Genomic DNA, 378,427 nt, shown 5'->3' on the forward strand with positions numbered 1-378,427 from the left:
CACAGGAGTCTGGACTTGACTAAGTAAAGTCATACAATGCTCGTTTTTTTAATTAACTAGGATATTTATTACAACATAAAATAATCAAATAGCATTAACAAGTCAAATAAGTGTTTGTTTTTATTATGAAGTTTTTAAATAAAGTGTCTAATACGGCCTAACTTAAACTATCTAAAATCCAGCAATAGTCAACAATATAAAGAAGTTCAATTGCACTAACGAATGAATATAAAAAGACGAGATAAACATTGAGTTCGCTGTTAAAAAGTAGTGAATAAATAAAGGTGGCATTTTCATTATAAATGTAATTTTAGCAATATGATGTAAGACAGTGTTACATATACTGGATACTCATATTAAAATAAAGATTCAAAATCAACCCCAATATTTTAAAAAAATAATGCTACGATTTTATTTAAAATAGGTATAAAGATTGTTAAGACAGCGTTTATAAGTAGTATTATTAGAGTCTCCTATCCCCTACCCTATCAATAGAATCTTTATAACGTCTAAAATTACGTTATAAAGTTCAGACTTTAAAGTTTCTTTTTTGTACGTTATATTGTAAAAAGAGGTGTATAAATAATGAGAGAAATCAATGATATTATATCTGAAAATTTAAAGTTATACAGAAAACAAAGTGGATATTCACTTGAACATTTGTCAGAAATCACTGGTGTAAGTAAAACGATGTTGGGCCAAATAGAACGTAAAACATCTATTCCTTCTATTACTACGTTGTGGAAAATAGCAAATGGTCTAAAAGTTTCTTTTACAGAATTAACTCAAGAAAATAGCACTATTATTAGAAAAGTAACTCTAGATGATATGCAACCTTTGATGTCTGAAGATCAGAAATGTAAGGTTTACCCTTTCTTTAAATTTGATATTGAAAAGAAATTTGAAAGTTATATGGCTACCATTGAGCCTGAAGGAAGAATGAACGGCTCACCACATGGTTCTGGGGCAATAGAATATATAACGGTATATGAAGGCACATTAACGCTCGTATTGGATGGAGAAACCTTTTTGATACATAAAGATGAGGCAATTCAATTTAATGCGAATATGTTTCACTATTATGCTAATGAAAATGATATAACTATTCGATTACATATAGTTATACACTATTGATAGTATTTTTAGCTTATAAATAACTTAAGGTTGCTATATTCTACCGGGAGATTTCAGGAATAAAAGGTGTGATATAACATTTTTTATGTAGTTTTTGAATATTGTTTTTTACATAAAAAACACAACGACGCAAAACGCCGTTGTGTTAGGTTTAATAAACTATTTTGTGTTGTAAATTAAGATTCTAATAGCAAATCTTCTGGGTTCTCAATCAATTCTTTAATTGTTTTTAAGAAACCTACAGCTTCTTTACCGTCAATAATTCTGTGGTCATAGCTTAATGCAATGTACATCATTGGACGGTTTTCAATCGTGTCTGCATCGATAGCAATTGGACGCGTGATAATAGAATGCATACCAAGTATTGCAGCTTGGCTTCCGTTAATGATCGGTGTGGACATCATTGAGCCAAAGATACCACCGTTTGTGATAGTAAATGAACCATTTACCATATCATCTAAACCTAATTTTTTATCGCGTGCTTTTGTAGCTAAGTTAGCTATTTCATCTTCAATTTCAGCAAAGTTTTTCTTATCACAATCTCTTACAAAAGGAACTAATAAACCATCTTCTGTAGATACAGCAACGCCGATATCATAAAATTGTTTAGTAATCATATCTTCGCCATCAATTTCAGCATTTACTTCAGGGTATTTCTTCAATGCTGCTACCGCTGCTTTTGTAAAGAATGACATAAAACCAAGTTTAGTACCATCATGGTCTTTGATGAATTGTTCTTTTTTACGTTTACGTAAGTTCATAACATTTGTCATATCAATTTCATTAAATGTCGTTAACATAGCAGTATTATTAGATACTTCTAATAATTTTTTAGCAGCTGTTTTTTTACGACGAGACATTTTTTCTCTGATAACTGGTTTAGTTGGATTTTGTTGTGCAGCTGTTTTTTTAGGTTCTTCTTTTGTTGATGATTGAGCAGTTTGTTGTGAATTAGATTGATTATTTTGAGTTTGGTTAACGTGTTCTTTTCTCACAATATCATTTGATTGTGTTGCTACTTCTGATAAATCTATACCTTTTTCACGCGCATATTTTCGTGCGGATGGTGTAGCATTCACACGCGCCCCTTTATCTTGTGCATTATCAGATGCGCTATCATTTTGTGGTTCTGATTTTGTTTGGTTTGCTTCATTTTCATTACTAGATGCAGATGATTGCTTTTCAGAATCATCTTGTTTTGACGTCTCTGGAGCATTATTACCGCTTCCTTCACCAACCACTGCAATTGACTGTCCCACTTCTACAGTATCGCCTTCGTTGGCTAGTAATTCTTGAAGTACGCCGGCTTCTTCTGAAACAACCTCTACGTTGACTTTGTCAGTTTCTAATTCTAGTATAGCTTCACCTTTATCTACACTATCACCAACTTGTTTTAACCATTCTGCAATGGTACCTTCTGTAATGGATTCTGCTAATTCTGGAACTTTTACCTCTGGCATGCTTAACTTCCCCCTAGTTAAATTTTGTGCTTTGTTCGATAATCATATTTTGAACGAGTTTGTGTATTTCACCATCGCCTTCAGCTGGTGCTGAACGTTGGATACGACCGTGATAACTTAAATCGTATTTATCAGTAGTCAATTCTTTGAGATATGGATAAACAAATGACCATGCGCCTTGGTTTTTCGGTTCTTCTTGTACCCAAGCGACATTTTCTAAGTTAGGTAATGTACTGAGCAGTGCTTCGATTTCTTCTGCTGGGAATGGGTATAATCTTTCGACAGCAACCAATAAAATGGATTCGTTTGGATTTTTCTCTAAATATTCTTTTAAATCAATGAACATTTTACCTGAAGCAAGAATAACCTTTTTAACAGCTTCTTTATTGTGATCTTCTGGTAAGATTGGTTCAAATTGTCCAGATATAAATTTATTGATTGGATCAGCTACTGTTTTATTGCGCAATAGACTCTTAGGAGACATAACTACTAAAGGTCTCATAGATTGCGTACCTAAACTTGCTGCTTGTGCTCTTAACAAATGGAAATAGTTGCTTGAACTTGATAAGTTTACAACAGTTGAGTTGTTTTCTCCTGCTAATTGTAAGAATCTTTCCAATCGAGCTGATGAATGCTCAGGACCTTGTCCTTCAAACGAATGAGGTAAGAATAGAGTTAAACCTGAACGTTCCCCCCATTTAGCTCTAGCGCTAAATAAGAAGTTATCAAATATCATTTGAGCCATATTTGAAAAATCTCCATATTGTGCTTCCCAAATTGTCATACAATCTTTATTTTGAACATTATAACCGTATTCAAAACCAACAACTGCTGCCTCTGATAATGGTGAGTTACGTACTTCAAAAGTCGCTTTTTGGCCAGGTACATGGTGTAATGGGATAAATTCTTCACCAGATTCTGGGTCATGTAATACCGCGTGACGATGGCTAAATGTGCCACGTTCACTGTCTTGACCTGTTAAACGGATTGGTGTACCTTGTTGTGTTATTGTTGCGAACGCTAATTGTTCTGCTTGAGCCCAGTCAACTAATCCATCTTCGTTTTCAAAAGGTTCTCTACGTTTCTCTAGTACTTTATTTAGCTTCTTAAGTACATTGAAGTTTGATGGGTATGATAACATGGCATCGTTAATTTCTTTAAGTTGTTCATAACTTATATCGATACCGACGCTTTCAAGAGGTTCTGCAAGACTATCTGGTTTTTGCATATCTGGGTTATCCATTTTATCATTTTTATCAATTTTATCGTGAGCAGCACGTAGTTCTTTTTGAACCTCATCAAATATATTGTTCATTTGATCTTCTGAGATGATGTCATCTTCAACTAATTGATTGCCGTATAAAATATCTACTGGGTCGTGTTTACGAATATTATGGTAAGGTAATGGATTCGTGATTGAAGGTTCATCCATTTCATTGTGGCCATATCTACGATAACCAACCAAATCAATCACAACATCTTTATGGAATTCTTTTCTAAATGCCATCGCTATTTCAATCGCTTCAATAGTAGCTTCAACATTATCTGCATTTACATGCATAATAGGAACATCATAACCTTTAGCCACGTCTGATGAATACGTTGTAGAACGCCCATCTTCAGGCTCTGTCGTAAAGCCAATTCTATTATTAGTAATGATGTGAAGCGTTCCGCCCGTTGAATAGCCATCTAAGTTTTCTAAATTCATCGCTTCAAAATTGATGCCTTGACCAGGATACGCTGCATCACCATGTATTAAAATAGGCATTGATTTATAGAAGTCTGTTTGAACAGCTCCTGGTTTGTTTGTATCATCTTGTGTTGCACGTGTTTTACCTAGAACAACTGGTGCAACGATTTCTAAATGGCTCGGGTTATTTGCAAGAGAGATGCGTTGCTCGCTGCCATATGAATTGGTTGTTTTCACACCGCCTAGATGATATTTTACGTCACCTGACCAACCTGCAGTTAATTCTAAGCTGCCATCTTCTGGTAAAAATTTCATTGGATCAGTATGCATAAATTCTGAAATCATCATTTCATACGGTTTTTCTAATACATGCGTAAGCACATTCAATCTACCGCGGTGAGCCATGCCTATTTGGATATTTTGAATGCCTTCATCACTAGCTAATCTTAACGTTTGTTGTAACATTGGCACTAGTGTATCTACACCTTCTATTGAGAAACGTTTTGCTCCTACAAAATTTTTATGTAGATATTTCTCAAAACCTTCTACATGCGCTAAATTTTTAAATAATTCTATTTTTTGATTGTCATTTAAAGTCGCCTTGTATGGTGTTTCTATTCTACGTTTTAACCATACGCGTTCCCTATTATTATTGATATGTGTATATTCAAATGCAATAGGTCCTTTGTAACGTTTTTCCATACGAACAATTGCTTCATAAGCATTATCGTAAATGTCTTTAAAGTGTTCAGATACAATACCTGCAGAAATAGATTCAAGTGTTTCTTGATCTAAATTAAAGTCTTCGATATTTAATTTTGGAACATTTTCTCTTACAGGTTTGTTAACTGGATAAATATCTGCCAATAAATGCCCGTATTGACGTATGTTATCAATTAAACGCATAACACGTTTGATTGTGCTATCAGCTTTGGTCACGTTATGTTGCCCTTCAGCTGTATTTGTTGCGATGTTTGCTTCACCGTTTTTGATTGTGCTAAATAGGACTTGTAAATCTTCAGGAACTGAAGCTGGATCATTGAGATACATATCATATAAATCTAAAATATACCCAAGATTAGCCCCGAAATTTACAGGTGCCTGGGAAACCTGACTTTCGTTGCTCATATTACACCCTCCACAAAATAGTTAAAACGCTTACAAATCAATAATAGCATTAAATATAACCAAATTAAAGTACCAATAACTGGTTATATAAAAAAAGCAGAACCTCATATAATTTGGCTCTGCTAATTGAATTTTCATTTAATAGCGTAACATAGTTTAGATGCATTAGTAACCGGTAACATAGGTCAAAATGTAATTTTGAATGTTGTATATTTGCCTACTTCACTTTCGACATGGATGGTGCCGTTATTTAATTCAATAATTTTTTTAGCTATTGAGAGCCCTAATCCATTACCGCCCAGTTTTCTGGAACGTGATTTATCTACTCTGTAGAATCTATCAAATATAAACTCAATATCTTCTTTGGGTATACCTACGCCATGATCTGTAATTTCTATAGATATTTGTTTGTTTCTTAGTTTAGTTTGAATAAGGATGTTTTTATTTACTTGATCATACTTCATAGCGTTATCAATAAAGATAATTAATACTTGTTCGAATTGATAGCGGTCCATTTTAATATTAAGTGGTTTATTATAAGGGCTAAATTCAAATTTATAATCTTGATGTAGTTGCTTTAAAGATTTAATTCTAGAAGTAATTTCTTGATTGATTTCTACGCTTTCAATTTCATTTTCCCTGTTATTATTGTTGTCTTTAGTCAATAATAATAACTCTTCTACTAATTTAGTAATTCTTTCCATTTCTTCTAATGAGATATCAAGTGATTCTTCAAGAATGGCTGCGTCCTTTTTTCCCCAACGTTGAATTAAATTTAAATGGCCTTGAATGATTTGTAAGGGCGTTCGTAACTCGTGTGAAGCATCTTCAACAAATTGTCTTTGTTGATTAAATGACTCTTCTAATTGGAACATCATTTCATTGAAAGTTACAATTAAATTATCTGTTTCTTCGTAATTTGTTACTAAATCCACTTTTTCTTGGAAACCATCACGACGTATTTGTTGCATCTTGTTAGACATTAATATCAAAGGTTTCGTAATTTGTGCAGAGAAAAAGTAACTAACCATTGCAGTAATAAAAGTGGCAATCACTCCAAATATCAATGCAATAAAATATAGAGAATTAACAAGTGCATTATAGCGATCTAAAGAATGTACAATAATGCTATATCCTTGGAAATGGCTTGTGTCAATTTGGTTTGTAATAATTAGATAATCACTGTTATGACGTTTTTTAATCGTAGCAGTATTAATATCCTTAGGGTTAAACTTAGGAGAATATGTTATTGAATTATCATTTGTTGTTTCAATTTGTTTTTTTCCTTTTTTATTGAAGAGTATAACTTTTTGAAAGTTTCCTAAAGATGCATTCAAATCTAATGGGGTGATCTCTTTTAGTTGTTTTGATTCGAATAATTGTAAAGTATCTGTATAACTCCTTTCTGCTTCGTTTAATTCATTATGGCGTAGCGCATTACTTAAAAAGAAAATAATGATTAAACTGAATATAAAGATTGTTGAAAATGTAATCGTTGTTGTGATTATCATCCATTTTGTTTTTAATTTACGTTGTTTCATTTTCTTACCACGTAACCTACTCCTCGAACGGTTTCTATGTACTTATCTTTACCGTAGGGTTTAAGTTTATTTCTTAAATAACGAATGTAAACATCAACAACGTTGGTTTCAACTTCTGAATCATATCCCCATACATCAGCAATGATTTGTTCTCTTTGCAATACATGATTACGGTTTTCTGCTAGTAATGTTAATAAATCGTATTCTGTTTTTGTTAAGTCTAAAGGTTCTCCGTCTACTGTGACTTTAAATCCGTCTCTATCTATGATTATGCCTTTCATATCAATCACGTTTTTTTGTGGTTGCCTGCGTAGCATAGCTCTTATTCTAGCTAATAACTCTTCAATATCAAATGGTTTTACAATATAGTCATCAGCACCATAATCTAACCCTGCTACTTTATCGTATGTGTCGCTTTTAGCAGTGATAATAATAATGGGGGTTGTTTTATTTTGTCTAATTTGTCTACAAATTTCTAAACCATTGATATTCGGTAACATTAAATCTAGCAAGATTAAATTGTATTCATTATTTAATGCTTTTTCTAAACCTGGTTTTCCATCATATTCAATATCTACGTCATAATTTTCATGTTCTAGTTCTAATTCAATAAAACGTGCAAGATTTTGTTCATCTTCAACTATTAAAATTTTTGTCATTAGTTACACCTCAAAATATATAATATATGAAATGACTGTATAGAGAAAGTATCTAGGTGTGAAAGGCATAAAATGATGATTGGCATTGATACAAAAAAACTAAAAAATTAATGTTAAATTTTTTCATGATTCTAATTGACAATTATTCTCAATGTTGTATAATGTAATTGAAAATGATTATCAATACTATATAGACATTCCCCCCACACATATTTGTTTAATAGGATTGATCATTTTCACAAATATCCCCTTTTATATGCCCGTAAAAGACTAACGTTGCGAGACAACGTATATATAAAGACCGGTTTTACAGTGTAAAATCGGTTTTTGTAATAATTTTTGACACAATAGAAATAAGCTAGACGGTTTCACGTCTAGCTTATTTTTTATTGCGTTTTAATTGATGATAAACGCATGTCGTTTTCTAGTTGGGTGCATATAAATGCTTATATTTTTAAGTTGTGTCTTAGGATCAACGTGGATAATACCACACAAAAAGTGCCTCCGATAATACCAGCAATAATATCTGTAGGGTAATGAACGCCTAGATATACTCTTGATGATGATATCAAGAGTATAAATAACGCTGAAAGACCTATCATGACACCCTTTGTTTTTCCTTTCAGGACACGATTAGCGATGTATATTATGCTACCAAAGAACGCTGCAGAACCCATAGCATGCCCACTTGGAAAACTAAAACCTGAAATATCTATCAGACGTAAGAGCGTAGGGCGTTCTCTATCAAATATATTTTTTAACAAAGGGTTTAATATGCTTGATAAACTCATAGCAATTGCAAAAAACAATGCTTCAATGTTTAGTTTTTTGAGCATTAAATAAGCAATTAATAGAAGTGATAAACAAACCATCGCCCATACTTCACCTATTTTAGTTACTCCTAGAAAAAAAGTAGTTGTGATAAAACTTTCTGAAGCATATATAAATTCATAGACTTCATTATCTATCCATTTTCCTAATCTAGATTCATGAAAGGATGCAATGATACCAAATATTAAGGTGAAAATGATAAGTAAGCTTATTCTTTTCCAACGACTCATTGCAAAACCTCCCTTTCATCATTTTGTTGCATCTTTAATAATTTTATGAAATAAATCTTGACGTGTAAAACTTTCTTTATATGTTTGCATTTGAGTTATAATAGAATCACGGTTATTTTCAATGTTATTTAACTGATTTATCAGTTGATGTTCAGTTAATGTGTCTTCTGGAATGGTTCTGCCAAAGCCTTTAGACGCGAAATTTTTCGCGTTATCAATCTGGTCTCCACGAGATTGATCAAGGCCTAAAGGAATTAATAGCATAGGGATTCTAAGTGCTAAAAATTCATAAATAGCGTTAGAACCAGCACGACTAATAACAGTATCTGTAATGGCTAGTAAGTCTGTTAAATCATCTTTAACAAATTCAAATTGAACGTAACCTGGTTTATTTACCAAATTTTGGTCTAATAACCCTTTACCAGTTAAATGGATAACCTGGTAATCTTTTTGTAGTGCATCCAAATTATCTCTAATAATCTCATTTAGCTTTTTACTACCAAGACTGCCTCCCATGATTAACAACACTTTTTTATCATCTTTAAATTCTGTAAGTTGGTACCCTCTATTTTTATCGCCAGATTTTAAATCTTCTCGGACTGTTGCACCAACAAAATCTGCTTTGTCTTTTGGAAGGTATTGTAATGTATCTTCAAATGTTGTATAAATCTTTTGAGCAAATTTGAGCGCGATTTTATTGGCTAGTCCAGGTGTTAAATCAGACTCATGGATAATTGTTGGTATTTTTAAGGATTTAGCGGCAATAACTACTGGTACAGATACGAAACCACCTTTTGAAAATAATAAATCAGGTTTTTCTTTTTTTAAAATACGGCGCGCATCGAAAATACCTTTTAATACTTTAAAAATATCTTTTATATTTTCAAAAGAGATATACCGTCTTAATTTACCACTCGAGATTGTATGATATTTTATTTGTGGTAATTGAGACTCAATCATTTCACGCTCCATACCTTTTTTGGACCCGATATAAAAAGCTTCATGACCTTCTTCTAAAGCTGTTGGTATCAAGCTTAGATTTACTGAAACATGTCCAACAGTGCCGCCGCCGGTGAATGCGATTTTTGTCATAATATTACCTCTATTCTTCTAAATTTTTATAATAGGCATAGAATGGTTCTCCTTTATCAAAAGGAGGATAATCAATATTGACTTCACCTACTTTGGTAAAGTCAAATTTTTTGAATAAACCTTGTGCGCGTTTATTTAATGCAAAAGTATCTGTTAATATTACATGAATATCGTTATTTAGTGCAAGATTAACTGCATAATTAAATAACTTTGTTGCAGCACCTTTTAACTTTGAAGAAGCCGCTAACCTGTGAATAACATACGCGCTATTTCTATCAATTGGCCACGCTAGTTCATCATACCATTCAGGTTGCTGTTGGTCGACAACTATAAATGCAAAAATAGTCGAATTTGCTTCAAGCACAAAGAGTGATTTTTTTTTAATATCTTCTTCGAAATGTGTTTCTAAGGGATATTGTTCATCCCACTGATGATTGCCATCTTGTCTCATGATTGCTTTTGCTTCGTTAACGATGTTTAAAATTGCTGGTAAGTCTGCTTTTGTACCAAGTCTAATCATAAAATTTACACCTCTTTGATGTTATTTTAATTTTTTTAGTAAAGTTTGTAACACGGTATCTTCTTTATTCGCTTTGTCAACTAAAGCTTGAGTGAATTTATTATTTGTCTGTTTATCAAATTTTCCATTCACTGTTAGTCGATTATCTTTTTGGAATGTTTTAATAGCATCTGCTAAATTTTCATCAAAAATTTGAGATTTATTATTTGTTTGGTAACCTAAAGCTGAAAGCCCTACTTTTATCGTTTTAATATGCTTGTCTTGATCATCCAATTGATATGTCTTAGTATTCGGAATAACATTTAATGATTGATATTCCGGTTCATCAATTTTTACATCAGGTTTGATTCCTTTACCATGAATGTAATGAGATTTAGGTGTCAGCCACTTCATATTAGTAAATTTCAACAGTGAACCATCATTAAATTCATGTGTAGTTTGTACAATCCCTTTGCCAAACGTTTTTGAACCGTATACTTTTGCTTTGTCATAATCTCTCATAGCACCTGTAAACACTTCTGAAGCACTAGCGGAGCCTTTATTTACTAAAATAGAAACATCCATGTCTTTAGCTTCTTTTGAAGCATCATTTGAAGTTTTAATTTGTTCTTTATGGTCGCCTTTTTCAAGTTGTACTGCAGTTTTACCTTTATCTACAAAAATGTTGACCATTTTCACAGCTTCATCAAGTAAACCACCTGGATTATTACGTAAATCTAAAACAATTTTACGTATGCCATCTTTATGTGCTTTGATAATTAAAGATTTTAATTCACCAGATGTACTATTTTGGAATTTATTTATTGTAAATACACCTACATTGCCTTGTTTTTCGTATTCTACGCTTTTAACATGTATTTTATCTCTTTTAATTGAAATTTCATGTGCTTGACCCTCTCTTTCGATTGTAAGGGTTACTTCCGTACCTTGTTTACCACGCACTTTTTTGACGATAGCTTCTAAAGGCTGGCCTTTAATAGATTTGCCATCTACTTTAGTCACGGTATCCTTTGGTTGAATGCCTGCTTTATCAGCAGGAGAATCTTTTATTGGACTTGTAATTTGTATGGTATCGCCTTTTTTTTGCATTTCTGCACCAATCCCTACAAAATCACCTGAAACGTCCTCATTAAATGATTTAGTCTCTTTTTTGGTCATAAACTCTGAGTATGGATCGTCTAAGTCTTTAACCATACCTTTAATTGCTGCTTCAGATAGCTTTTCTGAATCGGTATTCTTATAATATTCATTATTTAAAATTTTATAAACTTCTTCAACTTTTTTCATTTCTGTTCTTTGATTTCCATCAAGACCGCTAGCCCAATGACTAATACCTATAGTTGCAAACACAGTTATGACTGCTGTGATAAGTATCGTACTTATTAATATTAAGATAAAGTGTTTACGTTTGAAATTCATTCTTTTTGGTAAGTATTGTGTGTTTGTCTCTTCGTTACCGGGCGCTTTATTATTTTCATTTTGGATGTCTGAACGTTCCGACATTTAATCACTTCCTAATGCGTATGTATAATTCATATCAAAATTTCATTTAGTTGGAAATAAAAGTAGCTGGGATTGAATCATTAAAGATTAACCCCAGCACTCTCTATGATACTTTATTATTTTAATACACTTTGATATATACTCTCAAATATAAACTAAAATTAAAATTTTAACCATTCAGTATACTCTTCATACAAACTATCAAATACAGACATTGAAACAGTATAGTTTCCTTGCATTTCAATATAATCTGATAATATGTGAAAATCTTTTTCTTGTCTTGGAAAAGACAAATCATCAAATATTTCTTCTGCTAATTCGCCTTTTTCATCTTTTCTACCACGTGCGGTTAATGCAAATTGATAAAATGAATGATCTTTCATTTTATCATTGTCACATCAACTATTTTAGTTTCGCCTTTTGATACTGAATTTAAATCTTCTGCAACGGCAATTGCAGATGTGTTGTCTGAATTTGTAATAATGATAGGAGAAATAACTGATTTAGCATTTTCTTTAATATAATTTAAATCAAAACGTAATAACTGATCTCCGATATTAACAGTGTCACCACTTTCAACTAGTACCTCAAAACCTTCACCGTCAAGCTGTACAGTATCTAAACCTACGTGTACGAGCAATTCAAGCCCGTTATCAGCTTGTAACCCAATAGCATGTTTAGTTGGGAAGATATTATCTACTTTACCATTAATTGGAGATACTACTTCACCTTCTGTAGGATTGACACCAAAGCCTTCTCCCATCATCTTTTGTGCGAAAACAGGGTCTGGAATGTCTTCTATTTTCACATATTCACCAGTAATGGGTGTATAAATAGCAATCTCTTTATTAACTTCTTTACCTTTACCAAATAATTTTTTAAACATGTCTTGTTCGCTCCTTATTTTTCAAAATGTGATATTAAATCTCCATAACCCAATTCTTCTAACTTTTCGTATGGTATAAATTGTACTGCTGCTGAGTTAATGCAATATCTTAGACCGCCACTTTCTTTTGGTCCATCATTGAAAACGTGTCCCAAATGACTGTTAGCATCTTCAGATCTTACTTCTGTACGCACCATACCAAATGTTTTATCTACAAGCTCTATAATTTCGTCATCAGCTAAAGCTTTAGAGAAACTAGGCCAACCACAATCTGATTCGAATTTTTCTTCTGAGGTAAATAGAGGTTTCCCAGAAATTTTATCAACATATACACCTTTTTCAAAGTGGTTCCAATATTCATTTTGAAAAGGTGGTTCGGTCCCCGCTTCTTGAGTAACTAAATATTCCATTTCTGTTAAATCGCTTTTATTTTTTTTAATCATTTTGTTTCCCCCAGTGTTTTTCTATAAAGCCTTTTCTGCCAGAACCTCGTTGATATTGTTCATAATGTAATGGATTCTTTTTATAATAGTCTTGATGATATGATTCAGCTGGATAGAAATTTTTATATGGTTTTACGGGCGTAATAACAGGATTATTAAATATAGCTTGTTCGTTTAAATCTTGAATTTTTGCTTCTGCAGCTTTTTTTTGGTCTTCGTTATGATAAAAAATGGCTGGTTGATAATGTTCCCCTCTATCAAAGAATTGGCCGCCATTATCCGTTGGGTCAAATGTTTTAAAGTAAACATCTAAAATGTTTTCGAAGGAAGTAATTTCAGGATTATACGTGATTTGTACTGCCTCAACGTGTCCGGTTTGTCCGGTGCTCACACTTTCATAAGTAGGATTTTCGACATGTCCACCACTATAACCTGAAACAACATTTTCTATACCCGGATAAGAAGTGAATGGTTTTACCAAACACCAGAAACACCCTCCAGCTAATGTTGCATATGCCATGATATACCTCCTTTTTACTATCTTGTCATAAAGTTATCATTATTTTAAGGGATACGCCATTAAATTGTTTTAAAGGTTTAAAAAGCATCAAAATAAATAATTTATTTTGATACTATTATATATGAATTTATGATTTTAATACAACTAAGCCTATCGCACCTTGGCCAGTATGTGTGGATATAATAGGAGTCGTGACGTTCGTATCAAATTGAGAAAAATTAAATTCTTCAGAAAAATGCTTTTTAATTTTATCGACAAATTCTATAATATTAGCATGTGCAATACCAATGGATTTAATTTTCTTGTCCCCGATAAAAGCACTAATTTCCTTTTTCAAAAATTGAATGCTGCCATTTTGAGTACGTGAGTTATGAATTAATTCAATATTACCATCAATTAATGTGCCAATTGGTTTAATTTTCATCATATTTCCAATTAATCCCTTAGTTTTACTAATTCTACCGCCTTTAATTAATTGGTTTAATTGTCCGATCACAACGTATAACTTTATATTTTTTTGTAAATCACTAATTTTCGATTCAATTTCTTCTGATGAAAACCCTTGATTATTCCAATCTACAACATGTTGAACTTGGTAACCGAGTCCAAATGAAATAGATTTTGAATCAATCACTGTTACTTTACTATCGGTCATTTGGCTTGCTTGTAATGCTGTTTGATACGTGCCACTTAATCCTGAAGTCATGTGAATACTAATGATTGCAGAACCATCTTTACCTAATTCATCATATAGTTCAATGAATTTACCGATTGCAGGTTGACTTGTTTTAACGTCGGCATCATTTTCTATTTTTTGAATAAATGCTTCAGAGGAAATATCTACTTGATCTACAAAAGTGTCACCGTCAATGGTTAAATTAAGCGGGATGACGTGTATCTCATTATCTTTTAAATAAATATGTGATAAATCTGATGTTGAATCAGTCACAATTTTTGTTTTCATTATCTTATCCTCCTATGCCGTTTCTTTACGAACTAAATGTAAAAATGTATGCGGAATCGTATTTTTTTCATCTAGCTTTCCTGTAATAGAAGATTCAACTTCCCAATCTTCAAAAGTATAAGGTGGAAAGAAAGTGTCCCCGTTATATTTATCTTCTATTACCGTAATATACATATCATCTACTTTATCAATCATTTCTTCGAATAATGTTTGACCCCCAAAAATGAAGACATGTCCAGGCAATTCATAGATTTCGTCAATAGAATGAATAACATCCACACCATCGTGTTTAAATGATTTATTTCTTGTTAGAACTACATTTTTTCTATTAGGGAGAGGTTTTCCTATAGAGTCAAATGTTGCACGCCCCATAACAAGCGTATTGCCAGTTGAAAGTTCTTTAACATGTTTTAAGTCATTTGGTAGATGCCATGGCAATTGATTGTTCACGCCGATAACGCGTTGCTGATCATGAGCAACAAGTATTGAAAGTGTCATAATGATCCTCCTAATAGTGAGTATGATCTCGTTTATCTGATATTATACTTACTTAAATATTATAGATTAGCTAAAGCTAAAATTAAACAGTGGCCAAATTTATACAGCGATTGGCGCTTTAATTGCAGGATGAGATTGATAATTAACTATTTCTAAATCTTCATAATTAATTTCAAATATAGAAGCATTTGAATTAATTTTAAGTTGTGGTGGTTCGAAGCTATTTCTAGATAATTGTGTTTCAATCGCATCAATATGATTTGAGTAAATATGCGCGTCACCAAATGTGTGGATAAATTCCCCAACTTCTAAACCACATTCTTTAGCGACTAGATGAGTTAATAAACTATAGCTTGCGATATTAAATGGTACACCTAAAAAGATATCTGCACTTCTTTGGTATAGTTGACAACTTAATTTACCGTCTTGGACATAGAATTGGAACATTGTATGACAAGGTGGTAAAGCCATTGTATCTATTTCTGTAGGATTCCAAGCAGAAATAATATGGCGTCTTGAATTGGGATTTTTTTTAATTTGCTCAATTATTGTTTTTAATTGGTCAAAATGGTTACCATTTTTATCTTCCCAATCTCGCCATTGTTTACCATAAACATTACCTAAATCGCCATATTTTGTTGCAAAATCAGGATTGTTTAAGATTAATGCTTTAAATTTACGCATTTCTTCTTGGTATACTTCTTTAAATGCATCATCTGTTTGAGCTCTGTGACCGAAATTTGCCATATCAGGTCCTGTATATTCGTCCGATTTTATATAATTTTCAAACGCCCATTCATTCCATATATTATTATTATATTGAAGTAAATATTTGATATTTGTATCGCCTTTAATAAACCAAAGTAGTTCAGTAGCAATCAATTTAAAAGATACTTTCTTAGTCGTTAATAAGGGAAATCCTTTTGATAAATCAAATCTCAATTGATGTCCAAATTTGGAAATAGTACCTGTATTTGTGCGGTCATCTTTTTGTTTGCCAATTTCTAATATCTCCGTACAAAGATTGTGGTATGCTTGGTCAAATGTATTTAACATGACTCCCACACTCCTTTCAATAGTAATGTTATTTAGGTTTAATCATATTTTAAAATGCGGATAATTTAAAGAGATAACCTTTGATAGTGTAAAAAATAATATACAAGTTTAAATAAAATGAATGTATGTAAGTGATTAAGCAGAGTCGAGAACGAAATTACCGTTTTAATGGTTTTTGTTATCTCACTAAGCAAAGATGGTTCATAAAAAGCATACAAGATTTAAGGTGCTGATTCTTTTTCATAGAGAACAACATAATTCAAGGCTCTATACATAAGTATCATTAACTTAAGAAGAAGGAATATAAGTGTTAGAACACGCACGTAAGGACTACATATTTTTATAAATAACATAAAAGAAAAAGTAATGCTTTAGCGCAGCGCTTTATATTTTATGCTAGCTTTGCGTTCTCTATATGCTATTTGAGGCTGAGACATTATTTATGCCCCAGCCTCGTTTAAGTAACTACGTATAAAATGATTTGATAGGTTGATGATTAATCGCAATAATCATCAAATGCATCTTTAATATCCATGCAAATATCTTGAATATCTCTTCCTTCTATATGTTCACGCGGGATAAAGTGTTTTAATTCTTCTCCTTTAAACAGCGCATAAGATGGGCTAGATGGTGCTTGTTGTATAAAAGAACGCATTGCTTCAGTCGCTTCTTTATCTTGACCTGCGAAAACAGTTATTTTATGTGTAGGCTTTTTATCGTTTTGCTCTGCAACTGTTACTGCTGCAGGCCTCGCTAAACCAGCAGCACATCCACAAGTCGAATTAATTACAACAAAAGTAGTTTCATCTTCAGATACGTTTTTCATAAAATCATTTACTTCATCTGCAGATTCTAAACTATTAAAATCATGCTCTGTTAATTCGCTACGCATTTGAGTAGCAAGTTCGTTCATATAAGCTTCATATGCATTCATATATAACACTCCTATACTTTGGGTACATTTTAATTTATGCTTTATTTCTATTGGCAATTTGTTTCCAAACAGAGCCTAATGCTTCATCCCCATTTTCAATTCTAGTGATTGCCATTTCTATTTGTAATTTGACTTCATAAGCTGAATCATCTGCATGTTCACGTAAAGCTGGTAACTGTTCAGGTCCAGCTTCATCGAACATAAACATGGCAGCTCTCCATCTGACAATTTTATGTGGATCGCTTAACGCTTTTTCCATTTCAGGTAAGGCTTGTTTAAAACCTAAATCACTTAAGCAGTCTCCAGCTGTTCTTCTTACGCCAGGGCTTTTATCGTGTAACCCTTTATATAAGTAAGGCAACACAACTTCATCTTCAATCATTCCAAGCAATATGACAGCTTCCCGTCTTAAAGGTGTTTTCTGCGCTTCACTGACAACGTCGCCTAACAATGGTAAGTCTTCGATAGTGGGCGTTGGGAATGATTTTAACATTCTTAAGCGTTCTTTCCAATTTTCAGTTGCTTGATAGTCTTCTAATGAGACATGTTTATATTTTGTTTCTGGAATAATTATATCAGTTGCTAAAGCTTCATCCACACGTTGCTTTAATTGCTCTTTAGGATACATAGCAGTAACTTCCTCTAACACATCTTCTAAAACTTCATCCATTTCGCCGTACCGTATGCCTAAATCTTCCCATTTACGTTGAAATACCACGTTGTCATTATCTTTTTGGGCAGCTAACATGCTATCAACATAAATTTCAGGCAATTGTTTGCGTTTTTCTTCTGAACTTGTTGTTAGTTTAATCTGATATGGAATACCTTTGAATTTTAATACTTCTGCCTTTATCTCACCAAAATGTTCATCTGGAAGCTGCTCAGCAGAGGTGGTTTCTTCGTCATTTAAAGTTGCTGTTACTTTAGGTAATACTTCTTCCCAATCGAATTTTGGTTTTTTATCGACTGCTAAAAAATCCATTACATGAAATATAGATTTAACACCATCAATCGCTAAAACATCATTGATAAAATCAGGTTGCCCTTCATTAATTGATGTATAAGTATTAGATTGGTTGTCTTCCCTTTTTTTAGTCAATACAATTTTCATCGTATTGGGGCTTGGCGTAGGTTCCACACGTACAATTTCCATTAAGGCAGCCTCCCTATCTTATATTTCTTCCAGTGCTGTTGTGATATTAGGTAGGATTTGATCCCACTCAGCATCTGATTGTTTATCTACAGAAATAAAATTCATCGCTTGAAATATCGACTTAACACCTTCTACTTCTAGTACTGCATTGATAAAATCAGGTTGATCTTCTTTCACCTTAGTATACGTATTTGGTTTATTGTCCCCGCTTTCTAACTTTAAATCGATTTTCATTGTGTTTGGATTTGGTGTAGTTGCTACATTTAAAATTTCCATTATAGATTCTCCTCCTTATTGTAATTCATTACCAATTTGTTTTATTTGTTTTCCAACAGAACATTCATTTATACAGAAATGATGTGCTTGTGTCTTCCCTTTTGTATTTTTGATATGACGTTTTAACAAGCACGTTTTACAATATGTGTTCATCAATTGATCAATTGCATCAATCGCCTCTTTTTCAGAATAGGTTAGAATACGCTTCACTCTCCTGTATTGCTAAAAATGAAATATAAGTACCAAATAAATCATAAAATTAAGATTTGAGACTTGCTGACATTATATCATTTGTAACAACGATTGTTTAATCATTAATTTGTAATTCTAACTATTAATAAAACGTTAAATATTCAATTATAAATAGAACTTGATTTTTTTGTTTTTTCTAGTAAAATAATGTAGTTGCTTATTTTGCGGTTTCTAAACACCCGCATCATCAAAATTTAGGAGGAATAAAATTGTTTAATGAAATATTTGGAGTTATTACCTTTTTAGTAACTTTTTTGTTATTGGTGGCTATGTATCGATTATTTGGTAAACATGGCTTAATTGCATGGATTGCAATTGGAACAATTATTGCCAATATTCAAGTTATTAAAACAATCGATATTTTTACTATTTCGGCCACACTAGGAAATGTGATGTTTGCTTCAATTTATTTAGCAACTGATATTTTAAATGATATATATGGTCGTAAAATTGCTAAACGTGCAGTTTGGTTAGGTTTTAGTTCAACCTTAGTAATGATTATAGTAATGCAATTTTCACTTCATTTTGTACCTTCCCCAGTAGATAATACACAAAATGCATTAGAATCCATTTTTAATATTGTTCCAAGAATTGCTTTAGGCTCTGTTATTGCGTATATTATTGGTCAGCATTTGGATGTTTTACTATTTTCACTAATTAAAAAGGTTTTTAGTTCTGACAAAACGTTTATTATAAGAGCCTATGGTAGTACGATTTTAAGTAATATTGTAGATACAGCATTATTTGTTATTATAGCCTTTTTTGGCGCAATGCCAAATGAAGCAGTATTTGAAATCTTTATAACAACTTACTTACTAAAAATCATTTCTACCGTATTCAACGTTCCTTTTGGCTACTGGGCAAAATCTATGTATAGAAAAGGAAAAATACAAAAATTAGATGAGGGTTATTAATCACTCAATATCATTTCTTAAAGATAATCAATAAAACAAACCACAGCCACAAATATTCATACGTCAATATGCAGTATAAAACGCATTTCCATTTTAATGGAAATGCGTTTTATACTTAAAATCTTCAGATTTTGTATTTATATGCTTGTTTATGGTTACCATTCGAGCGAAAATTTCTCATTCATACTTTTCATTGGGTATAAGTTTATTACGGAAGCAGTATGATTATATAAATATAGATAAAAAATAAGACACTTCCTTGTAATAAAATCACAATCAAATAAATTGAATAACTAGGTGCCTGATGGATAAAAAGGATATTAAAAAATTTATACGTAGATACACATTTGCCATCTTCAGATCTTGAAACAAAGACTTATGGTTTGACGGCTCAGTTTTCATATTTAATAGAGTTATAAAATTTCGATAATTTTATCTTTTAAGAAATTAAAAGAGTTATAACCTTCTGTAGCTAAAAAATGGCCATTATGATTGACATAAGTCGTTTTGACATTTAATTGTTCAGATAATCTATCTGTTGCATCGATATTAACCACAGGGTCATTTATTGCGCCGATAGTAACAATATGTTGTGCATGCAAGTTATTTAAATTAATATTGATGCAATCTATATATTGATTTAATTCTATTAAATTCGATAATTTTTCATTAAAACCAGAAACGAGAAAAAGCCCTTTGATTGTTGGGACGTTAAGCATAGAAGTTAAATAATTTAACGTTGAAATAACACCTAAACTATGAGCCACTATAATCGTTTCTGAATTTAAATTATTTTGCATACTGTTTTGAATAGCCTGGTACCACGCCTCAAAAGAAGGACAATCTGAATCTGGAAGATATACGATTTCCACATTGTAACCATAGGGCTTCATTTGATCCGCTAACCATTGAAACCAATGGCTTTCTGTATTAGCTTGATAACCATGTACAATAAACATATTTTTCACTTTAATCACCTTTTTAAGTTATTTAGCTATGTATATATTTGTTAACTCTCATAGCTTACGTTATTTTAATCTATTTTTTCAAGAAAAATACCCGCCCTTTATTAGTCTAAATCGTATTCGTTTGTTAATATAAAATTAACTTTTATATTTGAAGGTGAATTTATGGCAAAAATATATTTTGACGCAGCTACTGCAGGAAATCCTGGACAAAGTGCATGCGCAGTAGTATTGGTTACTGAACACGAAAGAATTCATTTTGATTTTGATTTAGGTATAACAGATAACCATAGTGCGGAATGGGCATCTTTCGTATATGCATTAAAATGTGCAAAAGCACATTATATTACTACAGCGCTTGTCTATACAGATTCAAAATTAATAGAAGATAGTATGAACAAAGGACAAGTAAAAAACAAAAAATTCAAGCACTATTTTGACCAAATTCAAGCATTAGAAAAAAATTTTGATTTGTTGTTTGTGAGATGGGTTCCAAGAAACCAAAATAAAGAAGCAAATCATCATGCTAAAAATGCATTATATAAAATCACCCAAACTAATAAGAAGAAGCTGAGACATAAATAAACATGTCTCAGCTTCCATCACATATGGACAGTAAATGGCTTGGATAAAAACGCATAAACTCATTTCTAAATGACTATTTTTTATTTGTGAAAACGAATAATACTTACGCGAGTGCTTTGAATGTTGTACATTTTCTTCATACATTAACGGTAAGTAAATATAATCCTTGGTTCATATCATTTTTTTGCTTTAGCATCGTATATACACGAGATTGACTCAAATCATTATATCGATACTTCTTAACTTGGATCCGTTTTTAAGTCGGACGAATCAAAAATGTAATAATAAAGATTAGATCACTACGCTATACTTCAACCTGTATTAATTAAAATGTGTCGATAAATATTTGCCAGATACGTATAGTTCGTGCTGTTTACAAATATTTAGCACCTCTGCTAAATCAGTACCAAATTTCATATCACTTAATAACTCATTTGTATTTAATGGCACTTCGGTATGAATTTTCGCCAAATTCTTTGATAATTTTAAGTTATATATATTGTCTTCAATTTTTTTACGTTGGCTAGGCGTTAATTCGTGTAGTGCATCTAAAACTGCTTCAACAGAACCATGTTTTTGAATGAGCTTTATAGCAGTTTTTTCTCCAATTCCTTTAACGCCAGGATAGCCATCAGCACTATCCCCCATAAATGCTTTGACATCAATTAGTTGCAATGGGTTTAACCCATATTCACTTTGAAACCGATCCAGCGTGTAGCGATTGTAAATATTAAATCCTTTTTTAGTGAGCCATATTTCTACATTTGGATTAATGCATTGTAGGATATCTTTATCTCCGGTAACTACATAAATCTGGTTTTGATCTGAATATTGATGAGTTAATGTACCTATAACATCATCCGCTTCATAGTTTTGAACCCCGATATTTACAAAACCGAATTGTTTTGAAATTTCTTTAACATAATCAAACTGAGGAATCAGTTCTGTAGGTGGTGCTGGGCGATTTTGTTTATAACCATCATACATATCATTTCTAAAAGTAGATTTTCCCATATCCCAACATACAGCTACATGTGAAGGTTGAATTTCATTTATTGCTGTGAATACATGGCGAACAAATCCTTGAACACCATTTGTAGGAGTGCCATAAGAATTACGCATAAATTGTTTATGCAAACTTGTGGCATAAAAGTGGCGGAATAATAAAGCCATGCCATCTATTAATAATATTTTTTTAGACATTGTGAGTACCTCTTTCTCAATTTACAATTGTGCTTTTAATTTATGGTTGGTTTCTTGAAGCTGTTGAATTAATGTGTTGTCCATTTCAAATGATAATAGTTGTTTAATTTGTGAATGGATATCTTTTTCGTAGTGGGTGAATTTCTTCTCAATATCTTGGTTTAAGATATCTATAATCTCTATGAGTCCTTTTCTTAAATCAGCAATACATGGTTTGAGCAATTCTATTGTATTTTGAGTAATTGCTCTTTGGATTTCATTCTGTGTTTTAGATTGTATTATATTTTTTTTCGTAAGTGTTTTAGGTAAAGATGAAATCATTTCACTTAATTCAATTTTTAGATAAGGGTTTTCTAAATCGATATTGGATTTATTAAATTCAGGCTCAATAAATACATGTACCTGTGCTAATTTTTGTTTTAAAGGGGCAAGTTCTTCATGTATTTGTTGGATAAAATATTTTTTAACACGTTCAACGAGTAAAGATTGCTCTAGATATAACCTTTGATGAATTTGATCTAAATATGATTTTGTAGATTTACGTTTCTGTTCATTAAAATTATTACTTCGAGTCATTTGACCATTATAAATGGATTTAACTTCGTCCAATAATTGTATTTTTAAGCGTTCATTTAAATGATAAATTTGATCTTCCACTTCATTTGCAGCACGTTGTTCAGCAATTTGTAAGATATTAGAATTCATTATCGTTTGATTTTGATAATTTTCAAGTTTGCTTTTGCGTTGCTTGATTTGAGTTTGATTGTGTTGTGCTTCTTCAATCATTTGGTCAAATACTTTTGAAATGTGTGTTAGTTGTTTGACCATTTGTTGTTGTAAGATACCTTTTGATGCCACTTCTGTAAAATATGTTACGCTACTTTTTAATTTTTCAATACCTGAATCACCATTTTTCAGGCCTTCTCGGCTAGAAACAGCAAAAATATCAGAATGCATATTCACTTGGTTAAGCGCATCACTTACATATTCAATAACAGCGTTTAGATCCTCTTCAGTTTCTGCTAAATCAGTGGCATTTACCACCATCTTAAAGGCCTGATTTTCATTTAATTGATTCATTTCTTTCATATGTTCAATGAAACGTTTGTCATTTTCCGTGAAAGAATGATTAAAATAACTCACGTAAAGTATTAAATCAGAAGAAGTCAAAATCTTTTCTGTTTCGTTTGTGTGACGTTGATTATTAGAATGTAAACCGAGTGAATCTACAATGATTTTGTCTTTTAACCATTCTAAAGGTAATTTCAAATGAACGGTATTCACAAATGTTGCGAATTCATCTTCTGCACTCCACTTTTTAATTTCATCTTGATTGATTGCGTGCGTCAGACCTTCTTTTAACATATCTTGATACATTGCATAGTGCTTTTCAATGGCGTTGATAAAGGCTAATTTATTTTTTTCTAATGAAGATGTTAGCTTATTTGTATTTTGTTTAAAAAATGATTCGATTGTGTCGAAACTTCGGTTATCAACTTCAAATAATTGATTTAGTTCTTCTAGGATTTGCGCTTCGGGCTTAAGTGTAATTTGACTTTCATCACCATAGCTTAATTCTGTCATTGCTGCTGTCGTAGGGTTTGGAGAACTTACAAGATACGTCCCTCCCAGAAGTGCATTAATTAAACTGCTTTTTCCAGCGCTAAACGTGCCAAAAACACCAATTTTAACTGTTTGATTATCAAGCCGTTCCAATGTATTATGAATGTCTTCTTTTGTTTGTTCAAACAGTGGTATATCCTTAATTAATTTTAAAGAAGATCTAATGTCTTGTGTTGATGGTTGATCGTTTGAAGCGACATTCGTTTTCACATTGTTACGTTTTTTAGTTTCTGATTGCTGTGGTTTGGGCTGATAGGTGATCTTTTCTCTATCTATCAACTTGTCTAATGAATCATCAATATGGATGTAGTAATGCATATAATTTTGCGTTTCTAAGGAGTCTCTTAAATTACGCATTTCAATAAATTTTACATAATCATTGTAATCATCTTCTTGCTCAATACCGATATCATTGGCTTGAGAATGGTGGATTGCTTCTTTAAATAATGGTTCCGTTTCTTTAGAGATAAACTGTTTAATAGATTTCATTAAGTCGTCTGAAAAAGTTAATACATACTGGTTACTAATTGAAATCTGCATTTGATATAAGTCATCTATAAGTTTAGATGGTATAGTATAATGTTGATTTAAAATCGCGTCGTTCACTTTTGAAGCATTGATAAATCTAGTTAAAAATGACATGTCTTCTCTTAAAGGTTGACGTATTTCTTGATTAACTTTTTCTTGTAATTGTTCAAGAAGCACTTGGCGTCTAATTTGTTGTGTTTCTAAAGTCTTTTTCTTTTTATTAAATATGCCACCTACTTTAAAATCTTTTGTGCGGCTTTCCAAATAAGTCCTTATCTTTTCTCTAGTGTCATGTGTCATTACATACGCATTATCCAAGATAGCTTTGCGTTTTTGTTTCAAGAAGTCGTATAGTTTATCTGGATTATTTAATAATTTGGCTTCTTCGCTAACTTGTTGATGCTGTTGAAAATTTAAATATGCTTGGTCAAAATCTTCTTCAAAAATATCAAGTTCTGTTAATATGTGTTGAATTTCATGTTGAATAAATGATAATTGTTCTTCTGTTATAAAATTAACAATACGATTGACATAATCTGACATTTGCTCTCTATCTTCATCTTTTTTAACGAGATAATCTGACAATGTTTGGATTTGGTTATGTTTATGATCAAATTTAGAAACATAAAAAGTTTGATCTAAATCAATGCCCCATTCGTTTATTGATTTTTCAACTCTTTCTTTAAATAAATCAAAAGGTATTTCGTCTTCGTTATGCTTATCGATTTGGTTAATTATAAAAACGACAGGAACACCTGCGTGGTTTAGTTGTTTCATAAATTGGAAATTCATTGCTGATTGGACATGATTATAGTCTACTGTATAGAACAATACATTGCTTGTATACATAAATTCTTCAGTGCTAGATTGATGCGTTGTGACGTTCGAATCTACACCTGGTGTATCTTGTAGCGTAAACCCTTTGTTAAACTTCTTGGATGGAAATTTAATTTCTACTGATTCCACATCTATATTTTCGCGGTTCATTTGTTTAACTTCATCATAACTATTTAATAATGTATACCTCTGATTAGTTAAGTTTGCGATTATGCCTGGTTCTTCAGCTACTGAAACAATAGCTGTATTACTAGTTGTTGGTACAGGTGAACTAGGTAGTATACTTTCTTCTAATAATAAATTAATTAATGTTGATTTACCTGCTGAAAAATGCCCTACGAAAGTCGCTGTATATTGTTCTAAAAACACTTTTTTAATAACTTGGTTTATAATATGGACAAGTCTATGATTTTTGGATTTTTCAACCTCTTTTTTTAATTTATATAAAATATCGAGTTGCTTCGTTTTAGACATAAGATTGTATCCCCTTTATTACTTTTATGTAATTATTTCTATTGTATAACAAATTAATGTGGGTCTAAAGTAAGTTTATGAAATTAGATTGTATTTAGTATTTCTTTGGCATACTGTGAAAATATATTTTATTACTGAAAAATATGCGCAATATATTATAAACTCCAAATTAAAAAATACCACCTAAAATGGTGGCATTTACATACCGAGAGAAAAATTAGATTGAAATGATGCCTCGTTTATTTATAAACGTTATTCATTTCCATCTCGGCTTATTAAAATTGGTGTTTGGTTTACTAATACCAATGTTGTCTTTTAAATAAAGTTTGGGATTTTTAGCGATATTAACTGCTACAGCAGCCACACTTTTTCTAGAAACTTCTGTCCCTTTAAATTGATCTGTTTTATGTGTGATTTCATAATCAATTTCGTTAGTATCTGTTAACCATGCTGGTCTTAAAATAGTATAATTAATATTTGAATTTTCTATGATATCGGCTGCTTTTCTGTAAACAGGTAAATAATCTCTAATCTGCTCATCGACCCACTGTCCAAATTCACCTGGAACTTCATTATATATACCTAAAGCAGCCACAAATATTAAACGGTCAACTTTATTTTGTTCCATTGCTTTAACAATATTGCTTGCTTCTTTGTCTAATTCTCCAGAGAGACTGGCAAAGACGATATCAACATCTTCCATCGCATGATTAACGTCTTCAAAATTTGTAGCATCGCCTTCACGTACTCTTATACGGTCTGATGCATAGTCAGGTAATCTATTCGCATCCCTTAAGAATAATCTCAATGTATAAGATGTGTTCTCTAAAAATGAATTAATAGCGGCTTTAGAAACAGCTCCATTTGCCCCTAATATTAATACTCTTGTCATAAAATCACTCCATTATTATATATGCTTTAAAAATAGCGAAATAAATTTTATTTTTTAATTATCTTGATAATATAATGTTTATTTTGAATCAACCGTTTTCTCTATCTCTTTTAACAATACTACAAATAAGCTATTTATACTAATAATATATTTGGTGTATTATTTTTTAAAAAAGAGTTAATAGCTTGTGCATTTTAAATGTATATATCGATTTAATATATTATAAAAAATCTCTAAGGGTAATTATACGAGCATTACCTTTAGAGAAATAATGAGTGTTTTTAATTGATTGCTGGGTTTTTATTTTTTTTGATCTTAATATATTGAGAAGTACTATAAATAATGATACCAACCCAAATAAAAATAAATGTAACAAATTGGTCCATACTAAATGGTTCTTTGAATAAGAAAACACCTAATATAAACATGATTGTAGGACCAACATATTGAATGAAACCAGTTAAAGAAAGTGGTATTCTTCGAGCACCTGCTGAAAATAGTATAAGCGGAATTGCAGTTATGGCACCTGAGAAAATCAACCAAAATGAAGAACTATTATACCCAAATGTTAGACTACCTTGTTGCCATATATACCATAAATATATAATCCCAGCTGGAGCAGTAACGATACATTCTATTGTAATACTGCTAATCGCATCTATAGGTACAATCTTTTTAATCAGGCCATATATACCAAATGAAAAAGCAAGTAGTAATGAAATGCCAGGAAATACTCCTACCTTAATAGTCATATATAATACACCAATTACTGCAAATCCAATAGCTATCCATTCGAATTTATTAAAACGTTCTTTTAAAAATATCAACGCTAGTAAAATACTTACAAGTGGGTTGATGTAATATCCTAAACTCGATTGTAACACGTGACCATTTGTAACTGCCCATATAAACGTCCCCCAATTAACCGTGATTACATAACCAGCTACAATTATAGCTACAAGTTGTATAGGGTTAGTTATCAGTTGTTGGACATCGCGTTTGAAAGGCGCGGTATTTTTAGTGAATACGACAACCAATAACATAAATATCATTGATAGTATGATCCGAAACGCTAATATTTCAAATGCGCCAATGTCTTCTATTAAATCCCAATATATAGGAAGGATCCCCCATAATATGTAGGCACTAAAAGCAAATAATATACCTTTTTTAAATTCACTATTCAATTGTGGCACCTCTTTCTAAAAATTAAAATGGTTTACTTTCTAGGTTTTTTATCACCCCAATATTGATAATATGTACATTCGATATAACCGTTGAATAATTTTCTTCTTTTAGTTGCTTTTTTATTAACTAAAAATTCGAATTCACTGTTACTTGTTAATATATATGATGATAAATAAGGATGTTGTTGCATTAACTTACCGATGTAGCGATACATTGCTTCAACTTCTTCTCTGTCACCAATACGCTCACCATAAGGTGGATTACCAATTAATGCGATTGGTTCTTCTGATTCTATCGATAATGTATTAACATCTTTAACGCTAAAATTAATAATATCTGCTAAACCGACCTCTTCAGCATTTCTGCGAGCTATTTCTATCATTTCTGGATCAATATCGGACGCATAGATTTCTAATGGTCTATCGTAATTCGCTTGTTGATCTGCTTCATCTCGTAATTGGTCATATAATCCATCAGGCATGATCTCCCAAGTTTCTGAAACAAAGTCACGATTAAAGCCTGGCGCAATGTTTTGAGCAATTAGGCATGCTTCAATTGCGATTGTCCCGGAACCACAAAATGGATCAATTAGGGGTGTATCTCCAGTCCAATTTGCTAGTCTAATCAAACTAGCAGCAAGCGTTTCTTTAATTGGCGCTTCGCCCTGTGCCAACCTATAACCACGTTTATTCAACCCTGAGCCAGAAGTATCGATTGTGAGTAAGGCGCTATCTTTTAATAGTGAGACTTCAATCGGGTATTTAGCACCAGATTCATTTAACCAACCTTTTTCTTGATAAGTTTCTTTTAAACGTTCTACAATCGCTTTTTTGACGATTGCTTGGCAATCTGGAACACTAAACAATGTTGATTTAACACTACGGCCTTGTACTGGAAAATTCCCTTCTTTTTCAATTAATGTTTCCCAAGGTAATGCTTTCGTTTTCTCGAATAATTCATCGAATGTTTTAGCGTTAAATTGACCTACTACAATTTTTATTCTGTCTGCAGTACGCAACCATAAGTTACATTTAACTATTGCAGTTTCATCGCCTTCAAAAAAGATTTTGCCATTTTCCACAGTTGTTTCATAACCAAGCTCTTGAATTTCTTTTGAAACGATGGCTTCTAATCCCATAGGGCATACAGCTAGTAATTGATACATTGTTTTGCTCCTTTTTTATATTGTTTTAATTATATTTTATCAAAAGTTATTTTAAATAGATATGACCATATTCTAGAGGTTATGATGTAACTTAATATCTTAGTCTCAAATATCTTTTTAACAGAAAATGATTGAATTAAAATTATGATTATTTCAAGTCTGTTCAATCACAATTATGACGTATTTGCCCACTTTGTGTAAGAAGTTTTTATTAGAAAGTTATAATTTATCTTAAATTCGTATTTTTAACAATTAAAAAGCTCTCCTGTATGGGAGAGCTTGGGCCTAGTAATGATGTTTCTATAAGCCATGTTTTGTACCTTTGTACTGCCAACGTGTACTAGTTACACTCGTACGCCGGTGGTAACCATCTGTCTACATACTATAAAAAGTATGCCTTATTTATACGTTGAATTTCGTTAAATAAGTGCTCCTACCTAATTTGGATTGCTCACTCGAGGGGTTTACCGCGTTCCACCTTTTATATTTCTATAAAAGCTACGTCACTGTGGCACTTTCAAACTATTTTAACCGTATCCTAAGACTTAGGTTATTTCATTGCCGTCAACTTAATGCCTTGACTTATTGTTTCATCAAGCACGAACACTACAATCATCTCAGATTGTGTGAGCATGGACTTTCCTCTATATCGCTATAGCGATTACCCAAAACACCATCCTTAGTAGTATATCATTTTTAACATTTCAAAACAAATAAAATAAGATAAGTTTTGATTTTTCAAAACTTATCTTTATGTAGATACTACAAATCTACGTTGGTATATTCGTTTAAATTATAATGGTTGTATTACTTTCCAAACACAGCTTTTTCTAAGTTGGAAATTCTTTTTAAAATATCTACGTTGTTCCCATTATTGCTAGAATTGTTATTGACATTACCATTAGATGAAAAGTTTTTATTTTCTTGTGGTCTAGATGTGGCTACACGTAATCTCAATTCTTCAAGTTCTTTTTTTAGTTTATTATTTTCTTCAGAAAGTTTAACAACTTCATTATCTAAATCTGCCATCTTTTGATAATCAGCTATGATGTCGTCTAAGAAAGCATCTACTTCTTCCCTTCTATAGCCACGTGTCATAGTTTTTTCAAAATCTTTTTCATAAATATCTTTAGCTGATAATTTTAATGAAATATCTGACATATTTTCCCACCTCATTCGAAACTTTGTTCTTGAGACCACTGCAAATCGTTAATAAATTCCGTTAATTCATCGAACGAAACAATGTCACAAGTATAATTTGTTTTTTCCATAAAATCAACTAACATTTGCTTAAAGTATTTTGGACTGGCTTCTTGTTCCTCATCGTAAATGAGTAGCGATTGATCTGTATGATCGAGCATAAATTGATCTGTCTGTTTAAATTGATGTGGCCCTACATAAGGCGTGTGAAACACGCTATCTACAAAATCAGACTGTTGTACAATTCGGTTATATTTTGCTTGATTTTGTTCATTCCATTTATCAGTATGGCCATAAAATGGTGTAACGATACCAAGTTTGAGATCAGGATATGTTGCTTTCAAATTAATAACCACTTCAGCCGTCCATAATTCTATACCCATCTGTCCTTGTATTAATACCCATTCAAGTCCTTCTTCAATCAACTGTTTTAATTTATGAGCAATAAATTTTTTTAAATAAGAAACTTCAGGTGCGTCATCTTTAAAAATATTAAGTTCAAACGATTTATAACCTGTGACATAAATTGTTTTTATCATAAGTTGATATCACTTCTTTGTATATAACTTAAATCATATTGTACAGCTTTCACTTTTTCAGTGAATAGCTTTCGGCTTGTTCTTTTGAAATGACATTCTACTGATAAAGCTTCAATGTTTGATATTAATAAATCAAATTTTCTCTTATTCATATAAGGTAATTGAAGCATTTTAGCTTCGTAAGCTTTTAATGAAACTAATAGTTCATCTATGTTTCTAGTGAATGGTACAACGTCTTTATAAAAGTCATAGTCTACGACATCTGCTTTGACAAATTCATATCTGTCTTGCATAACTTGTACATCATTTAATAGTTGGGTGAATAATTGTTGCATGAAGTTTCCTCCTACATACTAAATTTACCACAAATGAATTTAATAGTCATTTTTGAAATGCACACCTTACATTTATGTCATATATAAAGCATATTTAACGTCTAATATTGTTTAATTGAACAAAGCACGTTAAAATATACATGATGTATGTACAGATACATTGCTTTATATATCATAGTTTGGAAAAAAAGACAGTTTTCAGGTATAATGAAAAAAGTTTTTGAAACCAAATTAAAGTGGTGAAAAACGATGAATTATCCTAATGGGAAACCATTTTATGGAAATAAGTCTCAAGTCGGACGAACTCATAAGGAAGAAAAGGGTAAAATAAACTATGGTGGCAGAGGCATGTCACTAGAGAATGATATTGAATTATCAAACACCCACTATTTGAAACTCGGACAAGCTGTTATACATAAAAAGCCAACGCCGGTACAAATAGTAAACGTTCATTATCCTATGAGAAGTAAGGCAGTGATTAATGAGGCTTATTTCAGAACGCCTTCGACTACTGATTATAATGGTATTTATAACGGGCATTACTTAGATTTTGAAGCGAAGGAAACAAAAAATAAAACTTCCTTTCCATTAAATAACATGCATGAACATCAAGTGTTACATATGGATGCTTGTTTTGAACAAGGAGGTACAGTGTTTTTATTAATACGCTTTAAATTAATAGATGAAGTTTATTTATTGCCTTATAGCAAATTTAAATATTATTGGCATCGGTTTAAAAAAGAGATTAAAAAGTCGATTACGGTTGAAGAAATAAGAAAAAATGGTTACTATATTCCTTATCAGTATCAACCAAGATTGAATTACCTCAAAGCAGTTGATAAGTTGATATTAGATGAAAGTGAGGACCGCGTATGACGGAGAAGAAAAGGACTACGAATTCTAATAAGAATAGTAAGTCTGGAGAAAAAAAGAATAGGAATATAAAAAGAACAATTATCAAGATAATTGGATTTCTCATCATAGCATTTATTGTTCTAGCATTAATTGGTATTTTGTTATTTGCTTATTATGCTTGGAAAGCGCCTGCATTTACAGAATCAAAATTACAAGATCCAATTCCTGCTAAAATATACGATAAAGACGGTGATTTGATTAAAACCATTGATAATGGACAACGACGAGAACATGTTGATTTAGACGAAGTGCCTAAAAACATGAAAGCTGCAGTATTAGCAACTGAAGATAATCGTTTCTATGATCATGGTGCACTTGATTACAAACGTTTGTTTGGCGCCGTAGCTAAAAACTTTACAGGTGGATTTGGTTCAGAAGGTGCTTCAACGCTAACGCAACAAGTGGTTAAACGTTCGTTCTTAACGGATCAAAAATCAATTGCGCGTAAAGCTCAAGAAGCTTACTTATCGTATAGGCTCGAACAAGAATATAGTAAAGATGAAATTTTTGAAATGTATTTAAATAAAATTTACTATTCAGACGGTGTTTATGGTGTGAAAGCTGCAGCTAAGTATTACTTTGATAAAAATTTAAAAGATTTAAATTTAGCTGAACAAGCATATCTTGCTGGATTGCCGCAAGTTCCGAACACATATAATATTTATGATCATCCAGAAGCAGCAGAGTCGCGTAAAGACACTGTTTTATATTTAATGGAATATCATAATAGAATTTCTAAGAAAGAAAAAGAAGAAGCGCAAGACACCTCTATAGAAGATAACTTAGTTAACCGAAGTTCTGAAGAACGCAAAGTCAGCGAAGATAATTCAACTGAAGAATATGACTCATATATTAACTTCGTAAAATCAGAATTAATGAATAATAAGGAATTTAAAGGTAAAAACTTAGGCGAAGTTCTAAATAGTGGTGTTAAAATTTACACAAATATGGATAAAGATGTTCAACAAACTTTACAAGATCGTGTAAATAATGGTAGCTACTATAAAAATGAAGACCAACAAGTTGGTGCTTCTATCGTAGATAGTGAATCTGGTGGATTAGTTGCAGTATCTGGTGGTAGAAATTACAAAGATGTTGTTGATAGAAACTTGGCTACTGACGCGCACCCTACTGGTTCATCATTAAAACCGTTCTTAGCTTATGGCCCAGCTATAGAAAATATGAATTGGGCTACAAATCATGCTATCCAGGACGAAGAATCTTATCAAGTAGATGGCGTGACATTTAGAAACTATGATATGGAAGGTCACGGAGAAGTTAAGTTATATGATGCCCTACGTCAAAGTTTCAATATACCAGCGTTAAAAACTTGGCAATCTACCAAAGAAAATGCTGGTAATGATGCACCAAAACAATTTGCTAACAATGTAGGTTTAGATTATGAAGGAGAGATTGGGCCTTCTGAAGTACTAGGTGGTTCATCATCAGAATTCTCCCCTACTCAATTAGCATCAGCATTTGCAGCTATTGCAAATGGCGGCGAATATAATAATGCGCATTCAATTAAAAAAGTAGAAAAAGAAAACGGAGAAGTAATTAATTATGATCACACTAGTAAAAAAGCGATGAAAAACTCTACTTCTTACATGCTAGCAGAGGTACTTAAAGGTACATTCGAAGCATATGGTTCTGCTTATGGTCATAATATTTCTGGTGTGAATGTTGGCGCCAAAACTGGTACAGGTACTTATGGTAACCAAACATATCAAGAGTACGGATTACCTGATGATGCCGCAAAAGACGTTTGGATGAATGGATTTACACCAAAATATAGTATGTCCGTTTGGATGGGATTCAATGAAGTTAAACAAGGTGGCGTCAACTCATTTGTTGGTCACGAAGAACAAGAATATCCACAATTTTTATTTGAAGATGTAATGAGTACAATTTCACCTAGAGATGGTCAAGACTTTACAAAACCTGATTCAGTAAATGGTGATAGTAAAGATAGTTTATCTGTTGCAGGTCATTCTGATGACAATACAACGAGCAAAAAACCACAAGGTCAAGGTGGAAGCAGCAGTAGTAACAGTAATAGTAACAGTGACTCATCATCCGATTCTAATAGAAATAGTTCGAGTAACGATTAATTAAATGTTTTGAGTGAAATAGTTATTAATATGAACTCATAACAATAAGAAGTGCTTGGGATACCCATCCCAAAATTTAGCCCCAAAAAGAATGCTTTAGTTAGAAAACTTTTTGGGGCTCATTTTATAGGCTCTATACTAAACAGGACTGATACAAAAATCAGTCCTGTTTTTTGGTAAAAAAAGCGTAGAAATCTGGTTCAGTGACAATACAAACTGACGTTTTTTTATGAGTTAGAGACATTTATGCTTCAAAGACCTCTCTTTTATTTTGGTGGTTATATAAAGCATACTTACGCATGAGCCAAGGGCTGCGTAACCATAATAATAGGTTAAGCGTCTACGTCTAAAATTTCTTTTACACACCTTTTATGGAGACAATTACTTTTATAGCAGTACGTTTATATTCTATTTAGTAACCAAAGCCATAACCAATCTTCGTCATCTACTCAGAAAAATGTGATTTTTGTCCCGTTCCCTTCTTTTTTTGACGAATTTGATACGAAGCATTCATTTTAATTAATTCTGATTTGAGTGTTTTCATTTGTCTATAGCCCATAAAATGATACTTCCGAGCAACCATATAATGATAACGCTCTTCAAAATTCATAGGCACAATAGGATAGTCGGATAAATGATTAAAGTCAATTGTATTAATACCATTGATTTGTAAAAAAAAAGTTTCAATCATATCAAAATATTGATCTAATAATGCTTTAGCTTGTGGTGATTTTAATTTTTTCTGTTTAGAAAATGCATCAATTTGTAATTCCATGTCTTTAAAGTCTTCTTTTGAAATCAATCAGTTCACACTTCTTTCAAACTTGCTTTATATCGTTTTTGTCCTTCTCTACATACATCAAATAATGGACATATATCACATTTAGGGCTGCGTGCTAGGCAGTGATAGCGTCCAAAGAAAATGAGCTGATGATGTGTTTTATTCCATCGCTCTCTTGGGACTACTTTACATAATTTATCTTCAACTTGTCTTACGTTGTCTTTCCATCTACATATACCCAATCGTTTAGATACACGTTCTACATGTGTATCCACAGCTAACGAAGGCTCATTAAAAGCTACACTCATAACTACGTTTGCTGTTTTACGCCCCACACCTGCTAGACTTTCAAGTTCAGCATGTGTCTCTGGGATAATGCCGTTAAATTTTTCTAACAATGATTGACATAGCTTTTGAATATTTTTAGCTTTATTTCTATATAAACCAATGGTGCGAAGGTCGTTTTCGAGTTCTGAAATATCAACATTAATATAATCTTCGGGGGTTTTATACTTTTTAAATAAATGTTTAGTCAGTTTATTTACTGAAACATCTGTAGTTTGTGCTGACAACAATACTGCAATGGTTAATTCAAATGGATTCTCATGTACAAGTTCACATTCTGCATCTGGAAACATATTTGAAATAACATCGATCATTTCTAATGCTTTTTTATTACTTATCATCTTGATTCTCCTCATTAAGCCAATCAAATTTAGGTACTTTTTTAATTGTGTGTTTCATTTTAGGTTGGTTAAATTGTCGGCTTATTTTTTTTGAATCTTCAATGGTTTTTACATTGTTCTTTTTCCAATTTAATAATATTCTATCAATATATTTAAAATTAAGTTTATTTTGACTTTGTGCTTCATCCAAAGCTGCTTGAATGATACTTAATTCATGTTTGTCTACATCCAACCATTGGTTTAAAGTCTCAATTTCGTATGGTGATAAAGGCCTACCGAATGCTTGCTCAATTTTTTGAAAAAGCGTGTTAAATTCAAGCTCAGATTGCTTGTGACTTTTATCTACATTAATTTGATCGATTATATCACTTAATTTATTATAAAATTGGTCGAGGTTCATATATTCAGTGAACTTACCTTCTTCATCTTTATTAACATTTAGTTCTAATAAGTCGTGCTGAATCAGACTTTGTATGATAGAAGTAGTTTCTCTTGAATCTAGTGATGTGCCTCTTTGTAAAGATTCAATGGGCGGCTGTTTATTCGTAGTTTCAGATGCGTAGATTAATTTAATTAGAATGACTAGTTCACGCTCATTGATACCTAACTCATTGTAGTGATCTAATAATTCTTTACGAATAACCACAGGCCTTGTTTTAAGTATATCTTTATCCAAATAATTTCCTCCTACCTATATAGTTGTTATAAAAACGTCCAGCCATAAATAGACTGGACGTAGTTAGTTTCATTGATTGTACTATGGATATAAACGGTTTAATAAACGAGGGAATGGCGCGGTTTCACGCACGTGTTCTACCCCTGATAACCATGCGACTGTTCTTTCAAGCCCTAATCCGAAACCACTATGTGGCACACTACCATAACGACGTAAGTCTAGGTAGTAACTATAGCTTTCCGGGTCTAATTCAAATTCATTGATACGTTGTTCTAGCAATGCAAGATCATTGATACGTTCTGAACCACCAATGATTTCACCATAACCCTCTGGCGCGATTAAATCAGCACAAAGGACTGTTTCTTCATTCTCTGGGTTTGGTTGCATATAGAAAGGCTTGATTTTTGTTGGATAGTTAGTGATAAATACAGGTAAATCATAATGATTTGCAATTGCAGTTTCATGGGGAGCGCCAAAGTCTTCACCCCATTCGATGTCATCAAAGCCTTGTTCTTTTAAGAATATAACTGCATCATCGTATGTGATACGTGGAAACGGTGTCGCGACTTTTTCAAGTTTAGATGTATCACGCTCTAATGCATTTAATTCTAATTTGCAATGATTTAAAACTGATTTAACAACATGTGACACATATTGTTCTTGAATCTCTAAACTTTCATTATGGTTACAAAATGCCATTTCTGGTTCAATCATCCAGAATTCAATTAAGTGACGACGTGTTTTTGATTTTTCCGCACGGAATGTTGGACCAAATGAAAATACTCTGCCATGTGCCATCGCAGCCGCTTCCATATATAGCTGTCCACTTTGTGATAAAAAGGCATCTTGATCAAAGTATTTGGTATGGAACAATTCGCTTGTGCCTTCAGGAGCACTTGCTGTTAATATTGGTGGATCAATCTTTGTAAAACCATTATTATTAAAGAATTCGTATGTTGCACGAATAATTTCATTTCTAATTTTCATAACCGCGTGTTGTTTCTTTGAACGTAACCATAGATGGCGGTGATCCATTAAAAATTCTGTACCATGATTTTTAGGTGTGATTGGATAATCGTGTGCTTCTGAAATGATTTCAATTGATTTAACTTGCATTTCATAGCCTAAATCAGAGCGGTTGTCTTCAGTGATAACACCAGTAATATACAGTGAAGATTCTTGCGTAATATCTTTAGCTGATTGGAAAGTATCTTCATCTACGTCAGCTTTGACCACAACGCCTTGCATAAAACCTGTGCCATCTCTTAATTGCAAGAATGCGATTTTACCGCTTGAACGTTTGTTTGTTAACCAAGCACCAATAGTTACTTCTTGGTTAATATAATGTTTTGCTTCTTTTATCGTTGTCTTCATAACTAAACTCCTAATTTTATTGTAATCTTCTTTTATTAATCCTTATATATTTTAACAAAATCAAGTTGCAAGTTCTAGTTGCGTGTATCAACTTTTAGCGGCGTTTTGTCTCTTTTTGTAACTTTTTAAGTAAACTTGAGAATTGTTTGATATCGCCTTTTCTTTGACGATAATTTTCTAATGATTGTTCAAAGAATTGTTTGTAGTTGCTTCGGATTAAACGATCATCGAAAGAGACTATAATACCCTTATCTTGTTCATTTCTTATTAACCTTCCTAAACCTTGCCTAAATCGAGTAACGGCATCCGGTAAAACAAAGTCTTTAAATGTTGAAGTAAATTCAGATTCCATTAACCAATATTTTGTATTGTTATGATTCATAAAAGGTAATTTTGTAATCATAACACATTTTATTCCGTTGGATTGGAAATCAAAGCCTTCAAAAAATGTGCCAGTACCTAATAGAATTGCTTTATCAAAACTATTAAATTGTTGTACAATTTTATAGTTTTGGTTTTGTTGCTGTGTTAATACGACATAATCTTCAAATTCAGGTAACTCATTTAATAATTCTTGTACCATGTGCATCATTTTGTAGCTTGTAAATAGTATTAAACATTTTGATTCAACGATAGTAGTATATTCAATAACGTAATTAACGATAGAACTCACATAATCGTCTATATTTTTATAGTTATATGACGCTACATCATTTGGTATAAAGACAGTTGTTTGATTCGGAGACACTGAAGAAGTATCAATTTCATAGGTGTTGAATGTTATATCTTTATTAAACCATTGTTTGAAATTTTCGAATGAGTGATTAAATGTTAATGTACCAGAGATAAAGGTTAAAGCGTTAAATTTATCTAATACTTGTTTGGTTAATATCTCTTTGACATCGTAATCTTTAACATTCAATTTTATTGTAGATTTTTGATGGATATTTTTAATTGATAAATAACTAATATGACTATTTTTTAAGCTATTTTCAATCGCTCTAAACCTATCAGTGATATATAATAGTTGCTTTCTAACTGTTTTAATTGTTTTGTGGCTCATACCATTGAAGAATTCTAATGTCATATTTAATTTATGAATAATAGAATGTAAATCATTCAAAATTGGAGTTACATCAAAATGATATACGAAATGAATTTTATGTGCGTCATCATCGTGAACTTCCGATTGTTGTATCATATGAAACATAGTGCTAAACAGTTGCTCATTTAAATCATGTATTTCATTAATATTCGTTTTTAAGCCAAAAACATCAATTGGAGGTATATCTAACTTTTCGAGGATACGTTGTTGCTCCAAATGGTCTATAGCTGCTAACAATTTTTCATTTTCAGTTTTACCAATCAGACCTAATTGATATTTAATATCAGCATAACTTAATTCGTTTGTGACTTGATTTAATGCGTAATCTGGTAATCTGTGTGCTTCATCTATAATACAATCATCGAATAATTGGTAAATTGTATTGTCGTGTGATGCGTGGATTAAATGAGCATGGTTGGTAATACCGATTTGAATATTTTGAGCATTGCGTTTAATAAAGTTGAAATAATTGATATCATTACGAACTGGCACATAAGTCTCTAATTTTTGTTCGTAATACATTTTTTGACCGCCTTTTAAGTCTAACTCTTGAATATCACCAGTATTAGTTTCTGTGATCCATATGAGTAATTGCATTTTTAAAATACTGACTTCATAATTATTAGACTCATCTTTTAAAATTTGGCTCATTAATCCCAAAGAAATATAATCTCGTTTACTTTTAATCAACGACGCATTTATTTTAAAATTTAAAGCTGATTTAATTGCTGGAATATCTTTTTCTAATAATTGATTTTGTAACAATTTTGTATTAGTTGAAATCATTACATGTTTGCCTGTTTCAATATTATACATGAGTGATGCAAGTAAATAAGCAAATGATTTACCACTGCCTAACGGTGCTTCTATCATTGCTTTTTCGCTATTCATCAATTGTTCTAATATAATTTCAGATAAATATAATTGTTGTGGCCGATAGGTCAAATTGAGTTTCTCTGTGAGGTCGGAATATAAATCTTTTAGTGTGCCATTAAAGTTTGCTGTTGGCGCTTTAAAATCTTTTTGTTTTTTGTAAATAATTTGTTCGAATTGTGTAAAATCGTCCTCTAATACATTATTTGTATGAGTTCTTGCCATTTCAAAAAGAATATCATGTAAATCATATTTTAAATTTTTACTTAGATAATATAGTTGTTTCAAAGTATCTATGTGCAATGCTTCAAATTTATTAAATGCCAAAATCATAAGCTGTGCAGTTGTAGCCGCATCTTCATCAGCGCGATGCGCATTGTTTAAAGCGATGCCGTGCGATTCAGCTAATTCGCTCAACTGATAGCTTTTGTCTGTTGGAAAAGCTACTTTGAACAATTCCAAAGTATCTAACACTTTCTTTGGTCGATATTTAATATTACAATTTTTAAAAGATTTTTTGATAAAATTTAGATCGAAAGTTACATTGTGCGCTACAAAAATACAACCTTCAATTTGTTTATAAATATCTTCGGCAATTTCATGGAAATATGGTGATTGATCTAGCATTTCTTCTTCAATTGAAGTTAATGCCTGTATAAAAGGAGGAATTTCTAAATCTGTCTTAACCATAGAATGGTAGGTGCCAATGATTTTATTCTCACGCACAAAAGTAATTCCTATTTGAATGATCTCATCATAATCCAATTGATTACCTGTTGTTTCTAAATCAACAACAGCATAACAAGGTTGTGTCATATGCATTCCTCCTTTCTTTTATATTAAAGTTCAATATCCGCACTCATTAATTTATGATATTCTTTTTGGTTGTCAATAACGATAAGATAACCTTCGTCGTCAATATCGATTGCTTCTCCTTGAAATTGGTTTCCATTGTCAGTAAATTTTAGGGTTCTATTCCAAATATTCGAAGCTTCAATATACTCTTTTCGAATAGTAGAGAATGGTTGATTTAGAAATTGGTTATAACGTTTTTCGATTTGATGAATCAATACTTCTAATAATTGATAACGATGTATTTTTTGGTTAGCATGTATTCTCATACTTGTAGCTTTCTGTTGTAGCTCGCCTTGAAAATCATCAGGTAAATGATTCATATTGATGCCAATACCACATATAACTGCTTCTATACCATCACTATTAGCCACCATTTCAGTTAAAAAACCACATGCTTTTCTACCATCTATATAGATATCATTCGGCCATTTTATAGTTACTTTATCATTACAAAATCGTTGCATTGTATCTTTAATACCTAATGCCATAAACAAATTAAATTTAGTAATCATTTCAAATGATACTTTGGGACGCAAAACGATAGACATCCATAGCCCATTACCACGGGGTGAATCCCATGGTCTATTGAAACGCCCTTTACCGTTTGTTTGCTCGTCACTTAAAATCATAAAGGTCTCTGAATTCCCTACCAGTTTTTGTTTGGCTAATAATTGTGTGGAATCAATCTGTTCTAACACCTCGACATGGTTGAACATCGCTTGTGCATCAATTAAAGACTCTACAATCCCACTATACCATTTATCTGGGAGTTCAATTAAACAATGACCTTTGTGGTTAATAGATTCTATATCGCACCCTTCGCTTTTAAGTTGATCAATCACCTTTTTAACTGCTGTTCGAGATATAGAGAGATGTTCCGCAATAAATTGACCAGAAATATAATTGGATTGATGTTGATATAACAGTTGCATCACATATTTACTATATTTAGACATGCGTTTTCACCCACTTAATGAGTTCTGGTTTAATATTTTGGACGTCTCCATCTATAATGGCACACTCAATTTCTCTTAGCGCTGTCTTGAGCCAAGGGCCACTTGGTTTATTTACGAGATTAAGCAAATCTTTACCATTTATGTCGATTTCTTTTCTAGATTGAATAGGGAGCTGATTAGCGATCTCTTTGACAGATTGTGCATTAACGATTAAAGGTGAAACATTTGGCAAATTATTTTTGACGATTAACGTTGTAAAGGTTAATACATTTAATATGTCTTTTTGACTATAATCGTAAACAAATAATTTAAAATCCGATTTTGATTTAATGTTCGGTAACTGGGTCAATATGCTTTCTAACTTACCTATATGTTTTTTTTCGTTGTTACTTATTTTTAAGTCATTAAGATGACCTTTTACATTCGGTTGTTGTACTTTTAATAAAGCTATAAACAATGAAAATGGTACCGATTCATCTAAAATCATTTGCGATAAATCATAGTGCTTAAAAAATGGGATGTAGTTAAACGCTTTAAAATATTGTAAATTTTGGAAACTACGATCGATATAGCGACCCGATGTTAATTTTTTAAGTTCAATAACAATACGTTCAATTGATAGATATTTAATATCACTGATATGTGATTTCATACCATGAAAAGTGTTCTTTTCTATTGTAAAACCTAGTTGTGCTTGGAAACGTAAGCCTCTTATGATTCTCAAAGCATCCTCATTAAATCGTTCGTGTGCATTTCCCACAGTTCTTATGATATGGTGATCGATATCTTGTTGACCACCAAAGTAGTCGAGGATATGGTAGTCTGCATCCATTGCTATAGCATTCATCGTAAAATCACGTCTTTTAACATCTTCGTATAACTCGCGAACGAAAAAAACTTCGTTAGGTCTACGGTGATCCTCATAGTCACCCTCTGCTCGGAAAGTTGTAACTTCGTAATGTTCGCCATTATAAACTACATTAATAGTGCCATGCTCTCTACCAATAGGGATTGTCTTTTCAAATATGGCTTCGATTTCTTCAGGCATCGCACTTGTAGTAATATCGATATCATGAATTGGTTTATGCATTAAAAAGTCTCTGACGGACCCACCAACAAAAAATGCTTGATATTCATTTGATTGTAAAGTTTTTAAAATAGGTTTTGCTTGTTCAAATATTGATTTAGTCATTATTATCCTCTAACATTTTTTTATAATAGTATTCATATTGGTCAGCGATTAAATCAGAAGAAAAGCGTTTTGCAACGTCTTCTAACATACGTTGTTGCATTTCGTTATACAATTTATCATTCGTTAGTAATTCCAATGCATATGTACTTGCCGTGTTACTATCTCCTACATCAACAATAAACCCTGTTTCTTTATGTTTGATGACTTCTTTGATGCCACCTGCTGTTGAACCAATAGGTAAGACACCTGACTTCATTGCTTCAAGTAACGTGAGGCCAAAGCTCTCTTTTTCACTTAATAATAACACTAAATCAGAAATCTGATAAAATTCACTTACCCAGTTTTGTTTACCTAAAAAAAGTACCGAATCTTCTATATTGAGTTCACGTGCTTTTTCTTTCATATCCATTAATTGCGGGCCATCACCTAAAAGAATAAGTTTTGAAGGTAACTGTTGATGTATCTTAGCAAACGTTTCAATAACTGTGTCAATGCGTTTGACAGTTCTAAAATTAGAAACATGGATAATCACTTTATCCTCAGGATTTATACCATAACATGCTTTTAATTCTAAATCTGCTTTGCTTGGTGTATCACCTTTTGTAGGAAACTCTTTTTCCCTAACGAAATTATAAATAGGAATAATTTCTTTATCAGTTTCAATGATATCTGTTGTTTGTTGTGCAAGTGATTTACTTACACTTGTAACAATGTCGCTACCTTCTATTCCAAACTTTATTGCATTTTTTAAAGAATGATCATAACCCAATACGGTAATATCAGTTCCATGTAGTGTTGTCATTATTTTAATGTCTTTACCAGACATGTGTTTAGCTAATATACCACAAACCGCATGTGGTACAGCATAATGCATATGTAATAGATCTAAATCATATTCGTTAATGACTTCAGCAATTTTTGTGCTTAAAGTGATATCATATGGCGCGTACTGAAACACTGCATATTGATTTACTTCAACTTGGTGAAATGTAATATTCGATAAAGGTTTGCGAATTCTAAAAGGTATATTTGATGTTATAAAATGGATATCATGACCTCTTTCCGCTAACTTGATACCCAATTCAGTTGCGATAATACCAGAACCACCCATAGATGGGTAACATGTAATGCCTATTTTCATAGGTGGAACACCCTTTCTTTGATTATATTAATCTATTTTCTTTCGAAACGATTTTTATCACGTGTATTAAATTTTTCCATAGTTTCGTTAAAGCTTTCAGTCATATCTATATCTAAGGAATTAGCAATACACAATAACACGAATAAATTATCACCGAGCTCAGCTTTTACTGAATTAACCTCTTCTGTATCCTTTTTCTTCTTCTCCCCATAATAGTGGTTGATTTCTCTTGATAATTCCCCTACTTCTTCAGATAATCTTGCCAGATTTGCTAGAGGAGAAAAGTAACCTGTCTTAAACTGACTGATATACGTATCAACTTCAGTTTGCATATCTTTCATTGATTTCATATTAAACGCCTCACATTCTAACGGTTTCTTATATAGTATAGACTAATTTTATGCTTCATGCATTATTCCTGCAACCCTTAGATTATATTTAAAAATCAGTTGATAGTTTATTCATTTTGGATAATTTAAAAAGGACTCATTACACGTACACTTCAAATAAGGACGAAACATAGTGCGGTTTGTGGCACATCTAAGATTTTCACTGTCTTTATAATCAATAATCATATTTGCGGTATAAAAAAATCCTACCATGTAAACATGATAGGAGATATCTTAATAGTTTATTCACTTGATCTAGCAATTAAAATGAAACGTGCAAGTTCTGCTAATGCTACAGCAGTTGATGCTACATATGTCATAGCAGCTGCAGATAGTACTTTCTTAGCATGTCGATATTCATTTTCGTTAACGATGTCTAAACTTTTAATTTGTTTCATCGCTCTACTACTTGCATCAAATTCAACTGGTAATGTGATAATTGAAAACAATACTGCAAATGACATTAAAGCAATACCAATCCAAAGTGCGGTAGAGCCTAATGTGCTCTGTAAACTAGTTAAAATAATACCAGCAAATACTGCCATATAACCTAATGAACTACCAATATTAGCTAGAGGTACCAGCGAAGTTCTAAATCTTAAGAAGAAGTAACCTTGCGCATGTTGAATCGCGTGGCCTACCTCATGCGCTGCGATGGCAGTACCAGCTACTGAAGGTCTGCTAAAGTTTGCTGGTGATAAGACAAGCACTTTTTTACTAGGATCATAATGATCTGTTAAGAAACCTTTTCCTTCTACAACATCTACGTCGTAAATACCGTTTGAATGAAGTATCTCAAGAGCCACTTCTCGCCCTGTTTTACCACTAGTAGATCTTACTTGTGAATACTTTTCATAGTTAGATTTAACCTTGTGCTGTGCCCATAGAGGCAAGACCATTAAAATAACAAAGTATATAATCATATAAATAAAAGACAAAAATCCTCACTCCTTTATTAATATTTTACTGTGGACGTTAATAATGGTCAAATATTTTATCCTTTTTAAATCGAGTTAAACTTAAATATAACACTAAAGGCATAATACTTAACCAAAATGCCAAATAAGCTATTGATTCGACATGACTCGCAATAAAATCATAATAAGGATATTGCATAAATACATAATCGATGATGTCATTGTGGAAAACCCATACCATCGCTATAAAAAATGCTACGATAGTCACTTTAAATCTTGGATAAAAAATGAAAGCTTCAATTGCCATAATACCGTGAGATAGTATGAGCATACAACCTGTGATTGTAATCATATCGTATTGAATAAATAAAATGATATTCATAATGACAGCCCATACACCATATTTAATGAGTGAAACAAATGCGAGCGCTTCAATAATAGGCAAATTCTTGCCTATAATCAAACCTGCGATAGCAATACATAGAAAAAGCGATGCAGTTGGGCTATCGGGCACAAAAGGTATGAATTGCCATTGTGTAATACTTATTTGTGAACCATACCAAATATACCCATAAATTGTCCCTAATAAATTACATACTAATAAGAAATACAACATACCTTTGTTATAAATAATAAGTTGCCAGAGCGTATTCATATTCATACTGTCAATCCTTCGGTAATATATTTAAATTTCTTAACTTAAAAGTATTAAGAATTTGAGATAATTGATAAAATAAATCCTTGTCGTGCAATTGTAAACTAAGGTCAATGTTATCTTGTAAATGTTTGATGATAGAAGACTCGCTTTGTTTCGATAATGGAATGCGATATATATCTTGAATATATATCGCATAATATGGCGAATTTAGCAATTGAGTTAATAATAATTCATCTAATTTTGTATCTCGCACTTCTTCTTGATTTAAATATAATTTAATATCAAAAGATATCTTTTGATCCGCGATATAATCAAATATTTTGTCATTGTTAATCATTACTTGATTTTGCATTGTGAATTTTATCGCTGGTTGACTTGTATTATCTGTCGCGATTTCTAGCGTGTTGTGATTAGAAATATATGCATCAACAAAGTGAATGTGTTGCAATAACTCAGGTGAGGATTTTATTAAATTCAATACCCATACACTTATTCTAGATTTAAAACGATATTGGAATAATATATATTCAATAAAACTAGCCTTTACTTGTTGTAGTGTATCAGTCATTATACTCACCTTCCTAACTAATTAGAATGATTGCAATCGCTCAGCTTCATCGTGCCAAGTTTCATTTGACGGGTCCATTTCAAGTAATTGATTTAAAATATTTTGAGCTTGTTTAATATAACCAATCTCTACAAGATAGAAGTAATAGTCGCTTAAGAATGCAGATTGTGTACGCATTGTTGGATAAGCCAATTCAAAAAAGTGTTGAGCTTCTTTATCTCGTTCTTCTTGGCCTAACGCATGTGCTAAATGCCACATGAACACTGGATCTAAGTCTTCTTCGTCAACATGTTGCAATAGTCCAATAAGTGCGTTGTAATCTTCTTCTTGTCTAAAGAAATCACTTAAGATTAAGAGTGGTTCTTGGTATGCGTTATCTACTTCTAAAGCTTGTAATAACAATTCTACACCCTCATTTGCATCACCATGTTCAATAGCAATACTACCTGTTGAGACCATTAATTCTTTATAGAATTGACTTAGTCGTAATCCTTCTTTACCAATTTCAATCGCATCTGCATGGTTATGTTCGTTTTCATATAATTGTTGTAAATAAAAATAGCCTTGGAGGAAATCTGGGTCTTTTGATAATAATGTTTGAACTAATTTGATGGCTTCTTGAGTTAAATCATTCTTTTCATATGCAATCGCTTTTTTAAAGTATATTTCAGAGTCCATTTCATCTTCATTAATTTCATCAAACATTTTAATCGCATCACCATAATTACCACTTTGCAAACTACAAATAGCCAAACGTGAGAATAGATTAATGTTGTTTATTTGATATTCGCCTGTTTCAAGCACAGTTTCATATTCTGAAGAAGCGCGTAGATATTGGCCATCAAAATAAAGTAATTCTGCCAATGCAAAATGTATAATTGGATCATTGGGTTCAATGTCAATGGCTTCTACTAATTTATCAATGGCTACTTCAAGCATATTTAATTGTTGATATAGATCTGCTTCTAACATCAAACGCTCTGTAGATAATTCCACTGTACTAAGGTATTCTAAAGCTTCATCAGTTTGATCTTCAGCAATAAGTCCCTCAATAAAATAGATTAAGAGCTCACTTTCGTCTGGGTATTTGTGGTAAAGCGTGCGGAATACCTCAAGTCCTTGTGGCATTAAACCATAATTGTATAATGTTTCACCAAGAATAAAGAGTGCATCGTCTTTTGGAGAACTTAACGCGTCATTTACACGTGTATCTAAGTTATCTAACTTCTGTAAGTTGATATCATCTATAAGTTTATAGATATCTTCCATACTTTTATCCCTCGTTTTCTAATTGTTTAAATTTAGGTAAGAAACCTGGGAAGGAAACATTGACAGCATCAAATTGACCAATTGTTAATGAATCATCAGTCAATAATGAAGCGACAGCAAGCATCATGCCAATACGATGGTCGGTAAAACTATCTACTGTAGCTGTTTGTTCAAATTCAGATGGATGAATAATTATGCCGTCACTTGTAGGTTGTAACATAAAGCCTAATAGATTCAACATGTTTGCTGTTGTGTCAATTCGATTTGTTTCTTTAACTTTCAATTCTTCTGCTTCTTTTATAATACTTGTACCACTAGCTTGAGTACAAAGTAAAGCGATGACTGGCAATTCATCAATCGATCTTGGTACCAAATCACCTTTGATATGTAATGGTTTCATATCTGGTGTATATTGTACCCTGATAGAAGCGGTTGGTTCTGGATTATCATTTTGATTGAATAGTGTTATATTTCCACCCATTTGTGTCACGATATCAATAATACCTGAACGAGTTGGGTTTATGCCAACATTGTGAATTGTAATATCACTGTCAGGTGTTATCAAGCCCGCGACGATAAAATAAGCTGCTGATGAAATATCACCAGGTACGTGGAAATCTGCTGCTTTAATGTGTTCAATGCTATTTTCAGGCAATGTTATTGTCTGCCCGTCTGTTTTGATTGGAATTTGATAATGTTCGAACATCGTTTCTGTATGATTACGTGTAATGCCTATTTCAGAAACCATTGTTTTCTCATTTGCAAATAAACTCGCAAATAATATGGCACTTTTTACTTGCGCACTGACAACCTCCATTTGGTATGTTATCCCTTTAATACGTGCGGGTTTAATGATTAATGGCGTGAAGTTATCATTTATGCCTGTAATATTAGCATTCATTAAGCCTAAAGGTTTCATAATTCTATCCATAGGTCTTTTCCCAATAGAAGCATCTCCGGAGAGTACCGTTTCGATGCCGAGCCCACATAATAAACCAGCAACTAAACGTGTCGTAGTACCAGAGTTACCGGTATAAAGTACTTGGTGTGGTGTTTGGAAGTATTTGTATCCAGGGGAATTAACTTCAATCTTATCTTCTAAGACCTCTATTTCGACGCCAAGCAAACGAAAAATTTCTACAGTACGAATACAATCTTCGCCTAATAGTGGTTTATATATCGTTGACTTTCCTGATGCTAGTGAGCTCAATATAATTGCTCTATGCGTCATAGATTTATCCCCAGGGACTTCTATATCTCCAACAAGAGGCCCTTTTATATCAACTGTTTTACTATTAACCAAATATGCCACCTACTTTTTAAAATATGTTTGTAAATCTTTAAAACTCTCTAACAAAGTTGATTTACCTACGTGCTTAACCACAGGATGACCAATGCCATCTAATAAGACCATTTGCACACCTAACTGATCATTTTTCTTATCTTTTAACATAAGCTCATAAAGCGGGTCGAATTCAAATGATTCTATAATATTTAAAGGGTAGTCTAAAGATTTTAAATAATTAATATAATGGGCTATATCAAAATTTTGGTTTAAAACTTTATTCGCTACAATAAATTGAAAAATAATGCCTATCATCACAGCATGGCCATGTGGAATTTTAAATGTATACTCTACTGCATGACCAAACGTATGACCTAAATTTAGAAATTTACGTACATGCGATTCTTTTTCATCTTGGACAATAAGATTCAATTTTGTCTCGATACCTTTATAAATATAATATTCAATTTCATTTAAAGAAGCTAATGTTTTTTTATTTGTAAAATGAGTTTCAATCTCATTTACATCATTATCATTGTTCAACAAAGCATGTTTATATACTTCAGCATAACCACTGAGTACTTCTGTATAAGGTAATGTTGAAAGAAAATTCAAATCATAGATAACTGCTTTAGGTCTATAAAAAGCGCCTATTAAATTTTTGCCATGTTTTGAATTAATGCCTACTTTTCCTCCTACACTAGAATCATGCGCCAATATCGTTGTAGGTACTTGGATAAAGTCGACGCCTCTTAACAATGTAGCAGCTAAGAAACCACTAAAATCTCCAGTAGCGCCTCCGCCCACTGCAATAATGCAAGTATTTCGAGTTAACTTGTTACTGAGCAAGGTCTCTATTGACTGTCCATAAAAATCTAGAGATTTAGTAGATTCTCCAGATGGTATAACAAGTTTGTGTGCATCGTATTCAGACGTGATGAAATTTAAAGTTTCATTCCATTCTTTATCAATTGTACCATCGACGATAAGCACAATATCCTTATATTGCTTAATGTATTGATGTAAATGATCTAAAGCATTATGTTTTATAATTATAGGGTAATTATTTGATTCATAAGTGGTTTGTAGTTTCATAGATATCACCTAGTTAATCTTAAAATTTTTAAATTAATCTTAGTATTCAATATTTAATAAACGACGTTCTTCAATTTGTGTTTTTAATTGGTCGATATGATTGCACTGGAATTCTTCTAGCAACGCTTTTGCAAGTTCGAAAGCAACTACATTTTCTACTACAACACTTGCAGCAGGTACAGCACAGCTGTCAGAACGTTCAACAGAGGCTTTGAAAGATTCTTTTGTATTTATATCTACTGAATTAAGCGGTTTATATAATGTTGGGATAGGTTTCATCACACCATTAACGACGATAGGCATACCGTTAGACATGCCACCTTCAAACCCACCTAAATGATTTGACCCTCTATAGTAGCCGTTTGTTGTATCGTAAAGTATTTCATCTTGTACTTCACTTCCAGGTTTTTCTGCTGCTTTAAAGCCTTCACCAAAGCTCACACCCTTAAATGCATTGATGCTCACTACACCTTGAGCTATTCTACCATCTAATTTGCGATCATAATGCACATAGCTACCAACGCCTACAGGTACACCTTCAATAACTGTTTGGACAACTCCACCTATAGTGTCACCTGCTTTTTTCGCATCATCTATTTTATCTCTCATTTGTTGTGCGATTTCATCGTTAATTACACGGACATCATTTTTATCAACATTAGATTTAATTGTTTCAAGGTCATATTCTAAATCATCTTTAATACCGCCAATTTCCATGACTCTACTATAAAAATGAATATCAAGTTGTTTAAGTAAAATCTTAGAAACTGCACCTACAGCTACGCGTGCTGCTGTTTCTCTAGCAGAAGAGCGTTCTAATACATTTCTTAAATCTCTGTGGTTATATTTCATACCGCCAATTAAATCTGCATGACCTGGTCGTGGTTTGGTAATGACGCGTTTCATGTTTTCTTGGTCTTCATCACTTATTGGGTCTGCCCCCATAATTTTTCTCCAATGTTTAAAATCATCATTTGTAACAATAAGCGTAATTGGACTACCAAGTGTAATCCCATTACGTACGCCTGATACAATTTCAACACTATCTTTCTCAATTTGCATACGACGCCCTCTACCGTATCCGCCTTGACGTTTAAACATTTCTTCATTAATATCTGATACATTGATTTCTAAATTTGATGGCACACCTTCAATAATTACCGTTAATTGTGGACCGTGCGATTCTCCTGAAGTTAAATATCTCATTATTTACCCACTCCGTTCTTTAGTACTTTAAATGATTATATGTCCTTTATCTTATCATATTCAATAGTTCAAATTAACAGAAAAATTTCAAAATTGTTAATGTTTATATGATATACCTACGTACAATGATAACATTTGAATATTTTTTCAGTAATAACTTATGATATTAAATGACTTGAGCATGGATTTCAATTGTTATTTTAGAAAGCAATATTGCTATTCCAATAGTATGATACTTAAAATAAAAAAACTGACTGTAATTTAATCTATACAGTCAGCTGTTCTCTTTCCTATTTACTTTTAATGTAATGGAAAGTAAAAGTAGATTTTCAAATGTTTAATATGTTTGCGCTTAAAATTACACTTATGTACTTTATTTATTTTCATATTAACTACATTATTTGAGTTATCTTGTAAACGATTATTCGTACAACCACATTTCGCGTGATTCTGTAAATTCACTTAACTCTTCAGAATTAAACCAAAGATTGATTTCTTTATTTGCTGAGTCTACTGAATCTGAACCATGGATAATGTTTCTTCCGACAGTTAAACCAAGGTCCCCTCTAATAGTACCTGGTGTTGCTTCTGATGGATTTGTTGCGCCAATGATATGACGAGCGACATGGACAGCATCTTCACCTTCTACTACCATCGCAAACACAGGCGCAGAAGTAATAAAGTCGATTAAATTACCGTAGAATGGTTTATCTGTATGTTCAGCGTAATGTGCTTCAGCAAGTGATTTAGGTACTGTCATTAATTTAGCGCCTACTAGTTTAAGCCCTTTACGTTCTATACGAGAAACAATTTCTCCTATCATATTGCGTTGAACCGCATCCGGTTTAATCATTAGAAATGTTCTTTCCATTGTGTGTTTATCCCCCTGTTAATTATGTATAATGTACAAAGATAAAATTAAATACTTTGAACAAAAATATAAAACAAAACATTATTATGTTTTATAGCACATTAATATATTAACAGTTAATTAAAGCGCTTTCAATGGTTTTCACATAATTACCCGTTTCTTTTCCCTACTTTTTTGATTATTTTTTTAAATAATGGTTTCGCATCATCTTTTTCTAACTGATCAATGAGATAAAGTGCTTTTTCTAAATATCGATCACTTATCGCTTGTGATTGCTTAATGACATCTGAGTTTTTGATTGTTTGAATACATTCATCGAATAATGATTGTTCGCTTTCAGGACTAAGTTGTTCAATTTTTAGTTTGAAATCTGGATTATTACGCATTTCTAGTAATACTGGAAGCGTTAAATGACCATTCATTAAATCACTACCTACTGGTTTTCCTAATTTCTTTTCTGTACTAGTAAAATCTAAAATATCATCCACAATTTGAAAACTCATCCCGATGTAATGACCGATCATTTTTAAGTTTCGAATGGTTTTGTGATCAGCGTGAGAAGCGATAGCGCCTACTTCTGTAGATAATTGGATTAGCAATGCCGTTTTGCGATTGATTCTTCTTAAATAATTAGTGATCGTTTGCTTCGCGTTAAATTGATCTTGAAACTGGTATAACTCACCCATACATACTTCAACAATTGCACTAGATATTACTTTATGTACACGGTTATCTTCAATGTTCGAAATATGTTCTAAACCCACAGCTAATAAAAAGTTTCCAGTAAGTATTGCTGTATCCTGGTCCCATTTTTTAGCGATTGTTAGACTACCTCGGCGTTTATCACTTTTATCAATAACATCGTCATGGACTAATGTCGCCATATGTATTAATTCAAGCGCAACAGCTACACGGTACACGTCTTCATTCATTTCCTCACCAAATTGACTGCTCAAAATAACGAAGGCAGGTCTTACACGTTTACCTCCTGATGAAAATAAATGATAAGAAGCTTTCTCTAGGATTTGGTCTTTGCTTATCAATGATTTTTCTAATTGTTTTTCAATTATCTTAATTTCATTATTTATATTTAACTTTGACACAGTAATCACCTTTGGTTGTTTCATTTTTATTTATAGCCTAGGTGCATCGCTGCAACGCCACCAGTGAAGCTACGTACTTTAATGTTACTAAATCCAGCTTGTGAGAATAAGCGTTTTAATTTTTCTTTATCTGGAAAATCAAAAGTAGATTGTTGTAACCATTCGTATTCATCTTTTGATTTTGCAAATATTTTTCCAAATACAGGCATAACAAATTTAAAATATAATTTGTAACACTGTTTGAATATTGGAGCACTCGGTTGACTTGTTTCTAAACAAACAACCATGCCACCAGGTTTTAGAACTCGATTGAGTTCTTTAAGCGTAGCTAAATAATCAGGTACGTTACGTAAACCAAAGCCGATAGTGACATAATCAAATTCATTATCTTCAAAGGGCAAATTCATAGCATCGCCGTGAATAAGCTGAATATTTTGCATATCCTTTGTTTTATTTTTACCTACTTCCAACATGTTTTCACTAAAATCTACACCTAATACTTCACCAGTATGCCCCACTGCTTTACTTAAAGAAATAGTCCAATCTGCCGTTCCACAGCAAACATCTAATGCCTTGCTACCTGGTTTAACATTCATTTCTTTCATAACACGTTTTCTCCATGTTTTATGCTGTTCAAAGCTAATGATATTATTGAGACGATCATATTTTCCAGAAATATTTTGAAACACATTATGGACTTGTTCTTTTTTCGCTTTATTATCTGCCATGTTTGATTACCTCTTTTTTGAATAAATTTCTGATTTAACTTCTTCTAAAATTGTGTTTAATTCATCTTTTGAATAATTTTTTAAATATGAAGGATGATTTTCTAACAAGTTAGTTAATAATTTTTGATCGATATTTGCTATTTTGCTATTGGACACATATCGATTAATTGTAATAAATGGAAATTTGTTTTCTATCTTTAAAATGTAATGCCCTATATCTTTTTCTGGAATTGCGCCATTATGAATGGATGATTTCATTTCGTTGATTTCCACAATCGCTTTACTCATTTCCTTTTGATAAATTGGATCATTTAACTTAGCTAATAATGTATAAAAGTGAGCGCTTAGCAAATCGCCAATCAAAATGGATTTTTTAGAGGATAGGTTTTTAGAAACCTCATCTAAATGACGCATCGCAGTATCTATAGTGAGGCAAGCTAATTTAGCATCTTCAGGTATATCATAGGTATCAAGAATTTGAGCTAACATTTTATTTACATAAATAGTGTCATGATAATGTATACCTTTCAAGCGCTGGGTAATTTGTTTTTCAAAAATGCTTAATGTCGTTTCCATGTTCACACCTCACGTTATTATCAATATACATATTAACATTATATAAGGAAAATTAAAATCGACGGTTTTCAAAGTGATAAATATTTACGTTTTATGTATTTTGTGAATTATAAAATTTGTGAAATAAACCATGAGCTTTTTACTGATTATTTTTGAAGAAAAACGATATATTAAAAGTTTATGTTTAATCATTTTTAAAAAGCTCTTAATATAACACCATTATACCGAATGATATCATATTAAGAGGCATAGTTAACAATCAATTTTTAGTTATTTATTTAAAAGAGCTTATAAAAAAAGAAAAAGCCCCTTTAAAAGGGCTTCGCTTTTAAGTAAAGAATTATTTAACTGCATCTTTTAAAGCTTTACCAGCTTTGAATGCTGGAACTTTACTTGCAGGAATATCAATTTCTTTACCAGTTTGTGGATTACGACCTTTACGAGCAGCACGTTCGCGTACTTCGAAATTACCGAATCCAATTAATTGTACTTTTTCACCTTTAGAAAGTGATGATTGAATTGATTCGAATACTGCATCTACAGCTAAACCAGCTTCTTTTTTAGTTAAGTCGGCTTGCTCTGCAACAGCATTGATTAAATCTGTCTTGTTCATTATGAATTCACCTCCCCTGGGGTCTATAATGATATCTTAATATCATTATGCTATGACTTTAACACAAGGATTACTGCAACTGCAATGATTTATGTGCAAAAAACGTTGAATTAATAGGATTTTAATATCAAAATGTTATATATTTGCAAAAAAGTGTAATAGTACTTTTTTATTCTGACTTTTTGCCACGTCCCATTAAGTCTTTTACACTTTCATCGACAGGTTGATCTTCAAATAAAACCTTGTATAAAGCAGTAGTAATTGGCATCTCAATATTGTGCGCTTCAGCTAAATTGTAAACAGATTTGGTAGTATATACACCTTCTACAACCATATTCATTTCTTCTAACGCTTTATCTAAAGATTTACCTTCGCCTAACTTATAGCCGAGTGTATAGTTTCTAGAGTGTGTAGAAGTACAAGTAACAATTAAATCTCCAATACCACCGAGCCCTAAAAACGTAAGTGGATCGGCGCCTAATTTTTCACCTAAGCGACTAATTTCAGCTAAACCTCTAGTCATTAATGCAGCTTTTGCGTTATCTCCAAAGCCCATTCCAGAAATCACGCCACTCGCAACGGCTATAATATTTTTTAAAGCGCCACCCAGTTCAACCCCTACTAAGTCATCATTTGTGTATACTCTTAAATAATCGTTCATAAATAAATCTTGTGCAAGCTTGCTCACTTCTGGTGATTTAGAAGAAGCAGCGACTGTAGTAGGCTGTTTGATTACAACTTCTTCGGCATGGCTTGGCCCTGATAATACACCTATGCCACCATTATGCTCCTCAGATATGCTGTCTTCTAACATTTCAGATACACGTTTGTAAGTATCGTTTTCAATTCCTTTTGCTACATGTATAAATATTTTTTGAGTGGTTAAGTGTGAATCAATTTCATTAGCCACTTCTCTCATTGCTTTCGTAGGTAGAGCCATTAGATAAACATCTGCATGTGTTATCGCAGCATTAATATCATGAGTTGCTGTAATCGATGTTTCAAGTTGTGCATTTTTAAGGTATTTTGTGTTTAAATGTTCTTCATTGATTTCTTGAACAGTATTTTTATTTTTTCCCCACATTAATACTTGATGTCCATTTTCCGCTAAGACATTTGCTAACGCCGTACCGAAACTTCCTGTACCAAATACAGTTATATTAGACATGTAACCCCTCCATTTATTAGTTTCTTCTTCTTGATATAATGTGCACAGGTGTGCCTTCGAATCCAAAAGCAGCTCTTATTTGATTTTCAAGGTAACGTTTATAAGAAAAATGCATTAGTTCTATGTCATTTACAAATACGACAAAAGTAGGCGGTTCTATCGCCACTTGAGTAGCATAGAATACATTTAATCTACGACCTTTATCAGTTGGTGTTGGATTCATAGAAATAGCATCTGTAATAACTTCATTTAATGTTGAACTTTGAACACGTTTTTTATGGTTTTCGCTAGCTTCAGTGATATAAGGGAATAGCGTAGATAAACGTTTCTTTTCTTTAGCTGAAACAAATGCAATTTGAGCATAATCTAAGAATTGAAATTCTTTACGAACTTCATCTTTAAATTTTTTCATTGTATTTGTTTCTTTATCTACTGCATCCCATTTGTTAACAACTATAACGATAGCCTTACCTTCTTCATGAGCATAGCCAGCAACACGCTTATCCTGTTCGATGATACCTTGTTCTGCATCAATAACTACTAATACGATATTAGAGCGTTCAATCGCTTTAAGTGCACGTAACACTGAATATTTTTCAGTGTTTTCATATACTTTACCTTTTTTACGCATACCAGCAGTATCAATAAGTACATAGTCTTGGTCATCATAACTATATTCAGTATCGACGGCATCTCGGGTTGTACCTGCCACATTGGACACAATCACTCGATCTTCACCTAGTATAGCATTAACTAAGCTTGATTTACCGACGTTAGGACGACCGATAATAGACAAACGTATGGTATCTTCATCGTATGGGTCTGGTTCTTCTTCTTTGAAGTGTTTAACTACTTCATCCAATAAATCCCCTAATCCTAATCCATGCGAACCAGAGATTGGATATGGGTCTCCAAAACCAAGTGAATAAAAATCATATATGTCATTTCTCATTTCAGGATTATCGACCTTATTGACAGCTAAAACAACTGGTTTTTTTGATTTGTATAGCATTTGTGCTACCATTTCATCACTTTGTGTTAATCCTTCTCGTACATTAACCATAAAAATGATGACATCAGCTTCATCTATGGCAATTTCAGCTTGCGCTCTTATTTGTGTTTGGAATGGTGCATCTCCAATTTCAATACCGCCTGTATCAATGATATTGAAGTCATGCGTTAACCATTCACCTGATGAATAAATTCTGTCGCGAGTCACACCTGGTGTATCTTCAACAATAGAGACACGTACACCTACGACTCTGTTAAAAATTGTAGATTTACCCACATTAGGTCTTCCTACAATAGCAACTATAGGTTTAGTCATAACTAACTTCCTCTCTTTTTTAATCTCTATAATTCTATCATAAGGGGAAAGTATTTCAAAAGAAATTATTAATGAATTCATTTTGGTATTCAGTGATAGAATAATTACGTAGTTGTTTCTATGTACATTAAAAAAATAAATCTTGCCCTAATTCAAATAGGACAAGATTTAAAATTGGTCTCAAGTGTATCTATTAAAACTTAATATCTTTAAGTTTATCTCCGAAAACGTCTCCTAATGTTGGATTGTCTTCGTCGTCATTACCATGGTCTAAATAAGATTGTGTCGTTTCACTATCGCTTTCAACGACATTTTCATCTGGTAATGTTGCTTTAATAGAAAGTGAAATACGTTCTTTTTCAATATCAATACTTAGTATTTTAACACTTACTACTTCTCCAGGTTCTAATACTTCTCCAGGCGTACCAATATGTGAATGACTAATTTCTGAAATATGAACTAATCCTTGCACGCCAGGTTTAATTTCAACAAAGGCGCCAAAACTTGTAAGTCTAACTACTTTACCTTCAATGTTTTCACCTTCGTTAATTTCGCCTCTTAGTGATTCGAATGGACTTGGTAACGTATCTTTGATGGATAAGGAAATGCGTTCAGAATCTTTGTCTACAGATTTAACTTTAACTTTCACCTTATCACCAATTGAAACGACATCTTCAGGTGATTTAACATGTTCATGTGATAATTCAGAAACATGTACTAGACCGTCTACGCCACCAATATCTATGAATGCGCCAAAATTCGTTAAACGTGCTACGGTACCGTCAATTACATCGCCTTCATCCAATTTGTTTAGTAGCTCTTCTTTTTTCTCTGCATTTTCTAATGCTTCTACAGCTTTACGACTAAGAATGACGCGATTATTTGCTGGGTCTAATTCTTCAACTTTTAATTTTAGAACTTGTCCATCAAAATGAGAGAAATCCTCGATAAAATCAGTAGAAATTAATGAAGCTGGTACAAATCCTCTTTGACCAACATCTACAACTAACCCACCTTTAACAACTTCAGTGACTTTAGCTTCAATGATTTCATCATTATCTAATTTTTCTTGTAAAAATTCATATGATTTTTCAGTTTCTAATTGACGTTTAGATAGAATATAAGCACCTGTTTCATTTTCTTCATCATATTCTACTTTGGTAACATAAGCACCGATTTCGTCTCCAACTTTTACAGCATCACTTGGGTTGTCAATATGATGCGTTGAAAGTTGACTTATAGGGATAATACCATTGAATTTGCCGCCATTTACATGTACAACGACTTGTTTTTCTTCAATCTCTTGAATTTCGCCAGTAACTTTATCCCCTTCTTTAATTTCGTTAATCATTGATTCGTTGAATTCTTCAGTCATCTTGTCTGCCTCCTTATTACACTACATATTTATAACATCTTATAATTTGACAGAATTGTCAAGAAATTCCACTTTATAGTAGGCATCCTAATTCCAATCGTTAAAATGATGTAAATTGATATTTTGCTTTATTTAATATTCTAATTTCAATAGCAATTTACATTGATATATATGCAGTACCCGTTAATAAAAAATGTTCTATGATATTATACCCTGTTTTTGGTATTTTATAACTTTTTTACATTATTTTAATAGAAGAGACCTAAATCTTAATCAAAGGTTAACGTGCAATAAATTGGTTAAAGTTTACTGACTAAATTTAAAATTTCATTTGTAACATCTTCAATACTCATGCCCGTAGTATCAATAGTAATTGCATCCTCTGCTTTTTTTAACGGAGATATTTCTCGGTTCATATCATATTGATCACGGTCAGAAATTTCTTGCTTTAATTGTTCAACATTAGATTGAATACCTCTTAATTCATTATCTTTTTGACGACGAATGGCGCGTTCTTCCACTGAAGCAATCATATATACTTTTAATTCTGCCTCAGGTAACACAACTGTGCCTATATCTCTTCCATCCATCACTATTCCTTTTTTTTCTGCTAATTCTTGTTGTTTTTCTACAGCAAATGTACGTACAGGCTCTTTTGAAGCTACATAAGAAACATGATTTGTTACATCATTTTCTCTTAAATAATCCGTAACATCTTGGTTGTCTAGAATTACCCTTTGTCCTTTTTCTTCATCATATGTCAAAGATAATACTGATGATTGAACAAGACTTGAAAAATCTTCAGTCTTATTTAATTGTAAATATTTATATGTAATGGCGCGGTACATTGCGCCAGTATCTACGTATATCATAGATAATTTAGCTGCAACACGCTTAGCTATTGTACTCTTACCCGCTGCTGCAGGTCCATCTAATGCGATATTAATTGGTTTCATTTTAGTAACCCTTCCTTGTTGTTTTATAAATAATATTTTATCATAAATATGTATTTTATAAATAGGAGGAATGCACACATGAAAAAACTTCTTGTCATACATACTGGCGGTACAATTAGCATGTCTCAAGATGAATCAAATAAAGTCGTAACGAATACTGATAATCCTATTTCCAATCATCAAAATATTATAAAAAAATATGCTGATGTGACTGAAATAACACCTTTTAATGTACCTTCGCCACACATGAATATTAAATATGTAGAGGAATTAAAACAAATTATCATAAAATCTGAAAAAGAGAACTATTATGATGGTTACGTTATCACGCATGGTACGGATACTTTAGAAGAAACAGCTTATTTATTAGATTTAACACTAAATATTTCTAAGCCAATTGCTATAACTGGTGCAATGCGTTCCTCAAACGAAATTGGCGCAGATGGACTTTATAATTTTTTGTCTGCAATTAGAGTAGCTATAAGTGATGAAGCAATGAACATGGGTGTTATGGTTGTCTTTAACGATGAAATCCATACAGCTAGAAATGTTACCAAAACCCATACTTCCAATACAAATACTTTCCAGAGCCCGAATCACGGTCCATTAGGTGTAATCACTAAACAAAGTGTACAATTTCATCACCGCCCATTTGAACATTTAGTATTAACGGAGATAAACCAAAATCTAAATATACCACTTGTTAAATCGTATATGGGTATGAAAAGCGACGTACTAACTTTTCATAGTGATAACCGAGTTGATGGCATCATTATAGAGGCATTGGGTCAAGGCAACTTGCCTCCCACTTGCTTAGAAGGTTTAAATCAATGTTTACGGAATAATATCCCTATTATACTTGTGTCGAGATCGTTTAACGGTATTGTAGGTCCTATATATGCTTATGAAGGGGGCGGAGCAACGTTAGAAGAAAAAGGCGTCATTTTCTCAAATGACTTAAACGGCCAAAAAGCAAGATTAAAACTTTTAATCGGTTTAAGTAATCATTTAAATGACGAACAATTAAAAAAATATTTTGAAGCGCCATTATAAGATAAATCAAAAAAGAGTAAGACTTGTCACATTACAAACTTTAGAATAAACCGATTTTAAATTTTATGTAACTTGTCTCACTCTTTTTTAATAAATTAAGACTCCAGTGGTGTTTGTTTTTTAGCTAATATACTTTGAGTGATAATACCACCATGATATTTACCATTTTCAATAAAAATTGTGTTAGCATCATTTCCTGCAGCAATAACACCAGCTATATAACAATTTTCGACATTTGTTTCATAAGTTTCTTTGTTGTGAACGGGTGCTGTTCCATATTCATTGCTATTAATTTTTATACCGATTGATTCTAAGAAATTGTAATCTGGATGATAACCAATCATAGCAAAAACGTAATCATTAGGAATTTCAATTAAATCACCATTTTGTTCATAAATGACACTTTCTTCAGTGATTTTCGTAACGTCAGATTCAAATGCCATATTAATTTTTTCATGTCTTACTAATGATTCGAAATTTGGTAATATCCAAGGTTTGATGGCCTTCGGATAGTCAGAGCCGCGATAGATTACCGTCACATGAGCGCCTGCTTTTTCTAATTCAAGTGCTGCATCTACTGCTGAATTTTTACCACCGATAATGACGATATTTTGATCAAAATAAGGATGTGCTTCTTTAAAATAATGCATCACTTTTGGTAGCTCTGCACCTTCTACTTCAAGCGCATTATGTTGACCGTAATACCCTGTAGCTACCGTCAGAAATCTACATTGATAAACGTCTTTAGTAGTCGTAAGCGTAAATCGATTATTGATTTTTTTAACAGTAAGGACTTCTTCGAAAGCATTGATACGCAATTGATGATGTTTGACCACTTCTCTATAATAGACTAGTGCTTGATTACGATGTGGTTTGCTTTCTTCGACAATAAATGGAATGTCCCCAATACTTAATTTATCACTAGAAGAAAAGAAAGTTTGATGTGTTGGATAATTATAAATAGCATCTACAACATTCCCTTTTTCAATTACTAATGTATCGATTCCCTTTTTCTTTTGTTCAATAGCGGCACTTAAACCACAAGGACCGCCTCCTATGATAATACTTTCTACTGTTTGCATATTTTTGTCCTCCTTTTACCACCCATTTATTATACCAGGACATAAAAAAAAGCCAAGAGATAGAATTTGAAAATTTAATTACAATAAAAATAAGAGTAGGACAAAAATCAAAATTAGATTTGATTTCCTATTCCTACTCTTATTGCTAAATCATAAGCAAACATTATTCTGGAATAACTAGTTGCTGGCCATTATGAATATCGTTGCCTTGTAAGCCATTTGCTCTTCTAATTTTTTCAACATTTTCAGTTGAGCCACTTCCATAATACTGGATTGCTATTCTGTATAAGTTTTGCCCATTTACAGTATGTGTTTGTTGGCCTGAATTGTTGCTTGATGCTTGATCATTTTGCTGGTTATCTTGCTGATTGTTCTGCGAGTTCGCATTCTGATTTTGGTCATATGAACCATTTGAACCGTCACTTTGATTAGTGGCTTGATCTTCTTGTTGTGATTGGTCACTTTGATTGTTTTGATTATTTTGGTCAGAAGTAGCAGCTTGATCTTGATTGTTAGATGCATTACTTTCTGAACCAGAATTTGCTTGGTTTGAACTATCATTACTATTATCTGATGCTGATTGGTCATCATCTTTATCAGATTTATCGCTACCAGAATCTTTATCAGAATCTTTCTTGCTGTCTTTATCAGAATCATCATTTTTATCTTTATTATCAGCTACTTGTTTATCATCACTATTGCTATCGTCATTATTACCATTTAAGGCCATACCAGCAAAAATTCCAATTGCAGCTAAAATGAGGATTGCAGCAATAATAGGCAATATTTTTTTGAATAAACCGCCTTTTTTCTTGTTATTTTCATCATTATTGTCGTCATCATTTTTATCATCGTTATTGTTATCATTATTGCCATCATTACCACCAGAAGCATTTGAATGAGCGGCACTCGCACCTGCAGCGCCAACACCTGCAGCACCAGCGGCAGCAGCGCCTTTTTTCTTATCACTATGTTGATTATTATCTTCAGAGGTATTGTTTTTATCAGAACTATCATATTGATTATCTTTCTTCGTTGTAGCAGCGGTAACACCTGCGCCTGCAGCAGCGTTATTTGATTGCTCTTTCTTACTTTCTTTTACTTCATTTTCATTGTTTTGTTTTCCATCGTTATTATTTTGATCTTTATGTTTTTTCGCAGCGTATGCGCCAGCACCTGCAGCAGCGGCAGCACCACCAGTGGCAGCAGCGCCTTTTTTCTTGCTACTTTGATCTTTAGTTTGCTTGTCTTGAGCTGCTGTATTTTCTTTTTCACTGCGATTTTGATTAATATTATTATTTTCCGAAGGGTCTTGGTTTTTATTCATTTCATTTGATTTTGATGATGTATCATTATCTTGCTGTTGATCGGCGTCAACTTGACTAGATGTACTGTCTTTTTCATCAATATTAGATTGATTATCTTCATTTTGATGCGTTGCGGTTTCTCTTCTACGCTGTCTCCTTTGAGCATTTCTTGGAGGGAATTGTTCGTCTTTTTTATCAGAAACTTCCTCTTTTACATTGTCAACGGAATCATTGACAGAGTTCTCTACATCATCCTTGTGTTCTTTTGGATCAATGGATTGACGATTTTTTTCAAAATCATCTTTAAAATTATTATTAGACAAATTCATCATCCTTCCGTATTTTAATTTATTATATACAGTTTTACCCTGAAAAGTAGTAAATATGTATAAATTATATATATAAAACAACTATAAAATGAGTATGTATTTAGTATTATAGCTTGATTGAAAAACGGAAGTAAAGCATTTATCTTTTATTTGAAAAGATTTTGTAATTTTTCATTATAATCCATTTTTCTTTTTACTTTTTTTCTATTTACGATATTTATATCAATTAATTCTGAATCATTATCACAACAGTGGTTTGGTTTTTCTGATAATTCCTCTCCAAAAAATTCAACCATATAAGCTCTTCGACATTGATCTAACTGTTTATAGCCCAGCATACGATGATAGCCTTGTTTTTTCCTTTGAAACGCAGTCGCAAAGATATGCCGTAATTGTTTAATAGAGTAATAGCTAAATAAAACCTCTAATATTTCTATCTTTTCTGGAGGCAAAAACATGCCTAACTCAAAAGTGTTTACATCCTCTTCTGTAATAACATCAGCGAACAGCAACGTTTCTAATAGGTAACTATCATCTGGCTGGAAAAGACTTATAGCTTGACTATATGCACCATCCCTGCCAGCACGTCCAATTTCTTGCATATAATTAGATGGACTAGTAGTTAAATGGAAATGTATAATAGTGCGAATATCTTTTTTGTTGATGCCCATCCCAAATGCACTTGTTGCAACAATAATTGGGATTTCGTTGTTTATAAATTGGTGTTGAACTGTGTGCCTTTCTTGATAAGTTAAATCTCCATGGTAAATACCTGTTAAAAACCCATACTGATAAATTGCTTTTGCTAAGTTGAGACACATTTTTTTTGATGAAACGTATATAATAGTCGGTCCTGAATGTTCTAAAAGTGGTAGCAACCATTTTAACTTAGCATGATCGTCTTCGAAGTTTTTATGGGTTAGAGATATGTTTTCTCTATTCATTGTAGTTTTTACAATAATGAAGTTTTTATTTAGCATCTGATTTAAGTCAGATGTTAAATATGGCGGAGCTGTAGCAGTTAATGCAAGTACATTGGCTTCAGGAAAATGGTCGATAATTTTGCCCACAAGCGCATAATGAGGTCTGAAATCGTATCCCCACTCAGAAAGACAATGTGCTTCATCTAAAACAATCAAGCCTAAATCCAAGTTTTGAATGAGTTTGAAATTATGCGGTTGCAACAAAAATTCTGGGCTTAAAAATATAAAACGACTATGTTTTAATAATTGCATATTTTGTTGTTTTTCATTTTCATCTAAACCAGAATGAATACACGAAACATAGTGTTCACCATGAAGTTTTAATTGCATAACTTGGTCGTCCATCAAAGATATTAAGGGTGAAATAATAAGTGTTGGTTTTTGCTTAATATAAGTTGGCAATTGATAACAAAGGCTCTTCCCACTACCTGTAGGTAATATGCCTAAAGTATCTTTGCCATTGAGTACATGTTCGATAATTGCTTGCTGTCCAGGTTTAAACGAGTCAAACCCGAACCACTTCTGTAATTCATGTTGTAACATTTAAATCACCTCTTTCAAATCCAACAATCAATAATTTAATTTCGAAATAACTGAGTTCTGGAAATTTTTCTTTATAATTTCTTAACCGCTCACCACGATTTCCGATATAAAATCTTAAAAATGAAGTGTCATGTTGACTATTTAAATAATCTTTGTATTTAGATAAATAACCTTTTATAAATAACTCTAATATATGGTCTTCAATTGTATTAGGCTTAACGTTTTGCATATTTGCTAATTGATTAAAGCTCAGACCATTTTTAATTCCGCTAAACGTTTGTTCAGTCTTAAATAATAGTGTCGGTAGTATGATTAACTGGTTTAAAATGGGATACTTTGCTTGTTCTTCTAATTCAAACATCATCATGACCAAATCATTTAATTCTAATTCAAACAGTCTTTTTTGAGAGACATTTTCTATTAGGCTGATTTGCTGTCGTGTATACATGCTTTCTTCAAAACCTTGCAAGTAATAGTGTATGTAAAGTGTGTTATTTTTTTCTATAATCGATTTGAATAAAACATTTAACTCTTCAATTAATTTATATTGTGTGTCAGCGTTTTTAATTTCCTTATATACTGCTTTTACCCGTTGTTGAATTGTACTGTGATGGGTAACAGGGATAAATTGAAACATCCCATGTTCTGTATTAGAAACTGTTTGGACTAGCAGTTGAATTGCTTTAAATGTATTTAATAAGCTATCGTATGTATGGCGCGGATGAACGCGTATACGTTGTTCCGAATCTTCGTTCATTTTGAAATCATGAACATTTCCCACAAATGATGGATACTTTAGGTTGGGTAAGCTATGATACAATGATAAGAGTTGCTGACTACAGGCGTCAAAAAAGGTTTGATGAGACTTTTTCCCTGTGATAATATTATATATGCTTTTTTCAGTTTTGTAATTGTGTGCTTGTGTAAGTGATAAGTGAATTATATTATACATGTTTACTCCCTCATTTTATAAAACGAAAACATTTGAAAAAATTTAAAACAGTAACTACAATACTAATTGTGTTATTAGTGTAGCATGTTTGTTAAAGGAGGCGAAGAAATTGGCTAAATATACAATTGTTGATATGGATACATGCATTGCATGTGGTGCTTGTGGTGCTGCTGCCCCTGATATATATGATTACGATGACGAAGGTATCGCGTACGTTATACTAGATGACAACCAAGGTACTGCAGAAGTACCAGAAGAATTATATGAAGATATGGAAGACGCATTAGAAGGTTGCCCAACAGATTCCATTAAAATTGAAGAAGAATCATTTGACGGAGACCCTTTAAAATTTGAATAAAGCATCTATTCAAATAAAACATCTTATAAAACTCAGTGTAGTCATTAAACAAATGAAAACGCTGGGTTTTTTTATTTTTAAATAATCAATTTAGTTTTATAATTGTATCCATAAGACCACATCATAAAAAAAGCTGGACTTTGAACTCCTATTTATAAAATGGGTTTCATCCAGCTTTCTTATGGTTATTATATATATTTATTTAGGTAAAATATGCTTTAAACGTTTGAATAAAAGTATAAATATTAATGAAATAATGATTCCTTTAATAATATTAAAAGGAATAACGCCTGAAACAACAACGATTTTAATGTTTTCAACTACATTAGAAAGGTTCATTATCATTCCGTAAAGCGGTAATAAAACAAAATAGTTTAAAATACTTAAGACGATTGTCATGACAATCGTAGCTATACTAAAGCCAACCACTTGTGTTTTAATTGTAGATTTATGTTTGATAACGTAAAAAGCTGTTAAAATAAAGCTTGCTCCAGCTAAAAAGTTGGCAATAGGGCCAACTGGATCGCCTATATTAAACAAAAAATTAAGCAAGTTTTTTATAAACAATACAATAATTCCTGCTATTGGGCCTAAGCTAAAAGTAGCTAACAATGCTGGAATATCGCTGAAATCTAACGTTAAATACGGTGGTAAAAATGGTATCGGAAATTTGATAAACATTAAAATAAATGAAACCGCACTTAACATACTTATTGTAATAAGTCTTTTGGTTTGTTGTTGCATATTAAATTATCTCCTTCCATTCACCTTGCATAGAAAAGGAGGATTTAATTGCATAACAAAAACCCTCCATCTTCTCCCATCCAGACTATACTGTCGGCTCTAGATTCGCACTAGATCAGCCATCTATCTTTAAAAGATAAATAGGTCGCAGGCTTTATTTACTGCCGGTTGGGAATCACACCCTGCCCCGAAGATGAATTTCTTAATTTTTATAAATATATCATAGCCTATTACTCAGATAAAAACAACAGACATGCTCTTATTCATTAAAACAGTAGCATTTATAAAATTAAAAACGAGATTAGAAAACAGAATATGTTAACTGATTTCTAACCTCGACTTTAGATGAAGGTATCCATGTACTTTTAAATACAAATATGGAATGGTTATAAAATGATACAGGTTTAACTTATTGCCCATTCTTTCTAAATTAAATACGTTATTTCTGAATTATTTAATATTAAGAGAGATTGCTACAATTATATGTTAGCAAATTTATTTACTAATATCGTGATCCACTGGTTTTGGTAGTTTAATAATGAAAGTCGTACCTTCACCTAGTTCACTTTTTACTTCTATAGAGCCTCCATGTTCATCAATAATCATACGGCAAATAAATAACCCTAAGCCAGTACCTTGTTTGCCACGTTTACGTGCAGTATCAACTTTATAAAAACGATCAAATACCTGCTGTAAATGCTCAGGTGCTATACCAGAACCAGTATCAGTGATATAAAGTATATTTTCATTATCAGATTCGCCATAACTAATTGAAATTAAATCGCCAGGTTCAGTATATCTAGTAGCATTATCAATAAGGTTAGTTAGCACTTGTTCAATTCTATCTGTATCAAAATACCACAATTGATTCTGAGTATTGGGATTTAAATTCATAGTTAAACCTAAATCATTTGCTTGTTTTTGGTATTTTTGTTGCATTCTGTTTAATAACGGATCGATGGGTTGTACAACCTTTTCTACGGTTAACCCTTCAGCATCCATCCGTGCTACATTGAGTAACTCATTTACTAAACGATTTAAACGTTTCGTTTCGTCCAGTACAATAGACAATGATTCATGTATTTCTTCAGGTTCAGTTACAATACCATCTACGATTGATTCTGTATAACCTTGCAATAAAGAAATGGGTGTGCGGAGTTCGTGTGATACATTAGCAATAAAATCTTTTTTCATCTGGTCAATATTATGCTCATTTGTCATATCACGAATAATTGCAACAATACCGCTTCTACCGTCTGGTTGTATTTGTTCGATATAACTTGAAATAATAACAAAATAACGTGTGCTAATCTCGTATTCTTCGAATTGTGTTTGTTTTGTTTTAAATGTTAATTCGTTTTGACGATCTAGTTTTTCTAAATCATGTTTATCCAATATTTTTAAAATGTTTTGTGCCATTTTATTAGATATAATAATATCTTTTTTATCATTAAATCCTAGTACGCCTTCGACCATCGAGTTAATTAAACTATCTCGTATATTTTTAGAAGATGATAGTGCATCTATATGTTGTTGTATTTCAGAGCTCATCGTATTAAAAGCCCGTGAAAGTTCACCTATTTCATCTCGTGAATTAACAGGAACAACTTGTGCATAGTCCCCTTTAGAAACTTTGAGTGCTTGTGTTCTTAATTTTCTAAGTGGTTTTGTGATACGAGAAGATAAGAAAAATGCAAATACTGTCGTTATAGCTAAAAAGATTATAGCAATAATTAAAATAATGACAGTAATGACATTGTTTGTATCTTCAATCGTTTTTAAATCTTGGTAAATAAATACACCACTGTACTTGCTATTATGCTGACTGGAATCAAGATTTTTAGATGGATAGCCAATTAATACATATGTCTTTTGTTGTTGTTTTATATCAACCGTGACGTGTTCTGATATTTGCTCTCCTTTGTCGAATACTTTTTCGTAATCTTTATTATCTTTAATTTCTCTGAACATCTTTTCTTTAGTTTCATCTTTATTTGCACTATCCATGTGCTTGTTATTCATAATAATCAGACCTACTGGACCTTCGATTAATGATTTACTGTGTCTAATAGCTGTTGCTTTATCATCTGAACTTTCAACCAAATAGCTAATTCTTTTTGCATCTTTGAGTAATGAATCCTCTGTTTCTTGCGTAAAGTAAGATTGTATAAACGTTATAAGGGCTGCGCTTAATAAAATTAAAACTGTCGTTACTATAAAGATTATAGTTAACCACAGTTTTACTACGACATTATTGAGTCGGTTCATTATCAGATTTAACCTCGAATTTATAACCCACACCCCAAACGGTTTGAATCATTTGAGCTGCATTCTCTGAAACTCGATTTAATTTCTCTCTTAAACGTTTTACATGTGTATCAACTGTACGCAAATCACCATAGAACTCATAGTGCCAGACTTCTTTTAAAAGCTGTTCACGATCAAAGACTTTGTTTGGTGTTTTCGCTAAAAAGATTAAAAGTTCATATTCTTTTGGTGTCAGGTTTACTTGATTATTATCAGCCAGTACTCTATGCGCATCATTATCAATCACAAGATGTTCAAACTCGATTAAATCTCGTGCATGGGGTTCGCTTTGTTCTGTATGTGCTACCTGAGTGCGTCTTAATAAAGCTTTGACACGTAATACAACCTCGCGAGGTGAAAAAGGTTTAACGATATAATCATCTGCACCGGATTCAAATCCTTCTACTCGATTTGTTTCTTCACCCTTTGCAGTTAACATAATAATAGGTGTTTCTTTATGTTCTCTTAATCTAGATGCAACAGCAATACCATCCATCTCTGGCAACATTAAATCTAATAAAATACATGAATAATCATGTTCCATTGCCATTTTATACGCTTCATGTCCATCTCTAGCTTCATGTGTTTCAAAAGATTCTCTTTCTAAGTACAATTTTAATAATCGTCTGATTCTATCTTCATCATCAACGATAAGTATTTCGTTTGACATAGGTTTCGTACCCTCCCACACTGCTATCTTTCAATTTCAATCACATTATATCATAGGTTGAAGCATAAAAGTGCTTAAGAATGAAAAGTTTGTGAATTTTTTATCAATATCTGGTTGTTGCCTATAGGTTCTCACAATTAATGACCATGTTCAGCCAATTGACGTAATACTTTTACTTCATGCGGTGTAAGCACTCTGCCTTCACCAGCATTCAATCCTTTTAAATCTAAAGGCCCAAATTCTATACGTTGTAATTTTGATATTTGGTAACCAAAATGCTCAAACATACGTCTAACTTGTCTATTACGTCCTTCCGTTATTGTAATCTCTACAAGCGTTGAATTTTTGTCTTTATCTTGATTTTTAATTTTTACGTTGGCAGGTTGCGTCTTACCATCTTCTAATTTAATGCCTTGTTCTAACGCTTTAACTTCTTCACGCATAAGATAACCTTTTAATTTAACGACGTATTTCTTTTTAATTTTGTAACGTGGGTGCGTCATTAAATTTGTGAATTCTCCATCGTTCGTTAGCAATAGTAAACCAGATGTATCATAATCTAAACGACCAACTGGATAAATCCTTGTTTTGATTTGTTTAAAGTAATCAGTAACTACTTTTCTACCTTTATCATCAGACACACTCGTAATCACTTGCGCTGGTTTATAAAAAAGGATATATAATTTATCTTCTTGTTCCAATTTAACGCCTTCTACTTCCACCGTGTCAGTAGGCTTTACCTTTGTACCTAGTTCAGTTTCTGTTTCACCGTTTACTTTGACTTTACCTTCTGTGATTAAGGTTTCAGCTTTACGTCTTGAAGTATAACCGCTGTTTGCAATACGTTTTTGTAATCTTTCTATTTCTTTACTCATTATTATCTCCTTTTTGGTTGACTAAGTTACTAAAGAAAGCTTCAATTTCTTCATCTTCTTCATCTGTAGTTGGTAGATCATCTAAATGTTCAATGCCGAATACATTTAGGAATAACTCTGTTGTATATAGCTGTTGGCTTCTAGAATCTTGTTCATCTTTCGCTTCAATTAAACCACGCGCTATCAAAGTTTTAACGGCACCATCTGAATTAATGCCTCTAATCATTTCGATATCACTACGAGATAAGGGTTGATTATATGCAATAATAGATAAAGCTTCCATAGCTGCTTGTGATAATTTCAATTTTGATTTTTGTTCTATTAATTTTTCGATATATTCTGAAGCATCTTTTTTTGTTGTAAGTACATAATTATTGCCAAAATGTTGGATCTCTAGCCCAGAAGCATCATATTCGGTGATTAAAGTATGCAATGTATTTTGATCAATTTCTAATATCTCTAGAATTTGCTTTTCTTCAAGTCCTTCATCCCCAGCTGTATAAAGTAATGCTTCTAGAACTCCTTTATCGTTCAATGCCATAGTTAACTCCTCTTAAAATATTTATATCTTCAAAGCTTTTTTGCTGTTCTATATTTACAATACCTGATTTTGACATTTCTAGTATTGCAAGGAAATGAGTAACCACCATTTCTAATGGTTCAGTAAAATTAAATAAGCTAAAAAAGTTAAATGATTCATGATCTTTCAAACGTTTGGTAACTTGAGAAGTAGCTTGTTGAATTGTAAATGTATCTTTTCGAATATCGACTGTTTTAGGCGTTTGATATTCGACACGATTTTTTACTTTTTGATAGGCGATGATCAATTCAGTTAAGTCAATCGTATGGTTTGAATCCCAAGTTTCATTTGATTCTAAATGCGTTAAATCAGTTGGATGTTTAGCATAATATTGTTCTCTTTCTGCTCTTTTTTCATTTAAAAGAACTGTATACGCTTTATAATTTTGATATTCTATTAATCGTTCAACTAAATTTTCACGTGGATCATCGTCTATATCCTCAACGTCTTCTGATTGAGGTAATAGCATTTTACTTTTAATCATAAGTAATTCTGATGCCATAACTAAATATTCACTTGCCACGTTAATTTCTAATCGGTTCATCGCATGTATATATTGCATATACTGCTCTGTTAATGATTTCATAGGAATATCATATATATCAATTTCAAATTTTTGAATAAGATGCAATAATAAATCTAAAGGTCCATTAAAGGCATCGAGTTTTACTTCATACATTTTTATCTACCTCATATTAGCAAGTTAAGTGCGGAATTCACTAAAATATTATAGCATGTTTAGTATAAACATTTAAATTTGGAGCGATATTCATGTTAAGAAATGCATTACAAGATTTTTATTTTCAATTTCATACGCAACAACATTACTTTCTTTGTCATGACATTTTAGAAGATGCTTGGAAAGCAAACCCGCATTATAGTAAAGAGGACGCAATTGTTAGTTTAATCTTAACTGCGACAGGTTGTTATCATTACAGAAGACAAAATTTTGTAGGCGCTGTTAAATCTTTTAAAAAGGCATTAAGTGTGATTCGAAAATTTGATTCAGCTTTAAACATTGGTCTTGATATACAAGCATATCAACAGCAAATACAAACTTTGATAAACACAGTTAATAGAGAACGAACTTTTACGCCAATTCAATTACCTATTACAAACGAAATGGAAGAAGACATATTAAAAAGATATCCTAATTATATAGTGACTTTTTATAAAATAGAAGATAGTTATATTATAGATCACCATTTAAAAAGAGATCGTACTGAAGTTGAAGCTGCTAGACAACGTGCATTACAAGCGCGACATAATGCACAATAAAATTATAGTGGCTTTTTATTGAAGTTATATTTTCCACATATACTATGTTAAAAAACACAGACTAGTTATTCAACCGAATAAACTGGTCTGTGTTTATGCTCGTGGATGAAATTCGTTATACATTTTACGAATTTGTGATTTAGACACATGTGTATACAATTGCGTAGTTGAAATGTCAGAATGCCCTAACATTTCTTGAACTGCACGTAAATCTGCTCCGTTTTCCAGCAGGTGTGTTGCAAATGAATGTCTTAAAGTATGAGGTGTTAAAGTTTTCAAAATATTTGCTTTAATACCATTTTGTTTAATCATTTTCCATATAGCCTGTCTTGATAAAGGTTTTCCATGCATATTTAAAAATAGTGCATTAGTTACAGTGTTTTTTAAAAGTTGAGGTCGAACTGTTTCAAGATAAGTATTTAAAAATTCAATAACTGTATCGCCTAATGGTACAATACGTTCTTTATTCCCCTTACCAAATACACGTATGAACCCCATAATTAAATTAATATCTTCTAATTCAATTTGGATAAGTTCAGAAACGCGCATACCTGTAGCATAAAGCAATTCTAGCATTGTTCTATCTCTATAACCGTTATTTTTAGATAAATTAGGTGTTTCTAATAATCTAAGTACTTCCTCGACTTCTAATACGTCTGGTAATTTACGATCATATTTAGGTGTTTCAATTAATACAGTTGGATCTTTGGCAGCGTATTTTTCTCTTAAAGCAAATTGATGAAAGCTTCGTATGGTTGAAATAAATCGAGCTAATGATTTCGAAGAGGCACCTTCATCATGAAGGTGTCCCAAGCATTCTTGAATTAATTGTCTATCTACAAAATCTATATGGCTGATTTTGCGTGATTCTATAAATTCAGCATATTTCTTTAAATCGCGGCGATATGCGCCTATTGTATTTACACTTAATCCTTTTTCAAGTTGTATAAATTTTAAATATTCATCTATCATATTATTCACTATACTACCTCTATTTCTGAAATAGTCATTTTCGATTTATTTTCCTTTAGCTTGGCATGAAGCGCATACACCATGAAACGTTAAACGGTGGTCTAATATTTTAAAATTAAACTCATTTTCGACTCTTTCCTCCACACGAGGTAACAAATCTTCTTCGATTTCTTCTACTTTCCCACATTCCATACAAACTAGATGATGGTGGAAATGTTTTGCACCTTCTTTTCTTAAGTCAAAACGAGCTACGCCATCGCCAAAATTTATTTTATCAACTACTTTGAGTTCTGCTAATAATTCTAGTGTACGATAAACCGTTGCAAGTCCAATTTCTGGCGCCTTATCCTTGACCTTTAAATAAACATCTTCAGCACTTAAATGATCTTTTTCATTTTCAATTAAAACTCTCAAAGTTGCCTCGCGTTGTGGAGTCAATTTATAAGATGATTGCTGTAATTGCTGCTTCACGCGATTTAAACGTTCTTCCACGGAAGCCTCACTCCCCTACTAATAATTATAATCATTTTAATTTAGTTATGATTTATATATATAAAATACCAATAATTGATAAAAAGCGCAAGTATTCTCGCCTCTTATTTATAATGATTATAATTAAGTAAAATATATTGTAACGCGATAATGGTTTTTGCATCTTCTAATACTTTATTATCTAGCATTGTTTGTATCTCACTCATATGATAGTATTCTAATTCTAAAAATTCATCCTCATCTAAATGCATTTCGCCATTTTTTAAATCTTTAGCTAAATATATAGATATTTTTTCATTTGAGAAACCTGGAGAACCATACATTTCTGAAATAAGTTCTAATTCTTCAGCAATATAACCGGTCTCTTCTTGGAGCTCACGTTTTGCTGCAGCTTCTCTCTCTTCCCCTTTTTCTAATTTACCAGCTGGGATTTCTAAAAGTGGTTTTTCACATGCTTTTCGAAATTGTTTGACTAATATAATCTTATCATCTGGCGTGATAGCACAAACAGCAACAGCGCCATTGTGATATATCAGCTCACGTTTAGAATTTTGACCGTCGGGTAGTTCAACATCGTGGACTTCCAAATCGATGATCGCGCCTTTATAAATGGAAGCTCTATGTATTGTTTTTTCAAATAAGTTCATAAATAATCACAGTCCTTTTAATTGGTTTAAGATATTGTTAAGATAAACACATTAGTAATTAAGGGGTTAGCGATTTAACAAATCAATGCGTTAAATGATTTATTTGTTTTTTAGCTATGTATAGATAGTTAATAATGAAAATGTTCATCTTACTTTATTATGTCTACGCCCTATTATTTAAGTGTATCGAAAGGAGAAACAACATGCAAAAAAATGTTTTAAAAAGTGGCATTGAAATTTCAGAGTTAGGTTTAGGTTGTATGAGTCTCGGCACTGATAAAAAGCAAGCAGAACCTATCATAGAACGTGCAATAGAACATGGTATCACGTATTTTGATACAGCTGATATGTATGATAAAGGTGTAAACGAAGCTATAGTAGGAGAAGCTTTAAAAAAATATCAAAACAGAGACGATATTGTAATTGGAACGAAAGTGGGTAATCGTTTGAAAGATGATGGCTCTACAACATGGGATCCTTCTAAATCTTATATTAAAGAAGCAGTTAAAGGTTCGCTACAACGATTAGGTTTAGACCACTTAGATTTATATCAATTGCATGGCGGAACAATCGGTGATCCTTTGGATGAAACGATTAGCGCCTTTGACGAATTAAAAAAGGAAGGCATCATACGAGCTTACGGTATCTCGTCAATTAGACCTAACGTGATTGATTATTATTTAAAACACAGCGACATCGAAACACTTATGTCTCAATTTAATTTAATTGATAACAGACCAGAGCCATTATTAGATGATGTGCATGCTAAAAAAGTAAAAGTCTTAGCTCGTGGGCCAGTATTTAAAGGCCTATTAACAGCAAAAAGTAATAGTGTGTTAGATTCAAAATTTAGCGAAGGTATTTTTGATTATACGTATCAAGAACTAGGAGAAACAATTGCTTCAATTAAAGAAATAGAAAGTAATTTAACTGCGCTTACCTTTAATTATTTAACCTCACACGATGCTTTAGGTTCTATTATCGTTGGTGCAAGTAGCCCAGAACAGCTAGACGAAAATGTAAACAACTACCTACATTCGAAAGATATAAGCCTAGAAAAATTAAAAGCAGCCCAAGATCGTGTTAAAGATTTAAACTATACACAGCATTTAAATTAATTCTTTTTTCATTTAGTCAAAAACGTTAGGTTCCAAGTTATAAGGAACTTGACGTTTTTTTATTTTGTAAAAATAGCGTTATTAGAAATAAATAGTTTAAGTTCATCTTTTGTCAGCAGCAGTAGACTCAAACTTAAAAACGCCTATCTCCTTTTTAGAATACAATTCAATTGTTAGCTAAAATAGCACAACTTTCATAGATACCATTTTTGACTATCCCATTCACCTGAATTATCCGAAGTAATACGCCTTATGTTATTTGGATATAACTATTTGCTTTAAACTTTTTTAAACTAAAAAGAGTATAAAAGTTATAGAACTCTAGCTTAATAATAAAAAAATTATTTGATATATTGGATTTATCATTTAGACATTGTGTAAAAAGGTTAAGCTTTGTTTTTAAACAATGACACAAAGTTTTTTTCAATAAAACGAGGTAGTAATTGATAAAACTTTAGCATGATATGCATCCATTTGGGTTCGTTGAGTTCTATCTTTTTGTTTATGATACTATTAATAATTTGGTCTGCTAATACATCAGGATTAAGCATCATTTTTTTATATTTTTGAGCAAACTTTAAGGTTGGGTCTGCTTTATCATGGAACGGTGTTGCTATTGGGCCAGTGTTGACAGTCATGACATGATAATTTGGTTTTTCTATGCGTAATGCGTTTAACACTTGATTCAAGGCCGCTTTACTTCCGCCATAATGCGCTGCATAGCCTTGTGTTAAAAAAGCAGATTGGCTACCAATACCAACAATAGAAGGATTTTTAGATAGATAAGGTTGTAACACTTTTAATAAAATATTAAAATGGACCACATTTAAATTATAGGTTTCTTGCATTTCAGTTACTGTATGGTTTTCTATTGATTTAAAATAACCTAGTCCGGAACTATAGATGAAACCATCAATTTTTGTATGTTTAAAATGCATATCTAAATCTAAAATTTGTGCTTGAGATTGTAAATCACATTTGATTATAGTTAAGTGATTTGTGTCGTATTGCGCTTTAATGTAATTTAATTTCTCTGGGTTTCTTGCAAGCACTGTTACATACACGCTTTTATGAAGTAGTGACTGTAAAATAGATTGACCTAACCCGCTTGTGCCACCTGTTAAAACATAATGTTTACCAATCATAATGAAATCCCTACCTTTTTGAACTTAGTACTAGTATATGTATTGAATTGCATTTTGTCATGCATTTTTTAAAATTATTAGCCATATTTTAAAACTATGTTAGTATGGAAACATAAAAAACAAAGGGGAAGTGAAGTCTTTACATGAAACTCGTATTTTATGGTGCTGGTAATATGGCACATGCAATATTTACAGGAATTGTTAACTCTAAAGTAATTGATTCCGATAAAATTTATTTAACCAATCGATCTAATGAAGTAGCATTAAAAGCATATGCAGACGAATTAGGCGTTAATTATAGTTATGACGACGCCGCTTTATTAAAAGATGCTGATTATGTGTTTTTAGGCACTAAACCGTATGATTTTGATAGTTTAGCTGAGCGAATTAAACCTCATATCAACGAAAAAAATAAATTTATTTCAATCATGGCTGGGTTACCGATTAGTTATATTAAAGATAAATTAGAAACAAGCAATCCTATCGCACGTACTATGCCAAATACTAACGCTCAAGTAGGACATTCCGTAACCGGTATTAGTTTCTCAAATAATTTCGGAGCTAAATCTAAAGAAGAAGTTGATGATTTAATAAATGCGTTTGGCTCTGCTATTGAAGTTTCAGAAGATAATTTGCATCAAGTTACAGCCATTACAGGTAGTGGGCCAGCCTTTTTATATCATGTATTTGAACAATACGTTACTGCTGGTACGCGTTTGGGCCTAGAAAAATCCCAAGTAGAAGAATCCATTCGTAATTTAATTATAGGTACAAGTAAAATGATTGAACGTTCAGAATTAAGTATGGAACAGTTAAGAAAGAATATTACTTCTAAAGGTGGAACGACTCAATCAGGACTTAATGCGTTAGCAGAGCACGACATCGAAGGTATTTTTGAAGATTGTCTACGTGCTGCAGTTAATAGAAGTATTGAATTATCAAACCAAGATAATGATTAAGCATAATTGTAATTTAAATTGCAATAAAAAACTATTGATTTTTAAAACTAAAGCATATTAACTTTGAGATTCATTTATGTTTGTTACACGGAAACGGGACAGGAAATCTGATTAAAAACCAGACTTTCTGCCCCGCTTTTTTAATGGAAATAGACTTTACATTTGCATTCCAGTTACCTAGTGCTACTATGATATTCGAGATTGAAATATTATTTATTTCTCAATCCTATTTTCAAAACTGCCATGAATCAAAATCACTAACAAAATTAAATGGCGGTGTATCATCTAAAGATTTTAATCTTTTACTAATTTCATTAACTTCTTCTTTGGTATAACGATTACTGATATGCGTAATCAAACTATAGTCTACTTGAGCTTCTCTGATTAATTCAAAAACGTCATCAATATGGCTGTGATGATAACTATTAGCCAATGTTTTGTCACCCTCTATATATGTGCTTTCGTGTACCATTACTGTCGCATCGCGTGCGATAAGCAATTCGTTTTTACATGGCATTGTATCACCAAATATCGCTACAACTGGCCCTTTTGTAGCATCATCTTTAAAGTCGTTGGAATTATATATTGTTCCTTTGTATTCGAATGTTTCATTATTTTTAACATCTTGATATTTAGGTCCAGGTTCTAAACCAATTTTTTTAAGTGCTTCAACATTAATTTTACCAGATTTATAGGGCGCTTCTACTCTGTATCCAAATGATGGTATGCCATGGTTTAGCATATACGCTTCAACATTAAAACCGTTGTGTTGGTAAGATAGTTGTTCTTCTATCTCGATATATGTAACAGGATAATTTAACTTAGATTCTGATAAATTAAGTGTAGTTTCTACATACGACTTTATACCTTTAGGCCCAATAATTGTAAGTGGTTTACCTTCTCCGCCCTGGAAAGAGCGACTTGTTAATAAACCAGGCAATCCAAAAATATGGTCTCCGTGCATATGCGTAATAAAAATGTGATCTACTTTCCCTAATTTAATTGAGTGATGCAGTATTTGATGTTGTGTCCCTTCACCGACATCAAAAAGCCAAATACTATTACAATAAGGCTCTAAATTTAAAGCAATTGCCTGCGTATTTCTGTCTTTAGTTGGTAGACCAGCACTTGTCCCAAAAAACGTAATTTCCATGCATATGCCTCCTCTTCTGCTTCATATTTTATCATATAAAAGAACGAAAAATATAATAAAATATGATAACACAAGCAAAATTGTGGGAACATAGCAGTAGATTGGTCTATAATAAATACAGATTTAATAAAGAATTGAGGTTTTGATCTTGAATACTAGAAATAAAGATATCCCATGCTTAATAACTATTTTTGGAGCAACTGGTGATCTTAGTCACAGAAAATTATTTCCATCGCTATTCCATTTATATCAGCAAGAAAATTTGAATGAACATATTGCGATTGTTGGAATTGGTAGAAGAGACTTATCAAATGATGATTTCCGTAGTCAAGTGAAGTCGTCAATTCAAGAACATGTCAAAGACACTAAGCATCTAGATAAGTTTATGGAGCACGTATTTTATCACAAGCATGACGTAAGTGATGAAGCAAGTTATCAATCGTTATTAGAGTTTAGTAATAAATTAGATCATGAGTTCCAATTACAAGGCAATAGATTATTTTATTTAGCTATGGCGCCTAATTTCTTTGGTGTTATATCAGATTATTTAAAATCTTCTGGCTTAACAGATACAAGTGGTTTCAAACGTTTAGTCATTGAAAAACCGTTTGGTTCAGATTTAGAATCTGCTGAAGAATTAAATGAACAATTGCGTCATTCGTTTAAAGAAGAAGAAATTTATCGTATTGATCACTATCTAGGCAAAGACATGGTACAAAATATTGAAGTATTACGTTTTGCTAATGCGATGTTTGAACCGTTATGGAATAACAAATATATTTCAAATATCCAAGTTACTTCATCTGAGGTTTTAGGTGTTGAAGATAGAGGCGGTTACTATGAGTCTAGTGGTGCATTGAAAGATATGGTACAAAACCATATGTTACAAATGGTCGCCCTACTAGCAATGGAAGCACCCATCAGTCTGAAAAGTGAAGATATCAGAGCAGAAAAGGTAAAAGCTTTGAAATCACTACGTAAATTACAACCTGATGAAGTCCGTCAAAACTTTGTTCGTGGACAATACGATGAAGGTATCATTGAAGGTCAAAAGGTTAAGCGTTATAGAGACGAAGATCGCGTAGCTGAAGATTCTACTACACCAACCTTTGTTTCCGGTAAATTAACAATCGATAACTTTAGATGGGCTGGTGTGCCATTCTATATTAGAACTGGTAAACGCATGAAGAGTAAGACCATTCAAGTCGTTGTAGAATTTAAAGAAGTACCAATGAATCTATATTACAAAACAGATAAAAAATTAGATTCCAATTTATTAGTAATTAATATTCAACCTAACGAAGGCGTTTCACTTCATTTAAACGCCAAAAAAAATGTTCAAGGTATCGAAACTGAGCCAGTTCAATTATCATATGCGATGAGCGCACAAGATAAAATGAACACGGTAGATGCTTATGAAAATTTATTATTTGATTGTTTAAATGGTGATGCGACGAACTTTACGCATTGGGAAGAATTAAAATCAACTTGGAAATTTGTTGATGCGATTCAAGAAGAATGGAATCAAAGTGAACCAGAATTCCCTAACTACACTGCTGGGACAAACGGCCCATTAGCTAGTGAATTACTTTTAAGTAGAGATGGTTTCCATTGGTGGGACGATATACACTAATTTATAGTTTTTAAATATTGCAATAATACAAGTTTGAAATATAGCTTGTGTTGTTGCTTTTTTCTTATACCTCGTTTGTGTTATGATTTAGACTATTGATTGAATCATACATAAGTAATTTTTAACTTGTTTACATTTTATCCTATTTAATATTTTTGAGATGTCAGTAGAACAAAAATGATGTAAAATAGTATTAATCATCAATTATTCATAACATTATGTATAGAAACAAAGTTAAATATATACTTGTATTTAACTAAATTAGGAGTGAAAGTTTTGGACGTTATCAAGCAAATTCAACAGGCAATTGTGTATATTGAAGATCATTTGCTAGAGCCTCTATATTTGCAAGCATTGAGTGATTACGTTGGTCTTTCACCGTTCCATATTGACCAATCATTTAAAATGATTGTGGGCCAGTCACCAACAGAATATGCTAGATCAAGAAGATTAACTTTAGCAGCCAAAGATATTTTAAGCGGTTCAACGCGCTTGGTGGATGTCGCAAAAAAGTACAACTACAAAGATACTAATGATTTTGCCAATGATTTTAGTGACTTTCATGGCGTTTCTCCTATTCAAGTCAATACAAAACGAGACGAATTAAAAATGCAACCAAGGCTTTATATTAAACTTACTACTACTGAACGTGCACCCTATACGTATCGTTTGGAAGATACGCCAGGTATTTCATTAGTAGGTTATGCTAAATTTTTAGATTCAGAGGAAATAGATAACCCTTATAAAGTACCTGATTTCTTAGAAGATTTATTGGTTGAAGGTAAAATTAAAGAATTACAACGATATAATGATGTCAGTCCATATGAACTATTTGTGGTTAACTGCCCACTTGATCAAGGCATGGAAATATTTGTAGGTGTTCCTAGTGAACGTTATCCTGCACATTTAGAAGATCGATTTTTACCTGAAAGACAATATGCTAAATTCAACTTACAGGGTGAAATAGACTATGTCATTAATGAAGCTTGGTATTATATTGAAACGAGTCTCCAAATGACTTTACCTTATGAGCATAATAGTCTGTATGTTGAAATATACCCATTTGATATTTCTTTCGACAACCCTTTCACGAAAGTCCAATTATGGATGCCTGTCGATCAAGAACAATATAATAAATTAGATTATTAAGCATTTAAATAAAATAATAAACACTACCACTCTTTAATTTATATATTATAATATTTTTGTATCATACCGGCAGTGGTTTGGCCGACTCCTGAGAGAAGAGCGCTAGCTGAATACTACAGGCTAAATCAGTGTCCACGAAAAGCGTACAAAAAAACTGCCAACAAAATTGGAGACTTTGTCGACAGTTTGAGACAAGAGCCCTAGCTCTTGTCTTTTTTTTGTTTACATTGAAATCATTGTGGTTTTTAACATACTGATTGCTTAAGTAGGATATTAAGAGTGAGATACTGCAGCTTGAACTATAATACTAAGATAAGTATTCAGATCCAAAATTAGAAATTTTTTCTTCTAATAAAATGAAGATGCGTTTTATTTTTTATGATCTGTCCGTTTTTTAATTTGTTTATTGAGCAAATTCACTAAATTCACTTATATTCTAATAACAAACGATTCGTATGGTTGAATGTTTTCAACATCTGGGAAGCTATGCTTATAATTGTGTAATAATATATTTTCTTGTTTGAAATTGATTGGATAATTAAGTGTTGCTTTTTTATCTGTTAAATTACCAACTACCAAAACCATTTGGTTACCCAATTCTCTTGTATAAGCAAATATTTGACTGTTGTCTGGATCTACTAAATTAAATATACCGTAAGTAAAAATGTCATGAGATTTTTTCAAGTTAATTAATGACTTATAAAAGTTTAAAATTGAATCTGGGTCATCTTGTTGTTGTGCAACATTAATTGTTTTATAGTTTGGATTGACTGGGAACCAAGGTTCTACTTGGGAGAACCCTGCAAAATCAGAATCGTCCCATTGCATCGGTGTACGTGAATTATCCCTATTTTCCACCTTGTGTTTATCTAATAGTTTTGTAACATCTCCACCTTGTTTTTTGACGATTTTATATTCGTTTACTACGGCTACGTCATTAAAGGTCTCAATATCTTTAAATGGGTAATTTGTCATACCGATTTCTTGCCCTTGATAGATAAACGGTGTCCCTTGTTGTAAAAAGTAAACAATAGCATGACTTGTAGCTGACTCAAACCAATAATATGTATCGTCTCCCCAAGTTGATACACGACGAGGTTGGTCATGGTTTTCTATAAATAATGCGTTCCATCCAACATTTTCAAGTTTTTTCTGCCAATGATTCAGCACTTTTTTATAAGCATTTACGTCAAATTTGATATCGCCAGAATTCCATAAACCTAAATGTTCAAATTGAAAGATCATATTAAATTTTCCGATTTGTTCACCAACCCATAGCTCAGCATCATCAGGGCTCACACCATTTGCTTCTCCTACAGTCATAATATCGTATTTACTCAACGACTTAGCTTTCATCTCTTGTAGCCAAGTTTGAATGCCCGGCTGGTTCATATCAACTTCAAATGCTGGTGCATAAGTTTTACCTTCAGGCACATTTAAATCACCTGCTTCAAATGTTTTCTTAATATGAGTAATAGCGTCTATTCTAAAACCATCGATGCCTTTTTCAAACCACCAGTTCATCATATTAAAAATTGCATTTCTTACTTCGTCATTTGCCCAATTTAAGTCTGGTTGTTTTTTACTAAATAAATGAAAATAATATTGACCAGTATGTTCATCAAACTCCCATGTAGAACCATTAAATATACTTTCCCAATTATTTGGTTCAGAGCCATCTGGTTTTGGATCTTTCCATATATACCAGTCTCTTTTAGGATTATCTATACTAGATTTTGATTCTATAAACCATGGATGTTCATCTGACGTATGATTAACTACTAAATCTAAAATTAATTTCATGTCTCTTTGGTGCACTGCTTCTAACAGTTGGTTGAAATCTGACATCGTTCCAAATTCATCCATAATATCTTTATAATTACTAATATCATAACCATTGTCATCATTAGGGGATTTATACATTGGACTAAGCCAAATCACATCAATGCCTAAATCATAAAGATAATCTAATTTTTCTATAACACCTGTTAAATCACCAATACCATCATTATTTGTATCTTTAAAACTTCGTGGATAAACTTGGTAAGCAACAGCTTCTTTCCACCATTGTTTAATCATATAGATGCTCCTTTATATGTATGGATTTAAGTTTATTAATTTTCGTAACTATTTCAATATTTTGTTTCTTTATTTTTGGATTTTTAATCAATGCTACTAATTTTAATCTAGCACGTTCTCTCAAAGATTTTGAAAATATCTCTACCGTTATTTAAGGAGATGTCGCAAATCTTGTTATATAATATTTGCTAATAGTATTAGTATGTATATCATCTGTAATTTTAATGTTTAAATACTAAGTAGAAGATGATTTAACATAGTACCAGATATAATTATACCAGTTGGCAATTTATGTATTGATATTAAGGTATTCAAATAGTTTTTATTCGCCCTATATCTATATCAATCAATTTAATATCGCTGTAACTTCATTAAATTGAAATATGTTTTGCAAACCGCAGATTATATCTTTAACAACTTGATATTTATCTTTTTCAGCTAAAAACAATAAACGTGTATGATTTTGTTGTATAAGGTAGTTAGTTAATGATTCAGAAGTCATCATTATCATCTAAAGATTTACCCATTACTGCATAAGGTGCTTTATGTAATTTTAATAAATTAGTGCTTTTATCAAGTTCTATAGGATATAATAAAATAAATTCGTCCACTGAATGATGAAAAATCATATATTTAACTTCTTCATCTCTGCTACTGAGGGCTAAATTATTATTTAGTTGCATGATTAGCGTAATGAATAAGTAAATAAAAGTCAAAAGATATATGCAATCGTTTGCATAAAAATCAATGTTACTAACCTGTATTGTGTTGGAGGTAAAGTTGTATATTTATTGTTATTGATAACAAGTAATATGTTAAAAAATATATTCTATTTTCATTTTGTTTACAAATCGTATTCTATCATTCATAGGAGTTAAGATTGACATTTACATTGTTAGTGAGAATTGAGCCGTATTATATTTAAAAACATAAGGTTTTAAATATAAAGAGAGCCAACCCGATATTACGGGTTGGCCCTCTTATTTTGAACATGGGTATTTATATCCCAAGCGCTATGCTTTGCTTAAATCGTCAATTATATACGTAATCTAGTCTTCAATCCATTGTGTATGGAATATGCCAGAACGATCTTTACGTTCATAAGTATGCGCACCAAAATAATCACGTTGTGCTTGGATTAAGTTAGCAGGTAAGTTTTCTGAACGGTAACTATCATAATAGTTAATGCTTGCAGAGAAACCTGGCGTAGGGACGCCATTTTGTACACCTGTTGCTACTACATCACGTAAAGCATCTTGATAATTCGTTACAATATCTTTGAAATAAGGATCTAATAATAAATTTTGTAAATCTTTATCATTATCATATGCTTCTTTTATTTTTTGTAAAAATTGTGCACGGATAATGCAACCTTCGCGCCAAATCATAGCTAATTCACCAAGTTGAAGTTCCCATTCGTTGTCTTCACTTGCTTTTCTCATTTGAGCAAAACCTTGTGCATAAGAACATATTTTACTCATGTAAAGCGCTTTGCGAATTTTTTCTAGAAATGCTTCTTTGTTTCCTTCAAATTTAGCATTTGGGCCATTTAATTGTTTTGAAGCATTTATACGTTCTTCTTTAATTGAAGAGATAAAACGAGCAAATACAGATTCAGTAATAATAGTCAATGGAATACCTAATTCTAATGCGTTGATAGATGTCCATTTACCTGTACCTTTTTGACCAGCAGTATCTAAGATTTGTTCAACTAAAGGTCCATCAGTTTCATCATCTAATTTATTGAAAATGTCACCAGTAATCTCAATTAAGTAACTTGATAATTCACCAGCATTCCAATCTTTAAATGTTTGCGCTATATCTTCGTGAGACATACCTAGTAAATCTTTCATCATTGCATAACTTTCAGCAATTAATTGCATATCAGCGTATTCTATGCCATTATGAACCATTTTAACATAATGACCAGCGCCATTAGGTCCAATATAAGCTACACATGGTGCGCCGTCTTTTGCTTTTGCTGAAATTGCTTCTAAGATATGACTGACTTTATCAAATGCGTCTTTTTGTCCACCAGGCATAAGTGAAGGTCCTGTTAATGCACCAACTTCACCGCCAGATACACCCATACCAATGAAATTAACGCCACTTTCAGCAAGTGCTTTATTACGTCTAATTGTATCTTGATAATTTGTATTACCACCATCGATTAAGATATCATCATCATCTAATAACGGTAACAATGTATCAATCGTTGCATCAGTAGCAGCGCCTGCTTTTACCATTAATAAAATCTTACGGGGTTTTTCTAAAGAATTTACGAATTCTTCCATTGAATATGTTGGATGTATATTTTTTCCTTCAGATTCTTTGACCATTTCGTCTGTTTTTTCAGAAGAACGGTTAAAAACTGAAACGCTATATCCACGTGATTCAATATTCCAAGCAAGGTTTTTACCCATTACGGCTAAACCTACTACACCAATTTGTTGTGTCATTTAACTAACCTCTCTTATTAAAGTTTTCTAGTATATTGTATCACAAAGGTAACTAAGTATTCACTTAATCAGTTTATAGTCTGCAAATTTAATACATGATTAATACTTAAAAGTTGTTCGGCCAGTAAGTTTAAAGATTGAACCGAGATTCTTTCTTCTGTTGTATGAATATTTTCATAGCCCACACCTAAAATAACAGTTGGTATACCAAGTTCGTTTATTATATTACCATCTGACCCTCCGCCTGCGATAACAGTATTGGCTTCTAATCCTAGAGAAGAGGCACTAGCTTTTGCCACAGTAGTTACTTTTGAGTCATCAGACAATTTAAACCCAGGATAACTTTTCGTTATATCTACTTCTGCATGGCCATCGTATTTCTTAGCTATCGTTTCGAATACAGATTTCATGTGATTGACTTGCTTGATGATACTTTCTTCTGAATGGGAACGTGCTTCTGCGTTCAGAGTTACTTTATCAGCTACTATATTGGTTGCTGAACCTCCTTCAAAGCGACCAATATTCGCCGTAGTATAAGTATCAATTTGGCCTAAATTCATTTCGCTAACAGCTTTAGCAGCAATGTTGATAGCACTTATCCCTTTAGTAGGCGTGCTTGCATGCGCGGTTTTACCATATATTGTTGTATTTATTTTCATTTGAGTCGGTGCACCGATAACAGTTGTGCCTACAGGTACGCTTGCATCTATTGCGTAACCGTAATCTGAATCTAGTAATGATTGATCGAGAAATTTAGCACCTTTTAAACCAATTTCTTCGCCTACAGTTAAAATAAATTGTATTTGACCATGAGGTATATTCTTTTCAGAAAGAACGCGAATAAATTCTAAAATTGCAGCTAATCCTGCTTTATCGTCTGCACCTAATATGGTGGATCCATCCGAATATATGTATCCATCGTCTTTCACTGTTGGATTGACGCTTTGACCAGGCACTACGGTGTCCATATGGCTTGTAAAATATATTTTGTCGAGAGAGGCTAAATTGGGCGTAGCTTTTAATGTACATATTAAATTATTTGCCCCTAAATCAGTCTCACTACTTGCGTTATCTTCAACCATTTCTATATTATACATTTCTAAGATAGCTTTGAGATAGCTTTGAATTGGTTGCTCATTACCGCTTTCTGAGTCGATTTTCACTAATTCTAAAAACGTATCTAAAAGACGTTGTTTATTTATCATTATTAAATCCCCTTTTCTACATCGTGATTACTTATATTAGTTTACATAAATACAAAGTTAAGAAAAACTAATATGTTTATACGTATAACGCGTATTATGATATAATAATGCAGTGAAAGTGATGTATTATTGTAATCAAGAGAATGATTTAATTTGAAAAAGTGAAATGCTTATATAAGATTTGGAGGAATAAACTTTGAATAACAACAAAGTATTAAGAGTTATTATTGTAATAATGTTAGTGGCCGTAGTACTTGCATTAATATTAACAAGTATTGTTCCTTTAACAAGTTAAAATAAAAAATTTGAACTGATTAAAAAACAGATTTTGTTAAAATATCATTTAACGGTTTAGGTGTTATTGATGCCATCGTTAAATGATATTTTTTTTAATCTAATTTTAAAAACTAGCTAAAAAACTTGCAACGTCAATATCATACGTTTATCTATAATATTGATGAGGAGAATACCTAGAATCAAAATGCGTCTATGGATATAAGTTATGAGCGTTGTAATACGATTATAAAGTTGGTTAGCAATTAAGTATAAACTTGAGTTCACATGTCATATACCCCTATTGATTCCTTTATATAAAAAAGAGACCCAGATAGGTCTCTTCAGATTGCTTGTAAAAAAATTTCAACGTTTGCACCTTTTCTAATTATACTTGCCAGAGCTATACAAAATCTTTAAAAAGATAGATTTTTATGCTTTCTCACTATACAAGTTAAGGTGATCAATTTGTATATGTTTCGCTTTTTATTATTTTATGAAAGGTTTGGTAGTTTTTTATTTTTGTGCAGTTTTAAAGAACCAAATTGTGATTTGACTTCTAAATATTTTTCCAATTCATTTAACAATTGCATCATATTCGCTCTCGTTCTAAAAGAAGCATGTGATTTTGGTAAATCTAATTGATTTAGTTCTATTCTTATTTCATATAAAGAATGCAATCTTAACACTGTATAATCATTACTATTTACATTTGTAGCAACTTCAGAAAATAAGCCACATATTTTTGACAAAATTGCATCTTGCGTTTCAATATGATTAATCATTTTAGCCATTCTTTCTAATAATTCTAGTTGTTCTTCTCTCATATCAAAATAGTGGTAATAAGAATTTTCGTTACGAACAAAATGGTTTTTAACATCTCTAAAGGCTATTGATTTTGCTTTTTGAATTGTGAGTTGTAATTGATTAAAAGAAATATTTAAAGTTTGCTTTGGGTCTTTACACGTAGCGCTGAATCTTTCAAATATAACTATAAATTGACTTTCTATTTCGTCTTTATATTGCTTTAATTTAAAATCTAAGCTAGGCATGATTAAGTTCATTATAAAAGCAATACCAAGACCTACAATTAACAGTAAAACTTCATTTATAAATAAGTGTATATCGATGGTATTTGCGTTAAACACGTGAAGTAGGATAACGCAACTTGTTACCACTCCTTCTTGTACTTTGAAAACTACAGTGAGTGGTATAAACAGAAGTACGATGAGTCCGAGTACAATGGCACTTTGACCTAAGTAACTAAAAACGAAAGATCCTATAATTAAGATTAATAAACATGAGACAAACCGAGATACAATTGCTTGTAGAGAGTGTACTTTCGTGTGCTTAATACAAAGCACAACTAAAATGGCACTAGAAGCAAAATTATCTAAACCTATGAATTTAGCGATAATAATCCCCAGTGCCATGCCGATAGCTGTTTTAATTGTTCTAAATCCGATTCGATATGGATTTAACCGCGACATCGATTTATCCTCTATCTTTCATCACAATATGCTTCAAATAAGTTTTGTAATTGAGTGATGACATCCATGACATCATGACCTTCGATTTGGTGACGTTCTATCATCTCAGTAATTTCACCATTTTTTATTAACGCAAATGATGGACTAGATGGCGCATAACCTTTAAAATAATCTCTTGCTTGTTGCGTTGCCTCTTTATCTTGCCCAGCAAAAACTGTAACAAGTCTATCTGGTAATACATCATAATGTAAAGCATGTGTTGCTGCTGGTCTTGCGATGCCACCTGCGCAACCACAAACTGAATTCACCATAACGAGTGAAGTCCCATCTTGATTTAATACTTTATCTACTTCTTCTGCAGTTGTTAATTGCTCATATCCAGCCTCTTCTATTTCATTTCTAGCTTGGCTTACTACGTCATTCATATATAAATCAAAATTTAAATCCATTTTCAAATCACCTTTCATTATCAATTTATTAACTTCATTCTACTAATATCTAAACAATAGTTCAACATGTGCGTTCAATGTGTAAGGCATGACAAACTCCATGGAAACGTTAAAGACATTGAAATAAATACTTAAAATATAAAATAAAAGAAGTAAACTAGAAACCAAAATGAACACTTTTGATTTCAAAGGCTTACTTCTTTTTAATGACATCTTTAACAAATACTTATGACAAAGCAATGTCAGAGCTGCATCATGGTATAAAATTGTTAGCCGGTAACTGGTACCAAAATACATTTATATCAAGCGTTTTGATGTTTAGCTGAGAGGACGAAATGGTATTCCACACAAACATAATATAAATATGAAATACATCGCTCTAATTTTAAAAACATTGAGCATTTGATAAATAATGCAATAACAATCTTAGTATATACTTGTATTTTCAATAGAGTATTGCTCAATTCTTGTTTTTACAAAGTTCATAAATCTTCCTGCTTGTAAGCCATCTAAAATACGGTGATCAATCGAAATACATAAATTAACCATATGTCTAATTGCTATCATATCCTCAATGACTACGGGTTTTTTAACAATAGACTCAATTTGTAAAATAGCTGCTTCAGGGTGGTTAATGATGCCCATCGATGACACTGAACCAAATGTTCCGGTGTTATTCACTGTGAATGTGCCACCTTGCATATCTTCTGTTCTTAACTTTTTGTTACGTGCTTTTTGAGCTAAATCATTTATTTCTCTCGCTATACCTTTAAGTGATTTTTCATCCGCATTTTGAATAACTGGTACATATAGTTTCTCTTCATCAGCTACGGCAATTGATATATTAACATCTTTATGCATCACTATTTCAGAGTCTTGCCAGCTACTATTTAGAAGCGGATATGCTTTTAGCCCTTCAGCTACAGCTTTAACAAAGAATGCAAAATAAGTTAAGTTGTAACCTTCGTTTTCTTTGAAACTGTTTTTATGGTAATCTCTCGTTTTAACAAGATTCGTAGCGTCAGCTTCGACCATCATCCATGCATGTGGAATTTCATTGACACTGTGCACCATATTTTCTGCTATTTGCTTACGTACACCATTAACTGGTATAGCTGAACCTGGAGAAGGTTCATTATATTGAACTTGCTTACTTACTTTAGGAGAATCTTTAGGTGCAATGATTTCAGAACCTATTTTATGAGTTCCTTCTTTAATGACATTTTCAATATCTTTTTTAGTTACTCTACCTTCAAAGCCAGTACCCGTAACTTGGGAAAGATCTATTTGGTGTTCAGAAGCCAGTTTAAATACTACAGGTGAAAATCTACCGTTATTTTTAGGTTCGCTTTCTGATAAACTTGTATTATTATGCGCTTGACCCTTTGTATTTTTATCATTTTGTGTTGATTTCACTTCAGTTTCAGTTTTTGGGTGGGTCTGATCGCTATCGTTCGATACTGTTTCTTCTGTCTCTAAGTAGCAAATAACTTCTCCAACTTCAACAGTAGTACCTTCTTCAACAATGATTTCGCGAACTGTCCCTGCATAAGAAGAAGGTACTTCAGCTGTTACTTTATCAGTAATCACTTCACAAAGAGGATCATATTCCTCGATTTTATCGCCTACAGAAACCAGCCATTGTTCTATTGTTCCTTCATGTACACTTTCGCCGAGTTTAGGCATTTTAATTTCCATGATTGTGCCTCCTTAAAATTCTGCGAGTTCACGCATTTTCGTTTTTATTTTTTCTGGATTCATCATAAACTCATCTTCAAGCGTCGGCGCAAACGGCATTGATGGCACATCAGGTCCAGCTAATCTCATGATAGGCGCGTCGAGGTCAAATAAACAGTTTTCGGAAATAATAGCAGCAACTTCAGAAATAACGCTACCTTCTAGGTTGTCTTCAGTGACTAATAATATTTTCCCTGTCATTTTTGCTCTTTCAATGATTGTTTTTTTATCTAAAGGATATACCGTACGTAAATCAACTACCTCTACATTAATACCTTCTTCTTCTAACATATCAGCAGCCTGTATACAGTAATTTACACATAGACCATATGTAAATACTGTAATATCCTCACCTTCACGTTTTACATCCGCTTTACCAATCGGCACAGTATAGTATGAATCTGGCACTTCTTCTTTTAATAAGCGGTAAGCTTTTTTATGTTCAAAATATAAAACGGGATCGTTAGACTCAATAGATGAGAGCAGTAACCCTTTTGCATCGTATGGCGAAGAAGGGATAACAATAGATAAACCTGGCGTAGATGAAAAAATAGACTCCACACTTTGTGAATGGTATAACGCTCCATGTATACCCCCGCCAAAAGGAGCACGGATTGTTATAGGACAATGCCAATCATTATTTGAACGGTATCTCATTTTTGCCGCTTCACTCATAATTTGGTTTGTAGCAGGTAAAATGTATTCTGCAAATTGTATTTCAGCAACTGGTCGTTTTCCCATCATTGCTGCACCGATGCCAGTCCCTACAATATTAGATTCGGCTAAGGGCGTGTCTAATACACGTGCGATGCCATATTTTTCCTGTAATCCCAACGTTACACCGAAGACGCCTCCTTTTTTACCAACATCTTCTCCTAATACAAATACGTTGTCATCTTTTTCCATTGCTTGATCTAAGCCTTGTTGGATAGCTTCTAAATAAGATATTTTAGCCATTATTTAAGCTCCCTTCTTCGTAAACATGTGTATAAGTTTCTTCTGGTGATGGATAAGGTGCTTTTTCAGCTTCTTTTGTCGCTTGATTTATAATCTCTTTATGTTCTTTCTCTACTTCCTCTAACCATTGTTCATCGATAATGTCTTCTTCTAATAGAAATGCTTTAAATTTAAGGTTACAATCTAATGATTTTAACGCGTCTCGTTCTTCTTGTGGACGATATGTATCGTCATCATCAGACGAATGTGCTGTCATCCTTGTACACATCGCTTCAATTAAAGTTGAGCCGCCACCGTTTAATGCACGCTCACGCGCTTCTTTCATTATTTTGTAAACAGCAATCGGATCGTTACCATCTACTTGCTCACCATGAATACCATATCCTAACGCACGATCTGATAATTTTTCTGCACCATATTGTAATGAATCAGGTACAGAAATAGCATATTTATTATTTTCTATGACACAAATAAAAGGTAATTTATGTACGCCGGCAAAGTTTAATCCTTCATGGAAATCGCCTTGGTTTGAACTACCTTCACCTACAGTTGTCATTGCGATGTTTTGTTTGTTATCCATTTTGAGTGCTAAAGCTGCACCGACCGCATGTAAAATTTGTGTTGCTACTGGTGAACCTTGAGATAAGATGCCTTTTTCTTTTTTACTAAAATGTGATGGCATTTGCTTTCCGCCAGAACTAATATCATCACGTTTACCAAAAGCGGCTAACATTGAATCTAGCGGAGTCATACCTAAATATGTTACTAGTGCGAGATCTCTATAATAGGGTGATGAAATATCTCCCTCTTGCATTGCAAAAGCCATTCCAATTTGTGTTGCTTCTTGTCCTTGACAACTTATAACAAATGGGATTTTCCCTGCACGGTTTAATAACCACATGCGTTCATCAATTTTTCGGCCTAAATCCATCCACTTATACATAGATTGTAGTTCAGATTTACTAAGACCTGCTGATTTATAATCAAACATTTTGAATCCTCCTTAATTAAACGTGAATTGATTTGTTTTCAACTTTTAATCCTAGTTCCATTAACACTTCTGAAAGTGAAGGATGTGCATGGGTTGTTAAACCTAATTCTAAAGTTGAACCATTCATAAATTGGAACAATGATATTTCATTAATAAGTTCGGTCACATGTGGTCCGATCATATTGAGGCCTAATACCGTATCATTTTCTTGATCAATCACGATTTCGCAAAAGCCATTTAGATTTTTGGTATTTTCAATTACTGCTTTCCCTATTGCTTTAAATGGCACTTTAACTGCTTTTGCTTTTATACCTTCATGAGTCGCTTCATTTTTATTTTTACCAATACTTGCAACTTCAGGCTGGGTGTAAACACATTTAGGCATTTTATTATAATCTATAGGTATTGGCGAAACATCAAACATATGCTCAATAGCTGTCAACCCTTCTTTTGAACCAACATGAGCTAATTGTAATTTACCTATACAATCACCAGCAGCATAAATATGTTTGTCTTTTGTTTGTTGATATTCATTAACAACAATGTGCTGTTTGTCGGTCAACTCAATTTTCGTATTGTTTAACCCGATATCTGTAGTGTTCGGTTTACGACCAATTGCGACTAATACTTTGTCATATACTTGAACATCTTCTCCGAGTATTAATTCAATATTATTTTCGTTTACTGAACACTGTGCTTCTGCTAATTGTGTATTTATGTAAAATGTCACGCCTCTATTTTCTAATTCATTTTGTAGAGACTTAGCCAATAGTTTGCTTTCAGTCGGTAAAATAGTTTCACCGGCTTCAATTACTGAAACCTGAACACCAAAATCTACCATGAGAGATGCAAACTCTAAACCAATAACCCCACCACCAATGATAGCAAGCGATTGTGGCAATTCGTCTAATTTTAATATATCGTCACTAGATAACACTAAGTCTCCATCAAATGGTAAAAATGGTAATGACATAGGTTTAGATCCAGTACAAATAAGTACATTGTTATTTGGTATTAACTCGGATTCTCCATCTTCGTATTCTACTGAAACTGTGCCGCTTTGTGGTGAAAAGATAGAAGGACCTAAAATGCGTCCAACGCCATTAAAAACATCTATTTTATTATGATCCATCAGTTGTTTAACGCCGCTAAACATTTGTTGAACCACTTCATTTTTACGTGCTTGGATTTGCGAAAAATTCAATTTGAAATTATCTATATCGACGCCAAATTCGCTTGAATTTGCTACTGTCCTCAACACATCAGCAGATTTCAAAAGCGCTTTTGTTGGTATACATCCTTTATGTAAGCATGTGCCTCCTAACATAGATTTTTCTACTAACGCCACTTTTTTACCTAGCTGAGACGCCCTGATCGCTGATACGTATCCAGCTGTTCCTCCACCTAAAATTACTAAATCATATTTTTCATCTGCCATGTTTTGACTCCTAACTATCATATTAGCCTTTTCTTAAAGCATCCTATTTATACAAGTTTATGTATGCTGTATTGATTAAAATTTAGTTTACCTGAAATGATATGATGATAACTAGAAATATAGTGTTTAAAATATACTAGCCAAACAAAATTTCAAACGGTAATCACATACTGTGTAAACTATATTGTTTCAAAGTTATTTATTTAAACATGCGAATGAAATCACCTTTAAATTTTAAAAGTGATTTGTTTGCAGTATCTTTACTTTAAAATCATTAAAAAACGATACACACTTGAATTTATGATTACTAGAAGAAACCAATACTTTTAATCGATTACCATGTTATAAGATTATCGACAATGATTACAATAAGAATTCAATTAATAGAAAAACTCAGCACCTATTAATTAGAATAATATAAAATTTAAACTCGAAATTGATCTATTAACTAATATCCTTTACTATTTTACATCAAATTTTGCCATTATAAAATTAATAACCTTAATATTAGTGTAATAATTCAAATAAATTTAGTAGTTGAATTTAATTTTGTGCTCTCAAAGCAAGTAATAAAGAATCCAATTTATTTTGTTTGTTCTCAGTTCTTGATGTGAATACGATTGGGAATTTTGCACCAAGTAATAAACTTGCTACACTGGCATTACTAAAATAAACCAATGATTTAGACAATACACTACCAACATCAGTATTTGAGACAATCAACGCATCAACATCTCCAGCAATATTAGATTTAATGTTCTTTTGAATTGCATTCTTTTTGCTAATTGCATTATCAAAAAGAATGGGGCCATCAATATTTAAATAGTCGTTTGCTTCCCTATTAAAAATGTGTTTAATTTTTTCAGCATCCACTGAGGATTGAATCTTTTTATGAGGGGATTCCACTGAAGATAATAAACCAATGTTAAAGTGGGTGTACCCTATTTTTTTGCTAAAATGAACTAAATTATTAATAATTTGTTTTTTCTCTTCTATGGTAGGTGAAATATTGTAAGCTACGTCACTAACCATTAATGTTTTATGATAATTTGGTACATTGAAACATACGAGGTGATTTAAAAAGCCATAATTATCTATAAAGTTTTTATTACTCAATATAAATGATAAGAGTGAAGAAGCTTTCATATTGCCTTTCATTAAAACTGAAATTTTTCCACGAGATAAATCTTCTGAACATTGTTTCAATAATTGATAATCACTTGAAAACGTAAAAGTATGAATTCTATTTAAAATTTGTGACTCTAAGTTAAAAGAACGTATGATTTCAGTAGTATCTTGTGTATCGTAGATGTAGATATCAATATCAGTCATCATTAACGCCTTTACTAAAACAGCAATCATTTTCTCGTCATTTGCATATAAAACAGCTACATTTCCAGTTAATGTGTTTGACGGTTCAATTAAATGTTGGTACTGCATAAAATCGACACCCTTCACTGATTATTTGTCTTACTCAGTCTTTTCCCTAAAATAACAAAATAAAAGCGATATCTTATTTATGATTTATGGTTTTGCTCAATCATTTCTTTAGCATTTTGTCTAGTGAGTTTAGTCACGCTTGCTCCAGAAATCATTCTTGCTACTTCATCGATTCGTTCTTCTCCTGTCAATTCTTGGACTTGTGTTGTCGTCCTATCTGCACTTGTATTTTTACTAATAAACAAATGATGATCGCTCATAGAAGCAACTTGGGGTAGATGAGAAATACATATGACTTGAATATGTTTAGCTAACCCTTTCATTTTTTCAGCCATTTTTTGTGCGGCTTGGCCAGAGACGCCAGAATCAACCTCATCGAATAATATTGCTGTTTGTCCTCTTGTTTTAACAAAAATTGTTTTTAATGCAAGCATAATTCTAGAAAGTTCTCCACCAGAGGCAATTTTATTTAAACTTTTTAATGGTTCACCTTTATTTGGACTGATTAAAAATTCAACAAGCTCTATACCTTCTCGATTTGGCACATCTAATGTTTTGAATGAGATTTCTAAATTAGCATCTTTCATTTGAAGATTCTGGATTTCGTCTACTATATGATTACGCAATGATTGTGCAACCTTTCGTCTTTCTTTTGATAGTTTTTCGCCTAATTCGATAACATTATGGTATAAATCATCGATTTCTTGGCGTAATTGCGCAGTACTTTCTTCGTAATTTTCTATTTTATTAATTTCATCTGCCATTTTGTCTTGATAAATGATGAGCTCATTAATGTCTTTACCATATTTACGTTTTAAACTATTTAATAAATTCATCCTAGATTCTAACTCATTTAAATATTGTTCATCAAATTCTGTGTTGGTTAAATCGTCATATAATTGGTGTTTAGCGTCTTCAAGCGTATAATAAAACTGGTCTACGTCCTCTTTCAAACGATCATATTTATCAGGTAGTATCTCGCTAATAGATTGCAATTGATTACTTAATTCATACAAACGATCTGTAATTGCATGTTCATCAGTTAATGTAACATGTGCATTATTTAATGCTAAACTCAAACTTTCTGAGTTTTGGATACGTTTGATATCAATTTCAAGTTGTGTTACTTCATCTTCAAGTAAATTTGCTTCTTGCAATTCTTCGTATTGAAATTTTAATAAGTCCAAACGTTGTAATAAAGCTTGATCAGCTGATTCTAAATCCTCTAATTCTTTTTTCTTAGCTTTATACTTATCATAAGTTACCACATACTTATCGAGTAAATCTTTATATGTATTTTCTGCATAATTGTCTAATAATTGTAGATGATATTTTTGTTTTAATAATGTTTGCGTTTCATGTTGGCCATGTATATCTAACAATTCTTGCATAATTTTACGTAAGTCTTGTAAAGTAACTGTTTGGTTATTGACTCTACAAATACTTTTACCAGAGCTGAAAATTTCTCTTTTGACTAATAAAAAGTCTTCATCTACATCAATAGATAAATCATGAAGAATCGAGATGGCTTCTTTGCTATCATCGATATCAAAGATTCCTTCAATGATTGCTTTTTTCTCTCCATGTCTAACAAAATTGGATGAAGCACGCATGCCGATTAATTGTCCAATTGCATCTATAATAATGGATTTACCGGCGCCTGTTTCACCACTTAAAACAGTCAGACCTTGCCCAAATTGTATTTCTAATTCATCAATAATTGCGAATTGTTTAATAGATAAGGTTTGTAGCATGTATTAATCACTTCCTTAAACTTATAATAAATTAAAGATACGCGTTTTAATCTTTTCACTGGCAGATTCATCACGACATATGATTAAACAAGTATCGTCACCACAGATTGTACCTAAGACTTCGTCCCAATCTATTTGATCTAAAATAGCTCCGATTGATTGTGCATTACCTGGTAATGTTTTAAGTACAAGTAAATTACTAGTCCCATCAATATTCACAAAAGAATCCATCAAATAACGGCCAAGTTTTTCTAAGGGATGATATTTTCTATCATTTGGCAAGCTATAAACATATTGTCCTGACGGTGTGGGGACTTTGATTAATTGTAATTCCTTGATATCTCTTGAAACCGTCGCTTGTGTTACGTTTAATTCGTATTCATTTAAACGTTTTACTAATTCATCTTGTGTTTCTATTTTTTCATTTGAGATAATTTCTCTTATTTTTATATGTCTTACTGATTTTTTAGCCATGTATAGCACCTCTATAAACGAATATTTATACAATGATTTTAACACATGGAAGATGATACTACTACTAAAGTTAATTTTATAAAATCGCAACGCCATATTGATATACCGAGTGATAAGCAATTATTAATAGTTTATAATTGTGGCAAATTCATCATTTTTGAAAGTACTAAGTATAGTGGTATCTGTCAAATTATGAATATTTATTTATATGTTTATAAATTTCAAAGTATAAACAACCTTTTATACATAGAGGATTGTTGTTAGCATTGGTTGACTTACCCTTTGAAGGTATCGCAAAGTAAAGTTGGCCATTATATTGCTAGCATTACCAACGAGTATAATAGTTTGTGTTCAACAAAAATGAGTGGCCGAGACGTTATTAATGTCTCGGCCACAAAATGTATTATAAGTAATAGATAGTGCTGTAAAAATAAAAATGTGCTTACACATGCGTTTGACCTAATGTAGCCTTTTAATCTTAAACTTTTCTAAAGTTAAATTTCTTAAAACAAAGTTTTAGTTCTTAACTTTTTTCTAGCCAACAAAAGCATGTATAATGGAACAGAAAAATTTTTGAAAATGCGAGTACTGTTCCAATCACAAATTCTAATGAGTTAATTAGGTTCTAATCCCTGGCCCTATCTATGATTTGTTTTTCTTTTGGTTGTTATGTTTTAAACTAAAGTAAAAATGACGCGCTTATGAAATATTTAAGATTCTCTATTATTGAACAATTCTATAACGTATTCAAGGTTACGTGTATCATATTGTTTTGGTAAATGTTCTAAACATTCATACGCAGATTTAGTATGTGATTGTAACTTTTCTTCAGCACCACTTTGACCTAATAATGATACATAGGTACTTTTATCATTTTCGATATCACTGCCTGTGGCTTTTCCTAATTTTGTTTCATCGCCATATACATCTAATAAATCATCTTTGATTTGGAACATTAAACCAAGGTGTTCACTATATGTTTCTAATAAATCGGCAACATTTTGTTCAGGTTCAGATATATCTACTGCTGCCATTACAGCAAATTTTAATAACGCCCCTGTTTTGGCATGGTGAATGTGCTCTAAAGTATTTAGGTCAATAGCAGAGCCTTCGCTTTGCATATCTAGTGTTTGTCCACCAACCATACCTAAATGGCCGCTGGCAAAAGATAAACGTTTAATAAGGTTCATTTTCACACTATCTTTGAGATTTGCATCGTTGACAATAACATCAAAAGCTTTAGTAAGTAATGCATCCCCAGCTAGAATGGCTTTCCATTCTCCATAAACTTTATGATTTGTAAGTTTACCTCTACGATAATCATCATTATCCATTGGTGGCAAATCATCATGAATCAATGAATAAGTATGAATCATTTCTAAACTGAGTGCAGATGTATAACCAAGTTTATAATCCGTTGATAGCATATCCAATGTTAATAATAGTAAAACCGGTCTAATGCGTTTACCTCCGGCTTCTAATGAGTATCGCATGCTGTCTTCTAAATCTGTACCCAGTGAGGAATGAGGAATCGTTTGTCCTAATAGTTGATTGATTTCTTTGATTAATTGATTCATTTTATTATTCGTCATTATCTTCTACCTTATCCGTTTCTTGAACGTTATCAGTACTTTCTTCTGACATTAGTTCATTCACTTTTTTTTCAGCATTTTTTAATGTTTCATCACAACTAGCAGATAAGGTCATACCGCGTTGATATAAATTCAAAGACTCTTCTAATGAAACATTTTCACTGTCTAATTTTTGAACTATATTTTCTAATTCTTTCATCATTTCTTCAAAACTTTGCGTGTTATTGGTCATCATTACACCTTACTTTCTTAACTTGTGCATCAACAATGCCGTCTTTCATTGTTAACACAATGTTATCATTTTCAACCAAATCATTAGTGCTCGTTATCACTTTGTCTTCCTTGTTTACAATAGTGTAACCACGTAACATTGTATTTGTTGGACTCAGATTATTTAAGCTTTCTAGTTTGGCAGTTAAATTGTTTTTTTGTTTTGTAATATAATGATTCATTAATTTATTAAGTTCCATTTGTTTTTGAGAAATCGTTGTTTGTTCTCTGTGGATACTTTGCTTAAAGTATTTTAAGTTAAAGTTCTGTTTCATTAACTGTAATTGTTGGTTATGCTGATTGATTTTGAAATTTATATTTAAATTAAGCTGTTTCTCTAAATCATCACGCTTTTGAATTTGTTGATCATATAACAGAGTTGGTGTTTTAAATTTGTAGTAAGAAGCAACATGTTCTAAATGCTTTCTTTGCTGTTGTATATGTTGGTTAATAAACCTTGTAAGCGAAAGCTTGAGTTGTTGGAGATATTGTCTAAGTTCATATTGATCTGGCGTAGCCATAACAGCGGCTTGAGTAGGCGTTGCTGCACGCACATCTGCCACAAAATCACTTAATGTAAAATCTGTTTCATGACCTACTGCTGAGATAATAGGCGTCTCACAAGCATAAATTGCTTTTACCACATCTTCTTCGTTAAAATTCCATAAATCTTCAATAGAACCGCCACCACGTCCGATTATAATTGTATCTACATTTAATTCATCAGCTTGCTTTATTTTTTCAATTATATCGTTTTTAGCCTGTTCCCCTTGTACTAAGGTGTTAATTTGAATTTGTTCTGCTAAAGGGTAGCGACTATTGATTGTAGTATGAATATCACGTATCGCAGCCCCTGTACCGGCAGTTAATACTGCGATTTTTTGGGGGAACTTAGGTATTAACTTTTTATGGTTTGAATCAAAATAGCCATCTTTAGTTAATTTCTTTTTTAATTGTTCTAATTTTTGATATAAATTACCAATTCCATCAATATGCATTTTATTGACATAAATCTGGTAATTACCACGTCTTTCATACACAGAAACGCGTGCCTCTAATAATACTTCGTCCCCTTCTTTTGGTTCGAAATCTATTTTTGAGGCATTACCTTTGAACATCATCGCGCTAATAACGCTATTTTTATCTTTAACATTAAAATAAAGGTGACCACTACTGTGCTTTTTAAAGTTAGAAAGCTCACCTTTAAGTAGTACAGTTTGTAAATGTGGGTCTTGGTCAAATTTATATTTGATATATTTTGTTAAAGCCGAAACACTTAAATAATCTGACATATTATATCACTCTTTTATTCAATATTACTTAATACACCATTAATAAATTTATAATGTTCATCATCACTAAATTGTTTTGCCAACTCAACAGCCTCATTTATGATTACTTTTTGTGGTGTCGAACTATTTAACAATTCAAATGTAGACATTCTTAGTATAATTCGATCAGATTTTAATAATCTGTCAATCGTCCAATCTTTAAGGTGAGGCGCAATTTTATTATCTAATACAGATTCATGATCTTTGACACCTGTTACTAACCAGCTAATAAAATCAAATTCTAAATCGGGATTATCATCTTTGATAAAGCTAATCGCTTCATCTATGGTTAAATCACTATTTTTCATTTCTAGTTGGAATAGAGTTTGAAAGGCTTGTGTTCTTGATTCTTTTCGACTCATTATAAACTCCTTCTCGCATTGTTTACTTTATTACTCATTTTAGAAAAGAAAAGCATAAGTTATTTAAAAGCTTAGTTCTTTTTCAATGACTGCATTAAAGTCAATTTGCATTATATATTTAATTTGTAGATTCAATGTGTGTAATGTGGACATTAATTTGGCTAGGAACAATCGTTGTCATAGTAGTTAAAGAGTTATAAATGGTTGTTTGTATCTTTCTTGCAGTTTCTGAGATATTAACACCATAAGATAGTGAACAATATACGTCTATATGAATCCCATCATCTTTTGTATCTACTTTAATACCACGCGATAATTGTTTTTTAGTAATCTTTTCCACGCTTAAGTTTTTAATTTCTTTAAAATGTCCTTCTAGCCCTTTTATTTCAGAGGTTGCTATACTCGCAATAATAGTCAAAACCTCAGGCGCAATTTCTATTTTTCCTAAATTGGAATGTGATGATTCTGCTACTTTAACCATTTCACATACCTCCTATTTAGTTTGATCATCCATAATATTATAAGTTTCTAAGAAATTAGTATTAAATTCGCCACTTCTGAAAATATCATTATTTAGAAGACGAATATGGAATGGAATTGTAGTATCAATGCCTAATACTAAGTATTCTCCTAATGCTCGTAAGCCAGTCATAATTGCTTCATCTCTTGTTGGTTGGTGCACAATTAATTTGGCTACCATAGAATCATAATATGGTGGTATTGTGTAATTAGTATAACATGCTGACTCAATTCTTACTCCAAAACCACCTGGGGCAAGATATTGTGTGATTTTTCCTGGAGAAGGCATAAAGTTTTTATATGGGTTTTCAGCATTAATTCTAAACTCTATAGCATGTCCTTGAATATGGATGTCTTTTTGAGTAAATGATAACTTCTCACCCATGGCCACTTTTAATTGTAATTTCACCAAATCAATGCCAGTTACCATTTCAGTTACAGGATGCTCAACTTGAATACGTGTATTCATTTCCATAAAGTAAAATTCATTAGAATTTAAGTCATAGATAAATTCAATCGTTCCAGCATTTTCATAGTTTACTGCTTTTGCAGCTCTTACTGCTGCATTACCCATTTCTTGTCTTTTAGCATCAGTTAAAATAGGAGACGGGGACTCTTCCACAAGTTTTTGCATACGTCTTTGTATTGTACAATCACGTTCGCCTAAGTGGATCACATTACCATAACTATCTCCAATTACTTGTATTTCAATATGTCTAAAGTTTTCGATGAATTTTTCTAAGTATAGTCCACCATTACCAAATGCTGTTTTAGCTTCTTGTTGCGTCATTTTGAAACCTGTTTCTAATTCTTTTTCATCACGTGCTACACGTATACCTTTACCACCGCCACCAGCAGTTGCCTTTATAATCACTGGATAACCAATATCTTTGGCAATTTTTTTGGCTTCTTTAATATCTTGGACTAAACCTTCACTACCAGGCACAACAGGAACTTCAGCACGTTTCATTTCTTCTTTTGCAACGTCTTTGATTCCCATTTTTTGAATAGACTCATAACTTGGTCCAATAAACTTAAGTTGACAGGCTTCACAAAGTTCAGCAAAATCCCCGTTCTCTGCTAAAAAGCCATACCCTGGGTGAACGCCATCACAACCTGTAGAAGTTGCAATAGATAAAATATTAGGGATATTTAAATAAGAATCTTTAGATTGAGTAGGGCCGACGCAATATGCTTCATCAGCAATTTGAGTATGTAATGCATCTTTATCTCCCTCAGAATATATAGCCACAGTTTGTAAACCTAAATCATGACAAGCACGAATGATTCTTACAGCAATTTCCCCTCTATTTGCAATTAAAATTTTATTCATTATTTCACCTTGAACAACGGTTGGCCATACTCTACCATTTGACCGTCTTCTACTAGTATTTCTGCAATTTCCCCTGTGACTTCAGCTTGTATTTCGTTAAATAGTTTCATCGCTTCCAATATACAAACAGTCGATTCGTTAGACACTGCATCGCCTACTTGAACATATGGACTTTCTTCTGGTGAAGGTGATTTGTAGAAAGTACCAACCATTGGCGCGTTAATTGTTTCTAAGTTGTCATTTTCTTGTGCGGCGCTTCCTTCTTCAGAACTTTCGCTTGTTGATTGAATTGGTGTAACGGCTTGTTGCGGCGCTACTTGTTGCATTGGTTGTTGTGAAACTTGCGGCGTAATGATTTCAGTTTCTTTTTCTTTTTTTAAATTAACGATGTTCCCTTTATCTTCAATGTTAATTTCAGTTAAGCTAGATTGGTCAAGAATTTCAATTAATTCTTTAATTTCTTTAAAATTCATAAATACTGACTCCTTCAGATTGTTTTCATTTACCTAGTTTATTTTACTTTAGTAAAATGTTCAATTCAAGCATATACACACTTTCTATTATAACTCGTTGCGCTATAACCGTATAAAATATTTTTTATCTCAATGCCATCGAAATTTTTGAGTTATTTTACTTTTTAAAACCCCTCTAATTTTATATCGTATGTAATATGGTTATCCTTAAATAATAAAAGCCTTTCCAATAAATAGAGTGGAAAGGCTTTTGAGTACCATAAATTTTTTAGAAACTTATGACGTTAAAAAGATTAAGCTCTTGATACATAACTACCATCACTTGTGTTAATTACTAAAGTGTCACCTTCGTTAACGAATAAAGGTACATTTAACGTATAACCCGTTTCAACAGTAGCAGATTTAGTAGCACCTGTAGCAGTGTCACCTTTAATACCTGGTTCTGTTTCTGTTACAGTAAGTTCTACAGTTTTAGGTAATTCAACACCTAAAGTTTCATTCTCATAGCTTTGAATTTGAACTTCCATATTTGCTTTTAAGAAATTCAATTCATGTTCTAAATAATCAGCAGGTAGTTCAATTTGATCAAATGTTTGATTATCCATGAAAACATGAGTGTCTACATCAGCGTATAAATATTGCATGCGACGATTTTCAATCATTGCAGTTTCAACTTTTTCTCCGCCTCTGAATGTTTTTTCTTGAATTGCACCTGTTCGTAAATTACGTAGTTTAGAACGTACAAAGGCAGCACCTTTACCTGGTTTTACGTGTTGGAAATCTAACACTTTCCAGATGCCATTATCTACAGAAATTGTTAAACCTGTTTTAAAATCATTAACCGAAATCATTCAGTCTCCTCCTTAATATAAGGTCTTCTATAAAATAATAAGGTCTTTAGACGATTTAGTAAAGCGTTCGCAACCATTTTCAGTGATTAAAATGTCATCTTCTATGCGAACGCCACCAATACCATCTAAATATATACCGGGTTCAATTGTAACACAATTATTTATCTCTAAAGCTGTTTCAGATTTTTTAGATAAATTAGGGCCTTCGTGAACATCTAAACCGATACCATGACCTAAAGAATGCCCGAATGCATTACCATACCCCTTTTCAGTGATATAGTCTCTTACAACTGCGTCTAACGCTTTACCAGTTATCCCTTTTCTAGCAGCTTCTATTCCTTTTAAATTAGCTTCTAATACAATATTATAAATTTCTTTTAATTGTTGCTCTGGTTCACCTATAGCAAAGGTACGGGTAATATCTGATGCATAACCTTTGTAATAAGCACCAAAGTCTAATGTAATCAATTCACCTTCGTTAATTACTTTATCGCTTGCTACGCCATGTGGAAGTGCACCGCGAACCCCTGAAGCAACAATAGTGTCAAAAGATGGCCCCTCTGAACCTAGTTCTAACATTTTACTTTCCAATTTAGCTTTTAACTGTAGTTCTGTCATACCAGCTTTAGCAACTGTTAAGATATATTCATAAGCTTCGTCAACAATTTGAGCAGCTTTTTGAATAAATGCGATTTCATCTTTATCTTTAACTTCTCTTATTTTTTCAATTAAACCTGATATACTGATTAAACTTATATAAGATTTACTCAATTGTAAATAAGTATCATAACTGACTAAATTACCTTCAAAACCAACATTTTGTACATTTAATTTCTCTAGCGTAGTTTTAATAGATTCTACAAGTTGACCTTGTTGTTTAACAATTTTGAAATCAGGTGCTTGTGTAGTAGCTTGTTCTATGTACCTAAAGTCAGTAATTAATAATTTTTCATCCTTTGTGATGATAAGTGCGCCACTCGTTCCTGTAAACCCAGATAAAAATCGTCTGTTGTAGTCTGACAACACAATAACCGCTTCTAAATGTTTTGCCTCTATTGCAGCATTTAATTTTTCAATTCTATTCAATATTAATCCCCCTATTCAATAAATTTGTACATTTCCTTTATATACATTAAAATGATAGCATAATTATTGTATAAATTTATAGTTTTTGAATTAGGAGAGAGTTATGAAGAAAAAATTGGTCGCTATTTTAGTAGCTTCGTGTATACTCGCTGGGTGTGGGAGTCAAAATTTAGGCCCATTAGAAGATAAGACAACAAAACTACGTGATGAAAATCATAAATTAAAGAGTGATATCCAAGATTTAAAAATTGAAATCAAGAAAGAAAAAACAAATATTTCTGCATTGGAAAAAGATAAGGATAATATTAAAAACGCTAAAAATAACAAGAATAAGCTAAATCATATAAAAGCTTCTTCTGAATATTATCAAAATGTTACTAAAGCAATTGATGATTACACTAATATTGAAGATGACGTATCAAAAAACAAAAAAAGCGAAAAAATACAATCAAAATTAACAGATATTACGAATAAACTTGATTCTGCTTACACTACATATAAAAGTAAAATTGATAAAGATAAAATGAGTGATGAAGATAAAAAGAAAAGTAAAAATATAAATAAATTAAATAAAGAACTCAATTCAGCTATGGATGACATTAGAGACGGTTATAATGAAAAAGACAAAAAGAAAATCCAAAAAGGTCAAGCTACTTTGTCAAAGGTGAGCATTAACAATAACTAAGGATACAATCAAATAGGAGTGTTTATTTTGAAACAAGCAATATTTTATATCGTAATCGCTATTGCATTAATCGGCTTATTACTTAACTTAGATGCGTTTTTATTTAGTTTTGTAAAAATGATTATTAGTTTAGCTATTTTTGCAGGAATTATTTATGCGATTTATTATTTCTTCTTTTTAACAGAAGATCAAAGAAAATACAAACGTGCTCAAAGAAAATATAGAAAACGAAACAAGAAAAAGTAGTTGATGTTTTGAAACTTCATAAATGAATAGCATGAGGTGGTATAGAAAACGGACCGAAATTTCATTTAGGATTTCGGTCCGTTTTTATATGGATCATTAGGAAAAAGTTTACAAAGGGATAAAGCACAGACTTATATTTTACTCATTCAACCCAATAAAAAATATAACTTTATGTTTTATTCCAATTATCTACTTGTTATATGTAATGACGAGCCTGAGATATTTATACCCCAGGCCCGTTTGTATTTAATCCTAAATGGTTCATAAATTTATTTCCTATAATTCCATTCTTCAGATTTATATTTTTCTATTAAATTTTTTACTTCTTCATTTTGTTTTGGCGTTAATGTTAAAGGTTTAAAATCTATATTTAATCCTTTTTTAAATCCTTCTTCAAAAGCATGTTCCATTTCCTTTAATGTAATATGTCTATCTGATATGTCATTTATTGCCACAGCTTTATCAACAAAAGCTTGTTTCATTTTCTCTTTTAAGCGATCGTTTTTATATATGAACATATCAAATAAATCGTCCACATCAATGTCTTGTAACAATGAGCCATGTTGAAGTATCACGCCTTTTTGTCTCATTTGTGCACTGCCTGCGATTTTACGTCCCTCTACTACTAACTCATACCAACTTGGCGCATCAAAACAAACTGCACTTCTTGGCTGTTTTAATTTAGCTCTTTCTTCTTTAGAACGCGGTATGGCAAAAGTAGCATTGAAACCTAACGCTTTAAAACCTTCAAGTAAACCTTCTGAAATAACTCTATATGCCTCTGTAACAGTTTTTGGCATTTCTGGATGAGTTTCTGGTACAATAACACTATAAGTTAATTCTTTGTCATGAAGTACACCTCTACCACCTGTTTGTCTTCTAACAAGGCCATAACTTTTTTCTTTTACTTTATGTATATCTATTTCTTTTGTTAGTCTTTGAAAATAACCTACTGAAAGTGTTGCTGGATTCCATGTGTAAAATCTGATTACCGGGTCAATCTCACCTCTTGAAACAAAATTTAATAATGCTTCATCCATTGCCATATTATAAAATGGATCATTACTACCTGTATTGATAAAATGCCATGTTTCAGTCACACTCAAAACTCCATTCATTAAAATTAAATTGTGGTAACAGCCAAATTGTGTTATCGTTTTCAATAATTGTTAAAATTTGTTAGCAATGTGTACAGTTTGTGATAAAAATATTTTGATAAATTGTGCTAACAGTCTTATAATATATAATATCGGTTAATTAGGGAGGATGCAAGATGAGTAATTTTTGGTTTATAGCTTTAGCAATTTTAATAATAATCGTCGCTTATATGTTATTTAACAGATATTTGAACAAAAAAGCGGTCATTGAATTAAACCAAAATGAATTCCATAATGGTTTGCGTAAAGCTCAAGTTATTGATGTGAGAGAAAAAGTAGATTATGATTATGGTCATATCAACGGTGCTCGTAACATTCCAATCACAATGTTCAAACAAAGGTTTCAAGGTTTGAGAACAGACCAACCTATTTATCTTTGTGATGCTAACGGAATTGCTAGCTATCGTGCCGCTAGAATTTTAAAGAAGAATGGGTATAAAGATATATATATGCTCAAAGGCGGATATAAAAAATGGACTGGTAAAATCAAATCAAAAAAATGAGTTATTAATCAATTATTTAAATGAGCATGAGATATAAATGTTTATGTTCAAAGTAAAAAACACCTTCATTTAATAATGAAGGTGTTTTTTATATTTAAACTCTATTCAGATTTTACCAATATACTTGGATTTCGTCATCTCTCATTCATATATACTCTGTGGAACAACACAATAAAAATTGGCATAATTATATGGTAGTAAATATCTATTAACGTTACGATGTACACAAACTAATAACGCATTCAATGAGTATTTAACATAGAAATTTAACTGGTAATATTTTTAATATTTGATAAACAAAGCCATAAGCGCATCGTCTAAATTTAAAGACGTATAGATTAAGCCAAACGTAAATTTGATGTTTGTAAATATATCAAATTAAATAAATGTTTAAAAAAACGGGTGATTTTTTACTTAGATTTATGTAAAAACCACCCGTTTTATAAAATACTTGGGATATTGATATCTTAACGTTTTTTAATTACCTTTGTTTTAGAGGACAAACGACATCATGTTAAAAAATGGGATGTCTAACTTATACCTTAAATATGACGCTTTCAGAACTTTTATTTTTCTGAACGTAAATTTTCAAATTTCAATACTGGATGACGCGCAGCTTGTGTTTCATCTAAACGATCAATAATTGTTGTATGTGGTGCTTCTAATACTTTATCAGGATTTTCTTTTGCTTCTTTAGCAATTTCAATCATAGTATCGCAGAAATAGTCCAACGTTTCTTTAGATTCTGTTTCTGTTGGTTCTACCATCATACCTTCCTCTACGTTAAGCGGGAAGTAAATTGTTGGCGGATGGACACCAAAGTCTAGTAAACGTTTCGCCATATCCAATGTACGAACACCAAATTCTTTTTGCTTAGAACCGCTTAGGACAAATTCGTGTTTACAATATTGTTCATATGGAATTTCGAAATGTTCTTTTAAGCGTGCTTTAATATAATTTGCATTCAATACTGCAGCTTCTGAAACTTCTTCAAGGCCTTTATTACCCATAGTTCTAATATAAGTGTATGCTCTTAAATAAATTCCAAAGTTCCCGTAGAATGGTTTAACACGTCCGATTGAGTTTTCAATATCATTATCGTATTTATAAACGTCGTTTTCTTTAACCACCATTGGTTTTGGTAAAAAATGGGCAAGTTCTTTTTTAACGCCTACTGGGCCTGAACCTGGGCCACCGCCGCCATGAGGTCCTGTAAATGTTTTGTGTAAGTTTAAATGAACAGCGTCAAATCCCATGTCGCCTGGTCTGACTTTATCCATAATTGCATTTAAATTAGCACCGTCATAATACAATAGGCCACCAGCTTCATGCACAATATTTCGAATATCCATAATATTTTGCTCAAAAATACCTAACGTATTAGGGTTAGTGAGCATGATTGCAGCTGTGTTGTCGTTAACAAGGCGTTTTAAGTCCTCAATATCAACTTCTCCGCGTTCGTTAGACTTAACAGTTACAGCTTTAAATCCAGCAAACGCTGCTGAAGCAGGGTTTGTGCCATGAGCTGAGTCAGGAACGATGACTTCATTACGATGTCCTTCGCCATTTTTTTCGTGATATGCTTTGAAAATCATAAGCGCTGTCCATTCTCCGTGGGCGCCAGCTGCTGGTTGTAGTGTAACTTCATCCATACCTGTAATCTCTTTTAATTCTTCTTGCAAGCTATGGATGATTTCTAATGAACCTTGCACTTGAGATTCATCTTGTAATGGATGTGATTCAGCAAATCCAGGGATTCTTGCAATTTTTTCATTTATTTTTGGATTGTATTTCATCGTACAAGAGCCAAGAGGATAAAAACCTGTATCTACGCCAAAGTTTTTATTTGATAATTCTGTATAGTGACGAACTAAATCTAACTCGGCCACTTCTGGGAATTCAGCTTTGTCTTTTCTTATAAATTTATCATCTAATAATTTATCTACAGCTTTATTATCAATTTCTTTTTTAGGTAATGAATACGCATAACGACCTTCTTTAGAACGCTCAAAAATTAATGGACTAGATTTACTTACTACCATTTAATTCACCTGCTTTCTTAACAAATGTATCAATTTCATCTTTAGTTCTTAATTCTGTTACAGCAATCAGCATATGACTGTCAAAGCCTTCTCCAATTTCGCTTAAATCGAAACCTCCGATAATATCTTCTTGGATTAACGCATCATTGATATCTTTGACAGATTTATCAAATTTAACGACAAATTCGTTGAATGATGTACCATTGCTAACTTCAAAGCCTTGTTGCCTAAATTGCTCTTTAGCATAATTTGCATTTTCAAAATTTTGAACTGCAATGTCATAAATACCTTGTTTACCTAAAGCAGACATACATATAGATGAAGCTAAAGCATTTAAAGCTTGGTTTGAACAAATATTAGATGTTGCTTTATCTCTACGGATATGTTGTTCCCGCGCTTGTAAAGTTAAAACAAAACCACGATTTCCATCTTGATCTTCTGTTTGTCCAACTAGACGTCCTGGGGTTTTTCTCATTAATTTTTTAGTAGTAGCAAAGAAACCACAGTGTGGTCCACCGAATTGCGTTGGGATACCAAATGGTTGAGTATCTCCTACTACGATATCCGCTCCAAAACTACCTGGTGGTGTTAATAATCCAAGTGCAATTGGGTTTGCATAAACGATAAATAATGCTTTTTTATCTTCAATTAAAGCTTGGATTTTTTCTAAATCTTCAATTGAGCCATAAAAGTTTGGATATTGTACCGCAACTGCTGCAGTCTCGTCATCAATAGCATTTTCAAGCCTTTCTAAATCAGTGATTGTTCCATCCAAATCCACTTCAACGACTTCAAATTCTTTACGTGTTTTAACATAAGTGTGTAATACTTGTAATGCTTGGTAGTGCATCCCTTTAGAAACAACAATTTTATTTTTACGAGTTTGATTAAATGCTAAAATACATGCTTCTGCAAAACTTGTAATCCCATCATACATAGATGAGTTAGCGATATCCATATCAGTTAATTCGCATATTAACGTTTGGAATTCAAAAATGGCTTGTAATTCACCTTGGGAAATTTCAGGCTGATATGGTGTATAAGCCGTATAAAATTCTGAACGTGAAATCATTGAATCTACTACTGCTGGGGCATAGTGATCATAGACACCAGCGCCTAAAAATGATGTGTGTGTTTCTTTAGTAATATTTTTACTTGCAACTTTACTTAGTCTTTTAGTTAATGTTGTTTCTGATTCTGCATCTGGGATAGCTAATTCTCTATTTAATAGAATGTCTTTTGGAACATCTCCAAATAATTCATTGATTGAACCAGCACCAATAGTTTCTAGCATTTCGTGTTTATCTTGCTCTGTTAACGGAATATAACGATGACTCACAGTAACACCCCTTTAAATTATTTACTAATTTGATTTTTTTTAACAATTTTTGCTTTAGCTTGTCTTTTTCTAATTTGCACTATAATTTCTTTTCCCATTTCAAAAGCATCTCTATCTATTATAGCTAAACCAATGGATTTACCACTTAATGGAGATTGCGTACCTGATGTAATTTCACCAATTTCATTACCATCGACATCATAAACTGTGTAACCTGTTCTTGGAATTCCTTTATCAATCATTTCAATTCCAACTGTTCTTCGTTTCGAACCGTTTTCTTTTTGATCTTTTAAAACGCTTTTTCCGATAAAATCTGCATCAATTAAGGGTTTAGCTGCAAATGCTATCCCACCTTCATAAGGCGTTATTGATTCACTTAAATCTTGTCCATGTAATGGTAAACCAGCTTCTAATCTTAATGTATCTCTTGCGCCTAGACCACAAGGGGCCACATCATATTTTAAAATGGATGCCCAAAGATATGGTGTATCTTCAGATTTACAATAAATTTCAAAACCATCTTCACCAGTATAACCGGATTGTGACAGTATCACTTTTTTTCCAAAGAATTCAACATCTTGTTTAAATTCGAAAGGAGACATTTCAGAGATGTCTATATTGACATGTTCTTGAACAAAGTCACGTGCATTTGGACCTTGAACAGCTAATTGTCCATAATCACTCGATACATTTAAAACTTCTGCATCAAAGTTAGTAGCATTATTTTTCATCCACTCAAAGTCTTTATCAGTGTTACCAGCGTTTACAACTAATAGATATTCTTTTTCTCTGAGTTTATAAGTAATTAAATCGTCAATAATACCACCATGCTCGTTACATAATGCTGTATATTGAGCTTTTGTTGTTTCTAAATTGTCAGTATCATTTGAAAGCAAGTATTGTACAAGTTTATCAGCTTCAGGGCCTTTTATAAGAATTTCACCCATGTGGCTGACATCAAATAATCCCATTTTAGTTCTAACAGCATTATGTTCTTCTTTGATACTTGAAAATTGGACTGGCATTGCCCAGCCACCAAATTCAACAATTTTTGCCCCGAGATCCACAAAATTTTGATAAAGTGGTGTGTGTTTTAATTCATTAGCCATTAATAAACCCCCTATTGTTATATTAAAAAAGACAGAGTAGACTAAGCCTACCCTGTCAATAAATCCAGGAATGCGTCTCAGTATTATCCTTTTGCCTGAGAGTTTCGTTAAACTTGCACCTTCGGCGATGGATACATTAAATCATGTACCATTCTCTCTAATACTGGTCATTCGCTTTATATCGATTTCATTATCTCATTATATAAGTTTGAAAGCGATTTACTACTATTCACTTTGATGAATGCGATTTCATTATATCTTGAAACCCTAGATGAATACAAGCTTTTTAGTTTGGAAAATGATTTATTATTTGCATTTGGTCTATTGCTGTCATTTTTAATTCTATTGTATAAAATGTTTAATTCGCAATCTAGCCATACAACGTAATTTTGATTTTTCAATAAATTATAAGCGTGTTCCCCTTCTATGATACCTCCACCAGTGGAAATGATATCAAATTGGTTAATACATATAGTTAAATATTTATATTCCAAACTGCGAAACGTTTCTTCACCGAATTCCTCAAAAATTTCTGGTATAGATTTAGCTTCTTGTTGTACAATGAATTCATCTAAATCTACATAAGTTAACTGGTCCTTTTCAGCAATATGTTTACCTAAAGTTGTCTTTCCTGTTCCCATAAATCCTACTAAAATAAGTGGGGTATTCATCTTGTTTTTCAAAAATATCTTCCTTTATGCAAAAGTATTTGAATTTGCTTTTCATAATATGATTCAATATTATCAAGTGTTTTCAATTGAATGTTAAAATGAGCTGTATAAATCGCTATCAATGATAAATATAGCATATAAACCACCATCACAAAAGGATATATATAGCCTTTTGTATTAAAAGTAAATTTCTTTTTCAAAGTAAGTTCCCTCATTATATAATTTTACATATAATTTCATTCGTTTATTTTTTAACATTGTAAATTGAGCTTCTATAACATTATTTAATAAAGTGATATTGCCGCTATGGTTTATGGTTTTAATTATTTTACGATTTTTAAATTCGTAATAAATATTTTTTTCCTTGTTTGTAATTTTTAATCTATATCCCCGATTTTCTATATTAAAAAATTGCGATTTGTTAAGTAACAACTCTTCTGTTAAATCCCTTGCAAAAAATTCTAAATCAATAGAAGAAGCAAAATTTGATTGATGCTTCAATGGAACGATGGATTTGTATAATAGTGGCAGCATTGTAAATACAACTATGGTAATAAATAATGCAAATAATACTTCGATATAAGTAAAACCAGTAACTTTATTTGTAATAGCATTTTTCATTTAAATAGTCCTTCTATTTTATACAAATTTTATAATTGTCTAATTTTATTTCATAGTCGGCTATTTTCACACCTTTGTTTAAATCCTTTTGATCATTATGTTTTAACGTGAGTAGCATCACGCGTTTCATATTAATATAGTCTAATTTATTTTTAAAAGAATAGTTTAGTTGTAAGATCATTGGTAGTAACAAATTGCACATTGCGATCATAATCGTAAAACTTAACATTGAATCTATGAGTATGCTAGCTTTAATTTTTCTTTTTTTCATATCTCATTCTCCCTTTTTCAATATGAAAAACCACTTTATAAATCACTTTATTTACAGATATATAGACAGTGCCAAATTTATTTGTATTTCCCTTATTATCAAAAGTTAAGTAATTGATATTAGTTTGAGGATAGATAAATGAATGATCTGGCAATTTTATATCGTTATTTTCAATCGACAGTTCTTTAACGGTTATTTTATTTGAGTAATGATTGAATATCAGTGTAATAGGCTTTCCATCTTTAATGGCTTTTGATTTTAAATAATTAAGTTTCAATATTAAGGAATTCATAAAAGGATTGGCTGTTTCACGCGTTTCTTTTTTACTGGACAAGTGATTTACTTGAACAATTAATAAAACACTTATGATACCCATAACAAACAATATTTCGGTTAATGTAAATGCCTTGCTAGTTTGCAACTACTTCACCGTTACTAATATGGATAGTAGCACCTGATTTACAATATTTCTGATTTTCTTTGATATAACCATCTGAAATAAGTTCCTCTATAGATTGTGGTTTTTTATTATGTTTTAATGTGTAAGCTTCAACTTGACTTTCTACCATTTTTATTTGTGCTTCACAACCAGTGCTTTGGATATGTGATGATTGTTTAGCGATATTAGGTATAATAAGGATAAGTAATAAACTAATAATTAATAGAACAAGTAGCATTTCAATCAATGTGAATGCTTTTTTATTGTATAGTTTTTTTATTTTATGCATTGAATGCGCTCCTAGTGTAGTTATTTAATCGTTTGCATTAAGTCAAACATAGGTAACATAATGACTAAATATAAGGCAATGATGAATAAACCTAATACTGTAAATAAGATTGGTTGTATAAATTTTATTAAAATTTGCGTATATTGTTCAATTTTTGTAAAAATAATATCGCTATATAATTTTAATTCAATCTCTAATTTACCTTTCTTTTCGCCCTCTGCTATAAAAGTAATGAGTCCTTTTTCAAACCAAGAAATATTATTTAATATTTCGCTTAGTTTATAACCTTGTTGCGTTCCACTTGATAATTCTGATGCAAGATAAACTAGATATGGGTCCTTTTTTTGCTTTGAATAAATATCGACAATAGAATACAAGTTCACGCCGTTTTTATAGAACAATGCAAATTCTGTAGATAATCTATAAGTTTTATAAAATTTGAAAAATTTACGTACAACGGGTATGCGTAAGATGATTTTATATTTCGCTTTAATTGGTAATTTTTTAATATATTTATAAAATAGTAATATGCAAAGTAATATCATTAATAAAGTAACGAGAAGTGTCTTAGGTAAGTGAGTTAATATCGAAGATAAAATAAATTGTATTGTAGAGAGTTCTACATCAAAATTTTTATATAGTAATTGGAATTCTGGTATGATTGTGTGGTTTAAAACAATTAACATAATGATAAAAATAGCCATAAGTAAAAGTGGATATTGGAGCGTTTTAAGAAGTTGTTGTTTAGCTTTATAATTTCTAAGTAAATAATCTTGAGCATGTGGCAATGTTGAAGTAAGTTCGCTAAACATTTCTGCAAAATAGATAATCATGATGATAATTTTAGGATAGTTTAATAATAAAAGTATTTGATAACATTGTGCACCTTGTTCTAATTGCGCTTTTATTTGTGCGGTTAATTTTGGGGATTTAATACTTATATGTTGAAGTAAAAAATTAAATGATTCAGATAATGTGAAACCATGTTCAAGCAAATTTTGTAACCTTTGGAGTAATTCAATTCGCGTTTTTTCGTTAATAATCATAAATTGAGATATGCTAAATATATCTATTAAGTGTTTCTTCACAAATTTCTCCTTCTTTAGCCATTTCGTGTAATTTAAAAGATAAATTTTGAAATGTGTTTGGAAGCGTAAGCTGGTTTTCGAAATAAAATTGTATATCTTCTCGTGTTAGTTGTTCATATATTAATGAACGCTCTTCTTTTGATGTAACGATAAGTCGTTGATTAATAATACTTAAGATCGTTTGACGTAGTTCTTGAACACTTATACCCATTTCTAATAACCTGCATAATGCGCCTTTACAGTTATTAGAGTGGATAGTTGAAAGCACTAAATGTCCACTTAAACTAGCATGTATGACCTGTTTAGCGATAGTTGCATCTCTAATTTCTCCTATAAGAATAATATCTGGGTCACATCTTAAAATTGCTTTAAAGGAGTTAGCATAATTAATACCTGCCTTTTCATTGATAGAAACTTGTGTAATACCTTCAATTAATCGTTCCACAGGATCTTCAACTGTTATAATATTCACATTTAATTGTTCTTTTGCGTGTAAAATCATTTGATACATTAATGTGCTTTTTCCTGATCCAGTTGGACCACTAAATAGTAGTAAACCTTGTTGTTTATTCATTAATTTGAATAATTGATTGAGACTTTGAATTTTTGCTGTTTTTTGAAAATATTGAGGAATAATCCTAACTACACAACTCTCATAACCTAAAGACAATGGCAAAGTAGAAATTCTTAAATAATATAGTTGTTTTAATTTATATGCATATCTACCACTTTGGGCAGCATTGTGTTTAGAAACATCTAATCCTGCTTGATATTTCATATAGGTAAGTAATTTCTTATAAGTGTTGATTTCTATTGTTTCTACTGTAACTAAAAATGCTTTCTTTCTGAATTTAATTTTTACTTTATTTTGGTTTGGTATAAAATGTACATCTGTAACATTTTCATGAATTGCCTTGTCAAAAATATTTTTAAATAATAACTTCAAAAAAACACCTCCTACACTTATACACGTAAGAGGTGTTTAAATTACTTTGGTTAATTAAAAATTAGCCATGTAAATATGGGTTAACTTGTTCGTCTTTAATTGTTGTATATGGTCCGTGACCAGGGAATAGTGGTAAGTCTTCATCTAATTCAAATATTTTATCTAGTATAGAAGCTACGAGTGTTTCATAGTCTCCTTTATATAAATCAGTTCTACCTATACCTTGCTTAAATAAAGTATCTCCGACAACTGCAAATTCATCAAAGACAAATGACAAACTACCAGGTGAATGTCCAGGTGTATGGAGCACATTAAATTGGAAACCTTCTATCTCTACCGAACCTTCATCAAGTTGGTTTGGAGATACGTTGCTAGTTATTGGCTCAAGACCATATTGCTTGAATTTCTCTGAACCATTTTTATATGTGTCAGTTAAAAAATCAAATTCAAGTCGATGCATATAAACCGGGACTTGATATTTTGCTACGACGTCATCTAAAGCGCCAATATGATCAAAATGAGCATGTGTTAATAAAATTGCTTTTAACGGTTTATTAATTTGATTTAATTTTTTTTTAATCAAATCATAATCACTTGCAGGGTCAACTAAAATAACGCTTTTTTCATTCTCAATGAAATAAGTATTCGTCTTAACTAGACCCAATGCTAAACTCGATATTTGCACTATTCTTGCCCTCCATTATCCAAATGTTTTTCAACAGATGCCAATTTGTCATTCATTTTACGAGATTTATCTCTTCGCTCGTCAATTCTAATATTCGTACACACTCTATCGACACCTTTATTAAAAGGTAATTCATGAATGGCTTGAACTACTTCAAATAAATCTTTTAAATCGCCTTCAATCAAAGTATTCATAGGAGTTAACTGATAATCAATTTTACCTTGCGCTTTATATTCTTTTAATTTTGTTTGTATCTCAGCAATATATTTACTTACACTTGGCCCTTCTGTTCCGACAGGTATAACAACTACATCTACGATAGCCATTATTTAACACCTTCCTTTTCGATGATATAAGTATAAATTAAACCAGCAGCACCTGTAATACCAGCGTCATTACCTAGTTTAGCTTGCACAATTTCTGTACCTTGTTGTGCTGGCGTAAATGTTAAATTATGATATTCTGTTTTAATATTTTCAATTAAAATCAATCCTGCTGTAGACATACCACCACCTAAAACAATATATTTAGGGTTGCTTGTCACACTAATGATACTACATAAATAAGCAATATAATTTGCAACACGTTCTGTAATAAAAATACAGAATTGATCTCCTGCTTTAGCTGCATCAAATACAGCTTTGGCAGTAACTTCATTATCTTTAATGAGTTGTAATATTGATGATTTGAATGTTAATTTTGGATAATAAAAATTAACTAAATTGACTACACCAGTGGCAGAAGCAACAGTTTCGATACAACCAGACTTCCCACAGTTACATTTAAAGCGTTGATCATGGTCTACTCTAAAATGGCCTATCTCAGCACCTGAACCGTTGTGACCATGGACAATTTCACCATTAGAAATAATACCACCACCGAGACCAGTACCTAATGTAATTGCAACCACTTCATCCGAACCTTGGCCTGCACCTTTATGTTTTTCGCCTAATGCTGCAACATTCGCATCATTATCAACATAAACAGGACAATCTACAAATTGTTTAAAGATATGTCTCACATTTACCGTATCTTTCCAATATAGGTTAACGGCACCATTAACTTCACCGGTTTCAAAATTAACTGGCCCTGGCACTCCGATACCAACTCCCAATACATCTGAAAAAGTAAATTCAGAATTGTCGATATGTTCAACGAAAGAATCATAAACATTTTTTAACAGTGCATAACCTGTAGTATCTGAAGTATCAGTTTCAATAGACCATTTCTCTATTTGTTCAAGTTGCTGATCGAATATTCCGAGCTTACAAGTTGTTCCACCAATATCTGCTGCTAAGATAATTTTTTTCATTTATTTATTCATCCTTCTCTGAGTTTAAGGAAACGTTAGTTCTAATAATAGTAATGGCAACAAACTATTAAAATTCTAGTTAAAATAAGTGTATATTACTACTTTAAAATCCATTTAGTACGTTGAAAATAACTGTTCTTTTCCTTAAATTTTATTTAGTATCTTTGTTAAAAACATATACTTCTATTTTAATATTATTCGTTTCACAATTGCAATAATAATGAACAAAGGCGCGATATAGAAATCTATTTTCCTTTAAAGATTTCATTATCCCGCTCTTTTAAGTTTAAATGATATAGTTATTGTTCACTTCTTCTTTGATTAATAATTAATTTGCATTTGATATACCTATCTTGTGTAATTAAGTTATATTCATACAACGAATGTATTTCTTGTTCCATCATTTCATATACATCTTCTTTATCTTTGAAATAAATAATAAAACCAAATTTTTTCAAAAGTTGTTGAACGTCATAAAATGTTTTTATTTCCTCAATCACTATCATCGCTCAATTCTTTATTTAAATTGATATAATCTCTATTACTTGGATCATTTTTTAATGCAGTTTTAATATATTTTTGAGCTTTATCTTTATTATCGATGGACCTATTTGCAACAGCTAGTTGATAGTTTAATATTGCAGAATCAGGGAAATGTCTTAAACCTCGCTCCCATGTTGCCATGCCTTCAGCTTTTGAGTCAGTTGTCGCACTGATAAATCCTTTTAAATAATATGTCTCATCGTCTGCGTAATTTTTATTTATTGTATGCTGAACCATGTCTTTAGCATCTTTATAGTTACCGCTTTTCATTTCTTTTTCAATGATTGTATTATATATATTATCTTCCTGTATGGTGAAAATGCGTATTTGAAATCCTATGAATAATACAATAAGCAAAATAAGGAATATCCAAAATTTATTCTGGTTTAGTTTAAAATAATAGCCTATTAATGTGATAAGTAATCCACCAATAAATCCACCGATATGTGCTACTATATTTACGTTTTGCATAAGCAATGACACACCGATTAAGATGACAAGTACGATTAACAATTGTCCTATTAATTTTCGATTATATTGTTTCCCAATATACATAAACGCAAAAATAGCACCAATTAAGCCAAAAATAGCCCCACTTGCCCCGACGGATACAGTATCAGTATTAAAAGATAATGAAGCAAAATTACCAAATAAACCAGCGACAAAATAAATGACTAAGAATCGCCAGTGTCCTACTATAGATTCAACTATTTTTCCAAATATGAATAAAGTTAACATATTCATTAGTATATGCTCAAAATTATAGTGTAAGAATATAGAAGAAATTACCCTATACCACTCACCATGAACTACATTAAAATGTACTAGACCGCCTACGTCTAAAAGTTTCAAATCAGAAAATCGGTTTAAAAATAAAACCATAGAAAGCCAAATAATGATATTAATTGCAATTAATGTGTATGTAATTGGTGCAAATTTCAGCATATGTTTTTCAATAGGATTATTGTTTAAAGCTCTTTGCTTATAATATGATTTCGTTTGATTAGAACTTTGATTGAAAACACTTTTTATAAAAAAATTTGGCATTATTTTTTCAATTTGATCAGCTTGACGGATAATTTTTACTTTGAACTTTATTGATTTCAGTTCATCTAAATTTTCATCAGTAAATGTTTTATCAGTATAAATAAATAAGTTATAACTTTTAGGTTTGAAATCTAAAAATGCTATAATATCTTCTTCATGGTCTTGGATTCTACTTTTATCAAATCTAACTTCTTGTGTGGAGTTGGCTCCAAATTTAAATATAACAACGGATTGTTTTTTCTTATTTGCCAACCAAATTTCTGTATCGTCTTGATTGCGATGCACTATTTGATAATTTAAATATTTAACCCAAGTAAAGATTGACTTCCAATAATGTTTTTCTGTAATCATTTTAGCCTCCATTATTTTGTTGTTGCTATAATTAGTGCTTGTACTGGTTGATCATGTGCTTCAATTTCGAAATCATCAAGCTGGAAGTCGTAAATTAAACTTATCGTTGACTGTTGATGGTGTGTTAAAAATTTATCAAAATAGCCCCCGCCATATCCAATTCTATAACCTGCATCGTTAAAAGCTAAACCAGGGACAATGAGTAAATCTAAGTCATTTGAAATTTCTGTATCGGATATGACGTGGTTAATTCCTTTATCATCAGATCCAATATTAGATAAATCATCCACGTGTTTAAAGGACATTTCTTTAGCCTTATAGTTTGTTTCAGGGACGTATACTTTTTTGTTATCACTAATCATCTTAGAAATAATTGGGTATGTATCCACTTCATGGGGCATTGAAAGCACTATACCTATACGTTTTGCTGATTCATATTCGCTCGTATGCATCAATGCTTCTGTTAAGTATTGATCGGCAGATGGTTTCTGGTCTTCTACAGCAAATGCTTTCATTAATTTTATTTTTTCTTGTCTTAATGATTTTTTATCCAATTTTGACACCTTCCCGTTAGATATACTCATTTTATTATAACGTTTTAAAAATATAATGTCATTAAACTGCTATTTCAAGCACTCTTATTATTTTTCGAAAAAATAACCAGACTCTATAGTTAGAATCTGGTTTAAAATATAAATTATTTTGTTTCACGGTGCAATGTATGTTTGTTATCACGAGCACAGTGTTTTTTCATTTCAATACGTTCAGGATTAGTACGTTTATTTTTTGTTGTGATGTAGTTTCTTTCTCCACATTCTGTGCAAGCTAGTGTTACGTTTACGCGCATGCTAATTCCTCCTTACCTTTTCAAAATACGACTTATTTATCATACCATTTAGTTATAAAATTGAAAAGTATTAATTTTCAATAGAGACCATAACAAAAGGATTTTTCATTAAAATATGAAAGTATTTTGTTAATTTTTATCTTTTTCTTTAAAATAATAGTTTATAATATCTCTTCCTAAGTCCCCGCCGTTCAACCAAGGTTCTGGGACTGGGTGATTTGTGTAGACAATAGAAAACGCTAATTTAGGATTTTCTATTGGAGCGTAACCGACATAAGTTGAATTGACTCTTGGTTCTCCATCTTGGAATACTTCTGCTGTACCTGTTTTACCAGCAGATGGGACAGTAGTATCATTAAAGCTTTGGTAACCCGTACCTTCTTTTTCATTAAAAGCCATTTTAAAGCCTTCTTGAACTTGTTTTATTTGATCAGAAGTATTATTAACTTTATTCAATACGTTGCCTTTAACTTTTTCTTTAACAGGTCCTAGTGTATCTTTATTTGTTGCTTTCCTGATTTCTAAACCAATATGCGGTTGAATTCTATAGCCGTTATTAGCAATTGTAGAAACATATTGAGATAATTGAAGTGGTGTATAAGTATCATATTGACCAATAGATAAGTCTAAGAAATTACCGGGGTTATCAGTCAATGGTTCAATTTGACCACTTGTTTCATTTGGTAAATCGATACCTGTTTTAACACCTAATCCAACTTGGTTTAAACCTTTACGTAATTTTTGGCCAGCTTCAGAAATATCTGTTGGCAATGACATATTAGGTGTGTATGGAGAGCCTGCAATCTTCAATGCCGTTTTAATCATATAAACGTTTGATGAATGCATTAATGCTTCTTTATCATCGATTGTGACTTTACCATCTTGGTTAAAGTACGAACGCTTGGAAAGCCCACCAGAGAAAGTTAAAGGTTCATCAACCATTTCTTCGCCAACTTTAATTGCGTCGTTTTGATAACCCGCTAATAACGTTCCACCCTTAACAGAAGACCCTACTGCATATTGAGAAGTGAAATTACCAATATCATAATCCGTGAGATCACCATTTTTATCAATTTGTTTACCTGCCATCGCTAAAATATCACCGTTATTTGGATTTTGAACGACGACTAACGCATTATCCATATTTTTAGCGCCTTCGCTACGTAATTTACTTATTTGTTTTTCTAAATATTCTTCTGTTTTCTTTTGTAAATCAATATCAATACTTAATACGAGGTCATCGCCTCGTGAACCTGGATGAATGACTTGTGAATCTATTACTTCGCCAGATTTATCCGTAGTATATTTCATTTCTTTCTTTTTCCCTTTAAGGATATCATCATATTGATACTCTAAATAAGATTTACCAACACGATCATTTCTTGAATAACCTTTTGACAAATACTGTTCCGTGAGTTCTTTAGGAATACCTTCTTGTGTAGTAGAAACATCACCAAAAATACCTCTTAATGTATCTTTGTATGGATATTTTCTATCCCAATCCATAGTTGTATTAACGCCCGGTAAATCAGAAAGTTTTTGTGATACTGCTGCATACTCCTCGTCTGTAACATCTTCATTTTTAATCATTTGAGGATCTAATGCTGAACCAGCCATCATCTCACGATATATGGCTAACACTTGTAAATCCTTGTCCGAGAACGAATCAAATTGTTTTTCGCCAATTTTTTTATGTAATGCATCATCATACTCATCTTGAGAAATACTGCCATCATCTAATAGTGATTGTTCGTTTTTCATTAATTGTTCCGCTTTATTTGGATGTTTTAAAATCCAAAAATCTTGTTTATCTCGCTCAGTGATTTTAGCAGTATCCATCTTGATTAATTTGGATAATTTTTCAGCAATATCTAACACTTCAGATTGAGAAGTCTTCCGTCCGCGGGAATATGTAATTGCTTTTTTAGATGCGTTATCTACGAGTACTTTACCATTTCTATCCAAAATTCTTCCGCGTGGGACCGCTTCATTGACGGTTAAGTTTTCACTGTTTTTAATTAATTGCTTGTAATGAGAGCCCTGTGCTATTTGCAAGTAACCTAAACGTAATACAATTATTGCAAAAATAAATACAATGACGCCAAATACAAAACTTATTCTTTTGTTCATGGTATTTCTTATTTTTTCATCATTTGATTTTTCTTTTAATCTTTTTAGCAAAACAACATACCTCTATTCAAAAGTGATCACTTTAAATGATATATGAAATTGGCGGAGATTTCTATTATTTTAATTAAAAAAATGACGGCCTTTAAAAGGCCGTCAAAAATTGAAGCTTAATTATTTAGCAGCGTTATATAATTCGTCTACTTTTTCCCAATTTACAACATTCCAGAAAGCACTAATATATTCTGGGCGTTTGTTTTGGTATTTAAGATAGTAAGCATGTTCCCAAACGTCTAAGCCTAGGATTGGCGTTTTGCCTTCAGTTAATGGATTATCTTGGTTTGGTGTTGTAACGATTTCTAAGTCACCGTTATTAACAACTAGCCAAGCCCAACCTGAACCAAAGCGAGCTGCAGCTTTATCAGCAAATTCTTCTTTAAACGCATCTAAAGAACCCCATTGTTCTTTAATTTTATCAACTACAGTTCCTTTTTCTTCAGAATTTGGAGTTAACAATTCCCAGAATAATGAATGGTTTAAATGTCCGCCACCATTATTTCTAACAGCTGTTTGAATGTCTTCTGGTACACTATCTAAATTAGCAATAATTTCTTCGATTGATTTAGATTCTAAATCAGTTCCTTCAATTGCTGCATTTAATTTAGTTACGTAAGTGTTGTGGTGCTTGTCATGGTGAATTTCCATTGTTTGTTGATCAATATGTGGTTCTAAAGCATCAGAACCATAAGGTAAATTTGGTAATTCAAAAGCCATAAATAATCATCCTCCTAATTAATCTTTAAATAAAGCATAACAACTAAAAATGATGACAACAATTAATATGCTTATATATTAATTCAAAAGTCATAAAATAATATTTGTTATCTTTAGTTACTTTATTAGTATATCTCAAATCACTGCAATTTAAACATCTTTGGCTAAGTATTTTAAAAATTCTAAGTAATTCATACTAATGACCTATGCTTAGAAGGAAGGTTTTTAGTAATAAGCGACATATTGTGCTATTTTACAAGCAAATCATTACAACTTTGTTTACAATTATTGCACGCGTTGGCAAGCTTCACATATGCCATAAACTTCTAATTTATGTCTGTGAATATCAACTTTTGGTAAAAAAGATTTAATTTGTTCAATAGGGCAAAAATCAATTACTTTTGTGTCACCGCATGATTCACAAATAAAATGATGATGATGGTGGTCCGTACACGCGATTCTAAATTTCATTTCCCCATCAAGCTCAGTTCCTTCTACAATACCTAAATCTTTAAACAGGTGTAAGTTACGGTATATAGTATCAAATGAGATACCCGGATAACTTTCATCTAATTTTTGTTGGATATGCTTTGCGTTAATGTATTTATCTTCATTTACAAAAATATTAATCATATCTCTTCTTTTATTCGTATATTTATGACCTTCTGTTTTTAGAATATTAATAGCTTCATCTGTCTTCATTATTAATAGCCCCTTTCACAGTTCTTACTTTAATTTTTTGATATAACATCATGATTGCTAATAAAAGTACAAGTAATACTACAATCACACCGCCAGGAGAAATATTCATATAAAAAGCTAAAACTAACCCAGCAATAACGGAAAATTCACCAATGACAACGCTCAGGGTGATTAATTGTTTAAACCCTTTTGTCATACGCATAGCTATAGCTATAGGAAGTGTAATCAATGCGCTCACTAATAATATACCCACAACTCTCATAGATGCAGATATGACTAATGCTACAATGATAATAAATAAAAATTGTATCCATTTTGGTATGCCAATAACTTTACTATATTCCTCATCAAAAGAAAGAATAAATAATTCTTTATAAAATAAAAGAATGAAAGCTAATACAATAACGACAATCACAATAATTGTTGATAAATCACTAACCGTTACGGCGCTTATTGAACCAAATAATAAACCTACAATTTCTTGGTTGAAACCATCAGCTAATGAAATGAATATTGCACTTAATGCTATACCTGCACTCATGATAATTGGTATCGCGATTTCTTGATAATTACTATACGAAGTTCTAAGGTTTTCGATTAACAGCGCACCTACGATTGCAAAGAGAATACCAAACCACATTGGATTTATGAACGCTAATGCTGGTGCAATCGTAACAACGAACATGCCAAAAGAAATGCCCCCAAGTGTAACGTGACTTAATGCGTCTGCAATTAAAGATAATCTTCGTACCACGATAAAAGCTCCGATTAATGGCGCAATAAATCCAATTAAAATACCACTAATAAAAGAGTAACGCATAAAATCAAAATTTAATAACGCCTCAATCATGATGAACAACACTCCCTATTATGTTGATGGTCTACGAATTGGATGGGATGTCCATAAATTTTTGAAATTTCTACTTCATCTAATGATTTAAAATCTTCAGTCGTACCGTGGAAATGTAAATGTTTGTTTAAACAAGCTACTTCAGTAGCAGTATCTGCCACAACGCCTATATCGTGGGTAACTAAAATAATAGTCACACCTTCTTTTTTCAATGTTTCTAAAGTTTCATAAAATTCATTAACGTGTTTAGCGTCTATACCATTCGTTGGCTCATCTAATATGAGCACAGAAGGATTGCTAATTAACGCTCTGGCAATCAACACGCGCTGTTGTTGTCCACCAGATAATTCTGCAATATTTTTATGCATTAAATGGCTAATATTTAACCGATCTAATACTGCCTCAACCTGATTTTCATCCTTTTTGTTAAACCATTGAAATAATTTCTTACGCTTTGTAAGCCCACTCATGACGACTTCTTTAACGCTCGCAGGAAACCCTGATTTAAATGCTTGTGCTTTTTGAGAAACATAACTGATTTTATATAAAGATTGCTTTCCATTATACACCTTACCGTCTACAAAAATTTGACCTTTTTGCAATGGTAATAAACCTAAAATTATTTTTAATAAGGTTGATTTACCTGCGCCGTTCGGTCCAACAATCGCTAAAAATTCACCTTTATTAATTTTTATGTTTATATTTTCCAAAACTTTCTTGTTATCAAAATAATAATCAATATTTTTTAATTCAAATACTGCAGTAGTCATCTTTTCACCTCGTTCTATACTATACAACTTGTGGACAATTATGTAAATAGTAATGTTTACGAATTAAAAAAAGAGCGAACTAGAAATCTAATTTTAAGTGATTTCACGTCTCGCTCTGTTAATGGCAATAATATTTAATAATTGGTTGAAATATTATTGCGTTAAAATTTTATCTTTTAAATTTTCATCGAATTTTTGTTGTTTAAGCATTTCGATTTCAAATTTATAAGGTGGTTTTTTATTCTTTTTATCTTCACCAACATACGGTGTTTCAAGTATTTTTGGTATATCTTTAAATGTGTCATGATGAACAATATAATTTAATGCATCAAAACCAATATAGCCAAAACCGATATTTTCATGTCTATCTTTGTGAGCGCCAATATCATTTTTACTATCGTTTACATGGACAACTTTAATTCTATCGACACCGACAATTTTATCAAATTCATTTAGTACACCATCAAAATCTTCTTTAACATTGTAACCAGCATCATGGGTATGACATGTGTCAAAGCAAACTGATAAACGTTCATTATGATTCACACCATCAATGATTTTAGCAATTTCTTCAAAGTTTCTACCAATTTCAGAACCTTTACCAGCCATCGTTTCAAGTGCAATTCTGACATTGTTATCATTTGTTAACACTTCGTTTAATCCTTCGATTATTTTTTTAATGCCGGCATCAGCGCCTTCTCCTACATGTGACCCTGGATGTAATACAATATCTTTAGCGCCGATAGCTTGTGTTCGTTCAATTTCACTTTGAAGAAATTCAACACCTAAATTAAATACATGTGGCTTCACTGTGTTAGCTATATTAATAATATAAGGTGCATGAACTACGATGTTTGAAAGCCCATATGTTTGCATTAATTCTTGACCTTGTTCAATATTCAATTCTTCTATAGGCTTTCGTCTTGTATTTTGCGGTGCACCCGTATAAATCATAAAAGTAGATTCACCAAATTTATGTGCCTCTTCTGCTGATCCTGCTAACATTTTTTTACCATTCATAGATACGTGAGATCCTAATAACATAGTTACCACCAATCCTTTATTTATTTTTTTCTGGCTTGACGATTTTGCTTTTTGCTAAATTTTTTACGTTCTTGACGTTTTAAATGTTCTAAATCACGTTGGAATTTTTTCTTATAACCAGGTTTAACCTTTTTCTTGTTTCTTTTTACTTTATATTTCAATTCATTAGTTAAATGATCATCTTTGTTTTTACGCGATTGGCGTGTATTGTGTGCTTTAATCGATTTTATTTCATCATTTTTAATATCAACGTTTTCGAAATGATAACCACGTTGCTCTATTAATGCTATGTTTTCTTCTTCTTCAGGACTATATAGTGTAATAGCAACCCCTTTATATTGGCCACGACCTGTACGGCCAACTCGATGTGTAAAGAAATCAATGTCGTTCGGTACATCAAAATTAATGACATGACTCACACCTTCAATATCTATACCACGGGAAGCTAAATCACTTGCAATCACATATTGAAATTCTAAGTTTCGGATACGTTTCATTTGTTGTTTACGTTCTCTAGGTGTTAAGCCACCATGTATCATACCTAATTTCAGTCCAGCAGTGTTTAATTGATCAGCAAGTTCATCAGCGCTATCGCGACTATTGCAAAATATAATACATAAATACGGATTTAAGATATCGATTAATTTAATTGTTTTTTCTATTTTTGCTTCACTTTTCGTAGGGATCAAATAGAATTCGATATTCTTTTTATTTTTTTGTGTGCTTTCAATTTCTACATAGTCAGGGTTTTCTAAATATTTATTTAAAAATGGATGCAGTGACTTAGGAATAGTAGCACTAAATACTGCTAAATGAGACCCGTCATCTAATCTTGTAGCAATGTGATCTACTTCGTCTATTAATCCTAAATCAATCATTAAGTCAGCTTCATCAACTACTAAATAAGATGCCAAATGGACATGCAAATCGCCATGTTTGGCTAAATCATTTATCCGTGTTGGTGTTCCGATAACAAGCTGTGGTTGATTTTTAGCACGTTGACGATCTTTCTCAATATCAGTACCACCTATAAAAAGTTTAACTGATACACCTTTTTTATATTCTGCTAAATGATTTGCAACATCAAAGAGTTGCTGTGCTAATTCTCGAGTTGGCGCTACAATAATAGCCTGAGGTTCTTTAATATCTATATTAATCAAGTGTACCAATGGTAATAAAAAGGCATGTGATTTGCCTGTGCCTGTCTGGGATTGTCCGATTAAATTGACTTGCTTTAATATTTTGGGAATAACGCGGTTTTGAACTTCTGTTGGTTGATTAAAGTTCAAATTTTGTACCGCCTCTATTAAAGTCGGTTCTAAATTAAACTTATCAAATGGGTGATTTGCCATGTTTTGGCCTCCTTAAATCTTCATCTTTTCTATTATAAAGCATTCTTTCTTAATTTTGAACTAAATATTTTAAGCAGACTGAACCGTTAGTAAAAACAAATAAATCTAATAGAGACCGAAACATAAATAATGTTTCGGTCTTGTATTTCATATTGGTAGTAGAAAACTAGAATGGTAAAGCGCTTGTGCCAAACTATTTTCACAAAAATATTAATATAAGGAAAATCAACTCGCCTACAATTTATACAAAAAATAATTTTTATATAAATGTTAAGCTAGAAATAATCAAAAGGGTCAGTGTTTAATTTAGATGGCTTAATTCCAAATGAAACGTGGCTAAATTTAAGCCAATCTTGCAATAATTGGCTTAAACCATCTTTCATTACATATTCACTATAATGATTAATATCTAATAAATTGATGCCGGCGATTTTTGCGTCTAGCGCATCATGGTGTTTAATATCTCCAGTAATAAATATATCTGCGCCTTGTTGTGCTGCATTGTATTCAAATCCAATTCCAGAACCGCCAATAATTGCAACTGTTTTAATTGTATCTTCTAAATTTCCAATAAATCTAACGCTAGGCATGGCTAACTTTGTTTTCACATGATTCACGAAATCACGGACGTTCATTTCTGTGTTAAGTTTACCCATCATTCCCAAACCATAATCTGCTTGCTTTTCTAATTTTATAAAATCAAAGACAGGTGTTTCATAAGGATGGTTTTCAATAATTAATTGCTCAGCAAGTACTCTTTGATGCGCTTCTATCATAAATTCTAATTTAAATTCATTAACTTCTTCAATTTTATCTATTGAACCAATATGTGGCTTAGCATCACCTGTGGGTTTAAATTGCCCGTTGCCTAGGCTTTCGAAGAAACAATATGCATAATTTCCTTCTTGAGCTAAACCAGCATCACTTAAAGTTTCTTTAAATGATTTAAGATTCGATTCAGGGATAAAAACTTGTACTTTATAGTAATTTAAAGTTTCTGGATTTAAAACACGTTGATGATTTAGTTGAAGTTTATCTGCTAACATTGCGTTAACGCCTTTGGAATAAACATCTAAATTGGTATGTAAGGCGATTAAATTAATATCATTTTTTATTAATTTACGTAATATAGCTCCATAACCATCTTGATCAATAATATTTTTTATTCCTTTAAAAATAAGGGGATGATGGCAGATAATCGTATTATAATTATGGTTGATTGCCTCATCTACAACTTCATCGGTACAATCTAACGCTGTTAAGATTCCAGTTATTTCAGAAAATTCATCACCAATTAGTAATCCTACGTTATCCCATGATTCTGCTGTTTTCAAGGGTGCGTTTTGATTTATAACTTGAAGTAACTTTTTAACATTCATTTACAACACCTCATTAATTAAGTTGATTTCATTGTTAATTTCTATTAATCGATTATTATGTTTATGATGATCGAGATGGCTTTTAATTTTATTAAGCGACGCGCATTCATGTTCCCATTTTTTGAAGAATAAGTCGGTCTTATTTTTCAAAAGTATTGGGCCGAATTTTATCTCTGACTCTGAAAGTTTCTGTTTAGTTTCAGAATAATCAGCAACAATAATTTCATAAATATGACCTTTTTCTTCTAAAATGGCTTCTTCCACAATTACATAATTCATGTGTATGAGCAAGCGCCTGATCGCACTTGACTGTATATTACTTTGTAAAATAAGTCTCGGGTGAGAGGTCAATTTTGCTTGTCCATTTTTAATGATTTTTGCTATTAAGGGGCCGCCCATGCCACAAATTGTAACACAATTAATCTGCTCGTTAGGGTTTAGCACTGATAAGCCATCACCAAGTCTAACATCGATGTAGGGACTTAATTTATGCTCTATGACATTTTTTACTGAAGCTTCAAATGGCCCCTTTATTACTTCTCCTGCAATTGCTTTTTTAACCAAATTATTTTCAAGAGCATAAATAGGTAGATAAGCGTGGTCTGAGCCGATATCTGCTAATGTTTCTCCTGTTATATAAGTACTCACTTTTTTTAATCTTTGATTTAATGTAACCATAAAAGCGCTCCTCTATATATATGTAAAAAGCTCTTTTGCACATCAAGGTACAAAAGAGCTGAAAAATTAATCCATAAAGTCTTTTAGACGTTTACTTCTACTTGGGTGTCTTAATTTTCTTAATGCTTTGGCTTCTATCTGACGAATTCGTTCTCTTGTAACACCAAAAACTTTACCTACTTCTTCTAAAGTACGCGTTCTACCATCATCAAGGCCAAAACGTAAACGTAATACATTTTCTTCTCTATCAGTTAATGTATCTAAAACGTCTTCCAATTGTTCTTTTAATAATTCGTAAGCAGCATGATCTGAAGGGCTTTGAGCTTCTTGATCTTCTATAAAATCACCTAAATGACTATCGTCTTCTTCGCCAATTGGGGTTTCTAATGAAACAGGCTCTTGAGCTATTTTTAATATTTCTCTTACTTTTTCAGGTGGTAAATCCATTTCTTCACCAATTTCTTCTGGTGCTGGATCACGTCCTAAATCTTGTAATAATTGTCTTTGGACACGAATTAATTTATTGATCGTTTCTACCATATGCACTGGAATACGAATCGTACGAGCTTGGTCAGCTATAGCACGTGTGATTGCTTGACGTATCCACCAAGTTGCGTAAGTTGAAAATTTAAATCCTTTATTGAAATCGAATTTTTCTACCGCTTTAATTAATCCCATATTACCTTCTTGGATTAAATCTAAGAAAAGCATGCCACGTCCAACATATCTTTTAGCTATACTTACAACTAGACGTAAGTTTGCTTCTGCCAATCTAGACTTAGCAACTTCATCACCTTGTTCAATTCTTTTAGCCAATTCAATTTCTTCTTGTGCGTTTAATAAATCAACGCGTCCAATTTCTTTAAGATACATACGTACAGGGTCATTAATTTTAACACCTGGAGGTGCACTTAAATCATTAGGGTTCAACTTCGAATCTTTATCTGAACTATCTTTCTCATTTACTAAACTGATATCATTATCAGTTAATTGGTCAAATAGTTCATCCATTTGATCAGAATCCATCTCGAAATTTTGTAATTTCTCTGCAATTTCTTCGTGGCTTAGATGCCCTTCTTTTTTACCTTTTTCAATTAATCGTTTTTTTACATCTTCTAAAGTTAGAGATGGGTCAATGGTTTGCTTTTTAAGTGTAACTTTATTTCCAGACATGAAAAGGCCTCCCGAATATAATATCAACTTAGCATCGTGATATTTTGATAGATGAACTTATTATTATCTACCCACTATCTATACGATTTATGCAAGTTGTTAAACCCAATAATATACAGATATATTCATTGTTAAGTTAATTCATTCTATTTTTATTATAGTCTACAATTTTTTCTAGGTAATATTTTTGCAACTCTAAATCACCTAATCTAGAAGCCTCCCGTAGCTTATGATTAAGCGATTCAATCGTTTCTTCGTTTCTATTTGTTATTAGCATGTTTAAATAATCATCGATTTCATGTTCGTAAGGTTCTTCATTTATCATATAATTATCCAATGATATAAATGCTTCTTTAATTTCATTATTATCGATATATTGTAAAACGTCACTAATATTGAACGTATCGTTCCCAGAATAAAACTCATGTAAAACATTAAATATACGCTTAAAATAATGATTTGTAAAGTCTTCTGAGTAAAGTAATTTATGATAATTTAAAAAAGTGTCTTTATCATTCATAAAATGTTTTAATAAAGCGCGCTCTGCTTTTTCTTGTTTATTTAAATTAGTGAATTGCGGGACACTAGGCGTTTGGTAAGACTGTGGTTGATAATAATCTTGTCGTTGTCCTATTTCAATATTTAAACTATCCATGCTTACTTTAAACAATTCTGATACGTCTTGCAATATCTTTTTGCGTAAAATAGATGACTGCATCAAAGAAATGTCATGCGTAATTTCTTTTAAATATTTCTCGTAAGCTAAATCATTATTTTCTATTTCCTCTTGGTGCATATGCACTTTATATAGTATAAATGCTTTTTTTTCATGTTCGACGTAATAGTTAAAAGCATCGGCACCGTGTTTACCAATGTATTCATCTGGATCCATGTTTTTTGGTAATTGTACAACAAACACATTTAACCCTTGCTGTAACAAAATTTGACCGGATTTCAAAGTAGCTTCACTACCAGCAAAATCACCATCAAACATCAGCGTCACATTAGAGGTTAGTTTTTTCATAAACGCTATATGCTCTTGAGAAATCTGTGTTCCCATACTAGCCACTACTTGTTTTAAACCTGCGTAATCCGCTTTTATAACGTCCATAAACCCTTCTAGTAAAATAATTTCATCATTTTTTCGAATGGCTTTTCTAGCATGATCAACGTTGTATAGTAATCTTCTTTTTTGAAATATAGGTGTTTCTGGGCTATTAAGGTATTTAGGTTCTTGATCTGTATAAGTCCGACCAGAATAACCAACAGTTCGTCCTTGTGCATTTGTTAATGGAAACATAATTCTATCTCTAAACCGATCATAATAACTAAAGTTTTCTTCATTTCTTGAAAGTAAACCAGCTTCATAAGCTAACTGAATATCGTATCCTTTTTTCTGTAAAAAATCATGACAAAAGTGAGCATTGTTTGGGGCATACCCTATTTTTCGTCCATCTATGAGCTCATCAGTGAAACCACGCTCTTTTAAATAGGTTAAAGCCGCTTCACCCTCAACTGTTTTTTTTAATGCATAGTGATAATATTCTTGCATTAATTCATGCATTTCAATCATTTGTAAATCTTCTGAAGCAATTTGGTGATTTGCATTTTGACCAGCAGATTGCTGTGGCGTTTCAATTTCAATATTGACGCGTTCACCTAGTAACTTTACCGCTTCAGTAAAAGAAACATCTTTGATTTCTTGCGTAAATTGGAAAACATTCCCACCTTTTTTACAGCCAAAACAATGGCATATTTGTTTATCTTCAGAAACAGTAAATGAAGGTGTTTTTTCATCATGAAAAGGACACAAACCAATATAATTGCGCCCTCTTTTTTCTAATTTGACATATTCACTTACCAAGTCAAGTATATCCGTTTTATCTTTTATTTCATTAATCGTTGCTTGTTCAATTCGCAAAATTATCACCTATTAGACAGTAGTTATAACATTATATTAGTTTTGGCTAATTTAAGAAACTATTTTGCTCAATGATGCTTATAATATCGTTAGCAGTTTCTTCGATAGCTTTATCAGAAACATCTATGACTGGACAACCAATTTTTTCAACTAATTCATGAAAATAATTTAATTCTTCTTCAATTCTTTGTTCTGTTGCGTATCTCGCACTATCGCCTAGCCCGAGTTGCTTTAACCGTTCTTTACGAATGCGGTTTAACTTGTCTTCACTAATTTTTAAAGCGATACACTTTGAAGCATCAATATTAAATAAATCATCTGGAGGCGTCACTTCAGGGACAATTGGAATATTCATCACTTTATAACTTTTGTGAGCTAGATATTGTGATAATGGCGTTTTTGAAGTTCGAGATATACCTAATAGTACAATATCGGCTTTAGACAAACCTTTAGGATCTTTTCCGTCATCATATTTTACTGCAAATTCAATTGCATCAATTTTTTTAAAATAAGCCTCATCTAATTGATGAACAAGTCCTGGTTCAAAATAGGGTTGTTCATCTATTTTATCTAATAATATATTCATTAAAGGTCCCATAATATCAACCGATTTAATTTGAAATTCTTTAATTTTTGATTCCATATATTTCCTTATTTCTGGTTTAACTAGTGTATAAACCACTATCGCTTCAGTATCTTTAGCGACTGAAATGACTTCATCGACATTTTCTAAAGCTTCTATATATGGATATCTGTTAATTTCACTTTCACATTGATTTGGATTAAATTGTGAAATACAGGCTCTTGCTACTAGTTCAGCAGTTTCACCTACTGAATCAGAAGCAACAATAATTTTAATATTTTCCATTTAATTCATACCACCTATTCATTTAGTAAAGATACAAAAATTTTTGTGATCGTTGTTTTAGAGATACGTCCTTTCACTTCATACTTGCCGTTTTCTTTTTTAATAACAATTGGTAAGGAATCAATTTCTTTTTCAATCATCAAGTTTGCTGCGAATATCACTCGCTCGTCTTCAAGGACAAAACTTAAATTAGGCATGCGTGTCATGATAATATCTACAGGCATGGTATGTATATCTTTACCTATCATCGAAGCACGTAATAAATCTTTACGCGAACACACCCCCATAAAATCTCCATTATCATTTATGACAAATAATGTACTAACATCTTCTAAGAAGATTGTGCAAATCGCATCGTAAACTGACATCTCGTTTTTTACTACTACAGGGTGTGACGCGTAATCTTTAACAATAGATTGTTTTAATTGATCAGCGATTAATTTATTCTTGGGTTTTCCAGAATAGTAGTAGCCTACACGTGGGCGCGCTTCTAAAATGCCAGACATTGTAAGTATAGCTAAATCTGGTCTCAGTGTTGCTCTAGTAAGACTTAGTTGTTCCGCTATATGTTCACCAGTAATAGGTCCATTATTTTTGACAATTTCAACGATTTGTTGTTGTCTTTTACTCAGTTCTATAAGACTTCACCCCTTCACTCATTACCTATAATTATACATTGAATCATAAATTGCTACAAATACATATATTTACTTGCTAATAATCAACCAATACATTAAAATTGTATTTAAAGCGAGTTAAGGTTGGTGAGAGCTTAACAAAATTATTGGCTACAATTTTAAATGACTTTCAAAAGCGAGTGCACACACTAATTTGGGTGGAACCGCGGGTTAATAATGATTTATTAAAAAAACACATATTACATATGTGATTAAAAATGATTAACTCGTCCCAAGACATTGATTAAGTTTTTTAAGCTTTTTCTTTGTCTTGGGGCGTTTTTATGTTAAAAGGAGTGTATTTTTTATGGCAAAAGATATGGAAACAATAGTACAGTTAGCAAAACACAGGGGGTTTGTATTCCCAGGTAGTGATATTTATGGTGGTTTATCAAATACATGGGATTACGGCCCATTAGGTGTTGAATTAAAAAATAATATTAAAAAAGCATGGTGGCAAAAATTTATTACGCAATCACCGTACAACGTTGGGATTGACGCCGCAATTCTTATGAATCCTAAAACTTGGGAAGCTTCTGGCCATTTAGGTAACTTTAACGATCCAATGATTGATAACAAAGACAGTAAAATTCGTTACCGTGCCGATAAAATCATTGAAGATTACATGGCTAATGAAAAAGGTGATGAAAATTTTGTAGCTGATGGTTTAAGTTTTGATGAAATGAAACGTATTATCGATGAAGAAGGCATCGTGTGTCCTGTAAGTGGAACTGCTAATTGGACAGATATTCGTCAATTTAATTTAATGTTTAAAACTTTCCAAGGCGTTACAGAAGATTCAACGAATGAAATTTTCTTACGTCCTGAAACTGCACAAGGTATTTTCGTAAATTACAAAAATGTACAACGTACGATGCGTAAAAAATTACCATTTGGTATTGGTCAAGTTGGTAAATCCTTCCGTAACGAAATTACACCAGGTAACTTTATCTTTAGAACACGCGAATTTGAGCAGATGGAATTAGAATTTTTCTGTAAACCAGGTGAAGAAATCGAATGGCAAAATTACTGGAAAACTTTTGCTAGTCAATGGTTAAAAGATTTAAACTTAAGTGAAGAAGCAACACGTTTACGTGATCATGATGCAGACGAATTATCTCACTATTCAAATGCCACAACTGATATTGAATACCGTTTCCCATTTGGTTGGGGAGAACTCTGGGGTATTGCAAGCCGTACAGATTATGATTTGAAACAACATAGTGAGCATTCTGGTGAAGACTTCCAGTATCATGATCAAGAGACTGGTGAAAAATATTTACCATACTGTATCGAACCTTCGCTTGGCGCTGATCGTGTAACTCTAGCATTCCTTTGTGATGCTTATGCAGAAGAAGGTGTTGAAGGCAGTAAAGATTCAAGAACTGTATTACATTTCCACCCTGCGTTAGCACCTTATAAAGCGGCAGTATTACCTTTAAGCAAAAAACTATCAGGTGATGCAATTAAAATATTTGAACAATTAAGTGCAAACTTCTCAATTGATTTTGATGAGTCACAATCCATTGGTAAACGTTATCGTCGTCAAGACGAGATTGGTACACCGTATTGTATTACTTTTGACTTTGATTCATTAGAAGACCAACAAGTAACTGTACGTGATAGAGATACAATGGAACAAGTACGTATGCCAATTGCTGAATTAGAAAGTTTCTTAGCTGAAAAAGTTAAATTTTAATGCTTTACAATATAAACGCTAATTCACTCATTTTAGTTTAATTAGCAAAAAAGCCGAGACATATATAATGTCTCGGCTTTAAATATGGCATAGGACTGGATGAATCAAACTTACGTAGTCATTAATAGTATTTGCGTTGTCAGTACAGGATAGAAATCATTTAAAAAATGCTTTTTCTATCCTGTTTTTGTATTTAATTTGGGTTATCTAATCTTCGCAATTGGTTAATAAGCTTTTGACTTTTAAAATACATACCAGCATACTCACTATATAACATAATCATCAATTGTGACATCTCATCTACAATATCGTGATGAATTGTCAATGCATTCATTTTACTTATAGGTAATTTTTGTAAAATATCTAATAAGTAAAGTGTTTTATTAGAAAGTATTAAAGCGTTCGTGTCTTGATATTTTGCATGATTTGATATCGCGCCATCAAATTTAAAGCTATAGCCAATCAACTTAGATTGATCACGATCTCCAGTAATGACACATTGATTAAAAACTGCATTAAATCCAAATGTTGTCATACACTTGATAAGTACGACAACTGACATCAATTGCGCAGACACACCATCTTTAATTTTATCTAGTACAAAATGTAGTAGTTTATAGCTAAATTGAGATATTTCATCATTTTCAATTGAACGATCTATGGTTTCAGCACATAGGCTAGCATAGCTACTTTCATAAATATCTAAGCGTAGATGATAATTTTGTTCAATAACATCCACAGAACTTAAAGTCCCCATACCTTTCCATTTAGAATAAATAAACAAGCCAAATACAAATAATTGTGTATTAGCTTGTAAACCACTCTTGCTTTTTTTTGCGCGACGTACCATTAGTGGGACTTTTGCACCGTATTCATTTAAAATTGTGATAATTTTATCGGATTCGCCATAATCAACTGTTTTTATAATGATACCTTTTTGTTTGATTAACACATTAGCTCACCGACTCCCGAATTAATCTTGATCTTCTAAATAACCCATTTGACGAATAAAATTAACTTTATTACGCCAATCTCTTTGAACTTTTACCCACAGTTCTAAATAAACTTTTGAACCTAGCAATCTTTCAATATCTTGACGTGCGCGTTTACCTACTTCTTTAAGTTTTTTGCCACCTTTACCTATGACAATACCTTTTTGTGAGTCACGTTCAACAAAAATAGTAGCTTCAATTCTTACTCGATCTTCATCTTCTTTAATCATGCGGTCAACATTTACTCCGATAGCATGCGGAATTTCTTCACTTGTAAGATGTAATATTTTCTCACGTATTAACTCACTTACTACAAATTGTTCAGGATGATCAGATATCTGATCATCTGGATAGTATTTAGGCCCAGCAGGTAAATAAGATTTAATTACGTCAATAAAATGTTCTACATTGAGACCTTCTAATGCTGAAATAGGCACGACTTCAGTGAAATCCATATGTTTTTTATACTTCTCAATTTTAGGCATGAGTTCATCTGGGTGTACTAAATCAATTTTATTTAATACTAAAAACACAGGGGTTTTAACTGTCTTCAACATTTCCATAATATATTCATCGCCACGGCCAATATCTTCATTGACGTTGACCATAAACATAATGGCATCAATTTCTGATAGTGTATTGGTAGCAACACGCATCATATAATCGCCTAATTTATGTTTCGGTTTGTGTATGCCAGGTGTGTCTAAGAAAATAATTTGCGCATCTTCTTGAGTCATAACACCTTGTATTTTATTTCTTGTCGTTTGTGCTTTATCAGACATGATTGCAATTTTATGTCCGATAACACGATTGACGAATGTAGACTTTCCTACATTGGGTCTACCTATTATTGTTACAAATCCTGATTTATGTTCTGTCATTAATTTAAATCCTTTCCAGAAAATCCTAATGGTAGTAAATCACTTACTGTTGATTGAATCATATCCTCTTTATGATTCGTCATATAAACTGGCATATCGTCATCACAAAGTTCCTTTAATACTTGCCTGCAGGCACCACAAGGGGAAGAAGGTTCATCAGCATCCACTGTTACCGTGATAGATTCAAAATCACCAGGACGATATCCATCTGCAATTGCCGCAACAAGACTTGATCTTTCTGCACAAATACCTAAAGGATAGGCAGCGTTCTCTACATTCCCACCGCGGTATGTTTTACCGTCTTTTGTAATCAAATATGCGCCAACTTTAAATTGACTATATGGGGCATATGCATTCTCTTGTGCTTTTCTTACTTCAGTATAATAATGAGGTTGGTAAGCCATAGTTCATCTCTCCTATTCAAAGCTTAATTTTTTTTAATAGTTATTAAAACCATTTAAATTTAATGCTATCTTAGTATATACAAATTGCAAAAAATGCACTACTTATTTTATTAAATATGGTAAAAAAACAATAACCCCAATTGCTAACGCTACAATCGAAGCAAGTACTACACTAGAAGCTGCTGTATCTTTAGCTTTTTTGGCTAATTCATGATAATCCTTTGTAATTAAATCTACTACAAATTCGACTGCAGTATTCATTGCTTCAAATGCTAACACTAAACCAATAGCAATAATAATCAAAAGCCATTCAATAGCGGTTATACCTAATATAAGTCCTAATATAATTGCAATAATCGCAAATATAGAATGGATTAAAAATTTACTATCTTTACTAAAGAGTACAAATAATCCTTGAAAAGCATAATTGAATCGTTTCATAACTGCCTCTATTCTCTTGGTAAACCATATGCATTTAAGATTTCATCTTGACGACCGAACATTTGCTTCTCATCAGTTTCAGTCATATGATCGTAACCTAATAAATGAAGAAATCCGTGAAGTGCAAGGAAACCAAGTTCTCTATCAAAAGAATGCCCGAATGTCTCTGCTTGTTCTCGTGCGACATCTGTACATATGATAATGTCACCCAAAACACGTGGAATATCTAAGCCGATGATTTCAGGTTCTTCTTCTTCTAATGCAAATGAAATCACATCTGTTACTTTATCTTTATCACGATACATTTTATTCATTTGTTGAATTTCTTCTTTATCTACAAAAGTTACAGATAACTCTGCTTCACTATCTATGCCTTCTTGTTCTTTTGCAAATGTGAGTAGTTTATCAATTTGCTCGAACCAACTATTATCAACTAATCCTGTATGGTCATTAAAATCTATTGTAAACATTTACTCTTCTCCCTCATAACGATCGATTATTTTACTTACAAGTGGATGACGGACAACATCGCTTTGATCTAAATGATGAATACTTAAACCTTTAACGTTTTGAAGTTTAGCAATCGCTTCTTTAAGACCACTTTTAACGCCTTTGGGTAAATCAATTTGTGTTTTATCACCTGTAACTACCATTTTCGAACCGAAACCTAATCTCGTTAAGAACATTTTCATTTGGGCATGCGTTGTATTTTGTGCTTCATCTAAAATGACAAACGCATCATCCAGTGTTCTTCCTCTCATATAAGCTAGTGGCGCTATTTCGATAATACCGCGTTCGATAAATCTAGCAGTTTGCTCTCGACCTAAGACGGTATTTAAACCATCATAAAGTGGGCGTAAATAAGGATCAACCTTTTCTTTTAAATCTCCGGGTAAGAAGCCTAATGATTCACCCGCTTCAACTGCTGGTCTCGTTAAAACGATACGTTTAACATTGCCTTTTCGTAATTGTTTAGCTGCATAAACCACCGCTAAAAAAGTTTTACCTGTACCGGCAGGCCCAACACCAAACACTAAATCGTTATGATACATGGCATTGACGTATAATCTTTGTCCCATTGTTTTAGCACGGATTATTTTGCCGAATGCGTCTTTAGTAATTTCATCTTCATATAAATCTAATAAGTATTGAACCGTGCCGTTTTTAGCCATTTTAACAGCAGCTTCTACATCTTTGAGTGATATAGTAACACCTTGTTGTATCACTTTTAATAAATTGATAAGCACTGATTCTGCTTGTTCTACATGCTCAACTTTTTCACCTCTTACAGCTATTTCTTGTCCTCGAGCATGTACTATGACATCAAATCCTTCTTCTATTGATTTAAGATTTTCATCGTTATTACCGATGAGTGCTTGTGCTTCATTGATGTCATCTATTTGAATAATTCCAGGCATATAGTTACTCCTTTACAAATATATTCGTTTCTTTTATTTTATCCTATTAGATTTTAAGTTACAAAAATTAATTATTATGCTAGAAATGAGTTATACAATATTTGATAAGTAACCATGTAAATAAACCATTTCGTATCTTCACTGCTATTATAGCATGAAATATTCATATATTATTTTAAAGTGAATTAAAAATTAATCGTAATTGTTAAATTTTGGTTGTAATCATACAAATAAATCTATTTTTCAAATAAACATTCATTTTAACACACCTAGAGAAATGGACTAGATTTGACATTAAATGAATATAAATGTATTCCTTATTTAGATAACAACTACACATTTTAAGGGTTCCTAAAATATGGACCCAAGTATAAAGATACCAACTCATTTTCAAATCAAAATTCAAAGCAAAAGTAAAAACATCTTATAAAGTCAAAATTTCTAACTTTATAAGATGTTTATTCGAAAAACTATAGTTTTTTAGGTCTTTCCAATACTTCAGACCAAATGATACCATTAACCACTTCATCTTCTGCAAACCTATACTGGGCATTCGTGCCAGAACTTTGAACTGAATGGGCATTCATTAATTGTTTTAAGCGGTAACGTTTTGTTCTTTCTGATAAATATTTATCAGAAATAATAGCACGTGCTTGTTTCTCAGTTCGTTGTATCTTATTTTCAGTTTCACGATCGATTTCATTACGCACATTTTGTATTCTACCCATTAACTCATCTTCAAGCTCTTTTTGAATTTTGTCATCTTGTTGTTTTTGCTCACGTTTTAATTTATCTGCTTCAGTTTCTCTATGGTTCTGTGTCGATGGGCTATCTTGTTGGGTGGTTTGATTTTCCATCTTCTCAGCACGGGTTTCAACAGGTTTGTCTTGTTGTGGCGAACGTTTTTCTTCTGAAAATGGCCCTTCATTTAATTGTTTTTCAAGATCTGAAAAAGTTTTACCGATTTCTTCAAGAAAACCGCGTTTCTTAGGTTGAGCTTCAGATTGATTAGGTTGCTTATTGATTGGTGGCTTTTGGTTTTTGCGCTTTTTATGACTATCATCATTAATAGCACCAATTATTGTAAAAATGACAGATACTACAAAGATAATAATACCTATATTCATTTAATCACCCCTATTTATTGTTCCGGTGATTCATCATCTTCTTGTTTAGTTCGTTGGTTAATTGAGTTTCTCATACCAGTGTCTGCTTCTACATTTTTAAGGTTATAATAATCTTTGACACCAAGATTTCCTGAACGTAATGCTTCTGCCATAGCTAATGGTACTTCAGCTTCAGCTTCAACAACTTTAGAACGCATTTCTTGAACTTTCGCTTTCATTTCTTGTTCTTGAGCAACAGCCATTGCTCTACGTTCTTCTGCTTTAGCTTGTGCGATATTTTTATCAGCAAGCGCTTGTTCAGTTTGTAAATCTGCACCAATGTTCTTGCTAATATCTACGTCTGCAATGTCAATTGATAAAATTTCAAATGCTGTACCAGAATCTAGTCCTTTACTTAAAACTGTTTTAGAGATGTTGTCTGGATTTTCAAGTACTTGTGTATGATGTTCGCTTGAACCGATTGTCGATACAATACCTTCACCCACACGTGCGATGATTGTTTCTTCACCAGCACCACCAACTAATCTAGCAATATTAGCACGCACAGTAATTCTTGCTTTTGCTTTAACTTCAATACCATTCATCGCAACACCAGCTATAAATGGTGTTTCAATCACTTTTGGATTTACGGACATTTGAACTGCTTCTAAAACATCACGGCCCGCTAAGTCAATAGCTGCGCCACGTTCGAATGGTAAATTGATATCCGCCCTTTGAGCTGCGATATTCGCATCAACTACACGATCAACATTACCACCAGCTAAATAGTGTGATTCAAGTTGATTTGTTGTTAAGTTCAACCCTGCTTTATGCGCTTTGATTAACGGGGCGATAACTTTACGAGGAGAAACTCTACGTAGTCTCATACCCACCAATGTACCAATTCCCACTTTAACACCTGCAGCGATTGCTGAAATCCACAATCCTACTGGTACAAATGAAAATAATAATAATAATGCAATTACGACGATAACTGCTATAATTAATACTCCGATCATACTAATTCTCCTTTATGATTCGATTTCTCTAACAACCACGCGTGTACCTTCTACTTCAAGAATAGTCACTTTTTTATTTCGCAATATAAAAGAACCATCTGAAACTGCATCAATACGCTCATTGTTGTAAGTAATTATTCCTGCTGGTCTTAAATCCGTTGATGTTGTTGCAATTTCTCCAACTAAATGAGAGCGATCTTCGTGTGATGTATAACCTGCTTCTGCATTTGTAGAATCCTTCAATACAACTTTATCTAAAAACGGAATTTTGCGTTTGAAAAACTTCACAAGTATCACCCATTCTATGATTGATAATATTAAAGCTACGACAACGCTAGCAATCATATAAACTAAATTGTCGCCTAAAGTAATAATACTAAAAACAATTAGTGCCATTCCTATAATTCCAATAATTGCACCAACTACAAATAATTCTATGATTACAAATATAACACCAATACCAAATAGTACAACGGAATAGAAATTGACATCCCCTTTTATAAAGAATCCTAAAAAGAAAATGAATAACGCTAATGTGGATATAATACCAACAATATTTATCCTATTTGAGTATAATTGGTACAAGAATCCTAAAAAGATAATACAAGTTAATATCAAAGCACCTATTGGGCTAACAATAAAATCAGAAATACTGTCTACCCAAGTTCCATTTTCAACAAGTTTGGATGAAACGTTTGTATGTATGCTACTCATCGAAGGAATCAATTTATCACCTCGCTCTCCATTTAATTATACATGAAATGAATATATGATTATAGCGTTTACACAATAAAATTCAAATTATTATAAATAAATTGTTTGGAGTTTAATTTCTATTGTAATTTAGAATAAATTGCTTTTAAATAGCTTCAATATAAAAAAATAATAGCCTTAGCTGAAAACTACAACTAAGGCTATTATGGTTTATAATTAATGTTGGTGTTGAGGGAGTCAACGAAACAATTAATTATTTGAATTTACGTTTACGTGCAGCTTCTGATTTCTTTTTACGTTTAACGCTAGGTTTTTCGTAAAATTCACGTTTACGTACTTCTTGAATTGTACCGCTTTTAGAAACCGTACGTTTGAAACGACGTAACGCATCTTCAAGTGATTCGTTCTTTTTGACTACTGTTTTAGACATGTGTATTTCCCTCCCTCCAAATATCAACGAAACTTTATAATCATTACACGGTAATTACCATGTATTTATTAGTATAATATATCTGATTAATGTGGTCAATTACTAAAATTCCAATTTCTTGATTCATTTTACACTACTACTGCAAATCCATGCTTTTGCAGTAGTTATACTTAAAATACTATTAAACTTACATGTTAGATGTAAGACACATGAATACGCCACAAGGGTAGAAATGAGAGTGAAACAGAATCGTGTCCCATCAGAAATATGACATAGGCAATGATTAATTGACATGGAAATATGCGCTAATATCAAACTTATAAAGTCCTACTATAAAGAGTAATAGCGTTTACACACTAGACAAAACACAAGCCACACACTTGGCTTAAGTTCATTCTCATCCAGGAATAATTCAGAAATATTTAATATCTCTCTGTCACTCATCCATTATGATGTTGTTACCACATGTTCAGTAGTATTAGTTGCATGGCTCACTACTCTAAGTACCTCACCTTTATTAATTGGATAATCAGGTTGAATAATCTTAACTTTTACTAGTTCGCCAATCAATGATTCGTCGCCTTCAAATTCGACTTTCATATAATTATCTGCAAAGCCTACCAACGTCCCAGGTGTGCTACCAGCTTCTTCTGGTATCACTTCGAGCACTTCATGGTTAAATTTAGAAGCATAAGCCTTAGCAAGCTGATCACTTAAATTAATTAGACGATGAACACGCTCGTTTTTAATATTTTCATCTACTTGGTTATCCATTCTTGCAGCTGGCGTGCCGATTCTTGAAGAATAAGGGAAGACGTGTAATTCTGAAAATTGATGATCTACGATAAAATCATAAGTTTCTTGGAATTCTTCTTCAGTTTCACCTGGGAAACCAACAATAACATCGCTTGTAACGGCTAATCCAGGTAACGCTTCATGTAAACGCGTTAAACGTTCTGAAAAATGCGCCATCGTATACTTTCTTCTCATTCTTTTTAAAACAGAATCTGAACCAGATTGTAATGGTATATGAAGATGACGAACAACCTTTTCTGATCGTTCAATTACACTGATAACTTCATCTGTTAGCTGACTAGCTTCAATTGATGAAATTCTAATTCTTTCTAAGCCGTTTACTGTTTCTAAGTCTCGTAATAATTGGGCTAAATTATAATCTTTCAAATCTTGACCGTATCCACCAGTATGAATACCAGTTAAAACAATTTCTTTGTAACCCGAATCAACAAGCTTTATTGCTTGTTCAATTACTTTTTCCGGATCTCTTGAACGCATTAACCCACGAGCCCATGGAATAATACAAAATGTACAGAAGTTATTGCAGCCTTCCTGTATTTTTAATGATGCTCGTGTTCTATCCGTAAAATAAGGTACTTCTAGCTCTTCATATGTACGATTTTTCATGATGTTTCCTACACCGTTAATCGGTTGTCTTTCTTTTTTAAATGCTTCAATATACCCAATCAGTTTTGTTCGGTCTTGTGTTCCAACTACCACATCTACACCAGGAATTTCCATTATTTCTGCAGGAGATGTTTGTGCGTAACAACCAGTGACGCAAACTACTGCTTCCGGGTTTTGTCTAATAGCCCGTCTAATCACTTGTCTACTTTTTTTATCACCCGTATTTGTTACAGTACACGTATTAATAACAAACACATCGGCGTTTGTTTCAAAATCAACACGTTCGTAATCTGCTTCTTTAAATAATTGCCAAATTGCTTCGGTCTCATAGTGATTCACTTTACAACCTAATGTATGAAATGCAACTGTTGACATAAATATCACCCCAATAAATCTTTTTGAAAGCTTACCGCACTTAAAGTATATAAAGGTGCTGTTTCAGCTCTTAATATTCTAGGACCAAGACCAATCTGATATGCTGAATTTTCAAATAACTTAATTTCTTCTTCAGCAAAACCACCTTCTGGTCCGAAAATGATTAATACGCGATCACCAGGTTTAAATCTCTGAACAACTGCTTTAAAATTACTTAATTCCCCACACTTAGCAGATTCTTCATAGGCAATCAATACATAATCATATTCATCAATAATACCATAGATTTCTTTTAAATTCGACTTGTACTCTATTTCTGGGATGATTAATCGATAACTTTGTTCAGCAGCCTCTTTTATAATTTTTTGCCAACGTTCTAATTTCTTTGTTATTTTACTATCGTTTAGTTTTACAACTGACCTTTGCATACCTACAGCAATAAATTGACTTGCTCCTAATTCTGTAGATTTTTGGATCATCCATTCATATTTATCAGCCTTAATTAACCCACTACAGAGTGTTATATGTTGTGGCAGTTCTGTATTTATATCAACTGCTTCAATTAAATTTATCCCAATACGATTTGGCTCTATCACTTCAATTTGACATTTATAAACTTTTTGATCTGCAAAAGTAATTATAATCTTATCATTTTTTTGATATCGCATTACATTAGTGATGTGGTGAATATCATTTGAATCTGTAATAAAAAAACGCTGATGTATATCAGCGTTTTGGTCAATAAAATATCTCTGCATTGCTTATTCGCTCACTTTCTGTCCAACGATACATACCCAACCGTTGTCATGATTAATAGAATTGATTTTAAAACCTATGCGCTTCATTTGATTTAAAATTGCTTCATGTTTCTCAACAATAATACCTGAAGTTATAAAATAACCCTCTTTATTTAACGTATTATAAGCATCTTCTATCATTTCTTCAATAATATGAGCTAGAATATTAGCAATAACGACATCAAATTTTTCTGTTTCTTCTGTGAGTAAATTTCCCGGCACAGCCTCAATCGCTGCTTTGCAATGATTTTTTTCAAAATTTTCTTTTGCTACTTTAATTGCCATTTCATCAACATCTAAAGCTTTGATACGTTTTACGCCTAATAAATGAGATGCAATGCTTAATATACCTGAACCTGTTCCAACATCAATCACTGAATCCTCTGGTTTAACAAATTTCTCAATCGCTTTTAGACACATACTTGTAGTAGGATGATCACCTGTACCAAAAGCCATTCCAGGGTCTAATTCAATACACATTTCGTTTGCGTCTTCTTTTTGGTACGTTTCCCAACTTGGGACAATTGTAAATTTTTCAGAAGCTCGAAATGGGTGAAAATAATTTTTCCATTCATTTTCCCAATCATGTTCTTGAATCGTTTGTTGTTCATATTCAAACAATTTAGCATCTAATACTTCAATACTTTTTATTTTACGAATTAATTTATGTTCAAAATCTTGAGTATATTTAATTTTATTAAAATATGCTTTAACTCTAACACCATTAGCTGGATAATCTTCAGGATTTAATTCATAAATCTCACCAAATTTGTCTGTCAGTCCATTTTGAAGATCTTGAGAATCTTCAATTACAACGCCATTTGATCCGAATTCTTCCAAAATATTGGAAATGATTGGTACTGCTTGATGATTTGCAGTGATTGAAATTTCGGTCCAGTTCATATTTTATTCTCCTTTAAAGAATCTTTTTGCTTTATCTTTAAAATTTGAAGGTTGTTCACTTAATGATTCACCATCAATTTCAGCAAATTCTCGTAATAATTCTTTTTGGCGTTCATTAATTTTAGTTGGTGTAACTACTTTCACATTAACGAACAAGTCACCATAACCATAACCATGAACATTTTTGATACCTTTTTCTTTAAGACGGAATTGTTTTCCAGACTGCGTACCAGCAGGTATTGCTAACATAACATGTCCTTTTAATGTAGGCACCTTCACTTCATCACCAAGCGTTGCTTGCGCGATACTAATACTTTGTAAGAAATAGATATCATCGCCATCTCTTTCAAAAGTTTCTGAAGGTTTAACTCTAAATACAATGTATAAATCACCTTGCGGTCCACCGTTTTCTCCTGGTGCACCTTCGCCAGCTAATCTAATTTGTTGCTCATTGTCTACACCTTCAGGTACAGTCACGTTAATTTTAACTGTTTTATTTTCAGTTCCTTTACCATGGCAAGTTGGACAAGGTTCTTCAAATTCTTGACCTGAACCGCTACATACTGGACAAACTTTTTCAGTTCTCACTCGACCTAAAATAGTATTTTGTTCAACTGCTACATGGCCCGAACCATTACAATAGTGACATGTTTTCTTTTTAGTTCCTGGTTTAGCACCTTCGCCATCACAAGTGTGACAAGTTACGTCTTTACGTATGGAAATCTCTTTATCTGTACCAAACACAGCTTCTTCAAACGTTACCGTCATTGTGTACTGTAGGTCATCACCTTTTCTAGGAGCATTCGGGTCACGTTGACGTCCGCCTCCAAAGAATGAGCTGAATATATCTTCGAAGCCGCCGCCGAAACCACCAAAATCTTGACCGCCAAATCCTTGGCCACCAAAACCACCTTGTGGTCCGTCATGACCAAATTGGTCGTAATTGGCACGTTTGTTTTCATCACTTAAAACTTCATAAGCTTCTGATATTTCCTTGAATTTTGCATCTGCGCCTTCTTCTTTATTAATATCTGGATGATATTTTTTTGATAATTTACGGTAAGCCTTTTTTATTTCATCTTTAGAAGCGTCTTTACTAACACCTAAGACTTCATAATAATCTCTTTTGGCCACTTTTATCTCTCCTTTTACATTTTATTAAATCACTTATTAAAAAGGAAAAAGTCAAAGCCAATGTTCAATTGACTTTGACTTAATTTGGCTAAGCAATTGTGTCATATTTTACTATCAATAACAATTAATTAGATAATGACTAAACTTATTTTTTGTCGTCTTGGTTATCATCATCGTTTACTTCTGTGAAATCAGCGTCTTCAACATTGCTATCATTTGAATCACTTGCTTGTTCACCTTGTGCTTGTTGTTGCGCTTGAGCAGCTTGTTCGTAAACTTTAGCAGATAAATCTTGAACTACTTTTTCTAACTCTTCTTTTTTAGCTTTAATGTCGTCCATATCTTCGCCTTCAAGAGCAGATTTTAGAGCTTCTTTTTTCTCTTCTGCATTATTTTTATCTTCTTCGCTGATATTTTCACCTAAGTCAGTGATTGTTTTTTCAACTTGGAATACTAAGCTGTCTGCTTCGTTTCTTAAATCACTTTCTTCACGACGTTTTTTGTCTGCTTCTTCATTTTCTTCAGCATCTTTAACCATACGATCAATTTCTTCATCTGAAAGTGAAGAGCTTGATTGAATTGTAATGTTTTGTTCTTTATTTGTACCTAAATCTTTTGCAGTAACATTTACAATACCGTTTTTATCAATATCGAAAGTTACTTCAATTTGAGGTACGCCACGTGGAGCTGGTGGAATATCAGTTAATTGGAATCTGCCAAGAGTTTTGTTGTCAGAAGCCATTGGACGTTCACCTTGTAACACATGGATATCAACTGCTGGTTGATTGTCTGCTGCTGTTGAATAAACTTGTGATTTAGATGTTGGGATTGTTGTATTTCTTTCGATAAGCGTATTCATACGTCCACCCATAATTTCAATACCTAATGATAATGGTGTCACATCTAATAGCACTACGTCTTTAACATCGCCTGTGATAACGCCACCTTGAATTGCAGCACCCATTGCTACTACTTCGTCTGGGTTAACGCCTTTATGAGGATCTTTGCCTACTTCTTTTTTTACAGCTTCTTGAACTGCTGGAATTCTTGTTGAACCACCAACTAAAATAACTTCGTCAATATCAGAACTTGATAAACCAGCATCTTTCATAGCTTGACGAGTTGGATCCATTGTTCTTCTAATTAATGAATCAGATAATTCTTCAAATTTAGAACGTGTTAAGCTTAATTCTAAGTGTAACGGGCCACTTTCGCCAGCAGAAATAAATGGTAGGGAAATTTGTGTTTGAGATACACCTGACAAGTCTTTTTTAGCTTTTTCTGCAGCGTCTTTTAGACGTTGTAATGCCATTTTATCTTGAGATAAATCCACACCATTTTCTTTTTTGAATTCTGCAACTAAATAGTCGATAATAACTTGGTCAAAGTCATCCCCACCTAGTTTATTATCGCCTGCTGTAGAAAGTACTTCAAACACACCGTCGCCTAATTCAAGGATAGATACGTCAAAAGTACCCCCACCAAGGTCAAAGACTAAAACTTTTTGATCTTGTTCAGTTTTGTCTAAACCATAAGCTAAAGCTGCTGCTGTTGGTTCGTTAATGATACGTTCAACTTCTAAACCAGCAATTTTACCAGCATCTTTTGTTGCTTGACGTTCACTGTCATTAAAGTATGCAGGCACAGTAATAACTGCTTTTTCAACTTTTTCACCCAAATAATCTTCAGCTGTACCTTTTAAGTTTTGTAAAACCATAGCTGAAATTTCTTGAGGTGTGTATGATTTACCTTCCACGTCAACTTTATAATCTGTACCCATATGACGTTTAATAGATTGGATTGTATTAGGGTTTGTGATTGCTTGACGTTTAGCAACTTCACCTACTTGTGTTTCATCATTTTTAAATGCAACAACAGATGGTGTTGTTCTTGCGCCTTCAGGGTTTTGAACTACTTTAGGTTCGTCACCTTCTAAGATTGCTACACATGAATTTGTTGTACCTAAGTCAATACCTATTACTTTACTCATAAATAATTTCCTCCTGTTTGTTTAAAAATTTGGTGTTTTCATCAATAAAAATTATTGATTTACTTTAACCATTGAAGGTCTTAATACTCGATCCTTCAACTTGTAACCAGTTTGTAATTCTTGCGTGATTTCTCCTGATTCAAAATCTGGGTTATCATCTTGAACTACAGCTTGGTGTACATTCGGATCAAATTGTTGACCTTCAGCTTCAATTTTTTCTAAACCGTTGTTTTTTAGGGCGCTCAATAAGCTTTCATAAACCATATCTACACCTTTTTGTAGTGATTTAAATTGCTCATCTTCGCCTTCAATTTGTAAAGCACGTTCAATATTATCTATAGTAGGTAAAATATCATTTAAAACATCTTGTGCTTTATATTCTTTCATCGTTTGATTTTCTTTTTGGATTCTACGCTTGTAATTTTCAAATTCAGCATACAATCTCAAATATTTTTCTTCTTGTTCTTGAACATTGTTTTTTAACTGTTGAATTTCTTCATCTTTAGGATCGATTTCTGTTTCAGTTTCTTCAGAATTCTCCTCCTGCAGATTTTCTTGTGATTCGTCTGTCATTTCCTCAGTATCTTCAACTGAAGTAATTTGGTCTTCGCTAGATTCTTGTTGCATATCTTCAGTTTTTTCGTTTTCTTCGAATACTGATTCATTTTTTTCTGCCATTGTCTGCCCTCCAATACAATTCTTAATTACCAAATCGTATTTAGTAATCGTATTACATTCTGATAATTCATTGCTGTTGGTCCGATAACAGCGATTTGACCTTTAAGTCTATCGTCAATGTGATATTGCGTTGTGACGATAGAAATGTCACTTAAACTTGATTCAATTTCGTGTCCAATCTTAACATTTATTGATGAATTTGACATTTCATCAAGCAACTGAGTAATCTTATTTGATTCGATATACTGCAATATAGGTTGAATAGATGCCACGTTTGATTCATTTAACGCATCAATTAGTTTAACCTTTCCACCCATATAAATGCCATTACTTTGATTATCAAAATGAACTTCTATCGTATCTAGCATATCTTTTATAAAATCTTTTTCAAAGTCTGATTTTACAAAAGCATTAAGTTCATTTTCAAAGCGCTGGTTGTTTAATTCATTATAGGTCGCAGTCACAAAGTTAGCTATATTCGTCAATTCATCACTCGATAAGGGCACCTTAGATACCAAATGCAAATTTTCCACATGACCTGAAGTAAAAACAACAACCATAATGACCAAATAAGCATTTGCTCGAATCAAGTGAATGTTATTAATAATATCTTTTTTGTGATTTGGACGCATTACCAACGTTGTATATTGAGAAGCGATTGAAAGTTCATTTGCAAATTCGCTCAAAGCTGAGGAAATATCATAATGGTTTTCCACCAACAATTCTCTTAAACGTTGCATTTTTTTGTGTCGATGATGAGATGTTTGCTGCAATAATTGATTCACATAGTATCTGATGCCTGACTCTGATGGAGAACGTCCTGATGAAGTATGTGTTTTCTCTATTAAACGAAGTTCTTCTAGTTGTTTCATCTCATTTCTAATAGTAGCAGGACTAACATTTAATTTATGTCGTTCAATCAGTGTTTTTGAACCAATTGGTTGACCTAAATCAACATAATCTTCAACAATTGCATTTAAAATGCTCAATTGCCTATCACTAATCATGTTATTCACCTCATTAGCACTCTTCTGTTTCAAGTGCTAATTATAATTTATCAAATTGGTCAAAGTAAGTCAACGTTAAAGGCTCAGTTTTTCAAAAAAATTAAACATTTAATAAAAATGATTCAAACACTAGATTCCCTATTACCTTTCCTCTTTCTGTCAATGAGATATACCCACCATTATCGAGAATAAGTTCACGTTGAAGTAAATCTTGTATTGCTTCACTATATACATCGTCCACCGTTTTATTAAATTTTTGATAAAAACGTTCTCGGTTAACACCTTGGTTCATTCTTAATCCTAGAAACATTTCTTCTTCCATTTGTTCATTTTCTGTAGGGTAAGTTGAATCTAGGATAGGTCTTTCATTATTTTGTATTTTTTTAATATAATGGTTTACTGGGTTTACATTATTATAACGTTCTCCATTAACATAACCGCTCGCTCCTGCGCCAAATCCGTAATATCCTTCGTTTTTCCAATAAACTTTATTATGTTCAGATTCGTGTCCTGCTTTACCAAAGTTTGAAATTTCATATTGATGCAATTCAGATTGGTTCATTCTATTTAATAAATACTCATACATTTCTTCCCCGATATCTTCATTTGGAATTTTTAACTGTCCCTTGCGATACATATTATAAAACTGTGTTTTAGGCTCTAAAATCAACCCGTAACTAGAAATATGATCAATGTCCATAGATAGCGCTTTTTCTAAACTATCTTTAAAGTCTTCTAAAGTTTGTTTTGGTAAGTGATACATTAAATCTAAACTTATTGAAGGAATACCAACTTTTCTAGCATTAGTTACCGCATTATAGATATCTTCAGTTTGATGTGATCTACCTAAAATTTCTAGTAATTCAGGTTTAAATGTTTGAACACCCATAGAAAGTCTATTAACACCATAATCTTTCAGAAGTTGAACTTTATCTAGCGTCAATTCGTCTGGATTAGCTTCAAAACTAAATTCACCTTTAATCTCAAATATATCAGTGATAGCGACTAATAGTTTTTCTAACTGCTCATGTGACAATGCAGTAGGCGTTCCCCCGCCAACAAAAACTGTATCTAATGTTCTAACTTCACTTTGGTTCATTTCCGTAATCAAACAATCTAAGTATTGGTCGACTGGCTGGTTTTGTATAAAGTATTTATTGAAATCGCAATAAGTACAAATTCTCACACAGAAAGGGATATGAATATATGCGCTTTTCACTTCCATTTTGCGATCACCTTCTTTCATAAATAAAATTTAATGAATATAACAAAAAACTGGGGCATAAATCGAATGGATTTAAGGCCCCAATGTTAAATTTATATTAATCTTCGTCCATTTTAAGCACTGCTAAGAAAGCATCTTGAGGAATTTCTACGTTCCCTACCGCTTTCATTTTTGCTTTACCGGCTTTTTGTTTTTCTAATAATTTTCTTTTACGGCTGATGTCGCCACCATAGCATTTCGACAATACATTTTTACCCATCGACTTAATGTTTGTACGCGCTATGATTTTTTGACCAACTGCTGCTTGAACAGGTACTTCAAATTGCTGTCTTGGTATTAGGGTTTTTAATTTTTCGACTAACGCCTTACCTCTTTCGTAAGCAAATTCTTTATGAACTATGAAGCTAAGTGCATCAACCTTCTCGCCATTTAACAATATGTCCATTTTGACTAAATCACTTTCTTTATTATCTATAAATTCATAATCAAATGAAGCATATCCTTTTGTATTTGATTTAAGTTGGTCAAAGAAATCAAATACGACTTCTGATAAGGGGATTTCATATATAATATTAACTCGAATATCATCTAAATATTCCATGTTAATGAATTGACCACGTTTACGTTGACATAGTTCCATAACAGCACCTACGTAATCATTTGGTACCATCATAGTCGCTCTTACAAACGGTTCATATATTGTATCAATTTGATCTCTTTCAGGCATATGCGCAGGATTATCAACAGAAATTTCATCGCCATTTTTCATGATACATTCATAAATCACTGACGGCGCTGTAGCAATAAGTTCTATCCCAAACTCACGTTCAATACGTTCTTGGATAATCTCCATATGTAACATACCTAAGAAGCCTGTTCTGTAACCAAATCCTAGCGCTTGAGATGATTCAGGCTCAAATTCCAATGAAGCATCATTTAATTGTAATTTTTCTAACGCTTCACGCAAGTCATTATAATCTTTATTATCTATTGGGAATAAACCACAAAAAACCATTGGGTTCATCTTTTTATAACCTTTTAAGGGTTCTGCGGCCGGACGTTGCACATGTGTAATCGTGTCCCCAACTCGAGAATCATCCACATTTTTAATATTGGCGATAACATACCCGACATCACCAACTGTTAAAGCATCTACAGGTAATTGTTTCGGTGTGTTGAAACCTACTTCAGTTACTTCAAAAGATTTTCCTGTAGCCATCATTTTTATTTGATCTCCGTTTTTCAATGTGCCTTCAACAATTCTGATGGAAGATATAACACCTCTGTACGGATCATATTCAGAATCAAAAATTAGCGCTCTCAACGGTGCTTCCGGATCGCCTTCTGGTGGAGGAACTACTTCTACTATTTTTTCTAATATATCTTCAATACCAATATTCGATTTTGCACTTGCTAAGACAACATCGTCTTGATCGAGACCTATAACATCCTCTACCTCTTGTTTCACACGTTCAGGTTCTGCTGCTGGTAAATCGATTTTATTTACAACTGGTAATAATTCCAAATCATTATCTAATGCTAAATAAACATTAGCTAATGTTTGAGCTTCTATACCTTGAGCAGCATCTACAATTAAAATTGCACCTTCACAGGCTGCTAACGATCTAGAAACTTCATAGGTAAAATCTACGTGTCCAGGTGTATCAATTAAATGAAATGTATATGTTTCCCCGTCTTTTGCATCATATTTTAAACGCACAGCATTTAACTTAATTGTTATACCTCGTTCTCTTTCTAAATCCATGGAATCTAATAACTGTGATTGCATTTCACGTGATTCGACGGATTTAGTGTTTTCTAAAATTCTATCAGCTAACGTGGATTTACCATGGTCAATATGTGCGATAATAGAAAAATTTCTTATATTTTCACGCTTACTTAAACGATTTTCTTTATCCATGTATTATCATTCTCACTTTCATAATTCTAGCCCGTAAATATGTATGACATTCTTTGATATAATAACGTTTTTGTTTACTAATTGCAAACTTGTGATAACCAAGTGTAATATTTAAATTAAAGTATTTAAATTCAACTTCCAAACAAATTTAAAAGTTGAATTTGTTCTATTATAAATATTATTGTAACATTTATCGCGTGTTTACGCGCCTTATTATAAATAAATGATTGCAGAAAGTTGCTTGTTTTGATAAAATATTTCTTGTTGTAATCAAATTATTTTTGATAGCGAAGATCACACTTTTAGGAGGTGACAGACATGCCAAACATTAAATCTGCAATCAAACGTGTTAATTCAACTCGTGTAACTGAGGAACGTAATATTTCACAAAAAAATGCAATGCGTACAGCTGTTAAGAGAGCTCATTCAGCAATCGAAGCAAATGCTGATGACAAATCTCAATTAGTAAGCTTTGCATTGAAAAAAGTAGATAAAGCTTCTCAACGCAACTTAATACATTCTAACAAAGCTGCTAGAATTAAATCTTCTTTAATGACAGCTGCTAAATAATTAAAAGTTCAAGCATTAGCTTGAACTTTTTTATGAATAAAAGGCCGTAAAGATGATCCTAATCATCTTTTATGGTCTTTTATTTTAGTGGTTAATGCTTAAAATGATTCAAAAACAGCAATTATCGGTGTTAGAGCGATAAAATAAATAACTCAAGGATTAATTGTTTATCCATATAGGAAGACTTTAATTTATAATCAGTCTCTGCACAATTATCAATGATGTTCAACAAACTTTCTAATTGGTAATGCCTTGCTTGATTTAAAGCTAATTTGACTCTATAAGGATGAACATTTATCGTTTTAGCTATTTGTTGGCCGCTGTACCCCTTTTGTCCTAATATTTTGCTTTGATAAAACAGACGGTAATTACTCGTCACTAATGCTAACAATTTGATAGGTTCCTCTTTCATCGCTGTTAAGTCTTTAACTAATTGAATCGCTTCGGTCTTTTTATTTTTTTGAATATATTCGGTTAATAAAAAAACATTTTGTTCTAAACTTCTATTAACGATTTGATGCACATCTTGTTTGTTAATTGTAGTTCTCTCACCTAAAAATAGTATTAATTTTTCAATTTCCTGTTTAATAACATTAAAATTTACACCGGTCAATTCTAGAATTAACTCAAGTGCGTCTTGTTTAATATCTTTATAATTTTCATGTAGTTGACTTTTTATCCAATTTTTCAATTCTTCTTCAGACATTTGCTCTATCTTTATAATTTGAGCATGTTTTTTCAAAGATTTAACAACTTTTTTTCTTTCATCTAATTTAGCATGATTCACTTCAAATATAATTAAGGTCTCACCATCATATTTTTCTATAAATTTCATAAGTTGGTCGATATTATGATTAAGTTCTTTAGGTGCTTTCTCGCCAGTAAATACATACGCATTTTGTACCAGAACCACTTTTTTATCAGAAAAGAAAGGCATAGTAAGCGATTCTTCAATTATTGGAGCTAAATCACTTTCATATAAATTATATTTTATGAAATTAAAGTCGTCTTTTGGCGCATCTAAATATTTATCAATCATTTCGGAAGCTTTTTTTTCAATAAGTTCAGGCACTTCTCCGTATATTGTTATTATATTATTACTCATTCTTAGCACCCTTTCATTACTATTGCACATTTCATAATTATAACATGTCTAATATTTTCTAACTAATTTAATCTGTATGAGTTTGTAATAAAATATTATCTCTAAACAAAATACTGACTTCACCATCTGTATGAGTTTGTAATATTTTAGCTCCTAAAGATTGTAACTTGTTAATAACCAGTTTATTAGGTAAGCCATACCTATTGTTGTTTCCCGCTGATATCAGAGCTATTTTCGGTTTAGTAGCTTGAAGAAGTGCCTCGCTCGTACTCGTTTTACTACCATGATGACCTACCTTTAAAACATCCACATTATATAAATTATATTTTTGCATTAATATAGATTCATTGTTCATAGTTGCGTCGCCCATTAATAATATTTTGTATTTTCTGTATTGTATCAGTATAATAATCGATTGCTCATTTAAATTATCTGAATTGAGAATCGTAGCATCTAAAAGATTAATATGAGCTTTGTCCATTAAAAATCGCGGTTTATTTTTAAAATCTAAAAGTTTTACATTATACTTTTGTGAAGTTTCTCTCAAATGATTTAATTCCTCTGGTTTAAAGCTTTTTTGATTAATAATGATATTTTCAATAGGTTGTTTTTGAATTAAATATTCTAACTCACCCATATGGTCTATGTGAGGGTGTGTAATTACCACGTAATCAATCTTTTTGATATTATGGCGTTTTAAAGTTGGGAGTATATGATATTTAGAAATATTATGATTGGGCGTTGTTTGTTTTGAATTGAATTGCCCTCCAGTATCAATTAATAATACCTCGTGTTTTTGTGTTTCAAATAAAAAAGCATCACCCTGTCCTACATTTAGCATAGTTAATTGATAGTCCTTAGATTGAGGTATTACAGTAGAAAAAATGTATAAAATAACCAGGGCAAAGATAAACATTTTAAAATGTTTATTTACTAATAGCAATAAATTAACAAATAAAATAATACATATGCCAGTTATTTGTAGATCGTTCAATACAGGGATATACCATTTAAAACTATTGATTTTTTCGAAATTTTCTACAAACTTATCATGTATAAATACGACATTATTATATAGTATGGATAACATGGTTATTTTAAAAGGAAAATGGATAAAACAAGTAAGAATAATGACTAGTGGAAATAATATAAATGAATAAAAAGGCACAAAAAATAAATTTGATATTAAGCCAATCCATTGAATTTGGTGAAAATGAATCGCACTTATAATAAATGAACCTAATTGAGCAATCAAGGTGATATAAATAAGTGATTTAAATGGTGACACGTTTGTTAGTAAAGGACTAGAAAAAAGTATAAAAAAAGTAATTAAAAAAGAAAATTGAAATCCAATATGGTAGATTAGCGAAGGGTTTATTAAAGTTAAAACGATAAATAGACCACCTAGCACATCCATAGCATTTTTCATAATATATTTCGGAAATATTAATATAATCAAGCTCATTGAGACAGCTCTAATAGCACTTGGTGACATATTTGTATAAAAACAGTAAACAGGTAATAAAAACAATAATATCATTTTGATGAATAATAACGGGCATTTGAATAAATTACACATATAAAATACAATTCCTATAATGATAGCAATATGTGTACCACTGATAGCTAATAAATGATATATACCGATATCTTTAATTTTTTCTATTTCATCTTTTTCCATTTGTGCCGTATTACCTGTTATAAATGCTATTGCTTTCTCAGGTGAATTGATATCCCATTGCCGTAACTTTTTATAGATAAATGCTTTATGCCTATGTAATAAATCGATTAATGTGCTAGAGTAGCTTTTACAACTTGAAAACTCTATATTTTGAATAAAAAAGGTAAGATTACTTTTGAAATTAGGGTTAACAGCTTTAAATTGGCCATTCACATTACAACTTTTTTGCCATAAAAAATTTGATATAGCCTTTGTTTCAACATTTTCTGGATGATAAATATATTTATAAAACGTTTTATTTATCATTATTTCTCCTTTAATACGATGATGTTCCAAAAAAGGGTGACTCATAAATTTCGCTTCTACTTGAAAATTTTTATTTATCATTGAATAACGATTTTTAATCGTCGAATCCAAATCTTTTTGAAACACCATAAAGCTAATTAAAGGGATTATAATAATAATAAAATAATGAAAATAACTAAAACGTTTACGCATCATTATAACGATTAATCCTATTAATATAATGAGTGATAAAGTTTTAGTATACAAAACCAAGATACCAGCTAAAAAAGCTAATGCATAGTAAATCAAATTTACTTATTGATTAAGTATTGCGCTACGTGTTTCGGGTTAAAAGGGATTTTTTTATATACAATACCTGACTGATCTAACAATTCTAAAGCATAGTGGTGGTTATGATAATCTTCTGCATAATAAATATTTTTAATACCCGCTTGAATGATCGATTTTGTACAGTTTAAACAAGGAAAATGAGTTACATAAATCGTAGCACCCTCGGTTGACACACCTTGTTTCGCGCATTGTAGCAATGCATTCATCTCTGCATGTATCGTGCGAATACAATGTCCATCTTCTAACAGACATCCTTCATCGATACAATGCACTTCTCCTGATACCGAACCATTATAGCCTCCGGCAATTATTCTGTTATCTTTGACGATAGTGGCGCCTACTGACAATCTTTCACAAGTAGAACGTAACGCTAGTAAATGACTTTGAGCCATAAAATATTCTTCCCATTTGATTCGTTCCATGATGTTAAACCTCCAATAGTATGTCATTTTTATTGTGAATAATTCTAGATTAATTGGCTTTTCTTAATAATGCAACAATATTTTAGATTGATAAATAAGAACTTAATTTTTCAACTGTCTTAGCACCAATTCCATTAATTTCTTTCAATTGGTCTAAAGATTTGAAATCGCCGTTTTGCTCCCTATATTCAATAATAGATTTAGCTTTCGTTTGCCCTATTCCAGGAATAGAAATAAGTTGACTTTCTGTTGCAGTATTGATGTTGATTGCTGCATCATTGCTATTTTTACTTGCTTCTACTAAATGCGTTGCATAATTCACGTTATGACTGGTTTTTTTGTCATTCTGTGTATTTAAATCCTCCCCTTTTTCAGGAATGTATACCATTTTTTGATCTACTAATTTTTCTGATAAATTAATATTTGATAGATCTGCATTAACTGAGACAACTGCTTTATCCAATAACTGTTTCATACGATCATCGCTTGCCATTTTGTAAATATTAGGATGTTTCACTGCACCTTTAATATCTACGTAAATGGTGGCATGCTTTGTATTATTTTGTCTTTGGTTTGTCTTATTATTTAATGAAGTTCCATTATCCTCCTTTAATAAAGATGGCATATGTGTGTTTGTTCCAATTAATTTGTTTTCATCAGTTTGTTTAAACTCATTTTCGTTACTATGCGCGTTAAATATAAGAAACAATATTGAAACAATTAGCAAAACTGAAATCGCACTCATTATGATTAAAGCTCGATATTTGTGGCAAATGTCTTTGATTAATTCCCATTGATGTAACAAAAAATCACTCCTTTATACTATACACGCATAAGGGAGTGATTTTACTCTTTATTTTTTTGCGATGAAAAACAAACGTTCCCCATCTTTATCATGATTATCTATTTCAAAATCAACAAAAGTTGTTATATTTTTAAAACCACAAGCTTCAAGCATGCTTGTGTAAATTTCTTCTGTATACGTTCTTTGATAATGTGATTCATCAAATCTGATATATTGATTTTCACCCTTTTTTATAAAAAAAGTCATGTCATGCCATACGCTTAAAGGGGCTTCGCCTCGAACAGCTTCCCAACCTAAAAATACATTTTCAGTTTCATCAATATAACTTTCATTATTGAATAGCGTTGTCATTTTGTGTTCTGTGTGAACATCAAACATAAACACGCCACTATCCGTTTCTAAATGATTATACACTTGATGGAACGTCGCCGTTACATCTTCTTTTTCGGGTAAATAATTTAAAGAATCGCAAAAAATGGTAATCACATCGAATTGTCGATTAAGTTCGAATTCAGTCATATCTCCTTCTATCCAGTTCACTTTATTGGATTTTTGCATTGCTATAGAAAGCATATCAACGCTTAAATCCATCCCAGTTATATGATTAAATCCGTCTAATTTTGAAGTGAAACTGCCTGTCCCACAACCAATATCTAAGATAGATGTTTTGTTATTGGCAAAATAATCTACAAGATTAAGCCAAGATTCGTAAGGCTGGTCTAAAGTCAATTGATCGTAGTAAAAGCTCATTTCTTCATATTGAACCATTATTAATAAACTGCCTGTCCATAAGATGCTAAAGGCGCATCTCGATATAATTTTTCAAGATTGTAATAATCACGTTCATCTTTATGGAAGACGTGAACAACAACATTAGCTAAGTCAATTAAAATCCATCTTGCCTCGTTAAAACCTTCCATTCGTTTAACTTCAATTTCAGCTTCATTTGCAGCGTCTTTAACTGCACGTGCAATGGATTGAACTTGTCTTTCATTGTTACCATGACAAACTATAAAATAATCTGTCATATCACTGATACCTTGCATATTTAAAGAAATAATATCTTCTGCCTTTTTATCTTCAGTTGCTTTGACAGCTATGTTTAATAATTGATCTGAATTCATTTAATCATCCTTTACTCTTTCGTCACTATAATTGTAATAATTCAAGCAAGCAATCGTGGCATTATAAACGGTAATATCTTTTGTGATTAAATATAAAACAGTTCGCTTAGAAATTTCATAAATTGTATTATCTAAGCTACCTTGATTGTATGCTAAATCTCTAATTTCTTCAACGCCTGGGGTCTGACGACCAGGTTCTATATAATCTGCAATAAAAACTAATTTTTCAGTTTTGGACATTTGAGCACGTCCAGTTGTATGATTTTTGATAGCCAATAAGACTTCTTCATCAGTCACGCCAAATTGATTTTCCATTATAACTGCACAAACAGGACCATGTAAAATTTCCGAACCATAACTGAGTAAATCACTATCTAAATCATATTGTCTAACCATTTGATACATTGAGCCTAAATCATCATACTTACTGTAATCATGTAAAATGCCAGCAAGTTCTGCTTTATCTTTATCACCATCATATATTTCAGCTAATTTCACAGCTGTTTCTGCTACTCTAAGTGAGTGATTAAATCTTTTCTCAGGTAATTTTGCTTTCACTAAGGAGACGGCTTCATCCGTTTTCATATAATCCTTCCTCTCTGATATATTTTTCTACACTTTGAGAAACAAGCATTTGAATATTATTATTTTGTTTCACTCTATTCCTTATAAGCGTGGAACTAATATCTACACGTGGTATATTGATTGCTAACATGTTCGATGTTACTTCTTGATTTGATTTTTCTCTGTTAACAATTACAAACGTGACGATTGATTTCAATGCTTCAATTTTATACCACTTTTCTAATTGATTATACTGATCAGTGCCTATGACAAAATACAATTTAGCATTCGGATGCTTATCTAGGATATGTTTTATCGTATGATACGTATAACTTTGACCTTTGCGTTCTATTTCATCTAAACAAATTGATCCAAACCCCAATTCATTAATCGCACATTGAATCATATCTATCCTATATCTCGCGTCTAAATAATCTGTATGCGCTTTTAGTGGCGACATATAACTTGGTATAAAATAAAATATATCTGGTTGAATAACATGATTCACTTCACTAGCAACAACCATGTGAGCTGTATGAATCGGGTTAAACTGCCCACCATATAAAACAATAGATTGAGCCATTAAGGTAATTGAATCTGTTTGTTATCTTGTGATTCTTTATACAACACAATCATAGACCCGATTACTTGAACAATTTCACTATGCGTTGCATCGCTTAATGACTGTGCTAAGTCATTTTTGTCTTCAAAATTATTTTGCAAAACATGTATCTTTATTAATTCTCTATTTTCTAAAATATCTTTTAATTGATCTATCATGTTATCTCCAAGACCAGCTTTTCCGATTTGGAAAGTTGGATCTATATTATGTGCTTTGCTTCTTAAAAACCTTTTTTGTTTACCTGTTAACATAAAATACTCCTTTATAAATATTCTAAAACTGTTTGTTTCATAATTTGTATATTTGGTTCAGTGGCCGTCCATATTTTAAAGCTTTCGGCTCCTTGATAAATAAACATGTCTAAGCCATTATAGACCGGATTACCTTGCGCTTCAGCTTGTTGTAAAATGGGCGTCTTAAATGGGACATACACAATGTCACTTATTAATGTATCAGGTTCTAAATTTTTTAAACTAATTGGAATTTCTTGATTTGTATTCATACCAGCAGGCGTCGTATTAATAATAATATCAAATTCTGATAATGCCACTTCAGCTTCTGATAAATGAACTTTATTAACATTTAAATTCCACTGTTCAAATCTATTCATCGATCTATTCGCTATAGTAAGTTTAGGCTTTACATACTTAGTTAATTCATTAGCAATACCTTTACTTGCTCCGCCTGCTCCCAAGATTAGTATATATGCATTGTTTAAATCTGGATAAACTTGCTGTAACCCTTTGACATAGCCAATGCCATCTGTATTATAGCCAATCCATTTACCATTTCTAATTTTAACTGTATTAACGGCGCCAACAGTTTCAGACTGTTCGTCAATTTCATCTAGGAAAGGTATAATACGCTCTTTATGAGGAATGGTAACATTAAAACCAGATAAATCTTTTTCTGAAGTAATTTCCTTTATAAGATGGAAATCTTTTTCAGAGATATTAATAGCTTCGTACGTTGCATGGTAATCTAATGCTTTAAAATTAGCGTTATGCATTGCAGGCGATAACGAATGATCAATAGGGTTGCCAATTACTGCAAATTTCATATTTAACACACCTTACATAATTGAATTTCTTAAAATAACATCAACATTTTTAGGCACTCGAACAATCACTTTTGCACCTGCATCTATTGTGATGAAACCTAAACCAGAAATCATGACATCTCTTTTTTCTTTACCTGTTTCTAATCTTACGGCTTTAACATCTTTTAAGTCAAAGTTCTCAGGATTATGAGGTGGCGCTAAGAGCGAGCCTAATTGATTGCGCCATAGTTCATTAGCGTTTTCTGTTTTAGTTCTGTGAATGTTTAATTCATTTGAAAAATAACAAATTAATGGACGTTTCCCTCCACTTATATAATCAATACGTGCAAGACCACCAAAAAATAAAGTTTGCCCTTCGTTAAGTTGGTAAATTCGTTGCTTAATCTCTTTTTTAGGTATGACAACTTTAAGTTCATCTTCTGAAACTAAATGCGTCATTTGGTGATCTTGGATTACACCTGGTGTATCATACATGAAAGTTGTTTCATCTAATGGTATGTCAATCATATCTAACGTTGTACCAGGAAACCTTGATGTCGTCACAACATCCTTTTCTCCTACACTACGTTCTATTAATTTATTAATTAAAGTCGATTTCCCTACATTTGTCGTGCCTACAATATATACATCTTCATGGTTTCGAATGCGATCAATAGACTCTAATAAATTTTCAATGCCTTCATTTTTTTCTGCAGATATGAGCACTACGTCTTCGGCTTCAAGTCCATATTTTTTCGCCGTTCTTTTTAACCATTCTTTTACACGACGTTTATTGATTTGTTTTGGTAATAAATCTATTTTGTTAGCTACTAAAATAATTTTTTTATTTCCAACGATTCGTTTTATAGCATTAATAAAAGAGCCCTCAAAGTCAAAAACATCTACGACATTTACGATTATGCCTTTTTTCTCACTTAATCCATTCAGTAGATTTAAAAAATCTTCACTATCTAATCCGACATCTTGAACTTCGTTATAATTTTTCAACCTAAAACACCGTTTACATATTACATCTTCACGAAACAAATTGTGTTCCGGCACATAACCTGGCGCGTCTGAATCTTCAGATTGTAATGGCGCACCGCAACCAATACATTTTAATAATTCCGTCTCACTCAATCAGTTTTCCTCCCACTTGATATAGCCTTTTTTTCTAAAGTGCTGTAATAAACGTCGCTCTATTAGTCGATTAAATTTAGTTATAAAACCATCTGTTTGCTTAACAGGCACCACCATAATTGTAAACAGACCACGTCGATTGCCACCAAACACATCCGTTAACATTTGGTCTCCTATGACTACAACTTCAGATGGTTTTAAATCCATAGAGGTCATCGCACGATTAAATGCACGGCCTCTTGGTTTTTTTGCTTTAAATATATAATCGACTTTTAAAGATTTTGAAAAACTGCCAACTCTTTTTTCACTGTTATTAGAAACAATTGTAATGGTAATACCTCTTTGTTTCGCTTCTTCAAACCAGTTTTTAACTGCTTCTGTCGGGTCAGCAACGTCCCACCCAACAAGTGTATTATCTAAATCAGTTACTATACCTTTTACACCAGATTCTGCAAGTTTATCTATGTCTATTTGAAAAATAGATTGCACGTATTCATTTGGCATAAAATATTTCTTTATCATACCCATTATCTATTCACCTTTTTATATCATTTTAATTAACGCTTCTACGGTTTTACTAGATGATTTCGCAGCTTTGTCTAAAAATTCATCAAATGTAATACCAGCATCTCCATCTGCTAAATCTGATATGGCACGTGTGATAATAAATGGTAAATTGAATTGATAGCATGTTTGTGCGATTGCCGTTGCTTCCATCTCGGCAGCCATTGCTTGAGGGAAGTTTGTCTTAATTTCCATTCGTTGACGACTCGTTCCAATAAAGCTATCACCACTTACGATAAGACCTGTTTTAGCTATCAATTGTTGATCAGTTATCACTTGTGTTGCTTTATGAACTAATGATTTATCCGCTATAAATTGTGCTGGCATTTGAGGAATTTGCCCTAACTGATATCCAAATGCTCTAGCATCAGCGTCATGATAAGCAACCATATCACTTACAATGACATCACCTACATTTAATGACTTATCTAAAGCACCTGCTGACCCCGTATTTATAATCAATCGCGGTCTGAATTTTTCAATTAATAATGTTGTTGAAATGGCTACATTAACTTTACCGATTCCACTTTGAGTTAAAACAACTTCTTTATCATTTAAATAGCCTTTATAAAAATAAACATGTGCAATATTAATTTCTTCTAAATTTACGAGTTTATCTTTAAGGATTGCTACTTCCTCTTCCATAGCACCTATAATACCTATCATTATAATTCACCTCATTTTAAAATCCTAACCTTAGTTATTCTACCACATTTAAAGCGATACCTCGACGATTGAATAATAATTATACTAAAATATTAAACCAATTTTCAGATTTATACAGAGGCATTTTAATATTTTAACTCCTCATTACGCTTCGTATGTTTAATGCTTTTTCCTCGACACTTATTTAAGTGAAGCTAGTAAAGTAAATTTTTGTATTAAACAAATAAACATTCTCAAGTCCATTAATGTTTAGATTAAGAACTAGAGAATGTTTATACAGTAACTATTATAATTTTTAACTGCCCATTAATTGTGTTAAACCTTGTAACGAATAAACGCCTGTAACAACAGTGACTATAACAGCTAAAATACCAAACCAGAGCATCCAGGCGGGGTGATGGTAATCTCCAACGATTGATTTTCGTTTACTAGCAATTAGTATGGTAGTTAATATTATTGGTAATATTAAACCATTTAAAGCACCAGCAACAATCAATAGTGTAACTGGTTTACCTAAGAATAAGAACACCAATGTGGATACAACGATAAATGTAATTACTATTATATTTGTTTTATTGTAAATAGATTTATGCATCGTCTTTAAAAATGTTGCGCTTGTATAAGCGGATCCAATCACAGAAGACATCGCTGCCGCAAATAATACAATGCCGAATATGTTTTTACCTATCGGCCCGAGCACATGTTCAAATACAGATGCTGGTGGGTTTGTAGAATTTAAAGTTACCCCTGTTACAACTACTCCAAGTACAGCTAGAAATAATAATGCTCTTAGCACGCCAGTTGTTAATATCCCCGAAATAGCTGCTTTGTTTACAAACGGTAAGTAATGTTTACCTTTTATGCCTGAATCTAAAATTCTATGTGCGCCAGCAAATGTAATATAACCACCTACAGTTCCACCAACCAATGTAATAATTGGTAAAACAAGCGCTAATGGTTGCTCTGGCATCACCAGATGTTTAGCCGCTTCAGCATAAGGTGGATTTGCTTTAAACATAACAAATGCAACTACTACAATCATAAGTATACCTAAAAACATAGTGACAACATCCATGATTTTTTGACCACTTTTACTTACAAAAATAAGTATGGCTAATACAGCTGTGATAGCTGCTCCTATTTTAACGTCTAAACCAAAAATGGCATTTAACCCTAATCCTGCACCAGCAATATTACCAATATTAAATGCAAGTCCACCAATGGCAATCAGCAATGAAATAAATGTGCCAAGCCCGTTAAATATTTCATTCGCTACTTCTTGACCACGTTTACCTGTAACTACCAATACTCTCCAAATATTAATTTGCGCCCCTATATCAATTAATATTGATAGTAAAATTGCAAAAGCAAAACTTGAAGTAAACTGAGCAGTAAATACTGCTGTTTGCGTTAAAAACGCAGGTCCTATTGCTGATGTTGCCATTAAAAATACAGAACCTAATAACAATCTTTTATGATTTTTTGTAAACTCAAAATCCTTTGGTTCTGTTTTTAATTTATCTCCCATGTATTAGCCTCCCAGCTTTGTTATAGAAACGCCTTCTTTCGATAGTCTCTCTCTTATTTTTGTAACAAATTCTAATGCATGTTCACCATCTCCATGAACACAAATCGTATCTGCTTGAATATCTATTTCTTTGTTATTTTTAGTCATGACGCTTTGTGATTTCACCATTTTAACAACTTGTTCAATCGCTTCTTCTGTATCCGTAATGAGGGCATCATTTTCCTTTCTGCTCACTAATTGACCATCATCTTCATAACGTCTGTCAGCAAATACTTCTGAAGCGGTCGTTAATCCTATGGCCTGGGCTTCTGAAATAAGTAACGTATTGGATAATCCTACATAAATTAACGATTGATCAAAATCGTATACCGCTTGCGCAATAGCATGAGCAATTGATTTATTACGTGCCCCCATTTGGTAAAGTGCTCCATGTGGTTTTACGTGATTTATCTTAACCTCATGAATGTTACAAAAACCACTTAAAGCACCAAGCTGATAAATTACAATATCATAAATCTCATCAGGCGATAAATCCATGTTTCTGCGTCCAAATCCTTGTAAATCTGGCAGACCTGGATGTGCTCCTATACCAATCTCATTTGATTTAGCTAATTTTACAGTTTGATGCATGACATGTTGATCACCTGCATGAAACCCACAAGCAATATTAGCTGAGGTAATTAGCGGAATGATTTGCTCATCCCCGCCAAAAGAATAATTTCCAAAAGCTTCACCTAAATCACAGTTTAAATCGACTTTCATTATGATTCCTCCTTGATAATCTTATGTCTATCTAAGAATTTAATATCGACTTCATTAGCATCACCATCTGCGTATAGTGGATACGATAAAACAGCATATAAAAAGTCAGCTGTGGTTGTAAATCCATCTATAACCATTTCATCTAATGTAACTTTCAATTTTTTAATAGCTAATGCTCGATTTGATGCTTTCACAATCACTTTTGCCACTAGTGAATCGTAGTTTGGAGAAACAGTATAACCTTGATAAAGCAAACTATCAATACGAACATTAAATCCCTGTGGCAAATGTAGTGCTTTTACTTTTCCTGGAGAAGGTTGAAATTGTTTCTGAGGGTTTTCAGCATTGATTCTCGCTTCAATCACGTGACCATCAAATAAAATATCTTCTTGCGTAAATGGCAATGCACCATGCTTCATTAAATAAAGTTGTGCTTGTAATAAATCACGATTTGATCTCATTTCCGTAACAGTATGTTCTACTTGGATGCGTGCGTTCATTTCAATGAAATAATAAGCGTCATCTGTCACTAAATATTCGATTGTACCTGCACTTCTATAATTGGATGCTCTAGCTACTTTTACAGCATCATTACACATAGAAGCCCTCATTGCTTCAGATAACGCAGCACAAGGTGATTCCTCAATTAATTTTTGATTTTTGCGTTGTACTGAACAATCACGCTCTCCTAAATGTATGTAATTATCGTAGCCATCTCCAAGTACTTGAACTTCTACGTGTTTAGCTACAGGTATAAATGTTTCTACATACACACGATCATCATCAAAATATTTTTTACCTTCATTCTTTGCTTCTTTAAAAGCTTTTTCCAAATTTTCTTCAGTTTTAACAATTCTTATACCTTTTCCTCCACCACCGCTAGCAGCTTTTAACACAAGTGGATAACCAATATCATTTGCGATTTCTTTAACTGCTTCCACCGATTCTACAGCAGCTGTTGAACCTGGTATGATTGGCACGCCAGCCCGGTCTACTGTTTGCCGAGCTGTAATTTTATCTCCCATTAATTCCATGGTCGTATCAGTTGGCCCTATAAAATGAATATTGTTTTGTTCTACGTTTTTAGCAAAGGATGCACTTTCTGATAAAAACCCGTACCCTGGATGAATCGCATTCGCGCCAGTTATTTTGGCTGCGCTAATAATCCTCTCTTGATTTAAGTAACTATCTAATGGATTTGCATCACCAATGCAAACCGCTTGATCAGCTAAACTTACATGAAGACTTGATTCATCACCTAAAGCGTAAATTGCAACCGTTTCAATATCCATTTCTCTGCAGGCCCGAATGATTCTTACCGCAATTTCTCCTCTATTTGCAATTAAACAACGGTACAATACAAATACCCCCTATTCAATCTTATTTTACTGTTATAATTGTTTGGTCGTATTCCACGCTTGAACCGTGGCTAATAAGTATGGATTCTACTACACCACTCACATCACTTTTGACCTCGTTCATCACTTTCATTGCTTCTATATAGCCAATGACGTCGCCTTCTTTAATTTCGTCGCCTTCTTTAATTAACGGCTCTGATAATTCTTTTTCATCCTGTAAATAAAATGTACCAACCATAGGTGATTTAACAACTTGATTTGATTTTACTTCATTTGAAACACTTTGTTGATCAGAATTTGAAGTATGATTTGCGACTGCATTTTGTTGCGTTTGCCCGCCATTAAAAGTATTATCTGTGAAATCTATAGAAATTTCGTTTTCATAATCTTTATAATTAAATTTCTTTACTCCATTATCTTTTACTAATTGAATTAATTGCTCTAGTTTATCAAAGTTCATCATAATTCCCCTTTCAATAATTTATTAATACGTGCTGATGTGTTTCTCATTTGAGCAACATCGAATATGGGTTGATTAAGTAAATTTTCTATTTTGTCGTTAAAATCTTTTTCTTGTTGTTCTAATTTGGTTACTGCTGTTTCGACTGTAGTCCATTCAAAACGAATTATCTCATTAGGTTGCATTTGAGCTAATCTATGCAAATCTGATGCACAAACTGTTGCGATTTTTGTATAACCACCAACTGTTTGTTTATCATTTAATAAAATAATTGGATTGCCATCGTTTGGGACTTGGATACTTCCTAATGCAACTGGTTCCGATATAATATCAGCCGATCCTATAGGTGGTATGTTTTCTCCTTGTAAACGATATCCCATGCGATCTGATTTTTCTGATATTTCGAAATTTTTAGATACTAATTTTTGTTGCGCCTCTTTACTAAAATGATCAATTTGTGGCCCCTCGATAATTTGAATAGGTTTATTATTATTTTTTGCTAAATTAAAAGGTAAACTAATACCTAGTCTTTCCTTATATGATGTATTATAAAGACATCCAATTAAATCACCAGATTTTAAAGCACGTCCTTTAAAGCCACCAATTTGACTACGCGTATGTGTTGAAAAACTATCTGCAACTTTAGATATATCTAATGGTTTACCAAATAATAAATACCCTCGTGCACCTTCGTTTACTTGTCCAACTTTTAAAACATCGCCTTTTTTCACCGCTATAACTGTCGATCCATCAATGAATGTATCATTTAATGTCGCCTTAAATTTAGCGCCTGTAAGTACAAATGTATTGTCTTCCAAAAATTCAACTGTTGGGCCAATAATAGTACATTCAATGGCTGGTCCCCTATTCCCAATTAATATTTGACCCATTCTATAAGCATAGTTATCTAACACGCCTGCAGAAGAAAAACCTTGATCTTGATAACCAATTCTCCCTAAATCTTGAATGGTACTAAATAAACCTGGAGTTAAAATTTTAATGCTCATATTGAACTTTCACCCACTTTTCAATATCAAATTCACCTTGTTGTTCAGCAATAATCTGTTCAAATGTTGTTTCATCTATAGAATAAAACTTTATATAATCTCCAGATTTATATAAACACATAGGCGTTCTAAAAATATCAAATACAGTAATAGGTGTGCGGCCTATAATTTGCCATCCTCCTGGCGATTGTTTAGGGTATAATCCAGTTTGATTATTTGCAATACCAACAGAACCAGCAGGAATATGCGTTCTAGGTTCTTGTCGTCTAGGTGTGTGTAGTTGGGAATTTAGCCCACCCAAAAAAGGGAAACCTGGCATAAACCCTAACATATAAATTAAATAAGCATCTTTTGTATGTAAATGGATGACTTCTTCTACAGATAATTGATTATGTGTTGCTACCTCTTGAATATCTGGCCCATATTCACCATCGTATAAAACTGGCAAACTGATTGTTTTTATGTTTTTTGGTTGGTCATCCAAATCAATTTGATTTAATTGTTCTAAATTCAACTGATTAACTATATCTATTAATTTTTGCTTTGTAATATCAATATGTAACATTATAGAACAATAAGAAGGGATAATTTCAATAATTGCTTTATGCTGTTGTTCTTTTATATATTTTTCAACTTTTTGAACTTTTTTAAATGTTGCAGGATCAATCTGTTGTTCAAAATAAATCATAATTGTTTCTTCATTAATCAATTTATATTCCACTATTGCGCCCCCTTTTATATTACGCACAATTAAACCTTAAAACAAAGATTATTAAACACGCAATATTAGTATTATATCATTTATACTTAATTTATGTTTAATAAAAAATAGTTATAATTGTTGATAATAAACTACAATCATAAATGACTTATTAATTCACATGTCATCTTACAAAGTAGTCTTAATTTTCCGATATTTTTTTGAATGATATTAATTTATCAAATAGTCGCCAATAAGTATATATTTTTATATTGAAAGTGTAAAATCCCCCTAACTCAATAAGTTAAGGGGATTAGTTACAATTATTTAATGTTTACAATTTTTACGTTAATTTCAGCACCATTTGGTAGTGGCACACGTACTTCTTCATTTAATTTTTTACCAATTAAACTTTGTGCCATAGGTGATTCATTTGAAATCTTACCATTAAATGCATCAGATTCTGCTGACCCAACGATTTGATATTCTTCCTCGTCGTCACCAGGTAATTCAACAAATGTTACGGTTTTACCAATTTGTACTTGATTATTGTCTCCTGTGTCTTCGATGATTAGCGCATTACGTAACATGTGTTCAATTCTCTGTATATCTTGTTCAATAAATCCTTGTTCATCTTTAGCAGCATCATACTCGGAGTTCTCAGATAAATCACCAAATGAGCGTGCTACTTTTATTTTTTCAACGACTTCTGGTCTTTTTACAGTTTTTAATTCTTCTAATTCGTTTTCTAATTTTTCAAAACCCTCTTGAGTCATTGGGTATTGTTTTTGGTTTTCCATATTTGTCATCTTCCTTTACTAAAATACTATTGTGTACTAACTAATGTTTGGATTTTTGTTGTCATTATATCGATAGCCACTTTATTACTTCCACCTTCTGGGATAATAATATCCGCATATCTTTTAGTAGGTTCGATAAATTGGTTGTGCATTGGTCGAACTACATTTAGATATTGATTGATTACCGAATCCATTGTACGTCCTCTTTCTTCAGTATCACGAAGCAAGCGTCGCAAGATTCGTAAATCTGCGTCCGTATCAACATAAATCTTAACATCCATTAAATCTCTTAACATTTTATTTTCAAGCGCAAATATACCTTCTACGATAATAACATCTTTTGGTTTAAATGCAATCGTTTTATCGCTTCGAGTATGATTTGTATAATCATAAGTGGGCACTTCAATCTGCTTACCGTTTCTCAAATCGTTTAAATTTTCAATTAATAAATCATTATCAAAAGCAAATGGATGGTCATAATTCGTTTCTAAACGTTCTTCAAAACTTAAATGGGATTGGTCCTTATAATAATAGTCTTGGGCTAATAATGCAACACTATGACCTTCTAAATTTTTCATTATTTCGTTAGTTACTGAGGTTTTACCTGAACCTGAACCACCAGCAATTCCAATTATTGTCGTACCTTTCATTATCCAATTTCCTTTCTCATCATGTTGTTGGTATAAATTGGATGGTCAACTTTAATTTGCACGATTTGTAATGGGTGCCGTGCAGCATCAAGTTCATTACCTTCTTCATCATAAATAGTCTCAACAACTTGTCTAAATGTATTAATTTCAGGACCAAAAAACTCTATTTCTTGCCCAGGTTCAAATTTATTTCGTTGCTGTATAGTAGCTATTTTCGAAATCTTGTCATAATCCAAAACTAATCCACAGAAATCGTATGCAGCGTTTTTTTTATTTTGTTGACCATACATTTGCTCTTCATAACCTGGCGTCCCCTCTATAAATGCAGGCGCGGTGTCTCTATTAGCGCATTTGTCTAACTCAATTAACCATTCAGGCTGAATTTTAAAGTTATCTGGATCTTCAGCGTATGCATCTATCACTTTTCTATATACTGAGACTACTGTAGCGATATAATGTATTGACTTCATTCGTCCTTCAATTTTAAGCGAATCTACACCAATATCCATCATTTTAGGGATGGACTCAATCAATTTCAAATCTTTTGGACTCATTGCAAATGGTGTGGCTTCATTCTCATCGTAATACAAATCTAACTCGCCATCTTCATCTACTTCTAATAAATCATAATCCCAGCGACAACTTTGACAACACCCGCCTCTGTTAGAATCACGTGCTGTCATATGATTACTTAAAGTACATCTTCCAGAATAAGCAATACACATTGCACCATGTATAAAAGATTCAATTTCAATATCAACTTTCTCTTTCATTTCTCTCATTTCCATAGCACCTGTTTCACGAGCTAAGACAACACGATCCAAGCCTTCCTGTTTCCAAAATTCAACAGCTTTATAATTCGAAAGTGATTGTTGTGTAGATAGATGTATTTCTAATTTAGGCGCGACACGTTTACATGTTTCAATGATCAGCGGATCCGCTACAATGATGCCGGTAGCACCAGTTGACTCTAAATCTTGTAAATATTGATCTAATCCCTCTATATTTTCATCATGAGCAATAATATTCGTAGTTACATATATTTTGGCTCCATATTGGTTTGCGAATGATACGCCTTCAACTATTTCTTCCATGGTAAAATTGTCAGCGTTAGATCTCAAACCGTACGCTTGCCCACCTAAAAATACAGCATCAGCACCATAATGAACAGCTATTTTTAGTTTTTCTAAATTACCAGCGGGGGCAAGAAGCTCAGGTTTTTTCATTTTATTTTTGCTTTTTTCTACAACTTCTTCTAAGATTTTCATCCTCATATACCTCCCTTAATATACAGTTTGTTTATATAAGAAACCTTCATCAAATGGACGGTGTTCTGGTTGTATCGCTTCAATAGGATCGACAAGCATAAATTTTTCATCCTCATAAGCTTCTGGATCTTCATTGTATAAATCAATAGCTTCTCTATATTGCTCTGTACAAACATTGATATATGTTTCCGTTTGTAATACACCATCGATTTTTAATGCATCTATACCATTTGCTAAAAGGGGTTCTAATTCTTCAATCAAACATATATCATTCGGAGACATAATATGTGTCCCATTATAATCTTCAAAAACTGGATATTTATTATCACGTTCTGCATCATATAATAATAATTCATTCGCTTCTTTGTTTCTTTGAATTTTCATTTGACGTTCTTGGAAAGTAAAGTAATTACCTAAAAGCATGCGTTTAGATTGGAACATGCAAGTCATGCCGTGTACTTGAACTTCAATTTCAACATCGGCATGTTTTTTAATATTTAAAATTTCATCTAAACTAAGTTCTCTGGCTAGTTGCGCACGTTTTGCACCTTTTCTTCCCCAATAATTACATTGAAAATAATTCGTCACTAATGCTTCTGCATCCCAATTTAGTGGTATTGGGTTTTCTTGTTCTTTGACATACATAACCACTGCAGGATCTCCAAAAATAATACGATCGACTCTAATTTCATGCAAAAAGTTGATATATGCTTCTACTGCGTTTAAATGGTAATTGTGAAAGATACCATTAACTGCTGCGTAGACCTTTTTTCCGTGACTATGTATTAATTCTACTGCTTCTTTCATAGCTTCTTTTTTAAATTCTCCAGCTAACCTTAGGCCAAATTTTTGTTCCCCAATGACGAAAGCATCTGCGCCTTTTTCAATTAATACTTCAATGTGTTTAACAGATTTAGGTGTCACTAATAGTTCTGTCATTTTGATTCTCCTTTAATTGAAATAGCTAACCCATCATCCATATTTAAGAAATTAGTAGTAAAGTCAGGTTGAGCCATAAGCCATTCGTTATACTGTTGCACTTTTTTTACCATCTGCTTTACATTTCTACTTCGTACTACTGAAATGTCTGAAACAAAACCATGATACAGCACATTATCAGTGACAATAACGCCGCCCTCTTTCAATAAAGGGGCGTAAAGCGTAAAGAATTTTTTGGATTGTGCTTTCGCAGCATCAATAAAAATCATATCAAATGAAAGGTGTTTAATGTTGTCAAATGCTTCTAGTGCATCTTCTTCCACCAATTCAATTTGTTCTCCATATCCAAATTTTATAATGTTTTCTTTAGCTTTTAATTGCATTTCACTATTACGCTCAATTGTAGTAACTTTAATTTTATTAGAAACAGAAGCGAACTGCATACTGCTATATGCAATAGCAGTACCAATTTCTAAAATGCGCTGTGGTTTATGTAATCGAATAAGCTGTTTTATCATTTCTAATGTAAGCCTATCAACAATAGGAACTTGATTTGCTTCGGCGTATTGCCTAAGCATTTCAATCGGTTCAGCATTTTGTTTATGCAATTCTAATAAATATGACTGGTTATTATTCATTTTAAAACTTCCTTCAACGTAAAATGATTCAAGCGTTTTTTACAAATTAAATATAATCAGTCAAGGTTACTGTGACTGATTATATTTAATTCATAAACGCATACTATGTTTTTATATTATGAAATACTAAATAGATTTATTATAAAATGCTTTGAAATCATTTCTTATGATTTAATTTTAACTTTATATATTTTACCACAAAGCTACATAGATTATAAGTGTAAATTGTGTTTACTAACACAGTCCTACACTTATAATTTCTAACAAGTTGGGTATTAATACAAAAGATAGAAAAATTATATTTACACTTATTCTTCTATTGATAACCTACACCAGTAAATTAGAGCAAGTTGAAAAATTTTACTCTCAAGGTTTGTTGATAACTAGAAAAATATAAAAGTTGGCGTGTACATTTATAATTACTACAAAGTCGAACTATAATTGAAACAAACACGTAGTATGTTTCTAATCGTGAAACTTTGAATATAAAAAATGCACCTTCATTCAAAAATGAAAGTGCATTGATGTTAAGTGTGGGTATCACACCCAAACATTGTATTTTTAAAGTTATATACAAATATTTTAATCTATATAAAAATTATTCGTGATTATGATCGTGATCGTCCATTTCGGTATTAACTACTTCTTCAATCATATCCCATTCTTCATCTGTTTCCACAGGTAAGAATTTTCCACCTTCTCCATCTTCATCTGGATCATTAATCATTGGTACTAATTCAATGAGATCATCATCATCTGATTCTGCGCCTTCTTCAGCAAGAATAACATACTCTTTTTTGAATTCTGGATGGAAAAATTCTAAAACTTTGCGATATAGTACTTCATTTCCATCTTCGTCATATAAAGTTAATAATTCCTCTTGGTTATTGATTTCTAATTCAGATTCATGGTTGTGTTCAGTCATTATAAAACGCTCCTTTTTATTGTATAGAATCTAAATAGCCTTGTAATATAAATACGGCAGCCATTTTATCTATTACTTTTTTTCGTTTTTGTCTAGAAACATCAGCTTCAAGTAAAGAACGTTCTGCGGCCATGGTACTTAAACGCTCATCCCACATGATAATCTCTACAGATGGCAATGCTTCTTGAAGTTGCTCCTTGTATTGTAACGAAGCCTCGCCTCGAAATCCAATAGAATTGTTCATATTTTTTGGTAAACCTATAACAACGGTCCCAACTTTCTCTTTCTCTATTATATTTACTAATCTATCTATACCTAATTCATTCTTATCTTCGTTTATATGGAGTGTATCTAATCCTTGGGCTGTCCAACCCATGAGATCACTAACAGCAATGCCAACAGTTTTACTTCCTACATCTAAGCCTAATATTTTATGTTTTAACATATATTAATTGGAATTCTCTTGTAAATAATTCGAAACTAATTCTTCCATAATATCATCACGATCAATTCGACGTATTTGGTTTCTAGCTTCATTATTACGCGGGATATAAGCTGGGTCGCCTGATAGTAAATAGCCGACTATTTGGTTAACCGGATTATAACCGCGTTCATTAAGCGTATTATAGACATTTTGAAGTACTGTTTTGACATCTTCTTTTGGAATTTCATCATAATTAAATTTCATTGTTTTATCAAAGTTTTCCATTTTTTTAACACTCCTTTGTTCGAGTAAAAAAGTTCTTATTGTATATTCTACATTACAATGCATTGAACTTATAGAGATTTAATGTAATCTTTAATGAAACGTAATGATTCTGTTATGTTTTCAGGTTGTGTTCCTCCACCCTGAGCCATATCAGGACGGCCACCACCTTTACCACCTACGATTGGCGCCATATTTTTAATAATGTCACCAGCTTTAACACGATCTGTTAAATCTTTAGGTACGGTTGCAACTAGCGATACTTTTCCATCTATATTACTGATTAGAATAATAATCGTGTCTTGAAGTTTAGATTTAAAATCATCCATTGTTTCTCGAATTGCTTTCGCATTTGCTACTTCTACTTCGGTAGCAAGTACTTTAAATCCATTAACTTCTTCAACTTGATTCGTTACATCACCCATTTTTAATGAAGTAATCTCTTTGTTTTTTTGTTCAAGTTGTTTAGACAACTCTTTTTCGTCTGTTTGCATTTGCATAACTTTTTCTAATACTTGTTCATCAGATTTCACTTTGACTTGAGCTTTGACAGCATTAAATTGTTCTTGTATTGTCTCTAAATATAAAAATGCTGATTTACCAGTTAACGCTTCTATACGTCGAACTCCTGCGCCCGTTCCAGACTCGGTTACTATTTTAAACAACCCTATTTCAGATGTGTTATTTACATGGATACCGCCACAAAGTTCAATAGAGAAAGGCGCCATATTTACAACGCGAACGACATCTCCATATTTTTCACCAAATAATGCCATAGCGCCTAACTTTTTAGCATCTTCTATTGGCATTTCTTGAATGTTTACGTCTATGCTATTCCATATTTCTTCATTGACTCTGCGCTCTACTTGCTCTATTTCGGCCTCTGTTAAAGGACCAAAATGAGAAAAATCAAACCTTAAACGATCAGCCTCAACAAGTGAACCAGCTTGGTTTACATGATCTCCAAGCACTTCTTTTAAAGCGGCATGTAATAAATGCGTTGCGCTGTGATTTTTTTTGATGTCTCTACGCTCTTTATGATTTACACTGGCCAAAACTTCAGAATTTACTTTGACAGTTCCAAATTGTATTTCACCTTTGTGTAAATTTTGACCGTTAGGCGCTTTTGTAACTTCCTCCACATATATTTCAAATTGTTCATTACTTATCGTACCTTCATCAGCAACTTGGCCACCGCTAACAGCGTAGAACGGTGTTTTTTCTAAAATGAAATAGATTGTGTCACCAGCTTCAGCCTCATTTACTAATTCACCATCAAAAATAATATCAGTTATTTTTGTTTCTTGATCCATAACATCATAACCGACAAATTTGCTTTCAGTCGTAATTTTTTTCAAAACGCCGCTTTGTATTTGCATTGATTGTGCGTTTTGACGTGCTTGTCTAGCTCTATCTCTTTGTTTTTGCATTTCTTCCCCGAACGTTGCCATATCAACTGTTAAATTTTCTTGATTAGCAATTTCTACAGTTAATTCAACTGGGAAACCATATGTGTCGTATAACTTAAATGCATCTTTACCACTTATTTCATTCGTTGCATTTTGTGCTTTAGCAATTAAATTATTTAATATAGCGAGTCCTTCTTCTAATGTTTCGTGGAAACGTTCTTCTTCTGATTTAATTACACGTTTTATAAAATCAGCTTTTTCTTGGACATTCGGGTAATACGGCTTCATAATATCTGCGACGATATCAACTAATTTATACATAAATGGTTCGTTAATATCTAATGATTGACTAAATCTTACTGCGCGACGTAAAAGTCTTCGTAGTACATAGCCTCTGCCTTCATTTGCAGGCAACGCACCATCAGCAATTGCAAATGAAATGGTACGTATATGATCAGCAATCACTTTAAATGCAACATCATGTGCATCATGCTTTAGATATTTTTTATCCGAAACTGCCTCAACTTCACGTATAATAGGCATAAACAAATCTGTTTCATAATTAGTACGTACATTTTGGGCAATGGAAGCCATTCTTTCAAGACCCATACCTGTATCAATATTTTTATTTGGTAATGGTGTATAAGTATGATCTTTATTATGGTTAAACTCACTAAAAACTAAATTCCAAACTTCTAAGAAACGTTCATTTTCTCCACCTGGATACATTTCTTCAACTGGGTCATTTTGTCCAAATTGATTCCCGCGATCATAAAAAATCTCCGTATTAGGGCCTGAAGGACCTTCTCCAATATCCCAGAAATTCCCTTCGATACGGATAATTCTACTTTCTTCTAAACCTATCATTTCATTCCATATTTTATATGCTTCTGTATCTTCAGGATGAATCGTTACATATAATAATTTAGGGTCCATCGCCATCCATTTTTCACTTGTTAAAAATTCCCAAGCAAATTCAATCGCTTCTTTTTTAAAGTAATCACCAATTGAGAAATTTCCTAACATTTCAAAAAATGTATGATGTCTTGCTGTAAAACCTACATTTTCAATATCATTTGTTCTAATCGCTTTTTGAGAATTAACAATACGTGGCTTTTTAGGCGTTTCTCTACCGTCAAAATATTTTTTTAATGTCGCAACACCGGAGTTAATCCATAATAAAGAATCATCATCAATTGGGACTAATGGCGCAGACGGTTCAACCATATGTCCTTTCTCTACAAAATAATCTATAAAGTTTTGTCTAATTTCGCTTGCTTTTAAGTTTTTCATACTTAAAATTCCTCCATCTCAACTCAAGTTATATCAGTTATTTGATAAAAATGAAAATAAAAAACGCCCATCCTATCAAAAGGGACGAACGTTTCGCGGTACCACCCTAGTTATAAGCATTCATAATGATTCTATAGTACATTTGCACTCAAAAAGCATACTATTTTTAAAATCATTACTCACATCACTTATCACTCAATCAGTATATTTTCTATTAACATAAAGTAGCATTCAACTATACTATCTACACTTTTCACCAACCAGTGTATCTCTATATGTCTAGAATAGTTTACTCATCTTTATGCACAATCAACTATATTGTATTTACTTTCACCTCTGTTGTCAATGTTCAACAAAATCATAGGGAGAAATATCTCCCATATTAATCATCGGGTTAATATTATAAATATTTTCTTCTGTTAAAACAATGGTTGAATCAAACGTATCACCAACGTCTACCGCTTCATCAGTATCTTCGTTATTAAAATACGTTTTTAAAAATGTACATAACTGTGTCATTCTTACTTGGCCATGTGTGTTCAAACCTATTTCAAAAGCTTTTGGGTCTCCCAAAAAGACAAGCGATTGCTTTGCTCTTGTTAACCCTGTATATAATATGGGTTTTTGTAACATTCTATAATATTGTTTAACCATTGGCATGATTACAATTGGAAATTCAGAACCTTGTGATTTATGAATAGATGTACAGTATGCATGTGTCAACTCTAATAAATCTTTTCTAACGAATGTAATCTCATTACCATCGAAATCAACAACCAAAACGTCTTTATTTAACGCGTTTTCTTTTGCCCAAAATATGCCAACAATGACACCTATATCACCATTAAATATATTATCGCTCGGTCTATTTACCAGTTGTAATACTTTGTCTCCTTTTCTGAAAACAACTTCTCCAAATTCAATCTCTCGTGTGTCTTTATCTTTAGGATTTAAAATAGTTTGTAATACAGCATTTAATTTTTTAATACCTGCAGAGCCTTTATACATGGGAGCTAATACTTGTATATCACTCATGTCATAACCTTTGTTGACAGCACTTGAGACGACTTTTTCAACTACTGTTGGAATTTGTTCTGTTGAACAGTTTATAAAGTTACGATCATGGAATCGTTGTGTAATGTCTATAGACTCACCTAATTTCATTCTATGTGCGAGTTCTATAATACTCGAGCCATCTTGTTGTCTATACACTTCGGTTAAATTGACTCTTGGTATCACTTTAGAATCAATCAAGTCTTTAAACACTTGCCCTGGACCAACTGAAGGCAATTGATCTTCATCGCCTACTAATATAACTTGAGCGTCAATCGGGACAGCGCTCAAAAATTGATGGAATAACCATGTATCTACCATAGACATTTCATCAATGATAATCAGCTTTGCCGAAATTTCATTATCTAATATATCTTCTGGTTGTGTATCTTGGTTCCATCCAATCAAACGATGTATAGTCATTGCTTCTAATCCTGTGGACTCAGCCAAGCGTTTTGAAGCTCTTCCAGTTGGTGCTGCTAATACAACTGGGTAATCATCATTTTGATAGTCATCATAATCGAGAGATAAACCATGAATTTCTGCATATAATTCAACAATACCTTTAATAACAGTCGTTTTCCCTGTACCAGGGCCCCCTGTTAAAAGCATGACTTTGGAATTGATTGCAGTTTGTAACGCCTCTCTTTGTGAATTTGCATAAGTTACCTCATTACGTTGTTCAATTTCGCCAATTTCAAGCAATAATTCCGATTGTTCAATTTCTTTTAATTTGTTGGTATATGTGTAATTACGGTATAAGTTTTGTACACTTTTCAACTCTGAATAATATAAACTTGGCACAGCAAGTTCATTTTCTTGTTTAACTAATTTCGATTCTTCAACAAGATATTGCACCATATCTTCTAATTGTTGCCGATCAATCATTTCACTTGGTGGCTGTGATAGCATATCGTGTGTCATTTCTAATACATTCTGAGTCGGCAAATAAGTATGTCCTTGTTTAATACATTCTTCTTCTAACACATATAATAATCCAGCTTTCAAACGTTCATTATCATTAAATTGAATACCCACATTACGCGCTAACGTATCAGCTTTATTAAAGCCAATACCTTTGACATCATATACTAATTGATATGGTTTATTTTCTACAACATTCAACGTATCTCCAAGATAAACTTGATAAATGGCCATAGCAAGTTTAGGACCAAATCCTAAGTCATGTAAACGAATAATAATTTGTTCTGTTTCTTGATTACTGGCAATTTGTTCAGCAATTTGTTTTTGCTTTTTCTTAGGTAAACTTGGTACTTTTTCTAATACAGATGGATCATTTAAAATATCTGAAATTGTGTTTTCTCCAAGTGCATTCACAATATTTTGTGCTGTTTTTTTACCTATACCCTTGAATAAATCACTCGATAAATAGCTAACGATTGCTTCTTTGGTTTGCGGTAATTCTTTTTCGAAGGTCTCTGCCTTTAATTGTTTTCCGTACTTAGGATGTGAAACAACTTGCCCTTTAAAGGTGTAGACGTCGCCTTCAGCAATTTCTGGAAAGAACCCTACAACTGTAGGCATTGAATCAAATGTTTCATTAGATTCAATCGTATCTACCTTTAAAACAGTATAAAAATTGTCTTTGTTCTGGAATAAGATAGCATCTACAGTACCTTTAATCATTGAGTTGTTAAATAGTGTAGGGTTATCCATTGAATTACTCCTCCTCTGCGATAGATTTAAATGTTTTGATAGCGTGTTGACTCATCAAATGCTCTGGATTTATAGAAACTGCATGTTCAAAATATTGAATAGCTGTCTCAGTATCTTCTGTTTGCATATAAGTTGCTAAACCTAAATTATATAAAGCGTCTGTATGGTCGCTTTCTATAGTTAAAACATACTTTAATTGCTTAATAGCTTGTTCAAACATCTCTAAATGACACAAAACAAGCCCATACTGAAATTGAACTTCTACATCTTGTCGATTGTCCTTTTCCGCAGCAGTCATTAAAAATGGTAATGCTTCATTAAATGCTTCTAATTGATTAAATGACATACCAATCATGTAGTTCGTATCGATGATATCCACCTGATATTTTAACGCTTGTTGGTATAATTTGATGGCTTCTTTATAACGCCCTTCATTATAATACACATTCGCTAAATTATAATAAATTGCACCATTATTTGGATCAAGTGTTAAAGCTCTTTGGAAAAATTTCTCTGCTTTTTCTATTTCACCCGCTTCAGCTATCAAAATACCTGCATTGATGTAATTTTCAACCTCTTTTGGATTTGCTTCAATATTTTCAAATAAAGATGACAATGCTTTTTCAAAATTGCCCTGTTTAATCAAGTTATAAATCTGTTCTTGGTTCATTTTATTCCCTCGCTCTCTTAGCATCTTATTATAACATTTGTGTATCATTTTAGAATAATAAACAACAAAAAGGAGCAAGATACAAATCAAAAAATTTAAATTTGATTTTGTATGCTTACTCCTTAACAAAACCCTTATCTTAGGTTTTTATATTATTAGTTAACGTGATTACAAACGTATCTATCGTATGATCAAACAACGTAGCTTAGTTGGCCTGATATTTTATATACATCATCTATCGTTGCGCCGCCTAAACAAACGTCCCCATCATATAATACAACAGATTGACCGGGGGTAATGGCACGAACTGGTTCGTCAAAGGTAACACGAATTGCATTTTCATTTTCTCTTTGAACAAATACTTTTGTATCTTTTTGACGGTATCTAAATTTTGCTGTACATTCAAATCCATTTTCTAAGTCAACAGGATTTACAAATGAAACATCTGATGCAATCAAATAATCACTATAAAGTGCTTCGTGATGGAATCCTTGTTCAACATATAATACATTATCGTTTAAATTTTTACCTACAACAAACCAAGGATCGCCATCTCCGCCAATTCCTAGACCATGGCGTTGACCTATTGTATAGTACATTAGACCTGCATGGGTACCAATTTTTTCACCATTTAGTGTACGCATTTCACCTGATTGTGCAGGTAAGTACTGAGATAAAAACGTTTTGAAATTACGTTCTCCAATAAAACAAATACCAGTTGAATCTTTTTTCTTAGCTGTTGCTAAAGCTTGTTCTTCAGCAATTTTACGAACTTCTTTTTTATCAATATCTCCAAGCGGGAACATCACACGTGATAATTGAGATTGCGACAATTGGTTTAGGAAATACGTTTGGTCTTTATTATTATCGACGCCACGTAGCATTTCGACATGACCATCTTCACGACGACGTACACGTGCATAATGTCCTGTTGCGACGTAATCTGCACCTAGCTTAAGCGCATGTTCTAAAAATGCTTTGAATTTAATTTCTTTATTACACATTACATCAGGGTTAGGCGTACGTCCTTTTGTATATTCATCTAAGAAATAAGTAAAGACTTTATCCCAATATTCTTTTTCAAAATTAACTGCATAATATGGAATGCCAATTTGATTACAAACAGCAATGACATCATTATAATCTTCAGTTGCTGTACAAACACCATTTTCATCTGTGTCATCCCAGTTCTTCATGAAAATACCTATGACATCGTAACCTTGTTCTTTTAATAAATGTGCTGTTACAGAACTATCTACGCCACCTGACATCCCGACAACAACACGTGTATCTTTATTTGACAACTAAACTTCCTCCTTGAATTTATGATAAATTTTATGAATTTCTGTAGCTATATATTTTATTTCTTGTTCGGTCATTGCTTCATTAAAACTAAATCTTACTGAATGCTGAGCTCTGTCTTCGTTACTATACATTACCGCTAATACATGTGAAGGTGTTGTAGAACCAGCAGTGCATGCAGATCCTGAAGACACATATACATTGGATAAATCTAACAATGTTAACATGGTTTCAACGTCTATAAATGGAAAATACAGATTGACAATATGGCCAGTCGTATCTGTCATTGATCCGTTTAATTCAAATGGAATTGAACGCTCTTGTAATGAAACAAGAAATTGATTTTTCAAATTCATTAAATGTACATTGTTATCATCTCTATATTGATTTGCTAGCTTTAATGCTTCAGCTAAACCGACAATTTGGGGTACATTTTCTGTACCTGCCCTTCTTTTCGTTTCTTGTTCTCCACCTAATTGAGAAAACTTAAGCGCTGTACCTTCTTTTAACAATAACGCACCAACACCCTTAGGGCCACCAAATTTATGCGCTGTAATACTCATTGCGTCTATATTAAATTCATGAAAATTCACTTCTAAATGGCCTATTGCTTGTACAGCATCTACGTGGAATAATGCGTTAGAATTGTTAATGACTTCTTCAATATCATACATGGGCTGCACTGTACCAATTTCATTGTTTACAAACATAATTGAAACAAGTATGGTTTCATCAGTCAATGCATTTTGCAACTGTTTCAATGACACTAAACCTTCTTCGTCAACATCAAGATAAGTTACATCAAAGCCTTCTTTCTCTAATTGTTCAAAAACATGGAGTACTGAATGATGCTCTATTTTGCTTGTAATAATATGCTTCCCTTTATGCTGATGAGCATAAACAATGCCTTTAATCGCTGTGTTATTTGATTCTGTTGCACCACTTGTGAATATCACTTCGCTAGATTTTGCATTAAGTTCCTTAGCTACAATATGACGAGATTCATCTAAATATTTACGTGCATCTCTTCCTATACTATGTATAGAAGATGGGTTGCCATAATGTGTTGAATATATATTCATCATCTTATCTATAACTTGTTGCTTAACTGGCGTTGTGGCAGCATAGTCTGCATATACTTCCATGTTTGACACTCCTTACAATTTTATCAATGTTCCAATGATAGCACCAACTCACTAAATTTTCTAGTTGTCTGTTTCAAAATGACCATTTTCATCTATAAATTTATATTCACCTAGTAACTTAAGGGTTTCATCTAAGTTTGATTCACGCGTATGAGTTAAGGATACATTATAAAGTTGTTGATTTTTTATTTCCCAATGTACAGCTTTAAATTGAGATTGTAAATATGAATCATGTGTAACAATCAATACTTGACCGGTAAAACTTTGAATCATACTTAAAATTAAATCTTGAGTTACAATATCAAAATAGTTCGTAGGCTCATCCAATACTAATAAATTAGCACCTGAAAAATATAATAATACAAATTGTAAACGACTTTTTTCCCCCATAGACAAATAGCGAATTGGTTTTTTGATTTGATCCTTATCAAAATTAAATGAAGCAAGTAATGTCTGCGCTTGGCTACGCGTTATGTTAGTTCTTACTAACAACATTGATAATGGAGATTCTGCTTCATTTAGATTGTTATTTGTCTGATCAAAGTAACCTATCTTTAACGATGGCGTAATCTCTATAATACCTTCGTCTGGTGATAAATGCTGTCTAATCAAAGCGATGAAAAGCGATTTACCACTTCCATTTGGACCAGTAAGTAATATATTTTCATTTTGTTTCATTTCAAAATGAGCGTGTTTATATATAGCTTGTCCATCAATATTAACGCTAACATCTTCAAAACGAATTAAGAAACGTTTAGGAAGGCTAGTCTGATGACTAAAGTAATATGACTTTGTTTCTTTACTCGGTTCTTGAATATGTTTTTCTTGTAATTTTTGGTTTAATTGTTTTTCCTTCACCTTTGCCCTTTGCGCTAATTTGCTCAACTTTTTCTGTTCAATCGGATTACGTACACTTGCTTTTTGCTGAGCAGAATGATGCCATGTTTGTACGCGTTTGATCGTACGTTCGAGGTCTTGTATTTCTTTTTGTTGTTTATTATATATACGTTGTTCTGTTTGACTTTCTAAATCTTTTATCTCTTTGTATTGCTTATAATTGCCATTAAATTTTCTTGTACTTTCGGGTGTTATTTCTATAACATGACTCGCGGTCTGATCTATAAATCCTCTATGATGCGACACATATATGATTGTGCGTTTTGATTGTTGTATATGGTTAATCAATTGGTCTATCATTTCTTGGTCTAAATGATTGGTTGGTTCGTCCAGCAATATCAATGGTTTGTTTGAAATAAATGCTCTCAATAAAGCAAGCCTAGTTTGTTGGCCGCCGCTTAATACTTTAATTGGTTTGTCAAGATCTGCTTCCGTTAGAGCCATTTGCTTCGCTTTAGTTATAATGGTTTGTTCAAATTCATAGCCATTTAAAGCGATATAATCTGAAACTTTTTCATAGTTATCCATTAACGCTTGTTTTAAATGAAACAATTCTGTGTTTAAGCTTATTACATAGTCTATCCCCGTCATGTTTCCAAAGGTAGTCATGTTTTGGTCCATCAAATAAGTATCTTCTTTATACTTATTATTTAATGCTTTTAATAAAGTCGTTTTCCCAACGCCATTATTACCAATCACAGCAATATGTTCACCCTTTTCAAATTGTAAATCCACTGACTGAATCAGTGTTTTTCCAAACATTTCAAAAGGTTTTTGGGCAAAATAAAAAGACATATCATTTCCCTCTTTCTTAGGAGATATGACACGCCATAATAAATGAAACACCATACATGTGAGGTGTTAATATTTTAATTTACATATTAAGACATACTCATATCCCATATATTTTCTCTGATTTAATAAATTGTTTTGGTTGTTCCTTATGAGATTTATCCATTGTCTTAATAAGACCACCTAACTTTTTAATTTCATATAGTATACCAGTGAGCAACTTCTTACGCAAGTTTTAATTCAACTGTTATACTTCAATATATTAATAATCATAAGGAGGAAACTGTATAATGAGCAATATAAAATTATCTGCACTTAACCTGGTTCCTGTAAGAGAAGGTCAAACGGACCAAGATGCGATTCATGACATGGTCAAATTAGCACAAAACTTAGAAGAATTAGAATATGAACGTTATTGGATTGCAGAACATCATAACGCGCCAAATCTTGTTAGTTCCGCGACTGCGTTATTAATACAACACGCATTAGAGCATACATCAAAAATCAGAGTAGGTTCTGGTGGCATCATGTTACCTAATCATGCACCGCTTGTTGTTGCAGAGCAATTTGGTACTATGGAAACTGTTTTTCCAAATAGAGTTGACCTTGGGTTAGGTAGAGCACCTGGGACGGATATGATGACGGCAAGTGCACTTCGTAGAGATCAGCATAACGGTGTATATGAATTTCCTGAAGAAGTGGAACAACTTGCAACTTATTTTGGCCCAGCTAATCAACAAGCTTACGTCCGCGCTTATCCAGCAGTTGGAAAAAATGTGCCCCTATATATATTAGGTTCTTCTACTGATTCTGCTCATTTAGCTGCTCGTAAAGGTTTACCATATGTATTCGCAGGACATTTTGCACCACAACAAATGAAGGAAGCAATAGCTATTTATAAAGAGCTATTCGAACCATCAGCGTTTTTAAGTGAACCATATGTCATTGTATGTTTAAATGCTATTGTTGCTGATACAGATGCTCAAGCTGAATACCTTGCAACTACTCAGGCTCAAGTGATGGTAAGTATTACTCGAGGAAGAATGCAGCCAGTACAACCTCCTACAGATGACTTGAGAGGTCTGCTAACACCTACAGAATACGAAATAGCAAAACAACGCATGCAAAGCTCACTTATTGGATCAGAAGAAACTGTGAAAAGTAAATTACAAGCTTTTATTGATGAATATGGCGATATTGATGAACTGATGGCAATCAGCTATATCTATGATCAAAAAGCACAGCTAGACTCTTATAACAAATTAAAAAATGTGGTATCCACTTTTAATTGAACTTAAATACAAGCGTGGTTGATTAGTAAGAACGAATAGCAAAACGCAAGTGCTGAAATACATGCGTAAAAACTTGATATAAATACATTTACTTTGTAGTTATCTATTATTTCAAATATAAAATGAGCCTGGGANNTCCCAGGCTCATTTTATATTTAGATGAATAAGTTTAAACAACGATAAAGATAAAAATTATTTTTTATCTTTTTTGTCGTCTTTTTTATCATTTTTTTTATCGTCTTCACTGCCACCAGTGAATTTATCGATTTGTTCAGATGCTTGTTTTGCTTTTTCGTTATCAGTATCTTTTAATTTATCAGAAACATTTTTTGCAGTTTCCTTTGCTTTATTTAAAAAATCTCCAGCCATAGTAAAACCACCTTATTTAGTATTAGTTAATGATTATTATTTTTTGAATTTATCAATAACATCATTTGCTTTTTCTTTTGCATTTTCTACTGCTTCTTTAGCTTTACCAGAAGTTTTATCTTCTTTGCCTTCTTTTTCTAAATTTTTATCATCGGTAACATTACCAACTGTTTCTTTCACATTTCCTTTTGCTTGTTCAAATTTATTTTCGTCTGCCATAAATAATACCTCCTTAGCAATGTATATATTAAATACCACATTACTGAAAGCATAAACATTTAAAGCAAAATTATTTAAAATTTCACAATAAAATCATAGGAAATACTTTAATAAAGATGATTTTTAAAATAATTTAAATATAGAACATATAACCATCTAAATTATTTGTATCATTGTAATCTGCTAAATATTGTAGCGTTGTATTATCTAAAACTTCTCTTACTGCATCTCTCATTCTAATCCAAAGTTGTTTCTGTGCAGGAGGTTCAGAATCAATGCTTTCTACAAATGTAATAGGTCCTTCTAATAAACGAATAATATCGCCAGCAGTAATTTCTTCAGCTGACACTCTTAATTGATAACCGCCTTTTGCACCACGAACACTTCGAATTAAACCAGCATTTCTTAATGGACCGACAAGTTGCTCTAGATAAAGATCACTTAAGTTATTTTCTTCTGCTATAGATTTTAATGAAACGCATCCTTGGCCTTGCTTTTTAGCTAAAGATATCATTAATGTTAATCCATATCTTCCTTTTGTTGATATTTTCATTATATAACCTCACTTAATTCGAATACTATATATTAACATTCTATCATTTTTTACGTTAAGATAATATTAGAAAGGTGTGAAAGATTGTGACGAACGAACCACTCGCTTCAAGAATGAGACCAAATACGATTGATGAAATTATTTCACAAGATCATTTAGTTGGTACTAAAGGCATTATTCGACGAATGGTAGAAACTAAAAGATTATCCTCTATGATTTTTTACGGTCCTCCTGGGATCGGCAAGACAAGTATTGCCAAAGCGATTTCAGGAAGTACTCAATTTAAATTTCGCCAACTAAATGCTGTTACAAATACTAAAAAAGATATGCAACTGATTGTTGAAGAAGCTAAAATGTCCGGGCAAGTCATTTTATTGCTAGATGAAATTCATCGGTTAGATAAAGCGAAACAAGATTTCTTACTGCCCCATCTTGAGAATGGCAAAATTGTATTAATTGGTGCTACTACTTCTAATCCCTATCATGCTATCAACCCAGCAATTCGTTCAAGAGCTCAAATTTTTGAGTTATATCCATTAAATGAAGACGATGTTAAATTATCTTTAGAAAGAGCGTTAAATGACGAGGAACGAGGTTTAGCTTCATTTAATCCAATAATTGATAAAGATGCGATGAATTATTTTACAACTCAAAGTCAAGGCGACGTGAGAAGTGCTCTAAACGCTTTAGAATTAGCTGTGCTCAGTTCTGAAGTAACAGATAACCAAAGACATATTACTTTAGAAGATGCTAAAGATTGTTTACAAAAGGGCGCATTCGTCAGTGATAAAGATGGGGATATGCATTATGACGTAATGAGTGCATTTCAAAAATCAATTAGAGGTAGTGACGTTAATGCAGCTTTACACTATTTAGCTCGATTAATTGAAGCTGGTGACTTACCTACAATTGTTAGGAGATTGTTGGTTATCAGTTATGAAGACGTCGGATTGGCTTCGCCAGGTGCTGGCCAACGTACTTTAGCAGCAATTGAATCTGCCGAACGACTTGGTTTTCCTGAAGCAAGGATCCCATTAAGTCAAGCTGTTATTGAATTATGTTTATCACCTAAGTCTAATTCAGGTATTACTGCCATTGATGCAGCATTATCAGACATTCGTAAAGGACATGTAGGACAAATTCCTGATTATTTAAAAGATGGTCATTATTCAGGTGCCAAAGAACTCGGAAGAGCTATAGGTTATAAATATCCTCATAATTATGAGAATGGATTCATATCTCAACAATATTTACCCGATAAGCTAAAAAACAAAATTTATTATACACCAAAAATGACTTCTAAAACGGAACAACAATTTAAAACTATATTTGAAAATATTAATAAAGCACAACAGAAAAACAAATAATCCTAATGCCACATCATTATTTCATCAAAAAAAGTCCTTAAAGCTTACACAATAAAGTGAAAAGCTTTAAGGTCTTTTTTATTTTTTATCTTTGATACGTGTAACTGGTATGTCTTTTAAAATGTCATTAATTACATAACTTGCACAAATTAATCCTACCGCACTAGGAACAAATGCATTGGATGACGGAGGCATTTGGGCTTTCCTTGTTGGCGCGTTGGCATCTCCTACTGTTTCTTTAACATCTTCTCTAATGACAATTGGGCTTTCATCTGAAAACACTACAGGGACGCCTTTATAAACACCTAATTTTTTCAATTTACGACGTATCAATTTGGCCATAGGATCCATATAAGTTTTGGATATATCTGCAATTTGAAAACGTGTTGGGTCTGTTTTATTTGCTGCACCCATACTTGAGATAACTGAAATACCTCTATCAAGGCATTCTTTCATTAAATGAACCTTGTAAATAAGTGTGTCACTCGCGTCTATAAAATAATCAATATTATAGTTGTTAAATAAAGCCTCGTATGTTTCTTCCGTGTAAAACATATGTAGCGAAGTGACTTTACAGTCTGGATTAATTAACTTGATACGTTCTTCCATTAATGTCACTTTACTTTGACCAATCGTAGATGTGAGCGCATGTAATTGACGATTCACGTTTGTGATATCCACATCGTCTTTGTCGATTAAAATAATATGTCCTATATTCGTACGTGCTAATGCTTCAGCTGCGAAAGAACCGACACCACCAACGCCTAAAACAACAACTGTTTTCTGCTTTAATAAATCTAATCCTTCTTGACCATAGGCCAATTCATTTCTCGAAAATTGATGTTTCATCTCTAAACTCCTTATTAAACAAATACTATTATTATTATATTATAACACTATACTTTTTATATTTTAAAAGCACTTTATAAACCAAACATTAACATGTATGGATTTACAGCGGCTTATCAACTTTATTATAAAAAAATACGCAAGACCGAAGTCTTGCGTACCGATAGAGTCCGTGAGTGCCGTAGTTATAAATTGCTTGATCATTCGGCCTGCTATTAACAGGTGGGTGCCCTGTTTCTTGTTTTGCAAGTCCTCCTTAAGAGGCGTGTGCGCTGCAAGAAAACCTATTGGGCTCCCGGATCAAAGAGTGTTAGGCCCAAATATGAAGCAAACTTACGAACACTACAGATGACTACCTTATGCAAGTATCATAACATAATATTTGGATTTAGCAAGAATTAAAACTTGGTCCATAAAAATTAATGTCTAATTCTTAATGATAATTCTTCTAATTGACTTTCAGAGACTTCACTAGGCGCGTTTGTTAATAAACACGTCGCAGAAGCTGTTTTAGGGAACGCGATTGTATCACGTAAATTTGTGCGACCTGTCAACAACATCACTAAACGGTCTAATCCTAATGCAATACCGCCATGTGGTGGCGCACCATATTTAAATGCATCTAATAAGAAACCAAACTGCTCTCTAGCTTGTTCTTCAGTAAATCCTAATACTTCAAACATTTTTGATTGTAAATCAGCGTTATGGATTCTAATAGATCCTCCACCTAATTCATAACCATTTAGCACAATGTCGTATGCATTCGCTTGAGCATTTTCAGGTTCATTATCTAATTTTTCAATATCTTCTTGTTTGGGAGCAGTAAATGGATGATGTGCTGCTGTATAACGTTTCAAGTCTTCATCATATTCAAGTAAAGGCCAGTCTGTTACCCATAAGAAGTTTAATTTACTTTCATCAATCAAATCTAATTCTTTAGCTAATTTCAATCTTAAAGCGCCTAAACTTTGAGCAACAACACTTGGTTTATCTGCTACAAATAATACTAAATCTCCTGAATTTGCACCAGTTAATGATTTTAGTTTATCAACATGTTCTGGTTCAAAGAATTTAGCTATAGGGCCATTTAAACCTTCATCAACCACTTTAACCCATGCTAACCCCTTAGCACCGTAAATATTGACAAATTCAGTTAACGCGTCGATATCTTTTCTAGTATAATTGTCAGAAGCACCTTCTGCCACAATTGCTTTTACTTGGCCATTATTATTCACTGCATCTTTGAAGACTTTGAAATCCATCATTTCACCAAGTTCTGAAACATTTATTAATTCCATACCAAAGCGTGTATCTGGTTTATCTGAACCAAAACGATCCATTGCTTCATTATAAGTCATTCTTGGGAATGGACGTGGTACTTCAACATTTTTAACATCTTTGACTACTTTTTGTAACATTTCTTCGCCTGTACCCATCACATCTTCTTGGTCAACGAAACTCATTTCAATATCAACTTGGGTGAATTCTGGTTGACGGTCAGCACGTAAGTCTTCATCACGGAAACATTTTACAATTTGGTAATACTTATCAAAACCACTAATCATTAACAATTGTTTAAATATTTGTGGTGATTGTGGCAAAGCATAAAATTCACCTTCATGTACGCGTGAGGGCACTAAATAGTCACGTGCGCCTTCTGGCGTTGATTTTGTCAACACTGGCGTTTCAATATCATAAAAGCCTTCAGCATCTAAATATTGTCTAATGGCACGTGTTGTTTGGTGCCTCATTTTAAAAGTTTGTGCTAATTCTTGACGTCTTAAATCGAGATATCTGTATTTTAATCTAATATTTTCATCTACATTTTGATTTTCTTCATTTAATGCGAACGGAGGCGTTTCAGCTTTATTTATAATTTGTATATCAGAAATTTGGACTTCTACTTGTCCTGTTGCAATCTTTGGATTAACTGTTTGTGGATCACGTTTTTTCACAATACCTTTAACTTCTACCACATATTCAGATCTGATCGTTTCAGCTGTTTGTAAAGCTTCTTTTGAAAAATCTGGGTTAAATACGATTTGTACATAACCTTCGCGGTCACGAAGGTCTACGAAGATAAGGCCACCTAAATCTCTACGGTTGTGTACCCAACCTTTCAATATAACTTCTTGTTCTAATAGTGATTCAGTAACTAAACCACAATAAGTTGTTCGTTTACTCATGCTATCTTCTCCTTAGTTTTTAAAATAATTAACAAGTTTACTTAACTCAATCAGGTCTGATTCACCAGATTGCATATCTTTAACATTTATTTTGTTATCTTCTAATTCTTGATCTCCGATAACTACCGTGTATTTAGCATTTAATCTATCAGCCTGTTTCATTTGACCTTTAACTTTACGCTCCATATAATCTTTATCGGCTTTGACACCATCCCTGCGTAAATCATTTAAAATTTTCACTGCGTATCGATCAGCTTCTTCTCCCATTGTGACGATAAACAAATCAAACTCATGTCCCATATCCAAATCAATGCCTTCTTCTTCTAAAGCAAGTAAGAGTCTTTCAATACTTAACGCAAAACCAATACCAGTTTGACTAGGACCATCAAGTAATTCTAATAATCCGTTATATCGGCCGCCACCACATAATGTAGTAATAGCGCCATCATAATTAGGGTTATCAATCATGAGCTCAAACGCTGTGTGTGTATAATAATCTAATCCTCTTACTAAGTTAGGGTCTTCTTCATATTTAATACCTAAATCGTCTAAATGTTGTTTCACTTCTGCAAAATACGCTTTTGAATCTTCATTTAAGTATTCTGTTATACGTGGCGCTGTTTTAACAGCTTCTTTATCTTTATCAACTTTACAATCTAAAATTCTCATTGGATTAGTGTGTAAGCGTGCTTGGCAATCTTTACAAAAATCTTCTATTACCGGTTCAAAATGTTTTACCAAAGCATTGTTATATTCTTTACGAGAATCAATATCACCAATACTATTGATAACCAATTTCAAATGTTTAAGTCCAAAGGATTGATAAATGTGCATGACCATTGCTAATATTTCAGCATCAATACTAGGATGCTCTGCGCCTATGGCTTCAACACCAAATTGGGTAAATTGGCGATAGCGCCCTTTTTGTTTTCGTTCATAACGGAACATCGGCCCGTTATAATATAACTTTACTGGTTGATTAGGTAAGCCTTGCATTTTATTTTCAATGTAAGAACGTACAACAGCAGCAGTCCCTTCTGGACGTAATGTAATACTGCGATCGCCTTTATCTTTAAAAGTATACATTTCTTTTTGAACGACATCAGTGGAATCACCGACACCCCGTGCAAATAATTCTGTACTTTCAAAAATTGGTGTACGAATTTCTTCATAATTATATAATTCCATTAATTGGTCTAATCGTGCTTCTATATATCGCCATTTTTTTGTTTCTTCTGGTAAAATATCTTGTGTTCCTCTAGGAATATTTATCATAAAATCTCTCCTTTTATACAATAAAAAAACCCTTGTATGACCTTAACAGTCATACAAGGGACGAATCTCCGTGTTGCCACCCTAATTGGTTATATATATAGCTATCTATAACCCACTTTATACGAATAACGTTCGTCACACGGCTTTATCTTCATAAAACACCTCTTCTTGTGTTCTAATTTCTAAATTACTAAGCATAATTTTCCAGCCTCGAATTATGTCTCTACGCATTAGCAAATGCTGTCTCTTCATCTAGAATAGTCAAGAATGATATCGGTTTTAATATAGAATTCATATCTAATAATAACGAGTTATCGATTAATATGCAACCTTTTTATTCTGAAAAGTATGCACTTAAACCATCAACAACTGCTTGTTCTACAATATGACGATGCAATTGATTCGTTATCATATTTTCATCGGTGGGGTTACTGATATAGCCTAACTCTAATAAAACAGCTGGTACATCCGTCTGTCTCAATACTTGGAAATTTTCTTGTCTAGCACCTTTATTTGTTAATAAAGCTTTCTTTTGTATGTAAGCATTCAATGTTTCGGCTAGTACTTTTTGATTATCTTTAAACCAATATACTGTAGTGCCATTGGCTTTAGAAGATTTTAAAGAATCGTTGTGTATACTGATATAGGCATCGCCTTTAATATTACGGTCATCTAAGCTAACATAGGTATCTGAGCTTCTCGTCATATTTACGGTCGCACCTTCTTTTTCTAAAAGTGTTTTGAGTTCTTTCGCTGTTTTCAAAGTATACACTTTCTCAGTACTATGCTTTTTGGTATTACTTGATGCTCCCTGATCACTACCTCCGTGACCAGGGTCAAGTACAATTGTTTTATCTTTTAAAGGGTTAGCGTTAGGATCTGCATCTGCTTGAATATCAAGATTAGTGTGCCAACCCGCTACCCAACCTTTATCTTTATGATTACTTGATTCTACTTCAATCCATTTACCAGATTTCCCAATTTTATTAAAATTTTGTCCTTGATCAACTGATTTTATCGCAGGATACACTGCATTAGGGCCTGTTCTTAAATCAGTATCTTCTGTAACATAAATCGAACTAGATTCTTCGTCATTATGATTTAAAAAAGCAATAATCATAAAAATAAAAATGACAAACGCTACCATAACAATGAGTGTCGGCAAATTCTTCAAATTATGTTTTTCTAACCAAGTATTGACTGTTTTCATACGATTTTGCCATCCTGACTTTCATATATAATCGTCACTGGTCCATCGTTGGCAATATTAACAAGCATGTCTGTTCCAAATTCACCAGTTAATACATTAATACCGTATGCGCGTATCGCGTCATTCAGCTTTTCATAAAATTCATTTGCTTTATCGGGAGGCATTGAATTTGTAAAGCCTGGTCTATTTCCTTTTTTTACATCAGCATAAAGTGTAAATTGCGAGATAGAAAGGACTTCGCCTTGTACTTGCTGTAGGTTGAGATTAAGTTTGCCATCTTCATCTTCAAATAGACGTGCGTTCACGATTTTTTTCGCTAATACATCGATATCCGCTTCAGTTGATGATTTGCCTACGCCTACTAACAAGCAATAACCCTTGTTTATCTTATTTTCGATAGATCCATTTGAAACAGATGCTTGTTTCACTCTTTGAACAACTACTTTCATGTATGTTTCACCTCTAATTCCAAACTCTTGTTACTGTATAAACATCTCCAAGTTGTTTAATTTTATCTACAACTTGATAAACTTCATTTACATTTTTTACCATTACGCCGATATTAATGACTGCATTTTTGTCAATATCTGAACGTCCAGAAACTTTCACTAAATTGCTTTTTGTCGAATTAACTGCTTGTAATACTTCGTTTAGTAACCCATTTCTATCGTAAGCAGTAACTTCTAAATCAACCTGGTAACGTTGCGTTGCATCTTTCGAACGTACCCATTCGACACTAATCAATCTTTCTTTTTCGTTTTTGATATTGGGACAATCTGTGCGATGCACCTTAATACCGTGCCCTTTAGTGATATAACCAACAATATCATCGCCAGGTATTGGATTACAACATTTTGACAATTTAATTAATACGTTTTCGATGCCTTCAACATATACACCGCTATCTGTAGTAATATCATTTTTAATCGGAACTGACTTTTGAACTTCTTGAACAGAATTTAATGCTTTTTGTTTATCTTGTATACGCTGTTTTTCAGTTAACTTATTAACGATTTGTAGTGCTGTTACACCGCCAAACCCAACTGCTGCAAATAAATCGTCTTCATTAGAAAAATTATATTTATCTTTGACCACTTCAATATTATCATCAGTCAAAACAGCATCCATTCTATAACCTTGGTCTTTTATTTCTGCTTCAACCATAAATTTACCTTTTTCAATATTAGAAGAACGATCTTGTTTTTTAAAGAAACTACGAATTTTACTCTTAGCGCTCGAAGATTTAACAATTTTCAGCCAATCACGACTTGGCCCATAGGAATGTTTGCTCGTTCTAATCTCAACAATATCGCCTGTTTGCAAAACGTAATCAATTGGTTCAATTTTTCCATTTACTTTAGCACCAATCATCTTATTTCCTACTTCACTATGTACAGCATAAGCAAAATCAATTGGGACAGCGCCATATGGTAATTCAATTACATCACTTTCTGGAGTAAAAGCGTATACTTTATCACTTTGCAAATCAAATTTTAAAGTTTCCATAAACTCTTCTGCATCTGTTGTAGTACTATCTGTTTCTGCTAATTCTTTAATCCAATTTAATTTTTTATTGAAATTTTGTGTTTTTTCAGTAACTTTTTTGCCTTCTTTGTACGCCCAATGTGCTGCAACCCCGTGTTCTGCAATTTCATGCATTTCAAAAGTTCTAATCTGAATTTCTAGAGGATCACCATTAGGGCCAACAACAGTAGTATGTAAGGATTGATACATGTTTTGTTTCGGCATTGCAATATAATCTTTAAACCTTCCAGGCATTGGTTTCCATAACGTATGTACGAGTCCTAAAACGGCATAGCAATCATTAATCGAATTTACAATAATTCTAATGGCTAATAAATCAAATATTTGATCGAATTGTTTCTTTTGTTTAACCATTTTTCTATAAATACTATAAATATGTTTAGGTCGCCCGTTTATATCTCCGATTATTTGCATTTTTTCCATCTCATCATCTATCCGATTAATGGCATTTTGTATATAATCTTCTCTTTCACTGCGCTTTTTTTTCATGAGATTAACGATACGGAAATATTGCACGCTATCTATATATCTAAGCGCAGTATCTTCTAGCTCCCATTTGATTGTATTAATCCCTAATCTGTGAGCTAAAGGCGCGTAGATTTCTAGCGTTTCTTTAGATATTCTTATTTGTTTTTCCCGTGGCATCGCTTTTAATGTTCTCATATTATGTAAGCGATCTGCTAATTTAACAAGGATAACACGAACGTCTTTTGCAATAGCTATAAACAGTTTACGGTGATTTTCAGCTTGTTGTTCTTCCTTAGAGCGATATTTAACTTTTTTAAGCTTAGTAACGCCTTCTACGATTACCGCAATTTCTTCGTTAAACATCCCTTTTACATCATCAAACGTATAAGGCGTGTCCTCAATAACGTCATGTAAAAAGCCTGCTACGATGGTTGGGCCATCTAAATGCATTTCAGTTAATATGCCAGCAACTTGAATGGGATGCATAATATATGGTAAACCGTTTTTTCGAAATTGACCTTCATGTGCCTCATAAGCTAGATGGTAACTTTTCAATACATATTCATATTCTTCCTTTGATAAATATGATTTTGCTTTGGATAATACTTCGTCCACACTGTATGGATATTCATTGTTCACTTAAGACACCCCTATACTAAATATTAATCGCTATTACATACCCAGTATTATTTTTATATCGATTGTAACGTATTTTTACGCTATTAGGTCAAATTATGTATAATAGTTATATAATACTACATGTTATTAAATAAATAAATGAGTACAGATAACAATTAGAAAAATGTAGCTAAATTTCAATTTTTTAATGCAAATAAAATATATTTTAATATAATACTTTATTAAGATTATTTCAATGTATATAAAAAACCAAATGAATCCACATCCAATGCGCTCATTTGGCTTTTTAAACTTATTCATTTATATATGAGATTTATTCGTCGTAAGATATTAAACTCATGACATCGTAATCTTTAATTTTTTCAATACCTTTTAAATATTTCAATTCTATAATAAAAGCAATACCTACAACAATACCACCTAATTGTTCAACTAATTTAATTGCTGCCTCTATTGTGCCACCAGTTGCTAATAAATCGTCTGTTATTAAAACGCGTTGTCCCGGTTTAATTGCGTCTCTATGCATTGTTAGTACATTAGTACCATATTCTAAGTTATATTCATAACGAATCACTTCTCTTGGAAGTTTGCCTTCTTTTCTAACTGGCGCAAATCCAATCCCCATTGAATACGCTACAGGACAGCCAATGATAAAACCTCTCGCTTCTGGCCCAACCACAACATCTACATCTCTTTGTTTTGCATACTCCACAATTTGATCTGTAGCATAGCCATAAGCTTCACCATTGTCCATTATAGTAGTAATATCTTTGAAGTTAACACCTGGTTGCGGCCAGTCTGAAACCTCAGATACATATTGTTTTAAATCCATTCAAACTTCCTCCTATTATTCTACCAATTCAGCCTTAAACCATTGCTTCAAGCGATTAAAATCTTCATAAAGCAATAACTTTTCAACTTCTATCCTATCAAGACGATTTTGATAATATTTACTTGTTGCAATGTCACGTTTTGTCGAAACACTGTTTAGCATTATTATACCATTTTCATCTTTAATAAACTCTAAATCTAAGAAAACTTTTAAGATAAATTTAAGCATACTCGGTTGAATATTAAGAAACTGGCTTAATTGCATACCTTCCTTAGCTAAATTTGTTTCTTTCTTAGACGCTAGTGCTTTAAAACATTGTTTAAACGTCTCCATTTTTGGCATACCTTCAAAATATATAGAACGTTCATGATTTAGCACAAGATAAATTTGAGATACGTCAACTGTTTTTAAAGTAGTTTTTAATTCAGTGATTGATGTAGGTAAATCTCTAAATACATATTTATCATATTTATTAATAATGTCCTCACCATAATAGTAATAATTCTCACCTAATTTTTCACTTTTTTTATGAATTAAATAAGCAACGTCTTCAGCATCAGCATTTAACTCGCTCACTTTACGTTTACTTCTATAATCCAATATCTGCAAATTATTACTCGCTAAATCTGCAACCATAAATTGTGGAGATTGAAATCCATTCCATTCATTAATTTGTAAAGTACCTATTAAATTAATCGGCTGTTGTACACCTAGTTCTTTAACTAAATAGCCATTTTGCCAAAAAATAGCCTGTAATTGACTATCCCCTAATACAAGTTTTAAATGATTTTTGTCTTGACCAATACCTTTTGCTTGTTGAACAATAATATCTTGTAATTCAAAACAAGGGCTGGAAAAATCTGTTCCAAATGGACGGAGCCTATGAATATCTTTAATATTTTTTATTGTAATATCACTTTCTAATATTTTTACATCCACTTTTTTCCGCGGTTCTAAAGAAGTCGTTTCTGCTAATTGAGCCATCCAACCGTTTAAACCATGTTGTAGATCTTGTATATTTTCGATTGGCATCGTAACACCCGCTGCCATATGATGACCGCCAAATTTAGAAATTAACTCTGAATGTGCACTTAAAATTTCAAACATCGAAACTTGGTCAATACTACGAGCTGAGCCCTTCGCATGGTTTTGCGCTTGATCAATGTTTAAAATTAATGTAGGAAGACTGTATGTTTCTACAATTTTTGAAGCTACAATTCCGAGTACGCCTTCATGCCAGTCCGGTTGTGCTAACAATAAGAACTTAGAACCATCTTGCACCTGTTGCTCTGCCATTACTAATGCTTCTTCGGTAATTTGTGAGACGATATCTTTACGTTCTTGGTTAAAAAATTCAACTTGTTCAGCTAAAAATTCCGCTTCTTCTTCAGTTTCTGTCATTAATAACTCGACAGCTAGTGCAGCATCTTCTAAACGACCTACTGCGTTTAAACGCGGGCCGATAACAAAACCAACAGTTTCTTCATTGATTTCATCATTGCAACCTGCTTGTTTTAAAATCGCTTTTATTGATAATGGACAGTGTTGATTTAACGCGTCTAAACCGCGTTGAACAAGTGAACGATTTTCATCCGTTAATGATACTAAATCTGCAATCGTTCCAATAGCTACTAAACCAAGAAAATGGGTTGGTGGTTCAGTCAATAAACACTGTGCCAATTTATACGCCACGCCAGCACCGCACAAATATTTAAAAGGATAATCAAACCCAGGATGCATTGGATGTACAATTGCATATGCGTTAGGCATTGTACGACCAATCTCATGATGATCTGTAACAATTACATCTACACCTAATTCTTGAATCATTTGGATTTCATCATGGCCTTGAATGCCATTGTCTACTGTTATAATTAGTGAAATGCCTTCCTCATAAGCGTTTTTAAAGGCCATCTCGTTAGGTCCATAGCCTTCAGAAAAACGGTTTGGAATATACCAACCTACATGCGCTCCAAGTGCTTTAAGTGTAGAAACTAATATTGTTGTAGAAGTGACACCATCAGCATCGTAATCACCATATACTAAAATTTTTTGGTTTTGATCTATAGCTAGATTAATACGCTCCACAGCCTTATGCATATCACTCATTGTCCACGGATCGTGCGCAATTTGTGTACCGTTTAAAAGTTCACGAATTGCAGTTTCTTCTGTTATCCCTTTACTTTCCAGAATTTTTTTTACAATAGGAGTTAGCTTTAAATCTGTTGAAACATCTTCTGTAATTTCAACTTCAGGTAATTTAACGTCCCAATTATATTTTGATTTAATCATACTATTCTCCCTCATTTCCACAAGCAATTATACAAAAGAAATTCAAAAATAAAAAGTAGTAACCTTTAATTTAGATATAGATTTGAGCTTCTTATTAACTGTTAAGGTATATCTATGAAATCTTACCATAATTTTTTAAATACAATTATTTGATTTGACCTGTTTCATAAAAAGTAAAAGCGACTAGATTCCAAATTGGAATTTAGTCGCTTTAATTAAAACTCAAGTTATTATACTAAGATTTTTTCATCGTTTGATTTTTTCTCTTTATAAACTATAAGTTTATGATCATCTGATTTTTTAAGTTGACGTTTTTTCATAATGCCCCACAGTGGCACGGCAATAAATACAGATGAGAATACACCACTTATGAGACCAATTAACAATGCTAATGAGAAATTAAAGATACTTGGTGCACCAAATGCAAGTAATGCAACAACTACAATTATAACAGTCAATACTGTATTGATGGAGCGTGTCATTGTTTGTCGAATCGATCTATTAACGATATCGTCTATTTGTGAAGGTTTGGTGATTACTTTAATTTTATGCAAGTTCTCACGTACCCTATCAAACGTTACAATTGTGTCATTGATGGAATAACCAATAATTGTTAATACTGCAGCGATAAATGTAATATCGATTTCAAGTCTAAACAGACTGAACACAGCGATAATCATAAATGCATCGTGTAGTAACGCGAGCACTGATGATAATCCCATGCGCCATTCAAATCTAAAGGTAATATAAATGATAATACCAATCGCGGCATATAATAAGGCCATAATTGCATTTTTAGCTAATTCCTGACCAATTACAGGGGAAACAGTGTTAACCGTTGGGTCATTGCCAAATGAATCATCAATGGTATTTTTGATTTTTGAAACTTCGTCTTTTGATAAATCATTTTTAAATTGTACTGTAACGTTTTTACCGTTTTCACCTAATGATACTTGTGTTGGTTTAAAGTTTTCATCTTCCAATGTTTGGGTCACTTTTGCTTCAGAGACTTTATCGTTTGATTCGAAGTCAACTCTTGTACCACTTGTAAAATCTATACCTAAGTTTAATTTGAAAACAAATAATATAACTGCACCAATAATCAATATGATAATACTTAAAGATAGTAATGGCTTAGCTAACTTCATGAAATCCCAACGTTCATATGGTGTTTTGAGGTCATGAACTTCTTTGCCTTCATTTATATCTGCAATGTTTTTCTTACTAACTCCAAATAACCAAGTAGATTTTTTAAAGTAATTTGAAGAAACTAGAAGTGATAGCAACCATCTTGATAAGAATACAGCTGTAACAAATATCATTAAGATACCAAGTAATAACATTGTGGCAAAACCTTTAACTGAGCTTTCACCAAAGAAAAACAGTACAGCAGCTGCAATTACTGTTGTAAGTTGCGCATCTACTATAGTTAAGAAGGAACTCTTATTCGCTTTTTTATAAGCTTGTTTAAGGGTTCGCCCAATTTTAAGCTCATCTTTAATCCGCTCGTACATAATAATGTTAGCATCTACTGCCATACCAACACCTAGTACTAATGCGGCTAAACCTGGTAAAGTTAATACGCCTGATATGAAATTAAATGCTACCAATGTTAAATAAATATAAACAGTTAGCGCAATAACTGCAACTAAACCTGGTAAACGATAAAAGCCTAGCATAAATAAGTAAATAACAGCTATACCAATTGCTGCTGCAAGTATCGTTTTATCTAACGCATCTTGACCAAACTGAGCGCCTACAGAGTTAGAGTAAATCTCATTTAAGTCTACAGGTAAAGAACCAGAATTTAATAAATCAGCTATTTGTTTAGCTTCTTCAATACCTTCTTCCCCTTTAAAACCACCAGAAATTTCTACACTATCTGAATTAATCGGCTTATCTACTGATGCAGCAGATACATATTTAGGGTCTTCTTTATTCATTTCTTTATGATAAGTGTCACCTTTTTCGTGATCTAACCATACAACCATGACATTTTCATCTTTTTTAGAAATTTCTTCAGTTACTTTTTTAAATTTATCACTATCTTTTAATTTAAATGTAACTGCGGGTTCATTTGTATTCTGTTTAAACTCTTGTTTTGCGGAACCTTGTTGAATATCTTTACCCGTTAATTTGACGTTATCATTTGCGTCACGAATTGTTAAATTAGCTTGCGAAGACAAAATTTCTCTGGCTTGAGATTGGTTTTTCACGCCTGCTAATTGTACCCGAATTCTGTTTTTGTCTTCCACTTGAATTTTAGGTTCTGAGACTCCTAAAACATTCACACGGTTTTCAAGTGTTTTTGCTGTGGCTTTTACCGCTTTATCATCATTTTTATCTCCTTCTTGTAAAGGATCAACTTGGTATAAGACTTCAAAGCCACCTTGTAAGTCTAAACCGAGGCTGACATTCTTAACTACATTTTTATATGTAAGTCCTATTCCGCCTAACAATAGAACTACAAGTAATATAAATGCAACTATTCTACTACTTTTCTTCACTTGAACACCTCATTGTAAGCTTATGTTATCAATTCAAATTCAATCGCGTTTCTCTACGTTTAATAAATTGATTAAACTTTTCTAAATAACCTTTCATATTTTAACATATTACATTTAGTGTAAAAACAAACTTAACCTATTTGTAATTACTTTTTAAATGTAAGTGCTTCATATGTAATGTTTATTTAGTTTCGTTATTTATGCGATTTTGTCTATCTTTTATTATAACACCAACTATGACTTCAAAGTCCAATAACTTTAGGTTTTTATTAAACAAAAAACGAACTGATAGTAAATATCAGTTCGTAATTATCAATTTTATGATGGATCAACTTGTTTAATTGCTGGTTTTTCTAAAGTAATTTCAGTGCCATTACCATTTAAAGTTAATACAACAGTTGTTTCATCGACGCTACGGACAGTGCCTTTGATGCCACCAATAGTTGTTACATGTTGACCAGATGAAATTTGACTTATCATTTCACGATGCTCTTTTGCCTTTTTCTGTTGTGGTCTAATTAAGAAGAACCACATTAATACTAATAATAAAATCGGTAATATCAATGAAGTAAATTGCATAAAGTTATTTCTCCCTTTTTAAAAGTTTTTTGGGTTTTCTACATTAAGTCCATACTGTTCAAAAAATTCTTCTTTAAAATCAAGTAAACGATCATCGCGAATAGCTTGTCGAATGTTTTCCATTAATTTCAGCAAGAAATGTAAATTATGATAAGTAGTAAGACGGATACCAAAAGTTTCTTCTGCTTTTATTAAATGTCTTATGTAAGCTCTACTATAATTTTTACAAGTATAGCAGTCACAATTTTCATCAAGCGGGCCTAAATCTTCTGCGTATTTAGCATTTTTAATAGTCACACGGCCATGTGAAGTCATACATGTACCATTACGTGCAATACGTGTTGGTAAAACACAGTCAAACATATCCATACCTCTAATGCTGCATTCTATTAATGCATCTGGCGATCCCACACCCATTAAATAACGTGGCTTATCTTTAGGCATAAATTGTTGTGTATGTGATACCATATCGTACATTACAGGTTTTGGTTCCCCTACTGATAAACCTCCAATGGCATATCCAGGAAAATCCAATGCTACTAATTCTTCGGCACTTTGTTGTCTTAAATCTTTATATTCTCCGCCTTGAATAATACCAAATAATGCTTGATCTTCAGGTCTTTGATGTGCTTGTAAACATCTAGCGGCCCATCTACTTGTTCTTTCGATTGAATCTTTCACGTACTTATATTCAGCTGGCATAGGCGGGCATTCATCAAATGCCATCATAATATCTGAACCTAAATCATTTTGAATCTGCATTGATTTTTCAGGACTCAAAAATAGTTTAGAACCATTTGTATGATGACGGAATTCAACACCTTCTTCAGTAATTTTTCGTAAATTACTTAAACTGAATACTTGAAAACCACCTGAATCTGTCAGTATTGGACCATTCCAGTTCATGAACTGATGTAATCCCCCACTCTTTTTGATAATATCATTTCCTGGTTGTAACCACAAATGATATGTGTTTCCTAATATAATTTTCGCTTCCATCTGATGTAGTTCTTCTGGACTCATCGTTTTAACTGTAGCTTTTGTACCTACGGGCATAAACATGGGTGTTTCAAATGACCCATGTGGCGTATGTACAATGCCTAATCTAGCTCCAGATTGTTTACATGTTTTAATATGTTCATATGTTACCGCAGGCATACAAATGCTCCTTTCATTCCCTAAATAATTAACATTGCATCGCCAAAACTAAAGAATCTATACTCAGATTTCACGGCTTGATGATACGCATTTAAAATATAATCTTTTGTACTAAATGCAGAAACTAACATGACTAACGTTGATTTCGGTAAATGGAAATTTGTGATTAATCCATCTATCGCTTTAAATTCAAAGCCAGGAAAAATAAAAATATCAGTCCAACCACTATCTGCTACAAATTCATTATGAGATGCTCTTATTGTTTCTAAAGTTCTAGTAGATGTCGTACCTACTGAAATGACACGATGACCTTTCGCTTTTGTCTCATTTAACAAATCAGCTGTTTCTTGATCCATCTGATAATATTCGCTATGCATTTCATGATCATCTATATTTTCAACACTTACAGGTCTAAATGTACCTAATCCTACATGCAACGTAATAAAAGTTATATTCACGCCTTTAGCTTTGATCTGTTCAAGTAATTCATCTGTAAAATGGAGTCCAGCCGTTGGAGCAGCAGCTGATCCTGAGGCTTTAGCATATACTGTCTGATAACGATCTGGGTCATCTAACCGCTCTTTTATATATGGTGGTAATGGCATTTCACCTAGTTCATCTAATCGCTCTTGTAATATACCATCATAATCAAGGCGCATAATGCGTCCGCCTTGATTTAATTCTTCCACACATTCAGCTATTATTTTACCATCACCGAATGATAATTTATCCCCTGTTTTTATTCTTTTCGCTGGTTTCAATAATACTTCCCAATCATCGTCTTCAAGTTGTGTAAGCATCAACATTTCTACTTTCGCACCAGTTTCTTCTTTTAAGCCAAATAAGCGCGCTGGCATGACTCTCGTATCATTGAGTACTAATGTATCTCCAGCTTGTAAATAGTCAATTACATTTTTAAAGTATTTATGTTCAATATCTCCCGTTTTTCTTCCAAGGACAAGCAATCTACTCTCATCTCTATTTTTTAAAGGGGTTTGTGCAATTAATGATTCTGGTAAATGGTAATCAAAAGATTCAATATCCAAAACTATTCCTTCTTTCTATCCTTACTAAAGTGTTCATAGGCATAAGCTGTTGCTTTACGCCCTCTAGGTGTACGTTCGATAAATCCTTTTTGTATTAAAAACGGTTCATAAACATCTTCTATTGTAACGCGTTCTTCACCAATAGAAACAGCAATTGTATCTAAACCAACAGGTCCACCATTATATTGTTCTAATATACAATTCATCATTTTATGATCGATATAATCTAACCCTTCATCATCTACTTGTAGCAATGCTAGTGATTGTTTCGTCGTACCGATACTAATCAATTCATCTTCTTTAACTTGTTGGAAATCCCTTACACGCTTTAATAATCGATTAGCAACTCTTGGGGTACCTCTACTTCTCTTAGCTAATTCTATTGCACTTTCATCATCAATAGATGTGCCTAATACCTCTGCTGTACGAATGATAATTTCTTTTAATTCAGGTTCTTTATAATATTCCAATCTGAGATGAACGCCGAATCTATCACGTAAAGGTGCTGTTAAACTACCCGCTCTAGTCGTGGCACCAATCAATGTAAAAGGCGGTAAATCTATACGTATACTTCGTGCTTCTTCCCCTTTGCCAATAACAATATCTAAGAAAAAATCTTCCATAGCTGGGTATAACACTTCTTCAACTACGCTACTTAATCTATGGATTTCGTCGATGAACAATACGTCTCCGGGTTGCAAACTAGAAAGAATAGCTGCTAAGTCACCTGGGCGTTCAATAGAGGGACCAGAAATTGTTCTAATATTAACTTCCATTTCATTGGCAATAATATTAGATAAAGTTGTTTTTCCTAATCCAGGGGGGCCAAACAATAGAACGTGGTCTAACGGTTCTTGCCTAATTTTAGCTGCTTTTATAAAAACTTCTAAATTTGATTTAATCGTTGATTGTCCTATATATTGACGCAATCTTTCTGGCCTTAAAGATAATTCAAATGATGATTCCTCTTCGTGCATAGATTGATCTACCATTCTATCATCCATTGATCATTCCCCCTTCACTAAAATTCAACAAAAAACTAAGATATAAGTAACTGCAAACCTCGCTTAACAGCATCATCTACAGATTCAAAAGTTTCTTTGTTTAATGTTTTTTCTACTTTATTAAGTTCTCTCTTAGAATATCCTAATGCCTCTAAAGCAAGTAATGCTTCTTTTACGCTTTCAGAATTTTGATGTCCGTTTTGATTCGCATTTAATAATTGACCGCTATCTTCTTCAGTCACTTGAACTTTACCCTTAAGATCCAAAACAATTTGGCGAGCAGTTTTTTTACCTATCCCGGGGAATTTTGTTAAATAAGCATCATTTTCGTTTTCAATCGCTATTTTAACTTCGTTTGGTGAACTACTAGCTAAAATTGCTAAAGCTGATTTCGGTCCAATGCCAGTAACTTTAATCAAACTGAGAAACATGTCTTTTTCTTCTTGGTTATAAAAACCATAAAGTAGTTGTGCATCTTCTCTTACAATCAACGATGTATGAATTAATATATCTTGGTCTTTATATTTTTGAAAACGATATGAATTGGGTGTTTGAATTTCATAACCTACACCAGCAGCTTCAAGCACTACGTGTGTAGGATTTAAAACAGTTAATGTTCCTTTAATATATGCGTACACAGTCACACTTCCTTATATAGTCATACTAATTAATTCAACATTAGAAATATGCTCAATCATTTTTAATGATTCCATCACTTCATCAATTTCTAAATCTGTATCTTTACCGTCTAACGATAGCGTAATAGTTGCTCTACCATCCATTGGTATACTTTGATGAATCGTTAACACTGACAAATTTAATTTAGAAAGTGTATTTAAGACTTCAGCTAACATGCCTATAATATCATTGACATACAATATCAAAGTAAACTCTCTTGTTTCTTCTAGTTTTTCATCTATAGGAAAGATAGTATCTCGATATTTATAAAATGCACTTCTAGATAAATCAAATTGTTTAACTGCTTCAAATATGGACAATGATGGATTGTTTTTCAAAACTTCTTTTATTTGTAAAGTTTTGACTACTGATTCTGGTAATACATCTTCACGGATTAAATAAAACCTTTTATTTTCTTTTTTGTCCATATTAAGCACTCCTATTCTACAAATTCGAATTCTCCGCCAAGTATTCTTACAATGTCTCCATTTTTACATCCACGTGCACGCAAGGCGTCATCGATGCCCATCGAACGCATTTGACGAGCAAAACGTCTTACAGCTGGATCGCTATTAAAGTCTGTCATTTTGAACATTCTTTCAATTGCTTTACCTCTTACGACATAAGCGGCATCATCATCTCTCGTAATTGTAAACGCGTCTTGACTAGGCGTATGTTTATAAACTACTCTATTTACGCCTAGATCTTCTTCCTCTTTATTGAAATCAATATCTTTCACTTCTTCTAATGTCTCAGCAATAGCGTATAATAATTCATCTATATGGTCATGCATAACTGTTGATAACGGCACAATACGGATATGTTCGTCATTGAGTTTTTCTTTAAAAATAGCTAGATTTTCCTCTGCTTCAGGTATATCCATTTTATTAGCTACAACAATTTGTGGTCTGTCTTCCAATCTATGCTCATACGCTTTTAATTCTTCATTAATTACTCGATAATCTTCATAAGGGTCACGACCTTCAGAACCACTCATATCAATCATATGCACAATAACTTTAGTTCTTTCCACATGTCTTAAAAATTGATGTCCTAATCCAATGCCTTCAGAAGCCCCTTCAATAAGCCCAGGCAAATCTGCCATCACAAAACTTCTATTATCTTTCGTAGATACCACGCCTAAATTAGGCTTGATCGTCGTAAAGTGATAAGCGCCGATTTTGGGTTTTGCTTTTGAAACTGTAGACAATAACGTAGATTTACCTACACTTGGGAAACCAACTAATCCGACATCCGCCAGTAATTTTAATTCTAAAGTAACCTCGATTTCTTCTCCTGGCTCGCCATTCTCGCTGAAATCAGGCGCTGGGTTTCTCGGAGAAGCGAAACGTGAATTACCACGGCCTCCTCTGCCGCCTCTAGCTACTGTTGCGCGTTGCCCGTTTTCTACTAAATCAGCTAACACTTCTTCAGTATCAACACTTTTAATAATCGTGCCTGGTGGTACTTTTAAAACTAAGTGTTCAGCATTTTTACCGTGCATATTACTACTCTGGCCACCTTCGCCTCTTTTAGCTTTGAAATGTGTTTGGTATCTAAAATCTAATAGTGTTCTTAGACCTTCATCCACCTCAAAAACAATTGAAGCACCGTCACCGCCGTCGCCACCAGCCGGACCACCAAATGGCACATATTTTTCTCTTCTATAGGCAGTTATACCATTACCGCCATCACCTGCTTTAAGTGATATTTTAACTTGATCGACAAACATGATTTCACCTCTTTTTTATAAAACTTAATTTACATATCTTTTATATTATAGCATTTTCTAGATAACTAGAAAATAAAGACAAAAAATAAACACCAGAAGTCATCACTTCTGGTGTTAACATTAACAAAAATTACTCAGCTGCTGCATAAACAGAAACTTGTTTTTTGTCTCGACCTTTACGTTCAAATTTAACAACGCCGTCGATTTTAGCGAATAATGTATCGTCGCCACCGCGACCAACATTTTCACCAGGATAAATTTTAGTACCACGTTGACGGAATAAAATAGAACCGCCAGTAACGTATTGACCATCAGCACGTTTAGCACCTAAACGTTTAGACTCAGAGTCACGTCCGTTTTTTGTAGAACTTACCCCTTTTTTAGATGCGAAGAACTGTAAGTTTAATTTTAACATTTGGTTGCACCTCACTTATAATTTAATCTAATATTTTCATTGTATTCTTCCTCAATGGTTTGCAAGGAAACTAACATTGCTTGAAGAATTAATTGCGCTTGTTCATTATTCGTATCGACACTTCTGACATGAAAGTGTCCGCCGTCTTCACTGTAATCAATATCAGGTTTCTCAGAGGTTAATCCTATTATAGCATTAACACTGCCAAAAATAACTGCAGATGCTCCGGCACATACGATATCATAACCATACTCGCCATGTTCGGCATGGCCGTCCATGATAACATCCGTTACTTGACCCGAATCGTTCAATGTAATATCTACATTAATCATAATTACGCGTTGATTTTGTCGATTGTTAATTTAGTGTAAGGTTGACGGTGACCTTTTTTACGTTTAGAGTCTTTACGACGTCTGTAAGTGAAAACAGTGATTTTTTTACCGCGACCTTGTTTATTTACTGTTGCAGTAACTGTTGCACCTTCAACTGTTGGCGCGCCAACTTTAACTGAATCTCCACCTACAAATAGTACTTTATCAAAAGTGAAAGAATCACCTTCATTTACGTCTAATTTTTCGACGAAAATTTCTTGTCCTTCTTCAACTTTTACTTGTTTTCCACCTGTTTCAATAATAGCAAACATACTTTGCACCTCCTATAATTTAAGTCACGCCAAATCCAGGTGACACCAATGTACTTAAACCTGAATCCGAGCGGTTGTATGTAGCTAGAAACTACTCAACTACTGCATTTTAGCATTACGACCTTTTACTGTCAATCTTCAATTGCAGTTTTTCAAGAAATTTTGCAATTAGTGGGTATAAAATAATTAACAAAATAAAGTTTAGTATAAGTGTAGGTACTAATCTAAAAACAATAAACTCAAATAGGTTAAAATGGACTAAGCCTAATACGCTATATATAATTGCTGCATACATTTCTAATACGATCGTACTCAATAGAATAATAGCAAACAGCATTGAATGATCTCTATAAAACACTTTAAAGAAGAAATCCATAATCACAACTAATAATATGTAACCAAATAAATACAGCCCGTAAAAACTACCAAAATATAAATCAGTCATAAGTCCGAACACGACCGACAATATAACGGCCACACCAGCGCTTCTGTAAACACTCATGATCAAAATGTACATGATGGTTAAGTGCGGCACGAATATAATTTCTTTCCCAGAGATTTGCATAGGTATAACAAGTGCGATTGCAGTATCTACATAAAAGAGGATAATACCAATTATAAAGTAGTAAAAAGCTCTCATTAATTCTCACCACTTTCGGTATCAGGTACTGTATTAGGGTTTCTTTTTGCTACATAAACATGACTTAAATCAGCTAAATCAGTACCAGTCTTCACTCTAACCTCTTTAGATAATCCATATTCATCATTTTCTACCTTAGATACTTCGCCTATGTATAAACCTGTTGGAAGTTGATCAGCTAAACCGCTTGTAACAACTTTGTCTCCTTTTTTAACACTGTCTTTATTATTTATATCTGAAATAACGAGTTCTTCCGTTTTTGAGTCATAATGATCAATAAGGCCGAACACATTTTTATCATCATGTTGGATATTAACTGACAAACGGTTAGCTCTAGTGTTAGTTGATATTAAATCCACTTGAGAAGAGAATTGGTTCACTTTAGATATACGACCAACTAAACCGTCTGAAGTCATTACTGCCATGTTGTTTTTAATCCCATCTTTTTTACCTTGATTAATAACTAAGGTGTTCATCCATTGATCGGGGTTTCTAGATAAAACTGTACTAGAAATCGGTTCGAATTTAGATATATCTTCTATATCTAATTCTTTTTTATACTTTTTATTTTCTGACTTTAATCTTTCATTTTCTGCTTCTAACTGTTTAATTTTGTTTGATTGATTTTTTGAATCACCATTCGAAAAAATATTGTTTATTGACCCAGTAATAAAATGAACAGGATAACTTACGGCTTTTTGACCAAAAGCCACTGTATCCCCTACGTACTGTTCAACATACGATTGTGATTGCGATCGCAATGATACACCAATTAAGGCGATAAACACGATGATTGCACATAATATGACAATCAATTTGTTGTTTCTAAAAAACTTTGACAACCTAAACACCTCTATTAATCAACTATTTTATCTTCTTCTTATCATTTTATATTACTACATAAATGAAATAAAGCGCGAACGTTAAGAATATAAAACAAAATTTACTTGTGAATCAAAAAGACACAAGCCCTATTTATTTTGTATTCAAACATAATGATATCTAGTATTATAGCAATAATTGCGGTGAATAGTGTATTATTTAGTATTAATTTAGACACTAAAATTAATTATTGATGAGAGTAATATGCAAAATAGTAAACATAGCTTAAACTCTAATTATATTTTGGACCAGTTTTATTCTTTTATAAAAAATAAGAGTGAGCAAAAACCAATCGTTGCTGAATTGATTTCATATACTCACTCTTATGTATATCTATGGCCTCAACCACATTGTTACTACATAATACAGAAACTAGTTTATTACTATTGATCGATCTACGTATCATACTAGCCACTTTCCTGCGTCTTTTTTAACAAATATTTTTATTGTTTTTCTTCATCTGATGATGTTTGAGAGTCACTTGATTTATTAGATTCCTTTTCATCATCTTTATATAATGTTTCTTCTTTTCGCCAACGAGCAAATAAATTTTGCGCTTTTGCTTGTTCATCCGCTTTTTTTTCATTAGATTTTTCACTCATATTAAACACCAACCTTTTCATATTACTTTCTTAAGGCTAACTTATTTCTTGTTAGAATTCAAACGCACTACTCATAATAAGAAGTAGGCTTGAGCTCTATATTTTCACCTAATTGATTAAGGTCTTGATTCATTTCTATTTCAGTTTTATATACTCTCATAGAGTCAGATCCAAACTTATAAATTATAAATTCATCTCCACGCTGTCCAGCTAAATAAGCATCGTTGTATCCCATTCTCTGAATACCAGAGACCGACATAAATTCACGTTTATCAATCCAATCAAACATGTTTTTAGTTTGGCTTAGCGGAACGTTGTTTAATATATCGTTATCTTCAACTGAATATCTTTGTCCACCAGTAAGATGTCCTTCATTAGCATTTTTTTGTAGGGATGATTCATCTTCATGCACTGGATTCCAATCTTGATCTTTTAAAAAAGGAGCATATTTGAGCGCGAAAAATACAATTACTATAATTGCTATAATTGCTATAATATTTTTGATAATGCTAAATATAAAACGCATGAACCATCCTCCTATTTTATTCATCAAAATTATAGTATTTTAAATTATAATTATCATCAGACTATAGGTGTATTTATATCTTAACTATAGACTGATGCATGTATTATGCATTAATATTAAAATATATTTAAAGGGAGTGAATAGACAATGAGTATTTTATCTATAATCCTGCTTGCACTCTTAGTTATCTTATTATTTAGAGTAGGCTTATCACTTTTAAGATTTTTAATATATATTGGTATAATTGTATTATGTATTTACCTTGGATACCAAGGGATTCTTTGGTTAATGGAAAACTATAATCAATTTTTCAATTTTATAAATTAAAATTTTAGCGCTTATAGACTTTTTGTCCATTAAGCGCTTTTTATGTATGCAAAACTAACGTCTATTTGTAAGGACTTGATAACAATAATAACATCCACATAATAATAATGCCCATACTACCCCAACAATGATACCACTTAGTAAAACAATAAAATAGGAAGTATTATAGTCTTTTACCATATTGAGTATCAATGTAGAAATTGTAACGCCAATCGTTGAAACGATAACTGTAACATATACATGCTTCATTCTAATAATTTGTTTCATTTTAATAATTTGCATTAAATATATAATAGGTAATAATAATGCTACTAACAGAATGCTTTCCAATATTTAACCTCCCGCATCGAAGAACATCAAATGCACTATAATAATTAAATATATCACGGCTATCTTTACAAATATAATGATGAAAATATTATTTTAAAAACTACAAAATATTTTGAAATTTAATCAAAGTAACCCGCTTCCACCATACTCAGATATTCATGATCGCCTATAATTAAATGATCTAATAAGTCTATACCTAAAAGTGCGCCACATTCTCTTAACCGTGCAGTCGTTTTGATATCTTCTTTCGAAGGCGTAGCTTATTATCAAGAGTAAATTACTAAAAATCCATTAACATCAATGTTTTTACTTTAAGAACATATATTTAACGTGTTAAATCAAATGAAAAAATACAATGTCATTATTAGATGACAATTGATTACGGTCAGAAGAATGTACCACAAATAAAAAAACTAATTCCTTTTTATTTTATCGAGGAATTAAGCTTTTGACCTGCAACAATCACGCCCAATTTCGGAATATCTATAATATGATTTCGATCTTAAATTATCTACTTTAACTGACGCTACCTGCTCGTTAAAGAAGACCTATTTAAAAAAGTTTATACTGCACCTGCCTTTATTATGTAAGTAAAAATAGTAAAGCTTTAAATTGGTTTTCAAAAAAGTAGGGTTGATTATTTCTTTTTCATCAATTATAATTGTGTTATTATCACAATATGAGAAAGGAGGCAAAAAGTAATGGGAATTGATTTCATTAATGTCGAGTTTAGAAAGCATGTAAAAGTTTCAGGGGATTTAGGTACAACGGGATCAGTATGTCCTTTTTCACAAAAACAAAAAATGGAAACACTACCGGAAAACTTTTTGCCTCCTTTTATATAATGGGCAAAAATTTATGAATCTATTGCATTTGTAAAAATGCATACGAATGATTAGGCACCGGTTGTTAAACTGGTGCCTTTTTTTTGTTTGATCAGTTCAGTTAGTTTGGAGAACCGAATCTTTAATCATGCTGTAGAAATATGGTGAGTTCGTTGATTTGGTTTTACAATATAAATAGATATGAGGTGAGGTTTATGGTGAAAGCAGTGGATTTAGCCTCCTAAAATCACAATATATTTTAGGAGGAAATAAAATGAAAAAGGATAGTAAATCTAAAGAAATGATTCAATCTGAAAAAAGGGGTTCTACTAGGCTTTTAATGATGGTACTCTCCCTATCTGTACTTGTAGGTGCAATTACGGCTGATTCAGTCAATCCCGTACTTCCACTAATAAGCAAAGATTTAGAAGCTTCGAAATCTCAAGTGAGTTGGATAGTTAGTGGTATTGCACTTGTTCTTGCGATTGGAATTCCGATTTATGGTCGAATCTCAGACTTTTTTGAGTTACGAAAGCTATATATCTTTGCCATTATGATTCTGGCAAGTGGTAGTCTTTTATGTGCAATTGCCCCGAACCTCCCATTGTTGGTTTTGGGAAGAATGGTTCAGGGTGCTGGGATGTCCGCAATTCCAGTTCTATCAGTCATTGCAATTTCGAAGGTTTTCCCACAAGGAAAACGTGGGGGAGCTTTGGGAATTATCGCAGGAAGTATTGGTGTTGGAACTGCTGCTGGTCCAATATTTGGTGGAGTAGTTGGTCAATATTTAGGGTGGAATGCCTTGTTTTGGTTCACATTTTTGTTAGCCATTATGATTGTTATTGGTGCCTACTACGCGTTACCGACAATTAAACCGGCAGAATCCGTAGGAAGCAATAAGAACTTTGATTTCATTGGTGGTTTATTCCTCGGCCTCACAGTAGGATTACTCCTTTTTGGCATCACTCAAGGAGAAACTTCTGGTTTTTCTTCGTTCTCATCGTTAACTAGCCTAATTGGTTCTGTTGTAGCTTTGGTGGGATTTATTTGGAGAATTGTTACCGCAGAAAATCCATTTGTACCACCTGTCCTGTTCAATAACAAGGATTATGTCAATACGGTCATAATTGCATTTTTTTCGATGTTTGCTTATTTCGCTGTTCTTATGTTCGTCCCATTACTAGTCGTTGAGGTGAATGGACTCTCTTCTGGACAGGCTGGAATGATATTGTTGCCAGGTGGTGTGGCTGTTGCAATCTTATCTCCCTTCGTTGGCCGTCTTTCTGATCGATTTGGGGATAAACGTCTGATAATTACTGGGATGACTCTGATGGGGCTGTCTACCTTATTCTTGTCCACCTATGCATCTGGTGCTTCACCTCTGTTAGTTTCCGTGGGGGTCCTCGGAGTAGGGATTGCTTTTGCATTCACGAATTCTCCCGCAAATAACGCCGCAGTAAGTGCACTCGATGCAGACAAGGTTGGTGTCGGAATGGGGATTTTCCAAGGTGCTTTGTACCTTGGATCAGGAACTGGAGCAGGTATGATTGGAGCATTATTATCCGCTCGACGTGATGCTACTGAGCCGATAAATCCATTATATATATTGGACGCTATGTCCTACTCAGATGCGTTCCTTGCAGCTACAGGGGCAATACTCATTGCCTTAATAGCTGGATTAGGTTTAAAAAAGCGTGGGTAATAACTTAGTTATGTAAAGATTAGTTATTGTTTAGTTCATCTTCTATAGTTTAAGCTGTAAATAAATAGCTTAGGAATCACGCAAATTTGAATTTCTTAGAATAGAATACTTTTAAGTAACTCAACTTTCGTACACTGTTTTATTGGTGCGAAAGTTGAGTATGTTAAGGATGAAACAATGAAAACATTGGTGATCGTTTCTCACCCAGATATGCCAAATTCTCGAATCAATAAAGTTTGGGTAGAAAAAGCAGCGTCTTATTCAAACGAAATTACCATTCATGATCTTTATAGAGAGTATCCTGATTTTATTATGAATGTAAAAAGAGAGCAGGAATTAGTTGAAAATCATGATAATATTATTTTTCAATTTCCATTATATTGGTATAGTTCTCCTTCATTATTAAAAAAATGGATCGATGAAGTGATTATATATGGATGGGCTTACGGATCAAAGGGTAAAAGAATATTTTATAATCGAAAATTAGGATTAGCTATATCAGCTGGCGTAAAAAAAGGTGAATTTACAAGTATGGGTAAAAACAAGCATACATTAACCCAGATGTTAACACCATTCAAATCTTTATGTGCATAGATTCATGCTGAATATGTACCAGAGTTTGTACTTTACGGTGCTAATTCGGATATGAAGGGCGAAGAGATACAGAAAAGTGCTAATGAGTATTTGCAATATATTAAAAAGTATTATTTAAGAGCATAAAACACTTCTGCGATCATGCCAACAATACTAGAAGAAAGCCCATTTCCCCTTAACACATTTAGGGAAATGGGCTATTGAAGTTATTGAAGGTTTTAGCGATTTCATTTTAGGTAGCCAATTCAAAGTGCCCAATAAATTCCAAGAAACACAAATCTGCTAAAACAGCTTGCCATGTAATTTTTGAACTTGATCCTTTAACCGTTCATTCTCTTCTTCTAACGCCTTTATACGGCTTTTTAAGGTTTTTATTAATACGTCCTCTGAACGAGGGCTTTTACTAGGTTTACGGGGGGTTAACTCACTTATCTGCATCCCTCTTAATGTCTCCACTCTAGTTCTAATATCTTTTTGTTTGTAAAGCCATGACTTTGAAACATTTGCTTTTTGTGCAACGGAATTAAAATTAATCTTCTCTTCTTTCAATGCCATCTCTGAAATTGTCTTTTCAACCCTAATTCTTGTTTTCTCCGACTTGTCTTTAGCTAGCTGAACTATGGCAGTTGTGTTACCTTTTCTAATCATTTTAATTCGTCTCCTTTAACGAATGAATAATCTGTTCTAATCTATTTTTAACACGTTCATTGGTTTCAACCTGACGCTGCCATTGGTTTTGTTTAGCCCTATTTAGTATTTCTTTAGTTCGCTCTAAGTGCTCTTCATGTTCAGTAAGAAATTGTTTACTTGTACAGAAATTCGTACAATCTAAACATGCATTTGCGTGAGGACATGGTCCTGCAATTACTGGTAACCGACAATAGCCATTAGGAAGTGCCTGTGCATTGATATTCTTTTTAAACCATTGAAGATCTGTATTGTCAGCTTCAGTATTTTCCTCACTTAAATCCAGAATGCTACCGTTATTCGTTACTAAGGTTTCCTTAAATTTCGTAAATTCCTTCTTTAGGGTTTCATCAAAAATATGTGCATATCTTGCCGTCATTTCCGGTGATTCGTGACCCAAGAACTTCTGGACAATATGTTGTGGCACTCCGTTATTTATCATTCTAGTGCCAACTGTATGCCGAAAGGCATGAGCATGAAAACGAAAAATTTCTCCGTTGCTGTCCGTTATCTTTTCTTCATAAGCTAGTTCATTTAATTTAACCCTAAAGGTATCTTGTTTCAATGGTGAGCAATCTTTTCGGGGAAACACATATACACATCCATCATCGAGTTCATCAGCCACCCTTTGCTCTTGAACTAATATCAATGCAGCAATTTCTTTAGAAATAGGAATGATATGCTCTTTCTTCATTTTCCACTGATAATACTTTAAAAAGCAATCCCCTTCTTTATCGGTTATGACGCTCCCTTTTTTCAATGTACAAAGTTCACTGATACGCATCCCGCATTCTTGAAGTACCATAACCATTGTAGCAATATAAGGTTCCAATTTATCTAATTTCCCATTTAATTGTTCAAGTATATGTTCATCAATATAACGTGGTAGTGCCTTCGGCACTTTAGGGTAATCTTCTTGAAAGATAAGGATCTTAGAAGGTGTATCCTTCCAGTCATATCTTTGAATTGTAGTAAAAAAAACGTCTAAAGTAGATATTCGTCCAGTTACAGTACTGGGTTTTAAACCTTTTAAATTAATATAATTAAAATATTGCTCAATTTCATTTCTAGTTAATTGATGAATCCTTTGTATACCTTCACAATTTTTGTTCATGAAATTAAAAAATTCTTTTAATTTTGAAGCTATATCTACTACGTGAGAAAAGCTAGCTGTGTTTAACATTAGTTTACAATATCGCTTAACTATTTCTTTAAAATAATTATTCTTAAAACCCTTAAAGTTGATCGTATATTCGTAGGATGTTGGGTTTACCTTATCTTCCGGTAATGATAATTTTCTTCGATTCCAAACATCTTTTTCCCATTCTTCCCCATCAAAATAGAAGTCCTCATAGAATTCCATAAACTGCTTAAGATGAGTAACGTAATAGGAATTCGCATGTACAGTAACTTTCTGCTGATTTACATCAAGTTTGTAATTAGTAGTCGTAGTTTTTACTTTTTGTTCTGTTAAGTAGGTCCGGTATTCTGTCAAAGCTTTTTTTATAGGCACTTCGGTTATCGATGTAATATTAGGATATTTTAAATTTAAAAATCCCATCATCCGGCTTATCACTGTTCCCTTTCTAATCCAAACGGATTTTGCATTCCAAGCTCCATTATTCAAGTGAAGGTAATAAAAATATTTTAATTCTGTTTTCAACCAGACATTTTCCACCTTATCGAAATTTACCCAACGATTTCTTAGTGACGGATTCTTACTTAACTCAATTGCACTAGGATGCGGACAAATTCTTATATCCCATCTATCTGCTGCCCAATAACCTTTTAAAACACTTGTCATATTAGCTATTTTTTTATTAATCTCTGTACTAGCGATAAGCTTTCGATTAGTTGCTACACTTGGAAATTTCATTGTCATGTTTCTCTCCCTTGAAGATACTTTTTATATTCATTCTTCATATCTTGATCAGAAAGATGAACATACGTATCAAGTGTTGTTTGTACATGGGCATGCCCTAATCTTTTTTGTACATATGCAGCATCCCATCCACTTCTAATAAGCTCTGTGGCATGCGTATGACGTAATATATGGGCAGTGAAAGTAATCCCTGTCCGTTTTCCTAGTCTTCTTATTAAGTCTAATACACTTTGATATTTTAGAGGGTGGCCAAAATAAGAATCTTTAAGATTAATAAATATATAATCATGATCTAAATCTTCCCCATATTCATGTACTAAGTAATCGGTATATAATGCCATTAATTCCTTACTTACATCAATAGTTCTTTTTTTTTTAAGTTTAATATAAGCTCCATTTTCATTATGATCTCTTGGCCTGATGTTAATCTGGTTATCCCATGTTGAAATATCTTCAATACGAAGGGATAATGCTTCTCCTATCCGAAGTCCCCCTTCATACATAAGCATAATAAGTAACTTATCTCTTTTGGTATGACATGCCTCAATTATTGCTTTGACTTGTCCATGTTCTAATACTTGTACAAGTTTCTTTTTGACCCTAAGCTTTAAAATATTTTTTTTATAGGATCTACCTTTAGAAATATGGTGAAGAAACCCCTTAAAGTTTCTTCCTCTTGCTTCTTTAGACATATCTATAGCTTTAAAATTTTCTGTGCGATTTAAATACTCTAAGAAACTAGTTACAGCGTTAAGTATGGAATTAACTGATGTTTCCTCTCTTTTAGCCTTCTTTGGTTGTATATCTATTACCTTTAAATGCCCTGCTGGATTTCTTAACCATCCTACAAAGTTTGCTAAATCCTCAAATTGTAAATCTCCTAATTCGATTCTACTTTGGCTCATAAATTCATAAAACAGCTTGAGATGATAACAATATGTTTTAATGGTATTTGGAGCTTTGCCCGTATTATCCAAGTACTTTATAAATCGCTTAACCGGTTCTATCACTTCAAATTCTTTATCTAGCAGTATGTATAACGGATATGATTTTTCCTCCACAATTACTTTCTGAACCTTCATCTTTCCACCACCTTTAAATACTTTAACTACTATTAATAATACCCTTATATATTTAATAGTTAAAGCACTGTAATTAAAAAATCCTAAACTTCGAGTACTTAGAGTACTCTAGTTTAGGATACTATGTTTAATGTATCACCCGAGGGATGATTATGAAGTACGATAATTGCATTGCTTGCACATTTGATTGCTTCACTAAAAATTTCACGTGGATGTACAATTGAAGAATTTAAAGTACCAATAAATATTGTTTTCTTTTTTATAATGACGTTTTTGGAATTTAAGAAAAGCGCAATAAATTTTTCTTGTGTTAAATGTTCCATCTTCCCCATCATAAAATCTGCCACGTCTTTAGGACTAGTGATTTGAATTTTGTCATCAACGCTTCCAGAATGCATGCGCTCACCAAGCTCAAATGCTGCTTTCAATATGAGCGCTTTATATATACCTACACCTTTTATTTTATTCAAATCATTTACAGATAACCCTTTTAATTCTTTTAAGCTACCTACTGATTTTAACAATTCATTAGCTATATCTAAACTTGAACACCCTTTTCTACCTGTATTAATTAAAATAGCTAATAATTCCGCGTGCGACAAACGTGCTGCACCATGGCTTAACATACGTTCCCTTGGTTTCTGATGATCCGCAAGCTCATTTATTCTCAATAAACAACAGCTCCTATTTATTATATTATTATGAAAAAGATTTGTTTAAAAAATGGGACATTACGATTTATGGTAGAAGGATTTAGAAGAGCGCATGATTTATATACATTTATTTTACTACAGTTAATATCGGTTGTTGACAGTTTTTTCATTAATTTTAAAATTGAGAGTTTGTTACAACAAGTACTTACTTTATATATTAAAATCACTCAAATATATTTTTAATAATGATGAAAAAGTAAGTTGAGATATAAATTCGCATGCTCATAATAAGAGAGCTAACCCTTTAGGTATTAGCTCTCTTATTATTTAATATCTTACGATTTTGGCTATGCATGCCTGCCTGAAGTATGGTTCGAACCTATAGTTTCTCACTCGTACTATTCTCTCGAGCTTCAGCACGTTATAAAATCGTTACAAATGATGTATTTTAGTATAAAGAAATAAGGGCCTTTCGTGTAATTTAATAAACATCACCGCTGTTTAGTTTATATATATTATAATATTTTCCGTATAATATTGGCAGTGATTTAGGCCGGCTCCTGCTGGAAGAGCACTAGCCGAAGACTACAGTATAAGATAGTGCTCGCGGAAAGCGTGCACAAAAAACTGCCAACAAAGTCGGAGACTTTGCCGACAGTTTACACCCTAGGCATAGCGTATATTTTTTATATAAAAAATCCATCTTTTCCATATGGGATATACCTTGTTTTAAAAATGTTTGTTTAATAATATAACGCCAACAAAGGACTTTAACCTAATTCGATTACACAAAGATATAAAGCTATAAAGATTTAACTTCTTCGACTAAATCCTTTAAATCTTTTGCAGCTTTCTTCATTTTTTCGGAGTCACTTGAAATCAAAGTAATAACTGATTCAACGCTTTCTTTATACTTTTCTGGTTTGTTTATAAATGCTTGAATCATAAAAAACACTTTTTTTCATTAATACAATATGCGTTGTTTTTTGCAAAAATAACTTGATTTAAACAAGCTATACTTCTAAAGCAATGACTCGTTACATAAAAACTATCTTGTTTATCTACGTTGGCTTCAATAAACATCAAAGAAAAAGATGATTCAAATAAGAAAAATGATATAATAGCATGTTTCATTTTTTCCGGATAAATCTCTATTCGATTTTTTAATGCTTTCAATATTCTTTTAGAATCTAATAAAATTTGTGATATGGAGACAGTTCTCCCATATACATAACATTTAAATAACCATGGGGGCGGCCAGTTTGGTAGTGAATTGAAACATTTCCCTCTAAAGATTCATTAATAACTTGTCTTAACTTTTCAATATCTCGAAAAATAATATCTACATGATAGCCATCTATCACTAACGAACCACCGCCATCAATCCATTCTCCCAAATTAGATATTAAATGCTTCTTTTTTCATCATTTAAATTAAAGGCAATATTTTCGATATCATTAATATTAAATTCTTTAGACTCATCATAATAAAATCCAATATCAATATCGAAATCAGCACTATGGGTTCCTCTTGCCCTAGAACCGCCTAAAACATCGCCTACTATACCCGGAACTCCAACCAACTCATTTTTTATATTATTTATTACATTGTCTACAATATCCAAACTAACACCTCCTTGCGTTAGTGTTCATTTAATAATTTAATGACTAACTGCTACCCATATTTCGCTATAAGCAAAATCATTATTTGAACTATCAAACTTCGTAAAAGAAAACATCGGTACATCAGATAATGTATATTCTGTGTCTGGTAGCCATTCAGAGTATATTTTCGCGTAAGTGTCTTGTAAAGTTTTTGGAAATTCACCTTCATTTTCAAATACGACCCATTTGCTTTCATTGAAATGAATAACATCCATTTGACTGCTTATATCATTTTTAGTAGTTAAAACGCCTACCATATGAGTCAAATAACCTTCTTCTTTAGTGAAATCTTCATCAGCGTTGTAAGAAACATTTACAATTTCTTTTGGTTCCATATCTTGTAAATGGTGCATTTCTTTTTTTTGTTGTTCAGTTATACTATTTGCTAATTGATCAATGTCTTTATTAACACCTTCAAATTGCATAGGTACACGTTTTTGAATTCCTACTATATTAAATTTTGGTTGTTGTACAATTCTAGTTTTCATATTTATTCCTCCCGTAACATTAACAAAAAATGAAAGTTTTGGATATGAAATTAATACTTGATTTTCATGAATTTGAGATGGCAAATATCCGCTCCAAGCCTTAAAAGTTCTAGTGAAACCATCCATTGAATAACCATATTTTGTAGCCACATTTGTTACTGACTCATTATTCAGCAAATCTTTATTAGCAAAATATAATTTTCTTTTTTTAATGTATTCAGATAATCCAATACCACTTAAGAATATAAATAAATTTCTATAGTGTTGTGCAGGTAAACCAACAAAATTTGATATATCTAATAAATTTAATTCCTTAGTTAAATTTTCATCTATATAATCTATAGATTTGTTTAATTCATTTAAAATCATATCCATCACCTTTCAACTTTATAATAACTAATGACTAAAATGATTACTCGACAATTTATATATAAAAATAATCGTATATGCTGCTATATTAAAAAAGAGCGGCAAAATTTAGCCACTCATAGCTCGTCACCTTGCAACCAATCAAGCAAAAACGTGTGTAATTAAAAATTATATTCTTTTCTCCATAGATTTAATTCCTAAATTTATCGCTAATAATCGTCGTTCATTCAGTGTTTTTTGACTATTACGGGCTTCGGTTTTATCAATCTGTCTTTGAATTGAAAGTTTTAAAGAATATAACGCCTCAATTGCTAAAACAATATCTTCGTCTATATAGTTAAAATCAATATTTCCCCAATCATTGCTTAAAAAATTTAAAGCTACTGCAAAAGCATTTCTCTTTCTTTTTACAAGAATTGTATTTGCACCTTTAACCTTCATGCTCATATAAGCTTTTTCTAGTTTTTTAACGTAGCATTTAATGATTTCATAGCCATATTTTGTGTTTCTTTATTTATGGTGCCCTCACTTCCAAAATTTAAATTCACACTGCCAAAATCATTCTATTTTTAAATTACTTTTCGTTCGTTTTTAAATTCTGTTTTGTTAATTCAATTAAGTTGATTGGCTATATAACTTATATGAATATATTTTTTTAACTTTTCTAGTTTTTAATATGTGTAGTTTTTTAAATATAATTGAAATACTTCTTTTTACCGAAATACAAAACAAAGATTTTATTATTTGTACTCCTTTAATTAACTATAACTACATATAATGTTAACTTAGGTCCTTTCCTTCCATCTTATGTAATTCTTTTTGCGCTTTTTTCTTATTATCTTTTTGAGCATTTTCCCATTGACCTAAAAGGAATAAAAGACCAATAACGCCAAATATTAAAGTTCCCCAAATATTTAATCCTAATTTTTCTGTTGAATACAAATATATAAGCGCCATTACAAATAAGAATGGTACGATGGCCCCCACTAACTTATTTCCTGTTTTGGATAAGAAGTATTGTATAGCAAATAAAATCGCATATAAAATAACTGGTAAAAATATCATGAAGTTATCCAAATCTATTCGCTCTCCTTTACATTATTATAAATTTCTAATAATTGTTTAGCATCATTCCAGCCTAATTTTTTTCAATCGCTAGCTTTCTTACATAGTTTACTAATGCACATTCTCGTTGTCTTGGACTGATTCTATACTTGCAATTACATTATTTAACCGTTGCCTCACTGTTGGATATGAAACTTCATAATATTTAGCTAAAGCTTTTAATGATCCAGAGTTTAAAACAAAGTTTTTAATGAATTAAAATCTGATTTTTCTAAATTTTTATCCATTTAGATATATCATTATTGTTCAATCAAACCGCTCCCTATCAGGCACATTAACAATTTTTTCGATAAAGTCCAATTATACTTAAATATAATTGAACTATTTATTAATAATATTTAAGTATAAAATTCATTTTATATATTTAATGAAGAATGAATTTACTAATACAAAAATAAAGAACCTTACTTACTCCAAATATTTTTATTATGGTACTAGATGTTGTGTTTTCTCAATTACTTCCAAAAGATAGAGATTATCTTTATAGATTTTCGGCTAAAAAAACTATAAAAATAAGAGTAAACTAATTTTTTATGATTAAACAAGACTCAAATATTCAATTCGAACCTTGTTATTTCGATTTAAATTTATGTTTATTTAAATAACTAGTATCGTTATTATATTTTTATATTGATTATTAATATAAAAATCAAAAGATTCAACACTGTCGTTCTATTCATAAATTTATCTTCTTTCTTCCCATAAAATATACAAGATTTTTCTGTTGCTAATATTTCAATCAACCACTTAAAAAAGCATAGTCTGCTTTCAAATGTATAAAATACAAATTGAAATAGCTACGCTTTAAATAACACTATTCTTCTTTTTTTACTTCTTCTACAGTTTTTTCAACTTCTTCACGGGTCATTTTTTCGCGCCCGTCTTTCATAGCCTTAAGCGTTTTATGTGCAAAAGCTAAAGGTAACCGACAGAATAATAAAATGGTTCTTTTATGAATTGCTTTCATGTACGCATCAGCTTTTGCTAGGTTTTCTTCGGCATAAGCAAATAAGTCTTCACGTGTCCAATCGTCTGGAACAAAACTCACATCTCGCTCCTCAAGATCTTCTTCTTCATTTCTTAAAATATTTACTGCTTGAAGACCACGACCATACCCTATTGCTAGCTCTCTATCTGTTTTCACGCCTGCGCAGAAATCCCATAGTTGAGAAAGCATTACACCTACAAGTCCTGCTACGTAATATGTATAATCGTCTAAATCTTCTCGCGTTTTAATGCTCCAGTTTGCTTTTGCCCATTTTGCCATACCATATGCCATTTCACTAGAAGATGCCATAACTATCGATCTTGTTTGATCTGGGCATGCAGCCAACCAATCCCCTAACCTTACTGTAACCTCAGGTAATTTGTCTTTAACGGGGTTAATAACCTCTAAATATCTTTCTTCATCAAAAGGTGCTTTAAGTAATTCACTGATTTGCATTAACATGCTATGTTTTAAGTCATTTTCAATTTCTTCATGATCCTCGATTTCATCTATTGCACGCATAACTAAATATGCACAAGCTACTGAGTGTTTTAGTTCTTTTTCTAAAAAAGTTATTGGAATATAAAACGTACGGCTTGTCTCTTTTAAAACGCGCATAGCATCTTTTGGGAATTTCTTATCTGCCATTTTATGTCTTCCCCTCCCTTTTCTTGATATTATCATATTATTACATATTAAAATAGCATATGCTATGATGAAGTTATTTTTATTACTATCATTTTCGAAAAGTGTAGATTTTAAGTATAAATTGTTATTTTTAATTTTGTAGGACTTGCAATGTACTTTTTTAATTATTTATAAATAGATATTTCTTTAACAAATTAAAAAGCGAGAATGAAATCAAAAATAAGTGAGTTGATTTCAAATCCCGCTTTTAAATGATAACTGTATTCCTAAAATTTGGCGAATCAAATTTTACTTTGGTTTTACAGTTCAAGATAATACTTATGCAATTTTATACAAACTCTTCATATTCATATGGATTTTGTCCTTCGACGCGTCCGTCTTCACCTTTATCTAAAGCGTCAATTGTTTGTATATCATCTTCTGAAAGTTCAAAATCCAAGTAATTAAAATTATCTATTTGGTGTATATATTGAGAAGCTTTAACTACTGGGAAAACTTGTTTTTGGTTTATCCAATTAATGATAATTTGAGCAGTTGAACGGTTATATTTTTGAGCTATTTCTTTGATTGTATCGTTTGTTAACACATCGTTGATTTCACGACCTAATGGGCTCCAAGCTTCGGGTAATACACCGCGTTTAAGGCATTCTTGGATTAATGCGTTGTTATTAAAGTATGGTTGTATTTCTATTTGATTGGTTGCAGGTGTTACACCTGTTGCTTCAATAATGTCATCTAAATGCTCAGGCATGAAATTAGATACTCCGATTGTTTTAATTAATCCATATTTTTGAGCATCTACTAAGGCTTGCCAAGCTTCCACATATTTACCTTGTTTAGGATTAGGCCAATGGACTAAATATTTATCAAAATAATCTAAGCCCGTTCTATAAAGCGACTCTTGTATCAGGTTAATGGCTTTATCATATTCATGACTTGAACCTGGTAATTTAGCACTTACATAAATGTCTTCTCTTGGAACACTTGAACGACGAATAGCTTCACCTACCATACCTTCATTGTTATAGTTTGTGGAAGTATCAATAACTCTATAACCTAGATTCAACGCATTTTCTAATTGTTTAACGCCGATGCCCCCTTGAACATTAACAGTGCCTAACGCTATATGTGGTAACATCGTGCCATCGTTTAATAGAAATTTTTCATATAAACTCAAAATATAACTTCCTTTCAATTCATAATATTCAATTAGTAAGGGAATATTGTTATTTTCACCTTTTAATAGTTATATTTATTGTTTACCCACTTCTAATACCTTTTAATCTGTATTTGAATTTCATAATGCCTAATTAAATATTAATAGAACAAGTTAACTTCATGCATTTTTAAATGTACTAACGCCGTTTCTATACAATAAGCGATATAGATAAAAGGAATAAGCGGTATTTTAATTTTTCTTTTCTTCAACTTTAATACTAAAATGATAGCAAAAACACTACCGCTTAAAAATGTTAAAAATAACACATTGATAAAATATATGTAAGGTAATAAATAAGATAACAGAGCACAAATTAAAATATCTCCATAACCAATCGCACTTTTAAAGCATATATAAAAGAGATGAAGTATAAACGTGATGACTAAAAATTGATACACATTTCCCTCAATAATAAAAATACTACTAATGGCAAATATTAAATACATATGTAAAGGGATAGACAAAGTTTGTAAATCATATAACGAAAATATAAGAAGAAATAAATATATCAATAAGAAGGAAGTTAACGCTTCAGAGGTAAAACTGAATAGCAAATAAAATGCTGGTATAAGTGACGTTATTTCGCCGATAAGATAATACTTATTGAGTTTTTGATAGCAGCATGAAGCGCGTCCCCAAAGTTTAATATAGCTGACTACGGGTATCATATCTCTAAATTTTAATTGTTGGTTGCAAAAATCACATTTAGATCTCAAAAGTAAATATTTTAAATTGAATTTTTTCATGAAACACAAGTGATAAAGAAAACTAAACAGTATAGGACATACGATGAGTAGTAGTAGCAATGTTCGCCTCCTGTCCTCATTATATCACCCTTGATTTAAGGTTATAAGAAAAAAGTCATTTATTAAATTATAATATAAAAGAGCAATGAAAAAGCTAGTTAATCACTCAGTGTTTCTCTCACTAACATTGAAAAAACACTAAATCATTACTAGCTTTTTAAATAATCATAAATTAATATATTATAACTAGAAGTTAACTTTAGATTTAACTTCACTGATAAAATACAAACTACCTGTAATCACTAAACCAGACCCGTTATAATTTTCAATAAATTGAACAAAGTCGTCTATAGTTTCTTTTTGCTCGAAACGTATTTCGTCATATATTGTTTCTTTAGTACACGCTTTGGGAAAATCAAAATCCGTTACATAAAAAGTTGAAGCGACTGTTTTCAATTGATCAACCATGCTATGGATTGGTTTTCCTTTAATTGCAGCGTATAAGACATCTACAGACTCTAATTTGTAATAATCTTTTAAAGTTTTAATTAGAGCTTCTACGCTTTCTAAGTTATGCGCGCCGTCTATAATCATTAGTGGTTGATCTTTAACTTTTTCAATTCTTCCTGTCCAATTGACCGATTCAATGCCATCAATCATTTTATTAAAATCTAACTCGACTAATCCTGACTCATTCAATTCTATAAGCGCTGTTATTGCTAATGCAGCATTTTCTTTTTGATGTTCGCCCAACATATTTAAAATAAGTGTTTCTAATTCATAATTTTTATAACGGTACGTAAACTCATCACCTTGAGAAATCACACTAATATCTCTATCTAACTCTATACCTTCTGCATTTTGTTGTTCTACAAAATCTCGAATAACTTTCAGTGCGTCTTCATTTTTTACTGCGTAGATTACAGGTGTATCTGGCTTAACAATTGCGCCTTTATCTTTTGCAATATCTACATAAGTATCACCCAAAATATCTACATGATCTAAACCAATACTTGTTAAAATACTAAGTATTGGTTTAAATACGTTTGTTGAATCATTTTTGATACCTAATCCTGCTTCTACTATTACAAAATCTACTGGATGGATTTCTCCGAAATAAAGAAACATCATAGTTGTAATAATTTCAAATTCAGTTGCTGTGCCAAGTTCTGTTTCTATTTCTAATGCTTCACTTACTGGTTTTACTTTTTGAACTAATGCTACGATGGCGTCATCACTAATAGGCGTACCATTTAAACTTATGCGTTCATTAAATGTTTCTATAAAAGGCGATGTAAAGGTACCGACCTCATATCCATTATCAACGAGTGCTGATCTTAAATATGCAACAGTTGACCCTTTACCATTCGTACCACCGACATGAATACCATTGATATTAAATTGTGGGTTATTTAATCTATTTAACATCCACTCCATGCGTTTAACACCTGGTTTAATGCCAAATTTAGTTCGTTCATGTATCCAATATAAGCTGTCTAGGTAATTCATGTTTAGGACTCCTATGCTTTTAATTGATTAATACGTTCTTGTACACCGTCATATTTTTCTTGATATGTTTGTTTTTTTTCACGTTCTTCATTAATAATTTTTTCCGGTGCCTTATTAACAAAGTTTTCGTTAGCTAATTTTTTATTAACACGGTCCAACTCTTTTTCCCATTTTAATAGCTCATTTTCTAGTCGTTCAATTTCTTTATCCATGTCAATTAAGCCTTCTAATGGTAATACAACTTCACCTGCAGATGTGATGGATGTCATTGCTTTTTCAGGAATTGTGATAGATGTATCGATAACCAATTCACTTGGATGACAGAATCTATCAATGTAATTTGAATTATTTGTTAACGTATCTTTTAAATTTTCATTTTTAGCTTGAATGAAAATTGGAATTGCTCTTGATAATGGTGTATCTACCTCTAATCGGGATTGTCTCACTGATTTAATGATTTCAACTAGTTGTTGCATTGTTTCTTTACTCTCATCAAATACGAGCGCTTTATTTACTTTAGGCCAAGCCGCATTGACAATGGTCTCACCTTCATGAGGTAAGTTTTGCCATATTTGTTCTGTGACAAATGGCATAAATGGATGTAGCATTCTCATCGTATTATCTAAAACATATGTTAATACAGATCGTGTTACTTGTTTTTGAGTTTCATCTTCGCCGTTCATTGGTATTTTACTCATTTCGATATACCAATCACAGAACTCGTCCCAAATAAAGTTATAAAGTGCTCTACCAACTTCGCCAAATTCATATTTTTCACTTAAATCTGTTACTGTATCAATTGTTTCATTCAAACGAGTTAGAATCCATTTATCTGCTAATGAAAGATTACCAGTTAAATCAACATCTTCAACTTTAAAATCCTCACCAATGTTCATAAGACTGAAACGAGCAGCATTCCAAATTTTATTGATAAAATTCCAAACAGATTCAACTTTTTCTGTAGAATAACGTAAATCATGACCAGGTGAAGATCCTGTAGCTAAGAAATATCTTAAGCTGTCTGCGCCATATTCGTCTATAACATCCATTGGATCCACACCATTACCAAGTGATTTACTCATTTTACGCCCATCTTCTGCACGTACTAATCCATGTAATAATACATCATTAAATGGACGTTGGCCAGTAAATTCTAAACCTTGGAAAATCATTCTTGCTACCCAGAAGAAAATAATGTCATAACCAGTTACAAGCGCATTGGTTGGATAATAACGTTGGAAATCCTCGCTTTCAACATCAGGCCATCCTAACGTTGAAAATGGCCAAAGCGCACTAGAAAACCATGTATCTAATACATCTTCATCTTGAGTCCAATTTGCTTCATCTTTAGGTGGCTCTTCCCCCACATAGATTTCTCCAGTTTCATTATGATACCAAGCAGGTATTTGGTGGCCCCACCATAATTGACGAGAAATTGTCCAATCTCGAATTTCTTCCATCCAACGGTTAAACGTTTTTTCAAATCTATTAGGTACAAAATCAATTCTATTATTTGTTTTTTGGTTATTTAAGGCTTGTTCTGCTAATGGTTTCATTTTAACAAACCATTGTGTAGATAAGTAAGGTTCAACCACTGCGCCTGAACGTTCAGAATGCCCTACTGAGTGTTCATGTTCTTCTATTTTAATCACTAAGTCTTGTTCTTGTAAATCTTTAACTAATGCTTCACGACACTCAAATCTATCCATGCCTTGGTATTTACCAGCATATTCATTCATATGGCCAGATTCATCCATAACAGTAATACGTTCTAAATCATGTCGGTTACCTATTTCAAAGTCATTTGGGTCGTGTGATGGCGTTACTTTCATCGCACCACTACCGAATTCAATATCAACATATTCATCTGCTAATATAGGTAATTCCCTTTCTACTATTGGTAAGATAACTTTTTTACCGATAACATCTTTATAACGTTCATCATTAGGGTTTACCACGATAGCAGTATCACCTAACATTGTTTCTGGACGCGTAGTAGCTATTTCAATATAACCTTCGCCATCCGCATAAGGGTATTTGAAGTGATAAAATTTGCCTTGAATATCTTCGTGGATAACTTCTATATCAGATAAAGCTGTACGCGCAATTGGATCCCAATTAATAATATATTCACCACGATAAATTAAACCTTTATTATACATGTCAACAAAGACTTTTTTCACGGCTTTACTTAAACCTTCATCTAATGTAAAGCGTTCTCTACTATAATCTAGCCCTAAACCTAATTTAGCCCATTGTTGTCTGATAAACGTAGCGTATTCTTCTTTCCAATCCCATGCCTTTTCTAGGAATTTACTTCTACCTAAATCATGACGAGATAGTCCTTCTTCTTTAAGTTTTGCTTCTACTTTAGTTTGTGTAGCAATACCTGCGTGATCCATACCAGGCAAGTATAATGTATCGTACCCTTGCATGCGTTTCATTCGCGTAATAATATCTTGTAATGTTGTATCCCAAGCATGTCCTAAATGTAATTTTCCTGTTACATTCGGGGGCGGAATGACAATCGTATATGTTTCTTTTGAATGATCTTCTGAAGCTTTAAAATAGCCATTATTAACCCACTCGTCATAACGTCCAGCTTCAACTTCATTTGGATTATATTTTGGTTTCATTTCCATATGTTAAAATCCTCCTTAAATAAATAAAAAACCCATCCTATAAATAGGACGGGTTTTCCGTGGTACCACCTAAATTCAAGAAATTAGCATTCCAATTTCAAGCACTCAAAATTATGATTAACGCTCAAACACGCTTTAACTTAATCTATAATCAAAACCAATGATTTATTTCAGTCAAAGTTCAATGTGGGCTACCTTCAATAAGTTAAATTGTACATTTTCAGCAACCATGTACTCTCTGTTAAATTTCAGCTTATTTACTCTTCCCAGTAGACAATATTCCTTTACTTGATTATAGTATAATGGATATGAAAATAAGTCAATAAAATGGAGTGAAATTTATGAACGAATGTGCATTCGGTACAAAAGATCCTGTTTATATTCATTATCACGATGAAAGTTGGGGCCACCCACTTTATGATAACCTAAAATTATTTAAACTAATAGCTTTAGAATCCCAACATGCTGGACTTTCATGGTTAACTATTCTAAAGAAGAAGTCATCTTATGAGCAGGCTTTTTATCAGTTTAACCCAGCACAAATTGCACAAATGACTTCAGAAGATATAGATAGGTTAATGGTATTTCCAAATATTATACATAACCGAAAAAAATTAGAAGCAATTGTAAATCAAGCCAAGGGCTATTTTGAAATTGAAAAAGTGTATGGCAGCTTTAATGATTTTTTATGGTCGTATGTTGATTTTCAACCTATAGATTGTGGGTACACTAATCCAAGTGAGCGTGTTACAGTCGATGCACGTGCAACTGAACTCTCTAAAAAATTAAAACAGTTTGGCTTTAAGTTTTTAGGTCCTGTAACTGTTTATTCATTTTTAGAAGCTGCAGGTTTGTATAATGCACATTTACAATCTTGTCCATTCAATCCAAAGTATTATAATGGCAAAGGGTTTGAATAATCAAGGTGTTAGATAGCAGCGATATTGCTTAAACGACTACATTGTTCTGTGCCGTTCTGCCTCTCAAGCGTGACAAAATACAAAAGAATAACTGCTCGCTTATTTTGTACAGCCTCATTAATTTCACACTATTATATCAATAACGCTCTACTCTCTTTAATTTATTTCAATTACAAGATGATTTAAATTAACTATAAATCTATTCCTAACTATGTTCTAACCTTGTCACTGATTTCAAATTTCAAACAAAAAACCACTCCGAAGAGTGGTCAAAGGATGAAGTACCTCCAGTACTTCATCCTTTATATTATCAAACAAAATTATATTGTTCAACGCAATAATTATTAAAATATTGTAAACTTGTTAAAGTTTTAGGCGAGATTGTATATTCAACAATCATTTTTCATTATGATAACCTTGTCTTGCTCTATATTTAAGAAAATAATTTAACATCGGTGCAATTAAAAATAGTATAAAGAATATTCTAAAGATATGATAACTCGATATCATAGCTACATCAGCACCTGTTTCAATGGCAACTAACACAATTTGACTCATTCCCCCAGGCGCTGCACCTAAGAATAGTTCGTTTACTTGGTGATGAGAAACAGAAGATATAAATAGTACCATTACAAACGCAAGTAAAATCAATAAAATATTTTGAAAAGCGATTGCTACAGCAATTCTTCCTTTCATTTGATCTAATAGTTTTGCAATTTGTATACCTATACGTATCATATATATGATTTGAGCAGCAGCAATAATATAATTATCTAACGTAAACGTCGCACTAGTAAATAAATTCCAACAAATAAGTACAAGTATTGGTGCAAGTAATTGCTTCGTTGGAAAATTTATTTTTTTCATAACAAAATAAACAACAGTTATCGCAATAATTAATATAAGTATATTAGGGAGGGTTAAAGCTTGTGTTAAAGTTTTAGTCTTATTGGTAGCAAGAGCCCCATCATTATCTGGATTTTTAAAAAAGTAAGATAAAAAAGGTACGAGTATTACAACAAAGATAATTCTAGAAGTTTGCGTTAGACTCACTACCATAATATTCGCTTTTTTATTCTCTTCCGCCATAATTAACATCTGGCTCAAAGCACCTGGAATAACGCTAAGTATCGCTGTTTCAGTATTAACATTGGCAATTTTTTTAAAGAAATACGCAATAATTAACGCTAATACAAGGAGCATGACAGTAATCATAACGATGGTAAACCAATCATCTTTAATATCTAAAATAACAGTTTTAGTAAAAGTAGAACCGATTTGAACACCTAATAATACTAATCCTATTTGACTCAACCAAAATGGCCATTGTACATCTAGGTGTAAATAACGTATACAAACGATACTAGCAATAATCGGACCAAACATGAATGGAAGTAAAACATGTGCCGCATTAAGTATCAAACTAAAAATAAGTGCTAGTATTAATACGATTAAGTTACCTTTTAATTGCTTATTCATATTCTCACAACTTTCTTAAGTATCGTCACCCTATTATGTAAATTTAAAAGGAGCGAGTTAGAAATCAAAATGTTTAATTTGATTTCGAATCCCCGCCCCCAAAGGTAAAAAAGAACTCTAAAACACTTAGTATACTTACTGTAACGAAACCGGCCATCTAAAAAACTTTACTGTTTCCATCAGTATAGTACATTATTGATGTTAAATAAAGTTGGTATATATTAGACAATACGACTTAAAGCAGTATCAAACGCTTCTAATGTTTTTTGGATATCTTCCTCAGTGTGTGCAGTTGAAAGGAATGTGCCTTCAAATTGAGATGGTGGTAAAAAGACACCTTCTTTAGCCATTTCTCTGTACATTTGGCTAAACATTTCTAAATCACTTTGATTCGCCTCTTCAAAATTGGTTACTGGCCCTTCATTTAAGAAATAGCCTATCATAGAACCAGCACGATTAACAGTGATTGGAGCATTATGTTTTGCAAAAATAGTTTTCAAACCATCTTCTAATAGGTCCCCAAGTTTATTGAAATAATCATACGACTCAGGTGTTAATTGTTTTAGTGTTTCATAACCACTCGTCATTGCTAATGGATTACCTGATAACGTACCTGCTTGGTAAATATTACCTGAAGGTGCTATATGATCCATAATTTCTTTTTTTCCACCAAAAGCAGCTGCAGGCAAGCCACCACCAATCACTTTACCTAAACACGTTAAATCTGGTGTCACATTAAAGTATCCTTGCGCACAGTTATAACCTACTCTGAAACCAGTCATTACCTCGTCAAAGATAAGTAATGAGCCGTATTCATTTGTGATATCTCGTAGTCCTTGCAAGAACCCTTCAACTGGTGGCACAACGCCCATATTACCAGCTACTGGTTCTACAATCACGCCTGCGATATCGTCACCATATTCTTTAAATGCAACTTTAATAGATTCTAAATCATTGTATGGTACTGAAATTGTGTTTTTAGCTATGCCTTCTGGTACACCAGGGGAATCAGGTAGCCCTAATGTCGCAACACCAGAACCTGCTTTGATTAATAGTGAATCACTATGGCCGTGATAACAACCAGTAAATTTCACAATTTTATTTCTACCAGTATAACCTCGGGCTAAACGTAAAGTATCTAGCGTTGCCTCTGTACCTGAAGAGACCATACGTAATTTTTCAATAGAAGGAACGCGGTCTATAACAAGTTCAGCTAATTTATTTTCAATAATTGTTGAAGCACCAAAGCTAGTCCCATTGTCTACAGCCTCATGTAATTTTTCATTTACTTGCTTATTCTTATGACCCAAGATTAAGGGACCCCAACTTAGTACGTAATCAATATATTCATTACCATCAATATCATATATTTTTGAACCTTGTCCATGATCCATAAAAATAGCAGGTGTGTCTACTGATTTAAATGCTCTTACTGGACTATTTACGCCGCCTGGCATCAGTTGTTCGGCTACCTTCATTGCTTCTATAGAATTATTATATCCCATTAAAATTGCCTCCTTATTGTTCATCAATATATTTACAAATATCTTTAGAGAAATAAGTGATAATCATGTCAGCGCCTGCACGTTTCATTGAAGTCATTTGTTCCATCACTACTTGTTTTTCGTCAATCCAACCGTTAAGCGCTGCAGCTTTAGTCATACTGTATTCACCACTCACATTATATGCGACTACAGGCACATTGGTTGTATTTCTTACATCTCTGATGATATCTAAAAAGCTTAATGCAGGTTTAACAATCATCATATCGGCGCCTTCATGTAAATCACTTTCTAGTTCTCTCAATGCTTCTCTTCTATTGGCTGGATCCATTTGGTATGTTTTTCTATCTCCAAATTGAGGTGTAGATTCAGCAGCATCACGGAATGGTCCAAAGAAACTTGAAGCATATTTAATACCATAACTCATAATTGGTATATTGTAATAGCCTGCTTCATCTAGACCTGCTCTAATTTCAGCAACAAAACCGTCCATCATATTACTAGGCGCAATAATGTCAGCACCTGCTTCAACTTGGGAAATGGCAGTTTTAACTAATAGTGGTAATGATTTATCATTATCTACATCTTGCGTTTTTTCATTAATGACGCCACAATGGCCGTGATCTGTATATTCACATAAACATGTATCTGCTACGATAAGTAAATCGTTGTACATTGCTTTGGCTTTCCTAGTCGCTTCTTGAACAATACCATTATGGTCATAAGCGCCTGTACCAACAGCATCCTTTTCGTTTGGTACGCCAAAGAACATAATACCTCTGATGCCTAATTCATAAGCTTCTTTTATCTCTTCATCAATTAAATTTAAACTTAATTGGTATACGCCTGGCATAGATTTAATTTCTTCTTTAACATTGTCGCGTTCAACTACAAAAATTGGATAAATTAAATCTTCTTTACGTACGTATGTTTCACGCACCATATCTCTCATAGATTTGCTACTGCGTAATCTTCTATGTCTATCAAATTGCATCATTTTCCCAACTTTCTAAGATTTTATTTGTTAATGAGTCTAACGTTTGTATATCTGAAATAGTGGCATCATAGCCATAGTGCATTATAGTATCCAATGTTTGCTGACCTATTGCATAGTAATGGTTAAATACAGGCGTTGGACCTTGTTCAAAAAAATATTTCACTGCTGATGAACTCGCAAACGTGATAGCATCTAATTCATTATATTTCATCATTCGTTTAACCATTTCAATGTTATCTTTATGTGGTATAGGTCGGTATAAATCAATTTTACATACATGATGCCCTTGTTGTTTTAAACTATTTTGTAATAAAGGACGCGCTTGTGCACTAGAAGGTATCAAAATATTACTACCCTTTATAGTTTTAAAGGATTTAAGAAAACCTTCTTGCGAATAATCCGATGGATAATATAGAACATCAAGCCCGATTGACTTGCAATATTCTGCAGTTTTAGCGCCTATTGCAGCAAATTTTTTCACTTTCACTTGCGATAAAAATGATTGAAAATATCTGACTGCGTTTTTAGACGAAAAAATAAGCCAGTCATAGTCGACTTTTAACAAATTTAAATCAAACGATAACGGTTCCACATCTATAAAAGGCTTGTGTAGAATATTTATACCATCTTTTTTAAATTCGTTAGTTTGTGTCATAACTATCACTGGTCTCATTATTTTCACCTCGAACGATTATTGTTCTTCGTTAAGTGCTTTAATTATTTCATATGCACCTTGCGCATTTAAAACTTCAGTAACTTTTTCACCGAGCTCAACTGGATTTGTACCACGCTCTGTGTGTTCGTAACGTTCTTTACCATCAGGTGACATGATTAGTCCTGTAAATACTATTGTACCATCACTATTTTTACTAGCATAGCCTCCGATAGGCACCTGACAGCTTCCATTCATACGCTCTAAAAATGTACGTTCAGCGGTTACACATTCGGCAACGTCATGGTTATGGACTTGTGTTAATAAGTCTAATAATGCTTTATCATCCGACCGACATTCAATGCCTAAAGCGCCTTGTCCTATTGCTGGTATTAGCGTATCTTCATCCAAGTAGTCAGTAACGATGTCATCTGACCACCCCATACGCTTAAGTCCTGCCGCAGCTAATAGTATAGCATCATAATCTTCATTTTCTAATTTACTTAATCGCGTGTCTATATTTCCACGAATCCATTTTATTTGTAAATGAGGATATTTAGCAAGTATTTGAGCACCACGTCGTAATGAACTCGTACCAACTATACTATTATCAGGTAATTCATGTAGAGGAACATGATTTTTTGCTATATAAGCGTCATAGGGGTTTTCTCGATCGGGCACACATCCTAAAGTTAATCCTTCAGGTATAACACTTGGGACATCTTTTAAAGAATGTATAGCCATATCAATTTCTTGACTAAACAAGGCATTTTGGATTTCTTTAACAAATAAGCCTTTGCCTCCAACTTTAGATAATTGTTTATCTATAATACGGTCGCCTTTTGTTACGATTTCTTTAATTTCTATCTCTAAACTAGGGTCAATCGCTTTTAATTTATCAATAAACTGTCTGCTTTGCGTTAAAGCTAATTTACTTCTACGTGAACCTACAACTAATTTACGCATCATGCGCAACCTCCTAGAAAAAATCTATTTAACTTAATCATACATCATTAAATACCTGTCCATTGATGAAAATCAGATATATGCGAAGCGAAAAATAAATTAATCATACTAAGACAAAATAATATGATATTAAAATAAATCAATTTGTGCTTATTTATGATTTTTTTCACTCTAAAAATCAAATAAATTCCATATAATAACGTTATTATTAACGACATGATTACTTTAGGATCTATAAGAATATATCCCCCTAATGTATTGAATCCCCATTGTGCACCTAATATGATACTAAATATAATGAAAGTAAAACCTATTAAACTACTATAGAACACGACTTGTTCAAGTGTAGCTACACTTCCAATCCTAAAATATTTTTGATCAAATTTCTTTTGTTTCAAATTATTATATTGTATTAAATACAATATACAATTGACAAAAGCAAATGCAAATAATGCATAGCTAATGACCGCAAAACTAATATGGACTATGAGCAATTCATTTATAATATTTAATTTCTCACCCGTACTTTGATATCGCATCGGTTGGAATGTATTAACAGCAATTAATAGAAAGCCAATAATATTAAATAGAAATATCGACAAATTAATTTGCTTAATCACACTAATCACTATTGAAATAGAAATGATTAACCATGCTAATGCAAAGAACACATCAAAAATGTTTCCTAGGGGGATTTGTTTTGTCACATTTATATATAAAGATAAAGAGATTGTTTGTAACATCCAAACAACCCCTAATGTAACAAAACCAATCGTTTTAATCCTATGGTTTTTTCTCACAAAATCAAAAAAATAACAAGCAATGCTAAGTAAATAAATTAATAAAATAAGTTCATTTAGTCTAATGAACAAAAATTCTTGCATATCATCACCATTTGCATATGCTTATTCAAAACTAAAAATTTGACTTGTCGTAGCTACATTACGCTTTTTCTTTTTGGGTTCATAAGCTTGTTCTGCTTCAATGTCAAAAATGTTTTGAAATAGCTCTAATTTTTCGTTACCTTTTTTGTCACTACTCAACTCTTTAGCCTGCTTAATAGGATCTTTTAACATTTGGTTAATGATACTTTTGGTGTGTTTTGATATAATTTTGCGTTCTCTTTCTGTTAAACCTGGGAGTTTTCTATCAATACTACTCATTGTATCTTCTTGTATATTCATTGCTTTTTCTCTAAGCGCACGAATTACAGGAACGACACCTAGCATATTAACCCATTCATTATGTGCGTCAATTTCTGCTGGTATTCTCTGCAAGATTTCATTGGCTGCATTCTGACGTTCTTTAAGGTTAGCATCTACTAATCCTTTCAAATCGTCAACATCATAGTTAAACACATCTTGAACAGCATTTATATCAGGTTCAATATCTCTTGGAACTGCAATATCTATTAACACAAGTGAATCATTTTTTCGTTGCGATTGTATTGAACTGATCATGTGATCCGTAATAATATACGTATCTGAACTAGTTGAACTTATAACTATATCGGCATGAGCCAAAAGTTGTGGTAGTGCTTCCATAGATTCATATTTAACATCATGTGCTATAGCTAACTGTTGCGCTTTGCTCACAGTTCTATTTACTATAGTAATATCTGTTACATTTGAACCTATCAAATTTAAGAGTGATAATTCACTCATTTCCCCTGCACCGATGATCAAAGCTTTTTTATTATTAATTTTGCCAAACACTTTCTTACTGAGTTCAACTGCTGCATATGAAACACTTACTGCATTATCTGCTATATCAGTGTCATTGTGCGCTTTTTTCGCAAAAGTAATTGCTTGTTTAAATAAGTGATTAAATACAGTACCCGTCGTATCTTCTTCTTGAGCAACAAAGAATGCATCTCTGATTTGTCCAAGAATTTGAGTTTCACCTAATACTACAGAATCTAATCCTGAAGTAACTTGCAATAAGTGTCTTACTGCATCGTCCCCCACAGTTACTTCAGTCATAGCTTTAATCTCTTCTACTTCAAATCCAAAATTTCTCGCTAAAAAACGTTGAATATAATAGCGACCTGTATGAATTTGATCAACAACCGCATATACTTCTGTACGATTACAAGTTGATAATATTACATTTTCTAAAATAGATTTAGTTTCGAATAAATCAACATTGGCTGAACGTATGGCATCATCTTTAAAAGCAACTTGTTCTCTCAGTGCTACATCTGCTGTACGATGATTAATGCTTATCGCAATTAAATGCATTTATAACGCCCTCCATACATATTACAATAAGTAAATTATAACACAATTATCATTTGAGTTAAGCAACTTGCACACGTAAATTAGAAATATTCTAATTTACATTCAAATAGTTGTCATAATTTGTACAATTAATGTTGCCCATATCATTGTTATTAATTTTTATAAATATTTTTCAATTATATTCCATACCTGTTGTTGCTTACTATTTTTTATAGAAGAATAACTTATAATTTCATCTTCAGGTTCCATTTCAAGTTTCCGTTGTACATTGGATAAATGTTTTTGGACTTTACCTTTTGCGATTTTATCTTCTTTAGTTGCAACAACCAATATTGGAATATCAAAATATTTCAAATAATTATACATTAAAACGTCATCTTCTGTGGGATTATGTCTTAAGTCAACGAGTTGAATTACCAGTTTTAGAGACGCTCTCTGCGAAATATACTTTTCAATCATTTTCCCAAACGCTTCACGTTGTTTTTTGCTTACTTTGGCGTAACCATATCCTGGTACATCTACAAATACAAGCTGGTTATCAATATTATAAAAATTGAGCGTCTGCGTTTTACCAGGTTGTTGTGATGTTCTAGCCATATTTTTACGACCAATCATGCTATTGATAAACGTTGACTTACCAACATTAGATCGGCCACTCAGCCCAACTTCACTCAAACCTGTTTCAGGATATTGTTCAGGCTTGACAGCACTTATTAGTAATTCAATTTCATTAGGATTTATTTTCATTACCGACCCTCTTTTCTATTAAACATACTCCATTATTATATTACACAATTTCAAATAATAATATGTATTTTTCTATGATTTTATACCTTTTAACAAAGAAAGAGGCTAAGACATAAATACGTCTCAGCCTCGAATTTCATATCGGCACTACCGCTACTTGAAAATAAATTTTGTGTCAAACTTTTTCGAGTTTAGCATGTTCGCCGTTACACAACAAAACAATCTTTTTTTAGGAAAATTGGAATTGTATCGTTTTCTTTTGTGTTACTAAATTAAGCAGAAGTTTGTTCCTTGTTTACAAGGTTTCCTTCTTTATCGTATAGTTCAGGATTTTTTTCTTCATTAATTGTTTCTTCAGTTATAACTACTTTTACAACACCTTCAGAAGATGGCACATCGTACATAATATCAATCAGTGCTTCTTCGATAATTGAACGCAATCCACGTGCGCCTGTTTTACGTTCTATGGCTTTATTACTAATAGCTGATAATGCTTCATCTGTAAATTCTAATGCTACATCATCAAGTTCTAACATTTTAGTATATTGTTTCACTAACGCATTTTTAGGTTGCGTTAAGATGTTTTTCAATGCATCTACATCTAATGTTTCTAAATTAGCAACAATTGGCACACGACCGATAAATTCAGGGATTAAACCATATGATTGTAAATCTTCAGGTCTAATTTGTTCAAGGATAGCATCTTCATCATATTTAGATGCTTCGCTACTTGAAAAGCCAATCACTTTTTCTCCAAGTCTACGTTTGATTACTTCATCAATACCATCAAATGCACCACCAAGTACAAATAAGATATTCGTTGTATCAATTTGAATTAACTCTTGGTTTGGATGTTTACGACCACCTTGTGGCGGCACGCTTGCAGTAGTACCTTCAAGAATTTTTAATAATGCTTGTTGCACACCTTCACCAGACACATCTCTTGTAATAGATGTATTCTCTGATTTTCTAGCTATTTTATCAATTTCGTCTACATAAATAATGCCTTTTTCTGCTTTATCTACATCAAAATCAGCTGCTTGAATTAAGCGTAGCAGAATATTTTCAACATCGTCACCTACATACCCGGCTTCAGTTAGACTCGTAGCGTCTGCAATCGCAAAAGGTACGTTTAAAGTTTTAGCTAGTGTTTGAGCTAGAAGCGTTTTACCGCTACCTGTTGGTCCGATTAATGCAATATTACTTTTTTGTAATTCAACATCATCTTCGTTTGGACCTAAATTTTGAACACGTTTATAATGATTGTACACTGCAACTGCTAGAGACTTTTTAGCTTTTTCTTGGCCGATAACATAATCATTTAATTGGTCCATAATTTCTTTAGGAGTTGGTAATTCTGTTAGCCCCTCAGATTCTGACTGAGCTAATTCTTCTTCAACTATTTCTGAGCATAGCTCAATACATTCATTACAAATGTATACGCCACTTCCTGCAACCAACTTCTTAACTTGATCTTGGTCTTTACCACAGAAAGAGCATTTTAAATTTTCTTCATCTTCATTGAATTTGAACATTCTATTTACACCCCTATTCCCTAAAGACTATACTAGATAGCATTTTAATATGCAACTTGAAGAAAACTCAAGTTTTTTGCACAAAACATTGTAGCAGACACATTGTTCAAATGCATCTGCTACTAATTTACAATATTAAACAACTAATCTATATTCCTACAAACAATATGCTTGAGAAATGTTTAGTTACGCTTCTGAGTCATCTTTAGATGGTTCTACTAATTTTGCTTCTTCAACTAATAAATCGATTACTTTTTGGATACGCACATCATTTTTCACAATGTCAGTATTTCCAAGTGTTTGTTTAATATCTTCAACTGAGATATTAAATTGTTCACTCATTTTTTCTAATTCTTTATCGATATCAGCGTCAGTTACTTCTACTTCTTCTGCATCAGCAATCGCAGTTAAAGTTAAGTTTGTTTTAACGCGTTCTTCTGCGTCGTCTTTCATTTGTTCTCTTAACTGTGACTCATCTTGTCCAGAAATTTGGAAGTAAGTTTCTAAATTAAGACCTTGTTGTTGCATACGTTGTCCAAATTCTTGAACCATACGGTCTAATTCAGTTTTAATCATAGCTTCTGGAATATTAATTGTTGTGTTATTAGTTGCTTTATTGATAGCTTCCTCTTTTTGAGTGTTCTCAGCTTCAGTTGCTTTTTGTTCAGCTAAACGTTTACGTAAATTGTCTTTGTATTCGTCTACTGAGTTAGCTTCTGCATCTAATTCATTCGCAATTTCATCATTTAATTCTGGAACATCTTTATATTTGATTTCATTTACTTTTGTTTTAAAAGTAGCTTCTTTTCCAGCTAATTCTTCAGCGTGGTATTCTTCTGGGAAAGTTACGGTAACATCTTTTTCTTCGCCAGCTTTCACGCCTACTAATTGTTCTTCGAAGCCTGGAATGAATGAACCTGAACCAATTTCAAGGTCATAACCTTCAGCTTGTCCACCTTCAAATTGTTCACCATCGACATAACCATCAAAGTCGATATTGACAGTATCACCGTTTTCAACTGCGCCGTCTTCTTTAACAACCATTTCTGCTAAATGACCAAGTTGATGATCGATTGATTCTTGTAATTCTTCTTCTGTTAATTCAGTATTTTGTTTTTCAACTTCTAAACCTTTGTACTCACCTAATTCTACTTCAGGTTCAACTACAACATTTGCTTCAAATGTCATATCTTCACCTTTTTCAATTGATGTCACGTTAATTTCTGGTTGATCAACTGGTTTGATTCCAGCTTCGTCAATAGCTTCACCGTAAGCTTCTGGTAATAAGATATCAACTGCATCTTGATACAATGCTTCTACACCAAAACGTTGTTCAAAAATTTGGCGAGGTACTTTCCCTTTACGGAAACCTGGCACATTAATTTGTTTAACCACTTTTTTGAAAGCTTGATCAATTGCTTTGTCTACTTTTTCTGCTGGAACAGTAACAGATAAAACGCCTTCGTTACCTTCCTTTTTTTCCCAAGTTGCTGTCATGTATAAAAACCTCCATGATTATCCTATTTTATTTTTTCAACTTCATTATTATAGCACACGTCAAAGCTCGACACAAATTATGAACTTTATATGAATAATCAATGAAAAATTGAAACTTATTTTACTTTTATATTTCCTTTTTAACGTTTACCCATGAATCAAATAAGTTAAATACAAAATCCACTATTTTTCTTTATCTAAAGAAACGATAAATGTAATAACATGGTTTGTTTCATCTAATATTTCTAAGCCTACCATAGATTTAAAGTAGTTACTATACGCTTCTACCCAAGCATCTTTGGTTGCAATGTTTTCAATATTTATTGGATAAAGTAAAATGGCATGATTGTTCAATAAGTGAAGCGCTTCTTCAATAAGTTGCGCTGCGTCATCCTCAATATTTTTCAAAACATTTGGAATAACATCAGTCTTAAACGTCGTGTGTTCCAACCCTTCAAGTTGGTATGGTATCACATCAACTTCAAATCCAAATTTATGGATGTGAATTGTTGATTCGCATTCAGCAAACCGTAAATATTCTAACATAATACTTACAACGTTTGGTGCTAAATGTCCGTCATTTAATAAATGCATAACTGTTTCTTGGTAACGATATTGACTATAATCAATTAACGATAAAATTGTATTAACTTGTTCCCTTAACGTTAAAGCATCAAAATTTTGTAGCATTTGTGCTGCCCGTGTATTATGCTTATCTATTTGACTCAAAGCATATTCTTTAATAGGAAAAAGTTCCATTCTTGTCTTATGGTCATTTACTTCATCGATAATTTGGTTGATGATTTCGACAACTTCAAAATATTGATCCAAACCATTTAAGCTTTGTACATAATAGATGATTAAATCATCGTAATTTGAAATGCCTTGTTTTAATAAAATGATCGCTTCTTCACGTAACTCTAAGTAATGTTCCATCTTATAAAGCATAGCACATTTCAACAGAGCCATTTGTTCATCAAGTTCAAACTGTGCTTCTAGTGACTCAAACAGATTATACATTGTTTCAAAGTCATGCTTATTATATGATTGCTTTATTTCTCTAATCAATTTATCTTTTGAGCGTGGAAATGGAATAATATCAGACATTGATCAACACCTCTATTGTATTGCCTGTAATATGAGTGCACTCCATGTTTCAAAATCATCATATTGCTCTATCTTATTATGATTTACCCATTTGATTTTTAAAGTGTCTGTTTCTTTAGCCTCTACATCATTACTATCGACTTTAATTTTAAAGACAACACCCAAGTGGACTTCACCAACTTCATTTGTATCATCATTGATAAAACCTATGTATGCTAAATTTTGAGATTTATGCTCTGGTAAACCTACTTCTTCATCTAATTCTCTTTGAGCATTTACTCTGAGCACTTCGTTAATAGATTCAGCGCCTTTAACATCATTCATATGACCACCAACGCCAATAGAAGATTGGCCATGCAAACGAGATTCTCCACCGCCAGAAAGACGTTCATAAACTAAAATTTCATCGTGCTCGTTTTCTAAGATACAATATGAAATAAGTTGTTTGTAACTTGGATCTTCTTCCATGTCACCACGACGTTTAATTTCATATTTAGAAAGTGTTTCAAAAATGTCTTGACCTTTATTAGAATTTTTATCTAAAAAACCATTAAATTGATTATTTTCGTTATCAAATAAAACTTTTCTTGGTACTACTGTAATCATTTCATCAAATTTAGACATTGGTTTCTCCTTCATATGTGACTTCCTTGTCATTTTATCAAATCATTTACATATCTCAAAATGATACTACAGTTAATAAGGTACAGACAGAAATACAAAATTTCAATACCTCGAGATCTCCCACAAAACGTTTCTGCCTATGAGACAAAACACAAGCGTAGAAGCATTTTCATACACAATGGCATGTTCCAATCATTATATATAAACGATTCGTTTCCATAAGCAGAAGATGTCAACTAAAACGCATGCACAAGCTTTACTTTAAAAGGCGTCGTTCTCTAAACATTTGATACTCATATGTTTCATCTACATAATCATTGCTGACACCACATAAAACAGAGCGAGATAGAAATCACATTTTGCTAAAATGATTTATCTAACTCGCTCCGATAAGATGGTTATAAAAAAGTATACAAGCTTGATATTAAATACATTTTCATTTTAGTTATTTATATTGTCTATATATCATTTAAGGCCAAGACATTACATATGTCTTAGCCTCTTTTAACTTAAAAATTATTTTAAAGCGTCTTTAGCTTTAGCAACTAATTCAGCAAAAGCTTTTTCATCTGAAATAGCAATCTCAGAAAGCATTTTACGGTTAACATCAATACCAGCTTGTTTTAAGCCATTCATTAATCTTGAATAACTCATATCGTGTTGACGTGCAGCTGCGTTGATACGTGTAATCCATAATTTACGGAAATTACGTTTTCTTTGACGACGATCACGGAAAGCGTATTGTCCTGATTTCATAACTTGTTGTTTTGCAACTTTATATAATGTGTGTTTAGCACCGAAGTAACCTTTAGCTAATTTAATCGTTTTTTTACGACGCGCTCTTGTTACCGTTCCACCTTTAACTCGTGGCATAATAAATTCCTCCTCAAAATGTGTACATTCTTAATTTTTCGTTGTTTCTTATAGCTATATCATCAATTATTTTTTATAAGTTAATAATTGTTTTACACGTTTCATGTCTGATTTGTGTACTAATGAAGCTTTACGTAATTTACGTTTTTGTTTAGTAGTTTTGTGTGCAAACATATGTGAAGTGAAAGCTCTTGAACGTTTTAATTGACCTGAAGCAGTTCTTTTAACACGTTTAGCAGCTCCACGGTGTGTTTTCATTTTAGGCATGATTCATTTCCTCCTGTATTATCAAATATTATTTTTCATTTATTGGGTTAAGCATAATGAACATTTGACGTCCATCCATTTTAGGTTTTTGCCCAATAGTTGCAATATCTTTGCATTCTTCAGCAAATTTTTCTAAAACACGTTGTCCAATCTCTTTATGCGTAATCGCACGACCTCTGAAACGAATTGAAACTTTACATTTGTCGCCTTTTTCTAAGAATTTACGTCCGTTTTTCAATTTAGTTTGGAAATCATGTTCCTCAATTGTTGGACTTAAACGAATTTCTTTAAGGTTAATTGTTTTTTGTTTCTTCTTCATTTCTTTTTCTTTTTTCTGTTGTTCGAATTTATATTTTCCATAATCCATTATTCTTGCAACAGGTGGTTTAGCATTTGGAGCCATTATGACTAAATCTAAACCAACTCGTTCAGCCATTTCTAAGGCTTCAGATTTCGATTTAACACCGATTTGTTCTCCATCTTGCCCTATTAAACGTAATTCTTTTGCGCGAATCTTTTCGTTAACTTGAGTCTGATCTTTTGCTATGGTTGACACCTCCAAGATTTTTACGAAATTATCCCAAGCAAAAAGAGCGAGTATATAATATACCCGCTCTTCTCTACACATGATCTTTCCATGTATATATAGACCTGCCAACTGCATTCAGCGTCGCTACAGGTGAGAAGCGGGAGCTTCTACTTGGTTCGTTTCGTATTCAACATTACCTATCTTAGCAACAATACTGATATAAGTCAATACTTTGTTTGAATATTATTTTATTTCATCCATATCCACGTCTTGGCGAAGGTTCACTTTTTCTAATGGTACAATTTTAGTTTTATAGCGTACTTTATGATAAATAAAGAATGCTAGGAATACTGGGATACCCATGTAAGTAATAATAAAGCGATTCAAATTAAAGTCGCCCGTTTGTATAAAATCGACGTCTTGGCCAATGATTACAAGCACACATAGTACGCCTGCGAAAATCGGGCCAAATGGGAATAATTTAGCTTTATATTTCAATTTAGATTTATCATAATTCTGTTTATCAAACGCTTTTCTAAACCTATAATGGCTGACCGCGATACCTACCCAAGCTATGAAACCAGTCATACCACTTGCTGCAACGATGTATTCATACGCATCGCCACTTAAATGTTGTAAAACAAATATGCCAATCACAATGATTGCTGTTGCGATAAGTGATACATAAGGTACACCGCTTTTATTTGTTTTACCAAATATAGGGTATGCTAATTTATCTTTACTCATCGAATATAACATTCTAGTAGAAGCGTACATACCTGAGTTACCCGCTGATAGCACCGAAGTTAAGATGACCGCATTCATAAACGATGCCGCAAATGCTAAACCAGCGTTTTGAAATACAAGCGTAAATGGCGAAGTTGCAATATCATCACCGCCACCCATCAATGATGGGCTATCGTACGGAATCAACATACCAATTACAAAAATAGCTAATATATAGAAAATCAATATTCTCCAAAATACTTGTTTAATGGCTTTTGGCACAGCACGTTCAGGATTTTCAGATTCACCCGCTGTAATACCAATCAATTCAGTGCCTTGGAACGAGAACCCTGCAACTAAGAATACACCTAAAATAGTTAGCAGACTGCCACCCAATCCATCTCCAAGTATTGGGCCGCCACCTTTAGTAAATGTATCGAAGCCAACAAATTCTCCGCCCATAATACCTAAGATGGTTAGTAATCCTATTGCGATAAAGATAATAACTGTTACAACTTTAATTAATGCAAACCAGTACTCGCTTTCACCATATACTCTAACTGATAATGCATTGAGTCCGAATATAATGATTAAAAATAGACAGCTCCAACTCCATGCTGGGATACCTGATAATGGCGTCCAATATTGAATAACTTGGGCTGCAATTGTAACATCAGCTGCAACTGTTATTACCCAGTTAAACCAATAATTCCAACCTAGTGCAAACCCTAATGATGGATCAACAAAGCGTGTCGCATACGTACTGAATGACCCAGATACGGGTAGGTAAGTAGCCATTTCTCCTAATGATGTCATAAGGAAAAACACCATTGCTCCAATAATTGCGTATGCAAGCAATGCGCCTAAAGCGCCTGCATCATGAATTGCGCCACCAGAAGTCATAAACAATCCAGTCCCAATACAACCCCCAATTGCTATCATGGATATATGACGATCTTTCAATCCCCTTTTTACTCCATTATTCTGAATTTCTTCTTTTGCCATAGATGCTCCCTTTCTTTTAAACTTAGAGGTTAACTTACTAATATAATTAAAAACGCAAACTTATAGTAAGTAGTGATATTACCGCTAGAATAATCATGTCGTTTACACAATTTGTCGTAAATTTTTCCCGTATTTGTATGAATGATAATCTTTAACCTAAAATAAAATGGTTGCATACCTATTAGATATGCAACCATTTTAATAATAGCATTTATATAGGTAGCACATCACATATGTGACAGTCCAGTTTCTTTCGATAACTGACCCAACCAACAGCGCATCTGGTCACTGTTGGTTTCGGCGTCTTCACCTTTCACAAATCCTACATATGCCCCAAATAGCTACCGGACTGTTACTGATTAAAAACGCAACCTCTAACTCAAATTCAATATTTTTTATTTCACTAACTTGTAATATACATGATTTCAATAAGAGTTTCAAGACTATCTTTGTTTTTTAAGTCTAATCTCGTCTACAAGTTCCCAAATAAATGTTTCTTTTTCAACAGTTTCTTGATCTTTTGAACCGTATTTTCTTACGTTGACTTCATTGTTCTCAACTTCTTTGTCACCAACTACAAGTTGGTAAGGGATTTTTTGCATTTGAGCTTCTCTTATTTTATACCCCATTTTTTCATTGCGATCATCGATTTCTACTCTCACACCCTGTGATTTAAGCTCATCTTGCAGTTGTCTAGCATAATCATAATGCAAATCTACATTAACTGGTATAATTTCGACTTGTTTTGGTGCCAACCAAGTTGGAAATGCACCTTTCGTTTCTTCAGTTAAGAATGCAACAAAACGTTCCATTGTTGAAACAACGCCACGGTGAATGACAACAGGTCTATGTTGTTCGCCATCTTTACCTATATAAGACAATTCAAATTTTTCAGGAAGTAAAAAGTCTAATTGTGCTGTAGATAATGTTTCTTCTTTACCCATAGCAGTTTGAACTTGAACGTCTAATTTCGGACCATAGAATGCAGCTTCCCCAATGGCTTCTTCATAATCTAAACCAAGTTCATCAACCGCTTCTTTCAACATACTTTCAGCTTTGTTCCACATTTCATCATCATCAAAATATTTTTCTTTATCTTCTGGATCTCTATAACTTAAACGGAAGCTATAATTTTCGAAACCAAAATCCTGATAAACATCAATGATTAAATTAACAACGCGTTTGAATTCTTCTTTAATTTGGTCTGGTCTTACAAAAATATGTGCATCATTCAATGTCATACCTCTCACACGTTGCAAACCAGATACTGCGCCACTTGCTTCATAGCGATGCATTGTGCCTAATTCTGCAATTCTAATTGGTAGTTCACGGTAAGAATGAGGTTTATTTGCATAAATCATCATATGGTGCGGACAGTTCATTGGTCTTAAGACCATTTCTTCATTCTCATCTAATTTCATAGTTGGGAACATATCTTCCTGATAGTGGTCCCAGTGGCCTGATGTTTTATATAAATCCACATTTGCCATTACTGGAGTGTAAACATGATCATAACCCATGCTTACTTCTTTATCCACGATATATCGTTCAATTTCACGACGAATTGTTGCTCCGTTTGGCAACCACAATGGTAGACCTGCACCTACTAATTGGTTGTTCGAGAATAATTCTAATTCTTTACCAATTTTACGGTGGTCACGTTCTTTACGTTCTTCAAGCATTTTTAAATGTGCTTTTAAATCTTTTTTATCAAAGAATGCAGTACCGTATATACGTTGTAGCATTTTATTATCACTATCGCCACGCCAATAAGCACCTGCAGTTGATAATAATTTAAACTCTTTAATTTTTGACGTTGAAGGTACATGGACACCGCGACAAAGATCAGTAAATTCGCCTTGTGAATACAAAGTAACATTTTCATCTGATGGGATTGCATCGATTAACTCTAACTTATACGGATCGTCAGCAAAAAATGTCTTCGCTTCATCTCTTGAAACTACTTTACGTTCAATTGGATAGTTTTCATTAACAATTTGTTTCATTGTTTTTTCTATCTCTTCAAAATCATCAGAGGAAACGCTTTCTGCCATATCAAAATCATAATAAAATCCGCCTTCAATTACTGGGCCAACACCAAACTTCACATCTCCATATAAACGTTTTAAAGCTTGGGCCATAAGATGCGCAGTAGAATGACGCAACACTTCTAATGCTTCCTCACTGCCAGGCGTTACGATTTCAATTTCGCCATCGTTTTCAATTGGACTTGTTAAATCAATTAATTGTCCGTTCAATTTACCAGCGACTGCCTTTTTTCTTAAACCTGGGCTAATAGAATGCGCAATTGTTTCAGTAGTTGTACCCTTATCAAATGCTTTCGAATTACCATCTGGAAATATAATATTTATTTGATCCATTTAAATTCCTCCTATATCTATACTTGCCTTAAATCTTCACGAATAGCTATAACTTACACAAAAATAAAAAGACCCCATCCCTAAAAGGGACGAGGTCTTCGCGGTACCACCCTAATTAAAGTTACAATCATATCAATTGCAACTAAACTCTGCATAAGGTAACGGTCTTGAGCCGGATGTTTATTAAAACATCTATAATGAAGTAGTAATCAATAATGATACTTACCAATTTCTCATCAAACATTGGCTCTCTGTGAAGTATGATATTATTCATCTTGTCTTCATTTTATTTCGCTTGATTTAGATTTAACTATATTATACAACATTTTTTTAAGAATTCAATCGTCTCGATAATTTTTTCCTTCTAAAAAATAGGGTTTTGCCAATGACTTAATCCGTTCCATAATCCGAGCTGCTTTTGTTTTTTCTGTGCCGTCACGTGTGACAGATAAGTGATATTCTAATTCTTCAAAACTTAAATTAGAACTGAAGAATGTTGGTAATTCTTGGACCATTCTATAATGTAACAATGGTCCAATCACTTCATCTCTTGCCCATGGGGTGATTTCTTCAGCACCTATATCATCTAACATAAGGATATGGGACTCGCGGACTTTTGCCAATTTGGTTTCAAAACTACCATCTTTAAATCCACCTTTTAAAGCGCGAATAAACTCAGGTAAATATACAATGGTCGACGAGACTTTTTCAGCTTTTAATTGATTTGCGATTGCACCTAATATAAATGACTTCCCAGTGCCAAAAGGTCCATGTATATATAATCCTTTAACTTGTGGTGTTTTGCTAACTATTTTTTCACAAATATCAGTTGCTGCCATAGCAACATCAATACGATCCCTTCTATCCATATATATATCGCTCAATTTTGCATTCAATGTATCACGTTGCATATGATGTGAAGAGATTAAATGCGCATTAAATTTCTCTTCGTCATATTTTATTTTACAAGGACAAGGAAGGTAACGAATCTTGATATGTTGATTTTCTACGTATAATTCTGGAATATGACCTTTAACAAAGTTAGGACAGTCTTTAAAATCGTGGCCGTCATAATGTTTTTCTTGGTCTTTATATTCTTGCAAAATATTTAAATCTTGGTCGATCATTGCGTTTGTTACTTCAGATTGGTGTGATTCTAAAAATGTTTTTACGTCAGGATCGTTTATGACATCTTTTTTAATCTTTTCAATTCGTTTACTTAAATCTTTAGAATCACCCATAATATGATTGAAAGACTTCATATATTATTCCTCCTCTCTCTTGCTATTTAATCGTTTTAATAACGCTTCACGATCTCTTTTTAATGTTTCATCTTCATCAGCATTTACATTATTATCTGAAGTTTGTGAATTAGAAGCTTTGTTATCACGTTCTTCTAACCATTTCGGTGTCATTTCTCTAGAAACAAGTTGTTTAGGTTTATATTTACCCTTTGTAACTTGATTGGAGTGAGTGTCTTTGGGTTGATTTACCTTCTTCGCGTAATGATAAGCCTGTTCTGCCGTCTTAATTCCCTTTTTCTTCCAATTTGATGCAATTTCAAAAATATATGATTTAGGAAGTTTCATATCTTCTTTTAACATCACGAATTGTAAAAGTATATTAATCACACCAAATGGCAACTGTTCTCTCTCAATCAATTCTTCAATCATGTATTTTTGCTGTGTTGTCGGTTCAGATTCAGACCAAGATGCAAGCATATCAATTGGACTCGTTTCATCTAATTGCTTTAACCAATTGTTAGATGCATCAGATGGTTGTATATTTTCCCCACTATTTTCATTATTATGATAGTTTGTTTCTTGAGCATTCAGTTTCGGCAACTGTTGTTCATGCTCAATAAGATAGTACGTTCTTGCATGTTTACGCAATTCTTCAAAAGAGAGTGTTTGCGCACTCGTAATTGATTTCAAAATAATACGTTTCATGGCTTCTGGTGTTAAACCATATAAAGTTGCAATTTGCGTTATCAGCGTTTTCGCTTCATGATTAATAATCTTTGTACTGATAAAATGGTTTTGTAATAAATCATATAGTGTTTCAAAATCAAAGTGCACATGTGATAAATCCATACCACCATACGCCTCTTCACTTTCAATCTGTTGTGTATCTACAGTCATTGATTTATTAGGCACTTTAAAAACATCAGTAAAAGTACGTGTGACATCTTGGTACTGGTCTAAATCGATAGACACGTAATCCTCAAAATGTGTCTTTAATTGAAAATAGCGTTGTTTACTGACCTCGCTATATAAATATACTGACAGCATAGGGTCATTGAAAAATTGCTGAGATGATGGCGGTTGAATTAATTGATATACAAAAGAAGAATGTTGCTGATTATGGTTAACATAAGATTTTACTAATCCTATGCCCTCTAACAAATCCATTTCTTTTCTAAATTCAAGTAAATTTATCTTCAATTCACTCATGATAATATAATGTGTCAATACCATATCTTGTTTAAATTCAACAAACTGGTTTAAATAATGGTATAAACCAATCGCCTTTGATCCTATCATGGGCGTAAATAATCTATTTAGTATTTCTAAATGTTTATGATTTAGATAAAAACGGCGTATGACATGGAAATCGTCATGTGGCCTCAAACCATAATCATAGGGCTGTAATCCCATTTAAGAATCACTCCGTTTATTCTCTGCTAAAATCCCTTGCATTGATTGCAATAATTGATCAACATCTTTAAATTCTTTATAAACTGACGCAAAGCGTACGTAAGATACTTGATCGACATGCATTAATAAATTCATCACATGTTCTCCTATTTCTCTAGAAGAAATTTCTGCATGTCCTTCATCTCGCAATTTCCATTCTACATTATTTGTAATATCTTCTAACTGTTGATAGCGTACTGGTCTCTTCTCACATGAACGCACTAAACCATTTAATATTTTTTCACGTAAAAATTGTTCTCGTGTACCGTCTTTTTTCACAACGATTAGCGGTCGTTTTTCAATATGTTCGAACGTAGTGAACCTTGTGCTACATTGTTCACATTCTCTTCTACGTCGAATCGCATTTACTTCATCAGCATGTCGTGAATCTACAACGCGAGAGTGCGTTGAACTACATTTCGGGCATTTCATCGAATTACCACCCTCTCAATTTGATTACCTTACATTATACTACAAATCTTTAAGGCACAAAAGATTGCTATTACACAATTCAGCAATTAGTTTTAAAAAGCATTTCGTTTATAATAAATATTTGAAAATAAAAACTCCTTTTAATGTAAGATATCTGTTCTTACTTTAAAAGGAGTTTTGTATTATCTTCAATAATAAATAAATATTCATTCATAATCAATTAATTTAGATAATGTTATATTTTGTGTTTATTAAATAAGGTATTAATGTGCTACGGTTGAAATATTATTTTTTAATAACTGACCAATTTCTTCGGCCACATCAACCACTCTGTTTGAGTATCCCCATTCATTGTCATACCAAGCAATCACTTTTACTTTGTTATCACCCATTATCATCGTACTTTGCGTATCAATAATTGCTGAATGTGGGTTTGTATTAAAGTCCATTGATACAAGCGGTGCATCTTCAGTTGCAATCACATGGTCTAACGGGTGGTTTTTAAATGCTTCGTTAACTTCTTCGGCTGTTACTGAAGTATCTAAATCCACTACTAAATCTACTAAAGATACATTTTTAGTTGGCACTCTTAACGCCATGCCATGTAGTTTACCTTCTAATTCAGGTAATACTTCTTTAAGTGCTTTTGCAGCTCCTGTGGAAGTTGGAATGATGCTTTCATTGCATGAACGTGCACGTCTTAAATCTTTATGTGGATTATCAATGTTGTTTTGGTCATTAGTAATAGCATGAACAGTTGTCATTAAACCATTTTGAATACCAAATTGGTCATTTAATACCTTAGCTACAGGTCCGATACAATTTGTTGTGCATGAGGCGTTGCTAAAGATATCGTATTTTTCGATATCTAATTGGTCATCATTAACACCTTTAACTATCATTTGCACAGCACCGCCTTTAGAAGGCCCTGTTAACAATACTTTTTTAGCGCCAGCTTTAATATGTGCGATAGCTTTATCCCCATGGTTGAATTTACCTGTAGCTTCAATTACAACGTCGATATCTAGTGCTTTCCAAGGTAAATTTTCTGGGTTTCTATCAGCTACAAGCTTAATTTTATGATTATCGACCATTATACCGTTCTCCACCGGTTCTACTTTTAAATCGTAGTTACCGTGTGTCGTATCATAATTGATTAAGTGTGCAATTGTCTCGGGTGGATAGCTAGCATTAATCGCTACTATATTCATATCCTCACGTTTTAATGCAATCCTTAATACCATTCTACCTATTCTACCCATGCCATTAATTGCAATATTTGTCGTCATTCAAAGCACCCCTTGTCTTAGTGTTATACTTTATGGAATTAGTATAACATAAATAGATGAATGAGAAAGCGTTTTCTTGAATAATTTTTAAAAAATTTAAAGTTTATAAAATTGTAAGTTTGCGATATTCATTCTTATCATACAACCAAATAGCTTGATTAATATTTTCATAACCTAAAAAAAAACGAGAGTAGGACAAAATCAAAGTTTTAGTTTGACTTAGTCTCTACACCCGCATTTATAAATTATTGCAATTCATTATTTAACGATTCAATGAACGCAACCATTGTTCATCATTTAAACTTCTTGAGAATGGTCTGTTGCATTCTCAATATAACCTTCATCTACTAATAATTGTTCTAAATTTTGTTTCAACTCTATTTTAGAATCTCTATTATCTATCACATGATCCGCCATTCTACGTTTTTTATCTATAGAAATTTGGCTATATACTCGCGCTTTAGCATCTTCCATAGAAATATCGTTACGTTGCATTAATCTATCTATCTGTATACTTTCTGAAGTGTAAACGAGCCACACCTCATCCACTGTATCTTGTAAATCATTTTCATATAATAAAGGGATATCCATAATAACATTATATCCATCTTCTAAATAAGCTTCTTTTTCTTTTTCCATGATTTCTCTCACAATTGGATGTACGATTTCATTCAATTCTAACCGTTTTTCTGGATGATTAAAGACAAGATCGCCAACATAGGAACGATTCATGTTACCATCTTCACCAATTGCTTCATCTCCAAATGTTGCTCTAACTTGATCAAGGCCTTTCGAACCCTTCTCTACTGCTTTACGTGATGCAATATCAGCATCCACTATTTTAAAGCCATGCACAGATAGTAATTCTGAAACAGTCGATTTACCTGATGCGATACCACCAGTTAATCCAATAACTTTAGGCATAATTTCACTCTTCCTTCATTTTTGACATGTCGGGCAGAAATGACTATTACGTGTTGCAATCACTTGCGTTTCAATATCATTTCCGCACACTTTACATGTCTTTTGTTTATATACGTTTAAATGCATTTGCATCGTACCTGTGCTACCGTCAGCATGACGATAGTCTGAAATGCTAGTACCACCATATTTAATACCCGCTTCTAATACTTCACGAACATAATAAAATAACATTTCTTTTTCTTGATGGTTCAATTCTTTAGACTTGCGTGCAGGGTTAATACCGGCTCTAAATAATGCTTCACAAGCATAAATATTACCACAACCAGAAATCACCCTATGATCTAAAATCATTTGTTTGATTGGTTTATTTTGATATAACCTCTTATCAAACCAAGCCATATAGTGTGATAAGGCCTCTTTGTCAAAAGGTTCTGGCGCAATCTCTAAGAATGATGGATATGCGTCAAAAGAAGCTACATTTCTAATTTCTCCAAATCTACGAATATCTGAATAAACAAGTAGTTTATCATTATTTAATTTAAAAATCACATGCCAATGTTTACGGTAATTAGGGACGTTGATGTCTTCTAATTTATCTACAACAAAAAATCCACCAGCCATGCCTAGATGACTAATTAATATTCTTTGTTCAGAATTATTTTCAATATAAAAAACGATATATTTACTTCGTCGTTCGATATCATATATCGTATAACCTTCAGTATAACGTTTAAATGTATCTAATGCTAAACCTTTTATAATCGTTTCTTTGCCTTTATCTTTACCCTCTATCACTTTATCAGAAAAGATAACTTCTTCAATTTTCTGCCCTTTTACAAAAGGCTTAATCCCCCTTGTAACATGTTCAACCTCAGGTAGTTCAGGCATGTTATTCCCTTCTTTCTATTTTGCATCATACCATGTTTGCCCATAACTAGATTCCACTTTCAATGGAACGTCTAACTTAAGTGCATTATCCATTATTTCTTCAATAAATTTTTCAAAATCGTTTATTTCTTCTTTTGGTAATTCGAAAATCAATTCATCATGAACTTGCAGCAATAATTGCGCATGGAAATTCGTATGTTTGGCTTCATTTGCAAAATATACCATCGCAAGTTTGATAATATCTGCTGCACTTCCCTGTATTGGCGTATTCATTGCTGTTCGTTCAGCAAAACTTCTTAAATTAAAGTTTCTGCTTGTGATATCAGGGATATATCTCCGTCTATGCAGTAATGTTTCTACATACCCTTGTGCTTTACAATCCTTAACGATATCTTCCATATATTGTTTCACACCCGGGAAGCTATCTAGATAATCATCTATGAATTTTTTAGCTTGTTTTCGTGTTATACCTAAACTTTGACCCAAGCCATAATCACTAATCCCATAAACAATACCAAAATTTACTGCTTTAGCTTGTCTTCGCATTAAACTATCTACTTCTTCAGGTGCAACATTAAATACTTTAACTGCTGTTGCAGTATGAATATCTTCATCATTAATAAATGCTTGTTTTAAACTTTCATCTTGCGTAATATGTGCCAATACCCTTAGTTCAATTTGTGAATAGTCAGCTGAGAATATAACATTATTTTCATCACTAGATTTGAATGCTTTTCTTATTTTTCGACCTTCGTCTAAACGCACAGGTATATTTTGCAAATTAGGATCAACTGATGACAAACGTCCTGTTTGAGCCAATGTTTGGTTAAAGCGTGTATGAATACGATTATCTTCACCGATAACCTTTTGTAAACCTTCAATGTAAGTAGACTGTAATTTAGCTAGTTGTCTGTATTCTAAAATATATTCAATAATTGGATGTTCACCTTGTAACTGCTCTAAAACATCTACTGCAGTCGAATAACCTGTTTTAGTCTTTTTAATTACCGGTAATTTAAGTGTTTCAAATAACACAACGCCTAATTGTTTTGGCGAGTTAATGTTAAACGTTTCACCTGCTGCATCATAGATATTCTCAATCAAAACGTCTAATTTACCTTGGATTTCTTTCTCCATTTTTTGTAATTCACTGATTTCTGTATAAATACCAGTTTCTTCCATTTCACTTAATATACGCGCTAATGGTAATTCCAAGTCGTATAATAAATCAGACTGATTATATTCATCTAATTGTTTTTGAATTTTGGATTTGACTTGATCAATCGCTTCAATAATTGTTCCCACATATGGGTTTAATACCTCATCTTCAGGAATATGCTTTTTCTTACCTTTACCATATATTGCAACACTTGATTGTACATAATGTTGGCCATAATTTGCCACTACAGAATTGACATCATCGATTGTACGTGAAGGGTCAATGATATAACTTGCTAACATAACATCAAAAACGATATGTTTGATATTAATATCTAGCCGATGCGCTACGATATAAGATTTTTTAGCATCATAAACAATTTTCTCTGTAGTATCATCTTCTAGCCACGCTACTAATGCAGGGTATGTTTTTATTTGATCTGCATTGATTACTACATGATGCTCACCATCATATAATCCAAATTTTAAAATATTATCTTTTAGATAATTAACACCATCTAATTCAAAATGAATTGTCGCGGAACTTAATGTTTGGAAATCTACATTTGAAAAATCTTGCTCTATCTCAATATCCATTTCTTCTGCACTAGACGTATCATTTGAAACATCCATTTGATTTAAAAGTTGATTAAACTCTAACTTTTTAAATAATTCAACCTTATCCTCAGTATGGGGATGATCTGGTAATTTTGTATCTTCTAGCGCAACTTCAATAGGGCTTTCACAATTAATTGTCGCAAGCGTCTTACTCATTAAAGCATCGTCTTTACTATTTTCAAGTTTTTCTTTTAATTTCTTTCCGGACACTTGGTCAATATGATTATATACATTCTCTACGCTTGAAAATTGCTTCAGCAGTTTAATTGCAGTTTTTTCACCTACCCCTGCTACGCCTGGGATATTATCTGATGTATCACCCATCAAACCTTTCATATCAATGATTTGTGTAGGTGTTAATCCATCATACTTTTCAGCGATAAATTCAGGCGTGTAATGATCTACGTCTGTAACACCTTTTTTAGTATAATAGATTGTAACGTCATCTGTAGCTAGTTGTGTTAAATCACGGTCACCGGTGATGATAATAGTTTGGAAGTTTTCACTATTGGCTTGTTTACTTAAAGTGCCAATAATATCGTCCGCTTCATAATTTTCAAGTTCGTAGCGTTTGATTTGATATGCATCTAATAGTTGTCTAACATAAGGAAATTGTTCACTTAACTCGGGTGGCGTGGATTGACGCCCTCCTTTGTATTCACTGTATTGTTCATGTCTGAATGTTGTTTTCCCTGCATCGAAAGCAACTAAAAAATGTGTAGGCTGTTCTTCTTTAATTATTTTTTCTAGTAACATCGCAAAACCATAAACGGCATTCGTATGGATACCAGCTTTATTTTGTAATAATGGTAATGCGTAGAAAGCTCTAAAGCTTAAACTATTACCATCAATTAAAATTAATTTGTTCAATATTTTAACCTCCAACACATATTTATATACTATTTTAGCATAAATGATATGTTAATCAGTATTCATTCGACATACAGATTTCTAAAAGAGCTTTTTAAAAGCGATAATAAAAATAAATCAATCGATTTAACCCTAAATTGCTAGGGTTAAATCGATTGAAATGATTGGTTATAGACATATTCTATTCGAAAAATGTTACTCTAAACGTCGAACCTTTTTCCAGCTCACTAAATACATTGATTCTGCCGTGGTGTGCTTCCATAATATGTTTAGTGATTGACAGACCAAGTCCTGTGCCACCAGAATCTCTGCTTCGAGCTTTATCTACACGGTAAAAACGTTCGAATATATGTTTTTGGTCTTGCTCACTTATACCAATACCAAAATCTTGAACTTCTAAAATACGCTTATTGCCTTCTTTAAAAACACGCACAATGACTTCTTCTGAAACTTTAGAATAACTTATCGCATTGGATAGCAGGTTAAGTGCTACTTGTGAGACTTTATCCTTATTTGCTTCGATAATAATATCACGATTAATTTCGTTAACGATTGTGATGTTTTTATTTTCAGCGATATTTTGCATGTTTTTTATTGTAGTTTCTGCGATTTCGGATAAGCTTGTAGGCTCTGTTTCTAATTGTGTCTGCTGTTCCACATGAGACAAATCTAACAAATCATAAACTAACGTTTCAATACGGTTAGATTCTTTTGAAATGATTTCTAGGAAATCGTTTAACGTTTGTGCATCGTCTTTAGCGCCGTCTAGTAAAGTTTCTGCAAAGCCTTTAATTGATGTAATAGGTGTTTTTAATTCATGTGATACATTGGCAACAAATTCGCGTCTTAAATTTTCTAATTTTTTTAAATTTGTTATATCATGCAGCACGACCACCATACCATATAAATTTTTTTTGTTTTTAGATAAAATTGGAATACACGCTGTATCAAAGTATTTTTGATGTACTTGGTCAATCGTTAATTTGATTTGATCATATGTAGATTTTTCTACTTTAAATGCTGCAGCAATCAATGGTTGTATCTCAGGATCAATAAAATCAATATAATTTTTATGTTCTACTGCATCCTCAGGGTTAAATACATCATAATATGATCTATTAGCTACTACGATGTCTCCATATTTATCAATCATTAAAATTGAGCTAGGTATGTTTTCTATTGTTGTCTTCAAACGGTTAGATTGCAATTTTTGTTTGTGATTCAATCGCTGTAGTCTTCTAGCTAACTCATTTGTGGTAACAAATAGCTCTCTTGTTTCTTTGACATTGCTTTCAGGCACTCTGACATGGTAATAACCTTCAGCTAAAAGATTTGTTGCGTATGTGACTTCGTTGATAGGTCTAATGTAAGTCCTATTAATGCTTCTAACAACAAAGAAAATGATAATTAAAACAAACAAACCGATTAGTCCCACGTATTTCCAAATACCAACTTGTAATTCAAAAATTTCATTATCAATACTACTAATTATAATATCTTTATCTTTTAAAGACGTTTTGAAAGTGTACCTATGATTGTCTCCTACTTTATCGTATATCAACTTAGAAGGGTTCGCTTCATTATTAATATCTTTATTAATATGAGTGCCTTCATTTGTGGAAAATATTTTGTCGTTATCTTTAGTAATGAATAATGTGAATTTTTCACTCTTAGCAATGTCTTTAATTTCATTTGTTTTATCTTGATTGTATAAGCTTACGAGATGTTGTGCTTGATGTTCTAAGTCGCCTTCTTGGTTTGAAATAACAGTATTATAAATAACATGTGTAATAATCGCACCTAACGCAATAAAACTAACGATAACAATTGTACATAATAAAAATAATAGTCTCTGGTGAAACTTCAGCATTAAACTTTAGGTCTTTCCAACTTATAGCCTAAGCCTCTAACTGTTTTTATCAATTTAGGCTGCTTAGGATTTTCTTCCAATTTATCTCTCAAATGACTAATATGTACATCCACAATTCTTGAATCGCCAGCAAATTCATAATTCCAAACAGAGTTTAACATATGTTCACGCGTTATAACTCTTCCTTGTCTTTCTATAAGGTATAACAATAATTCGAATTCTTTAGGTGTTAATTCGAGTAATTCATCTTCACGATAAACTTCAAAGTATTCAGGTCTAATTCTTATTGAACCAATTAAAATATCATCTTCGTCTTCATCACCTGGTACAGCCTCACTTATCATTGCTGAGCGCCTTAAAATTGCCTTGACTCGAGCTACCACTTCCCGTGGAGAGAATGGTTTTGTCATATAATCATCTGCGCCAAGCTCTAGGCCTAACACGCGATCAAATTCATCATCTTTAGCAGTTAACATTAAAATTGGCACTAAATTTTTGTCTGAACGAATCGTTTTACACACTTCGATACCGTCTTTTTTAGGAAGCATAACATCCAATACAACCAATTCTGGATTTGAAGTATTTACTTTTTCTAAAGCTTCTTCGCCATCATAAGCAACTTCCACTATGTATCCAGCTTGCTCTAAATTATATTTTAACAAGGTTACGATTGATTGCTCATCATCTACTACAAGTACTTTTTGTGACATAGTATACCTCCAATTTTATGATTACAAATTAATTATAACTTATATTTTAATAAAAATAACATACTTAAAAGTATTTTTACATAAACTTAATAAATCATTGATCGTTAGTTATTTGTAAAATAATTACAAAAAAATTGTATTGTCTTATTTAACAAATCACTAAGGGATTTCAAGATAAATAATTTAAGCCTAAGTATTTAAAAAGTTAATATTTACTTAACATTTACTTTATATTTCAACGCTTATATTTTCTATTATAAGCAAAAATAATTTAGTTATCACTATTTAATATCTCCTTCTTAGATAAATTTAAATAAAAAAGGAGCAAGATAGAAATCATAACGTCATCTGATTTCTATGCTTACTCCTGTAAAAGTATTTCAATTTATATAAACACTTACTTTGATGATATATTACTTAATGTTTTTAATAAGTTCGTCTGCAAATTCAGAAGTTGATACTTCTCTAGCGCCGTCCATTAAACGTGCAAAATCGTAAGTGACAACTTTTGAAGCAATTGTTTTCTCAATAGATTCAGTTATCTTGTCAGCAGCTTCTTGCCAACCTAAATGTTCTAACATTAAAGATGCACTTAGAATCTCAGAAGATGGATTCACCTTATTTAACCCAGCGTATTTAGGAGCAGTGCCATGTGTAGCTTCAAAAATAGCATGACCCGTTTCATAGTTAATGTTTGCCCCTGGCGCTATTCCAATTCCACCAACTTGTGCTGCTAATGCGTCTGATACATAATCCCCATTAAGGTTCATAGTAGCAACTACATCATGATCTGCAGGACGCGTTAAAATTTGTTGTAAGAAAATATCTGCAATTGAATCTTTAATAATAATCTTACCGTCTTTTTCAGCTTGTTCTTGAACTTTATTTGCTTTTTCTTTACCATCTTTTTCAACAATTTCATCATATTGTTGCCATGTAAATACTTTATCACCAAATTCATTGTGTGCTAAATCATAGCCCCATTGTTTAAACGCGCCTTCAGTAAACTTCATGATATTACCTTTATGCACTAAAGTTACTGATTTGCGATTGTTATCTAATGCATAGTGAATCGCTGCACGCACTAAACGCTCTGTACCTTCCTTAGAAACAGGTTTTACACCAATGCCTGAAGTTTCTGGGAATCTAATATTTTTAGCACCCATTTCATCTTGTAAGAAGTCAATTAACTTTTTAGCTTCTGGCGTACCTTCTTTAAATTCAATACCCGCATAAATATCTTCAGTATTTTCTCGGAAGATAACCATATCTGTATCTTCTGGGCGTTTAACTGGTGAAGGCACACCTTGGAACCAACGTACAGGTCTTAGGCAAGTAAATAAATCAAGTTCTTGACGTAAAGCAACATTTAAAGAACGGATACCACCACCAATTGGTGTCGTAAGCGGACCTTTAATTGCAATTAAATATTCATTAATTGTATCTAATGTTTCTTTAGGTAGCCATTCACCTGTTTCGTCGAATGCTTTTTGGCCAGCTAATACTTCTTTCCACTCAATTTTCTTTTCGCCGTTATAAGCGTTTTCAACTGCTGCATCAATCACTCTGCTTGCTGCTGACCAAATATCTGGCCCAATACCGTCACCGATAATATAAGGAATAATAGGATTGTTTGGAACTGTTAACCCTTCTGATGTTTTAACTACTTTTTCTCCTGCCATGTAAATATACCTCCGTAATTTGAATTGTTTTTTAGTTCAATAGTTTTATAATTTTTAAAAAATGAGTAATATTCAGATTATCTTTCTTCTATTGGTACATAAGTTCTATTTGTTTCACCAATATATTGTGCTCTTGGACGCATGATTCTATTATCTCTGTATTGTTCTAGTATATGCGCAATCCACCCGGAAGTTCTACTTACTGCAAAAATAGGTGTAAATAAGTCATGTTCAATATTCATGCTATGGTATACAGTCGCACTATAGAAGTCAACATTTGCGATAAGGCCTTTTTCTTCTTGCATTTTATCAGCTATCTTAACTGAGATATCAAATAACTGACTTTGGCCTGTTTCAGAAGTTATCTTTTTACTCATCTCTTTTAAGAATTTAGCTCTTGGGTCACCATTTTTATACACACGATGGCCAAAGCCCATTATTTTTTCTTTATTTTTAATTTTATTATCAATGTACTCATCTACTTCATCAATTGATTTAACCTCTGAAAGCATACTCATTACACGTTCATTTGCCCCACCATGTAATGGCCCTTTTAATGAACCAACAGCTGCTACAATGCCAGAATACATATCAGATAACGAAGATACTGCACATCTAGCAGTAAACGTAGAAGCATTTAGTTCATGATCCGCATGTAATACTAATGCTTTATTAAATGCTTCAACTTCGATGTCTGTTGGTAATTCACCACGCAACATATACAAGAAGTTTGCGGCATAATTTAAATCACTGCTCGGTTTGACAGGTTCTTTGCCATCTCTTACTCTGGCGTATGCAGTAACAAGAGACGCAATTTTTGCTTGGATACGTACGGCACGTTCCATTGTCTGATCATCGCTTTCATCCTCGGCATGTTCATCAAAGTGAGCGATGTAAGACACTGATGTTCTTAGCGCTGTCATTGGATGTACATTGCTTGTTGCATACTCTTTGAAATGATTATATACCCTAGGGTTTAAAGTCATATATTTAAAGAGTTTTTCTTTAAATGCTTGCAGTTCCTCTTTATTAGGTAATCGATAGTGCCATAGTAAAAAGACAACTTCTTCGAATTCAGCATTTTCAGCTAAGTCATCAATTTCATAGCCTGCGTATGTAAGTTGACTATCAATAATTGAGCTTACTTTAGTTTCTGATGCAATTACCCCTTCTAAACCTTTTTGTAACTCTGCCATATATATTCCCCTTTTCTATTTCATAATGAAATGGCTTTCATAGACCATTATAGACAATATTTACGTTTTTGTGAATATTTCAGTTTATAATCACACCAATCATTAAGAAATGATAATTAGTTTATATGCCCTTAAACACGCCATATGATTGCGTGTTGCTATATTCTCATTCTAATATGTAATTACCCTTTCTTCAATTTATAATGATTTTTAATTGGTTATCGTGATTAATAACAAATTGTTAATATAAATTTACACTAACACTAGTCTATAAAAATAAAAAAAGAGTTGTTTTATTTTAAGTTGAGTATCATAATAATAAATAACTTAATAAAGGAGTTAAAACTTATGTCAAAACAACAGTTACAAAGAGAATTGAGCAATCGACATATTCAGTTAATTGCTATCGGAGGTGCTATCGGCACAGGTCTCTTTTTAGGCGCTGGACAAACAATAGCTTTAACTGGCCCTTCAATTTTACTGACATACATTATTATCGGGTTTATGCTATTTATGTTTATGAGAGGATTAGGAGAAATACTAGTAACAAACACTCATTTTAGATCTTTTGCCGATGTGACAAATCAATATCTCGGTCCGTTTGCTGGATTCGTTACTGGGTGGACATACTGGCTATGTTGGATTATAACTGGTATGGCTGAAGTTACAGCAGTGGCTAAATACGTCAGTTTTTGGTTCCCACATATCCCTAACTGGATAAGCGCTTTGTTTTGTGTACTGATTTTAATGTCATTAAATTTGCTTAGTGCCAAATTATTCGGAGAATTAGAGTTTTGGTTTTCAATTATTAAAGTAGTTACTATCTTGGCACTTATTTTCGTTGGTATTGTGATGATTGTAATGGCATACGATACACAATTTGGTCATACATCGTTAACAAATTTATATAATAATGGGATTTTTCCTAAAGGTGTTAGTGGATTTCTAATGTCATTTCAAATGGCCTTATTTTCTTTTGTTGGTATTGAATTGATTGGCGTTACTGCTGGAGAGACAAAAGATCCAACTAAAACAATTCCTAAAGCCATCAATAGTGTGCCTATAAGAATTCTAGTATTCTATGTCGGTGCTTTAACGGTAATTATGTCTATCATCCCTTGGAACAACATCAATCCTGACGAAAGCCCTTTTGTTAGACTATTTGCTTTAATCGGTATTCCATTTGCAGCCGGTATCATTAACTTTGTCGTCTTAACTGCTGCAGCGTCATCTTGTAACAGCGGCATATTCTCTAATAGTCGTATGCTATTTGGCTTATCAAATCAACAGCAAGCGCCGCCTATTTTTGAAAAAACAAACAAAAACGGCGTACCTCATATAGCCATTTTCGTTTCATGTGCGCTGTTATTAATATCCGTATTGTTGAATTATATTATTCCAAATGCAACATTAGTATTTACATATATTACGACTGTATCTACGGTATTATTTCTAATTGTTTGGGCGTTAATTATTGTGGCGTATATTAATTATCATCGCCATAACCTTGAATTGCACAAAAAAGCTACCTATAAATTAATCGGTGGTAAATATATGGGATACATCATTTTGATTTTCTTTTGCTTAGTATTTTGTTTATTGTTCGTAAACGTAGATACAAGAAGAGCAGTTTTTTTAACACCTATATGGTTTATCATATTAAGCCTGATGTATTTAAGATATAAAAAAGTGGCAAATATTAATTTAAAATAATTATAATATAATAACTCAAAATGATAAAGGTAAATAGTATCTATTTTATCATTTTGGTTATTTATAGCGATTAGCATCAGAAAATATAACAGAATGTTTAAAAATGCAGTTTTTATTCCGTTTTCGATTTTATAAAAACAAATAAAGACCGAGACATAAAAAAGATGTCTCGGTCTCTTTAACGATATAGCAGTAGATAACTGGAATCAAAATAGGCTTATATCAAATTTTTAATTTTTACCACTCAAACAAGTGTATGTTAAAAACATTTAAGAAAAATTAAGTTGTTATATGAGTTCTCTTTATTAAGTAAGCAACACATTTTCATCTTTGAGCCTGATTTCGATTCAATTAATTAAAGTACGTTAGCATAACCTTCAAACACTTTACCTTGATTTGCATCTACAGTTATCAAGATATCATTTTGAATTTCTTCTGTTGCATTTTCAACTCCAACAATAGTAGGGATGCCTTTTTCTAAACCAATAATGGCACTTGGTGAAGTAATTCCATTTTCTTCTGCAATTAATCCCCCTGCTTGTTCAATATATGGCACAAGCGTTTCATCTACTGAAGAAGTGACAATAATTGTTTCAGATAGATCTTTACCTTCTAGTTCACTCGCGTTTTTGACAACTAATGTGTTTCCTACAACTGAGTTTCTGCCAATACCTTGACCTTTAGCCAATTCATCACCTACAAGATGTAATTTCATCATGTTTGTAGTACCTTTCTCACCTGTAGGTACACCAGCAGTAATAATAATTAAATCACCGTTTTGAACTTTTTCAGTCTCAACAGCTGTAGCTACTGCTGTATTCAACATAGCATCTGTTGTTTTACGTCCTTCTTTAACTACAGGGTAAATGCCCCATACTAGTGCACATTGACGTGCAGTTTCAACGTGAGGTGTAACTGCAATAATATCTGATTTAGGACGATATTTAGAAATCGTTCTAGCTGTAGAACCACTTTCAGTTGCTGCGACAATTGCTTTTACATTTAAATTCAGTGCTGTATGTGCGACAGATACACCAATAGCATTCACTAGTGAAGTTTGCACAAGTTTTGTACGGTCAGATAATAAACGTTTATAATCTTGTGCAGCTTCAGCTGAGATTGCAATATTACGCATTGTTTTAACAGCTTCTTCTGGATATAGGCCAGCAGCAGTTTCACCTGAAAGCATAACTGCGTCTGTACCATCATAAATAGCATTAGCAACATCACTTGCTTCAGCGCGCGTAGCACGTGGGTTGCGTTGCATTGAATCTAGCATTTGAGTAGCTGTAATAACTGGTTTACCTAATTTATTACATTGTCTAATTAAGTCTTTTTGTACCATTGGTACTGATTCTGGCGGTATTTCAACACCCATATCACCGCGCGCAACCATTAAACCATCAGAAACTTCAAGTATTTCTTTAATGTTATCAATACCTTCTTGGTTTTCAATTTTAGGAATAATGCTGATGTTTGTATTTTTACCTTCTTCAAGTAATTTACGTATATCTAACACATCACTTGGGCGACGTACAAAGCTTGCTGCAATGAAATCAATATTTTCACTTATACCAAATTTAATATCTTCAGCATCTTTATCTGTAATTCCAGGTAAACTTACTTTAACACCCGGTAGGTTAACGCCTTTTTTATTTTTTAACTCTCCAGTATTTAATACATCACAAATAACTTCGCCATTTGTTTTATCTATTTGTTTTACTTGTAATTCGATGAGACCATCATCTAATAAAATATATGACCCTTCTTGAACATCATTTATTAGATTATCGTAAGTTACTGAGAATTTATCTGGTGTACCTTCAACTTCAGTCATACTTACGATGACTTCCGTACCTTTTTCAAGTTCAATAGCACCATCTTTCATGTTGTGAGTACGGATTTCAGGACCTTTAGTATCTAAAAGTATCCCAACAGTTTTACCCAATCTTTGTGATACTTCGCGAATTCTATCAATTCTAGCTTTATGTTCTGCATGGTCACCATGTGAGAAATTCAATCTTGCTACGTTCATTCCAGCTTTAATTAATTTCTCAAGCATTTCTTCAGATTCTGATGCAGGTCCAATTGTACAAACAATTTTAGTTTTTCTCATTATTAATGCCTCCCAGTATTTTATATCGATAATTCATTTGTTAGAGCATAAGTTTCGAAATCAAACTTGTGTTCATTAGCTCTGAATATTTCTTCAAACGATGTGTCTGTTAATTCATTGTTGCGGATACCAACGCCAATTGCTGTTTTTCCTTCAAGTAATAAGTCTACAGCATGCCCACCCAATCGTGAAGCGAGCACTCTATCTGCACCACTTGGGCTGCCACCACGTTGGATATGTCCTAATACAGATACACGAGCATCAACATTAATATATTTAGTCAATTCATTCGCGCAATCTTCACCAGACATACATCCTTCAGCTACCATAACAATTGAGTGTTTCTTTCCACGTCTTATACCATTATCAATCTTTTCAGCGACTTCTTTAATGTCTGTTTCAACTTCAGGAACAATAATTGTTTCTGCACCTACTGAAAGGCCTGCCCAAAGTGCTAAGTCCCCGCAATCGCGACCCATAACTTCAATGATAAATGTTCTTGCATGGCTTGAAGCCGTATCTCGTATCTTGTCGACACAATCAATAATTGTATTTAAAGCTGTGTCAAAACCAATTGTAAAGTCCGAACCGTTAATATCATTATCAATCGTTCCTGGTACGCCAATCGTTTGGATTTCTTGGCATTCTTCGCTTATACGTTGTGCACCTCTATAGCTACCGTCTCCACCAATAACTACTAAGCCTTCAATACCTCTTTTACGTAAATTTTCTATTGCTTTTTTACGTACCTCTGGTTCTTTAAATTCAGGACATCTTGCCGAATATAAGAATGTTCCGCCGCGTTGGATTGTATCTCCAACAGAACCGAGTTCTAACTTCTCGATATCATCGTTTAATAAGCCTTGATAGCCTTGATAGACACCATAAACTTCAATATTATTATAAATCGCTTTTCGAACAACAGCTCTTATAGCTGCGTTCATGCCTGGTGAATCTCCACCGCTAGTCAACACTGCAATTTTTTTCATGACGACATACCTTTCTAACATGTATTTCTTATTCTAAAAATACCATAAAATCATATAAGGTGCCATTAAAATAAGGCATCATAACTAATGTAAACGTTTTTAATTATAATAAAAAATAATTTTACAATTAGTAAGCGTTTCCTTTCATAACCCCTCCTAAAATATTCCAACTATATCTTACATTACCTTTAACTTATATTTAATAAACAATAATATTATTTTTTATACTTCTTCTTAAATTATTACAATAAAAATAAGAGCGATAATATAGAATCAAAATAAAAGATTTGATTCTATATTATCGCTCTTTTGCAGGCGTTTAAATTACTATCAGAATAGATGCACCTATTCATTGAAGCAAAGTAAACGATGTAGATGAGTATTATAATTTTTTTAATAATTATTCATTAAATGACCCAATATTTCTAAATTTATCATAACGGTCATCTACTATTTGTTGTTTATCTAGTGGACTTAATTCAGTTAAATGTTGTAAAAAAGCTTCTTTAATACTTTGAGCTTGTGTCTCAATATCATGATGAGCGCCGCCTAAAGGCTCTTTCAAGACTTGGTCTGCAATTTTCAACTCGCGCAAATCTTCTGCTGTGATTTTCATTGTTTCTGCCGCAATTTGTGCAAGATTACTATCTTTCCATAATAACGCAGAAGCACCTTCCGGCGAAATCACTGAATATGTACTGTTTTCAAGCATTAATAACCGATTAGACACGCCTAAACCTAAAGCGCCGCCGCTGCCACCTTCACCAATTACAATGGCAATAACGGGAACTTTAAGCGAAGCCATTTCAATTAAATTTTTAGCAATAGACTCGCTTTGGCCACGTTCTTCGGCCGCTTTACCTGGATATGCCCCCTTAGTATCAATAAAGGTAAAAACAGGTCTGTTAAATTTTTCAGCTTGTTTCATTAAACGTAAAGCTTTTCTATATCCCTCAGGATGCGCCATTCCGAAGTTGCGGTAAATATTATCTTTCGTATCTTTACCACGTTGTTGTCCAACGACCGTAACAGCTTGTCCATTTAAATAACCAATACCACCAATCATTGCTGGGTCATCTCGAAAGTTACGATCACCATGTAATTCCATGAATGAATCAAAAATGTATGGAATATAATCTAACGAGGTAGGTCTTTCCTGTAAGCGTGCTAATTGCACACGATCCCAAGGTTTTAAATTGGTATAAACTTTTTGGGTTTCACGATCCAGCGATGCTTCAAGCATATCAATTTCTTCCTGTAAATCCACATCATTTTTTTCTTGAGAATCTTTCAGTGATTCAATTTTATTTTTTATTTCAAAAAGTGGCTTTTCAAAATCAAGCATTTGTTTTCACCTCTTGGTGCATTTTTAAAATATTAGATAGCGTCATTTTCATTTCTTTTCTATGTACCACTTTATCTAATTGTCCATGTTCTAATAAAAATTCAGCAGTTTGGAAGTCATCCGGTAATTTCTCGTTAATTGTTTGTTCAATTACACGTCTACCTGCAAAACCTATTAGTGCTTTTGGTTCACTTAAATTAATATCACCAACGGAAGCAAAACTAGCTGACACTCCACCTGTAGTTGGGTTTGTAATATAAGAAATATATAACAAACCTGCATCCATATGTTTTTTAAGCGTAACGCTTGTTTTACCCATTTGCATTAATGAGATAATTCCTTCTTGCATTCTGGCGCCACCACTAGCAGAAAATAATATAAATGGCAAACGGTGTTCCGTACAGTGTTCAATTATTCTACAAATTTTTTCACCTACAACGGACCCCATACTTCCCATTCTGAATCTAGCGTCCATAACAGCTATGCCATATTCGATACCTTCTAAAGTTGCTGTACCTGTGACAACAGCCTCATTTAATTCTGTTTTCTGTTGGTCTTTTTGAATTTTTTCTTCATAACTTGGAAAATCTAATGGATTCGCAGAGGTCATGCCTTTATCAAACTCTGTGAATGTACCTTCATCAGAAATAGCTTCAATTCGTTTATGTGCAGTTAGCGCTATATGATGGTCACAGTTGAAACATACGTTTAAATTTTCAGCTAATTCTTTTGTATACATTATTTTTTTACATTTTGGACATTTCGTCATAATTCCCGCTGGAACATCACTTTGTTTTGAATCAGAAACAGTTACATACTTTTTCTTTTTACTACTTCGATTGAAAAAATCTTTAAACATTGGTAAACCTCCACATAACCATTGCTGTCTTCCTTATACTTCACACGCAATATTTCAAGACTAGCATTCATGAATATTATTTGTCTAAATCTGTTAATTTCATTGTTTTATTATAAATTTCTTCTGGATCCATATCTATTCTTGCCACCCCTGTTTCCATTGCAGCTTTTGCAACTTCTCTAGCAACTGAAGGTGCCACGCGTTTATCAAATGGACCAGGGATACAATAATCTGGATTTAATTCTTCCGATTTAATTAAATTAGCAATTGCTTCCACAGCAGCTTGTTTCATTTCTTCATTTATATGAGTAGCTTCCACATCTAACGCCCCTCTAAAAATACCTGGGAAAGCAAGCACATTATTGATTTGGTTTGGGAAATCGGAACGACCCGTACCAATTACTTTAGCGCCCGCTTCTTTTGCTACCTCTGGATTAATTTCAGGATTTGGGTTAGCCATTGCGAAGATAATTGGGTCTTGAGCCATTGATTCAACCATTTCTTTTGATAATAAGTCAGCAACAGAAACACCAATAAATACATCAGCATCTTTAATGACATCATTTAAAGAGCCTTCAACTTTTTCTCTGTTTGTCCATTTAGCAACAAATGATTTAGTATCATTCATACCGTATGAACGTCCTTCATAAATAGATCCTTTAGAATCACACATGATCATATCTCTAACACCATATGAATATAATAATTGTACGATAGCCATACCTGCAGCGCCTGCACCGTTAAGCACAACTTTAATATCTGACAAATCTTTATCCACGATACGAAGTGCATTAATCATACCTGCAACAGTTACAATTGCTGTACCATGTTGGTCATCGTGAAAAACAGGTATTTTTGTCTCTTTTTTTAAACGTTCTTCTATTTCGAAACAACGTGGGGCTGAAATATCCTCTAGGTTAATCCCGCCATAGTTAGGTTCTAATAACTTTACAGTATTAACAATTTCATCTGTATCCGTTGTATTTAACGCAATTGGCACGCCGTCTATGCCAGAAAAACTTTTGAACAAAACTGCTTTCCCTTCCATGACTGGAATACTCGCTTCTGCGCCAATATTACCGAGTCCTAATACAGCTGTACCATCAGTAACAACTGCTACAGTATTGGCTTTCATCGTATATTCAAATACTTTGCGTGGGTCTTCGTGTATTTCTTTACATGGCTCTGCTACGCCAGGTGAATATGCTAAGCTTAATTCTTCTTTATTGGTTACTTGGACTTTCGGTGTAACCTCTAATTTGCCTTGGTTTACTCTATGCATTTCTAATGCATCGTCTCTCAACGTCATGTAAATCTACCCCTTTACATTCAATGATTATAAACAGCTCATATATATTTTTATTACAATCTAACATAAATTACAAATGATATCGCTAACATTAAATCAGTGATCTTTTTTGTTAACCTTTGTAATAAAAACATATATTTCAATTATTCAAGTGAAGCATTATTCATATTATAAACTGATGGCAAGTATCTACTTAACCATCAGTTAACTATACCATAGTTTACAGTCTTGATAAAGCTAAATTATCCTTATATCCCACGGTGAGAATTTAGAAATAAGCATTTTGATTTTCTCTTTTTCACGAGAGATAAAACCGATGTTTTTAAATTGATTTTGATTTTCTTGAAAATACGTCACAGGAATATCACCTGTGGTTTCTTGTTCTTCCAACCATTGTTCTATTTCAGTAAAATCTTCTAAATTTCTAATTATAATTTGTTCGGCATGTGTTAACTTATAATCTTCAAATGTTGGTACATCTTCCATTTGATTGATTATAAGTTGTTTTTTATTATTTCTGTTTTCAAATTTACCCTTTACTATCAATGTATCTTCTGTATTTAAAATTGATTCATATTTTTTATAAGCATCAGGAAATACGACGCCATCTAGATTATTGATACCATCGTTCAAAGTTATAAACGCCATGTTTTGACCATTTTTAGTACGAATGCGTTTCAACTGATCAATTTGAACAAATATAGGTTGATTATCTCGTGCATTATTTAATTTATATATGCCGAGATATTGCTTTTGTTCAAATGCTTTTTCTACTGGATGGGTTGATACATAAAACCCTAAATATTCTTTTTCATAATCACTTAGCACTTTATCCGGCAATTCTTCTTTTTCTTCGTATGAAATTTTAGGCGTTAACACGTCAAAAATAAAACCATCTTGTTCCACGTCAGAGACGTCATCAAGCACTTGGTCTATAGAGTGTAATAAAGTAGCACGGTTTTTTCCAAAGGAATCAAAGGCACCAACTAAAATTAATGCTTCAAGTAATTTTCTAGACTTGATTCTTTTTGGTATGCGACGTGTAAAATCAAAAAAGTCTTTATATATACCATTTTCTTTTCGCTCATCAACAATGAGTTTGACACTTTGATATCCAACACCCTTAATTGCACCTAAAGATAAATAAATACCCTTCTTATTAGCTTTGTAAAACCAATGGCTTTCATTGATGTTCGGTGCCAATACCTTGAGTTGTTGATGTTTAGCTTCATCAATAATTTGTGCCGTCTTCTTCTCACTACCAATTGAATTGCTTAATATATTTGCATAAAAGTAATTCGGATAATGTACCTTTAAATACCCCATAATATAAGCAATTTTTGAATAACTAACAGCATGCGCACGTGCAAATCCGTAATCAGCAAACTTTAAAATCAAATCAAATATTTGTTTGCTTAAACTAGTCTCGTAACCATTTTTCAATGCGCCATCAACAAAATGCTGTCGTTCGCTTTCTAACACTGCGCGGTTTTTTTTACTCATCGCACGTCTTAATATATCGGCTTCTCCATAGCTGAAATTAGCAAACTTACTTGCGATTTGCATGATTTGTTCTTGATAGATAATGACGCCGTACGTCGTTTTTAAAATAGGTTCTAAATCTTTATGGAGATACTGTACTTTCTCTGGAGCGTGCCTTCTCGCAATATAGGTTGGGATTTCTTCCATAGGACCTGGTCTATACAACGACGTTACAGCTACAATATCTTCAAAGTGCTGTGGCTGTAATTTTTTCAATACATTTCTGATACCATCCGATTCTAATTGAAATATTCCTGTTGTATTACCTTGAGAAAGGAGTTGAAATACTTTTTTATCATCAAATGGAATGGCTTCTATATCTATATCAATACGCAAATCTTTCTTAACTTGTTTAACAATTTGATGGATAATAGATAAATTTCTCAAACCTAAAAAATCAATTTTCAACAGACCGATACGTTCAGCTTCTGTCATCGTCCACTGTGTTAATAATCCAGCGTCACCTATTGTTAATGGTGTGTACTCATATAACGGATGATCATTAATGATAATACCTGCTGCATGTGTTGAGGTATGACGTGGTAAGCCTTCTAATTTTTTACAAATTTCAAACCAACGTTCATGACGGTGATTTCTATGGACAAACTGTTTAAAGTCGTTGCGTTCATAAGTTTCATCTAACGTAATACCAAGTTTATGAGGAATTAAAGATGAAATTTCGTTTAATGTAATTTCGTCAAACCCCATAATTCGACCAACATCTCTCGAAACTGCTCTAGCTAATAAATGTCCAAATGTCACAATTCCAGCTACATGGTTATCACCATATTTTTCTTGTACATAGCGAATCACTTTCTCTCTATGCGTATCTTCAAAATCTATATCAATATCAGGCATCGTGACGCGTTCTGGGTTTAAAAAACGCTCGAATAATAAGTTATATTTGATGGGGTCAATGGTTGTAATATCTAATAAATAACTGACAAGTGAACCCGCTGATGAACCCCGGCCAGGCCCCACAAATACACCATTTGTTTTTGCGTAGTGTATTAAGTCACTCACAATAAGAAAGTAATCTTCAAACCCCATGCGCGTAATAATATCATATTCATGTACGAGCCTTTTATTGTAGCCTTGTTTAATTTCAGAAGATAAATTTAATTTTTTTAAATTTTGTTGCAATGTTTGATATAGATAATCTTTGGATGATTGATTGTCTGGTGTTTTAAACTTAGGTAATAATGACTGATGATATTGCAATTCGGCTTTACAAATCGTTTCAATGTAGTTGGTATTTTGCCAAACTTCGTCACTTAAATCTAATGTGTCCAATTCATTCAGACTAAACAAATGTGCGTTATATTCGTGTTCTTCTTTAACTAAATCTAATTTCGAATTATCTCTAATAGCTGCTAAAGCAGTTAAAGTATCGCCATCTTCTTGGTTTAAATAACTCGTACTTTGTGCCCAAACAACCGGTAAATCAAATAGTTTTTGACTCGTGTGATTTAGAAATACTTCATCATCATTCGAAAAAGTTTGTAGTAAACTTTGGTGTTCCTCTACTACATTTTTAAATATTACAACAAAATTATCATTATATTTTTTCAACCATTCAAACGATGTTTCTGATTTTTCTTTCATTTTGATTGCAGATGATAATTTAAATAAATCTTTTAAACCTTGATTGTTTTTCGCAAGGATGATTGTTTCTACTGAGACCAAACCATCTGTCACATAAGTAGTCATGCCGAATATAGGATGGATATTTGCTGCTATACATGCATCATAAAACTGAGGATAGCCATATAAAACGTTGGTGTCTGTAATTGCTAATGAAGTGTAGCCTTCTTTTGCCGCTTTTGTGATACAATCTTTTATCTTAATGCTAGAATTCAACAAATCATACGATGTATGAATATTTAAATGCGCAACCATTAGCAAATACCTCCTATGTCATTACAATTTATTATTTAACGCTTCAGCTAACACTTCAAATTGCGCCCAATCTGCTACAGAAACTCCTGACGCATTTGGATGGCCCCCGCCGCCAAATTCGTTTGCTATATCATTAATAACAATATCTTTAGATCGAATGCGACATCTGATTTCTGATCCTTCATCAACTGCGAACACCCATATTTTCAATCCTTGAATATCTGCAATGGCATTTACAAATAAGGATGCTTCATTTGCAGCAATATCAAATTGTTCCAATATATCTTTAGTAATCTTAACCTTACAGAACCCTTTTTCGTTTAAAACAAAATGCTGTAAAACATATCCTTGGAATGGTAATAACTTAGGATCTTTCTCCCCCAATTTATTCAGTTCTTTTTGGTGATTAAATGGATATTTCAATAATTGACTCGCTACTTCCATCGTATGTGGCGTCGTATTATTAAATAAGAATCGACCTGTATCTCCTACAATACCTAAGTACAGTACGCGAGCCACTGAAGCATCAATAATCGTTTGATCGTTAAAATATGTTATAAAATCAAAAATAATTTCACTCGTTGAAGAGGCATGATCATTAACATAATTAATTTCTCCGTATTGATCTACTGCAGGATGGTGATCGATTTTAATAAGTCGATTGCCTGTGTTAAATCTGTTATCACTAATTCTTGGTGCATTCGCAGTATCACACACAATAACTAATGCATCGTTATATTGCTCATCACTAATTTCATCGAAGGTTCCAATGAAATCAAGCGATGATTCTGCTTCTCCTACGGCAAAAATATTTTTTTCCGGGAATTTTAAGTTTAAATAATATTTTAAACCAAGTTGGGAACCATACGCATCTGGATCAGGTCTTACGTGCCTATGTATTATAATCGTTTGTGCTGTTTTTATTTCATCCATAATTCGATTGAATTCTATCGTCATTTCTATTATCTTCCTTTTTAATTAATATAATTTTCTTTAATCTATCATCTGACAAATAATCATTGCTTTGGCGACATGTTTACCATCTCTCGTCATTGTAACCTCTAATTTAGCAAAATTTCTTCCTACATCTAACATATCATAATGCACGTTGATTTCAGATTCAATTTGCACTGTTTTAATGTAAATAATATTTAAGCTTTCGATCATCACTTCAAGTTTTTTTAATTTTCTCATCTCATAACGCACTGTTTCCTCAATAATAGCTACGAATACTGCCTTACTTAAAGTACCAAATTGATTTGTAAGCAGTGGTGAAGTTTGAACTTGAATAACATCATTAGTAATTGTAATGTGTTTAGCAATTTGGTCATTAATCGTTTCTCCTACTTGCGGTTGACGACTTAATAATTGCATCGCGGTTAGTACATCTTTTCTTGTAATAACACCAATTAGTTTTTTGCTTGGAGAAATAACAGGCAAAAGTTCGATGCCTTCCCAAATCATCATATGGGCACAATTAGCTACAGTAGTGGAAAGTTGCACATTGATGGGTGTCTTAGTCATAAAATGTGCCAATGTGTCATTATCTTCCATTTTAATAATTTCTTTACTAGTAATAATTCCAACTAAACGCCAATATTCATCAATCACCGGAAATCTTGAATGACCTGTGTGTTTCGCTTTTTCTTTATAATCATGCAAAGTCATATGGTCAAACACTACAGTGCCTTCGTTAACAGGTTTAACTATATCTTCAACAACCAAAATTTCTTTTCGAATCATTTGGTTATACATTGCTCTGTTAATAATATTAGCAACTAAATATGTATCATAATTTGAGGATAGTATGGGTAAATCATGTTCATCTGCATATTTAACAATTTCATCAGAAGTCCTAAAACCACCAGTGATCAATACTGCGCTTCCTCTTTTCAAAGCAGCTAATTGTACATCTTTTCTATTTCCAACAATTAATAATGTATGAGGGCTTAAATACTTTATCACATCTTCGATTTCCATTGCTCCGATAGCAAATTTTGTCAATGTTTTGATAAGCCCATTTCTACCGCCTAACACTTGTCCATCAATTATTTTTACAATTTCTCCAAATGTAAGTTGTTCGATTTGTTCGCGTGTTTTCTTTTCTATTCGGACTGTTCCAACTCGATCAATGGTCGCTACTAAACCTATTCTCCCAGCATCTTTAATAGCACGGTATGCTGTTCCTTCAGATACACTTAAATCTTTCGCTATTTTCCTAACAGAAATTTTTTGTCCTACTGCTAAAGATTCTATATAAGATAAAATTTGCTCATGCTTTGTCATTGTAATAACCTCATTTTTGGACATTTTCTATGATATTATAACTTTTTATAAATAAAATTGCGAAGTAATGATGTTAAAATCACTTTTTAACAACAATTATGACATATATTTCTACATAAATTAATATCTAAAAAGTTTTTTACTCAGTTTATATGAAAATACATAAATTTTAATTTGATTTGTGATAAACTTTAATTAGAATAGAGTTAAGGAGGGATGAACAATGTTCAAAAATATTTTACTTGGTGTTGATACAACACTTAAAAACGAAAAAGCACTTAAAGAAGTTTCTAAATTAGCTGGGAAAGACACTGTTGTAACAATTATGAATACAATTAGTGAACAAGATGCCCAAGCTTCAATTAAATCTGGTGTGCATTTAGATAAACTTGTTGAAAAACGAAGTGAAGGTTTAGAAAGTACACGTAATGCTTTAGAAGAATATGGTATCAAATATGATGAAATCATTGTCCGCGGCAATCCAAAAGAGCAATTAGTAAAAGAAGCGAATAGTGGAAAATATGAAATTATTGTTCTTAGTAACCGTCGTGCTGAAGAAAAGAAAAAATTTGTATTAGGTAGTGTGAGTCACAAAGTGGCTAAAAGAGCTAGCATCCCTGTTCTTATAGTAAAATAATAAAGATGAGGCTGGAACGCTTATTTACGTTTCAGCCTCATCTTTGTTCTCAACAATTGGTTGCTAAAGTGTTATGTTTAAACATTACTCTTAAAGAACTACTTTTAAAGCACACTCATATGCCTTCTTTTACGTTAGTAGTTCTTATCCAAGCGCTCTATCCTCTACCATTTCTATGAAAACGAGTAACACTTGTACACGTGCCAAGACTTAGCTTCTTTGTTCTTAACTTTCTAAATCTTGGCGGCGTATGGAAATGATTTTTAAAATATGATCCTGTACTACTATCTTTGCCGTATCACAATTAAAATTCTACTGAATCACCTGGGTTAAGCACTTGCACTTCCCCTTCTGACACTGCAGCTTTAAATTCATCTGGATTTTGCTTAATCAAATCGAATGTATTGTAGTGGATTGGTACTGTAATACTAGGCTTAATGAATTGATTAATTGCATAGCTAGCATCATCAATTCCCATAGTGAAATTGTCACCGATTGGTATAAAACAAACATCAACTGGATGACGTTCTGCAATCAATTTCATATCACCAAACAACCCAGTATCACCTGTATGATATATTGTTTTGCCTTCTATTTCTAGAATTAGACCCATCGGCATACCTAAATAAACTGGGATACCATTCTCATCAGTTAAACTAGAACTATGAAATGCTTGCACAAATTTAACTGTACCAAACTCAAATTCAGCCTTACCGCCAATATTCATAGGTCTTACATTTTCAACATTTTTTGTAGTAGTCAAATAATCTCCTAATTCTGCAGAACCAATCACTGTTGCATGATTTCTATTTGCTAACTCTACAGTATCACCAAAATGATCTCCATGACCATGTGTCAAAATAATATAATCAACATCTAACGTTTCAGTATCTAAGTCAGACAACTCATTGCCTGTAATAAATGGATCGACAATAACTTTTTTACCATTCGCTTCAAAATAAATCGTTGATTGTCCATGAAAAGATAACTTCATATCGATAATTCCTCCCATAAATCTATTTAATTTATATATACCACAATTACAGCTGGTTATAACACATTTTTGTAAAACATCGACACAAATAGCCTTTTCTTTCATCGAAATTATAATCGGTCTATTTAATTTTAATATATTATTTTTGAATTCCTTCATAAACTAACATAAAATTAGTATGATATTACATTTAGGAGGATGAAACAATGAAGTTACAACAAGTTACAGAAGAACTGAAATCTCAACATGCTGACGCAGCATGGATTACCACACCACTGAATATTTTTTATTTCACAGGTTATTTAAGTGATCCTCATGAACGTTTACTAGCGTTACTTATCAAAGAAAATGGTGAGCAAGTCCTGTTTTGCCCACAACTGGAAGTAGAAGAAGTAAAAGCCTCTCCTTTTGAAGGTGAAATCATTGGCTATCTAGACACCGAAAACGCTTTAGATAAATACCCACTAGCTATTAATAAGATTCTGGTCGAAGCAGCGCATTTAACTTTACAACGCCAGCGTGAATTAATCGCAGCTTTCAATGTTCAATCATTTGGGGATATTGACCATATTATCAAATCTCTTCGTAATGTAAAAAGCGAGAGCGAAATAGCAAAAATTCGAAGAGCATGTGAACTCGCAGATAAATGTATTGAAATCGGTGTCAACTTTTTAAAAGAAGGCGTAACAGAACGCCAAGTAGTTAATCATATCGAATATGAAATTAAAGCTTATGGCGTAAATGAAATGAGTTTCGATACTATGGTGCTTTTCGGTGACCATGCTGCTTCACCTCATGGAGTCCCAGGAGACCGTCAATTACAAAATGATGAATTTGTATTATTTGATTTAGGTGTTATTTACGAAAATTACTGTAGTGATATGACAAGAACAGTACAATTTGGACAACCAAGTGCGGAAGCTCAAGCAATTTACGATACTGTTTTAAAAGCTGAACAAGAAGCCATTGCGGCAATTAAACCTGGAGTGACGATTAAAGACGTGGACGCTATCGCTCGTAACATTATTAGTGACGCTGGTTATGGTGACTATTTCCCTCACCGTTTGGGTCATGGATTAGGATTAGAAGAACATGAATATCAAGATGTGTCTAGTACAAATACAAATAAATTTGTACCTGGAATGGTTGTAACTGTGGAACCTGGTATATATGTTCCAGGCGTTGCTGGTGTACGTATTGAAGATGATATTCTCGTTACAGAAAATGGGAACGAAAGTTTAACAGGGTATCAAAAATGATTAAAGAAGCTGTAGTTGAAACAGTACAGGAAATTGAATATGCTATCAAACATGGCGCCGACCGAGTTGAACTTTGTGATAACTTAAGTGTCGGTGGCACAACACCAAGTATAGGCATGATAGAAATTGCGACTGAAATGTGTAAAGCTAATAACGTAGAAATCGCTGTGATGATTCGTCCACGTGGCGGTAACTTTGTATATAGTCTTTATGATTTTGAAATTATGCAACGCGATATAACTGCGATCAAACGTTGTGGTATTGATTATTTTGTTTTCGGTTGCCTAACTGATGATGATACATTAAATGAATGGCAAATGAAGACATTAAAACAGCTAGCATCGCCGAAACAAGTTGTATGTCATATGGCGTTTGATCAAATACATTTACAGGGCCAAATAAAAGCGTTACATCAATTAATTGATATTGGCTTTACGCGTCTGCTAACGCACGGCGGTCCAGCTGATTCGGATATATTTGACAATCTAAACCAACTAGGTAAATTGGTAGTCAATTCAGGCGGGGGTATCGAAATTATGCCCGGCGGTGGTCTGAAAAAATTTAATGTACAAAAGCTCCTAGCTGCCTTTCCTTTCCAAGAAGTGCACGGCACTCAAATTGTTTAGCACCTAACGATGACAAACGAATAACGATCTTATGCTTTAATTTTCGTTGCGCCTTTTAGTCATGATTATACCAATCTTAAAAGCTAACTATAAGTGCAATGTCAGATTTAACCAACTACTGGCCTATATTGTAGTTGAGACTAGATTGTTTGTTTATGTCTCAATCGTATAGACGTTCATTGTTAATTAATTAAAAAAACTAGCCATCCCTTCGATTCGTATGAGATGGCCAGTTTTTTATTTTGATACTATTTTCCAAATTGAATCAAGTTATTTTAGTACGCTTTCAATATTGGCATATGTTAAATTTAACGCTTCTCCTACACCTTTATTTGTTAATACACCGTTAATTGTGTTCAAACCTAAAGATAAAGGCTCATTATCTTGTAATGCTTTTAAATAACCTTTTCCAGCAATTTGTAATGCGTATGGCAATGTCGCATTGTTTAATGCAATCGTAGAAGTACGTGGCACTGCACCAGGCATATTCGCTACTGCATAATGTACGACACCATGTTTTTTATATGTTGGATCATCATGCGTTGAAATGCGATCTGTTGTTTCGAAAATACCGCCTTGGTCAATAGCAATATCTACGATAACCGCACCATCTTTCATCGATTTAACCATGTCTTCAGAAACTAGATTGGGCGCTTTAGCTCCAGGTATTAACACCGCCCCAATCACTAAGTCACTATTTTTAACACATTCTTCTATATTTAATGGGTTAGACATAATCGTATGTACGCGACCATCGAATAAATCTTCAAGCTCTTGTAAACGCTTAGGGTTAACATCTAAAACTGTAACATCCGCGCCTAAACCTAAAGCGATTTTAGCAGCATTTGTACCCGCTTGGCCGCCGCCAATAATCGTTACACGACCTTTAGCTACGCCAGGCACACCGCTAAGTAAGATACCCATGCCCCCCTTGTATTTCTGTAAAAATTCAGCACCAATTTGAGCAGACATACGACCAGCCACTTCACTCATAGGTGTCAATAGTGGTAATGATTTATCAGACAACTGAACCGTTTCATACGCGATTGCAATGACTTTATTTTCTAATAAAGCTTGTGTTAATTTCTTTTCATTTGCTAGATGTAAATACGTAAATAGAATTAAATCCTCTTTAAAATATTGAAACTCTTCTTCTAATGGTTCTTTAACTTTCATAACCATGTCAACATCCCATACTTCAGCAGGCCCATTACCAATTTTAGCTCCAGCTGTTATATAGTCTTCGTCTTCAAAATATGAACCTAAACCTGCAGACTTTTCAACAATGACAGAGTGCCCTTCTTCTACTAAAGCATGTACACCACTTGGGGATAAACTTACTCTATTTTCATTGTTTTTAATCTCTTTCGGAATACCTATGATCATTTTATCCACCTCCAAATTTATAGTAACGTGTATTTTGTGAAAGCGCAATCATAGTTTAGAGTATTTTTACATTATTAATGACTACAAATTATGTTAATATTCTGTAAATAGTGGTATAATATAATCAAGAAGATGAAGGAGGTAATTGTGATGCTAACTTATAAAAACATATTAATTGCAGTAGATGGATCACATGAAGCTGAATGGGCGTTCAACAAAGCAGTAGACGTAGCAAAACGTAATGAAGCAAAATTAACTATTGTAAATGTAATTGATTCAAGAACTTATTCTTCCTATGAAGTTTACGATGCTCAATTTACCGAAAAATCTAAAAACTTCTCTGAAGATCTATTGAAAGGTTACAAAGAAGTCGCTACAAATGCTGGCGTTACTGACGTGGAAACACGTTTAGAATTTGGCTCTCCAAAGGCAATTATACCTAAAAAATTGGCAGCGGATGTCGAAGCAGATTTAATTATGTGTGGTACTTCAGGCCTTAATGCGGTCGAAAGATTCATAGTCGGCTCTGTATCAGAAGCCATCGTTCGCCACTCACCTTGTGACGTATTAGTTGTGCGCACTGAAGAACTTCCTGAAGATTTCCAACCACAAGTTGCTACAGACGAATTCAGATCAAAATATCAAGCGCGTTAATAATAGCGTAATTTAACTGGATTGTTAAACCGTGTCATCCTGTGAATCATACAAATACTCAAAAATAGTTTGCCTCAATGTTGAGAGCAAACTATTTTTTTATAATCTGCTTTTAGGTCGCTTTTTAAATTAATTTGTTATAAACATGTTATATCAATTATTCATATTTGTATTTTAAAATTTAAATCAAACAGCACATAAATAAAGGAGTAGATGATATGAATTCTTTTAAAAGGATAATTATTTTGAGTATAGTAGGTTGTTCCATTTTAAGTCTTTCCTCTAATACATATGCAGAAACAAAAAATATGAAATCCAATCAAAAAACTGCCTCGCAACTAACATACATCGATACAGAAACCATCCCCTATCAAACAAAATACAAAGGGGCTAGTATCGGTGGCTTGTCTGGCATAGATTACGACCCTAAAAGTAACACATGGCTAATGATTAGTGACGATCGTTCAGAAAAAGACCATGCTAGATTTTATGAAGCACATATTAATTATAATAAGCAACAGTTTAATCATATTAAGTTTACTCAAATGCATTATCTAAAACAGCCAGATAAAACAACATATCCAAACAAAAATGACTTTACCTCTGAATCAAATCATGCGGTAGCCGATCCTGAATCAATTCGCGTTAATCCTTTAAACAATCATCAAATTCTATACACCAGTGAAGGCGACCGTGAGTTGGGGTTAAATCCATTCATAAGAATAGCATCTAAAAATGGTGATTTTATTTCTGAAATTCCAATACATACCCCACTTAAAATGGATCATCAAAACAAACAAGGCTTTCGTAATAATCTAGCATTAGAAGGCAGTACCTTTACTGAAGATGGCAAACATATTTGGGCATCGATGGAAGCACCAATTATTCAAGATGATCAATTACCAACTACAAATTCAGGTTCCCATACCCGCTTAACACAGTATAATAGACAAGGAGATACCATCTCTGAAATTGCCTACCCGCTAGACGCCATCCCTCAAAAACCTGGTAAAAATAAAGAAGCAGAAAATGGCATCGCCGAAATATTAATGTTAAATGAAAAAGAACTTTTAATATTAGAACGTGCAAGTGTTCAAAACAATAATAATCAATTTAAAAATGATATACGTATATATAAAGCGGATGTGACGAGTGGCACAAACATTAAAAATATGAATTCAATTCAAAATCATAAAATATCACCAGTTAAAAAACATTTAATTGCAAATTTAAATGAACAAGATGTTGGCCATATTGATAATATTGAAGGTATGACATTCGGTCCTAAACTACCAAATGGCCATGACATTTTAGTGCTTATTTCAGATAATAACTTCAATAACAAACAGCAAACGAATCTGATTGCTTTTGATGTAGAGCCAACAGATGAAAAATAATATGTAAACTATAAGACGACTAACTATTGAATTAAACACAATTGTGTCGTCTTTTAGTTTTGCCCCAAATATTTAAGTAGTTGTCAAAAAGTATAATGGGTTTAAAATCTTTTAACATATATGACCTTGATTTAAGCTATAAGCATTTAATTAAAAGAAAATAATGACCTTTTTAAATGATATACGCTGAGACACCGAATTTAAGTATATAAAAAAGCGAGATAGAATTTATAAATTCTATCTCGCCCTCGCATGTATAAGTAAAAAGTGAAGTTAAATCACATACATGTGTTAAAGCATATGCATAAGTATCACTAACTGCATAAATTAAGAAGTGCTACTTTACGCTCACGCTGTGTATCCTACTTTGAAGCCGAGACATAATTGATATCTCGTCCTCTGTAACATTAGTCTAAATTACCAAATTTAACAACATCGCGTGCAATCATTACTTCTTCGTTCGTTGGAATCACGATAACTTTAACAGGTGAATGTGGGTAGTTAATAAAGCCTTCTTCGCCATGAATCGCTTCATTTTTCTTAGCGTCCCAATAAACACCCATAAATTCTAAACCTTCTAATACTTTTGCTCTAACAGGATCAGAGTTTTCACCAACACCTGCAGTAAAGATAATCACATCTACACCGTGCATACGCGTAGCATACGAGCCAATATATTTATGAATTCTAGATGCAAATACATCTAACGCTAACTGTGCACGTTCTTTACCAGATTTAGCATCGTCAATAATATCTCTTAAATCACTTGAAGTACCAGAAATACCTAATAAACCAGATTCTTTATTTAGCGTGTTGAGTACTTCTTCGGCGTTTTTACCAGTTTTTTCCATAATAAATGGAATTAAAGCTGGGTCAATGTTACCTGAACGCGTGCCCATAGTAACACCTGCTAATGGTGTGAAGCCCATTGAAGTATCTACAGATTCGCCTCCATCTATCGCTGCTATTGACGCACCATTACCGATATGACATGAAATGATACGCAACTCTTCAATTGGTTTACCCAAAATTTCAGCAGCGCGTTGTGATACATATTTATGACTTGTACCGTGGAAGCCATATTTACGAATACCATAATCTTCATAATATTGATAAGGTAAACTATATAAATATGATTTTTCTGGCATTGTTTGATGGAATGAAGTATCAAATATAGCTACATGTGGGATTTCTGGTAACAACTTGCGGAAAGCACGAATACCCATTAAGTTTGCAGGGTTGTGTAGTGGTGCTAATTCACTTAGAGATTCAATTTGCTCTTCAACTTCATCTGTAACGTAAACAGAATTCGGGAATAATTCCCCTCCATGTACAACACGGTGTCCTGTGCCATCAATATCGTAGATACTGTCAATCACGCCATGTTTCTTGAAGCTTTCTAGCATGATATTAACCGCTTGTTCATGATCTGCAATATCTAAAGTTTCTTTATGTTTTTCTTCATTTACTTCAATTGTAAATACAGAGTCTTTTAACCCAATACGTTCAATAAGTCCCTTAGTAACAATTTTTTCTTCCGGCATTTCAATAAGTTGAAATTTCAATGATGAACTACCAGCGTTAATGGCCAAAATTAATTTTGACATAGCATAATGCCTCCAATTTAAATTAAGTTTTTAATATCCATATCTATTTAATCATTAATACAGTGCGAATTCAAGAATATTACAGTTTAATTTTCAGGGTGATTTTCTGCCATCCAAGCATTTAAATCTTGTAAAAATGCTTGGAACTGTTGTGGGCTTTTGAAATCAGGTATATTTGCTAATAGCACCTCTACAGGCTTCGTTACATTAGTTTCTTTTTTCTGTAAAATAAGGATAGATTTACGTGCCTTTTCATTTTTAAACAATGTAGATGGTAAATTTAAAAATGCTTGCATTTCTGTTTCTGTAGCAATAAAGTTTTGCAACTGTTTCACATTTGTACCTTCAAATAAATCACTTGGCACCACTAAGAATGCATAACCAGATGTTTTTAATGCACTAATTGCTTGTTCAATTAATAAATAGTGCGAAAAACTATGCCCTTCATCAAACCCTAATTCCATTTCTTTGCTTCTGTCATCTAATGGATAATAACCAATGGGTAGATCGCCAATAACGACGTCGGCATCTTCAAAAGGTAAAGGCATGATAGCATCTTGAGGATACACATCAAATGGGATTTCTAAAAAGTTTGCTAAATGTACACTTACGCGTGATAATACTGGGTCGACTTCAACGAGATGATGCATCATTGTATGTTCCGATAATACCTCGTGTACAGAAGCACTCAAATGTCCAGCGCCACTAGCTATATCCGCAATATGAAATGCTTCTTTATTCTTTAAGAAGCGTGCTGCAAGAAACCCTAAAATCATGCCGATTGAATCAGGCGTAATTTGGTGATTAGCTTGGATATCTTCTTTTTGCATTAAATTTAGGTAAGCAAATTGAAATGCCTTACGTCTATCTTGTAAGGTTGCCTGTTCAAGCAATGATCTTTGTTCCGTATAAACGTTTTCCATTGCAAGCCCTAAATTTTCCATAAAACTTTGGCCATTCTCTTCGTTCAAAGCCTTAGCTTTTTCATCGAGTGTTTTAAATAATTTCTCCATTACTGTTTCTTCTTGTGCCATTTAAAAGTCCTTTCTAAAAAAACTGTCCATAATTAAGTTGAAATTAAGTCAGTACCCCTAACTTATATTACCAAATAATTATGGACAGTTTGAATTATAATGTCAATGATACTGTTTATGAGTCGGTTCAAACGTATGCTTATGACAATTTTATATTTTTATATGCTTCGGTATGCTTCTAAAGCTGCATCAAAATCTGGAAAATCTGTGCCTTCAGGAACAACTTCAGTATAAATTACTTTATTATTTTTATCTAATACAAAAACAGAACGCGCTAACAAGCGTAATTCTTCCATAACTACGCCATATGTTTTACCAAAAGATAAATCTCTATGATCGCTCAAAGTGATTACGTTGTCTAATCCATTTGATGCACACCATCTTTTTTGCGCAAATGGCAGATCTGCAGAAATCGTTAATACAACGCCATCTTCTTCCGCAGCTTCTTCATTAAATTTACGTGTTTGTTGATCACATACACCTGTGTCTATTGATGGAACCACACTGATTAATTTTTTTTGTCCATCGTAAGTTTCTAGATTTACTTCATTCAAGTCGTTGTCTAACACAGTAAATTCTGGAGCAAATTCTCCTTTTTTCACTTGAGAACCATATAAAGTTACTGGTTCCTGTTTAAATGTAATTTGTGCCATATTGCACGCCTCCTATTAAAAAGTACTTACATCAAATAGTATACCCGTTTGCTGTATTAAAATAAACTTATACCTACTAAAGTTTGTTACTTTCTTTTAGGTAAAAGATTTTTTCGAATTTATTTTTTATTACTACCGTGTTAGCAAAGAAGTCGTGAATCCCTCTATGCTTGTCAGTAAATAATGTAACCAAGTACGGTAAGTTAAACATTACACCACTGATAATACGGCCGATCCATTCTCTAAATAAAACATCCGACCATGAAAGCGGTTGACGATCTAACCGTTCTACTCTAATATTACAAATCATTTTTCCAATAGTTTGTTTGAAAAACTTAGTCATTAATACAAAGTAAATATAAAAAATAAGTGCATCTAACATATGACCGATACTAAAATAATCAATCCATAACTTCATTTCATCTATATTAGTAAATTGATATATGGGCTTTAAAACCAAACTATGAAGACCAAATATGATTAATAAATCAATAATAAAGCTCCAAAATCTTATCCCAAACCCGGCGTATAAAGACTTCGCTAATTGTTGGTGATAGAGTGTTTCTATTTCAGATGTATGATTTTTCGAATCGTTTTGTACCGCTTCTTCGTTTGTGTGCTTATCCATTATATACACCTAACCTTCGTATAGATACATCGGTTCAGCTTCTGTATCATTTTTGATAATTGATTTTAATTCGTTTAAGTCATTCTTGAATTGACCTATTGTTGTTTTAGTGGAATAGAGAGAGCTGAACCAACCGCCGCCTTCGCTATATTTAAATACTTCTGCATCTTCAGCATTGATATCTTTTTTTAGTGCTTTCAAAGCGTTATCTTTATAACCAATTTCATCTATCAAGCCATTTGCTTTAGCTTGTTGCGCACTATAGATACGACCGTCAGCCAATTTTTTAACTTTTTCTTCTGACATGTCTCTGCCATCTTCAACAATATTAACAAATCGTTCATAACTATCGTCTAATACTGACTGCAATATATCTTTTTCTTCACTAGTCATTTCTCTGGAACTACTCATAATATCTTTATGTTTACCAGATTTGATTACATTTTCTTTAACGCCTAGTTTTTCTTGTAAACCTGAATAATCTACGTTTGACATAATAACGCCTATGGAACCAGTTGTCGTTTGAGGACCAGCGTATATTTTATCAGATGGTGCAGCTATATAATAACCACCTGAAGCGGCCATTGATTCCATATGTACATAAACCTTTTTATGTTTTTGTTTTATTTCTTTAATCTTTTTATAAATTTCATCACTTGGGTATGTGCCACCACCAGGTGTATTAATACTTAACAGCACACCTTTAATCGAACTATCTTTTTTAACTTTATCTAATTGTTTAAGAAATGCTTCGTGGTTATAACCAGATCCTCCAAACATACCGCCTCCGGTTCCTTCAGCTATTTCTCCATTTAAAGTTAAATGCGCAATTCTCTTGGTAGCGTCGCCTTCTTTTTCAACTGTTTCAGTAAATGGATCCATTTCCGATGAACTATCTTCATTAAAAAGCGAAGATATAACAGTCGAAATCGAACTCATAACGACACCTCCTAGTACAATAACTACTGCAAGTACAATTGCTATGACCCTTTTCTTCGACATCTCTATTCACTCCCATAATATTTATTTCAATCTTTCCAAATACAATTTAAACATAATCAATTAAACGGTGTATACCTCAATTTACTTTTTAAATATAAAAGGAGCAGGCTAACGAAAACAAATATTTCTATTTTAGTTTTCTTGCCTGCTTCATTATTTTTATAAATATGCTATTAAAATAATATATTGTTATAATTTAAATTATACTTTCACCTAATGTATTACTTGTATAATATAGTCATAAGCATTTTTTAAAATTAATATTGCTGTAACGATAATAAACAAACCTTTGACATAGCTTACACCTTTTTTAATTGCAAAAGCTGCACCAACATAAGAGCCACAAATCATACTTATAGCCATAATCAACCCATAAAAATAGTCAACCTGACCTAGTATCATGAATAATAATAAAGCACCTAAATTGGATGCAAAATTTAATACTTTAGCATTACCTGCAGCCCCTAAAAAATCAAAGCCAAACATTAATAGAATAAAGAGCATAAATGACCCTGTTCCGCCACCTAAAAATCCATCATAAAAACCTATTAATGACATAAGCATGGTAAATATGACTGCTTTTCCAAACGTTAATTTAGTGTACGTACGGACACTGCCCCAATCTTTTTTGGCAAGTGTATAAATCATGACTATTGTTAATATTATAATTACGAGTGGTTTCAACAATTCAGCCGGTAAAAACGTAGCCACGCTTGCACCACACACAGATAAAATAAATACAAACGGAAATAGTTTTCCTACAATCTTTAGATCAACATTACCTGATCTCAAAAAGCGATAAGCGCTTGTTAAAGAACCAAAAGAACTTGCTAGCTTATTTGTCCCTAATGCCATTGAAGGGGGCATGCCCACTGCTAATAACGCTGGTATAGAAATTAGTCCACCGCCACCTACAACAGCATCAATAAAAGCTGCTAAAAAACCTAGAAGTATAATTATAAGGACAATTGAAATATCCCAATCTAACATGTTTCCATCCCCTGTCTATATTATCTAATTTATAAGCATTCATTATGATATCTAATAGATAAATGTAAGGCTATATTAGAATAAATTATCTGCTAGTGCTTGTGTTTCAGAATCTTTGTCACTTTGATAATCTGGTGTGATTGTTAAAGTTTCAATTTGTTCAAACGCTTCTTGCACTAAAGGTTCAAAATCATAGACGCTTTCAAATTTTTCTACTTTTTCAATATCTGGTTCTGTTACAGGGTTTTTGGGTGTGAAAATTGTGCAACAATCTTCAAATGGCTGAATAGAAACATCAAACGTACCAATATCTTTAGATTTTTTGACAATATCTTCTTTGTCTAGAGTTAATAGCGGACGTAATACTGGCGTTGATGTCACACGATTAATTGCGTACATACTTTTTAATGTTTGGCTCGCAACCTGTCCTAAATTTTCGCCATTTACAATGGCATGTGCGCCAATCTCATGCACAAGTTTATCTGCAACACGCATCATCATACGTCGCGTTGAAGTCATCGTATATCGTTCATGGACTTCTTTATTAATTTGTTTTTGTAAGTTAGTAAATGGCACAATGTGTAATTTGATAGGGCCAACGTGTGTCGACATAATTCGTGTTAATTCAATCACTTTATCTTTCGCTTTTTCACTTGTGAATGGTGGGCTATGAAAGTGAATTGCTTCGACAGTGACCCCTCTTCTCATAACCTCAATACCTGCTACCGGAGAATCAATGCCACCCGATAACATCAATAACGTCTTGCCGCCTGTACCAACTGGTAGACCGCCTGAACCAGAAATCACTTTATCATAAACATAAATCGCATCTAAACGTACTTCTACTTTAATTGTATGATCAGGGTGATGTACATCCACCGTTAAATGGTCTGTCGCATTTAACACTGCACCACCAATATCCTTTTGCAATTGATACGTATCATATGAAAAGTTTTTATCTGAACGTTTGACGTCAATTTTAAACGTATCGTCACTTTCGTAATCTCGAGCAAATTTCACAGCAATATCACGTACCGCTTCCACTGTTTTCTCAATTTTCAACACAGGGCTTATAGAATATATACCGAATACTTTTTCCAGTCTACGACACATTTCATCTATATCTGCCCCTTCGTATAATTCAATGTACATTCTATCTCTATTCGCTTTAACTTTATAACCTTGCAACGGCATTAAAGCACGTTTAACATTTGCACGCAATTTATTAACAAACATCTTTCGGTTAGCGCCTTTTAATGTTAGTTCGCCATATCTCACTAATATGTGATCATAAATCATCTTAACAACTCCCTTACTTCTTCATATACATTTTTAAATTTTTCTTTGAAAGTTTGAATATCATCAGAGGTCGTATTAGCACCCATGGATATTCGAATACTACCTTCGATTTGTTTTTTGGGTATCTTCATTGCTAAAAGTACTTCGTTTAAAGACGCTTTTTTAGATGAGCAAGCGCTTGTAGTAGAAAGCATAATATCATTTTTAGAAAATGCATTAACTAAAACTTCACCTTTCACACCAGGAAGGCCAATATTCAAAATGTGCGGCGATGCACCGAGAGGAGAATTGACTTGCACACCATGGTAACCTTTCAGAAATTGAATGATTTCGAGATTAAATGCACTTAATTTATTATACAATTCATTCGTTTCATTTACAGCTATTTTCAAGGCTTTTACTATGGATATGTCTACAGGTAAATTCACTGTCCCACTTCTGACGCCATACTCTTGTCCGCCACCGTGAATAATCGGTTCAAGCTGATGTAAGTTACGCACAAATAAAACACCTTGGCCTTTTAATCCATGAAATTTATGCCCACTTAAACTTAACGTATCTGCCGCTTCAAAATTTAAGGGGACTTTTCCTATTGCTTGCACTGCATCTACATGTAAATGTGCTTTAGGATATTGATGTACAATTTGAGCCACTTCTTCTAATGGTTGAACTTGCCCCATTATATTATTTACATGCATACAAGTGACAAGCGCTACGTTATCTGACATTAATGAGTTTAAATGCTCTAAATCAAGTTGTCCTTCCTTCGTCACGTTTACATATTCTATATTAAATCCTTCATTTTCTAATGAACGTACAACTTCTAACACTGAAGGGTGTTCTAAAACAGAAGTAATAATGACATTAGCAAAATCTTTTTTCTTATAAGCAATACCTTTAATTGCTATATTATTTGATTCGGTTGCCCCGCTCGTAAACACAATATCAAAACTATTTTTTAAATGAAATAGCTCTTTAATTTGTGCTTTCGTTTTTTGTAATAATTGCTCTGCTTGTAAGCCAGCTTTATGCGGACTATTAGGATTAAAGTATAGCGATTCATTCACAGTAATAAATGTATCTAATACGTCTTGATGCGGCTTAGTCGTCGCAGCATTATCAAGATAAATCAATTTGTTCACTCCAGTTCTGTATAGTTGATTGTTTATTGTTTTGTTGAGTTCTTAGCAATTATCGAAATATGGATAAATACTTATCCTTTTTAACATATTTTTAGCGTTTTCCTTTTAGCATTATACTCGCTTTTAATAAAAAGAAAAGGGAGCGGAACAGAAATCTATTGTTTAAAAAGATTTCATTGTCCCGCCCCCACATTTATGACGTGGTTTGTCAAAGCATGCTATGCGTCTATTTTCAAAACCAGCCGTCTACTGCCTATATCATATTTAAGGCTGCGACATCGATAAATGTCCCAGCCCTTGTACATTTTCAATCACTAAAAATTGGTCTTAGTTGATTACTTGCGATTCAATATGTTTTGTAACGCCAGGTTCTACACTTTCAAGCGCTTGTTCAGAAATTTCAATTGACCGTTTGTAGCGATTATTTTTAAATAATCTTTCAGCTTCATTGAGACTCTTATCAATATTTGAACTTTCTTTACGATAACGGTTACCGTACTCGATTAATTTTTCTGCGTAAACTGCATTTACAAGTACATCTGTAGCCTCATCTTCGAATTTATTCATCTGTAAAACAACTTTGGATACTTTATCTTTTAATTGTTTAACATGAATCGGTCTTACACTGAATTTTTTATTAACTTCTCGGACTTCGTAATCAATTTCATTTTTCATAATAATAAATCGTTCTGGCACACTTGGCAAATTAGAAGCTAATAATTTTCTATAAACTTCTTCTTTTTTACTTTGTATACGCAAGATATTTTCTTCTGCTTCTGCTTCATCTTCGCGCAGTTGAATTAAATGATTCTGTAATTTTTCTTGTTTTTCATTTATAACATCAACATGCTCTTCAATATATTTCAAATTATCTTGAACTTCACTATACCTTACAGCTGATTTGGCCATCTCTCGTAAAATTTCATCATAAACAGAAATCATACTTTGAATTTCATTTTCAAACTGTCGTACATTTTGAACATCGCTTTCATTAATGTAATAATTTTCTCGAACATATTCAATTTCAGTTTGTAATGTGTAATTCATTTCTTTTGCTCTAAATAAATTATCAGTGATAACTTCTTTAGTTTCTTCTACTTCATTTTTAGCCTTAACTTCATGCTCTATGAGTTCATACATTTCATCAAGTCGATCATTAATACTATTTAATTTATCGTTTGCTTCGTCTAATTCTAATCGACTAATCATCGGTTCCACAAAACTTAATTCTGTTTTAAGCGTTTGAAGTGAACTATCGATTTTGACATGATCTAAATCATAGCCTTCCACTTTAAGATCTCTACAGCCATATTTTAAATCTTGGAATTGGCCTGGTAATTCTTTTTGCGCTTCTCTAATTAATTCAGGAATCTCATCCATATCTTTTTTCAAATAATTCATATCTTCATTTAATGTTTTGATATGCTCATGCGCTTGATTGTAATTACCTTCTGCTTTCAATGATTCATATGTTTCCATTTCTTGAACAAATGATTCAATTTCTTGTTCTAATGGTTCTGCTGCTTCACCAAATTGGTGTCTATTGGCTAATACATCACGTTTCATTTCACGGTAGTCTACCTTGCACGCTTCGTATAAATGATCACTATCTTTATGTAACTCTAAAACATTTTCCACATACGAATTAAGTTCGTTATAGTTTTCTTCATATTTATCCATCAATTCATGTGCTTCATCAATTTCAGTCTGTGCTTGTGAAAATTTAAATTTATCCAATAAGCCTTCTGCTTGATGAATTTTTTCTTCTACTGGTAATAAATATTGATTTTTACTATCTAATGAATTTTGTTTTAAATTATTATAAGTAGATTTCATTTCGCCAGTTAAAGTTAACTCAGATAATTGAGATAGACTTTCATCATAGGGTAATTGCTCTACTTTTGATTTACGCGTTTCAGCCTTTTCTATCATCTGGCTTTTGTTTGAACGCATATAGAATAATACACCGACAAGAATCAGTATAATGACAATAATTGCTAAAATGACATACAATACCATATGTTTTCTCCTCCTATTTTATCACTATTCATTATAACGTAAGTTACCTACCCATTAAAAGAGAAAATGAGCTAATCGCCTTAATTATTTAAAATAAGTATTAAATCACTCTCTATTAATAATATGTATAATGTTATCTTCAATAAAGCCTTTTCAATTTAATTGATTGATTACTATTAAAACAGTCTTTATAATAAATGAAAAGTAAAAAGTGAGGTTTTTTTATGTTAGAAGTCAAAGTAACAAATTATGACTTATTACAAAAACAAGTGTTTAGTTTAATTGAAGACGAATCAAATACCATTGCTATTTTAAGTAATGTATCTGCGCTACTAAATGATTCATTAGATCAAATTAATTGGGTAGGGTTTTATTTGATGGAAGAGAATGAATTAATCCTAGGTCCGTTCCAAGGGCATCCAGCTTGTGTACATATCCCTGTTGGTAAGGGCGTGTGTGGTACAGCTGTTGCTGAAAATGAAACGCAACTAGTCGAAGATGTTAATGCCTTTCCAGGTCATATCGCTTGTGATGCAAATAGTAAATCTGAAATTGTAGTTCCTATTCATAAGAATAACAAAGTAATTGGTGTTTTAGATATTGATGCGCCAATTACAAATCGCTTTGGAAACGACGACCAAATAGGTTTAGAAAAAGTTGTAGCGATTATCGAGCAACAACTAACTTAATTTCTACTTATTTTCAACTCAAGAGTTGACAGAACGATATATCATGATACAATACTCTTTGTGTGAATAAACGAAATTAGCAGTTGTATATTAATTGGCTCTATATTGTTCCCGATGCGGGCGTGCCGTGTAACCGTAGCTATGAGGCGAGGACACATAAAACAATATATCCAGTTAAGCATACAACACTCTTTTTTGTTTTTTCATAACAACAAAAAAGATAAAGGAGGAGTCTTATTATGGCTCGATTCAGAGGTTCAAATTGGAAAAAATCTCGTCGCTTAGGTATCTCATTAAGTGGTACTGGTAAAGAATTAGAAAAACGCCCATACGCTCCAGGACAACATGGTCCAAACCAACGTAAAAAAATGTCTGAGTATGGTTTACAATTACGTGAGAAACAAAAATTACGTTATTTATATGGTGTAACTGAAAGACAATTCCATAACACATTCGAAATCGCTGGTAACCAACAAGGTGTACATGGTGAAAACTTCATGCAATTACTTGCTTCTCGTTTAGATGCAGTTGTATATTCATTAGGTTTGGCTCGTACGCGTCGTCAAGCTCGTCAAATCGTTAACCACGGTCACATCGAAGTAGACGGTAAACGTGTTGATATTCCATCATACACACTTAAGCCAGGACAAGAGGTTTCAGTTCGTGAAAAATCTGCTAAATTAGATATCATTGCTGAATCTGTTGAAATCAACAACTTTGTACCTGAGTACTTAGAATTTGATGCAGACAACTTAAAAGGTAAATTCATCCGTATTCCTGAACGTAGTGAATTACCAGCAGAAATTAATGAACAACTTATCGTTGAGTACTATTCAAGATAATTGTCTTCAATAAAAAACACCAACCAAAATGGTTGGTGTTTTTTATTGATATCAGTATTGAAAACCATCTTATATCTTTTAATGTATAGATGGTTAGAACAATGCGGTCAAAATCTAAATATAAAATGGTTTACTTTTCCAACATCTTCTGCCTTTTCGATATGGACTTCGAATCGTTTTCACTTATCTTCTCCCACCTACTTTTAAGTGATTTGAGTTTAATTTGGCATTGTGATTTTTGTATTTTCGTAAATTAAACCCTGGTTGAATAGATTTCAATCTTATTTATAAATTATGCTCTATTTTACTTTTTACTTTTTCCTTTATCATATATAGTATATATGATAAAGGAGTGTTATGAGTGAAAATTAGAGCTTTAGAAGAAACAGATTTAGACTTTGTACATCGTTTAAATAATGAATATGCTAATATGTCCTATTGGTTTGAGGAGCCATACCAATCTTTAAGTGAACTACAATCACTTTATAAAAAACATATTTTAGATGAATCTGAGAGAAGATTTATTATAGAAGAAGAATCAGAACGCATTGGTGTAGTTGAGTTAGTTGAAATTGATTTTATACATAGTAACTGTGAGATTCAAATTATCGTTGATGGCCAATATAGTGGTAAAGGATACGCTTCAAAAGCATTTAAAATGGCTATAGATTATGCTTTTCTAGTATTAAACTTGCATAAAATTTATTTGTTCGTAGACGTCACTAATGAAAAAGCAGTTCATATTTATCAAAAGCAAAATTTTAAAATCGAAGGGACTTTGCAAGAACATTTCTATACACGAGGACAATATAATGATTGTCATGTGATGGGTTTATTGAAAAAGAATTGGATTAGTTATGGTGGACATGAACCACTACAATAATCTTTTTACCTTAATACATTGGTCGTGAAATTTCAAAGTACAACATTTAAAAAGACTGGTTTCTAGTATATGAAATAGAAATCAGTCTTTTATTTATATTTATGTAAATGTACGATTAAAAAATTTTAATTATATCTGCACCAAAATGCTTCATTTTTCTAAAAAATTCGTAACCAACACTTAACGTTTATAGTATTAATGAAATAATAAATTTGGATTATTTGAGATTAAACCATCTACACCTAGACGCTCTAATTTCCTAGCAAGATTTCCATCATTTACCGTATATGGCATTACTTTCAAACCGTTTTGGTGTGCTTGTTTCATAAAAGTTTTAGTCACTAATGAATAGTGAGGGTTAACAAAATCAGCATAAGCTGATATTTTTTTAAATTTAGGCATGTGATACCAATATCGCTTTCTACTTATTAACACACCCAATCGACACCCAAAGCCCTTTTTATACAATACTTCGATAAAGTTTTGATCAAATGATTGTATAATGACTTTATCTTTATTTATGTTATATTGCTCTAATTTATTAAACAAATCATTTTCAATACCTGGATAATTTTTAGGCTGTTTCACTTCAATTAATAGTGTTTGAGGCAATGATTGAATTAACTGCAACACTTCTTCAAATGTCGGTATCAATTGTCTTTCAAACAGGCTATTTTTACTTATTCCAAAATCATATTGTCTTAAAGCGTCCAATGTAGCTGCTTTTATTTTTTCACTGCCATTGGACGTTCTATCAATGGAATCATCATGTATAACAACTAGACAGCCATCTGCTGTTCTATGTAAATCTATTTCTAACATATCGATATTACTTTGTAATGCTGCTTGAAATGCAATCAATGTATTTTCTGGATATTCTGAAGACAATCCTCGGTGTGCAACTAACAAAAGGTTTTGTCGTTCCTCTTTTAATTGCATTAAAATCCTCTCCCCTTTCATTATACGGTAGAATCGTCTAAACTTAAGTTATCATATAATCAACGGAGGTCAATAGCAATGGTTCAACATCAATTTAAAGTTAACACACAATGGTCTGATGGCCGTGAATCTGTAGGAAATCTTATAGGAGATGTCTTAGATGAACAAATATCAATACCAGCAGGTTTAGGAGGTAATGGAACTGGAACTAATCCCGATGAATTACTCGTTTCTGCCGCCTCTTCATGTTATATCATTTCATTAGCAGCAGTACTGGAACGTTCAGGCTTTGATCATATTGAGATACAACAATCTTCAATTGGCTTAGCCATATTTGAAAATGCTAAATTTAAAATGGACTCAATTACACACTATCCAGAAATAACGGTTGACAAAAATCAAAAAGATTTATTAAAAAAGAAACTCCCTAAATTACTAAAAATTGCAGACAACAACTGTATGATATCCAATTCAATTAGAGGCAACGTTGATGTGAAAATAGAGCCCATAATAAAATAATTTTGAATTCATTTTATGTATGACGGAATATGATTACAATAACAATGTATACCCTTACATTTATTTAAAAATGTGTTTATTTTTAATAAATATTAATTTTTGTACTTTTATATTTTCTGAAAATTTGCTAAACTTGACAATCATAAGCAATGGGGGAATTACATATGAACTATTATAATCCTTTATTATTAACACCAGGACCTACACCAGTGCCAGATCAAATATTATACGCAACGCAATTACCTATGGTAGGACACCGTTCTAGCGATTTTGAAGCAATTGCTGAACAGGCATTTAAAGCACTCAAACCTGTCTTTGGTTCTGAAAATGAAGTCATGATACTTACTTCTAGCGGCACAAGTGTGCTTGAAGCGAGTATGTTAAATATTGCAAACCCAGAAGAAGATATTGTTATTATTGTTTCAGGTGCTTTTGGCAACAGATTTAAGCAAATAGCAGAAGCATATTACGATAATGTACATATATTTGAAGTTGAATGGGGACAAGCAGTAAACATACCGGACTTTATAGACTTCTTAAAATCATTAAAAAGAGATATAACAGCAGTTTTTAGCCAATATTGTGAAACTTCAACGGCAGTCTTACACCCTGTTCAGGAATTGGGTACAGCACTAAGAAACTTTGATCAGGATATCTACTTCGTAGTCGATGGTGTCAGTTGTATTGGTGCTGTAGATGTAGATTTAAATCGTGACAATATTGATGTGCTTGTTTCAGGAAGTCAAAAAGCAATTATGCTTCCGCCTGGGTTAGGTTTTGTAGCTTATAACGACCGTGCTAAAGCTCGTTTTAGTCAAGTTACAACACCTAGATTTTATTTAGATTTAAATAAGTATTTAAAATCATTAACAGAGAACTCTACGCCTTTCACACCTAATGTATCTTTATTTAGAGGTGTAAATGCTTATGCTAACCTCATAAATGAAGAAGGGTTGGATCAAGTTATCGCTAGACATTACGCGATACGTGATGCGTTGAGACAAGCATTAAATGCGCTAGATCTAGAATTATTAGTTCAAGACGCTTATGCTTCACCTACTGTTACGGCTTTTGTACCAAAATCCAAAGATGAATTAGACTATATTAAAAATGAATTGAAAAAGCGTTTTGCAATTACGATTGCTGGTGGTCAAGGTCACTTAAAAGGTCAGATTTTACGTATTGGTCATATGGGACAAATATCACCCTTTGATATTTTACAAGTCGTTTCAGCATTAGAAATATTATTAACAGAATTTAGAAATGAATCTTATGTTGGTAAAGCAATTACGCAATATATGGAGGTCGTAAAAGCATATGTATAAAATTTTAGTTTCAGATCCTATTTCACCAGAAGGTTTAAAAAGTTTAACAGAACATAAAGACTTTGAAGTTGATGTCAATACTGAATTAAGCAAAACAGAGTTAGCAGAAACTATTACGAATTACGAAGGACTGATAGTGAGAAGTCAAACACAAGTCACTTCAGATATTATATCAGCGGCACCAAACCTAAAAGTCATTGCACGTGCGGGTGTTGGGGTAGATAATATAGATGTAGATGCTGCTACAAAGCATGGTGTCATCGTTATTAACGCACCTGATGGGAACACCATTTCAGCTACTGAACATTCAATGGCTATGATTTTATCGATGGCACGTAATGTGCCACAAGCACACCAATCGCTTAAAAACGGAAAATGGGATCGTAAAATATATAGAGGAACTGAACTTTATAATAAAACTTTAGGCGTTATTGGAGCCGGAAGAATTGGTATTGGCGTAGCAAAACGAGCGCAAAGTTTCGGTATGAATATCCTTGCTTTTGACCCCTATCTTTCTGAAGACAAAGCCAAAGAACTTAATGTGACACGTGCTACTGTAGAAGAAATTGCTGAGCAAGCAGATTTTGTCACTGTGCATACGCCACTCACACCAAAAACAAAAGGCATTGTTGATAAAGCCTTTTTCGATAAAGCCAAACCAACATTACAAATTATCAATGTGGCACGTGGCGGTATTATTGATGAAGATGCCCTCATTGAAGCGCTGGATGCAAACCAAATTCAAGGCGCTGCAATCGATGTATTTGAAACTGAACCCGCAACCGATTCACCACTGGTAGCACATGATAAAATTATTGTTACACCACATTTAGGCGCTTCAACTGTAGAAGCACAAGAAAAAGTAGCTGTTTCTGTTGCAAATGAAATTGTAGATATCTTTGAACAGGGTAATGTCGTTAATGCGATTAACGCTCCAAAAATGTCTTTCAACGAAATCAATGATGAACTAAAACCATATATTGAATTAAGTAAATTAACTGGTGAAGTAGGCATTCAATTATTAGAGAAAGCGCCACGTGAACTTCAAATTAAGTACAAAGGTGATATTGCAATCGATGATACAAGCTTACTCACTAGAACACTTGTATCTGGCGTTTTACGTCAAGATTTAGCGGAACGTGTTAATTTAATTAATGCTTTAGTATTACTCAATGAACAAGGTGTATCATATAATATAGAGAAAGATACAAAACACCGTGGTTTTAGTAACTATATTGAACTAACATTAATTAATAAAGACACACAAATTAAAATTGGCGCGACAGTATTAAATGGTTATGGTCCTAGAATTGTGCGCATCAACGACTATCCTGTTGATTTCAAACCGGAAAAACACCAACTTGTAATTAACCATAACGATAGACCAGGTATTGTTGGACGTACTGGACAAATATTAGGCGAATATAATATCAATATCGCCTCAATGCATTTAGGCCGTACCAACCAAGGTGGTAATGCACTAATGGTGCTGTCCATTGACCATCCTGTCACTCAAGATGTTATTGAAGCTTTATATGAAATTGAAGGCTTTAACCTTATCAGAAGTGTAGAATTAGATGTGGAATCCAGCATAGAGTTAGATGAAAAAGCGAGCGAGACGTATCATATTTAACAGTTTTAAACTTTAGAAGATAGACGCCTATGCTTCTTAAAGTAAAAGGCACCTTCATTTATAAATTTGAGTGGAGGTGTCTTTTTGTATTTAAATTACCCTGATTTTAAACTTTCATACCCACCTAAAGAAATAACTCGATACTTTAACGCTCTCACTCATACTATTTTTCGCGATACTATTATAAGGGTAGTTAGCGGATCATATATTTAAAGCTGAGACATTTTATTTTGTCTCAGCTTTTTCAACATGTTCATTGTATTTATAAAAGAATTTCTCTAATTTCGCTCACATGATTAACGATATACTCTGCGTCGTAATCTTCTAATTCTTTACGTGCTTTTTGCCCTTTCAATCCAGTTAATGGGCCAATGAAAGTAGCTCCAATCTTTTTAGCACTCAACAAATCAGCTAAAGAATCCCCTACGATAAACACTTCATCTTTATTTACGCGATTTTGCTGGTTTGTTGCATATTTTTTATAATTTTCAAGATAATTACCTTCTAATGTAGCTAAATAACTAAACGGATTAGGCTTCCCTAATGGCTTTAACTCAGGGAAATGTGCTTCTGCTGTCAAAACATCGCTTGCCGTAACAATATGTATATCATCAAACAGTGATTTAATACCTAAACTTTCAAATGGTACTAGCGTTTCTGTTCGAGGTCGTCCTGTAGCAATCGCAATTTGGTAACCAGCGTCTTTCAAATCTTCTAACAACTGTTTCATTTCATTAACTGGTCTAAGCGCAACCTCTTGATAAATATAACCTTGTTTAAAATTAGAACGCTGCGGTTTTTGTTCAACTTCATTATATAATTGGTAACCTAAGTACCATTCCTGATAAATTTCCTGTGCTAACAACCAAAACGGGCTTTTTAATTCAAATAATCCATCATTATCTGTATTTAATTGATCATTCGCATGTGTAACAAGCGCTTGATAAATATGATCTTTACCCGAACTTAAACCGTCTAAAAATGATAGCGGTAGTTCAAAATTAAGCGCTATGTCTGAAATATGTTCACCAAGAAATTGCAGTGTTTGTTCATTGAAATTGTCTGTATCTAATACAATGGATAATTTATCTGTTGATAAAGATTTACATAATTCAATAAAATGAAGAGCAATCACGATAAATAGCATATCCCAGTTCGAGTTTAAACCAAGTGATTTTAACTTGGTTAAAATTTCATCATGGTAAAATACGATATCTCTAATTTCAGATATTTGTTTATCATTTAATGTTTGAAAATTGATACTAGGGTCTATACCAATATAGTCTTTACTCATCAACATTTCATATACTGTTAACGCAGAAACATCAAAACATCTTTCTTCACTTAAAAATACACCATCAACATCAAATAGTACCGACTTCATATGCATTCCTCTCCTTTAATCAGAAAATTCTGATACTACTACATCGTACTATTTACATGTTAAAAGAGCAATGTATTTTTGATAATAATATACGGCAAACAAACTTTATACTTACAACAAAAAATCACGCATAGAAATGAAACGAAATTATAAAAATTCGTTTATTTTTATGCGTGATATTACGTTCTTAAAACATTATTTTATACTACATTAAAATATACTTACGAGTTGTTATTTTCCATTTGAGTTTCTATTTCATCAGCAACCTGTTGTACGTGTGTGCCAATAATAACTTGCGTATTATGTTCACCACTTTTTGTAACGCCTACTGCGCCTGCACCCTTAATCTTAGTTTCATCAATCACGCTGTTGTCATTAAGTTCCATACGTAAACGTGTAGCACAATTTGTTAAAGAAGTAATATTTTCTTTACCGCCTAAGCCTTCTAAGATTTGGCTGGCTGTTTGCGCATATTTGCTTGTTGATGGTGTACTTTCTGTACCATCTCCATCTTGAGCTGTATCACCAGTTGTTGCTTCATCAGATGTAGGATCAGGTAACAAGTTATCTCCACGGCCAGGTGTACTCAGTTTCAACCATTTTATTGCTAACCTAAATACAACATAGTAAATGATAAAGAATACGATACCTTGTACTATTAACATCATCGGATGGTTTGCAACTGGATTAATTAGAGACAATATGAAATCAATTAATCCCGCACTAAATGAAAATCCTGCTGTCCAATGGAACAAAGCGGCAATAAATAATGACAATCCTGTTAATAATGCATGAATAACAAATAGTATAGGTGCTACAAACATAAATGAAAATTCAATTGGTTCAGTAACACCCACGATAAATGCTGAAAGTGCACCAGCAAACATTAAACCATATACACGTTTCTTCTGTTTCGTTTCTGCAGTATGATACATTGCTAGCGCTGCTGCTGGAACCCCAAACATCATTACTGGGAAGAAACCAGCCATATATCGACCTGTTATACCTTTTATTGCGCCATCACCCGTTTGGAATTTTGCAATATCATTAATGCCTGCTAAATCAAACCAGAATACTGCATTTAATGCGTGGTGTAATCCTGTTGGAATTAATAAACGGTTGAAAAAACCATATAAAAATGCGCCACCTGGACCTAAATCCAGTATCCATGTCCCAAACGTAACGATTGCTGAGTATACAACGGGCCAAACAAATAACATAATAACCGCTATAAAAATACTAAAAAATGCGGTCATGATTGGTACTAACCGTTTACCACTAAAGAATGACAATGCTGCCGGCAACTCTGTCTTACTAAATTTATTATAAGTATAAGCTGCGACTAAACCAATAACTAGACCAATTAACACGTTTTGATTGTTCATTTGTTCAAATGCGTCATTCAAAGATGACTGTTTCACACCTAATAATGGTGCTAATTTTTCAGGACTAAGTACGACTGTGGTCAAGAAGAAACCAACCGCCGCTGCAAGTGCCACAGCCCCATCATTTTTCTTAGCCATCCCTAATGCTACACCGATTGCAAATAAAATACCTAATTGTTCAAGAATCGTAGACCCTGCTGTCGAGAAAAAAGCAGCTACAGTCGGCCATATACCAATTGCAGTTAAGGCATTCCCTATACCTACAATAATTGCGGCTGCTGGTAATACGGCAACAGGCAGCATAAGAGATCTTCCCAAACGTTGAAAGAAACTATACATAATTATTCCCCATTTCACAATAAATTCACCCAAAAAATCACCACATGTACAATTTGTCCACGTGGTGAAATGAAAGCGTTATACTTGTTGTTATTGTACATTTTCATAATAACACAAGTTATATTAATTTCGTATATATATTATGATTCAATAGTTAAAAAAATGAGTAAAATTTACTTATTATGTGTTACATACTCATTTAAATCATCTTGTAATTGTATTGTTCTTTTTTCTAATTCTTTAGTTAAATATTCTAATTTTTCATTACGTTTCATGTCTTTTGGTAAATTTTTTGTTTCAATTGGTTCACCAAATCTTATAATTGATTTACCAGTAACTAATCCTTTGATTTCTTTAGGCCCTACATATGCTGCTGGTAAAATAGGTGCTTGTGCCATTAACGCTATCGTTACTGCACCGCGTTTCATTGGCGCGCCTTCATCGTATTTCATACGATGCCCTGTCGGAAAAATTCCAACTGTTTTATTTTCTTTTAATAATTTAATTGGTTTTTTTAATGTACTTGGTCCAGGATTATCTCTATCTACTGGAAATGCATTAAGCGAACTCAAAAATCTACCAAACCATTTATTATAGAAAAGTTCTTTTTTAGCCATATAATGGATTTGATTTGGATAAATAGCCATGCCAAGCATAATAACTTCATTATAACTTTCATGTGTACAAGTTACGACATAACGATGTAATTGTGGAATATGCTCTTTTCCTTGCACTTCTAATGATTTACATATTTTGCGTAAAATAAAATTTAATAAACCGCTAACAAATCTATACATTTTTTCACCTACTTATTTAGCCTTATATTACCCTATTGATTCTATCATTTAGAACATCAATGGACAAGGTAATTTATATTTCAGTCTAAAGTAGTATAATGATATACTAGAAAAAGTTGAGTAAACCTTTCATAATAGGTTATAAAGAATGAATCGGAGGTATAATATGTCAGAATTTAATAATGATCAGAACTCAAATAAAAAACAACCTGATGAAGAAATATCAAAATACACACAACCCAACTATAGTAAACGATCAAAACCCAAATTCCCATGGTTTAAAACTGTACTCGTCGCACTTGTAGCAGGTATTCTTGGTGCACTGATTGTCTTAGGTGTGGGGAAATTTATGGAAAGTACAGTATTAGACGATAATGGGTCATCAGTAAAGGAAACAAGTGATAGTAGTAGCGCTGGTAATTCCTTAGATGGAAAAAGCGAGAAATACGATTCGGTAAATCAAATGATTACTGATGTATCCCCCGCCATTGTAGGTGTAATTAATATGCAAAAAGCTCAAAATTTAGACGATTTGCTTAAAGGTAAAACAGGTAAATCAGAAGAAGCTGGCGTTGGATCTGGTGTAATTTATCAAAAAAATAACGGCTCAGCTTATATCGTTACAAATAACCATGTCATTGATGGTGCAAGTGAAATTAAAGTTCAATTACATAATTCTAAGCAAGTCGATGCTAAACTAATTGGCAAAGATGCACTTACGGATATTGCAGTATTGAAAATAAATGAAACGAAAGGTACAAAAGCGGTAGAATTTGCTAATTCTTCCAAGGTAAAAACTGGTGACAGCGTATTCGCTATGGGCAACCCGCTTGGCTTAGAATTTGCAAACTCTGTGACGTCTGGTATTATTTCAGCTAGCGAACGAACAATCGACACACAAACTTCAGCTGGTGCTAATAAGGTAAACGTACTACAAACAGATGCAGCAATTAACCCTGGTAACTCAGGCGGGGCATTGGTTGATTTAAATGGTAATTTAGTTGGTATTAATTCAATGAAAATAGCGAACGAACAAGTCGAAGGCATTGGTTTTGCTATTCCAAGTAATGAAGTCAAAGTGACTATTAAAGAATTAGTTAAGAATGGCAAAATTGATCGCCCTTCAATCGGTATCGGTTTACTTAATTTAAGCGAAATTCCTGATGAGTATAAAAAGCAATTAAATACTGATAGAAAAGATGGTATTTATGTAGCAAAAGTATACGCTGATAATGATCTAAAAGAAGGAGATATTATCACTAAAATTGATGATGAAGAAGTAAAAGAGGATACAGATTTACGCTCTTATCTATATGAACATAAAAAACCTGGAGATACAGTTAAATTAACTGTAGAAAGAAAAGGTGAAACACAAACTGTTGATGTAACATTAAAAGAACAAGCCGTTCCTTTTAATTAAATGAGTGTTATAAATACTTAAAGGCACCAAATCATAAATATGATTTGGTGCCTTTATTGTATTTTATAACTGTGTTCAGATAATAAAATACGCCCTAAGCATAAAGCCATATTTCAATATTTTTATTACACCTATATATCAAACTTCTGAAACCAATATATACTGATATAGACGACTTCTACGCTTAGTAACTATTATTAGAAACAGCACGACGTATTTTTGTATTGCTGAACGTGTTACTTTTTATAAACGATGGTATGTTCAACTTTCACACTTATTTATAACTAACCATAAAGTATTTTTTCTTGCCTCTACGTACAATAGTAAATTCATTCTCGATTTTATCTTCATTTGACAATTCAAAATTTAAATCTTGTTGTCTTTCTCCGTTAATATAAATAGCACCATTATTTACATCTTCACGTGCTTGTCTTTTAGAAGAAGCAATGCCTGTTTCCACAATTGCTTCCACGATGTTCGTCGTTTGATGATCTAATTCGACTTGAGGCACATCTTTAAAGCCTTCTTTTAATTCTCTAGCTGAAAGTGATTTCAAATCACCTGAGAATAAAGCTTGAGAAATCCTGATGGCATCATCTAATGCTGCTTGGCCATGAATGAATCTAGTAACATTTTCAGCTAATGCTTTTTGAGCTTCACGTAAATGAGGTGCCTCATTCAATGAAGTTTCTAGTGTATCTATAGCTTCTTTACTTAAAAACGTAAAGTATTTTAAGAATTTAATAACATCTGCATCTGTAGTATTAATCCAAAATTGATAAAATTCGTAAGGGCTTGTCTTATCGGCATCTAACCATATTGCGCCACCTTCAGTTTTACCAAATTTCTTACCATCAGATTTAACTACTAATGGAATTGTAAGTCCAAACGCTTCAGTTTCTCCATACATACGACGCATCAATTCTATACCACTTGTGATGTTACCCCATTGGTCTGAACCACCTACTTGAATCCTACAATTATACGTTTTATTAAGATGCCCGAAATCAATCGCTTGTAAGATAGTGTAAGTAAATTCAGTAAATGAAATACCATGTTCTAGACGCGTTTGGATAGAATCTTTACCTAACATATAGTTGACACCCACGTGTTTACCATAATCTCTTAAAAAATCTATTAATGATATTTGGCCAAGCCAATCTTTGTTATTAACTAATTTTGCACCTTTATCTGTACCAAATTCAAAAATTTTATGCATTTGTTCACTTATGCCTTGCACATTTAATTCAACTTGATCTTCTGTTTGTAATTTTCTTTCTTCTGATTTACCTGAAGGATCACCAATCATTCCTGTTCCGCCACCAATTAATACGAGCGGACGATGACCATGCTCTTGAAAACGACGTAAAGTCAAGAACGGCAATAAATGGCCAATGTGTAAACTGTCTGCTGTTGGATCAGCCCCACAATACAGTGTGACCTGCTCTTTATTTAGTAAGTTTTCAATACCCGTTTCATCCGTTTGTTGATAAATCAAACCTCTCCATTTTAAATCTTCAATTAACGTATTTGTCATTGCATTCGCCTCCTAATTTAATTATGATAAAGTTTTGAATAGAATTCATTTGCATCACTTAAAATTTTAACCGCGTAATTTTAGAGAACACAAAAAAGCGCCCTTACATTTTTTGTAAGGGCGCAAACGCACGGTACCACCATACTTTAAGTCAAACAACTCTATTAATGATACGTTCATTAACTAAAACGTTTGGATAATTACTTATCAAAAGGTGTATTCATATAAGGACCAACGCTAGTTCACAGCAACCACTAACTCTCTGTAGATGATACATTATATTACTTCTCCTCTATCCAAAAACGATATCGAATTGTATTTATTATAATTAACTCTAATTTAAAAGTCAACTCTATATATTATGATATAATATTGTTTAAATAAGGAGGTCCACGATGAAAAATCATGCATATGAGAGCCACATTGAAGAAAATAAACAACATATAAAACTAAATCAATTTGAATTTATTTATAAAAAACTCAAACATTTTTTCGTAGGTTTATTTTCCATATTTGGTTGCACTTTGCTTATTTTACTTGCCATATCTGTATTTTACTTTCAAAGTTTAACCAAAGAAGCTACCCATATGTCAGATGCTGAATTAAAGTCCAAGCTATTAGTTATTTCTGGAAATGAAGCAATCAATTATAACAGCGATAACCTACTCGTAGAGTATAATAATTCTATGAATTCGCTCATCGTTGGCCCAAAACATGTTAACAACAATGTGATCAAAGCTTTAACAGCCTCAGAAGACAGTTTATTTTTTCGACATAATGGCATTTTACCAAAAGCTGTTTTACGAGCTATAGGACAAGATATATTCAATTCTAGCGATGCTACAGGTGGCAGTACAATCACACAGCAACTTGTTAAAAATCAAATACTTACAAATCAAAAAACTTATAATCGTAAAGCAAATGAGCTTGTACTTTCCATGCGTGCTGAAAAAATTTTAACTAAAGATGAGATATTGTACACATATTTGAATATTGTTCCATTTGGTCGTGATTATAATGGGTTAAACATTTCAGGTATAGGATCAGCTTCTTTCAGTTTATTCGGCAAACCAGCAGAAGATCTAAATATTGCTGAATCTGCGTATATCATTGGTCTACTGCAAAGTCCTTACTACTACACGCCTTATAATGAAGATGGATCACTTAAACCTAATCATCAAATTCAAATCGGCTTAAATAGACAACATTACGTATTAAAACGCATGCTAGTAGAAAACAAAATTACACAATATGATTATGTTCGTGCGGAACGTTACGATATTAAATCTCGATTAATGACAAAGTAAAAAAAACAACAAAGCAATCATATTTTCAATATGATTTTGTTAGCTTGACAAGATTTCGATAACTAGAAATAAGACTATAAATATCTACAACATAAAACAACCGAGGCGCCACTGTGCCTCGGTTGTTTTATGTTATAATCACTAAATTAGAATAGACCTACTGCGTGACCATCATCAGTAACGTCCATATTTAATGCAGCTGGTTTCTTAGGCAATCCAGGCATTGTCATAATCGCACCAGTTAGTGCTACGATAAATCCTGCACCTGTTTTAGCTTCTAGCTCGCGAATTGTAATTTCAAATCCTTCTGGTGCACCTAATAATGATGCATCGTCAGAGAATGAATATTGTGTTTTAGCCATACATACAGGATAATTATCCCAACCATTTTCTTTAAATTGTTTTAATTGTTTTTGTGCTTTACTGCTAAACGTTACTTTGCTGCCACCATAAATTTCTTTTACAATCGTTTCAATTTTATCTTCAAGTGGTTGGTCTAGTTCATATAAATGTTTGAAATTTTGTGGTTGGTTAATCACTTCTAATACTTCATTAGCTAAATCGAGACCGCCTTGGCCACCTTTTTCCCAAACCTCAGTTAAAGCAAGACGGACGCCATTTTCTTTCGCCCATTCTTGTACAAACTTCGTTTCTTCATCTGTGTCGTGAACAAATGCGTTCAATGCAACAACCGGTTCTAAACCGTATTTTTTTACATTGTTTACGTGGCGTTCTAAGTTTACGATACCTTTTTTCAATGCATCCACGTTTTCTTCTTTAAGATTGTCTTTTGCAACGCCGCCATGCATTTTAAGCGCACGGATAGTAGCAACAACCACAACTGCCGAGGGTTCGAATCCTGCTTCACGTGCTTTAATATTGATGAATTTTTCAGCACCTAAGTCTGATCCAAAACCAGCTTCTGTTACGACGATATCAGCCAATTCTCTTGCTGTTTGTGTTGCAAGAATTGAGTTACAGCCATGCGCAATATTTGCAAACGGCCCACCATGTACTAATGCTGGTGTACCTTCGATTGTTTGGACTAAATTAGGTTTAATTGCATCTTTTAGTATCATTGCTAAAGCGCCTTCAACTTTTAAATCTGCTACTGTAACTGGCTTACGATCTCTTGTATAACCAATTGTAATATTACTGATTTTAGCTTTTAAGTCATTAATATCGTTAGCTAAGCATAAAATAGCCATAATTTCAGAAGCTACTGTAATGTTGAACCCATCTTCACGGGGCACACCTTGTGTTGGCCCACCTAATCCTACGATGACATTTCTTAAAGCGCGATCATTCATGTCTAAGACGCGTTTCCATTCAATACGTCTTTGATCAATACCTAATTCATTTCCTTGATGAATATGGTTGTCAATAAATGCTGATAACGCGTTGTTTGCTGTTGTAATAGCATGGAAGTCACCGTTAAAGTGTAAATTAATATCTTCCATTGGCAGCACTTGAGCATAACCGCCACCAGTTGCGCCGCCTTTAATACCAAATGTAGGCCCTAACGCAGGTTCACGCAAAGCAACCATTACATTTTTCTTTAATTGATTAAAAGCGTCAGATAAACCAACTGTAACTGTTGATTTACCTTCACCTGCAGGTGTTGGACTCATAGCAGTTACTAACACTACTTTCCCTTTATCATCTTTTTGTTTAACTTGGTTGATATCAATCTTAGCTTTGTAATGTCCGTATGGTTCTAAAGCATTGGTAGGAATACCTACTTTTTCAGCAATATCCCCAATTGGTTGTAGTGTTGATTGATTAGCAATATCTAAGTCTGATAAATGTGCCAAATGTATTCGCCCCTTCTTTTATAAATTTTAACCACATATGAAAAAAGTAAAATTTCATGCTGTGATTCAAAATTCCTTACATATTCATATTAACTAAATAAAGTTGTATTGTCGATTAATAGAGATAGCGCTTTCAAAATTATAAGCTACTTTTGTTACAATAATGGATAATAAAACATTTTAAATGTATTATTACAATAAAAACGTGCTTCATTTCTAAATTTTAAAAGCAGATTTTAAAATTCATCAATAAAGCACATTTTAAAGTTAATAGTAAATTTGAAACAATTATTTTATGTTTTTTCTATAATTAATCTTCCATTGTACTTAAGTCGCCTTCTGGTAAATCAAGTTCCCACGCTTTTAACACGCGACGCATGATTTTACCGGAACGTGTTTTTGGTAATTTGTCTTTAAACTCGATTTCACGAGGCGCAGCATGTGCTGCTAAACCTTCCTTAACGAACTTACGAATTTCCTCTTTCAATTCATCACTTGCTTCAAATTCAGGTCGTAAAGCTACAAACGCTTTGATAATTTCTCCTCGAACTGGATCAGGTTTACCTATCACGCCTGCTTCAGCCACTGCATCATGTTCGACTAACTTAGATTCGACTTCAAATGGGCCGACACGTTCTCCCGCTGTCATAATTACATCGTCAACGCGTCCTTGAAACCAGTAATACCCATCTTCATCTTTATAAGCAGAATCCCCTGATACATACCAATCGCCTATAAAGTAAGAGTCGTATTTTTCAGGGTTATTCCAAATTGAAATCATCATAGATGGCCAACCTTTCTTGATGGCAAGATTTCCCATACGGTTAGCTGGTAATTCATTTCCCTGATCATCAATAATTGACGCTTCAACACCAGGCAATGGTTTGCCCATTGAGCCCAATTTCACATCCATGGACGGATAATTCACAATCATATGCCCGCCTGTTTCAGTCATCCACCACGTATCGAGAACACGTAAACCGAATACGCCTTTTGCCCATTTAATCACCTCTGGGTTTAACGGTTCTCCAACCGATAAAATACTTTTTAAAGATGATAAATCAAATTTTTCAACAATATCATCCCCGGCGCTCATTAACATTCTTAACGCTGTTGGAGCTGTATACCATATTGTCACTTTAAATTCTTCTATCATACTATACCAAGCTTCTGGAGAGAATCTGCCTCCAGCGATGCAATTCGTAATACCATTCAACCAAGGACTGAATATGCCATAAGATGTACCAGTTACCCAACCTGGATCTGCAGTACACCAATAAACATCATCATCTTTAAAATCAAGGACATATTTACCAGAAATATAATGAACTAACATAGCTCTTTGTGCATGTAATACACCTTTTGGTTGTCCAGTTGATCCTGAAGTATAATGTAGGATGAGTCCATCATCTAAATTTAGCCATTCTGTATCAAATTGGTCACTCGCTTTTTCAAGTTCTTTATTAAAGTCTACGTATTCACTCTGAACAACATCGTCAACAACAACAATTTTTTCTAAATTTGGTAATTTGTCTTTGGGTATTCTTGGCAATAAATTATTTGTAGTGACGATTACGCTTGCCTCACTATTTTCTAAACGATCACCAACCGCTTTTTCCATAAACGCTTCAAATAATGGTCCGACAATAGCACCTATTTTCAAAATACCAAATAATGCAAAATATAGTTCAGGTGTTCTGGGCATAAAAATAAATACACGATCACCTTTTTCAACATTGCCTTTATCTTTTAAAACATTTGCTGCTTTATTTGATTTTGATTTCATTTCATTGAAAGTAAAACTTTCTTGTCGCTTATCATCTTTATAATGTAAAGCTACTTTTTCTCCTTTACCTTCATCCACATGGCGATCAATACATTCATGTGCCATATTTATTTTGCCTGTGTCATACCATGAAAATGCTTTTTCAACTTCTTTCCAATCGAAATTGTTGTATTGCTTTTCATAGTTATGAAGGTTGAAATTTCCTTCTTCCCCTTTATATACTTCTACTTTCATTGTAAATCCCCCTCTTAATGAAATCGCTTGCTTAAAAAATATTATAACTAATAAAATCGCAATTTTCAAAATAATCGGTGTAAACGGGTACAATATCGTGTTAATTTACGCTCATATCCCTTATAATATAATTATTAAAGATTGCATACTATATTCATTTGCGGTAGTTTGGAGTGAAAAAATGGAACATATAAAAACGTATCAATCTCAGACTTTTCATTTAGATAAAGGCACATTTATTATTGAAGGTCCAGTGTCAAGGATTCACCTCGACTCAATGACATTTGATGACGGACTTACTGCATTTCGTCAACCTGAAGATCAATTTGAAGCGGTTAAAGAAATTAGTGAGCTAGCAGAAGGACGAATTTTTATACTTCGAAATAATCAACATATCGTCGGTTATGTCACTTATCATTACCCAGACCCATTAGAGCGATGGTCTAGTGGGAATCTTGCATATTTAATTGAATTAGGTGCGATTGAAATCAGTTTACCCTATAGACATTTACATCTAGGTAGCGAACTAATTAAAATTAGTTTAGCAGCAGATGAATATGAAGATTACATTGTTTTAACTACTGAATATTATTGGCACTGGGATTTTAAAAATTCTGGTCTTGATGTTTTTGAATATAAAAAATTAATGCAAAAATTAATGGGTTATGGGGGCCTAGAAATCTTTGCGACAGATGATCCTGAAATCACAAGCCATCCTGCCAATTGTTTAATGGCAAGAATAGGCTCACGCATTACTATTGAGCAGTTACAAGCGTTCGATGATATTCGATATATGAATCGCTTTTTCTTTTAAAGGGGAGTAAAAAATAAATGAACAATACCCAACAAACTGGTTATGTTTATTCAAATGAAATATTACAATACCGATTTAGTAATCAACATCCATTTAATCAAATGAGATTAAAATTAACAACAGAATTATTAAAAGATTTAGGTTACTTAAAGCCAGAGCATATCATTCAACCACGCATAGCTACAGATAATGAACTCAGCTTAATTCATAGTTTTGATTATATACAAGCTATTAGACGTGCTTCTCATGGCATTTTAAATGACTCTGAAGCTAAAAAATATGGTTTAGATGGCAGGGACACTTTGCAGTTTAGAATGATGCATAAACACAGTGCACGCATTGTAGGCGGCGCATTAAATTTAGTGGATAAAATCATGGATGGTTCTATAACCAATGGTTGTCATCTAGGCGGAGGCTTACATCATAGTTTACCTGGTCGCGCAAATGGTTTTTGTATTTATAATGATGTTGCAATTACAATCGCCTACCTTATTAAGAAATACTGTTTACGAGTCCTTTGTGTGGATACAGATGCGCATCATGGCGATGGAACACAATGGAGTTTTTATACGAACGATCAAGCGCTCATTTATTCTATCCATGAAACTGGTAAATTTTTATTTCCTGGATCAGGTCATTATACAGAGCGTGGTAATGAGCAAGGCTTTGGCTATACAGTTAATATTCCGCTTGAACCTTATACTGAGGATGATTCATATCTTGAAGTATTGAATCAAACACTGGAACCTGTGGTTGCATCATTTAAACCAGATATCATTGTCAGTGTGCATGGTGTCGATATTCATTATTTAGATCCGCTCACACATATGAACTGTACGTTAGATGCACTTTATGAGATACCTTATAAAATTAAGCAATTGGCCGATAAATACACTGATGGTAAGGTCATCATGTTTGGTGGCGGAGGTTATAATATATGGAAAGTCGTGCCTCGTGCTTGGACACATGTCTTTCTTGCTTTAATTGGTGAAGATCAACAAAATGGTCAATTACCAGAAAAATGGTTGTCAAAATGGTCGCCATACGCGACTTGTGATTTACCAAATACTTGGGAGGATGAAAAGTTAGATTACCAAATTATCCCTCGCCGACAAGAAATAAGCGCTATAAATATGAAACACGCAACACAAGTATTAAGCTGGTTCAAATAAATTCTAACAGTTTATTAGATGCTACATAAAAAGGAAACAGAAATTTGCTATACCTGTATCATTATGCCATTCATCTACCACATATAAGCTAAACGAGACTATGACATTAACACGTCATAGCCTCGTTTATTTAAATTATTTAGTTGTCCCTCTATATTCAATTCTATGAGGTAAAATTACATTAGGTTCTTCAATCTCTTCTTCGTTCATATATTTAGTTAATAATCTCATACCAACTGCGCCTATATCATATAATGGTTGAATCACACTTGATAATTGTGGTCTAACCATTTCTACTAAGCGTGTATTATTAAAACTAACAATTTGTAAGTCTTCAGGAACTATTACGCCCTCATCTTGTGCTGCATGCACTAAACCAATAGCTTGTTCATCACTAATTGACAATATCGCATCCGGTTTCCCAGATTTTAATGCCTCAAATGCACGCAATCCATCTTTATAAGTTTCATTTCCATTAAAAATCAATTGATCATCTAATGTAAGTTGATTAGCTGATAATACATCTTTTAGACCTTCTAATACATCTTCTTGTGCTTTTTTAGAATAATCTCCACCCACGAACGCAAAACGTTTTGCACCTTTTTCAATTAAGTGCTCTGTAATTTCTTTTGCTGCAGTTTGAAAATCAATATTAACAGATGAAATACCTTCATCTTTCCCATTAGTTCCTGATACAACTACTGGCACAGATGATTTATTAATCAATTCCTTAATTTCTTCAGAAATTGTACCACCTAAGAAAATAATACCATCTACTTGTTTACTTAATAGATTATTGAATATTTCTTTCTCTTTATTTGGGTCATTATCCGAATTTGAAATAATAGAGTGGTACTTATACATTGTAGCAATGTCTTCTAAACCACGTGCGAGTTGGGAATAGTATACATTTGAAATATCTGGAATAATTACGCCAACCGTTGTTGTACGTTTACTTGCCAAACCTCTTGCTACTGCGTTTGGTCGGTAATTTAATTTTTTAATAACTTCATTTACTTTATCTCGTGTTTCTGGTTTTACATTTTGGTTACCATTTACGACACGTGAAACAGTAGCCATAGATACTCTAGCTTCTCTAGCTACATCATATATTGTAACAGTCATAAACATCCTCCTTGAAAGCGATTTCTTTATTATTATAATCTGTTTTCATAACATTTTCAAAGTTTACCATATTTTTCGTAAATGTAAAATCATTTTGTTTTGAATGTCATAATTATGTCATTTTCATGATAATTTATTTTATATTAATAGAAAAAAGCTATTTTTTGTTAATATTTTAAAACTCCATAAATTTCCTGATTAATTCCTATTATTAACGTGCTCTTTTATACTGTTTATATTCAACATTAAAAACTCCTACCTGTCCGCTACAGAAATAGAGAACAAATAGGAGCTATTCAGTGATTTTATTTTAATTGTTTATTATTATACATATCAGCTAACGGCTTAATTTCGTTATAGAAGTTTTCAAATTCATTTAAATCCATTTGTTGACCACTATCACTAAGTGCTACCGAAGGATCTGGATGAACTTCTGCCATAATACCATCTGCACCTACTGCTAAACCTGCTTTTGCTGTTGGTAGCATAATATCTTTGCGCCCTGTACTATGCGTTACATCTACTAATACTGGTAAGTGTGTGCCTTGTTTTAAAACAGGTACAGCAGAAATATCTAATGTATTTCTAGTAGCTTTTTCATATGTACGGATACCACGCTCACATAAAATGATATTTTCATTACCTTGAGAAGCAATATATTCAGCTGCGAAAATAAATTCTTCAATCGTAGCAGCTAAACCACGTTTTAAAAGAACTGGTTTTTTAGAGCGTCCAGCTTCTTTTAATAATTCAAAGTTTTGCATGTTACGGGCTCCGATTTGGAACACATCTAAGTATTGATCTGCAACTTCAAAATCTGCAGGATTAACAATTTCACTTATTACATTTAGATTATATTTATCTTTTGTATTTTTAAGTATTTTAAGTCCTTCTTCACCTAGTCCTTGGAAATCATAAGGTGATGTGCGTGGTTTAAATGCACCGCCTCTAATGAATTTCTCACCTTTGGCTTGTAAATTGGCAGCAACCGTATCTACTTGTTCTTGAGATTCTACTGAACATGGACCAAATACAAATGATTTATTGCCATCTCCAATAATGCCGCCATTATCAAATTGAACAATTGTATCTTCAGGTTTTAATTTTCTAGATACATATAAATGTTTTTCATTCTCTGATTTTTGTAAGTCAGTAGAGGCTTTAAAAATTTCTTTGAATAATTGTTTGATCACATTATCATTAAATGGACCTTCATTTTTATCTAAAAGTTGATTAATCATTTCTTTTTCGCGTTGAGGGTCGTAAACCATTGTACCTTGCTTACGTTTTTCTTCACCAATTTTTTGAGCAATCTTACCTCTTTTAGATAAAAGGTCTAATATCTGTTCATTAATTCCAACAATTTCGTCTCTGTATTCTTGTAATTTGTCTGTCATTTTAGTCACCTCTATGAAAATTTTAAATCGATATTTTATTCTGCTTTAAAGCGATAAAATATTTATTAAACGTAATTCTAACAATAACTGTTTATAAGTTCAAGTATGATTATCAAAAAAGTCACTTTAAAAGTGAATAAGTCTTATAATAACTGAATTTTCTGTTATTTACTAGTTGTATTTTACACTATTACAAAATTTTATCTTAAAATTAATAATTCCAAGCTTAAATAGTGATATATTTCACTATTTGTTATAATAAATCAATAACAGTAACACCAAAATACCACTTTGACGACACTTTTCTTATTCTTATCAATTTACAAAAGTTAAAATATAACAATAGCATAAGTATTTTCCAGTTTATCTCAATATGCGCAGCAGTTTATCAAAAAGTCATGCACTGCCGGTTTATTGCGATTTGAAGATAACATATATTTAAATTGTATTGTAATTATTTTATAAATTTAAAAAGTAGCTAATCAAAATCTTACAACTTTGGTTTCATGGCTTGCATGACTCATTGTTTAGTATAACAATACTATCACCTATTACTTTGGTATGCGATAGGAGCATCAAATCTCTCCATATTAGATATATAGCTTAATGGTTTATCTAAAAAATAATATGATAACTTATATTAAAAGCCTCTAATTTTGCTAATAATCAGCAGCCCATTATAGAAAAAAGCGGGACAAAAACCAATTTATTAAAAGGTTTTGTTATCCCGCTCTATATATTTTCCATAACGATAAAAGCATTTAATCATTAAACGTTCGTTTGTCAATTTTACTTTTAGCTTTTTCAGTTTTCTTACTTTGTAATCTATTTTTAGAATACGTTGGTGTTTCATTTTCTGTTTGAGAATCAGAAGTGTTATCAGCGATTTTAGCTTCATTACTTATACCTTTTTCAGCTTCATCGTGAACAATAATTCCATCTTTAAAAGATACGCTATTGTGTGTTTGTTTAACGCGTTGTTCTGCAGCTTGAGGCTTAGCATTTTTGGTAGTTTGTTTAGCTTTGTCTGCAGAATTTTCTACTTTATTGCTAGATTCTACTGCGTTATCTATTTTTTTAGTAACTAAATTAGGTACATTATTATTTACTTTCGATGTTAAAGTTTCAGGTTTTAAAAGGTCAGCTGTATTTTTAGCTACTTTTGGATTTTTAGCTATTGCATCACGTTTTTGACTTGCTGCTATAGCTAAACCGGATGCAGTCACAGTGCCGGCAACAGCTGCTTTGATATGGTTATCTTCATCTTTTTTTGTCTCTTTTTTAGTAACTAAATTAGGCACTATACGATTTGGATTAGATTTTACGCCTTCTTCAGCTATTAATTCAGATGTGTTTTTTGAAACTTGAGTGTTGTTATTTAATATTTTCTTTTTCTCTTTAGCAACAGTTGCTAAATTGTTAGGTGATATGATACTATTACGCGATGTTTCCTTAGATGATGAAATCGTAGAAGCGTCTGATAAATTATGATCTTCTGCTTCTTCTTTTACCGCATCTTTTTGAGCTTCTATTTCACGCTCAGTTGGTTCTGCTTGCTCATTGATGTGGCTTAATTGCTCTGCTGCATTCATGGATTGCTGCTTACTCATTTCCTCCTGTGCTTGAGGTGATGTGTCTGCTAAATTATGATCAGAAGTTTCTTGTTGAATTGCAACTTTTTGTGCATCTAATTCATTGTGTGTAGTTGTTGTATCCTTTATTTGTGCAACTTGACGTTCTGCTGCTGCTTTTTCATTTTCAGTTTGTTCAACTAAGTTTGACTTAAATTTTTGATTAGCTTTCGGAACAGATGTATCACTTTGACGTGATTTACTAATAGAAATTAATCCAACAGTTGAACCTATAACTGCACCTACAATAAATCCATAGACAAATACGTTTCTAGCCCCAGAAGTAAAATAGTCTTCTACTTCATAACTTTCTAAATTTCTTTCATAATCATCTCGGTTATAGTACTTCATAATTGAATGCCTCCTATAACAAATGCACTTAAATAAGTTTATACCTCATTTAAGTGCATTTGTTTTTTAAGTATATAAATGATTAATGGTCAACACGTGTAGTGTAGCTGTGATCTGCGTCATTTGCGACACTACTTGTTTTGTATTTTGCACTTTCTCTACGATTTTTTCTATTTTGCCATTTGTCAGCAACTTCCATTGCCACATTTGACCATTGTACCACTTGAGAAATTTTATCTTCGTTTTGAGAAATGTTGTGCGTAATTGAATTTGTAACTCGATCAACAGAACCATTTAATGTTTGAACTGAATCCCCGATGCCTTTAACTGCATCAACGACAGAGTTTAAACGATCTGATTTATCTTGAATATCTTCAGTTAAGCGATTTGCTTTATGAAGTAAGTCTGTAGATTCACGTGTAATCCCTTGAATTTGTCCTTCCACGCCATCAAGTGTTTTTGCAACGTGATCTAAATTTTTCTTAACTGAAACTAATACGACAACGATACCAATACATAAAATTAAAAATGCAATCGCTGCAACGATTCCAGCTATAGGTAAAATCCATTCCATTAAAAACGCCTCCTAAAAAACATATGTTGTTATTTAATATAAATACCCCCATCATTTTAACATAAACATATTAAAATGAGGTAGTTACACCAATATTTTCCATGTATGCACGCTGGATTTTTTGAATATCGCCCGCACCCATAAATAAAATAACTGCATTACTATAATCTTCTAAAACATTTACAGTGCTTTCATCAATAAGCGTGGCGCCTTCAATCCTTTTAACTAAGTCTTGAATCGTTAAATCCCCATTATTTTCTCTTATTGAACCAAAAATTTCACATAAAAATGTTTTATCAGCAAGACTTAAACACGCTGCAAATTCCTCTAAAAAGGCTTGCGTTCGACTAAAAGTATGCGGTTGGAAAACAGCTATAACTTCCTTGGTAGGATATTTTTTTCGTGCTGTTTCAATTGTAGCACTAATTTCTCTCGGATGGTGTGCATAATCATCAACTAATACTTGTTGGCCAACTTTGGTTTCGTTAAATCTGCGTTTAACACCGCCGAAGGTTTCTAGTGCTTCTTTAATGTTAGCAACATTTAAGCCTTCCAAATAACTGATCGCTATTACAGCTAACGCATTTAAAATATTGTGATCACCAAATTGCGGTGATAAAAAAGAATCATAATACACTTTATCGATATAGACATCAAATTGTGTGCCTTTTTCACTGAATTGTATATTATCTGCATAAATATCGTCATTTTCAGAAAAACCGTAATAATAAATAGGTACATCTGCTTTTAATTTGCGCAGATGCGTATCATCACCCCAAGCAATAATCGCTTTTTTTACATTGCGTGCCATTTCTTGAAAAGCATTGAATACGTCATCAACATCTTTAAAATAATCCGGATGATCAAAATCAATATTAGTCATTATTGCATAGTCTGGATGATAACTTAAAAAGTGTCTACGGTATTCACATGCTTCAAACGCAAAGTAATCACTCGCCGGTATACCTAAGCCTGTACCATCACCAATTAAGAATGAGGTTTTTTTGTCTCCATTCATAACATGTGATAACAGCCCAGTAGTAGAAGTTTTGCCATGCGCACCTGTAACTGCAACTGAAGTGTATTGATTGATAACATGTCCTAAAAAATCATGGTAACGAATAACTTTTAAATTTAAATCATGCGCTCTTATTACCTCTTCGTGTGTATCAGGAAAGGCGTTACCTTGAACAATGACCATATCTTCTTTTATATTATCTGCATCAAATGGTAAAATTTCTATACCTTTGTTTTTTAATGCTATTTCTGTAAAAACATAATTTTTTATATCTGATCCTTGTACTTTATGACCAAGATCATGCATAATTTGTGCTAATGAACTCATACCGGCGCCTTTAATGCCGACAAAATGAAAATGTGTCATTGTAACACTCCTTTATCTCTATATTAATTCTCATTCAAATCAGACTCTGTGATGTATACATCTCTAGGTTTTGAACCATTTGCTCCTGAAACATAACCTAATTGTTCTAGTTGATCCACAATTCTAGCGGCTCGATTGTATCCTATTTGGAAATGTCTTTGTATTAATGAAGTAGAAATATGACCTTCTTGTAACATAAATCGACAAACATCCTCGAATAAATCGTCTTGCGGTTGGCTTTCTACTTTTTTCAATAATTCTTTTTCTTCAAAAAGATAATCAGGGTCTCGCTGTTGTTTAATAAAATCAACGACCTCATCAATTTCTTCATCAGATACAAACGTTCCCTGCACACGTATAGGTTTGTTCATACCGCTGCCTAAATAAAGCATATCGCCATAACCTAGCAAACGTTCTGCTCCCCCACTATCTAGAATGGTACGAGAATCTACGCTTGAAGAAACCATAAAAGCAATACGTGTTGGTATATTCGCTTTGATTAAGCCAGTAATTACATTTACAGAAGGTCTTTGCGTAGCCACAAGCATATGAATACCACATGCACGTGCTTTTTGAGCAATACGCGCAATGGATTGTTCTACTTCTTGTGGTGCCATCATCATTAAATCTGCTAGTTCATCAATAACGATTACTATTTTGGGCATTCTATCTTCATAATTCGCTTTTTTATTAAAAGCAGTAATATTTCTCACATGGTATTTAGCAAATACTTTGTAACGACGTTCCATTTCTTCTACTGCCCATTTTAAACTTTGAGTAGCAGCTTTAACATCAGTAATCACAGGCGACACTAAATGAGGCAACCCATTATATGGCGCCAATTCTACCATCTTAGGATCAATGAGTAATAATCTTAACTCTTCAGGATGATTTTTATACAACAATGACATTAAAATACTGTTAATAGATACTGATTTACCAGAACCCGTTGCGCCTGCAATTAATGCATGAGGTGTTTTAGCTATATCCATAACGAGTGGTTCATTATTAATTCGAAGCCCCATAGCAACTGTTAATTTAGATTCTGCATTTTTAAATGTAGTGTCTTCTATAATGGAACGTAAATTAACAGGTGTAGATGATTGGTTTGGCACTTCAATGCCTACTAAACTTGTACCTGGGATAGGCGCTTCAATACGTATATCTTTGGCTGCTAACGCCATTTTGATATCATCCTGTAAATTGGTAATTCTAGAAACTTTTACTCCTTTTTCTACAGATAATTCAAAACGCGTTACACTTGGTCCTTCTGTAACTGTTTGAACTTCAGCTGGCACGTTAAAGTAATAAAAAGCTTCATTTAATTCATGTTTCTTTTCTTCAATCCATTGGTTATCTTTTTCATGCGCCTTAGGTTCTTCAAGTAAGTCAATACTTGGAAGGTTGATATTTGGACCTTTTCTTATCGCTGTCTTAGTCCCCTGGTAGGTATCTACGTCATCGTCAACTTGATTTACAGACTGTGTATCATCTGTCGTTGATTTATTTTGTGATAACGCTTCTTGGTTATCTGAATTTTGAGATTGCGTAGCACTTTGGCTTGAGTTTGAGTATGCTGTGTCTCTTTTTTGTTGAGCATCATCTTTGATTTGATGTATTTGACCATCAGATGATATCGCTTGTGCATCTGAAATTGTTGATTCATTGTTATCATAAAAATGTGCTTCGGCATTTTGATCTGAGTATATATTATCTTCTTGTTGTTTAGGTGAAGACAATGATTTATCTGTATTAGACGGTGCCTTTATATTCGTATTGTCTTCTGATTGGTATTTGTTGTCTTCACAAAGGCTCATACTTGAGTAATTTGTATGGCGCTTTTTCTTAGCGTCGAGCATACGCTTTTTATCTGATGGTGTCATAACCACATTAAACGGTTTGCTGCCTTTTGTTATGGCTGATTTTTTCCTTTGTTGACTTGATTTTTCACTAGAACTTAAGGCATGCACAGATTCAGTTACTTGAGCATCATCCGCTTCATTTTGGCTACTGTTCGTCGTTTGTATATCATTATCTTTTGTAGACGGTGCTTTGATATCCTGATCTGACAGATTATACTCCTCTGAATTAAATTGACTTGAATCTTGTGTGCTTTCTGAATATGATCCATCAGTTAGAGATGTACTATTTTGATTATCGTCAGTGTCACGCGCTGTACTTGTTGAAAAGGGATCATCTGAAAATTCATCTTGCGTCTGTGGCATTTTTTCAACGTCTTCATTTTGCTTACTATCCACATCAGTTGTACTTTGTGACATATCTTTTTGAGCTTCAGATAATTCTCTGTATCTTGCATCTGAAATTGCTACATTTTCATCAACTTCAGTTAAATTTGAAGCGTTTTGTTGCACATGGCTTTCTGCTTCAGAAGATGTGTTTTGTTGTTCATTTTCTGAACCAGCTTCATCTTGGCTTACATCCATTGCAGTTATTTCTGGTTCATCTGATAAATTAACTGTAGGATTGGCCGTTTCATCTAAAGACTCATACACTTGGTTATTGTCTATATTATGTACAGAACTCACGTTATCTAAATCAATTTCTTGGTAGTTAAATTCTGAAGCGTTATTTTGATCATTATGGCTACTATTTTCAGTCAAATTATCACTAGAGATATCCTCAGAATCATCCACATCCGAGATATCATTTGATTGTTCTTCGTCTAACGAACTTTCGCCAATATAATGTTTGGCTTGTTGTGCATACATTTCATCAATTGCTTTTTGAATTGTATCTTCATCATTTTGTTGATTTTCTTGACGTTTTTGTTGTAAAGCTTTCTTGAATTGACGTTTTTGAAGTACTTTTCTTTCACGCTCTCTACGAATTTCTTCTACAATTTGAGACGCATAAATGTTTTCTATATTGATTGTATTATTTTTTTGAGGTTGCGTCGTTGATTCTGTAGTGTCTTCATACTGGTCTGACGTGTTCTGCGGTTCGTTTTCTATTGAAGATAGTTGCTCATCATCAACTTGATATAGCTGGTCGTCATCATTTTGTTGTTGAGCTTCGTTATATTGTGATTCAAGGCTTGATGTTTTATCTTCTTGAACATCTTTGTCATTGTTAAATATTTCATTGTCTTCTTCGCTGTTTTTGGGTTTGATTACCCCGTTATCTAGAGGGTGGGGCTTTTGAGTACCAAAAATAGCAGAAGGAACTTCACTCGCTTTAAAATCACTTTTATGATAATGCGGCGTAGAGTGTTCATGTTTTTTTGAAGATTTTCCATTCACGCCTAAAACGTCCGTTTGGATTCTTGTTCTCTTGCCATTATGTTGTCTCTTATCTCTTCTTGTTTCACTGTTTGTTTCATCGTACGTTTCATCATGTGTCGTTGATTGCTCAGAAGCTTCTGGCTGCTTCATCTCGTCTGAAGTTGTTTCATTATACATATGTCTACGTCTTCGTTGTTTTTGGTTAGATGATGATGTATGGTTAGACATATTTTCAGTATCTTTAGCTTCTTTTTCAGACGATACTTCATGAGCACTATCAGATCTATTTTCTTCTTCTATAACATGCATCGGAAATCTGAATTTCCCTTTCGGTCTCTCATAAACATCGTTGTTTTGAGGAAGTAATGTGTCTTTATGTTCTTGTTGCATATTCTTTTGACGTCGTTGGTTTCTTTTATTTAGATAATCTTTATTAGGATCATTTTCGTCTCCAAATAATTTGTCGAACCAGCTCATTCGGACATTACCTCCTTTTATTCTTCAAAAAATGCTTGTCCTACTTTATAATCATCAGACAAGACCATAATACCTTTTTCTTGTGGTGCGTTTGGCAAATTCAATTCTTTCATAGAGCAAATCATACCACTTGAAGCAACGCCACGAAGTTCTGCATCTTTGATTACCATGCCATTTGGCATTACTGCACCAACTTTTGCGACTACAACCTTTTGTCCCGCTTCAACGTTAGGCGCGCCACACACAATTTGTAATTTTTCTGTAGCTACGTCTACATTTAATACACTTAACTTATCAGCATTAGGATGCTTTTCTTTGTTTGCCACATAACCTACAACCAATTTTGGTGATAAATCTGTCTCTAATTCAAATGAAAACCCTGCATTTTTAATAGCTTGCTGTAGTTCATTAATTAATGTTTCATTTAATTGAACATGGCCATTTCCAGATATACTAGATACATTTGAAGCGTCAAATATATTATATCCAACAACTTGATTACCTTGATGAATTTCTACTACGTTTCCTTTTGTTTCATACGTAAATTCACCAGTTGTGGGTTCAATTTGTAAAAAAGCTACATCTCCCACAGATTCTTTATTATAAAATAAATTCATTTATACTGACTCCTTATTTCTTATCTTTATTCTCATATTTTTTTCTAGTCGCCTCTAACCTTTGTATTACGTTAGGATTTCTTTTTTGTTTATTGTTTTTACCTAATATAAATATAGGTTCAAAATGTCCTTTGTCATAAGCTAGAGAAAGTGAAGTAATTGGCACTAAACCTTTCGTGAAAAATTCCATGGTTAAATGAGCCATAACATCATAACCTGTTTTATTACGAATATCAGCTATGATTAACACATCCTGGTGTGGTACTGCTACTAGCATTTCACCTTCACATTGAGTTTGAATTTCATTTAAAAAAGTAGTATTTAGAATTCTACTTGCATCATAACCATCATTTGAATTAATAAAATAGAAAATATTTCCTTTAACTTCATCCGTTTTATAATTATTTTCAAGCTTTCTAACGTTAAATAACGCCATTTCTTTCACTTGTTGTTTAGTGAGATTCAATTTATCTAACATAGTTTCATCTAATAGTCGGTAAGATTTACCTAAGTCCACTGCATAGTAAATATTAGTTTCTGCAGTATGTTTATCAATAACAAATGCATTTCCAGATTTGTCTTTTTTATCAAAACTCGGTGATCTGAGCACAGGCATTATCTCAATATGATCTGAATCGGATAAAGCCTCCCCTTTCATTTGTTCGATAGCTTCTTCAACGTAATAAACGATTTCGTCTACTATATTTTCTTTTTGCTCTTTATATTTAGCTACGATAGTTGAAATTTTAACAGTTACACCTTTACCATTATCATTTCTAGAAACTCGTAGCGTCTCGTCATCACGATTAAAACTAAACTTAACGTCTAGATGTTTCAATCTATCTTTTAATTTATCTCTCATTTGAAAGACATTCATCGTTAACACTCCTATTTACGTGTCTTAATACAGTTTACAATAAATATACCCTTAGGAACAGAAAAAATGTAAGTTCTAAGGGTATATTTTTTAGAGTACACTTTAATCAATATGATTTGATTTATCTTTTATAAAGAAGCTAAAAAATCATCTATCTGTTCAATTGATTTACGTTCTTTTCCAATATAGCTACCAATTTGTTTATTATCTTTATATACTAGAAAACTTGGAATGCCCATAATACCATGATTAATACAAATATCTATAAATTTATCTCTATCTACAGATATAAATTTGTAATTCGTATATTTTGCTTCCAGTTGTGGGAGATCTGGTTCAATCACTTTACAGTCGGGACACCAGTCTGCAGTAAATAAAAACACAGTTTGTTCTTTTTTTAATTCTTCAAATTGTTGTTCATTTTCTAATTGTTCCATTAAATCACTCCTAAATATTAATTATATTGTAGCGTATCGATTATTTTATCATTTAAGTTTTTAATTGATTGGAATAACAGTCTCCGCGCTGCATCATAATCACGGTAATCAAACACTGCGTTCGTACTGTGAATATAGCGTGCACAAACACCGATAACTGCAGTTGGAATACCAATATTTGCTTTGTGTATTTCTCCGCCATCAGTACCGCCAGGAGACATATAATATTGGTTTGGAATATCAAATTTTTTTGTTAAATCTATAAGGTAATCTCTAAATGTCGGTTTGAGTATCATCGTGCCGTCTTTGATACGGATTAAAGTACCTTTACCTAGTTCTCCTGAAAGATGCTGTTTTCCTTTCATATCATTTGCTGGAGAACAATCAACTACAAATGCAATATCTGGATCTATTAATTCGGCGGAAGCTTTTGCTCCTCTTAATCCAACTTCTTCCTGTACATTCGCTCCAACAAATAAATCAAAATCTAATTCTACATCTTTCAATAATTCTAATAACTCTAAACCAATTAAACAACCATAACGATTATCCCAGGCCTTGCTTACAAATCTATGTTCAGATAATTGCGTAAATGGTGTTTCAGGAACAATGGTATCCCCTATTTGAATACCTCGATTTATTACATCTGTTTCACTTTCACAACCGATATCTAATAATAAGTCTTCTATCGTCGGCGCACCTTCATTACCCGTTCTAAAGTGCTTTGGAATATTTGCAACGATGCCAACGATTTCTTCATTGGTACGTGATTTCACTTTTAATCTTTGTCCTTGCCATATGTCAGTAGCAACGCCACCTAAGTTTGTGAATTGCAATAGTCCGTTATCTGTAATATGAGTTATCATAAAACCAACTTCATCCATATGAGCAGCAACCATTACTTTTTTAGGTTCTTTAGCTTTGGATCGCTTCACTCCATAAAAACCGCCCATACGATTATAAACAAATTCATCTACGTACGGTGCCATTTCATTTTTTAAATACGTTTTCACATCATCTTCAAAGCCAGGTGCGCCATGTAATTCTGTTAAATTTTTCATTCTTGATAATGTTTGATTTTTGTCTATACTCAATGTCTCTCACTCCTTAATATTTATTATATCATCTTCATTGTGGTAAACTATAAATATGACTTTATTGGGGGTAGATTGTAATATGTTAAATAAAAAAAGTTGGTTCTTCATCACAATTATTTCATTAGCAGTTATTGTTGGATCAATTTATTTTTATAAACGTCAAAAGCAAATACAACATCAAAATCCAGAGAAAATTGTTTCTGAAGTAAAAACATATTTTATGAATGTTGTCGGTTCTTACATATTAAACGAAACGATTATGTATAAAAACGCTAACGACCAATTAGAAGCTTTTCAAGGTGGTGTCACTACACTTCACAATGGCAAACGCATTTATTACGATTTTTACGCAAATGCTAAAACAGGAGAAGTCCTCGACATCATAGAGTGTAAATGATTGAAGGTTAAAGTTATGAACATCTTACGTACCCGATAGCAAACAACTATTAACTATCGCAGTACAATAATGATATGAAACAAAATATATCGCTGCTCAAGTCATTCATAAAGCAAAACCAATGCTTTAAAACAGATATAGTTTCATTTCAAATGTTCTAAACTTTAACCTTATTTTAATTTCTAGTAATATATTGTGCTATTTCATTAGATTCAGTTTGATTAAATTTCACAGCGAAATAATTTACATCATGATAATATAAGAACCAATAATCCTCTAAGATGAATCTAGGTATTATCCGTTCCTTTTCTCTAATAGACTGCATTGGATAATCATCATAAGCAGTTACCCATAATGGATTTTTGTGTGCAATAGTTGGGAAAATATCTCCCATATGCACTGCCTTTTCTCCTTTGCTTTCAATAGTAATAATAGAATGACCATAACTATGGCCTCCAGTATGATAAATATGAATGCCACTTACTACTTCTAATTGATTTTCAAATAAAATTAATTTCTTCGTGAAATCTCCATTATTTTTCTTCCAATAAGTGGATTTACTACGTATATTAGGGCTATTAAACTCGTGCCACTCATCTTGTTGTATGACATGAATGGCGTTTTCAAAAACAGCATGCCCTTCATTATCAGTTAAACCTGAAGCATGGTCAAAATGTAAATGTGTCATCAGTACATAATCAATATCTTGTGTTTCTAAATTAAATGATTTTAAATCTTCTTCAATTTGGCTTTCATAATTTACACCAAATATCTTGCGTTCTTTGTCAGTAAGCTTTTCCTTACCAATCCCTGTATCAATAATAATATTAAATTCTTCCGTTTGAATTAAAATTGGGTGTGTTGGTAAAGGAATACGGTTATCCTCGCTGATTTCATATTTTTTTGTCCATAAAACTTTAGGTACAACGCCGAACATTGCGCCCCCATCAATATTTGTAATCCCACCATTAAGGTAATGCATTTTAAAATTGCCTAATTTCAAGATTATCCCTCGTTTCTTTGTTTAAATACTGTTTATTAATATAGTAATATAATACAACTCCCTCGTAAAATAATGAAAATTGTAAATCCACACATACAGATGAATATCGTACATACCTACAAATGAACTCAGATACAAATACTCTAAGTTAATTCTTGGACTTGACGTAGATCGTTGTCACATGACTATGCTATCAATACGTTTTAAAACGTACGCTAATGAACTATTGCTTCAAAATCGCTACTTTTTAGAAAACTATTTTTTAAAAGTCAGTTCTTAAAGCACTACTGCTAAAGCGTTACTTTTTAATTTATTAAATTAGACTTGAGTCATAACGTATATAATCCTCTTAACAGTATTAGTGCTTATGCAAATGTTTTAGTGCTTGTATTCCATTTAAACCTCAATAACACTTATGTAAGGAAGCCTGACGCTTACATCCCTTGCTTTAGTTTATCTTATAAAAAAAAGAAACCCAAATTGGGTTTCTGGTTGTCTATAAAGCGCTACTTTCCCATTTATGAAAATAGTAGCCTTAAAAAAATAAAATAATGAAATCTTATAAAAAATTTCCATCTTTATTTCATCTTAGTATTATATTATACACTGGCGATTAACTACATAAAGTGATTTACAAAAACAATTTAATTATTGTGAAATTTAGCTTCCATTCTATAAATCCTTGAGCCTTTATCTGAAAATTTACGCTCATATTCTGTTTCAATATTATTTTCTTTTTCTTCTTGGTGTAAATTTAAATTTATTTTAGTGAAATACATTCCGAATTGGGACATACTTTCTAAACTATAAGCAAATAAACCTCTATTATCCGTTTTAAAATGGATTTCTCCATCTTTTTTTAGCACTTGTTGATATAACGCTAAAAATGTATGGTAAGTCAATCTACGCTTCGTATGCCTTCTTTTTGGCCAAGGGTCTGAGAAATTTAAATAAATACGAGAGATTTCTTCATCTTTAAAGTATTCATTTAATTCAATCGCATCATTACAAATCAATTTAATATTGGTTAGATTTTGCTCTCTCACTTTATCTAACACTTTGACCATAACGTTCTTTTCCCGTTCCATAGAAATAAAATTAATTTCTGGTCTTTGCGCAGCAAGCGTTGTAATAAATTGACCCATGCCAGAACCAATTTCTATATATATCGGTTGATCTTTATCAAACCATTCACTTATATGTCCTGCATGGCTACCATCCGTATCTACAATATTAGGATGCGACTTTAAATAATCTTCAGCCCACGGCTTGTAACGCACTCTCATCTTGATAACTCCTTATATAAATACATTGTTATTCATTACTTCGTTTAAGAACTTCAACCACATATTCATATCTTTATAGCGTTTTTGTTCTTCGTACCACTGTACCATTCCAATTGACTGAACAACAGTATACCATTTCATTCTCTTTTGTAAGTCTATAGAATCTTTCGTACCATAATCTCTCAACCATTGAGGCCATTTATTTTCAGGAACGTAATTGTATAGCAGCATACCTAAATCAATAGCTGGATCCGCAATCATTGCACCTTCCCAATCAACTAAAAATAATTCATCATGATCAGATAACAACCAGTTGTTATGGTTAACATCTCCGTGAACAACCGTAAAGAACCTAGGATCAAGACAAGGCATATGATCTTCTAAATATGTCAATGCTTTACGAATAACATGATGCGTTAACACTTCTCTAGATAATGAGGCGTTAATTTTATTTAATAAAATATCAGGTGTAATAGGATTCATTTCCATACGTTTCAACATATTCAAAAGTGTTTTTGAACTATGTATTTTTTTTAGCAAATTAGCGACACGTTGTTCATACATTTCATCGAAAGTTAGCTCTCTGCCGTTTTTCCAATGTTGTGCTGTTACAACTTCCCCTGTTTCTATACGTTTCGTCCACACGAGCTTTGGTACAATACCTTCAGCAGACAAAGCTGCAATAAATGGATTAGAATTTCGTTTTAAAAACAATTTCTGTCCATCTTGCTCTGCCATATAAGCTTCGCCAGATGCGCCACCTGCTGAATCAAGTGTCCATCCTAATTGATAAAACTGCTCCAACACGTTCACCTCACTTTCAATTAGAAAATGGCTCCAGAAAACAAATTTCGAGAGCCAAATATAGTCATTTTCTAACACAATTATAAACTTAAATCATATATGATAGCCTCACGTGTTATGACCATCATTTTGTCCCATAGATTTAAGTTTGTATATTTAAATATTAAATACTGTATTGAGATTTTTATAACTTTATCATCATATCATAAATCTACCCGAAACAGCATGAAATTTTTAAAATTCCTTTGCTTTTTTTCATGAAATTTTATACACCAATTTCAAGTCTCATAAAAGATTTTATAATGTTTAGACGTTTATTTCAACCAATAATGAGAAACAAAAAGTCACATTTTACTACGAACATTTTCAGGAATTTTATTAATCGGCTCAGTAAGCATTATAACATAATTTAGTTTCAATAGATGTTACATTTTATTTCCTTTTTTGGAAAATATTAACTATCTGCATCAATGTATCTGTTAAATCCTTCTTGTAATGATTTAGTTATTGGGCCGACTTTTCCCTCACCTACGAATTCACCATCTAATTTAATTACAGGCATTACTTCAATTGAAGTACTTGATACGATAATTTCATCCGCATTTCTTAAAAAATCCACAGTGAAAGTGCCTTCATTAAATGGAATGCCTTTGGCTTCTGCAATATCTTTAATTACCATTCGCGTAATGCCATTTAATATATAGTTATTTACAGGATGCGTGTATATTTCCCCACCTTTAATTGCATATACATTACTTGATGACCCTTCAGTAACGATATCGCCACGATGCTGGATAGCTTCTTGAGCATTATATTTAACTGCGCTTTCTTTAGCTAGCACATTACCCAATAAATTCAAGCTTTTAATATCACATCTCAACCAACGAATATCTTCTGTTGTTATAGCATTAATGCCTTCTTCTAATAGTTTATATGGACGTTCATATGTTTTTGTAAATGCCATTACATTGGCTTCTACTGATGGCGTTGGAAACGCGTGATCTCTTGGGGCAGCGCCACGCGTAACTTGAATGTATACACCACCGTTAACTACACCGTTAGCTGCTAATAATTCTTGTACTAATTCTGTAAGTTCATCTACGTTGTATTTCAAATCTAAACCAATCTCTTTAGCACTTCTTAACAGTCTTTCAAAATGTGGTTTTGCAGTAAAAATATTATTATTATAAGTTCTGATATATTCATATATACCATCGCCGAAAACATAGCCTCTGTCGTTGTAAGGGACTCTTGCGTCTTGTTCATCTACTAAATGTTCGTTAATCAATACTTTAGTCATAATTATTCCTCCACGCACAATGTATATAAAGCTTCTAAATAAATACTCGTTGCATCAAACAATTGTTTTTTCGTAATATATTCATTTTTTTGGTGCATTAAATCTTCTGAATCGTTAAACATTGCACCAAATGCAACACCTTTATCAAGATTACGTGCGTAAGTTCCGCCACCAATAGTGTATGGTTCTGTTGGATCACCTGTTTGGTTACGGTATGCTTTCACTAATGTTTGTACAAATGGATCATTTTTATCTACATAGTGAGGTGTTTGATTCTTACCTAATTCAATAGAAAAACCGTTTTTTTCGATTTCACCTTTAAATCGAGTCATTGCTTCTTCAAATTCAAAACCATGAGGGTATCTTAAATTAATACCAAATCTGCCTCCATTTTGGTTATCGTAAGAAATAATACCAATATTAGTTGTAACATCACCCATCACATCAGTATGGAATTTCATCCCCATTTTTTCGCCAAAGTGAGAATTAAATAGATATTGTTCGCTAAATTGAGTAAAGTTGGCAGCTGTTTTATCTAAACCAAGCTTAGATAAGAAGTTCAATAAGTGCAATCCTGCGTTCACACCAATAGACGGATCCATACCATGCACTGCTTTACCATAGGTTTTAAGGACTAACACACCACTATCAACGACGCTTTCACCATCTACTTGATTTTCAGATAAATATTGTTCGAAATTTTGAATAACGTCTGTCATATTTTCTTTAACCGCTAATTTAGCATTTGCTTCATCAGGAACCATGTTGTAACGTTGCCCAGAAGTAAATGAAATTAATTCATATTCAGGCTCATCTTTATCTTCTGCTTTTTCATTTTGTACTACATCGAAAGTGCTAATACCTTTTTCCCCGTGGATAGCTGGGAATTCCGCATCAGGGGCAAAACCTAATGTAGGCATTTCTTCCGTTTTGAAATAGCGATCTGTACATTGCCAATCTGATTCTTCATCCGTACCTATAATGATATGTATACGCTTTTTCCAGTTTACTTTCATATCATTTAATATTTTGACTGCATAATAAGCAGCAATGGTAGGCCCCTTATCATCAAGCGTACCTCTCGCGATAACTTTATCCTCAGTTACAACCGGTTCGAATGGATTAGAATCCCAACCATCGCCAGCTGGTACCACGTCTACGTGACATAAAATACCCATAACATCTTCGCCTTTTCCGGATTCTATACGACCTGCAATATGGTCTACGTCATGTGTATTAAATCCATCACGCTCAGCAATTTGGTACATATAATCTAATGCTTTCCGCGGTCCTGGTCCGACTGGATTATCAGACGAAGCTTTGTTATCATCTCTTACACTCTCAATAGATAATAAACCTTTCAAATCTTCTATAATATGTTCTTCGTATGCTTTAACTTTATCTTTCCACATTTAGAATCAACTTCCTTCTCATTACTTATATATTTAATATTTTACATGAAGTAGTATAGAAACTACAGTGAGATGTAACTTATATTTAAAATTTTTAACTGTAATCATTATTGAAAAACAGTTAAATACCACTATATGAGTGGTTTTATACTCTGTATTAAGATTAAAAAACCTGAGACATAAAAATGTCCCAGGCTTATATAATCATTTATGAAGATAGTATTTCTAACCTTTGCGGGGTAACGCCACCATTTTAGAAATATGTGGGTCTATCCGTAGCTTAATCTACACATTTTATAAACAATTATTTATTTTTATTATTTTTAAGTTCTTCTTCTGTAACTACACGCAAATTGTTTGAAGGATCTGCTGCACCTTCATCCGTAAATCTAGCTTCTTCTACGTGTTCTTCTTTTTCATTAACGCCTTTAAAACGGTCTTTTTGTTCATTTATAAACCCTTTCGGATCTTGTTTCACTCTTGACGCATAACCTTTCGGGTCTTGTTTCACTTCGTTATAAGTTTCCCCAGCTTTTGAACTTATTTGGCTAGCGATATCTTTAGCGTTTTGTTTATATGATTCAGGATTTGACTTGTATTTGCTATACTCATCTTTCAATTTATCTCTATTTTCTTTTTTAGAGAGCACAACTGCAGCAGCTGCTCCTCCGACACCTATAATTGCTTTTAGTAATTTTGACATAATAACACCTCTTTATAAATTTAATCCTAATTGTTTAAAATCTTGTTGCGTTAGATGACGATATTCACCTGGACCCAATGATTCATCAAGTTTTAACTCACCAATACTCACACGTTTCAATGCAAGCACTTCGTTATCTATAGCATGAAACATACGCTTAACTTGATGATACCTTCCTTCATAAATTGTGACAAATGATTTGTATGGTTCATCACTTTTCACTAAAGTTGCAGGCATCGCCAATCCCTCATTCAATTCAATACCCATTTTGAATGAATTTATATCATTATTTGTAATATTTTTTTCAGAAATAACTTCGTACGTTTTAGAAACATGCTTTGTAGGGCTCATAAGTTCATGATTAAATGCACCATCATTAGTGATTAATAATAATCCTTCTGTATCTTTATCGAGACGACCTACTGGGAAAATTTCTAAAAACTGATAAGATTTCACTAATTCTATCACTGTTTGATGTTGATTATCTGCTGTCGCAGAAATATATCCTTTGGGTTTATTCAGCATGAGATAAACTTTATCTATATATTGTATAATCTCATTATTTATTTTGATTATATCATTGTTAGGGTCAATTTGTTTTTTGGGTGATTTTTCTTTTTGTTCATTAATAAAAACGCTACTGCTTTTTAATAATTGTTTAACTTCTGTACGCGTACCCACGCCCATATTCGCTAAAAATTTATCTATTCTCATTTTATAATACCTAATTTGCGTCTAACTTTATTAGGAATCTCACCTAAAAATTGATCAGCTAATTTCGTCTTCATCGTGATACCTCCGTAAACTAACATACCAATTATAACACTGATAATTAAAATACTTAATGCACCAAATTTAGTTTTTGGCGAAATAAACATTTGTAATAAAAACGATGACAATTCGACTGCAACCATCATAATTAAACCATATAAGAATATTTTACAGAAGTGTAACCATGTCTCTGAAAAATCAAAATTTGCATATTTTTTAAGTATATAAAAGTTACATAAAACAGCAAATAGTAACGCAATCGCTGTGCTTAAAATTGCGCCAGCCGTGTGGAATGCCATAATAAGCGGCGTATTTAAAACAACCTTTAAGACAACTGCTACTAAAATAACAAATACAGTTAATTTCTGTTTATCTATACCTTGTAGCATAGATGCGGTTACGCTTAACAATCCAATCAAAATAGCCACAGGTGCATAGTAGAATAATAACTGACTACCATCTATATTATAACTATAAAACACGGTGTATAATGGTAATGCTAAAGCCATAATTCCTAAACTTGCTGGCACCGTAATGTACATCAAAACACCTAAAGATGTTCTAATTTGTCTATGCATTTCACTTAACTCGCCTGATTCATATGTTTTGGTAATGAATGGAATTAAGCTTACTGCAAAGCCAGCTGATAGTGACGTTGGAATCATCACTATTTTATTAGTTGTCATATTTAAAATTGTAAAGAAATAGTCATGTAGACGGCTAGGTACGCCTGCTAAATCTAACGCGCCATTATGTGTAAATTGATCGACTAAATTAAATAATGGAAAGTTCAAGCTAACAATAACAAATGGAATACTATATGAAATAATTTCTTTATACATCTTTCCATATGATACATTGATACCTGAAACATCCGTTGCAACCATCTTTTCAATATTAGGTTTTCTTTTTTTCCAATAATACCATAATGTGAAAATACCCGCTACGGCACCTATTGCTGCAGCAAATGTCGCAATACCATTGGCTTGTAAAACACTGCCATTAAAGACATTGAGCACTAGATAACTTCCAATTAAAATAAATAAAATACGTGCAATTTGTTCAATAACTTCCGACACTGCCGTTGGGCCCATTGATTTATAACCTTGGAACACGCCACGCCATGTCGCAAGTAATGGTATAAATATAACAACCATACTGATAATTCTAATAATCCAAGTAATGTCTTCAACTGACCAACCACCTTTAGCGCCTGATTTATTTGCTAACGTGATTGTTGCTATAGTCGGTGCTAATAAATATAAAATGAAAAATCCTATAAATCCTGTAATGGTCATAACGATAAAACTGGATTTATATAACTTTTCACTTACTTTATATGCACCTAAAGCATTATACTTAGATACATATTTAGATGCCGCTAATGGTACGCCAGCAGTCGCAACTGCAATAGCAATATTATACGGCGTATATGCATAGTTAAAAGGTGCCAATTTTTCTTCTCCACCAATAATAGCATAGAATGGAATAATATATAATACACCCAAGACTTTAGTAATCAATATACTAAGGGTGATTAAAAAGGTACCCCTAACTAATTCTTTACTTTCACTCATTCAGATCTTCCTATCTCAAATTAAATTTTTACACTCATAACTTCAATAATAACGTTATAACCACTTTTTTTCAAAACTATATTACTATAAACTATAAAATAACACTATTTAGTAAAGCGAGGCAATAAAATGTATCAAACAATCATAATCGGTGGCGGCCCTAGCGGTTTAATGGCTGCTGCTGCAGCAAGTCAAAACAGTAATAAAGTCTTGCTCATTGAAAAGAAAAAAGGGCTCGGCCGTAAATTAAAAATATCTGGTGGCGGCCGGTGTAATGTAACCAACCGCTTACCATATGAAGAAATCATTAAAAATATACCAGGAAACGGAAAATTTTTATATAGTCCTTTCTCCGTATTTGATAACGAATCTATTATTCACTTTTTCGAATCCCGGGGTGTATCTTTAAAAGAAGAAGATCATGGTCGTATGTTTCCAGTATCTAACAAAGCGCAAGATGTTGTAGATGCTTTGATCCATACAATAGAAAAAAATAATGTAACTGTAAAACAAGAAACGGTTGTACATGGTATCGAACATACACAAAAACAAACTTTTAAAATAACAACTGATAACCAAGAAACAATTGAAAGTCATAGCCTAGTGATTGCTACGGGTGGCACAAGCGTTCCAAAGACTGGGTCAACAGGAGATGGTTACAAATTCGCTAAACAGTTAGGCCATACAATTACAGAATTATTTCCAACTGAAGTGCCCATCACTTCTCCTGAACCATTTATCAAAGACAGAAGATTAAAAGGCTTAAGTTTAAAAAATGTAGCACTATCTGTATTGAAAAAAAATGAAAAAAAACGTATTACGCATCAAATGGATATGATCTTCACTCATTTTGGGGTAAGTGGCCCTGCTGCATTAAGATGCAGCCAGTTTGTATATAAAGAGCAAAAAAACCAAAAACAGCAAAATATTAAAATGCAAATAGATGTTTTTCCTGATTTGAGCCAAGCACAAGTTGAAGCTAAAATACGTAAATTGTTAAAAGATACACCCGATAAATATGTAAAAAATAGTTTACATGGTCTTATCGAAGAACGCTATTTACTGTATATGTTAGAATTAGCAAATATTTCAGAGGAATTAACTGCACACCATATTTCAAACGAACAATTCAACAAATTAGTAAATTTATTTAAAGCATTTACTTTTACAGTTAACGGTACGCTATCAATTGAAAAAGCTTTTGTAACTGGCGGTGGCGTTTCACTAAAAGAAATTGAGCCTAAAACAATGATGTCAAAACACGTACCAGGTTTATTTATGTGCGGCGAACTACTCGATATTCATGGTTATACTGGAGGTTACAATATTACTAGTGCCTTAGTCACTGGTCATATATCAGGCACTAATGCGAGTAAGTTTCAACTTTAAACCTTTAACTACATGATTAAAAAGATAGAACAATAACCTAGTTTGTTCCTCAACAAAGATCATTAAAATTATAAAATTTTATATAAGCATATTTTTTGAAATTGATTAACTTTTTTATCTAAGTGCTATTATAAATTTACCTGTTTTTTAGTTATCAGTCGACATAGAGAAGTAGTATATTTTGTAGTTAGCCTCTTTGTTCATACCGCAATGACAATCATAAATAATGGTCTCATGATGCTATTTACGTATTTATCGCATTCTCATTATAATAAATAGATAAGCGACTAACCCAACATCTAAAAAAAGCCCCTCACTATTGCAATAGTGAGGGGCTTGGTATATTTATATTGAGATTTTTATTAATCATCATTTCAACATTACAATACTAAAATATAAAATTAACGATCCTAAATGAACCCACATTGAGTTAAAACGTATCCACCTATGCTTACCGAACAATGTATTAAACGCAATACAAATTGGGTATATCCGAATATTAAAAGACTGGAAAGCTAGATGCTTCTAATGTCTAAAGCTTCATCTCCCCAAGCATCCATACCACCTTCAACATTTACCGCATGAACGCCACTACGCTCTAAATATTGAACAACTTGTGCACTTCTGCCACCAGCTTTACAAATAATATAATACGTATCATTTGAATTGAAGTGATTTAAATTGTCGGGAATTTGATCCATAGGAATTGTTTCTGCTTCAGGAATAACCCCCATCGCAGTTTCTTCATCTGTTCTCACATCAATAATTTGAATAGGATTAGAATTTAAAATCTTTGATTTTAATTCATCTACAGATATTGTCTCCATAATATAAACGCCCCTTTTAAGTTATTTGGCAACAATATTAACAAGTTTTTGAGGTACAGCAATTACTTTTTTAATATCTTTGCCTTCAATTTCATCTTTGATATTTTCGTTATCTAACGCAATTTCTTCCATTTCTTCTTTTGATACATCTTTAGGTACATCTATTTTAGCACGAACTTTACCATTTACTTGAACGACGATTTCAACTTCATCGTCAACTAATAATGATTCATCAAATGTAGGCCATGGTTGGTAAGTAATTGTTTCTTCATGTCCTAAACGTGACCATAATTCTTCACCAATATGTGGTGCGATTGGTGCTAACATTTTGATAAATCCTTCAATGTAAGGTTTATATATTTCGTCTACTTTATAGCAATCGTTGATAAAGACCATCAACTGACTAATTGCTGTATTAAAATTCAATGTATCAAAGTCTTCAGAAACTTTTTTCACAGTTTGATGGTAACTTTTATCTAAAGTTTTATTATTTGTATTTACTACTTTATCAGAAATCAAACCATCTTCTGTAACTAAAAGTCTCCAAACTCTATCTAAGAAACGTCTTGAGCCGTCTAAACCTTTTTCGCTCCATGCAATGGCAGCATCAAGTGGCCCCATAAACATTTCATATAGTCGTAATGTATCTGCACCGTGAGATTTAATAATATCATCTGGATTAATAACATTACCTTTAGATTTACTCATTTTTTCATTACCTTCGCCAAGAATCATACCTTGGTTAAATAATTTTTGGAATGGTTCTTTCGTTGGCACTACGCCTAAATCATACAGTACTTTATGCCAGAATCTTGCATAGAGTAAGTGTAACACTGCATGTTCTACGCCGCCAATATATAAATCGACTGGCAACCAGTGTTTTAATTTTTCTGGGTCAGCTAACATTTGTTCGTTATCCGGATCAATAAACCTTAAATAGTACCAACAACTACCTGCCCATTGTGGCATTGTATTGGTTTCACGTCGACCTCTCATGCCAGTTTCCTCATCTATTACATTAACAAAGTCATCAATATTAGCTAACGGTGATTCACCAGTTCCTGATGGTTTAATTTCATCTGTTTCCGGTAAAAGTAAAGGTAATTCATCTTCAGGTACAGTTGACATCGTACCATCTTCCCAATGAATGACTGGAATTGGTTCGCCCCAATAACGTTGACGGCTAAACAACCAATCTCTAAGTTTATAGTTTATTTTTCTTGTACCCGCATTATTTCGTTCTAACAATTCAATTGCTTTTTCGATTGCTTCTTTATTATATAATCCATTTAATTCACCTGAATTAACATGAGGCCCATCACCAACATAAGCTGCTTCAGATAAGTCTCCACCCTCAATGACTTCTGTAATTGGTAAATCAAAGGCTTTTGCAAACTCATAGTCTCTTTGGTCGCCACTTGGCACTGCCATCACTGCGCCAGTACCGTACGAAGATAATACATAATCTGCTATCCAAATTGGTGTTTTTTCACCAGATAATGGGTTGATTGCATAAGCTCCAGTAAATACACCAGATTTTTCTTTAGCAAGACCCGTACGTTCTAAATCTGATTTCATTGCCGCTTCTTGTTGATATTTTTCAACACTTTCTTGATTTTCTGAAGTTGTAATTTGATTTACAAGCTGATGTTCTGGACTTAATACTAAGAATGTAGCACCATAGATTGTATCAGGACGTGTGGTAAATACTTCAATTTGATCATTACTATCTTCTACATTGAATGATACTGATGCCCCTTCTGAACGCCCAATCCAATTACGTTGCATGTCTTTTAAAGATTCTGGCCAATCTAAGCCCTCTAAATCTTCAAGTAACCGATCTGCATATTCAGTAATTCTTAATACCCATTGCTTCATTGGTCTCCTGTATACAGGGTGCCCACCTCGCTCAGAAACACCATCAATTACTTCTTCATTTGAAAGTACAGTGCCTAACGCAGGACACCAGTTCACCGCAACTTCATCTACATAAGCAAGTCCTTTGTTATATAATTGAATAAATATCCATTGTGTCCATTTATAGTATTCTGGGTCTGTCGTATTGACTTCTCTATCCCAATCATAACTGAAACCTAATTCTTTAATTTGGCGTTTAAATGTTTCAATGTTTTGTTTAGTGAACTCACGAGGGTCATTTCCAGTGTCTAACGCATATTGTTCAGCAGGCAAACCAAAAGCATCCCACCCCATAGGGTGTAATACATTATATCCTTGCATACGCTTATACCTAGAAATAATATCTGTGGCTGTGTAACCTTCCGGGTGACCTACATGAAGCCCGGCCCCAGACGGGTAAGGGAACATATCAAGTGCATAAAACTTTTTTTGGCCTAAATTATCTTCTGTTTTAAATGTTTTATATTCTTCCCAATAATCCTGCCATTTTTTTTCAATTTCATTATGATTGTAATTCACAACATTTCCTCCTATTCAATAATAAAAGACACCTCAAACTATTATTTAATAGGGACGATTTTCACCGCGGTACCACCCTGTTTCACAAAATGTGCGCTCATTTTAATTAATAGTAAGAGATGTCATTAATTCATTTCAAGTCACGGTAAGTTCACTTAAGGCTTTACACTAGGTTTCACCACACCCTAGCTCTCTGTGGGAAAGCTTTAAAGTTACTACTCCTATACTCTTCTAATGATATTTGATACAGCCTTTTATTTCAAGTATAAAAATATAATTAATATACTCTCCATTGTTTATACACAAATGCTTTCAAATCATATGTGTTAGATTTTCAAACTTAATCATAAACCATAAATTGGACTATATATTAAGCTTAACATCAAATTAAATATCTTTGGGTAGTTGTCGATCATAGAAAGTTAAAAATATTAAAGCAATGGCCAATAGCGAAATCATACTTAAAAACATAACTTGCATATTAAACATGTCAACAACTACACCACCAATCAGTGGCCCAAATGCCTTACCTACAGTCGCTGCAGAATTCACGTAGCCTTGGAATGAACCCTCTTTACCTTTAGGCGCTAATTGGTTAGCAATCGTAGGTACTGCTGGCCATACAAACATTTCGCCCAACGTTAATATAATCATACCTACCATAAATACAGAAAATTGTTCAGCAAAACTAGTCACAAAGAAAGAGATAATAAAAATACCTATACCCACATACATTTGATGTTTTAAATTACCTTTCAATAATCTGATAATGGGAATAATTAACGGTTGTGCAACTAATATCATGATACCATTGACTGTCCACAAGAGACTGTATTGACTCATTGAGATATTAAGCACTTGGGTAAATGAAGCTATTGTACTTTCCCATTGGATGTAAGCAATCCAACAAATACTAAACATGACACATATTAAAGATAATGCAATAAACTGAGGTCTATACGCTTTAGATAATAAACTCATTGCATCATTTGATTTTACTTTAACGTCTAATTTGATATTAAACTGACTTACAGCGACTATAGCAAATGCAATATACATTAATAAATTAGCTATAAAAATATAATTAAAACTTAATTCAGCAACAAAGCCACCGGAAGCTGCACCAATGGCTACGCCTAAATTTTGTGCTAAATAAATGGCATTAAAAGTTTGCCTTCCGCCTTTTGGCCATATCGCACCTGCTAATGCATAAATAGCAGGAATAATCATTCCGCCGCCAAACCCAAGACAAACTAACCAAACAGCATACCATGGCCATCCATGGAAAAAATTTAATAACGTTGTACTACTTAAACAAATAACAGTACCTATCATAATTGTGGGATAGCCGCCTAATTTATCAAAAAGGTTACCTCCGAGTAGGTTGCCAATCACCATTCCAAATGAATTAATCATTAAGACTAAACCAGCCATTGTTAAACTTTTATCTAATACCTCATTCATATAAATTGTATTTAATGGCCATAAAAAACTTGAGCCCGTGATATTTAATGCCATTCCAATTACCAACCACCACACTGATTTTGGCATGTTCATAACCGTAAGCTCCTTTCTTATTTTAAATTTCTATTTTTACTCTAAACACTATATCATTAAAATATGTTAAAATCTTTAACTAGAACGAATTTAGAAAGGAAAATGTTATATGGGACAATTTTTCCCTTACGCATTCGAAAACAAACGATATCATACTTGGAATTATCATTTAAAAAATAAATTTGGCCAAAAAATCTTCAAAGTTGCAATTGATGGAGGATTTGATTGTCCGAATAGAGATGGCACAGTTGCTCATGGCGGTTGTACATTTTGCTCAGCAGCAGGAAGCGGCGATTTTGCTGGTAACCGTGTCGACCCTATAGATGTTCAATTTCAACAAATCAAAGATAGAATGCATGAAAAATGGCACGAAGGACAATATATTGCTTATTTTCAAGCTTTTACAAATACACATGCGCCAGTAGAAGTTTTGCGAGAAAAATACGAAACGGCATTAAAAGAACCTGGTGTTGTAGGTTTATCTATAGGAACACGCCCAGACTGTTTACCAGATGATGTAGTAGAATATTTAGCCGAATTAAATGAACGTACATATTTGTGGGTAGAATTAGGTCTACAAACAGTTCACCAAAAAACTTCTGACTTAATTAATCGTGCGCATGATATGGAAACTTACTACGAAGGTGTTGCAAAACTACGTAAGCATAACATCAATGTGTGTACACATATTATTAATGGGCTGCCTGAAGAAGATTATGACATGATGATGGAAACTGCTAAAGAAGTTGCACAAATGGATGTTCAAGGTATTAAAATACATTTGTTACACCTACTTAAAGGTACTCCAATGGTAAAACAATATGAAAAAGGTATGCTTGAATTTATGTCACAAGACGACTATACAAATTTAGTTTGCGATCAACTAGAAATTTTACCAAAAGAAATGATTGTACACCGAATCACTGGTGACGGCCCAATAGATTTAATGGTTGGCCCTATGTGGAGTGTTAACAAATGGGAAGTACTTAACGAAATCGATGATGAATTAGCTAGAAGAAATTCCTATCAAGGAAAAAACTATGAAAGTATTATCAAATCATGAAAATAGAGCGTATTTTACCATTTTCTAAAACACTCATCCAACAACATGTATCTGCGGACAGCATTGTTATTGATGCTACTTGTGGTAATGGTAATGATACTGAATTTTTGGCACAACAAGTACCAGATGGTAAAGTGTATGGTTTTGACATTCAGGACATTGCAATACAAAACACTAAAACTAAAACTAAAACATTTAGACATGTCCATTTAATTCATGATAGCCATGCCAATATAAAACAATATATTCCAAGAGAGGAACGTGGACATATTGACGCAGCTATTTTCAACTTAGGATATTTACCTAAAGGAGATAAATCCATCGTTACAAATCCTAACAGTACCTTAGCTGCTATCAATTCGATATTTGATATATTAGCGCCCGAAGGCATTATCGTTTTAGTTATTTACCATGGACATGAGGAAGGTAAAACAGAACGTGATGCATTATTAAACTACCTTCAACATTTTGACCAAAATAAAGCACATATATTGCAGTATCAGTTTATTAATCAACAAAATCATCCACCATTTATTTGTGCTATTGAAAAAAGATAACGTACTATTTAAATAAAAACATATAGAACAGGAAACGTATTTGTCTAAGTGATACCATCGCAAAACAATTTTAGAATAGCTTACCAGAGCATCTATGTAACGAAGCATGTTTATCTCTAAATGACTTCATCGCTATTTTAATTTGATATCAAACGTATTTCATCTTCACTTACTTCTACGAGAAAAACAAGAACACCATCTATTTTCCTCATATAACTATCTAGGAAATTTAAAATAATACACATAATAAAAGTACACCTCTTTTTGAAATAGAGGTGTACTTTTATGTTAAGTATGAGTCGTTGATACCCATACTTTTTGAGGTTAATAACAGTTTTCCAGACTTTAATTATTCCCTATAAATTTAAGATAGATTTAAGACTTGATTGAATAGATGACGATTTTTCATCAATTTCTTCTTTAAAGTAATCTAAAAGCGCTTCCCTTTGAGCTTCTAAATCTTCATTGAAATGAATAATTACTGTACGTTCATCATTAACTGGTCTTTCTTTAATGATCCATTCTTTTTCCACTAAATCGTTATACGTTCTTGTACGTTTATAAGATTTAATTTGTACAAAATCATCCATTTCCTTTAAAGTCATTGATCCTTCTTGCCATAATGTTAAAAGAATTAATATTTCTTCTTTCGACATTTTATATTGTTTCTGTACTTTTTCAAAGATATCATCAATATCATTTAGTACATGTTCCAATCTAAGGACACTATCTACCATGTCAGTAATTGTCTTCCCCATAGAAATATCCCCCAATCATAATATTAAGTTAAACATGTAAAATTAATTCATCAAAAAAATCATTCGTTACAAAATTTATTACTGTCAGAAAAAATTTTGATATTTTCAATAAAATTAATCTTATATACAGTTTAAAATTAAATTATGAATTATGCAATTAGTTGGTTGATTTTATTTTGCATTTCTTTCAAAATTATGGCAGAATTTTCAAACAATTTACTTTCGCTACTATTTAATTGTGTTTCATAAACTTTTACCGCACCATTTCTATTGATTAATGTTGGTACACCAATGTATACATCATTTTGGCCATATTCACCATTTAGATAACTGGAAACGGGGAGAACCACATTTTGATTTTTTAAAATGGCTTGTGTAATACGAATTAACCCCATAGCGATACCATAATAAGTAGCGCCTTTCGCTTTAATAATGTCATATGCTGCATCACGTGTATTTATAAATATTTCATCTATTCTATGTTGTTTGTCTGGGTTATCTTTTAAAATGTCATATAATGATTGGCCTGCAATATTAGCCTGTGACCACACAGCTAATTCTGAATCACCATGTTCCCCGATAATTTGTGCATCAACGCTCCAAGGAGATACATTAAATTCTCTTGCGAGTTCATATTTAAAACGCGCAGTATCCAATATTGTACCTGAACCAATAACTTGCGCTTTTGGCAAGCCTGATACTTTTTGCGTTACATATGATAATACATCTACTGGATTTGTAGCTATTAGAAAAATACCATTAAATCCTGTTTGCATAATAGTCGAAACAATTTCTTTAAATATTCTTGTATTTTTTTCCACTAAATCTAATCGTGTTTCTCCTGGTTTTTGAGCAGCACCCGCGGTAATAACAATTAAATCTGCGTTGCTACAATCTTTGTAAGATCCTGCTTTTATCTTTATAGGTGAGCCCCCATAAGGTGCACTGTGATTTAAATCTGCAACATCACCGTGTACTTTTGTTTCATCTAAATCAATGATGACTAATTCATCTGCTATTCCTTGGGAAACTAATGCAAACGCATAACTAGAACCAACTGCACCATCACCTATTAATACCACTTTATTTCCTTTACTGTATTTCATATTATGACTCTCCTTATATTTAAAGTAAATCATCGCTTATTGTGATTTATTTCACAATTTAAATATAACACTTTCTTCGCTAAAGAGCAATCGTTTATTGTGATTTATTTCACAAAATTTCCGTTTCTTCTTCCTCGTTTTATAAATGAGAAAGAGCGAGACAAAACCAAAATTTGGTTTCGTAGACTCGCTCCTAGTTAAAGATGCTACATCGTATATCTAATTATAATTAATACTGCAAGTTTTTACTGACATCTATTGTTTTCTTATAAGAAGCGTCTTTCAAAACGATGGCGTCCATGCTTTGTATTGCTTACACTTTAATTTCCCACTCTATGAAAGCTCGTGTTCATCATGGACGATAAAGCCAATATTACTTGTACTGTTATTAAGAAATGCTAAAATATATCGCATTACTTCGTCTCTTTCAGGTTCATTATGTATTTCATGATATAAACCCTTCCAAGCTTTAAAATATAATTCTTCAGTTTCAATATTATCTTTCACTAAATGCATAGTTGGAATATCAGACACTTTGTCTTCGAGCCCATACATTAATAATACAGGAAGTGGCTTAATATCTTTTAAGTGTGTTACTGTTTCTTTCATGATTTCGATGATTTGTTTATACCAATGATATGTCACTTTTTGTAACATGAGTTGATCTTCTTTTGCTTCTTCGATTACCTCATCGTTACGTGTTAAATCTTCAACGGTTATGCCTACTTTGAATCTTGTGTCTTTAGTTAATTTACCTACATTAGATAATATCTTATCTTTTCTAGTTTTATTATTTTTTTTGAATTCCAGCAATGGTGAAATAAGCATCAATCCTTCAATAGGTACTTCCACTTTTTCTAGTAAGTTTAAAATAATAAGTCCGCCAAGTCCTACACCTAAAAAATAAGTTGGAAGTTTATATTCATTTGCTATTCTAATCCATTCTAGTACATGTTCGTGATATACTTCGAAATTTTCTATTTGTCCTTTATTAGAACGCGTAGTTTGACCTTGCCCAGGTAAATCACCCATGATAACGTGATAGCCATTTCTACGTAGCATTGTTATTACATACGCATATCTTCCTGTATGTTCGAGCATGTTATGGGCAATTACAATGACACCCTTAGCTTCATTTTCAGTTTCCCATTTCCACATATTCCATACTTCCCCTTCTCCAATAATTTCATTAAATATATTGTATCAAAATATGATGCACGTTTGCCATTTTAAACGCATAAATTATGTTGTCTTAAGTTCATTGTTTTTTTAAAAATAAATATTATAACTATATCAATCAGTCATCCGATAGTGTAGTCTGTGATATTAAGCATAATAAATTTTATTGTAAACGATTTCATTACTATTAGATTCATGCTACACTATTATTGAAAGCATAGCTATTAGCAGGATGGGAGGAATTAATATGCCAATTGTGAAAAATTTTTTTATAGGGTTATCTAATAATCCCTTTTTAAATAAAACAGCTAAGGAAATAGGTCCTATGTTTGGGGCTAAAAAAGTCGTTGCTGGAAATACGATTACTGACTTAGTAGACACAATTGAACGTTTAAATAACAAAGGAATCACTGTTACTGTGGATTGTCTTGGAGAATTTGTTTTAAATGAAGGCGAAGCGATACAGGCCAAAGACCAAATATTAGAAGTGATGTATGCAATATACAACCACAGCTTAGATGGTCACATGTCTATTAAACTAAGCCAACTCGGTTCGGAGTTTGATATTGACCTTGCTTATCGTAATTTACGCGAAATATTACTAAAAGCAAATGAATTTGGTAATATGCATATTAATATAGACACTGAGAAATACGATAGCTTATTTGATATTACTCAAGTGTTAGATCGACTAAAAGGTGAATTTAAAAACGTAGGTACAGTTATTCAAGCTTATTTATATAAAGCAGATGCACTTATCGATAAATACCCAGAACTGCGTTTACGTATGGTAAAAGGTGCATATAAAGAAAATGAAAATATTGCTTACCAAACTAAAGAAGACATTGACGAAAATTACATACGTTTAATTAAAAAAAGATTATTAAACGCTAATAATGTCACTTCTATTGCTACACACGATGATAAAATAATCACACATATTAAACAGTTTATTAAAGATAATAATATTGAAAAAGATAAATACGAATTTCAAATGTTGTACGGTTTCCGATCAGATTTAGCAGGATTACTTGCACGTGAAGGAAATCATTTTTGTATATATGTTCCGTATGGTGATGATTGGTTCAGCTACTTTATGAGAAGATTAGCAGAACGTCCACAAAACTTAAATCTAATGTTTTTAGAATTAATGAAACCTGAAATATTGAAAAAAACAGGCTTTGTAGCCAGTTTGTTAACAGCTATTGGCGTATCTAGTGCATTAATATATAAAGTATTAAAAAAATGATTTATGCCGCTTAACAAGCATGAGAGCCAGAAACATTTATGTCTCAGGCTCTCATTTAGTATTAACAGCAAATCTCTCGGTTCTAAATATTGTTATAATTACATTTGCCTATGAAAAACAACAAAAGGATTTAAAATTCAAAAAGTTTTTCACCATTTTTTATATTATAAATTAAATTCATCTTAACTTATGGGATATCGTTCCATAATAAGAAGTCTTAGTAAACGCTATTACTATAGAAGTATGCTAATGCTGATTATATTTCGCTTAATAAATTAGCCATTTCGATTGCACTTACTGCCGCTTCAGAACCTTTGTTTCCAGCTTTAGTACCAGCACGTTCTACAGCTTGTTCAATATTCTCAGTCGTTAATATTCCAAATATTACTGGTGTATCTGTTACATCATTTGCTTTTGACACGCCTTTTGCTACTTCATTACACACGTAATCATAGTGAGAAGTTGATCCTCTGATTACACATCCTAAAGTGATTACTGCATCATATTCACCTTTTTGAGCTAACTTTTTAGCCACTAATGGAATTTCAAAAGCACCTGGTACATATGCCACATCAATATTTCCAGCCGAAACTTCGTGTCTTATTAAGGTATCTTTTGCACCATCTAACAAACGATTCGTGATGAAATCATTAAATCTACTTACTACAATTGCTACTTTTAAATTTGATCCTATTAATTTACCTTCAAAATTCATTTTTTTGCCTCCTATATTAAATGACCCATTTTTTCTTTTTTTGTTTTCATATAATCTTGGTTATATTTATTTGTAGGAACTATCAAATCAATTCTTTTGGCAATATCGATGCCATAATTTTCTAAACTACCGAATTTTTTAGGGTTATTACTTAATAAATTAACGCGTTTTACACCTAAATACTTTAAGATTTTTGCAGCATTTTGGTAATCTCTTAAATCCTCTTCAAAGCCTAAAGCAATATTCGCAGAAACTGTATCATATCCCTGCTCTATCAATTCATAAGCTTTTAATTTATTAATTAAACCAATGCCTCTGCCTTCTTGGGGTAAATATAAAATGATACCACCATTTTCACTAATATATTCCATTGAGGCAGCAAGTTGCTCTCCACAATCACATCTTTGACTGTGAAAGATATCTCCAGTCAAACAAGCAGAATGGATACGTACATTTTCGGTTTCTTTGATTTCACCACTAACAATGGCTACTATTTCTTCTTCATTGTTTTGAGTTGAAAATCCATACATATCAAAGTTACCGTAATCTGTAGGTAGTTGTACTTTAGCTTTAGCTTCAAGCGGCGCATCAGTATTTTTTCTGTAATTTTCTAAGTCTTCAATAGATATCATTACAAGCTGATGCTTGTTTTTAAATGCTTCTAAATCGTCTCCTTTAGCCATTGAACCGTCCTCATTCATTATTTCACAAATGAGTGCTGCCGGTTTCGCTCCCGTTAAAAGAGCTAAATCAACAGATGCTTCTGTATGACCACGTCTAGCTAACACACCATTATCTTGAGCAATGAGCGGAAATAAATGCCCTGGTCTGTTAAAATCATTAGCTTTAGTTTGCTCATCAATTAAAGCTTTAGCTGTAAGCATTCTTTCATCGGCACTAATACCAGTTGTTGTATCGATGTGATCAATACTGACTGTAAATTGAGTACCATAAATATCTGAGTTATGGTTAACCATTGGATTAAGCTCTAAGTCTTGCGCTATTTTTTTACTTATGGGCGCGCAAATAAGTCCTCTGCCATATTTAGCCATAAAATTTACCGTGTTCTCATACATCCATTCTGTTATGGCTACTAAATCTCCTTCATTCTCTCTATTTTCATCATCGACCACTATGATACTTTCGCCATTTTTAAGCGCTTTTAATGCTTTTTCTATACTATCTAATTGCATATTACCCCTCCTAGAACCCAAAAGATTTTAGTTTTTCAGAACTCAAACCTGAATCATTATTTCCAACTATTTTTTCTACATATTTAAATAACATATCCGTTTCTATGTGAACTGGATCACCAACACGTTTTTGATTTAATATAGTGGATTTTCTTGTTTCCGGTATAAGGTGAATATCAAATTCTGACTCTTTCAACTGGAAAACAGTCAAACTCACACCATCTATAGTGATAGAACCTTGTTGTACCATTTGATTTATAATGGATTTAGATGGTTTAATTGTTACAATTTTAGAATTATCTGAGTTCTGTATTCTAGTGATTTTAGCTACTTCATCTGTGTGACCAAGCACAAAGTGACCACCAAATCTTCCTTGACCACTCATCGCTCGTTCTAAATTCACTTCGTCGGATTGATTCAACCGGTTTAAATATGTTTTATTCTCAGTGCCTTTAATCACCTGTACTGAAAATGTTTGGTTATCAAAACATACTACTGTTAAACAAACACCATTCACACTGATTGAATCGCCAATATGCATATCAGATAAAATTGTCTGACAATCAATGGTTAAATTAACAATTGATTGCTGGGTTGTCATTTTTTTAATCGTACCTATTTCTTCCACAATGCCAGTAAACATATTAATTCACTTCTTTCGCAATTCTAATTTAATGTTTTGCTCAAGCACTTGAGAATTTACAATTTCAAATTGTGGTGCCTCTGATAAATTAAATACATTTTCTGTTTTAAAAAATTGATAATCACCAGAACCACCTATCATTTTCGGGGCATAATATAAGATAAGTTCATTCGTATAATTAGATTGAAGAAATTCAGAAGTAATCGTAGGGCCGGCTTCAACTAAGACACGCCCAATCCCTTTTTGATATAAATCTTTTAAAATGTTTTCAAGAGAACAGTTTGAACAATGAATGACTTCTACATGTTCAATATCTGATTTTAATTTTTCTTGTTCTGTATAAATCCAAATAGGCACATTAGATTGGTTAAACATATCTAAATCAAAGTCAATTCGACCTGATTTTGAAAGTATAATACGGATAGGATGCTTACCTTCTTCTATTCTGGTAGTATATTGAGGGTTATCAGCATTTAATGTGCCAGTTCCTGTTATCACAGCGTCATGTTTATGTCTAAGCATAAATACATCATTTTTGACTGATTTATTTGTAATCCATTTACTTTCACCTTTATCAGTAGCTTGTTTACCATCTAAACTACAAGATACTTTCACTGTAACTTCCGGAATACCTTGTCTTTTAGTTATAAAAAAGTCTTTATATAAGGCTTCTGCTTCAGGTTTATGACGAAATTCCACTTTGACTCCAGCATGTTGTAAGATTTCATCACCTCTAGATGTCAAAGTTGTATCTTTAACAGCATAGACTACTTGTTTAATACCAAAATCTATAATTTTATTAACGCATGGTGGCGTTGAACCATAATGAGAGCAGGGCTCTAAAGATATATAGATTGTGCCACCTGCAGCTGTTTCGTTTGCCATGTCCAAAGCTTGAACTTCAGCATGTTTATCACCTTTTTGTAAATGGGCACCTATGCCAACGATTCTACCTTGATTAACTACAACAGCACCAACAGGCGGATTTATTCCTGTTTGACCGTCTACCATTTTTGCCAATTGAATTGCATAATTTAAATATTGACTCATAATAATCACCTCTAAATAATAAAAAACACCTGAAATGGTTTTCAGGTGTGGGATATATTTCTATATAACATGATTTGTTTAACATTAAATACACTTTTCGAAATGATAGAAAAATGTACACTAAATAAACACTCTAAGCAGTGCTGTTTGTTATACTCCATTCTTTCTCCCATCCAGACTATACTGTCGGCTCTAGATTCTCACTAGATCAGCCACATTTGTAAAAACAAATGCAGGTCGCAGGCTTTATTTACTGCCGGTTGGGAATTTCACCCTGCCCCGAAAGAACATTTATGAAATTGTAATTGATGATTGAGTCAAGTAACTTTTTAAAGCTACAACGTTATCGTACTATATTTTATGGTAAAAAACAATTCTTATTACTTAAGTCGGTTTTGTTTATCTGTTGAAAACACTTCAATTCCTTGTGACAACAAGATTTTCAAGAAATTTTTTATAAAAAATTAAAACAACTAAACGTTAAACATCATTAATAAACTAATTAAAACTTTTATGTGTTTACTTAAATATTAATCTGTTAAAAAGTCAAATTACTTTTACGTATTATAATTAAAATAACCAATACAAACTATTTAGTAAGGTCACATGTATATGATCAAGTGTTCGCTAAACATATTTATATAAATAGTAAAGATAGGTTTCAGTTCATATATTATTTAGACTAGCACTTATTTTGATCGCGGTTTAATAAATTTTCTACCACACTAACAGCTTGTTTTACAATCATTGTTACGCCGTTACGAGATTGATTAATCCCATTTGTCAATTGACCTAAAGCGAACATGTTTTTTAAAGTACCATACCGTGGGCTTATAATTTGATTTGTTTCAGGAATAATCTGTATGCCGCCTAATGGGTGTGCCTGAACAACTTGTCTATTTTCTAAGTTTAGAATCAATTGATCATCATTATCTAACTCTGACAAATGTGATTTTGAACCCGTTGCATTGATTACAACATCAAATTTATCAATCGCTTTGAAATCATCTTCATACTTAAACCAGAAATGCTGGCCATCATGTTTTACATCTTCTAGCCCTTTTTTTATTTCAATTTGTCCGTTTTGAATATGGTTTATAATTAATCTTGCTGTACGTGGAGGCATTGGGTTAGAATTCTCTTTTAATATAGATTGGTAATTTCGTAAAAAAGTTTTTTGATCGTCTCTACTAAAACTATTCCATATCCAATTGAGATTTTCTTTTGCTAATTCAAGAATGCTTTGAAATTTACCCAATATTTCTTTGTGTTCTAAATCATATGTTAAATCCGCAATAGGGTCGCCTTTTCTTCTATGAACTAATTTTTCTACTGGAATATCATAATACGTACAGTCTTTTCTAAATAATGTTAAAGCATCTTCTAAAGGCACATTCCCCAAGTTTTCTTTTTTGATTTTATTAAAGTTTTCAGGTGTAACGTATTTAAACTGAATTTCTGGCATATTGCCTCTTACACTAGGTAAATGACCTTTTCGGCTAGTCACGGAAATAGGTAAATTTGGGTGATGCGCAGTTACAAATCGAATAACATCTAAACTTGCTAGCCCCGTACCAATAATAGCTATTCTGTCTGTGCTATCAACTTCGTTCAATGTGTCATAAGTCGGGTATGGCGTTTGTATGTATCCCGGTGTTCCTTTTAATTGATAAGGATCATGATACGATAACGTACCAACTGTTAAAAATACAATATCGTATTGTTGTTGGCAATCTGGTTTTTCAGATGTACAGACGACATATTTTATATTTGTCTCGCCTATATCTGCATCTATAAACACTTCTAAAACTTCTTTTTTAATCATTTGAATATTTTTATATTGTTTATGATATGTTTCTAAATAGTCTTTCATATAATGGCCAAATATAAATCTAGGTAAATATTCTGGATTGGAAAATTTAAATATAGATTGTTGTTGATACCATTCATAGAATTCGCGTTCATTTTTCAAGTTGAGAGACATTTGTTTAGCCGGCAAATTGATAAGCAATTGATCGCTGTCATTTTGAAATGGTATACCTTGCCCCATATTTTTAGGATTATCGTAAACATCTACTTTCATTTGGTCGAACTCATCATATTTCACTAATTCTTTTAATAAACTAACGCCTGCAGTTCCCATGCCAATGATAGCTATACGCATTTTATTCACCCTTACTTTTATTAATTTATATTTAGTATATCAATGATTGTACGCTTATTACATGTTAATGAATTATGTTATTATTATACAAAATTAATAGTTATGTTAACATTAAAATATTGTATCAAAACTTATTTAAGATATAAGGAGTTTAAAAACAAACTATTTTAAAAGGATTATCTATCTATTAATAACTAGTACAATATTATTAGTAAGTTGTGATTTGCCCGGCCTCTCGGGTGGTAAATCTAAAAATTCTGTTAAAATTTCCGCTTTAGCTACGAGTGAATCGCAAATCATGGCTTATATGCTCAAAGGTTTAATTGAACATGATACGCAAAGCACAATGAGTGCTTCAATCATAAATAATGTAGACTCAGCCACAATCTAGCATTACGCCTTAATACATGGGGATGCTAATATTTCAAGTACGCGCTATACTGGAACCGATTTGGTTGGCGTGCTGGAACAGCAACCCATTACAGATACAAATAGAGCAATATCTGTTACTCAAAAACTGTTCAACCAAAAATTTAATCAAAGATTCTTTAATTCTTATGGTTTTGAAAATACCTTTGCATTTATAGTCACAAAAGAAACCGCAAAGAAATACAATTTACGTTCTATTTCAGGTTTAAAAAAGTAAAAGATCAAGTCAAAGTTGGTACAGATACTACGTGGATTAAACGAGGCGGCGATGGTTATGTTCCGTTCAAAGCACATTATGGATTTGGTTTTAACGATTTAAAGCCAATGCAAATCAGCCTTGTATATGACGCTTTAAAAAATAATAAACTAGATGTCGCACTTGGTTATACAACAGATGGCAAAATATCAGCATATGATTTAGTAGTGCTTAAGGATGACAAACATTTTTTCTCCATATGATGCAAGTGCAGTAGCACCAAATGAATTATTACAAAAACGTCTACAGATTAAAGCATTAATCAATAAGTTAGACCATAAAATTAATACAGAACAAATGCAAAAGCTTAATTATGAAGCTGATGGCAAAGATAAGGCACCAGCGATGATAGCCAAAGAATTCTTAGAAAAAAACAATTATTTTGATAGTGATAATTAAAACAGTGATTGAATATTATGGATAAATATTGTGTATATTCTGCAGTTTAATGTTACTATGGTTTCAAAGATTAGGAAGTGATTAAATGAAATTGATTATAAAAGTGATTATATCAACAATCTTATTGTTTTTACTGTTTGGCAATAAAAATAAAGCTGAATAAACCAACGCTACTCAAGTAACAACAAAATTTATCAATGTGTAAGTAGTCATATATTCGATATCATAAGAAACTGGATATTAATCTTATAATTTTTCTTCAAAAAGATTTCTTTAGTTTGAATTTTTGAGGGCTCATTTTATATTAAAACTTCGATGTAACTTTACTTCATCGCTGAGGCCACGCCTTGAATTGTAATCGCAAGATACATTAGCATTAGATATAAAAAGCGTGGCTCGACAGGTTAAAACATTTCATAAAACAAAGAAAACGTCAATTTCTATAATTTTAATAGAAATTGACGTTTTCTTTGTTTTAGCTAGAGATATTTATATCCTATCTCTTTATATTTATCAATGTATTGATTATGTGTCTTGATGTTTTTTATCATCTTTGTAGACAAAATATTTATAGTATTTACCTTCTGTTTTCATATCTTTATAGAAATCTGCCATTAAGCTTGCATTACTTTCAGCCCACTTAATATCTGTAGCATATTGATGTTCACCAGGTTTTTTTGGATTCCAGCGCATACTATATAAAGTGTTTTGATCTTTGTTAGATAAGAAATGGCCATGAATAAAATTAGCGCCTCCACTAATTGCTTTTTCTGGTGTATCCCAACCATGTTTTTTCGCATATTCAGCACCAGTTTTCACAGGATCCTCATCTAAAGCACCTACACCAAAGAAATTATAATATTTCTTCCCGTCAATCTCGACGCCGCTAGATAATTCACTCTTAGCTGAACCAGTTTCAAGTATTGCATGTGAAATTAAGTATACTTCATTAACATGTTTTTCTTTAGCTGCTTTTATAAAATCATCTGAATGCTCTAAAAGTATAGGGTTATCAATAAGCATTCTTTTTATTCTATTTTCATCAATACCTTGATACTTATCTAGTTCCAAAAATTGATACTTTTGAGTATCACTCTCAATAAAATTACTACTATTCATTGCTGCTTTAATTTCAGTTGATGATGCATCTCTCCAAGTATCATTGTTTTTACTTGAAACTTGTTGACTTGTGTAGTTATCTATTTGTTTTTTTGCTGCTTTATCTAAAGTAATATTAAGCTGCTCTACTTTTTCTTGTTGATTAACTTCTTTAAAAAAGATTTGATCTGAAATCATTGAAAATACAATGACTGCAGCTACTACAAGTACTATCAATAAACCAATAACTGATAGTATTGAGCCTTTCTTATGCTTCGTCATGTTCACACCTCATAGGTAATAATAGAAATATTAAGTCTCTTTATTATATACACGATTATAAAAGACTATCTGAAATTAAATTCTAACACTAAATAGTTGAACGTACAATTTTATATGTTTGTTGTTACATATTCATAAAAAAAGTAATGAAATTTTAATTTCATTACTCTTGACTTTTATTATATTCCATAATTATAAAACTCACTGCTTGCGATCTGTTTTTATAATAATAGCGATTTAAATCAATTGTACCTTCTATCTCACCGTCACGATACATCATTTCTTTTGTAAGATTATTAATCATAACGAAATCCGATTTATCTTTAATCGTATCTAAATCATTATGTCTAGCAAAGAAATGTTCTAAATTTAAATGTGCGTAATCCATATAAACCTCCTGATTTATTGTCCGAAGATAATACAAAACTCTAAAGTGTTATATCTTTAAGTTGAATACGCGTGGATGTTATAAAACTTAAATTTTATCTATCTTATTAGTTCTATTTAACACCTATTGTCAATATTTAGCAAATGAAAATTACTATCTTTTCCAATAAAATAAACTTATCCGGAAATAAATGTTATATATATATGACAATGGAGCTCAATAATGCCTTTCGAACAACTCTATTTTCAATTCAAACATATTATTTTTATTTTACTAAACAAATACCGTATTAAGTATAATCGAGAAGAATATACTCAATTACTCACTATCAAAATGTGGGAGTTAACGCAAAATTACTTACCACATCATACTTACTCTTTGGGTCAATTCCTTTATAACCGCTTAAACTACTATTTAATAGACCTTTTCCGATCCCAAAATCAGAAAACAAACATCCTATATTTAACAGAACAAATAGATGAACAAACTAACAACACTGATATTACTAATAACCATCTAATGTATCAACATTTTTTACAGCAATTAACGGAAAAAGAGAGACAGTGGCTGATATTAAAACTTTCTGGTTATAAGCAAAGTGAGTTAGCATGTATGCTAAATTGTTCCATTTCTACAGTAAAAAATTATCGAAAAAAAGTTCAAAAAAAGTATTATAAATTTTATTCACCAAAATAAGATTAGGAGCCTAAAATGACACAAATATCAAAATTATTGTACCTTAAAACAGTTATTAGTGATGAACTTATGACTATTGGCCAATATACAACACATCAATTTAACTATCCTACTTCAATGATGCCAACGGTTCACTATTTATTAGACACATATCGATTATCGCTCCCTCATCAAATTAAGGAAGCCAAGCAAATATTAAAAATCCGAAAAATGGTCCCCATATTTATTAATTCACATATAACCTTATTCCCACTTAAAGCTAAGCGCGCTCCTTTGCAATACTATATCAACGCAAATGCTATTGTTGGGATTAAATCACACAATAATAAGTCAATCATCTATTTTGAAAATGCAACATTTATTATAGTTGATGTTCCATATACATTTGTATATAAAAAATGGCAAGAAAGTATAACACTGTCTCACCTAATGCAATAAAATATAATTATAATGACCTATTATGTTTATACTCTAATAATTTTTTCGTAAAATAACCAGTCACCTTTTGAATCAAGTAGATACTAATAATTAGTAATAATACTGACCCAACTAACGTTAAAATAACTACAGTGCTAGATAACTGTACTTCCGGTTTAATAAAATATTGAACTGATGATAAGCTTGATAGTAAAGCAAACAAGAATACACCTAATAAAACGATATATGTAAATAAAATGCCAAGTAATAACATAAAGAAATAAGATGATGAAGCTACTTTTTCTTTAAAAATATAATTGTTTAAAAACTGATTTGAAAATGCGATTGGACGATTAAGTTCCTCACCATGATCCATTTTCGTAACTTCTGATAATACTTGGTCTAGTTGTTGTTTTTCTTTTTTATTTAAAAACCATAAATGCTTTTTTACTTTTTGTTTAAAAATATTTGCCTTCATTAAAAGTTTCTCCTTAAATATATTAAACGTATACTACCTTTATAAAGAATAAGTTATTTATTTCACGGTTTCAATCATATTATTCATATTTTTAAAACTAAATACGTCTAAAATAATTTGTATTTTCAACTACTTTAGTCGATAATTTCTAAGCCCATTAATATTGCAAATTGTAGTGCCTGTTCTCTAGAAACTTTACATCCGAACAAGTCTTCTTTATTAACTTGTATGGATTTAAAAAATGCTTGGCTTATATCACAGTGTTTAAGTGGGGTTTGGTAAAATGAGGCATCTTCTAAATTAGTACCTTCTAATTGTATATCGTTTAGTTTTGTATTATAAAAAACCGCACTACCTAAAAAACTGTCACTTGTTAAAAAACTATCAATTTTAGCATCGATAAAACCTATAAAATCAGCTTTTACTTCTTCGAACCAGACGTGCCCAATACTTACCTTTTTAAATTGTACACCAGTAAGACGACAACCCTTGAAAATCACTCTATGTATTGAACCAAAATCGATTTTTACATTAGACAAATCACAATTTTCAAAAATAACATCTGTAAAGTCTACCCGATTAAAATGTGAATGAGATAAATCACAATTTTTAATTACTGAACTGTAAATCATTAATTTATCTAATGTAACATTACTTAACTGAGATTCAGTTATATCTGCCCTCTCAATGACGCCATCATATTTAAAAACATCATCTAATAACCCTGTATCTAAATTCATTGCTATCTTTGGTTGTTGTAATTTCACTGTTACGCACGACCTCGTTTCACCCTTTTATTTTAAATTATTTTTAATATAATCCATACGTTAATATAAATTCAAATTTTAAATGTAAATGATGCTAATCGCTGAGTAAAATAAGCATTATACCATTTAATAGAAAATGAGAGCCTAGGATAAATTAATATCCTAGGCTCATCTTCATTGTTAACAATGGATGACTGGGCTAAAAAGCGCTGCAGTTCTGGCATTTTTCTTAGCCACCCTTGCTAGATAAAATCACGAAACCTGTTAGAAAATAAATTTCTGTTTCGTTCTGTCTATTATAAAATTGAAAGTCCTGAAGATTGGATGTCTTTTGCAAATCCTTTAACTGTATCAACTGATAGTTCATTGATGTCACGGCCAAGATTATTGTTTACTTTTTTAACAACATCTGCAGGACATGTGATAATATCAGCGCCAACTTCGTCAGCTTGAATCACATTGATGACTTCACGACAACTTGCCCATAATAATTTTACGCCTGCTTTGCTGTGCGTTATTTCAGCAGCCTCTTTCATCATTGGGATTGGGTCAACGCCAGTGTCAGCAATACGACCAGCAAATACTGAAACATAAGTTGGTACACCTTCTGTTATAGCGTCTGTAATTTCTTTAACTTGATCTAAAGTGTAAACAGCAGTGATGTTTAAGCGAACATTTTCTGCTGATAATTTTTTGATTAGAGAAATAGTTGATTCACCTTTTGTGTTCACAACTGGAATTTTAACAAATACGTTACTGCCATATTGTTTTAAAATTTCAGCTTCTTTTGCCATAGTTTCTAAATCATCAGCAAATACTTCAAATGAGATAGAAGCATCAGGAATTTCACGAACAGCTTCTTCAGCGAAAGCTTTATAGTCTGTTACACCTGCTTTTGCCATTAAACTTGGGTTAGTTGTAAAACCATCTACTTGTTTATTTTTATAAGCTGCTTTCATTTCTTCAATATCTGCACCGTCTGCAAACACTTCAACATTTAATTTTGCCATTACTAATTCCTCCTGACTAAAATAAATAATTCTATAAAGAATTATTTTTATAACGGTCAATAACCATACAGTTTATTTATACCATCTTTTTTTAATAAATTCTATTTATCTGCTTATAATCAAAAATTTTTCAGAATAAACATTAATGCTACAGTTGTTGTAAACCCTATAGTGACAACTTTCAAACTCTTGATTTATATATTAAATTATTTTACTTATTGTAAATTTAGTTAAATTTAAGTTAATATATGATATTATTACTAAATGAATTGCACTAGGAGGTTATTATGGCACGCTCAAAACTTTATTTTTATTTATCATGCATTTTAATTATTATTAGTTTTTATTTTAATACTAGAAACCCTCTACTAAATATGCACTTTAATTCAATGGTTAAACTTATTTTTGTTTGTAGTATTATCAATGCTATTATATTAATTATTTCAATTATATTTTCTGATAAATCCATAAAACATTTACACGAAAATTCGGGTTGGATTAGACCAGCTAGTAAAGCTTTACCATATATCATATTAGTTGTGTTAGTGATTCATATTATTGCTTCACTTTCCACTTTTGGTATTATTTTCTAATATTCACTACAAAAGTTATAATACTTTTGTAGTTTTATTTTTTGAAGGGAAGTTATAATAGTGCAATATGTATATATTTTCGCTGGAGGAGCTATTGGTGCATTGATCCGCTATACTTTTTCAATATTAAACTACACTGATGGTTTCCCGACCGGGACATTCCTCGCAAATATCTTGGGCGCTTTTTTAATGGGATTACTAGGAACCATGGCAATACAATATTTTAACAACAACCCTCAACTTAAAAAGGGTATTACTACTGGATTACTAGGGGCCCTTACAACGTTCTCTACCTTCCAATTTGAACTTATTGGATTTTTACACCAGCAAGCTTACGCAATGCTAATTATCTATGCGTTGGTTAGCTATATACTAGGTGTATTAGTTTGTTATATTGGCGTAAGATTGGGGGCACGTTTCTCATGACTCAAGTTATTTTGGTGATGTTAGGTGGCGGTATTGGTGCAGTCATTCGAGGATTTCTTACTAACGTGTTTGCCAACAAAATAAATAGTACTTTACCTGTAGCTACACCTTTTGTAAATATCTTAGGTAGTTTTATTATTGGTTTAATCATGGGTATGTCCCTCAATATTCCATGGGTAGATTCATTTTTAGTAGTTGGTATACTTGGAGGGCTAACTACTTTTTCAACGCTTTCTTCAGAATTAGTTAAGATGTTAACACCAGAAAAAAATATCCTTAATTTTATTACCTATTCATTAATACAATATATAGTAGCTTTTATTGCATGTTTATTAGGTTATATAATAGTATAATTTTTTATTAATAAGACCGTAAGCTTTGCTATTAGTCAGCATTCGCTTACGGTCTTTAGTATTATACCAATATATATTTTTTAATTCCCGCTAAATTCTAAAGGGTCTGGACCAATTCTTTTATCTTCATTTAATTGGTCTAAACGTTCAATTTGTCCTTTTGTTAATACAAAATCAAACACGTTTAAGTTTTCTTCTATCCTTGATGGCGTTACAGATTTAGGAATTACAACTACGCCGTGTTCAACATTCCATCTTATAATGACTTGCGCAGGCGTTTTACCAATTTCTGAAGCTACTGCTTTAACGGTAGCGTCTTCTAAAATTTGGGCGTTCATTAAGGGAGACCATGATTCAGCCTGTATATTTTGCACTTCCAAATATCTTCTCAATTGGGAGTGAGTTAAGTATGGATGGAATTCAATTTGATTGATGACTGGTTTAATCGAAACTTGTGCTAATAACGCTTCAAGATGTTCAGTATTAAAATTACTTACACCAATATTTTTAACTTTATCGTTTTTATATAAATCTTCCATACCCTGCCATGTATCAATCATTAACGCTTCATCAAGACCAGGCCAATGCATTAAATATAAATCTAAATAATCTAGCCCTAATTTATTTAAACTAGTCTCATAAGCATCTGCTACGTTAACGCGACCATAATCCGCAAGCCATAGTTTAGATGTGATAAACAAGTCACTTCGATTCAATCCTGTTGAAGCCAATCCCTCAGCTATACCTTGGCCAACCATTTCTTCGTTCTCATAAACCATAGCTGTGTCTATATGTCTATAACCACTTTCAATAGCATGTTTAACTGCTGCTTTACACTCGTCGTTGTTTTCTACACGAAATGTACCTAAACCAATAATTGGCATTTCATTGCCATTATAAAAAGTTACATGTTCCAAATTTAAAAACCCCTCTTCTATTAAGCTAACTTTTATAATAATCAAAATCGGCAAACTAATAAATTAAAATGCCTATATTTTTAAATGTAATTTATAAATATTTGTAACGGCAACTATATATTAATGTAATTTATAATTTTTATTAATAACAAAAAAGTTCGAGGTATACTCATAGGTTATCAGGTAGCGTTAAATGTAAAAATGCATCTCCATTCAAAAATGAAGATGCATTCTATTTTGAATATGGCTATTTATAACTCAAACTCAAATTCAGATGCTTATTTATATAACTTTATTAATTAAACATTTCTATTTCTTCCATAACACGTTGCAAGTCTTCAACATTATATTGAATTCTGCCGTGGAAAACAAACTTGTTAAAGTACTCATCAAGTTGTTCTGGTCCTACTAGAACTTTCGAATTTGTACTTTGTGCGTAATTTGAAATTGTCACTGCGCCTTCTTCCTTTGGATTAAAATAAAGGATTGAAGTTGGAGTGAATTTCAAATTCAATTCAGTTTGTAAATCACCAGCAAGTTTTTCAACTTCATTTAAATAATTCGTGTAATTAACAAATGATAACGTATCTTTATCCTCATTTTGATCCATCGCTAATGTTTGCGGCGTTTGTTTGTCAAGATCTAACGTTTCAAATACTTGTTCCATCATCGGTTGTTCTTTAAATTGTGTAGCATTAATTCCATTAAATACATGACCTTTTAATAATTGTGAATCAATAATGTACAAACCAGTTCGTGTAAGTACTAAATGGCTAATACGGCGAACGTCACTAAAATTATTCTTTGGCAAGAAAATATTAGCCATTATATGCATGTCTTCTGGACGGATCCGTTTTTCATTTACTAAACGTTCACGGATACCAATTAATCGCATGTCCGTCACATATTCACTTTCATTTTTAGAGAATAATTTTAAAGCATCTATTTCTTGATTTTTAGAATTAACTGTGGCTTCATATTCTTCTTTTTGCTTAGTTACTTGCTTTTTATTCTCAATTCTTTCTTTTTCTAGCTCCTCGCCATGTTCATCGCTAAGTTTTTGTTCTCTAGATTTATATTGTTCCTCGATTGTTTGCTGTGCTTTTTTCTTACTTTTCAAGGCTACTAAAAATAGGATTAAACAAATAACTGCTACGATAATTGCCACGATTAAACCAATTTCTATCGGTCCAAATGAATTCATAACAACAACGCTCCTTTATATGTTCAGTAACTTAATTATAATAGATATGAGCTCATCATTCGATAGTAAACTTAAAAAAACAAGGTTCTTTTCACCTATACTTGCACACTATCTTTTAATAAATTAACTTTATCTAGTTTTTCCCACGGTAGAAGTATATCTGTACGCCCAAAATGACCATAGGCAGCAGTTTGTTTATAAATTGGATGTTTTAAATCTAACATTTTAATTATACCCGCTGGTCTTAAATCAAAGTGTGCTCTGACCGCTTCCACTAATTCTGCTTCACTTACTTTACCTGTTCCAAAAGTATCAATCGCAATAGAAACCGGTTCTGCAACACCAATTGCATATGCAAGTTGAACTTCACATTTTTCTGCAAGTTCTGCTGCAACTATATTTTTAGCTACATAACGTGCAGCATAAGTTGCTGAACGATCTACTTTTGTAGGGTCCTTCCCACTAAAGCAACCACCACCATGACGTGCGTAACCGCCATATGTGTCTACGATAATTTTTCTGCCTGTAAGTCCTACGTCGCCCTGTGGTCCACCAATTACAAATCGCCCTGTAGGATTGATATAAAATCTTGTATGCTCATCAATTAAACCTTCAGGGACAGTAGGATAAATAACATGTTCTTTGATATCAGTCTGAATTTGTTCCAAAGTAATATTTTCAGCATGTTGTGCTGAAACTACGATCGTATCTATACGTTGCGGTTTGTCTTGCTCGTCATATTCAACTGTAACTTGGACTTTACCATCAGGGCGTAAATATTTTAAAATTTCATCTTTACGTACATCTGATAATCGCTTAGCAAGTTGATGTGATAAAAAGATAGGTAATGGCATATAAGTATCAGTTTCATTTGTTGCGTAACCAAACATTAAGCCTTGATCTCCTGCACCTGTGGCCTCGATCTCTTCTTCTGTAAGATGATCTCGGTACTCTAAGGCATTATCCACGCCTTGAGCAATATCAGGTGACTGTTCGTCAATAGCTGTTAATATAGCCATTGTTTGGCTATCATAACCGAATTTCGCACGTGTATAACCAATATTTTTAATTGTTTCTCTTACCACTTTAGGGATATCTACATATGTCGCCGTTGAAATCTCCCCGGAAATTAATGCCATACCTGTTGTTACTGTTGTTTCACAAGCGACCCTTGCATTTGGATCATCTTTTAAAATTTCATCTAAAATTGCATCCGATACTTGATCCGCAATCTTATCTGGGTGCCCTTCTGTAACTGATTCTGAAGTAAATAACCTTCTATTATAAGTCATAATTAACTTGCTCCTTTAGTTTTAAATTACGAAAATTCTCTTTTATTGAGCTCATTAAAAAAAGCCTTCGTCACTATTATGAATAGAGAGAAGGCCTTTATACGTCCATTCGCTCTTATCGTTCAGACGCTATTTGTCTGCAAACGGTTTGGCACCTTTCTTCATTATAAGAAGAGGTTGCTGGGCTTCATTGGGTCCATGTCCCTCCGCCACTCAGGATAAGAGAATCCGTTAATCACTATAGTACCTAAACTAAGTAACATTGTCAATTTAGGATTAATTAAAATTCCTTTTAAAATGGTGTGGACTATTAAATCATATGTGTTATACTCTTTAATTGTAAAGGCTTACATTTAATATAGCGTTGGAGGGATTTAGTATGGCAGTAGATACATACACTTACACAAATAAAATCCAAAGTATTTTGGACAAGCAATCTTCATTATTTCAACTATCTACAACACAGTTGTATAAAAAAATTCTTGATAATAATGAAGGCGAACTAACTGAACTAGGTGCAATTAACGCTAAAACAGGCAAATACACTGGACGTTCACCAAAAGATAAATTCATTGTTAATGAACCATCCTACAGAGATGATATCGATTGGGGCAATATCAATCAACCAATTGACGAAGAGACATTTTTAAACTTATATGAAAAAGTATTAAATTACTTAAATGAAAGAGATGAATTGTACGTTTTCAATGGTTATGCAGGTAGTGATGAAGATTCACAACTCAAACTAACAGTAGTTAATGAACTCGCTTGGCATAACTTATTCGCACAAAATATGTTTATTCGTCCAGATTCAAAAGAAGAAGCAGAAGAAATCAAATCAGATTTCACTATTGTTTCAGCGCCCCATTTCAAAGCAGACCCAACTCAAGACGGTACAAATTCCGAAACATTTATTATTACTTCTTTTAAGCACAAACTTATTTTAATTGGTGGTACTGAATATGCTGGTGAAATGAAAAAGGGTATTTTCTCAGTTATGAACTACTTATTGCCAAAAGATGATATCATGAGTATGCACTGCTCAGCTAATGTCGGTGAAAAAGGTGATGTGGCGCTATTTTTCGGCTTATCAGGTACAGGTAAAACAACACTTTCTGCAGATGCCAACCGAAAGTTAATCGGTGATGATGAACATGGTTGGAATGAAAATGGCATATTCAATATCGAAGGTGGTTGTTACGCCAAAGCTATTAATCTTTCTTATAAAAAAGAACCACAAATTTATGACGCAATTAAATACGGGACTATTTTAGAAAATGTGGTTGTAGACGAAGACGGTGATATCGACTTTGATGATAACTACTACACAGAAAATACCAGAGCCGCTTATCCAATCAATCACATAGAAAATATTGTTACACCTTCTAAAGCAGCGCATCCTAATACCATTATTTTCTTAACTGCTGATGCTTTTGGTGTTTTACCACCTATTTCTAAATTAAATAAAGATCAAGCAATGTATCATTTTTTAAGCGGTTTTACAGCTAAATTAGCAGGGACTGAACGCGGTGTAACAGAACCTGAACCATCATTCTCAACTTGTTTTGGTTCACCTTTCTTACCATTACACGCAAAAGTATATGCTGATTTACTTGGTAATCTGATAGATAAACACGATGTGGACGTTTACTTGGTCAACACTGGTTGGACTGGTGGTAAATACGGGACAGGACGTCGTATTAGTTTAAATTACACAAGACAAATGGTTGAACAAGCTATCACTGGCCAATTGAGAGACTCGGAATACATCAAAGATGATATGTTTGGCTTAAATATACCAGTTGAAATTAAAGATGTACCACAAACGCTACTTAATCCTATTAATGCATGGAGTAAGCCAGAAGCTTATAGAGAACAAGCACAAGATTTAATTGATAGATTTAAACATAACTTTGAAAAATTTGGCGATGAAGTTTCAGATTTAGCTGAAAATGGCGGATTTAAATAAACGTTATATCAGTATGCTTCTCGCTATCGTGTCATATTTAAAAGTCCCTGGGACATAAATCCCAGAAAAATAGCACTCAGATGATTTAATTCAATTCATCTGAGTGCTTCTTTTGATTCAATACTTCGTATTGTTAGCTCGCTTTCTTAGGGGACAGCTTCAGCCTGTAGTCTTCAGCTTGTCCTATTCCCTCAAGAGTCTCGCCAAAATACGTGACATTTATATGTAATTTTACATTAAAATACTTTTTAAAAATAAGGCCCTTACGTATAATTTAATAAATACCACTAAACTAAATTAACGAGATTCCTTATGTATAAAGATTATAACATGACTCAACTTACACTACCAATGGAAACTTCAGTTCTTATCCCCACAAATGATATGTCACGACATGTTAATGAAATCGTTGAAACAATACCTGAAAATGAATTCGATGAATTCAAACATCATCGTGGTACTACATCATATCATCCCAAAATGATGTTGAAAATTATTCTATATGCCTACGCACAATCCGTATTTTCTGGTGGTAAAATAGAAAAACTGCTTAATGATCGTATCCGAATGATGTGGCTGTCACAAAATCAAACACCTTCTTATAAAACAATTAATCGTTTTAGAGTAAACCCTAAAGTAGACGCCTTATTAGAACCTTTATTTATTCAATTTCACA

At 32.6% G+C, this 378,427-nt stretch carries 362 protein-coding genes, 2 other RNA genes, 3 pseudogenes, 5 riboswitches and 5 other annotated features; of the genes and pseudogenes, 54 read left to right on the forward strand and 313 right to left on the reverse strand.

Translation table 11 applies throughout. The features are described 5' to 3' along the window. The first annotated feature begins 585 nt into the window (after positions 1 to 585). Complete coding sequence (locus KA900_RS06110) at positions 586 to 1,134, forward strand: helix-turn-helix domain-containing protein (RefSeq protein WP_115342158.1); 549 nt, start codon at positions 586 to 588, stop codon at positions 1,132 to 1,134. A gap of 176 nt (positions 1,135 to 1,310) precedes the next feature. On the opposite strand, the gene sucB is transcribed toward KA900_RS06110, so the two are convergent. The 19 genes from sucB to KA900_RS06205 all read right to left on the reverse strand — a co-directional run bounded on the left by sucB (position 1,311) and on the right by KA900_RS06205 (position 18,728). Next, on the reverse strand, positions 1,311 to 2,594 hold the full coding sequence (gene sucB, locus KA900_RS06115) for a dihydrolipoyllysine-residue succinyltransferase (RefSeq protein WP_096809738.1): 1,284 nt from the start codon (positions 2,592 to 2,594) through the stop codon (positions 1,311 to 1,313). Between the two features lie 13 nt (positions 2,595 to 2,607). Then, positions 2,608 to 5,412, reverse strand: a complete 2,805-nt coding sequence (locus tag KA900_RS06120; RefSeq protein ID WP_147641360.1) for a 2-oxoglutarate dehydrogenase E1 component — start codon at positions 5,410 to 5,412, stop codon at positions 2,608 to 2,610. Positions 5,413 to 5,597: 185 nt separating this feature from the next. Further along, a complete protein-coding gene (locus KA900_RS06125; RefSeq protein ID WP_103373648.1) occupies positions 5,598 to 6,953 on the reverse strand; it encodes a HAMP domain-containing sensor histidine kinase in 1,356 nt (451 codons plus the stop codon). After that, positions 6,950 to 7,612 carry a response regulator transcription factor gene (locus KA900_RS06130; protein ID WP_096809734.1) on the reverse strand — a complete coding sequence of 221 codons (663 nt, stop codon included), beginning with the start codon at positions 7,610 to 7,612 and terminating at the stop codon, positions 6,950 to 6,952. The genes KA900_RS06125 and KA900_RS06130 overlap by 4 nt, the downstream gene beginning before the upstream one ends. A gap of 446 nt (positions 7,613 to 8,058) precedes the next feature. Continuing rightward, complete coding sequence (locus tag KA900_RS06135) at positions 8,059 to 8,673, reverse strand: phosphatase PAP2 family protein (RefSeq protein ID WP_115342156.1); 615 nt, start codon at positions 8,671 to 8,673, stop codon at positions 8,059 to 8,061. Positions 8,674 to 8,691: 18 nt separating this feature from the next. Beyond that, a complete protein-coding gene (locus KA900_RS06140) occupies positions 8,692 to 9,765 on the reverse strand; it encodes an undecaprenyldiphospho-muramoylpentapeptide beta-N-acetylglucosaminyltransferase (RefSeq protein WP_115342155.1) in 1,074 nt (357 codons plus the stop codon). Between the two features lie 10 nt (positions 9,766 to 9,775). Continuing rightward, positions 9,776 to 10,285: a GNAT family N-acetyltransferase gene (locus tag KA900_RS06145; RefSeq protein ID WP_103372734.1), complete on the reverse strand. Its 510-nt coding sequence runs from the start codon at positions 10,283 to 10,285 to the stop codon at positions 9,776 to 9,778. Positions 10,286 to 10,306: 21 nt separating this feature from the next. Beyond that, positions 10,307 to 11,788, reverse strand: a complete 1,482-nt coding sequence (locus KA900_RS06150; RefSeq protein ID WP_115342154.1) for a S41 family peptidase — start codon at positions 11,786 to 11,788, stop codon at positions 10,307 to 10,309. Between the two features lie 161 nt (positions 11,789 to 11,949). Then, positions 11,950 to 12,171, reverse strand: coding sequence for a YozE family protein (locus KA900_RS06155; protein WP_096809725.1), 222 nt, complete (start codon positions 12,169 to 12,171; stop codon positions 11,950 to 11,952). Further along, a complete protein-coding gene (locus tag KA900_RS06160) occupies positions 12,168 to 12,674 on the reverse strand; it encodes a PTS sugar transporter subunit IIA (protein WP_210139394.1) in 507 nt (168 codons plus the stop codon). Before KA900_RS06160 ends, KA900_RS06155 begins: the two co-directional genes overlap by 4 nt. Positions 12,675 to 12,688: 14 nt before the next feature. Continuing rightward, on the reverse strand, positions 12,689 to 13,117 hold the full coding sequence (gene msrB, locus KA900_RS06165) for a peptide-methionine (R)-S-oxide reductase MsrB (protein ID WP_115342153.1): 429 nt from the start codon (positions 13,115 to 13,117) through the stop codon (positions 12,689 to 12,691). Next, complete coding sequence (gene msrA, locus KA900_RS06170; RefSeq protein WP_103372737.1) at positions 13,110 to 13,637, reverse strand: peptide-methionine (S)-S-oxide reductase MsrA; 528 nt, start codon at positions 13,635 to 13,637, stop codon at positions 13,110 to 13,112. Before msrA ends, msrB begins: the two co-directional genes overlap by 8 nt. Positions 13,638 to 13,764: 127 nt before the next feature. Then, complete coding sequence (locus KA900_RS06175; RefSeq protein WP_103372738.1) at positions 13,765 to 14,604, reverse strand: DegV family protein; 840 nt, start codon at positions 14,602 to 14,604, stop codon at positions 13,765 to 13,767. Positions 14,605 to 14,613: 9 nt separating this feature from the next. Next, a complete protein-coding gene (locus KA900_RS06180; protein ID WP_096809714.1) occupies positions 14,614 to 15,099 on the reverse strand; it encodes a dihydrofolate reductase in 486 nt (161 codons plus the stop codon). A gap of 99 nt (positions 15,100 to 15,198) precedes the next feature. After that, the gene (locus tag KA900_RS06185) at positions 15,199 to 16,155 is read right to left on the reverse strand and encodes a thymidylate synthase (RefSeq protein ID WP_096809712.1); all 957 of its coding nucleotides are present in this window, start codon (positions 16,153 to 16,155) and stop codon (positions 15,199 to 15,201) included. Between the two features lie 496 nt (positions 16,156 to 16,651). After that, a complete protein-coding gene (brxA, locus tag KA900_RS06190) occupies positions 16,652 to 17,089 on the reverse strand; it encodes a bacilliredoxin BrxA (RefSeq protein WP_103372740.1) in 438 nt (145 codons plus the stop codon). A 34-nt stretch (positions 17,090 to 17,123) separates the two neighbouring features. Continuing rightward, entirely contained in the window at positions 17,124 to 18,242 is a 1,119-nt protein-coding gene (locus KA900_RS06195; protein ID WP_115342152.1) for a conserved virulence factor C family protein, read from the reverse strand. Positions 18,243 to 18,260: 18 nt separating this feature from the next. Beyond that, positions 18,261 to 18,518, reverse strand: a complete 258-nt coding sequence (locus KA900_RS06200) for a NifU N-terminal domain-containing protein (RefSeq protein ID WP_103372742.1) — start codon at positions 18,516 to 18,518, stop codon at positions 18,261 to 18,263. 15 nt (positions 18,519 to 18,533) lie between these two features. Beyond that, entirely contained in the window at positions 18,534 to 18,728 is a 195-nt protein-coding gene (locus KA900_RS06205) for a zinc-finger domain-containing protein (RefSeq protein WP_096809704.1), read from the reverse strand. A 251-nt stretch (positions 18,729 to 18,979) separates the two neighbouring features. Between KA900_RS06205 and KA900_RS06210 the strand changes: the two genes are divergently transcribed. After that, a complete protein-coding gene (locus KA900_RS06210; protein ID WP_103372743.1) occupies positions 18,980 to 19,684 on the forward strand; it encodes a queuosine precursor transporter in 705 nt (234 codons plus the stop codon). Between the two features lie 413 nt (positions 19,685 to 20,097). Here the strand turns inward: KA900_RS06210 and KA900_RS06215 are convergent, their stop codons facing one another. Continuing rightward, entirely contained in the window at positions 20,098 to 20,643 is a 546-nt protein-coding gene (locus KA900_RS06215; RefSeq protein WP_242692935.1) for an RBBP9/YdeN family alpha/beta hydrolase, read from the reverse strand. A 171-nt stretch (positions 20,644 to 20,814) separates the two neighbouring features. Between KA900_RS06215 and KA900_RS06220 the strand changes: the two genes are divergently transcribed. Further along, positions 20,815 to 21,234, forward strand: a complete 420-nt coding sequence (locus KA900_RS06220; RefSeq protein WP_115342151.1) for a ribonuclease HI family protein — start codon at positions 20,815 to 20,817, stop codon at positions 21,232 to 21,234. A 321-nt stretch (positions 21,235 to 21,555) separates the two neighbouring features. Here the strand turns inward: KA900_RS06220 and KA900_RS06225 are convergent, their stop codons facing one another. From KA900_RS06225 to KA900_RS06265, 9 genes are all read right to left on the reverse strand, one after another. Beyond that, entirely contained in the window at positions 21,556 to 22,437 is an 882-nt protein-coding gene (locus KA900_RS06225; RefSeq protein WP_096809696.1) for a 5'-3' exonuclease, read from the reverse strand. A 21-nt stretch (positions 22,438 to 22,458) separates the two neighbouring features. Further along, on the reverse strand, positions 22,459 to 25,899 hold the full coding sequence (locus tag KA900_RS06230; RefSeq protein ID WP_210139395.1) for a dynamin family protein: 3,441 nt from the start codon (positions 25,897 to 25,899) through the stop codon (positions 22,459 to 22,461). A gap of 256 nt (positions 25,900 to 26,155) precedes the next feature. Next, a complete protein-coding gene (locus KA900_RS06235; RefSeq protein WP_096809691.1) occupies positions 26,156 to 26,791 on the reverse strand; it encodes an SDR family oxidoreductase in 636 nt (211 codons plus the stop codon). 281 nt (positions 26,792 to 27,072) lie between these two features. Then, complete coding sequence (rarD, locus tag KA900_RS06240; RefSeq protein ID WP_096809689.1) at positions 27,073 to 27,978, reverse strand: EamA family transporter RarD; 906 nt, start codon at positions 27,976 to 27,978, stop codon at positions 27,073 to 27,075. Between the two features lie 32 nt (positions 27,979 to 28,010). Then, the gene (locus KA900_RS06245) at positions 28,011 to 29,144 is read right to left on the reverse strand and encodes a THUMP domain-containing class I SAM-dependent RNA methyltransferase (protein ID WP_103372747.1); all 1,134 of its coding nucleotides are present in this window, start codon (positions 29,142 to 29,144) and stop codon (positions 28,011 to 28,013) included. Positions 29,145 to 29,442: 298 nt separating this feature from the next. Then, positions 29,443 to 29,817: RNase P RNA component class B (gene rnpB, locus KA900_RS06250), an RNA gene on the reverse strand. A 134-nt stretch (positions 29,818 to 29,951) separates the two neighbouring features. Further along, on the reverse strand, positions 29,952 to 30,305 hold the full coding sequence (gpsB, locus tag KA900_RS06255; RefSeq protein ID WP_096809685.1) for a cell division regulator GpsB: 354 nt from the start codon (positions 30,303 to 30,305) through the stop codon (positions 29,952 to 29,954). Positions 30,306 to 30,316: 11 nt separating this feature from the next. Continuing rightward, positions 30,317 to 30,883 (reverse strand): SLOG family protein, encoded by a 567-nt coding sequence (locus KA900_RS06260; RefSeq protein WP_103372748.1) that lies wholly within the window; start codon positions 30,881 to 30,883, stop codon positions 30,317 to 30,319. Next, complete coding sequence (locus KA900_RS06265) at positions 30,880 to 31,218, reverse strand: DUF1798 family protein (RefSeq protein ID WP_096809681.1); 339 nt, start codon at positions 31,216 to 31,218, stop codon at positions 30,880 to 30,882. The genes KA900_RS06260 and KA900_RS06265 overlap by 4 nt, the downstream gene beginning before the upstream one ends. A 249-nt stretch (positions 31,219 to 31,467) precedes the next feature. Here KA900_RS06265 and recU point away from each other — a divergent pair, with 249 nt between their 5' ends. Both recU and KA900_RS06275 read left to right on the forward strand, forming a co-directional pair. Then, positions 31,468 to 32,094: a Holliday junction resolvase RecU gene (recU, locus tag KA900_RS06270; RefSeq protein ID WP_096809680.1), complete on the forward strand. Its 627-nt coding sequence runs from the start codon at positions 31,468 to 31,470 to the stop codon at positions 32,092 to 32,094. Further along, positions 32,091 to 34,244 (forward strand): transglycosylase domain-containing protein, encoded by a 2,154-nt coding sequence (locus KA900_RS06275; protein WP_115342150.1) that lies wholly within the window; start codon positions 32,091 to 32,093, stop codon positions 34,242 to 34,244. Before recU ends, KA900_RS06275 begins: the two co-directional genes overlap by 4 nt. 445 nt (positions 34,245 to 34,689) lie before the next feature. On the opposite strand, the gene KA900_RS06280 is transcribed toward KA900_RS06275, so the two are convergent. From KA900_RS06280 to cmk, 25 genes are all read right to left on the reverse strand, one after another. Continuing rightward, positions 34,690 to 35,046 (reverse strand): YpoC family protein, encoded by a 357-nt coding sequence (locus KA900_RS06280; protein WP_107643893.1) that lies wholly within the window; start codon positions 35,044 to 35,046, stop codon positions 34,690 to 34,692. 5 nt (positions 35,047 to 35,051) lie between these two features. Beyond that, on the reverse strand, positions 35,052 to 35,711 hold the full coding sequence (nth, locus tag KA900_RS06285) for an endonuclease III (RefSeq protein ID WP_096809674.1): 660 nt from the start codon (positions 35,709 to 35,711) through the stop codon (positions 35,052 to 35,054). Further along, a complete protein-coding gene (locus tag KA900_RS06290; RefSeq protein ID WP_103372620.1) occupies positions 35,701 to 36,387 on the reverse strand; it encodes a DnaD domain-containing protein in 687 nt (228 codons plus the stop codon). The genes nth and KA900_RS06290 overlap by 11 nt, the downstream gene beginning before the upstream one ends. 81 nt (positions 36,388 to 36,468) lie before the next feature. Next, entirely contained in the window at positions 36,469 to 37,761 is a 1,293-nt protein-coding gene (gene asnS / locus KA900_RS06295) for an asparagine--tRNA ligase (RefSeq protein WP_096809672.1), read from the reverse strand. A 94-nt stretch (positions 37,762 to 37,855) separates the two neighbouring features. Then, entirely contained in the window at positions 37,856 to 40,555 is a 2,700-nt protein-coding gene (locus KA900_RS06300) for a helicase C-terminal domain-containing protein (protein ID WP_115342149.1), read from the reverse strand. Positions 40,556 to 40,578: 23 nt separating this feature from the next. Further along, on the reverse strand, positions 40,579 to 41,550 hold the full coding sequence (locus KA900_RS06305) for a biotin--[acetyl-CoA-carboxylase] ligase (RefSeq protein ID WP_096809670.1): 972 nt from the start codon (positions 41,548 to 41,550) through the stop codon (positions 40,579 to 40,581). After that, positions 41,543 to 42,742 carry a CCA tRNA nucleotidyltransferase gene (locus tag KA900_RS06310; RefSeq protein ID WP_107643889.1) on the reverse strand — a complete coding sequence of 400 codons (1,200 nt, stop codon included), beginning with the start codon at positions 42,740 to 42,742 and terminating at the stop codon, positions 41,543 to 41,545. The genes KA900_RS06305 and KA900_RS06310 overlap by 8 nt, the downstream gene beginning before the upstream one ends. Further along, positions 42,735 to 43,883 (reverse strand): N-acetyl-alpha-D-glucosaminyl L-malate synthase BshA, encoded by a 1,149-nt coding sequence (gene bshA / locus KA900_RS06315; protein WP_096809668.1) that lies wholly within the window; start codon positions 43,881 to 43,883, stop codon positions 42,735 to 42,737. Before bshA ends, KA900_RS06310 begins: the two co-directional genes overlap by 8 nt. A gap of 32 nt (positions 43,884 to 43,915) precedes the next feature. Continuing rightward, positions 43,916 to 44,233, reverse strand: coding sequence for a nucleotide pyrophosphohydrolase (locus tag KA900_RS06320; protein ID WP_096809667.1), 318 nt, complete (start codon positions 44,231 to 44,233; stop codon positions 43,916 to 43,918). Between the two features lie 281 nt (positions 44,234 to 44,514). After that, positions 44,515 to 45,210, reverse strand: a complete 696-nt coding sequence (locus KA900_RS06325) for a zinc metallopeptidase (RefSeq protein ID WP_096809666.1) — start codon at positions 45,208 to 45,210, stop codon at positions 44,515 to 44,517. A gap of 37 nt (positions 45,211 to 45,247) precedes the next feature. Then, positions 45,248 to 45,850, reverse strand: coding sequence for a DUF1405 domain-containing protein (locus KA900_RS06330; RefSeq protein WP_096809664.1), 603 nt, complete (start codon positions 45,848 to 45,850; stop codon positions 45,248 to 45,250). Positions 45,851 to 45,854: 4 nt separating this feature from the next. Continuing rightward, positions 45,855 to 46,415: a YpiB family protein gene (locus KA900_RS06335; RefSeq protein WP_103372626.1), complete on the reverse strand. Its 561-nt coding sequence runs from the start codon at positions 46,413 to 46,415 to the stop codon at positions 45,855 to 45,857. Positions 46,416 to 46,436: 21 nt separating this feature from the next. Next, the gene (locus tag KA900_RS06340; protein ID WP_115342148.1) at positions 46,437 to 47,684 is read right to left on the reverse strand and encodes a tetratricopeptide repeat protein; all 1,248 of its coding nucleotides are present in this window, start codon (positions 47,682 to 47,684) and stop codon (positions 46,437 to 46,439) included. Positions 47,685 to 47,688: 4 nt separating this feature from the next. Beyond that, positions 47,689 to 48,987, reverse strand: coding sequence for a 3-phosphoshikimate 1-carboxyvinyltransferase (gene aroA, locus KA900_RS06345; RefSeq protein ID WP_115342147.1), 1,299 nt, complete (start codon positions 48,985 to 48,987; stop codon positions 47,689 to 47,691). A 9-nt stretch (positions 48,988 to 48,996) separates the two neighbouring features. Next, entirely contained in the window at positions 48,997 to 50,064 is a 1,068-nt protein-coding gene (aroB, locus tag KA900_RS06350; RefSeq protein WP_096809655.1) for a 3-dehydroquinate synthase, read from the reverse strand. Between the two features lie 39 nt (positions 50,065 to 50,103). After that, the gene (aroC, locus tag KA900_RS06355; RefSeq protein ID WP_096809653.1) at positions 50,104 to 51,270 is read right to left on the reverse strand and encodes a chorismate synthase; all 1,167 of its coding nucleotides are present in this window, start codon (positions 51,268 to 51,270) and stop codon (positions 50,104 to 50,106) included. Between the two features lie 421 nt (positions 51,271 to 51,691). Further along, the gene (gene ndk, locus KA900_RS06360) at positions 51,692 to 52,141 is read right to left on the reverse strand and encodes a nucleoside-diphosphate kinase (protein WP_096809651.1); all 450 of its coding nucleotides are present in this window, start codon (positions 52,139 to 52,141) and stop codon (positions 51,692 to 51,694) included. A 149-nt stretch (positions 52,142 to 52,290) separates the two neighbouring features. Beyond that, positions 52,291 to 53,244 carry a polyprenyl synthetase family protein gene (locus KA900_RS06365; protein ID WP_170006899.1) on the reverse strand — a complete coding sequence of 318 codons (954 nt, stop codon included), beginning with the start codon at positions 53,242 to 53,244 and terminating at the stop codon, positions 52,291 to 52,293. A 26-nt stretch (positions 53,245 to 53,270) separates the two neighbouring features. Next, positions 53,271 to 53,972, reverse strand: a complete 702-nt coding sequence (locus KA900_RS06370; RefSeq protein ID WP_103373243.1) for a demethylmenaquinone methyltransferase — start codon at positions 53,970 to 53,972, stop codon at positions 53,271 to 53,273. Positions 53,973 to 53,978: 6 nt separating this feature from the next. After that, entirely contained in the window at positions 53,979 to 54,548 is a 570-nt protein-coding gene (locus KA900_RS06375) for a heptaprenyl pyrophosphate synthase subunit A (protein ID WP_096809645.1), read from the reverse strand. A gap of 340 nt (positions 54,549 to 54,888) precedes the next feature. Beyond that, complete coding sequence (locus tag KA900_RS06380) at positions 54,889 to 55,161, reverse strand: HU family DNA-binding protein (protein ID WP_002483248.1); 273 nt, start codon at positions 55,159 to 55,161, stop codon at positions 54,889 to 54,891. A 169-nt stretch (positions 55,162 to 55,330) separates the two neighbouring features. Next, complete coding sequence (locus KA900_RS06385) at positions 55,331 to 56,329, reverse strand: NAD(P)H-dependent glycerol-3-phosphate dehydrogenase (RefSeq protein WP_096809643.1); 999 nt, start codon at positions 56,327 to 56,329, stop codon at positions 55,331 to 55,333. 16 nt (positions 56,330 to 56,345) lie between these two features. Beyond that, positions 56,346 to 57,656, reverse strand: a complete 1,311-nt coding sequence (gene der, locus KA900_RS06390; protein WP_210139396.1) for a ribosome biogenesis GTPase Der — start codon at positions 57,654 to 57,656, stop codon at positions 56,346 to 56,348. Positions 57,657 to 57,849: 193 nt separating this feature from the next. Then, the gene (gene rpsA, locus KA900_RS06395) at positions 57,850 to 59,031 is read right to left on the reverse strand and encodes a 30S ribosomal protein S1 (RefSeq protein WP_103373236.1); all 1,182 of its coding nucleotides are present in this window, start codon (positions 59,029 to 59,031) and stop codon (positions 57,850 to 57,852) included. A gap of 299 nt (positions 59,032 to 59,330) precedes the next feature. Then, entirely contained in the window at positions 59,331 to 59,987 is a 657-nt protein-coding gene (gene cmk / locus KA900_RS06400) for a (d)CMP kinase (protein ID WP_103373237.1), read from the reverse strand. A 78-nt stretch (positions 59,988 to 60,065) separates the two neighbouring features. On the opposite strand from cmk, the gene KA900_RS06405 reads away from it, so the two are divergent. Beyond that, positions 60,066 to 61,040 carry an asparaginase gene (locus tag KA900_RS06405; protein WP_210139397.1) on the forward strand — a complete coding sequence of 325 codons (975 nt, stop codon included), beginning with the start codon at positions 60,066 to 60,068 and terminating at the stop codon, positions 61,038 to 61,040. A gap of 95 nt (positions 61,041 to 61,135) precedes the next feature. Here KA900_RS06405 and ypdA read toward each other — a convergent pair whose 3' ends face one another. The 4 genes from ypdA to KA900_RS06425 all read right to left on the reverse strand — a co-directional run bounded on the left by ypdA (position 61,136) and on the right by KA900_RS06425 (position 66,236). Then, complete coding sequence (gene ypdA, locus KA900_RS06410; protein WP_096809633.1) at positions 61,136 to 62,122, reverse strand: bacillithiol disulfide reductase YpdA; 987 nt, start codon at positions 62,120 to 62,122, stop codon at positions 61,136 to 61,138. Positions 62,123 to 62,285: 163 nt separating this feature from the next. Further along, a complete protein-coding gene (ebpS, locus tag KA900_RS06415; protein ID WP_232164813.1) occupies positions 62,286 to 63,758 on the reverse strand; it encodes an elastin-binding protein EbpS in 1,473 nt (490 codons plus the stop codon). Positions 63,759 to 63,904: 146 nt separating this feature from the next. Continuing rightward, entirely contained in the window at positions 63,905 to 65,284 is a 1,380-nt protein-coding gene (locus KA900_RS06420) for a RecQ family ATP-dependent DNA helicase (RefSeq protein ID WP_096809629.1), read from the reverse strand. Then, the gene (locus tag KA900_RS06425; RefSeq protein ID WP_107644067.1) at positions 65,271 to 66,236 is read right to left on the reverse strand and encodes a helix-turn-helix domain-containing protein; all 966 of its coding nucleotides are present in this window, start codon (positions 66,234 to 66,236) and stop codon (positions 65,271 to 65,273) included. The genes KA900_RS06420 and KA900_RS06425 overlap by 14 nt, the downstream gene beginning before the upstream one ends. Before the next feature lie 109 nt (positions 66,237 to 66,345). Here KA900_RS06425 and KA900_RS06430 point away from each other — a divergent pair, with 109 nt between their 5' ends. Then, on the forward strand, positions 66,346 to 66,594 hold the full coding sequence (locus tag KA900_RS06430) for a ferredoxin (RefSeq protein ID WP_019468351.1): 249 nt from the start codon (positions 66,346 to 66,348) through the stop codon (positions 66,592 to 66,594). A 198-nt stretch (positions 66,595 to 66,792) separates the two neighbouring features. Here KA900_RS06430 and KA900_RS06435 read toward each other — a convergent pair whose 3' ends face one another. The 6 genes from KA900_RS06435 to KA900_RS06460 all read right to left on the reverse strand — a co-directional run bounded on the left by KA900_RS06435 (position 66,793) and on the right by KA900_RS06460 (position 72,449). Next, positions 66,793 to 67,338, reverse strand: coding sequence for an ECF transporter S component (locus tag KA900_RS06435; protein ID WP_096809626.1), 546 nt, complete (start codon positions 67,336 to 67,338; stop codon positions 66,793 to 66,795). A gap of 64 nt (positions 67,339 to 67,402) precedes the next feature. Next, a riboswitch (FMN riboswitch) is annotated at positions 67,403 to 67,537 on the reverse strand. A 296-nt stretch (positions 67,538 to 67,833) separates the two neighbouring features. Then, the gene (locus KA900_RS06440; protein ID WP_245339164.1) at positions 67,834 to 69,606 is read right to left on the reverse strand and encodes an ATP-binding protein; all 1,773 of its coding nucleotides are present in this window, start codon (positions 69,604 to 69,606) and stop codon (positions 67,834 to 67,836) included. Continuing rightward, entirely contained in the window at positions 69,590 to 70,315 is a 726-nt protein-coding gene (locus tag KA900_RS06445; RefSeq protein WP_096809622.1) for a response regulator transcription factor, read from the reverse strand. Before KA900_RS06445 ends, KA900_RS06440 begins: the two co-directional genes overlap by 17 nt. A gap of 137 nt (positions 70,316 to 70,452) precedes the next feature. Next, positions 70,453 to 71,190, reverse strand: coding sequence for a pseudouridine synthase (locus KA900_RS06450; RefSeq protein WP_096809620.1), 738 nt, complete (start codon positions 71,188 to 71,190; stop codon positions 70,453 to 70,455). Further along, complete coding sequence (gene scpB / locus KA900_RS06455; protein WP_096809618.1) at positions 71,183 to 71,731, reverse strand: SMC-Scp complex subunit ScpB; 549 nt, start codon at positions 71,729 to 71,731, stop codon at positions 71,183 to 71,185. Before scpB ends, KA900_RS06450 begins: the two co-directional genes overlap by 8 nt. Then, complete coding sequence (locus KA900_RS06460; protein WP_096809616.1) at positions 71,715 to 72,449, reverse strand: segregation and condensation protein A; 735 nt, start codon at positions 72,447 to 72,449, stop codon at positions 71,715 to 71,717. The genes scpB and KA900_RS06460 overlap by 17 nt, the downstream gene beginning before the upstream one ends. A 92-nt stretch (positions 72,450 to 72,541) precedes the next feature. Here KA900_RS06460 and KA900_RS06465 point away from each other — a divergent pair, with 92 nt between their 5' ends. Continuing rightward, a complete protein-coding gene (locus KA900_RS06465) occupies positions 72,542 to 73,048 on the forward strand; it encodes a DUF309 domain-containing protein (protein WP_096809615.1) in 507 nt (168 codons plus the stop codon). 93 nt (positions 73,049 to 73,141) lie between these two features. Here KA900_RS06465 and xerD read toward each other — a convergent pair whose 3' ends face one another. From xerD to KA900_RS06480, 3 genes are all read right to left on the reverse strand, one after another. Continuing rightward, positions 73,142 to 74,020: a site-specific tyrosine recombinase XerD gene (gene xerD, locus KA900_RS06470; protein WP_242692936.1), complete on the reverse strand. Its 879-nt coding sequence runs from the start codon at positions 74,018 to 74,020 to the stop codon at positions 73,142 to 73,144. Between the two features lie 45 nt (positions 74,021 to 74,065). Next, complete coding sequence (gene fur, locus KA900_RS06475; RefSeq protein ID WP_096809611.1) at positions 74,066 to 74,512, reverse strand: ferric iron uptake transcriptional regulator; 447 nt, start codon at positions 74,510 to 74,512, stop codon at positions 74,066 to 74,068. 104 nt (positions 74,513 to 74,616) lie between these two features. Then, complete coding sequence (locus tag KA900_RS06480) at positions 74,617 to 75,159, reverse strand: NUDIX hydrolase (protein WP_096809609.1); 543 nt, start codon at positions 75,157 to 75,159, stop codon at positions 74,617 to 74,619. Positions 75,160 to 75,362: 203 nt separating this feature from the next. Here KA900_RS06480 and KA900_RS06485 point away from each other — a divergent pair, with 203 nt between their 5' ends. Further along, entirely contained in the window at positions 75,363 to 76,277 is a 915-nt protein-coding gene (locus KA900_RS06485) for an aldo/keto reductase (RefSeq protein WP_096809607.1), read from the forward strand. 386 nt (positions 76,278 to 76,663) lie between these two features. Here the strand turns inward: KA900_RS06485 and KA900_RS06490 are convergent, their stop codons facing one another. Continuing rightward, the gene (locus tag KA900_RS06490) at positions 76,664 to 77,422 is read right to left on the reverse strand and encodes an SDR family NAD(P)-dependent oxidoreductase (RefSeq protein WP_096809605.1); all 759 of its coding nucleotides are present in this window, start codon (positions 77,420 to 77,422) and stop codon (positions 76,664 to 76,666) included. A 143-nt stretch (positions 77,423 to 77,565) separates the two neighbouring features. On the opposite strand from KA900_RS06490, the gene proC reads away from it, so the two are divergent. Next, positions 77,566 to 78,381 (forward strand): pyrroline-5-carboxylate reductase, encoded by an 816-nt coding sequence (gene proC / locus KA900_RS06495; protein ID WP_096809603.1) that lies wholly within the window; start codon positions 77,566 to 77,568, stop codon positions 78,379 to 78,381. Positions 78,382 to 78,613: 232 nt separating this feature from the next. Here the strand turns inward: proC and rnz are convergent, their stop codons facing one another. Then, positions 78,614 to 79,534: a ribonuclease Z gene (gene rnz / locus KA900_RS06500; protein ID WP_096809600.1), complete on the reverse strand. Its 921-nt coding sequence runs from the start codon at positions 79,532 to 79,534 to the stop codon at positions 78,614 to 78,616. Positions 79,535 to 79,682: 148 nt separating this feature from the next. Here rnz and zwf point away from each other — a divergent pair, with 148 nt between their 5' ends. Together zwf and KA900_RS06510 are read left to right on the forward strand one after the other, a co-directional pair. Continuing rightward, positions 79,683 to 81,167: a glucose-6-phosphate dehydrogenase gene (gene zwf / locus KA900_RS06505; RefSeq protein WP_096809597.1), complete on the forward strand. Its 1,485-nt coding sequence runs from the start codon at positions 79,683 to 79,685 to the stop codon at positions 81,165 to 81,167. Between the two features lie 276 nt (positions 81,168 to 81,443). After that, entirely contained in the window at positions 81,444 to 82,316 is an 873-nt protein-coding gene (locus tag KA900_RS06510; protein ID WP_096809595.1) for an AraC family transcriptional regulator, read from the forward strand. 429 nt (positions 82,317 to 82,745) lie between these two features. On the opposite strand, the gene KA900_RS06515 is transcribed toward KA900_RS06510, so the two are convergent. From KA900_RS06515 to KA900_RS06535, 5 genes are all read right to left on the reverse strand, one after another. Next, the gene (locus tag KA900_RS06515; protein ID WP_210139398.1) at positions 82,746 to 84,395 is read right to left on the reverse strand and encodes a glycoside hydrolase family 13 protein; all 1,650 of its coding nucleotides are present in this window, start codon (positions 84,393 to 84,395) and stop codon (positions 82,746 to 82,748) included. Positions 84,396 to 84,741: 346 nt separating this feature from the next. Further along, complete coding sequence (locus KA900_RS06520; protein ID WP_157772542.1) at positions 84,742 to 84,906, reverse strand: hypothetical protein; 165 nt, start codon at positions 84,904 to 84,906, stop codon at positions 84,742 to 84,744. Beyond that, complete coding sequence (locus KA900_RS06525; RefSeq protein ID WP_157772541.1) at positions 84,887 to 85,024, reverse strand: hypothetical protein; 138 nt, start codon at positions 85,022 to 85,024, stop codon at positions 84,887 to 84,889. Before KA900_RS06525 ends, KA900_RS06520 begins: the two co-directional genes overlap by 20 nt. Positions 85,025 to 85,444: 420 nt before the next feature. Beyond that, positions 85,445 to 86,854 (reverse strand): NADP-dependent phosphogluconate dehydrogenase, encoded by a 1,410-nt coding sequence (gene gndA, locus KA900_RS06530; RefSeq protein ID WP_096809590.1) that lies wholly within the window; start codon positions 86,852 to 86,854, stop codon positions 85,445 to 85,447. Between the two features lie 68 nt (positions 86,855 to 86,922). Then, complete coding sequence (locus KA900_RS06535; RefSeq protein WP_103373659.1) at positions 86,923 to 88,059, reverse strand: M20/M25/M40 family metallo-hydrolase; 1,137 nt, start codon at positions 88,057 to 88,059, stop codon at positions 86,923 to 86,925. Positions 88,060 to 88,255: 196 nt separating this feature from the next. Between KA900_RS06535 and prli42 the strand changes: the two genes are divergently transcribed. Next, positions 88,256 to 88,354, forward strand: coding sequence for a stressosome-associated protein Prli42 (prli42, locus tag KA900_RS06540; RefSeq protein WP_157772540.1), 99 nt, complete (start codon positions 88,256 to 88,258; stop codon positions 88,352 to 88,354). 472 nt (positions 88,355 to 88,826) lie between these two features. Here the strand turns inward: prli42 and KA900_RS06545 are convergent, their stop codons facing one another. From KA900_RS06545 to KA900_RS06630, 18 genes are all read right to left on the reverse strand, one after another. Then, positions 88,827 to 89,822 (reverse strand): aromatic acid exporter family protein, encoded by a 996-nt coding sequence (locus tag KA900_RS06545; protein WP_096809584.1) that lies wholly within the window; start codon positions 89,820 to 89,822, stop codon positions 88,827 to 88,829. Positions 89,823 to 89,833: 11 nt separating this feature from the next. Beyond that, positions 89,834 to 90,271: a bacilliredoxin BrxB gene (gene brxB, locus KA900_RS06550; protein WP_096809582.1), complete on the reverse strand. Its 438-nt coding sequence runs from the start codon at positions 90,269 to 90,271 to the stop codon at positions 89,834 to 89,836. Positions 90,272 to 90,697: 426 nt separating this feature from the next. Continuing rightward, a complete protein-coding gene (locus KA900_RS06555) occupies positions 90,698 to 91,969 on the reverse strand; it encodes a dihydrolipoamide acetyltransferase family protein (RefSeq protein WP_096809579.1) in 1,272 nt (423 codons plus the stop codon). Positions 91,970 to 91,981: 12 nt separating this feature from the next. Further along, complete coding sequence (locus KA900_RS06560) at positions 91,982 to 92,965, reverse strand: alpha-ketoacid dehydrogenase subunit beta (RefSeq protein WP_103373552.1); 984 nt, start codon at positions 92,963 to 92,965, stop codon at positions 91,982 to 91,984. Then, on the reverse strand, positions 92,958 to 93,956 hold the full coding sequence (locus KA900_RS06565) for a thiamine pyrophosphate-dependent dehydrogenase E1 component subunit alpha (protein ID WP_096809574.1): 999 nt from the start codon (positions 93,954 to 93,956) through the stop codon (positions 92,958 to 92,960). Before KA900_RS06565 ends, KA900_RS06560 begins: the two co-directional genes overlap by 8 nt. A 16-nt stretch (positions 93,957 to 93,972) precedes the next feature. Further along, positions 93,973 to 95,394 carry a dihydrolipoyl dehydrogenase gene (gene lpdA / locus KA900_RS06570; protein WP_115342142.1) on the reverse strand — a complete coding sequence of 474 codons (1,422 nt, stop codon included), beginning with the start codon at positions 95,392 to 95,394 and terminating at the stop codon, positions 93,973 to 93,975. Positions 95,395 to 95,937: 543 nt separating this feature from the next. Beyond that, positions 95,938 to 96,834 (reverse strand): phosphate acyltransferase, encoded by an 897-nt coding sequence (locus KA900_RS06575; protein WP_103373628.1) that lies wholly within the window; start codon positions 96,832 to 96,834, stop codon positions 95,938 to 95,940. A gap of 77 nt (positions 96,835 to 96,911) precedes the next feature. Next, on the reverse strand, positions 96,912 to 98,588 hold the full coding sequence (gene recN, locus KA900_RS06580) for a DNA repair protein RecN (RefSeq protein ID WP_096809569.1): 1,677 nt from the start codon (positions 98,586 to 98,588) through the stop codon (positions 96,912 to 96,914). A gap of 21 nt (positions 98,589 to 98,609) precedes the next feature. Beyond that, a complete protein-coding gene (gene ahrC / locus KA900_RS06585) occupies positions 98,610 to 99,062 on the reverse strand; it encodes a transcriptional regulator AhrC/ArgR (RefSeq protein ID WP_096809565.1) in 453 nt (150 codons plus the stop codon). 710 nt (positions 99,063 to 99,772) lie between these two features. Then, complete coding sequence (locus KA900_RS06590; protein ID WP_096809562.1) at positions 99,773 to 100,654, reverse strand: polyprenyl synthetase family protein; 882 nt, start codon at positions 100,652 to 100,654, stop codon at positions 99,773 to 99,775. Further along, positions 100,644 to 100,886 (reverse strand): exodeoxyribonuclease VII small subunit, encoded by a 243-nt coding sequence (locus tag KA900_RS06595; protein ID WP_229719009.1) that lies wholly within the window; start codon positions 100,884 to 100,886, stop codon positions 100,644 to 100,646. Before KA900_RS06595 ends, KA900_RS06590 begins: the two co-directional genes overlap by 11 nt. Continuing rightward, positions 100,876 to 102,216, reverse strand: a complete 1,341-nt coding sequence (xseA, locus tag KA900_RS06600; protein ID WP_096809556.1) for an exodeoxyribonuclease VII large subunit — start codon at positions 102,214 to 102,216, stop codon at positions 100,876 to 100,878. The genes KA900_RS06595 and xseA overlap by 11 nt, the downstream gene beginning before the upstream one ends. Before the next feature lie 14 nt (positions 102,217 to 102,230). Continuing rightward, on the reverse strand, positions 102,231 to 102,617 hold the full coding sequence (gene nusB / locus KA900_RS06605; RefSeq protein WP_096809553.1) for a transcription antitermination factor NusB: 387 nt from the start codon (positions 102,615 to 102,617) through the stop codon (positions 102,231 to 102,233). Between the two features lie 118 nt (positions 102,618 to 102,735). Further along, complete coding sequence (locus KA900_RS06610; RefSeq protein ID WP_096809550.1) at positions 102,736 to 103,098, reverse strand: Asp23/Gls24 family envelope stress response protein; 363 nt, start codon at positions 103,096 to 103,098, stop codon at positions 102,736 to 102,738. A gap of 12 nt (positions 103,099 to 103,110) precedes the next feature. Further along, positions 103,111 to 104,469, reverse strand: a complete 1,359-nt coding sequence (gene accC / locus KA900_RS06615) for an acetyl-CoA carboxylase biotin carboxylase subunit (protein ID WP_210139399.1) — start codon at positions 104,467 to 104,469, stop codon at positions 103,111 to 103,113. Next, on the reverse strand, positions 104,469 to 104,942 hold the full coding sequence (accB, locus tag KA900_RS06620; RefSeq protein WP_096809545.1) for an acetyl-CoA carboxylase biotin carboxyl carrier protein: 474 nt from the start codon (positions 104,940 to 104,942) through the stop codon (positions 104,469 to 104,471). Before accB ends, accC begins: the two co-directional genes overlap by 1 nt. 293 nt (positions 104,943 to 105,235) lie before the next feature. Further along, positions 105,236 to 105,793, reverse strand: a complete 558-nt coding sequence (gene efp / locus KA900_RS06625; RefSeq protein WP_210139400.1) for an elongation factor P — start codon at positions 105,791 to 105,793, stop codon at positions 105,236 to 105,238. A 27-nt stretch (positions 105,794 to 105,820) separates the two neighbouring features. Further along, positions 105,821 to 106,879, reverse strand: coding sequence for a M24 family metallopeptidase (locus KA900_RS06630; RefSeq protein ID WP_096809538.1), 1,059 nt, complete (start codon positions 106,877 to 106,879; stop codon positions 105,821 to 105,823). A gap of 103 nt (positions 106,880 to 106,982) precedes the next feature. Between KA900_RS06630 and KA900_RS06635 the strand changes: the two genes are divergently transcribed. Beyond that, positions 106,983 to 107,564, forward strand: a complete 582-nt coding sequence (locus KA900_RS06635; RefSeq protein WP_096809536.1) for a hypothetical protein — start codon at positions 106,983 to 106,985, stop codon at positions 107,562 to 107,564. A gap of 27 nt (positions 107,565 to 107,591) precedes the next feature. Beyond that, the gene (locus tag KA900_RS06640) at positions 107,592 to 107,810 is read left to right on the forward strand and encodes an SA1362 family protein (protein ID WP_096809532.1); all 219 of its coding nucleotides are present in this window, start codon (positions 107,592 to 107,594) and stop codon (positions 107,808 to 107,810) included. A 269-nt stretch (positions 107,811 to 108,079) separates the two neighbouring features. On the opposite strand, the gene KA900_RS06645 is transcribed toward KA900_RS06640, so the two are convergent. Further along, positions 108,080 to 108,910: a lipoate--protein ligase family protein gene (locus KA900_RS06645; RefSeq protein ID WP_103373704.1), complete on the reverse strand. Its 831-nt coding sequence runs from the start codon at positions 108,908 to 108,910 to the stop codon at positions 108,080 to 108,082. A gap of 173 nt (positions 108,911 to 109,083) precedes the next feature. Here KA900_RS06645 and KA900_RS06650 point away from each other — a divergent pair, with 173 nt between their 5' ends. Next, a complete protein-coding gene (locus KA900_RS06650) occupies positions 109,084 to 109,470 on the forward strand; it encodes a rhodanese-like domain-containing protein (RefSeq protein ID WP_096809527.1) in 387 nt (128 codons plus the stop codon). A gap of 566 nt (positions 109,471 to 110,036) precedes the next feature. Here KA900_RS06650 and gcvPB read toward each other — a convergent pair. From gcvPB to ccpN, 30 genes are all read right to left on the reverse strand, one after another. Beyond that, complete coding sequence (gcvPB, locus tag KA900_RS06655; protein WP_096809525.1) at positions 110,037 to 111,512, reverse strand: aminomethyl-transferring glycine dehydrogenase subunit GcvPB; 1,476 nt, start codon at positions 111,510 to 111,512, stop codon at positions 110,037 to 110,039. Then, positions 111,499 to 112,851 (reverse strand): aminomethyl-transferring glycine dehydrogenase subunit GcvPA, encoded by a 1,353-nt coding sequence (gene gcvPA, locus KA900_RS06660; protein WP_210139401.1) that lies wholly within the window; start codon positions 112,849 to 112,851, stop codon positions 111,499 to 111,501. Before gcvPA ends, gcvPB begins: the two co-directional genes overlap by 14 nt. Before the next feature lie 17 nt (positions 112,852 to 112,868). Continuing rightward, on the reverse strand, positions 112,869 to 113,960 hold the full coding sequence (gene gcvT, locus KA900_RS06665; protein WP_115342140.1) for a glycine cleavage system aminomethyltransferase GcvT: 1,092 nt from the start codon (positions 113,958 to 113,960) through the stop codon (positions 112,869 to 112,871). 73 nt (positions 113,961 to 114,033) lie between these two features. Further along, a riboswitch (glycine riboswitch) is annotated at positions 114,034 to 114,131 on the reverse strand. Between the two features lie 5 nt (positions 114,132 to 114,136). Continuing rightward, complete coding sequence (locus tag KA900_RS06670) at positions 114,137 to 114,631, reverse strand: shikimate kinase (protein WP_369967663.1); 495 nt, start codon at positions 114,629 to 114,631, stop codon at positions 114,137 to 114,139. Positions 114,632 to 114,808: 177 nt separating this feature from the next. After that, positions 114,809 to 115,252 (reverse strand): competence type IV pilus minor pilin ComGF, encoded by a 444-nt coding sequence (locus KA900_RS06675; RefSeq protein WP_115342138.1) that lies wholly within the window; start codon positions 115,250 to 115,252, stop codon positions 114,809 to 114,811. Between the two features lie 13 nt (positions 115,253 to 115,265). Next, positions 115,266 to 115,523 carry a hypothetical protein gene (locus tag KA900_RS06680; RefSeq protein ID WP_210139402.1) on the reverse strand — a complete coding sequence of 86 codons (258 nt, stop codon included), beginning with the start codon at positions 115,521 to 115,523 and terminating at the stop codon, positions 115,266 to 115,268. Further along, positions 115,504 to 115,944 (reverse strand): competence type IV pilus minor pilin ComGD, encoded by a 441-nt coding sequence (comGD, locus tag KA900_RS06685; RefSeq protein ID WP_210139403.1) that lies wholly within the window; start codon positions 115,942 to 115,944, stop codon positions 115,504 to 115,506. The genes KA900_RS06680 and comGD overlap by 20 nt, the downstream gene beginning before the upstream one ends. Next, positions 115,934 to 116,251, reverse strand: a complete 318-nt coding sequence (comGC, locus tag KA900_RS06690) for a competence type IV pilus major pilin ComGC (RefSeq protein ID WP_115342135.1) — start codon at positions 116,249 to 116,251, stop codon at positions 115,934 to 115,936. Before comGC ends, comGD begins: the two co-directional genes overlap by 11 nt. Positions 116,252 to 116,271: 20 nt before the next feature. Next, positions 116,272 to 117,339: a competence type IV pilus assembly protein ComGB gene (comGB, locus tag KA900_RS06695; RefSeq protein WP_232164817.1), complete on the reverse strand. Its 1,068-nt coding sequence runs from the start codon at positions 117,337 to 117,339 to the stop codon at positions 116,272 to 116,274. Beyond that, positions 117,311 to 118,285, reverse strand: a complete 975-nt coding sequence (comGA, locus tag KA900_RS06700) for a competence type IV pilus ATPase ComGA (protein WP_108909309.1) — start codon at positions 118,283 to 118,285, stop codon at positions 117,311 to 117,313. Before comGA ends, comGB begins: the two co-directional genes overlap by 29 nt. A gap of 61 nt (positions 118,286 to 118,346) precedes the next feature. Beyond that, positions 118,347 to 118,970, reverse strand: coding sequence for an MBL fold metallo-hydrolase (locus KA900_RS06705; protein ID WP_096809503.1), 624 nt, complete (start codon positions 118,968 to 118,970; stop codon positions 118,347 to 118,349). After that, the gene (locus KA900_RS06710) at positions 118,970 to 119,296 is read right to left on the reverse strand and encodes an MTH1187 family thiamine-binding protein (protein ID WP_096809501.1); all 327 of its coding nucleotides are present in this window, start codon (positions 119,294 to 119,296) and stop codon (positions 118,970 to 118,972) included. The genes KA900_RS06705 and KA900_RS06710 overlap by 1 nt, the downstream gene beginning before the upstream one ends. Then, positions 119,296 to 120,282: a glucokinase gene (locus KA900_RS06715; protein WP_096809499.1), complete on the reverse strand. Its 987-nt coding sequence runs from the start codon at positions 120,280 to 120,282 to the stop codon at positions 119,296 to 119,298. The genes KA900_RS06710 and KA900_RS06715 overlap by 1 nt, the downstream gene beginning before the upstream one ends. A 299-nt stretch (positions 120,283 to 120,581) precedes the next feature. Next, a complete protein-coding gene (locus KA900_RS06720; protein ID WP_103373744.1) occupies positions 120,582 to 120,788 on the reverse strand; it encodes a YqgQ family protein in 207 nt (68 codons plus the stop codon). After that, positions 120,775 to 122,223 (reverse strand): rhomboid family intramembrane serine protease, encoded by a 1,449-nt coding sequence (locus KA900_RS06725; RefSeq protein WP_096809494.1) that lies wholly within the window; start codon positions 122,221 to 122,223, stop codon positions 120,775 to 120,777. Before KA900_RS06725 ends, KA900_RS06720 begins: the two co-directional genes overlap by 14 nt. Positions 122,224 to 122,234: 11 nt before the next feature. Continuing rightward, positions 122,235 to 122,777, reverse strand: a complete 543-nt coding sequence (locus KA900_RS06730; RefSeq protein ID WP_119487993.1) for a 5-formyltetrahydrofolate cyclo-ligase — start codon at positions 122,775 to 122,777, stop codon at positions 122,235 to 122,237. Between the two features lie 143 nt (positions 122,778 to 122,920). Further along, complete coding sequence (gene rpmG / locus KA900_RS06735; protein ID WP_019469354.1) at positions 122,921 to 123,070, reverse strand: 50S ribosomal protein L33; 150 nt, start codon at positions 123,068 to 123,070, stop codon at positions 122,921 to 122,923. Positions 123,071 to 123,199: 129 nt separating this feature from the next. After that, the gene (locus KA900_RS06740; RefSeq protein ID WP_096809489.1) at positions 123,200 to 125,251 is read right to left on the reverse strand and encodes a peptidoglycan D,D-transpeptidase FtsI family protein; all 2,052 of its coding nucleotides are present in this window, start codon (positions 125,249 to 125,251) and stop codon (positions 123,200 to 123,202) included. A 120-nt stretch (positions 125,252 to 125,371) separates the two neighbouring features. Beyond that, positions 125,372 to 125,971 (reverse strand): superoxide dismutase, encoded by a 600-nt coding sequence (locus tag KA900_RS06745; RefSeq protein ID WP_103373014.1) that lies wholly within the window; start codon positions 125,969 to 125,971, stop codon positions 125,372 to 125,374. A gap of 285 nt (positions 125,972 to 126,256) precedes the next feature. Continuing rightward, entirely contained in the window at positions 126,257 to 126,673 is a 417-nt protein-coding gene (locus KA900_RS06750) for a Fur family transcriptional regulator (protein ID WP_096809484.1), read from the reverse strand. Then, positions 126,660 to 127,523, reverse strand: coding sequence for a metal ABC transporter permease (locus KA900_RS06755; RefSeq protein ID WP_096809481.1), 864 nt, complete (start codon positions 127,521 to 127,523; stop codon positions 126,660 to 126,662). Before KA900_RS06755 ends, KA900_RS06750 begins: the two co-directional genes overlap by 14 nt. Next, complete coding sequence (locus KA900_RS06760) at positions 127,520 to 128,293, reverse strand: metal ABC transporter ATP-binding protein (RefSeq protein WP_210139404.1); 774 nt, start codon at positions 128,291 to 128,293, stop codon at positions 127,520 to 127,522. Before KA900_RS06760 ends, KA900_RS06755 begins: the two co-directional genes overlap by 4 nt. Before the next feature lie 153 nt (positions 128,294 to 128,446). Further along, the gene (locus tag KA900_RS06765) at positions 128,447 to 129,337 is read right to left on the reverse strand and encodes a deoxyribonuclease IV (protein WP_096809476.1); all 891 of its coding nucleotides are present in this window, start codon (positions 129,335 to 129,337) and stop codon (positions 128,447 to 128,449) included. Between the two features lie 20 nt (positions 129,338 to 129,357). Further along, positions 129,358 to 130,689, reverse strand: coding sequence for a DEAD/DEAH box helicase (locus KA900_RS06770; protein ID WP_210139405.1), 1,332 nt, complete (start codon positions 130,687 to 130,689; stop codon positions 129,358 to 129,360). A 275-nt stretch (positions 130,690 to 130,964) separates the two neighbouring features. Then, positions 130,965 to 132,068, reverse strand: a complete 1,104-nt coding sequence (locus KA900_RS06775) for a Nif3-like dinuclear metal center hexameric protein (RefSeq protein ID WP_096809471.1) — start codon at positions 132,066 to 132,068, stop codon at positions 130,965 to 130,967. Beyond that, entirely contained in the window at positions 132,069 to 132,746 is a 678-nt protein-coding gene (locus tag KA900_RS06780; RefSeq protein WP_096809468.1) for a tRNA (adenine(22)-N(1))-methyltransferase, read from the reverse strand. A 66-nt stretch (positions 132,747 to 132,812) separates the two neighbouring features. Next, entirely contained in the window at positions 132,813 to 133,919 is a 1,107-nt protein-coding gene (gene rpoD / locus KA900_RS06785) for an RNA polymerase sigma factor RpoD (protein ID WP_096809465.1), read from the reverse strand. A 136-nt stretch (positions 133,920 to 134,055) separates the two neighbouring features. Continuing rightward, complete coding sequence (dnaG, locus tag KA900_RS06790) at positions 134,056 to 135,840, reverse strand: DNA primase (protein WP_119487997.1); 1,785 nt, start codon at positions 135,838 to 135,840, stop codon at positions 134,056 to 134,058. Between the two features lie 46 nt (positions 135,841 to 135,886). After that, on the reverse strand, positions 135,887 to 136,708 hold the full coding sequence (locus tag KA900_RS06795; RefSeq protein WP_103372996.1) for a pyruvate, water dikinase regulatory protein: 822 nt from the start codon (positions 136,706 to 136,708) through the stop codon (positions 135,887 to 135,889). Between the two features lie 14 nt (positions 136,709 to 136,722). Continuing rightward, complete coding sequence (ccpN, locus tag KA900_RS06800; protein WP_210139422.1) at positions 136,723 to 137,346, reverse strand: transcriptional regulator CcpN; 624 nt, start codon at positions 137,344 to 137,346, stop codon at positions 136,723 to 136,725. 346 nt (positions 137,347 to 137,692) lie between these two features. On the opposite strand from ccpN, the gene KA900_RS06805 reads away from it, so the two are divergent. After that, positions 137,693 to 139,084, forward strand: coding sequence for a glycine--tRNA ligase (locus tag KA900_RS06805; protein WP_096809453.1), 1,392 nt, complete (start codon positions 137,693 to 137,695; stop codon positions 139,082 to 139,084). Positions 139,085 to 139,277: 193 nt separating this feature from the next. Here KA900_RS06805 and recO read toward each other — a convergent pair whose 3' ends face one another. From recO to lepA, 19 genes are all read right to left on the reverse strand, one after another. Continuing rightward, the gene (gene recO, locus KA900_RS06810; RefSeq protein WP_096809450.1) at positions 139,278 to 140,036 is read right to left on the reverse strand and encodes a DNA repair protein RecO; all 759 of its coding nucleotides are present in this window, start codon (positions 140,034 to 140,036) and stop codon (positions 139,278 to 139,280) included. 21 nt (positions 140,037 to 140,057) lie between these two features. After that, positions 140,058 to 140,957, reverse strand: coding sequence for a GTPase Era (era, locus tag KA900_RS06815; protein WP_096809448.1), 900 nt, complete (start codon positions 140,955 to 140,957; stop codon positions 140,058 to 140,060). Continuing rightward, positions 140,957 to 141,361 carry a cytidine deaminase gene (cdd, locus tag KA900_RS06820; protein ID WP_107644049.1) on the reverse strand — a complete coding sequence of 135 codons (405 nt, stop codon included), beginning with the start codon at positions 141,359 to 141,361 and terminating at the stop codon, positions 140,957 to 140,959. Before cdd ends, era begins: the two co-directional genes overlap by 1 nt. Positions 141,362 to 141,463: 102 nt before the next feature. Then, positions 141,464 to 141,802, reverse strand: coding sequence for a diacylglycerol kinase family protein (locus KA900_RS06825; RefSeq protein WP_096809443.1), 339 nt, complete (start codon positions 141,800 to 141,802; stop codon positions 141,464 to 141,466). An 8-nt stretch (positions 141,803 to 141,810) separates the two neighbouring features. After that, complete coding sequence (gene ybeY, locus KA900_RS06830; protein ID WP_096809440.1) at positions 141,811 to 142,272, reverse strand: rRNA maturation RNase YbeY; 462 nt, start codon at positions 142,270 to 142,272, stop codon at positions 141,811 to 141,813. Beyond that, the gene (locus tag KA900_RS06835; RefSeq protein ID WP_096809439.1) at positions 142,273 to 143,220 is read right to left on the reverse strand and encodes a PhoH family protein; all 948 of its coding nucleotides are present in this window, start codon (positions 143,218 to 143,220) and stop codon (positions 142,273 to 142,275) included. It lies immediately after the preceding gene. 470 nt (positions 143,221 to 143,690) lie between these two features. Further along, positions 143,691 to 144,347 carry a hypothetical protein gene (locus KA900_RS06840; RefSeq protein WP_103372994.1) on the reverse strand — a complete coding sequence of 219 codons (657 nt, stop codon included), beginning with the start codon at positions 144,345 to 144,347 and terminating at the stop codon, positions 143,691 to 143,693. A gap of 14 nt (positions 144,348 to 144,361) precedes the next feature. Further along, on the reverse strand, positions 144,362 to 145,345 hold the full coding sequence (floA, locus tag KA900_RS06845) for a flotillin-like protein FloA (protein WP_170006877.1): 984 nt from the start codon (positions 145,343 to 145,345) through the stop codon (positions 144,362 to 144,364). Positions 145,346 to 145,357: 12 nt separating this feature from the next. Beyond that, positions 145,358 to 146,059: an NfeD family protein gene (locus KA900_RS06850; RefSeq protein ID WP_096809432.1), complete on the reverse strand. Its 702-nt coding sequence runs from the start codon at positions 146,057 to 146,059 to the stop codon at positions 145,358 to 145,360. 253 nt (positions 146,060 to 146,312) lie between these two features. Next, complete coding sequence (rpsU, locus tag KA900_RS06855) at positions 146,313 to 146,489, reverse strand: 30S ribosomal protein S21 (RefSeq protein ID WP_002483157.1); 177 nt, start codon at positions 146,487 to 146,489, stop codon at positions 146,313 to 146,315. Positions 146,490 to 146,936: 447 nt separating this feature from the next. After that, positions 146,937 to 148,286 carry a tRNA (N(6)-L-threonylcarbamoyladenosine(37)-C(2))-methylthiotransferase MtaB gene (mtaB, locus tag KA900_RS06860; RefSeq protein ID WP_115342131.1) on the reverse strand — a complete coding sequence of 450 codons (1,350 nt, stop codon included), beginning with the start codon at positions 148,284 to 148,286 and terminating at the stop codon, positions 146,937 to 146,939. Positions 148,287 to 148,291: 5 nt separating this feature from the next. Next, on the reverse strand, positions 148,292 to 149,044 hold the full coding sequence (locus tag KA900_RS06865; RefSeq protein WP_096809426.1) for a 16S rRNA (uracil(1498)-N(3))-methyltransferase: 753 nt from the start codon (positions 149,042 to 149,044) through the stop codon (positions 148,292 to 148,294). A 3-nt stretch (positions 149,045 to 149,047) separates the two neighbouring features. Next, on the reverse strand, positions 149,048 to 149,986 hold the full coding sequence (gene prmA, locus KA900_RS06870) for a 50S ribosomal protein L11 methyltransferase (protein ID WP_210139406.1): 939 nt from the start codon (positions 149,984 to 149,986) through the stop codon (positions 149,048 to 149,050). Between the two features lie 3 nt (positions 149,987 to 149,989). Next, a complete protein-coding gene (gene dnaJ / locus KA900_RS06875) occupies positions 149,990 to 151,120 on the reverse strand; it encodes a molecular chaperone DnaJ (RefSeq protein ID WP_096809421.1) in 1,131 nt (376 codons plus the stop codon). A 145-nt stretch (positions 151,121 to 151,265) separates the two neighbouring features. Then, positions 151,266 to 153,110, reverse strand: coding sequence for a molecular chaperone DnaK (dnaK, locus tag KA900_RS06880; protein WP_096809418.1), 1,845 nt, complete (start codon positions 153,108 to 153,110; stop codon positions 151,266 to 151,268). Positions 153,111 to 153,161: 51 nt separating this feature from the next. After that, on the reverse strand, positions 153,162 to 153,788 hold the full coding sequence (grpE, locus tag KA900_RS06885) for a nucleotide exchange factor GrpE (protein ID WP_119488172.1): 627 nt from the start codon (positions 153,786 to 153,788) through the stop codon (positions 153,162 to 153,164). A 26-nt stretch (positions 153,789 to 153,814) separates the two neighbouring features. Further along, entirely contained in the window at positions 153,815 to 154,795 is a 981-nt protein-coding gene (hrcA, locus tag KA900_RS06890) for a heat-inducible transcriptional repressor HrcA (protein WP_096809412.1), read from the reverse strand. Positions 154,796 to 154,895: 100 nt separating this feature from the next. After that, complete coding sequence (gene hemW / locus KA900_RS06895; protein ID WP_115342129.1) at positions 154,896 to 156,020, reverse strand: radical SAM family heme chaperone HemW; 1,125 nt, start codon at positions 156,018 to 156,020, stop codon at positions 154,896 to 154,898. Between the two features lie 97 nt (positions 156,021 to 156,117). Beyond that, positions 156,118 to 157,941, reverse strand: a complete 1,824-nt coding sequence (lepA, locus tag KA900_RS06900; protein WP_096809406.1) for a translation elongation factor 4 — start codon at positions 157,939 to 157,941, stop codon at positions 156,118 to 156,120. Positions 157,942 to 158,259: 318 nt separating this feature from the next. Between lepA and rpsT the strand changes: the two genes are divergently transcribed. Continuing rightward, entirely contained in the window at positions 158,260 to 158,511 is a 252-nt protein-coding gene (rpsT, locus tag KA900_RS06905; RefSeq protein WP_096809402.1) for a 30S ribosomal protein S20, read from the forward strand. A 130-nt stretch (positions 158,512 to 158,641) separates the two neighbouring features. Here the strand turns inward: rpsT and holA are convergent, their stop codons facing one another. The 33 genes from holA to sal(E) form a co-directional block, all read right to left on the reverse strand. Then, positions 158,642 to 159,616 (reverse strand): DNA polymerase III subunit delta, encoded by a 975-nt coding sequence (holA, locus tag KA900_RS06910; protein WP_096809399.1) that lies wholly within the window; start codon positions 159,614 to 159,616, stop codon positions 158,642 to 158,644. 67 nt (positions 159,617 to 159,683) lie between these two features. Then, positions 159,684 to 161,798, reverse strand: a complete 2,115-nt coding sequence (locus KA900_RS06915) for a DNA internalization-related competence protein ComEC/Rec2 (protein WP_232164822.1) — start codon at positions 161,796 to 161,798, stop codon at positions 159,684 to 159,686. Positions 161,799 to 161,893: 95 nt separating this feature from the next. Further along, positions 161,894 to 162,355, reverse strand: a complete 462-nt coding sequence (locus KA900_RS06920; RefSeq protein WP_096809397.1) for a ComE operon protein 2 — start codon at positions 162,353 to 162,355, stop codon at positions 161,894 to 161,896. 82 nt (positions 162,356 to 162,437) lie between these two features. Next, positions 162,438 to 163,160 carry a helix-hairpin-helix domain-containing protein gene (locus KA900_RS06925; protein WP_107644204.1) on the reverse strand — a complete coding sequence of 241 codons (723 nt, stop codon included), beginning with the start codon at positions 163,158 to 163,160 and terminating at the stop codon, positions 162,438 to 162,440. Between the two features lie 48 nt (positions 163,161 to 163,208). After that, the gene (locus KA900_RS06930; RefSeq protein ID WP_210139407.1) at positions 163,209 to 163,928 is read right to left on the reverse strand and encodes a class I SAM-dependent DNA methyltransferase; all 720 of its coding nucleotides are present in this window, start codon (positions 163,926 to 163,928) and stop codon (positions 163,209 to 163,211) included. 2 nt (positions 163,929 to 163,930) lie between these two features. Further along, a complete protein-coding gene (gene rsfS / locus KA900_RS06935; protein WP_096809391.1) occupies positions 163,931 to 164,284 on the reverse strand; it encodes a ribosome silencing factor in 354 nt (117 codons plus the stop codon). After that, positions 164,285 to 164,869, reverse strand: coding sequence for a bis(5'-nucleosyl)-tetraphosphatase (symmetrical) YqeK (gene yqeK, locus KA900_RS06940; protein WP_096809390.1), 585 nt, complete (start codon positions 164,867 to 164,869; stop codon positions 164,285 to 164,287). Beyond that, entirely contained in the window at positions 164,856 to 165,431 is a 576-nt protein-coding gene (nadD, locus tag KA900_RS06945) for a nicotinate (nicotinamide) nucleotide adenylyltransferase (RefSeq protein WP_096809388.1), read from the reverse strand. The genes yqeK and nadD overlap by 14 nt, the downstream gene beginning before the upstream one ends. Then, positions 165,431 to 165,721: a ribosome assembly RNA-binding protein YhbY gene (gene yhbY, locus KA900_RS06950; protein WP_096809386.1), complete on the reverse strand. Its 291-nt coding sequence runs from the start codon at positions 165,719 to 165,721 to the stop codon at positions 165,431 to 165,433. The genes nadD and yhbY overlap by 1 nt, the downstream gene beginning before the upstream one ends. An 11-nt stretch (positions 165,722 to 165,732) precedes the next feature. Further along, entirely contained in the window at positions 165,733 to 166,530 is a 798-nt protein-coding gene (aroE, locus tag KA900_RS06955; protein WP_096809385.1) for a shikimate dehydrogenase, read from the reverse strand. A 12-nt stretch (positions 166,531 to 166,542) separates the two neighbouring features. Continuing rightward, entirely contained in the window at positions 166,543 to 167,649 is a 1,107-nt protein-coding gene (yqeH, locus tag KA900_RS06960; RefSeq protein ID WP_096809383.1) for a ribosome biogenesis GTPase YqeH, read from the reverse strand. Beyond that, positions 167,650 to 168,177 carry a YqeG family HAD IIIA-type phosphatase gene (locus tag KA900_RS06965; RefSeq protein ID WP_096809382.1) on the reverse strand — a complete coding sequence of 176 codons (528 nt, stop codon included), beginning with the start codon at positions 168,175 to 168,177 and terminating at the stop codon, positions 167,650 to 167,652. It abuts the gene before it with no gap. A gap of 15 nt (positions 168,178 to 168,192) precedes the next feature. Further along, the gene (gene mtnN, locus KA900_RS06970; protein ID WP_103372726.1) at positions 168,193 to 168,879 is read right to left on the reverse strand and encodes a 5'-methylthioadenosine/S-adenosylhomocysteine nucleosidase; all 687 of its coding nucleotides are present in this window, start codon (positions 168,877 to 168,879) and stop codon (positions 168,193 to 168,195) included. Positions 168,880 to 169,174: 295 nt separating this feature from the next. Next, a complete protein-coding gene (locus tag KA900_RS06975; protein WP_103372727.1) occupies positions 169,175 to 170,407 on the reverse strand; it encodes an NRAMP family divalent metal transporter in 1,233 nt (410 codons plus the stop codon). A gap of 3 nt (positions 170,408 to 170,410) precedes the next feature. Further along, on the reverse strand, positions 170,411 to 171,169 hold the full coding sequence (pxpA, locus tag KA900_RS06980; protein ID WP_210139408.1) for a 5-oxoprolinase subunit PxpA: 759 nt from the start codon (positions 171,167 to 171,169) through the stop codon (positions 170,411 to 170,413). Then, positions 171,169 to 172,527: an acetyl-CoA carboxylase biotin carboxylase subunit gene (locus KA900_RS06985; protein WP_096809374.1), complete on the reverse strand. Its 1,359-nt coding sequence runs from the start codon at positions 172,525 to 172,527 to the stop codon at positions 171,169 to 171,171. Before KA900_RS06985 ends, pxpA begins: the two co-directional genes overlap by 1 nt. A 22-nt stretch (positions 172,528 to 172,549) precedes the next feature. After that, complete coding sequence (locus KA900_RS06990) at positions 172,550 to 172,987, reverse strand: acetyl-CoA carboxylase biotin carboxyl carrier protein (RefSeq protein ID WP_107644202.1); 438 nt, start codon at positions 172,985 to 172,987, stop codon at positions 172,550 to 172,552. Further along, positions 172,987 to 173,994, reverse strand: coding sequence for a 5-oxoprolinase subunit C family protein (locus KA900_RS06995; RefSeq protein ID WP_096809372.1), 1,008 nt, complete (start codon positions 173,992 to 173,994; stop codon positions 172,987 to 172,989). Before KA900_RS06995 ends, KA900_RS06990 begins: the two co-directional genes overlap by 1 nt. Then, complete coding sequence (pxpB, locus tag KA900_RS07000; protein WP_096809371.1) at positions 173,984 to 174,715, reverse strand: 5-oxoprolinase subunit PxpB; 732 nt, start codon at positions 174,713 to 174,715, stop codon at positions 173,984 to 173,986. The genes KA900_RS06995 and pxpB overlap by 11 nt, the downstream gene beginning before the upstream one ends. 302 nt (positions 174,716 to 175,017) lie before the next feature. Beyond that, positions 175,018 to 175,494 carry a transcription elongation factor GreA gene (gene greA / locus KA900_RS07005; protein WP_096809370.1) on the reverse strand — a complete coding sequence of 159 codons (477 nt, stop codon included), beginning with the start codon at positions 175,492 to 175,494 and terminating at the stop codon, positions 175,018 to 175,020. Between the two features lie 26 nt (positions 175,495 to 175,520). Beyond that, positions 175,521 to 176,144 (reverse strand): uridine kinase, encoded by a 624-nt coding sequence (gene udk / locus KA900_RS07010; protein WP_210139409.1) that lies wholly within the window; start codon positions 176,142 to 176,144, stop codon positions 175,521 to 175,523. Continuing rightward, complete coding sequence (locus KA900_RS07015; RefSeq protein ID WP_096809366.1) at positions 176,144 to 177,412, reverse strand: peptidase U32 family protein; 1,269 nt, start codon at positions 177,410 to 177,412, stop codon at positions 176,144 to 176,146. The genes udk and KA900_RS07015 overlap by 1 nt, the downstream gene beginning before the upstream one ends. 15 nt (positions 177,413 to 177,427) lie before the next feature. After that, a complete protein-coding gene (locus KA900_RS07020; protein ID WP_096809364.1) occupies positions 177,428 to 178,351 on the reverse strand; it encodes a peptidase U32 family protein in 924 nt (307 codons plus the stop codon). Then, positions 178,348 to 178,989: an O-methyltransferase gene (locus tag KA900_RS07025; RefSeq protein ID WP_096809361.1), complete on the reverse strand. Its 642-nt coding sequence runs from the start codon at positions 178,987 to 178,989 to the stop codon at positions 178,348 to 178,350. Before KA900_RS07025 ends, KA900_RS07020 begins: the two co-directional genes overlap by 4 nt. Before the next feature lie 598 nt (positions 178,990 to 179,587). Continuing rightward, positions 179,588 to 179,914 carry a DUF1292 domain-containing protein gene (locus KA900_RS07030; RefSeq protein ID WP_096809359.1) on the reverse strand — a complete coding sequence of 109 codons (327 nt, stop codon included), beginning with the start codon at positions 179,912 to 179,914 and terminating at the stop codon, positions 179,588 to 179,590. 16 nt (positions 179,915 to 179,930) lie between these two features. Then, the gene (gene ruvX / locus KA900_RS07035) at positions 179,931 to 180,359 is read right to left on the reverse strand and encodes a Holliday junction resolvase RuvX (protein WP_096809356.1); all 429 of its coding nucleotides are present in this window, start codon (positions 180,357 to 180,359) and stop codon (positions 179,931 to 179,933) included. Positions 180,360 to 180,362: 3 nt separating this feature from the next. Next, a complete protein-coding gene (locus KA900_RS07040; RefSeq protein WP_096809354.1) occupies positions 180,363 to 180,623 on the reverse strand; it encodes an IreB family regulatory phosphoprotein in 261 nt (86 codons plus the stop codon). 68 nt (positions 180,624 to 180,691) lie between these two features. Beyond that, a complete protein-coding gene (gene alaS, locus KA900_RS07045) occupies positions 180,692 to 183,322 on the reverse strand; it encodes an alanine--tRNA ligase (protein WP_115342128.1) in 2,631 nt (876 codons plus the stop codon). Between the two features lie 342 nt (positions 183,323 to 183,664). After that, the gene (recD2, locus tag KA900_RS07050) at positions 183,665 to 186,052 is read right to left on the reverse strand and encodes an SF1B family DNA helicase RecD2 (protein ID WP_096809350.1); all 2,388 of its coding nucleotides are present in this window, start codon (positions 186,050 to 186,052) and stop codon (positions 183,665 to 183,667) included. A gap of 4 nt (positions 186,053 to 186,056) precedes the next feature. Beyond that, positions 186,057 to 186,722 (reverse strand): tetratricopeptide repeat protein, encoded by a 666-nt coding sequence (locus KA900_RS07055; RefSeq protein ID WP_103372672.1) that lies wholly within the window; start codon positions 186,720 to 186,722, stop codon positions 186,057 to 186,059. A 191-nt stretch (positions 186,723 to 186,913) separates the two neighbouring features. Next, the gene (gene mnmA / locus KA900_RS07060) at positions 186,914 to 188,026 is read right to left on the reverse strand and encodes a tRNA 2-thiouridine(34) synthase MnmA (RefSeq protein ID WP_103372671.1); all 1,113 of its coding nucleotides are present in this window, start codon (positions 188,024 to 188,026) and stop codon (positions 186,914 to 186,916) included. Then, complete coding sequence (locus KA900_RS07065; protein WP_115342127.1) at positions 188,027 to 189,169, reverse strand: cysteine desulfurase family protein; 1,143 nt, start codon at positions 189,167 to 189,169, stop codon at positions 188,027 to 188,029. Between the two features lie 60 nt (positions 189,170 to 189,229). Beyond that, on the reverse strand, positions 189,230 to 190,861 hold the full coding sequence (gene sal(E), locus KA900_RS07070) for an ABC-F type ribosomal protection protein Sal(E) (protein ID WP_115342126.1): 1,632 nt from the start codon (positions 190,859 to 190,861) through the stop codon (positions 189,230 to 189,232). A 287-nt stretch (positions 190,862 to 191,148) separates the two neighbouring features. On the opposite strand from sal(E), the gene KA900_RS07075 reads away from it, so the two are divergent. After that, positions 191,149 to 192,150: an LLM class flavin-dependent oxidoreductase gene (locus tag KA900_RS07075; RefSeq protein ID WP_096809340.1), complete on the forward strand. Its 1,002-nt coding sequence runs from the start codon at positions 191,149 to 191,151 to the stop codon at positions 192,148 to 192,150. Positions 192,151 to 192,342: 192 nt separating this feature from the next. Here the strand turns inward: KA900_RS07075 and KA900_RS07080 are convergent, their stop codons facing one another. From KA900_RS07080 to cymR, 3 genes are all read right to left on the reverse strand, one after another. Next, on the reverse strand, positions 192,343 to 192,519 hold the full coding sequence (locus KA900_RS07080) for a hypothetical protein (RefSeq protein ID WP_170006813.1): 177 nt from the start codon (positions 192,517 to 192,519) through the stop codon (positions 192,343 to 192,345). A 36-nt stretch (positions 192,520 to 192,555) separates the two neighbouring features. Beyond that, the gene (locus KA900_RS07085; protein ID WP_096809338.1) at positions 192,556 to 192,738 is read right to left on the reverse strand and encodes a CsbD family protein; all 183 of its coding nucleotides are present in this window, start codon (positions 192,736 to 192,738) and stop codon (positions 192,556 to 192,558) included. Between the two features lie 133 nt (positions 192,739 to 192,871). Next, on the reverse strand, positions 192,872 to 193,291 hold the full coding sequence (gene cymR / locus KA900_RS07090; RefSeq protein WP_096809336.1) for a cysteine metabolism transcriptional regulator CymR: 420 nt from the start codon (positions 193,289 to 193,291) through the stop codon (positions 192,872 to 192,874). A gap of 86 nt (positions 193,292 to 193,377) precedes the next feature. On the opposite strand from cymR, the gene KA900_RS07095 reads away from it, so the two are divergent. After that, positions 193,378 to 194,658, forward strand: a complete 1,281-nt coding sequence (locus KA900_RS07095; RefSeq protein WP_170006942.1) for a replication-associated recombination protein A — start codon at positions 193,378 to 193,380, stop codon at positions 194,656 to 194,658. A gap of 78 nt (positions 194,659 to 194,736) precedes the next feature. Here KA900_RS07095 and KA900_RS07100 read toward each other — a convergent pair whose 3' ends face one another. The 24 genes from KA900_RS07100 to KA900_RS07215 all read right to left on the reverse strand — a co-directional run bounded on the left by KA900_RS07100 (position 194,737) and on the right by KA900_RS07215 (position 218,366). Next, a complete protein-coding gene (locus KA900_RS07100) occupies positions 194,737 to 195,507 on the reverse strand; it encodes a tRNA threonylcarbamoyladenosine dehydratase (protein ID WP_096809333.1) in 771 nt (256 codons plus the stop codon). Positions 195,508 to 195,670: 163 nt separating this feature from the next. Further along, positions 195,671 to 195,861: non-coding RNA, 6S RNA (gene ssrS / locus KA900_RS07105), on the reverse strand. Between the two features lie 65 nt (positions 195,862 to 195,926). Then, the gene (gene aspS, locus KA900_RS07110) at positions 195,927 to 197,693 is read right to left on the reverse strand and encodes an aspartate--tRNA ligase (RefSeq protein WP_096809332.1); all 1,767 of its coding nucleotides are present in this window, start codon (positions 197,691 to 197,693) and stop codon (positions 195,927 to 195,929) included. 12 nt (positions 197,694 to 197,705) lie between these two features. After that, positions 197,706 to 198,968 carry a histidine--tRNA ligase gene (hisS, locus tag KA900_RS07115; RefSeq protein ID WP_096809330.1) on the reverse strand — a complete coding sequence of 421 codons (1,263 nt, stop codon included), beginning with the start codon at positions 198,966 to 198,968 and terminating at the stop codon, positions 197,706 to 197,708. Positions 198,969 to 199,302: 334 nt separating this feature from the next. Beyond that, positions 199,303 to 200,178, reverse strand: a complete 876-nt coding sequence (locus tag KA900_RS07120; protein WP_096823791.1) for an N-acetylmuramoyl-L-alanine amidase family protein — start codon at positions 200,176 to 200,178, stop codon at positions 199,303 to 199,305. Next, complete coding sequence (gene dtd / locus KA900_RS07125; RefSeq protein WP_096809326.1) at positions 200,175 to 200,627, reverse strand: D-aminoacyl-tRNA deacylase; 453 nt, start codon at positions 200,625 to 200,627, stop codon at positions 200,175 to 200,177. Before dtd ends, KA900_RS07120 begins: the two co-directional genes overlap by 4 nt. A gap of 13 nt (positions 200,628 to 200,640) precedes the next feature. Further along, positions 200,641 to 202,830, reverse strand: a complete 2,190-nt coding sequence (locus KA900_RS07130) for a RelA/SpoT family protein (protein ID WP_103373277.1) — start codon at positions 202,828 to 202,830, stop codon at positions 200,641 to 200,643. 313 nt (positions 202,831 to 203,143) lie between these two features. Continuing rightward, positions 203,144 to 203,662: an adenine phosphoribosyltransferase gene (locus tag KA900_RS07135; protein WP_103373278.1), complete on the reverse strand. Its 519-nt coding sequence runs from the start codon at positions 203,660 to 203,662 to the stop codon at positions 203,144 to 203,146. Positions 203,663 to 203,677: 15 nt separating this feature from the next. After that, a complete protein-coding gene (gene recJ / locus KA900_RS07140; protein WP_115342124.1) occupies positions 203,678 to 205,954 on the reverse strand; it encodes a single-stranded-DNA-specific exonuclease RecJ in 2,277 nt (758 codons plus the stop codon). A gap of 230 nt (positions 205,955 to 206,184) precedes the next feature. After that, positions 206,185 to 208,461, reverse strand: coding sequence for a protein translocase subunit SecDF (gene secDF / locus KA900_RS07145; RefSeq protein WP_210139410.1), 2,277 nt, complete (start codon positions 208,459 to 208,461; stop codon positions 206,185 to 206,187). Between the two features lie 318 nt (positions 208,462 to 208,779). Continuing rightward, on the reverse strand, positions 208,780 to 209,040 hold the full coding sequence (gene yajC, locus KA900_RS07150; RefSeq protein ID WP_019468514.1) for a preprotein translocase subunit YajC: 261 nt from the start codon (positions 209,038 to 209,040) through the stop codon (positions 208,780 to 208,782). Positions 209,041 to 209,058: 18 nt separating this feature from the next. Further along, positions 209,059 to 210,198, reverse strand: coding sequence for a tRNA guanosine(34) transglycosylase Tgt (tgt, locus tag KA900_RS07155; protein WP_096809316.1), 1,140 nt, complete (start codon positions 210,196 to 210,198; stop codon positions 209,059 to 209,061). A 20-nt stretch (positions 210,199 to 210,218) separates the two neighbouring features. Then, positions 210,219 to 211,244, reverse strand: coding sequence for a tRNA preQ1(34) S-adenosylmethionine ribosyltransferase-isomerase QueA (queA, locus tag KA900_RS07160; RefSeq protein ID WP_096809314.1), 1,026 nt, complete (start codon positions 211,242 to 211,244; stop codon positions 210,219 to 210,221). Positions 211,245 to 211,246: 2 nt separating this feature from the next. Next, positions 211,247 to 212,248 (reverse strand): Holliday junction branch migration DNA helicase RuvB, encoded by a 1,002-nt coding sequence (ruvB, locus tag KA900_RS07165; protein WP_096809312.1) that lies wholly within the window; start codon positions 212,246 to 212,248, stop codon positions 211,247 to 211,249. Between the two features lie 35 nt (positions 212,249 to 212,283). After that, positions 212,284 to 212,886, reverse strand: coding sequence for a Holliday junction branch migration protein RuvA (gene ruvA, locus KA900_RS07170; RefSeq protein WP_096809310.1), 603 nt, complete (start codon positions 212,884 to 212,886; stop codon positions 212,284 to 212,286). Positions 212,887 to 212,898: 12 nt separating this feature from the next. Next, on the reverse strand, positions 212,899 to 213,354 hold the full coding sequence (locus KA900_RS07175) for an ACT domain-containing protein (RefSeq protein WP_103373182.1): 456 nt from the start codon (positions 213,352 to 213,354) through the stop codon (positions 212,899 to 212,901). Positions 213,355 to 213,365: 11 nt separating this feature from the next. After that, positions 213,366 to 214,658 (reverse strand): GTPase ObgE, encoded by a 1,293-nt coding sequence (obgE, locus tag KA900_RS07180; RefSeq protein WP_096809308.1) that lies wholly within the window; start codon positions 214,656 to 214,658, stop codon positions 213,366 to 213,368. A 130-nt stretch (positions 214,659 to 214,788) separates the two neighbouring features. Beyond that, positions 214,789 to 215,073 (reverse strand): 50S ribosomal protein L27, encoded by a 285-nt coding sequence (gene rpmA / locus KA900_RS07185; RefSeq protein WP_042738496.1) that lies wholly within the window; start codon positions 215,071 to 215,073, stop codon positions 214,789 to 214,791. An 11-nt stretch (positions 215,074 to 215,084) separates the two neighbouring features. Continuing rightward, on the reverse strand, positions 215,085 to 215,405 hold the full coding sequence (locus KA900_RS07190; RefSeq protein WP_096809306.1) for a ribosomal-processing cysteine protease Prp: 321 nt from the start codon (positions 215,403 to 215,405) through the stop codon (positions 215,085 to 215,087). 2 nt (positions 215,406 to 215,407) lie between these two features. Beyond that, the gene (rplU, locus tag KA900_RS07195) at positions 215,408 to 215,716 is read right to left on the reverse strand and encodes a 50S ribosomal protein L21 (protein WP_019468505.1); all 309 of its coding nucleotides are present in this window, start codon (positions 215,714 to 215,716) and stop codon (positions 215,408 to 215,410) included. A 12-nt stretch (positions 215,717 to 215,728) separates the two neighbouring features. Beyond that, positions 215,729 to 215,802, reverse strand: a sequence feature (ribosomal protein L21 leader region). Positions 215,803 to 215,831: 29 nt separating this feature from the next. Further along, positions 215,832 to 216,356, reverse strand: a complete 525-nt coding sequence (gene mreD, locus KA900_RS07200) for a rod shape-determining protein MreD (protein ID WP_096809304.1) — start codon at positions 216,354 to 216,356, stop codon at positions 215,832 to 215,834. Then, on the reverse strand, positions 216,356 to 217,198 hold the full coding sequence (gene mreC / locus KA900_RS07205; RefSeq protein WP_096809302.1) for a rod shape-determining protein MreC: 843 nt from the start codon (positions 217,196 to 217,198) through the stop codon (positions 216,356 to 216,358). The genes mreD and mreC overlap by 1 nt, the downstream gene beginning before the upstream one ends. Before the next feature lie 483 nt (positions 217,199 to 217,681). Beyond that, positions 217,682 to 217,840: a hypothetical protein gene (locus KA900_RS07210; RefSeq protein ID WP_170006960.1), complete on the reverse strand. Its 159-nt coding sequence runs from the start codon at positions 217,838 to 217,840 to the stop codon at positions 217,682 to 217,684. Between the two features lie 67 nt (positions 217,841 to 217,907). Beyond that, positions 217,908 to 218,366, reverse strand: coding sequence for a DUF4930 family protein (locus KA900_RS07215; RefSeq protein WP_096809300.1), 459 nt, complete (start codon positions 218,364 to 218,366; stop codon positions 217,908 to 217,910). 147 nt (positions 218,367 to 218,513) lie between these two features. Between KA900_RS07215 and KA900_RS07220 the strand changes: the two genes are divergently transcribed. After that, on the forward strand, positions 218,514 to 218,693 hold the full coding sequence (locus tag KA900_RS07220) for a hypothetical protein (protein WP_096809298.1): 180 nt from the start codon (positions 218,514 to 218,516) through the stop codon (positions 218,691 to 218,693). Between the two features lie 54 nt (positions 218,694 to 218,747). Here KA900_RS07220 and KA900_RS07225 read toward each other — a convergent pair whose 3' ends face one another. Both KA900_RS07225 and KA900_RS07230 read right to left on the reverse strand, forming a co-directional pair. Continuing rightward, entirely contained in the window at positions 218,748 to 219,023 is a 276-nt protein-coding gene (locus KA900_RS07225) for a hypothetical protein (RefSeq protein ID WP_096809296.1), read from the reverse strand. 119 nt (positions 219,024 to 219,142) lie between these two features. Continuing rightward, positions 219,143 to 219,280, reverse strand: a pseudogene (locus KA900_RS07230) (JAB domain-containing protein); the annotation flags it as partial. Positions 219,281 to 219,724: 444 nt separating this feature from the next. On the opposite strand from KA900_RS07230, the gene KA900_RS07235 reads away from it, so the two are divergent. The 3 genes from KA900_RS07235 to KA900_RS07245 all read left to right on the forward strand — a co-directional run bounded on the left by KA900_RS07235 (position 219,725) and on the right by KA900_RS07245 (position 222,143). Then, complete coding sequence (locus KA900_RS07235) at positions 219,725 to 219,868, forward strand: hypothetical protein (protein WP_002360221.1); 144 nt, start codon at positions 219,725 to 219,727, stop codon at positions 219,866 to 219,868. Positions 219,869 to 220,121: 253 nt separating this feature from the next. Next, positions 220,122 to 221,549 (forward strand): chloramphenicol/florfenicol efflux MFS transporter FexA, encoded by a 1,428-nt coding sequence (gene fexA, locus KA900_RS07240; protein ID WP_165624956.1) that lies wholly within the window; start codon positions 220,122 to 220,124, stop codon positions 221,547 to 221,549. A gap of 177 nt (positions 221,550 to 221,726) precedes the next feature. Then, entirely contained in the window at positions 221,727 to 222,143 is a 417-nt protein-coding gene (locus tag KA900_RS07245; RefSeq protein WP_031883923.1) for an NAD(P)H-dependent oxidoreductase, read from the forward strand. A gap of 282 nt (positions 222,144 to 222,425) precedes the next feature. Here the strand turns inward: KA900_RS07245 and KA900_RS07250 are convergent, their stop codons facing one another. From KA900_RS07250 to KA900_RS07315, 17 genes and pseudogenes are all read right to left on the reverse strand, one after another. Continuing rightward, positions 222,426 to 222,791, reverse strand: a complete 366-nt coding sequence (locus KA900_RS07250) for a DUF6262 family protein (RefSeq protein WP_000619629.1) — start codon at positions 222,789 to 222,791, stop codon at positions 222,426 to 222,428. A 1-nt stretch (position 222,792) separates the two neighbouring features. After that, the gene (locus tag KA900_RS07255) at positions 222,793 to 224,706 is read right to left on the reverse strand and encodes a tyrosine-type recombinase/integrase (RefSeq protein ID WP_029658482.1); all 1,914 of its coding nucleotides are present in this window, start codon (positions 224,704 to 224,706) and stop codon (positions 222,793 to 222,795) included. A 2-nt stretch (positions 224,707 to 224,708) separates the two neighbouring features. Next, positions 224,709 to 225,794 carry a tyrosine-type recombinase/integrase gene (locus KA900_RS07260; RefSeq protein ID WP_031883924.1) on the reverse strand — a complete coding sequence of 362 codons (1,086 nt, stop codon included), beginning with the start codon at positions 225,792 to 225,794 and terminating at the stop codon, positions 224,709 to 224,711. Between the two features lie 134 nt (positions 225,795 to 225,928). Further along, a pseudogene (gene radC, locus KA900_RS07265) lies at positions 225,929 to 226,465 on the reverse strand (RadC family protein); the annotation flags it as partial. A gap of 784 nt (positions 226,466 to 227,249) precedes the next feature. Beyond that, positions 227,250 to 227,393 (reverse strand): hypothetical protein, encoded by a 144-nt coding sequence (locus KA900_RS14925; RefSeq protein ID WP_308669854.1) that lies wholly within the window; start codon positions 227,391 to 227,393, stop codon positions 227,250 to 227,252. Further along, entirely contained in the window at positions 227,390 to 227,623 is a 234-nt protein-coding gene (locus KA900_RS14990) for a hypothetical protein (RefSeq protein WP_465160453.1), read from the reverse strand. Before KA900_RS14990 ends, KA900_RS14925 begins: the two co-directional genes overlap by 4 nt. Before the next feature lie 14 nt (positions 227,624 to 227,637). Beyond that, positions 227,638 to 227,844 (reverse strand): hypothetical protein, encoded by a 207-nt coding sequence (locus KA900_RS14930; RefSeq protein WP_310454508.1) that lies wholly within the window; start codon positions 227,842 to 227,844, stop codon positions 227,638 to 227,640. 8 nt (positions 227,845 to 227,852) lie between these two features. Next, positions 227,853 to 228,071: a nucleotidyltransferase domain-containing protein gene (locus KA900_RS14935; RefSeq protein ID WP_241966479.1), complete on the reverse strand. Its 219-nt coding sequence runs from the start codon at positions 228,069 to 228,071 to the stop codon at positions 227,853 to 227,855. A 36-nt stretch (positions 228,072 to 228,107) separates the two neighbouring features. Next, on the reverse strand, positions 228,108 to 228,968 hold the full coding sequence (locus tag KA900_RS07275; protein ID WP_174221769.1) for an AraC family transcriptional regulator: 861 nt from the start codon (positions 228,966 to 228,968) through the stop codon (positions 228,108 to 228,110). Between the two features lie 168 nt (positions 228,969 to 229,136). After that, positions 229,137 to 229,409 (reverse strand): hypothetical protein, encoded by a 273-nt coding sequence (locus tag KA900_RS07280; protein WP_125147425.1) that lies wholly within the window; start codon positions 229,407 to 229,409, stop codon positions 229,137 to 229,139. Between the two features lie 339 nt (positions 229,410 to 229,748). Beyond that, positions 229,749 to 230,045 (reverse strand): hypothetical protein, encoded by a 297-nt coding sequence (locus tag KA900_RS07285; RefSeq protein ID WP_096809290.1) that lies wholly within the window; start codon positions 230,043 to 230,045, stop codon positions 229,749 to 229,751. Between the two features lie 99 nt (positions 230,046 to 230,144). Beyond that, a complete protein-coding gene (locus KA900_RS14940; RefSeq protein ID WP_096811209.1) occupies positions 230,145 to 230,285 on the reverse strand; it encodes a DUF2089 family protein in 141 nt (46 codons plus the stop codon). A 622-nt stretch (positions 230,286 to 230,907) separates the two neighbouring features. Then, positions 230,908 to 231,729: a squalene/phytoene synthase family protein gene (locus KA900_RS07295; protein WP_103373689.1), complete on the reverse strand. Its 822-nt coding sequence runs from the start codon at positions 231,727 to 231,729 to the stop codon at positions 230,908 to 230,910. A 328-nt stretch (positions 231,730 to 232,057) separates the two neighbouring features. Continuing rightward, positions 232,058 to 232,867: an aldo/keto reductase gene (locus KA900_RS07300; protein ID WP_199194483.1), complete on the reverse strand. Its 810-nt coding sequence runs from the start codon at positions 232,865 to 232,867 to the stop codon at positions 232,058 to 232,060. Positions 232,868 to 233,046: 179 nt separating this feature from the next. After that, the gene (locus KA900_RS14995) at positions 233,047 to 233,754 is read right to left on the reverse strand and encodes a prepilin peptidase (protein ID WP_096809285.1); all 708 of its coding nucleotides are present in this window, start codon (positions 233,752 to 233,754) and stop codon (positions 233,047 to 233,049) included. 186 nt (positions 233,755 to 233,940) lie between these two features. Further along, positions 233,941 to 235,203, reverse strand: a complete 1,263-nt coding sequence (locus KA900_RS07310) for a bifunctional folylpolyglutamate synthase/dihydrofolate synthase (protein ID WP_115342122.1) — start codon at positions 235,201 to 235,203, stop codon at positions 233,941 to 233,943. Positions 235,204 to 235,214: 11 nt separating this feature from the next. Beyond that, a complete protein-coding gene (locus KA900_RS07315; RefSeq protein WP_096809283.1) occupies positions 235,215 to 237,845 on the reverse strand; it encodes a valine--tRNA ligase in 2,631 nt (876 codons plus the stop codon). A 41-nt stretch (positions 237,846 to 237,886) separates the two neighbouring features. Continuing rightward, positions 237,887 to 238,128 (reverse strand) — a binding site (T-box leader). Between the two features lie 58 nt (positions 238,129 to 238,186). Between KA900_RS07315 and KA900_RS07320 the strand changes: the two genes are divergently transcribed. After that, positions 238,187 to 238,765, forward strand: coding sequence for a DNA-3-methyladenine glycosylase I (locus KA900_RS07320; protein WP_210139411.1), 579 nt, complete (start codon positions 238,187 to 238,189; stop codon positions 238,763 to 238,765). Positions 238,766 to 239,161: 396 nt separating this feature from the next. Here KA900_RS07320 and KA900_RS07325 read toward each other — a convergent pair whose 3' ends face one another. The 28 genes from KA900_RS07325 to KA900_RS07460 all read right to left on the reverse strand — a co-directional run bounded on the left by KA900_RS07325 (position 239,162) and on the right by KA900_RS07460 (position 272,225). Then, positions 239,162 to 240,244 carry an AbrB family transcriptional regulator gene (locus tag KA900_RS07325; RefSeq protein ID WP_210139412.1) on the reverse strand — a complete coding sequence of 361 codons (1,083 nt, stop codon included), beginning with the start codon at positions 240,242 to 240,244 and terminating at the stop codon, positions 239,162 to 239,164. Positions 240,245 to 240,465: 221 nt separating this feature from the next. Then, a complete protein-coding gene (hemL, locus tag KA900_RS07330; protein WP_096809278.1) occupies positions 240,466 to 241,749 on the reverse strand; it encodes a glutamate-1-semialdehyde 2,1-aminomutase in 1,284 nt (427 codons plus the stop codon). Between the two features lie 13 nt (positions 241,750 to 241,762). After that, a complete protein-coding gene (gene hemB, locus KA900_RS07335; RefSeq protein WP_119487941.1) occupies positions 241,763 to 242,740 on the reverse strand; it encodes a porphobilinogen synthase in 978 nt (325 codons plus the stop codon). Then, complete coding sequence (locus tag KA900_RS07340; RefSeq protein WP_096809276.1) at positions 242,730 to 243,416, reverse strand: uroporphyrinogen-III synthase; 687 nt, start codon at positions 243,414 to 243,416, stop codon at positions 242,730 to 242,732. Before KA900_RS07340 ends, hemB begins: the two co-directional genes overlap by 11 nt. Before the next feature lie 18 nt (positions 243,417 to 243,434). Then, positions 243,435 to 244,361, reverse strand: a complete 927-nt coding sequence (gene hemC, locus KA900_RS07345; RefSeq protein WP_096809274.1) for a hydroxymethylbilane synthase — start codon at positions 244,359 to 244,361, stop codon at positions 243,435 to 243,437. A gap of 47 nt (positions 244,362 to 244,408) precedes the next feature. Next, the gene (ccsA, locus tag KA900_RS07350; protein ID WP_096809272.1) at positions 244,409 to 245,245 is read right to left on the reverse strand and encodes a cytochrome c biogenesis protein; all 837 of its coding nucleotides are present in this window, start codon (positions 245,243 to 245,245) and stop codon (positions 244,409 to 244,411) included. 21 nt (positions 245,246 to 245,266) lie between these two features. Then, the gene (gene hemA, locus KA900_RS07355) at positions 245,267 to 246,601 is read right to left on the reverse strand and encodes a glutamyl-tRNA reductase (protein ID WP_096809269.1); all 1,335 of its coding nucleotides are present in this window, start codon (positions 246,599 to 246,601) and stop codon (positions 245,267 to 245,269) included. 159 nt (positions 246,602 to 246,760) lie between these two features. Next, positions 246,761 to 247,348 (reverse strand): ribosome biogenesis GTP-binding protein YihA/YsxC, encoded by a 588-nt coding sequence (gene yihA, locus KA900_RS07360; protein WP_103373298.1) that lies wholly within the window; start codon positions 247,346 to 247,348, stop codon positions 246,761 to 246,763. A 272-nt stretch (positions 247,349 to 247,620) separates the two neighbouring features. After that, entirely contained in the window at positions 247,621 to 248,883 is a 1,263-nt protein-coding gene (clpX, locus tag KA900_RS07365) for an ATP-dependent Clp protease ATP-binding subunit ClpX (protein WP_096809263.1), read from the reverse strand. 186 nt (positions 248,884 to 249,069) lie between these two features. Continuing rightward, entirely contained in the window at positions 249,070 to 250,380 is a 1,311-nt protein-coding gene (gene tig, locus KA900_RS07370) for a trigger factor (protein ID WP_096809261.1), read from the reverse strand. A 183-nt stretch (positions 250,381 to 250,563) separates the two neighbouring features. Continuing rightward, positions 250,564 to 251,487 (reverse strand): hypothetical protein, encoded by a 924-nt coding sequence (locus KA900_RS07375; RefSeq protein ID WP_119487940.1) that lies wholly within the window; start codon positions 251,485 to 251,487, stop codon positions 250,564 to 250,566. Between the two features lie 12 nt (positions 251,488 to 251,499). Continuing rightward, on the reverse strand, positions 251,500 to 252,111 hold the full coding sequence (locus KA900_RS07380; protein ID WP_096809256.1) for an NUDIX domain-containing protein: 612 nt from the start codon (positions 252,109 to 252,111) through the stop codon (positions 251,500 to 251,502). Positions 252,112 to 252,627: 516 nt separating this feature from the next. Next, positions 252,628 to 252,984: a 50S ribosomal protein L20 gene (gene rplT, locus KA900_RS07385; RefSeq protein WP_096809253.1), complete on the reverse strand. Its 357-nt coding sequence runs from the start codon at positions 252,982 to 252,984 to the stop codon at positions 252,628 to 252,630. Between the two features lie 66 nt (positions 252,985 to 253,050). Then, positions 253,051 to 253,251 (reverse strand): 50S ribosomal protein L35, encoded by a 201-nt coding sequence (gene rpmI / locus KA900_RS07390; RefSeq protein WP_096809251.1) that lies wholly within the window; start codon positions 253,249 to 253,251, stop codon positions 253,051 to 253,053. A 28-nt stretch (positions 253,252 to 253,279) separates the two neighbouring features. Beyond that, on the reverse strand, positions 253,280 to 253,807 hold the full coding sequence (gene infC, locus KA900_RS07395; RefSeq protein WP_096811207.1) for a translation initiation factor IF-3: 528 nt from the start codon (positions 253,805 to 253,807) through the stop codon (positions 253,280 to 253,282). Between the two features lie 23 nt (positions 253,808 to 253,830). After that, positions 253,831 to 253,959: a sequence feature (ribosomal protein L20 leader region), on the reverse strand. A 64-nt stretch (positions 253,960 to 254,023) separates the two neighbouring features. Beyond that, positions 254,024 to 255,511 (reverse strand): amino acid permease, encoded by a 1,488-nt coding sequence (locus KA900_RS07400; protein ID WP_103373299.1) that lies wholly within the window; start codon positions 255,509 to 255,511, stop codon positions 254,024 to 254,026. Between the two features lie 212 nt (positions 255,512 to 255,723). Further along, a riboswitch (Lysine riboswitch) is annotated at positions 255,724 to 255,896 on the reverse strand. Positions 255,897 to 255,954: 58 nt separating this feature from the next. Further along, positions 255,955 to 257,892 (reverse strand): threonine--tRNA ligase, encoded by a 1,938-nt coding sequence (gene thrS / locus KA900_RS07405; protein WP_096809246.1) that lies wholly within the window; start codon positions 257,890 to 257,892, stop codon positions 255,955 to 255,957. 82 nt (positions 257,893 to 257,974) lie between these two features. Then, positions 257,975 to 258,183: a binding site (T-box leader), on the reverse strand. A gap of 47 nt (positions 258,184 to 258,230) precedes the next feature. Next, the gene (gene dnaI / locus KA900_RS07410; protein ID WP_103373300.1) at positions 258,231 to 259,154 is read right to left on the reverse strand and encodes a primosomal protein DnaI; all 924 of its coding nucleotides are present in this window, start codon (positions 259,152 to 259,154) and stop codon (positions 258,231 to 258,233) included. Between the two features lie 3 nt (positions 259,155 to 259,157). Further along, a complete protein-coding gene (locus tag KA900_RS07415; RefSeq protein WP_119487939.1) occupies positions 259,158 to 260,549 on the reverse strand; it encodes a replicative helicase loading/DNA remodeling protein DnaB in 1,392 nt (463 codons plus the stop codon). Further along, the gene (nrdR, locus tag KA900_RS07420; protein WP_096809240.1) at positions 260,550 to 261,020 is read right to left on the reverse strand and encodes a transcriptional regulator NrdR; all 471 of its coding nucleotides are present in this window, start codon (positions 261,018 to 261,020) and stop codon (positions 260,550 to 260,552) included. 263 nt (positions 261,021 to 261,283) lie between these two features. Then, a complete protein-coding gene (gap, locus tag KA900_RS07425; protein WP_115342119.1) occupies positions 261,284 to 262,309 on the reverse strand; it encodes a type I glyceraldehyde-3-phosphate dehydrogenase in 1,026 nt (341 codons plus the stop codon). 297 nt (positions 262,310 to 262,606) lie between these two features. Then, on the reverse strand, positions 262,607 to 263,233 hold the full coding sequence (coaE, locus tag KA900_RS07430) for a dephospho-CoA kinase (protein ID WP_096809236.1): 627 nt from the start codon (positions 263,231 to 263,233) through the stop codon (positions 262,607 to 262,609). A gap of 15 nt (positions 263,234 to 263,248) precedes the next feature. Continuing rightward, positions 263,249 to 264,121 (reverse strand): bifunctional DNA-formamidopyrimidine glycosylase/DNA-(apurinic or apyrimidinic site) lyase, encoded by an 873-nt coding sequence (mutM, locus tag KA900_RS07435; protein WP_096809234.1) that lies wholly within the window; start codon positions 264,119 to 264,121, stop codon positions 263,249 to 263,251. Positions 264,122 to 264,136: 15 nt separating this feature from the next. Further along, positions 264,137 to 266,767: a DNA polymerase I gene (polA, locus tag KA900_RS07440; RefSeq protein ID WP_119487938.1), complete on the reverse strand. Its 2,631-nt coding sequence runs from the start codon at positions 266,765 to 266,767 to the stop codon at positions 264,137 to 264,139. 181 nt (positions 266,768 to 266,948) lie between these two features. Next, positions 266,949 to 268,637: a two-component system histidine kinase PnpS gene (gene pnpS, locus KA900_RS07445; RefSeq protein WP_119487937.1), complete on the reverse strand. Its 1,689-nt coding sequence runs from the start codon at positions 268,635 to 268,637 to the stop codon at positions 266,949 to 266,951. After that, positions 268,637 to 269,347 carry a response regulator transcription factor gene (locus KA900_RS07450; RefSeq protein WP_096809229.1) on the reverse strand — a complete coding sequence of 237 codons (711 nt, stop codon included), beginning with the start codon at positions 269,345 to 269,347 and terminating at the stop codon, positions 268,637 to 268,639. Before KA900_RS07450 ends, pnpS begins: the two co-directional genes overlap by 1 nt. A 413-nt stretch (positions 269,348 to 269,760) precedes the next feature. Beyond that, complete coding sequence (gene icd / locus KA900_RS07455) at positions 269,761 to 271,029, reverse strand: NADP-dependent isocitrate dehydrogenase (RefSeq protein WP_096809226.1); 1,269 nt, start codon at positions 271,027 to 271,029, stop codon at positions 269,761 to 269,763. A gap of 77 nt (positions 271,030 to 271,106) precedes the next feature. After that, positions 271,107 to 272,225 carry a citrate synthase gene (locus KA900_RS07460; protein WP_210139413.1) on the reverse strand — a complete coding sequence of 373 codons (1,119 nt, stop codon included), beginning with the start codon at positions 272,223 to 272,225 and terminating at the stop codon, positions 271,107 to 271,109. A 348-nt stretch (positions 272,226 to 272,573) separates the two neighbouring features. Between KA900_RS07460 and KA900_RS07465 the strand changes: the two genes are divergently transcribed. Continuing rightward, positions 272,574 to 273,938, forward strand: a complete 1,365-nt coding sequence (locus KA900_RS07465; RefSeq protein WP_107644227.1) for an amino acid permease — start codon at positions 272,574 to 272,576, stop codon at positions 273,936 to 273,938. A 355-nt stretch (positions 273,939 to 274,293) separates the two neighbouring features. Here KA900_RS07465 and pyk read toward each other — a convergent pair whose 3' ends face one another. The 8 genes from pyk to KA900_RS07505 all read right to left on the reverse strand — a co-directional run bounded on the left by pyk (position 274,294) and on the right by KA900_RS07505 (position 286,283). Next, on the reverse strand, positions 274,294 to 276,054 hold the full coding sequence (gene pyk / locus KA900_RS07470) for a pyruvate kinase (protein ID WP_107644226.1): 1,761 nt from the start codon (positions 276,052 to 276,054) through the stop codon (positions 274,294 to 274,296). 20 nt (positions 276,055 to 276,074) lie between these two features. Then, positions 276,075 to 277,043 carry a 6-phosphofructokinase gene (gene pfkA / locus KA900_RS07475; protein WP_096809218.1) on the reverse strand — a complete coding sequence of 323 codons (969 nt, stop codon included), beginning with the start codon at positions 277,041 to 277,043 and terminating at the stop codon, positions 276,075 to 276,077. 400 nt (positions 277,044 to 277,443) lie between these two features. Beyond that, a complete protein-coding gene (locus KA900_RS07480; protein ID WP_115342115.1) occupies positions 277,444 to 278,388 on the reverse strand; it encodes an acetyl-CoA carboxylase carboxyltransferase subunit alpha in 945 nt (314 codons plus the stop codon). Beyond that, on the reverse strand, positions 278,381 to 279,247 hold the full coding sequence (gene accD / locus KA900_RS07485) for an acetyl-CoA carboxylase, carboxyltransferase subunit beta (RefSeq protein ID WP_096809214.1): 867 nt from the start codon (positions 279,245 to 279,247) through the stop codon (positions 278,381 to 278,383). The genes KA900_RS07480 and accD overlap by 8 nt, the downstream gene beginning before the upstream one ends. A gap of 76 nt (positions 279,248 to 279,323) precedes the next feature. Beyond that, complete coding sequence (gene ystJ, locus KA900_RS07490) at positions 279,324 to 280,556, reverse strand: NADP-dependent malic enzyme (protein ID WP_096809212.1); 1,233 nt, start codon at positions 280,554 to 280,556, stop codon at positions 279,324 to 279,326. A gap of 237 nt (positions 280,557 to 280,793) precedes the next feature. Continuing rightward, positions 280,794 to 283,997 carry a DNA polymerase III subunit alpha gene (locus KA900_RS07495; protein WP_096809210.1) on the reverse strand — a complete coding sequence of 1,068 codons (3,204 nt, stop codon included), beginning with the start codon at positions 283,995 to 283,997 and terminating at the stop codon, positions 280,794 to 280,796. A 21-nt stretch (positions 283,998 to 284,018) separates the two neighbouring features. Then, on the reverse strand, positions 284,019 to 284,954 hold the full coding sequence (locus KA900_RS07500) for a DHH family phosphoesterase (RefSeq protein WP_115342114.1): 936 nt from the start codon (positions 284,952 to 284,954) through the stop codon (positions 284,019 to 284,021). A gap of 36 nt (positions 284,955 to 284,990) precedes the next feature. After that, on the reverse strand, positions 284,991 to 286,283 hold the full coding sequence (locus tag KA900_RS07505; protein ID WP_103373311.1) for a DRTGG domain-containing protein: 1,293 nt from the start codon (positions 286,281 to 286,283) through the stop codon (positions 284,991 to 284,993). A 223-nt stretch (positions 286,284 to 286,506) separates the two neighbouring features. Between KA900_RS07505 and KA900_RS07510 the strand changes: the two genes are divergently transcribed. Further along, positions 286,507 to 286,920 carry a universal stress protein gene (locus KA900_RS07510; RefSeq protein ID WP_096809204.1) on the forward strand — a complete coding sequence of 138 codons (414 nt, stop codon included), beginning with the start codon at positions 286,507 to 286,509 and terminating at the stop codon, positions 286,918 to 286,920. 304 nt (positions 286,921 to 287,224) lie between these two features. Here KA900_RS07510 and KA900_RS07515 read toward each other — a convergent pair whose 3' ends face one another. After that, positions 287,225 to 287,914, reverse strand: coding sequence for a metal-dependent hydrolase (locus KA900_RS07515; protein ID WP_210139414.1), 690 nt, complete (start codon positions 287,912 to 287,914; stop codon positions 287,225 to 287,227). 206 nt (positions 287,915 to 288,120) lie between these two features. Here KA900_RS07515 and KA900_RS07520 point away from each other — a divergent pair, with 206 nt between their 5' ends. Both KA900_RS07520 and KA900_RS07525 read left to right on the forward strand, forming a co-directional pair. Next, positions 288,121 to 289,173 (forward strand): M24 family metallopeptidase, encoded by a 1,053-nt coding sequence (locus tag KA900_RS07520; RefSeq protein WP_096809200.1) that lies wholly within the window; start codon positions 288,121 to 288,123, stop codon positions 289,171 to 289,173. Beyond that, positions 289,170 to 289,799: a copper homeostasis protein CutC gene (locus tag KA900_RS07525; RefSeq protein ID WP_210139415.1), complete on the forward strand. Its 630-nt coding sequence runs from the start codon at positions 289,170 to 289,172 to the stop codon at positions 289,797 to 289,799. Before KA900_RS07520 ends, KA900_RS07525 begins: the two co-directional genes overlap by 4 nt. Before the next feature lie 270 nt (positions 289,800 to 290,069). Here KA900_RS07525 and ald read toward each other — a convergent pair whose 3' ends face one another. Next, complete coding sequence (gene ald, locus KA900_RS07530; RefSeq protein WP_115342112.1) at positions 290,070 to 291,185, reverse strand: alanine dehydrogenase; 1,116 nt, start codon at positions 291,183 to 291,185, stop codon at positions 290,070 to 290,072. Between the two features lie 150 nt (positions 291,186 to 291,335). Here ald and KA900_RS07535 point away from each other — a divergent pair, with 150 nt between their 5' ends. Both KA900_RS07535 and KA900_RS07540 read left to right on the forward strand, forming a co-directional pair. After that, positions 291,336 to 291,839 carry a universal stress protein gene (locus KA900_RS07535; RefSeq protein WP_096809194.1) on the forward strand — a complete coding sequence of 168 codons (504 nt, stop codon included), beginning with the start codon at positions 291,336 to 291,338 and terminating at the stop codon, positions 291,837 to 291,839. A gap of 218 nt (positions 291,840 to 292,057) precedes the next feature. After that, entirely contained in the window at positions 292,058 to 293,236 is a 1,179-nt protein-coding gene (locus KA900_RS07540; RefSeq protein WP_115342111.1) for an esterase-like activity of phytase family protein, read from the forward strand. 407 nt (positions 293,237 to 293,643) lie between these two features. Here KA900_RS07540 and KA900_RS07545 read toward each other — a convergent pair whose 3' ends face one another. The 9 genes from KA900_RS07545 to ezrA all read right to left on the reverse strand — a co-directional run bounded on the left by KA900_RS07545 (position 293,644) and on the right by ezrA (position 303,610). Continuing rightward, positions 293,644 to 294,843, reverse strand: a complete 1,200-nt coding sequence (locus KA900_RS07545; RefSeq protein ID WP_096809191.1) for an acetate kinase — start codon at positions 294,841 to 294,843, stop codon at positions 293,644 to 293,646. Positions 294,844 to 294,929: 86 nt separating this feature from the next. After that, complete coding sequence (locus KA900_RS07550; protein ID WP_096809188.1) at positions 294,930 to 295,877, reverse strand: class I SAM-dependent methyltransferase; 948 nt, start codon at positions 295,875 to 295,877, stop codon at positions 294,930 to 294,932. 158 nt (positions 295,878 to 296,035) lie between these two features. Continuing rightward, the gene (gene tpx / locus KA900_RS07555; RefSeq protein WP_096809186.1) at positions 296,036 to 296,530 is read right to left on the reverse strand and encodes a thiol peroxidase; all 495 of its coding nucleotides are present in this window, start codon (positions 296,528 to 296,530) and stop codon (positions 296,036 to 296,038) included. Positions 296,531 to 296,606: 76 nt separating this feature from the next. Further along, positions 296,607 to 297,158 carry an RDD family protein gene (locus KA900_RS07560; RefSeq protein WP_103373021.1) on the reverse strand — a complete coding sequence of 184 codons (552 nt, stop codon included), beginning with the start codon at positions 297,156 to 297,158 and terminating at the stop codon, positions 296,607 to 296,609. Between the two features lie 9 nt (positions 297,159 to 297,167). Then, positions 297,168 to 298,160, reverse strand: coding sequence for a signal peptide peptidase SppA (sppA, locus tag KA900_RS07565; RefSeq protein WP_096809182.1), 993 nt, complete (start codon positions 298,158 to 298,160; stop codon positions 297,168 to 297,170). Positions 298,161 to 298,373: 213 nt separating this feature from the next. Further along, positions 298,374 to 299,150 (reverse strand): sulfite exporter TauE/SafE family protein, encoded by a 777-nt coding sequence (locus tag KA900_RS07570; RefSeq protein WP_096809181.1) that lies wholly within the window; start codon positions 299,148 to 299,150, stop codon positions 298,374 to 298,376. A gap of 75 nt (positions 299,151 to 299,225) precedes the next feature. After that, positions 299,226 to 300,449, reverse strand: coding sequence for a tRNA uracil 4-sulfurtransferase ThiI (gene thiI / locus KA900_RS07575; protein WP_096809179.1), 1,224 nt, complete (start codon positions 300,447 to 300,449; stop codon positions 299,226 to 299,228). Beyond that, entirely contained in the window at positions 300,446 to 301,582 is a 1,137-nt protein-coding gene (locus KA900_RS07580; protein ID WP_096809178.1) for a cysteine desulfurase family protein, read from the reverse strand. The genes thiI and KA900_RS07580 overlap by 4 nt, the downstream gene beginning before the upstream one ends. Positions 301,583 to 301,918: 336 nt before the next feature. Further along, entirely contained in the window at positions 301,919 to 303,610 is a 1,692-nt protein-coding gene (ezrA, locus tag KA900_RS07585; protein WP_107644229.1) for a septation ring formation regulator EzrA, read from the reverse strand. A 224-nt stretch (positions 303,611 to 303,834) separates the two neighbouring features. On the opposite strand from ezrA, the gene KA900_RS07590 reads away from it, so the two are divergent. From KA900_RS07590 to KA900_RS07600, 3 genes are all read left to right on the forward strand, one after another. Continuing rightward, entirely contained in the window at positions 303,835 to 304,299 is a 465-nt protein-coding gene (locus KA900_RS07590; protein ID WP_103373484.1) for a GAF domain-containing protein, read from the forward strand. Positions 304,300 to 304,538: 239 nt separating this feature from the next. After that, entirely contained in the window at positions 304,539 to 305,141 is a 603-nt protein-coding gene (rpsD, locus tag KA900_RS07595) for a 30S ribosomal protein S4 (protein WP_096809170.1), read from the forward strand. A gap of 361 nt (positions 305,142 to 305,502) precedes the next feature. Beyond that, complete coding sequence (locus KA900_RS07600; protein ID WP_096809168.1) at positions 305,503 to 306,024, forward strand: GNAT family N-acetyltransferase; 522 nt, start codon at positions 305,503 to 305,505, stop codon at positions 306,022 to 306,024. A 195-nt stretch (positions 306,025 to 306,219) separates the two neighbouring features. Here KA900_RS07600 and KA900_RS07605 read toward each other — a convergent pair whose 3' ends face one another. Next, entirely contained in the window at positions 306,220 to 306,963 is a 744-nt protein-coding gene (locus tag KA900_RS07605; RefSeq protein WP_115342109.1) for a glycerophosphodiester phosphodiesterase, read from the reverse strand. Positions 306,964 to 307,041: 78 nt separating this feature from the next. On the opposite strand from KA900_RS07605, the gene KA900_RS07610 reads away from it, so the two are divergent. The 3 genes from KA900_RS07610 to serA all read left to right on the forward strand — a co-directional run bounded on the left by KA900_RS07610 (position 307,042) and on the right by serA (position 310,440). Beyond that, entirely contained in the window at positions 307,042 to 307,482 is a 441-nt protein-coding gene (locus KA900_RS07610; RefSeq protein ID WP_115342108.1) for an SACOL1771 family peroxiredoxin, read from the forward strand. Positions 307,483 to 307,646: 164 nt separating this feature from the next. Beyond that, on the forward strand, positions 307,647 to 308,807 hold the full coding sequence (locus KA900_RS07615) for a pyridoxal-phosphate-dependent aminotransferase family protein (protein WP_103373219.1): 1,161 nt from the start codon (positions 307,647 to 307,649) through the stop codon (positions 308,805 to 308,807). Next, positions 308,800 to 310,440 carry a phosphoglycerate dehydrogenase gene (gene serA / locus KA900_RS07620; protein ID WP_103373218.1) on the forward strand — a complete coding sequence of 547 codons (1,641 nt, stop codon included), beginning with the start codon at positions 308,800 to 308,802 and terminating at the stop codon, positions 310,438 to 310,440. Before KA900_RS07615 ends, serA begins: the two co-directional genes overlap by 8 nt. 262 nt (positions 310,441 to 310,702) lie before the next feature. Here the strand turns inward: serA and KA900_RS07625 are convergent, their stop codons facing one another. From KA900_RS07625 to KA900_RS07635, 3 genes are all read right to left on the reverse strand, one after another. Beyond that, positions 310,703 to 311,824, reverse strand: coding sequence for an HAD family hydrolase (locus KA900_RS07625; RefSeq protein ID WP_115342107.1), 1,122 nt, complete (start codon positions 311,822 to 311,824; stop codon positions 310,703 to 310,705). A gap of 221 nt (positions 311,825 to 312,045) precedes the next feature. After that, positions 312,046 to 313,548 carry an N-acetylglucosamine-specific PTS transporter subunit IIBC gene (gene nagE, locus KA900_RS07630; protein WP_115342106.1) on the reverse strand — a complete coding sequence of 501 codons (1,503 nt, stop codon included), beginning with the start codon at positions 313,546 to 313,548 and terminating at the stop codon, positions 312,046 to 312,048. 173 nt (positions 313,549 to 313,721) lie between these two features. Continuing rightward, a complete protein-coding gene (locus KA900_RS07635) occupies positions 313,722 to 314,345 on the reverse strand; it encodes a lysophospholipid acyltransferase family protein (protein ID WP_096809159.1) in 624 nt (207 codons plus the stop codon). 166 nt (positions 314,346 to 314,511) lie between these two features. Here KA900_RS07635 and KA900_RS07640 point away from each other — a divergent pair, with 166 nt between their 5' ends. Then, positions 314,512 to 315,765, forward strand: coding sequence for a S1C family serine protease (locus KA900_RS07640; RefSeq protein ID WP_210139416.1), 1,254 nt, complete (start codon positions 314,512 to 314,514; stop codon positions 315,763 to 315,765). Between the two features lie 274 nt (positions 315,766 to 316,039). Here KA900_RS07640 and tyrS read toward each other — a convergent pair whose 3' ends face one another. Continuing rightward, positions 316,040 to 317,302 (reverse strand): tyrosine--tRNA ligase, encoded by a 1,263-nt coding sequence (gene tyrS, locus KA900_RS07645; RefSeq protein WP_115342105.1) that lies wholly within the window; start codon positions 317,300 to 317,302, stop codon positions 316,040 to 316,042. 395 nt (positions 317,303 to 317,697) lie between these two features. On the opposite strand from tyrS, the gene KA900_RS07650 reads away from it, so the two are divergent. After that, positions 317,698 to 318,609 (forward strand): biosynthetic peptidoglycan transglycosylase, encoded by a 912-nt coding sequence (locus tag KA900_RS07650; protein WP_108909282.1) that lies wholly within the window; start codon positions 317,698 to 317,700, stop codon positions 318,607 to 318,609. A gap of 146 nt (positions 318,610 to 318,755) precedes the next feature. Here KA900_RS07650 and KA900_RS07655 read toward each other — a convergent pair whose 3' ends face one another. Both KA900_RS07655 and acsA read right to left on the reverse strand, forming a co-directional pair. Next, positions 318,756 to 320,423, reverse strand: a complete 1,668-nt coding sequence (locus KA900_RS07655) for a formate--tetrahydrofolate ligase (RefSeq protein ID WP_096809150.1) — start codon at positions 320,421 to 320,423, stop codon at positions 318,756 to 318,758. 310 nt (positions 320,424 to 320,733) lie between these two features. Continuing rightward, complete coding sequence (acsA, locus tag KA900_RS07660; RefSeq protein WP_115342104.1) at positions 320,734 to 322,443, reverse strand: acetate--CoA ligase; 1,710 nt, start codon at positions 322,441 to 322,443, stop codon at positions 320,734 to 320,736. 181 nt (positions 322,444 to 322,624) lie between these two features. Between acsA and KA900_RS07665 the strand changes: the two genes are divergently transcribed. Then, entirely contained in the window at positions 322,625 to 323,257 is a 633-nt protein-coding gene (locus KA900_RS07665) for an N-acetyltransferase (RefSeq protein WP_096823783.1), read from the forward strand. Positions 323,258 to 323,274: 17 nt separating this feature from the next. Continuing rightward, positions 323,275 to 324,429: an acetoin utilization protein AcuC gene (locus tag KA900_RS07670; protein ID WP_096809145.1), complete on the forward strand. Its 1,155-nt coding sequence runs from the start codon at positions 323,275 to 323,277 to the stop codon at positions 324,427 to 324,429. Positions 324,430 to 324,564: 135 nt separating this feature from the next. Here the strand turns inward: KA900_RS07670 and ccpA are convergent, their stop codons facing one another. The 10 genes from ccpA to KA900_RS07720 form a co-directional block, all read right to left on the reverse strand. Next, complete coding sequence (gene ccpA / locus KA900_RS07675; protein ID WP_103373533.1) at positions 324,565 to 325,554, reverse strand: catabolite control protein A; 990 nt, start codon at positions 325,552 to 325,554, stop codon at positions 324,565 to 324,567. 305 nt (positions 325,555 to 325,859) lie between these two features. Continuing rightward, positions 325,860 to 326,951 (reverse strand): bifunctional 3-deoxy-7-phosphoheptulonate synthase/chorismate mutase, encoded by a 1,092-nt coding sequence (locus tag KA900_RS07680; RefSeq protein WP_096809142.1) that lies wholly within the window; start codon positions 326,949 to 326,951, stop codon positions 325,860 to 325,862. Between the two features lie 761 nt (positions 326,952 to 327,712). Next, positions 327,713 to 328,933, reverse strand: a complete 1,221-nt coding sequence (locus tag KA900_RS07685) for a hypothetical protein (RefSeq protein ID WP_115342103.1) — start codon at positions 328,931 to 328,933, stop codon at positions 327,713 to 327,715. An 82-nt stretch (positions 328,934 to 329,015) separates the two neighbouring features. Then, the gene (locus tag KA900_RS07690; protein WP_096809138.1) at positions 329,016 to 329,507 is read right to left on the reverse strand and encodes a DUF948 domain-containing protein; all 492 of its coding nucleotides are present in this window, start codon (positions 329,505 to 329,507) and stop codon (positions 329,016 to 329,018) included. A gap of 70 nt (positions 329,508 to 329,577) precedes the next feature. Then, positions 329,578 to 330,891: a UDP-N-acetylmuramate--L-alanine ligase gene (murC, locus tag KA900_RS07695; protein WP_108909278.1), complete on the reverse strand. Its 1,314-nt coding sequence runs from the start codon at positions 330,889 to 330,891 to the stop codon at positions 329,578 to 329,580. Positions 330,892 to 330,914: 23 nt separating this feature from the next. Continuing rightward, positions 330,915 to 334,610 carry a DNA translocase FtsK gene (locus KA900_RS07700; protein ID WP_210139417.1) on the reverse strand — a complete coding sequence of 1,232 codons (3,696 nt, stop codon included), beginning with the start codon at positions 334,608 to 334,610 and terminating at the stop codon, positions 330,915 to 330,917. 17 nt (positions 334,611 to 334,627) lie between these two features. Continuing rightward, positions 334,628 to 335,227 (reverse strand): YtpR family tRNA-binding protein, encoded by a 600-nt coding sequence (gene ytpR / locus KA900_RS07705; RefSeq protein WP_096809132.1) that lies wholly within the window; start codon positions 335,225 to 335,227, stop codon positions 334,628 to 334,630. A gap of 13 nt (positions 335,228 to 335,240) precedes the next feature. Beyond that, a complete protein-coding gene (locus KA900_RS07710) occupies positions 335,241 to 336,104 on the reverse strand; it encodes a DUF1444 domain-containing protein (protein ID WP_107644123.1) in 864 nt (287 codons plus the stop codon). Positions 336,105 to 336,232: 128 nt separating this feature from the next. After that, on the reverse strand, positions 336,233 to 336,541 hold the full coding sequence (locus KA900_RS07715) for a thioredoxin family protein (protein WP_096809128.1): 309 nt from the start codon (positions 336,539 to 336,541) through the stop codon (positions 336,233 to 336,235). Positions 336,542 to 336,558: 17 nt separating this feature from the next. Continuing rightward, the gene (locus tag KA900_RS07720; RefSeq protein WP_096809125.1) at positions 336,559 to 337,635 is read right to left on the reverse strand and encodes a M42 family metallopeptidase; all 1,077 of its coding nucleotides are present in this window, start codon (positions 337,633 to 337,635) and stop codon (positions 336,559 to 336,561) included. Between the two features lie 82 nt (positions 337,636 to 337,717). Here KA900_RS07720 and KA900_RS07725 point away from each other — a divergent pair, with 82 nt between their 5' ends. Next, positions 337,718 to 338,035 carry a hypothetical protein gene (locus KA900_RS07725; RefSeq protein ID WP_096809123.1) on the forward strand — a complete coding sequence of 106 codons (318 nt, stop codon included), beginning with the start codon at positions 337,718 to 337,720 and terminating at the stop codon, positions 338,033 to 338,035. 175 nt (positions 338,036 to 338,210) lie between these two features. Here the strand turns inward: KA900_RS07725 and KA900_RS07730 are convergent, their stop codons facing one another. The 8 genes from KA900_RS07730 to KA900_RS07765 all read right to left on the reverse strand — a co-directional run bounded on the left by KA900_RS07730 (position 338,211) and on the right by KA900_RS07765 (position 346,891). Next, positions 338,211 to 339,038 carry a YtnP family quorum-quenching lactonase gene (locus tag KA900_RS07730; RefSeq protein WP_174221768.1) on the reverse strand — a complete coding sequence of 276 codons (828 nt, stop codon included), beginning with the start codon at positions 339,036 to 339,038 and terminating at the stop codon, positions 338,211 to 338,213. A gap of 644 nt (positions 339,039 to 339,682) precedes the next feature. Next, positions 339,683 to 340,324 carry a tRNA (guanosine(46)-N7)-methyltransferase TrmB gene (gene trmB, locus KA900_RS07735; protein ID WP_103373269.1) on the reverse strand — a complete coding sequence of 214 codons (642 nt, stop codon included), beginning with the start codon at positions 340,322 to 340,324 and terminating at the stop codon, positions 339,683 to 339,685. 12 nt (positions 340,325 to 340,336) lie between these two features. Continuing rightward, on the reverse strand, positions 340,337 to 341,128 hold the full coding sequence (locus KA900_RS07740) for a phosphotransferase family protein (RefSeq protein WP_096809118.1): 792 nt from the start codon (positions 341,126 to 341,128) through the stop codon (positions 340,337 to 340,339). 454 nt (positions 341,129 to 341,582) lie between these two features. Beyond that, entirely contained in the window at positions 341,583 to 342,428 is an 846-nt protein-coding gene (gene dat / locus KA900_RS07745) for a D-amino-acid transaminase (protein WP_096809116.1), read from the reverse strand. A 2-nt stretch (positions 342,429 to 342,430) separates the two neighbouring features. After that, positions 342,431 to 343,840, reverse strand: a complete 1,410-nt coding sequence (gene pepV, locus KA900_RS07750) for a dipeptidase PepV (protein WP_103373267.1) — start codon at positions 343,838 to 343,840, stop codon at positions 342,431 to 342,433. Positions 343,841 to 344,144: 304 nt separating this feature from the next. Next, positions 344,145 to 344,543: a YtxH domain-containing protein gene (locus KA900_RS07755; RefSeq protein ID WP_115342100.1), complete on the reverse strand. Its 399-nt coding sequence runs from the start codon at positions 344,541 to 344,543 to the stop codon at positions 344,145 to 344,147. A 12-nt stretch (positions 344,544 to 344,555) separates the two neighbouring features. Further along, positions 344,556 to 345,257 carry a pseudouridine synthase gene (locus tag KA900_RS07760; RefSeq protein WP_115342099.1) on the reverse strand — a complete coding sequence of 234 codons (702 nt, stop codon included), beginning with the start codon at positions 345,255 to 345,257 and terminating at the stop codon, positions 344,556 to 344,558. After that, positions 345,254 to 346,891: a putative polysaccharide biosynthesis protein gene (locus tag KA900_RS07765; protein WP_210139418.1), complete on the reverse strand. Its 1,638-nt coding sequence runs from the start codon at positions 346,889 to 346,891 to the stop codon at positions 345,254 to 345,256. The genes KA900_RS07760 and KA900_RS07765 overlap by 4 nt, the downstream gene beginning before the upstream one ends. Positions 346,892 to 347,020: 129 nt before the next feature. Between KA900_RS07765 and KA900_RS07770 the strand changes: the two genes are divergently transcribed. Further along, positions 347,021 to 348,280, forward strand: coding sequence for a BaiN/RdsA family NAD(P)/FAD-dependent oxidoreductase (locus KA900_RS07770; protein WP_096809105.1), 1,260 nt, complete (start codon positions 347,021 to 347,023; stop codon positions 348,278 to 348,280). A gap of 515 nt (positions 348,281 to 348,795) precedes the next feature. On the opposite strand, the gene KA900_RS07775 is transcribed toward KA900_RS07770, so the two are convergent. The 3 genes from KA900_RS07775 to KA900_RS07785 all read right to left on the reverse strand — a co-directional run bounded on the left by KA900_RS07775 (position 348,796) and on the right by KA900_RS07785 (position 353,100). Further along, positions 348,796 to 349,107 (reverse strand): rhodanese-like domain-containing protein, encoded by a 312-nt coding sequence (locus KA900_RS07775; RefSeq protein ID WP_115342098.1) that lies wholly within the window; start codon positions 349,105 to 349,107, stop codon positions 348,796 to 348,798. A 21-nt stretch (positions 349,108 to 349,128) separates the two neighbouring features. Next, positions 349,129 to 351,543 (reverse strand): leucine--tRNA ligase, encoded by a 2,415-nt coding sequence (gene leuS / locus KA900_RS07780; RefSeq protein ID WP_115342097.1) that lies wholly within the window; start codon positions 351,541 to 351,543, stop codon positions 349,129 to 349,131. Between the two features lie 47 nt (positions 351,544 to 351,590). Next, positions 351,591 to 351,776: a binding site (T-box leader), on the reverse strand. Positions 351,777 to 351,930: 154 nt separating this feature from the next. Beyond that, positions 351,931 to 353,100 (reverse strand): MDR family MFS transporter, encoded by a 1,170-nt coding sequence (locus tag KA900_RS07785; protein ID WP_096809100.1) that lies wholly within the window; start codon positions 353,098 to 353,100, stop codon positions 351,931 to 351,933. A 109-nt stretch (positions 353,101 to 353,209) separates the two neighbouring features. Between KA900_RS07785 and mnmL the strand changes: the two genes are divergently transcribed. Both mnmL and mnmM read left to right on the forward strand, forming a co-directional pair. Further along, positions 353,210 to 354,163 carry a tRNA modification radical SAM protein MnmL/YtqA gene (gene mnmL / locus KA900_RS07790; RefSeq protein ID WP_096809098.1) on the forward strand — a complete coding sequence of 318 codons (954 nt, stop codon included), beginning with the start codon at positions 353,210 to 353,212 and terminating at the stop codon, positions 354,161 to 354,163. After that, positions 354,160 to 354,720, forward strand: coding sequence for a tRNA 5-(aminomethyl)-2-thiouridylate-methyltransferase MnmM (gene mnmM, locus KA900_RS07795; RefSeq protein ID WP_096809097.1), 561 nt, complete (start codon positions 354,160 to 354,162; stop codon positions 354,718 to 354,720). The genes mnmL and mnmM overlap by 4 nt, the downstream gene beginning before the upstream one ends. A 356-nt stretch (positions 354,721 to 355,076) precedes the next feature. Here the strand turns inward: mnmM and KA900_RS07800 are convergent, their stop codons facing one another. The 3 genes from KA900_RS07800 to KA900_RS07810 form a co-directional block, all read right to left on the reverse strand. After that, a complete protein-coding gene (locus tag KA900_RS07800; RefSeq protein ID WP_103373558.1) occupies positions 355,077 to 355,478 on the reverse strand; it encodes a transcriptional regulator, SarA/Rot family in 402 nt (133 codons plus the stop codon). 149 nt (positions 355,479 to 355,627) lie between these two features. After that, on the reverse strand, positions 355,628 to 356,584 hold the full coding sequence (locus KA900_RS07805) for an L-lactate dehydrogenase (protein WP_096809092.1): 957 nt from the start codon (positions 356,582 to 356,584) through the stop codon (positions 355,628 to 355,630). A gap of 333 nt (positions 356,585 to 356,917) precedes the next feature. After that, positions 356,918 to 357,742: an alpha/beta fold hydrolase gene (locus KA900_RS07810; protein WP_096823781.1), complete on the reverse strand. Its 825-nt coding sequence runs from the start codon at positions 357,740 to 357,742 to the stop codon at positions 356,918 to 356,920. A 268-nt stretch (positions 357,743 to 358,010) separates the two neighbouring features. Here KA900_RS07810 and KA900_RS07815 point away from each other — a divergent pair, with 268 nt between their 5' ends. Beyond that, positions 358,011 to 359,012: a proline dehydrogenase family protein gene (locus tag KA900_RS07815; RefSeq protein WP_096809088.1), complete on the forward strand. Its 1,002-nt coding sequence runs from the start codon at positions 358,011 to 358,013 to the stop codon at positions 359,010 to 359,012. A 256-nt stretch (positions 359,013 to 359,268) separates the two neighbouring features. On the opposite strand, the gene ribH is transcribed toward KA900_RS07815, so the two are convergent. The 5 genes from ribH to KA900_RS07840 all read right to left on the reverse strand — a co-directional run bounded on the left by ribH (position 359,269) and on the right by KA900_RS07840 (position 364,777). Then, positions 359,269 to 359,727 (reverse strand): 6,7-dimethyl-8-ribityllumazine synthase, encoded by a 459-nt coding sequence (gene ribH / locus KA900_RS07820; RefSeq protein ID WP_096809086.1) that lies wholly within the window; start codon positions 359,725 to 359,727, stop codon positions 359,269 to 359,271. An 11-nt stretch (positions 359,728 to 359,738) separates the two neighbouring features. After that, the gene (gene ribA, locus KA900_RS07825) at positions 359,739 to 360,920 is read right to left on the reverse strand and encodes a GTP cyclohydrolase II (RefSeq protein WP_096809084.1); all 1,182 of its coding nucleotides are present in this window, start codon (positions 360,918 to 360,920) and stop codon (positions 359,739 to 359,741) included. A gap of 10 nt (positions 360,921 to 360,930) precedes the next feature. Next, positions 360,931 to 361,563 carry a riboflavin synthase gene (locus tag KA900_RS07830; RefSeq protein WP_096809082.1) on the reverse strand — a complete coding sequence of 211 codons (633 nt, stop codon included), beginning with the start codon at positions 361,561 to 361,563 and terminating at the stop codon, positions 360,931 to 360,933. A 6-nt stretch (positions 361,564 to 361,569) separates the two neighbouring features. Continuing rightward, positions 361,570 to 362,613, reverse strand: a complete 1,044-nt coding sequence (gene ribD, locus KA900_RS07835) for a bifunctional diaminohydroxyphosphoribosylaminopyrimidine deaminase/5-amino-6-(5-phosphoribosylamino)uracil reductase RibD (protein ID WP_096809080.1) — start codon at positions 362,611 to 362,613, stop codon at positions 361,570 to 361,572. A 157-nt stretch (positions 362,614 to 362,770) separates the two neighbouring features. Next, positions 362,771 to 362,904, reverse strand: a riboswitch (FMN riboswitch). A gap of 391 nt (positions 362,905 to 363,295) precedes the next feature. Further along, positions 363,296 to 364,777, reverse strand: a complete 1,482-nt coding sequence (locus KA900_RS07840) for an FAD/NAD(P)-binding protein (RefSeq protein WP_115342096.1) — start codon at positions 364,775 to 364,777, stop codon at positions 363,296 to 363,298. Positions 364,778 to 364,919: 142 nt separating this feature from the next. On the opposite strand from KA900_RS07840, the pseudogene KA900_RS07845 reads away from it, so the two are divergent. Beyond that, positions 364,920 to 365,861 (forward strand): annotated as a pseudogene (locus tag KA900_RS07845) (glycine betaine ABC transporter substrate-binding protein). A 525-nt stretch (positions 365,862 to 366,386) separates the two neighbouring features. Here KA900_RS07845 and sagB read toward each other — a convergent pair. Beyond that, positions 366,387 to 367,241, reverse strand: a complete 855-nt coding sequence (gene sagB, locus KA900_RS07850) for a peptidoglycan release complex glucosaminidase SagB (protein WP_096809076.1) — start codon at positions 367,239 to 367,241, stop codon at positions 366,387 to 366,389. A gap of 163 nt (positions 367,242 to 367,404) precedes the next feature. After that, positions 367,405 to 367,629, reverse strand: a complete 225-nt coding sequence (locus KA900_RS07855; protein WP_096809074.1) for a hypothetical protein — start codon at positions 367,627 to 367,629, stop codon at positions 367,405 to 367,407. Between the two features lie 222 nt (positions 367,630 to 367,851). On the opposite strand from KA900_RS07855, the gene KA900_RS07860 reads away from it, so the two are divergent. Both KA900_RS07860 and KA900_RS07865 read left to right on the forward strand, forming a co-directional pair. Then, on the forward strand, positions 367,852 to 368,325 hold the full coding sequence (locus KA900_RS07860) for a sigma-70 family RNA polymerase sigma factor (RefSeq protein ID WP_103373562.1): 474 nt from the start codon (positions 367,852 to 367,854) through the stop codon (positions 368,323 to 368,325). Between the two features lie 15 nt (positions 368,326 to 368,340). Beyond that, positions 368,341 to 368,763, forward strand: coding sequence for a competence protein ComK (locus KA900_RS07865; RefSeq protein ID WP_096809071.1), 423 nt, complete (start codon positions 368,341 to 368,343; stop codon positions 368,761 to 368,763). Positions 368,764 to 368,770: 7 nt separating this feature from the next. Here the strand turns inward: KA900_RS07865 and KA900_RS07870 are convergent, their stop codons facing one another. The 4 genes from KA900_RS07870 to KA900_RS07885 form a co-directional block, all read right to left on the reverse strand. Further along, positions 368,771 to 369,220 (reverse strand): hypothetical protein, encoded by a 450-nt coding sequence (locus KA900_RS07870; protein WP_107644566.1) that lies wholly within the window; start codon positions 369,218 to 369,220, stop codon positions 368,771 to 368,773. 134 nt (positions 369,221 to 369,354) lie between these two features. Next, positions 369,355 to 369,987, reverse strand: a complete 633-nt coding sequence (locus tag KA900_RS07875) for a pentapeptide repeat-containing protein (protein ID WP_107644389.1) — start codon at positions 369,985 to 369,987, stop codon at positions 369,355 to 369,357. Between the two features lie 71 nt (positions 369,988 to 370,058). Continuing rightward, the gene (locus tag KA900_RS07880; protein WP_159085238.1) at positions 370,059 to 370,211 is read right to left on the reverse strand and encodes a hypothetical protein; all 153 of its coding nucleotides are present in this window, start codon (positions 370,209 to 370,211) and stop codon (positions 370,059 to 370,061) included. Between the two features lie 72 nt (positions 370,212 to 370,283). After that, positions 370,284 to 370,997, reverse strand: coding sequence for a transaldolase (locus KA900_RS07885; RefSeq protein WP_096809065.1), 714 nt, complete (start codon positions 370,995 to 370,997; stop codon positions 370,284 to 370,286). Between the two features lie 287 nt (positions 370,998 to 371,284). Between KA900_RS07885 and KA900_RS07890 the strand changes: the two genes are divergently transcribed. From KA900_RS07890 to KA900_RS07900, 3 genes are read left to right on the forward strand one after another with little or no spacing between them, the layout of a single operon-like run. Further along, complete coding sequence (locus KA900_RS07890) at positions 371,285 to 371,590, forward strand: hypothetical protein (RefSeq protein WP_096809063.1); 306 nt, start codon at positions 371,285 to 371,287, stop codon at positions 371,588 to 371,590. Between the two features lie 60 nt (positions 371,591 to 371,650). Continuing rightward, entirely contained in the window at positions 371,651 to 372,016 is a 366-nt protein-coding gene (gene crcB / locus KA900_RS07895) for a fluoride efflux transporter CrcB (protein WP_115342095.1), read from the forward strand. Continuing rightward, positions 372,013 to 372,369 (forward strand): fluoride efflux transporter FluC, encoded by a 357-nt coding sequence (locus KA900_RS07900; RefSeq protein WP_210139419.1) that lies wholly within the window; start codon positions 372,013 to 372,015, stop codon positions 372,367 to 372,369. Before crcB ends, KA900_RS07900 begins: the two co-directional genes overlap by 4 nt. Before the next feature lie 80 nt (positions 372,370 to 372,449). On the opposite strand, the gene KA900_RS07905 is transcribed toward KA900_RS07900, so the two are convergent. The 3 genes from KA900_RS07905 to metK form a co-directional block, all read right to left on the reverse strand. Then, positions 372,450 to 373,286, reverse strand: a complete 837-nt coding sequence (locus tag KA900_RS07905; RefSeq protein ID WP_115342094.1) for an aldo/keto reductase — start codon at positions 373,284 to 373,286, stop codon at positions 372,450 to 372,452. Positions 373,287 to 373,581: 295 nt separating this feature from the next. Then, positions 373,582 to 374,490, reverse strand: coding sequence for a nuclease-related domain-containing protein (locus KA900_RS07910; protein WP_096809057.1), 909 nt, complete (start codon positions 374,488 to 374,490; stop codon positions 373,582 to 373,584). 95 nt (positions 374,491 to 374,585) lie between these two features. Further along, a complete protein-coding gene (gene metK, locus KA900_RS07915) occupies positions 374,586 to 375,782 on the reverse strand; it encodes a methionine adenosyltransferase (protein ID WP_096809055.1) in 1,197 nt (398 codons plus the stop codon). A 112-nt stretch (positions 375,783 to 375,894) separates the two neighbouring features. Then, positions 375,895 to 376,007: riboswitch (SAM riboswitch) on the reverse strand. A 154-nt stretch (positions 376,008 to 376,161) separates the two neighbouring features. On the opposite strand from metK, the gene pckA reads away from it, so the two are divergent. After that, entirely contained in the window at positions 376,162 to 377,751 is a 1,590-nt protein-coding gene (pckA, locus tag KA900_RS07920; RefSeq protein ID WP_096809053.1) for a phosphoenolpyruvate carboxykinase (ATP), read from the forward strand. A gap of 312 nt (positions 377,752 to 378,063) precedes the next feature. Next, positions 378,064 to 378,427, forward strand: a 364-nt coding sequence (locus KA900_RS07925) for a transposase (protein WP_210139420.1), incomplete at its 3' end; no start/stop codon positions are given.

This window comes from Staphylococcus sp. GDY8P120P (genome assembly GCF_017892065.1).
Lineage (GTDB): Bacteria > Bacillota > Bacilli > Staphylococcales > Staphylococcaceae > Staphylococcus > Staphylococcus nepalensis.

Coding starts and splice junctions, on each gene's coding strand:
- KA900_RS06110 (WP_115342158.1), top strand. CDS start 586: ATGAGAGAAATCAATGATATTATATCTGAAAATTTAAAGTTATACAGA.
- sucB (WP_096809738.1), bottom strand. CDS start 2,594: ATGCCAGAGGTAAAAGTTCCAGAATTAGCAGAATCCATTACAGAAGGT.
- KA900_RS06120 (WP_147641360.1), bottom strand. CDS start 5,412: ATGAGCAACGAAAGTCAGGTTTCCCAGGCACCTGTAAATTTCGGGGCT.
- KA900_RS06125 (WP_103373648.1), bottom strand. CDS start 6,953: ATGAAACAACGTAAATTAAAAACAAAATGGATGATAATCACAACAACG.
- KA900_RS06130 (WP_096809734.1), bottom strand. CDS start 7,612: ATGACAAAAATTTTAATAGTTGAAGATGAACAAAATCTTGCACGTTTT.
- KA900_RS06135 (WP_115342156.1), bottom strand. CDS start 8,673: ATGAGTCGTTGGAAAAGAATAAGCTTACTTATCATTTTCACCTTAATA.
- KA900_RS06140 (WP_115342155.1), bottom strand. CDS start 9,765: ATGACAAAAATCGCATTCACCGGCGGCGGCACTGTTGGACATGTTTCA.
- KA900_RS06145 (WP_103372734.1), bottom strand. CDS start 10,285: ATGATTAGACTTGGTACAAAAGCAGACTTACCAGCAATTTTAAACATC.
- KA900_RS06150 (WP_115342154.1), bottom strand. CDS start 11,788: ATGTCGGAACGTTCAGACATCCAAAATGAAAATAATAAAGCGCCCGGT.
- KA900_RS06155 (WP_096809725.1), bottom strand. CDS start 12,171: ATGAAAGATCATTCATTTTATCAATTTGCATTAACCGCACGTGGTAGA.
- KA900_RS06160 (WP_210139394.1), bottom strand. CDS start 12,674: ATGTTTAAAAAATTATTTGGTAAAGGTAAAGAAGTTAATAAAGAGATT.
- msrB (WP_115342153.1), bottom strand. CDS start 13,117: ATGATTAAAAAAAATAAAAGCGATTTAACAGAAATGGAATATTTAGTT.
- msrA (WP_103372737.1), bottom strand. CDS start 13,637: ATGGCATATGCAACATTAGCTGGAGGGTGTTTCTGGTGTTTGGTAAAA.
- KA900_RS06180 (WP_096809714.1), bottom strand. CDS start 15,099: ATGACACTTTCAATACTTGTTGCTCATGATCAGCAACGCGTTATCGGC.
- KA900_RS06185 (WP_096809712.1), bottom strand. CDS start 16,155: ATGTTAAATACATTTGACCAAGCATACCACAATCTTTGTACGGAGATA.
- brxA (WP_103372740.1), bottom strand. CDS start 17,089: ATGAATGCATATGAAGCTTATATGAACGAACTTGCTACTCAAATGCGT.
- KA900_RS06195 (WP_115342152.1), bottom strand. CDS start 18,242: ATGGAAATTGTACGTGTGGAACCTACGCCAAGCCCCAATACGATGAAA.
- KA900_RS06200 (WP_103372742.1), bottom strand. CDS start 18,518: ATGGAAATTTTAAATGTAGCAACTACACCAAATCCAAACACAATGAAA.
- KA900_RS06215 (WP_242692935.1), bottom strand. CDS start 20,643: ATGTTTATTGTACATGGTTATCAAGCTAATACAGAAAGCCATTGGTTT.
- KA900_RS06220 (WP_115342151.1), top strand. CDS start 20,815: ATGGCAAAAATATATTTTGACGCAGCTACTGCAGGAAATCCTGGACAA.
- KA900_RS06225 (WP_096809696.1), bottom strand. CDS start 22,437: ATGTCTAAAAAAATATTATTAATAGATGGCATGGCTTTATTATTCCGC.
- KA900_RS06230 (WP_210139395.1), bottom strand. CDS start 25,899: ATGTCTAAAACGAAGCAACTCGATATTTTATATAAATTAAAAAAAGAG.
- KA900_RS06235 (WP_096809691.1), bottom strand. CDS start 26,791: ATGACAAGAGTATTAATATTAGGGGCAAATGGAGCTGTTTCTAAAGCC.
- KA900_RS06245 (WP_103372747.1), bottom strand. CDS start 29,144: ATGTATCAATTACTAGCTGTATGCCCTATGGGATTAGAAGCCATCGTT.
- gpsB (WP_096809685.1), bottom strand. CDS start 30,305: ATGTCAGATATTTCATTAAAATTATCAGCTAAAGATATTTATGAAAAA.
- KA900_RS06260 (WP_103372748.1), bottom strand. CDS start 30,883: ATGATAAAAACAATTTATGTCACAGGTTATAAATCGTTTGAACTTAAT.
- KA900_RS06265 (WP_096809681.1), bottom strand. CDS start 31,218: ATGCAACAATTATTCACCCAACTATTAAATGATGTACAAGTTATGCAA.
- recU (WP_096809680.1), top strand. CDS start 31,468: ATGAATTATCCTAATGGGAAACCATTTTATGGAAATAAGTCTCAAGTC.
- KA900_RS06275 (WP_115342150.1), top strand. CDS start 32,091: ATGACGGAGAAGAAAAGGACTACGAATTCTAATAAGAATAGTAAGTCT.
- nth (WP_096809674.1), bottom strand. CDS start 35,711: ATGATAAGTAATAAAAAAGCATTAGAAATGATCGATGTTATTTCAAAT.
- asnS (WP_096809672.1), bottom strand. CDS start 37,761: ATGAAGACAACGATAAAAGAAGCAAAACATTATATTAACCAAGAAGTA.
- KA900_RS06300 (WP_115342149.1), bottom strand. CDS start 40,555: ATGACACAACCTTGTTATGCTGTTGTTGATTTAGAAACAACAGGTAAT.
- KA900_RS06305 (WP_096809670.1), bottom strand. CDS start 41,550: ATGTCTAAATATAGTAAATATGTGATGCAACTGTTATATCAACATCAA.
- KA900_RS06310 (WP_107643889.1), bottom strand. CDS start 42,742: ATGACTAAATCAATATTTGAACAAGCAAAACCTATTTTAAAAACTTTA.
- bshA (WP_096809668.1), bottom strand. CDS start 43,883: ATGAAAATAGGCATTACATGTTACCCATCTATGGGTGGTTCTGGTATT.
- KA900_RS06320 (WP_096809667.1), bottom strand. CDS start 44,233: ATGAAATCAATGAAAGATATGCAAACTGAAGTTGATACGTATATCAGT.
- KA900_RS06330 (WP_096809664.1), bottom strand. CDS start 45,850: ATGAATATGAATACGCTCTGGCAACTTATTATTTATAACAAAGGTATG.
- KA900_RS06335 (WP_103372626.1), bottom strand. CDS start 46,415: ATGACTGATACACTACAACAAGTAAAGGCTAGTTTTATTGAATATATA.
- KA900_RS06340 (WP_115342148.1), bottom strand. CDS start 47,684: ATGGAAGATATCTATAAACTTATAGATGATATCAACTTACAGAAGTTA.
- aroB (WP_096809655.1), bottom strand. CDS start 50,064: ATGAAACTACAAACCACTTATGAATCAAATAATTACCCTATAATTATA.
- aroC (WP_096809653.1), bottom strand. CDS start 51,270: ATGAGATATTTAACTTCAGGAGAATCGCACGGTCCACAATTAACGGTA.
- ndk (WP_096809651.1), bottom strand. CDS start 52,141: ATGGAAAGAACATTTCTAATGATTAAACCGGATGCGGTTCAACGCAAT.
- KA900_RS06370 (WP_103373243.1), bottom strand. CDS start 53,972: ATGGCAGATAATAAAGCGAAAAAAGAACAAGTCCATAATGTGTTTCAA.
- KA900_RS06375 (WP_096809645.1), bottom strand. CDS start 54,548: ATGGAAACGACATTAAGCATTTTTGAAAAACAAATTACCCAGCGCTTG.
- KA900_RS06380 (WP_002483248.1), bottom strand. CDS start 55,161: ATGAACAAGACAGATTTAATCAATGCTGTTGCAGAGCAAGCCGACTTA.
- KA900_RS06385 (WP_096809643.1), bottom strand. CDS start 56,329: ATGTCTAATATAACTGTATTTGGTACAGGAAGTTTCGGTACGGCGTTA.
- der (WP_210139396.1), bottom strand. CDS start 57,656: ATGACTAAACCTATAGTTGCTATTGTAGGAAGACCTAATGTGGGTAAA.
- rpsA (WP_103373236.1), bottom strand. CDS start 59,031: ATGACTGAAGAATTCAACGAATCAATGATTAACGAAATTAAAGAAGGG.
- cmk (WP_103373237.1), bottom strand. CDS start 59,987: ATGAAACCAATTAATATCGCATTAGATGGACCTGCAGCAGCGGGTAAG.
- KA900_RS06405 (WP_210139397.1), top strand. CDS start 60,066: ATGAAAAAACTTCTTGTCATACATACTGGCGGTACAATTAGCATGTCT.
- ypdA (WP_096809633.1), bottom strand. CDS start 62,122: ATGCAAACAGTAGAAAGTATTATCATAGGAGGCGGTCCTTGTGGTTTA.
- ebpS (WP_232164813.1), bottom strand. CDS start 63,758: ATGAATTTGTCTAATAATAATTTTAAAGATGATTTTGAAAAAAATCGT.
- KA900_RS06420 (WP_096809629.1), bottom strand. CDS start 65,284: ATGTTACAACATGAATTACAGAAGTGGTTCGGGTTTGACTCGTTTAAA.
- KA900_RS06425 (WP_107644067.1), bottom strand. CDS start 66,236: ATGTATAATATAATTCACTTATCACTTACACAAGCACACAATTACAAA.
- KA900_RS06435 (WP_096809626.1), bottom strand. CDS start 67,338: ATGCAACAACAAACCAAAAGACTTATTACAATAAGTATGTTAAGTGCG.
- KA900_RS06440 (WP_245339164.1), bottom strand. CDS start 69,606: ATGAACCGACTCAATAATGTCGTAGTAAAACTGTGGTTAACTATAATC.
- KA900_RS06445 (WP_096809622.1), bottom strand. CDS start 70,315: ATGTCAAACGAAATACTTATCGTTGATGATGAAGATAGAATCAGACGA.
- KA900_RS06450 (WP_096809620.1), bottom strand. CDS start 71,190: ATGAGTAAAGAAATAGAAAGATTACAAAAACGTATTGCAAACAGCGGT.
- scpB (WP_096809618.1), bottom strand. CDS start 71,731: ATGGCATTGAACGATAAAGGAGTTCTAGAAGCATTACTTTATACAGCT.
- KA900_RS06460 (WP_096809616.1), bottom strand. CDS start 72,449: ATGTATGAAGTAAAACTCGATGCCTTTAATGGACCTTTAGATTTATTA.
- KA900_RS06465 (WP_096809615.1), top strand. CDS start 72,542: ATGTTAAGAAATGCATTACAAGATTTTTATTTTCAATTTCATACGCAA.
- xerD (WP_242692936.1), bottom strand. CDS start 74,020: ATGATAGATGAATATTTAAAATTTATACAACTTGAAAAAGGATTAAGT.
- KA900_RS06480 (WP_096809609.1), bottom strand. CDS start 75,159: ATGAACTTATTTGAAAAAACAATACATAGAGCTTCCATTTATAAAGGC.
- KA900_RS06485 (WP_096809607.1), top strand. CDS start 75,363: ATGCAAAAAAATGTTTTAAAAAGTGGCATTGAAATTTCAGAGTTAGGT.
- KA900_RS06490 (WP_096809605.1), bottom strand. CDS start 77,422: ATGATTGGTAAACATTATGTTTTAACAGGTGGCACAAGCGGGTTAGGT.
- proC (WP_096809603.1), top strand. CDS start 77,566: ATGAAACTCGTATTTTATGGTGCTGGTAATATGGCACATGCAATATTT.
- rnz (WP_096809600.1), bottom strand. CDS start 79,534: ATGGAAATTACGTTTTTTGGGACAAGTGCTGGTCTACCAACTAAAGAC.
- KA900_RS06515 (WP_210139398.1), bottom strand. CDS start 84,395: ATGATTAAACAATGGTGGAAAGAAGCTGTTGCTTACCAAGTTTATCCA.
- KA900_RS06520 (WP_157772542.1), bottom strand. CDS start 84,906: ATGATAATGATGACTTCTGAATCATTAACTAACTACCTTATACAACAA.
- KA900_RS06525 (WP_157772541.1), bottom strand. CDS start 85,024: ATGATTTTTCATCATTCAGTGGACGAATTTATTTTATTATATCCTATA.
- gndA (WP_096809590.1), bottom strand. CDS start 86,854: ATGACACAACAAATTGGTGTAGTAGGTTTAGCCGTAATGGGTAAAAAC.
- KA900_RS06535 (WP_103373659.1), bottom strand. CDS start 88,059: ATGATAAATAAACAACGTCTTTTAGATACGTTTTTAGAATTAGTGAAA.
- KA900_RS06545 (WP_096809584.1), bottom strand. CDS start 89,822: ATGTCGCGGTTAAATCCATATCGAATCGGATTTAGAACAATTAAAACA.
- brxB (WP_096809582.1), bottom strand. CDS start 90,271: ATGGATTTAAATTTTGATTTATATATGAATGACGTAGTAAGCCAAGCT.
- KA900_RS06555 (WP_096809579.1), bottom strand. CDS start 91,969: ATGGAAATTAAAATGCCTAAACTCGGCGAAAGTGTACATGAAGGAACA.
- KA900_RS06560 (WP_103373552.1), bottom strand. CDS start 92,965: ATGGCTAAAATATCTTATTTAGAAGCTATCCAACAAGGCTTAGATCAA.
- KA900_RS06565 (WP_096809574.1), bottom strand. CDS start 93,956: ATGTTTGATTATAAATCAGCAGGTCTTAGTAAATCTGAACTACAATCT.
- lpdA (WP_115342142.1), bottom strand. CDS start 95,394: ATGGCAGATGAAAAATATGATTTAGTAATTTTAGGTGGAGGAACAGCT.
- KA900_RS06575 (WP_103373628.1), bottom strand. CDS start 96,834: ATGCAGTACCAACATTTAATTGAACCGTCAAACACATTAACTGGAAAT.
- recN (WP_096809569.1), bottom strand. CDS start 98,588: ATGCTACAAACCTTATCTATTAAACAATTCGCAATTATTGATGAATTA.
- ahrC (WP_096809565.1), bottom strand. CDS start 99,062: ATGGCTAAAAAATCAGTAAGACATATAAAAATAAGAGAAATTATCTCA.
- KA900_RS06590 (WP_096809562.1), bottom strand. CDS start 100,654: ATGACGAATAATAAAATGAATCAATTAATCAAAGAAATCAATCAACTA.
- KA900_RS06595 (WP_229719009.1), bottom strand. CDS start 100,886: ATGACCAATAACACGCAAAGTTTTGAAGAAATGATGAAAGAATTAGAA.
- xseA (WP_096809556.1), bottom strand. CDS start 102,216: ATGTCAGATTATTTAAGTGTTTCGGCTTTAACAAAATATATCAAATAT.
- nusB (WP_096809553.1), bottom strand. CDS start 102,617: ATGAGTCGAAAAGAATCAAGAACACAAGCCTTTCAAACTCTATTCCAA.
- KA900_RS06610 (WP_096809550.1), bottom strand. CDS start 103,098: ATGGTTAAAGTAGCAGAATCATCACATTCCAATTTAGGAAAAATAGAA.
- accC (WP_210139399.1), bottom strand. CDS start 104,469: ATGAATAAAATTTTAATTGCAAATAGAGGGGAAATTGCTGTAAGAATC.
- accB (WP_096809545.1), bottom strand. CDS start 104,942: ATGAATTTTAAAGAAATTAAAGAATTAATTGAAATTCTTGACCAATCT.
- efp (WP_210139400.1), bottom strand. CDS start 105,793: ATGATTTCGGTTAATGATTTTAAAACAGGTTTAACAATTTCTGTAGAT.
- KA900_RS06635 (WP_096809536.1), top strand. CDS start 106,983: ATGAAGAAAAAATTGGTCGCTATTTTAGTAGCTTCGTGTATACTCGCT.
- KA900_RS06650 (WP_096809527.1), top strand. CDS start 109,084: ATGAGTAATTTTTGGTTTATAGCTTTAGCAATTTTAATAATAATCGTC.
- gcvPB (WP_096809525.1), bottom strand. CDS start 111,512: ATGGTAGTAAGTAAATCTAGTCCATTAATTTTTGAGCGTTCTAAAGAA.
- gcvT (WP_115342140.1), bottom strand. CDS start 113,960: ATGGCTAATGAATTAAAACACACACCACTTTATCAAAATTTTGTGGAT.
- KA900_RS06670 (WP_369967663.1), bottom strand. CDS start 114,631: ATGAATACCCCACTTATTTTAGTAGGATTTATGGGAACAGGAAAGACA.
- KA900_RS06675 (WP_115342138.1), bottom strand. CDS start 115,252: ATGAAAAATGCTATTACAAATAAAGTTACTGGTTTTACTTATATCGAA.
- KA900_RS06680 (WP_210139402.1), bottom strand. CDS start 115,523: ATGAAAAAAAGAAAAATTAAAGCTAGCATACTCATAGATTCAATGTTA.
- comGC (WP_115342135.1), bottom strand. CDS start 116,251: ATGCATAAAATAAAAAAACTATACAATAAAAAAGCATTCACATTGATT.
- KA900_RS06710 (WP_096809501.1), bottom strand. CDS start 119,296: ATGGCTATCGTAGATGTAGTTGTTATACCTGTCGGAACAGAAGGGCCA.
- KA900_RS06715 (WP_096809499.1), bottom strand. CDS start 120,282: ATGAAAAAAATTATCTTAGCAGCAGATATTGGTGGAACAACTTGTAAG.
- KA900_RS06720 (WP_103373744.1), bottom strand. CDS start 120,788: ATGATAGTGATTGAGGAAATAAAAACATTTTATGACGTTCAACAACTT.
- KA900_RS06725 (WP_096809494.1), bottom strand. CDS start 122,223: ATGATTACAGAAAAACATTATTGGAAGTCAATCTTTACTTGGGTTAAA.
- rpmG (WP_019469354.1), bottom strand. CDS start 123,070: ATGCGCGTAAACGTAACACTAGCTTGCACAGAATGTGGAGAAAGAAAC.
- KA900_RS06745 (WP_103373014.1), bottom strand. CDS start 125,971: ATGGCTTTTGAATTACCAAATTTACCTTATGGTTCTGATGCTTTAGAA.
- KA900_RS06750 (WP_096809484.1), bottom strand. CDS start 126,673: ATGAAGACAGATGAAGCTATTAATATTCTAAAAACAGAAGGTCATAAA.
- KA900_RS06755 (WP_096809481.1), bottom strand. CDS start 127,523: ATGATTGAGGCGTTATTAAATTTTGATTTTATGCGTTACTCTTTTATT.
- KA900_RS06760 (WP_210139404.1), bottom strand. CDS start 128,293: ATGACTACTGCAGTATTTGAATTAAAAAATATTGATTATTATTTTGAT.
- KA900_RS06765 (WP_096809476.1), bottom strand. CDS start 129,337: ATGTTATTAGGATCTCACGTATCTATGAATGGTAAAAAAATGTTAGCA.
- KA900_RS06770 (WP_210139405.1), bottom strand. CDS start 130,689: ATGGCAAATCACCCATTTGATAAGTTTAATTTAGAACCGACTTTAATA.
- KA900_RS06775 (WP_096809471.1), bottom strand. CDS start 132,068: ATGAATGTTAAAAAGTTACTTCAAGTTATAAATCAAAACGCACCCTTG.
- KA900_RS06780 (WP_096809468.1), bottom strand. CDS start 132,746: ATGGTTACATTAAATCAAAGATTAAAAAAAGTGAGTACTTATATAACA.
- rpoD (WP_096809465.1), bottom strand. CDS start 133,919: ATGTCTGGAAATAAAGTTACACTTAAAAAGCAAACCATTGACCCATCT.
- KA900_RS06795 (WP_103372996.1), bottom strand. CDS start 136,708: ATGGAAAATATTAAAATTATTGTTGCTTCTGATTCAGTAGGTGAAACT.
- KA900_RS06805 (WP_096809453.1), top strand. CDS start 137,693: ATGGCAAAAGATATGGAAACAATAGTACAGTTAGCAAAACACAGGGGG.
- era (WP_096809448.1), bottom strand. CDS start 140,957: ATGACAGAACATAAATCAGGATTTGTAACAATAATAGGTAGACCCAAT.
- cdd (WP_107644049.1), bottom strand. CDS start 141,361: ATGGCTTACCAACCTCATTATTATACTGAAGTAAGAAAAGCACAAGAG.
- KA900_RS06825 (WP_096809443.1), bottom strand. CDS start 141,802: ATGAAACGATTCAATTATGCTTTTCAAGGATTATTTGTACTCTTTAGT.
- ybeY (WP_096809440.1), bottom strand. CDS start 142,272: ATGTTTACAATAGATTTTAATGACCATACAGGATTAGTTGATAATAGT.
- KA900_RS06835 (WP_096809439.1), bottom strand. CDS start 143,220: ATGCCTGGAATTATTCAAATAGATGACATCAATGAAGCACAAGCACTC.
- KA900_RS06840 (WP_103372994.1), bottom strand. CDS start 144,347: ATGAATATAGGTATTATTATCTTTGTAGTATCTGTCATTTTTACAATA.
- floA (WP_170006877.1), bottom strand. CDS start 145,345: ATGATCGGAGTATTAATTATAGCAGTTATCGTCGTAATTGCATTATTA.
- KA900_RS06850 (WP_096809432.1), bottom strand. CDS start 146,059: ATGAGTAGCATACATACAAACGTTTCATCCAAACTTGTTGAAAATGGA.
- rpsU (WP_002483157.1), bottom strand. CDS start 146,489: ATGTCTAAAACAGTAGTCAAAAAGAACGAATCACTTGAAGATGCGTTA.
- mtaB (WP_115342131.1), bottom strand. CDS start 148,286: ATGTCAACAGTTGCATTTCATACATTAGGTTGTAAAGTGAATCACTAT.
- KA900_RS06865 (WP_096809426.1), bottom strand. CDS start 149,044: ATGCAGAGATATTTTATTGACCAAAACGCTGATATACATCAGCGTTTT.
- prmA (WP_210139406.1), bottom strand. CDS start 149,986: ATGAACTGGACCGAAATTTCAATCACTGCAAATCATCAAGCAGTACCA.
- dnaK (WP_096809418.1), bottom strand. CDS start 153,110: ATGAGTAAAGTAATAGGTATTGACTTAGGTACAACAAATTCATGTGTA.
- grpE (WP_119488172.1), bottom strand. CDS start 153,788: ATGGCAGAAAAAAATGAATCAGTATTCGAAGAAAACGAAAAAACTGAA.
- hrcA (WP_096809412.1), bottom strand. CDS start 154,795: ATGATTAGTGATAGGCAATTGAGCATTTTAAATGCAATTGTTGAAGAT.
- hemW (WP_115342129.1), bottom strand. CDS start 156,020: ATGGAAGTGAAAAGCGCATATATTCATATCCCTTTCTGTGTGAGAATT.
- lepA (WP_096809406.1), bottom strand. CDS start 157,941: ATGGATAAAGAAAATCGTTTAAGTAAGCGTGAAAATATAAGAAATTTT.
- rpsT (WP_096809402.1), top strand. CDS start 158,260: ATGCCAAACATTAAATCTGCAATCAAACGTGTTAATTCAACTCGTGTA.
- holA (WP_096809399.1), bottom strand. CDS start 159,616: ATGAGTAATAATATAATAACAATATACGGAGAAGTGCCTGAACTTATT.
- KA900_RS06915 (WP_232164822.1), bottom strand. CDS start 161,798: ATGATGCGTAAACGTTTTAGTTATTTTCATTATTTTATTATTATTATA.
- KA900_RS06920 (WP_096809397.1), bottom strand. CDS start 162,355: ATGGAACGAATCAAATGGGAAGAATATTTTATGGCTCAAAGTCATTTA.
- KA900_RS06930 (WP_210139407.1), bottom strand. CDS start 163,928: ATGGTTCAATATGAAGAAATGAGCTTTTACTACGATCAATTGACTTTA.
- rsfS (WP_096809391.1), bottom strand. CDS start 164,284: ATGAATTCAGATCAATTATTAAACATAGCTGTCAAAGCAACTGAAGAT.
- yqeK (WP_096809390.1), bottom strand. CDS start 164,869: ATGAAAACGGATGAAGCCGTCTCCTTAGTGAAAGCAAAATTACCTGAG.
- nadD (WP_096809388.1), bottom strand. CDS start 165,431: ATGGCTCAATCTATTGTTTTATATGGTGGGCAGTTTAACCCGATTCAT.
- yhbY (WP_096809386.1), bottom strand. CDS start 165,721: ATGTTAACAGGTAAACAAAAAAGGTTTTTAAGAAGCAAAGCACATAAT.
- aroE (WP_096809385.1), bottom strand. CDS start 166,530: ATGAAATTTGCAGTAATTGGCAACCCTATTGATCATTCGTTATCGCCT.
- KA900_RS06965 (WP_096809382.1), bottom strand. CDS start 168,177: ATGGGTATGATAAAGAAATATTTTATGCCAAATGAATACGTGCAATCT.
- mtnN (WP_103372726.1), bottom strand. CDS start 168,879: ATGATAGGTATTATAGGTGCTATGGAAGAGGAAGTAGCAATCCTTAAA.
- KA900_RS06975 (WP_103372727.1), bottom strand. CDS start 170,407: ATGGGAGATAAATTAAAAACAGAACCAAAGGATTTTGAGTTTACAAAA.
- pxpA (WP_210139408.1), bottom strand. CDS start 171,169: ATGAAAGTCGATTTAAACTGTGATTTAGGTGAAGCTTTTGGAAATTAT.
- KA900_RS06990 (WP_107644202.1), bottom strand. CDS start 172,987: ATGAACTTTGATAAACTAGAGCAATTAATTCAATTAGTAAAAGATAAT.
- KA900_RS06995 (WP_096809372.1), bottom strand. CDS start 173,994: ATGAGCATTAAAATTTTAACTCCAGGTTTATTTAGTACCATTCAAGAT.
- greA (WP_096809370.1), bottom strand. CDS start 175,494: ATGGAAAACCAAAAACAATACCCAATGACTCAAGAGGGTTTTGAAAAA.
- udk (WP_210139409.1), bottom strand. CDS start 176,144: ATGAAAGGTACGACAATAATTGGAATTGCTGGTGGTTCAGGTTCAGGT.
- KA900_RS07015 (WP_096809366.1), bottom strand. CDS start 177,412: ATGAAAATCTTAGAAGAAGTTGTAGAAAAAAGCAAAAATAAAATGAAA.
- KA900_RS07020 (WP_096809364.1), bottom strand. CDS start 178,351: ATGACAGAACTATTAGTGACACCTAAATCTGTTAAACACATTGAAGTA.
- KA900_RS07025 (WP_096809361.1), bottom strand. CDS start 178,989: ATGAATAATAACCAGTCATATTTATTAGAATTGCATAAACAAAATGCT.
- KA900_RS07030 (WP_096809359.1), bottom strand. CDS start 179,914: ATGACTGAACACAACCATGAATCTGAATTAGAAATCAATAACCAAGAG.
- ruvX (WP_096809356.1), bottom strand. CDS start 180,359: ATGTTAAAACATAAAATATTAGGCTTAGATGTAGGAAGTAAAACTGTT.
- KA900_RS07040 (WP_096809354.1), bottom strand. CDS start 180,623: ATGGAAAACTTTGATAAAACAATGAAATTTAATTATGATGAAATTCCA.
- alaS (WP_115342128.1), bottom strand. CDS start 183,322: ATGAAAAACTTAAAAGCAAGCGAAATTAGACAAAACTTTATAGATTAT.
- recD2 (WP_096809350.1), bottom strand. CDS start 186,052: ATGGATAACCCTACACTATTTAACAACTCAATGATTAAAGGTACTGTA.
- KA900_RS07055 (WP_103372672.1), bottom strand. CDS start 186,722: ATGAACCAAGAACAGATTTATAACTTGATTAAACAGGGCAATTTTGAA.
- KA900_RS07065 (WP_115342127.1), bottom strand. CDS start 189,169: ATGGAAGTATATGCAGACTATGCTGCCACAACGCCAGTTAAGCAACAA.
- KA900_RS07075 (WP_096809340.1), top strand. CDS start 191,149: ATGAGCAATATAAAATTATCTGCACTTAACCTGGTTCCTGTAAGAGAA.
- KA900_RS07080 (WP_170006813.1), bottom strand. CDS start 192,519: ATGGCTGGAGATTTTTTAAATAAAGCAAAGGAAACTGCAAAAAATGTT.
- KA900_RS07085 (WP_096809338.1), bottom strand. CDS start 192,738: ATGGCAGACGAAAATAAATTTGAACAAGCAAAAGGAAATGTGAAAGAA.
- cymR (WP_096809336.1), bottom strand. CDS start 193,291: ATGAAAATATCAACAAAAGGAAGATATGGATTAACATTAATGATATCT.
- KA900_RS07100 (WP_096809333.1), bottom strand. CDS start 195,507: ATGAAACATCAATTTTCGAGAAATGAATTGGCCTATGGTCAAGAAGGA.
- aspS (WP_096809332.1), bottom strand. CDS start 197,693: ATGAGTAAACGAACAACTTATTGTGGTTTAGTTACTGAATCACTATTA.
- hisS (WP_096809330.1), bottom strand. CDS start 198,968: ATGATAAATATTCCTAGAGGAACACAAGATATTTTACCAGAAGAAACA.
- KA900_RS07120 (WP_096823791.1), bottom strand. CDS start 200,178: ATGAAAACAGTCAATACTTGGTTAGAAAAACATAATTTGAAGAATTTG.
- dtd (WP_096809326.1), bottom strand. CDS start 200,627: ATGAAAGTAGTTGTTCAAAGAGTGAAACAAGCATCTGTTTCAAATGGA.
- KA900_RS07135 (WP_103373278.1), bottom strand. CDS start 203,662: ATGGATTTAAAACAATATGTATCTGAGGTTTCAGACTGGCCGCAACCA.
- recJ (WP_115342124.1), bottom strand. CDS start 205,954: ATGATTAAATCAAAATATAATTGGGACGTTAAATTACCTGAAGTTGAA.
- yajC (WP_019468514.1), bottom strand. CDS start 209,040: ATGCAATTTACTTCATTGATATTACCGATTTTATTATTAGTATTAATG.
- tgt (WP_096809316.1), bottom strand. CDS start 210,198: ATGCCTGCGGTAACATATGAACATATTAAAACATGTAAACAATCTGGA.
- ruvB (WP_096809312.1), bottom strand. CDS start 212,248: ATGGATGATAGAATGGTAGATCAATCTATGCACGAAGAGGAATCATCA.
- KA900_RS07175 (WP_103373182.1), bottom strand. CDS start 213,354: ATGGACAAAAAAGAAAATAAAAGGTTTTATTTAATCCGTGAAGATGTA.
- obgE (WP_096809308.1), bottom strand. CDS start 214,658: ATGTTTGTCGATCAAGTTAAAATATCACTTAAAGCAGGTGATGGCGGT.
- rpmA (WP_042738496.1), bottom strand. CDS start 215,073: ATGTTAAAATTAAACTTACAGTTCTTCGCATCTAAAAAAGGGGTAAGT.
- KA900_RS07190 (WP_096809306.1), bottom strand. CDS start 215,405: ATGATTAATGTAGATATTACATTGAACGATTCGGGTCAAGTAACGGAT.
- rplU (WP_019468505.1), bottom strand. CDS start 215,716: ATGTTTGCTATTATTGAAACAGGTGGAAAACAAGTAAAAGTTGAAGAA.
- mreD (WP_096809304.1), bottom strand. CDS start 216,356: ATGAGAGCTTTTTACTACTTTATAATTGGTATTATCCTCTTTTATGTA.
- KA900_RS07210 (WP_170006960.1), bottom strand. CDS start 217,840: ATGAGTGAAAAATCTAATGAAAAAAAAGCGGATGAACAAGCAAAAGCG.
- KA900_RS07215 (WP_096809300.1), bottom strand. CDS start 218,366: ATGCGTTTTATATTTAGCATTATCAAAAATATTATAGCAATTATAGCA.
- KA900_RS07220 (WP_096809298.1), top strand. CDS start 218,514: ATGAGTATTTTATCTATAATCCTGCTTGCACTCTTAGTTATCTTATTA.
- KA900_RS07235 (WP_002360221.1), top strand. CDS start 219,725: ATGGGAATTGATTTCATTAATGTCGAGTTTAGAAAGCATGTAAAAGTT.
- fexA (WP_165624956.1), top strand. CDS start 220,122: ATGAAAAAGGATAGTAAATCTAAAGAAATGATTCAATCTGAAAAAAGG.
- KA900_RS07245 (WP_031883923.1), top strand. CDS start 221,727: ATGAAAACATTGGTGATCGTTTCTCACCCAGATATGCCAAATTCTCGA.
- KA900_RS07250 (WP_000619629.1), bottom strand. CDS start 222,791: ATGATTAGAAAAGGTAACACAACTGCCATAGTTCAGCTAGCTAAAGAC.
- KA900_RS07255 (WP_029658482.1), bottom strand. CDS start 224,706: ATGAAATTTCCAAGTGTAGCAACTAATCGAAAGCTTATCGCTAGTACA.
- KA900_RS07260 (WP_031883924.1), bottom strand. CDS start 225,794: ATGAAGGTTCAGAAAGTAATTGTGGAGGAAAAATCATATCCGTTATAC.
- KA900_RS14925 (WP_308669854.1), bottom strand. CDS start 227,393: ATGATTCAAGCATTTATAAACAAACCAGAAAAGTATAAAGAAAGCGTT.
- KA900_RS07275 (WP_174221769.1), bottom strand. CDS start 228,968: ATGATTTTAAATGAATTAAACAAATCTATAGATTATATAGATGAAAAT.
- KA900_RS07280 (WP_125147425.1), bottom strand. CDS start 229,409: ATGAAGGTTAAAGGTGCAAATACAATTCTTGTAAAAAGAAAGAGAAAT.
- KA900_RS07295 (WP_103373689.1), bottom strand. CDS start 231,729: ATGGCAGATAAGAAATTCCCAAAAGATGCTATGCGCGTTTTAAAAGAG.
- KA900_RS07300 (WP_199194483.1), bottom strand. CDS start 232,867: ATGTTACCACATATAGCGTTAGGCACTGTTAATGTTCAAGGGGGCATC.
- KA900_RS07310 (WP_115342122.1), bottom strand. CDS start 235,203: ATGAATTACCTAGACAGCTTATATTGGATACATGAACGAACTAAATTT.
- KA900_RS07315 (WP_096809283.1), bottom strand. CDS start 237,845: ATGGAAATGAAACCAAAATATAATCCAAATGAAGTTGAAGCTGGACGT.
- KA900_RS07320 (WP_210139411.1), top strand. CDS start 238,187: ATGAACGAATGTGCATTCGGTACAAAAGATCCTGTTTATATTCATTAT.
- KA900_RS07325 (WP_210139412.1), bottom strand. CDS start 240,244: ATGAATAAGCAATTAAAAGGTAACTTAATCGTATTAATACTAGCACTT.
- hemL (WP_096809278.1), bottom strand. CDS start 241,749: ATGGGATATAATAATTCTATAGAAGCAATGAAGGTAGCCGAACAACTG.
- hemB (WP_119487941.1), bottom strand. CDS start 242,740: ATGCAATTTGATAGACATAGAAGATTACGCAGTAGCAAATCTATGAGA.
- KA900_RS07340 (WP_096809276.1), bottom strand. CDS start 243,416: ATGAGACCAGTGATAGTTATGACACAAACTAACGAATTTAAAAAAGAT.
- hemC (WP_096809274.1), bottom strand. CDS start 244,361: ATGCGTAAATTAGTTGTAGGTTCACGTAGAAGTAAATTAGCTTTAACG.
- ccsA (WP_096809272.1), bottom strand. CDS start 245,245: ATGCAAGAATTTTTGTTCATTAGACTAAATGAACTTATTTTATTAATT.
- hemA (WP_096809269.1), bottom strand. CDS start 246,601: ATGCATTTAATTGCGATAAGCATTAATCATCGTACAGCAGATGTAGCA.
- yihA (WP_103373298.1), bottom strand. CDS start 247,348: ATGAAAATAAATCCTAATGAAATTGAATTACTAATAAGTGCTGTCAAG.
- clpX (WP_096809263.1), bottom strand. CDS start 248,883: ATGTTCAAATTCAATGAAGATGAAGAAAATTTAAAATGCTCTTTCTGT.
- tig (WP_096809261.1), bottom strand. CDS start 250,380: ATGACAGCAACTTGGGAAAAAAAGGAAGGTAACGAAGGCGTTTTATCT.
- KA900_RS07375 (WP_119487940.1), bottom strand. CDS start 251,487: ATGTCTGATATTATTCCATTTCCACGCTCAAAAGATAAATTGATTAGA.
- KA900_RS07380 (WP_096809256.1), bottom strand. CDS start 252,111: ATGTCTAAATTTGATGAAATGATTACAGTAGTACCAAGAAAAGTTTTA.
- rplT (WP_096809253.1), bottom strand. CDS start 252,984: ATGCCACGAGTTAAAGGTGGAACGGTAACAAGAGCGCGTCGTAAAAAA.
- rpmI (WP_096809251.1), bottom strand. CDS start 253,251: ATGCCTAAAATGAAAACACACCGTGGAGCTGCTAAACGTGTTAAAAGA.
- KA900_RS07400 (WP_103373299.1), bottom strand. CDS start 255,511: ATGGCAAAAGAAGAAATTCAGAATAATGGAGTAAAAAGGGGATTGAAA.
- thrS (WP_096809246.1), bottom strand. CDS start 257,892: ATGGATCAAATAAATATTATATTTCCAGATGGTAATTCGAAAGCATTT.
- dnaI (WP_103373300.1), bottom strand. CDS start 259,154: ATGAAGTCTTTCAATCATATTATGGGTGATTCTAAAGATTTAAGTAAA.
- KA900_RS07415 (WP_119487939.1), bottom strand. CDS start 260,549: ATGGGATTACAGCCCTATGATTATGGTTTGAGGCCACATGACGATTTC.
- nrdR (WP_096809240.1), bottom strand. CDS start 261,020: ATGAAATGCCCGAAATGTAGTTCAACGCACTCTCGCGTTGTAGATTCA.
- gap (WP_115342119.1), bottom strand. CDS start 262,309: ATGACGACAAATATTGCAATTAATGGCATGGGTAGAATAGGTAGAATG.
- coaE (WP_096809236.1), bottom strand. CDS start 263,233: ATGCCTAAAGTTATTGGATTAACTGGTGGTATCGCATCAGGTAAATCG.
- mutM (WP_096809234.1), bottom strand. CDS start 264,121: ATGCCTGAACTACCTGAGGTTGAACATGTTACAAGGGGGATTAAGCCT.
- pnpS (WP_119487937.1), bottom strand. CDS start 268,637: ATGCTGAAGTTTCACCAGAGACTATTATTTTTATTATGTACAATTGTT.
- KA900_RS07450 (WP_096809229.1), bottom strand. CDS start 269,347: ATGTCACAAAAAGTACTTGTAGTAGATGATGAGCAATCAATCGTAACC.
- icd (WP_096809226.1), bottom strand. CDS start 271,029: ATGGCAGGAGAAAAAGTAGTTAAAACATCAGAAGGGTTAACAGTTCCA.
- KA900_RS07460 (WP_210139413.1), bottom strand. CDS start 272,225: ATGGCAGAGTTACAAAAAGGTTTAGAAGGGGTAATTGCATCAGAAACT.
- KA900_RS07465 (WP_107644227.1), top strand. CDS start 272,574: ATGTCAAAACAACAGTTACAAAGAGAATTGAGCAATCGACATATTCAG.
- pyk (WP_107644226.1), bottom strand. CDS start 276,054: ATGAGAAAAACTAAAATTGTTTGTACAATTGGACCTGCATCAGAATCT.
- pfkA (WP_096809218.1), bottom strand. CDS start 277,043: ATGAAAAAAATTGCAGTGTTGACTAGCGGTGGAGATTCACCAGGCATG.
- KA900_RS07480 (WP_115342115.1), bottom strand. CDS start 278,388: ATGCTTGATTTTGAAAAGCCACTTTTTGAAATAAAAAATAAAATTGAA.
- accD (WP_096809214.1), bottom strand. CDS start 279,247: ATGTTTAAAGATTTTTTCAATCGAAGTAGTAAAAAGAAAAAGTATGTA.
- ystJ (WP_096809212.1), bottom strand. CDS start 280,556: ATGACGTTGAGAGACGATGCATTAGAAATGCATAGAGTAAACCAAGGC.
- KA900_RS07495 (WP_096809210.1), bottom strand. CDS start 283,997: ATGGTTGCGCATTTAAATATTCATACATCGTATGATTTGTTGAATTCT.
- KA900_RS07500 (WP_115342114.1), bottom strand. CDS start 284,954: ATGACGATAGAATTCAATCGAATTATGGATGAAATAAAAACAGCACAA.
- KA900_RS07505 (WP_103373311.1), bottom strand. CDS start 286,283: ATGACAAAGCATGAGCAAATTTTATCTTATATAGAATCTTTAGCAGTA.
- KA900_RS07510 (WP_096809204.1), top strand. CDS start 286,507: ATGTTCAAAAATATTTTACTTGGTGTTGATACAACACTTAAAAACGAA.
- KA900_RS07515 (WP_210139414.1), bottom strand. CDS start 287,914: ATGAAGTTATCTTTTCATGGACAATCAACGATTTATTTTGAAGCGAAT.
- KA900_RS07520 (WP_096809200.1), top strand. CDS start 288,121: ATGAAGTTACAACAAGTTACAGAAGAACTGAAATCTCAACATGCTGAC.
- KA900_RS07525 (WP_210139415.1), top strand. CDS start 289,170: ATGATTAAAGAAGCTGTAGTTGAAACAGTACAGGAAATTGAATATGCT.
- ald (WP_115342112.1), bottom strand. CDS start 291,185: ATGATCATAGGTATTCCGAAAGAGATTAAAAACAATGAAAATAGAGTA.
- KA900_RS07535 (WP_096809194.1), top strand. CDS start 291,336: ATGCTAACTTATAAAAACATATTAATTGCAGTAGATGGATCACATGAA.
- KA900_RS07540 (WP_115342111.1), top strand. CDS start 292,058: ATGAATTCTTTTAAAAGGATAATTATTTTGAGTATAGTAGGTTGTTCC.
- KA900_RS07545 (WP_096809191.1), bottom strand. CDS start 294,843: ATGTCAAAATTAATTTTGGCCATTAACGCTGGTAGTTCATCATTGAAA.
- KA900_RS07550 (WP_096809188.1), bottom strand. CDS start 295,877: ATGGCACAAGAAGAAACAGTAATGGAGAAATTATTTAAAACACTCGAT.
- tpx (WP_096809186.1), bottom strand. CDS start 296,530: ATGGCACAAATTACATTTAAACAGGAACCAGTAACTTTATATGGTTCT.
- KA900_RS07560 (WP_103373021.1), bottom strand. CDS start 297,158: ATGGATAAGCACACAAACGAAGAAGCGGTACAAAACGATTCGAAAAAT.
- sppA (WP_096809182.1), bottom strand. CDS start 298,160: ATGTCGAAGAAAAGGGTCATAGCAATTGTACTTGCAGTAGTTATTGTA.
- KA900_RS07570 (WP_096809181.1), bottom strand. CDS start 299,150: ATGTTAGATTGGGATATTTCAATTGTCCTTATAATTATACTTCTAGGT.
- thiI (WP_096809179.1), bottom strand. CDS start 300,449: ATGATTTATGATCACATATTAGTGAGATATGGCGAACTAACATTAAAA.
- ezrA (WP_107644229.1), bottom strand. CDS start 303,610: ATGGTATTGTATGTCATTTTAGCAATTATTGTCATTATACTGATTCTT.
- KA900_RS07590 (WP_103373484.1), top strand. CDS start 303,835: ATGTTAGAAGTCAAAGTAACAAATTATGACTTATTACAAAAACAAGTG.
- rpsD (WP_096809170.1), top strand. CDS start 304,539: ATGGCTCGATTCAGAGGTTCAAATTGGAAAAAATCTCGTCGCTTAGGT.
- KA900_RS07605 (WP_115342109.1), bottom strand. CDS start 306,963: ATGCAATTAAAAGAGGAACGACAAAACCTTTTGTTAGTTGCACACCGA.
- KA900_RS07610 (WP_115342108.1), top strand. CDS start 307,042: ATGGTTCAACATCAATTTAAAGTTAACACACAATGGTCTGATGGCCGT.
- KA900_RS07615 (WP_103373219.1), top strand. CDS start 307,647: ATGAACTATTATAATCCTTTATTATTAACACCAGGACCTACACCAGTG.
- serA (WP_103373218.1), top strand. CDS start 308,800: ATGTATAAAATTTTAGTTTCAGATCCTATTTCACCAGAAGGTTTAAAA.
- KA900_RS07625 (WP_115342107.1), bottom strand. CDS start 311,824: ATGAAGTCGGTACTATTTGATGTTGATGGTGTATTTTTAAGTGAAGAA.
- nagE (WP_115342106.1), bottom strand. CDS start 313,548: ATGTATAGTTTCTTTCAACGTTTGGGAAGATCTCTTATGCTGCCTGTT.
- KA900_RS07635 (WP_096809159.1), bottom strand. CDS start 314,345: ATGTATAGATTTGTTAGCGGTTTATTAAATTTTATTTTACGCAAAATA.
- KA900_RS07640 (WP_210139416.1), top strand. CDS start 314,512: ATGTCAGAATTTAATAATGATCAGAACTCAAATAAAAAACAACCTGAT.
- tyrS (WP_115342105.1), bottom strand. CDS start 317,302: ATGACAAATACGTTAATTGAAGATTTAAAATGGAGAGGTTTGATTTAT.
- KA900_RS07650 (WP_108909282.1), top strand. CDS start 317,698: ATGAAAAATCATGCATATGAGAGCCACATTGAAGAAAATAAACAACAT.
- acsA (WP_115342104.1), bottom strand. CDS start 322,443: ATGAAAGTAGAAGTATATAAAGGGGAAGAAGGAAATTTCAACCTTCAT.
- KA900_RS07665 (WP_096823783.1), top strand. CDS start 322,625: ATGGAACATATAAAAACGTATCAATCTCAGACTTTTCATTTAGATAAA.
- KA900_RS07670 (WP_096809145.1), top strand. CDS start 323,275: ATGAACAATACCCAACAAACTGGTTATGTTTATTCAAATGAAATATTA.
- ccpA (WP_103373533.1), bottom strand. CDS start 325,554: ATGACTGTTACAATATATGATGTAGCTAGAGAAGCTAGAGTATCTATG.
- KA900_RS07680 (WP_096809142.1), bottom strand. CDS start 326,951: ATGACAGACAAATTACAAGAATACAGAGACGAAATTGTTGGAATTAAT.
- KA900_RS07685 (WP_115342103.1), bottom strand. CDS start 328,933: ATGAAGTACTATAACCGAGATGATTATGAAAGAAATTTAGAAAGTTAT.
- KA900_RS07690 (WP_096809138.1), bottom strand. CDS start 329,507: ATGGAATGGATTTTACCTATAGCTGGAATCGTTGCAGCGATTGCATTT.
- murC (WP_108909278.1), bottom strand. CDS start 330,891: ATGACACATTTTCATTTTGTCGGCATTAAAGGCGCCGGTATGAGTTCA.
- KA900_RS07700 (WP_210139417.1), bottom strand. CDS start 334,610: ATGAGCTGGTTCGACAAATTATTTGGAGACGAAAATGATCCTAATAAA.
- ytpR (WP_096809132.1), bottom strand. CDS start 335,227: ATGAATTTATTTTATAATAAAGAATCTGTGGGAGATGTAGCTTTTTTA.
- KA900_RS07710 (WP_107644123.1), bottom strand. CDS start 336,104: ATGAATGTCTTTCAAATGAGAGATAAATTAAAAGATAGATTGAAACAT.
- KA900_RS07715 (WP_096809128.1), bottom strand. CDS start 336,541: ATGGAACAATTAGAAAATGAACAACAATTTGAAGAATTAAAAAAAGAA.
- KA900_RS07725 (WP_096809123.1), top strand. CDS start 337,718: ATGTTAAATAAAAAAAGTTGGTTCTTCATCACAATTATTTCATTAGCA.
- trmB (WP_103373269.1), bottom strand. CDS start 340,324: ATGAGAGTGCGTTACAAGCCGTGGGCTGAAGATTATTTAAAGTCGCAT.
- dat (WP_096809116.1), bottom strand. CDS start 342,428: ATGACTAAAGTATTGATTAACGAACATTTAGTAGATGAACAAGACGCA.
- pepV (WP_103373267.1), bottom strand. CDS start 343,840: ATGTGGAAAGATAAAGTTAAAGCATACGAAGAACATATTATAGAAGAT.
- KA900_RS07755 (WP_115342100.1), bottom strand. CDS start 344,543: ATGTCAAAATTACTAAAAGCAATTATAGGTGTCGGAGGAGCAGCTGCT.
- KA900_RS07760 (WP_115342099.1), bottom strand. CDS start 345,257: ATGAGAATAGATAAATTTTTAGCGAATATGGGCGTGGGTACGCGTACA.
- KA900_RS07765 (WP_210139418.1), bottom strand. CDS start 346,891: ATGAGTGAAAGTAAAGAATTAGTTAGGGGTACCTTTTTAATCACCCTT.
- KA900_RS07770 (WP_096809105.1), top strand. CDS start 347,021: ATGTATCAAACAATCATAATCGGTGGCGGCCCTAGCGGTTTAATGGCT.
- KA900_RS07775 (WP_115342098.1), bottom strand. CDS start 349,107: ATGGAGACAATATCTGTAGATGAATTAAAATCAAAGATTTTAAATTCT.
- KA900_RS07785 (WP_096809100.1), bottom strand. CDS start 353,100: ATGAACATGCCAAAATCAGTGTGGTGGTTGGTAATTGGAATGGCATTA.
- mnmL (WP_096809098.1), top strand. CDS start 353,210: ATGGGACAATTTTTCCCTTACGCATTCGAAAACAAACGATATCATACT.
- mnmM (WP_096809097.1), top strand. CDS start 354,160: ATGAAAATAGAGCGTATTTTACCATTTTCTAAAACACTCATCCAACAA.
- KA900_RS07800 (WP_103373558.1), bottom strand. CDS start 355,478: ATGGGGAAGACAATTACTGACATGGTAGATAGTGTCCTTAGATTGGAA.
- KA900_RS07805 (WP_096809092.1), bottom strand. CDS start 356,584: ATGAAATACAGTAAAGGAAATAAAGTGGTATTAATAGGTGATGGTGCA.
- KA900_RS07810 (WP_096823781.1), bottom strand. CDS start 357,742: ATGTGGAAATGGGAAACTGAAAATGAAGCTAAGGGTGTCATTGTAATT.
- KA900_RS07815 (WP_096809088.1), top strand. CDS start 358,011: ATGCCAATTGTGAAAAATTTTTTTATAGGGTTATCTAATAATCCCTTT.
- ribH (WP_096809086.1), bottom strand. CDS start 359,727: ATGAATTTTGAAGGTAAATTAATAGGATCAAATTTAAAAGTAGCAATT.
- ribA (WP_096809084.1), bottom strand. CDS start 360,920: ATGCAATTAGATAGTATAGAAAAAGCATTAAAAGCGCTTAAAAATGGC.
- KA900_RS07830 (WP_096809082.1), bottom strand. CDS start 361,563: ATGTTTACTGGCATTGTGGAAGAAATAGGTACGATTAAAAAAATGACA.
- ribD (WP_096809080.1), bottom strand. CDS start 362,613: ATGAGTCAATATTTAAATTATGCAATTCAATTGGCAAAAATGGTAGAC.
- KA900_RS07840 (WP_115342096.1), bottom strand. CDS start 364,777: ATGCGTATAGCTATCATTGGCATGGGAACTGCAGGCGTTAGTTTATTA.
- sagB (WP_096809076.1), bottom strand. CDS start 367,241: ATGACGAAGCATAAGAAAGGCTCAATACTATCAGTTATTGGTTTATTG.
- KA900_RS07855 (WP_096809074.1), bottom strand. CDS start 367,629: ATGGATTACGCACATTTAAATTTAGAACATTTCTTTGCTAGACATAAT.
- KA900_RS07860 (WP_103373562.1), top strand. CDS start 367,852: ATGCCTTTCGAACAACTCTATTTTCAATTCAAACATATTATTTTTATT.
- KA900_RS07865 (WP_096809071.1), top strand. CDS start 368,341: ATGACACAAATATCAAAATTATTGTACCTTAAAACAGTTATTAGTGAT.
- KA900_RS07870 (WP_107644566.1), bottom strand. CDS start 369,220: ATGAAGGCAAATATTTTTAAACAAAAAGTAAAAAAGCATTTATGGTTT.
- KA900_RS07880 (WP_159085238.1), bottom strand. CDS start 370,211: ATGCCAGAACTGCAGCGCTTTTTAGCCCAGTCATCCATTGTTAACAAT.
- KA900_RS07885 (WP_096809065.1), bottom strand. CDS start 370,997: ATGGCAAAATTAAATGTTGAAGTGTTTGCAGACGGTGCAGATATTGAA.
- KA900_RS07890 (WP_096809063.1), top strand. CDS start 371,285: ATGGCACGCTCAAAACTTTATTTTTATTTATCATGCATTTTAATTATT.
- KA900_RS07900 (WP_210139419.1), top strand. CDS start 372,013: ATGACTCAAGTTATTTTGGTGATGTTAGGTGGCGGTATTGGTGCAGTC.
- KA900_RS07910 (WP_096809057.1), bottom strand. CDS start 374,490: ATGAATTCATTTGGACCGATAGAAATTGGTTTAATCGTGGCAATTATC.
- metK (WP_096809055.1), bottom strand. CDS start 375,782: ATGACTTATAATAGAAGGTTATTTACTTCAGAATCAGTTACAGAAGGG.
- pckA (WP_096809053.1), top strand. CDS start 376,162: ATGGCAGTAGATACATACACTTACACAAATAAAATCCAAAGTATTTTG.